Below are 327,306 nucleotides of genomic sequence, written 5' to 3'. Positions count from 1 at the left end.
AGGCAACCGTCAGGGTCAGACCGAACACCAGCGCCCAAGCCGCCAGCCATTCGAAAGCCACATCACGATGCGCGCCCGCGCACTTTCCGATCGCCCGCATGCCCAGCACGAACCACAAGGCGCCGACGACGCCCACCACGCAGCACCAGAAAAGGACACGCCAGCCGACCCCGTCGCCTTGGCCCGCATCCAGGACGGCACCACACACAACACCACCACCACCGCCCACGACAAGAACCCATTACGCACCAGCCGCATCACCAACGGAAACACCAACACCCCAACAACCACCAACACAGCCACCGACACCAGAACCCACCGGAACACGCCACCAGAATAGCGGGCGCCAGACCCGAATAAGACGCCGAACCCCGGAGCAAACGGAAGCGACAACACCACAAACAAAGGCCCCGGACGCCCCTTCCCATCCTCATACCGCCCCAACAGGATCAGAACAGCAAAAAAAGAGAACAGCACGGGAAACGGAACTTGAGTTAACAAGGAGTGTACCCGATCCTGGCTGTCGTCGGATAGGAGGAGCCAGCCGCAGGCGACACCGGCCACATAAGCCAGCCCGCACAGCACCGTCTTCCACAGGACCCCGCCCAGGGAGAACTCACGAGAGCCAGGCCGCGCATGCGGGACACTCTCAACCACACTCGACATGACCGACGACAGGACAAACGCATCAACCCGATCCTCACCGCCATCCGACACCCCGCCGACACCAGCACGCCCGCCACTCAACACAGACATCATCAGCTGGCATCATCGCCATCTTTGGAGGCTCCCAGAAGCGAGGCGATCAGCAGGGTCAGATCGCACACCAGCGCCCAGGCCGCCAGCCATTCGAAAGCCGCATCACGATGCGTGCCCGCGCACTTTCCGATCGCCCGCATGTCCAGCACGAACCACAAGGCGCCGACGACGCCCACCACGCAGCACCAGAACAAGGACGCGCCAGCCGACCCCGTCGCCTTGGCCAACATCCAGGACGGCACCACACACAACACCACCATCGCCGCCCACGACAAGAACCCATTACGCACCAGCCGCATCACCAGCGGAAACACCAACACCCCAACAACCACCAACACAGCCATCGACACCAGAACCCACCGGAACACGCCACCAGAATAGCGGGCGCCAGACCCTAATATGATGCTGAACCCCGGAGCAAACGGAAGCGACAACACCACAAACAAAGGCCCCGGACGCCCCTTCCCATTCTCATACCGCCCCAACAGGATCAGAACAGCAAACCCCGAAAACAAACCAAGCACACCAGAGTAAGCTATCCAGACGCGCACCCAATCCTTGTCCTGTCCAAACAGGAGGAGCCAGCCGCAGGCGAACCCGGCCACATAGGCCAGCCCGTACAGCACCGTCTTCCACAGGACCCCGCCCAGGGAGAACTCACGAGAGCCAGGCCGCGCATGCGGGACACTCTTAACCACACGCGACATGATCGACGACAGGACAAACGCATCAACCCGATCCTCAGCGTCATCCGACACCCCGCCGACACCAGCACGCCCGCCACTCGACTCAGACATCACCACCACCCATCTTTCACTTTGGCAAGACGGACCCCAAAGGACCGGCAAACGGCGAGAAAGGCTTCAAATAACCAAGACCCTCAGACACCGACGTCCTCCACCCGGCACTGCCTTTATCCTGATTATGGAGATGATCCTTCAAGGCATCGACCTCGTCTTGGACCACGGAACGGATTCCGCTGTTAACAGTCCCATACAGAGAGCTTTTTTGTACGGCGGCAAGCGCACCCGTCACTCCACCACCATTCAAGGCAACAAGCCACCTGACATCGTTCTCCACGTCCTCCACTTTCCATTTCCATTCCTTGACTAGGGCCCTTGGATACTTAAAAAGCGTTAAGACACCGGACTTCCAAGCGGCAGCTTTTGCAGATGACCACACTCCGCGCCCGAACCCCTTCAGCCATAGCAGGGGCATGTTCATACGCTTGGATGAAGTCGCCGCCAAGGACTTGGCTTCCTCCGCCCACTTCGAAACCGGCAGGATGCCGTTCGGTTTACCCAGCATCGTTGACAAGTGGGAAACCAAATAACCACCTTTTTGCGTCGGGTCACCCAAAAGCCTCAGCTTTGCAAGAACCGACATTTGATTTCCTTCGCTTATGAATGTTCTAAGCCCTTCCGAAAGATCCTTACCCACACCCTTTAAGCCAACACCTGCCAAAAAGAGAGAAGCCAAAGAAAGCATAAATTCCTCCCATGATTCATCTCCTTCCACATACGCCATCAAATCGTTAATGAACCCGATCGCGGCGAAAGCGAAGGCGATTATGCCGATAATGCCGCCGCCGCCCAGAAGGAGAGCGGCAATCCCGAATATCGTGCCGCCTATCTCGGCCACTTTGACAACAACGCTCCAGGCGCTGCTGTAATATACCTGCTCCCACAAAGAAGCCGAAGGCGTCTTCTCCAGATAACCCCGCAGCGAGCCTGCGGTATTCGTTGCGTCTTCATTGTATTCATCGACCGCCGAATGCAGACGTTTCATGGCATTCCAATACCGATCCCCAGCGGAATTCACCTGATTGCGGAAATCAGTTACACTCTGCTCAGCCTGCTGGACACGATCCAAGGTTTTCTTTTCTTCCGCCTTGGAAACATCCTCGCCTGCCTGCTGCCTATTACGCATCAGATGTTCAGCGGAATGCGCGTTGCGCGCCGTGGCAGAAGCTACATCAAGTTTCAGCTGAGCCTCTTTGTACTCCTTATCCGCATTCGTGGCATCATCATACGCCTTATGAGCCTTCTTCTGGTGATCCTCCATGCTCGACTTCCAGGAATTGAGAGTACGGTGCGCACCCTCCAAACCTTGGGACAGGTCTTTCATATCTTCAGGGAAACGAGACAGCTTCCTTGCATACTGGTCTGCAGCATCCCCGACAAAAACCGAACCGCCCTTGTCAGGCATAATCTTGTTCAAAACATCAACCAACGAGTCGACCGAATCTTTTTTGCGTTTCAACATCTTCGCGCAAGTCTCAACACCAGCAGGATTGCCTGGCACGGGATCAGACGGATACCCGACTACTTGCCAGTCGACATACGAATACGGATTCATCGCTGATCACCCCCATCAATCCTTAACGACAACGTACCAGTAATCAGATCAAACAACTCAAAAAGCTGTGTTTCCACATCCGTGCAAAAAGTCTGCCCCATCACCAGCACAATACGCCCGCCAAAAGGCACATACGTTTGGAAAATCGAGTATTTGACCCCCTGGGCAGCTTCCTGAGGACGCAAAACACGATGCCCCAGCACCCGCAAGGCCATACCCGCCTCAGGAATTGAAACCTGGGAAATGTCGGATTCGCTATCCCCCGACGACTCTTCATCATTCTGATGGACCGTGGCGGCAATGGCATCAAAAACGGAAACGTTCTCCTGGCTGGGAGGCGGAGGCAGAACGGACACCGTAATAGAGGCGCTCAGCAAACCATCCGTGGTGGGCACCGCCAAGGATGCTCCGTATCGAACACCCATAGCCCAGGATGACGTCAGCTCCTTAAAGAGGACATCCTCAAGCTTCTTGCGGTAAATATGCAAGGCAGGAACCTGCTCGATGATTCTCATGGACTGCTCCTTGGCATAAACCTGCCTCCCCCTACGGGAGAAATCCATAACCTTCCAATCGGCTGGTATGTCCATGCTGAACTGTATCCCGGCCCCTTCCATAACTGCTTCCCTCCGACCTATCTGTGAGCGGACCCGTCCGACCGCTTAATCTGCTGACTCAATTGAGCGTCAAGATCCCCAAATTGATCAATAACGTTTTGAAGCATCGAGGCAAAGTCTCCGGCTTTCTTGGAGTACTTGCCACTGGCATCTTTCATGCGCTTCATAAACATGGTATATTCGGAATAAACGTCCATGTGGCCCATGGAACTTTCGTTCCCCTGCGCACCTGAAAAATCGTCAAGAATCTGTTTGACTTGTTCCAGACCCTTTTTGGCTTTTTTCAATTCATCATTGGAAACAACAACCTTGTCAGCCACGGTCAGCTCTCCTCTCCACCTTGGCGCTCAGCCCTCCGAACCTAATCACATCATTGTCAGCCAGAACGGTTCGCTTCTTCTCCGGCAGTCGAACATAGGTGCCGTTTGACAGAACGAAGGTCCCGTTGGCCGATCCCAAATCCATGGCCCATACCTGACCGATGGAAGTGACTCCAAACTCGAAATGCCTTCTCGATGTCTGCTGGGACGGATCATCCACCACTAAGTATGCGTCATAATTCTCACCAGGTTGTTTCGGCATTCTGCCAACCACGCAGCGCTGGGCACAGGGCACACGGCGGCCGTCCGAGAACACCAGATCATATGATGAGCCATCTCCATCTGCAGGACCCTCATGAACCTGCCTTGGCGTTAGGGAGCCATCATGTAAATCCCATTTGCCAACAGTTTCTGGCTGCATAATGGGCGGCAGATTAGGGATCTCCGATATAATTCGGGCAGGCTGCGCGGTTTTAGCCAGCCCTGTTTTCTGTTTCCTGCGGCTCACGGTATATCATCGCCCTTCATATGGGGCTGGAAGGGGAAAGTCAGTTCACTTTCAGGCTCGGGAAACTGCACAGACACCGTTGTTGTTCCGAATCGTGCGAAACCCCTGCCTCGAGGCATGTCAGAGCTGAACTGCGAGCGCTTTAATCTGGCTCCAATCAAATCGGCGTACAGCATCTCTTCAGGCCTGATGAGCACCCCTTGCTTGATCTTCTTCATGGAAGACCCCCAGTTCCCGAAGCCCTGGGGAAAGTCGATGATGTCTCCAGCAAAGATGCATGAGGCGTCACTCTTCGATAAGGATCCGACCAGGTTCTGCATCCACGCACTGGCGGGAATCTCCTTGAGCAGCTGACAGTCATCGAACACCAGAAGATTGCCTTTGAACCCCGTTTCGGTGCTGCTTTCCAGAGCCTTCTCGTCGCCATTGCGCGCGTATGGTTCAAGATTCTCCCGTGTCAGGTCCGCAGGGGTCGTGAACAAGCGCACGACTCCGGGCACCCCCTCGAAATGCCTCAGGGCATTGTCCTTGGGGGCTGCGATGACCAGATGGTACCCAGCGGACAGCGCCATGTTGGCCAACCAGACCAGCAGTGTCGTCTTGCCGCTCTGCATGCCGCCGAAAACCGGAAGAATCGGCGTCGCCGCCGGATCATAGGCAATAAGATCGTTATCCTCGCCGCCGATGCCCAAAGGCAGCAAACCGTTGACCAGGGACTCGGATTCCTCGACCAAGGCGTATACCTGATCGAAGGATATCTCATCGGGCAGCTGTTCGACATTGAAGGGCTGACGGGACCGCGAGAGGCCGGCATCCCTGCCAGTAGCCAGCGCGACACCGGCGGCGCGGATGGCCTCGGATTCCTGTTGGCCCACCGCCCCCCGGCGAATTTGTGCAATCTGAACCTCAGCATCGTCAACGGATTGGTAACCTCGCCCGTTCGCCATCTTGTCGGGTATTTCCTTGGCGGGGATTCCGATTTCCGAATAGTCGGTCTTGTCGACCAGCCGCAGCATGATCTTGCTGTCTGCCAGCAAGGTCATCCGTCCGGACAGGAGCGAGCGGTCGCCGGTGAGGATGAAATGCACACCGACCGACGGCCCTTCTCGCATCAGGTTCTGTATGCGACTGATCAGGGAACCGCTGTCATAGGATTCAAAGGCGGAATTGTACCCGTCCCATGAATCCAGCATGACCAGCATATGCGGCAGGGCCTCTTCCTCATGATCCTGGTCAAGCCCTCGATTGAACTCGTCAATATTGCTGTATCCGCCCTTGGAGAGCGTGGCCGACCTGGCCTTGAGCACCCTTTCGATCTTGTTCAGGAGCCGTTCGATCTTCTGCGTTTCGCTGCGCAGGGCCACAACGCCCACATTGGGAAAGGCCGTGAGAGGGGCGAGGCCGCCATTGCCGCCATCGATGCAGTAGACCTGGACCTTCGTGGGTGCATACCTTTCGCAGGCGGAGAACGCTATGGTCCGAAGAGCCGTGGTCTTGCCGCTGCGCGACGTGCCGATGATGAAGAGATTACCGAAGGTCGCCATATCAAGGAAAACCGTGCTTTGCTTCTGCAGTTTGGGGTAGTCCCCGATGGCAAAGGGAACTTGAAGGCTCGCCTGGGCATCACCATCTTCGCTGTCGGGCAGATCATCCAGACCGATCTCATCGGTCAAGGCAGGCAGCCAAGGCTGCCGCTGCTGGGGAATGCCCTCATCCTTGGCCACCTCGCAGATGCTCCCGACCAACTTCATAAGGTCGGTTACGCTTACATCCCCCTTGCCCTCTTTCGACTTGGGACGCGCAGGAGCCGGCTGGCCGATCTGGGGGAAGGAGAGCGCGCGGACAAAGGGCTTCTCTGATTTTGTCTCAGCCTTGTCGTTCGGGTCGATATACCTGCCTCCTACCCTGGCGGATTGGAAGGGCACCAGGGAATTCGACCCGAGCCTTACCACGGCCCTGCCCGGCGTGGACTTGCTGATCAGCGATGCATCCTTGGCATCGATCACATCCTGGCTTTCGCTGTCGTCCGTCATGCGCAGGGCTATACGAAGGTTGGTGTTCGCCCTGATTTCCGGAGAGACTACGCCTCCGGGCCGCTGAGTCGCCAGGAGAAGGTGGATACCCAATGACCTGCCCCTTTGCGCAATGTTCACCAGGCCGGTGACAAAGTCGGGAAGCTCCCTAGCCAGTGAGGCGAACTCGTCGATAATGATCAGCAGACGGGGGATCTCCGTCAGATCAGGGCGGAGCTCCCGGAAGTCCATGTAATCGTCAAGGTCCTTGGCGCCGGCAAGGGCCAGAAGATGTTCGCGGTAGTTCAGTTCCGCGCCAAGCGAGACCAGAGCCCTGGTAACCAAATGGTTGTCCAGATCCGTGACCATTCCAACCGTATGGGGAAGCTTGACGCAGTCCTTGAAGGCCGCGCCGCCCTTGTAATCGACAAGCACGAAGTTCAGCGATTCCGGCCTATTCGCCACGGCCAGCGAAGCCACCAGAGACTGGAGCAGCTCCGACTTGCCCGAGCCGGTTGTACCGGCTATCAACCCATGGGGCCCGTCCTTGGCGATGTCAAGGCCGAAGGGGCCGTCAACCGATTCACCGATCGTGCAGAAGGTCGAGCGGGGTTGCACGGCCCAGCGGGCTTCGATCTCTTCAGGAGTCGGCGTCAGCTTCAGCAGGTCCAGGAGTCTGCTCTGCGAGGGAATGGCGGACTGGCTCTCATCAGGGCTGCCGTCCTCCAAAGGCGCCAGGGACAGCGAAAGGGCATCAAGCCATTGCTGTGTGACCAGGTCGGGCATGATGTCATTGACATCATCAGAGACATTGCTGCGGACCTTCAGCTCGCCAGCCTCCCCTGTCACCACAGTCTGGCATTCCTCAGGCAGGAGCCTCTCATCGATCTCCACACATAGCATGTACATACCGACAAGAGGCCCTTCCTTGAGGAGTCTGATAGTGCCGGGCATGGATCTGAGCACATGCGCATGCTCCATCACCACAACTACCGATGGCCCCGCCCACTTCTGCATGGACTGGGAATGCATCAGCTCCTTGCGATCGTCCAGCATGGCGATGAGTTCCGAAATTCTCATCGCTATGTCTTCAATGCCGGTAGCCAACGTGCGTACTGCATTCTGCCCTTGCCGCGGAACCAGCTGCGGGAGCCATTGGGCGAAGGACCAATCAATCTGCGCCGGTATGGGAGCAGGCCGACCCTCTTCTGGTTGCTTCCTGGACCTGGGCGAAAGCAGGTATATCGACAAGTCCCGCGCTGAGTGCAGAGCTGCCATCTGAGCGACGATCCACTGCACTGTCGGGAAGATGACTGCTTGCTCACCTGTGCACCCCAGGCATCCGGCATCCGGCAAATCCACAACGACAGGGAAATGATGGAGCTGCCATGTCTTCACACGCTCGAATTCAAGGTTATCGGGCATTTCCAGGGATACATGCGACTTGACATCTCCCGTGCCTATGCGCAATCCAAGCCAGGAGTCGTCCGTGGCCCTTCTGTTCCATAGCTGCGCAGTATGGCTGGCGCATAGATCAAGCAGGGCTGTGGGATCAGGGTATTCGGCCCGCACATCACTGATTTCCTCTTCAAGCGCATGCCTGGCCTGTTCCTTGATGCGGTCCCGGCTCTGCTCGTAACGTTTGACCTGCGCCCTGTATCTCTTCCTCATGCCGTTATTGCCGGAGAAATACGAAGCTACCATCATCACCGGTGACATGATGCCAAAAGCCAGATATGAATAATTCTTCAGAATGACCGCCATCCCCACGGACATGGCCAATGGCAGCAGGGTCGACATGATCGGTATTGGGGCCTTGTCAGGACGGGTCGGAGATCCGGGAAGCGTATATCGTCTGGTCCGTACTTCATTCCTGATCTTCGGCGGCCGGGTATACAGCCAGTGCCCCGGGCTGTCTTCTTTGTCGACTGGCACGGAATCCGGGTGCCCCTTGGTCACGCTGATGATGCATTCGGGAAGCACGAGCTCCTGTCCATAGTCCAGCTCGGTCGGCTCTATCAGCTCATGCCCGTCCAGCCAGACATCGGAATGCAATTGCCGCTTGGGCCTGTGCAGGAAGCCGACTTTCACCACGGTCCCCTCGCGTATGTTAGGCACCACCGTCAGACGGCCATCCGGATGAACATCAAGAAGAAAATCAGCGCTGATCGACACTTTTTCAGGATCCATCAGGGAACTTATCCTCAAGATACCTGGAAGCACGTCATATATGGCACCTGCATTGAATCCGCTGAGAAAGCGCAGCTGAACTGCTGCTGGGTCATCAGCCGAGCGAACCCGCGGGTCGATAATCGTCGCCCCCTCGCACAGCAGGGAAATCCATGACCCTTCATGCAGACCTACCTGGTCAATGGTCAGACGCGGGTCCACCCAGCGCCCGTCGATACCGACATCGATCTTCCTGCCCGTGGCTCCCTGCGCGAATCTGGCCAGAGAGGGAAGCAGGTCAGCCAATGACGAGTCTCCCGGCACATCCAAGTAGGCCGTAAACCGAGCCTCCGACTGGGCATCATGAATATTGACAAGGCCTTTCACGCCTCACCGCTCCTGCCTGCCAAATGGATTGCGCCTATAGGCCATTTCCGCATGGTGTCTGACGATCAGAGCCGCAAGGATGCAGGCCGCCAGCGCCATGAGAATCCCGAGGCAGATGACCAGCACAAAAAGCAATCCCTTCTCCCGGATGTATTGCCACCAGTCTGAAGCGACGACCACACCCTGATAGGTAATCGAGGATATGTTGCCCGCCGCATCTTCGGTCCTGACCGTCACCGTGTGATTATGAGCATCCGCCGGCAGATCAATGGACTGCGCGCCTCTGAGGAGCTCATCGCCAGACCACCGTCCCTGTGTCCTGTCATCCACATCAATCCGGACGGAGCGAACTTTCATATTATCCTTGGCATCTATGCCCACTCTATGCTGTTGCCCATAGTACACTCCGTTGGAGGCAATGCCCAGAGCTGATGCCGTTGGAGCTTGCGAATCCACGGCGAAGTTCACCGAGGCGTCCCCCTTGCGCTTCGCATCCTTGTGCTGCATGGTATTCTCTGACAGATTCCCTGCCCGATCAGTGGAGGTGAGCATCAGGCGGTAGTAGCCGTCGCCCTTGAATACCCTGGCAGGAATTTCATAGGTTCGTTTGCTCCATCCGTTGTCGCTATCGTCGACAATCCGATAATCGGATTCGGGAACAGCATGGATGCTTCCGTCTTTGGCCAACCTGATGGCTGACTTACCCCAATCAATGCCGCTGACATTCAGCTCGGTGACTGCGATAGGCACTGCCTTCTTCAAATACGCACCCCTGATCGAGGACGTTCCCGCTGAAAACAGGTAGGTCGAGCCGAACCTGTTAACCGAGAAGGTCTTGCTCACTGATGTGGAATTACCGGCCATGTCTTCGCTTGTCGCAGTCAGCGTGTACACATCGTCGATTGCTGCCTTGCGCTTGAAATCAGGGATATCGATTGTTCTGGCGTTATCTTCCTCATACTCTTTCGGGTTCAGGTCCGTGGGTTTGACCTTGCCCCGCCTGTCCCCGACCAGCGCATAGGTCGTTCGGCTCTGATCCATATTCGTGTCAGCGACCTGTATCGTGGGCGCTACCGTGCCCGCATATGCTGTCTTGTCCTCCACCTTTTCGATATGAAGATCAGGCTTGGTCATATCGATGACGAATTCCGGCTCCTTCGCCGCTTCCGCAGTGTTACCGGCCAAATCCGTGGCATTGGCCTCAAGAGTGTAATGGTATTCACCCTTGAACGATACATGCTGGACCAAGGTGTACTTTGTGGGATCTCCTGCATACGACCAGCCATCGCCCGCAGATGCCGGAACCTCGTGGCCGGCGTCATCCTTGGCCGATGTCGTTACCGTCGATTCCCCGCTGCTGAAATTACGCTCCACCAGTTCGATGGTGGCCACCCTGGGGGCCTTATAGTACATGCCGTTTCTACAGTCATTGTTGTCGAATTTCAGCGAGAGCACCGGCCTGGTTGTATCGATGACGAATTCGTCATGGAATGCAATCCCCTGGTGTTCGCCTGGGTCGGTCAACGAGGCATCGACGGTCCAATCTCCATCGTTCTCACAGGCCAGCTTTGCCAGATAAGTGTGCTTATCGCCGCTTGGGTTGGAAAAATCCTTGGCGGCAAGTCGGGTCTTGCGACCATCAACACTTGATTCGACGATGATGCGTCTGCCGTCATTCGCCCTTATGAAATCAAAGTTCGACTCATCAACAACAACGGTGGCCATCCTCTTGGCCTTGTAATACTTGCCGTTTCTGACATCATTGTTGTCATAGGCCACAGTGATCTTCGGACCGACAAGATCGAGGGCAGCGCCCGCATATCCCCGGGCGTCGTTGACTATGTCGCTTCGATTGCCGCCATATGAACTCAGCGCATGAGTCGATGAGGGGTTGCCGGCTAAATCCTTGACGGCTATCGATGTGGCATCAAACCTGAGACGCTGGCTGTCGGCGTTCATGTCGAAAGCAATGACCTCATCGGATTCGAATCGCAAGGTGGATTCAGGGGTCTGTGCATCCTGACGGGCCAGCCAGGGGTCATACCCAAGCATAGGAGTCGCCTCATCCCCCTGGTAATCCGTAAAGGACACGGTCTTCGCATCTACACCGGAAACCTGGTCTTTGACACCGTCCAAGGACACATGCAGGGGCGATGTAGGGAATATCCATTGCCAATGATGGGGGGTGGTCGCTGATAAGTGAAGGCTGCCCAGCTGGGGGCCTGTATAGTCAATGACGAATTTACGCTGGGATGCGGCGAACCGGCTGCTGTCGCACTGCAGGCCAGCATAGGATACCGCCAACTCATAAACCCCCTCATGGGGACTGTTCTGGTTGGTGGCAGAACGGGGAACCCGATATCCTCGGAACACCCAGGTGTCCGGACTCGCGGAGTCAGGAACCCAGGCATCAGGTTCGAACGACACTGCAGGGAATGCTGTCGGAGCGGCCGGACTGACGGAGCCATGGAAGAAATTCTGATTGCTCTGGTCACCGAGAGCCTGGTACAGAGGGAACCACCTGTCTTTCACTTTGAAGTCGACAAGCGCTTCGCCTCTGAAGTAGTAAGCAGGATCCGTAGAAGCGGGATTAGACTTGGCCTGTCTAAGTATTATCTGGGCCGTCCGCTTGTTCTGAGGGTTGTCGATCACCAAGGCATCGTAGGCTTCATTGAAGCCTGCGGCATCAGGATATTTGCTGACCAACTCGTCGAGGCTGACTTTCAGCACATTCCGCGCCCGGTCACCATCACCGCTGTCAACAGGATGCTCTGCCCAATCAGTAGCAGTCAGCACAATTTTCGACAGATCGTATAAACCTTCGTCTTTCAGATCGATCGTGAACCAGCCGGATTCATCCACCGGTATAGTCATGGTCCTTGCAGCAGAATCGCCTATGGCATTGCCCTGCAAATCGGTTGGAGCAGGCATGGAAACCTGGACCGTGCCATGGCAAGTGCCCGCAGCGCAATTCCCAGCAATACCTGATGCTCCCTCCTGCGAGGCTCCTGAGACTTTATCAGCACCCCTCTGCTCCTTTGGCAGGAGATCCTGAACCCTGAACCGGACGTGATTTTCCCCGGGACTGGTCACAATGGTCTTATGGGAGCCCTTGATAGGGAATCTGTGGATTATCTTCAATCCGTCACCACGCGGACCCTCAAATCCATCTGCCACTGGAGCACTGGTATCGATACCGAACTGAGTCCTTGAAGAAGCGAACCAACCAGGCAGAATATCCGCATTGAGCATAAAGGTGTATTTACCATTGGCCGGATAGGACCCGCTGGCTCCATTGACCTGCTCGACACTGTCTGCACAGGCCAGACTCCACGTCCAGTCTTCGCTGCGATCCTCGGTTATGTTGGATTCCTCCACCTTGCAGGCCGTCTTGGCCTCGTTGGACCCATTTGGCAGATCATCGCGCCAATACTTCAATACGCCGACGTTTCTGCGGGGATCATTGGCCAGCGTACGGAGGTAGTAGGCCAAATACTGGTCTTTGGTCTGCACGGCCAAGCGGACATCTGAATTGAAATAATACCTGTCCAGCCCACTACCGGAAGGGGCAGGAGGCACAGCGCCTGGCTTCCGGGAAGCACCGGGGGAACGACTCGAAACCGCGATCCTGGGCTCCCCGAGCGTTTCATAGCTGACATCGATCAGCAGCCTGCCAATCATTGCATCCGTATTAGGAGCCTTGGAGCGATCCGTCTGCCCGCTCTTGAGGAGGAAGAAGTCATCTTCATTGCCGGCTTTATCAACGACTTTGGCCCTTATGGCGCTGAAATCGTAATATCCGGAGGATCGGAAATCCACGTCATAGTATTCGCCCTGTTCATCAGAACCTGTGGAGACAGAGTAATCACAGCCGTCATCGTCCCGAACGCCGGTATCAGCAGAGCACTGTTTCAACGGAACCGGAGTTCGGGGATTGCCTCGACTATCGACGCCGTCATAACGGCTTCCGTCCAACATGAGCCTTCCCAAGCCGGAGGCATCGGGATCGCTGCGACCATCATTCCTGATTCGCGGCGGGTAGTGTTGGCTGCCACTCGAATCAACGGTTGGCCTGGATGGAAGAACATCCTTGGCCCTCAGCCTGATGACGCGATCCCTGAAGGCCATGACGCCGTCGGAAACGGGGAAATCATCATCTCCAGGGTGTGTTTCAAGACCGTGGAACAAATAGCCGGCAGAGGTCAGCATAGGCTTTTCAGTGTCATAAATGAATGAAAGCTGGTTGGCATCCTGTCCGGAATCCGCTGGATGCAGGTAGCGGGCGAGCTCATCTTGGAGGCGGGCCTCATAACGGGCATTGGCATTGTACGGCAGCCTGTTCATATCGGCTTTGCATGATTGGTTGAGCACCTTCCAGACCCCTGAGTGATCCCCATGGCCCTGGCCGATTCGAGCGCTTCTTTGCGAGTATGAGGCGGGGCGCCCGCAAGAGAAGCTGACAGGAGGCTGATGATTGGGGTCATCGGCCTGGTTATGCGGAGGAATCCGACTTATGGTCATGGGGGCAAAATCGGCCTTGGGATTGGCTCGCTTGTGGTTGTTGAAGGCAATGTTGACTATACGGTCCAGCCAGGGGTCGCGTGACGAAAGAGACACTGTATCAACGCTGCTGAAATAACCGGAAAGCGGATCAGCCTTCGGAGCTCCGGATACCCATAGTCTGAGGCTTCTGTCAGATGTTGAATCCACAACTATGGAATTGGGGTGCTGAGCAAAATCGATATCCTTGCCTTCGCTATCGACCGCAGCCATACCTATGGAACTGAGCGTTTCCGAAAAGTCTCCGCTGAGGCTTTCGGCCCTCCCGCCTTCATTGCCCGAGGTTAAGGTATAGCTGAATTTCAGCCGACAACTGTCCAACGAATATTCCTGACCACCTTGGGAGCTGTCCCCGCCATCGGTATATCTAAGCGTATAGGTCCGGGAAGGCCCTTGTCCGGGATCGTCGCTTTGCAGGACTGGACATGGTCCGCTGCCGGAGATGCCGATGCCTTCGATTGCCAGCGAGCCATCGCTTGAAGATTGCCAATCGACGCCATCCGCCGACCGCGGAGTGATGGTCATCGTAACAGAACGCGGCCCTGCGGCAATCCATGTTTTTCCGTCTGTAAGGTCATCTTCGGACTTCATCTGCCGATAAGTCATCGATACGGATATGCGATCCTTGGCGCTCTTCATCTCCGTCGCAGAGGCACGGGTGGGAAGCAACAGCTGCCATACGAGCAAGGCGAGACAAAACAGAACCGAAAAACTCATCATGCAGCAAAGGACCTTTATCGCCTTAGTGCTTTTTACGGGCTCCGCCATCGTGTCAAGACCTTTCTGCAAGCGTGGTTTGGGCCTCATCATCGCGAGCGCTGGTTTCGGCATGCCCATGGCCAATCAGAGAAGTCTGCTGCTCGTCATCATCAACCCCTGATGATTGCGCGCTCATTTGCCCGGATTCCGATGATGCATCGGTCGAATGCACCACGAATTCCACCGGATGCTGCTGGGAGGAGGCGAAATCCTGACTGTTCCCGATTCCCGGGTTGAAACCCAGATCGCCAGTCTGCTGTTGTGAGCCGACCATTGCCCATGTACCCGCCCTGGCTGTGCGCATCCGTTCAATTTCGGCAGCCTCGCTGCGGCCAGTGAGGGCATCCCGCACCTGGCGTATATGCAGGACCCTATAAAGCACAATCGCGGCAACCGCCAGAACCAGGGCAACCGCCAGAAATACCAAAGCCAGCATTCTCCAGGACCAGGCGTTCATTGCTTATCCCCCTTGATATCCACAAAGGCGTTGTCTATAGCGGCGCGAACCTGTTTTGAGGATTCATTGGCCTCGTTTTTTCTCTCATCAAGCAAGGCAGTTGTAGGGGTTACCGAGGCAGCCAAGGATACAGACCGATCCGCCAAGACGTTCATCTGATCCTTGCCAACGCCATCCGCCCTGAACTTCCTTGGAAAGATCTGCAAGGCGTCCAGCGTCAGATTGGCGGCTTCCAACCGAATAACATCATTGCTTTCCTGGCGGGAAGCATCCAGCAATCGTTGCAAGCGCCTTGCATACGGCTTGTATCTGCCGGCATCCGATCCCTCATTGATGAGTGGGACGATTTGCGTGTTGAAATCCGCTATGCCTGCGTAGATATCCGCGAGTTCTGCCTTCTTGTAGTCCTTGTTCTTGGCCGCCTCGTGCATCCAGGGAGAGGCCGCCCTTATGCGTTCCATCCTCATTGATTCCTGATCCGTCATAGAGGAGCCTGAGGCTGTTCTGACGTCTTCAGGCACCTTGAAGTAGTACCAATACAGCTTTCCTGTTTCAAAACACAGCCTCGACCAGTCCTCGGAATGCTTACGCAGGGAATTGCTGTGCTCGGTGATCACAGCATTGAATGTATGCTCCTCTTGTGGATCGAATGCACCGTCTGCCTTATACAAACTGATCAACCCGATATACGGGTCGACAGAGTCCGGTTTGATGGAGGCGGCATGGACAAAGTCGTTTTCGGCTCTAGCGCTGACCGTTGTCTGAGCGGCTTGGTCCATCCAATAGCTGAAGTCGCCATTGCGCGTTCTATACGCCATGCCCAGCGAACATGCCGAAAGCGCAAAACAGACCGCTGAAGCGATTATGACAGCAAGGAACGCACGCCATTTTTTGGTGAGCGCTTGACGATGAACCTCATCAATCTCCCGGTAATGTCTCAATGCATAAGCCATCTGAGCACAGTTCTGGAATCTTGCTTCAGGGTTGGTCTGCGTCGCGACGGATATGATCTCTTCAAGGCCAGCAGACAAGGAGGGAACGATGTCCCGGATTGGTTTGAATGCTCCGGAACGCGGGCGCACGCCTGTCAGCAGGTTGTATAGTGTCGCGCCCAAAGCAAAAATGTCGGTACGCTGATCCACGCGACCTGTTTCGCTGAATTGCTCGGGAGCACCGTAACCTTGCGTGCCCAGCTGCCTGTCGTCCCCGATCAGTGAGGACCGGTCATCATCCGCTCCCATTTCAATGGCAATGCCAAAATCTATCAGTTTGATGGCTCCGCTTGGGGTCACCATCACGTTCGATGGCTTCATGTCCCGGTAAATGATCGGGGGCTTCCGACTGTGCAGGTAGTGAAGCGCGTCACATAGCTGGATACCCCAATCGACTACACGGTCTTCAGGCTGCGGCCCCTCGTTTTTCAGGATATCCGCGAGCGTCCGGCCCTCCACATAGTCCATGACGACATACAGCGTGCCATGGTCATCGATCAGATCAACAATCCGAGGGATAGACGGATGGTCCAAGCGCTTGATCATATTGGCTTCAACGGTGATGCTCTTGATGATCATGTCCCGCTTGACGGGATCGGTTACCTGTCTGATCTCCTTAACGGCCCATTGCTTGTTCAATGATGTATCCAGTGCAAGATAGACAGTGGACATTCCACCCTTGCCTATCTGCGTCAAGATACGATACCGCCCGCCGATTACCGTATTCTCAGCAACCACATCTCTCTCCAGTTTGAGCCATTGATCGACTTCGTTAAAGAAACCGCATGTTCAGGGATCAGCCACAGTCCCGATTCCGACATCAATGCGGAATCAAGCCCCACTCCAATCCTCAACAAGGTTTCTGATTCCTGCGGAGAAGGCTCGCATGCGAACATCGCAGTCCGGCAATCCAGGCTCGTTTATTCCGCTGGCAAGTACACATCCGACAGGCCGATTCTCATAGCACTACAACGAGCCACTGGAGAGAGACAGTTGCGGTTCCTTCTGATCATCGCTGACCAGAAGGAGCCGCAATGAGCCTAAACAGCTCCATTGCCTGCGATGGCGTGCCTTAAAGACAAGATGGTCAAAGTGCACCTATACACGTCTTGAGCAACCATGCCGCAGACGTCTAAGGCACATATTTCCCTCGCAGACAGAAAACCTACTGCAAAGAACTGGCCAGCTGGCTATCCAGATCAGACAGTGACTGCTTGGTCTTGTTCAGGAAGTTCTCCATACCGTCCAGACCATCGACGGTCTGCGTGGCTCCTTTGGTGAATTCCTCATAAGACTGCTGGAAAGCGCCGGAGGCACGGTCCGTCACGAACCCGCTTGCGACAAGGGCATCAATCTTGCTCTTCAAGGCATTCAATTCGGAGACGAGGGTATCGTGCCCATTCTTCAGATCGCTGACAGCGCCGTCCAAATCACCATAAGTAACCGATACATTTGCCATAACATTTCCTCTCATAGGACGAATTAGCTGATATGAACCCGCAAAAACAATCAGCTGCCTCAACCAACAACAAGAAAAGCTTATCACAGACTGGGAATTTCGTCTATTCAAGCGAGCTGCCGAATCCACAAAATTGCAAATATATTAGTTTTATGGCACGACTGCCTTCGGGAGCCCGCGCCTGTATCGGTACCACATCTGCCGGGTTATCGGCATGTCCGCATTTTGCGCAGAGGAGCCACATCATCCGTCTACCTGCACGGGCAGGAGGCCCCTTCACGCCGGGTGGCCGTCAGGGCAAGCGCCTACGGCCATGATGCCCATGAGCTCTTCTTGAGTGAGGCCAACTTCCTGGCCGGGCTCTCGATCTTCTGGACTGCGCCCGAGATCCTGGCCTGCCGTTCCGGAGGATAAGAGGCAAGCGATATACTCCCTGGGCCGCTCCCTCTTCGGCAAGTTGACCGGGCGGCCCACCTCCGAACATGGATACCGGGTAGCGAACGAGGACCAGCTGGCCCAAAGCCATCATGCATCGCGAACTTCAACGCCTGCGCCAGGGCGAGGCTTCGTTGGAATTCAAACAAATCCTTGACAAGGCTATGGCAAGAGACAGGGGTGGCCGCTACTATACCGCTCTCGACTTCGGCCGGGCCATGCCGAGACTGCGAGGAGACACGTATGGCCATACGATGCCCTTCATCGGAGAGGGGGTCGAGAAGACGATTCAGGCATCAATTCAAGTTTGGACAGCCTCAGGGAGAACATGGCCAATCGGGGCAGCGGCAGACCTTTCCGCAAGCCGGAATCTGCATGGCGGATCAGGCAGAAGACCGGCTTGGGCTGGCAGTGGCGCAACGGCGGGCCAGGATGCAGACGCGACCAGCGTGAGCAGCAGGGTGCGCCCGGCCATGCTGGCGGAAGCGGTGCTCTTGGCAGCGGCCTTGGCCGCACTGGCGCTGGGGCTCTTTGTTTTGCCTGATCGAGACGGCGCCAGGTCCGGAAGAGCCGTGACCGATGCGGGCAGCGGACCGTCGTCCAGCGTCCTGCAGGAGACCGATGCCGGTTGACGGCCACGAACTCCAGGCTGAAGGGGCCCACCTTGAGCTTGTCGCGGCCCTTGACCTCCACCTCCCTGGGCTTAAGATGATGCTCCTCGCACTTGGCATCAACAAACCCCAGAGTCAGCTTCGAGCCGATCAAAGGAATATCCGGACGCAGCCTCAGCAGATAAGGCACCCCGCCGATATGATCCTCATGCCCATGAGTCAGCACCAGAGCATCCACCCGATCCAGCTTATCCTTGATATAGCTGAAGTCAGGCAGAATCAGATCCACGCCCGGCTGCTCCTCCTCCGGAAACAGCACGCCGCAGTCAATCAGCAGAATATGACCGTTATACTCGATCACATTCATATTGCGGCCAATCTCACCCAGACCCCCCAGCGGGACAATACGCATGGAACCCTTACGATACTTCGGAGGAGCCACCAGACGCTGCTCAGCCTGAGTACCCTTACCACAGGCGATAGCGACGCTGCTTTCAGGAGTAATTCAGATCAGTCCGGCAGCCTTCATGCCCTTTCGGGCAAGAGCCACCTGATCCTCATCGGGACCCAGATTGGGCAGCCTCATGGCGGTCTGGTCCAATCTGCCGACCGCCTTCAGAGCAGCCTTGGCCATGACAGCCTGCTGACCCTGGCCATTGAGAGCCTGGACCAGCGGGTCCAGACGTGCAGCCAAATCCCTTGCGCCATCCAGGTCGCCGGCATCGAATTCATCGGCCAGGCGCTTCATAGGTCCGGAGGCTACATGGGCGATAACCGATATGACGCCGACAGCACCCAAGGCCAGGAAGGGCATATAGAGGCTGTCGTCGCCTGAATACCAGGTCAGGCCGGTCTCCTGGCGCTTGCGAGGCATGGAGGCCAGGTCGCCTGTGGCATCCTTGACGGCTGTTATTCCGTCCAGCTCGGCCAGCCTCCGGTAGGTATCCAGTTCCACGTGCAGTCCGGTCCGTCCAGGCACATCGTAGAGAATGATCGGCCGCTGAGCCGACTGGCAGACCGAACGGAAGTGGGCCACTACCCCATCCTGGGAGGGCCGCGAATAGTAGGGCATGACCACCAGCAGAGCATCGGCCCCCGCCTCCTGGGTCATCTCCACCATGCGTACCGTGTGCGCCGTGTCATTGGAGCCTGCACCCGAAATGACCGGCACGTCGACGGCATCTTTGACGGCCCTGACCAGATTGGCCTTTTCCTCCATGTGGGTGACGGGAGACTCGCCTGTCGTGCCGTTGACCAGGATGCCGTCGGCCCCATCAGCCACCAAGGTGCGGGCCAGATCGGCGGCTGCCCCGTAATTCACGGATCCGTCTTTATTCATAGGCGTGATCATGGCGGGGATCACCCGTCCAAACGGGGCAGGGGGAAGCAGATGGGCACCAGTCTCAGTCATATCTTCACGCTCCTTCCATATGGGGACGATCCTGCGGATATCAGAACAAGTAGCGGTCCAGGCCGACGCTCAGGCCGGGGATGCTACCGGCTCGGCGTACAGCCAGGAGGACTCCAGGCATGAATGAGACACGTTCGAAGCTGTCCGCGCGGATGGTCAGCTGCTCACCAGGGTTGCCCATGAGAATCTCCTCATGAGCATTGAGCCCGCGCAGGCGGACGGCATGGACATGAACACCGTCAACCACCCGGCCCCGGGAAGGATCAGGCTGTTGGGTCGCGTCGGGCATGGGGCCCATGCCAGCCTGACGGCGAGCCTTGGCAATAGCGGAAGCAGTACCCAGAGCCGTGCCGGAGGGGGCGTCAACCTTGTCGGGATGATGCAGCTCAACCACCTCGGCCGACTCGAAGTAGCGGGCAGCCATAGCTGCGAACCGGTCGGCCAGCACTGCGGAGATGGCGAAGTTGGGAGCGATGAAGACGCTGACTCCGGGATGCTCAGCAAGGGCCTGCCTGACCTGGTCCAGACGCTCCTTGGTCCAGCCAGTGGTGCCGATGACGGTGTGGACCCCCTGCCCTATCAGGGTCAAGGTGTTGCCCAGGACGGCATCGGGTCTGGTGAAGTCGACCGCCACATCCGTATTGCTCGGATTGATGGCAGCCGGATCATCATCCGGCCCCAGCAGCAGAGCCGTCTGCATATCCGGCGCGTCCTTCAGAGCACGCACCACCTCGGTTCCCATGCGACCGCCTGCGCCCAGCACCGATACGCGGATCATCGGCTGCCTCCTTCTTGGCTGTTCATTTCACTGCGTATTTTCGCCCTTTTCCACGACCATACCCCTTCTGCGGCTCCTGGCCCAGCCCAGCAGGGCCAGAGGGACAGCGCAGCAGGTGACCACCGCCGGGATGGTCATGCCGCCGTGAGGCCCGAACTGATCCAAGGCGACTCCGGCCAGGGTGGATCCCAGGGAGGTGCCGATGGATCCGCCGGTGGACAGCCAGGAGAGCCCCTCGGTCAGGGCACGGGCATCCACGTTCTCGCGCACAATCAGGTTGCCGGTAGCAAAGATCGGGGAGACGCACAGGCCGGTCAGCACCTCGGCCAGGCCCAGCAGGACCAAGCTGTCCATGACCAGGCGGAAGACCACGTAGCCCAGGGTCAGCAGCACCAGGAAGGTCGTCAGATAGCGCCAGCGGGATCCTTTGAGCCTGACCGAGCCGAAGATCAGCGCCCCGCACAGGGAGCCCAAGGCGAACAGGGCCAGCTGCAGGCCCACAGCACCCTCGCGGCCCATGGACTTGGTCAGGGCGGTCACCGAGACGTCAACAGCCGAAAAGCTCATGTTGAAGATGACGAAAATCACGACCAGCAGGAGGATGCCCGGGTAGACCAGAGCCGAGCGAGAGCCCCGGAGGCCGTCGGTTTCGCTTGGCAGAACGGTTCCGTGGGCATCCACCGGGGAATGATCCGCTGCCGACTGGTCAACGGCCTCCATGCGAACGACGGCCGGAGGCTCGGTGGAACGCATGGCAAAGAAGGCCAGTCCGCCGACCAGCAGAGCCAGGGCGGGCAGGTAGAGCTGGGAGACCGGGCTGACCGAGGTGGCCAGGTAGGCGGAGAGGATGGGTCCCAGGATGAAGACGCACTCGTCCAGTCCCGACTCCAGGGCGTAGGCCGTGTTGAGCAGATTGGTCTTGTCATCGCGCAGCACCCAGGCCCAGCGGGTGCGCACCAGTGCTCCGAAGGCGAACTGGGTCAGACCCATCAGGGCCGCCAAGACGAAAAGCACTCCCAGGGGAACCCGGCGCATGGCCCCTATGGCGAACCCCAGAATGGCCAGAGCCTGCACGATCAGGGCGGTCACCCCAACCCGGCGCTGGCCGAACCGGTCGAACAGACGGGCGTAGAAGGGGGTGACCAGGGCCGCGCAGAGCGTGTAGACGGCACTCATCAGACCGGCCGAGGTCCAGTTGTCATAGATGTTGTTCAAGGCCAGCACAATGCCCAGACCCATCATGCCCAGGGGCAGGCGGGCCAGAACGGCCGAAAGGCAGAAACCAGCGGCGCCCGGGTAGGTGAACAGGCGCAGGAAGGGGGATTTAGCGGCCGCCATGATCACCGTCCTTGCCCAGCTGGTCGCTCACACGGCCGCCGTAGATAAAGATGTCGTCAATCCCCTCGAAGAACTGCGGGTCGTCGGAGGGATCGCGCCCGGCGAAGGCAGCATGGTCCCGCCCCTTGAGCTCGGCCAGCCGCTCCATGCCCTGATGGTCGTAGAAGCCCACGTCGCAGGAGGAGTCCGTATGCAGGTAGAAGCGCTCAATGCCTGCCTGGTCCAGATGCTCCAGGGTGTCCCGCCATAGGGCGCCGCCCACGCCGCGCCCCCGGGCGCGGCTGGAGACCAGGAAGAGCCTCAGTTCAGCCTGGGGCGGGACGGCCAGACCGCACTGCTTCTCCAGCTTGACCTCGGTCAGCTGCCACTGGCGGGCCCGGTCCAGGGTCTGAGCGCCCAGCGGTGTGGCAGACAACTGCTGGTCCACCTGCTCAAGCTCCTCTTCGGCCTGGGGGAAGCACAGTTCGCCACGCCCCTCGGCCAGCAGGGTTACCCCCAGAAAGTCCTGCCCATCGACAGCTATCCGGGCCCTGGTGGCACCCACCAGGTAATGCAGGATGAAGTGGGCTGCGCTCAGCCGGGACACAGTCCCCTCGGGATCCTCCTGCACCTTCCAGGTGGCGTCAAAAGTCCCCACCAGGTCGGGCATATCCGCCCAGATCATGGGTCTGATCTGCACGCTCCCCCTCCTGCGGGAGGCATGGTCACGATTACTCGACGTTGTCATCTGTCTCATTGCTCCATTCGGGCGTACCGGCCCTACGACGGTCCGTGGCCGTCTGCCGATCGCCTGCTGTTCATGATTGCTGATGCGCGGCACCCATCGCCCTTATCTGGCGGGGTCTGCCGCAGACTCAGTCCTCGTCCGACTGCTCGGGTATGCCCTCGGCCAGGGATGCGAGAATTTCTTCTTCGGTCCTGGCACGGGCCCTGACGAGTCGATCCTGGGGCCGGTCTTCGCTTACATAATAAAGGCAGGCGTCGATGGTCGACAGGCCGATACCCTGCAAGCGTGACAGAAGCAGACGGTAGAAGTCCAGCTGGACCAGACGGCGGTTGGTCGACTCCTCTCCGTGCGGCCGGGATCCGGTCTTCCAGTCCACGATGGTGTAGCTGATATCCAGGCGATCCGGGTCAAGCCCCCCTGCGAAGACCGCGTCCAGCTTGCCCTTGACGATGGAGCCTGCCAGCACCGCCACGATCGGCCGTTCCACCCAGACGGGGGTGCGCTGTGCCCAGTCAGAATCAGCCAGCCGCTGCTCCCAGGTCAGCAGACGGGCCTGCACAGGATCGGCCTTGAAATCCAGGGATTCCCGCTCCCGATCAAGCCCGTACAGCATGCGCGCCCGCTCAGCCATGGCCCCAGGCCCCAACGGACCATCGAGCATATTCGGCGCTTCCGCCTGATCGGGCAGGTCCACCAGTCCTTCAGGTGCAGAGATTTCAGGCAGGATGAAGCGCCTGGCCCATTCGTGGAAGCGGGTGCCTGCCTCGGCCTGTGGGGTAGCCACCTGGGGCATGGGTCTGACCAGCCCCTGCCAGTAATCCCTCTCCATCTTGGGATCGCCCTCTGCCGAGCCGGCCTGGATGGCGGTGACGCTGCGGGCCCCGTGCCCCAGGATCCGACGGCCAGTGCTCCGCAATAGGTCCAGGTCCGTGAGCAGCTGATCGCCAGCGGCCCCCAAGCGACCCGTGCTGACCTGCAGGACGCGGACCGCATTGGCGTAGAGCCCGTCATCGCCCTCCTCAGGAATTGCGGGATTGCCCGTATCCCCGGCGCGCACCCAGGTAGCCGAACGGTCCAAGGCTTCACGGGTCCGCGCACTCAGAATCGGAGGCCAGAGCACCTGGTCACGCTCGCCGTCTCGGGCAGCGACCTGATCCACCTCTTCCAGGGCCCGGTCGACGATGGACTTGCGGTAGGACTGGGCCTGCTCACCGACAAAGAGCCCCAGGGGCGGCGTCGGCACGCCCTCCTGCGCGTCCTCTGAATGCTCCAGCTTGACAGCATCGGGCTCTTCCTGGAAGAGCTCCACCAGTTCGGTCCAGAAGTTGGAGGCCTTATCCGGGTCCGGAGCTGGCGTGTTCAAGGCCGCAGACTCCGCCTGAGCGTCCTGGCTGAAGGTCAGTAGCAGGTCATGCCGGGCCCTGGTCGAAGCCACATAGATCAGCCGCCGCTCGTCGTCCAGCAGCCGCCGTCCATACTGTTCGCGCTGAGAGGGGGCAATGGCATCGGCCCGGATCGGGTCGGCCTGGTCGTCCAGCCCACTCTCCCGAGACAGGCCCATGGCCTCCTCCTCCAGGCCAGCCAGGTCCATCCGGCCCAACAGGTCCTCAGGGTCAGCTCCCAGGGGGGCGTTGTGAGGAAAGCGTGGCAGAATCATGGCATCAGCCCGCACCGGCACCGGCACGGACTGGGGATCGACCAGCCAGGTGCGGGCCGTGCAGTTGTAGCGGTAGACCGGGCCGTCCGGAGATTGGACCACCGGCTGGTCCAAGGCGGGCTTGACGGTGAGCCGATCGCCCTGGCTGCTGGGAAAGGCTCCCCGTTTGAGCCCGACCACCGCCACGGCATCCCACTCCAGACCCTTGGCCTGGTGGACGGTCATCAGGGTCACGTCGGCCTGTCGTTCGTCTCCGTCAGTGGGCAGTTCGGGACTCTGATCCAGGGAGGACAGCCAGGAGACGAACCCGCGCAGACTGGGCCCTAGGCCCTGGGGCAGCTCGGACAGGTAGACATCCACCTGGTCCAGCAGGGCCTGGATGCCCGCCTTGGCCTGGCTGGGCTCCAGAGGTCGTTCAGGATTGGCCAGAGCACGGGCCAGCACCAGGTCCACGTCCAGGTCCAGGGCACGGATGGCCGCGATGACCACCTGGCGCAGGGGGGCCGAGGATTCAGCCTGGACCTGGCAGATGACCCGGGCGGCCTCGGCGGCCAGGATCCGTCCCCTGGCGGACAGACCTGAGCTCTTCAAGAGCTCTGGCAGGTCATCGCGCAAAAGCAGATCCACCAGGAAGACGTCGTTGGGGACCTGGTCACGGTAACGGCGCAAATCCTCGCGACGACGACGCGGATCGGGGTCGGACTCAACCAGGCCGGCACGGACAAGAGCCCGGTACTGGCTGTCCTCATTGACCCCTGCCGCCAGGGAGGCCAGAGCGCTCAGGTCGGCCGCGTCCATGCCGAACCGGGCCGAGGCCAGCAGACGCATCAGGGAATCACTGTCGGTATGGTCGCAGATCAGGGAGAGCAGAGCCCGCAGATCCATGACCTCGGGCCGGTCGAAGAGGGAGGAGTACCCGACGACCTGACAGCTCAGCCCTGCAGCCTCGAGAGCCTGGCGGTACCTGGGAAGGGCTGCCTTGGAACGGAAGAGAACAGCTACATGCGGCGCATCGCCCTGATCGCCATAGAGCTCGCGGGCCCTGAGGGCGAACCTGACCACGCCGTCGATCTCCTGGCCGCCGGTGCTGTAGCCCAAGAGGCCAACGGTGCCCGGGTCGGCGTCCTCACGTGGACGGAGCCTGGCCACGTCCACCTCGCGCAGTTCCGCTTCAGACCGGCTCTCCTGGCCCCGATGGCGCAAGGGGACAGTCAGCTGGTTGGCGGCCTTGAGCACCCAGCTGGAGTTGCGGAAGGTGCGCGACAGCGTCAGCGGGTCCTGATCCTGCGAGCGCCCAAAGGCGGTTACGCCAGACAGGGAACCGCTGTCGGAGGCAGGTCGGTCGGCCAGCATGCCGAACTGGGCCTGGAAGGTGCGGAAGGCTCCGGGGCTGGCTCCACGCCAGGCATAGATGGACTGGAAGGGGTCGCCCACGGCGGTCACGGCCGACCTGCCAGGAGCCTGATCCGCACTCCCCTGGTTCTCTCTAAGGCGCTGCGGATGGAAGATGGCCGCCAGGAGCAGGGCCTGGGTAGTGGAGGTGTCCTGGTATTCGTCCAGAAAGACGTGGCTGTAGCGGCGTCGCAGCTGGGCACTGATGGAGGGGAAACGGTCGACCAGCTGGAAGGCAGCCAGGGTAAAGTCGCCGAACTCGGCCATATTGGCCTGGCGCTTGGCCCGCTGGTAGTCCTGAACCAGAGCCAGCAGCTTCTCGCGCGTCAGAGCGGCCCGTCGCATGGCATCCACCCGGTAGAGGCGAATGCTCTGCCGTTTATCTTGGAAGGCCTTGATTTTGCCCTGGAAGTGCTCGTCGGTCTCCTTCTTGCTGCGCTTGGGCGGCGTCTCGCTGACTCTGGGCTCGGCATTCGGCACGGGCTGGTCGCCGATCAGCTGGTCGGCTCGATCCACAAAGGCGCGGTCCCAGGCACGAATGCGCTCCACAGCCTGGTCGAAATCCGGGCACTCGCTGCTGATCATGGAGGTGGTCACCGCCCCGGTCAGCCCCAGAACCCGGTTGACGGTGGTCGAGAAGGTTGAGGAGCCCAGATCGTCGGATTGGCCATCCTGTGCTGAGGCACCGGCAGGAAAGATCAGATCCAGATGGTCAGCGACCACCTGTGAGGCCAGCTGGTAGGCCCCTGCCGAACTCAGCGGACGGGTGTCCTGGTCCATGCCCACCAGCAGACCGTACTGGCGCACGATGGACTGGAAGAAGGCGTCATAGGTGGACACGGTCGGCTTGAGGAAGCTGCGTTCAGGGTCCACGGCCGAGGCGCCTCTGCCCTGGTCGCGTCGGATGACCGCCGCCCCCACCCTGGACTGGAGTTCGGATGCGGCCTTGCGGGTGAAGGTCAATCCCAGAATCTGCTCGGAGGGCACCCCCCGGCGGATCAGGGCGATGATCCGGCTGGTCATGGTCATGGTCTTGCCCGAGCCGGCGCCGGCCACCACCAGAAGATCCTCGTTGACATCCGCATCGACGATGGCGGACTGTTCGGCAGTCTGCTTCATTCCTGATCCTCCAGTAGATTGGGCGCCACCAGCTGCCATGCCTGACATGCCTGCCCATTGCCGGCCCGATGGCAACGGGCAGGGTCGAAGACCGCATCATCTCGGCCAGCCGTCAGCTTGACCCCGGCAGCGAAGAAGATCCTGGCTATCATGGTCAGCCCCCATACAGCCTGGGAGGAGTTCCGCGCGGCTCGGATCATGGCCCACAGGTCCGCATCCACCCCAGGCGGAACCTGTTCGGACAGATCGGCGGGCTCGGCCTTGGACTCGAGCGGGGAGGGCATGCCGGTTCTGGGCTGAGCGATAGTGACCAGCCTGTCTCGCTCGAACAGCGGCGGCTGGTAGGCCATCTCCTCCCGGCGCAGTCCCGTTTGAGCATCCTTGGGCGGGAACTGCAGCTGCAGGAGCAGAGACTGGCTCAGCTTCATTCCCTCGGTCCTGTCCAGATCAGGGGCCTGGGGCAGGCTCCAGGCCGCACCCGCCTCCGGGCTGCTGCCAGGCGTGGGCGGGCAGGCCAGTCCCAGCTGATAGCAGATCAGCTGCAGATCGTTGAAGAGCTGCCCCTGGGTATAGGGGACTCTGCCGGTCTTGTAGTCCACCAGTCGCAGACGGATGCCCTCGGGCAGGGACCTGACCTCCAGACGGTCGATGCGGCCGGTCAGTCTGACCGTCGTCGCGGCATCCAGGGCTGCGGGAAAGCCGTCGACCAGGCCGGACATCAGGGCGAAGAGCCCCTCGGCATCAAGAGGTCTGTCCGGGAAGGTGACCCGCCAAAGAGGAACCAGGTTCTCCACGGACAGGCTGACGTCAAAGGAGCGTTCGCTCTGCACGCCTAGCAGATCGCCGACCGGGACCGGGTTCTTGCCTTCCAGGCCGTATTCGGACGTCGCGGAGCGGACGAAATAAGAGGCCAGGCTGTCCAGAATGGATTCCACCCGGCTGCTGCGGCCGCGCTGGTCATAGAGCTCGTCAGGGTCCCGCAGGCGCTGTTCCTGGGGAGCCAGCTGCTGATAAATGTCCAGGAGCGCATCTCGCACCTGCTGCTGGCGAACATCCGGGTTGCCCTCGCTAGGACGGTCCAGACCCTGGGCTGTGCCCTCGCTGGCCACCTTGTGGATCAGCGAGCCGAACTCAGTGGGCACCCTGGAAGGAGAGGGTCCGGAGAACTGATCTGCTAGAGCCCACTCCAGGGGACAGTTCCAGATGGCATCAACAGCCGACGGCGAGAGTAGGACCACCTGGCGGTCGGACCGGTGCTCATGGCGCTGGTCACGCTCGTGTGTTCGAACTGCCTGGGTGGCTTGATTGACGGAAGCATGTGCTGAACGAGGGGCACGGTCTCTTTCAGTGATCGATGCGACACCTGTGGCAGCGGCCACGGCCCTTGATCCGGCGTCCTGTTCAAGCGAAACCACGTCATCCGGGTCTTGCTCAACTGCGGAGTGCTCATCTGGGGCATGCTCATTCGAGGCCGGCTCAGCGGCACCCTCATGATCATGGTCATAGAAGAATGGCCAATGTCGGGGATCAGCCGAATCCTGGCCCTGTTCCGCCAGCAGCCGCAGGGTTTGCACAGCATCGTCCACTCGCTCACGGTCGATCCGATCCTCCGGAAGCAGCGCTTGGATAGCCAGGATAGAACGGGCAGCCGCCGTCAGGCCTCTGGCAGACGCTTCCAGTCCCCCGTAGCGCTCACTGTCGCCTGAGCCAGCGCCAACCATGCTGAACTCGGCCTGGCTCATGTCGGCGGTGCGCGGATAGCGTTCAGGCAGATAGCCGTAGAGAAAGTCCGAAGGAACCAGATCGTCGTTCCAGACCGCGCTGATACGCACCTGAGTCCGGGCCCGGGTCAGCGCCTCCAGAAAACCCTTCTTCTCAGCGTAGAGAATGGAACGCAGGGCAGGATCATGGCTGAGCGTATCCGCCAGGGGGTCGTCGATGCGATCATGCAGGACCAGGTCAGCCAGCTCCTCGGCTCCGAACATGGTGTCGCGGGGAATCAGATTCGGCCAGACCCCGTCCTGGACGGCGGGCAGCCAGACCAGGGGCCAGTCGGCGGCAAGGGCGGCAGCGCCGGCAGGTGTGGTCAGGGTGACGGCATGCTCAATGGGCCCAATCCGCGCCAGGGAGTCGGCCTCGATCTGCATGGTGCGCACCTGGTCCATGAAGGCATCGACCGTGGGGAAACGACGGGATCCAGCCGCGTACTGGAAAAGCCGCATGAGCGCGTCCAGGCGGTCGTTGGCCTCCTCGCCCTCCTGGGTGGCCATCAGGGCCCGCCGCTGCCAGTCGTCAGCCAGATCCAGACTTCGCCAGGCCTCCCAGAGCACATATTGGGGCTGACGGTCCTCCAGGTCGCCGATGCGGGTGGCCGTCAGACGCAGGACTTGCAGGGCCTTGTCCAGGACCAGTACGTCAGGATCCTCCTTGCGCCCTCCGGCGATAGCGGTCATCACTTCCAGAATGATCCCCGAGGATCGGCCATCCGGGTCCAGAACCAGCAGGGTCTCCAGGGCCTGAACCGACAGGATGGCCGGGCGTGGAGCATGCCGGTCGCCCAGATCCACCGGCTGGTCGGGGGCCGACGCATTGGAGAAGGAGCCTGATTTGCCTCCCTGCTCAGAGGAGTCGTGCTTGGCCAAGAGGGAATCGTCGACGCTGATGCCGGATGAACGGTCCCGCTGAACCCGCCGCTGGTCCAGGTCCTCGACCCAGGTCTGCCAGACCTGCTGCAGGAGCGGCAGATCGTCCAAGGAGCCCGATGAGTCCGTCTCGCTCCCCTGCTGTGCGGACAGGGGTATCGGCATGCAAGGTCCCTGCGATTGCCGTAGCTCTCTCCCCTGCTGTGCGGACAGGGGGACCAATGCGGCCATGGTCTCCATGATGGACTCCAAACGCTCCATCCTGACAGGGCGCTCTGCACGAGCGGCAGTGGCGGGAACCCGAAAAAGGGGGCTGGCCATCAGGGTGCGCAGGCGCGAACGGATCCAGGCAGCCACCTGGGCAGGATCGTCCGGGTCGCTTCCGGCGACGGGGTCCAGTACCGATTGGGCCAGTTCGACCAGGGCGAAGAGACCCTGGATGGCAGGCTCCTGGCTGAGCGGACGAGTCACTGAGGAAAAGCGCACCGGCACGCCCTGAACGCGCAGCTTGCGACCCAGGGTGCGCAGGGTCGCATTGTCGTGGGCGATGACGGCCATGTCGTTCCAGTCGTGCTTGTCGGTCAGGAACTCATGCTTGATCTGCCAGACCAGATCATCATCCTCCTGGTCAGGGGTGTGGAAGAGCCTGGTCTGCACGCTGCCGTCACGGATCAGACTGCCGCCAGCAGCCAGGGATGCCACCGGCCCGGCGCCGGGCCAGGCGGGCAGCTTGCCGGGTCTGTCAGGCAGGGGGGTGTCGTCCTCCTCAACCCCGGCGATGCCCAGACTGACCCTCGCAGCCACCAGATCGGCATAGGAGCCGGGAGCTGCTGGATCTGAACCCTGACTGTCTCCGGTCTGGTCTGCGGACGCTTCCGTCACCACCATCCTCCGAGGTTTCAGGGTCACGGTGGCGGCTCCCAGGCAGGCAAAGTCCTGGGCCAGAAGAGGGGCGGCGGCACCTGACATGGGCTTGGACAGGGCCGTCAGACGATTGGCCAGAAATTCCGGGTAGGAGCCGCGGAAGGACTGGACCGACTGGTCGGGATTGCCTACCAGAAGGAGTCGGCAGCCAGCCTGGTTCAAACCCTGCAGCAGTCCCATACCGGCCAGGGTGATGTCCTGCCAGTCATCCACGACCAGCAGGTCGGGCAGATCCTCACCAGCCAGGCCGTCCAGGCTGCGGGAGGCTTCAGCCATAAGCATGGAGGGATCCAGGCGGAATTCGTCCGGGTAGCTCTTGGTGATGCTCTGACGGTATTCATCCTCCAGGGCGAAGGCCAGCCGCCACTGCAGACCCAGCCGGTCGCGGCGGTCGGGATCCATGGGCTGGACGGCCAAGGCGTCCAGAAGCTGATCCCGATCTCCGCTGTCCAGGCCTAATTCCGTCATGCGGGCGAACATATCCCGTAGCTGGGCGATGAATCTGTCAGCAACCCCTACGACCCGTCCCTGACCATCGCCGACCAGGACGGCCGACCAGCCTGCCCCGTTGCGGAAATATCGCTCCAGAAGCCGACAGACCGGGCAGTCGTCACCCGCCTGCACATGCTCCAGATGGACGGTCATGACCTGCCGAAGCAGGGCATCCTCCTCAGCGCCGTTGAGCAGTCGGGGCAGAAGCGGATCATGCCCGCCCTGGGATAGCCGGGACCGCGTCAGCAGACGGAAAGCCAGGGCCTGCAAGGTGCCCACAGGTCGAGTTCGGTCGGACCTGCCCCGCTCCATAATGACCCTGTGGCTGACCTGATCGGCCGCAGTCCGACCTGATACAGCCATGCTCGCACCATCGCCGAACCTTTCCATACCGATCAGCAGGGCACGGGTGGCCAGACTGGTCTTGCCGCTGCGGGGGGAACCAGCCACCACCAGGGCCCTGGTGGGCCGACCCTCCTTGTTCCGGAGCCGATCGCCGATAAGGTCGCGCACCTGTTCCATGGCCTCTTGCGGATCCACCGGCGACTGCTTGCTCATAGCTTCAAGAATAAGGTCCGGCATGGTCCATCTACAGGCCTCGAAGACCACTGGTCCGGTAGTGTCGGCAGGAAGCTGAAAAGGAGGTCTGATCGGGAACGGCGTGCTGTTATCGTGGATAGCAGTTCTCAGACAGAGTCCTCAGGAGGTGTCTCTTGCAGCAGAATGGTTCCCAGGCCCAGCGCCCGGGTGCGGCTCCAGTCATGGACCAGGCGCCGGCGCTGCCCGGGCTTCGGCTCCTGCGGCCCCTGGACCTGGGAGGCACCGCCGCCGTCTATCTGTACGAACAGGAGGGGCTCAACCGACCAGTGGCAGTCAAGGTGGCCATCCAAAGCAACATGGACCGAAAGACTCATCAGCTCTTTCTGCGAGAGGCCAAAACCCTGGCCAAGCTCTCTACCCACCCCTGCATCCTGAGCATCCACCAGGCCCTGGTCAGCGATGACGGACGGGATTGCCTGGTGCTCGAATACGCTCCGGGCGGCAGCTGCAAGTCCATCATGCTCAGCGGGGGCATGGACCAGGAAGGCGTGCTGGATCTAGGGGTGCGCATGGCTTCGGCTCTCTGCTGCGCCCATGAACGGGGAATCCTGCACCGGGACGTCAAACCCAGCAACTTTCTGATCACCGACCAGGGCCTGCCCGTCCTGGCCGACTTCGGCATCTCGTCGAGCATCTATGAAGGCGAACAGACCGGCGGGCTTTCCATACCCTGGGCGGCGCCAGAGGTCCTGGCAAATCGCTCGGGAGGATCGGAGGCCAGCGACATCTACTCCCTAGGCGCCTCGCTCTTCGGCATGTTGGCTGGCCGCTCTCCCTACGAGTACGCCTACCAGGCCCGGAATGAAAGTCACCTGGCCCAGCTGATCATGACAGCGGAAACTCCTGTTCTGCACATGGGCGAGACCTCTCCTGTCTTGGCTGCGGTTCTGAAGAAGGCCATGGCTCATGACCGGGACGACCGCTACTATTCGGCGCTGGAGTTCGGCCGCGCGCTTCAGGATGTCCAGGAGCAGCTCTATGGCCATGCAACGCCGTTCATCGGCGAGGGAATCGACCCCTATCCGAAGACGGATGCACGTCCGCATACCAAGGTCGGAGCCATTGCGGGCCGGCCGGGAAGGAAGGAATCCAACCCCCTCTGGACCGAGGCAGGGGCCAGATCCGAATCACGTCAGCAACCAGCTAGGGGAACGATCGCTGACCATGAACATAGCCGGGCCAGGCGGTTTTCCGGCGGGGGTCGCCGTGTGATTCTTCCGGCTCTGATTCTCGCTGCCGTCCTGGCCCTAGTCCTGGTCTGGGCCCTGGTTGTCGGCCTGCCTAATGGTGCCAAACAAGGCTCACAGCCGACTACAGGCTCCTCCCAGACGCACTCCCAACAGGCGCAGTCACCAGACCCGACGAATTCGAGCGACTCCCAAGAGCTACAGGAGGGCCCAGTTCCCTCGCCCACACAGGGTCAGGGCCGCTACCAGGGCACCACGGCAGTTTTCACCTGGACCAATCCCGACCCCAAGCCAGGAGACACCTATGTTTGGCGTCCCTTGGACCAGGACGGCACCGGAGGCCATGGCCAAAGCGTTCAGACCCGACAGCCGACCGCCCGCATCGACGATCCACAGGGGGGTCAGACCTGCATTAGCGTAACTCTGGTGCGTGCCGACCAGAGCATGTCACAGGACCCGACCATCATCTGTGCAGCTCAATGAGCTACGGTTGTTGTAGTCCGCATTCGACCACCCCGATTTTCACAGACTGCCAAGACCTTGGAAATCAGCTAAAATCGGTCGTCAGAGAGGGGCATTGACGGCGGTCGGGGACCCAACGGAGAGGCAAAGGCATATCCCAGGCACCCTGTCGTGCGGGAAAGGAACTTACAGAATTATGGACTTGCGGGGACGATTCCTGCGGATGCGCCGCGCCGGGCTGCGTCTGCGGCATGCACTGGCCGTCCGTGCCAGGAACCCTGCCGTCATCCTAGCTGTCACGCTGGCGGCGCTGATCCTGCTCGTTCTTGGCGCCCTGTTCGTGCATGGAGTGGACCGCCGTGCCGTTCAGGTGGACGACGGCAGCATCTGGATCACCTCCCAGAACGAGCGCAAGGTCGCCCGGTTCAAGCCCGACATCGGAGAGGCGGACGTGGCCCTGTCGACGGGCACTGATCACTTCGACCTGGCCCAGAGTGGATACGCGGTCATCCTGGGCCGTGAGGGAGGGATGGCTCCCATAGCGGCCGCCACCGCTGCTCTAGGGGACACCACCCGGTCGGATGCCAGAGTCCAGCGGATAATCAACGGGCCCACTTTGGTCCTCTTCCAGGCGCGGACTGGCAGGATCTGGGTGGGTCAGGCCGCCTCGCCGGGAAATCTGGACACGCAACGCCGAGACCCTGTGCTGACCTTGGGCTCCGGAGCCGCCGTCACTGTGGATGCCTCCGGAGTCGTCTACGCCTACCGGCCCTCGGACGGGGTCGTGCTCAGGATCGATGGACCCGACTCACGGGCCCACCGTGAACTGGACTCCTTGACTGGCCACGCCCCCATCCGGGCCACTGCGCTCAGCGTCATCGACGGAAGACCCGTCCTCCTGGCCGGCGATCGGCTTTACTGGCCACAGGGATCCGTCCGTATACCGCACCGGGGAGACCTGCAGCTTCAGTCCACTCCAGTCGATATGGACCGCCAGGGACCCTGGGCAGGCCTGACCGATCAGGAAAGCGTCCACCTGGTTGAACTGGATCACCCCAAGAATCACATTGAGACAGTACGTACCGGCGGCAGCGGTCAACCCGCCCAGCCGGTCTCCTCGGGCGGATGTCTCTGGACGGCCTGGGCCTCCTCGGGACGGAACTTCCTGCGACTGTGCGCCACAGGGAAAGCCGTGCCACAGGTCCGGTCACAGCAGCCGCATCCCGCCACACTGGAGGCCATCAGCCCCACCTCGGATCTGGTCTTCCGGGCCAACCACCGGAGGGTCATCCTCAACGATGTGCTGACTGGCGATGTCTGGAACCCCCGATCCTCCACCAAGGTGATCCGGCCGCAGTGGCAGACCATGGAAATCAAGCACGCGGACAGCAACGATCAACGCCAGGACTCAGCCGACAATCGCCAGCGTTTCGCAGCCACCTGCCGATCAGGGTCCCAGCCCATCCAGGCCGAGGATGACAGTCTGGGCATTCGGGCCGGATCCAGAGCCCTGCTGGACCCCTTGCGCAACGATCGCCAGACCGATTGCTCGGTTCTGCGGATCGAGGATGCGCGCAGCTCGCAGGGTAATCTGCGCCTGACTCCGGTTATGAACGGACGCTATCTGCAGGTGGATGCCAGCGACGCACCTGACGGCCGGGCCCGAATCAACTACTCCATCACCGACGGACGCGGACAGGTCTCCTCGGCCGGCATCGACCTCAACATCGCCCCAGCCAAGATGGACCAAGGCGACCAGGCACCGGTCCAGAACGACACCCCTCCCGAGTACGAGGTGGAGCAAGGGGCCACGACCACCGTCAACGCCCTGTCCGGCTTCGAGGATCCCGAGGGCGATCCGTTGACCCTGGTCGGCGCCGAGTCAGTGAACTCCGATCGCATATCCCTGTCCACCAGGGCTGACGGACAGCTGACCATGAGCGCCGGCTCGGCCACCTCCGGTCGTCTGGCCGTCAAGGTCACTGTTTCAGACGGGCTCATGAGCGGTCAGGGACTCATTTATTTCACTGTCAGACCCGTCAACACGCTGGCTCCACTGGTCGATCCGGTCATTCGCCAAGCCGCTCCCGGACGAGAGGTCACTGTGGATCTGAGCAGAAGCGTGCATGCCAATGCTGCTCGGCCTCTTCGCTTGGTCCAGGTCGACAAACCCGATGGAATACAGGTGGAGGTCAACGCCGAGAGCCTTTCCTTCACAGCCACCGCCGCTAACCCAGGCACCTATTATGTGCCCTATCGGGTAGCCCAAGGCGACCAGGAGACCCAAGGACTCGTCAGGCTGGAAGCCGAACGAAACCAGAGCGGATCCGCTCCGCCGGTTCCCGTCAACGACGTTGCCCTGCTGGGCGCCGACCAGACCGCCATCGTCGATCCTCTCGACAATGACCTGGATCCCATGGGCGGAGTACTGGCCCTGACCGATGTGCGCGTGGATCCGAACTCCGGCATCAAAGTGGGCATCGTGGACCACCGCCGGATCTACCTGTCGGCCAGAAAAATCCCCGCACGACCACTGAGCATTGCCTACACGGTCGCCAACGCCAATGGCAGCGCTCAGGGAACCATCGTCCTGCAGCCTCCGTCATTGAACAGGGCAGCCTCGGCGCCCAAGGCCCCGAATCTCACGGTTGGGGTCCGCTCATCAGGCCTGGTCACGGTTTCGGTCATGGACAAGGTCACACACGCTGACGGGACCAGCGTCACCCTGGACCAGAAGCTGACCACGGATCAGCGTACCTTTGCGGGATTGGCCTTCGTATCCGGAGATACGGTCAGATATCAGGCCAGCGAGCGCACCGGGGACTTCCCGGCCACCTATACGGTCAGGGACGATCTGGGCAACGCGGCCTCTGGCACCATCACCTTCCGGGTCCATGCCTCTGACGCATCCAACAAGCCCGCACCCACCCCGAAGGATCTGCGGGCCCAGGTGGCTGCCGGGACCAAGGTGCGCATCCCCGTCCCGCTGACCGGCATCGATCCCGATGGAGACTGCGACACCTTGTCCGGCTTAGGCAACCAAGTACCCAAGCTGGGCAGGATCGTCAAAGCCGGAGCCGACTACCTGATCTATGAAGCCTATCCTGACTCGCACGGCACCGATGAGTTCACCTATGCCGTGGAGGATTGGGTGGGGCAGCGCGCCCAGGCGCGCATCCGCATCGGCGTCTTTCCCGACTCATCAGTGACCGGAGTCTTCGCCCGGGATGACAAGGTCAGACTGCGGCCTGGGACCGTGGCCGACGTACCTGTCCTGCTCAACGACATTTCAGGGGACGACGACCCCTTGAGCCTGGGCCCCCACTTGGAGCGCCAGGGCCTTGACCAAGCCAGCGTCGAAGACGGCATGATCCGGCTGACCGCCCCCTCGCAGCCAGGCACTTCCTATCTGGTCTACCAGGCACGCAACCAGGCAGGACTGAGCGACCAGGCCACCCTGACCGTAGTCTCGGATCCCCAAGCCCCCATCCAGCCGCCCATAGCTCAGGATTACCAGGTGGCCCCTGAGGATACGGTGGACAAGCGCAGCGTGGAAGTCAATCTGGCTGATTCCATCAGCAATCCTTCCGGCACCCTTGATGATCTGCGCCTTGGAATTCATCCTGAGGCCAGGGCCCATGCCAGAACGGTCGGCGAAGCAGGCTCCGCCAAGCTGGTCATCGATCTGACCGATCAAGCCAGAGCCGTGCCCTACACCGTGACCAATACCCGCTACAACATCACTTCAATGGCTTTTGTGAAAGTTCCTGCCTATGGAGTATTCCCCCCGGTCCTAAGACCCCGTGCTCCGGCCCTCAAAGTACGAGCTGGACAAAGCATCACCATCGACATCGCCGATCAGGTCAGGGTGGGTGCAGGCAAGACCGCACGAATCGTCTCCCGCCAGTCCGTCTCGGCCACCAAATCCGACGGATCCGATCCCTACGTGGACGAGCACACTCTGAAATTCACCGCCGCAAGGGATTATGCCGGCCCAGCCTCGCTGACCTTCGCAGTCCGTGACGGGGATCCAGGCGGCCAGGCCATCATCAACGAGTCGGTGCTGACTCTGCCCATCACCGTGGTCGGCGGCAAAGCATCCCCGCCAGTCCTCTCGGAACCGGTCATCGATCTGGTGGCCGGGGAACCGGCGCAGACCATCTCCCTGACCGCCATGACCCGCTGGCCGCAGGGAAGCGACCCGGCCGATGGCACTTTCTCCGCTGGTGACCCCCAGGGGCCGATCCATGCCAGTCTGAGTCCCCGGGGCCAGCTGAACGTGGCCGCCGACAAGACCGCAACATCCGGCACTAAGGCCACCCTGCCGGTGACCATCACCAGTTCATCCGGCAATGCGCATACGGTCCTGGCCTTCCGCATCGTGGCCACCACCCGACCTCTGGCTTCAGTCCCCTCGCGCCAGGTGGGGCTCAAGGCCGGACAGAGCGTGGAGCTGAACCTGTTCGAGGGTGCCCTCAACCCCTTCCCCGACACTCCGCTTCGCCTGCTCGGCCTGGTCAGCGACGACGCCTCTCGACTGACAGCCACCAACCTGGGCAACGGACGGATCGCCATCAAAGCCGATCGTGACATCGGCGCCTCAACCAACACCATCCTGGCCACAGTCGAAGATGGCAGCCGGGATCCGGGTCGCCGGGTCACCGCCACCATCACCGTGGGCATCATCGACCGCCCACAGGCCCCCAGAATGCTGGCGGGCGCCGCCCAGGCAGGCGACGGAACAGTTCTCCTGGCTTGGGAGCCTGGTGCAGTCAACGGCAGTCCAGTGGACGAGTACCGAGTCTCCTACACCTCAGCTGCAGGCTCAGGTCAACGCTCCTGCGGCAATGCCGTCACCTGCCGGATCTATGGGCTGTCCAACGGCCACGACTACTCCTTCACCGTTCAAGCCCACAACCAGGTGGGCTGGTCCCCCGCTTCCTCGCCGGCGGCAGCCAGACCGGACGCGCTTCCCGGAGGCGTACAGGCATTGACCGTGAACGGCGACAGCAAGGAAATACTGACTGTCACCTGGCGTGCACCTGAGAATCATGGCTCGCCCATCCAGAGCTATACGGTCCACGGCGAGGGTTCAGGTTGCGGTTCGCCACGATGGCGCGCGGCCAACTCCACCAATGCGGTCTTCGACGTGAGTCATGATGAGGCAGGAGGCACCTGCACAGTAAGCGTGACCCCAGCTAATATGGCGGGATCAGGACCTGTGGCCTCAGCCGCCGGATCCACTTGGTCGCATCCGGATCCGCCGGCATTCCAGACCTTGGAGTACCTAGGCAACAACCAGGTCAAGCTAGTCCTGAACCCTGGAGCCGAACATGGCCGACCCTGCGCGGACATCCAGGTGGACATCGAAGGTATTGATCCCGACAAGGCGTCCTGGACCCTGCCCTGCAACCAGCAGGAAGTGAGTGAAACAATCACGCTGCCCGCCGGGTCAGCCAAGCCGGGCGCAACACTGAACTTCCGGGCGGTCGCTCGCATCCATGGAGTGGGGTCCGAAGGCCATTCGCCCTCCGCCACCAAGGAGCTTACCCTGCCCAAAGAGACCGACAAGCCAAGCAATAAAACCCTTCGTCAGAGGTCCCCGGAGCAGACAAGGATGAATGACCATGGATGAACAAAACGCACAGGAACCCATTCAACAGGACGACACCATCGCGGATGACGCGACCAGACGGAATATCCCCACAACCGCGCGTGAGGCGAACAGTGAAGGGCACCGGGTTTTTGCCGACCGGCTGGATCTGCTGAAGCGACAGCGCCAGGCTCTCATGTCCGGCCTGGGCCAGAAGGAAACTCCTTCGGCTGTGAGCGACGATCGGACCCTGCCCGGCCGCGTCCCCTCGACCGCCAGGCATAAAACCACTCAGACGCCTAGGGCGGAATCCTTACCGTCAGACAGCACCATGGTGGAAGACGAGACCATCCCCGGCCGCCAGCCGGTCAGTAACCTATTAGCCCGGTCCTCATCAGCTCCTGCAAGGTCCGATATGGTCGACGCCAGCGATCAGACTCGATACCTCCAGTTGGAGCAGACCTCGGCCCTCCCTTATGAGGTCGGGACCGACCAACCTCGGGATACGGAAGAGATCGGACAGGATCAACAGCCTGCCGCCGAACCAGAAGATCAGGCAGTTGGGACCAGGAAGCAAAGACGGTCAGATCAGACCGGAGGCAGCAGCCAGGCCGCCGTAGACGTGTCGGCTTTCGCCAGCCTCTTCCGCTCTATCGTCGACAACGTGGGCCAGGCAGTGCTGGGCAAGGAGGAGACCATTGCCTTGTGCGTCACCGCCTTGATCGCAGGAGGCCATGTACTCCTGGAGGACAATCCGGGCACCGGCAAGACCCAGCTGTCACGCGCCCTGGCCGCCTCCATTGCCGTGGATTGCAAGCGGATTCAATTCACCCCCGACCTGCTGCCCTCCGATCTGCTCGGCGTGACCTTCTACGACCAGTCTCAAGGACGATTCTCCTTCCGACCCGGTCCAGTCTTCGCCTCCCTGGTCCTGGCCGACGAGATCAACCGAGCCTCCCCCAAAACCCAGTCAGCCCTGCTGGAGGTCATGGAGGAAGGCCAGGTGACCGTAGACGGTCGAACCTACCGACTCCCTCGGCCATTCATGGTTATAGCCACTCAGAATCCCATCGAGCAACTGGGCACCTATGCCCTGCCCGAGGCGCAGATGGACCGCTTTCTGATCCGCACCTCGCTTGGGGCACCTGGACACGATGCCAGCATGCGCATCCTTGAAGAGGCCGACATCCGTGACAGGGCCGGACTGGTCGACCCGGTGGTTGACGCCGCCCAGGTAGAAGCCATGGCCGCCTGCGCCTCCAAGGTCTTCTGCGCTCCCCCAATCATGGAGTACGTCATCCACATCATCGAAGCCACACGGCACAGCTCCGCCATCCAAGTCGGCTCCTCCATCAGAGGCGGACTGGCCCTTGTCCGTTGCGCCAGGATCCGGGCCTGCGCTCAGGGTCGCAGCTACGTGATTCCCGATGATGTCAAGGATCTGGTCGACCCCATCCTGGCCCACCGGCTTATCCTGACCGCCCAGAGCAGGCTGGCGGACATGGACGAGCACCAGGCGCTGGCCGAAGCCCTGGCCAAGGTCCCCGTCCCGACTGGAGAGCAGTGAGCATGACCGCTTTCTCCCGCCGACCTGCCCCGGAAGCGAGACCTGCAACCTCGGCAGGATCCAGACACAGCCTGCGAGTTTTGGCCGCTGATCTGTGGCAGTCCGTCACCGCCCTGGGCCGGTCCATGGCTCTGGCTGCGCTTCTGTGCGCTCTGGCCTTCGCTCCAACAGGCTGGCGTGAACTGCTGGCGGGCGCCCTGCTGGGGGTAAGCATGCTGCTGCTCGGGTTGTTGATGAGCCTAGGCAACTTGTCCTGCAGTGCCGAAACAAGTCTTGATCAAGGCCGTCTGGAGGTGGGCGGCCAGGCTGAACTGGTCCTAGTTCTGACCAACCCAAGCAGCCGTTCAACTCGTCGCGGTCGAGTAGGCCTGACAATCGGCCAGGGAACCGCTTTGGCGCCTTTGCCTGCTCTGGCTCCCGGCCAGAGCCACCAGATCCGCCTCAAACTTGAAGCCAGGTCCCGTGGCGTGATTGACCTGGGCCCGGTGACGATGGAGGCTGGGGATCCGCTGGGACTCATCCGCCGCCGTCGGATCCTGACCAACGCTCGAAAACTCTATATCCATCCTCGCACAGTGGCCCTGCCGCCCCTTCAGGCCGGATTGGAACGCGACCTGGAGGGAGATCCTGGCCCTGGCATCGTCGACGACGATCTGGAGTTCCATGCCCTGCGCCCCTATGCTCCGGGCGACGACATAAAGCGGGTCCACTGGCTGTCCACTGCCCGGGCCGGCACTCTGATGGTTCGCCAGTATGAGCCCACCGTGCGCACCAGAACCGAACTGATCCTGGACGGGCAGGCCGACTCCTACCGAAACGCGGATGAATTCGAACTGGCAGTTGAAATCTTCGCCTCCTTGGGCTGCCGATGCCTGCTTGACGGCCGTCGGCTGCAAGCACTGGCCCCGGAACCGGACGATCCTCATGCATATGGGACCACCCTGCCCTCGCAGGATCCCCGAAGCTTCCTGGATGCCTGCAGCGCCATCAGCCCTCGCCAGGACAGCTATAGCAAGCCTGACCTGGGTGATGCTTCCGAGCGGACCAGCCTGACCATCCTGGTGACCGGTTCACTGGGCGACCGTCAAACCTCAGCACTGATAGACAGATCAGCTCAGGACACATTCCCGGTCATGCTGCTGGCCGCCGATCTGGATGCCCATCCAAGCCTACAGACGCAGCCAGGCCTGGTCAGCGCCGTTCTGGGCAGCCTTCGGGACCTTCCCATCCTCTTGGAGAACCAGTCATGAGCACATCTGCATCATGGATGGATCAAGCCCAGGAGGAGCCTATCCGCCTGATCGACCAGGCTGGCCTGCAATCCAGCATCGACCCGACCAAGCGCCACTCCCCCATCATTCCTATGGCTGCCCTGGCAGCGCTCGATCTGCTGGCTGGGCTGCAGCTGCTGCCGGTATACGGTAGCCTGCCCTCCTGGCTGACAGTGGGAACAGCCGCCTGTCTGACCGGACTGCTGATCGCCATGCTCCCCCGCCGTGGGATCGCCACAGCCATTCTGCAGCCTCTGCTGCTGATTGCGGGCCAGTTCCTGCTGGGCCCCATCTTTGCCCTGAATGGAACCACGCTAGCCCATATCCTGCCCACCTGGGCAACTCTGGCACAAGGGTGGTCAGCAACATTCAGCGCTTTCAAGACCCTGGCAGCCATCGACCCGCCCCTGGGCCAGGAAGCCGGCGGGTTGATGGCCCTGTGGACACTGATGCTCTGGACCTGTTATTTGGCCGTACTCCTGGCCCGCTTTGGCCTGGGCCGCAACTTGGGACGGCCAGCGCACCCCGTTGCCGTCCTGGCATCCACCCTGCCCGTCCTGGCCACCATGGCTGTGTCGGCGGCCCTGGGCACCAGCAAAGGCCTCTACCCAGCCTTGACGGGCGGCGTCCTCTGGCTGCTCCTGCTGATCTGGTCTGCCAGCGGACTGGGGCTGCTGCGTCTGCAAGGACCCGCATCCGCCCTCCTGACCCTGGTCTTGGCAGCCGGACTGATTTTCTCCGCTGGACTCCTGCCTGCCCCGACACGGCTGGTCATTCGCGATCACTATCAGCCACCCATGAACCCTTACCAGTTCACCAGCCCCTTGAGCGATTACCGTGCCTATATCAAACGCCACCGCGACGATACCCTGGTTACGGTCCGTAACCTCCCCGCCGGTACACCGGTCCGCATGGCCGTCATGGACCGTTATGACGGCAAGGTCTGGAACCTGTCAGACTCCTCGGGAGCAGGAGCCGCCGATTACCGACGCATCGGCGCCCAGATCCGCACAGAAACACAATCTGAGAAGACCAAAGACAGCAAATCGGCCGGAAAGTCATTTACAGCAACCTTCCAGATTCGAGAGGGATTCGACCACGCCTGGCTGCCTTCCGCTGGACAGGTCAAAGGCATTGACCCGATTCAGGGTCTGCAGCGGGAGAATCTCTACTTCAACAAAGCCACGGACACGGCTTTGACTGATCAGGTCCTGCAGGCGGGATCCAGCTATACAGTGCACGGCCTGGCCGAAGACAGACCCGGCACCCGTCGCATTGCCGACAGCGATCCGGGAGAAGCCCAGGTGCCTCCCCTGGCGGATGCCCCTGAAAGCCTACCCAAGGCCGCTGCCTCCATGACTTCCATGCAGGTGCGCGGCGGCGCCAGGGCACTGGCTATCGAAGAACGGCTGCATCGTGAAGGATGGTTTTCCCACGGTTTAGCTGGAGACTACCCCTCACCCTCCGGCCATGGCGACTATCGGATCAATCAGCTGATGCAGGGCCAGGCCATGGTGGGCGACAGCGAGCAATACGCCTCGGCCATGGCTCTCCTGGCCAGGCAGATGGGTCTGCCATCCCGGGTGGTCTTGGGATTCCTGCCCAAGAACCATGACGGCGCCATCAGTCGGTCACGAACCAGGACCGAGTCGGATGGGAGTACCCGAACCGACTTTACCGGACGTGATGCTCAGGCCTGGGTGGAGGTCAATCTGAAGGGACTAGGATGGGTCCCCTTCTACCCCACGCCGCCGGAGACCAAGACCCCGGACAAGTCCCTGGACTCCACGCCGCCCGATCCGCGCACCCTGGTCCGCCAGCCTCCGCCCCCGCTGGTCGATCCTCCCCGCGACGACAGAGCCACCCAGGGTAGGACTACCGTCGGCGGGCAGGAAGCATCCCTGCAGTCTTCACTCTCCTTCTGGAAGCGGTACGGACCTGTGATAGCCAAAGCGGCACTCTGGACCATGCCGCTCTGGCTGCCGGCTCTCCTGATTCTGCTCCTGCTAGGCATCAAGGCCTGGCTGCTCAGTCGGGCCCGGTCGACCGGCGACGCGAAGACACGTATCCGCGCCGGCTGGCGACAGATCGGCAACCTGGGCAGACAGACCGGCCTGCCCCTGGCGGGCACCCGTAGCGAGCAGGCGGTTCTGATCGCCCAGACCCTTCTGACCGACCCGCCAGGAGCCTCGTCGGCCGGACTGCGCCGGGATCTTGATCGACTGCGCGACATGGCCGATCAGGCCTCTTTCGACCGGAACCCTTCCAATGAGCAGGAGGCCCAAGTCTGCTGGCAGCTGGTAGACAAGCTTCGATCCGCCATTCTGACGTCCCTGCCGCGAACCCGACGCTGGCGCACTCTGCTTTCCCCTAGGCACCTGCGCTGACCTGTCTATCATGGCTGGACCCGCCATGGCGTTTTCTCCTTGCCCAGACAAGTGACATCGCAGCAAAAAGAGCGTGTTCTGCGATCGAGCTTTAAGAATCAAGACCTTATCAACCACTGAGGCAGAGCTCACAAGCAAAGCTAGGGCTAACTTACTGCGCCGTGGACCACGGATGTAGACACGGTCACCAGACAGCCGTCGTTTGCTACCGTCCGTCGGCAACCCGGATCGCTGAGGAAAACAAAACAAGGGCCTTTACGATCGTTGGGATCGTAAAGGCCCTCATTTTTTATCACGTATTCTGCAGCCCAATCCGTTAGGCCGGATCATAAGGCCTAAGCGGATCTGCGACTACCAGTTATTCAGTTGTTCAGATGCTCACTGATTGGAGCGCTGGTCCTCCGAGGAGGAGAAGGTGGCATCGCCGGACTGCTGCGGCGGCTGCTGGGCAGAGTCGCTGCCGTCGGCGGCATCCGAGGATCCCGCGCCCGTGGCAACCGTCTGATTGTCGGCATCAGCTGACGGGTCCTGCACGTTGGGGGTGTCCAGATGGCTCTGGCCGCCCTGGTCGTTGAGGAAGTCGTCAGGGTTGAAGTCGTCGCCCAGCTTCAGGTCCCCGAAGTCGATGTTGGAGAAGTCCACATCGTTCAGATCGGCGTCGCTCAGATCCACATCGCCGCCACCCAGACCGAAGTTGGGGTAGATGGTGTCGCGGATGGCCTTGTCGGGCTCCACGGTGGCGTTGCGGTACCTGGCCAGGCCAGTGCCGGCAGGGATCAGCTTGCCGATGATCACGTTCTCCTTGAGGCCCTTCAGGTCGTCGACCTTCTGGTTCAGTGCGGCCTCGGTGAGTACGCGGGTCGTCTCCTGGAAGGAGGCGGCCGACAGCCAGGAGTCAGTGGCCAGAGAGGCCTTGGTGATGCCCATGAGCTCGGGGCGTCCCGCAGCCGGCTTGCCTCCGGCCTTGACGGCCTTCATGTTGGCGGCCTTGAACTTGGCCTGGTCGACCAGCTCGCCGGGCAGCAGATCAGTGTCGCCCGAGTCGATGACCGTGACGCGGCGGAGCATCTGGTGGACGATGACCTCGATGTGCTTGTCGTGGATGTCCACGCCCTGGGAGCGGTAGACCGTGTGCACCTCGTTGACGATGTTCACCTGAGCAGCGCGCGGGCCGAGGATGCGCAGGATCTTCTTGGGATCCACGGAGCCTTCGATCAGCTGGGTGCCGGCCTCGACGTGCTGTCCGTCCTTGACCATCATGGGCGCACGGCGGGTGACCGGGTAGGTCAGCGCCTCCACAGAGGTGTCGTCCGGGGTCAGGGTCACCTGGCGGCCGCGGTCGGTGTCCTCCACCTTGACGGTTCCAGGGAACTCCGCAATAGGAGCCTCGCCCTTGGGGGTACGAGCCTCGAAGAGCTCGGTGACACGGGGAAGGCCCTGGGTGATGTCGGAGGCCGAAGCCACGCCGCCGGAGTGGAAGGAACGCAGCGTCAGCTGGGTGCCGGGCTCGCCGATGGACTGGGCGGCCACGATGCCCACGGCCTCGCCGACGTCCACCAGCTTGTTGGTGGCCAGAGACCAGCCGTAGCACTTGGCGCACACCCCGCGGGTGGACTCGCAGGTCAGGACCGAACGGGCCTTGACCTCCTCCACGCCGTGGGCGACCATGTCGCGCAGGACATCCATGGACAGTGCATCACCGCGCTTGTAGAGCACGGTCTTGCCGTCCTTGGGGTCGATGACGTCGGCGGCCAGGAGCCTGGAGTAGGGTCCGCCGTCGGCGGCCTTGACCAGGACCAGGTTGCCCTGCTCGTCGCGCTCGGCCACCTTCATGGTCAGACCGCGCATGGTGCCGCAGTCCTCCTCGCGCACGATCACGTCCTGGGAGACGTCTACCAGACGACGGGTCAGGTAGCCCGACTCGGCGGTGCGCAGTGCAGTGTCGGCCAGACCCTTGCGGGCGCCGTGCTGGGAGATGAAGTACTCCAGCACCGACAGGCCGTCGTGGTAGTTGGACTTGACCGGTCGAGGGATGATCTCGCCCTTGGGGTTGGCCACCAGGCCTCGCATACCGGCGATCTGGCGGATCTGCATCCAGTTGCCTCGCGCCCCGGACTGGACCATGATGTTCACGTTGTTGTCCGGAGTGAAATGCTCCTGCATGGCGTCAGCCACCTTGTCGGTGCACTCGGTCCACAGGTTGATCAGCTCCTGACGGCGCTCCTCGTCGGTCAGCAGACCCATGTCGTACTGGGAGTTGACCTTGGCGGCCTGCCCCTGGTACTCGTTGACGATCTCGCTGCGCTCGGGCGGCACCACGATGTCGGAGAAGGCCATGGTCACGCCGGACCACTGGGCCCGGGTGAAGCCCAGATCCTTCAGGGCATCCAGTGTGGCCGCAACTTGGGCGGTGGAGTACCGAGTAGCGATGTCGTCCACGATCCCGGACAGCTTGCCCTTGGGCACTTGCTCGTTGATGAAGGGGTAGTCCACAGGGAGCGTCTGGTTGAACAGGACCCGCCCGTAGTTGGTGGCGAATAGCCTGGAGCCGTCCTTGAAGACCTCCTCCTTGACCACGTCAGGGCTGCCGGGCTCGGGGTCGACGACCTTGAGGTCGCCGGGCTCCCAGTTCCTGGGCATGACGAAGTCTGCAGGCACCCGCAGCAGGATCTTGGCCTGCATGTCGATCTCACCCAGGTCCAGGGCCATCCGGGCCTCAGCCAGGCTGGAGAAGATCCGGCCCTGGCCCTTGGCGCCGGGCACTACGCTGGTCAGGTAGTACAGACCCAGAATCATGTCCTGGGAGGGCATGGTGACCGTATGGCCGTCGGCGGGCTTGAGGATGTTGTCGGAGGCCAGCATGAGCGAGCGAGCCTCAGCCTGGGCCTCTGCCGACAGGGGCAGGTGGACTGCCATCTGGTCGCCGTCAAAGTCGGCGTTGAAGGCCGCGCAGGCCAGCGGGGGCAGGTGGATGGCCTTGCCCTCGACCAGGATGGGCTCGAAGGCCTGGATGCCCAGACGGTGCAGCGTAGGCGCACGGTTGAGCAGGACGGGGTGCTCGGAGATGACCTCCTCCAGCACGCCCCAGACCTCGGGGTCGCCGCGGTCGACCAGCCGCTTGGCGCTCTTCATATTCTGCGCATAGTTGAGATCCACCAGCCGCTTGATGACGAAGGGCTTGAAGAGCTCCAGGGCCATGGGCTTGGGCAGGCCGCACTGGTGCATGCGCAGGGAGGGCCCGACCACGATCACGGAACGGCCGGAGTAGTCCACGCGTTTGCCCAGCAGGTTCTGACGGAAGCGGCCCTGCTTGCCCTTGAGCATGTCTGCCAGGGACTTCAGCGGGCGGTTGGAGGCTCCGGTGACGGGACGGCCGCGGCGGCCATTGTCGAAGAGGGAGTCCACAGCCTCCTGGAGCATGCGCTTCTCGTTATTGAGCATGATCTCGGGGGCGCCCAGCTCGATCAGGCGCTTGAGCCTGTTGTTGCGGTTGATGACGCGCCGGTAGAGATCGTTCAGGTCGGAGGTGGCGAAGCGGCCGCCGTCCAGCTGCACCATGGGGCGCAGATCGGGCGGGATGACCGGGACGACGTCCAGGACCATGGCCTCAGGCTTGTTGCCCGTGTTCAGGAAGGCGGAGACCACCTTGAGACGCTTGAGGGCGCGGGCCTTGCGCTGGCCGGAGCCGGTGTCGATCTCGTGACGGAGCTCCTTGGCCGCGCCCTCCAGGTCGAAGTCCTGCAGACGCTTCTTGATGGCCTCGGCGCCCATGCAGCCCTCGAAGTAGTCACCGTAGCGGTCCTGCATCTCCCGCCACAGATCCACATCGCCCTCCATGTCGCCGGGCTTCAGGGTCTTGAAGCGGTCGAAGACGGCGGTGATCCTCTGGATCTGGTCGTCGTAGCGCTTGCGGATGGCGGTCATGTCCCGCTCGGCTCCGTTGCGCAGACGGGCCTTCATGGAGCTCTTGACCTCGTCGGTCTTTTCCAGCTCGGCCAGGTCCTCCTCCAGCTTCTTGGCGCGCTTGTCGATCTCCAGGTCGCGCTTCTTCTCCAGCTGGCTGATCTCATTGTCGAACTCGTCCTGCAGGTCGGGCAGATCCTTGTGGCGCTGGTCCTCATCCACCTTGGTGACCATGTAGGCCGCGAAATAGATGACCTTCTCCAGGTCCTTGGGCGCGATGTCCAGCAGGTAGCCCAGCCGTGAGGGCACGCCCTTGAAGAACCAGATGTGGGTGACGGGGGCGGCCAGCTCGATGTGGCCCATACGCTCGCGACGGACGCGGGAGCGGGTGACCTCCACGCCGCAGCGCTCGCAGACGATTCCCTTGAAGCGCACGCGCTTGTACTTGCCACAGGCGCATTCCCAGTCGCGGGTGGGTCCGAAGATCTGCTCGCCGAACAGGCCGTCCTTCTCGGGCTTCAAGGTACGGTAGTTGATGGTTTCCGGCTTCTTGACCTCGCCATAGCTCCAGCCGCGGATGTCGTCGGCCGTGGCCAGTCCGATTCTCAGTTTGTCAAATGCATTGACGTCCAGCACTCTGTGTCCTGTCTCTGATCTTGTAACTGCTCTGAAGTTTGCCTTTTGGCGGGATGCCCGTCTGACGGGCATCCCTGTGACTGATGGCTCAGCGGTACTCCGGCTCGGGAGCGGACTGGTCGGCCTTGGCGGCGGCGTCCGGACGGGCGCCGATGTTGAAGCCCAGATCGTCGGAAGCGGCGTTGGGGTCGTCGTCCTCGTCCTTCATCTCGATCACGTTGCCTTCCGCGTTGAGCACCTCCACGTTCAAGGAGAGCGACTGCATCTCCTTGAGCAGCACCTTGAAGGATTCGGGGATGCCGGCCGCCGGCAGGTTCTCCCCGCGCACGATGGCTCCGTAGGCCCGGACGCGGCCATCCACGTCATCGGACTTGGTGGTCATCATCTCGTGCAGGGTGTAGGCAGCGCCGTAGGCCTCCAGGGCCCAGACCTCCATCTCGCCGAAGCGCTGGCCGCCGAACTGGGCCTTGCCGCCCAGGGGCTGCTGGGTGATCATGGAGTAGGGGCCGGTGGACCTGGCGTGGATCTTGTCGTCCACCAGGTGGTGGAGCTTGAGCATGTACATGTAGCCCACGGAGATCGGCTTGGTAAAGGGCTCGCCGGTGCGGCCGTCGTAGAGCACGGCCTTGCCGTCGTCGCCCACCAGACGCTCGCCGTCACGGTTGGGCAGGGTGGTCTTGAGCAGGCCGTTCAAGGCATCCTGACGCACGCCGTCGAAGACCGGAGTGGCCACGGCGGTGCCGGGTTCGGCCTTCTCGGCTCCTGCCGGAATGTGCTTCTTCCACTCGGCCTGAAGGTCGGGGTCCAGGCTGATATCCCAGCCGGAGTGGGCGATCCACCCCAGATGGAGCTCCAGGACCTGGCCCAGGTTCATACGGGAGGGCACGCCCAGGGGGTTGAGCATGATGTCGACGGGGGTGCCATCGGCCATGAAGGGCATATCCTCCTCGGGCAGGATCCTCGAGATGACGCCCTTGTTGCCGTGACGGCCGGAGAGCTTGTCGCCCTGGGTGATCTTGCGGTGCTGGGCGATGTAGACTCGGATCATCCGGTTGACGCCGTTGGGCAGCTCGTCGCCGTCCTCCTCGGCATCCTCGCGGGTGACCTCCTTGACCTCGATGACCGTGCCGGTCTCGCCGTGGGGCACCCGCAGGCTGGTGTCGCGCACCTCGCGGCTCTTCTCGCCGAAGATGGCCCGCAGGAGCCGCTCCTCGGGGGTCAGCTCGGTCTCGCCCTTGGGGGTGACCTTGCCGACCAGGATGTCTCCGGCCTCGACCTCAGCGCCTATGCGGATGATGCCGCGCTCATCCAGGTTGGCCAACGCGTCCTCGCCCACGTTGGGCAGGTCCCGGGTAATCTCCTCGGCGCCCAGCTTGGTCTCGCGGGCGTCGGTCTCATACTCCTCGATATGGATGGAGCTCAGGGTGTCGTCCTGGACCAGCCGCTGGGAGATGATGACGGCATCCTCGTAGTTGTAGCCGTTCCAGGGCATGAAGGCCACCAGGACATTCTTGCCCAAGGCCATCTCGCCCTTCTCGGTGGCGGGGCCGTCAGCCAGGACCGTGCCGGCCTCGACCCGCTCCCCGTCCTTGATCAGGGGGACCTGGTTGTAGCAGGTGGTCTGGTTGGACCGCTGGAACTTGGCCAGCTTGTAGGAGGACTGGGTGCCGTCGTCATTCATGACGCGGATGATGTCGGCGGAGACGTAGGTGACCACGCCCGGCTTCTCGGCCAGGATGACATCGCCCGAGTCGATGGCGGAACGCCACTCGGAGCCGGTGCCCACCAGGGGACGCTCGGACTTGACCAGAGGGACGGCCTGACGCTGCATGTTGGTGCCCATCAGTGCTCGGTGGCCCTCGTCGTGCTCCAGGAATGGAATCAGGGAGGCGCCCACCGAAACCATCTGCCGGGGAGAGACATCCATCAGGTCCACCTGGGAGACGGGCACATCCTTGGCCTCGGCCTCGGCGTCACGCACCAGGGCCTCGTCCTCGACGAAGTGTCCGGTCTCGTCGATCTCCTGGTTGGCCTGGGCGATGGTGTGCTCGGATTCCTGATCGGCGGTCATGTAGACCACGTCGTCGGTCACCTGGCCGTCCACGACCTTGCGATAAGGGGTCTCGATGAAGCCGAAGGGATTGACCCGGGCGAAGGTGGCCAGGGATCCGATCAGACCAATGTTGGGGCCTTCAGGGGACTCGATGGGGCACATGCGTCCGTAGTGGGAGGGGTGCACATCGCGCACCTCCATGGATGCGCGGTCACGGGACAGGCCGCCGGGGCCCAAGGCCGAAAGACGACGCTTGTTGGTCACGCCGGCCAGCGGATTGTTCTGATCCATGAACTGGCTCAGCTGAGAGGTTCCGAAGAACTCCTTGATGGTGGCATTGACCGGGCGGATATTGATCAGGGACTGCGGGGTGATGGCCTCCGCGTCCTGGGTGGTCATTCTCTCGCGGACCACGCGCTCCATACGGCTCAGACCGGTGCGCAGCTGGTTCTGGATCAGCTCGCCCACCTGGCGGATGCGACGGTTGCCGAAGTGGTCGATGTCGTCCACGTCCACCCGCAGCTCGATATCCTGGCCGTCGCGGCGGCCGGGGAAGGTATGCCCGCCGGCATGCAGGGTCACCAGGTACTTCAGGGTGGCGATGATGTCCTCAGGATGCAGGCTGCGGTCGTTGAAGTCGGCCTCAAGACCCAGCTTGCGGTTGATCTTGTAACGGCCGACCCGGGCCAGGTCGTAGCGCTTGGTGTTGAAGTAGAAGGAGTCCAGCAGGTTGCGGCCAGCCTCGGGCGAGGCGGTGTCCGCAGGCCGGATCTTGCGGTAGAGGTCGGTCAGCGCCTCGTCCTGGGTCTCGATGGTCTCCTTCTCCAGGGCGTCCAGAACCAGCGGGTAGCCTTTGAAGGCCTTGCGGATCTGCGGCTTGGTCATGCCGATGGCCATGAGGAAGACGATGGCGGACTGCTTGCGCTTGCGGTCCACGCGCACGCCCAGCACGTCGCGCTTGTCGATCTCGAACTCCAGCCAGGCGCCCCGGCTGGGGATGATCTTGGCTCCGAAGATCTCCTTGTCGGAGTTGCGGTCCTGGGTGCGGTCGAAATAGACGCCCGGGGAACGGACCAGCTGGGAGACGATGACGCGCTCCGAGCCGCCGATGATGAAGGTGCCGTGGGGGGTCTGCAGCGGGAAGTCGCCCATGAAGACGGTCTGCGACTTGATCTCGCCGGTGTCCCCGTTCTCGAACTCAGCGTTCACGTACAGAGGGGCGGAGTAGGTGTAGTCCTTCTCCTTGCACTCCTGGACCGTGTGACGGGGCTCCTCGAAGTAGGGATCCGAGAAGGTCAGACTCATGGTCTGCGCAAAGTTTTCAATGGGAGAGATCTCCTGGAAGACTTCATCCAGGCCGGAGACGGGGGCCACGGTATGGGTCCCGTTGACCTGGTCCTCCTCGACTCGCTTCTTCCACCGGTCGTTGCCGACCAGCCAGTCGAAGCTGTCGGTCTGCACGCCCAGGAGGTAGGGCACCTCGATGGGTTCGCGGATGGACCCGAAGTTGACACGATCGGTGGCCTTATGCAGTTTGATGTCGTGTTCGTCAGCGCGTGCCTGCGTGGTGGTACTTCTTACAGCTTTATTGGCAGCCAAAATGGACGTTCCTTATCGCTCGCCGTACTCGATCATTCCTGTTACCCCAGGGAGATGCCGAACGGCCGCCATATGCCTATTCGCGGGCATCTCCTCGATGATGCATGCCCGCTATATGACACACCTCATGTAGATACAGAACAATAGCAGATAGAAGCCCTGCATGCAATCGGCGTGTCGTCTTTGAAAAGCCGCTATTGAACCATGATCGGCACGGGTTGGGAGACCACGTGCGAATCAGCCTTCAGCACCAGTTTGGCCTGGTAGGAGCCCGCCTTGACCCGGGGCAGCTTCTGGTCGGGCTGACAGCTGTCCTGGCTCCTGTCAGCATGCCAGGTGATGGTCTGCATGTCCTTGTCTCCAGTAGCCATGAGCAGGGCACGGGCCCCAACCGGGCAGGCATCGGAGCGCCAGACGGTATCCTCGCCGCTGGTGATGACCAGCACCCGGCCGCCGTCGGAGCCGTCCACCAGACATGACCCTGTTCCCTTGTGGCGAATGGTCGCCGTAAAGTCGATGGACCCGCCGACCCCAGTGCTGGGATTAGGCGCAGACAGCTCCAGGGCCAGATCCTCTTTGCCGCAGTCAGGAGCACCAGAGGAACGCTTCTTGTCAGCATTCCTCTTCTGATCCTTGCCCTGCTTGTCCTTGTCTTTGTCCTGAGATTTAGTCTTTGCGGTCTGATGGACGCTGGTCGAGGCACCCTGGCGCCCATCGCCCCCCCGGAGGGCTCTGATGCCGGCCCCCACGCCCCAGACCAGGCCAGCGCAGACCAGCAGAAAAAGCACCGCCAGGAGGGCGGCCGCAATCCTTCGACGACGATACATCCGCCGCTTCTTCTCGCTCATGCGTCGCTTGGCCATACCACTCCAGTCTAGTCACCGGGGGCGGCCTTCACTTCGGCAGACGCAGGAGGCCATCCTGACCGATCTCGAGAAGACCGTCATCATCCAGGGAGACGATGCATCGATCAAGCCGGATTTCGTCCGCACACAGGGGTTGCAGTTCCTTCTTTGAAAGGGGCGTGCCCGAAGCCTGCCGCAACGCTTGGAGGATGGATCCGCGGATCTGCCGATCGGTTCCCGCGAAGCGCTGCCGGGGTCTGGTCCTGCCTGCACCCAGGCCGGGCAGCCCAGCCTTGAGAAAGCGGCAGTGGCCAGCCAGGGGGCAGATATCGCAGGCCGGTTTGCGAGCGACGCAGACTGTGGCGCCCAGCTCCATGACAGCCTGGTTCCATCGGGCCGAGGCCGGTTCCCGCCAAGCTGCCGATCGGACCTGCGGATCAGCCAATCCCAGACGGCCGCTATCCCCCTGGGCACCGCTGTCCTCGACACCGGCATCCTCCGGCCCTTCGCCCTCGGCACCGGCATCCTCGGATCTCTCGTCCTTAGGCAGAACATTCCAGGCCAGCTGGCGCTCCTCTCGGCTGGCAGCGCCCCCGGTGGATTCCCGCCCCAGAAAGACTCTGGAGAGCACCCTGCGGATGTTGGTGTCGATGACGGCGATCCTCTCGCCGTAGGCAAAGCTCATGACAGCGCTGGCCGTGTAGTCGCCGATGCCAGGCAGGGCCACCAGCTGGTCGTAATCCTGGGGCAGACGGTCTGCATACCGGCCGGCAACCTGTTCCGCACATTCCTGCAGACGCAGGGCTCGACGCGGGTAGCCCAGCCTGCCCCAGGCCGTAATGACTTCAGCCTTAGGGGCGGCGGCCAGGGAGGCCGCATCCGGCCACACCCTCATCCAGGCCGTCCAGTAGGGCACCACCCGGCTCATCTGGGTCTGCTGGCTCATGACCTCGGAGACCAGAACCCCCCAGGGCGTGGTTCGTCCAAAGCGCCAGGGCAGGTCGCGAGCGTAACGGCTCCACCAGTCGAACAGCCGCAAGCGGATAGGATCCATCTGCGTCAAGGCCGTTTCCGCACCCTCCATGATCACACCGCCCTTCACCATCCGATATCTGCCTCATTCAACCGCCGTATTCTGCCCGCCGGTGCCGACCTCCAATGCCTCTCCTGTCGGTTGGCGACGATAGGTTGGCCTCATGAACAGGCAGGAGCAGGAGCGGTCCGGCGACCCGTCGAACGCCGTCGAACGCATGTACGAGTACGGGTACCGCAAATCGAACTATGGTCCCGACGAGCTGGTCACCGACGCTCATGGCAACCCCATCTCCGTAGTGGATGCCATGATGAAAGCCGATCAGGCCAGCCGAGTGAAGACCTCCACGCCCCACTTGTGCTACTACTCGCCGCGAATCCCCGGCAATACCGGCTCGGCCATCCGCCTGTGCGCCGTTACCGGCACCATCCTGCATCTGATAGAGCCCTTGGGCTTCAACCTCAAGGACACCAAGCTGCGCCGGGCCGGCCTGGACTATCACGACATGGCTCACGTGGTTCTGCACCCGGACTTCGACGACCTGGTCCGCTCCATGCCCGACAGCCGGATCATCGCCTTCACCGCCCACGCCGACAAGCTCTATACCGAGGTCAGCTACCGGCCGGACGACATCCTCCTGTTCGGCCCCGAACCGGGCGACATCCCCGATCCCATGGAGATCATGGCCGGCCCTCATGTAGCCGAACAGGTCAGGCTGCCCATGCGGCCCAGCCTGCGCAGCCTGAACCTGACCAACTGCGCATCCATTGCCATCTACGAGGCCTGGCGTCAACTGGGATTCCAAGGCGGCCGCTGAACTCCGGGACGATCTCAGTTCTTGAAGCTGTGGATGGGTGCTGGGATGTGTCCGCCTCGATTGACGAATGCCGCGCAGGATCGGGTATTGACAGGCACGACCGGGCCACCGCCCATGAGTCCGCCGAATTCGGCCCACTCGCCCACCTGCTTGCCGATGACGGGAATGACTCTGACTGCAGTGGTCTTCTGATTGATCATGCCGATTGCCGCCTCGTCGGCGATGAGGCCGGAGATGGACTCCGCAGAAGTATCCCCGGGGATGGGGATCATGTCCAGGCCCACCGAGCAGACGCAGGTCATGGCCTCAAGCTTCTCCAGGGTCAGGCTCCCCTCTTGCGCGGCCTGGATCATGGCGGCATCCTCGGACACAGGAATGAAGGCCCCGGACAGCCCGCCCACCGAGCTGGAAGCCATGATGCCGCCCTTCTTGACCTGATCGTTGAGGATGGCAAGGGCAGCGGTGGTTCCCGGGGCGCCCACCTGCTCCAGACCCATGGTCTGCAGAACCTCCCCCACTGAGTCTCCGACCGCCGGAGTGGGAGCCAGGGACAGGTCGATGATCCCGAAGGGCACATCCAGGCGGCGGCTGGCCTCCTGGGCCACCAGCTGCCCCACCCGGGTGATCTTGAAAGCCGTCCGCTTGATGGTCTCGCAGAGCTGTCCGAAGTCCGCTCCCTTGGCTGATTCCAAGGCGGTCTTGACCACGCCGGGTCCTGAGACGCCCACGTTGACGACTGCCGACCCCTGGCTGACCCCGTGGAAGCCACCGGCCATGAAGGGGTTGTCATCAGGGGCGTTGCAGAAAACCACCAGCTTGGTGCAGCCGGAGCTGTCCGAGTCGGCGGTGCTCTCGGCAGCGGCCTTGACGACCCGCCCCATGAGGGCTACGGCATCCATATCAATGCCCGTTCTGGTGGAGCCCACGTTGACGCTGGCGCAGACCCGTTCCGTCTGGCTCAGCGCTCTGGGCAGGGATTTGATCAGCAACCGCTCCGCCGGAGTCATGCCCTTGCCGACCAGGGCGGAATAGCCACCTATCAGGTTGACACCGACCTCCTGGGCCGAGCGGTCCAGGGTCTTGGCCACAGCCACATAGTCCTCCACGGTGTGGCAGGCGCCGGCCGCGACCAAGGAGATGGGGGTGACGGTGATGCGCTTGTTGACGATGGGAATGCCGTACTCGCGGGCGATGGCGTCCCCCGTAGACACCAGGTCGCCCGCCAGGGAGACGATTCGGCGATGAATGTTCCGACAGAGCATGTCCACATCCTGGCTGGCGCAGTCCAGCAGGCTGATACCCATGGTGATGGTGCGCACGTCCAGGCGCTCCCGGTCGATCATGTCGTTGGTCTCCAGGACCTCGTCTCGTGTGATCATGGCCGCCTCCTCAGACCCGGTGCATCCTGGTGAAGATCTCCTCGCGCTGGCAACGTATGGAGACTCCGATGTCCTCTCCCAAAGATTCCATCCGCTGGCTGAGCGCATCGAAATCATCCCGGCAGGCGGTGCAGTCCACGATCATCATCATGGTGAAAAAGCCATCCAGAATGGTCTGCGAAATATCCAGTACATTGATGCCCTGCTGGGAAAGATCCGTGCAGACCTTGCCGATGATGCCGATGGCATCCCTGCCCACCACCGTGATGATTGCCTTGTCCATGACCGTCCTCCTCATCCACCTCGCCCTTGACCGGCCCCTCTGAAAACCAGGACCCCGCTTCCCCAGCTTAGAGGAGCGCAGGGAGAAGCGAGGTCGTAGAGGTCTGCAGCTCAGGATTCGCGTGCGGCCGCCGAGGAGGGCAGGGCAATCAGGGCTTCGGGGGCCTTGAACCCTTTGGATGCGAATCGTTCGGTGATGTCACGGGCAAGATCGGAGCCCTTGCCAGCATCAGCCAAGGCAATGATGGACCCGCCGAACCCGCCGCCGGTCATGCGTGCTCCGTAGGCCCCGCCCTGGCGTGCCGCGTCCACGGCCTCATCCAATTCCGGGCAGGTGACCTCGTAGTCGTCCCGCAGAGAGTCATGGGAAGCGTTCATAAGGCGGCCCGCCAAGGCGTAATCGCCCTTGCCGAAGGCCTCGATGAAGCGGTCCACCCGTCCTATCTCGCTGACCACGTGACGGACCCGCCGACGCATGGTCTCATCGGACAGCTGCCCCAGCAGCGCAGCCATGGCGGATGCAGGATCAGCAGCGCCATTGATCTGGTCTGCCGACTGGCGCAGGTTGGCCACCCCCAGCAGATGCGCAGCCTGCTCACAGGTGGCTCGGCGCTGATCGTATTGGCCATCGTTGAGATGGTGCTGAGCCCTGGTGTTGACAACCAGCAGCTCCAGGCCTGCAGCCTTCAAGTCGAAGGGGACCTGACGCACGTTGCTCATGGCATCCAGTTCCGGCCTGCAGTCCAACCGCAGGGCGCAGCCGGCTTGACACCGCATGGAGGCGCTCTGATCCATGCCGCCGGTAGAGGCGCCGGCCATATCATTCTCAGCCGTGATGGCGGCCTGGACCAGCCTGACCCGACCAGCTTCGTTGCCTCCCAGCCCCAGACCGAACAGGTCATCCAGGGCCAGGGCCACTGCGCAGGTCATGGCCGCCGAGGAACTCAACCCGGACCCCACGGGAACGCAGGAGGCCAGTGCCAGATCGAACCCTTGAACCTGCGGGAAGCCATCCCGCTGCAGGGCCCAGGCCACACCGACCGGATAGGCCGCCCAACCGCTCACTCCCCGGGCCTGAAGCCCATCCAGATCAGTCTGGACCGGATTCTCCGGATCCATGGTGGAGACCAGGCGCACCCGGCTGTCCGCCCTGGGACTGACGGCTACATAGGTACGAGTAGGCAGGGCGATGGGCAGACTGAGCCCGGCGTTGTAATCCGTATGCTCGCCGATCAGGTTGACCCGCCCGGGTGCGCTCCAGACGCCCTGAGGGTCCACTCCATAGACCTTTTGGAAGAGCTCTCGGGCCTTGGTGGCGCCTTGGCCGTCCGTACCCTGGGTCCAGGCCTGTATGAATTCCGCTCTCGTCGTCATCGATCCTCTCCATTCTCCAGGTCCAGAGGCCCCAGTTGACGGAAGCGGTCAGCGATCCGCTCTGGGGTGGTGTCCGAGACCCAGGCAGCCATGCCTGACTCGGACCCGGCAAGATACTTGATTTTGTCCACGGCACGGCGGAAGGAGAAGAACTGCAGGTTGAGCCTGTAGTCCTCCCGCCGCGGATCGTGCAGTGGGGCCTGATGCCAGGCGGCGATGTAGGGCAGATCCATCCCCCTGCCATCGCCCTTGTCGAAGAAGGCGTTGCCCCGCTTGAGCAGGGTGGAATACATGACGGCCAGATCCCAACGCTCCTGGTCATTGAGCTGGTCCAGGCTCAGAATCCCGTCGCGTACTGGGGCCATGTGGACTTCCAAAGGCCAACGGGCGGCGGCAGGCACATAGGCCACCCAGGTGGCATTGCGGAAGACCAGGCGTCGTCCAGAGTCCAGCTCGGCCTTGAGGATGTCCGCCAAGAGGTTGCCGCCGGTACGCTCCCGATAGTCGGCGCACTGCCTCAACTCCTGCTCCAGCCGTGGGGCTATGAAGGGATAGCAGTAGATCTGTCCGTGGGGATGAGCCAGCGAGACGCCGATCTCCTGGCCGTGGTTCTCGAAGGGGAAGATCTGTTCGATGCCCTCCATGGTCGAGATCTCAGCAGTGCGGAAGGCCCAGGCCTCCACGACCGTCCGCAGACGGGAGACCGGCAGGTCGGCAGGGAGGGCGTGCTCGTCAGGGTCGAAACAGACCACCTCGCAGCGCCCGTTGGCCTCACGCACCGGCCAGAGGGGGTTGCCGTCCACCAGGGATGGCTTGCCTGCCGTCTGCGTATCGGGCACCTGCATCATGGAGGGGAAGCGGTTCTCAAAGACGGCCACGTTGTAGTCCACATCGGGGATCTCCCCATCCTGGTAGGGGTCTCCGGGCTTTCTGGCAGCCAAAGGGTTGCCCTTGGCCGTAGCCTGCGGACCGGCGGTGATGGGCCGGTTCATCCTGGCTGTAGCCATGGGGATCCAGTCCCCAGTCAAAGGGTCCCGGCGCATCTGCGGCGGCTGGAAGGGCACCGTCCTGCCCTCCTGATCCTGATGGAGGGCGAACCGGTCGGCCAGAGGACGAGGGTCATCCAAACGCCTGGTTTTGCGACCCGAGACGTACTCAGGATCATCATCCAAGTAGAAGAACCGACGCCCGTCGGCCAGCCTGGTGGGAGTGATGCGGATATGCTCCCTGGCATAGTCGCCGGGAACATACCGTTGGGGGACATACTGCTCTGACTTCATGCTGCTCCTTCATCGTCGGTGATGATTGACAATCCATGGCAACCCGCCACCGCAACCGGCGCATCCTTGTGTGGCTGCTCGCTCATCGGGCGTGGGTCGCTTCCTTGGCACCGGCCTCGGACTCAGCGGAGGCACCGTCATGAGACTGGCCTTCCTCGGGGTTGACCGGCACCAGAACCAGCCGATTGACCAGAGACCTCGTGGACTCGGCTGACTCCTGGTCAAGCTGATCGTCGGTGATGACGGTATCCACCTGGTCGAAGGATGCGAACAGCGACAGGGAGGTGCAGCTCCACTTGGTATGGTCGGTCAAAATAATGGTCCGGTCGGCGATGTCCATCAGCGCCATATCCGTGGCCGCCTCCAAAGAGTTGGGCATCAGGAAGCCTCGGGGTATGGAGACCGAGTGGGTGCCCAGAAAGACCGTGTTGACCCGCAGCGAGGCGATGACCTTGTCCGCAATGGGGCCGACCAGGGAGTTGGATCGGGTGATGACGCCGCCAGTGACGATGACTTCGACGTCCTTGCTCTCCATGGCCTGAACCAGCTCGGCCACAGGGATGGAATTGGTCAGCAGGGTCACTCCGGCGCACTGACGGCTCTCCAGGAGATGCTGGGCGAAGACGTAGGCCGTGGTCCCTCCCCCGATGGCGATGACGTCGCCCGGGGAGACATATTCGATAGCACGACGGGCGATGGTGTCCTTGAGGCCCATGTCCATCTGTGACTTGACTGAGAAGAGCGGCTCAGCCAGAAGCGAGCTTGTGGTGACGGCCCCTCCATGGACCCTCTTGAGCAGACCCTTGTCCGCCAGGTCGGCAATGTCCCGGCGGATGGTCATGGCGGAGACGCCCAGCTCCTTGGAGAGGGCGGTGATACGGACTGCGCCACGAGTACGCAACCGGTTCAATATGAGGTGTTGGCGTTGTGACGATATCATTCGAACATTATCGCACACATTCGCCCAAACTGGCAAGCCGGCCATCAGACTGCGGTCGCCGTCCCAAAGCAAACGCGGAATTCGACGTCCCTGTCATACTTGGATCACTCTTCCATACGCCAGAGGCCTACCAACGCTCTTGCAGGAATCTGTTCACCATGGCCCAATCTGTCTGCAAGACTCCAACAAATCCCTACAAAGTCGCATATAAAAGCGAACACAAATAGGTTCGGATGTCACTTTCGACGGATCAGCCGTTCAAATCCCCACAGGGTGACCTGGACCATGGCCTCCAGAACGATCCCAGCATCCATCTTCGATCTTCCTCGGACCCGCTCCACAAAAATTATAGGCACCTCCACCACGCTCACGCCCATGGCCTGGACTCGACGCAGCATATCCACCTGGAAGACGTAGCCGCTGGAGCGAACCCTTCCCAAATCGATCCGCCTCAACACGTCAGCTCGATAGACACGCAGACCGGCGGTCATATCTCGTACGGAGGACCGCAAGGCGGTGCGAGCATACCAGGATCCCGCACGCGAGATCAGAGCCCTGTACCAGGGCCAGTGTTGAGTTCGGCCTCCGTGCACCCGGCGCGAGCCGATGACCAGACCCGGATGTGCAGGGCCTTGAGCCACTGCCAGCATCCTCGCCAGATCCTGGGGCCGATGGGAGCCATCCATATCCATCTCGCAGATCAGATCGTAGCCATGCTCCAAAGACCAGCGGAACCCCTGCACATAGGCTGGACCCAGCCCACGGCGGGCATGCCGATGAATCACGTGAACACGAGGATCGCGCATGGCCATATTCTCGGCCATGGCACCGGTGCCGTCCGGCGAGCTGTCGTCGACGACCAGCACATCTACTTCGGGGCAGCATGCCATCAGCTGCGGAAGAGTTACCCCGATATTGTCAGCCTCCTGATACGTGGGCATGACCACAATAGTCCCCGCTCCGCAGCGAACAGCATCCATGGCCGCTGTCAGCGTGCGGTGCCGTAGGCCCCGCGGCGGTAGGGCTCAGGGTAGGGAGTCTGCTGAGCGGACAGCCCCAGTTTGTATGCAGCCCTGAGCGGCCAATAGGGGTCGCGCAGACTGGCTCGACCGATCTCGACCGCATCTGCCAGGCCCTTGCGCACGATCCGGTCGGCCTGCTTGGGCTTGGTGATCAGCCCCACCGCTGTGGTGGGAATCAGCACCTGGCTGCGCACCTGGTAGGAGAATGGCACCTGGTAGTTGGGAGCAGCCGGAATCTTCATACCAGGCACCAGACCTCCGGTGGAAACATCAATCAGATCCACCCCGTGCAGCTTGAGCACCTTGGCAGTGCTGATAGTCTCGTCAAGACCCCATCCGCCAGTCGCCCAGTCGGTTGCAGACATGCGCACCAGCAGGGGCATGCCCGAGGGAATGACCTCACGCACAGCGTCAGTCACCTGGATCAGCAGGTGCATCCTGCCGGACAGATCGCCCCCGTATTCGTCGTTGCGGCGGTTGACCAACGGGTCGAGGAATTCAGAGAGCAGGTAGCCGTGGGCGGCGTGCAGCTCCACCCCAAGGAAGCCAGCCTGAACGGCTCGGACAGCAGCAGAGCGGAAGTCAGCGACAATGGAGGCTATCTGAGCCCGCGAAAGCTGGACCGGGACCGCCATCCTGCCGTAGGCGATAGGACTGGGGCCTACGGGTTGCCACCCGCCCTCAGCCACGGGCACGGTAGCATTGATATAGCCCATGGAGGAGCACCCTGAGGAACCTTTGCGGCCCGAATGGTTGAGCTGGACGATGGGCACGGCTCCAGCGGCCTTGACATCCCGGACGATGCCCTGCCAGGCCCTGGCCTGCTCGTCGTTCCATAGCCCAACATCGCAGGGGGAAATCCGCCCCTGAGGATTGACGGCGGTGGCCTCTCCGATGACGACTCCGAAACCTCCCAAAGCCCGGGACACATAATGCTGATAGTGGAAGTTGGTAGGAACCCCGTCGTGCCGCAGGGCCGAATAGGTATCCATGGGCGGCATCCAGATTCTGTTGCGGATATGCTGGTCGCGCAAGTCCATGGGCTGGAAAAGCACAGGCAGGGACAACTCCCGCATTTTGCCGGATCCTGATTTCCCGGCCTTTTGAACCCTCTTGGCCTTCTTGCCTCTCTTGGACGGCTTGATCCCCTTGGCACCCTTGCCAGCCTTGTTCTTCCCGTCGTCGGCACCCGGTTCAAACGACCAGCTCGGCTTGGACACATCCAATATGCCAGAGCCGTTCACCGGCCCGGGTATTGCCTGATCCTCATTGACCGGGCCTTCGGCCCGAGGGGCCTTGTCATCCAGCTCTGAATATTTCTGGACCATCTGTTCCTGCCTCTCCCGGCGGGCGTCCACACCCCTCGTGGTCCACCCGTCGACGAATCCCTAATGGTCTCATTGTAGGCACAGCCCTTCACTGGACCTTGTCGGGACCTGTTGAAAGACCATCCAACCAGGCCCTAGTCCTCTGGCGAATTTACCGTTTGCGATTGGTCCGGACCAGTATTTTGAGTCCCTGACTGGTTTCCTTGGCCACGTCGGTTCGTCTGTCGTTGGCTGTCCGTGTACCGTTGCTGGGACTGTTCCCGCTGTTGGGATTGCTGAGGCTGTTGAACCCCGCCGGTGAACCTGGGATCGGGATTGCCGTAGGAGTTGTCCGGCTGGATGTTGGCCGCGGCCAGGTACGTGTTCATGAACTCCTTCCAGGCAGGCGTGGCTATATACATGCCGTACCAGGTGTGCATGGACCGTCCGTTGATGGTCCTGTTGGTGAAGGAGACCTGACCCTCCGCATTGCCCACGGTGACATAGGCGGCAACCTGGGGTACGAACCCGCCCGTCAGCATGTACTTGTCCTCATGGGTGCCGGTCTTGGCGAAAGTCTTGCGCCCTCCATCCAGCTGAGTGACTGCTGCCTCGCCTCCGGGCTGGACAACACCCTGATTGAGCGCATAAGCAGTGGTCTCGGCAATGCCGGGATCGATGGCCTGATGGCAGTTGGCTTTGGGCACCTTGACGGACTGCCCGTTCTTGTCGATCACCTTGGTCATGGCTATGGGGCTGCACGCCACTCCCTTGGCGGCGATGGTGGCGTAGACGTTGGCCATGGTCAGCGGGGATGCCTGAACCGCGCCGATGGTCATAGGCGGCTGGAAGGTATTGGACGAGTGAATATCCATCTGATCCTTGGGCGAATTGTGGTAGCCCATTTCCTTGGCCGTGTCGGCTATGGAGCACAGACCGATCTGCTGGGCCATGGAGGCCTGGGTGGTGTTGTGCGAGCGTACCAGGCCCTGCAGGGGGGACTCCGGCGAGACGGTGCCGCCGCCCGAGTTCTCCACATGCCAGCTGCCGGTGCCGAACCCGTAGGGAGTGCCGTCCGCCGTCTTGCAGGCGAAGGAGGCCTGCGGGTATCCCGTGGAGGTGCGCAAGGGCTGGTTGATGGATTTCCCGGCCTTCATCCAAGAGACCAGGTTGATGGGCTTCCAGGTGGATCCCACAGGAAAGCCCCATCCGCCGCCGTCGATCTGGTCTACGGCATAGTTGATGGCTGTGCGGGTGCCGCCCCCAGAGTTCTGGGTGGCATCGTAGATGCGGTTGATGCCAAAGCCCAGAACTTCGCCTGTTCCCGGGCGAATGGACGCTATAGTGACTTCGAAGCCGCTTGGATCGTCCACGGGAATGGTGTCACGGGCCGCTTTCATGGCTGCGGCATTGGCGTTGACGTCCATGGTGGTGTAGATAGACAGGCCGCCCTCCTTGAGGAGCTTGTTGCGCTCTTCCTGGCTTTTGCCGAACTCTTTGGAGTTGAGGATCTGCTTAGTTACATAATCACAGAAGAAGGCTGCGTCCCCGGCCGCCTGGCAACCGGCGTCCACAGACTGCACATGCAGCATCTGATCCAGCGGCTTGGCCTTGTTTTCGTCATACTGACGCTGGTTGATGTAGTTCTCCTGCCGCATCAGATCCAAAACGATGTCGCGCTGCTCCTGGGCGTTCTTGACATTGACGGTGGGGTCGAAGCGGGCGGGATTCTTGGTCACGGCGGCAATGGTGGCGGCCTCGCCCGGGTCCAGGTCCTTGGCTGACTTGCTGAAGTAGCGCCTGGCTGCCGACTCAACCCCGTAGACGTTGGTGCCGAACTGGGCAATGTTCAAATACCCTTGAAGAATTTCAGCCTTAGAATACTTCTTCTCCATCTGCACCGCGATCAGCATCTCCCGCATCTTGCGGGCTATGGTCTCCTCCTGGGCGTGGTACTCGGCGATGGGGTCGTTGTTTTCTTCAGCCTGGCTCATGAGCACGTTTTTGACATACTGCTGGGTCAGAGAGGATCCGCCCTGGGTGTCGCCCTGTTTGATGTAGGTCTGGATGAAAGCCCTGAGCACGCCTTGGGTGTCCACGCCGGCATGCTCGAAGAAACGACGGTCCTCGCGGGCCACCACAGCCTTCTGCATATAGTCGGAAACATCCTTGATGGGCACCACTATCCTGTTCTGCGCATAGAAAGTGGCGATGACCGTATGCCCGTCGGAGGCGTAGAGGCGGGACTGCTGAGGCAAATCGTTGACGTTGAAGTCGATGTTCTCCGTCTTCAAGGCAGGCATCAGATTCCTGGAGGCGGCGTTGATGCCGAATACAGCGGGAAGCAGGAAACCAGAGACGACCACGCCACCTGCGACGCAGAAGATGAGGTAAGCCAGCAGCAGCGTGAAGAAGCGCCTGACCGACATGGATTTCTTTTGTTCGGGCATGGTCTCCATCCTAGGCCGTCGGCTCTACCGGGCGGCGGCGTTCACATACGCGAGCGTCGAATCAAAGGCCCTGGCTGGAAAATGATGATGGTGCGACCCTTGCGAGATATCCATCCCCGGTTGGAGAAGTCCATCAGGGCCTTGTTGACGGTCTCCCGTGAGGCACCGACCAGCTGGGCCAGTTCTTCCTGAGTCAGGTCATAAGGAACCATCAGCCCCTGCTCGAAGGGTTCGCCGAAGCGTGTGGCCAGATCCAGCAGTGTCTTGGCCAGGCGGGCCGGCACGTCCAGGAAAACCAAGTCGGAGATGCGCTCGTTATCAGTTCGCAGGCGGTGAGCCAGCACCTGAAGCATGTCCACAGCCACCTTGGGGTGCTGGTTGAGCCAGTCGAAGAGGGTATCGTGATCCAGAGCTGCCACCTTGGTCTTGTTGACCATGACCACAGCCGAGGCTGTACGCGGTCCTCCAGAAGGGTCAAAGACGGGAATCTCACCCAGAATCTCCCCGCGTCCGTGGATGCTGAGCAGTTGGATGCGACGGTCTGGCGACTGGCGGACCAGCTTGACTCGTCCCTCCTCCAGCAAATACATGCGATGGTCGGTGTCCCCCTGTCGGAAGACCGTGGACCCCTTGGCATAAGTGAACTCACGCATAGTGTCCAGAAGCTGGTCGGCGTCCTGCTTGTGCACCTGTTTGAATAGGGCGGTCTGCCTGAGCGCGTTCCCATCATCGGGAATCTCATTGGGCTTGTGAACCGCCATACTTCTCACTCCTTTTCGCCATGTCTGGCGGGTCTGCACCGACTCACGCATGGTTGATGACCTCACGCCGGGTTCGACGCGACTGAGCACGATTATACCCATACACATCAACCCCCTTGCCTCGTCAGGCGATCTGAGCGGTCCATTCCTCACGGCCGTAGCGTTGCCGGGCCAGGATACGGGCCCGCTGCTCAACTTCGGGCGCAGGCCTAGACATACGCAGATCCTCCACCAGGGAGGGCAGAGTATCCAGAAGGGCATCAATCAGGGATTGACGGGACAGACTGGTCTGCCTGTCGATGGGATCCACCCGGCTTCTGACCGAGGCCACGGCCTTGTCATGGAACTTCTCGGGGTCCACGTTGAGCACCTGAGCCATCAGATCGGCATCCACCGAGTAGGAAAGGGTGGTGTGGTGGAGCAGTCCGCCCGGCCCCAGGGAGCCTGCCGGCAGCCTGCGTTGGGCGGCGCCCCCTATCTTGCCCTGCGGAGAGGCGATATCATTCATGCCCTGCCAGCCGACCTGAACCCCCTGCATACGCAGACCTCTGACCAACCAATAGTCACAGATCCGGTAGGAATCGATCAGGTCCGCCCCCTTCACGAAATCCAGAGGCAGATAGAGGGAATACGTAATGGCCCGGTCAGGCTGGATGACCATGGTGCCACCGCCGGTGCAACGGCGTACCAGCGCAAAGCCGAGACTGCGCGCCCGCTCGATGTGGACCTCTCGGCTCAAGGACTGGAAACGTCCCAGGATCACGGCTGGCGCCAACCAGTTCCAGATGCGCAGGGTGGGCGGCAGCTGGCCTTGAGCCACGGCATCATTGAGGGCCTGATCCATGGCCATCTGCATGACCGGCTCCCGTGGACGATCTCTGATCAGATCCAGCTTCAGCCCAGACCAGCGGCGACGGCATTCGGCCTCGTCCGGCTGCGACTGCCGGAAAGAGGCCTGGTCCGACGATGATGGCAGCGGGACCTCCCCTTGTCTGAAGATGACCAGCCCAGTCGGCAGGGCCTGCTCCAGCGCGGTTACCAGGGTCCATGCGGAAACGCCGACAATTCGCTGGCCGTCCCCGTCTGCCATGACCCTGCCCAGCCTTTCCAGAGCCATACCAGGATCAAGAGGCAGCGGCATATCGCAAATTACGGATTCCAATCGTGATACTGGTCCACGATCCTCTTCGGATTCCTGGGAGGCTGTCGCAGATGGCTCCGTGAAAAAGTCGCCGTCAATCCTGCAGGAGGCAATGACCGGACAGGAGGCTGGATCTTCGCCCAAGGTCAGGGTTACAGCGGCCAGTTTGCCGCCCGCCTGCTTCCCGACGCCACGCAGGCGGGCCGACTTCAATCCGTCAGCTCCCATCCGCGAGCGTCACGATGCCAGAAAGAGTCGGGTGAGGATGTCAGAATCAGGATGCCTTCGACCATTCCCCAAATTATGGCGATAGTCGGCCCAAGGAAGAAGAAGAAGAAGCCGATCAGGGTAAGCATAAGCTGAGCCACGCCCCGGCCGGTCCTGCCCAGGTAGAAATTGCCCACGCCGAAACAGCCCAGAAAGAGGCTGAGAATTCCGGCTGTCAGTTTGCTATGCGGGGTGGGCGATATCGGATAGGGGCGCTTGCTGTTGGGCATAGCCTCGTGGTACCCGTCTTGGGGCATGACCGGGTAAGGCCGGGGCGTGGGGTTCCGCGGGTGATACTGACCTCCAGGATACTGATTGCGGCGATACTGACCTGCTGGGTATTGATTACTGGGGTATCCACCCTGAGGGTATTGGCCAGCCGAGTACTGGCCGGGATAGCCTGGTGGTCCCGGCTGATGGGGTCTTTGGGGACTCTGGCGGCCGGGATGCTGCCCGCCAGAATACTGTCCGGCTGGATACTGCTGACCGGCTGGATACCCAGCGGGCCGATACGGACCGGGCCGATCGGGCCCTGACCGATACGCTCCCGGATATTGACCGACGTTCTGAGGAGCAAACGGATATCCAGCACCGGCCCCCTGTCCGTTTATGCCTTGGACATTCATGCCCTGACCGGTCGGATACCCACCGTAAGGGTACTGAATAGAAGGGCGCTGACCCGTCTGATGCAGATGTCCAGCAGGATTGCCTGGGACCTGTCGTTGCCGGTCAGCTGCTTCTGCCTTGGACTGGTCCGGCAAGGCTGCTCCGGCAACAGCATCCCTTCCGGCAGACTCCCGATGCCCGGGCGGCACCGGCGGGGATGAAGGCGTGCCAAAGCCAGGATTTGCTGTCGGCATATCGCTCGACTGCCGGTGATCCGGCTGGGGGGCATCATCCATAGTCATGTCTCCAGTCTAGCCGCCATGCGGCCAAGTCACAGACGAGCCAGAATATCCTCGCCGATCTGCTTCGTGCTCCGCTGGGTGGAACCGGAGCGCTCGATGTCGTCCTCCACGGCCCGTTCAATGCTGGCCGCCTCATCCTCGAAGCCCAGATGATCCAAAAGCATCCCCGCCGAGAGAATGGCCGCCGTAGGGTTGGCGATCCCCTTGCCTGCAATGTCAGGAGCTGAACCATGAATGGGCTCGAACATGGATGGGTAGGTGCCCGAGGCGTTGATGCAGCCGGATGCCGAGTAGCCCACGCCTCCCACCACAGCTCCCGCTTCATCCGTGAGGATATCGCCGAAGAGGTTGTCGGTCACGATCACGTCGAAACGGCTGGGTTCGGTCACCAGGAATATGGTGGAGGCATCGATGTGCAGGTACTCGCGCTCCACATCGGGATACTCCTGGCCCACCTGATCAACCAGCCGCTGCCACATGTCTCCTGCATTGGTCAGCACGTTCTTCTTGTGGACCAGAGTCAGGCGGCGGCGACGCTTCATGGCCAGCTGGAAGGCGTAGCGGATGACCCGTTCCGCCCCATAGGCCGTATTGATGGATACCTCGGTGGCCACCTCCTGGGGAGTGCCCCGGCGAATAGAACCGCCAGCACCGGCGTAGAGCCCCTCGGTGCCCTCCCGCACGACCACGAAGTCGATGTCACCCGGATTAGCCAGGGGCGACACCACTCCCTTGTAGAGTTTGGAGGGGCGCAGATTGACATACTGGTCCAGCTCGAAACGCATTTTGAGCAGCAGGCCCCGCTCCAGGATGCCGGCCTTGATGCGGGGGTCGCCGATGGCCCCTAGGAGGATGCCGTCCTGCTGCTTAAGCCGGTCCAGATCCTCGTCGGGCAGAATAGCTCCATCACGCAGGTAGCGCTCAGCGCCCAGGTCGAAGTCCTCATAGCGAATATCAGCCTTGCCCCGGGTAACCTTTTCCAAAACGGCCTGAGCCTGGGGAACGATCTCCTTGCCGATGCCGTCACCGGCAATGACCGCAATGTGATATGTTTTCTGCTTGCTATTTGTCATACCACGAGCATAACGAGCCCGCCGAGGCTGTTTCCTGGCCCTGACCGAATCCCGGACAAGCCTGGTTCAGCGACTTCCGGGGACCATGATGGACAGGCACCAGGCGTTCTCGAAGGCCAGTTCCTCCCACTGCCGGTAGCGTCCGCTGATGCCTCCGTGGCCTGCCTGGACCTCGATCCTGATCAGCGCATCGGCTCCCACCTGCGGCTCCTGCAACCTGGCCACCCACTTGAGCGGCTCCACATAGAGCACTCGGGTGTCGTTCATGGATGTAGTCACCAGGATGGCAGGAAAGTGGTCGCCGCCGAAGATCCGACGCCGCCGATCAGCGTCAGGAACGTTCTCATAAGGCGAGTAGGAACGCATGTACCGGTAGACCTGCTGATCATGCAAGGGGTCTCCCCACTCGTCCCATTCGGTTACGGTCAGCGGCAGATCCGGGTCCAGGATAGTGGTTAGCGCATCCACGAAGGGCACATCCGCCTCGATGCCGGCATAGAGCTGGGGGGCCATATTGGCCACCGCTCCCATCAGCAGCCCGCCGGCCGACCCGCCGTTGGCCACCGTATGACGAGGATCCGCCCAGCCCTGGGCCTGCAGAGCGGCAGTCACGTCGATAAAGTCCAGGAAGGTGTTGACCTTGTGCAGCCGACGGCCCTGCTCGTACCAGGCGCGACCCATCTCCCCGCCGCCGCGCACATGGGGAACCGCGTAGAGCACGCCACGGTCCAGCAGGCTGAGTCGTCCAGTTGAGAAACCCGGGTCCTGGCTGATCTCGTAGGCACCATACCCGGTGATGAACATGGGCGCAGACTTGTCTGGATCCTGGTCCGGCCAAGGGCGGCGCTCGTGATGGTCCGGGGCTTGAATGACCGTGTCGTCGAACCCGGTCCTTCCGCAGACATCCAGTTTTGGATGCATTCCCCGCCGCCAGACCAGGGAAACCGGCACCAGAGCCCCATCCCTGACACGGACCAGAATTCGACGCTCGGCATAGCGCTCGGCCTTGAAGCCGCCTAGAACACGAGCCCGCTTGAGCAACCGATCCACACCCCGGACCGGATCCAGCTCCCGCAGCTCGGCCGGGGTCCCATAGCTGCCGCGGATGTAGCGCAGCCCAGGGGCCTGGTAAGAGGGGTTGTCCGTGGGGCCGATGCTGTAGAGACGGTCAACGCCGGCCCCGTCTTGATCTGGCAGGACTTCGCGAAAGCGCCACGGACGGCCCGCCTGCAGATCTTCCAGTGCCTGGTCCTTGGCGATAACAGCCATATGGGGCAGACTGTCGGCGCGATAGGTCAGGACCACGAAGCTGCGGTGGATGCCCAGCCCCTCGATGCCCAGCCCGCGAGCGCCCTGGAGGATGGCAGGATTGGCCGGATCCCGATAGGGCTTCTCTGGCGGCAGGGAAGCCAGGTCGCCAGAGCGTTCGCAGCCATAGGGGCTGCCCTGGGCCAGCAGCACCCCCTCACCCAAGTGGAAGGGCGGACGGTGACTGCGCAGATCGATCAGATCCACCTCGAAATTGGGATTGTTCACATTGTGGTAGACCACGGCTACCGGCAGGTCCTCCCCCGCCGGACCAACACCTTCGAACCGGGACAGGCTGATGTCGTATTCAACTCCCTCCTTGCGGGCAATCAGCGGCACAAACTCCCCCTGAGGGTCATCCAGATCCAGCATGAGCACCTCGCTGGTGGTCTTGGACCCGGTGGCGATCAACATGGCTGATTCGTCATAGCTGAGCCCCAGACCTACCCAGAAGCGCTCGTCACCCTCCTGATAGACCAGGACATCCTCGTCGGACGAAGTGCCCACCTTATGCCGCCAGACCGTGTCCGGTCGCCAGGCCTTGTCCAGGCCGGTGTAGAAGACCCAACGGCCGTCGGGGGTCAGCGCCGCCCCGGAGGATACCTGGTCGATCCGATCGGGCAGATCTCGGCCTTCGGCCAGATCCCGGATGCGCAGGTCGTAGCGCTCGTTGCCTTGAATATCCAGTCCGTATAGCATTAATCGACCATCAGCGCTCAGGTCCAGGCATCCCAGGGAGAAAAAGTCATGGCCCTCAGCCTCGGCGTTGGCATCGAAGATGACCTCCTCGCCCGGCATGGACCCAGGCTCTGCGTCAGCCTGGACGGCCGGAGGATCCCAATCATCCTGGCCACGCACCGGCAGACGGCACTGCACCCCATATTCCTGGCCTTTAAGCGTTCGGGAGAAGTACCAGTAGCCGTGCATTCGGGTCGGCACCGACATGTCGGTCTGCTGTACACGGTCGGTGAATTCCTTGAACAGGGTGGCCCGCAAATCCTCCTGACCAGCAAGCCTTTCCTGGCAGTAGCGGTTCTGATCTCGCACATAGGCCTTAGTGGCAGAATCCCCCCTGTTGCGCATCCACTCGTACGGATCCTCGAAGTGATCCCCATGGAAGCATCGATCAACGGGACTGCGCTGTGCACGAGGCGGGGCGGGATTGACGGCCGAAAAACTCATGGGGCGATTATATTCGGGAACGGCGACGCAGATAAGGCAGCAGGGTTCGCATCAGGTTGGCGCCCGTAGTCCCGTAGAAGACCGGTACATCCGTCACCGGCATCGGCTGCGTGGCAGTGCGCTTGGACAGGGACCCAAGACCCGTCTCCTGGGGGCTCAGCTGGCGGATGCCGATGGCCAGGACCCGACCCGGATATTGCCTCACCACCTGAGCGAAGGTGGAGGGATCGCTCTGCCCGTCGTCTCCCATGAGCACGAAGCGCATCTTGGGAAAGTCGGCCATGAGCTGGCGAATGAACTCCATCTTGTGCTGCACGATGGAGGGCACGAAGGTCTTGGGCCTGGGATCCAGATCCCGCAGCAGCAAGGGGCCGGCTGGAAATCCATGATCACGGATGAAGCCGCGTATGGATCCCTCCACATTCCAAGGCGATGCCGACAGATAGAAGAAAGGCATCCGGGGGTCCAGGTCGCGGATCCGGTTGTAGAGCACGGCCATACCCGGCACTGAGGAACGGCGGTGAGGGTTTGACAGGAGCAGGTTCCAAGCGGCTTTCCAGCGGTTGGGCACCTGACTGATCATGATGGTGTCGTCCACGTCGGATATGACCCCGACAGGAGTCTGGCCAGGAACGATGTAAAGGGGCGCATCGACAGCAGGGCGTCCCCGCACCTGGTAGGAGACCCGATGCACACCCGGGGTCAGCCGGTGCTCGGCCACCAGATCCAGGTAGCCCGATCGGTCAGAGAAGACTGCATTCGCGCTCAAGCTACGGCTGGGATCTACAGCGTCGTAGACCGAGGAATCACCCACCCGTACCCTTCCGATTGCGGTGCTATCGATGGCCAGTCTGACCCTGGTCCTGGGTGCGGGCACAGTCAGTAGGCCACGGATGCCGCGAATGGCCGGATCCTCGCGTCTTCGGCCGTCAGTCAGAATGGTACGGCAGATCAGCCGGGAATATGATTCGGTTCCATAGCCTACATAGGGCTGGACATCAGCCGACCAGCCCATGCGGCCGGTCATATTGATGGACAGCCCTACCCATAGATCGAAAGCGCTGGTCATCGCGCGTCTCAGCAGACGTACCGGTGCAGGCATGCTCTGGATGCCCTCCCCAGGCACAGCCGAATCGAAGGTGGTGCTGACCGACCGAACCTGTAGGGGCTTTTCATTGCTGCCGGATCGCCTGGTCACGACCAAACCGTCAGTTCAGGCTCTTCAGCAGCTGAGCATATTCCTCGGCGCTCATCAGATCGGGCTCATCGCCCTCCAGGTCGATCTTGGCTATCCAGCCTTCCCCATAAGGATCCGAGTTGATGACCTCAGGATCGTCCGAGGCTGCCCGGTTCACGTAGGCTATGGTGCCTGCCACCGGGCAGACCACCGGCTCCACAGCCTTGGAGGACTCCAGCTCAATGACCTCATCGCCGGCATCGACGTGCGTGCCGGTCTCAGGCAGGTCCAGAAAAACCAGGTCTCCCAGCTGGTCCGCCGCATACTCGGTCACGCCCATGGGCGCCGGGGACTGACTGGGGTCGACCCAGACGTGATCCTGGGAATACCGCAGGTGGTCGGGCACATCCAGGCGGGAAGTTCCATCGCTATGTTCATCGCTCATGGTTCCAGCCTACTCGACCGTCTGCCGCGGCAAGCGCTCCTAGCGGGCCGGACCCGCCGGAACCTGGCCCTCCACCTTGACCATGGTCCCGATTGGGGCATTGTCAAAGATCCACTTGGCATCCTGTTCATACATGTTGATGCAGCCATGGGATCCGTATTGGGCAGGGTCGCCCCTGGCGATGCCCTCATAGTTCCAATTGGCCGTGTGGAAGCCTTCGCTGCCGTTGTAGTAGGAGATCCATTTGACATTGGGCGTGACGTAGCCCTCCCCGCGCATGGTCTGGACCGCGTAGCGCACATTGATGAAGAAGGTACCAGTGTCGGACCATCTGCCGTCATGGGGCTTTCCTGAGCATATGGGGAACGTCTTGACCTGAGTGGTGCCGTGGTAGGCGGTTGCTGTCTGATTGCTGAGATTGACCTGAATCCAGACATCGCCGTCGGGCACGTCGTAGCGGGCCACCCGTGTCTGCTCCTTGTGGGGAGTGATGTCGGCGGGCGCCTGGACTGGATTCGTGTCGCCCTGTTCGAGGGCATGGACGACCAGGTCCGCAGTGGCGGACGCATCCGTGACCCGGACTCCGTCCACACCCTTGGTGATCTCAGCCACCACATCGCCCTTGGTGTTCTTGACATTGACAGCGGTTACCATATTCCGGTCCAGCTGCCGGGCCAGCTCCTGGTCCAGATACTGCTTGATGGCCTGCCGATCAAAGCCTAGCTCCATGGTCCCCTTCTCCAGATCGGTGACCGGCTTGACCCAGGTAGCCACAGTTGCTGCCGGCACAGTCATGAGATCGTCATCCGCACCCTTGATGACCAGGTCCTTGGCCAGCCGCTGATTGGCCTGAGAGGCCACCTGATTGGCGGCGTCCAGGCTGATCGGCATGTTCACGTCCTTATAAACCACACCTACGGCCAGATGTCTGCCGGGTTTGTCGATCAGGGAGGAAACGGCATCCTGCACGCGGCCGAGCTCAGGCGCCTTGCCTGCACGACCCTCCTGAGCACGGAAGGCGTGTGCGCCTGAATCAAAGACGATTGTGGAGGGAACGGAACGGTCCTGGCGGTCGATGAAGCGCTCTGTCAGATACTTGTTCATAGCCAGCTGATCGCGATCGGCCACCAGCGGCACCGCCTCCCTCAGGAAAGGATTCAGCCGGGAAATGTCCGCAGAGCCCTTGGCGCTCATAATCCGGGCGACCGTGGCATCTGAATCCACGCTTACGCCCAGATCCTTCAGACCAGCCTTTGCCGAAGTGCCTTCACCCTTAAGATCCACCTGGGAGTCATGGACCTGCTGATCGACGATACGCCGAACCTGGTCGCTGGTCCGACCAGTCATGACCTGCCCGCCTAGGGTGACGCCAGGAGCCACCCGTTCACGGAAGAAGGCGTGTGCGCCGAACCAGCAACCCACCAGAATCAGCACGGCCAGGAGCAACAGAGCGAGGATGATGCGCATCCGATGACTGCTCGCAGGAGCCTTGTGGCCAGCACCTGGGCCAAAGGCCCGATCGGCTTGTCCGTTGGCGAACAGGTCCACAGGGTCAGGCACATTGTCGGTCGTCGGCGGCATGGTCACAGTTTCGGCCTGGCCGACATCCGAGATACGAGGCTCTTCTTGCCCCTCCATGGCCATAACACACCTTTCGCTGCTGACAATTCCTCGCAATATCTTACGACGAGACCATGTCCGGGAGTGCGACACCGCACTGACGAATCAGAGCTCGCTGCCATACCACTGCTCAATCATGTACCTGGCCACACTAGCCGCCTGTGGTATGCGCAGCCGACCGGATGCTAAAGCACCGCCGAATTCCTCCCGGGTGAACCAGCAGGCATCATCGGTCTCCTGACCATCCACCCGGATGTCCGTATTCAGAGATCTGGCTCTGAAGGCCACCATCAGAGAGGAGGGGAAGGGCCAGGGCTGGGATCCCAGATACCGCATCTCCCCCAGATTCAGACCCACCTCCTCCAGGGTCTCCCGCCGAACCGCATGCTCCAGATTCTCACCAGCCTCGACGAATCCGGCAGTGACCGAGCGAAAGTCGGGAGCCCATTTCCGGTTATGCTGAAGCAGAAGCCGATCATGGCCGTCCACTACGGCCATGATCACCGCAGGTTCGATGCGGGGGAAGAGCGTGTGCCTATCCCCTGAGGCATCACCCTGGCAAAGCTGGGCCCAGCCGGCCTGGCTGGGACGGACCGGCGCGCCGCAACGAGGGCAGAAGACCTGGCGTCCATGCCATAGCGACAGAGCGACTGCGCAGGTGGCTATACCCACCTGCCGCGGGCGACCATGAGGGGCATACTCACGCAGGGTGAGCCAGTCGAAACGCTGATCAGCGGCCTGAATCAGGCCGCCAAGAGGACCCCCGGCATTGTGATGGGCACAGGCAAGATCCAGATCCAAAGCCAGCCAGGACTGCCGGCCTGCCGTACCCAGGTAGTAGCAAGGCGGCTCAGACTGGTCTGATGAGCCCGCCAGAGGAACCTGCAAGTACGCAGCAGGCAGGGTGGCCAGGCGGATGCTGGCCCCGGTTCGACCAGCCAGCGCCCCCTTGCCTCTGGGCACAGCCACCTTGGCGCCACGCACCAGGATGACCCCCGTACCCTCCTGAGCCAGCAGATGGCCAAGCAGACCAGGCTGCTGCCGCGATGCCGTGTCGTAATCCACATCACCTTGAGCCAGAGGCAGGAAGGGCAGGGTCCCGGTCAGGGCCAATGGGGAGAAAACTGTCTCAGGACCGCTCATGACTGCCTTTCTACGCGACGAACCAGGTCCAGCAGTACAGCGGCCACTTGGTCGGGATGCTCGACGGCGCTGAAGTGACCGCAGTCGTCAATGGCCGTGAAAGTGACATCGGTTCCAGCCTGACGCATGGCCTGAGCCAAAGGCTCCATGGCACGCGGGGGGCTGGATGGGTCGCAGCGGCCGCTGACCAGGGCCATAGGCACCCGGATGCGGCCGACCAGATCGCTCTGGTCCGGGCGACCTGCGGCCATCCGCTCCCGCCAGGCGATGCCCCTGGGATCCTGGGACAATATCCATTCGGTCATGGTCTGTACGAAGACGGGTGAACGCTTGACCGTGGAATCGCCCTCCTGGGGCCTGGCGAAGTGCATGACCGGATCAAGCGTCTCCTCCTCCTCGCAGGTTCGGGCGATTCGCAGCCGGTTGGCCCGGGAGGCTGGACGGTCAGCCATCATAGTGGTGTCGCACAAAGCCAGCCCAGCCACCATCTGCGGATAAAGCCTGGCTACGGCCTCGACCAGGTAGCCGCCCATGGAAAGTCCGACCCATATGGCCTTCTGCGCTCCTGTGGCAGCGACCATGCCCGCAAAGGCACGGGCCATGGCATCCAGCGCAGCAGGCAGGGCGCCATCTGAGTCTGCCGGACCACAGGCCGCTGGTTCAGGCAGGAGGCTATCGCCTGCTCCGGGCATATCCGGAGCATAGACAGGGAAGGGAGACATATCCGCACGATCAGCCTGCGCGATCAGCGAGGCCGCACACCGATCCCACATGCGGTGGTCCACAGGGAATGCATGGACCAGCACCAAGGGCAGCCCCTCCCCATGGCGATATACGGTATTGGCAATGGTCATGCCCGTCTCCAACGATTTGCGACTCACAATGCACCGGCCCAGGTCAGAGCGCTCAGCAGCACCTTGCCGTGCCCGCCGGGCATCTGGCTCATGAATGACTCCAGCATATCGCCCTTGGGATCGATCCACTCCACGTCCAGCGTCTCATCCTGGGGCTTGCAGTCCCCTGCTACCGGCACCAGATAGCACAGGGCGATGGCATGCTGGCGCGGATCGTAGTACTCCGAGACCCCTGGCGTAGGGAAGAACTCAGCCACGGTGAAGGGCTGTGGGCTGGAAGGCAGCATAGGCAAGGCCAGCTGGCCCAGATCCTTGGCGATGTTTCTGGCTAAAGCCTCCCTGATGGTCTCGTGGTAAAGGATTCGTCCGGTGATCAGAGTGCGCTCGATGTTGCCCTGATCATCCACGCGCAGAAGAGTGCCCACTTGGGTGACGGCACTCATCTCGTCCACGCGAACCGGCACTACCTCCACATAGGCCATCGGGAGACATCGGCGCGCACGGTCGATGGCATCACGGTCCAGCCATCCGGGAGGATTCGAGCCCGAAAAACCCCTGTTGAAGTCCTCTGGGGTGATGTGGGAGAAGGCGCCTCGGTCGCGATCGGCATCGAAGTCGTCATCATCGGGAATCTCGTCGTTCAGCACTGGCATGGCTCCATTATCCGCATTAGGCTTGACCGCCCACGGAACCCCGGCGGACATCTCCACCCAGAGCATATTCGAGCGCTTTCTCCAGCCTTGATGGAATGCTGTTGGTTGAAAGCGGTTGCTAAGCACGGGGGCTTCCCGCGCGACAGTCAAACGACTTCAAGGAGCATTATCATGGCCACCACGACTATTACCTCGGAAAACTTCGAACAGACCATCAAGGACAACGACCTGGTGCTGATCGACTTCTGGGCCACCTGGTGCGGCCCCTGCAAGGCCTTCGGCCCCATCTTCGAGAAGGCTTCGCAGACCAACACCGACATCGTCTTCGGCAAGGTGGACATCGACCAGAACCAGGATCTGGCCGCAGCCGCCGACATTCAGGCGGTGCCCACGCTGATGATCACTAAGCAGGGGCAGATCATCTTCAAGCAAGCCGGAGCGCTCAGGTCTTCGGACCTGGACGACCTGATCGACCAGGCGCGCAAGACTGATTTGTCAACACCGGCACAGGTCTGAGCTGGTTGAGTTGGCTCCAGGACAGGTTTGCACTAGAGTAGAGCTGTGTTTGTCCAGTGACCATTTCGGCCCTAGCGGAAGCATGCGGCCGATAGTCGATAGGAAACGATAAATCGACTGTCACTGAGGATCTGTCGTCCAACAGAGGAGAGTAATGGCGAACCACCGTAGAGGACGGATGAGTGCGGTCAAGGCCCTGACCAAGCGTCAGTGGCTGCGGTTGGCTGCAGGTGTTACCGTTCTCGGCATGGTCGTTGGCGCAGGCTTTGTTTCGCGCGACTTCTACACATCCAGCGAGAGCTCGGCCAAGTCAGGGGTGACCTCCTATTCCGCCACCCAGGATCTGGACACCGTGTCCCGCGGCAGTACCAGGCAGGCCATCCGCAACGGTGCGGGTGGTGCCAACACGAACACCTCCTATGTGAATGTGCAGATCAACGGGAAGAACAAGGTGGTCCTGGGAACAGGCTTCACCAACGTCAAGTCCGTGCTGGAGGCCGGGGACATCACCCTGCAGCCAGGAGATCAGATCACCCCATCTCTGACCACCCGCGTCAACGAGAAGACCGTCATCCGTATCGACCGAGCCGGCGCCCAGGTCAAAACGGATGAGTCGCCCATCCCCTTCAACACCATCGAAGAGAAGACCAGCTCCCTCCCTGCAGGCACCACTAAGGTCAAGACGGAGGGACAGAACGGTGTTATGGAGACCACCAGTCTGGTCACGGCGGCCGGCAACAAGCATCTGACCAGCAATATTTTTGCCTCTTTCGTCAAGACGGTCCCCGTCGATAAGGTGATCCTAGTAGGCACTGGTGGCGGCACCCCCGCACAGGCCGGCTCGACCACCACTACAGTCCCTGTCGGTGAGGCCCAAAGCATCGCACATGGTCTGGTCACCTCGCGCGGCTGGGGCGAGGACCAGTTCACCTGCCTGGTTCAGCTGTGGAACAAGGAGTCCGGCTGGCGGACCAACGCCTCCAACCCATCGGGCGCCTACGGCATTCCTCAGGCATTGCCCGGCAGCAAGATGGCCTCGGCCGGCCCCAACTGGCAGACCGATGCCCATACCCAGATAGTTTGGGGGCTGGGCTACATCCAAGGCCGCTACGGAACCCCTTGCGGTGCATGGGCCCAATCCCAAGCGACCAACTGGTACTGATCTGTTTCAAACCGTCTGAACCAGAAGATCCCCAGCAGACTTCCTACTAGTCTGCTGGGGATCTTCTATGCAAGCGCACTAATGCAAGGTAACTAATAATGCGGTCATTGTAATCACGTTCTGGGCTTTAACAATGTTATGTTTGCTCACCACAAGACCAGCAGCATAGGCGACACCAACCACGACCCATTCCAGCCAGGATCCTTGGACGGCCATGCGACGCAGACTATTTGCTGCCTTGTCAAGATATACCTATCTACTGGGCAACTTTTTCACGTTCGCGCAGGAGGCAAGAAACCAGCCAAGCACTGCCGAGCCAATCAGGAGGGCGCTGGACCGCCCTCGCACCAGCCCGTTAGATCCGCGCCTAGAATAGCGACACCGTCTGGAGGTTCAGTGGACTTCGCAGCCCATGAAAAATGGCGCCAACTCCTCCCCTTAATCCACACCGGCACTCTCCCCCCCTCCCAGGGGCCGAGCGAGAGATTCCAGCTCGCTTCACGACGGGAGACTGTCAGTTGAGAACCCACACTCAGCCAGATAACAAACCAGTAGGGCCTCGTCACTACACATGTGACGAGGCCCTACGGCTGTCTTAATTGCTTATTGTTCTCTCTCAGTCTCCCCTAGCCAGCAGATCGACAAGACCGCATCCTGCACGACTTGGATAGACATGGAATCGAAGACCTTGTTTCAGAGGACAGCCTGGAGCACGAAATCCAGGATGAAGAGGGCCGATACTGCCCAGATGATGGGATGGACCTCCTTGCCCTTGCGCTTGCAGACCATGGTCAGGCTGTAGGTGATGAAGCCGGCGGCCACACCGTAGGAGATCGAGTAGGCAAAGCCCATGAAGATGGCCGTGAAGAAGGCCGGTATGGCCTCAGACAGCTCGCCCCACTCAATCTCGGCGAAGGAGCTCATCATCATGCAGCCCACAATGACCAAAACAGGGGCAGTGGCCGCCGAGGGCACAGCCGAGATCAACGGAGCGAAGACGGCGCTAAGCGCAAAGCAGATGGCGATGACCACCGAGGTCAGGCCGGTACGACCACCTGCTGCGATGCCCGCTGCGGACTCCACATAAGTAGTGGTGTTGGAAGTGCCGAAGAGGGCGCCGATGGAGGTTGCCGTAGCATCGGCGAATAAGGCCTTATCCATCTTGGAACTGAAGCCGCGGCCGCTTTCCAGAGCCTGCTCATCCTCAGCGGAGAAGATGCCTGAGCGCCGGCCGGTGCCAACAAAGGTGCCGATAGTGTCGAAGGTGTCAGACAGGGAGAAGGCGAAGATGGTCACCAGAACCACTGGCAGCTTGGCTGGATCGGCGAAGAGGGCAGGGAATCCATCCTGGCTGAAAATGGCTAGGAAGGTCTGCGGCAGCTGAGACCAGGCCTGACCCAGATCAACCGACTTGGCCATGTTGGTGACCCCCATGGGGATGCCCAGCAGCGTGACCACGATGATGGCTATGACGAAGGCCCCCTTGTTGATGAAGGCCAAGTGACCCTTGAACTTGAAGATCAGCAGGAAGATGGTCAGCAACAAGCCGATGACGAAGAGGATGACACCGGAGGTGTTGAAGGTGGTCAGCCCAGGGTTGGCTCCTGCCGCCGAGGTCTTGTCGGGGGTGAACTTGATGATGCCCACATTGAGCAGACCCACATAGGCGATGAAGACGCCGATGCCGCCGCCGATGGCGTGCTGGAGCAGGGGCGGAATAGCCTGGATGATCATCTTGCGGAGCTTGGTGGCGGTGACCAGGATGTTGATCAGGCCGCACAGGAAGACCATGCACATGGTCTGCTGCCAGGTGAAGCCCAGCCCTTTGACCACAGTGAAGGTGAAGAAAGCATTCAGTCCAACTCCTGGCGCCACGCCGTAGGGGACGTTGGCCACCAGCGCCATGATCAGGGTGCCTATGATGGCAGCAATCAGAGTGGCGAGAAAGACGGCACCCCAAGGCATGCCCGCCGTGGAAAGCACCGAGGGATTGACCACGATGATGTAGGCCATGGCGAAGAAGGTGGTGATGCCTGCTACCACTTCCGTAGAGACTGTGGTATTATTGTCCGAAAGCCGAAATAGCTTATGCATATTCGATCCTTTTTGTCTTATTTGGCGATGAGACATGAGAAGAATATCACGAGCTCTCGGCTTTTTCTGTTACAAGTCCCTCCTATCGAGCTCAAATACCGCTGCAGAGCCTTCAGCCTGCCTATAATCAGCGTAAAGGCAGGGCCCTGAAGCCGTCCCCCAGAATGGGGATCAACTGTAGGGCACTGCGCTTTCGAGGAGGGGCATATGGCCAGGGATAATCACTGGGACCAGGACGATCAGAAGCAATACCAGCATGTACACGACAGCGAAGTCGATCGTGGGCAGGAAGAGCGCACCGCCGAGCGGATTGCAGCCGCCACGGTCAACAAGCAGCGCACCCGCGAAGGCCGTACCCTTCGTCAGGAGCAGGAGCGCCACGCCCAGGGCAAAGACAGCAAGAAAGACTGAATCCTTAAAGAAGGCCCATCTGCAGATGGGCCAAAACCATGAGCACGGCACCGATCAGCGCAGTCAGTGCCAGGGTAAATCCGGCCAGGCGTGCGTTGCCGAGCACCTTGTCGGTAAACATGGTGGCGAACACCGCTGTCGGAGCCAGGCAGCACAGAGCCACCGCCTGACGGACCAGAGGCCCGAAGGGCAGTAAATACCATGCAGCTGCAGCGAACAGGATGCCGAAAGGCAGCCGCCAGGCCAGAACCTGCAGTACGGCCTTGATGTCATCCCGGCCGCCGGGCAGCTCCATGAGCATGCCGACCATAAGCATGGAGCAGAAGGCGTTGGCAGCCGAGAGGGGGCGGGTTATCTGGGCCGACCAGCCTGGCAGCGAGACCCCGGTCAAAGTAAAGCCCACCATGACCATGTAGGTATCAAAGGAGGGCGAACCCAGGAAGCCCTTGGCTATGGAGATGGCCGCAGCCTTGCGATGGAGCTTCCGGGCATCAGGGTCATCCAGCTTGACCGGCTCTCCCGCAGCAGGATCCAGGGACCGGCCCGGTCGAATATGCAGGAGCCCCTGGGTCATGACGTTGGTCCCGGCAGAAACCATGACCGAGTTGCCGATGTCGAACATGGCGGCAGGCACCAGAGCTGCCGTGCCAAGCAGGGACTGGAGCATAGGGAAGCAGAAGCATCCGATGTTGAAGCCTGATCCGTTGAGCATAAGAAAAGCCCGCTCAGCCTTGGGCCGATGCCTGCTTGTCAGAAAGATGGCCAGGGGCGGAATGAGCGAGGCCACGAAGGCGAAGGCCGAAACCAAAAGCATGCTGGGATCATGAGGGTTGGTGGCGAAGGAGTGGATGATGGCCCCAGGCAGGACCAGGTCGAACACAACGGTCTGCAGCACCCGGTAGTCCAGCGGATGAAAGAGGCCAAAGCGCTTGAACAGGTAGCCCACCAGTATGATGCCCAAGAGGGTGGCCGGTTCCAGCAATACTTCCATGCCGTCTCTCCTTCCATGGATGCCGGAACCATGATAACCGACGGGCGGCCGCGCAGGCCGGTTCCGTCTCAGCCGAAACGACCGGAGATGTAGCGCTCAGTATCAGCCTCGTGCGGATTGGAGAAGATGGTAGTAGTGTCATCCATCTCCACCAGGTGGCCGGGCTGACCCACCGCCTTGAGATTGAAGAAGGCCGTATAATCGGAGACTCTGGCGGCCTGCTGCATGTTATGGGTGACGATGACGATGGTGTAGTCCCGCTTGAGCTCGTTGATCAGATCCTCCACAGCCAGGGTGGAGATGGGGTCCAGCGCCGAACAGGGTTCGTCCATGAGCAGGACCTGGGGGTGCACGGCCACGGCACGGGCGATACAGAGCCGTTGCTGCTGGCCGCCCGAAAGCCCGACGCCGGGCTTGTCCAGGCGATCCTTGACCTCATTCCAAAGATTGGCCCCGCGCAGGGCCCACTCCACCAGGTCGTCCGCGTCCGACTTGGCGATGTGCTTCTTATTGAGCCGGATGCCGGCCAAAACATTCTCCCGGATGGACATGGTCGGGAAAGGATTGGCCCTCTGGAAGACCATGCCGACATCCCGTCGCACCTCGACCGGGTCTACATCCGGTCCGTAAAGGTCTCGACCCTCCAGCAGCACCTGCCCGCTCACATGCGCCCCTGGGGTGATCTCGTGCATGCGGTCAAGGGTGCGCAGAACCGTGGACTTGCCACAGCCGGAAGGACCGATAAAAGCAGTGACCTTGTTGGCCTGAATGCGCATGTTCACGTCCTGAACGGCCAGAAAGTCTCCGTAGTAGACGTTGAGATGGCTGATGTCTATTCGTTGGCCCATGTTCCGGCCTCCGTTCCTCTCATGGCGGTGTTCAACGGGCCCGCCCAACAGCAAAGATGCGCGAGACCAGCCGCCCAAGCAGGTTGAGCAGCAGGACGATGAGGATCAGCACCAGGGCCGCCGCCCAGGCCCGCTGCATGTGGATGTCGGTCAGACATCCCGGGTCAGCACCTGGCCCGCAGACGGCCAGACCCTGGGAATACTCGTTGTAGACGAAGACCGGCAGGGTGGTCATCCTCCCGGAGAAGAGGTTGGGGTTGGTGGTGGCGATGAAGCCCGAGGCTATCAGCAGGGGCGCCGTCTCACCGATGACTCGTGCCACAGCCAGAATGGTGCCCGAGACGATGCCAGGCAGGGCCGTGCGCAGAACAATGCTGGTAATAGTCCGCTGCTTGGTCACCCCCAGGGCATAGGCCGCCTCGCGCAGGTCATTGGGAACTACGGCCAGCATGTCCTCGGAGGTCTTGACCACCGTGGGCAGCATGAGCAGAGAGAGGGCCACCGAACCAGCCAGTCCATTGACGGTGCCTGGCCCGACCACCAGAGCGAACATGGAGAAAGCGAAGAGGCCGGCCACGATTGAGGGGATCCCGCTCATCACATCCACCATGAGACCGATGGCCTTGGCCAGACGGCCTCCATGAGCGTATTCGACCAGATAGACCGCGCACATGACGCCCACCGGAATCGAAATGACCATGGATCCAAAGGTGATCTCCAGGGTGCCGATTACCGCGTGCAGGATGCCGCCGTATCCTCCTGATGGCGTGGGGTTGCCGCCCACTACCCCGCTCATGTTGTGGATCAGGAAGTCCGGTGTCAGCCGTTGCATCCCCTTGGACAGGCTGACCCAGAGCACCGAGACCAGCGGGATCAGGGCGACCAGAAAGGAGAGCCCGATCAGGACGGTCATCAGCCGGTCCTTGCGCTTGCGCGCACGAATGGAGGATCTGGTAGGCCTGAAGCGATCAAAATCGATGACCGGTCCGCGATCAGTTCGGCTTGTCATCATGCACCCGCCTTTGCTGTGATCCTGCGCGCCAGATAGTTGACGATAAAGGTGATGATGAAGAGGACCAGACCGGTGGCCACCAGGAGGGCCACGCCCTGGGAGTCCGCCTCGGGGAACTGGGCGGCGATGTTGGCGGCGATGGTTTGGCTTTTTGAAGCCTGCAGCAGCTGCAGGGAGTAGCTGAAGCCCGGCGAGAGGATCATCAGCACCGCCATAGTCTCGCCCAGGGCGCGTCCCAGCCCCAGCATGGATGCCGAAATAATGCCCGAGCGGCCAAAGGGCAGGACCGCAAGCCGAATCATCTCCCACTTGGTGGCTCCCAGAGCCAAGGCGGCCTCCTGCTGCAGCCGAGGAGCCTGGACCAGAATGTCGCGGGTGACCGAGGTGATGATGGGCAGAATCATGACCGCCAACACCAGGGCCACAGTGGCCACGGACCGGGCCGGGGCGGCGACAGGACCGGAAAACAATGGAATCCAGCCAAGATGAACGGATAGCCAGCGCCAGAAGCCGGTGATATTGGGAACCAGGACCAGGGCCCCCCAGAGTCCGTAAATCACCGAGGGCACAGCAGCCAGCAGATCGATCACTGTGCTGAGCAGCGCGGACAGGCGGGACGGGGCGTAGTAGCCGATGAAGAGGGCGATGCCCAGCGAGACGGGGAATGCCAAGAGCAGGGCCAGGCCGGCAATCAGAATGGTGCCGAAAACCAGCGGGCCCACATAGCCCAGGAAACTGCTCGCCCGTCCACCGCTCAGGGCGAGTATGGCCTGGGTGCGGGACTCCGGATCTCCGGTGAAGGCCGGAAACGCGCGCAGGATCAGAAAGAGGGTGACCGCAGCCAGAGCCAGCAGTATCAGGATGCCTGCACCGGCGGCGCAGGCCTTAAAGATCTGGTCCACCCGCTTGGCCTTGTTCAGGGTTGCGGTCTTGTTTGGTTTGTCGGTCATGCCTTCCCCCCGATGGTCTCCACCGAGGCCATGGCCTGGCTGCGCAGTCCCTGCCCCAGCTCGGCGCTGCCTGCGTTGGCCGCGGCCATGCGCTGGCCCTGCTCGCTCAGCAGATAGGTCAGCCAGGCCTTGGCGAACTGGGCCTTGGACCCGTCCGGATCATGTCGATAGGCCGTGCAGACCACGTCGTAAGAGACCAGGACGATGGGATAGGTGTGCTCACGGCTGGTGCGATGGTCCACGGTCAGGACCACCCGTCCAGGCTGGCTGGCCTGAGGATCCCGCTGGGCGGCATCCAGCAGGTTGGCGACGGTCTTGGCTGCAGGCGGTTGCCAGGTCTTCCCCACCTGCACGGCCACGGTGCCCAGTCCGGTGGTCTGGGCCGCGTCCGCATACCCGAAGGTGCCCGTCGCCTGGTTCATGGTCATGACCACGCCGGCAGTGCCCTTGGCACCCTGTCCCAGGTCATTGGGCCAATTCTCGCCCGCTGGATAAGGCCAGGCGGACCCAGCCGTATCGTGCAGATAGGACAGAAAGCTTTTCGTGGTGCCGGACTTGTCCGAACGATGAATCACGGTGATGTCAAGATCGGGCAGATTGGCTTCCGGGTTGAGCGCTGCTATGCGCGGATCCCGCCAGTTGGTAACCTTTCCGGAGAAGATCTTGGCGATCAGAGCCGGATCCATCCGCAGATGGCCGTCTGAACCCTTCGGCCACAGATCAGGAAGATTGTAGGCCACGGCGATCGGAGTGGCATAGACGGGCAGGTCAATGGCTGTACCGGAGCCACAGATCTGACGCGAGCGCTCAATCTGATCGGCAGTCAACGGCGCATCGGTACCAGCCCAGATGGTCGAGCCCGACAGGAAGGCGTTGACTCCAGCACCGGAACCCGCCGGATCATAGGAGATGCGCGCCCCCGGGTGCTGCTTGCGGAAGCCTGCTATCCAGGCCTCGTCGGCGCTCTGCTGGGAGGATGCGCCAGATCCGGCGAACTCGCCCTGGAACAAGGCTTGATCTGCAGTATTGCCTGCTCCGCTGCCTTCAATGGGGACGTTGTCGCCGCAGGCTGCCAGGGGAATCATCATTGCCAGTGACATGAGGAGGGCCGGGAATCTTCCACGACCGTGACCATGTGCATGCATGCTACCTACCTTGACCGCCGTTGCATATCAAACGTCCGTCCTCATCAGCCCGTGTCGGACCCTCCCGTATTCACATTACCGAAACTCGCCTCACACAGCATACTGGAAACGCTGACCGTCAAACAAGGTCTTCACAACCGCGTCAGCCGTGTGGAAAAACCCAATCACAATCCACGGCCTGGTATATTATAAGGTCATTGTCGGACGCTTAGCTCTCTCGTTCTTTTCTTAGTGTCACCGGTATTGGTATGCCCTGATTTCCTTTTTGGGACGGCACCGCAGGGAGCGGTATGCGCAGTGAAAACCGAAGCCAAAGGAAGTGGTGGTGCATGAGGAAGCAGGAGCTCGCCAAGCAAGGGCGGACCCTCAGCAAGGATGGAGCCTTCGTCAACGGAAAGCTCACCCATGAAGCCTTCCTTTCGCTGGCCATCCTGACCGTCATCACCTTCCTGGGCAACTTCACCCAGCTGCAGCTGGCTTCGGCCCTGCCTACCATTGTGGACGAGTTCCACATCACCCTGACCGCCGGTCAGTGGCTGACCTCGGTATTCCAGCTGGTCATGGGCGTCATGGTGCCCTTGACCGGCTTTCTGACCAAGCGCTTCTCCACTCGGCAAATCGTCATCACCTCCATGGCCGTCTTCACCCTGGGGTCCCTGCTGAGCTGGCAGTCGCAGACCTTCGCCCTGGTCCTGCTGGGCCGCGTCCTGGAAGCCGTGGGCACCGGGACCATGTGGCCCGTCCTGCAGATCACCGTCTTCTCCATCTATCCTCTGGCCAAGCGCGGCATGGCCATGGGCACCGTGGGCCTGGCCATGAGCGTGGCCCCGGCCATCGGCCCCACCCTGGGCGGCTGGCAGACCGATGCCAACGGCTGGCGCTCCATCTTCCTGACGCTGAGCATTTGCGGAGCGGTAGCGCTGCTCCTGTCCATCTTCGGCCTGCACAACTTCGGTCAGCGCGACACCAGCGTCAAGGCGGACTTCTTCTCAGTAGCCCTGTCCATCTTCGGATTCGGCGGCCTTATGTTCGGCTTTACCAACATTGAGAACTTCCCCATCACTTCCTTCATGACCTGGCCCTTTATGCTGGTCGGCCTGATCGGGATCATCTGGTTCGTTCTTCGCCAGCTCCACCACGACAAACCCCTGCTGGACCTGCATGTGCTGCGAATCAAGAACTTCACCGTGGGCACCATCATCGCCTCCATGTCCTTCTTCGCCTTCAGCTCGGTCACCGTCATCCTGCCCATGTACATCCAGACGGACCGCGGCTTCTCGGCCACCATGAGCGGCCTGGTCATGCTGCCTGGGGCCATCGGCACCGCCATCGCCCAGTTCTTCGGCGGCCGTCTGCTGGACCGTTGGGGCGCTCGGCCCGTGGCCATGACCGGCTGCTCGGTCCTGCTGGTGGGCACCATCGCGATGAGCATGATTGGTGCCAACACGTGGATCGGCCTGGTCTCCATCTGCCAGTTTGTCCGCCAGATCGGCATGGGCTTCACCCTGATGCCCTTGACTACCTGGTCCCTGAACAACCTGGCTCCCAAGGATGTTTCAGCCGGTTCGGCCGTCACCAACACAGCCCGTCAGATCGCCGGAGCTGTCGGAGCGCCCATACTGGTCATCCTCATGGAGACCATCACCACCCTGCGCCACAGCGCCTTGGGCGGCGGCCACTCCACCCAGATTGCAGCCAATATCTTCGGCGTGCAGTGGGCCCTGCGCATATCGGCACTGATCTGCTTGGGCATGGTCCTGCTGGTCTATTTCGGCGTTCGCGGAAACGGCGCTGGCTCCGGTCGTCAGATGACCCGCATGCTCCTGCGCCACATGCACATCATCCACACCGACTCCCCTGTCGCTATCACTTCCTCAGCCGACTCCAAGGCCCAGGACTGATCACCGGGTGGTTCTGCGGGCTATGACTCGCGATCCGATGACCAGATCCTGGGGAGCCGTAGCTCTGCCTCCGATACGTCCCAGGACGCGGTCGACACAGGTCCGTGAGATCCACCGCAAGCAGGAATCCATAGTAGTAAGCGGGGTTTGCAGATAAGCCGACTCCTCGATGTTGTCGAACCCGATGATCTGGACCTGGTCGGGTACGGCTCTGCCGTAAGCAGTCAGGGCTGACAGTGCACCGATAGCCAGCTGATCATTGAGGGCTATCACCCCATCGAAGGGCGCACCCGTCTCTAATATCCTCTGCATGGTCAGGTACCCGCTGCCCAAGGTCCAGTCATAACCGGTTACGCCAAGAAGCCGATCATCCAGCTGCAACCCCCTGGCACGGATCGCCTTGAGCACTCCCTTCATCCTGAGCTCGGCATTGCCTTCGATCGCAGCCGTTAACCGATCATAGTCAAGCGGCGCATGCAGACCGATGACCGCCAGCGAGCGCACCGACCGATCAAACAAATACTCTGCGGCCATCCGAGCCGCTTCGGCATCATCGACCATGACGTGATCCGCCACCCCATGGGTAGTCCGTGCGCCCACGCATACCAAGGGGTAACGCACATCCAGGTCCTCCACGGCGAATCGCTCAAGCTCCGACATGGAAAGAATTATTCCGTCGCTGATAGTGCTGTTAAAGGAGGCCAGAATCTCATGCGCCCCCTTGGCAGACCCCTCGGCATAGGTACTGACATATACCGCATAGTCCCGCAGACGAGCGCTGTCGATGACCCTATTAGCCAATTCGGCCAGATAAGGAGGAGTCAGTGAAGGCACAGCCAGCGTAATAATACCGGTTTTGTTGCGGTGCAGATTACGGGCCGCGGCATTGACCTGGTACCCCGATTCGTCAATGACCTGCTGCACACGCGCACGGGTCGCATTGGACATACGGCCATTGCCGTTGATTACATTGGAGGCTGTCTTCAGCGAGACACCCGCCCTGCTGGCCACCTCGCGCAGGGTGATCCGTTTGCCTGGACGTCCTTCATCCGCTGCCATAGACACTCCTTAGAATGGAACAACCTCCAAGGCACTATGGCGATCACATTTACTGACGGGTGATCACCACACCATGCACTCCTATAGTGTAGCGATTGTCGGATAAACCATCCCCCCCGCACCGGGTCGCTCGTTGTACCACCAAGGCCTCGCCCGAGGTGGCCACATCTCTGATAACCGTCGACTCCCGGTTGAAATAGAAATGATACCGACCCTGTGGCCCGGATCTGATCAGGTGCACCAACCGCGGATCGCCGTCACGACCGTTATGCAGCCCTGCTTCTGAGGCGTCGGCGAGAAAATCAGGAGGGAAGATTCGGCTGATCACCGAAACCAGCGATTCCTTGGCAAAGCCCGTGCCCAGATAGAGGACGCGGCCCTGACCATATCCATGAATGGTCACCGCAGGCTCCCCAGCCATGTCGAGGTCATAGGAACGACGGCCCTGGTAGCGAGCCAGCACCCTTACCGAATCCTCTAGGCTCAAGGGCTCATTGACCCATATATTGCCCTCAATGCCCTCTGATACCAGGATGGATCCACCGCCTTGGTCGCTCGTGCCCAAGGCGATCAGCTCCTGGGAAGCGACACCTGTCAGATCCCGCAAAGCCCCAGGATATCCGCCCAAGCCGACGTGCATATGGTCATCCATAAGGCCACTGGCGAAGTCCACCACCAGCCGACCGCCCTTGCTCACATAGTCGCGCAGACGGGCGGCTTGCTGCTGATCCAGCAGAATCAGGGCCGGCAACACCACCACGTCGTAACTCTCCCACTGCCCCTTCAGGGGCGCGACATCCGCCCTGAGTCCGACGTCAAGCAGAGCCTGATACCAGGTATAGACCTGCTGCCAATGATCCATAGAGGGATCAGGCAGAGTCGAATCCGCCATGGACCACTGGCAGTCGGCATCAAAGAGCAGAACCATAGTCGAGGGTTCCAACCGGGTCCCGGCCAGTCCGCTCTGGGAGAGCCTTCGCAAAATGCATCCCAAATCGGCAACCTGTTCATAAATTGCCGAATCCGGCCCTGCATGGGGGACCATGGCCGAGTGGAAGGCCTCTGCTCCGAAGGCGGACTGCCGCCATTGGAAGAAGTTGACCGAATCCGCTCCCATAGCCACATGGGCCAGGGCGTCCCGGATCAGTTCGCCTTGGCGCTTGGACGCGTTGAAGATGCGCCAATTGACTGCGGATGTGGAATGCTCCATCAGACACCAGGGATGACGCTGAGCATAGGCATCCACCAGGGAGTCCGAGCAGAGCAGCTCATCCAGATGTCCGGGTCCCTGGGCGAAATAATGGTCGTTGGCCACGAAATCGACCTGGTGCGACCAGCGCTCATAGTCCAGGACGCATTGGTCCGTCGAAACCATGAAGTTGGTCGTTAGCGGTTTATCGGGGGTAAGCTCCTGCAGTTGATCACGTTCGGCACAGAAAAAATCCATCAGCGCATCAGAACAGAATCTTCGGAAGTCCAGGCGCAGTGCCGGATTGATAAAGGCGTCACGCACGCCAGCATGTTCAGGCAGGGGTACCTGATCAAAATCCTGCAGCCTCTGGGACCAGAAATCATTGCCCCAGGCTCGGTTAAGCTCCTCGATGCTGCCGTAGCGCCTGCGGCACCAGCCTCGGAAGGCCTTCAAAGCATCCTGCGAGTAGTCGGCTGCATTGTTCCATCCATACTCATTGCCCACATGCCAGGCGACCACCGTCGGATTGTCGCGGAAGTGCTCACCCATGGCCTTGCAAAGTCGAAGGGCATAGCGCCGAAAAACCGGCGAGGTGGGCCTCCAGGACTGCCGTGCGCCCGGATGGACCAGGGTCCCGTCCGCCTCCACGGGCAACACCTCAGGATGCGCCTGGTAGAGCCAGTATGGGGCCGTGGCCGTGGCCGAAGCCATGTCTACGGCGATACCGGCTTCGCCCAGCAAGGCCACCACCCGATCCAGCCAATCAAACTCCCAGACTCCGTCGCTGGGCTCCAGACGCGCCCATGAGAAAATGCCCAGGGTCACCATGGTGACGCCAGCCTGCCTCATCAGTGCAACATCTTCGGCCCATACCTGCTCCGGCCATTGATCTGGGTTGTAATCCCCCCCGAACCAGATTCCCTTCGAATGACCATCGGGGCCCTTCGGCCAGCGGTAAGGTCTATAGGGCTGGGGCTGTCGACGGTCATGATGGTCTGTTCTGCTCATGCTTGATCCCGTCTGCGAGTTCCCGCTACTCCTTGACAGCACCGGCGGCCAAGCCGGACTGCCAGTATTTCTGCAGCAACAGGAAGGCGACGACGATGGGGATGATGGTGACCAGGCTGCCCGTCACCACCAGGTTCTGAATGGCATGGGCACCGGCTGTCGATGCCTGGTCCTTCCAATTGTTGAGCCCGATCGTCAGCGGGTACCAACTGGAATCCTTGAGCATGATCAATGGCAGGAAGTAGTTGTTCCAAGTGGCCACAATAGTGAAAAGCGCTGTGGTCACGATCCCAGGGGCCAGCAGAGGCAGGCTGACCTGCCAGAAAGTGCGGAACTCCCCGGCCCCGTCGACCCGAGCTGCCTCCAGTAGTTCGGTAGGCACCGCCTGGTCGGAGAAGATCCACATCAGGTACAGGCCGAAGGGCGAGATCAGACTGGGGATGATCATAGCCCAGGGCGTATCGGTCAGTCCGATCTTGGCGAAGAGCAGGAACTGAGGCACGGCCAAAGCGATGCCCGGGACGCTGATGGCCCCGATGACCACTGCGAAGACAAGGCGGCGGCCCGGGAAGCGGAACTTGGCCAAGGCATATCCGCCCAGCACGGCCAGCAAGGTGGCGCCACCGGCTCCCACTACTACGTAGAGCAGGGTGTTGAGCAGCCAGCGCCCGAAGATACCGCCCTCATAGGTGAATACCTCGCGCAGATTGTCCCAGAGGGCGAACTTGTGTCCAAAGGCCAGACCGAAGGTGCCAATGAAATCCGACTGGGTCTTGGTGGCATTGATGACCAGCCAGATCAGAGGAAACAAGCAGTAGAGCGCGAAGATCCCAGCAACCAGGGTCAACAGCCAGCTGCGCCGCGGATTGTTCGGATTGGAAAACCCTGTTCGGGCTGCCCTCCGACGTTCCGCACGCTCATCTCGTGCTACGCGCCGGGCACGCATGCGTTCAGCTTTGACCCCGTCGATAGTCCTCGTATCAACCATGCTCATTGCATCTGCTCCTTCATTCCCCTGAGCTGGACGGCATAGGCGGCGACCATGGTTATGATGGCCATGACGATGGCCAAGGCTGCCGCGTAGTTGCTCTGGCCTCCCATGAAGCTCAGGTTGTAGGCATACATGTTGGGGGTGTAATAGGTGGTGATGGCGTTGCCTGGAACCATGGTCTGCAGCACCGAGGGCTCATTGAAGAGCTGGAAGCTGCCAATGATGCTGAAGATCACCGTGATAACCAGGGAGCTCTTGAGCTCGGGGATCTTGATATTGCGCACGATCTGCCACTCCGAAGCCCCGTCTATAGCCGCTGCCTCATAGAGCGAGTGCGGCACAGTCGACAGCGAGGAATAGAAAATCAGCATGTTGTAGCCCGTGAACTCCCAGGTGTTGATGTTGCCTATGGCGGCCAGAAGCACACTGGGCTGCAGAACGTCGATATGCGTGCCCAGCCATTGATTCAGGGAACCTACCATTCCGTACTTGGTTCCGTATATGAATCCCCACATCAGAGCCGCCACTACGGCAGGCACCGCATAGGGCAGGAAAGTGCTGATTCTGAAGAAGCGCGTGCCGTGCAGCTTGAGTGAATCCAGCGCCAGCGCCATCAATGCCGCCAGAAAGAGCATGATGGGCACCTGGACCACAGTGAAGATCGCCACACGGCCAACTGATGACCAGAACTGCCCGTCCTTGATCAGCCTGACGTAATTGGCCAGGCCCACAAAGACGTTCCCTCCGATCATGCGCTTCTCGTACAGGCTCAGATAGATGGCATAGAGCACCGGCAGGACGAAAACGAACACGAAGACCAGGACAAAGGGTCCCATGAATTTCCATCCCCGCCAGTCGCTTCTGTGAGGCCGCTCCCCGGTGTGCCTCCCGCTGGCTTCGCCAGGGCCATGATCCCGCGCGGGGGCCAAAATCCGCGCAGTCGAACCTTCGGCTTCACTCATGATGCCTGTCCTTCTTTCCTGTCATTGTTCGAAGGCGGCTGCTACCAGCCGCCTGAGTCATCACTCACTTGTTGACCTGATACCCCTGCTGGTTGCCGTGATCCACCAACTTCTGCTGATAGTCCTCGAAGGCCTTCTCCAGACTGGTCTTCTTCATGTAGGCCTTGCCGATGGAATCCCCATAGGTTGACTGTGCGAAGGGGTTGTAAGGCAGGTACTGGAACTTGGAGACTTTGAGGTTGGCTGCCTCGGTCAGCACCTTGTTGACCTCCTGGCCTCCGAAGTACTCATTCTTCTTGCTGGTGAAATCAGCGGAACTCAGGATACGTTTCAGGGAGGGGAAGCTGCCTTGGTCAGCCATGACCTGAGCTCCTTCGCCATGCGTCAGATATTCGGCGAACTTCCAAGCTGCCGCCTTGTTCTTGGCCTTCTTAGGCACGACAAGAGCCGAACCGCCATCTTCCGCAGACACGCTGTCCCCCTCTTTCCACTGCGGCAGAGGCGCAACCCTCCAGTTGCCTTTCTGGTCGGGCGCACCAGACTCCAGATTGGTGGGCATCCAGGCGCCAATGGTCAGCGAGGCCACCGAACCATCGTTAAGCGCCCTATTCCAGTCATCGGACCAGTTGGCGGTCTTGGTATCGAGCAGGTCTTCGTCGATCAGCTTTTGCTGGAAATCGATATACCGCTTCATGCCGGGATCCTTGGTCATGTTGATGGTGATCTTGTCGCCATCGACCTTCCAAGGGTGCGCCCCAGCTTGCCAGGCCTGCGCGGTGAAAGGCTGATAGGCATTCTTGTCGCCGGCGTTGTTGGTAATGTAGGAACCTACTGCTCGAATCTTCTTAGCATCCTGATAGTACTCATCCCAGGTCTTAGGGGGCTCGGGAATGCCGGCCTTGTCGAAGACCGCCTTGTTGTAGAAGAAAACCTCGGGGCCTGCATCAATGGGCAGCGCATAGGGTTTTCCGTCATACTGGACCTTGTTCCAGGGCCCCGGGGTGAAATCGTCAGCGAACTTGTCAGCCCCATACCCCGATAGATCCTCCAGGTTGTCTTCAATCGCAAACTGCTGGACAGTAGGATCCTCCAGCATGGTGACGTCAGGAATGCCCTTGCCTGCAGCTACTGCGTTGGACAAGGCCACCTGAGTGTCACCGGCAGTGCCGGTGTTGTTGTACTTCACGGTGATGCCGGGATTGGCCTTTTCGAAAGCATCAATGGTTTCCTTGATGCCATTGCCCCAGCCCCAAAAGACTATGCGCCCTGAGGCTTTGCTAGTGTCCGCTGGCTTCGATGCTGATCCAGACCCGCTGCTTCCACAGGCAGCGAACGAGGCCAGGGCAACCATGGTGACGCCCATGGTCAGGATTTTTCGTGCAGAATACATGATGAACCTTTCATATTGGTTAGAAAACGTCCTTGATAAGGTTTTGACGCCTACTCCTTCCAATTATTGGTACAACTGTGTACCAATGTCTTGTTAAGTATAATCTGTAGCTCTGGATTGTCAATTCAGCGCCTCAAAACGCCGCCGACGGTACCTGGCCACAACCATCAACAGAAGGCCCGCAGCCACACAGCCAGCCACAAAAACGGGAGTGAGGCCTATATCGATGCCCGTATCAGCTAAGTCGGAGCATGGATCCTTGCTCCGGCCGACGGAATGAGCTGGCAGGGATTTATCTGACCCTGCAGAACCGGACGCGGACCCTTCATGACCCGTCGGAAGCGCATTCCCGCCCTGATCAATCACATCGTCGGTTTCATTCTCCTTTTCTGGCACACCTGTCAGAGACACGTCATCCACATCCAGGGTCTGGCCCGAACTGCCAGAGGCCACAATAGTGATCCTGGTCTGCCCACCAGTCAGATCAACTGGCAAGGAGGCCTGCCTCCAGGCTGCTCCAGTGGAGGCTGCCAGATCGATTTCCGAGGTTTTCCCGCTTGATTCAATTGCAATCCTGGCCCGATCCATGCCTTTGGGGTTCGCATAGGAGAGTTTAAGAAGGAAGCGGCCCGCGTGCAGGGGAACGTGTCCCGCCGCACCCAAATCCTGAACGATTGAAGCGCTGCGGGATCGTCCTGGGGCGAACCGCAGGTTAAAGTCGCCCACTCGTCCATAGCCATCGGCTACATTGGTCACAGCATCTGGATTGACCCGTCGCCATCCGGCGATATCGTCAATCAACTTACCGTCCTTATCCTTATACCCCTGCTCGCCTACCGCAACCCTGTCCGCTTCGAAGGAGCCGTTGAGCACGTAATCATTGGCATCGTCAATCGACCAAAGGCCAGTGCCTGCATCCAACTTCCACCGGCTCATCGAATTGAAGCGAGGCGTGCCTGAATCATCGAAACTCAGCGGATTCCACTGGTTGTAGCCAAGCCCATTGCCCGCAAAATCAGCCCATCGATCGCCGCAGTGGATGACGGTCTCTGCCCGGCTGCCATGCAAGGTGTAGTAAAAACCGGTCTGAGTGATGTGTCCGAAATCGGTTTGGCTGCCATCCATGATCACAGTCCGATTGACGGGCTGATATGGGCCGAAAATATGATCCGCTACCTGAAAATGGATTCGGGAAGCATCCCACCCAAACAGATCGGAACCAGCCAGATAATACCGGCCAGCATGCTTGAAAAGCGCATTGCCTTCGCGCCCGAAGCCCTGGTAGAGCTTGGTGGGTTCCAGCAGATCCACTCGACCGTCTCTGGCGCCTATTCTGGCTGCCCAGACACTGCTCCGGCCACTTCCATAGGAATAAATCAGATAACCCGTGCCGTCCTCATCCTGAAAGACGCTCTGGTCCCCGGTATTGCTGGTGCCCAGCCCGTAATCGCGCATGTCGATGCGCCTCTGGGCCTTGAACGGACCAGTAGGCGAATCGGCCGTAGCGATCAGCACTTTTTTATCAAACTTGCGACCGGTAGCATCCGTGGGCATCTCATGCTGGATAAGCATGGCATAGGTGTGCAACTCAGGAACGTACGCAACCCCCATTCTGCACACCCAACCTGCATGGCGACCACCGAAGTCACTGGAGAATGCATCCGCCTGCGCCCTGTCCAACGCCACGCCTTGATACCGCCAATCGGTCAGATTGCCGGATTTGTATACATCCACTGAGACGAAATCATTGCCCGTGAGCGCATGGGTAGGGTTCTGACGATAAGTTTCAGCCTGGGAGAAGTGGACACCATACCAAAAATGAGAGACCTTCCCCGTGGCAGGATCCGGAAAATCGAAAATCCCCCCGCCCTGCATATACATTGGGTTACCGTCGGCGTCATCCCAGAAACGATCATTGGCGATCAGCCCGTTCCCGCCTACAGAATCGGACTTTTGTCCCGTTTCCTGCGCGGCAACCGCCTTTGGCGCTCCGAGGGACAAACCCATAATCGTAGCCAGAGCGACAAACAGAATGGCTATTTTCCGCCATTCCAGCATGCGGTCCCGTATGTAGTGTCCATTCTTTCGTATATGTGAGCCGATATTGTCGCTCATAGCCAACCTCCCTGTTGCTTATGGTCGCGGTCATGGAACCAGAGACTGACTGGTTTCCATGTAGTTGGTACAACTGTGTACCACACCTTAATAATAGTATCACACCGTAAAGGTCGGCTCAGTGTAAACAGTCAGGCCATGAAGCTCTTCTTATGCAAATAAACCCGCACATGGCAATCTGTTACCGCTTATCAGCGCAAGGCCGGCGCTCAGCGATCCTGCGGGAGCGGCTGGCCCGGGCAGGTATGAAGAACGGCCAGCATAGCCTGTTTTTCCGAGCTGGTGACGCTCAGGGAGTACTTGTCCTTGACTGCTATCTGACGAGCCACATAGGAGCATTGATAGTCCTTGTTCTCCGGCAGCCAGTAATCGGCCGAGGCGCTCCCCTTGGCCTGGTTGGCCGGACCGTCCACAGCAAGAAGATTATAGGGGTCGTTGCCAAAACGGTAGCGATGGGCCGTATCCCACTTGCTGGCTCCTGATCGCCAGGCGTTCTCCAAGGCGACCACATGGTCAATCTGCACGGCAGAGCTGGTTTTCGGCCCTCTGACGAATTCTATGGTCCGTCCGGTGTAGGGGTCCTGCAGACGACCGCTGGCTACCTTGCAACCGCCGGGAGTCGTGGTACGCAGGTCAGTCAGGTCGCGGGTCAGCACATCCTCGCGTACGTTGCAGCCGTTTCCGTCCTCATCAGTCTCCTTGAAGCCGAAGGCCTCACGCCGGTACTGGCGGCCGGGTCGGTTTTGATCGTTCACCGTCAGGCCCTGCAGAGTCTGAGCCGCATCGCCCGTTGCCGTATATCGTCCGGTCAGCCGCCCGACACCACCGTTGACCCTAGGAAGTATCAGTCCGATGGAGATGCCTAGGACCACAGCCACTACCAGAAGGATCAGCACCCGTTCCGTAAGCGACTCGCGGCGGAAACGGGCAGGGGCGGGATTTCGCCGGAACGAACCGTACCGGCCGCGGCCTCGATACCGATATCTTCTGCGTCTCGGACCGGTCATCTACCGCCGATACCTCCTATGTCGACTGCATGCATGAATCATCCATGATAGCGTTCAGGCGTAAGCGTAGGTCATAGGGTCGTGTCCTGCACGCACGGAGGAGTCCATGGCATCGATGGCGGCATGTTCCTCAGAGGTCAGACTGAAGCCGAACAGGTCCAGGTTCTCCGCCTGCCTTTCTCTGTGTACAGACTTGGGGATGATGATGGTTTCGTTTTCAATATGCCAGCGCAGCACCACCTGGGCTGGCGTTACCCCGTGAGCCTGAGCGATTTTCTCCAGCCTTTCGCCGCCGGCTGCCAGGTCTGCGCCGCGCGCCAATGGCGAGTATGCCTGGACGGCGATGCCGTGCTTCCTGCAGAAAGCCGTCACCGTGCGCTGTTGCCAGCTGGGGTGCAGCTCGATCTGATCCACGGCGGGATACTCCCCCGTCTCCCTATGCAGACGTTCCAGATGCTCCGGCAGGAAGTTGCAAACCCCCAGTGTCCGCACCCGCCCCTCATCACGCAAGCGATGGAATGCGCGCCAGACCTGGTCGGCCCGCCAATCGAACGGGGTGGGCCAGTGGATCATATACATGTCGACATAGTCGGAGCCCAGCAGGGCCAGCTGGCGGTCGAAAGCCCTTAGAGCGCTGTCATAGCCCTGTTCGGAGTCACGCAGCTTGGTGGTCAGCCAAAGGCGGGCACGATCAGGACCACTCTGACAGCCGAAGTCCTTGAGGCCACGGCCCACGCCCCCTTCGTTTCGGTAGCCAGCTGCAGTATCGATGTGACGATAGCCCAGTTCCAAGGCAGAGCGCACCACTCCCGCGGTCTGATCATCGTCGATTCTGAGGACCCCTAGGCCAACCTGCGGAATGCGGTTGCCATCAGACAATAAAATGTCGGGAACTGCTGTCATGGTCCACACCTTCCCAGAAGGCGACCCAGCAGTCTGCCGGGCCATGCTCGCTCCATTCTAGGACCAGACACAAGCACGGTCACGATAGAACAGGCCCATGTGGACAAACCTGCCCGCCCATGCACCAGCCTAGTATTTGGTGATGCCGAAGAAGTACAGCAGATGGGTGTCGAACCAATGGTAACCAAGGTCAAACACGGGCAGGAGGCTGATCCGCATCATCATTCCGACGGAGCCCCAGGCGAAGAAGAGGGCGAGCAGGGCCAGCAGCCACATAAAGGCGCTGCAGGTTTTCCGGGTTTTGATCAACCGACGACGGCGAGTTGCTGCTGATCGAGTCTCGTACTCATGACTGGCCATAATCGTGGCCAAGGGCTCCCCCGCACTCCCAGGTGCTGTCGCCCGAGACCCCAGGTGCTCCATCTGCTCCAGGTCACGGCGGCAGTTGCGTCGGCGACGCGAAAGAAGGTACCAACCCAACAAGCAGGCTGCAAAAAGGGCCAGGAGCACCCATACCATGTAGAGGGGCGCCCCCTTGGGTCTGGTTGGAGGCACATCATCGCCAATGTAGTGCCCACGGACAATCAAGCGGTGGGAATTGATGCCATAGGGGTAGCAAGTCAGCAGGGTCACATAGTTGGAATTCTGAACAGGCTGCAGTGCACTGACATCGGTGGGCTTAATGACCTTGATTTGGTCGACCTTATAGCTCATATGACGTGTAAGCACCCGTATCTGGAAGACATCCCCCTTGCGCAGCTGGGTCAGGTTGTCGAAGAGCATGTAGCCGACCTCGCCAGTGTGCCCCGTGATGACAGCGTGAATAGTCCGGTTGTCTGTAGGTACATGGGTGGTGGCGATGTGACCAGTGCCGTCCCTGAGCACCTCATCGCTGGTACCGTGACGCACGGGTAGCTTGACATTGATCTTGGGTATATCCACGTAGGCCATCATCCCCTTGCCGTCCACATTGAGGATCTTGTAGTAGCGGCCTAGTGGCTCTTTGACTTCTGCGTACTTGAACGGGTCTCTCAGGGTGGGCTTGCCCAGTTCATCATCGTACTGCTTGGCATCATGCCACATGGCTCTGCGTTGGGCTGGCGACAGTGCGGCCACAATTTGATCATAGTTGTCCACTGCGGCGGAATTTTCGGAGTAATTGACGTAAGCAGCCAGCAACGGGTAAAGGAAGATTCCCAGACCAATCAGGAAGCCTAAAGTCTCCAGGAGCCCGAATCCCCTTCCTGACTTGGAGGCCGTTCGACCGCTCGTCTTCACCGACTGGCTGGCATTGGCACTTGAGGAGGCGGTCGCTGCCACGTGATCCGAAATTCCTTGTTGACCCTCGCCTTGGTCGGTACGTTCAGCCGCAGCGATTATCGGAGCCGACATTCGTGCTTCACCCGAAACGCTCATCGGAGTCCCTATTGCATCTGAGGCGCCCGATTGCTCTGGCCCATGACCTTCATCGACTTTCAGGGCGGCATCGGTCGACGCGACAGCGGAATTGGGAGGATAGACAGGCGGTATGTCCGTTTTTTCTGCAGGCTCACCCGCCAGGGATGCGTCATGGATGAAAGAGTTGGAGACGCCATCGCCCTTGTCATTAGCGTGAGTTGTGTCCAGAGTCACCGGGTCAGAATCCTGGTCCATTGCGTCCTTCACCATTCTGCTTTTCAAATAGTCCAGTTTGATAGTCCTTGACATGCAAGAACCGGCGGCACCTGTATGATGTCGTCGGTCCTTATGCATCCACATAGATGCCTTCGATGTCAAGCAGTGACATCATTCCGGCACTGCTATGGAGATAACTAACGCTCATCCCTGTTCCAGGATCGGGCGACCACTGCCAGATAAAGGCCCAATGCGGCCAAGATCATGAGCAGAATGCCGGGCGCCAACATGGATACACCAGTGGCTGCCAATTTCCCCGGCTCGGGGCGCACAATCGGGACCTCTTGAGACACAGTCACGAGTTTGGGGCTGATGGTCACATCATAGAGCGGATTGACATCACCCTGCTCCCGATAGAGCGGCAACTGCACGACCACAGGGTCGACCTTTACCTTTTCTCCCTTGGGTGCGGCCGCTAAAGTGACCAACCAGTACGAGGCGTGGAAGTAGTCGCCGTCAAAAACAGCGGGGCTTCCTCCAACCAGGCTAGGCGTGTCAAGATCAAGCTGTGCTCCGGTGAGCCAAACCCCTTGGGCTTTCGCTTCAGACGCATTGGTGATGGTGCCGTCCTGGTCAGAGACGCCATAATACTCAGCTGGCTGTGTCGTGTCTTTGAATGCATCCGGATTGGCAGCCACCTCTTTGCTGAGGGCTGCTTGAGCCTTATCAACACCAGGATTGCTGTCAAGCGCTTCCACTCGGCTTTTGAGAGTGGCAGCGTCCAATTTCAGAGCACGAAAGACGTAACCTGCCCCTGCAGATACAGGAGGCTTCGGCAGAATGCTATTCTGACCACCTTGAACCGAGTTTCCTTTTTTGAGCTGCACCGTCAGGGTCGGGTTGACCGTCGCCGCCTCTGCTGCCGGCGTCACATCAAAAGCAGCCAGACCTAAACAGGCCAAAGCCGCAATCAAACAGGGCAAGACCCGGTGAGCAAGGCATTTCGGCAAGGCAATTCCCTTCATAAACCTTCCCTTCCAAGGCCGCCTTTCGACGACGTGGTTACGTCGGATCCGCCAGTCCAAAAGAAATCAGACCAGCATTCCGACAGGTACGAACCGATCAAAATCCACGGTCCGTAAGAAAATGGCGGACGATTCACGGAGGAACCATCCGCCACCTGGTCACCTCATAGGATACTTGATGTGACCGTGATCATCAGGCCCTAGCAGCGTTATTACGCCGACTCCGGGCATACAGGGCTCCGCCCATGATCAGGGCGCCAACAATCAGCAGCAGCACAATGCCGCGGCCACCAGTCAGAGGCAGGGCCAATGGCGAGTCGCCTTCGGTCGTCTTGTAGTGAGCCAAGTACTTGGAGACAGCCTGGTTGTTGAAGGTCATCTTAGTCCCTGCGGGTATTTGCTCAGCAGGAGCATCGAACTTACCAAAGTTCAGCTTGGTATAATCTGGCTGAATAGTGGCGTTGCGCCCATACTCCTGAACGATCTGCGTCTCGGTTTTACCTGCATCCGCGAAAGTGATCGTTTGGAAGGGGATGCCGGGGTTGCGCCAATTCTCTGGAGTCTTGGTCTCAACCAACTGCCAGTTGACGTTCTTGACAGTCTTGTCAGCTGCCCTGGCTTCATCTCCAAAGATAGGCAGAGCCGCAAAGGTTACCAGACCTTTATTGTTGGCCGTAGCCTTGTAAAGCTGGACACCTGCTGGGGCGGCACCCTCAGCATAGAACTGACCATCCGAAGCCAGATACTTGTCTATCGAATCAGCATTCTGAACCAGACGGTATTCAGTACCGGGCAGGGCTGCAAAACTCGTGTTCGCATTCTGAACAGAGCCAAAAGCGATTGCGGCATTGGTCACATTCGTATGATCTTGTTCAGGATCCTTGGGCGTACCGTCATCATTCTTGTTCTCGCTGTAGTCAGATGCAGCGTCGTTAACCACGCCGCCGGTGCCAGTGGAATCGCCATTGGCGGTCACCTTTGCTGTATAGGTAACCTCCAACTCCATCTCCGATGTTCCGACGCCTTGTGCCTTGGAAGCACCACTGGCGGTAAAGAAGTCGAATACCCAGTAAGTCACGTCGCTCGTAGGCACATCAGCAAACATATTCTTTGTGGCGTCGTTCAGACGAGCAGGATTCTTATTAGTATTGACATCCTTAGCGAAATCATCAGCTGTCAAGTTCACAACCTTGCCGGTGGTATCCCGAATATCAGCCTGAACGGAGTCTGGATTACCCTGCAACGAGCTTGACATACGATCGGCGATCCTTACATCCTTGCCCTCGCCTTTCAGCTCCTTGACATCAAGCTTACCGTCATTCTGCTTGGGAGAGCTTTCGTTGTAGAGCTTCTGAGACAGCTTGTACGTGATCGTATCACCGGCAACTGCTGTGATTTGATTCTTCGGGTTGCCGTTAGCATCCTGCACGCTTTGCACAGTCTTAGTGAAAGATTGCTTGGTAACGTTCTTCGGATACAGGTGAAGATGGTAGACAAAACCACGAGTCTGGTTTGCATCCGTCCCATTGGTTGCATAGGGCAGACCAAAGAAGGAGTTGGCGGCGGTCTTGTACTTGTTCTGATCAAGCTTATTCGGATTCGAGGAATCGAAAGCAGGAGAATTGGCGGTGTTCTCGCTCAGAATATAGTAATGACCTTTGCCTGCAGGGAAGGTAGCTACTGTACTAGTCGGCTTCCCATTTCCATCGCCTTGGTACCAGGTGTCAATGACACCCTGACCATTGGTGACACCGGCAAATTTCGTCGTCCCGCTCTTGGCCTCCCAGGTTTCTGGGTCATCGGCCTTAATATCAGCCAAGGTCTTACCTTCGCCCTTAGGCTGAACCTCTTGAACGTTAAAGAGGATGCCCTGGGCAGGAGTGAGATTCTTCAACTTATTGCCATCAGCGGCAGAGCCGGTGGGCGCAAACCCCTCGGTCATGGACAGATACTTGGTGACCGTCAGCTGAGGGACCTTGGTTTCGTCCAGTGCGCCAGGTACAAACTGGTCCTCGCTAGTGAATCCATAGTCTTCATCGGCTGAAGCCTGAGTAACTGGCAAGACAACCATGCCTGCCAGAAGCGTAGCTCCGGCAACCGCTAAGCCTAAAAGCTTAGGGAGCCTTATCCCTTCATTATCTCGTTGCATGTGCATGCACGCATTCCCTTCTTTATTAAAAGGCACAGGATGGCCAGGCACATCTTCGCCTCCCCAACCGTTCACTTCCCCGACTCAGGGGGGTTGGCAATATGTCAACCTTTGGACATGCCACTATTCCCATTGCCTAATCATCACTGTACCGGCAAAATAAAGACAACGCAAACTGACAAGCCGAATATGCAAAGGCCCCGCCACACTGAATGGTCGGGGTCTTGCAATTTTACTTGGAGCAGGTGCTCAGTGTCGGTTGTCCAACCGATGGTAGAGCTCAGCCGCACGCAGATCGTCCTCGAAACGCCGGGGTTCGGTATTCTCGTCGATGACGGCCAGCTCCACGCCAGCTATCCGGGCGAAGTCCTCCCAAGCCTCACGGCCCACTGTAGTGGTCATGCAGGTATGGTGGGCTGCGCCGGCGCGCAGCCAGCACTCAGCCGATACCTTGAGCGAAGGCCGCGGCTTCCAGAGCGCACGGGCTACAGGCAGCTTGGCCAAGGACCCGCCGGGCTTGACCACGTCCACGACATTCATAACCAGACGGAAGCGTTCGCGTACATCCGCCAGGGAAACGACCACAGCATCGGTGCAAGGCGTAGCTGTAAAGACCAGACGCACCGGGTCCTCCCTGTCGCCGATGGACAGGGGGTGGATCTCCAGGCGGGGCCGTCCCTCGGTCAGCAGCGTGGGCGAGACCTCCAGCATGTGTGCGCCCATGATCTCCTCGTGGCCGGGCACGAAGTTATAGGAGTAGTCCTCCATGAGAGAGCAGCCTCCCTTGAGCCCGTAGCCCATGACGTTGCCGATCCGAATCAGAACCGAAGTCTTCCAGTCGCCCTCTGCAGAGAACCCGTACCCGTCAGCCATCAGCCGCTGGGCCCCCACGCCGGGCAGCTGACGCAGGCCTCCAAGATCCTGGAAGTTGTCCACGGCTGCGGTGGCGCCCACCTCTTCCATCATGGCCCGCATGCCGAGCTCCTCGCGGGCAGCCACCACCAGGGAGCCGTATCGGGAGTCCAGAAGTTCAGGAGCCACCTCATAGCTGCGCTTGTAGTCCTCGATCAGATCCTTGATCTGATCGTCCGTGACGGCGTTCACATGATCCACCAGCTCGTTGACCGGCCAGGTGTTGACGGAGACGCCGAAGACCCTCTCGGCCTCGGTCTTGTCGCCTTCGGTGACGGCGACATCGCGCATGTTGTCGCCCCAGCGGCAGACCTTCATGTTGTTGGCGGCATCCCAGCCAGCGCAGGCGCGCGCCCAGACGCCGATCTTGTCGGCAACCTCAGGGTCGGTGTAGTGGCCGACCACGATCTTGCGCGGAATTCCCAGCCTGGTCAGAATATAGCCGAATTCACGGTCGCCATGGGCCGACTGGTTCAGGTTCATGAAGTCCATGTCGATGGTGTCCCAGGGGATCTCCACATGGTGCTGGGTATTCAGCTGCAGGAGCGGCTTGCGCAGCTTCTCCAGACCCCGGATCCACATCTTGGCGGGGCTGAAGGTGTGCATCCATGCCACTACGCCGATGCAGGCCGGGTTCGACGAGGCATCGATCATGAAGTTCAGGATGGAATCCGAATCCTTCAGGGTGGGCTTGAGAACCAGCTTGACCGGGATTCGCCCCGAGTCGTTGAGGGACTTGGCGATGTCTGCCGCCTGGATGCCTACCTGGCGCAGCGTCTCCTCACCGTAGAGGTCCTGCGAACCAACGGCGAACCAGAGCTCCTTGCCCTCGAAGGGATTGTTCATGCTCATACTTGCTCCTTTGCTTATGCCTTTGTCAAGTGCTATTGCCCAGCCAGCTCAGTGCTGGCCGTAGACGTGCTGATACCGGTCATTGAGCTTGGCTATGTCAGCCGGATCGATAGGCTTGGGCGTGCCGATCTGCTCAGCTGCCCAAACCGTATGGGCGACCTCCTCGGTCATGGCCGCCGCCTTGACTGCTGCCTCCGCATCGCCTCCCACCGTGAATGGCCCATGGTTGCGCATGAGCACGGCTGGGCAGCCCGGATGATCCTTGAGGGTGTCGACCACGCCCTTGCCGATGGCCTCCGATCCGATCAGCTCGAAGGGGCCTACGGGCACGGGACCGCCGAACTCGTCGCCCATCATGGTCAGCACACAGGGAATGTCCCTGCCGGTGGCCGCCCAGGCAGTGGCATAGGTGGAATGGGTGTGGACCACGCCGTAGACCCCGGGCATGTGCCGGTAGATATACGCGTGGGATAGCGTGTCCGAGGAGGGAGTCTCAGCGCCGTCCACCACGTTGCCGTCCAAATCGGTGACCACCATGGAGCCTGGGGTCAGGTGCTCATAGCGCACCCCCGAGGGCTTGATGACCATCAGATCGGCAGAGCGCAACCGCTGCGAGACGTTACCTGCCGTCCAGACCACCAGATTCCACCTGGTCAGCTGCGCGTGCAAGGTGGCCACCTGCTCGCGCACCAGTTTCACCTCGTCGCGCACCTCGGGTGAATAATCAGCCAAGGACACCATCTGCAACTCCTTTTCCCGGCCCGATCCGCTGATCCGGCCGCTTGACGTTTCCGGTTCCCAGTCTCACCCCTGCAGGGGGATGGTCTTCACGGCCGCCTGCTCAATGGGCAGGCCCTTGGCAAAGCGGTCAAAGAAGGCTCTGAAGCCCTTCACATCGGCCGGATCCGGCTGCTCGGTCGTGGACTGAACGCCTGCAAAGACATTGGCATCCAGGTAGTCAGCCAGGGTCTGGTCGGCATGGCCCAGATAGTCAGCCAGGACGGCCATGCCCCAGGCGCCCCCCTCCACAGCAGTTGACATGACCTTGATAGGGGCGTTGAAGGCGGCGGCCAGGATTCGCTGGGCCACCTTGGGCGTGGCGAAGATGCCGCCGTGGCCGACCATGGTGTCCACCTGGACATGCTCCTGGCGGGTCATCACTTCCATGCCGATAGTGACCGGCGAGAAGGCCGAGAAGAGCTGGGCCCGCATGAAGTTGGCCAGGGTCATCCGCCCCTCGGGACCGCGCGCAAAGACCGGGCGGCCCTCCTCAAGGCCAGCCAGGAACTCCCCGGAATAGAAGCAGTAGTTGATCAGCCCGCCAGCATCCTTGTCTCCCTGGAGCGCCTGATTGAACAGGGTGGCGTAAAGCGCATCCCCCTTGAGCTCCAGACCGGCGGCTTTGGCGAATTCCCCGAACAGCCCCACCCAGGCATTCAGGTCCGAGGTGAAGTTGTTGGCGTGGCTCATGCCAGCCGGATCCCCAGCCGGTGTGGTGACCGGATCCACCTCGGGGTGGAAGTCACGCAGGGGATGCTCCAGAACCACCATGGCGAAGATGGATGTGCCCGCAGAGACATTGCCGGTGCGGGGACGAACCGCGTTGGTCGCTACCATGCCGGTTCCCGCGTCGCCTTCGGGCGGGGCCATGGGCACGCCGGGCTGCAGATTACCACTGGGATCCAGCAGGGCGGCCCCTTCTGCGGTCAGCGCGCCCGCATCGCTGCCGGCGGTCAATGGCTCAGGCAACAGGTCGTGGATATCCCAGGGCTGGGCCTGGACCTGGGGCAGCCGGGAGAAGATTTCCAGCAGGCCCTGGTCAAACTCCTTTCGAGAGGAGTCGATGGGAAACATGCCCGATGCGTCGCCGATGCCGATGACCTTGCGTCCGGAAAGCCTCCAATGCATATAACCGGCCAGCGTAGTGACGTAGGCGACCCTGGACACATGCTCTTCGCCGTTCAGGATGGCCTGGTAGAGGTGGGCGATGGACCAGCGTTCAGGAATGTTGATCTTGAAGATCTTCGACAGGTCCTCATGGGCCTGGCGGGTGTTGGTGTTGCGCCAGGTGCGGAAGGGCACCAGCAGCCGACCATCCTTGTCGAAGGCCAGATAGCCGTGCATCATGGCCGAAATTCCCATGGCGCCGATCTTGGTCAGCGTCACCCCATATTGGCGACGGACGTCTTCTGCCATGGCCGCGTAGGCCGCCCGCAGGCCCTGATGGATCTGATCCATGGAGTAGGTCCAGAGACCGTCCTCCAACCGGTTCTCCCACTCGGCATCCCCGGTGGCCAGCGTTCGGTAGTCGTGGTCGATCAGCACAGCCTTGATGCGGGTGGAGCCGAATTCGATGCCCAGGCTGGTCGCACCCTCCTGCAGTTCGCTAACGATGACGCCTTGTTCGCCGACAACCATGTCTGCTCCTTTGCCTGATATGTTAACGCTCACATAGCCTATTTGCGATTGTATCCAAGACAAGAGCATCAGGCAAGCCCGAGGGGATGCGAGCCGAGTGCGTTCAGACGCGCTTTGCTGCGTAGCCCAGAGACCGACGCTGAATCACATCCGCCTGAATCAACCCCACCCCATGATGAGTGACCGGGAAGTCCACAGCCTGCCCTTGGTGGAGCAGGGCAAGGACCTGCCGCATAGTGGCCACGCCCAGCTCCTCGAAGCGTGGACGAACCGTTGCCAGGGGCGGAAACATGTTGTCCACGGTAGGAACGTCGTCGAAGCCCACCAGACTGATGTCGCGGGGGATGCGGATGCCGTGCTCCTGCAGGGACCGGGCCACGCCCACGGCCTGATTGTCGTTTGCGGTGACCACGGCCGAGGGCAGGGAGGTACCGTTCATGCCCCGCTGATCAATGAGATGGTTCATAAGGGTGTAGGACTCACCCGCCTCCCAGCTTCGGGCATGAACCACAGCCGTCCGTATGCGGCATCGGGCGCAGGCGACCTTCCAGGAGGCCAGACGGGTGGCTGCATCCCGCCACTGCGCAGGACCAGCCATATAGAGCACTCGTCGATGGCCACGGGAGACCAGCAGCTGGGCCAGTCGCTGCACAGCGCCCCACTGGTCGATCCCGGTCATGGCGATACGGCCGTCGCCCCGCCTGCGGCTCAGGGCTTCCTCGACGCTGGTGATGCCATGGGTGGAAGTGACAATGACACGAGGCTGGCTTACCTCCACCCGACAGGCGGCCTGGAACATGGTGTCGGTAGGCGTCAGAAAGATGAAGGCGTCCACGTTCTGTTCCAGGAAGGTGCCGCAGAGCTCCTGGAATCCGGCAAGGGTGCAGGCTGACTCGTCCACCATCATGACCGACATGAACAGACCATGGGAACGGGCCACGGTCTCGATGGCCGTAATCGATGAAACAGGCCCGAAGAGACTGACGCCGCCAGCCACCAGTCCGATGGTTCGGCTGCGGCTGGATGCCAGAGCACGCGCGGAATTGCTGGGGCGGTAGCCCAGCTTCCTGATAGCCTGCTGAACCTTGATCCGCGTAGCCGGAGATACGTCCTTGGAATTGTTGATGACCCTGGACACGGTCTGGTGGGAGACCCCGGCCAGCCGGGCAACCTCGAACATGGAGGGGCGCTTGGACCGTGACCTGCCCCCGTTGCCTGCGGGCATGTGACCTTCTTCCCGATAGCCGTGTCGACCGTTCCGATATTAGCCCCTGTCAGGACCGGATGAAGGCAGATGCCAGCTGACCCGGTGCAGGCGGCTAGGCCCCAGACAGCGAATGGCCTCCAGGTGTGCTGGCGACCCGTAGCCCTTGTTATGCTCCCACTGGTAGGGGGCCAAGGCAGGATCCGAGGCGGCCAGCCGGACCATAAGATCATCACGGGTGACCTTGGCGATGACCGCCGCGCAAGCCACACTGGCGCAGTGGACATCACCCTTGACCTGGGTGGAAACCTTGGGCAGAGCCGGAAGATCGGGGGCGTCAAAACTGTCGGCGGCCGGGGTGATGTAGTCATGGGGACCGTCAAGGATGGCAGCCAGGCGGCAATCCGGCCCTAGAGCCATCCCATGCTCCAGCTCGACCAACGCACGCAGGGCAGCAATGCCCAAAGCATGGACAATGCCCCACTGGTCGATCTCATGGTTGGAACAGGATCCCACCGCCCAGCCGGCAGCCCAGTCCTCCAGGTCACGGTACATGGCCAGCCGACGCGCAGGTGTCAGCATCTTGGAATCCGCCACCCCGGCAGGGACGTTCAAATGAGGCAAGTCGGCGGATCGTATCGCCACCACGCCGACCATGGCCGGACCCGCCAGAGCCCCGCGGCCGACCTCGTCCAGGCCCAGCACATACTCGGCTCCCTGGCTCGCTAGAGCGGTCTCGGTAGCCAAGGTCGGCAGGATCCTCCGCACAGTCGTCTCAGCCCTGACTAGGCTCGGGCACGGCATTGAAAACCTTGTGCTGGTTGTTGAGCAGCTTCCAGCTGCCCACAGGGTAATAGGTCAGCAGTGCTGTGCCCTTGATGTTCTCCATGGGGACCAGCCCATGGTGGCCGTCCTCCTTGTGAAAGCGTGAATCAGCGGAGTTGGAGCGATTGTCGCCCATGACAAAGACATACCCAGGATCGACTTTGATCTTGAAGGGGAAGGAGCTGGGCTCTACGCCCGGGCGCAGATAGGAGCTCTCGTCGACAGCTACGCCATTGACGGTGACCGGGGCGCCATGACCCTTGCAGGCCACCGTGTCGCCGGGCATGCCGATAAGGCGCTTGACCAGGTGATTGCCACCGAAGCTGGGCTTGGATTCATCACCCAGCCAGTCGGCAGGGTCAGTGAAGACCACCACATCCCCGCGGCGAGGGGACACCATGGATCTGGTCAGCCTGTGGGTGGTCAGGATCCTGTCCCCGATGCCCAGGGTATTCTCCATGGAGCCGGAGGGGATGATGTAGATGCTGAACAAAAAGACACGCAGGATGACAACGACGACCACCAAGATCAGCAGCTCGAACAGGAATTCGGGCAGGAAGCCACGCTCGCCAAGTCGCGGGTGACTGCTCTTGGTGGAGTCGCGCCCATCGCCGAGGTCCAGGGCATGACGGGGTGGCACCGGGGCTGAGGTAGCCTGCTTGCCATCCGGATACCAGAGTCCTGACGGGGTCGTTTCCTCGTCCCGAAAGGCCATATTCACTCCTTGTCATCCGTCGAAACCCGCAGGCAAGTAGGCTCCTCATGCCTCATAGCGTACACACTCAAGCATAGAAAAACCCGGGAGAATTGCATCCCGGGTGTCTGCGGCCAAGCCTGGGCTGAATCGCCTTGGTCGAATTCTACTTGGCAGCCTCAGCCTTGTTGTCGCGCCGCTCGACGATGCGGGCGGCCTTGCCGTGCAGTCCGCGCAGATAGTAGAGCTTGGCACGGCGGACGCGGCCGTGACGCAGCACCTTAATGGAGTCGATCTGCGGGGAGTGCAGGGGGAAGCGACGCTCGACGCCCACGCCGAAGCTGACCTTGCGCACCAGGATGGTCTCGCGCACGCCGGAGCCCTGGCGAGCGATCACCACGCCCGTGAAAGCCTGGATACGGGAGTTGTTGCCCTCAGTGATGTTGACGTTGACCTCGACGGTGTCGCCAGGGCGGAAGTCTGGGATCTGCTCCGCAGGCTTCATGTGGCTGGCGTCAAATTCCTGAATCGCGTTCATGCTGTTCCTCCATGGCCGCCGCACATCGACCCATGACATGGACCGCACCCCCAAAGGAGGCGATCCTGGACGAACCCGACGGTCTGCCGTCGGGGGTGCCGATCCGCCGGAGCATCCGGCTGGACCTGAAAGGAAGGGAGCCCATGCGGCAACTGCCCCTCCGGCAAACAACTGTCCAATAATATACCACCAAGCGGACCTGCAGGGGCCCGGCACGACATCAGCGGCGGTGGGCCCTGTAGAAGGCGATCAGGGACTTAGTGGACTGATCCTGATCGGCCAGCGCCTGATCATCCCGGGAGATGGCCGGCGTGATCTCGCGGGCCAGCTTCTTGCCCAGCTCAACTCCCCACTGGTCGAAGGAATCGATGCCCCAGACCGTGCCCTCGGTCAGCGTGATGTGCTCGTAAAGGGCGATCAGCTCGCCCAGGGCCGCCGGGGTCAGCGCATCGCCGAAGACGGAGGTGGTCGGCCTGTTGCCGGTGAAGACCCGGGCCGGGACGATGGCCTCGGGAGTGCCCTCGGCGCGGACCTCATCGGCGGTCTTGCCGAAAGCCAGTGCCTTGGTCTGGGCCAGGAAGTTCGCCAGGAAGAGCTCGTGCACGTCCTGGTCGCCATCCTTGGCTGGATTGGGGGTATTGGCAAAGGCGATGAAGTCAGCGGGGATCAGACGAGTGCCCTGGTGAATCAGCTGGTAGAAGGCATGCTGGCCGTTGGTGCCGGGCTCGCCCCAGAAGATCTCGCCGGTCAGGCTGGTCACCGGCGTACCGTCCCAGCGCACGGACTTGCCGTTGGACTCCATGGTCAGCTGCTGCAGGTAGGCCGGGAAGCGGTGCAGATACTGGTCGTAGGGCAGCACGGCGTGCGAATGGGCGCCGAAGAAGTTGACGTACCAGACGTTGAGCAGACCCATCAGGGCTACCACGTTTCGATCCAGAGGGGTAGCGCGGAAGTAGCGGTCGACAGTGTTGAAGCCCTTGAGGAACTCCTCGAAGCGCTCCGGGCCGATGGTGATAGCCAGGGAGGTGCCCACGGCGGAATCCACCGAGTACCGGCCGCCAACCCAGTTCCAGAAGCCGAAGACGTTGTTTGGATCGATGCCGAAGTCACGCACCTTGTCCAGTGCGGTCGAAACGGCGATGAAGTGTCGGCGAATGGCTTCGGCCGAGCGGTCCTCGCCATCCTCGGACAGCAGACCGCGCTCAGCCAGGCTCTTCAGGAGCCAGGCGCGGGCTTGGCGGGCATTGGTCAGGGTCTCCAGTGTAGTGAAGGTCTTGGAAACGATGATGAAGAGCGTGGTCTCCGGATCCAGATCGCGTGTCTTCTCGGCCAGATCATTGGGATCGATGTTGGAGATGTAGCGCGCACTGATGCCTGCATCCGCATAGGGTTTCAGGGCCTCGTAGGCCATGACCGGGCCAAGGTCAGAGCCGCCGATGCCGATGTTGACCACAGTGGTGATCCGCTTGCCGGTCAGACCGGTCCAGTTTCCTGAGCGGACCTGGTCGGCAAAGGCGTAGATGCGCCTGAGGGTGTCGCGGACATCGCCCACCACATCCTGGCCATCCACAATCAGACGACCACGGTCCTCCTCGGGCCGGCGCAAGGCTGTGTGCAGAACAGCCCTGTCCTCGGTATTGTTGATGTGCTCACCGGTGAACATGGCCTCGATTCGCTCTTCAAGACCGACCTCGCGGCCCAGCTGAGCCAACAAGGACAGGGTTTCGGGCTGGATCAGATTCTTGGACAGGTCGATATAGAGATCGCCCAGCTCGAAGCTGAGCTTTTCGGTGCGCTGCGGGTCCTTGGCGAACCATGCGCGCAGATCGATCCCTTGACGCTGCATGTCGTCGAAGTGCTGGTGCAAGGCTGCCCAGGCCTTGGTGCTGGTAGCGTCCACTGGAGGATTGATGGCCATGGTTGTTCGGGTCCTTTCCTGACGTGATGCCGGGTCTGACGAGCACCCGGTTCTGTACCCCAAACTACTCACAAAAGCAGACAGAAGACAACAAAATCGGTCAATATTGTTCGACGGCTGGATTGTTTTCAGAGTATGTCGTCACGGCCGTACTGGGCCAGCTTGGCCACCATGTCCTTGACCTCTTGGCTCCGGGCCCGAGGGGCCACCAAAAGAGCGTCGGGAGTGTCGACGACGATCATGTCATCCACGCCTAGAAGGGCGACCGTGCGCTGGGCGCCGGGCACGACCATATCTCCAGCGGAATCCAGATACATGACCCGGTCGGCATCCCCCAGAATCTTGATGTTGCGTCTATTGGACGACGGAAGCAGACCTGCCACTGAATTGAAGTCACCGATGTCGTCCCAGTCGAACCCCCCAGGCACCACAGCCACGCCGCCAGCCGCCGATAGCGGCTCGGCTATGGCATAGTCGAAGGCGATCTTCTCGATGCCTGGCCAGTGCTCCTCCATGGCCTGGCTGCGGGCACGCTCATCCTGGTCCCAGACCCGGGCGATGGCCATGACCTCGGCGTGAAGCTCCGGCTTGTAACGACTCAGGCAGTCCAGGAGCACCTGCGCTTGCATGACGAACATGCCGGCATTCCATCGGTACTCCCCTGTTGACAGGTAAGCCTGTGCTGTAGAGGCATCCGGCTTCTCGACGAATTCGCTGACCAGGCGGGCATCCGGGGCCCCGGGAATGCGATCAGCCAGGGAGGGTCCTTGGTGAATGTAGCCGAAGGCGGTGGACGGACGGGAGGCGGCGATGCCGATGGTGGTCACATAGCCTGCTCTGGCCGCAGCCACCGCCTGGCCCACCGAAAAAGCAAAGGCGCGGTCGTCTCGAATGACGTGGTCGGCGGCGAAGGAGCCAACGATGATCTCTCCGCCGTGCCGCTGGGCCAGCACGGCAGTCGCCAGGGCTATGGCCGCCGTGGAATCGCGAGGAACAGGTTCGGCGAAGAGCGCATCCTCAGCCAAATCGGGAAGCTGTTGACGAACCTGGTCCACATGTCGCTGTCCGGTGGAGACGACCACATGATCAGTCCCGCAGATGCCAGCCAGCCGGTCAAAGGTGCCCTGGATCATTGTTTTGCCTGACCCCAGCAGGTCGTAGAGGAACTTTGGCCGGTCCTGGCGGCTCAATGGCCAAAGCCGGGTGCCCACGCCACCGGCCGGAATGACGGCATAGAAATCATCGAGATCCATGCTTTCATTGTGTCAAGAAGCTTGTACACCCATGACTGAAAGCCAAGGCGTTTTTATCTCGTGCATCCAGTATGATGTAGCATGTTGTCTTCATCCGGCGGGTCCGGGCAGGAGGCCAAGGCCACTTTAGCTCAGTTGGCAGAGCGTCTCACTCGTAATGAGAAGGTCGACAGTTCGATTCTGTCAAGTGGCTCTTTCACCAGTTCCTTCGGACCGGTAAGGTATGTCGTACGCGCGAGTGGCGTAATGGTAGCCGCGCAGGATTTAGGTTCCTGTGTCTTCGGACGTGTGGGTTCGAGTCCCATCTCGCGCACAGGCTTTACAAGCAAGGTCCGCTCTCCTCCTGCGAACTTCATGAGGTGAGGGCAGACCTTGCGTTATTCCGTCAGAATCAGTATCGGCTCTCCTGTTTGTTCCTTAGACAGGCGACAAACCCGGCCAGTCCGAGCACCAGCATCAGCAGGATCTTGAGCGCGGAAAGCGGCCATCCTCCAGCGAAGGGCAGAGAGGAGATGATTGGCCGGGATTCCAGCGTGTAGGACTTCAGAGCTGACTCGTTTCCGCCCCGGAAGTTGCCGCTCGCGGAATCGGTGCTTTCAGCATCATCAGAAGGAACCTGAACGGTGAGCACCCCCTGCTTTATGCCTTCAGGCGGACTCGTCTGCCATGAGCCCTGGTCTCCCACGGTGACGTCCGTGCTGGTATTGTCTGGCCAGACTATATGGACCACGGTGCCTTTGGTCTCAGGAACCTTTTTGCTTCCGTTGACATATTTATATGCTTTGCCGGCTACCTGGGCGACATCGAACCGCGCCAAGGACAGGGTGGTAGGAGTGATATCGACCTTTCGGTTGATCAAAGCAGGATCTGAGGAGACATTCATCGGGTTGATCAGCACAACCCGGAAGGCGTACTTTTCCGTTTGGTCGTCACCGTTATAGCCATTGAATTTGTCAACAGGTATGTTCAGCGTCCAGGACCAGGTGGACGCTGCCGTCTTTACCACCTTCAATACAGAGCGTGATGCAGGATCCGTATATGTAGACGAGGCATTGATCGCTGCATTCCTCTGGAAGGTGCCGATTGGAGTGGTCACCAGGCTGGTCCAGTCTGAAGCTGCATTCTGCTTCATGGAGATGGCCATGCTGGAATCGGCCATTCCCAGTTTTCCTGAGGTCCAGGCTGTATTTATAGGTGACACCTCCCCTTTGAAGGAGACGACCGAGTTTGCCGGCAGATTCCCGTTTTTCGTATGAGGCACTGTGACAGAGAGATTGTCCCCAGGCGCCTTCTCATTGGAGACGAAATAGGCTGTTTTTATGTTCGAGAAGAACGAAGTCAGCCCGAACCCGGAGGCGGTTTCGGTCACCCAGGCGTGGTATCGCCTGTACCTGTTGTACTTGTTGCCTGGATCGGGCGACGGATATTGTGCATTGTCATCCTGTATCTGCCAGGATCCTCCCTGTTTGCTCGTGGAATCGGGCTTGCATTCAGTCTCTCCCAGTTTGAATCCCCAGGAGTCCGAGTTTTTCACCAAGTCCTCGCCGTTCTGGCCCTGCCCCTCCTTGAAAGCATTATTGGGATCCTCGCCGTAAAGCGTGACCTTATTTGGACGAGCGGTGTCATTGGAGGGAGTGCACTCACCACTGACTACAGGATTGAGCTTGCTGGTATAGACGCTTCCTGAGGGATCCCAAGGACTATTGACGCCATTCTCGACACTGGTGATAGTCGGATCACTGGGACGAGGCACATCAAACTTATAGAAGGCAGTGTCAATCGTCCACCCTGTGTCCAGATTCCTGACCTTTTGGGCATCATCCATATTGTCCGTTATGCCGGCAAGGCCCGCATTCATAGGGTTGTATACTTCAGGATTGACCGTGCAGTTGTTGCTGGTACCGGTGTCATTCATATTCCTGGTCACAGGCCAGGTAACCAGCTTGAAGTACCCGTCGAAGCCTTCTTGCTCCTTGATGCGCTTGAAATCGATTGATCCGTCTTTTGCTTGCGGGCCCGTGGGATTTGCCGCGTTCACGTTCAGCTCGTTTGCCGGACCTGTCGCCGGCTGCGCTATATTCGAGGACTGAACGCCGGAGTTATCGGGGTTGTTGGTTGCCACATTGTATTGAATGCCCCAGGAGGTTGTCATTCGGTTGTTCTGGCTGATTTGTTGTTTATTGCCTACCAGTACGGGCTTAGGGGTCAAGGAATCGACGGGCATCCACTGGCTGTTTTTAAGACCAACCCACTGGTAGTAGTAGGAATCGGTCTTGGAGCATGTATTGCTCCCGCCGCGGACATTGAACCAAAAGACGAAGAAGGATTTAGGCGGTGCCACCCCTGGACTATAGGGTTGGCTTTGATTGTTGCCCAGATCAACTGAAAGCCCATAATCAGTTACCAGGCCCCAATTGGCCTGATGACCGCTCCATAGCGGCGGATAATTGTCCCAGCCGACAAAGGAGGCAGGCCCGCTGCAGCGATTCGGATCGCTGGCGTAGCAATCGCCCATATACAGTTTTATGTTTTTCCCCTGATCTGCAGTGATATTGGAAACCGTATCGCCTAAACCGGTCAAGGATTCAGCATGAAAGTCAGTGCAATCATTGTCACCGTAAGCCCACTGGGAAGAGCCGCAGGTCAAGGTGTTCTGCGGACCAACAACCGCATAGAGGTTGAGCGGCTGAGGATATCCCCCCGTCTGATAATATTGCGGGTTGTCGTTTTTGTCCCCATACGACAAATCTCCCTCTATGGAGATTACCAAAAAGTCATAGAGACCAGAGTTGATCACCTTATGGACCGTAAAATACTCATCCTGGTTATAGGCCCATTTCACTGCACCGGCGCTAGGGTTGGCAATAGTGGTTGGATTATTGGGATCACTGCTGTCAGACGGTATGGTCTGCATATAGCGCAGTCGCCGATAGTGCGTTTTATTGGTCTCTCCCTCAAATTCGTAGAAGAAGGACAAAGTGCAGGATTGCGTTCCATAAGCAGAAGAATCGTCCCCATTTTGACATTGCGGATCGAAGGCACGGTGTTTCACACGCAGGACAAAGTCCATACGCAGCTCATCCTGATAGGAATCGATCTTGTCGTTATACGCCAGAAGTTTATAGAGAACAGGCTTTGCACTTGCCGTTTCGCCTTGCCCATCTGCGGCACTGGCCTGATTGGCCGACAAAGCGCTGAGCCCCAACGGAACAACCATAGCAAGCGTCGCCAGAAGGGTTGTCAGAGCAGCGATGATCGAGCGGCCCGCATGTACTGCGCCCCGACCTCTCCGTTCTTGCAATCGCCTCAATACGTTACCCCCCGAATCACAAGAAGACCATCATCAGGATCAGATGAACCGCATACTTGATTTGTCCAAAATGCAGGCCAACCAACTGCAGAGCTCAAGTATCAGATCTTGACTTATGATGTCTTCTTTTCCCTTTACATGATTCAAGAGTACCGAAACTGAAAGCATGATCGGGGATTCAGATGGGGGTGTTTCACAACTGGTGCTTCGCGGCCGTTTGCAGTTCTTCATCCGCCAGGCCTATGAGACTTTGATATGGTCTTTTCCCAGCACCCAGCTGATGAGAACTGGCATGATGGCCGCCAATGCCTTGCCCCTGTGCGATATGGCGTTCTTCTGGTCTGAGGTCATTTCCGCCGTGGTCAGCAGTTGCTGTTTGCCGCTGCCCTGCGGCTGATCCCTCGGTACGAAGATCGGGTCATAGCCGAACCCGTTTTCCCCTCGTGGCTGGCGGATGATGCTCCCGGGCATCTCGCCGATCCTGGTCATCTGACGCCCTCGGACGGCGTACCCTGGCACGTCCGGGACGACCAGAGCGGCAGCACAGACAAACCGCCCTCCCCTGTGGTCGTCAGGAATGTCTTGAAGCTGGTTCAGCAAGAGGTCCATGTTGGCCTGGTCGTCGCCGTGGCGGCCGCTCCATCTTGCCGAGAGGATCCCCGGAGCGGCGCCCATCACATCAACGACCAGCCCTGAGTCGTCCGCCAGCGCGGGCAGGCCTGATCCCCGGGCGGCCTGCTCCGCCTTGAGAAGAGCATTCTCCTGAAAGGTGGCGCCGGTCTCCACCGGATCGGGCAGGCCCAGCTGGCCGGCTGAAACCAGTTCAATCCTCCGCCCCTCATCAGCCAGGAGGTCGTCAAGTATGCGACGAAGCTCACGCAGTTTGCCCTCGTTATGCGTGGCCACAACCACTTTTCTGGTCTGCCCCATGCTGATCCTCCTCGCTGAAATGCCTGCCCCGGGCATCAGTCGGTTGCCAGAGCCTTGCGCTGAACAGCCTGGAGCTCCTTGTTCCCCTTGGAGGCCAGGTCCAGCAAAAGGCCCAGCTCCTGCCGACTGAACGGACGATGCTCCGCTGTTCCCTGTACCTCTATGAAGTCGCCGGCTCCCGTCATGGACACGTTCATATCGGTCATGGCTCGGCTGTCCTCCAGATAGGGGAGGTCGAGCATGGGCTTGCCATCGATGATGCCCACTGAGACAGCCGAAACACAATCCCTGATCACCTTGTCGGCGTTGCGGATGTGATGATGGTCCTGGGCCCATCTGAGGGCATCGACCATGGCCACATAAGCGCCGGTTACCGAGGCTGTACGGGTCCCGCCATCGGCCTGAAGCACGTCGCAGTCCAGCTGGATCTGATTCTCGCCCAAGGCCTTCATATCCACCACGCCGCGCAGGCAGCGACCTATCAGCCGGCTGATCTCCTGGGTGCGGCCGCCGACCTTTCCCCGGACGGACTCGCGCGCAGTTCGGTCGCTGGTGGCCCTGGGAAGCATGGCGTACTCGGCCGTGACCCAGCCCAGACCTGAGTCCTTGCGCCAACGGGGCAAGGTCGGCGTGAAAGAAGCCGTGCACATGACCCGAGTCTTGCCGCACTCGATCAGCACCGATCCCTCGGGGGCCTCCGTCCAGTGCCTGGTAATGACGACCGGTCGCAACTCATCAGCCGCCCTGCCGTCAGGTCGCAGCACGGCACCCTCCTGAAGCATGTCCTTGATAGCAACCATCAGCGATGATCCTTTCTCGTTCCATCCAGGCTTGCCTGGTCTGGCCCCTATTATTCCGCCAGCTGTCTACCTATCGATGGTCAGCGGTGTCTTGGCCGGCAGGATGCGATCGATCAGGAAGATGACCAGTGAGAGGGCAAAGAAGACCACTAGGTACTCAGCCATGTTGATCATCAACTGTGTCCATCCGAGGTGCCCGAGGTCCAGGAAGGCATAGGGGTACGGATCGCCGTCTGGCTGCGGTCCTGAATGAGGCCAGATGGCGGCGCGGATCAGCACGAAGGCCACGTAGAAGGGGAAATAGATCAGCCAGGTCAGCACGTTATGCCAGCGGAAGCGGCGATGGGGATCGAACAGAAGGAAGTCGACGGAAGCCATGATGGGACTGATGACGTGAATCATCAACGTAGTCCGGACGCCCAGGACCAGCTTGTAGTCCGTGCTGTTCAAACCCAGGACCAGAAGGGCCACCAGACCGGTGATGACGATGTAGAGCGTCAGGCAGCCTTTGAGCCAAGCGGGGGGCTGGATGCCCCTGAGCAGGGTGGCCGCACCAGCCCAGAGCATGACCAGGCCCAGGGCAATGTTGGTCTGGAAGGTAAAATAGACCCACTTGTTGCCGATCCCCAGCAGCCAGGCCTCGTAGGTGCCGCCCAGGCAGAAGAAGGCGATCAGCAATCGGTAGATGCCCACGACGAATCTCATGCGGACCAGCTTAGCCCGACCTTGAGAGGGCAGGGCAAGCCAAGCAGTCAGCAGAGGATTAGACTTGGGGCTAACCAAGGGCTTTTTCCACCTACAAAGGGGAAGATATGAACGCCGAAAACAATAGTGAGAACAGCGGAGCATCTACGGCTCTGATGACCGACATGTACGAATACACCATGCTGGATGCAGCCCTGCAGGACGGTACGGCCAGGCGCCGATCCGTCTTTGAAGTCTACACCCGACACCTGCCTGCGGGACGCCGCTATGGAGTGGTGGCAGGCACCGGACGCATTCTGGATGCACTGGCGAATTTCCACCCCAGCGAGGAGGAGCTTCGCTTCCTGTCCGACCGCCGCATCGTCAGTCCTACCACCATCGACTGGCTGGAGCACTTCCGCTTCACCGGGACCATCCGCGGCTACCGTGAGGGCGAGATATTCTTCCCCGACTCCCCTATTCTGCAGGTCGAAGGCGGCTTCGGCGAATGTACACTGCTGGAGACCCTGATCCTTTCCATACTCAACTACGATTCAGCCGTGGCCTCGGCCGCCTCTCGCATGGTCACCGCGGCCAAGGGCCGGCCCTGCATGGACATGGGCGCGCGCCGGGCCAACGAATACGCAGCCGTGGCTGCAGCCAGAGCGGCCATAGTAGGCGGATTCCAAGGGACATCAAACCTGCTGGCGGCCAAGCAATACGGCTTCAAGGCCATCGGAACCGCAGCCCACTCCTTCACCCTCCTGCATGACAGCGAGCGCGAGGCCTTCCAGGGGCAGATCCAGGCCCTTGGCAAGGGGACCACCCTGCTGACCGACACCTATTCCATCGAGGAGGCCGTCAGGACGGCCGTCGAGGTGGCGGGACCGGAGCTGGGCGGAGTGCGTATCGACTCCGGAGATCTAGGCTCGCTGGCCCAGCAGGTCCGTGCCCAGCTGGACTCCTTGGGAGCCACCAAGGCTACCATCACCGTCACCAACGACCTGGACGAGTACGCCATAGCCTCCCTGCAGGACGCCCCGGTGGACTCTTACGGAGTGGGCACCATGCTGGTCACCGGCTCGGGAGCCCCAACCTGTGCCATGGTCTACAAGCTGACCGAGCGCGAGAACTCCAACGGGAACATGGAGGCCGTAGCCAAGAAGTCGGCAGGCAAGGCCTCGGTGCCAGGACGCAAGCTGGCCTACCGTTCCTACCACAACGGGGTGGCCGATGCTGAGCATGTGATCTCGGGCGCCGAGAAGGCTCTGGCCGCCTATGCACCCGAGCAGGATTGGCGGGATCTGCTGGTCACCTACGTGGACCATGGTCAGAGCATGCCAGGTTACCAAGGGGGGCAGGCCGTCCTGGATGCCCGAGAGCACAGGGCCAAGGCCCTTGAGGAGCTGCCCATCAACGCCCTGAGCCTGATGAAGGGCGAACCGGTCCTGCCCACCCTGGTCAGGAGCATCTGATGAGCGCGCAATCCGAAACCTACCTGCCCGACCCGAACCGGTACGATTCCACAACCTACCGGCGCTGTGGCTGCAGCGGCCTGAAACTGCCGCCCATCTGCCTGGGCTGCTGGCACAACTTCGGCGACGCCACGCCACTGGAACGGATGCAGGAGCTGTGCACGACGGCCTTCGATCACGGCATCACCCACTTCGATCTGGCCGACAACTACGGCCCAGGACCGGGTGCTGCCGAGCGCAACATGGGGATCATTCTGCGGCGGTGCTTCAGCCACCACCGCCAGGAGCTGGTCATCTCCACCAAGGCCGGATATGAAATGTGGCCTGGTCCTTACGGGAACCTCGGCTCGCGCAAGCATCTCCTGTCCGGATTGGACCAAAGCCTGAAACGGCTGGGACTGGAATATGTGGACATCTTCTACCACCACCGCCCCGACCCGGATACGCCTCTGGAGGAGACCATGGGCGCCCTGGCCCAGGCGGTTACCAGCGGCAAGGCCCTCTACCTGGGACTGTCCAACTACGACGGGCCGACCATGAAACGGGCCTCGGCCATCCTGACCGAGATGCACGTTCCCTTCGTCATCAACCAAAACCGCTATTCCATCTTCGACAGAACCATTGAGGATAACGGTCTCAAAGAGGCCGCAATGAAGGAAAGAAAGGGGCTGATTACCTTCAGTCCGCTGGCCCAGGGGCTGCTGACCGACCGCTATTTGCATGGGATACCCGAGGACAGCCGAATTCGGGCCGACGGTCGTTTCCTCAAGGAGTCTGCGCTGACTCCTCAGCGGTTGAGGCAGATTCAGGCTCTGAACGACCTGGCATGCCAACGCGGCCAAAGTCTGGCTGAGATGGCCCTGGCCTGGCTGCTCAGGGACCCGGCTGTCACTTCAGTGCTCATCGGCGCCTCCAAGCCCCAGCAGATCATCGACAACCTCAAGGCCGTCCAGTCGGCCGATTTCAGCCAGGAGGAGCTGAAAACGATCGACAGGATCGCCGTGGACCGCCAGTCCTGAAGCAGACTGGACAGCTCAGTGGCTGCCGCCGGTCATCTGTTCGTAGATGCGCTTGCAGTCCGGGCAGACCGGGTACTGGGATGGGTCGTGCTTGGGCACCCAGACCTTGCCGCAGAGGGCCACAACGGGTCGACCGGTCAGTTTGGACTCGGCGATGCGCTCACGGGAGACGTAGTGGGCGAACCTATCGGCATCGCCCTGGTCATCCAGACGGGTCTTCTCGGCGGTCTCCGTGTCCGGACGGTCCAGAACGGCTGTGCCAGTGCTCTGGTCAGGGTTCTGCTCCCGCTCTGGATCCTCCATGCGATTGCTTTTGCTTCCAGTCATGACATCCATGGTACGGCGGCAACCTCCACGTTCGCTCCCTATGACGCGCTACGCTGAGAAGCATGACTATCGCTGTATGCCCTGGCTCATACGATCCGGTTACCTCCGGCCACATGGATGTGATTGAACGCTGCGCCTGTTTCTTTGAGACGGTTCACGTAGTTGTGGCCGTGAACGCCGCTAAGACCCCTATGTTCAGCGAGCAGGAGCGGGTGGCTATGATCCGCCATGCCCTGGACCAGGACGGATACCCGAACATCACCGTAACCTCGACCGACGGCTTGATCACCGACTACTGCCGTCAGGTTGGAGCCTCGGTGATCGTCAAGGGACTGCGGCAGAACGGGGACTATGAGGCCGAGCTGGGCATGGCCCTGGTCAATCGCAAGCTGTCCGGGGTGGAAACGCTCTTCCTGCCGGCCGACCCGATGCGGGAGCATATCTCCAGCACCATCGTCAAGGACGTGGCCAGGCACGGAGGAGACATCGCCGGCATGGTCCCCAACAGCGTCGTGGACGCGCTGACCAGCACATTGCACAAGGACATACTGCACACGGAAAAGAGCCAATAATGAACGAGCAGGCCCAGGAAAAGGACGATGACGAGCCTATCGATGACTCGACCAGAGCGGGCGGCCCCAGGCGCACAGTCGACATGAAGGACTTGCCCGATCTGCAGGAGGATCGGAGCGACAGCAGGAATCCCCGATCGGAATTCACCACCGTCTATGACATCATCGACAAGATCCAGGCCATGCTGGATGAGGCCAAGGCCCCCATTTTCAGTCCGGAGCTGGTCAAGGTGGATCGAGACGAGCTGACCGATGACCTCAACGAACTCAAGAAAATGCTGCCAGTGCAGCTGGAGCGGGCCTCGGCGCTCATGAGGGAGGCTGAGCGTCGGCTAAACACGGCGCAGACTCAAGCCAACGCCACCGTATCCGACGCCCAGAGTCGGGCTGCAGACATCGTCAAAGAGGCCGGCGAGCAGGCCCGCTTCCTAGCCGGTCAGGAGAACGTAGTGGCCATAGCTCGGCAGAAAGCCCAGACCATCATCGACACGGCCCAGGCTCAGGCAGACCGTCTGGTCCAGGGGGCCAACGGATATGCAGACCAAGTCATGGGCGAGCTTGACACTCAGCTGAACAAGATGAGCCAAGATGTGCGTGCCGGCCTGGAGGTTCTCCACCAGCGTGAGCAGGAAGCGGCGCGTAGCATGAACGCGTCAGCCTCTGACGAGGGAAAGGAGACACGGGAATGAGCAGACCGGAGGATTCCCCCTGGGCAGTTTCAGTGGCCCAGGTGTCGACGCGAGCAGGACAAAGCACCCGGGTAGATCGTGATTTTCCAGCCCCGGAGGGCATCGGCGACCAGGTGGTGGGCATCCCTGCAGGAACACCCGTGCATGTAGCTGGCAACATCGACTCCTTGGTGGATGGACTCTTGCTGCAGGCCCACATCAGCGCGCCCCTGAAGACGGAATGCACCCGCTGCCTGAGACCCGTAAATACCAGCATTCAGGACGATCCGGTGGTCTTCTTCCCCTACAAGGAACCCGAACCGGAGCCAACCCATGGCAAGGAGGAGATCCTGGCCGATCAGGAGGAGGCCAGCGGTCAGACCTACCCGCTAGCCACGGGGGGTGCCTTCATGGATCTGGAGGCCCTGCTGCGCGACACCCTGGTGGAGGCCCTCCCCCTGCAGCCCTTGTGCCGACCAGACTGCCGAGGCCTGTGCCCCCAGTGCGGCATGGATCTTAATGACCATCCTGACCATCGCCACGAGATGCTGGATGACCGCTGGGCGGCCCTGGAGGGGCTGAAACAGCGTCTGGAGCAGGAGGAGAACCCCGGCAGCAACGGCCAGACTGGCGAATGACCGGAGGTTGCGGTAGACTGCTCTACGCTTAAGCTCGAAGTATTCGATCGAAACAGAGGACAATATGGCACTGCCAAAGTACAAGACCTCGCGCGCCAACACCCATTCCCGGCGCGCCAACTGGAAGACCCAGGCCGCCGCTACGGTGACCTGCCCCAACTGCGGAGCTCCTGCGCTGCCGCATATGGCGTGCCCCAGCTGCGGCACGTATCGTGGGCGCGTCTACCGTGACGCAATTCGTTCGCAGTTCAGCAAGTAAGCCAATCGGCGATCAGCACGCAATGAGGGAACCCCGGCCATCGACGGGTGGCAGGGGTTTTTCCATATCATCAGGCGGAAAGGCCGAGAAAGCGAGAAGGGCCATGCAGACAGGGCACTCCAGGAAGGACTATGACAAACATATGCAGCAGGACGAACAGGGGCAGCTGGACCCCGGCAACCAGGCGGCCGAGGAGCTCTTCCAGGCCCTGGGCGGCAGGATCAGCCCGGAGCTGCTGGTGCATGCCCTGACCCATCGCTCCTTCGCCCATGAACACCCGGGAATGCCCAATAATGAGCGGCTGGAGTTCCTGGGCGATGCTGTTCTGGAACTGGTGGCCACCGAGACCCTATACAAGGTTCATCCCGACATGACCGAGGGCCAGCTGGCCAAGATGCGGGCCAAGGCGGTCTCCGAGGAGGCCCTGTCGGCTATCGCGCGGGAGAAGCTGCACCTGGGTCAGTATATTCTTCTGGGCCGGGGAGAGAGCGAAAACGGCGGGGCCGACAAGGACTCCATACTTTGCGACACCGTCGAATCCCTGATCGGCTCAGTCTTTCTGGAACACGGCATCGAGGGAGCCCGGGCCACCGTCCATACCCTTCTTGACGACACCCTGGCCGAGGTAGCCACCGAGGGGCCGGCACTCGATTGGAAAACCTCGATCACGGTCAAGGCCCACCAGCTGGACTTAGGCGAACCCCGGTACACCATGGCGGTCTCCGGGCCGGAATACGCCCAGGTCTTCACCGCAGAGCTGCGACTGCAGGACGGCGGGACCGTGATTGGCAAGGGCCGAGCCAGCAGCAAGCGAAAAGCCCAACTGGCTGCTGCAGCCCAGGGGTGGAAGCAACTGGACGACCAGGAACTGCTTGCGACCCTGCACGCCGAGCAAACCTCCTGAGGCCCTGGCTGGAATTCCGGCATACGGTACTGCGGCAGCACTCCGACCAGACCCTTGTTTAGACTATGGGCATAACCGGGGGCCTGCCGTCACGAACGGTTCAGGTGCCTCCTCCTGATCGGGATTCGTCCGCCTACCTCGCCGACGCTCCCACAGGTTCGTATTTCGACATGCACGGCCGCAGGTCGGCGCGCAGTCTGGAGGTCGAGAGGAAACATGAGTCTGCCGACACCTCTGCAAGCGTTCAGCTCGGTACCCAAGAACTGGAACCATGACGACAAGGATGTCCCTGCCCAGGGCGAATCCATGACGGGAGCCCAGGCACTGATTCGGTCCCTGGAGGATCTTGGGGTCACCCAGGTCTTCGGGGTTCCGGGAGGGGCCATTCTGCCCACCTACGACGCCATCGACGACCAGGTGCGCTTCAACTTCACATTAGTCCGCCACGAGCAGGCCGCTGGCCACGCAGCCGAGGGCTACGCCGTCTCCACGGGCAAGGTCGGAGTCTGCCTGGTGACCTCAGGACCCGGAGCGACCAACATGGTCACCCCCATAGCCGATGCCATGATGGACTCGGTCCCCCTGGTAGTGGTGACCGGACAGGTGGGCGTGGACTCCATCGGCACCGACGCCTTCCAGGAGGCCGACATCGTGGGCATCACCTATCCGGTGGCCAAACACTCCTATCTGGTGACCAAGGCCCAGGACATCCCCCGGGTCATGACCGAGGCCTACCACATCGCCAGCTCGGGAAGACCCGGCCCGGTGGTGGTGGACCTGAGCAAGACAGCCCAGAACGGCAAAATGCTCTACTCCTGGCCGCAGGAGATGATCCTGCCCGGCTACAACCCGGTGACGCGGGCACACGGGCACGTCCTGGACGATGCCGCCCGGCTCCTGGTCCAGTCGCACAGGCCCGTCCTCTATGTGGGCGGCGGCGCAGTCCGGTCAGACGCCCGTCGGCAGGTCCAGGAACTAGTTCGAGCTACTGGTGCCCCCATGGTCACCACGCTGCCGGCACGAGGCATCGTGCCTGACTCCGATCCAGCTGTTCTCGGAATGCCCGGCATGCACGGCACGGTAGCCGCCAACGGAGCCATCCAGCACTCCGACCTGCTGGTGGCCGTGGGCGCGCGTTTCGACGACAGAGTGACCGGCAGCCTGGAGGACTTCGCCCCGGTGGCCCGAGTCATCCACATCGACATCGATCCGGCTGAGATCGGCAAGAACCGACAGGCGGACGTGCCCATCGTCGGTGACGTGGGCCAGGTGCTGGACGATCTGATCCCAGCGCTCAAGGCAGCCCAGCGCACCTTGGGCAAGCCCGACCTCAAGCCCTGGTGGCGGCTGATCGACGGCTGGCGGCACGACTACCCCACCACCTTCGAGCCCAGCCCGGACGGCACCCTGGCCCCCCAGTGGGTGGTCCAGACCCTGAGCAACAAGGCCGATCCCAACACGATCTGGGTATCCGGCGTAGGTCAGCACCAGATGTGGGCCAGTCAGTTCATCGACTTCGAACGCACCCGCTCCTGGGTCTCCTCCTGCGGGCTAGGGACCATGGGCTACGGTCTTCCCGCCGCCATCGGCACGGCCATCGGCACCAGAGAACAGGAGGATCCGAGGTCCGTCTGGCTGATCGACGGGGACGGCTCCTTCCAGATGACCTCCGAGGAACTGGCCACGGCCAGACAGGCGGGACTGCCTATCCGCATCGCCATACTCAACAACTCGGTCTACGGCATGGTCCGCCAGTGGCAAACTCTCTTCTATGGCAGCCACTACTCCCAGACCAGCCTGGAGGACGGCGGCGCAAAGCCCACAGACGGCAACGGCGTCCCCGACTTCGTCAAGCTTGCCGAGGCCTATGGCTGCATAGGACTGCGAGCCTTTACACAGGAGCAGGCCCTGGAGGCCATCGACCAGGCCAACGCAGTGACCGACCGACCAGTCCTGATCGATTTCCGCGTCTGGAAGGACGCCATGGTCTGGCCCATGGTCCCTGCTGGCGCATCCAACGACACCATCATCTACAAGCCAGGCGTGCAACCCCTGGCGGGCATCCGTCCGGAGCAGGAACAGCCGGAGCCGCATGAGCAGACCGGAGCCGACCGGGCAGCCATGGCCAACGACGCCGCCGGTCGCATGAACAAGTAGAAAAGGGGCAGCACATGGCCAATTATCCAGCATCCAAGCCCGGCTCCGAAAGGCACACCCTTTCCGTTCTGGTTGAGAACCGCCCCGGCGTTCTGGCCAGGGTGGCCGGTCTGTTCGCTCGACGCGCCTTCAACATCAACTCTCTATCCGTCTCATCCACCGAACGGGACGACATCTCCAGAATCACGGTCACGGCAGACGTGGAGGCCGTGCCCCTGGAGCAGATCATCAAGCAGCTCAACAAGCTTCTGCATGTGCTCAAGATCGTCGAGCTCAAGGGCGACGAGGCCGTGGAACGCGAGCTGGTCATGATCAAGGTCAAGGCCAATGAACACAACCGGTCCGATGTACTGGAGATCGTCAAGCTCTTCCGCGTGCGCGTAGTCGACGTACACCCCGAGTCCCTGACGATCGAGGCCACCGGGGCCGAGGGCAAGCTGGAAGCCCTTCTGAGACTGCTGCATCCCTTTGGAATCATCGAACTAGTCCGTTCGGGCGCCGTGGCTGTCACGCGGGGTCCCCGGGCCCTGAGCGAGAAGGTGCTAGGCTCCCAGATCACTGGCCGCTGACGAATTTTTAAATCATGGAAAGCGGTACGCATGACTGACGATGTGACGGCGGGAATGAGCCGAACAGGCAGGGTCGAATGGGAGCGGATGGTATCCGGCCAGGTCTATCAGGACACCCATCCCGACATCGATCGCCAAAGGGAACGGGCTGAAAACCTCTTTCTGGCATATAACAGTACGGGCCCTGGGCAGAAGCAGGAACGCCGACGGATCCTGGAAGACCTGCTCGGTCAGATGGGGCAGGACGTCGTCATCAATCCGGACTTCAGATGCGAGGTGGGCTGCAACATACGGATCGGCAGCCAGACGCTCATCAACTACGGTGCTGTCATGTTGGACAACGCTCCGATCACCATAGGCAGGAACGTGTGGATAGGCCCCAGCGCAGGACTCTTCTGCACCAACCATGCTCTGGACTATGAGGAGCGAAAGGCTGGAGCCTGCCAGGCCCGACCCATCGAGATATGCCAGGGTGCCTGGCTGGGCGGACACGTAGTCGTCCTGGGAGGAGTGCGGATTGGCCTTGGAGCCGTCATCGGAGCAGGGTCTGTCGTGACCCATGACATACCGGATCAGGTAGTCGCGGTCGGCAACCCTTGCACTATCCTGCGGCCTATCACCGGTGCGGACAGAACCGGTTATCTGGACAGAATTCGTCAGCGGGACCAGGAGACCGGCCAAGACCAATAAGCATCTGAAAAGCCCGCAGCTCATTCCATCCAAGGCTGGCGGTAAATTGAGGAATCATGCCCATCTATGATCTCGGTCTGGAACACGTCGCTCTATCCTTCGCCACCAAAACCATCTTTACGGATGTGACGCAGGGCATCTTCGAGGGTGATCGGATCGGCATCGTGGGTCGAAACGGCGACGGCAAGTCCACCCTGCTGCACCTGCTGAAAGGCACCCAGGAACCCGATCAGGGCCGGGTGACCATGCGCAATGGACTCACCTTCGGCATGCTGGACCAGCGTGATCCTTTGCATGACGAGGACACGGTCCGCAAGGCAGCCTTGGAGAATCGTCAAGACTACGAATGGGCTGCCGACCCCAGATCCCGCGAAATCGTCGAGTCCCTTCTGGGCGGCATGGAGCTGGAGGCCAAGGTGGGCACCCTGTCAGGCGGTCAGCGCCGCAGAGTGGACCTGGCACGGCTGCTGCTTCAGGATTGGGACATCCTGGCCCTGGATGAGCCGACCAATCATCTCGACCTGCTCACCATCCACTGGCTGGCCGAGCATCTGAAGAACCGCTGGGCCAAGAATTCCGGAGCCCTCCTGCTGGTCACCCACGACCGCTGGTTCCTGGACGAGGTCTGCACCTCCATGTGGGAGGTGCATGATGGAACCATCGACCCCTTCGAGGGCGGCTACAGCGCTTACATGCTCCAACGTGTGGAGCGCGAGCGCCAAGCGGATCTGGCTGAGACCAAGCGCCGCAACCTGGCCCGCAAGGAACTGGCTTGGCTGACCCGAGGAGCACGTGCCCGCTCGACCAAGCAGAAATTCCATGTCAAGGCCGCGCAGGAGCTGATCGCCGACGTGCCGCCCATGCGCAACAGCCTGGAACTCAAGCGGATGGCCACATCACGCCTGGGCAAGCAGGTGGTGGACCTGGTCGACGTGACCAAGATCTACCCAAGGTCCGACTCTGACGCCAGTGGCAGCAAGGACGACCGGGTCCCCTCCCCTCATGCCGAGCGCCCTCTGATGGGCTCGGTGACCGTGGCCGCCGATCCTGGCAGGGAAGATGGGGACAGCCAGGACCGCCCAGGCACTGCGGCAGCCGACACCCTCACCATCAGCGGACACAAGGTCCTGGACGACGTGACCTGGCTGATCGGCCCTGGCGACCGATTCGGCATCGTAGGCGCCAACGGAGCGGGCAAGTCCACCCTGCTGGGTCTGATCGACGGCAGCGTGGCTCCCACGGCAGGATACGTCAAGGTGGGCAAGACCGTCCGCTTCGCGGTGCTGACCCAGCGTCTGGATGAGCTGGAGAAACTCGGCCGCTATCGGATCAAGGAGGTCCTCAGCCGCTACAAGCCCACCTATCTGGTGGAAGGCAAAGAGGTGTCACCGGGTCAGCTGATGGAGCGTCTGGGCTTCGAAAGCTCCCAGCTGATGACCAGGATCAGCGACCTGTCTGGCGGACAAAAGCGCCGCATGCAGCTCCTGCTCATCCTGCTGGACGAGCCCAACGTACTGATCATGGACGAGCCAGGCAACGATCTGGATACCGACATGCTGGCCGTCATGGAGGACATGCTGGACTCATGGCCAGGCACCTTGATCGTGGTCTCCCATGATCGATACCTGCTGGAGCGGGTGACCGACCAGCAGTTCGCGCTGGTCAACGGCAAGGTGGTTCATCTGCCGGGCGGCGTCCAAGACTACCTGGATATGGTCGAATCGGCTGATCGGGAGGATGCGGATGCGCCGGGCCGTGCATCAGCCAAAGAGGCCGGGGATTCCAATCAGGCCAAGGCTGAACGTGTTGCCAAACGAAATCTGAGCAAGCAGGCCTCTGCCATCGAACGCAAGCTGGCTAAGCTGGCCGATCAGCGCAAGGATCTCGAACGGCAGATGGCCGAGCACGACCCGGGCGACTACCAGGGTCTTAACGAGCTCAACAGCAAGCTCAAGGATCTGACCGGGCAGTCGGACCAGCTTGAGGAGAAGTGGCTGACCATCGGGGAGGAGCTGGAATAATCTCAGGCGGCAGCCAGCTGGGCGGCCTGGGTCGAGCATCGGGCCGCAAAGGCCGAGAAGATTGCGTCGGCCAGAGGCTGCATCTGAGGCATCCCCTCCATGAATTCGTCGCGCATCCGAGCGATCCTGGACTTCTTCATCGTGCCGATCATGCTCGGCACCTGCATCCATTCCTCAAAGATGGGCGCTGTCACCTCCAGGTGGAACTGGAGGCCCAATGCCGACCCAAGTCTAAAAGCCTGGACCTTGGTGGCGCGGGAGCGTGCCAGGAGCTTAGCCTCCGGCGGCAGGGTCACTTGGTCGGCATGCCAGTGCAGCACATCAGTGTTCTTGCTCCACATGGCCACATCGTCGTCCTGCCCCACCCAGCGGATGGGTCCCATGCCGTATTCGGGTTCCTGGTTCCGCATCAGGGTGCCTCCCAGTGCCCGCGCCAGAATCTGATGGCCCAGGCAGATCCCCAGAATGGGTTTGTTGGCAGCCATCGCCGCCTTGGCAAGCTTGGTCTCCGCCTTGAGTCCGGGGTGATGTGAGTAGTCGTCAGCCGACATAGGACCGCCCATGATGACCAGTCCTGCAAGCTCTCGTGAGCGAGGCAGCTTGGGATTCTTCTCATCCACGATATTGATGATTTCGGTGTCCAGTCCGCACTCCTGGAGGTTGTCAAGAATACGGCCCGGCTTCTCCCAATCCACATGCTGAACTACCAGCACCCTAGGTTTCGCCATGGCTCCATTCTTGCACATATGCCGTCGGGTCGGTCCGCAGGCTCGGTATTTTCTCTTGGACAGTCAGCAAGCCTTGGTAGGCTCAAGGATATGGATACGAGTTCGCAACCGCAGGATTCCAAGGCTTCAGTCAGTCTGGCCGCGGCAGGTCTGCGTCTGTATGATACGGCTGATCACCGGGTGACCCCCTTCAGCCCCATCGAACCGGGCAAGGTCGGCATCTACGTGTGCGGGGCCACAGTGCAGAGCTCGCCCCATATTGGCCACATCAGGACCACCCTGGCCTTCGACGTGATCCGACGCTGGCTGCTCAGGCTGGGATACCAAGTGACCCTGATCCGGAACGTGACCGACATCGACGACAAGATCCTGACCAAGGCGGCAGCAAACGGCCAGCGCTGGTGGGAGCGGGCCTACATCTATGAGCGCGAATTCACTCATGCCTACGAGACCATGGGGGTCCTGCCACCCACTTACGAGCCTCGAGCCACCGGGCACATCCCTGAGATGATCGACCTGATACAGCGCATCATCGACCGCGGCCACGCCTATGCGGTACCCGACGAGCAGGGTCGTCCATCAGGCAACGTCTACTTCGACGTGGCCTCCTGGCCTGAATATGGTGCCCTGACCCACCAGCAGACCGGCACCCAGCCCGCTGACGAACAGGCCGCCGCCAACGACCGGCTGGGACCCAGCATCGACACCGATGGGCAGAATACCTACGCCGATGAGGAGCCCGGCAAGCGCGACCCCCGCGATTTCGCGCTGTGGAAAGCACCGAAGCCTACCGATCCGGCCACAGCCCGCTGGCAAACCCCCTTCGGCACGGGCAGGCCGGGCTGGCATCTGGAATGCTCGGCCATGAGCCACCGTTATTTGGGCGCGGAGTTCGACATCCACGGAGGCGGTCTTGACCTTCGATTCCCCCATCACGAGAACGAGATGGCCCAGTCGCACGCAGCTGGCTGGGGATTCGCCCATCGATGGATGCACACAGCCTGGGTGACCCAGAAGGGCGAGAAGATGAGCAAATCCCTGGGCAACGGGCTGTCCGTGGACCAGGTGCTGTCGCAGCATCCGGCCTGGGTGGTGCGCTACGCTCTGGTCTCGGTGCAGTACCGGTCCATGCTGGAATGGTCCGATCAGTCCCTTCAGGAGGCCGAGGGCGCCTACGAGCGCATCGGCAACTTCGTGGACCGGGCCGGACGAATCCTTGGAGCACAGCCCGAGCGTGCTCAGGTAACGGGACTGGGTGCGGACGATCTGCCAGAGGATTTTGTGCAGGCCATGAATGACGACATCAACGTCTCAGTCGGTCTGGCTGCCCTGTACGCGCTGATTCGTCAAGCCAACGCGGCCATGGATGCGGACCCGGATGCTCTGGATCGGAAGTGGCTGGCCACTGCCCTGCTCCGGGTCAGAGCCATGCTGGATGTCTTCGGACTTGATCCCCTTGATCCCCACTGGGCAGGAGCTGCAGCCGACCGTGACAATCGAGCCATGAACACCTTGGACGCCTTGGTACACCAGCAGTTGCAGGAACGCGATCAAGCGCGAAAAGATCACGACTTTGCCCGTGCCGATGCCATTCGGGACCAGCTGGCAGCGGCCGGTGTGGCCGTGGCGGATGCACCAGCTGGCAGCACCTGGGATCTGAGCCGCTGAACCCATGTCCGACATACGCGACGTTGCCAGGAAGGCCGGTGTCTCGGTCAGCACAGTCTCTTATGCTTTCTCCGGCAAGCGTCCCATCTCTCCGGGAACCTACCAGCGGATCATGCAGGCCGCCGACGAACTGGATTACGCCCCGGATGCCGGCGCCAGGATGCTGCGAGCCAAGCGCAACCAGATCGTCGCCCTGAGCGCCCCCTTGCGTCCCGGGCAGAACCTAGCCTCCTACGCAGACTACTTCATCGAGATGGCCAGCTGCGAGCATGCCCGTGGCTATGACTCCCTGCTGCTGACTGCCGAGAATGGCGTCGAAGACATCCGACGGGTCACTCGCAGCAATCTGGCCGACGGCGTGGTTCTGATGGATCTGGTGGACGATGACATCCGCGCCACACAGGCCGCCTCATATGGACGCCCCTGCGTGGCACTGGGGTTGCCTCGGCAGCACACAGCATGCGCCTGTGTGGATCTGGACTTCGACCTGATGGGTCGCATGGCGGTGGAAGCCATGGCCAGAGCGGGACGCAAACGCCTGCTCTTTCTGGAGGATCCGAAGGGCGAATACCGGCGCGGCTCTGGCTTCCGCCTTATCCTGCTACGCAGTCTCAAGACCTGGGCTCGCCGTCTGGGCGTAGATCTGCGGCTTGAACCGGGCCCCACCGGCAGCGATCTGGCCTACACCCAGCAAGTGCTGGACATCATCCATCACGGCCGCATTGATGGCCTGATCGGCCAGATCCGCCCCACCCTGCTGGACACCGTGGTGGTCCGCATGCGCTCAGACGGCATGAGCATTCCCGATGACGTGGCTGTTCTGTCCTGCGCCGCAGGCAAGACCAGCCCCACTCTTGAGCTTCAGGGCATCTCTGAGATGCCCCTTACCCCCCGCTCGTTGTGCGCCAAGGCTGCGGATCTGCTGACCCAGGCTGTGGAGGAGGGGGCATCCCTGGCTGGACAAGTCCTGCTGGAGCGCCCCACACTGATTGATCGAGCCTCCCTCAGCCGACGGAAGCAGAAGGCCGCCTGAGCCAATCAACGGGGTCGGCGATCCCGCTCTCCCGTCTCCAGCACCTTTTGCGGAAAGGGCTGGTGGGGCTCCTGCTGGTACCAATAGGCCACGCTGGCCAGGTCATCCTGACGTTCGAAGTAGCCCTGTTCGTCCACGCCTATCTGCTGCAAGGTCACCTTGATATCGCTGGCGAAAATAATGGGGTCGGGGATGTGCCAGCGGTAGAACCCCCTGGTCACCGGGGTGTCGGCATCCCAGTACTGGGATTCGCGGTTGTCCAGCTGTCTGGAGTGGAAGGGAAATCCCATGTAGGCCCCGCTGTAGGTGACCTCGTGCATGCGGCCATCCGCGCCCTGCCCGGCAAAGCTCCAGGCGCCGCCGAAGTAGTCCTCGCTGCCTGTGGAGCACCAAGTGGGGTAGTCCTTGTCTCCGTCCAGGTAGACCTTGACCTCGCCCTCGCCCCACCAGCGGCTCTCCAGAGCGGTCAGAGCCAGATAGGTGCCCACGTAGGAGCCTCGGCCATGCACCCCATCCAGGATGACGTAGTCCTGGCCAAGTTCGGTGACCCGCTGACGGCGCCACTGGGCATGGAAGGTCATGACCTCCTCAGGCAGCTCGTCCTTCTCCACATAGTCGATCTGGTAGAAGAAGGCCTCGATGGGCTCGTTGTGCCGGTTGCGCAGAACAATCCGGGCCCCGTCATGGAAAGGCATGGGCCAGTAGCAGTTGAATCCCCGACGCGGGTAGACGGCCACAGGCACGGACTCGACCCGGCAGGCCTGGGCATGACCACAGCAGAAGAAGTCACCCAGGGGCACGCAGACGGACGGCGTCTGTTCACCATCCCAGTAACATTCCAGAATCAGATTGCGCAGGACGTTGGGCCCGGTGGGCGAGGTGACATCAGTAACGGTCATCCAGATATGACGAATCTCGCCAGCGCCGGACAGGTCGGCCAGAACCATGTCTTGGCCAGGAGGAATGTTCTTCAGGCAGGGAGCCCCCTTTCTTGAGGGGCCCAGATTGCTGGCCGTCATGGCCGCTTCGCCCTTGCCTCCCCGAGGATTCTCGGCGTTGATGCATCGGGTGCGGTCCCCGGATGGACGGGTCAGCGCCTCAAGACCGTTGGTGATGTTCGGCATGGTCATGCCCATGGTTGTGGTTGCCTTTCATGTTCGGGCCGCCCGCTCCCCTCCTCTGCCTTCTTGCAGCGGGCGGCCATGTTCAGTGTACTTGTGCAGCGGCGATTACTTGACAGCGCCAGCCACTATCCCCTGCGAGAGCTTCCTCTGGAAGAAGATGAAGAAGATGATGGTGGGAATGATGCTGAGCAGGGAGGCGGAGGCCAGGTCGGTGGCAGCCATGGTGTGCTGCCCCTGCATGGTCGCCAGGGCCAGCGGGATGGTCTGCGTCTTCTCGCTCATCAGGAAGGCCATGGGGATCATGTACTCGTTCCAGGTCCAGATGAAGAAGAAGACGAAGAGGACGCTGATGGTCGACCAGGACACCGGCAGCACGATCTTGCGCAGAATCTGCCAGCGCGAGGCTCCGTCGACGCTGGCCGCCTCCAGGATGGCCTGGGGGAAGGTCCCGTAGACGGAGGAGAGCAGATAGGTGCCGTAGGCGCTCTGAATGATGGTGAAGATGATGATGATGGACCACTGGGAGTTATAGAAGCCCATCCATTTGAACATGACGTAGAGCGGGTAGAGCAGGGCCTCCTGGGGGACCATGTTGGCCAGCATGATGAACAGGAGGATGACTGTGTTGCCCTTGACTCTGCCGATGCCCAGGGCGAAGGAGTTGAGGACCGAAAGCAGGACCCCGACCACGGCCACCACCAGGGAAATCAGCAGGGAGTTGCCCAGCTTGAGCGGGAAATTGCTCTTGTTCCAGAAGGCGATGATGCCGTCCATGCTGAAGTGGGCGGGCACGGACAGGGGGCCCGTGGCGTTGTAGTCAGCCGTGGTCTTGAAGGCGTTCAGAACCAGAATCAGCAGTGGGAAGAGCATGATCAGGGCTCCTGCGATCAGCAGGATCAGACCGGCCCAGTCCCCCCAGGTGCGGATTCTACGGGCGTGCCGGGAGGACACCCGGGCGTCGGCTTGCAGTGTAGCTTGGTTATTCATGATGCGCTTCCTTGCCTTCCTCAGGCGATGCTCTTTTGCACGCGCTTCTGCACGATGGTGAAGACGATGGAGAAGATGACGATGACCACGGTCAGGGATGTCGAGATGGCGGCGCCGTAGCCCACCTGCTGCACCTGGAAGAACTGGTTGTAGGAGTAGTAGGAGGGAACCATGGTGGAGGTGCCGGGCCCGCCCTTGGTCAGCAGGTAGACCGGGGCGAAGGTCTTCAGGGCGCCGATGGTGGAGGTGAGGATGACCACCAGCAGCTCGGGAATGATGGAGGGCAGGGTGATGACGCGGAACTTCTGCCACCAGTTGGCCCCATCCAGGCTGGCCGCCTCGTAGAGCTCGGGATCCACCCGCTGCAGTCCGGACATGAAGATGACGATGGGATAGCCCAGCTGGATCCAGATCAGGATGACCATAAGGATGGGCAGGGCCGTAGTAGTCGAACCCAGCCAGTTGTGAGCCAGTCCTCCCAGGCCGATCTTGGTCAGCAGGTCGTTGACGGCTCCATCCTCAGGCCGGAAGATCCAGCCCATGATGATGGTGGCCACGGCCACAGGCAGAACCTGGGGCAGGTAATAGAGGGCCCGCAGGGTCGAAGAGGTGTGGGGGCCGAACTTCTTCTGGATCACGTCAGTCAGGGCCGAGGAGATCAGCAGACCCAGAACCGTGGGAATAATGACGATGGCCACGATGATCCAGAGGGTGTGTCCGAAGGAGACCCAGAAGGTCGAGTCGCCCATGAGTCGTCGCCAGTTGCGCAGACCCACCCATCTGGTCGGCCCCACCCCCCTCCAACGGGTGAAGCTCAAATAGATGTTCCAGAAAATAGGCACGATGACGATGGCCACGATGCCTATCAGGCCGGGAATCAGATATGGGACGAACCGTGAGGGCGCACTGCCCGGGATGCGGGACTGCGCCTTCTTCCTGCTATGTGTGTCAGACATGCTTGTACTCTCCTTGGCGGATTGACGCAGCTCAGTTGTCATCCAGATCGAGCTGGGCGACGCCGTCGTCGTAGTTCTTATGCAGGGTGTCCAGAACCTGGTCGGGGCTCTTGGTGCCGTTGACCAGCTCCTGGAAGGCGGCCGGCATGGCGTCGGTCAGGTTGGGCGCAGGGTAGTCGGGGTAGTAGCTCATCCGGCTGGCGTCCGAGGCTTTGGTGTATTCGTTGACCAGATCACGGCTCTTGGGGCTGGTGATGGCCTCCGTATCGGCCGCCACTGGCACGCCGCCCTTGTTGCCGATGTAGTTCTGAACCTCCTTGGACAGGACCACGTTGATATAGCGGGCTGCGGCATCCTTGCGCCGGGACTTCTGCGGGATGACCAGCAGGTTGCCCGCGCAGCCCTCGACCATCTTGGCCCCCGGGAAGATGGATGCCGTCCAGTCGAAGGTCTTCACCTGCTCCATGAAGCGGGTCTGGTTCCAGGTGCCGGTCTGGTAGATGGGATAGGTCCCCTTGATGAATGCCGTTGTCGTGTCCTCGGCCTTCATGCCGGTGGCGTTCCTGGAGATGTATCCCTTGTCGATCCAGTCACGGATGGTATTGGTGGCGAACGTCAGCGGCTCGCTGCGCCAGTTGACCGGATGCTTGTAGAGCTGCCAGTCGTCAACGAAGCGGGCATCGGCCTTGGTCATGGCCAGCTGCCACCAGAGCCAAAGCACCCCGTATTCCTGGGCATCGGCCGCTATGGGCGTTACCCCGTGGCTCTTGAAGGCCTTGAGCGCCGCTACAAACTGGTCAAAGGTACGCGGGATGGGAATCCTGTACTTGGCGAACAGGTCCTTGTTGTAGTAGACGCGCTGCATCTCCGCATAGGAGGAAACCCCGTACCAGGTATCCCCGTCCATGACGCCCCGCTTGTCGTACTTGCCCACTGCCGCCGCTTGGCCGCGCACCTTCTTGTCCCAGCCATACTTCTGCACATAGGGCTTCAGGTCGGTCAGCAGCTGCAGCGTGGACAGAACCCCGGCCGAGCCATTGCCGCGATTGGACTCCATGACGTCCGGGGCATCGTCCGAGTTGAGGAACTGGCTGCCATTCTGGGCTATCTGGGTAAAGGACTTGACCTCGAAGTCCACCTTGATGCCGGTCTGTCGGGTAAAGATATCGGCAGCCTTCAGCCAGCCTCTGGCCTGACCGCTGCTGGGCTCCTCGTAGTACCAGATTTTGATGCTGGACGGATGTGCTTCCTGGGGGGCATCGCCCCCCGATCCGCAGGCCGCCAGCGGCAGGATCGACATGGCCAGGGCTAAGGCCGCTCCGATCCCTCTTCTGATCTTCATGATGGCTCCTAACACTTTCTTGCATCCTTGCATCCAGTTACCGCGATTCAGCATGTCGAAATGTTTCGACTTCGGATGTATTGCAGGCCTCTGACCATCTCCATCGATGCATCCGAGATGTCGAATCGTTTCGACTCAGTATAGAAGCTCGCAGAGGCTGATGTCAAGAAGACGCAACGTACACCGGAATCCGCTTGATAAAGCCTCTCCGATCCTTTGCGCTGTCCTCGTCGCAATGAACGCATCCATGCTCAGCCATCATTTCATTCCAGAAGCGGCCAGCGGCCATTCTCCCGGCTGACAGGTAGACTTGGGACATTATGGCAGCATTTTCATCTTTGACCGATCGGCTCTCCCAGGCCTTCACCCATCTGCGCTCCAAGGGGAAGCTGACCGAGGCCGACATCGACGGCACAATCCGCGAGATCCGGCGCGCCCTCCTGGATGCTGATGTCTCCCTGGATGTGGTGCGCTCCTTCACCGGACGCATCAGAGAACGCGCTCTGGGCGAGGAGGTCTCCAAGGCTCTGAACCCGGCCCAGCAGGTGGTCTCCATCGTCTACGAAGAACTGACCGACATCCTGGGCGCGGGAGTGGATCGGCCGCTCAATTTCGCCAAGACCCCGCCTACAGTCATCATGCTGGCCGGCCTGCAGGGCGCCGGCAAGACCACGCTGGCAGGCAAGCTCGGCTACTGGCTCAAGGATGCCGGCCACACCCCCCTGCTGGTGGCGGCGGATCTGCAAAGGCCCAACGCTGTCACCCAGCTCCAGGTGGTCGGCGAACGCGCAGAAGTACCGGTATACGCCCCCGAACCTGGCGTACAGACCAGCGGCTCCGAGCCGGCGGCCCCAGGACAGGTCACGGGCGATCCGGTCAAGGTGGCCGCCGACTCGATCAGAGTGGCCAAGGACAAACTCTACGATGTGGTCATTATTGATACAGCCGGTCGGCTGGGCGTGGACCAGGAGCTGATGGAGCAGGCCCGCAATATTCGCGATGCCGTCCACCCCGATGAGATTCTCTTCGTCATCGATGCCATGATCGGCCAGGATGCGGTCGCTACAGCCAAGGCCTTCGACCAGGGTGTGGACTTCACCGGCGTGGTCCTGTCCAAGCTGGACGGCGATGCTCGCGGCGGCGCGGCCCTGTCGGTAGCCTCGGTGACCGGCAAGCCCATCCTCTTCGATTCCAACGGAGAGGGCCTCAAGGCCTTCGAGGTCTTCCACCCCGACCGCATGGCCTCCCGCATTCTGGATATGGGCGACATCCTGACGCTGATCGAGCAGGCCCAACGCCAGTTCGACGAGGAGGAGGCCCGCAAGGCCGCCGGGAAGATGTCCGAGGGCAGCTTCGGCCTGGACGACTTTCTGGAGCAGCTCCAGCAGGTCCGCAAACTGGGCTCCTTCAAGAGCATCCTGGGCATGATTCCAGGCATGGCCCAGCATCGTAAGGAGCTTGAGCAGTTCGACGAAAAGGAGGTGGACCGGACCCAGGCCATCATCCAGTCCATGACTCCTCAGGAACGACGCGACCCCAGCATCATCGATGGCTCACGGCGGGCCCGGATCGCCTATGGCGCTGGAACTACGGTCTCAGCCGTCAACGGTCTGCTGCAGCGGTTCGAGCAAGCTGCCAAGATGATGAAGCGAATGACCAATGGCAGCCGCTCGATCCCAGGCATGGGAGGCATGGGTGCTGGCGGCGGCAAGAAGGGCAAAAAAGGCAAGAAGGGCCGCAAGGGTTCCCGTTCAGGCAATCCCATGAAGCGGGAGGCCGAAGAGAAGGCTCTGCGCGAGCGCCTGTCAGGCAAGGTCAAATCCTCCGGAGGCTCGGCCTTCGCCAAGCGCCCCGAGACTCCGCAGATGCCTGAGGGCCTGCCGGACCTGCCCCCTAATTTGGGCGGCGGATTGGGCGGTCTCTTCGGCGGCCGCTAAACCCCTATCTCCTGCAGGAGACAGTGGCACGTGAACACCTTTCTCTGGATTCTCTTGGGGCTCATCGCCTTGTGGATGGCCCTGCGCTTCCTGCCGGCTGGGGCTGATTGGCATCGCCCACTGGTTGAGCTGATCGCTCTGATCGATCTACTGGCTGTTCCCCTGTTGGCCATATTGATATTGACGGTTCTTATGCATGCCTGGCTTCAATGCCTGCTGGCGTTTGTAGAGCTTACTCTGGTCAGCTGCCACCGCCTGCGCTACCGGCTGCCTCAAGCAGACCGGACCAGCCAGTCGTCCTCCGACCATGGGCTGAGCGTCATGACTCTGAACTGCCGCTTTGGCCGAGCCGATCCTGAAGAGATCGTACGTTGCGTGCGCTCCTATGAAGTGGAAGTGCTGGCCCTGCAGGAAGTGAAGGGAAATCTGCTGGAATCGCTTCAGACCGCAGGCATACATCAGCTCCTGCCCTACCTGACGCAGGGAACTGCCGGCCCCGATGACAACGGCGGACGCAATGTCATCCTCTCGGCGGCCCGGCCCGCGATTGCTTATCCCTCAGCCCTGGACCTGCCAGCGGCGGCCGTGCCTCTGGTCGAGCTGAAGACCAGCTGCGGACCGGTCCGAGTGGCCAGCGTTCACCCCAAATCACCTCAACGCGGCGCCAGACAGTGGGGCATGGGCATCGCCGCCTTGGCCAAACTGGCCCAGCCGCCCACCCCCACCATCGTCATGGGCGACTGCAACGCCACCCTGCAACACCCGACCTTCCGGGCCATGCTGGCGCAGTCGGGACTGCGCGATGCCTCCCTGTCCCTGAAGGCTGGCAGCCATCCAACCTTTCCCTCGGGACGATTGCTGCCACCATTGATCGAAATCGACCATATCCTGATGGACGATGACCTGACCGCACAATCCATGCATGCTCTTCGGATCAGCGGCAGCGACCACCGGGCACTGATAGCCCAACTGGTCCTGCCTGGTCGGCTCTGAATACAAAACAGGCTCATCAACTGGCTTATCGCCTAGGTGAGGTATACTTTTGCTGTTATTCATGTCCGGAGGAGCCCTCTCATTCCGACGGCCGTGAGGAACACGCCAGGAGCGCCGCCATGCCCCACATGGAGACGCCGCCGGGCACACCAAGTACCAAGGAGAGCCGTTTTGGCAACCAGAATTCGTCTGAAGAGAATGGGCAAGAAGTTCTACCCCTTCTACCGCGTGGTCGTGGTTGATTCCCGCAAGAAGCGCGATGGCAAGGTTATTGAGGAGATCGGCACCTACGATCCCAACACCCAGCCCTCTTCAATCAAGATCGACTCCGAGCGCGCCCAGTACTGGCTGGGTGTAGGCGCTCAGCCCAGCGACCCCGTCTTCAACCTTCTGAAGATTACCGGCGACTGGCAGAAGTTCAAGGATCTGCCCGGCAAGGAAGGCACTCTTAAGGTGCCACAGGCCGAGGCGGATGCCCAAGCCCGCATCGAGCAGGCACAGAACGAAGCCCAGAAGCTCAAGGCCGCTAAGTCCGAGGCTGAGGCCAAGGCTAAGGCCGAGGCGGAGAAGGAAGCCCCCAAGGCCGATGAGTCTGCAGATGCCGCCCAGGCCGAGCAGGCAGCTGAGTAAGGCACATTTACTGAAGATTGGAAGGACCGGCTATCATGCTTGCACAGGCCGTTGAGCACCTGATCAGGAACATCGTGGACTTCCCCGATGACGTGTCGGTCAAGTCCCACGAAAACTCTCGCGGAGAGCTGTTGCGGGTACGGGTCAATCCCGAGGATATTGGCCGTGTGATCGGCAGGGGCGGCAGGACCGCCAACGCCATCCGCACCGTAATCCAAGCCCTGGCCGACCACAAGGTTCGCGTCGACATCATGGACGTACGCCGGTGAGCCCCAGCCGGTCCACCAATCACGATCCGCAGGGTCAAGACCCTCAGCAGCGAAGACTGCTGAGGGTCTGCCGTATCGGCCGCGCTCAGGGACTCAAGGGCGAGGTCAACGTATATGCCTACACTGACGAGCCCGAGCGACGCTTCGCATCCGGATCTCAGTTGCAGACCAATGACGGACAGGTTTTCACAGTGGTCTCCTCCCGTCGCTTCAAACAGCGTTGGATCGTCCTCTTCCAAGGAGTAACTGACAGAAACGCCGCCGAAGCACTGAACGGCGTTGAACTGTATGTCCAGGCTGATCCAGCCGAGGAGCTGGCGCAGGAGGATGCCTGGTACCCCGAAGACCTGATCGGGCTCGAGGTCCGCATGGCTCCGGGCAACTCACTGGGTGAGTCTGCCGGACGAGTGGTCGGTCAAGTCAACGACGTACTGGACGGTGCAGCCCAGCAGCAGCTGCAGATCCGCATGACCACCGAAGAAAGCGACGATGGTGTGGAGGGACTGATACCCTTCGTCGAAGCCCTGGTGCCTCAGGTTGACATTGAAAACGGGTACGTGGCCATTGATCCACCCGGAGGACTTTTGCCCGGCCTGGGCTGAACGCGCCTTTCAGCAAAGCCATGAAGCAAAACCGTAAGTGGGGAGCCAGCGTCCTTTTTTGATCCGCTGACTCCCCACTTACGGGAAATGCGCCTGCCTAAGCAGGGGATGCAGCAAAGCTACATGTCTTCAACCACCAGATATGTCATATCCAGAGGGCCATGCACACCCACCACGATCACCATCTCGATGTCGCCCGTGTTGGAGGGGCCGGTGATGAAGTTGATGTTGGAGGTCTTGAGCTCGCCCGAGACCAAGGCTGGATCGTAGTAGTCCATGGCCTGCCGGGTTCGGGGCAGAATCTTGGACTTGCGGATGATGCTCAGATAGTGCACCGGCAGGAAGTGAAAGGCTCGACCCTGACCTGGAGTTGTGGCTACAGCGATGGTGCCCGACTCAGCCAACAGGAAGTCCGCAAATGCGATGGCCGTCCCGGACTGGTCGGCTGTCTTGATGTTCTCCTCGCGGCTGGCTCCCGGCTTCCAGAAAGTGGCCGGCGGGTTCAGTCCATCTCTCCACTCCTCCAGACCGAAATCTGCAAAGAGGTCGGAGGTGGGCAGCATCACATGGTCGCTGTCATCCTTTCGCGAATCGATGAACTCATCCAAAGCGGTGGGCAGGCCAGCCTTGGTGCAAGTACGGAAGTCCACATGGACGGCCTCGCTGCTCTTCCGAGCGATCTCCAGCAGCTCATCCTGCGTGTGGCCTGACAGGGTAGTCTCCGGCAGGTCGTTGACCGGCACCAGAGGATGATCCTTGAGCTGATGACGGGGTCTGCCGCTCTTCTTGGCCAGATAGTCCAGGAATACCTCACGATCGGTCATGCCTGCTGCTCCTTCTTATGATGAGCGAACCAACTGCGGAAGTTCTGCCCGTGCTTAGGCGGATCAGGCAGATCACGAACCTTGGTCCAACCGCCGAAGACGAAGGGCATCCATTCCACATGCCGATCACTGGCAAAAAGGTTCTTGGCCGTCTCCGGCTGCTTCTTGGATATGGGCGTCAGCATGGTGTGATCCAGACCAAGAGCCGTGCGGAAGAGCGAGGAGTGGCCGGTTCCCAGGCCCATGACTCTCATGACCGTATCGTCGATCAGATTGGCCTCGGACTGGTCATCCATCATGATCCTCCTGTGCTCGATCATGAGCTGATGCAGAGGGATCTTGACTGGACAAGTGGCCGTACATGCTGCGCACAGGCTGCAGGCGTATGGCAGGTCTCCGAAGTCGTCGTAGCCTCCATCCAGCACCGGCGAAAGCACCGAGCCCACAGGTCCCGGATAGATGGATCCATAGCCATGACCGCCGATGTGCCGGTAAATGGGGCAGACGTTCAGGCAGGAAGCGCAGCGAATGCACTGGAGTATGGGCTCGAAGACCGTTCCCAGAGCGTTTGAGCGCCCATTGTCCAGAATGACCACATAGACATCGTCCGGTCCGTCCGACTCCTGGCCGGTGCGCGGCGCAGTGTAGGTCAGGTAGGAGGTCAGCTTCTGGCCGACAGCTGACCGGGCCAGCATGTTGTCCATGGTCTCGGCCTCCTTCATGGTCGGCACCAGACGCTCCATGCCCATGACCACCACCTGTGTCTTGGGGATGCACATGGCCAGATCGGCGTTGCCCTCGTTGGTCACCAGGTTGATCATGCCCGTGTCGGCTACGGCGAAGTTGCAGCCGGTGATACCCATGTCAGCCTCGAGGAAGTGCTTGCGCAGAACCTTGCGCGAGAACCGCGCCATGTGCTGAGGGTCGTTGTCGCCCTTGTAGCCCAGCTTCTTCTCGAAAATCCGACGCACCTGCTCGCGGTTCTTGTGCAGGGCAGGGAAGACCAGATGCGTGGGCTGATCCCAGTCGTCCTCCTCCAGGATGAACTCGGCCAGGTCGGTCTCCAGCACCTCCAGGCCGGGCACAGTCATCAACGTGGGATCCAGGTTGATCTCGCTGGTCACCATGGACTTGCTCTTGACGACGTGCTTGGCCTTCTTTTCGATGGCGATCTGCTTGATGTACTGAGCGGCTTCATCGTCGGTCTGAGCGAAGAAAACATGGCCGCCGCGCTTCTCCACGTTGTCGGCGAACTCCTCCAGGTAGTCAGGCAGGTAACGGATGACATGCTGTCGGATCTGCTCGCCCAGGTCGCGCCACTGTTCCCAGTTGCCCAGTTCCTGGCGGGCGGCCTCCCGCTTGACCCACTGGGCATCCTGGGCCTTGGCCACGGCCTGTTGGGCGAATTTGTCCTGCTCGGACTCTTTGACCCTGGTCAGGAAAGGAGCCTTGCTGGTCCGCAGATACTGCGCAGCCTTCTTGCCGTTGACCATGCTGCTCATACCAGAGCCCCCTCTTCCTTGGCAGCCCTGACGGAGCCCACGGCATCATCGCCTGCAGAGCGGCCGTCCACATACTTGACGCGACTCATATCCACCTTGTGATTGAGCACTTCAGCCAGGTGCATGATGGTGATCTTCTCGCCGCGCCGGTTGAAGCGGCCGCCGATGTTCATCAGACAGCCCGGATCGCAGGAGATGAGAACGCTGGCATTGGTGCTGAGCACGTCGTTCACCTTCTCATCCACCATCTGCTTGGAGATCTCAGGCTCCTTCATGGAGAACATGCCGCCGAACCCGCAGCAGTTTTCGATATGAGGCAGGGGGACCATGGTCAGGCCCTTGACATGGTCCAGCAGAACGAAGGGGCTGGTCCGCTCCCCCAGCAGCCGAGTCATGTGGCAGGAGCGATGGTAGGTGGCCACAGCGTCCAGTTCGGCGCCCGCATCCAGCACGCCCAGCACCCGGTAAAGGAATTGCGAGAACTCATAGGTCTTGTCAGCCATGGTCTGAGCCTTGGCCGCATAAGCGGGGTCGCTCTTGAGGTGGAAGGGCAACTCCTTGAGCATATTCACGCAGGAGCCCGCCGGACCCACGATGTAGTCGGCATCCACGCTCAGCAGGGCATCGACCTCGTTGCGCATGACCTGCATGCTCTCCTTGACATACCCGCTGTTGAAAGTGGGCTGGGCACAGCAGATCTGCTTTTTGGGAAGATAGGTGTCACAGCCGAACCGCTCCAGCACCTCCACCATGGCCTTCCCCACGTTCGGAAACATGAGGTCCACCACGCAGGTGGAGAATATCACTACTTTCATTGCCACGCCTCTCTACAACCTTGTACGCCAGGTACGAACCATCTCCGGATCGCGGAGGAGCTGAAGAGTGCTTGAACCCCTGATCCCTCAAACGCATCGTTGTCTGGCGACTGTCCACTCCCACGCAGACGCCGATGCGCAATCCTGAAAGGACCCGTCATTACACGGTATCGACCTGGAATTCGCACCGCCGGGAATCGCCTATCCTCAGCTTTGGAACATATGAAATCTACCACATGTATGTTACCACGGCGGTCATAGAGCCCGCGGCATGTCAAGGATGGGAGGTTGCTGGCCGATTCGCTACAGTGGAGGCAGACCTTGTGCGGTCATTCTCGTGAAAGGGGCAATCGGCGCATGTCCAACCACCTGCAGCTTCTTCTGCTCTATGCACCCGCCATCATCTTCGGTCTGCTCTTCTTCTGGGACCTGCACAAGGAGCCTCGGCAGTTCCGCAATGCCATCTGGTTTCTGCTGCTGCTGCTGACCCTCGGCGGAGCGCTTCTTCTGCAGTTCGGGATGCGCTGGCTGATCCTTCCCCTGGTCATCCTGCTCATCGCCGCTCCCCTGCTGGTGATCTGTTTCCTCCTGGCCAATACGGTCATCGTCATCCGACACGAGGGGGCCTCCCTGACCACTCTGCTGCCCGGACTGCTGGCGCTGGTCGTGGTTGCCTACATGATTCTTTCGCCAATACTGGATGGACTTGGCGCCCCCTCTTGGCTGCAGAAGCTGGCCGGGCTGGTCGACCTGGAAGCCACCTGGTTCTTCTTCTCCTTCCTGGCCCTGCTGCTCTATTCCAACTTCTACAGACTGCTGCCCCGCAAGCGCCGCTACGACTACATCATCATCCACGGGGCCGGTCTGCGCGGCGAAGAGCCTACGCCGCTGCTCCAGGGACGACTGGATAAGGCTGTAAATCTCTGGAATCGGCAGGGGCGGCTGGGACGCTTCGTAGTCTCCGGCGGGCAAGGCCCCGACGAGGTCACCAGCGAGGCAAGGGCCATGGCTCAGTATTTGCGCAACTCCTGCGGAGTGCCAGCCGAGGCCATCATCATGGAGGACAGGTCGACCACAACTCTGGAGAACCTGCGCTTCTCCAAGCAGATACTGGATGCCCGATACGAGACGGGAACCGGACCCGAGCATTACCGGGTGGCCCTGGTCACCAGCGACTACCATGTCTTCCGAGCCAGCGAATACGCCAGCAAGGTGGGACTGAATGCCGACGGAATCGGTTCGCACACCAAGGGCTACTACTGGCCGACCGCCTTCATCCGGGAGTTCGTGGCCATCACCCGCATGCACTGGTGGCCCTACCTGGTCCTTGCGATAGGCTGGGCCGTCTGGATCGGCATTTCGCTCCTGCACTAACACCAGACTTCCTAGAGCGAATCAGAAGTCATGCAACCTGAACCCCATCTCTATCCTGACGGGCCAGGCTGCGCTCCATGAACCATGCCACCAGGAGGATGCCTAGGACGATGAGAAAAACGAAGACGAAGGCCCAGACGGCTCCGAACTGGAAGGCCTGAGCTCCGGCATGGATCCCTCTGGCCTTGGGCATGCCAGTGATGATGGCAGCCAGGACGCCGGTCGAGGCAGCGCCTGAATACTGCTGAAGGGTGTTGAAGAGCGCGTTGCCGTCAGGCACAAGTTCGGCTGGGATATGCTGCAGTCCGACCGTAAGCAGGTTGTTGAAGACGCAAGCCTGACCGACCATGTAGCAGGCGTAGAGAAGGACCATCAGCGCGACGGACAAATGCCGGCTGAGGACCAGGAAGCCCAAGGCTGAAAGGAAGAAGGCGATGCTTCCCGCTGCGAGCAGTCCACGCAGGCCGTGGCCATCCAGATAGCCGCCCGTGACAGGCTGGCAGAGCGCGGAGAGCAGGCTCCCCGGCAGCAGAAGCAGGCCAGCGACGGTAGAGGTCTCTCCCAGGACGGACTGGGCCATGTTGGGCAGGATGAACGTCAGGCCGATCTGAACGAACTGGACCAGGAAGTAGAGGATCAGGGCAAGGGTAAAGATACGGTTCCGGAAGACGGCGATGTTGATCAGCCTGGCGTGCTGGCGGGTAAGAGCCCAAATCCCCGCAGCTAGGGCCAGGACACTGATGAACAGGGACAGCCAGGTAATAGGACCATGAACATCCAGGGTGCTCAGCCCCAGGGTCAGTCCTGTAAGAAAAACACCCAGAAGAAGAAACTGAATCCAGGCGAATGGGCCGACGTGGGCGCTCTCCTTATCAACTGAGATGAGCGCTATGACCCCGAAGACCAGCTCAATGGGCAGCACGATCAGGAAGATGGCTCGCCAGGACAAGGCCTGGATAACAGCTCCGCCAAAGGTCGGGCCCAGGGAGGGCGCCAGAGCCACCGCCATGCCAGCGCTGCCCACGTAACGACCCTGGATGTGAAGAGGAACCTTTTTCATGATCAGAGAGAACACCAAGGGAAGAGCGATGCCAGTGCTGATGCCCTGCAGGAGGCGTCCCGCCATAAGGACAGGAAAGCATGGGGCGAGGATGCACATCAGGTCGCTGCCCAGAAATATCCCGACGCTGACCAGAATCAATGCGCGGGTCGTGAATGAATGCTCCAGCCAGGCAGCGGCCAGGACCGTCAGTGCCACCACCAGCAGATAGCCGGTGGTCAGCCATTGGACTGTGCCCAGCCCGGTTTTGAAGTACTGGGTCATCTCCGGAAAAGTGACGTTGAGCGAGGTCTCCAAAAGCACCCCGCAGAAGGCGAGCCCGGCAGTGCCGGTAATCAGCAGTTTTGTTCTTTTATCAACATGGTCGACCATGGACCGTCCGCTCCTAACGCATCAGACTGTTCACATAGCCATCACCACGGATCCGTACGGCATGGCATCATCCGATGCCGCTCTCATTGCTGTTTGCGCAACGGTTATAGCTCTCTGGCTGCGTTGATGACATCTCTCAAGCCGATACCGGTTCGATGGCCGAGTGCCATAACGTGCCGTTTTTCATCTGCGACTTGAAGACTCAGCTAGTGTAACACCCATAGGCATACCAATCCGCGTCCGAGCCCGGCCCGAACCAGGCTTGGGTAGAGTTGATGACATGCAAATCGATATCGTCTCTGTCTTCCCTGAGTATTTTGACGTGACCGGACTCAGCCTCCTGGGCAAGGCCCAGGAAAAGGGCTTGGTGACCATCCACGCCCACAACCTGCGCGACTGGACCCATGACGTGCACCACTCCGTGGACGATACGCCGGTAGGAGGCGGAGCAGGCATGGTGATGAAACCCGAAATCTGGGGACAATGCCTGGACGATCTGTTGGGATTGCCAGACGAATCAGCTGTACAACATCCGCCTATAGACCAGACAGCCGATACCGCCGATGGTAAAGGACAACAAGAAGCAGCGAAGAGTCCCAGCGGCAGAAGCTGTGGCACAGCATCCAAGGCAGATTCATCTATTGACAGCCATCAGGCTGATCCCGTCGGACCAGTTCTGATCTTCCCCAACCCATCCGCTCCTCTGTTCACCCAGGCCGATGCAACCAGGCTGTCACGGACGAAGAGGCTGATATTCGGCTGCGGCCGCTACGAGGGCTACGACGCTCGCATCCCCGACTACTACCGAAGCAGGGGAATTGACGTCAGAGAGTACTCCATTGGCGACTACGTGCTCAATGGAGGCGAGGTGGCTGTCTCGGTCATGCTGGAGGCGATCACCCGACTTCTGCCCGGCTTCATGGGCAATCCTGAATCCATCGTGCAGGAGTCCTACACCGGGGACGAACCACTGCTGGAATATCGCCAGTACACGCGACCCACGATCTGGAGAGGCATTTCCGTGCCCGAGATACTGACCAGCGGCGACCATGGAAGAGTGGACAGGTTCCGGCGCGACGAGGCCATCAGGCGAACCAGTCGGATCCGTCCAGACCTGATCGCTCGTTTGGACTGCTCCACCCTCGATAAGCATGACCGCCGCATCCTGGAGGACTTGGGCTGGGATACACGGCAAACTCATCCGAGATCTCAGGATCAGCCATCAAACTGATCCGCTGTTAAATGAATCAACCATCACATTGCGGGGCTATCAGCGGGCCGTTATATAGTAGACTGCCGTTTCCCCGTAGGTGCGAGCATGATCAATGGCCCATCCTTCAGGAGCCGTGGGCGGCTGGGTGCGTGTCGATCGCTCCAGAATGATCATGCCTCCATCGTCCACCATTTCTCGGGCAGTCAGGTCAGTCATAATGCTTTGGCATTCTTCTGTCGACAGATCATAAGGCGGGTCCATGAAAACCAGGTCGAAGCAAGCCTCGGACAGACCGGCATCCTCATGACCGGAAGAGAGAGGACGAGCAAAGCGCTCAGCACGACTCCTGCTGACGCGAATATCCATGTCTGAATCCCATGCCGGATGATGACGCAACCCAGCGGCTGAGCGTGACAGCAGTCCGGCGACACGACCAGAAGACTCCACAGCCACCAGGTTCTGGGCACCGCGGGAAAGAGCCTCGAATCCCAAGGCCCCGGTGCCAGCAAACAGGTCTAGGACCTGAGCACCAGACAGCCGGTCTTCGGACTCCAAGTGGGAGAAAATGGCCTCCTTGGTGCGATCGGTAGTGGGCCGAGTGCCCTTGAGGGCAGCGGGAAGGGGGAATCCCTTGAATCGGCCGGCGATGATGTGCATATGGTCCGTTGTCCTTTCAGCTGGAGACCAGGAAACCCTCGTTGCCCCTCATGAAGTCCAGAACGGCGCCAGCCAGCTGCGGCTGCCCGGCCAGAGCGGGGTCTGACTCCAGGAGTTGGCCTGCCTGGGCACGGGCACAGGCGATCATAGGCGCATCGGTCACCACCCGCAAAAGCTTCAGAGAGGAGTGACCGCCGGACTGAGCATCACCTAGCACGTCGCCAGCTCCCCTGATTCGAATGTCCTCCTCGGCGATTTTGGCTCCGTCAGTGGTATCGCGAATGACCTCAAGCCGCTCGGCAGCCGGAGAATCCGCAGGAGCGCGCGAGATCAGGAAGGCCCAAGAGTCAGTGCCGCCGCGTCCCACCCTGCCGCGCAGCTGATGCAGCTGGGAGAGTCCGAATCGATCGGCATCGAAGATGACAATGCAGGAGGCTTGGGGCACATCCACCCCCACCTCCACCACAGTAGTAGCCACCAGCAGGGGCGTGCGTCCTGAGGCGAAGTCCTCCATGACGGCATTCTTGGCAGCATCGTCATCCCGCCCGGTCAGCGTAGCCATGGCAATGCCCTGAAACTGCGGCAGGGCGGCCAAACGCTGGCTCATTTCGGCCACCGAGTGCAGGGGCGGACGCTGGCCACCCCCCTGGTCACCATCAGCCAACAACTGGGGCTGGGAATCGGATCCGGCGGATTGTGCAGGGCGGTCCGAGACAGCCGAAGGGTCATCCTCCTCGTCGATTCGGGCGCAGATGACATAGGCTCGTTCCCCGGCCTCGATCCGTCGACGCAGGTGCAGGAACATAGCACCCATGGTCGCTCCGTCAGACTCGGCGATGACGTGGGTGCGCACTGGTTTGCGGTTGCTGGGCAGCTCGGTCAGGGCGGAGATGTCCAGATCGCCGAACCAGGTCATGGCGGCCGTGCGCGGGATGGGTGTGGCAGTCATGATCAGCAGATGAGGCACCCGGTCGGATTTGCGGCGCAGCTCCTCGCGCTGCTCAACCCCGAAACGATGCTGCTCGTCTATGACGGTCAGGGCCAGATTAGGAGCCTGGAAGGTCCTGGAGAAGGCCGCATGGGTGGCGATGACTATGCAGGGACGACCCGAGGCCGAGACAGCCAAGGCGGAGCGGCGCTGGGCAAGTCTCATGCCTCCGGTCAGCAGCACCAGAGGCAGCACCAGCTGATCCGTCATACGAATCATGGTGACGTTGTCCACAGGCTTATGGCGGCCTTCTACAGCAGTGGCGGTCACATCAGTGCCCATGGCCTTGAGCATGGCGCCGATGGAGGCGTAGTGCTGCTCAGCCAGCACCTGGGTCGGAGCCACCAAGACAGCCTGATGGCCGGCCTGGACCGCTTGGAGCATGGCCGCCAGGGCCACCACGGTCTTGCCGGAGCCGACCTCGCCCTGAAGAAGCCGCTGCATTGGCTGATCCTGGGCCATGTCGACGCCGATATCATTGATGACCTGACGCTGCCCATCGGTCAGCTGGAATGGCAGGGAGTCGATGAAACGAGCAGGCAGAGTCTCTGCACGGTCAGCTCCCGAATCCGCGCATGGATAAGTGGGCTGCTGCTGAGTCTGACGGCGGGTCTGCAGAAGGGCTGTCTGCGAGACGAAGGCCTCCTCGTAGCGCAGGGTCTTGCGTGCGGCGGCAAAGTCGTCAGAGCTATCGGGCGCATGCATGCCCAAAAGGGCACGAGCACGATGCATCAGCCCCTGATCGACACGGATCTGCTCGGGCAACACATCAGGTATAGCCCGGCCCAAGGCTTCTGGATCGATGCGAACCTCGGCACTGGTCTGCCCCTCTTCGGCGGCACCGGCCACAGGAATGGATCCAGTTGAGCCACCGGCATGCGCCAGCATACGCAGAAAACCCAGAATGACATCGTGAATATGGTCCGAGGAGATGCGGGAGCTGGCATGATAGACCGGTCGCGGCCGACTGACGCGTTCCAAAGCCTCGTCAAGGCTGGCAGACTCGGACCGCGAAGGGTCAGAAACCTCCTGATCGGCATCAGCAACAACCAGGGTCTCTGGATGGGTGAACTGGAGCTGATCCATATAGACACCGGGCTCACCGGCCACGACCAGATCCGCCCCTACCTGAAGCCTACGGACCATCCAGTCCATATAGGGCTTCCTATGAGAGAAGAAGACCAGCCTGACCGTAAGCGGAGTGCCGCCCCGACTACCGACGAAGGCTGCGTCGCCCACCATCACATCCAGCCGAAAGCCCCGGCGGCCGCTCAGCGGCACCAAATGCACCTGATCGACCCGAGCGGCGAAGGCACAGGGCGCGCCAAGCCGAATACCGGCAATAGTGGTGACCTGCATGGGATCGGTGATGCGGAAAGGATAATAGGTCAGCGCATCCCCCACCGTGACCACGCCCAGAGCCTTGAGAGCGCTCACCCGACGCCTGTTGGCCACCAGCGAGGCCACGGTGCTGTGCAGACCAACACGAGCCACTGCCGACATACCTGATCACCTCCCGCAAGCGCCTACCAAGATCCCTCAGGATGACAAGAACCCCCGGAGCTTATGCCCTCGGGGGTCCCAATACGACCGACGAACCGCACTCAGGCGGCGATGCGCTGCACCTTGCCGGCCTTGAGGCACTTGACGCAGACGCGTAGCCGCACATTCTGACCATCAACGGTGGTGTGCACCGACTGCAGGTTGGGGCGGAAGATGCGCTTGTTCCGGATATGCGAATGAGAAACACTGTAACCGGTCTGCGGGCCCTTGCCGCACACCGCGCAACGAGCTGCCATGATGACTTCCTTTACGTTGTTTTCCAAGTCGTCCCAGGTGTTCTTGTCCGCGACGCAAGGCTACGGCTGAACACACAACTTGTTAAGACTACTACATCCCTCGGAGGAAGGCAAATCAGTGGTCTCAGGCATGAGGAGGCTTGCGGAAGATGCCGATCAGAGACTGGAGCACTCCGCAGAACACCCCGCCGATGATCCAGATGGCCCAGAATGGAATGCGCCAACCGAAGAGGTTGTCATAATTGCCTGAAAAAAGCATGGTCAGAGCTACCAGCGTGCAAAGGCCCATGATGGTTCCGCTGATGGCATTGCTTATCCGGTGCTCATAACGATAGGCATCCCCGTGATCGTCGTCGACGGAATCGGTCTGTCTGTTGTAGGCCCGGAGATTCATCATTCTGTGGCTTGTTCCCGCATGGACCAGCAGAAAGACCCCCAGAGCCAGCAGGAGGAAGAAGACGAATCTCCTGACCTGATCGGGCCAGCCCCAGACCAGGAACCCAGCAGAGTTGATCCCCATATCCAAGAGCACGACAGCCAGGCCGCAGACCAGCTCCCAGGCAGACTGACGGTATACTCGCGAGCGCTCTTCATCAGTATAGAAGTCCGCCACATAGGGATGCCTGCGCCGGAAATCCCTCCTGGCGGAAACCGCCGGCATGAGACAGGCCAGGCCCAGGACGATACCCATCATCAGCGTGAGGAAAGCCAGACCATTGTGTGCATCGGTCGGTTGGCTGACGTCGGCGAAGAGACCGCTGAAAGCCAGTCCCAGCATGATAAGGGCGATGCCGGAAGCCATGCGCAGACTGTAGGCATTGCTGAAGGAGGCGTAACCGGTCACGTCTTCCACAGCCGATTGGACAGGCATGGTCGCATGGGTTGTCGAAGTTGTCTGCGCGACACCCTGATGGTCAGGCTTGGACGCACGCTGTCCGGAACCCGGATGCCGAACGTCGCCCAGGACCAGGTCATCAAGGGTGCAGCCGAACAGGTCGCATATGGCCAGGAGCTTGTCCATCTCAGGATATGCCTTGTCCGACTCCCACTTGGACACCGCCTGACGGGAAACCCCCACCAGCATGGCCAGCTGCTCCTGGGTCATGTTGCGCTGCGAACGCAGGTACTGCATGTTGGTTCTGAAACTCATAATGTTCTTTTCTCCAGATCGGCAGTTTGCCGATTCAACCAGCAACGAGACCATGATGAAACGCACAGGGCTCCGACCGCCACCAGCTTGAGGTTGCACCCGGCAAAGACACCGATATTTGCCGTCAACCGATGGTTGCATCCTTGCAGTTCCAAGGAAGCAAGTGGTCGCTGAATCCCCGTCAAGCTGGTGACGGAGCGCCCATCAGCCGCCTCCCCTCCAGCAAGGAATGCCCCCTTCTGCGTTCACAATACATACTCTTCGTGAGAGAATGCGAATTCTGCGGACCCCACCCTGAATCGTCCCCGATTCGACCCTGAAAACACCCTGACAGGTGCTCTCGCCATGGTCTTATAGAGAAAGAGCCACTTGCCGGGTTCCTCATTCAAGCTGAATTGAAGCCAAGGCAGGGCAGGCAACGACCGAAAGGAAGGCAAGGATGCAGCAAGGGACAACCAATGATCCGTACGCACAGACCCCGCTCATTCTGGACAAGGTCTGCTACGACTACGGAACCCGGCCGAAGCAGGGCACCAGCGTGCTGGACGAAATCAGCCTGGAATGTCAGACGGGGACCTGGACGGCCATCATGGGTCCTTCAGGCGCTGGCAAATCGACCCTCCTCTATTGCGCCGCGGGGCTGCTCAGGGTCAGGCAGGGCAGAGTGGCCATCGCTGGAGAGAACCTGACGCGGATGAAAGAGAAGGAGCTGACCCGACTCCGGCGCGACCATATCGGCTTCGTCTTCCAGGACTACAACCTGGTCAACGCCTTCACCTGCCTGCAGAACACCATGCTGTCCAGCCTCTTCGGCGGCAGGAGGATCCCCGTCCAGGCAGCCCTGTCTGCCCTGTCGAACGTCGGATTGGAGGGGTACGCCAATACCTATCCGGCCGACATGAGCGGAGGCCAGCAGCAGCGCGTGGCCATCGCCCGCTCTCTTGCCGCCAGCCCGGAGATCATCATGGCCGACGAGCCCACTGGCGCCTTGGACACCCATAGCTCACGGGAGGTTATGGACCTCTTCGATCTGGCCGTCCGAAGCGGCCAGACCATCCTCATGGTGACCCACGACCCAAACGTCGCAGCCCGCGCACACCGCGTCATCTTCCTCCAGGACGGGCGCATTCAGGCAGTCTGCCCAGGCGGAGACCCACAGACTATAGCCCAGCAGCTGGCCATCATGGATGCTGCTCCAAAGCAGGAGGCCTTCAGCCCTGCCCTGGCAGATCCATCCGATCAGCCTCGGTGATGGTCCGAATCGCCCGGCAAGGCACGCCTACGGCCAAGGAGTCAGGCGCAATGTCATGGGTGACCACGGATCCGGCCCCGATGACCGCCCCATCGCCGATGGTCACTCCCCCGGCCACAGTCACGTTTGATGCCAGCCAGCAGTTGGATCCGATGGTGATCGGAGCGCCCAATTCGTAGTCGTAAAGGGAGCCATCCTCATGGCGCCTCAGATTCCGCTCCTGCCACCGCAGAGGATGCAGAGGCGTGGCCAGGGTGACGTTGGGGCCGATCATCACATCGTCGCCGATCTGTACCGGACAGGTATCCAGAACAGTGAAGTTGAAATTGGCGAAGATGCGCGAGCCGAGCTTGGTGAAGCATCCATAGTCGAAGTAGATGGGCCCCATAAAGTCGACGTCCTGGCCATGTTCGAGCACCAGCTCGTCCAAGAGCCGACTGCGCAGGTCCCGTTCCTGCTCAGAAGACGCGTTGAAAAGGCGGCAAAGTTCGTGGGCCTTGACTCGCAGCTGGTCCAGTTCGGGATCCGAAGCGTCATAAAGCTCGCCAGCAAGCATCCGCTTCCTCTGCGAGCGCCGATCCCCTTTACCGGCTCCGCCAGCCGCACCTGTCGGTTTCGAGTCCTTGTCCATGGCCATCCCATCGTTCCCGCATCACTTCACTGTCACTGCCGCGGGTTTGTGCCGCCTGCAGATTCCCTATCCATGTAACCGTCTGGGTCAGACAGCCGATAGCCTCATTACATTCGTCATCCGGTTGCGGACATCCGCTCCCGCCAAGGATCGGGCTTGGTACATTGGAGGCAGCGGAGAACCGTGGTGAGGAGGAAGTATGCGATATGAGGTGAGCGAGGCCATTTCCGAGGACGCCAAGGCCATCCGTAGGGCCGTATTCGTAAAGGAGCAGGGCTTTCACAACGAGTTCGACCGGACCGACGATGCCAGTCTCCATATCGTGGCCTATGACGGGGATAAGCCCGTCGGAGTATGCCGAATCTTTCCCGACCAGGGCAAGGCATGGACCCTTGGCCGGTTGGCCGTTCTGAAGCCCTACCGAGGTCAGCATCTGGGTGCCGATTTGGTAGGCAAGGCGGAGGAAACCGCTCGGAACCAGGGGGCGGACCGGCTCACGCTCCATGCCCAGGAACGGGTGGAGGGCTTCTATAAGTCCTTGGGGTATCGCGACATGGGCATTCACGACCAGGACGAGGGATGCCCGCACATGTGGATGGACAAGCCCCTAACAGGAGGCACAGGAAACCAGTCAGAGGATCAGGCATCATGAATCTGACCGTCAATTTTGCCAGTGAAATTCCAGCTCTGGCCAGCACAAGCATCAATCCGAACAAGGACCCCATGGGAAGGTCCGAACAGGCCATCTCCAGCTTCAGCGATGCCGTCATCTACTGGTTCCGCCAGAATTTCGGAAAGATCATCCTCCTGATCGTCGTGGCTGTCTGCGCCGCGTTGATCTCCAAGATCGTTACGGCGGCCATGCGGCGCGCCCTGGAACGGACCAACCTGCCCAGTGTTTCCATCTTCGTGAACATCGTCCGCGCCCTGATTTGGATATTTGCAGCAGCCACCGTTCTGCAACCCGTATTCGGAATCAACCCTTCCACTGTGGTCGCCGCCCTGGGCGTCAGCGGCCTGGCCCTTTCCTTCGGATTGAAGGATACGATCGCCAATATCGTCGGCGGCTTCGGACTGATGGTAAGCAAGGTGGTTCAACCTGGCGACATCATCACCATCCAGGGCACCACTGGAACTGTCCGCGACGTGACTTGGCGCCATACCATCGTCATCGACAGGACCGGCAACCAGCTGCTGATCCCCAATTCCATCCTCAACACCACGGCGCTTGAGAAAATCACCGAGGCCGGCGAGGCCGCCACCACGGTTCCCTTCACCCTGCGGGGGGATGCCGATATAGTCGGGTCCTCACGTTCCATTGCAGAGGTGGCGTCCCAGGCGACCAGGGACATGGCCATGCCAGCCAACCCGCCCATTGTTCAGCTCCAGGGATTCACCCCTTATGGCATTAAGGGCCAAGTGGTTATGTTCGCCAAGCAGGGCATCATCGCCGCTGACATGCAGGATGCCGCCACCCGCGCTCTTGCCGGCCAGGATTACCTGGTCCAGGAGGCCGAGCTTCAATCGGGGAAAGGTGTAGACCAAGCCAACTGATTGCTGTAGGTTTTTGTCCCGGATAACTAGCGGACGTATCTGCCGACACTTTTCATATTCAGCAAGGCGCCGGCCAGCCAACGATAGACATCATCCCATTGATCTTGTTTGTAATCAGTATGCCTGGTCAAAGTCAGGTGGCGTGACTTCTTGTCTGCATCCTTATCATCCCAGTCCAAATCACCCTCCTGTCCTGACAGATCGCTCTCGACCTGAGACCTGTGATCCATGAAGTCTGCATATCGCACAGGATCGTGAAAGAGAAATTCAACAGTGGTGTACTCATCCCTGATGCCGATGAGACCTGCCAGATTGCAGCCGGAAACAGGGGATCCAAAACTCAGCCGGTATCCCGTATGGTCGGCTCCGGTAAAGGACGAGCCGAATGTAGTCATGAAGCCATCTCTGGCTTTACAGAAGTCAACGAATCCATCCCAGAACATGGCTCGCAACTTCGAACGGTCCAAAGACTCCATATCACCTTGCGAGACCCGGTAACGAGAACGAAGATCGTCAAGGCTGATGCCTCCACGTCCCCAGAACGTCCAGCCATTGATTGAGCTGCTGCTCGCCCCAGCCAATTTGAGAACATGCGAAGCCGCTGACGAGGGACTGTCAAATTCACGCCCGTCCGAGACCTTAATCATCATCTCTTCAGTTATGAGAGCACTGGCCTCATACTTGCGGGAATGACTTTCCAGTTGATCGCCGGGTTTCAGCAGTCCACTGGCACTCAACATGTGCAAAGAAACCGTCTTTGCCGGAATTTTCGACTGCTTATCAGATCGGTACCTGTCGATAGTCGCTCGATCGATCTTAGGCATAGGCCAGACTGTCAAGGCCTCGTCTGTCAGTAGGCGCGTCCTGGCCTCGATGGACTCAGCGTTCCAAGTCTTGGCATCACCCAACCCATGTGAAATAGACAGGTATTCATCCTGATACCCGCCGATAATTCGACGCTGTTTCGCTTCAAAAAGCCCATCTGAGAGTTCAGAGTTATAAGCGGTCAGCGTCAAATTTCCGAGTTTATTAACATGCTCAGCAAAGGCTCTTTCGCAATCAGAGCCCAGCATCTGCCGCCACTGTTCATGAGCGAGCGCATTCTGGGGCAGAATATGCTCAATGGTGAGATTCCCTGAGGAAAAGTCAATCGGATTCTTAGGATGGTGCGCATTTTCCAGTGTTGTCAACATGTAATAACAACGCGAAAAGGGATAGAAGTCGCGTGAAAGAAGAGTCTGACGAAATTCATTGTCATCAGGCATCCGATGGCTTGTTCCATCACCGCCCAGCAAGGCTGCCTCGAAAGCCTGCCGATAACCGGGTGACCCATCTTCCTTTATCTGTCTGAGACGTGCAATGACCGAAAGCGAAAACCTGTTCAGCCCATTGCTCGATATCTGGCAGGCAATGCGGCGGAAGAGATAACTCTCCAATAGTTTCAGCATGGATACAAAATCACTGCGGCTAAAGAGATCATCCCCCTCCTGGTAATCATCCAAAAGGGTCATGAGCAGGGGGTTGATGACGGACATATTGAGAGCATGAATACGGCCAAGCAATCGATCTACTTCAGGATCTTCCCCCGAGCTCGAAGTAATACGCGAATAATACCCGGCAAACTTACTCATCTGATCAAGAAGTCCGATTATTTGGCCATCGTTATCGTAGCCATTGTTGGTCGTATAGTCCTTAAAGAACCGGTATACGTCTCGTGCAGACACTGGTCTGGGGGCATTGATAATGGCAAGCCAGTCATAGAGAAAGTCATCAAAAACGTCATCATAGGCATCTGCACCAAGCGCTATTTCGATTCTTCTCCAGTGATCTTCATACAACTTTCCCTGCATCTCCAAGGGCTGCCTCATGAGTACATAATTACGAACCAGATCTGCAGTCGATAGCTCCTTGCCAGTCGAGTTCATGGACTCGAAGATAGCCTGTGGATCATCCTGACCCTGGGTCAAGGAGATCGATACCACCTCCAAGCGCCTGAGCCCGGCCCACACACTGTTCGGGTCTTTCATGTCCTCTAATTGATGACTGAACCAATGGAGGTTGTCGATGAGCCTATGGGATTCACCCATAATCGAAGCCTTAGGATCTTCCAAATGATGGATGATAGACCTGTATGTGTCACGATCACCCTGCGAGAGGCACAAACGATAATGCCCTTCGCCTTTCCTGCAGGAATCGATCAAATATTCGCTTTTGAGTTTTTCGCAGGAAAACTGCAGCTCATTGCCCTGATCTTGATGACTGCGTGCATAGTCAGCAAGGGCTGCTAGGAGAAGATTGACAGTTGTGATTCTCTGCTGACCGTCGATAATGAGGGCAGGTGTCACCCCATCGGCACCCATGGTGCCCTCTTGAATCCATACCACTGAGCCCATGAAATGAGATCTTTTGTTTAAACGCTCAATATCAAGCACATCGTTCCAAAGCTGCTCGCATTGTTCCTCATCCCAGGAATATGGGCGCTGATACACTGGGACGATAAAACGCTTGCTCTTATCGGCAATCAGACTCAGCAGCTTAACGGGACCAGCGTTCATGGGGAACCTTGCCTTACCAGCGAGTACAACAGCGGACGCTTCCATTATAGGAAACACTCACTGTCACAGTCAGGCCGATACGCCCTCAATCAGATCGGTAATCAGATCGGTGTAGGTAATCCCGGTGGCCTCCCAGGCCTTGGCATACATGGAGATAGGCGTGAAACCAGGCATGGTGTTGATCTCGTTGACGATGACCCTGCCCTCAGAGGTTACAAAGCAGTCCACACGGCTCAGACCGGCGCCGTCCACGGTTCTGAAGGCCTTGGCAGCCATATCGCGAACCTTCTGAAGAGTCTCCTCTGGCAGGTCCGCTGGAACCTCCACATGGGAGGCGGACGAGTCTACATACTTGCTGTCGAAATCATAGAAGGCCTCATCCCGATCAGCCTTGTCCAGCACCACTTCGCCGGGCCAGGCCGTGCGGGGCTTTCCGTCCTTGCCGGAGGCGAGCACAGCGCACTCGATCTCCCGTCCTTCGATGCCCTCCTCTATCAGGACCCGCCAGTCGTGCCTTGCGGCCTCGTCGACTGCGGCAGCCAGGGTCTCGTCTTCGGGCTCTTCTACCTTGACCACGCCAAAACTGGATCCTGCACGGGAAGGCTTGACGAAGAGCGGGTAATGCAGCCCCGCCTCCTCTACTGTGGCTAGCAGGTCGGAGCCGGACCGCTGTTCACGGGAGTCTATGGTAATGCCAGGAGCCACAGGTATGCCGGCTTGACTGAGCAGGATCTTGGTGTAGTGCTTGTCCATGCATGCGGCAGAGGCGAAAACCCCGCATCCGACGTAGGGCAGACCCATCATTTCGAGCAGACCCTGCAGAGTGCCGTCCTCACCGTAAGGGCCATGGAGCACCGGGAAAACCGCGTCAACATGTCCCAAAGGCTCCAGGGAGCCGACTGCGCTGGAAGGTTGGGCGCCAGAAATCAGATCAGCATGGTCGCCGATCAGAAAACCCTCTCTGCCGCGGGCCATGTCGAGAATGACCGGACGGCTGTCTTCGGTTATCTGCACCGTTGGCAGACTGGCATCGTCCAGACCCCAATGCTTAGGGTCCTGACCGCCTACGGTCCATCGACCGTCCTTGGTGATGCCAATGGGGATGGGCTCATATCGGTCGGTGTCGATGGCATTGAGCACACCAGCCGCCGACACGCAGGATATGGAATGTTCGTCGGCACGCCCGCCATAAAGCACCACAACACGTTTCCTGACCATCATCCCTCGGCTTTCCTCATCCTGGACATGATTTTCAACCTCACGCACCTGCCCGAGCAGATGCATCATTCAAGACAGCAGAATATCCCCTCGCAAGGCAGCACGGCCCGGACGCAGTCGCTCATCCACAAGCTTGGCACGAACAGGCATGCCAGGACTGATACACGAACCTGGCAAGCCGGACGCGCGGCTTGATCTGAAAACCGGTTATCGCCAATCAAAAGGTTGATGGCTCAGGCTCCACAGCCTTCGCATTCCCTATAGCCCTCAGAATTTTTCGATGGCCACCAGACTCATTCCGCAGTGATCTGCCCGCCCAACAGCTCGTCAATCATGCCCCGGCAGCTCAGTCCTTGATCCAGTACATGACTCATAGCTGTAGCCAGCGGGGTCGCCACTTGATAACGCTTGCCCAAGGCGACAACAGCATCGGTGGTGGGTACGCCTTCGGCTACGCCTTTGCTGACGCGAGTGGCTTCCTCAATGCTTTTGCCCTGGCCCAGGTTAAAGCCAAAAGTGTAGTTTCTGCTCAAGGGCGATCCGCAGGTGGCCACTAGATCGCCGACTCCGGCAAGGCCAGCGAAAGTCTTGGATTTGGCACCGCAAGCCTCCCCTAAGGCGGTGAGCTCAGCCAGACCCCTGGCCTGGATCATGGCGGCCGTGTTTTCTCCGAAACCAGCCCCCCGTGACATCCCCACGGCCAGCGCAGTGACATTCTTCAGCGATCCGCACATTTCCAAGCCGATCACATCGTCTGAGACAAAGGCCTTGAAATAGTCAGTCGTACAGGCACGGGCCACTCTCATGGCAGCATCAGCATCAGCGCTGGCAACCACAGTGGCGCTCGGCTCACGGGCGGCTACCTCCTTGCTCAGATTGGGGCCCGAGACGGCTGCAAACCTGACAGGATCCAGATTCAGCGTCTGGCAGACCACCTGATCCATTCGCCTGTCGGTGCCCCGTTCAATCCCCTTCATCAGGGAAACCGCAAGAGCATCATGACCAAGCAGATCCTTAAATTCTTTCAAGGCCTCGCAGGCGTGCTGGGCGGCTATGGCGACAACCACGATTCCAGCCCCCGAAACAGCCTTGGCCCGGTCGCCCTCAGCGATGATGGCATCGGGCAGCCTCTTCACTGTCGGAAGACGACGAGCATTCGAATGTTGACTGTTGATTTCCTCTACGACATCCGGGTTGATGTCCCACATGACCACCTGGTTGCCTGCATCGGCGAGTACCTGAGCAAAAGCGGTTCCCCATGCGCCTGCTCCCAATACCGCGATCTTCGTCATCATTCTCCTTTGCATAATGCCGTACGCACAGGAACGCCGACCAGCAATCTCATTCTTGTCCCTCCCATCCTATGACACGACCGCCAGACAGGGGAATTGGATGTGGGTTCCGGCCTTATTGCTCGCTTCTGGGCCTACGGGTCATAGTCACGTAATCGAAGTATCCAGCTGCAGGGGGCTCCTCGCCGCGAATCTCGGCCATGACCTCCTCCATCCTGTCACGCAGGCGGACGCAGAGGGCATGTACAGACTGCTTGGGGGGTTCCGTTCCCCACTGATCCATATCTTCAAGCAGGTCGGAATAGTCAAGGAGTCCGTCATAGCACATGACCACGTTCTTCCGAGGCCAGGGCCACTTGTGATTGATTGAAGCCGCCCCCCAGGTGATGCTGGGATAAAGAGGAACCATTCGGCCAAGCTGCCGCGAGGCCTCCAAGGCGATGAATCCGACCCCGGGCTTGAGCGACATGGGCCACTTCAGAGGGTCACGGGTCACGGTGCCCTCCGGCCAGATGGTCAGTGGCCTGCCCGATGTGATGATGCTGATCGACTCCTCCTCAATCGATCTGGCCTTGCCGGACTTACGCTCGACCGGCTGCATGCCCACCATGCGAAACCAGCTGCCGATCAAGGGCCAATGAGCCATCTCGGCCTTGGCCATATACCGGGGGCGACGACCCTGGTGGAAGAGGGCCATCATGGGAATGAAAACGTCGAACTGGGTCACATGGGTGGCAGCGGTGATAAAGGGGCCGGTCTGCGGCACCTGCTCCAGCCCCCAGGCATAGACCCGGCAGGAGTCACGCACCACCTTGGAGACCCCGCGCAATAGACGGGTAGTGCCCACAGGGTGCTGACCGTCTATCTCATCCAGAGCCGGCGTGCGGCGGCCAGTGGGATAGTAGCGGGTCGGATCCACCAACCTGTGCCGCCGGGCCAGCAGTGCCACCTGTTGGTCAGACAGGGCAGGCACTGCAGACCGAGGGGAGGGTTTGCCTTTGGAAGCCATCAGCGTCTGCCGGATCAGTCGATCTGCGCGTCCAAGGCCAGCAGCTTGTCGCGGAAGTCCTCGTAGCCGCGATCGATCAGGGAGATGCCATGGACGGTAGAGGGCCCGGATGCCGTCAGTGCAGCAATCAGGTGGCTGAAGCCGCCACGCAGGTCGGGCACGTCGATGTCCTGGCCAGTCAGCGGGGTGGGTCCGAAGATGACGGCCGAATGGTTGAAGTTGCGCTGCTGGAAGCGGCAGGGCAGGGATCCCAGGCACTCCTTGTACAGCTGGATGGTGGCGCCCATCTGAATCAGCGGTTCGGTGAAGCCGAAGCGATTTTCGTAGACGGTCTCGTGAACAATGGAAAGGCCCTTGGCCTGAGTGAGGGCCACCACTAGGGGCTGCTGCCAGTCGGTCATGAACCCGGGGTGTACGTCGGTCTCGATGGCCACGGGCCGCAGGTCGCCGCCTGGATGCCAGAATCGGATGCCGTCATCGCGTACATCGAACTGGCCGCCAATTTTGCGGAAGACATTCAGGTAGGTCATCATGTCGGGCTGGTGGGCACCTTTGACCATGATGTCGCCATGAGTGGCCAGGGCGGCTGAGGCCCAAGAGGCGGCCTCTATGCGGTCAGGCAGGGAGGTATGAGTGAAGCCCTTCAGAGAGGGCACCCCCTCGATGCGGATGGTCCGGTCCACGTCCACCGAGATCTGGGCGCCCATCTTCTGCAGGACCGCCACCAGGTCCATGATCTCGGGCTCAGTAGCCGCCCCTGACAGCTCGGTACGGCCTTCGGCCAGGACGGCCGCCAGCAGGGTCTGCTCCGTGGCGCCTACCGAGGGGTAGGGCAGGTGAATCTTGGCTCCGTGCAGACCGTCTGGTGCGGTGATGTGGATGCCGGCCTCATGCTCCTTGTCGACATTGGCCCCCAGCTTGCGCAGAGTCTCCAGATGGAAGTCGATAGGTCTGCTGCCGATACGGCAACCGCCCAGAACGGGGATGAACGCCTCGCCCATCCGATGCAGAAGCGGCCCAGAAAAAAGGATGGGAATGCGGGAAGAGCCCGACAAGGTGTCTACATCGGCCACATCAGCCAGCTCCACATGGCTGGCATCAATGGTGACCACGCCCTCCTGCGGACGCACATCAACCTTGACGCCATGCAGCCTCAGCAGGTCCGAGACCACCTGGACATCGCGGATCTCGGGCACGTTCTTGAGCACCGACACATCGGGAGCCAGCAGAGCAGCCACCATGGCCTTGCTGACGAAGTTCTTGGCTCCGCGGACCTGTATGGTGCCATGCAAGGGTCTGCCGCCCACCACATGCAGCACATCATTCTGTGTATTCATCTTGGGCATACATCGGCTTCTTTCTCGTATCCGCTCAGAGCCGGGCTTTGGCGCATCATCGGCCCCTATCTGCAAGTCTGCCACAGGGGGTGTGGGGACACCGTGAATTGTCGCCTCGGGCATAGATCCGCCCATACCAGCCAGACACTGATCAGCTGCCCGTCGAGAAAAGGGGGATGAGCATGGTCAAGCCCATGATCAGCAGGAAGATGATGAAGCAGGGACAGACCCAGGCGCCATAGACATTCGTATACGTGCGGTTGTTCCGCAGGAAGGCGGCAATCCGATGACGACCCAGGTAGGGGACCAGGATGCCTGCCAGGATGCCTGCCAGCATCATAAGCACTTTCATATAGAGGGACATGTCATCGCTCATAAAACTCAGGAGAAAATCCAGCCCGTCGATGACAACCAAGTTGTTGAACATGTGCAGAGCCATGGACCAGAATATGGAGTATTCGCAAGCCAGATAGCCCAAAACCAGACCCATGATGAAAGCAAAGAATCCCTGGCCAAGGTCACCGTGGAAGAAGCCGAACATGACCGCAGAGGTGACGATGGCGAAGACACGGCCATAGGGCTTCAATGCGTGCAGGATGGCCCCTCTGAAGACCATCTCCTCAATGACGGGGGCCAGCAGGCCGGAGTAGATGAACATAGGCATGGTACCTGAGGCCTGCTGAATCTGCTTGGCGGCGGTCCAGGCCTGATGCACTCCCATCCCCGCCGCAGTCCAGTCCATGCCTGACTGATACCAGCCGCCCAGGGTCTGCCCGGTAAGCGTCAGCGCAAAACACCCCAGCAGAACCTGCCAGGTCATGGGATGCAGATCGGTGTGGAAGATGCCCAGAGGGCCGGAGTCGCAGATCTGGCGACGTTGTGCGAATACCAGGAAGCAGAGTGCGGTGCAGGAGGCGACCAGGTTGATGATGCCTCCGTATTCGTCTTCGGCATGATCGATGATATACATGAACCCAGAGTGGGCACGCACCGGATCGAAGACGGCATTCCACTCCATCTGAGCAATGACACCGAACAGATAACCGACGCTGTTGCCGATGAGCAGGTATACTAGCAACAAGCCGGATTGACGGTTGAGCATCATCCTGGCTGCACTCATCCATACGTAATCCGCCACGCCAAGCCTGGGCTTCTGAGTTTGCCCGGTCACCGGCGCATCGGCCGTCGCTGTCTGCCCCATATCACTATGCCCTTCCATGCTTCTCTGCAGGTGTGGCCATCCGGTACCGGCCTCCAACTGGTCCAAGTCTACGCCACTACTGGCGGCACCAATATGACACGCTCTAAAGCAGGCCGGGGACGAACTTGACAACGGTCAGCAGCAGGCAGAGCAGCGAATAGAACAGGAACCAGGGCTGCCTCCAGGAAACGTAAGTTCCTTGAGGAGCTCGATAACGCCGCAAGTAGTCCAACAGGCCAATGCGATGTAGAAAGAACATAACCAATCCAGCCAGGACCAGCACCAGCGCCACTGTCAAAGCCGACAGGCGAACGGTACGCGGGGCGCTGATCAGATAGCGGTCGGGCAGGCCGCTGAAGAGCAGATCGCCGACCATACGGGCTCCTATTGCCCAGATCAGACCATACTCCAGAGAGCAGTACCCCAGTGCCAGCCCCAGCAGGAAGACCCAAACCCCGGAGACAGCGTCGCTCTGCAACAGGGCGCAGAGCAGGGACGCAGTCAGAATGGCGAAGACCCGCCCAAACCGGCGAAGCCCATTGAGGATGATGCCACGAAAGACCAGCTCCTCAGCCAGGGGAACCACAAGAAAGGCATATAGAACCATCATTGGCGAGGAGGCTCCGGTAGCCAGCAGGCTGCGCGAGGCCAAGGAGGGGATGTGCAGCAGTGGGCAGAAATAGTTGAAGAACTTATTCAGTTCATGAACCATTTCCTGGCCCAGCAGAAGCACTGCTCCAAGAGCAAGCAGAGCCGCAGGCGTCATTCTTCGACCGGTGCGCCAGCGGACGGCGTCCTGACCTCGCTGATCCACACCTCGAATAACGCTCCATTCTGAGATGCAGGCATAGGTCAGCCCTATCAGGACCGACATCAGGGCAACCCCGTCCGATAGGAGGAAGACGAATTCAGGAGACTTGATCCGCTCCATGAGGACTGGCTGGATCATCCCTGAACCGAGCATGAGCACCAGAACGGATATGGTTAGGTAGGCAAAGGCAAAGGCTGCCTGACCATTAACGGCGTGCAGCACCCTCGCACTGGCTGTGTAGGTGGTGGACTTGTCAGCCACTTGAGCGGGCACCTTTTCCTGACTGCCAGAAGCCGAGGATAAAGCCATCTGACTGTCGGTGCCGACGCTGACGCCTGCCCCATGCCGGGCAACAACCCGTGGGGCAAAACAGGCCCAACGCCGCCGATGATTGGTTTCGTCGACAATGGATCTTGCAAGAGCGCCATCCTGGCCCGAAGTCCCTAAGCCAGTGACAAGCGAATCCCAGTCGGCATCCGAACGAGGTACGATGACCGGCCGATCAGCAAACCCCATAGGAGCTGGATACGTTTGAACCGGCGCTGCGGACGATTCAGCCAAATCAGCGGTTGCAGATGCAGAAGACACGCGATCAGGCTTCGTAGGCCTCGAATTCTCATAAAGATAAGTCGAAGGCGCCCCATTAGCGACTACCGAATTGGACTTGACCGGCTTGGCAACAGAAGCGGCGGAAGCAGACGAATCCTTGGCGGCGGAAGCTGCTGGCTTGTCTGCGCGTCTGCTTGCGGACGGCTTACGACGTTTGCGCATACTCCAGGAGAAGACCTGAGCATTGTGCGTCTCCGGCTCGGCCCATGACCAGACAGCCTTGTCAACAGGCTGCTTCGGCTGTTCTAAAATATCCATGGTCTTTGAACCCTCCGACTCTTGGCGAACCGCCATATGCCGCAGGACCGGCCCTTGGCCGGACCCGTTCGGGTCGCGCCCATCGACCGACAGATCAATCGGAGTAAATGCAGGAACCTTCAACCGTCTGGTCGTAGTGACCGAGGTCGAAAAATCATCGGCTTCTGGGAGCGCCGAGGATTGCTGACCGGCCGGCATGGCTCCCTTGCGCCCGTCAGCAGTTTGCAGAAGCGTATTCTTTTGATGCGCGATACGCCTTGGATGGGCCACGCCGTCATCCATAGCCTCCCCCGGCAGGCTCAGCTGCGGCGGGTCAATAGGCTCCTCCCGATAGTTCCAGTAACGGGCGTAAACCTCGCCACCAGTGCGACTTGCGGTTCTGAGGGCAAGAGAGGGAGGTGACACCTTCCAGCGCTTCTGGTTGTATCGGACATCGGCAGGCTGGCTACCGCTGCTGCGATGCTCATCATCCATCATGCGTCGACGATCCTTCCCCCCTATGCACTACCGAACGGCCATAAAGGTCGCCCGGCAGCACGAATCGCTCCCCACGTTCACGTCATTGACGCTACAAACCAGATGCAGTCCAACATTGTCGCTCCCCAGCGGAATCCGGACAATAAGCCAGCACCATCGACCGCCTGGTCATCCCAGCCCCGGCACGAATTCGCTCAGGGCCATCAGCAGGCAGGCCAGGCAGAAGAGCAGGAACCACGGCGCTCTCCAAGAGGCATAAATACCCTTGGGAGCGCGATTGATGCGGCAGTAATCCCGGAGGGCCCACAGCTTGACCAGCAGGCCGACGACCCCGATCAACAGCACCAGCATCATGAGCAGACCCAATCCGATGCGGATCACCTCGGGTGCCAAGGGCATGTACTTGGCCAGCAGGCCAGAGGAGAAGGCATTGTTGAGCATGTGCACCAACAGGGACCAGACCAGCCCGTACTCCATGGCCAGATAACCCAGAACCAGGCCTGAAATGAAGCCGAACAGACCCTGGACCAGGGAGCCATGCATGAAGCCAAAAAGCAAAGAAGAAGTAATAATAGCGAAGACCCGGCCGAAACGACGCAGGCCGTTCATAATGACCCCACGAAAGACCAGCTCCTCGGCAAAGGGCCCCAGAAGAATGCCGTAGAAGAGCATGATAGGCGTGTCTAGGCTGCCGTCGCCGGACGCGGCCGGCGGATGCAGCCCAGTACCGGAGAGAACAGTCCTCAGCCCGGAGTCGGCTACCCCAGCCACCAGCTGACTGAGGAAGAAGCAAGCCAAGGCGATGATCAGTGCCAGCAGGCTGAATCGTCGAGCGGTCACCCATCGCACCTGGTCCTGGCCATGACGTTCGCGACCCACGATGACCGGCCATTGACTGATCAAAGCAAACAGCAGGGCCAGCACTACAGAAGCGACCACTGCCCAGTCCCCCAGATGACCGTTGAGCTCCGCCTTGGAAGCGTGCGGGAAGAGGGCGGGCAGAACCACCTTGGCTCCCAAAAGGCCCGCCAGAGTCTCAATGGCCACATAAATGAAGGCGAAGGCGCTCAGAACGTTCACCGCCCGTCTGACACCCCAGCCGTGCACATCACCTTTGCCGTGCCTCATAATAAACCGCCCCCTCTTCGCTGCCAGCAGGCCATGGTCGACCTGGCTGTCATAGTCCATGCTAAGCGAGGGAAGGGTAAAAGCCTGTCATATGAGGGCACCGGCCAGTCGGTCAGATGATGCCGCGATCAGCCAAGGGTCCAGGCCAGTCGATTTGCCCCTCCCTGGCCGGAGCAACCGGCTCCTCAGGCAGGTGCTGGGCCGGCAGGGTGCGTGGCTTGAAGGGGAAGCGCTCGGCCCTCATACGCTCATAGGCGCGGATGTCATCCTCGTGCTGCAGAGTCAGATCGATGTCATCGTAGCCGTTCATAAGCCGCCATCGCACATAGTCATCAACCTGGAAGGGCAGGGTCACATCAGCGCAGACGACCGTGCGAGCGCCCAGGTCCACGGTCATCTCGGTGCCGGGGTCCTCCTCCAGGAGCTTCCAGAGCAACTCCACTGATTCCTGGGGCATGATGGCAGCCAGAACACCATTCTTGGCGGTGTTTCCATAGAAGATATCAGCGAAGCGGGGGGCGATGACCACCCGGAAGCCGTAATCCCGCAGGGCCCAGACCGCGTGCTCACGCGAAGAGCCGATGCCGAAGTCGGGCCCGGCCACCAGGATGCGAGCACCTGAGTATTCGGGCCGATTGAGAACGAAATTCGGGTCCCTTCGCCAGGCATAGAAAAGCGCATCCTCGAAGCCGGTCTTTTTCACCCGCTTCAGGAATACGGCGGGGATGATCTGATCAGTATCGACGTTGGAGCGGCGCAAGGGCACCCCGACCCCGGTGACAACGGAAAGTGGCTCCATGATGACCTCCTGCCTGCTGGATGGCGATGACGAATGATTGATGGGCTCACAGATCGGCCGGTGAGCAGATGGTCCCCCTGATGGCCGTCGCTGCGGCCACCTCTGGCGAGGCCAGATGCGTCCTGCCGCCCTTGCCCTGACGACCCTGGAAGTTGCGGTTGGATGTGGAAAGGGAACGCTCCCCCGGCACCAGCTGGTCGGGGTTCATCCCCAGGCACATGGAGCAGCCGGCGTTACGCCACTCGGCTCCAAAATCCTCGAAGATGCGGTCCAACCCTTCCTTTTCGGCCTGAATGCGGACCCGCGAAGAAGCCGGAACCACCAGGACGCGATGCAGATTCTTGGCCTTGTGATGCCCCTTCATGATGGCCGCAGCCGCGCGAAGATCCTCAATGCGCCCGTTGGTGCAGGAGCCGATGAACACGGTGTCCACGGCGATGTCCCGGATGGGCATCCCCGGTTGCAGACCCATGTAGTCGATGGCTTCCTGGGCTGCCTGGCGTTTGGCCGGATCGGCGATCTTTCCAGGCACAGGCACATCGGCGGCAATGGGCAGGCCCTGTCCGGGGTTGGTGCCCCAGGTCACGTAGGGGGTCAGCTGGTCGGCATCCAGAATGACTTCCTTGTCGAAGACTGCATCCGGATCGGTGGGCAGGGTCCTCCAGTAGTCCAAGGCCTGCTCCCACATGGCTCCCTTGGGGGCGTGCGGCCGGCCCTCCAAGTAGGCAAAGGTGGTCTCGTCCGGCGCGATCATCCCGGCCCGCGCCCCGGCCTCGATGGACATATTGCAGATGGTCATGCGCGCATCCATGGACATGCGCCGAATGGCATCGCCCCGGTACTCCAGAACATGTCCTTGTCCGCCGCCAGTGCCGATCTTGGCGATGACGGCCAGGATGACGTCCTTGGCGCCCACGCCCGGCTTAAGCTCTCCTCGGACGGTGATGGCCATGGTCTTGAACGGCTTCAGGCTCAGGGTCTGCGTGGCTAGAACATGCTCCACCTCAGAAGTTCCGATGCCGAAAGCCAAGGCTCCAAAAGCCCCGTGGGTCGAGGTATGCGAATCACCGCAGACGATGGTCATGCCAGGCTGGGTCAGCCCCAGAACGGGTGCAAAAGCATGGACGATGCCCTGGTCCGCGTCCCCCAATGGATGCAGACGAACACCAAACTCACGGCAGTTGCGTTCAAGGGTGGAGATCTGCAGGGCCGAGACCTTGTCGGCAATGGGCCGATCGATGTCGATCGTGGGCGTGTTGTGGTCCTCAGTGGCGATGACCTGGTCCAAGTGACGGATCTTTCGACCTGCCAGACGCAAACCTTCGAAGGCCTGTGGACTGGTCACCTCGTGCATGAGCTGCAGATCGATGTAGATCAGATCGGGCTCGCCTCCCTGGCCCTTTCTGACCAAATGATCGGTCCAGACCTTTTCCGCCATTGTGCGTCCCATATCGCCTCCTGAAAGTCTACGACCGGCCAGGGCGCCAACCTTATCGGCACCCCGCCGGCCTCTTACCACCGAGTATGGAGCTGCCCAACCGTTATGAACTTTTGCATTTCACATACTGAGATGGCATAATTCAACCATGAACACGCTTTCTTTGAATGACGACGACGCATACCCCTCAACAAACGATCAGACCGTGCATCAGGAGGAGATTCATTCGGGCGTCGGCGTTCTGGACAAGACGGTGCGCATTCTGGACACCTTGGAAACCGGACCCATGACCCTGGGCCAGCTGGTCAACGCCACCGGATTGGCGCGCCCCACGGCTCACCGACTGGCCATCGCCTTGGAGCGTCACCGCTTCGTTCTGCGGGACGTGCATGGCCGCTTCGTCCTGGGCTCCCGCTTCGCCGAGTTAGCCGCCGCCGCGGGCGAGGATCGACTGCTGACTGCCTCAGGACCCATTCTGCATACACTGCTCAACCGTTCGGGCGAATCAGCCCAGATTTTCCGCCGCCAAGGCGATGTCCGGGTCTGCATCGCCGCAGTGGAACGAGCCTCGGGCCTGCGTGACTCCATCCCCGTAGGCGCCCTGCTGTCCATGGATGCCGGGTCGGCAGCGCAGATTCTGCTGGCCTGGGAGGAGCCTGAGCGCCTCCATCAGGGTCTGCGACACGCCAAGTTCAACGCAGCGACTCTGGCCACGGTCCGCAAGCGCGGCTGGGCCGAGTCCATCAACGAGCGCGAAGAGGGCGTCTGTTCCATCTCGGCTCCCATCCGCAATGGATCCGGGCAGGTCATGGCTGCCATATCCATCTCCGGACCGGTCAACCGCATGTCCACGACGCCAGGAAGGCGCTACGCCCCCCTGGTCATGGCCGCAGGCAAATACCTGACTGAAGCTCTGCTGCGAGCCTCATCCCCCGCCCGTCGTAGAGCCTGAGCGGATTCTCAGCCCTTACCGCGTCGAGTGGAGCCCCAAGAGGCGATCAGCCCCGCCAGGGCCGTCAAACCGCCCGCCAAGAACCCAGGCCGACGCAAGAGGTTGACTGCATCCCCGGTGGATGTAGGCACGTGGCTCATGGCGAAAGTGTAAACCTTGTGGGAACCGGGTCGCCCCACCAATTGGCCGAATTCCAAGAGCTGGGTGCGAGGGTGATGGGGATGGCGGATGTCGAACTCGAAGAGCCGGGCCGCCCGCTTACTGGGTACCGGCCCGTACGAGCCGAATCCGCATGTGGGCGTAGCGCCCAGGGTCAGATCTCCACTGCGCCCTACGAAGCCATTGCGATGGTCATGCCCGGCGAAGAGAGCGAAGTAGCCGCGTTTTCGGGTCAGCAGATCATACTCGCCACTGTCTTCATCCGGGCAGGAGACGCCTTCGCCCAAGTAGGAGCCTGGACAGGTGCGCGATTCGTCCAGGATGTAGCAACGGGAATCGAAACTTCGGTAGCCTTGGACAGCATAGGCTGTGGTGGCTGGCACCGGCTTGAGCAGATCATAGAACTGGGGAATGGGCATGTGCTGGAAAACTATGGATCGGTTGCCCAAAAGATCAGGAGCAGCCGCCAAAAAGTCCAAGGCCTGAGCCGAAGGCGAGCCGTAGCCGCCTGCACGGGCATAGTCGCCAGAGTCCAGCAGGACCAGCCCCATCACCACACCGCGACCGTCGCAATCCGCCACAGGCAGGGCGAAGGTGCCAGGAGCACAGACGAAGGCCGTCTGAGAGGGCAGGGCCGAGCCGATCAGCGCATGGACCCGATCAGGATGAGCGACCGTAGCCTCGGGGTTCAGACAACCGGGCACTTCCCGATATATAGCATCCATCTGATCGGTGTCCAGACCGCATTGAAAATCGTGGTTGCCATAGGTGACGACGAAGGGAATCCCACGCTCAACCAGTGGGCCGGTAATCAGGCCAACGGTTCTGCGGACCAAATCCTCGGTGTGCTTGATGTTCTGCCGACGTACACGCTCGGCGTCCCTGCTGGCACCCTGATGCTCCGATTCCCTGCGGTCCACAGCTGCCGGGCCATCCTGGAGCCTGGAGGAGCGCTTCAGCGAGGCTCCTCCGAGCCCCAGGGCGCCGCCCATGCTCAGACCAGCAGAGTAGATGCCGTCCAACGGGGTGCTCCAACGCCTTTTACGAAAGGTTCGCTCATAGGCGGTGTCATAACCGGCCACCTGGTTGCCCGAGAAGACCACCAGATCAGGCTTTGCCGCATCACAAGCCGCGCCTATCAGCCTGATTGTGTCCGTGGAGACCTTGGGGCCCTCCTGAACGTCGGCCAATTGCAGAAGTCTGAATTTGCCCGAGTAGTGAAACTGAAGCCGCCCCAGACGGGCCGAAACGGACAGCGGTCGATCCGGTTCTCCCTCGCCGCCTTGTGGGGAGACCTGATCCGCGTGGTAATGCTGACTCATACATCTACCCTACTTCACCCGGCTTCGCTCCTCGGCCGATCTGTGCAGCCTCCTTACGAATAGAACCCATCTAGAGGCTTCGCTGCATCGTGACAGCAGCCTAATGTTAACTTGGCCACATTGGCCACGGTAACAGCCGGAACAGGGCCGACAATCTCCGCGGATGGTATTGAACTTGGTATATTAGTTAAGTTGCGGTTCTCAACGAGTTAGAGGGAGCATACCTCCATGGCAGAAGGACAAGAGCTCCTGTTACGCAAGGATCTTGAGCGAGTCGTCGATCGCCTGCATCAAGAGCGTACCCACGTGGCCCCCTATCAGGAGGATTACCGCCGACTGCTGGACAACCATGGCAAGATGATCCGCGCTGCCTTGGTGATCCTCTTTGCAAGAGCCGGCACAGGCGCCGACGGACGCTTGGACGATACTGTCATCACTGGCGCTGCCGCTATCGAGATGCTTCATCTGGCCACGCTGGTCCATGACGACGTTCTGGATAATGCATCCATCCGCCGCAACAAACCCACGGTCCACACCATACGAGGAAACAAGACCGCCATATATTTGGGGGATCTGATCCTCTCGCGCTACATGGAGATCATGGCCTCCATCGCTCCCGACACGGACTTTATCCGCGAGCAGGCCGGTACGGTCTGCGAAATCGTCGGAGGCGAGCTCTACCAGGAGTCCGACCGCCATCATACCCATATCACTGTGGACGATTACAACAGAGCCATCTCGGGCAAGACTGCAGCCCTCTTCCGCCTGTCATGTCTGACCGGGATCCGCCTTGATGGCCAGTCAACGGACCCGGCACTGGAGCGTACTGCCAGAGACTTCGGCAGCAATCTGGGCATGGCCTTCCAGATCATTGATGACATCAACGATTTCGATCTGGATCGAGACACCGGCAAGCCCAAGCTGGAGGATATCCGCGACGGAATCTACACGCTGCCGGTTCTGCTGGGATTCCAAGAAGATGAGAACTTCAGAGCCTTGGTTCAGCAGGACGATTCCGACCAGGTAGTTGACTACTTCAGAGCCCATCCCCAGCTGATGGAGAGCAGTCGGCAAATCGCCAAGGACTATCTGCTACACGCGGCAGACAGCTTGGTGGAGTCCCCCATGGACCGGAGCCTGCGTGAGCTGTTGCAGCGAATTACGGCCAAGCTGATCGCTCAGGTCTGACCAAAAGCGTTGTAACCCCAACCTGTGTGGTCAAACCAAAATAGGCGAGTCCAGTCCGGTATCAGACGTTCGCCGAACATCCTTCACAATATGCACTTCATGCTCGGGATCGCTGGCCGGTGCTGACAGCAATGCCCGATGACAGCTAATCCCCCGCCCCAAACCATAAGGTTCGAAGCGGGGGATTAACCGAAGGGCAAGGAAAGCTTTAAGCCAGTCGACCTTCAGGCCAAGGCCACCCTGGCCGGTGCGCCGTGCACCTTGTCCGTCTGCGGCTCATTGCCCTCATCCGGCTTATAGAAGGGCCCTTGGTGAAGAGTCCGCCTGGTGTAGAAGACCATGACACCGCCCAGAACCAGGAAGAGCAGGAAGTACACGATGCAGGTGAAGAGCAGGTTTGGCACAGTGCTAGTGGGCGAAACTCCATCGGCAATGGTCTGGAAACCATAGACCAGCCATGGATAGCGTCCCAGCTCAGTCACCAGCCAGCCGCTGGTCGTTGCCGCGAAGGGTGCAAAGGTGAAGATACCCATGATCCAAAGCTTCCAGCGCGAAGTGTACAGGGTGTTCTTCTTCTTACGCGTGAACCAAAGCACCAATGCCGATATCAGCGCGAAGGAGAACCCGATCCCGACCATCAGACGGAAGACCCAGAATAGGGTGGTGACCGGCACGTAGTAGTTCATGTCCTTGCCGTATTTGGCATCATACTTCTCGTGCAGCTCCTTATTAATGGTATTCATACCCTTGACAGCACCGGTGCTCTTACCGTAAGCCAGCATCGACATGGCACCAGGAATCTCGACCGACCCGTCGACCTTGTGATCCTTCTCGTTGATCAGGGCCACAGCCGTCCAGGGAGCAGGATCGCCAGTATCCTCGTAAATGCCTTCAGTAGCAGCCAGCTTCATGGGCTGATCGGTCACGATGTACTTGCCCTGCAGATCACCATAGGTAATCACGCAGAGGGATCCGATAAGCCCAACCAAGGCGGCCAGACGCATGGACTTGGTGAACAGGTTTACCTTGGCCTGCTTCTCTGAATCAGCCTCAACGACAGCTACGGCCTTATTCTTGTTGCCCAGATGCATCCTCAGAAGACTGAAGGCGCTGCAGCCCATGACCACAAAGGCCCCTGTGCAGACAGCAGCGAAGAAGACGTGGGGAAACTCGATCCAGAGCTGAGGGTTGGATATGACAGCTCCAAAATTAGTCAGACGCACATGGCCGGTAGTTTGGCTGATCTCGAAGCCAACCGGGTGCTGCATGAAGCTGTTGGCAGCCAGAATCCAGATAGCCGACAGAGTCGAACCGAGGAAAGTCAGCCAAATGAAAGATGCATGCACAGCCGGCTTGAACCGGTTCCAAGTGAACATCCACACGCCGATGAAAGTAGATTCCAGGAAGAACGTAACCAGAGCCTCAATGGCCAGCGGGGCGCCAAAGATGTCACCCATGAATCTGGAATAGTTGGACCAGTTCATGCCGAACTGGAACTCCTGGATGAGGCCGGTGACCACGCCGACCGCAAAGGAAAGCAGGAAGATCTTGGACCAGAATATGGTCATCTTCTTGTAGACATCCTTCTTGGTCACCACATAGACGGTCTCCATGATCGCGACCGCAAGGGCCAGACCAATGCTCATGGGGACATAAAAGAAGTGGAATATCGTCGTCATGGCGAACTGGAATCTAGACAATCCCAATACAGTGAACATCGTTCCTCCCAATCTCTGCAGTGGTCCATCGGACGTGGGCGCGCGGACCGGACCCTGGTGGATTCAGATATGACCAGGCTTGTGCCCACAGGAACCTTTCGGCTCTCCCTGACCTCGCGACCCGGACGTTTCTCCGAGCCCCGACTTCCATACCATCAAATTCACAAACTGACGGCATGCACTGACCTGCCGAAAAGCCAACCACTCGGATCGGCGACCCGACAACCGTGCAAAATCCATTGCTCACAGAAACAGCCTGATGATCATTCAACAGGATTTCGTCCATCTGAATCTGACTGCCTCTCTGAGTATATCCCTCCAAAGGTATCCTTGTCCACGTCAGAGACGTCCATTCGATAAAGTTCACGAAAACGAGCATTGCCATGGTACAAGTCGACGGGTCGGCCCTGCATGGCTATATGGCCATCCTGCATAAAGATGATCTGGTCGGCTTCCTCAAGTCCCTGCAAGTGGTGGGTGACCCAAAGAAGGGTGCGATCCTGGCTGACTTTGAAGATCATGGACATAAGTCGACGCTCGGTTATAGGATCCAGACCGATGGTCGGCTCGTCCAGAAGAATGATCGGGGTGCGTTTGAGCACGATTCTGGCCAGTGCCAGACGCTGACGCTGGCCGCCCGAAAGACGCCCTCCGGCCTCATCCACCGGCGTGTCGATCCCCTGGGGCATGTCTGCCACAACCTCATCCAGCTGTACAGCTTTCAAGGCCTGGCGAACCTGATCATCATCGGCTTGAGGGGCACCCAGACGCACGTTAGAGGCAATCGTAGTGTTGAAGAGGAAGGCCTGCTGGTTCAAATAGCCGAAAAGCTCCGGACGCTGATCCTGCAGTGCCTCGACAGGCATTCCGTTGATCAGAATGCGACCACTGGTCGGACGCAGGTCGCCTAGGAGCAGCTGCAGGACTGTTGTCTTGCCCTCCCCGCTGGGGCCAAGCAAGGCCACGCGCTGCCCACCCTCGATCCGCAGGCTGAAATCATTGAGCAACAAGGGGTCGTCAGGCCCATACGAGAAGCTGACATGGTCGAAAACAATTGACTTGATCGGCCCCTCCAGTCTGGTCTGCGCAGTCGGTGCAATCTGACGAGACTCGACCCGCTCGGTCAAACTATTCAGGTGGTCCAACGAGTCTGTATAAAGGGGAACCTCAGCTACAGCCTGGGAGACCACGATGAAACAGTCAACCAGAGGGAAAACCGCCAGGACCACGGCTGCCGCAAAGTCCGCAATGGATTCGGAGCTGGTCATACGCAGATCCGCCCCAACGATCAGAGCCACCACCATAAGAGCGAAAATCATCTGGATGCCACAATTGCGCCAGCGCTCGAACCGCTTCTGCTGTTTGCGGCCTTTGGCGATGTCGCTGAAATCTTCGGCCGCCGTGTCCATGAAGCGTCGACGACGGTGGGTGATCACCCAGTCTCCCAGACCCATGTAGCTCTCGGTCACTGCGGTGTACTGATCCTGCCGCCGTGCCTTCTCCATATCGTAGCGTCCGTCTGAATAAGCCAGCGATACCAGCGGAACCAGGATCAGGATCAGAGCAAAAAGCAGGAAGAGCAGGAGTGATGTCAGCCAGGAGAAGACGCCTACGGCGATGGTGACCACCAACCACATCATATAGGCTACGACCGTGGGGAAGATGGTGCGCAGATAGAAGTTCTCCAGATGGTCCAGGTCGTCCGAGAGCATGCCCAGAACCGTGCCTGTACGCTCATGCTCGTTCAGAAAGGCCGCATCCCTTGAGAGGGTGCGGTAGAGCTGAACGCGCAGCTTGGAGACCACCCGGAGCACCCAGTCATGGCTTTTGATGCGCTCCAAGTACTTGAATGTGGGCCGTCCAATGCCGAAGGCCCTGGTCAGGACCACTGGAACATAGACGGCGAAGATGTTGTAGGGGTGCCGGGCAGACCTGCTGATCAGAAAGCCCGATGTGAACATCAGTCCAGCCGCACAAACGAAGGTAATGGTCCCCAGGAAGAAGATCAGAACAAGCAGCCCCTTGTTCTGGCGAAGGTAGGGCCAGAACCAATGGTCCCGGTGCCAGATATGCATGTAGCCCGACAGTCCGCGGCCGCGGCGGGACGTCTTTGACGATCCCCTGCCGTCTCTTCCGACGGTTTCAGTCCTGCTGGTAGTCGGCAATCTGGTTCCCTCCCATCTCATTGATCAGAGTATCCAAAGGTCCGCCATGGCCTATCAGCTCGTGGGGGTCGCCTTGGGTCACGATTCGTCCGTCCTCCAGCATGATCACCCAGTCCATGTTGGCCAGCCAATGCAGCCGGTGGGTGGCCAGGACGACCAGGTGCCCTTCCATGATGGGCAGCAGGGTCTGCTTCAGGTCATATTCCGTCTCGATGTCCAGGTGGGCGGTGGGTTCATCGAAGAACAGCACTTCGCGTGAAGGGTCCAGAATGCCCCTGGCCAAAGCGATCCGCTGGGCCTGGCCGCCGCTGATGCCGCGGTTGCCTTCGCCGATTCGGGTGTCCAGACCGTCAGGCAATGTTCGAAGCCAGTCGGTCAGCCCAGCCCGGTCAGCTGCCCGTGCCACTGCGGCATCGTCTGCATCCTGCTTGTAGAAGCGAATGTTGTCGGCCACACTGCCGTGGAAGATGAAGGGGTTCTGAGGAATGTAGCTGATGTGCCTCTGCCAGGCAGCCACATTGCAGTGCTCTAGCTTGTAACCATCTAGGTCAATGGTGCCAGCTTTAGGCTGATCGAAGCCGGCCAACAGATCCATCAACGTAGACTTGCCGGCTCCCGAACGGCCAACAACAGCCACCTTGGAAAAACCATTCAGATCGAAGTCCAATCCATGCAGGGCTAAAGGCTGTTCTTCCGGTTCGCCTTCTGCCTTGCTTATGCGGGAATCCGAGACAGTCTCGACCTCAGTGCCTTGCGATGATGGAGAACCAGACACAACCGAGACCGATTTCCCATTACCGTCATGAGCCTTGGCTGTCTTTGACTTGCTATTCTTCTTGCTGGTCTTTTGATTCTCGGACTTAGCCATGGCATCCATCTGGGCCCCAGCTGAAGCATTGCTTTCCACCGGCTTGGGGCCGGGATAGGCGAAGTCGATTCCTTCCAGACGCAGGTGGCTGTCTTTCTTCCACCCGGGCCAGTCTAGTTTCTCCAAGCGCCTGGTCTCAGGCTGTGCCAGCATAGCCACGATGTCATCCAAGGCATTCTTGCCGTTGAGGGTAGCGTGGAAGTCATCTCCGAACTGGCGGATGGGCATAAAGTACTCAGGAGCCAGGATCAGAGCTAGCAGAGCAGGAAAGAGTTCCACCTTGCCATTGATCAGATTATTGCCCAGGAAGACTGCCATGATGGCAATGGCCAAGGTGGCGAAAAAGTCCAGGGCAAAGGTGGAGGTCATGGCGACTCTGATTACGCTCATGGTCCTCTTGCGGAAGCGATCCGAGACCGAATAGATCTCGTCCTCGTATTCCTTGTCGATGCCCAGCATTTTCAGAGTTGGCAAACCCAGGACCGTATCCATGAACCTGGTGTTGAGCTTGCGGAACTGGGCATACTGTCGACTGGAGCGGTCTCTGGCGGCCAGCCCCAGTATGACCATAAAGAAAATAAGCAGGGGCAGCATGAACAGGAGAATGAAGCCGGAGGTCACATCCTGTGTCCAGACCGCAACCAGGACGATCAAGGGGATGAAAAGGAGGTCCATCATTTTTGGCAGAACAGTCAACACGTAGGTGCGGACCTCATCAAGTCCATCCACCAGCATGGTGACAGCGGAGCCTGTGCCACGCTGGGCCAGAGCAGAGGGCCCTAGCGTGAAGACCTTGTCTTGGATGCGCGGTCGCAACTCAGCCACAATGGCATCAGCCCGGTCAGTAGCCAGACGATCCTTGGCCACATCACAGAGCTGTCGACAGGTATAGGCTGCCAAGAAGATCAGTACTGGCACCACCAGCACCTTCAGGTTATGAAGCTTCCAAATGTGCACCAAGGCCAGGGTCAGCCCATAGGCCTGAGCCACCACACCGATGCCCTGGACCAGGGACAGGGCAGCCAGCAGGCCCAGGGTGAACCGGATACCGTCGAAACGGAAGAGACTCTTGTCGATCAATGCATCATCCTCTGGATACGCTCAGATCCTGCCAGCACTGTCCCTTGCCCCCTTTTAGATTTTCAGATGGTCTCAGCCACAGTGGCCGAAGAAGCCACAGGTGAGGTCAGATGGATGCCATCGGTGTCCAGCCGCTTGCGCTGGATGAAGTAGCTCCAGATGAAGTAGGCCAGCATAATGGGCAGGAAGATGCAGAGCACTACAGTCATGATCTTCATGGTCAACGGAGAGGCCGAGGCATCCTGGATCAGCAGGCTGTGGGCCGGGTCGTCAGCGATCATCACGCGCGGGAAGAGCCCATTGAAAATAAAGGCGATGATAGCCATCAAGGTGATGCCTGAGCAAGTGAAGGCATAGCCGTCGCGCTTCTTGAAGTCGGCAACATGGCCTCCTATGACCGATGCCAGGATAATCACAGTGATCAGCCAGGTAGACAGGGGGCGGGCCTTATAGAAATCAGTGTTGAAGATGGCGAGAAGCACAAAGACAACCAGGGCAGGATACGCGATCCAGTAGGCCTTCTCACTGACGTTGAGCATCCGCCGAGATTCCACAGCCCCAAACTTCAGGCTCAGGAAGTGCAGGCCATGAACGAAGCTGAAGAAGACGACTGCTATGCCGCCGACCACAGACAGCCAGTTGAAGACGTCGAAGAACCCGGGCCAGGCATTACCGTCCTTGTCCATGGGAATGCCCTGGATCAGGCTGGTCAGCATCATGCCCAGGAAGAAGGGCGCAAAGAGGGAGCCAATGAAGTTGGCCCACTGCCAGACGCCGCGTTCACGGCTGGTCAGCGCATGGGAGGCGAATTCGAAGGAGATGCCACGCAGGATCAGAGAGACCAGCACCAGCGAGAGCAGAATGTAATACCCCGAGAAGAGAGAAGCATACCAAAGCGGGAAAGCTGCGAACATACCGCCGCCGGCGGTGACCAACCAGACCTCATTGCCGTCCCAGTGGGGGCCAATGGCCCTCATGAAAGTGGCACGCTCGTCACCGTCGCGAGCCACAAATCTGGTGGCCATGCCAACGCCGAAGTCGAATCCTTCCAACAGAAGGAACCCTGCAAAAAGCAGGCCAATGATGAAGAACCAGAAACCTTGTAGGAAACTCATGCTAATACCACTCTCCTCTCGCTCCTGCCGATCCGCATGCTGGCACGGGGATCTCCACAAACCTGGCGGGGGCCATAGTCGGCCACGATTTCCGCCAGGATGAGGAAGAGCAGGAGGTAGTCAATATAATGTTAATGAACACTGGGCCAAGAGCCATCGTGGACAAGAATGAGCCGATCCGAGGCAAAAGAGGGACGGACATGCTTCCCATCACAGAACGATGCTGCAACATCTCCATGACATGAGCCATGTCCGTCCTCCTTCCCCTAATCGCCTTGCCCATTGCGTCCCCTTGCAACAGCGGTTCAGTTGCTCTCCAACATGGTACGCACATCGGCCAATTCCAGAACCGATCGCTCGTTGACAATCCACTTCAGAGCCGAAACAACCTTGCCCTTGAGCTTCAGCGTACCCATTCGGTCGATTTCGGCAACCCCGTCATGGGGACCGAGAGAGCACACGGTCCCCAGGCTTCGGAAGGTGAACCGCTCGGGCTCCTGCCCCCGCAGTCTGGCAAGGACATTCGCGGCTGCGGTATTAGCCTGGGCCATCGAAATCTGTGCAGTAGTGGGGTAGAGCCGACCCGATTGGGGGTCGGGAACGGCGCTGACATCACCCACCAGAAACTCCTCTGGATGCTGTTCCACCGACAAGTCATCCCTGACCACTACACGGTTACGCTTCTGATTATACCCGGAGTCGGCAATAACGTGGCTGCCGCGCACACCCGTTGTCCAAATGATCGTATGGGCCTTAAACTCCTGATCATTGGAGACAACGGCATCTTCCCTGACCTCGGTAATAGGAGTCGAGGTGTGGAAGGCAACTCCCCGCTTGCGCAGGTAATCCACAGCCCAGTCGACCAGATCCTTGCTGAACATAGGCAGAATCTTGGGCGAGGCCTCTATGCAATCCACTTTGACCTGATCCATGGGGAAGCCCAGACGCTTGGATAGCTGAGGCAGCCGATAGACCAGCTCGCCCAGGTATTCGATGCTGGTGAAGCCTGCGCCGCAGACCGCAATGCTCAGATCCAGCGGATCATGGCTGGTCTGGTAGCGGGCCAGCGTCTGCTCCAGTTTTTTGCGGGCCGCCAGGGCAGTATCCACATCAATAATGGGCCACCCGTACTCGTCGGCTCCCTTGATGCCGAAGGTCTCGGACTCGAAGCCCAGGGCATTGATCAAGTAATCATAGGAAAGGGGGTCATGATGCTCCAGGCTGACCCGGCGGTTGTCCTGATCGATGCCAACCACCTTGTCGACGATCAGCTCCACCGAATCAGGCAGGGCCTTGCGCAAGTCGAAGACTATGTCCGCCGGCTCCTTGGTCCCCGCCGCCACCTGATGCAACTGGGTGGACTCGTAGTGGTATTCATTCTGATTGACCAGGACTATACGGGCATCAGTCTTTGCGCGAACCAGCTTCTTGACCGCGCGAAGACCCGCATAACCAGCTCCCAACACCATGATTGTCGTCATAATCACACACCTTTACCGAAAAAATCGTACAATGATTCCTATACCGGGTGATGTCGCCCGATCAACCGATGATTGGGTCCACCACTCAAGCTTCTATGCTCAAAATAGCAGATTCCATCATCGGAAACTCTGACATAGCAGTCTGCCGGGCCTCCTCTTTCTGTTTGCTTGCTCACACCACGGGCAATTCCATTGGACGCATCCAGCCGCCGCTTTGCAAACCGGAAGCATTCCTAGGAGCTATAATAATCCGTAAACGGAAAGGAGCGGAACACCGTGTCGGTGTTCCGCTCCTCGAAACTTTATGTCTCTATCGCTGGGGTACCTGGACTCGAACCAAGAATGGATGAACCAGAATCACCTGTGTTGCCAATTACACCATACCCCAATTGGCTCTGCGACAATTGCTTGGACGATTGCCACATGTCGTACCCCCGACCGGATTTGGACCGGTGTTGGCGCCGTGAGAGGGCGTAGTCCTAGACCGCTAGACGACGGGGGCTTCACTTTTCGCCGCGTACGAACCCGGTTCAGCAGGTCAGTAGCACAACAAAAAAGAAATATACCCGATCAGAGGTTTTGGCGCAAGTTGGTCATCCTTCGGAGTGTTGTATCCTTGCCCAGGATCTCCAGAGACTCGAACAGGGGCGGCGAGACCCGCCTTCCTGAGACCGCCACCCTGACCGGGCCGAAGGCCAGACGAGGCTTGTAGCCGCCCTCCTCCACCAGCGCCTGAGTGAGCAGATCGTGCAGGTGGTCGGTCTTCCAATCCTGGTCGGGCACACCCTGCAGAGCGACAATAGCCAGGTCCAGGACCTGTCCGGCGGAGTCCTTGAGCTGCTTGCGGGCATCCGACTCAGGTTCCAGATACTCCTCCTGGCTGAGCAGACTGCCAACCATGCCGGAAACCTCGCCCAGCAGGCGCACACGAGGCTGGACCAGAGGGGCGGCAGCGGCCAGAATTCGCTGCTCCCGATCGCTCAGGTCCTGCCAGCGTTCAGCGCTCACCAGCCCGTCGCGCTTGAGGTAGGGCAGGGATCGGTTCAGAAAGTCCTGCGGCTCCAGCATGCGGATGTGTTCGGCGTTGATGGCTACGGCCTTGTCGAGGTCGAAGTGAGCCGGATTGGCCTTGACATCGCGAATATCGAAGTGCTCGATCATCTCGTCCATGGAGAAGACATCACGGTCCGGGCCGATGGACCAGCCCAGCAGAGCCAGATAGTTCAGCAGTCCTTCAGGAATGAAGCCATGCTCCCGATGTAGGAAGAGGTTGGATTCAGGGTCGCGTTTGGACAGCTTCTTCTTACCCTGGCCCATGACGTAGGGCAGGTGCCCGAACAGGGGCATGGCTCGGGCTATGCCCAGCTTCATCAGGTACCGATAGAGGACGATCTGCCGGGGAGTGGAGCTGAGCAGATCCTCGCCACGTAGAACTACATTGATGCGCATCAGAGCATCGTCCACCGGGTTGGTCAGGGTGTAGAGGGGATCGCCGTTGGGACGCACGATCACGTAATCAGGTACGGATCCGGCCTTGAACTCGATGCGCCCACGGATCAGATCGCTGAAGGCGATGTCCTCGTCGGGCATTCGGATGCGCAGGGCGGGGCGCCTGCCTTGCTCGCGGAAAGCCTGCCGCTGCTCCTTGCTCAGGTCGCGGTCATAGCCGTCATAGCCGAAAGCGGCCGGACGACCGGCGGCCAGGTTGCGCTCCTTGATCTCCTCAGCAGTGGAGTAAGACTCATAGGCATAGCCGGCATCCACCAGCTGTCGGGCCACATCACGGTAGATATCGCCGCGCTGGGACTGCCGGTAGGGGCCATCCGGACCGCCCACTTCGACCCCCTCGTCCCAGTCAAGCCCCAGCCACTTGAGAGCATCCAAAATCTGCTGATAGCTCTCCTCGCTGTCGCGCTGTGCATCGGTGTCCTCGATGCGGAAGACGAAGGTGCCATGCGAGTGCCGGGCCTGGGCCCAATTGAAGAGGGCTGTGCGGACCATGCCCACATGGGGGGTGCCGGTCGGCGAAGGGCAGAAGCGGACCCTCAGGTCCTTGGGCAGGTCTGGTTTAGCGTCGTGATCATGCTCATCAGTCATGACACCCATTGTGCCCCGGCAAGGCGACGTTGGCCAAGACAGAGCAGGGGCCGGCATTAGCCTCGCTGCTGCTCCTGCTGTCGGTCCTTGCTGTAGGTCTCCGGAATGAACCTGGTCTGGTCGTGCAGCTTGGGCCAGATGACCACTTGGCCCTGCTCCAAAGAACGTGGCACGTCGATGATCCGCTGGTTGTCCGAGCCTCGGAACTGAAGCAGGCTGTTCTTCCGATTCTCCAAGTAACGTCCGTCCACCAGCACGTCAAGATAGGAGATCAGCTGGGCTTTGTCCGGAGTCTCCCCCGGCCGGTTCAGCTCTTCCCAGGTGTAGCCGGTCCAGCACCAGATATCCTTCTCGTGGCCGAACTCACGTCGGATCCGCTCCGAAAGGCCGAGCAGCATGGGTGTGTTGAGCAAGGGCTCCCCGCCCAGATAGGTGATGCCCTGCACATAGGACAGCGACAGGTCCTTGATGATGCGGTCCTCAAGCTGCCGGGTATAGGGATGTCCGGCACTGAAATCCCAGATGGATGAGTTATAGCACCCCTGGCAACGGAAGGGGCAGCCGCTGACGTATAGGGAGCAACGGATGCCTTCGCCATCGGTCATGACCAGTCGCTTGTAGTCCGCCACGATTCCCCGACTAAGCCGACGTCCGTCCCACTGTCCTGCCTTGGGATTGATGGTCAGCCCAGAGGGGACTCCTGGACCGCGCCCCTGCTCATCAGCCGCGAAGTCACGGTGACCGCCTGTCTTCCTCATGGCCCCCTGTTTGTCCGTCATACGGTCCTCCTCATGACAATGGCGGGCCGCAAACTGCCCGGCCCGCCATTGGTTGCGTCTTTTCAGAGCCTACTCGGCCTTATCGTCGAACCACTCCTTGGTGGATCCGTCCTTGAGGACCACGTGGCCGGTCTCGCCCTCCATGTGCTTGACACGGTGGGCGATCTCCTCATGCCTGCCGTGGACCATGGGCCGCTGAACGGGATTGCCCAGGTAACCGCAGGTGCGCTTAGTCACGTTGCACTTATCGGGGTCGTCGTTGCCGCACTCGGGGCACTTGAAGCCCTCCTCAGTGGGCTCGAAATCACCCTCATAGCCGCAGACGAAGCAATGATCGATAGGGGTGTTGGTGCCCAGGTAGCCGATGCCGATGTCGTAGGCATAGTCCCAGACCGCCTCCAGGGCCTTGGGGTTCTGCTGCATCGAGGGGAACTCGCAGTAGTTGATGAACCCGCCCGAAGCCAGGTAGGGGAAGTCCCGCTCGTAGCTGAGCTTCTCCATGGGCGTAGGCCGCAGCCAGACCGGGTAATGGAAGCTGTTGGTATAGAAGTCGTGGTCAGTCACACCGTCGACTACGCCGAACTTCTCCTTGTCCATGCGAGCAAAGCGATCAGTCAGCGACTCGGCCGGCGTGGAGTAGACCGAATAGTGGTATCCCTCGGCCTTCTCCCACTGCTTGCAGAGCTGGTTCATCCTGCGCACGATGCTCAGCGCGAATTCCTTGCCATCCGGATCCCAGCTATGGTCCTTCATCCAGTCCTTGCCGTAAAAGACGCTGGTGGCCTCGTAAAGGCCGATGTATCCCAGCGAAACAGTGGCGCGGCTGTTGCGGAAGAGGGTGTCCACGCTGTCAGTCGGCTTCAGCCTGCCGAAGGCGCCGTACTGATAGAGAGTCGGGGCGTTGATGGGCGTGGCCTGCTTGCAGCGCATGATGCGGAACTGCAGAGCATGGTGAGCCACCTCCATACGCTGGTCGAAGATCTTCCAGAAGCGATCCTTGTCCCCGCGGGACTCCAGAGCAATGCGCGGGATATTGACTGTGACGACGCCCAGATTCATGCGGCCGTCCTCTTCGTCCTCGCCCGTCTCGGGGTTGGTCCAACCCTGCAGGAAGGATCGGCAGCCCATGGGGGCCTTGAAGGAGCCGGTGATCTTGACCAGGTTCTCGTAGAAGACCACGTCAGGATACATGCGCTTAGTCGAGCACTCCAGCGCCAGCTGCTTCATGTCGTAGTTGGGATCGCCCTCGTCTGCGTTCAGACCATGCTTGATGGTGAAGACCAGCTTGGGGAAGATGGCGGTGTGGCGATCCTTGCCCAGTCCGCGGATGCGAATCAGGAAGATGGCCCGCTGAATCTCCCGGGCGAACCAGGAGGTGCCCAGACCGAAGCCAACGGTGACGAAGGGCGTCTGCCCGTTGCTGACACGGTTGGAGTTGATCTGGTACTCCATGGTCTGCATGGCATCGTATATGTTCTTGCGGGTCAGGATCTTGGCATAGACCTGACGCAGGCGAACGATCTGCGGAGCATCCAGATCGAAGGGGGCATCCTCGCCAATGGGGGCGCGATCGTCCAGGTGCAGCCAGTCAGCCTCCCGAGCCTTGAGGCCGCGGACGACATCCTTGGCCACGTCGATGGGCTCCTCGTCCGGCAGAACGGCCTCAGCCATGGAATAGTTCTTCTTGTAGTCCAGACGGGCGTACTTGTCCAGCATTTCGTCGCAGCGGTTGACGGTCTGGCCGCCGTACTGGGAACCTGCGATGTCCTTGATGATCTGGGTGATCTGTGTGGCGGCCGTGCCGATGGACTTGGGCGAGTCCATCATGGCGTTGCCCAGCTCGAAGCCATGAGCCAGCATATCGCCGAAGTCAGGCAGGGAGCAGTTCGTCTCGGCCGTAAAGGGCGAGTAGTCCGCATCATGGAAGTGAATATCGCCCTTCATGTGGGCGTTGGAGACATCCTTGGGCAGCATGGCGAAGGCCGAGGCCTTGGAGACCGCTCCGGCCAGCAGGTCGCGCTGAGTGGCGTAGACGTTGGCATCCTTGTTGGCGTTCTCACGCACCAAGGTCTCGTCCTTGCTGGTCAGGCGGTGAACAGCCTCGTTGACATCAGTGGCCTTGGCACGCTGAATGTCGCGGTCAAGACGGTAGGAGGTATAGGAGCGCGCGATCTCGTAAAGATGGGCATTGACCAGGGCATGCTCGACCAGGGTCTGGATGTCTTCGATCTTGACCGGGTTGGTGTAGCGATCGGTGATCTCGGACTGAACGGTCAGGGCCATACCACGGATCTGCTGGCGATCCTCGGGGCTGACCTTGTGCTTGACATCCTTGAAGGCGGCTTCGATGGCGTTCATGATGTTGACGGGATCAAAATCGACGATCCGGCCGTCGCGCTTCTCAACCAGAATGCCTTCGACAGCATCGCGATCCGAAATGCCACGCTCCTTCACGGGATCGGTCATGACCTCAGTATCCATCGTCACTCCTCAATACCTCATACGATTGCTCATGTGCAGTTGCTTTGGCGTTCCTAAATTCCAAACCAGGAACAGCGAATCACATGGGTGTCATTATTGCTGACACGACTCACTCTATCACGCCACGACCACCATATGTAGTGCCCAAGGATGATTGGTCACCTATATTTAGTAATTCTCATATTTTATGAACAGAGTCACCGATTGGAGGGTCTGGACAAGGGCGCCAAATGGCCGAAAGGTCGGCAGAGATCATTTACAGGGACGGCACAGCCTCCCGACACGCACGCATTTTGTCGAGCCCCGCCCTTCATCAAGCAAGAGCGGATCTAGGCCAGCAGACCCCGGGGCACGAAGAGAGTTCGGGTGCGCAGACGGCGATCCGCACTCATGCCCTCCGGGGCCTGCCGCCTCGGTTCGATTATGGACAGAAGCATGTCAACGCTCTGGCGACCCATGCGATCCACCTGCTGGGAGATGACCGACACCTGGGGACTTATCAGCTGAAAGACCTCCAAGTCATCGAAGGAGACCAGGGGCACACGCGAACGCAGGTCGCCGTCCCACTCCATGGCGACGGCCTTGATGGCATCGGCAGAGTAGCCGAAGATGACCGCGTCCACACCCTGGCCAAGCAGGTTGCGCATGGTCGCGGCCGCCCGAGGACGGTTCTCGAACCCTTGGCGGACCACTAATCCCATCAGTCCTTGGTGGGCTTGCACGCCAGCCAGGAAGGCCTGCTCGCGTTCGCGGAAAGTATAGGAGCGACTCTCTGGACCCGGAACGAAGGCCACTCGTCTGCATCCCTTGGCTGCCAGAGCCTCCAGGGCCGCTTCCATGCCGGGCACAGGGTCGGAATCCACCAGAGGGACACCGGGCAGGGTCTGGTCAGGGCGATCCACGAAGACAACGGGAAATTCCTTTGCCAGCATGGTGCGCAGCATGGGCGACGTGGGCCCGTCAGGCACGACCAGAACGCCGTCCATATGCCGTGACAGGAGGATACGGTAGTAGTCCTCCTGCCTGCTGGCCTGGCAAGAGGACACGCCAATCAGAGGCGCGTAGCCTGCCGAGTAGAGCTGATCCTGGACAGCATAGACCAGCTCCGAGAAATAGGGGTTACGGATATCAGGAACCAGCAGACCTACGGCATGAGAACGCGATGATCGCATGGAACGAGCTCGACTGTCGGGGATGTAGCCCAGCTCCATGGCCGCCCGGCGCACCTTGTCCCTGGTGGGCGGTGAGATGCGCCCCTTGTCGTTAAGCGCCTGGGAGACCGTGGATACGGACATGCCCGTCTGCTTGGCCACATCACTGATGGTCACCGACATGGGAACCCTCCGTCGACGCCTACCGAAATCGGTTGTCTTGCTCCGGACGAGACCGACAGCGGCCGGCCCGCACAGACCTCTCGTGAGTTTCCAGTATAGAGGAACATGATGCAGCCTTTCATCACGGCGAGGCAGGATCGGCCGGGTTGGACTAGAGTGGTCTTGTTCGCGCGGCTGGTGGCAGCAGCCGTGACACACATCGCAGAATTCCATCGGTCAAGACCGTACCGGATCGTCGCGCGGGCTCCTCACCTTCCCGTAGCAGCCCCGATGCGGATGGGCACTAGAGGTGCCGGAGAGGCAAGGTGACAGTGATGAGCATGTCGGAGAGCAGCAGCTTGAAGGGAATTTCCGGTCACAGGCTGATCGAACGGGCGCTCGCCCTAGCAGCGGCGCTCTGCCTGACGGTTACGGGCGCAGGCTGCGGAGCCAAGGGGGCAGACGACAAGGCTGACGACAGCGCCAAACTCTCCTTCATGCTGGACTGGACGCCTAACACCAATCACGTCGGCATATACGTAGCCCGGCACTTGGGCTACTTCGACAAAGCCGGTTTGAAGCTGACCATCCTGCCCACGGCCCAGGCAGGAGCTGAAACCTCCGTTCAGAACGGAGTCGCCGACGTAGGATTCTCGAAGCTGAGCAACCTGGCCACCTTCAACTCCCAGGGAGCCGATCTGCGGCAGGTCTTCAACATAGGACAGCACTCAGTGGCGCGCTGGTGCTCGCTGGCCTCACGCGCCGACATCCAGACCCCCAAGGACTTCGACGGCAAGACCTTCGTCAGCTTCGGCTCGGCCGAACAGACTGCCGTGGTCAAGCAGATGATCCGTCATGCAGGCGGCAAGGGCGACTTCAAGCGGGTGACCAGCGGCACCAACACCTTCGCCACCCTGACCAGCGGCAAGGGTGACTTCGCAGGCTTCTACGCCAACTGGGAGGGCATAGAGAGCGAGCTCAAGGGCCCGGCGCTGCACTGCTTCACCCAGGCCGACTGGGGAGTGCCAGGCAACCCCGACCAGCTGGGCTTTGTGGTCAAAAATTCCTGGCTGCAGCAGGAAGACCACCGTCGCGTCCTGACGGCATTCGTCAAAGCCTGTCTGAAGGGCTACGACTACGCCCTGAGCCATCCAGACCAGGCAGCGGACATCCTGGTCCAGGAGACCAAGGGATCAGCCATCGACCCAATCCTGGCCAAACGCTCCATGGAAAGCATCGTCAAGGAGGGATACTGGGTCGACAGTCCAGATCAAAAGAACATCAGCGGACTGATCAACGTCAAGGACGCCCAGGACTATCTGGACTTCCAGTTCAAGGCTGGCACCTATCGGAACGCCAAGAAGGGCGACCCAGACAAGGCCCCGCAGGCCAAGGATCTATGGACTGACCGCTACGTGCGGGAAGCAACCGATCGATGAAGAAACATGAGCGGAGCAGAGCCCGGGCGCTGCCCCCGGCACTCACTCTGCTGGCGCTGTTGATCATCTGGGAGCTGGCTGCCCGCCTAGGGGGAGTCAGCGAACAGGCTCTGCCTGCGCCCAGCCAAATCCTGGTTGCCACGGTGCAGTCCTGGAATGAGCTGCTGCCCGCGACCGCCATCACCGCCCTTGAAGGCCTGCTGGGCTTCCTTCTGGCTACGGCCCTAGGACTGGTGACGGGCCTGGCTCTTTACAGCTGGCGAACCCTGCACGATGCCCTCTACCCCCTGATCGCAGGCGCACAGATGATTCCGCTGATCACCATCGCCCCCTTGTTCGTGATCTGGTTCGGATTCGAACCCCTGGGCAAAGTAGTCATCGTGGCCGTCTTCGCCCTCTTCCCCATCGTGGTCCAGACCTACCGGGGCCTGAAGTCCGTGCCACGCTTCTACCAGGATGTGGCTCTGAACTGCGGAGCAACCCGAACCTGGACCCTCTGGCACGTCAAGCTGAGGGTGGCTGCTGGGCAGATCTTCGGCGGTCTGCGCATCAGTGCCGCCTATGTCTTCGCTACCGCGGCCACTTCGGAGTATCTGGGCGCCAGGAACGGCCTGGGCATATGGCTGCAGACGGCATTCAACTCCTTTAGAACTCCGCTGATCTTCTCGGCCACCCTGGTCATCATCCTGCTGACCGCCCTTCTCTTGGGCATGATTACCTTGACTGAACGTCTGCTGCTGGGCGATGCTGGCGACGATGATATGGTTAATTCGGACGACGAGTGAAGCGTCCTGTGGCAACAATCACATATCGAATGTGACGGACCGGCCCAAACGAGCATTGCGAGCTCACAATCCAGTGCGCTATCTACGGCTGGCGAGCAGAAGGACCGACCTGCCATAATAGGAATCTACGGATCAGTAAGATCCAAGATTATTTGACCGAGGATGAGAGGGACGATATCCATGAGCTATCCAGATGATGCAAGCAGCGGGAACCAGGGTCCCAATGAGCAGAGTTCGGCGAACGGCTGGGCCCAGAACGCTCAAGTGAACGGAACCGGCTCAGGACCCGCAGCCTACTCGAACCAGCCCCAAGCAGGACAATCCAGCTACACAGGAGCAGCCTCAAATCAGAGCAACACCTACCATCCGATCGGCGAAGCTGAGAACCTCGCCAGCGATTATCGCCAAGGACAGCCTTACCAAGAACAAGCCTACGGTCAGCAGCCCGGCTATAACCAGCAACAGCCCTATGGACAGCAGTACTACAGACAGCCGCAGGAGCCCTATGAGCAAGGTCCGAATCCTGGCCAGACCAATGGTCAGCCCAATGGCACAACCCCTCTGGCTGGCTATGCATCGGGCAACACTTATCAGTCGCCCGGGAGTTGGTCACAGACAGGCTATCAATCGGGATATCAAGCAGGCTACCAGCCCGGACCCCAGGTTCCGCAGTATCCGGCCCACCCCTATGCAGATGCCGGATTCAACGGCGAGCCGCCACTGAACGCGCCCTGGCAAGGCATCGACTTCGCAAATGCCTGCAAGCGTTTCTTCGTCAAGTATTTCGTTTTCTCCGGAAGGGCCTCCCGAGGAGAATACTGGTGGCCCGCTCTGATGAGTTTCCTCATCTACTTCGTGCTCGCGCTGATCACCTCGGGATTCCCCTTCATGGGACAAATCCTGTCTTTCCTTGTCTCCCTTGGACTTTTCATACCCAATCTGGCAGTGGGCATACGGCGACTTCATGACACCAACTTGTCCGGCTTCTGGATACTCCTGCCCTTCGTATGCGATCTGGTGGGCTGCATTCCTCTGGTCTTCGCCATCCTGGCTGTGGTAAGCGGGCAACTGGGATCCTCGCTTTCCTTGCTGGGCTTCAGCATACTGCTCATAATCGCCGGAACCGTTACCGGGATCATTCTGCTGGCCCGGCCCAGCGATCCACGAGGAGCCCGATTCGATCGCTGAGTCCAGGCTTGTCCCTCGCCCCGACCTATGCCAAGGCGGGGGGCAGAGGTACTCAAAGTTCTATATGAGGCTTGTTGGGTTCCTCAGGCACATGGGCAAACTTGGCCTGCAAGGCCTCGCGGCTCTTGCGCTCGTCATCCTCCTTGGCCTTGCGCTTGGCCTCCTCGGGATCCCAGAGCACTTCCTGACGATGATGATCCCACTCAGCACCCGTCAAAGGGGCCAGCAGATCTGCGAAAGCCTCCGGATCATCCAGCAACCCTAGGGCGCGGGTGACATCCTCGTCGGACAGGAAGCCCCGGGGAATGCCCAGTCGCTCATTGAGCTCATTGACATAGACCAGGATTGGCGCGGCGGCCACAGCATGGTCAGGGTCAGCGCCTGCGCGCTGAAGTAGATCACGGCAGATCATCAGGCTCATGGACAGTGCTCGCGCTACGCCCTCCTCGTCCTGCGGGGAATTGGGGGATTTATTCTGGTCGTTCAGCGACTGCTCAGCCTTGACTACGCCGGCAGCTACATCCTGCTGCCGAGCCTGATCCCAGCCGCTGCTCAGGGTTTCAGCCAAGTCCGCAAGCGTCTTGGACTGATCGCCTTGCGCCTGTGCAGCCTCTTCGATGGCATCGTTGGCCGCCATGAGGGCATCCACCAGCTCCTGGGGTCGACCGGGGATGTCTTCAGCCCCCTCATAGACGTATTCAGCGTCGGGAATGGTCACATCCCCGCCCGTCATCAGCTGCGCCAGCACCATGCTGATGCGCACCTGCAAGTCCTCCGCATACTTGGCATCGTTGGCCAGATGCCCGGCATCCGTCAAAGGCCAAAGGTCTACAAGTCTGGCCCCCTGCTCAGCTGCCTCAGCCACGGCGGGCCGTCCGGCTATCGCCTCCATGCTTGCCTGTACATCCACCATGATCATCAGCTCCTTCATCAGGTTCTCGGACAGTCATCCACGACAGTATCCCTAGCCATCCTATGCCGCTCAGGCAGTCTTCACGCGCCTGCCGCCGGGTCTGCGTACGCGATTCCAAGCACTTTGCCGGTATCACAGTCCAGGGTTATAGAGGTTACCGAGGCCAGAGCGGTAGCCCGAAGAAGCATATTGTGCTCAGGATGACCGGTCTCCAAGAGGTGGCGATATGACCAAATGGGTGACTCGTGCGAGACGGCTAGAATTTGCGCATCAGGATGGCTGCGGACCATCTGCCGAACGAAGTCACCCACTCGCCGGGCGATTTGCCGGTACGACTCCCCCCAGCTGGGACGGCGCAAGTCCAGGATCAGCCGCAGGTTGGAGGGCCGCCATAGAGCCCCTTGCCCACGACCGATGCGCTTGCCCCGAAATTCGTTACCGGCCTCGATCAGACGGCTATCGTAAATAGGCTCCAAGGGTTTCAAACCGTGCCGGACACGTCCGGGATTGATCTGCTCAAGAAGGATGGCCGTGGTCTCCCTGGTCCTGTCCAGCGGAGAGGAATAGACGGCTTCCAGATCATGCATGCCGGGAGCTTCGGCCATAAAGCGGGCCGTCGCCTCGACCATGGCTCTGCCTCGGTCAGACAGATGGAATCCCGGCAATCGCTCATAGAGAATATGATCGGGATTATCAACTTGGCCATGACGGACGAAATGAATGGTCGTCGCGGGCACAACCCACCTCCCAGGCCCCCAGCGGGCCTCATGAAAGACCATGGCGAGGGGTAGAATTTCAGTATCCGGATGGCGCCCATCAGGCGCCGATATGGTTACCACTGTAGCAGTCCCCCGATCAGCTCCACATCCTTTACACATCTGGAAAATCCTGCGTGCAGACATGTTTCGGGACTGCGAAAGCCCCAAGGAAAGGGAGACGAACAGCCCATGCCACGGCAATTGAAGGCGGCTCTGGTCGAAGCCGTTCACAGGATCTTCGGAGGATACTCTGCGCTCCTGCGACTGCCTCACACGGCGCGATTCGCGGTAGGGTCGGTCATCGCCTCCATGCCCTTCCCCATGGTGGGCATGACCATCACCATCTCGGTGCAGCACTACTACGGCAGCTATTCCCTGGCCGGAGCTCTGACCGCCATCCAGGCCGTAGCCCTGGCCCTGGTAAGCCCCATGCTGGGCAAGCTGGTCGACAAGTTCGGCCAACGACAGGTCTCCATTCCCACGGTTTTGGTCTGGGTCGTCGCAGCCATGGTCTTGATTACATCCATCACCTCCCACGCCCCCACCTGGGTGCTCTATCTGGTCACCCCTTTCATGGCGGCCATTCCGCCATGGGGAGCCATGAGCCGCAGCCGGTGGACGCACCTGCTACGCGGCGCCCACCGAGCCACCAACCAGGCCCTGTCCTTATCAGGGGTCTTCGACGAGGCCATGTGGGTGATCGGCAACCCATTGGCCTCCATCCTGGCGGTCATTTCGGGCGTGCTGGCCTTCTCCTTCACTGGTATCTGCGTGCTGATCGGGGCCTTTATGTTTCTCTCCTGTCGAGAAACCGAGCCGCCCTCGCAGACGGACATGGCCCGCGCCCAAGGCATCACCCGCAAGGAGTACCGGGGAGCGGCAGGCTCAGCAAGTGGCTCGTCTGCGGGCCCAAGAAGGCGGAAACGGCAGCAGCGGGGCCTTCTGGAGCGCCGGCATGATCGCCGTCTGCGCCACCTGGTTCGGTCTGGGAGCCTTCCAAAGCGCGGCGTCCATCTCCATCATCGCCTTCGCCACCGAGCAGGGAATGAAGCAGATGACCGGGTTCGTCTTCGCCTGCTTCTCCTTCAGCTCTCTGGTCGGCGCCCTGCTTTACGGGGCCAAGAACTGGACCATCCCCCTCTGGAAGCGTTTCTACTTCTGCCTGCTGGTGGTCAACCTGGGCATCGGAACTTTCATGTTCGCCAGGAATCTGTGGGCCATCATGGCCATCTACCTGGTCATCGGCATCTGTCAGGCGCCCACCTGGATCAACGGCAACCAGCTCATGCTCCATCTGGTGCCGCCCATCCGCTTCACTGAGGGTATGGCCTGGCTGAGCGCCATGAATTCGATCGGATCCTCGGCCGGTTCGGCCGTGGCCGGGCAATTCATCGACCGTTACGGCTCCCAAGGCGGGTTCGGGGTGGTCACTACATTGGCTCTGACCTCGCTGGCCATCGCCTTTGTAGGCTTCCGTCAGATCCGCAACAGCACCGAGGAACCCATTCTGACCGAGTTGCCCGCCTGAGGGCGTAACGTAAGGCTTTTGCGCACAAGGTGCCCACAGCACCCTGCCAACACAGGAGGAATGATTGAATAGGCTACCGTGCGTAGATTAATCGGGCAGCTGCTCAAATTCGGCATCGTGGGCATCATCGCCTTCCTGATCGACATCGGCATCATGAACCTGCTGATCATGGGACCGCACCTGAACAACGTCCTGGCCGGGGCTATCTCCTTCCTGATCTCACTGGTCTTCAACTATCTGGCCAGCATGCGCTACGTTTTCAAGCATCGTGAGGACATGGCCCGGTGGATGGAGATGGCGGTCTTCCTGGTCTCTTCGATAATCGGCCTGGGGATCAACGAGGCGATCCTGTGGATGGGCACTGCCATGCTGCCACCGGATGCCATTACCACCATGCATGCCCGCTACCTGCTCTACTCCAACGTCGCCAAGATCACAGCCACCGTGGTGGTGGCCATCTGGAACTTCCTGATCCGCAAGTGGCTGCTGGACGCACCGGCGCCGGGCAAACCAGTCAATCCGCGTTCGGTAGCCCACCGTCTGGGGGTCTGGTCCCTGAGTCATCGTCCCTTCGGCTGGCGCTGACCTCCATCGACCCGGCCGAAGCTACTATGGATATGGCAATATAGTGGCTATCCGCCGGACGGGCCAAATCGCCCTTATTGGTCATGCCGGACGGACCGGAAAGGAAGCACCATGCCCGTTATCCACACTCATGTAAGCACGCCCATCACCGCTGAGCAGCGCGAACGGATCAAGACCGCCTATGGCAAGGCCATCAGCGCTGTTCCCGGCAAGTCCGAAGGCTGGCTCATGTGCCCCTTCGAGTCGGACATGCCCATCTACTTCGGCGGCGACGACAGCAAGCCTGCCGCCTACGTGGAAGTCAACGTCTTCGGCAGCGACGTCCCCAAGTCCGCTTGGGAAAGCCTGACCAAGGCCATCATGGATACCCTGGAATCAGAGCTGTCCATCCCCAAGGACCGCACCTACATCCGTTACACGGCCACTACTGATTGGGGTTGGAACGGCGGCAACTTCTAGTGAGCAGCCGCCAGTAACGCATAAGGAGGCCTTCCCGCGCATTTATCCGCTGCGGGAAGGCCTCCTGCTTAAGCCCGGATCCCTATTGCAAAAAGGATCGTTACGGGATGATCAGGATCGGCGAATTGAAAACGAACGCCGACCCTGATTTGCTACTCCGCGACGACCTTGACCGTAAAAGCGGCCGAGATCTCGGGATGCAGGGCTACGGTGGCCGGGAACGCGCCGGTGGTCTTGATGGTCTCCACGGAGATGGTGCGGGGATCCACGTCGGCCAGGGGACGAAGAGCCTGGGCGATGGCATCACTGGAGATGCCGCCGAAGAGCTTGCCTGAATCGGACACCTTGGCTGAGATTTCGACGGTCTGTCCATCGATGGCAGCCTTGGCAGCCACGGCATCCTCACGGGTGGCCATGGACTTGGCGCGACGGGCCCGCTGCAGGGACTCGATCTGCGCGGCAGCGCCCTTGGACCAGGCGAAGGCCAGTCCCTGGGGGATCAGAAAGTTGCGTGCATAACCGGGCTTGACCGCGACAACGTCGCCCTTGTGACCCAGATCGGTCACGGTATCAGTCAGAATAACCTTGGTTTCCTTTGCCATAATTCTGACCTCCCTCAGCGACCGTTGGTGGCGTAGGGCAGCAGGGCCATCTCGCGGGCGTTCTTGATAGCCTTGGAAATCTCGCGCTGCTCCTGGACGGTGACGCCGGTGATGCGGCGGGAACGGATCTTGCCGCGGTCCGAGATGAACTTGCGCAGCAGAGCCACGTCCTTGTAATCGATGGTATGAATCTTGGCGGCCCTCAGAGGATTCGGCTTCTTCTTGAAGGGCTTGACCGGCGGTTGCGGCCTTTTACGTGACATTGATACTCCTTAAATAACTGATGACGCTATGAAACTTCAGAATTCAGGTTCGTCCCCGGAACCGCCGAACTCGCCGGTGGACCCGAAGGATCCAAAGGAATCGCCGGACCCGGTCGATGACCAAGGATCCTGAGCAGGGGCCTGCTGGCTCTGTGCTGGCTGCTGACGGCCCATAGGAGCCGATGCCGCACCGGCACCACCGCCCTGGTAGGAAGCCCCGCCCTGGTAGCCACCGTTGCTGGAGCCTGCGAAACCGCCACGGGATCCGCCGTCAACATTGGTGTTCCTGGTGACCTGAGCGGTGTTTCGCGTCAGCGCAGGTCCTATCTCGTCCAGACGCAACTCCACGACCGTGCGGTTGTTGCCCTCACGATCCTGATAGGAACGCTGCACCAGACGACCCTGGGCGATCACCCTCATGCCCTTGGCCAGGCTGGCCTGAATATTGGAGGCCATGGGACTGTAGGTGGAGTCCCAGGCCGAGCAACGCAGGAAGAGCGAGTCGCCGTTCTCCCACTGCCCTGAGTTCCTGTTGAACTGCCTGGGCGTGGACGCGATGGTCAGGTCGGCCACCGTGCCTCCGTTGGAGGTCGTACGCACCTCCGGATCCGCAGTGAGATTGCCCACCACGGTGATGTATGTATCTCCTGCCATGTCACGACCTTTCCTTGGGATGAGGACTTGGGGATGGGCCTCCTGAGGGGCGGATCCCAGCGCCTTCGGACCTTTTGACCCGAGGGCCGGATGTCAGCCGACGATTCGGCGCCCTCCTGCTGTTTGCCTACTTGTCATCCTTGCGAAGAATCTTGGTGCGGATGACGGACTCGTTCAGGTTGAGCACACGATCAAGCTCAGCGCTGGCGGAAGGCTCGCAGGTGTACTCGACCACCACGTAGTTGCCTTCCTTGTGCTTGTCGATCTCATATGCCAGCTTGCGACGGCCCCAGACGTCGATGCTGTCGACAGAGCCGCCTTCCTTGGTGACCACCTCGAGATACTGGTCGGTCAGCTTCTTCAGCGAGCGCTCATCCATGGCCGGATCGGCGATGAACATCAATTCATACTTATGCGCAGACATCACCCACCTCCTTTGGACTTACAGGTCACGGACCTTCCGTGACAGGAGGGTGTATTGCACCCCAATCATGGCAGAACGATCCTCTGACCACGACGGGAACCCACCTAGTTTACATCCAAGGGTGGTACAGCCACAAGTATCAGTGTCCCTGCTTCCGATAGCGAGCCTCTACAGCCTGCTTATCACCTTCCCACCACTTGCGGTGACGGCTATACCAGGCGATCGTCTCAGACAGACCCTGCTCGAAGTCCCGATGCAGAGGCCGCCAACCGAGATCCCGACGTATCTTTCCCGCATCAATGGCATATCTACGGTCTCCTCCAGGCCGGTCTGCCACCAAATCGAACTCGTCGGCCCCGCGGCCCATAAGATGCAGGATCATCCTGAGCACTTCCATGTTGCTCAACTCGCCATCCGCGCCGATGAGGTAGGTTGAGCCCGGCGTGCCATGGACCAGGATGCTCCAAATGGCCCGGCAATCATCCTCTACATGGATCCAATCCCGGATCGCTCGACCCTGGCCGTAAATTCGCGGACGGATTCCGGACAGGATGTTGGTGATCTGCCGCGGAATGAATTTCTCGATGTGCTGATAGGGACCGTAGTTATTGGAGCAGTTGGATATGGTCACCCGGGTTCCATAGGTGCGCCACCAGGCACGCGCCAGATGATCCGCCCCAGCCTTGGTTGCCGAATATGGACTCGAGGGCCGGTAGGGACTGGTTTCAGTGAAGCGGCGCGGATCACCGAAGTCGAGATCACCGAAAACCTCGTCAGTGGATACCTGATGAAAGCGAAGATCGTGGCGACGGGCTGCTTCCAGCAGAACATAGGTGCCATAGAGATTGGTCCTGATGAAGGGCTCCGGATCCTGGATGGAGTTGTCGTTGTGCGACTCAGCCGCAAAATGGACGATGGCATCGACATGATACTGGCGGATGGCGCGATCCACGGATTCGACATCGCAGATATCGGCGTGGACCATGTCGATCCGATCGGGAATAAGGCCATGAAGGTTATCTATTTTGGCTGCATAGGTGAGCAGATCGTACACTACGATGTGCGTGTCGGGATGGTGCGCCAGCACATAACGCACAAAATTCGTGCCGATGAACCCGGCACCCCCCGTAACCATCAGGCATGAAGGCCCAGCTGACTCATGGTCCTCAACACTGCCCGAACGAAGCCCGGATGCCTTACTTTCGTTCTTCATAGTCAGGGGTCCGTTCCCCATCATCCGAAAGCATCCGACGCATGGCTTGCACCGCTTCGGGCGAGGCAATGTAGTCATCAGCGACATGCTCATGAGAATGCATGTCACGCGGCAGAGCCATGTAATCGCCATAGGCCTTACTCAGGTACTCACGATAATTGCTGGGCACCGGAACAGCGATTCCACGGAAAGGCAGAGTCGTTGAACCGGTCCAGTCACCGGTCAAGTAGGGGCCGGACGGGCGCACCTCGTCGATGTTCTCAATGCCCCTGACCAATCCTGTAGCCCCATCAGCCGTGGGCAGGATGGATACGCGAGCCGCCAGATCCTCCAAGTGTGCGTGCAGGTCGGATTCCAAGGCGGGTATCAGAGGATCTGCGCCGGAAATATAAATATCCCGGCTCCAGGAGGAACTCGCGTATTGTCTGCGGATTTCCTGGACATACTGCACACGCTCCTGGGTGCAGACCCGCCATGCATCCTCCGGATCGCCCGACACCCAATCCAGCGGAAAAAGATCAACGAAGCAGGGGTTGGCCTCATCTGTAGACCGGAATCTGATCTGCTTGCATGGCACATACCAATCCCAGACGACTGTGACGCGGAAACGGCCATCTTCACGCACGGCTTTTTCCAATCGGCTCAACTGCTCACGAGTGATGTAGACGTCAATATCGTCATCCCAGGGGATGAAATCCCGCTGGCGAAAGGCGCCCAGCACTGTACCGCCGGTACCCCAGTAGGAGATCTCGTGATCCCGGCAAAACTGATCGAAGAGTTCGAACAGCCTGGCTTCTGCATCCTGGAAGAGCGCATGAATACCTTCGGCCTTGGGCAACCCTCTAAAGAATCTGAGTTGAGCCTGCTCAGTCGTCTCATGATCTCCCCGGAACAGCTGCCAATACATGACGCTATTCGAATCATGGACGTATTCCAGGGTCTCATTCAACCCACGACATTGCTTCTCCAGACGGTCGATACTCTCCTGAGCCTTGCCTAAAGCCTTCTGTTGATCATCAATCACCTGAAGGAGTTGGGCGTATCTGGCATCGTCCTGCGCCCGGAAGCCCCGCAAAGACCGTGAGGAAATGGGCAGGCGCCCCTTGATGTCGGCGATCAGACGGCTATTCATTGTCCATGCCTTTCACTGCGACATTGTCGGCCTGCCATATGGCCGGCCGCATGCCGAAATACCGACCGGTGCGTTCCAGTCCTTGCGCCAGCCCGACCTCCGCCTCAAATCCCAGAGCTCGTATTTTGGAAGTATCAAGAATATTGTCCTCCGGAGGCGAGAAGCGCGCAAGCTCATCCTGCTTGGGCTGCCCTTGCCGCACCAGACCGCCCGGGCGCCCAAAAAGCTGTGTCAATTGCTGAGCCACCCCAGCTATGGTGACTGCCTCCCTGCCGTTGGCGATATTGTATGTGCAATCCTGACCACGCAGCAGAAGCAGCATGATGCCATAGACCGCATCCTTGATATAGCAATAACTGCGTCGCTGCAGACCAGGACTGTGCATTTCGATGTCCCTGCCCTCCTTAAGCATCCGCAAAAAAAGCGTGACGATCTTGGGATCGTCGAGACGGTCACCTGGCCCATACAGATAGGCCATGCGCGCCACGGTCACAGGAAGACCGAGCTGCAGACATGCCCCTGCGCAAAGGTTTTCAGCGGCTAACTTGCTGATTGGATAGCAGTTGCGGACTACAGCCGGATCGAAGCTTCCCGTATCCTCCTCCGTGAGGATCCCCCCCTGGCTATGACCCCCATAGGCTTCAACGCTGGACAGATAAACAATCCGGGAAGGCTTGGCGTCCAGGCCTGACAGATATTGCAGGATCTGTTCAGTCCCAACCACATTGGTCATCATGGTCCCCAAGGGATCGGATTGGTAGGCCACGGGGTCGGCATTGCTGGCGGCATGGATGCAATACTCCACCGGCCCTTCGTTTTCCAGACAGAGGGGGGCGCGAATATCCTGCTCCACGATCTGCAGCCATGGACCTTCCCAATCGCCGCCCAAAACATCTCGCAGACGTTGCCGACTCCTGACCAGAGCAAGAACATCGATATGCAGGCCATGACGACGGCGCAAAGCAGCCATCAGATGCAAAATGAAGGAACCCACAAAGCCTGTTCCGCCGGTCATCAGTATTCTGCAGCCATCCAGCTGCCGCCACAGGTCCGGATGAGCATCAGCCAGGTCATTCACATCCTGTTTCAGAATGTCTGCATCAACTCGTCTTCCCTCAGTCATCAGGCCATTTCCCTTGCATCGAGATAAGCCTCGAAGAGCGCCACATCCTCGGGACTAGTGAGCTTGAAATTGGAATTGTCCCCAGCTACCGCATGAACCACATGACCAGTTTCGATCAGCAGCGTGCAGGTAGCGACTGAATCATGAATGCCCATCTCATCAGCCTGACGATGGATTAGTGAAAGATCGCGCAGACGCAGGCTCTGCGGAGTCTGGGTTCGCATGATGTGAGAGCGCTCAACAACTCGGCTACTTGACTCGCCATCATCGGTATGAAGCAAGGCCTCGGTCGCCGGCACTACGGTGACGGCATTGCCGTATTTCTCCACGCCGGCTATGTTGGCGTTGATCACTTCTTCAGTCAACAAGGGGCGAACACCGTCATGGATTAAAATGATGTCCTCAGGAGAATACTGCTCCTCCAGATAATGCAGGCCGCAACGAATGGATTCGAAGCCGCTGGCGCCTCCAGGCAAGACGGACCGGACCTTGGTCAGCCCGCAATCCTTGACATACTGCTCAACGATTCCTGTCCACTCGGGCAGGGATACGACAATGATATCCTCGACAGCCACTGCTCGTTGAAAAGCCTCCAAGGTATAGACCAGTACCGGCTTATTGCGAACTACCAGAAACTGCTTGGGCACCGGTCCACGCATACGGGCGCCAACCCCACCGGCCAATACCAGAGCGACGACCCTGACGGTGGGCTCATCTGGGGAATTCATGCTCTTCTTTCCCTGGCTTTCGCGACTCATGCCCTAATTCTATCGAAAGTGCTGCAAGAACTGACAGACTAGAGTGATTCGCCGCCCAGAAGACTGATCTGCAGCCCACGGTCGCTCAGCAAAGCGTATTCCCTGTTCCGCTTGTCTCTGATGGCAAAGACGCAGGAGTTCTCGTCATTGGTGAAGGCAACCATTTTTGTGGGAGCATTGTTGTCCGTCTGCGCGTCATCTCGCACGCGCAGGGACACGACAAGACGAAATTCGCCATTGTTGAAAATGTTCAAGGGTACCGAACAATGCACTACCCGATGCCCGCAGTCCTTTAGACGTATGGTATCGGCACCTGTGTCATAGGCTATACCGCCACGCCGGGTATCGTGCATGGCAACGGCCATATAGAGATTGTCGTACTCAGCACAGTCGTATTCCACGTCAAAGCGGAAGGTATCCGAACTCCTGCAGACCGAGGAGGATACCGGATAGGCACGCAGAAGAGGCACCTCAGCGCTGAGGCCGGTCGGATATTCGTCTCCGGGCTTGTTGCTGTCCGACTGCTTGTCAGGGGCTTTGAGATTCTCCAAGGTGTACCGGTTGGCGACATCATCCTTGTCGCCATTGATCACTACGTGGCCGTCCTTGATCAGAATCGCCCGGTCGCAGTACTTCTTTACGGCACCCATGTCATGGGTGACGAGGATGACCGTCTTGTTGGGATCCTTCTTGACCTCGGTGAAGTAATCATCGCATTTGCGTTGGAAGGCCTCATCGCCGACTGCAAGGACCTCGTCCAGGATCAGTATGTCGCCTTGGGCTTTGATTGCCACCGAAAACGCCAGGCGCACCTGCATGCCGCTGGAGTAGTTCTTCAGCTTCTGATCCATGAACTCGCGCAGTTCAGCAAAGTCCACGATGTCATCATACATGGCGTCGACCTCGCTGGGGGTAAATCCCAGCAGGGCTCCGTTCAGGTAGACGTTCTCGCGGCCTGTCAGCTCCGGGTTGAAGCCCACGCCCAATTCGATGAAGGGCACCAGCTTGCCCGTATAGGAGATATGGCCGCGTTCAGGGTAGTAGATGCCTGAAATCAGCTTGAGCAGGGTCGACTTGCCGCTGCCATTGCGCCCGACGATGCCGAAAAAGTCACCCTTATGCACCTGGAAGGACACATCCTGCAGCACCTGCTGCTCCTTGTATCCCTTGATCCCGCGAGTCCAGTTGATAAAGGCCTGCTTGAGTCCTGTGGCCTGTTCAGTAGGCAGCCGAAAGACCTTGTCCACATGCTCTACGGACAGGACTACGGGCCGATCGTCTTTCTGACGAATTGGTTCCCCAGCCTTGCTCATCACATCACCTCGGCGAATTTGCGATTGTACTTGCGGAATACGCAAACACCCAACACCACCATGACCACAGTGAGCAGGATGGGAATCATGGTCATGAAGGGATTGCTGATCTGATTCCATACAGTTGGAGTGGTTTCCGGCGCGATGAATGAATGCCGGATATCCTGAATGGATTGCGCAATGGGGTTGAGCAACAGCAGCTTGGCTACGACAGGGCCCCACCAATGGTGGATTCCTGACACCGCCGTCAGAGGATAGATGACAGGAATGGAATAGAAGATCACCTGTTGCAACACGTCCCAGATATGCGACACATCGCGGAAGTAGACATACATGGTAGCCATGATCAGCGTGAAGCCCAGGGCCAGAATATACAGCTGGAAGACGCTGATGGGCAGCAACAGGACTCTCCAAGTGAAATGCACCTTACAGAAGATGGCAAAGATGAGGACCACGATCAGATTGATGCCGTAACTGATCAGCGCCCCCATGGTAGCCGATACCACCACGATGTAATTGGGAAAGTGCACCTTGCGCAGAAGGTCGCCGCGATCCACAATCGAACGCAGGCCTATGGAAGTCGACTCGTTGAAGAACTGCCAGGAGCTTATGCCCAGAAGCAGCACAACAGGATAGGTCGGCGTGCCATCAGTCATCCTGAGGAATTTAGCGAAGACCAAATACATGACCACAAAGAGCATCAGCGGCTGCAGAACCGACCAGGCAACCCCAAGAAAGGATCCCTGATACCTGAGCTTGAAATCAGTCTTGACAAGCTCACGCAGAATAACCAATGAATAGTGGTATCGCTGGCGTAATCTATCTACGATGCTTCTCACAACCGTACAGACTACCAGAGCCCCTCAATGACAAGAACTCCCCTGCTTCCTTTGTTCATTACTGACACAATGGTTTGAGTACTATCAAAAAGAGTCGCAGCAATCCACGACCAAGTTTGAAGACCGTTCTGGAGGCCTTATGCCGAACAAGCAACGAGACTGGAAATTCGAGTTCCTGAGAATCGTCGCGATGCTGCTTATTGTCACGACCCACTTTTTCGCCGATGACAACTGGGCAGTACACAACGATCCTGCGCAAACGGGGACGTGGGCTGGATCGACTCACAACGCTCTCAGTTTTCTTGGCCAGGTGGGTGTTACGCTATTTGTGCTCATATCAGCCTATTTTGTAGCAACTAAAACGACTAGCCCCATCAAACGCCTGTGGAAGTTGTGGATGCAGATTTTCCTCTACTCAGCACCCATATTTTTATTGTTCCTTTTCCTGAGATGGACCCATGCCATTCCTGAACACTACCTGGCCGGAGTGACCATCAAAAGCGGTCTGATCTCTTTCCTCCCCATCACTGAAATAGCCTATTGGTTCATGAGCGCATATTTCATCATGACCGCTTTCAGCCCATTCATCAACAAACTTATGGATCATTTAACCTCTGCACAATCATGGATCCTGACTGTCATGATCATCTGGGTGACGCTGATATGGCGAATACTCAATGCACAGAGCCAGTACTATACCGATTGCGGTTATCTGATTGCCATTTATCTTATTGGCGCGAACATCCGGCGTTACCCTGAAAGACTGCCGCGCATCCATTGGTATTCTGCACTTATTTGCACTGTGGTCAGCTTCGGCCTGTGCGTAGTGGGCACACACGTACTTGGCAGGCAGAACTCAATAACTGCTATCCTGGGCGATCCGCCAGCCAACCTTTTGACCGCTGGTCCTGGGGCCTCGCCAATACTTGCTGTGATATCCGGTACCGTCATATTCACTTGGATAACACAGACTCGCACACACAACCGTGCCGATACCGTTTGGAGCAAGCTCATCATTGCTCTTGCACCATCTACTCTGGGCATATATCTGATTCATGAGAACTTTTTGATTAAGCCACTGCTATGGGACATAGTTTTCCATAGCCCAGAGCCGATAGGTCTCTTTACTAAACTGGTTTTCTCAGCAACCGCTATAACCGTCGTTTTCCTCATGCTCATGCTTGTCAGTTACGTATACAATTTCCTTGTCGTAAATCCCGTCACTAGAGCAGTCTCGCGGATTCATCTCTCTGGTAGAACAACCGGCAGGCATACAGGCATAGATGATCAGACCACACGCAACGATCCTATTGAATAACTTCAGCTAGCATGCGCGACTATCGATTCTGTACAATCGCATAACGCCTTGCTGAAGAACCGGAGTGAAACCAGGTGTGCCATCATGAATGGCGTCAACACCCTGCCAATCACGCTTTTTATAGCCTGCATAGTCGGAAATCACCTTGGCCTTGTCATCAGGGTCCGGCTTATAGTCGGTACGATCAAGAAGCATCAAGTACTGCGCATGCGATTCCTTGACAGCTTGGCATACATGCTGATCCTCATTCACGGAGGCCAGACCGTTCATGATCAACCTGCTCTGGGCCGTAGGCCTACCCAGCCAATTACCCTGCCATGCCTTGTAATAGACGTTCAGATCATCGATTCCCCATGCATATACGCTGCCATCGTATGGCTGGTTGAGAATCAAGGATCCCGATGGGACAACCTGACGAACTTCTTGAACAAAGCGTTGCTCGTCAGCAGTGTAGCTCTTGGGTTCGTCTCTCGAATTTGTATAGCGCAGATCCCTGGTAACAGCGCCGAAAGGCGTATCGACACTGTGGCTGCCGCGCATATGGTAATTCGGGAAGAAATTCATAATTTCCACGACAACAAGCACGGCGGCAAACAACACGATCCGCTGGCGTGAATCATGGCCATCAAGCATAACGCCATCAAGCAATTTGACAATCATGTTCATCAGTGACCATAGGCCTATAGCCGCCAACGGTATGCCCGTGAACACTGCCGAAGCCCCCAAACGATAGGCATCATGGTACCAGAATCCTGTAAGCACAGCCTTAAATCGTCCATCAGTAGCAGCCGAGAGGAAATAAAGAAAACACATCAACATGTGTGAGCATCCAAGCCATAAATATTCTCTATGAATCAATACATATAAGAATCCGAGCATTACCAATATGCCAAGCACAAACTGTGGCTCGGCATCATGAAAGCCCAAGAAGACAATATCGAATATGGCCTGCGGCTTGGTTTCGAACGATGGCCAACCCCAGCGTACAGTCCGTTGCATAAATGGCATCTTGTAAAGGCCAACCCATACACAAGCGATCAGTAATAGTACCGTTACGCTCAATACTGGTACCATCACAGCCCGTTTGGCCCTGAGTCTTGGGGAGTCGCAATATCTCGGTATTTGAGTCATCAGATATGGAGCAAGAAAGATCCCCATGGTAAACACCGCATTCGGCTGAGTAATTGCCACGCCGACCATAGTTGCTACCAGCAATGCCCCATCTTGAGCTCGGCGCCTCCCGCTGCTCCTTGCATCAAGGATATTCAGGAAAAGAACCATGGATAATGGAAGTATCGCAAACGACAACAGATTCGAATACAAGGGGCCAAACGCCAAAAATCGCCATGGAAATGCAGTAAACATCAACGTAGTGCACATGCATAGAACCATCGCTGGGCGCAAATCGGATATCACTTTTTTCGACAAAAGAAACATGGATCCGGGGAACACAAGAGCAATAATGCAAGCATTGACCGCATTTGCTGCAATCAAAGGACTCACACCCACAGCGCCAGCCACCAGTGCGACCAGCGAATGCCAACCAGTTGGGTAGAAGGATGAGCCGACTGTTGGAACAATATTGCCAGAAGTCAAAGGCGACATATCCCCGGTGGTCAGGAATTTCCTGACTATGCCCATGTGCCATGCGTTATCGAATAGTTGCGAATATGAATCTGGACCATCGAAATTACGAACCAGCACCAGGGCAGTAATGAAGAACCCGAACGCCCAGAAGCCAAACAACACCGGCCAGTCATGCCGCTTCTGCATATCACCGTCTGCCACAGTGGCACTGACATCGCGATGCAACGTATTCACGCCAAGTCTGCGCACTATCACTCTGATTAGCAGGGGAATGACTGATATGCAGAGTGAGACGCCCGCCACAGTTGCGAATGTGCTCTTTATGCCTATCTTCTGTTCAAGTATTTCCAAGATCCCAAACAGCGCCAGGGCTATTGGCGGGGATAGCAGCAAGGAGGAACGTCTCGGATATCCGAGTGCGGAAACCAGCAGAAAACCCGGAATATATAGCAAGCCCGCAGTCAGCAGCATTGATGCTAGGAAGGAAAACCACATCATCTTTTCTACTGTTTCCTTTCGCGATGTTCGTCACGCTTGATCCGAACCCTCGATAACAGAACGACGAAAATCATAAATGGTAGATATTTCCCTCTTGAACGCCAGTATCCTTGTTCACAACTGCGGATAGTCGATCGACGGGTTGAACCGTATAGCTTCGATCATCTTGCCATACATCTGACGGCGCAGTTTCTTATCGACTCCCCCGGATCGCATGGCATACCAAACCTGAGCGCAAAAGAGCAAATAATGGACCAGGCTCTTGTGATGCAGCCTGTAGGATCCTTGATTGCGAATGCCATAGGCGAACTTCCAGGCGTTCTTCTCGTTGATCATGGAGAAATTGACCCCCTTGTTCTCACCCATATCGTGCACCACAACGCTATCGAGAACCTGAACACCGGGGCAGTCTCTGGTGATGCGCAGCGTGTACTCGGCATCGTCGAACCAGATGAAGTACTCCTTGTAGGGCAGGCCGTAGGCTTCCATGACCCAACGCGGGATGAGCACGGATACGAAGGACGCCTGATTGATCAGCACCAGATCCCTGAGCCCCATGGCCCGCAACCTGCCCCAGTCCCAGGTAGGCACAGGATTGTTCATTTCTGAAATGGTCCCGTCGATGTATTTGATCAAGGAGCAGGCAAAAGGAATATCCGGGCTCAAAGCCTTGGTGGCTTGTTCATAGCCTCCGAGCAGCTTTTCCAAGGCATCCGACTCAGGATATCCGTCATCATCGAAGATCCACACGTAGTCGAGACCCATCCGGTAGCCTTCTCGCATGCCAGCAGAGAAGCCGCCGGCCCCGCCGACGTTCTTCGGCAGAGTGACAACGCGAAGCTCCACCTTCCCCTTGAGAGAAAATGCATCCTGATATTCATGCAGGTAATCTGCAGTCCCGTCAGTCGAAGCATTGTCAACGATGATCAGAGCCTTGGGCAGGAAGGTCTGGGATTCCAGAGAAGCCAGAACCTTCTTCAGCTTTTCCAAGCGGTTGAAGGTGACGACGACAGCAGCCACATTCCGTCGGTTATCTACAACATTCATCACTGCGCCCATTCTCCCAACATTCGGGTGAAGAAGGAGTCGGCCGATTCCTTCCTTGAAAACTCCTGAAGCCGTTCCAGCTCCGCAGTCCACAACCGTCTGCGATCCTGTTCATGATCATTCATCCTCTGCAAGGAACGAACCGATTGGCGAACCAGCCCGAGCGATTGCCGAGGCAACAGCCCCTGGCTAGGAACCAGGGTCGACTGGGAACCGACATCAGTGCTCAACACCGGCATGCCTCGACTGATTGCCTCAATGGTCGTAAGAGTAATGCCTTCGTTGATTGACGTGATCAGCAGAGCGTCCGCCCAATCATATGTTGCAGAAACCGGCTGAGAGACATCGCGCCGTTCCACTACATGATCCAGATCATATTTCTCCAGGAGTTTGCGCACCTCCAGGTCCATATCGCCGCTGCCATGCATGATGAACCGAAAACGACCCGGGAAACGACGCTCCATTTCCTTGGCGACATTGATGAATGCCTCAGGACGCTTCTGTCTGGTCATTCTTCCCACAAAAGCGACATGGAAGACGCCCTGTTGCACGCGGTCCTTGTACCTTGGATGCATTTGATCGGCAGTCAGACCAACCAAGGGCGCCATAACCACCTTTTTCGCCGCTATGCCATGATGATTGACCAGCCAATCCTGCAGTTGGGGCGAAATGACGTGGTGCAGATCAATATAAGGGTCGCGGCTCACGCTCTGGTTGGGATAGCCTCCGCGGTCGTGGTATTCAAGAATATGCAAGGAGTCGACAATAAACGTATGCGGATAATATCGCTTGATCCACCAGAGCCGGTCATACATCCACTGATTGTGATGAATCATGACGCCGCGAATATTGTACTGCTCAAACAGAGCCCTGAGCAGCGGCACGTCGCCGATGCCCTCCTGTGCAGGAAAAGTCAGGTTGATGACGAGGGCATCATCCAAATCCTCGTTGACAATCCACGGCTGATGACTGTCGTTGTTGGTGATGACGATAGGCAATAGTCCCGCTTTACGAGCCAGAGCTACTGTTTCCATGGCCCAACGCTCGGCTCCCCCAGGCTGCAGCCAATGCATGGCAATAATGACAGCTTTCGGAGCCGAAGAGTCCGGTTGCCCAGGCTCGATGGGACTGCCTGGATGATGCACAGCCCCATGAGCGAACAGGTCGCTGGTTGAATCGGGACGATAAGTCTCAATAGCCTGGTATCCGGCTTTCTCACGACTGCGCCGGAGCAATTCGCGAACTTGATCAAACAGGAGAGGAAAATGCAGCTCGCAGTAGTTGTAGATCTGGTTGCGCATAGGCAGCCGAGAGGATAGATTCCGGGCCTTGACCGTCATATCAGTGGCATCGTCCGGCGTAAGCAGCACATACCGTTCATTCCAGTCAACCAATTGATGGTGCTGGTCAAAATAGTGGGGAGCAAAGGCTGTCTTAGGATTGGATGTTGACCTGGCTTTGAATTCGACTACAGGTTGAAGTCCGGCTTCCTTAGTTAGAGAACCGTTCAAAGTCGACGTGTCAGTTAAGCGGGGATACTGCCAGTCTTCACCCATATAGATCTTGTAGAGCAGTTCTCGACCAGGCTGCATCAACGAATGATAGTTGACTGCTGAAATAACCAATCGACGTTGCCGTTTGCTCAAGCCATCAAGTTGCTTCCAGGCATCAGATCCAGTTTCAAATAGCTGCTGCATGTGGTCTATGCTAACCTGAGCGCGGTACGCGGATTGGGCATGCCTCTGCTACTGCCCACAAATTCCATAATCCCGTATCGGCCCCGATCTGAGAATCCCTATATGTATAGTGTTAATCATGAAGCCTGCCTTGGAAGATGTCACTATTGCCGTTCTCTTACCCTGCTACAACGAAGAACAGACCATAGGGAAAGTGGTCGACGATTTTCACAAAGCACTTCCAACGGCGACTATTTACGTCTATGACAACAACTCTACAGACAAGACAGCTTCGATAGCGCAATCCAAGGGCGCAGTAGTCCGACCGGAACCGCGCCAAGGCAAAGGCAATGTCATACGAGCCATGTTCGAAGACATCGACGCCGACGTGTACGTCATGGCCGACGGCGACGACACCTATCCAGCGGAAAGCGCTCCCGCCATGGTCGACAAAATCCTCGAGGGCTATGACATGGTGATAGGCGACAGACTAAGCTCCACCTACTTCCAGGAGAACAAAAGACCCTTCCACAACGTCGGCAACAGGTTGGTCCGTTCCGCAATCAACGGCATCTTCCATGCGCGCGTCAAGGATATTATGACAGGATACCGAGCTTTTTCGTTCACCTATGTGAAGTGCTACCCGATCCTGTCCCATGGATTCGAAGTGGAAACGGAAATGACCATACACAGCCTGGATAGGAATCTACGGCTGTATGAAATGCCCGTTCAGTACCGCGACCGCCCTAAGGGCTCCCACAGCAAACTCAACACCGTAGGCGATGGAGTCCGAGTACTTTCCACCATTTTCAGAATGATCAGGGAGTACAAACCTCTTCCCTTCTTTGGAGGCTGCGGTTTGCTGATAGACCTGGTCGGTTTCGGTTTTCTCCTGTCGGTAATGCTTGAATTCTGGCGCACAGGATCAGTCCCGCGCATTCCTACCCTTATCGGTTCAGTGCTGTTAATTCTGGTCGGCCTGCTATCCATCATCGCCGGCATTATTCTCGACGTACTAGCGAAAAACGACAGAAGAGCCTACATCCATACCTCAAACTTATTCGCATATCTTCACCGTCATCAGCAAAAGCCCGAGGCCAACCGCAGCGAGCAGTGACCCTGTCCAATACGACAAATCGCCCAATGATTTTTGCTCAGGCGAGGTTTACCTGAATCAGTGCCGCCTGTTCCCTAGGCAGCACAAGGAGGTCGCCCGAAGTAAGACCGGATCCGGGGTGCGCGCCCGTCAAACTTACGGCTAACTCATCATCAGCCTGCCGACTTTCCACCTGCACCAGACAGCCAGGTCCTATATGGTAATTACTGAGCGTGCGCAATATTCGTGGATCCTCGTCGCTGACTCGTTGCACACGTACCGTCGACCCTGCAGATACTTCTGAAAGGGGCCTTGTGGTTGTAGGTATGGGGGGCAGATTCCCTTCGGCCGAGGGTATGACATCACCATGGGGATCGGCAGTGGGGTGTCCCAGATAGTCGTCGATGCGGTCAATCATCTTGTCGGATACAGCGTGCTCAAGGCGGTCGGCCTCCTCATGCACCTCATCCCAGCCATAACCGAGAACCTGCACCAGGAAGGTCTCCAGCAGCCTGTGGCGCCGAACCATGGTAACCGCATAGCTACGACCGGTCTCTGTCAGCTCTACCTTGCCGTAAGGCCGGTGAGCGACCAGACCAGTATCGACCAAACGGCCCAGCGCACCTGAGACCGTCGACTGCTTCATGCCCGTCTTTTCGGCCACCGCAGTGGGCTTTACAGGGCCGTTATCCCATTCCTGAAGATCCCAGATGACCTTGAGGTAATCCTGGGCGCTGGAAGACAGTTCGGCGATTCCCATGTTCCACAGTCTATAGCACAGGCCTATAGCACGACCCACGAGCAACCCCTGCAGGCATATTTCGACATTGTCACAGTTCATCTCTGGTATTCTTCATCGAGCGCCATTAGACTTCGAAGGGTCGAAGTCTATAGCCAGCCGCACGACCGCCATGGTCCAGAATCAAGGAAGGTGACATGCCGAACACTAAGACCCGACCCGCCTCGGGGTCCGCTAGCCCAGCCGGATCCGAAGCCAGGACCCCGCCATCGAGTCGGCAGCACCGATCCCGTCCCATCATCGAGACGGCCAACGGGCGCTCCCTGGAGGAGATCAACGCCACGGTCTCTGTGCCCAGCTCAACCTCATCCTTCTGGAAGAACCTGGCAGCCTTCTCAGGCCCAGGCGCTCTAGTGGCAGTCGGCTACATGGATCCCGGCAACTGGATCACTTCCATCGGCGGCGGCGCCCAATACGGCTACCTGCTCATGAGCGTCATCCTTATTTCCAGCCTGATCGCCATGATGCTGCAGTACATGTCGGCCAAGCTGGGAATCGTGACCGGTCTGGACCTGGCCCAGGCCACCCGCCAGCACACCAGCCGGCGCGTCAGTTTCGCTCTCTGGATCTGCACGGAGCTTGCCGTGATGGCCACTGACATCGCCGAGGTGATCGGCGGTGCCATCGCATTGAAGCTGCTCTTCGGCATTCCCCTGATCCTGGGCGTGACGCTGACCGTCCTGGATGTGCTCATCCTCCTGCTGCTGACCAAGATCGGCTTCCGGCGCATCGAGGCCATCGTGGCCACCCTGATCCTGGTCATCATGGCGGTCTTCCTTTACGAGGTTTTCCTGGCCAAGCCCGATATGCCCGCAGTCTTCCGCGGCTTCATCCCCGACAAGGCCATTTTGGGCAACGGTCAGCTGACCATGGCTCTGGGCATCGTGGGCGCCACAGTCATGCCGCACAACCTTTATCTGCACTCATCCATCGTTCAGACACGCGACTTCGACCGAAACGACGACGGCCAGGTTGCCAACGCTGTCCGCTTCGCCACCTGGGATTCCAACATCCAGCTGTCCGCAGCCTTCGTGGTCAACTGCCTGCTGCTGGTGCTGGGTGCGGCCATGTTCTTCGGACACGGTGAAGGGCTGGACACCTTCACTGCCCTCTACAACGCCCTTGGCGACAAGACCATCGCAGGTCCGGTCGCATCCGGACTGCTCTCCACCCTCTTCGCTGTGGCTCTGCTGGCCTCCGGTCAGAATTCGACCATCACCGGCACCCTGACTGGACAGATCGTCATGGAGGGCTTCATCCGCATGAGGATCCCTCTCTGGCTGCGCAGGCTGGTCACCCGTGTAATCTCCATCATTCCCGTGCTGATCTGCACCATAGCCTTCGGCGGCAAGGAGTCCGCTCTGGATAGCCTGCTGGTCTACTCCCAGGTCTTCCTATGCGTGGCCCTGCCCATATCCATGATCCCCTTGGTCTGGTTCACCTCCTCCAAGAAGATCATGGGCAAGTACGCCAACCCTCGATGGATGGCCTTCCTGGCCTGGATCGTCGTGGCTGTCCTGACCGGGCTCAACCTCCAGCTGGTCATCCAGGATGTAGGCGAACTGATACAGATGCTCTGAGCGCCAGTGCTCTGGTGAGAGCCGCCGCCATTTGCCGAATGAATAAGGCAATGCCGGCGGCTTCCCCGCAATTCTGCATGCAACAGGCCCGTCACTCTTCGGTGTCGTCACTCTTCGGTGCCATAAACGCCTTGCTTGCTTAGTAGGATATCTGCCTCTTGCTCAGCGCGCATATCCACCAACTCCATTCCGCTTCAGATACGGTGGAAGATAGCAGGATTTTATCAAGAGTCCTGCTATCAGCGATCACGCGGTTAGCCAAGAGCCGGGTCGCAGACCCAGCCCCGCATGGAACCGTCGGTCGCAAAAATCATAGATGTCAGTGGAATCGAGCAAATATGAACGACAAACTCACAACCAACGAGGGGCAGCCTTGGGCAGACAACAACCATAGCCAGACGGCGGGCACCCGCGGACCCATCCTCATGCAGGACTACCAGCTCCTTGAAAAGCTGGCGCACTTCAACCGCGAGCGCATACCAGAGCGCGTAGTTCACGCCAAGGGGGCCGGAGCCAAGGGAACCTTCACCTTGACCAAGGACATGAGCGCCTATACCAAGGCCAACGTATTCAACGGAGCAGGCAAGACCACGCCCATCCTGCTGCGCTTCTCCCAAGTGGCCGGCGAATCCGGCTACCCTGACACCTTGCGCGACGTGCGCGGCTTCGCTCTGCGCTTCTATACGCAGGAGGGCAACTACGACGTGGTTGGCAACAACACCCCCGTATTCTTCGTCAACGACCCCCTGAAATTCCCCGACTTCATCCACTCACAGAAGCGCGATCCGGCTACCCACCTGCGCAGCCAGGAGATGCAGTGGGACTTCTGGTCCCACTCCCCTGAGTCTGTTCACCAAGTGACGTATCTGATGGGCGACAGGGGTAACCCGGCCAGCTACCGGAACATGAACGGCTACGGGAGCCACACCTTCAAGTGGGTCAATGCACAGGGCGAGCAGTTTTGGGTCAAGTACCACTTCCTGAGCGAGCAAGGCGTGAAGAACATGACCGATGAGACCGCCGCCAAGGTCGCCTCTATGGACACGGACTTCCTCCTGCACGATCTCTATGATGCCATCGACCGGGGCGACTACCCCAAGTGGAAGGTCTGTGTGCAGATCCTGCCCTATCAGGAGGGGCTGGACTATAAGGACGATATCTTCGACGTGACCAAGGTGGTCTCCAAGAAGGATTATCCGCGCGTTGAAATCGGCGAGTTCGTGCTGGACACCAACCCGACCAACTATTTTGATGATGTGGAGGAGGCGGCCTTCTCCCCCGCCAACTTCGTTCCCGGCATCGAGCCATCGCCCGATAAGCTGCTGCAGGGACGTCTATTCGGATACAAGGACGCCGAGCGTTACCGTCTGGGCGCCAACTACGAACAGCTGCCCATCAACCGTCCGGTCAACGAGGTCCACAACTACGAGCGTGATGGGTTCATGTCTCAGGGACAGGATGGATCGGTCAACTACGAACCCAACAGCAAGGGTGGTCCTGTGGAGGACAACAATGCCCGCATGCATGGCGATGCCATCCAAGGGCAAACCGAGTACTCCCGCCCCTACGACAAGGACTACTATTCCGCAGCCGGTCGTCTCTACAGGCTGATGAGCCCGGAAGAGAAGGACCGTCTGATCCAGACCATCAAGAACAACCTGGGATCCGTCGATGACCAGGAGATCCAGGTCCTCGAGACCAGGCAGTTCTACCAGGCCGACTCCGACTACGGCCAACGCGTGGCTGAGGCCCTCGGCCTCTCCACGGACCAGATCAAGTAGAACAGCAACAGGGCGGGGACTGCCGACGACACGTCTGAACTGGCCTGCAATCCCCGCCCTGTGTTACTATTTCCTAGTTGCCTTGATCAGGGTCACGTAGGCTATGGTCCCGTTCATTGCAGCCTTGGAGGATTCGCCTAGTGGTCTATGGCGCACGCTTGGAAAGCGTGTTGGGTTCACGCCCTCACGAGTTCGAATCTCGTATCCTCCGCCAGTAGATACCTAAGGATCGTTGAAATCACTAGGATTTCAACGATCCTTCTGCATGTCACAGAGAGAATGACCCGTCCGTTTTAGGGGTTCTCGACTCCTTCTCATGAAGTCGGAATTCCAGCGTCGTTTTCATTGCTTCCTGAACACTCAGGAAGCCACGATGTCGCAGATGAGAAAACGACGTTCCTTCGGGACAATCAAGAAAGTGACGCAGGACGGACGCAGCTGTCTTGAAGCGTCCTTCCCCGCTCCCCTGTATTGCTTCCACCGCTATCTGCAGATCAATCTGCCCGCCCGCCAGCACAAGGTCGACAAGGAGAAAGAGGAGCAGGTCCTCGACTACTGGCTCAAACGGGCCGAACGCGACATCGAGCTAAACGTGTGGGTCCCTCAATACAGTTTCTACATCGCGCTGCGCCGGAATGTGAACTTCAACTGACTTCTCCCACGACTGGGTGGAGAACCGGAGGAAGCCCGACGGCGAACCCATCCACGAGACCACCGAACAGAAGAACCGCGAGATGCCAGCCAACCATCTCCTCGACTATTTCGGCGGCTTCTCCCTGATGGACATCACCTCCACCTTGGTGCGCCAGCGGTGGAACGACTTCCCCGTCGACCACGAGACGCCCGAGGAATTCGCCTTGGCGGTGATTCTGGCTGGGGTGCTGGGGCTTCGCCAGGTAAAGTTTTGTGATTGCAGCGTCAAGACATCGATCTGGAGAACCAGATCCCTCACGTGGTTCATGCAACTAAGTCGATCTATGGAAAGGGCACCGCAGACCATGCGGTCATCCTGGGACCCCTAAAACTGAGGAGAGCATTCGAGAGCTCCGCCTCTCATACTCTCTTGTCACCCACATCCGCATCCATCTCAACGAGTTCGTCGGACCGGAATCCGCCGCCCTGCTCTTCCCAACAAGAATAGAGCACCTCTTTCCGGTCAGAGCCCGCGGGCAGCGGATTGAACGCTCCTCGGCGACAGAACCCTCATACCAGTCCCGGCAATGACATTTCCCACCCATCAATGATGAGTCGGCGGATGCCGGGAAGGTCCCCAACATCCGCAGTGTCGTAGTCGGGAATCAACTGGCCGGCTCGATCGTCCATGGCGTCCGCATCGTTGTTGGCCGCGCCCGGACGGAAACCTCCGGGCTTGATATTGCCGTCGGCATCCACATAGGAGGAGACAAGCTTATACGGTCCTTGTGGCTTACCCCTGGTCGACAAGACCACGTTGCGGGAGGCGCCATAGGACTGGTTAATTTCCAAATGCGCCCAGATAATCCAGCCTCCCTTGTAGTTCTTAGCGATCTTGGAACGCTCGCCCTTCGCATTGCACTCGGGGAAATACGTACCCGTATCACCAGAGGTCCCACTATCGACTGGAGTTCCCTCATAATGCCAATTCATCAAATCGGCGGATGAATACAGCCTCAGCTGGGTATTACCCTCGGTATTATTCTCCCTACCCTCGCCAAGCCACCAATACTTACCCGTGGCATCATCCTTGTAGAAGCCGCTGCCATGCGCATCGACAACGCTTCCAACATCGGCATAGAGGGCCTGACCATTGGTTATCCGTTGGCAGACCCACTCTCCGAGGCCATCGCCGCAACAGGCAGACCCCCTCAAGAGAAGTAAAAGACGAGAGCATAGCAGAAGATGCCACCATTGCCAACGCCCTCGCACTTATCTTGTGTATTATCGTTCAATTCCCGTTGCCACCCTCATTCGGGAACACGCGCGAAAGACACTCAGAACCGTTCAAATTCAGATATGAGAGTCTCAGCATGTCGTACTTTTAAAAAGAGTGAACTAATGTTTATCTCAATTACAGGATTGAAACAGTGTCATGTTTGATCACTTGCACCAATTTCATGATTGTCTACGATTGAGCTTCGAAGGCTTAGCAGGCTTCTGAGCCCCTTTGTCACCTCTCCTCTGCATCAATAACATTCCGGTAAGTTAATTCGCAGTATGCTGTCTTGCGAAAGGTAACCAGCTTCTACATCAGAATTGTTCTGAATCGCGCCACTCTGCAACTAATTCGTTCTTACGGGTGTTTACCGATACCACCACACCGGATCCGACTCAATCTTGTTTGCCTCAGTTGAATTGTTTTTCATCGACGTGCGATTCACCCATCAACACACGCCACTCACGAGCTAGCGGATACGGTAGGCGGGAGCACCCTCAGTATCGGAAGCTCCCGCTGGTCTCATCAATTGTGTATTGTCAGCTTCTGTCGAGCCCTTCGTTCACTTTCTGAATCGCTGCAAGCGCATCGTTGACGGAAGTTCCGTTGTACACGTTCTGCATCTGAACGCCGATTTCATCCTCTAGCTCGGAATATTTGAGCTTGCGTTCGAGAGTGGAGTTCAGCTGTCCTTTGGTGATCTCGCTGACAGAGTCCTTTGCCGTCTGCGAAACATCGGAGGGGAGTTGGACCTCCATTCCTTTGGCCACCGGCGAGCCCTGCAGCGTATTGATCCATAGCTGCTGGCCCTCGCCTGTCGTCATGAACTCAACGAACTTCATGGCCGCCTTTTTCTTCTTGCTTGTCTTGTTCACCGACAGGGCGAAGTCGACACCGGTCGTAGGCTCTGCCTTCCCGTCGCCGACGCTGGGGAATTGGATCATGCCCAGTTCATCGTTCTCGACAGCGGTGCCCTTGGTCTCGTCATTGGGAATGGCCACGGAGGCGTGCCATGATCCCGTGGGGAAGAACGCGGTCTTGCGTGAGTAGAAGTAGTTGTCGCGCGCATCAGGATAGGTTGCCGTTCCCACAGCCCCATCCTGGAATACCTTGTCGCCCACCATCTGCTTCCATGCGTTCATGGTTTTGACGAAGGTCTTGTCGGTAAAGGAGGCCTTGCCTTCCTCCGCTTTGTAGATATCGCCCTTGCCGAACTGGTTGCTCATCCACACGAAGAAGTCAACGTCATGCCAACCGTCCTTCGCCCCGAACGCCATGGGGATAAGGCCTTTGTCCTTGAGTTTGGCGCAGTCGGCCTTGAGCTCGTCATAGGTGGTGGGAAGTGTCGTGATTCCGTTTTCCTTGAGGAGTGTCTTGTTGTAGAGCAGATATTCCTGTCCCGAGATGATGGTGGGCATGCCAGCGAGCTTGCCGTCCGTCGTGGTGACCTGCTTGACGGCGTTCTCTGAGACTTTATCCTTCCAACCGGGCATGTTCTCATCTGCGAGATCGTTCATATCATCGGCGAAACGCGCGTATTCCGTCGCCATCGTACCGGTCTGGACGCCGAAGAGATCCGGGCCCTCACCTCCTGCCATAGCAGTCTGCAACTTCTTCTGGTAGTCCGCCTGCTCTGCGGTCCTCCACCACTTGATCTTGATATTGGGATACTTCTCCTGGAACTTTTTGTAGATACCCTTCCACTGGGCATCCGTAGGCTGCCACGTCCAGAAAGACAGCGTCACGGGATTATCCTTTGTGCCCAGACCTGCGTCGGCGCTCGAGCTGCTGCTATTGCCGCAGCCTGCCAGCACGCTCACCGACATTGCAAGCGCAGCACCCACCGCCAATGCCTTTTTGCGTAGTGATAACATCCTCAACTCCTTTGTTTGTTGTTTACTGCTCTACTTCCCTACCCGGAAGACCACTGTCCGATGGCTGCGGTCTTCTCTAGATTCCGAGGGAAGTACGTTCATAGCCTGTCAACGCCGCTTCCATTAGGCTGCAGCGCAGAGGTACATTGTTGATGATGGCTTCCTGACCTTTCCCACATGCGAACTGCCAGGTCAGGCCACGGACGTGAATTCTGACGACCCCGCCTTCACATTCGAATCTAAGAGTGCGCAACACATGGCCCCGACCGCTGCGGAAAGATGTCTCAACGAGTTTCTTGAGTCTTTTGGGTTGTTCTTGTGGCTCCATGCGATTCCCGTCCCCGTCGAGGACAGTGACGCCGTCATACCTTATGTGTATTTGTAATGGCCCGAAGACCACCTCTGCTTTGGCTGCAGTATCGTTGAGCTCAAAATCAAGGACGAATCGATACCCGGCGGCATTCCTGCGTGTCGAGAATGATGCTTTGCCCGGCCCCGCTGGCAGAAGTCTATCCCCCTCAAAGCGGAGAGGGTCTTCGGCGCGAATCTCTCGGGGAATATCGGAAAGCAAGTGCCCCCACAAATCCACATGATCGACGAAGTTGAGGGAGCTGAACAATGCTCTCGAACCGATGGAGTAGATTCCGAACTCGGTCTGTCCGGAATCGATGACCGTTGAGAGGACGAGATGACCATCGATCTCAATTGAGTAATCCGAGTAGCACCGGTTTACAGTGACCAGATGCCACGAGGTGAAATCGAACCTCATCGCTCTTAGCGAGGCTGCAGCACGCACCTGTTCTACGCCGTTCTCCCGGTTGATCATCCCAAGGGTGCCTGCTCCGAGATCGATTCCAAGCAAGAGTAGATTGTCGGCGTCCGTTCTGGAGAGCACCAGGCCGAAACGGGCTCCCAAGGGGGAATCATGTGCGCACATCCATGTGCTCAACGAGTAGGTTTCCCCGGCCTTGCTCCCTTTCCTCAGAGCAACGAACCTGCCGGAGTGGTCTGTCTCCAACCGACCATTCCGCGTGCTCGCCACGCCTTCGATGACGCACCACTCGTTGTCGAGTTCGTCGTCTAGTCCTTTGCCTTGTGCATGGGGGTAGAAGCTCTGCACGTCTCCTCGCCCGGGTGCGTCGACCTCCATGGCAGTGGGGCCGTCAGTGTCGAGGTGCTCCTCTGCATAGTAGAGAGGGTCCAAGCGCATGACTCTCTGCTCGGTACCCACCGACGATACATCCTTGGCGGAACGGGCATGATAGACGATCCAATCATCGATTCGGTTGGGGGCCTTCACGATGGAGTTGTGCCCGGTCCCCTCCACCTCCCGACTTCGGATGAGCAGCGGATCGAAGGACCCGTCACGACTGCTTTTCGTCCATTTGAGTTCGTCGATATGATCTCTACGCCCATCGCCGAGGGGTGCAAGAGAGTATCCGACGAAGTAGTCCTCATGGTCGTAGGCGTTTGCTGAATATGTGATGTATGCCCAGTTGCGGTGGGTGAAATAGGTCGCGCCTTCGACGGTATGCCAGTCACGTCCGTCTCCGAACCTGTTGCGGGCGAATATCTCCTCATCCATGGTCGGCACGATGAGCGGTTTTGGGTTTCCTTCCCTCGTGAGCGGCGTATCGAGTCGATCGATCATGACGCTAGTCCCAGGCCTAAAGTCGCTCAGTCCCGTCACCTGGTTATCCGCATAAAGCAAATAGAGGATTCCGTCCTCGCCGCGTACCACCTGCGAGTCGATAGCGAAGGAGTCGAAGAGCACGGATTTCATTTCGAAGGGACCTAGCGGATTGGTGCTGGTGGCCACTCTCATGATTTCCTCATGCGTGTCATCCGAGTTCGCCGGCATGTTTGAGAAGTACATGTAGAACATGCCATTGAGGAGGACAACCGAAGGTGCCCAGAACATTTTTCTGTCGCGTTCCTGATAAGCGAAACCGTGGCGCTTCCAGTGCACCATGTCCAGGGAGGTTGAGACTGTTATGCCGTTTTCATCAGTTGCATAGCAGTAATATTCGCCAAGATATTCAATGACGAAAGGGTCTGGAGCCGTGTGCTTGCGTCCATCCTCATAGACCACAGGGTTGACGAACCCCGGTCCCTTCAACGCGTGGATTTCCGTCTGGCTGAACGTGATGTTCTTTTGAATGACATCGGACATTTCGGTTTCCCTCCTCTCAGCTCTTCACTGCGCCAGCGGTGATGCCAGACTGGAGCCATCGCTGGCTGATGAGATAAACGATCACCGAGGGGATCGTCATCAGAATGAGGGCCGCATACATTTGGGCGACCATCTCCGGAGTCTGGCTTCTCGTCTCCATGAAGTATGTCGAGGCGAGTGTGACCGGATACTTGGTCTCATCGCGCACGATGAGCAAGGGAATCAGATATTCATTCCATGAGTAGACAAAGGTGAGGACGCCGGTGGTCGCTATCATCGGAACACTCAAGGGCATCAGGATTCGTGAATAGATGCGGAAGGTTCCCGCGCCGTCGACCTCCGCCGCTTCGATGATCTCGTCGGGCAGGCCGTCAAAGTAGTTCTTCCAGAGCAACAGCATCTGGAGCGCGTTGAACGCCACCATTGGTAGGATCATGCCAAGGTAGGTGTTTGTCAATCCGAAAGCCTTGATGGTGAAGAACAGCGGCATAGTTACCGATGCGACTGGGACCGCCATGCATGCCAAGAGCAGCAGATAAATGATCTTCGAGCCTCTGAACGGCATTTTAGAGAAGGAGAATCCTCCCAAGGAGGTGATGAAGACGACAATCACGGAGGTGGAGATCGAGATAAAGAAGCTGTTGAACACGACTCGGAAATAATGGACATCCGGATTATTGATGACCGTAGCGTAGTTTCCGAATCCATTGATGTTGAAGGATTTCGAGACTGCCGTCCAGATCGGGAATATCCAGATCAGGAGGAAAAAGACCAAGACCGCATACATGATGACGGTCATACTCATTTTGCGTTTCATCAGTTTCCGCTCCTTTTCGCCACTGCCATCTGCCCCAGAGACAGGACCACAGCGACCACGAGAACTAGAACCCCCACTGCCGCGGACAGTCCGCCATTGAACTGCTGGATACCGAGCTTGTATAGATAGGTCGCCAAGAACTCGGTCGATCTGCCCGGCCCTCCTCCCGTGGTGAGCATCACGATGTCGAAGGTTTTAAGGGAGCCCACGATGCCCAATACGATCAGCGTGTTGGTCGTGCCTGAAAGCATGGGGACCGTTACTTTGAACAGCGTCGTCCAGAAGCCCGCCCCATCCAGCTTCGCCGCCTCATAGACTTCATCGGGAATCGAGAGCAGTCCAGCATAGTAAATGACCATGGAGTAGCCCATCCACTCGAAGATGTTGATCGCACAGATGGAGAAGAGCGCGATATGAGGGTCTCCGAGCCAGGTCTGGGCGAGAAACCCAAGGTGGAGGGCACGGAGGGCCTCATTGATGGAGCCGACGTTGGGGTCCATGATTATTCTGAAGATGGCAGCGATGATGACCGGTGCCATCGAGATGGGGAGAAAGAAGATGGCCTTGAAGAAATTGGATCCCCTCATTCTCTCCTTAAGAATGACGGCAAGAAGGAGGCCTAAGCCCGCCTGTATGACCACGGTCACGACGAGGAAGATCAGGGTGTTACGAAGCGCGACCCAGAATACCGAGCTGGGGTCGAGCAGCTTCGTATAGTTCTTCATTCCCACGAAGCCCATCTGGTCGCTCAGGCCATCCCAATTCGTAAACGATGCCCACACGGTGAATGCAATGCAGTAGTAAATGAATAATCCAGACAGGATAACGACGGGAAGCACGTAAAGGACCGGCTGGAACCTTGTCCAGCGTCCTCGTCTCTGATGATGCCCGTGGGCCTGTAAATGCTTGTCGTTGTCTTGACTGGGGTCCCGGGGCAACCCCTGTCCTCTCCCATCTGAAATCTTCACCGCGGTCGTCATCTATATCCTCCTTGATCTCGAACTTCGCTAGCGTCCAGGCTTCACTGCCAACAATATTGTAACGTTTCAATGCCATCTATTAGTAGTTTATAACGTTTCAATTCGAGAATCAAGCTCCCAGCTCTTAGGGACGATTCAACTCAATGCTTTAGGCGATGAATGTCTATAGACGATATCGTATCCGGTAAGGTATTCGGCTGGTGATGCACGCCTGCCTGTCTCAATCTGGCCGATAAGCAAATCAATCGCCTTCTGCGCTACCACTGTCCTCATCGGATCGACCGTCGTCAGAGAAGGAATCGTGTAACGTGCCTCGTCAATATTGTCGAAGCCGACGACTCGGATCTGCTCGGGGACAGCGATTCTCAGCTCCCTCAGCTGACTGCTCACTCCAAAGGCCTGTAGGTCGTTCAGCGCGAAAATGGCATCGGGACGTATACCCTCCGCAAGCATCTGCCTGACAGCACGAGCACCCGATTCACTCGTCCATTCTCCTGTCTCTCTGATCAGGGACTCATCCACGGTAACTCCGTGCTCCTTGAGTGCTCGAAGATAGCCGCGGGTGCGCAAGGAGCGAGACGAGGATATGCTCGAGTCCAGCGATCCCCCTACCACTGCGATGTGCTTGCATCCGGCACGTAAAAGATGCTCAGTAGCCGCCTTGGACGCCGCTTCGTTTTCCACCGTCACGTGGGGCGCAGGGCCACCGAAGACGCGTTCGCCCAGAATGACTAATGGATAGTCGCCCTCCATGAGTGAGAGGTCGTCCTGGGACATCTTGACCGGACTCATGATGAGTCCATCCGTCATGTTTCTGTGCACATCGCTTAGACAGGCGAGCTCCCTTTCCCGACTATTTCCACTCGATTCTACGATGACACCGTATCCACGTTCTCTCGCAGCACGGATGACTTCCTCGGCCAATTCGGCGAAATACACCTGTCGCAGGTCAGGAATGGAGAGAGTAATCAAACCGGTCCGACCGGACCGCAGCGTACGAGCAGATTCGTTCGCCACAAACCCAAGATCGTCAACGGCGTCCTTTATGCGCTTTCTCATCTTCTCGCTCATGTGCGGTCGATTATGAAGGTAGTTCGACACCGAGCCGATCGAGACGCCTGCCCTCTTGGCGACGTCCACCAACGTTGCTCTCCTCCGCATCCATGCCCCTTCCTTGTTGGATGATAACGTTTCAAATTACACCAATCATATAGCTGAGGAAGAGACGGGTGCTGGCTGCTGGATTGTCTCTACCAACAAAACTGTTCACCGACAGCAGCTAACTTTACTTTTAGAATCACGTGCAAGGTGTCGGACCTCCCTTACAACGAACTCCCAGTCGCCTCTGCGCTGTCCCACGGCGCTTGGACTTCTCCCACCATTTCTGGGTTCCCTCGAAGAAATTGAATCATATAAACCAGCATCCACTCCACAAGCCGCAGATACATGTACTCAAATAGTGCATCATCCTGTACGTGGTCGCTTGTCGCATCTTCTTCAACTGATTCCGCAAAAATTCCATCACCAAAATCTTCGGTTGCTTTAGCAGCGCTAATTCCAGCATCTATACGCTTGTCATTAGCAAGCTCCAGCGAATACTCAGCACAGACCAGATCGCTGCCGTGCCGTGGCGAAAGCTCCAACTCCCTTGTCATCCGTACCTCTCCCCCACAGTGCGCACAAGAACAAAGCAATATAGCCAGAATAAACAGCAACTGGAACGCCTGCAAACAGTCAATTAGCACTTCCCTCGCTCCTAATTCACATTTACCCATGCAGACTTCAAAATTATCGCAGATACACATCCCATAAGCTTCATGATCGATTATCCTGGGGAACATGGCTATGAACGTCAATGTCGCATCACGCCGTCGCAACTGGTCGCGCGAAGAAACGATGATGGCGTTTGCCTTGTACATCGTGCTTGAACCTAGAGAGTGTGATGACAATGGACTAGACGTGCAGCGTCTGGCATCATTCCTGAACCGCACACCCGCCTCAGTTGCCTTGAAAATCTGGAACATCGCAGCTCATGATGCCAATCGGAGCGCACAAGGCAAGGCAGGCATGAAGCATGGCAGCAAGCTGGATTCCCAAGTCTGGCGTTGGTACGCGGAAAATCCCGATGCCTTCATGGCAGAATGCCTCGATTTGCTCCAACACGCGCTCCTGCAAGCGAACAAACACCACTTCCACCCAGCACCGTTGGCCTCTGACCGATATTCCCCGCTCGAAACTGCAACAAAACTGATACTTGACAAGCACAATCCCGAAGGCGGCGAGCGCGAAACGACCACGATTCAGCGGATCAACCAGTCTTACTTCCGTAATTCGCTGCTCTTGAACTACCAGTGTACATGCTGCATCACCGGCATGCAGATACCTTCGATGCTGATTGCCAGCCATATCAAACCATGGAAAGCATCAACTCCGACCGAGAAAACCGCTGCATCGAACGGTCTGCTGCTCAATGCCTTCCACGACCGAGCGTTTGATCAAGGTCTGATCTCCATTGACGACGACTACTGCATCATGGTCAACCACGACAAGGTAAGGCGCTCACCGATCAACGATCAATGGCTCTATGCCTTCGAAGACCAGAAAATCACGTTGCCATCGATCCGTCGACCCTCACATGAATTTATCGAGTATCATCACAAACACATCTTCCTTACCGATGCTGCATAACCACGGAGGTTATCGCTTCCCTACCGCTTGGCACTGCTCAGGAAATTGGACAAATTTCTCCCGGTCTTTTCTTCCAAGGCATTGGCCATGCCCACAGGTTGCCCCGCTAACCAGAAACCCATAAAGCCCTCCTTCAACACGTCGTCAGAGCAGCTAATTAAGCGACCAGATACTTAGGCGACATTCTTAAAACGTTGGAGCCAAGCCAACAACGGCACCTTGCGGTTAGAAGCTCATACGTCGGCATTGCCATCCTTTGCGCTGTCGATCCTGTTCTTCCGCTTTGTTTGATCTTAGCGGTTCGTTTAATATAGTGAGCTAGACGGTCTTGTCGCCATAAGGGTCCTCATCGCCTCAGTGCCTCGAAAGACAGTGATGTCCGGAGGCGACCAGACGCTGCGAGCAGGGCAAGACAAAATTGAGAATTCCGGCAAGGACCCCTCTTGTTCGATTTCATGATGAGTCAACTATCCCAATCTCTAAATTCAAGAAAGTTCATCCAATAACCGGTCTGCGATACCCAGTCATATGGGATTTCTGCATTTGTGGTATCGGATTATTTACTCAGGCGATGAATAACTGCAGGGACAGACTGAGATAAGGCAGCTCATAGAGTAAGTCATTCCAACAAGCGCAGTTCAGACCACGAGAATAATGTCAATCTCATAATTTGGCATAACCATTCATGATCTCATCCTGAAAAATCGATTTCACCATATAGGTAATGGTCGATCACCGGCGCGACGGCCTGTTCCACTTCCCGAGTCGGCATGGAGGACAGTGGTTCCAGCCGAAATACATACCGCAGAACGACGATGCCGAATATCTGCGATGCAATGAGCATCATGCGTTCATCTTTATGATCGATATCAGCAGGTCCAGGATGCGCCTTAGCGAGTTGCTGCGATATGGTGCTCACCAAAAGGCGAAGGACGTGATCATTGCCTGCCGCGTTGCGCACTATGCGTATATATGTTTCTCCTGACGGGGAATGTTCCAGAAATCGGAATAAGTGATTCATGAATTCCGCTCCCGAAATGCGCGAGGGCGCTTTATGAGTCTGTTTGTCGAGACCAAAATCGACCGTAAGCTGGTTGCTCGAAATTATCCGTTCAACGGATCGAGAGAACAGATCATCTTTGTTGCCAAAATAGTAGTAGAGAAGGTTTTGGTCACAACCGGCATCCCGGGCTATCCCCCGCATAGTGACTTTATCGAATGAGCTGGTGGAGAACGCCCGGCAGGCCGCTTCAAGTATGTTTTCCCGCGTAGCGGAAGTCTTCGCTCTACCAGGGCGCCCGCGTCGCTGTCTACGAGAGCAATCCCCTTCGTTTACACGTTCAGCAGCCCTGACCGCCGTTTTATCAGGACTTGCTTTCTTCTTTTCAAGCGACTTTCGCGTGCTTGGCTTTCCCGCGGCTGACATGTTCTCCATCCTTTATTTCCTATAGGAGATACTAACTGAAACTCAAGAATTCATCAATGATGAATATGTGCTAATATACGATTTGTTCATCGATGATGAATAAGTGCGCAACGGCCACGAAGGCCGATCTGAGAGACAGAGTGATTGGAGAGAACATGACCGCCGTGATCGTCAAAGAGTTCAGAGAGCTCTTGCGTGACAAAAGAACTCTGGCCATGCTTATCCTCATGCCAGTGCTTCTTCTGTTCATCTTTGGCTATGCCGCGAATTTTTCAGTTGAGAAGGTTTCAGTCATTGTCATCGGAAAAAACGCGAATCAATACGCTGAAAAGCTGGAGAAATACGATGCTTGCAAGGACGGAATGACCATCACCAGCACCGATGAGCATATGCATGGAAGAAACGACGCCGAGACTCTTTTGCGAGACAGAAAGGCGGATGCAGTCATCACCGTAAAGGGCGATGCCGCAGATAAGCAGAGCGGAATTCTGGGGACAGACGCTCATGCCTACATCGACGGTTCAGGTCTATTCGCCGCGCAGTCCGCCAGAAAAACGGTATTGCAGCTCGCTGGCGAAGATATGCAGCAGAACGCAAAGGAAGCCAAAAAGAATGCCCTGAAAACGCAGCAGGGAAAAATGAGACAGTTCGAGCAGCAACTACAGGAGTATCAGCTCGCCGCCCAGCAGGCAGCGGCAAAGGGCCAGCCCGCACCGCCAAGACCTCAGCTGCCCTTGGAAAAGAACAGCGACATGTCAAAGGAAATGAACAGTGCCCATTCCAATGATGCCAGCACATCCGCCATGACGATCTTCTTCAATCCCGACTTGAAAACCTCTTTTGTCATGATTCCGGGACTTATCGGCCTGATCATAACGCTGATCGGCACCATGATCACCAGTATCGGACTGGTCAGAGAACGGGAGCAGGGCACGTTGGAACAGCTCGCTGTTATGCCACTGAACCCATTCAGCATCATTATCGGGAAGATAGCCCCCTACTTCCTGCTTGCCTTGGCAGACATGGCTATCATCACCATCTTGGGCATATGGGTATTCGGGATTCCCTTCCGGGGCAATTTCTGGATATTTCTGCTGGGAACAGTCCTGTTCCTGTTTGTAGTGCTGGGCATAGGCATTTTCATTTCGACCATATCCCAAAACTCTGGACAGGCTGTACAGATGGCAATGATGATTGTCATGCCGCAAATGCTGCTTGGCGGCATCATCTTCCCGCTTGAATCCATGGCGGCATCAGTTCGATGGATCGGGTACATAATTCCGCTTACATGGTTCAATCAGATGGCCCAGGGAATCATGCTTCGCGGGTCGACATGGGAGTCGCTATGGCTGCCCGTGACGATACTGTCCGCTGAAGCAGTGGTGCTGTTCTCCCTCGCCTCGCTGAAACTGCGCCGCCTACTCACTCGAGGAGGGGCACGATGAGCAAGGATCAGAACGTTAAGGAAATAGGCAGACAGAATAATAGTCTTGAATTGAAAGACATTAATGTCTCCTTTGATGGAGTCAAAGCGCTTGATTCCTTCACCGGGACATTCTCTGCAGGCAGCCTGACCGCATTCACCGGCGGAGACGGCGCGGGCAAGACCACTCTGCTGAAGCTGCTGGCTGGCCGAGTGAAAGCGGCTTCCGGGAAGATTGCAGGACTGCCCAGCAAGGAACGCATCGGCTACCAACCTGCGGATTCAGGAGTATGGCGCGACATGACCGTGCTGGAAAATCTACGGTTTGTCGCTGGCGCCTACCATATGAACTCTGCGCACGCTCAAGAACGCATTGACTATTTAATTGAAAGTGCAGGATTGATGGACGCACGGAACAGATTGGGAGGGCAGCTCTCAGGAGGAATGCGCCAGAAGCTCGGAGTAATCATGGCAGCACTGCACGAACCCGACCTCCTCCTGCTCGACGAGCCGACTACAGGCGTCGACCCGGCCAGCCGCGAAGACATTCTTGCTCTGATATCATCCCAAGCGGTCGAGGGCAGGACCGTCTTGTTCGCTACAACATATCTGGACGAGGCGGCCCGTGCCTCGACTCTGTATCTGATGAACCAAGGAAAACCCCTGTATGTGGGCGATCCGCAAGCTATGCAGAACGATGCACCAGGCAAATTATGGCAGGCCTCGCTCGACATCGGAAAGCCGATGATCCTGCAATCTTCCTTCGGAACCTCATTGCAAGCACGCCCTTCAAAGGTTGCCTACCATAACTGGCAAAGGGGCGATACCGTTTATATCTGGACATCGCCAAAGGACAGCAGAGCACCTCAAGATTTTCGCCGCACCGATTTTGACTTGGAGAATGCATCCATCGCTTTTCTTCTCTCCGACGAAGAAAAGGGGCATGCCACTGCTTCTGCGTCAGCAACGTCGGAATCGGATTCTACAGACAAGCCCTGCAAGGCTTCAGCATCCATCATCCATACCAGCAAACCCTGCGTCAACGCTGTGTCGATCACCAAGCAATTCGGATCGTTCAAGGCGCTCAATAAGGTATCGCTGCAGGTCAACCCAGGTCAGATACTTGGGCTTATCGGCGGGAACGGCGCAGGAAAGACAACGCTCATCAGGATTCTTCTTGGGCTTGAGACCATGGACAAGGGATGGGTGTCCATGTTCGGGGGAAAGCCCAGCTTCTCCACACGTCGACTTATAGGATATGTCCCTCAAGGCCTTGGACTCTACCGAGCATTGAGCGCTAGGGAAAACATGCAGTTTTCGGCTGATATCTATAAGGTGGCAGCGCGCGGATGGACCGCCCTCTATGCTGATTCTTTAGGAAAGCGACCAGTCGGTAATCTGCCGCTTGGCTCCCAACGGCTCCTAGCCTATGCCATCGCTGCCGAGCACCAGCCAAAACTGCTGGTTCTTGATGAACCCACTTCGGGAATGGATCCCGTATCACGAATGCGTTTGTGGCGTGAGCTTCACCGTACAGCCGCCAACGGTGTAGGAATATTGGTAACCACGCATTATATGAGCGAAGCATCACAGTGTGACCGCTGCCTTATTCTCTCACATGGCCACACGCAGGCGGAAGGGACCTTGGAAGAAGTCCTACGCGGGCACTCCTCCATCATGGTCCATACAAACAGGTGGCGGGACGCCTTTGCACTGTTGAAGCAGGCGAACCTGCCAGTCACTCTGGACGGAAAAACCTTACGGGTCACGAACGGAAGCGAGACGGAGGTGCGGAAGGCCTTAGCCCCATTGGGCATGACCGATCGAGAATGCGCCATACGCCAAACGGATGCGACCTTGGAAGAAATTCTGGCCAAAGGTTCCCGATGAACCCAAAACAAACAACAACAAGCCTGAAGGGGCACCTGGCATAGTCCCCTCCAGGTAAACCGGCGCAATACACGAGCAGCGATAAAGGTTTCGACAATGGCGGGCTGGTCTTTGCCTTGGCGATCCAGCAACTCGATGATCATAGCTAGCACTGTAAAGCCTCGCAGCCGTGTAGCACCCCTGGGGGAATTGCAATCCTGCCATCGATCAGATCCAGTTTGAAACCGTTATAAGCCCTATGCGCCGAAGCCTATTTCGCATTAGATTCTACGGCACATACGCAGCCCTTCTATAAGCAGCAGAATTCCACTCAGGATGAGCCTTGGCACAAGGAAGTCCGTAAGCGTCCAGTATCGGACTGCAATAGAGCGGTACTCGAACATGCAGTCGAAAAGTCCACCTACCCTTTCAGCAGACCAAGAAAACTGAGCGGAATTGAAGTTGATACACAATGAGCCAATCTATCAACAGATAGTTTCCAATATGATATAGTTTCTGATATGAAACCAAATGAGCCGTCCCCTCTTTATAACGCTCTCATGTATCTGCAGTGCGAATTCGTGGCAGAGCGCAACAGGGTCAATCCGGGAAGCATCACCTGGCAACAGTACGATATCCTCACCGTTCTGCGCGCAGGAGCGTCCATGCCCTCGCAGATTGGACAACGGCTCGGCATGAGCCGATCCAAAGTCTCCAAGAATCTGAGCAGGCTGCGCGATCTTGGATATATCAGACAGATGCCGGATACTCATGATCGGCGCGAGCTGGAGACCAGCCTGACCCAGGATGGCCGGGACATGCTCGACATCATCGATCAACAGCATAAGACCCTTGAGGAGGATGCCCGACAGGTCTGGTCCGAAGACGAACAGAAAGAGTTCGCTGCCCTTGCCAACAGGCTGATCGCCAAGCTGCGCCAGGAGCGAGTCGCCCAATGAGGACCGAGTGCATATTTATTGATCGGGCCTCCGCGCACAACCTCAAGCAAGTCTCGCTGGCTATACCCAAGAGAGCCATCACCGTGGTCACAGGCCTGTCGGGTTCAGGAAAGTCGTCTCTCGTGTTTTCCACTCTGGCGGCCGAGTCACAGCGCATGATCAACCGCAGCTACAGCTCCTACATTCAGCAGCTCCTGCCCAAGTATCAACCTGCGGAAGTCGCGCGAATCGACAACCTGCCCTTCTCCATTGTCGTAACCCAGAAGCAGCTCTCGGGCAATGCCCGCTCGACTGTAGGCACCTACACCGATATCTACACGGCTCTGCGCCTGCTGTTCTCCCGCATGGCCCAGCCCTTCATCGGGTATTCCATGACGTATTCCTTCAACAATCCTGCGGGGATGTGTCCGACCTGCCAAGGCCTGGGAACGGTGCGCAGTCTGTTGCTTGATCACCTGCTCAATATGGATCTCTCACTAAAGCAGGGAGCAATCAACTTTCCCACCTTCCAGCCGGGAGGCTGGAGACTGACCAGGTATACGGATTCAGGCTACTTTGACAACGATCTGCCCCTACGGGAATGGACCAGCGGTGACCTTGACTTCCTGCTCTATGGCAAGAGGCAAAAACCGGCACACCCAGGCCCCGCCTGGCATAAGACAGCCATGTATGAAGGATTGGTGCCTCGAATCACCAAGACCTTCATCAATCAGAGCAACGACAAATACCAGCATGAGCTGGAGCCGGTAACGCGGATCACCCAGTGCCCCGACTGCCAAGGGACCAGGGTCAACGCCAAGGTCCGCTCGGCAAGGATCGCGGGATTGAACATAGCCGACTGCTCCGCCATGAGTGTGGCCGACCTGCAGAAATGGCTGAAGAAGATTCATGACGATCAGGCTGACACCATTCTGCAGGACCTAGAGCGCAAGACAGCCAACCTGATAACAGTTGGTCTGGGCTACTTGAGTCTGGAGCGCGGCACCTCTACGCTTTCCGGAGGAGAGGGACAGCGTCTGAAAATCGCCAACTGCCTGAACAGCCCCCTGAATGACGTTCTCTACATCTTCGACGAACCAAGTGTCGGCTTGCACCCCCATGACCTGATCGGGATCAAGAAAATCTTCAAGGGCTTACGAGACAGGGGCAATACGGTAGTGATCGTGGATCACGACCCCGAGCTCATCGCCATTGCGGACCATATCGTCGACATGGGGCCAGGAGCAGGCAGCGAAGGCGGACGGATCGTCTTTGAAGGGGACTATCAGTCTCTGCTGGAAAGCGGCACAGCCACTGGCAGAGCCCTGTCAGATCCAGGCTCGGCGAAAGAACCGGCGGCGCCTTCGCACGGCTTCTATGCAATAGACAAGGTCACTGCCCGCAACGTCAGAGGAGCCCGCGCCAAGATACCTAGACATATGCTGACCGTGGTGACCGGAGTGGCCGGCTCGGGTAAGAGCACGCTGATCAGGGAAGGCTTCATGGCTCAGCATGATGCCATACTCCTGGACCAGAAGCCGATCAAGACCAGTGGACGCTCCAACCTGTTGACCTTCCTGGGCGTCTTCGACCCGCTGCGCAAGGCCTTCGCCAAAGCCGCAGGCGAGTCCCCCTCGCTCTTCTCGTTCAACGCTGCCGGAGCCTGTCCAGTCTGCAAGGGCAAGGGAGTCGTCACTCTGGATATCGCCTACATGGGCGACACCAGCATTGTCTGCGAAAGCTGCCACGGAACCAGGTATTCACCGCAGGCTCTGTCTGCCAGATATCGCGGTCTCAGCATCGCCCAGGTGCTGAAACTGAATGCCAGCGAGGCCTCACGCCAATATCGTGAGGTGCTGGGCCCAGCCATGAGAGCCTTGGAGGATGTCGGGCTGTCTTATCTATCCGTTGGGCAGGCTCTCGATACGCTCTCGGGCGGTGAGTTGCAACGCCTCAAGCTGGCCAAGCTGCTCAAAGACGGAATTCATGAGACGCTGATTTTGGATGAGCCTACCAGCGGCCTGCATGAATCAAACATCCTGCAGCAGATTGCCCTCTTACGCAGCCTCATCGCCAACAAAGGTCTTACTGTGATCGCTATAGAACATAATCTGCGCTTCATCGGTCAGGCCGACTGGGTGATCGACATGGGCCCAGGAGCCGGGAGTGAGGGCGGCAAGGTGCTATTCGAGGGGGCTCCGCTTGCACTGATGCGCCGAAATGACACTCCCACAGCCCGAGCCATGAATGCCTATTTCGGCTTTATCAAGGATGCAGCAGTGCAACCATAAGCGGCTGCATGCAGATCAGCAGAAGTTCAGCAGTCTTGCAGACGGCGCTTCTGCCTGCCATCATGATCGAAATTGTCATCATCAAGCCAGGTCTCCAACCGCTTTTTCACTGCCGGCCATTCACTATCCATTATGGAAAACCAATCCGTATCCCGAGTTCGGCCCTTATAGACCATGTCGTTTCTGAACCGGCCTTCAGCCTTGAATCCCAGCCTCAGCGCCGCCGCCCGGGAGGGCGCGTTGAGGCTGTCGCACTTCCACTCATATCGGCGATAGCCCAAGTCCTCGAAGACATGCCGAGCCATCAGATATTGGGCCTCGGTAGCCTGCCTGCTTCGCTGCAGCTCTTTAGTGTAAATGACATGACCCATTTCTGCGCTTCCCATGTCGGACCTTATCCGCTGCAAGGCATACATGCCCAACAGATCAGACGAATCATGAAGCTTCATATGCTCGCTCATATCGGCGTCCTTCCCGCCTGCAGGCTGATCGGCACCAAGTTCAGGCGCAGACGGCTTGCGGAGAATAGCAAAGAAGAGCGGATCCCGACTTTCGAGCATGGATGCGAATCCCGAGTCGAATGCTGGTCTATCAGGGTAAAGGTCGTGAGTGCTATAGGTCATGATGGATTTGTCGCATTGGGGACCGAAAATCCGCTCATAGAAGGCATCGTCTTGGTTTTCATCCAAGGGCACTACCAGAACGGTTCTGCCGGTCAACTGGACAGGCTCCGGCATCATGGCCCCGGCAAACGAAATCATATCCCCAATAGGTTGTCCAAACTCATTGATTCTCATACCTGCATCTCCTCCCTTGGAACGATGCCCGCTCCGTCATCGTACGGAAGAAGGCAGCCCCGGAAGCACCCGCTATAGCCCCGTACGATCCTGGCACTTAGGATACCAAGCAAACACCCCAAAAGTTCGCATGGATCCGCATGACGCAGCCACGTTTGATCTCCCTTGCTGCCCCTTTATCATCTTGGCCGCAGGAGGCGGAACCGCCGTAATACCTGTCCACATGCACGCAAGCGGGAGGACCGACGCATCTGCAAGAATTAGACTGATCCGTAAGAGGAATGCCTGCCGAGCTTCAAACGGTATTCCCTCTGCCTATCGTCAGCATCGACCAAGGGAGCGATCACCATGTCCAAGGCTTTGATTGTCGTAGATGTTCAACCGACCTTCTGCGAAGGAGGTGAACTGGGAGTCGAAGGGGGCAACGCCACAGCTGGCAAAATCGCCGACTACGTCCACGACCATGCCGGAGACTATGCCTACATGGCCACTACCCAGGATTGGCACATCGAACCCGGATCCCATTGGTCTGATCACCCGGATTTTGTGGACACCTGGCCCAAGCACGGCGTGGCCGGCTCACCCGGGGCGGAGCTTCATCCCAGAATTCGGGAGCTGGGCATCGCCCATCACTTCAAAAAGGGCCAGTATTCCGCCGCCTACTCCGGATTCGAAGGCATCGAGGACAACACTGATCGAATCCAGAGCAGGGAGGAATTCGCTGCGGCCAAGTCATCGGGAGTCACCTTGGCCGACGCACTGGCGCAGGCAGGAGTCGACCAGGTGGACGTAGCCGGCATCGCCGAATCTCACTGCGTCAAGGAGACAGCCTTGGATGCCGCAAAACTGGGCTACCAGGTCACGGTCTTCGAGGATCTGACCGTCCCTGTCAGCGAGGATCAGGGCGTCGAGGCTCGAAAGGCCATGGCCCAAGCAGGCATTCGTCTTCTTCCCTCCAGCAAGGACTAAGGGCAGCAGCGAAGGAATTCACCAGGGCTGAATGGTCGGGCCGACGGTGAATTCCGATACGTTGGTATCCTCAGGCTGATCAATGGCAAAGGCCACCACCTGAGCCACCCGTTCGGGATCGATCTGATAGCTGTCATATGTTTTGTTCATATTGGCCAGCGTCTGCTGGTCTGTGATGGTATCCAGCAACTCGGTCCGAATGGCCGCTGGATAAATGGTGGAGGTGCGGATATGGGTCCCCTCTTGGGCGGACTCCATCCTGAGCACCTCCATCAGATCACGCAGACCCCACTTGGTTGCCCCGTAGACCGCTCCGCCTGGATAGGCTTTGAGACCAGCCACCGAAGAGGTAGCGATGAACTGCCCGTGACGCTGCCCGGTGAACTCCGGCAGGGCCGCAGCAATGCCGTACAGCGCGCCTTTGAGATTGACGTCGATGGTGCGTTCCCACTCGTCCACATGCAGGGCAGACAGTGGCGAGTTAGGCATAAGCCCAGCGTTGAGAAATACCACGTCCACCCCGCCGAACTGCTTCTTGGCGAAAGCCACGAAGTCCTCATTGGCCTGCCTATCGGTAACATCCAAAGCCACGGAGGCCGCTTGGCCACCCGCCTGGACGATATCATTGACAATCTCATCAAGCCGATCCTTGCGGCGAGCGCCCAGCACCACCTTGGCCCCTCGCTGCGCCAACAGCCTCGCCGTGGCCTCCCCGATGCCGGACGAAGCACCGGTGATCAGCACTGTCTTATCCTCAACAGTCATAGCAGTCCCGCCTTTCCTTGATCTTCAATCGACCTGATGGTACAACCTCCAGTCGCTGGAAGCGCAAGTTTTTACAGCAACCAGATCCACGCCAACAATCATGACCAAGTACGTGGTAATGGACTGACCTTTTGGGAAGAACAGATCTGCCAGGACCGCGCCAGCATGAGCGCATGTAGAATCGACGCAGTAATCCACGAAGAAAGGCGGCAGCACTGCCATGAGCGCAAGGAACCAGAGTCGCACTCCGTTTTCCCTCCTGATGGCTGTCTATGCCGGGGACACGCCCTCTTTCGTTGCCCGCGCATTGAAATCCGACACCATCGAACAAAGCCTGATGCCCAATCAGGTAGTCATTGTGTGCGACGGTCCATTGAGCAGAGAACTGTCCCAGTTGATTGATGGATATCCGACTGGGCTGAAGACGCAGTTGGTCCACGCCAACAGAGCCGATCAGATGCCCGAGTTCACGATTGTGCGGCTACAGGCCAATAAAGGCCTTGCCCACGCCCTAAATATCGGGTTGAAGTCCTGCAAGTACGAACTGGTGGCCAGGGCAGACAGCGACGACATATCCCGCCCAGCAAGATTCAGCGTGCTCATCCCCCTGCTGGCCTCATCAGGTTTAGATGCCTTGGGCAGCGCCATCCAGGAGTTTTCAAAAGACGAGCACGCTCCCGGCCGGATCCGATATCTGCCAGAGGGAGGATCCGAACTTCGGACATATGCTACGCTGCATTCCCCCCTGCACCACCCCAGTGTGGCCTTTCGCAAAACCAGTGTGCGCAGGGTGGGCGGTTACCCGGAGAATGCCGGGCGCTTCGAAGATTACCGTCTTTGGGAAACCATGCTGATCGCTGGCGAACATATCGGCAACATCAAGGAACCTCTGGTCCTTTATCGATCCGATACGGCTATGTATCATCGAAGAGGCGGCATGCGCATGTTCCGTGACGAGCTGCGGCTCCAAAACGATTTTCTGCAAGATGGCTTCATCAGCCCGACACAATATGTCAGAAACATTCTCATCCGCGCCTGCTACCGTCTGCTGCCGGACCAAGTACGCGGCTGTCTGTATGCCATCATGACCACCCTGCTCAACCGGTTCCATGGGAAGTCGGTGAATGACAGCCGAAAGAAGTGACTCATGCAATCAACCCTGATGACCTGGCAACAATCCTGGCCACTGCTGCTGTTCATCATCACAGCGCTGTACCTGCCCGGATGCCTGCTGGTGACAGCACTGGGCTACCGCAAACCCATCTTCGTAATAGCGCTTGGCCCTGTGGCCTCCATCGCACTTGCCGGCATTGACGGCGTGCTCTTCCAGCCGCTCGGCATATCCTGGAACTGGCGTTCCTACGGGCTTTCGGCCATAATACTCATTGCCGTCATTCTCCTGGCACGTCAGCTTTTCGATCATTTTCGCACTTCAAATGGAGTTGGCCGAGAATCCTCTACGCCTCCTAAGAATGAAGGAAAACCCAGGCTTCGATTGAGGCACTTCCTTCCGGCAGTCATCGGCACAGCGCTGGCTGCCTGCAACATCGGCATCAGGCTGATGCATGCCGCGCCTTCGCCGGATCAGGTCACGCAAAATTACGACTCGGTCTTCCACTACAACGTAGTGGCACGAATCGTGCTCACCGGTCAGGCTTCATCCCTGCACGCTCTGCCGCCCATCAGGGAAATATACCCCATAGCATTTCAGGAGTTCGCTGCCATGGGAGCGCTGGCCTACAGACCTGCGACGGCAGTCAGCGCCGTCACATGCACCTGGCTGATCTTTGCTGCTCTGATATGGCCGGTCTCCATGCTCTTTCTGATCAGAACCCTGCTGGGCAGACATGCATGGAGCGATCTGCTCGCACCGGTACTCGCCTCATGCTGCGCGGGCTTCCCCTTCCTCCTGCTGGATTGGGGCACCTTATACTCCATGTTCGCCGGCCAGGTCATACTGCCCATCTTCGTTGCGCTTACCTGGTCCTGGTGTACACACGGATGGCAGGAAAGCCACCGATCCGCAGTTGGCCTTGCCTGGATTCTTCTCAGCATCGTCGCCGTCTCCTTCTGCCATTTCAGGGTCATGATGACCGGCGCTCTTCTTGTGCTGCCGCTAATGCTGTCTTGGCTGATCCGGGCAGGAAGGAAGTTGGCTACAATCAACAAGCATCGTTTCCGCGTAGCCGCCGGGGCGTTGACTGCGGGATTCCTGGTCGTGCTGGCTATAGGGCTAAAGATCTTCCACAATCTGTACCTGCGTGGTCCCGCTCGGAAAATATCGGATCATCTCAACGGCGGCCCGGCACAGCCCACGGAAGACCTGCCATCCGCCATGATGCGCTTCCTGCTGGGGCAGCCCATCGATTCAGGCAACCATCGGCTGCCGGTCTACTGGCCCCTGGCTCTGGCCTTGATCTTGGCTCTGATCGTGCTCTGCCTGCACCACAGCAGAAAGGATATGATCCTTGTGTCCTCCTTCCTGCTGCTGGGCCTGGTCTTCGTGGCTTGCGCAGGCACCCATGCCGATTGGGCCAAAATCCTTACTGCTTTGTGGTACAAGGATCAACGTCGCCTATTCTCTGCTTGGCCTGTAGCGGCCATACCCATCATGTGCATGGCCCTGGAGCATGCCATCGAAGCCGTGAAACACCGTGCACCGCAAGCCGAAAGGATGATATCGCTGCCGGCTGTGATGTTGGCAGCCCTGGTAGCCGTGCTGATCTGCGCCGTGAATCCGCAGTCGGACTCCATGGAGAAGACTTTGGGCTCGACATATGCCTTCGCAGCCAACAACGCGGATGCCCCGATGCTGTCAACTGACGAATTCCTGCTGATGAAGAGAATGGGCCGCCATGTGTCAGCCCGCGAGCAAGTCCTGTCCGATCCTTGGAACGGCAGCGGATATATGCTGGCTGTTGGCGGCACCACACCGTTCTATGCCCACCTGAACATGAATTGGGACCACGATCATGCCTATCTGGCCACAAACTTCGAGCACATAGACTCAGACCCACAGGTGTGCAGGATCCTGACCGATCATCATATTGACTGGTATGCGGATATGGGCGGACCATATGTTGTCAATGATCCCCAGCATCAGATCTTCAATAGCCTTCATCCCGTTCCGCAAGCCCTTCGACTGGTCGACAGCCAGGGCCGGGCGAAGCTCTACCGAATCACCGCCTGCCGCCCCTGATCGACACGGTCGATCAGTGCCTGAACATCGGGTTCCTGGGCAAACAGATCATGATTGCTGCCAGGGCGTGCAGCCATGCCGGCTTTGAATCCTCGAGACAAACAATGCAGGATCTGCCGCCGATCATGCGCCCTGACAAGGGTAAGAAGCCACCGTCTGCCAGTAGCAACGAGCAGTGCCAGAAGCTCAATCGCCGTGAAATTGCCTCTGCTGAATCGGAACATCCATATCTTGTTGCGCACCTCATAGAAGAAGCGAGAACCAGGGTCGGCATCGCTGGAGCCAAAGACCTTGGTCTTATGCCATACCCGACTGGCAGGAACGTAATAGCCGACGCCTGCCTTCAGCAGTCTGGAAGTGTACTCGAAGTCGTCATTCCAAAGGAAGTAGGCAGCCCGCGGCAGGGTTCCTGCAGCTTGGATGGCCTTGACATTCACCAGACAGGATACGAAGGATAGGGAGCGGACCTGGTAGGCATGGGCGCTGGCCTGCAGCTGCGGTCTGCCTCTTCTGATCGGCAGACGTCGACGAGGCTTGTTCATCCCATGCACTCTGCCATCGATCCACACAGCCTCAGAGCCCAAAACGGACGGCCAGGAGCCATTATCGGCGCGAGCCTCTGAGGCAGCATCGAGCAAACCGGACAGGGCATTAGGCTGGGGCACCACATCGTCATCCATCAGCCACAGGTAGGCTTCGCGCTGAGGAGAGATCTTCGCCAGGGCCGCTGCCATTCCAGCCACGAACCCTCCTGCACCGCCCATATTATGATGCAAACGGATCAGGTCAGGCTTCAAGGGGTGCGACAAGACCACGTCTGCCGATCCGTCCTCGCTGGCGTTGTCCACGACAAGGACTTGATCAGGCTTGCGGGACTGGCCGCTTATGCCATCCAGGCACTCCTGAAGGAGTTTCGAACGGTTGTAGGAGACAACAACAGCGACGACAAAAAACCTCATAGTGTGCATTGTAACGATAGGTGAGGGTCAAATACTGAACTATAGTTGGTTCTTAAATTCCCCATAGTGGACATCCGAGCAGCCGAGCCACAGGTCAATGGGAGCATACCAACCAAGCAGCAGTTGGCTTGTCCCGATTCCATAAGAGGAAGGTCGCAGCAATGTCGACGACTCCGACAAGGCCCTCATCACGAAAACAGGCTGTTTATCCGTACCTGATCGTGCTGTCGGGCATCGTCTTCACAGCCATACCGGTATCGCTGGTCTGCAGTTGTGCAGGCATCTTCTTCACGCCTGTCAGCAGCTACTTCCATGTTCCCAAGGCCGCATTCACCGGGTATTTCAGCATATTCAGCATCACCATGGTCTTCTTCCTGCCAGTGGCCGGATGGCTGATGCACCGCTACGATCTGCGCATTGTCCTGACGGCAAGCACCATCCTGGCTGGACTGGGCTGTCTGGGCATGTCTCGATCATCCGCCATGTGGCAGTTCTATCTGTGCGGAGTGATTCTGGGAATCGGCATGCCGGCCATCCTCTATCTTTCAGTGCCCACGCTCATCAACGCTTGGTTCCGCAAACGGGTCGGGTTCTTCATCGGCCTGTGCATGGCCTTCACCGGCATAGGCGGGGTAATCTTCAACCAGATCGGCACCATGATCATCAGGTCCGCCCCTGATGGATGGAGGCGGGGATACCTGGTTTTCGCCATTCTCATTCTGGTGGTCACCCTGCCCTTCACCATCTTCGTCATCCGCAGCACGCCCGAGCAGATCGGCCTGCATCCCTACGGTGTCGACGACCAGCAGTCCACGACCGCTGAGAAAGTCACCAATAGCGCAGGCGCCGTAGACAAGGGCAACAAGAGCTCGGAACCTGTCGCCTCGACCGTGGGCATGACTGCTTCCCAGGCCTTGCATTCCCCTGCCTTCTGGGCGCTGGCGCTCTTCTGCGGTCTGATCACGATGAACCAGACCATCTACCAGTTCCTGCCCTCCTATGCGGCATCCCTGCCATCCATGGCGGCCTACACCGGCCTGATCGCCTCCTCCTGCATGGCCGGCCAAGCCATCGGCAAGGTCATCCTGGGCATGGTCAACGACGGCAGCATCGTGGGCGGGCTCTGCTTGGGCATCGGCGGCGGCATCATCGGCGTCTGCCTCATGGTCGCCTTCCCCGGATTGCCCGTGATACTGCTGCTAGGAGCCTTTGCTTTCGGTCTGGTCTACGCCTGCACTACGGTGCAGACGCCCATCCTGGTTACAGCGGTCTTCGGCTCGCGCGACTACACCAACATCTACTCCCGCATCCAGATGGTAGGATCGCTGGCCTCAGCCTTCGCCGCTCTCTTCTGGGGCGCCATCGCTGACCAGCCCCACGGCTACATCATCATGTTCGGTCTGAGCATCCTGATCATGGTGGCGGCCTTGTTCCTGGGCATTATTCCACTGAAGGGTACGCGCCAATCGGCCGCTCAAACCAGCTGACCGAACACTGCAACGACCCCTCTCATATGGTTTCGCCGCCCCTGGCTCAGCCGCTATGGGCGGATGGCGAGACCATGTCCTCCCGGCAACCTTGACCGGCCTGTGGATCTTGAGCTCCAGCCTCACCTGCTGGCGGCCGAAGCGCAAGGCGGCAATGGACTTACCATCCTGCACTCATGAATGCACGGGAGGGGCGTTGCTCATCCGTTGCCCAGTTCAGCCGTGTGCATCAACTGCCACCGAGACTGCAAACAGAGTTCAAAGAACCTGGCTGCCAAAATATGACAAGTACATATACAAATAATCAAGCTTGATTTTTGAGCCTATCTCAACTTGTGCACTAGCATTATCTTTACTACACTTACATTTGACATTGACGTGACGTTCTGGCCCAATAATGAAGTCGTAGTTCCAGGCAGTCTCTTCCTCGAACTTATGAGTCAGTCGCCCGTCATCACATGGACGGCAAGGAGGCTTGTCTAGAATATGAAACGCATCATATCCATGACCCTGGCGACAGTATTCGCCTTGGCCACCGCAGGGGCCGCGGATCCGGCCTTCGCTACCACGGGGAGTCAGCTGTACCAAGCCAATGCTCCGTCAACCCTGGCTACAGGATCAAGTGCAAGGACGAAAGCTGCTGGCATCAATCCGCGGATTACTCCCGTCAATCCCGCAGACCACGAATGGTCTCTGGATTCCACTACCGTCAAGGGCGGCGAGGTGCTGGAAAAGTCCAATGGCTGGCTGCGCTTCAAGGCCTCAGCCGCCAATGGCAATTCCACGACGGCCAGCGAGCAGTACCCGGCCATCGCTGTGGACGCCACCACTTACGACTTCACCAGACCAGGAGCTCTGACCCTTACTATGAGCTCGCCCCAGCCTGGCACAGAAAACAGGTTCGGTTTCTATCTAGGGTACGGTAATCCCAATTCCGGTCTCTTTATCGGCTATGACTCCGGGGGGTGGTTCTGGCAGCGCTACGGCGGTGACGGTCAGTGGTACACGGGAACCAGACTTCCGGCACCGGCCCAGGATACCCCGACCACGGTAGGAATCACTTGGACTGGTCAGCGCGCAGGGCTCACCGTAGACGGGCGAGCGGCCTTCGAAGACGTCGACTACGGTCCAATGGCTGGCGCGCTAACCGGAAAGCTGGCCATGAAGGCTGGCGTCTACCAGAACCAGATCACTGAGGTCAAGCTCAAGCTCAAGGAAGACCCGGCCGATCTGCACTCGGTCGTCGGACGAATCGTCGATGCAGACGGCAAAGCCATCGCCGGGGCCAAGGTCCATACGACGGGAGCCTCGACACTGACAGATGCCGAAGGCGCCTTCACCCTGAAGCAGATCAAATCAGGCAAATACACCCTGCAGATCGGCAAGCAGGGCTACGAGGACATCACTAAGGACATACAGGTGGACCGCGCCGACCTGAACCTGGGATCCTTGCAACTGAACAAAGCCACCCCAGAGGCCAAGGTCACCCTGAGCACCTCCGAGATGAGCGTGCAGGTCAGAAAGCACTTCCCGTCCGTGGTTCAATACACCATGACCAAGCTGGACAACAGGGTCATGTACGGCCGACATGAGGATCTGCGTCGTCTGAACATCAATGGCGTGGACATGGATCTGACTGATTCGGACGTGACGTTCACCCAGCAGGGAACAGACAAGGCCACCTACCAGCTTCGCGCCCAAAAGCCCGACCAGAATATCGATGCCACAGTGACAGCGGTCCTCTGGCTCAAGGCCAACACCCTGCACCTGGACATCACCAAGATCGAAAACGCTGCTGGAGAAGACCACCCCATCCAGACCATAGCCCTGCCCGGACAGGATCTGGTATCCGTCAGCAGCGATCAGGACGGAGCTCAATTCACTGGTGCACGCATGTCCTCGAACACCCAGGTACCCGGCGACACCACCTTCTCTGTCACTGACGACACCACAGTCGATCCCAACAAGTCCGATTACGCCTACGGATTCGTCTCGGGAGGGTCACTGAGCGCCGGGCTATGGAGCAACAGCGAGCATGACGGCACCACGGCAGGCAGTTCAATGTCCGGAGGCGCTCGGAACACTCGCGTGCTCACAGACGCCAGCAGCGTTCATGGGTCAACATCCCTCGGACTGTCTAGCCCTGCCTGGTACTACCATCGTCAGGTTCGAGACTCCAAGAACCGCTCTTTCACAGTCGAACAGACCGAAATGCCCAAGATTGCCGTAGCCATTACAGGCGACGAGAACCAGGACGGCAGGGTCGACTGGCAGGACGGAGCCATCGCCTATCGGGCCATCATGAACAACCCTTATGGGGCCCAGGAAGTGCCGGATCTGGTTTCATGGCGTATTGCCATGAACTTCGGAAGTCAGGCTCAGAACCCCTTCCTCAGCACCTTGGACAATGTAAAGAAGGTGGCCCTCAACACCGATGGACTGGGTCAGTCCGTCCTGCTCAAGGGCTACGCCAACGAGGGGCATGATTCCGGACACCCGGACTATGGAGACATCGGCACCCGAATGGGCGGCGCCAAGGACATGAACACCCTGATGAAGGAGGGCGCCAAGTATGGCGCCCGCTTCGGCGTGCATGTCAACGCCGACGAGATGTACCCTGAGGCCAAGGCCTTCAATGAGGATCTGGTTCGCCGCCGGACTGACGGCAGCCTGCAATACGGCTGGAACTGGCTGGATCAGGCGGTCGGCATCGACGGCATCCACGATCTGGCATCGGGCTCCCGCCAAAACAGGTTCGGTGATCTGAAGAAAAAGGTGGGCGACAATCTGGACTTCGTCTATGTGGACGTCTGGGGCAATCAGACCTCCGGCAACGAAGACTCCTGGGAAACCCGCAAGCTCTCGAAGATGATTACCGACAACGGCTGGCGAGTAGCCACCGAATTCGGCGCAGCCAACGAATATGACGCCTCCTTCCAGCACTGGGCGGCGGATCTGACCTACGGAGGCTACACCAGCAAGGGGCAGAACTCCCAGGTCATGCGTTTCCTTCGCAACCACCAAAAGGACAGCTGGGACGGCGACTACCCCTCTTACGGCGGCGCCGCCAATGCTCCTCTCCTAGGCGGCTACAGCATGAAGGACTTCGAAGGCTGGCAGGGCCGCAACGATTACGATGCCTATATAACCAACCTTTACACCCATGATCTGTCCACCAAGTTCATCCAGCACTTCAAGGTGATTCGCTGGGTCAACAACCCCTTGGACCAGCAATCTCCCAAGGATCCGTCAGCTAACAACGGCCAGGAGCGGATAATCCTGAAGGACGACCTAGGCCACCAAGTGGTCATCGACCGTGGATCCAATGACCAGTCATCGTCCGCCTACCGTGAGCGCACCATTACCCTGGACGGTCGAACCATCCTGCAGGGAGCGGTCTCGCCCGGAGACGGCAGCGGCCAAGGCACTGAGTCCTACCTGCTGCCATGGCTCTGGGACGCCAAGACAGGCAAGCCTTTGTCTGCGAACGACCAGAAGCTCTATCACTGGAACACCCGCGGCGGCAAGACCACCTGGACGCTGCCCGACTCCTGGCACGATCTGTCTACAGTCAAGGTTTACCGACTGAGCGACCAGGGCAAGACCGACCCATTGGATATACCCGTAGTCAACGGACAGATCACTCTGAACGCCAAAGCGGGGACCCCCTACGTGGTTCATCGCGGGGCCTCAGCCAATCCAAACATCGACTGGAGCACAGGTTCCCATTTGGTCGACACTGGCTTCAATGGCGGCAAGAAAAGCCTTGAGGACAACTGGAAGTCCAAGGGTTCCGGGAGCGCCAGCATCGTCAAAAGCGCTTCCAGCAATCCTATGCTCAAGCTGGATGGCCGAGTCGAATCAGCACAGACCATAAAGGATCTGGAGCCTGGTGCACATTATGCCCTCTATGTGGGCGTGGACAACCGCAGCGACGGCCAGGCGCGCCTGGAGGTCCGCAACGGTGACCGGGTGCTGGCCACCAACTCCACTGGACGCAGCATAGCCAGGAACTTTGTGCAGGCCGATCCCCACAACACCAACTGCGCCACGGTAGACGGCAGCAGCCTCTTCCAGAACATGTACGTCTTCTTCACAGCGCCAGATCAGGGCAATACGATTCTGACCCTTTCACATCAAGGTGATGGATCCGCCTACTTCGACAATCTGCGCGTGGTGAAGAACGAGTACAAGGGTCTGAAAACGGACGCAGATGGCGGCGTGAAGACCTTGACCAATGACTTCGAGCACAACGCCCAAGGCATATGGCCCTTTGTGGTCTCGGGCGCAGAGGGCGTGGAGGACAACCGCGTCCATCTGTCCGAGCTTCATGCCCCCTACACTCAGGCGGGCTGGGATGTCAAGAAGATGGATGATGTGCTGCAAGGAGATTGGTCGATCAAGATCAACGGTCTTACCGAACGCAACACCTTGGTCTACCAAACCATTCCCCAGAATGCCCGGTTCCTTACCGGAGCCACCTACCGAATCTCCTTCGACTACCAGGCCGGCTCCACCGGCTCCTACGCTCTGGCCATAGGGCAGGGCGAGTTCGACCCAGCCCGCACCCAGCTGAAACCCTTCGACAAGGCTCTGGGGACAACGGCCCACTACCAATTCGAGCTGACTGGCGGACCCCGGGATTCCTCCTGGTTCGGCATCTACTCGACCGACAAGGCACCTGACCGCCAGGGAACATCCGGCGATGCGGCCAACTTCGGCGGATATCAGGACTTCGTCCTGGACAACCTGCGCATCGAGCGGCTTCCAGACAAGTCCAAGACCCAGGAAGAGGCGCGAGCCAAACTCCAGGAGGTACGGGACCGCTTCGACGGCAGCCAGGCAAAGTACAGCGACCAGGCTTGGCTGACCTACCTGCATACGGTGGATCAGGCCCGTCTGCTGATCGAAAAGGACGGCTCAGGACCACAGGACTGGTCACGTGCTTACGGAATTCTGACCGCTCTTGAGAATTACATGGCCACAGCACCTGGTTCGCAGGCCAGCGATGCCAGCGACATAGCCAAGGATAGCTATGCGGTTACCGTGGGCAGCGAACAGCCCGATGTCGGCGGTACCGAGGGGCCCAAGGAATACGCTCAGGACGGCAAGCCGTCAACCTACTGGCACACCAAGTGGGGTGCAAACGCCCTTGCGGACGGCTCAGCCTGGTACCAATTCAACCTGCACGAGCCCGCCACCGTCAATGGGCTGCGTTACCTCCCACGGCCGGGCGGCGACTCGGTCAACGGCAAGATCAAGAGCTACAAGGTCACTCTGACCCGGAGCGAGAGGTCGGAGCCTGTGGAGATAACCGGCACCTTCAGCACGCAGACGACCTGGCAGAAGATCTCCTTCGACCCGGTCTCCAATGTGGTCGCAGTCAGATTGACCGCAACTGAAACCACTGGCATGAGCAGCTCGGAAGCCAATCGCTATGTATCAGCAGCCGAGCTTCGTCTAACCACCGATCGGGCTCTGCCGACCCTTGCTGAACCTGTAGACAAGGGCGAGCTGAAGGATCTGGTGGATCAGGCTGCCGGACTCAAGGAGGCCGACTACACTCCAGACAGCTGGAAGACCTTGCAGGACAAGCTGTCCAAAGCCAAGCAGGTGTTGGCCGACAACCAGGCCACGGCCTATCAGGTGGCCTTGGCTGCCGTCAATCTGCAGACGGCCATCAGTGGGCTTCAGTCCGCAACACCCGGAACTGGCACAGGCGGCATCGGCACGGGATCAGATCCTGGCAAGAATCCGATCACCGGCGCTGGCTCCGGTCTCGGTGCCGGCAATGGGAATATTCAGCAGAAGCCAGCCGATCCCAATGCGCATGGACAGAACAGATGGCTATCGGCGACAGGCGTTGCGGTGGCCTCCCTGCTGGTCATAGCCGCGATCGGCCTGGTCGCTGGAATTCTCCTGACCAGACGCAGTCATGCGAAACGAAGTTAACTAATAACAATAACCCTGACTGAAAGGGGCGGCGAGGTCTTGTGCCTCGCCGCTCCTTTCTGTATCGCCAACAAGCAATTACCCTCTTAATACGAATCCTCCAACAAGTCATCAGCATCAGGCATGGCTGACATGAAGCTGACGAAACCACGGCCAAGCCTGAAAATTGTTTTTGGCATCCATGCAAAGAAGACAGGCCGGTAAATTGTAAATAGTGTTGACAATTAGGCCGAGTGTGTTAATCTGAGACTGGTCGTCTAGTGACGACGACGGCCATTTACCGTAAAGGAGCGGGAAATGATATCTGAAAGGAAACGACTACTTGCCGCGGTGACGTCGTTGGCGGCCCTGAGCATAGCCCTGTCGGGTTGCGGCTCATCGGGGGCGTCAAATTCCTCGTCCGAAAGCGAGTCTTCCAAGTCGGACGAAAAGGTGCAGATCACCTACCTGCACCGGCTGCCGGACAAGCCGAACATGACCCCCGTCAATGACATCGTCGCGCGGTGGAACAAGTCCCACCCCAACATCCAGGTCAAGGCGACCAAGTTCAACGGCAAGTCGGCCGAAATGATCAAGAAGCTGGAGACCGATGTCAAGGCCGGCAACGCACCTGATCTGGCCCAGGTGGGCTATGCCGAACTGCCGGAAGTCTACACCAAGAGCATGCTGGAGGACGTCAGCGACGAGGCCTCCCAGTACAAGAGCAACTTCTCCCCCGGCGCCTACAAGCTTATGGGCATTGACGGCAAGATGTTTGGCCTGCCGCAGGACACTGGCCCGCTGGTCTACTTCTACAACAAGGCCGAATTCGACAAGCTGGGCATTTCAGTGCCTACCTCCAAGGATCAGCTGATCGAAACCGCCAAGAAGACGGCTGCACAGGGCAAGTACATCATGTCCTACCAGCCCGACGAAGCCGGCAACATGATGCCAGGCCTGGCCGGCGCCACCAAGCCTTGGTACACCGTGAAGAACGATGCCTGGGTGGTGAACACTCAGACCGACGGATCCAAGCAGGTGGCTGATGTGTATCAGCAGCTGCTGGACGCCAAGGCCGCCCCAACCAATCCCCGCTGGGACCCCTCCTTCGATGCGTCGCTCAAGAACGGCCAGCTGATCGGCACTGTTGGCTCAGCCTGGGAGGCACCTCTTATCGTTGACACCATGGGCGATACCGGCAAGGGCGACTGGCGCGTAGCCCAGCTGGGCGACTGGTTCGGCAACTCCGGCAAATCCAGCCCCGACGGCGGATCCGGCGTCGCTGTGCTCAAGGGCAGCAAGCATCCTCAGCAGGCTATGGAGTTCCTCAACTGGTTCAACACCCAGGTCAAGGACCTGACCTCCCAGGGTCTCGTGCTGGCCGCCACCACCGAGGATGCGAAGACCCCCGAGAGCTGGTCATCCTTCTTCGGCGGCCAGGACCTCATGAAGGAGTTCGCTACAGCCAACAAGAACATGGGCGACTTCACCTACATGCCTGGCTTCTCCTCTGTATCCGCGAACATGACAGAAACTGCCGCCAAGGCTGCCACCGGGCAGGCCAAGGTTGCCGACATCTTCTCGCAGGCGCAGACGACCTCTGTAGCCACCCTCAAGGACTACGGCCTGGCCGTCGCCAAGTAATCGACGCCATCAGGGCCGAACGGGACCATCCCCGAAGTTTGGGACCCGAAGCCGGTGAACGTGTTTCGGGTCCTCAACATGCTCGGCCATAATCACATTTTCTCTTCAAGACAAGGACAGGTGTACCCAGAATGAGTGCTATACGGCGGTCGTCAGCTGCCCGACCGGGCAGAACGGGACGCTCGGATGCGGTGAAACGGGCCGAACGCACGGGCTGGGCTTTCATGGCCCCCTTCGGCATCCTGTTCATCGTGGTCTTCATCATCCCCATCATCTATGCCATTTATTCCAGCTTCTTCCAGGATGTCGCCTCGGGCGGCGGAGCCTATGGAGGCGGAACCATGGTCAATAAATTCGTGGGTCTGGCCAACTTCAAGTATGTGGTGACCTCTGGCGACTTCTGGTCAGGGATCGAACGAGTGCTGATTTATACCGTGATTCAGGTGCCCATCATGATCATCGCCGCCCTGGCGCTGGCCATGGTGCTGGATTCCTACATGGTCAAGCATGTGACCCCTTTCCGACTGGGATACTTCCTGCCCTATGCCATCCCCGGGGTGGTCGCATCCATCATCTGGGTCTTCCTCTATAACCCACAGATCTCGCCCATCGTCAAGGGTCTGTCCTCCCTGGGCATCACTGTTGATTTCTTTGCCGGCAAGGTCGTGCTGGCATCCATGGCGAACATCACCACCTGGACCTTCACCGGATACAATATGCTTATTTTCCTAGCGGCCCTGCAGGCCATCCCGCATGATCTGTATGAGGCTGCTCGCATTGATGGGGCCACCGGCCTGCAGATCGCCCTGCACATCAAGCTGCCCAACGTGCGCGGCGCTGCTCTGCTGGCCATGCTGCTCTCCATCATCGGCACCATCCAGCTCTTCAATGAGCCCCAGGTCATGCAGACAGCCGATCCGGGCATCTCCAACTCCTTCACGCCCATGATGATGGCCATGAACACCTCCCGTGGGACATTGACCCCCAAGGGCAATGGTCCGGCATCGGCCATCGCCATCGTCATGGCCCTGATTGCCGGCGTGCTGGCCTTCCTCTACGCCTGGATTGAAAGGAAGGTGAACGAATAATGCGCATCTTTCACTCAAGAAGCGGATCCACCCAGGAACTGCCACGCTCCATGCGTCCCTCCCACCTGGCCAAGATCATCACCGTGGCCGTCCTGATCATCACCTTGATCTACTTCCTCTTTCCCATCTACTGGGCCATCATCGCCTCTACCAAGTCGCCTTCCCAGCTGATCGGCAGCAATGGCATCTGGTTCGCATCGAGCCTCAAGGACCTGCCCGGCGCCATCGCCACCAACTACAGCAAGCTGCTGGGCTGGACGCATACCAGGTTCTGGCAGTGGGTTGCCAATTCGTTGATCTACTCAGGCGTATCTGCGGCGATCGGAACCATCGTCTCGGTCATGGCCGGCTATGGAACAGCTAAATTCAACTTCCGCGGGAAAGGCATAGCGATGGCCGTCGTCATGGCGTCCCTGCTCATGCCTGCCGCCCTGATGACCATTCCTCAGTACTCCATCTTCCAGGCCCTGCATTTGGACAACACCATGCTGTCCATCATCATCCCCTGTTCGGTCTCGCCCTTCGGATTCTTCCTAGGAAGGGTATATGCACAGAGTTCAGTGCCCACGGAACTGCTGGAGGCAGCCAGAATCGACGGAGCCGGCGAGGCGCGCATCTTCTTCACCATCGTCCTCAGGCTGCTGGCGCCGGCCATGGTGACCATCTTCCTCTTCCTGTTCGTAGCCACCTGGAACAACTTCCTGCTGCCGCTGATGATGCTCTCCGGCGAAGGGCTCTACCCAGTGACCCTGGGTCTGTATGGCATGGTCTCCCTGCCCACCTTCAACGACAGAGGCGCCCTGATGATGGGGGCCCTGCTAGGCGTGCTGCCGGTCATCATCCTCTTCCTGTTCCTGCAGCGGTTCTGGCAGGCCGGTCTCGCCGCCGGCGCCGTCAAGGGCTGAAGATCATCCACCGACCAACCCATACATCCGCGAAGGAGCATGCTGACATATGAGCACCACAGGCCGATTCACGTTGCCCGGCGAAGAGCATTTCGTCAAGCAAACCGAGGAGCTTTGCCAACGGTGGGGGGCGGATGCCATCCGCAACTCCGACGGCACCAGTCTGGACAAGGAATTGCTGGGGCTGGGGAAGAAAGTCTATAGCGCATATTTCCCAGCCAGGGGCTATAACGAGTGGATCCGCGAGCATATGGACGAGACGCCGCAGGTGTTCCTGCTGACCGATCGGGTCGTGGCTCAGAACGGGCGGGTCGACATCGATCTGATGGCCGGCTTCTTCGACCAGCAATTCACTCCCAACCGTGATGACGACCCCCACCGATACTGGGAGGTGATAGACCGGACCACCGGTGCGGTGCTGCCTGACGAATCCTGGAATCTGGATCCTGACTTGGACCGCGTCCACATCGAGGGCGCCATGCCGATGCATGAATATACGGTCACCTTCCTGGCCCGGATCATCTGGGATCCAGTGGAGATGTACAACCACCTGACCAATGACTGGGGCGACCGGGAGCATCAGATTCCTCTGGATATCTACCACCCCGCCACCCGTGACTTCGCCATGAAGGCCTTCGCTCGATGGCTGGAGGCGAACCCCTCCACCGATGTGGTTCGCTTCACTACCTTCTTCTACCAGTTCACACTGCTCTACGACCAGGATCAGCAGGAAAAGATCGTCGACTGGCTAGGCTACGCCTGTACAGTCAGCCCGAGAGCCATCGAGGATTTCTCACAGGAATACGGATACCGCCCACGGGCCGAGGACTTCGTTCGGGACGGTTCCTACAATTCCTCCTTCCTGGTCCCCACGCGGACACAGCGCGACTGGATGGACTTCATCAGCCGTTTTGTAAGGGCCAATGTGGCCACCATGGTCGATATGACCCACGCAGCCGGCAAGGAAGCCATGATGTTCCTAGGCGACCAGTGGATCGGCACCGAACCCTATCGGCCAGGGTTCTCCGATCTCAAACTGGATGCCGTGGTCGGTTCCGTCGGCGACGGAACCACCCTGCGCATGATCGCCGACGTCCCCGGCGTCCGATACACCGAGGGACGATTCCTTCCATATTTCTTCCCAGACACCTTCCATGAGGGCAACGACCCCAGCATTGAAGGCTTGGACAACTGGAGAAAGGCCCGACGAGCCATCCTGCGCAGCCCCATATCGCGCATGGGCTACGGCGGCTACCCTTCGCTGGCGATGAAGTTCCCCAAGTTCGTGGACACCGTGGCAGCCATCGCCGAGGAGTTCCGCGACCTGCACCGGCACACTGGAAGCCGTCCAGCCGCCACACAGCTGACGGTGGCGGTGCTCAACTCCTGGGGGGCCATGCGCTCCTGGATGGCCTATACCGTGGCCCATGCCCTGCCCAATCAGCAGACCGCCTCCTACTACGGCATCCTGGAGGCACTCTCCGGCATGCGAGTCTCCGTCCGTTTCATCAGCTTTGACGATCTGCTGAATCATGGCGTGGACCCGGACATCGACGTCATCATCTGCGGCGGGCCGGAAGGCACCGCCTTCAGCGGCGGAACGGTCTGGAAGAACCCCGAGCTGATACGGATCCTGCGCACTTGGACGAAAAACGGCGGCGGCCTGATCGGGGTCGGCCAGCCCACGGCTCTGGACTGGCAGGGACGCTTCTTCCAACTGGCTGACATCTTTGGCGTGGATCAGGAGCGCTACTGGACGCTTTCTGTGGACAAACACTTCACTCCACCCATCCAGGACCACTTCATCATCCATGATCTGCCGGAGAATGCCCCTGCTGACTTCGGCCATCCGATTCTCGACACCTACCCCATCGATGGTTGTACGGACCTGCTCAAAGCCGATGGCGGTCAGGTCCAGCTGGCTGTGCGTGACTATGGCAACGGACGCGGAGTATACCTGTCCGGCCTGCCCTATTCGGCAGTCAACGCCCGCCTGCTGGAGCGAGCCCTGTTCTGGGCGGCCCGCAAGGAGGGGCAGTATCGGAAATGGAGCAGCGACAATCCTGAATGCGAGGTAGCCGTCTTTCCGCAGGCCGGAACCTTCTGCGTGGTCAACAACAGCGGAATGGAGCAGAGTACCGAGATCCATCTACCCGGCGGAGCAAGCCGAGTCCTTGACCTGGAACCCTCCGCCATAGTCTGGCAGCCGTTGCCTTCGGAAAAGAGGGATCATGAGAATCGATGAGAGCACACCGCGTCAGGCGGCGGAACACTTCGCCATGGAGGGCAATCTGGAGGACGTCACCCCCTACGGCAACGGGCATATCAATGTCACCTACCTGGCCAGAACCGACCGGCATCGGTACATCCTGCAGCAGATGAACACCACGGTTTTCCCTGATACTGCGGCTCTGATGCACAACATCGAGCTGGTCACCGACTTTCTGCGCTCGCAGGGGCAGGAGACCCTGGACATCGTGCCCACCGATCAGGGCGGATCCTGGTACCAAAGCGGCCAAGGTGCCTGGCGCGTCTACAAATTCATCGAACACACGCGATCCTACGAGATGGTGCCCAACCTTCAGGTCTTTCGCAACGCTGGAGACGCCTTTGGACGTTTTCAGAATTATCTGGCCGACTTCGATGCCTCCCAGCTGAACGTGACCATCCCCCATTTCCATGACACGCCCAAGCGCTTCCGCGATCTGATGACCGCTGTCGAGAATGACCGCCTAGGCCGGGTCAAGGAATGCCTGGAGGAGATTGATTTCTTCCGACAGGGCGCGGACCGTTACGGTACCGTGATGGAAGGCCTGGCAGATGGAACCATTCCCCTTAGAGTGACCCACAACGATACCAAGCTCAACAACATTCTCATGGACGAGACCACCGGCCGAGCCAGGGCAATCATCGACCTGGACACGATCATGCCTGGCTCGATGCTCTTCGACTTCGGGGACTCCATCCGTTTCGGGGCTTCCACTGCGCTGGAGGACGAGCAAGACTTGGCAAAGGTGCACTTTGACACCAATCTTTTCCAGGCCTACGCCCAAGGGTTCATCGGGGCAGTCCGCCCAAGCATCACCGATCGGGAGGCCCGGCTGCTTCCCCTGAGCGCCTTGCTGATGACCGAGGAATGCGGCATGCGATTCCTGACCGACTACCTGCAGGGGGACACCTACTTCGCCGTCGCCTACCCTGAACACAATCTGGTGCGCTGCCGCACCCAGGTGACCCTGGCCCGTCAGATGGAAAAATCCACAGATCAGACTGCCAGCATAGTCAATCAAATCATGGAGGCCACCAGATGAGCCCACGGACCGATCCACGGGAATCCGAAAAACAACCTGCCCTGGATGCAGATCTGGATGCCCTTCTGGACTTTGCCCGTCGGCATCTGGAATTGGACGAACGCGACACGGACTGGACGCGCAATCGTCTGCTGGCGCTGCTGGATTTGAACTCCTATACTTCTAGCGATCGGTCTTGCGCGCAAAAATCGACGAGTCAAGGCTCCACAGCCGAAGAAATCGCCGACTTGCTGGCGGCTTTTTGCCGGGACGCCCACGCCGCAGGCGTGTTCACGGCTGATCGGGATGCAGCGGTCACTGATCGCCTCATGGGCCAGATCACCCGTTCCCCATCCCAGGTGGCCGACAGGTTCGCCGCCGTCGAGGCGGAAAAGGGATCCATGGCCGCCATGCGCTGGCTATATGACTACGGGATCGCATCGACCTACATCAAAAAAGCCGAACTGGATCGTAACCCCAGGTTTGAATCCCAAGGCCTGATCATCACCATCAACCAGGCCAAACCCGAGTTCCGCACCATGGCCAAAGCCGCAGCCGGCAATCGAGTAGGCAACGGCTACCCGGCATGCACCATATGCAGGAGCAACGAAGGCTTCGCCGGACGAGGCAGAAGCACCCTGCGCACTCTAGGCATGACCCTTGGCGGTCATCCCTGGTTCTGGCAGTTCTCCCCCTATGGCTACTTCGACCAGCACGGCATCTGCGTCAATGCCGAACACAGACCCATGCGTGTGGACCGAGAGACTTTTGGCAATCTTCTGGACTTCGTGGATCGTTTCCCAGGCTACTTCCTGGGGTGCAACGCCGCCCTGCCGGGAATCGGCGGGTCGGTGCTGGCCCACGACCACTACCAGGGCGGAGGAGAGATTCTGCCCCTGCACAAGGCTCCAGCGAAAATGGCCATGTCCCTGCCAGGAATGTCTGGCATGCTGATCGAGATTCCGGACTGGCCGGGCACGGCAATCCGCCTGATAGGCCATGATCGGGATGCCATCATCGAGGTAAGCGACCGGATCCGGCGCGGCTGGATCGATTACTCCGACGAAGCTCTGAACATCCGTCCACAGGGTCCCCGGGGCCGTCAATCAGCACTCTCGCCCAGTGTGCTCATCACTGACCGGGGATACGAGATGAACCTGATTCTGCGCAACAACGGGGTCAGCGAGCAGTATCCGGACGGCATATTCCACGTCCATCCTGAGTTCTACGCCATCAAGCAGGAGCCCATTGGATTAATCGAAGCCCAAGGTCTCTTCGTTCTGCCAGGGCGCTTGGTGCCCCAGCTGACGAGACTCGCCCAGGCCTTGGAAGATGGCAAGGATCTTCCAGAGTCCTTGAAGGCATTCCACAATCAATGGGATGAGCTGACGCTCACGCTGAGGGGATCACGCGATCCTCAACGGATTCGTTCGGCCATACGCCGGGAATTGGGCGAAGTATGCAAGCGAATCCTAGGCAACACCGCAGTATTCAAGGATCCTGCGCAGACCCGGGCTTTCCTGCTCGGACTAGGGTTCATCGATCGATAGCGTGTGCATGTCACCGCATAGGATGGAATACGACAGCGCATCTTCTATAAAGGAGTAGATATGACTGATCGCCTGCAAGGTAAGGTAGCCATCATCACCGGAGGAACCGGCGGCATGGGCGTAGGCATCGCCGAATGCTTCGTCCGTGAGGGAGCCAAAGTGGCCCTTGCGGACATCAAGGAAAGCGATGCCTCTCGCAGCTTCATGCAGGAGCACCCCGGACAGGTCGTCTTCCATACGCTGGATGTAACTGATGAGAACCAGTGGGTCTCCACCATCGACACCGTTGAAAAGGAGCTGGGCCAGCTGACCACTGTGGTCAACAATGCCGGCATCGGCGACAAAGGCGTCACCATGGACGAGGAAAGCTACGACGACTGGAAGAAGATCATCGCCATCAACCTGAACGGAACCTTCCTGGGTACCAAGCACGGCATGCGGGTCATGAAGGGCCGCGGCGGATCCATTATCAACATCTCCTCCATCGAGGGCTTCGTGGGCCTGAGCCGGGCGGGAGCATACAACGCCAGCAAGGGCGGCACCAGGCTGCTCACCAAGTCCGCTGCTCTGGATTCCGCTAACAACGGGTACGGTGTTCGCATCAACTCGGTCCACCCCGGGTTCATCAAGACTCCTCTGATCAGCCAGAGCCTTGAGGACAGGATGAGCAAGCTGACACCCCTGGGCCATATCGGCGAGCCTCAGGACGTCGGCGAGATCTGCGTCTATCTGGCCAGTGACGAATCCAAGTTCGCGCTGGGTGCAGAATTCGTTGTGGACGGCGGATTCATCGCCCAATAAGGAATTGCCGGAACCCCACCCTCTGCCAGCCCGCTTTACCGTGATGCAAACAGCTAGGATGAAGGAGGGGTTCGCCCATGACCCCGACGAGGGGGGGTCGTCATGCGACTGTGGCATCAGGATCTGATCTCGCTGCTTCCCAGACAGCAGCTGCTGGGCCAGCACCGGGAGGTCACCGCCTTGCGTGGACTGGGCTGGGGACGACGGCATGCCACCGTTGACTATGTCTTTCTCCACTCCCCATACAAGCTCTTTCAGTTTCATCTATTAGTCATGGCGACCATGCGCGAGCGCGGCTACCATCCCGATCCTGCCTGGTACGACCCGCTCTACCGCGGCAGGCATTGCCCTCCCTATGAGGACCTGGCTGAAGTACCGTTGACGGACCCCATCTATCCTGAGCACGACGCAGCCTATCTCCAGGAATGCTTGAAAAACCTGGCGGGAAAAGGCATTCATCTGCCCTAAACCTATCTTCGACCCCCCCCCTCTTTCTGGATAGAGGGGATCGTCAAGGCCGGCGCCGGCTGACTGCTGTAGCCATAAAATTCACTGATATGTATGGCAATGTATGGGACCGGCTGTTCGAATCCGAGTATCTGCCCAGGGACTGTGCTGCTCGGCTCTATCTTCTGGATTCACCTGACAACCGGCTAGCGGAGTTTTGCCAGTCAAAGAGCATCATTCCCGAGTGAGTCTAGTCACTGAGGGCACCAGGAGGGTGACCGCCGCCAGCAGGAATGCCAAAGGCAGCAGGGCCGGTCTGACGCCGGTGTGATCGGCCAAAAATCCGATAGCCGGAGGAATGATCCAAGAGACCCCGTAGTAGGCAGTTGAGATGACTGAAGCCCGCTGGGCTGCCATTGCCGGGTCCCTGGTTGCCAGAGTAGTGACAATGGGCACGCCCAGAGCAGCCCCGACGCCCCAGATCCCGGTACCCGCAAGACTCAGCCCGAAAGAGGGCGAAAAAGCGTAAACCAGGATGCCCAGAGCCGAGACCAGCAGGGTCAGAACCAGCGAGCGCATGTTCCCCAGCCGCTCGATCAGATGCGTTCCCAGCAGCCTTGAGAGGATCATGGCTGCAGCGAAAATCGTGGGCGCCAGACCTGCCTGAGACTCGGAGACACCGAAGGTATCGACCAGGCCGATCCCGCTCCAGTCATTGACGGCACCTTCGCTAGCCTCAAGGGCTACGTTGATCAGGGCAAGCATAAGAACCAAGGCATCGCCCCAGGCTGCCAGCTGCCTGTCGAAGGCGGATGATCGCCCTGAATCAGCATGCTGATCCGAACCTTCATCATCGGCGCCGCCCTTGTAATCCCCTAGCGGCTGAGCCGGACAGAGCAGGACGCAGGCGGCCACCAGAGCCAGACTGGTCATGGCATTGACCGCCAGATGCGCCCCAATGGGCACGCCCAGATGAGACAGGAGCGAGCCCAGACCCAGTGCAAGAAACATGCCCAGACTATATGAGGCATGGAAACGCGGCATTATGGACCGAGAGGAGAATCGCTCCACTGCGCCAGCCTCAACAGTATTGACCGTCCCCCAAAGGCTGATGCCCGCCGAGTTGAAGAGCAGCCCCAGCACCGTCCCCGGCACTGAGCGCAGAGTGACAGCCAGGGCAGCGATCAACATGCCCATACACCAGGTGGAGGCTGCCAGCAGCATGGCTTTGCGCACGCCCAGCCGATCGGTCAACACACCTGAGACCAGCATGCCGATCAGAGCACCGCATCCGCCCAAGATAGTCATCAGAGCCAGGCCCGAAGGCTGCAGGCCGAGGCGTGCCTTGACTGTTGGCAGTCGGGAGATCCAAGCGGAAGTACCGATGCCCATGATGACGAAGAAACCATAAACGGCCAGCCGCTCGCGCATTCCGCGGCCTGGAGGCCCGGCCGCCGCTGCTTCGCGAAGATCGCGTTCAATCATGCGCCATTCCTTGCTTTGCCCATAATCGAATTTTCTCCGAAGGCTCACAGCAATACAGGAAACATAACCAATAACTTTGTATATCGATTTATAGCATCATTATCGGAGAATCTAAGAAGCATCGTAGCTAGTCGACCGGATGACTTGAAGCGGATGCCCCGGCCCGACACCCAGGATGGTCGTCGGCGCTCAAAAGGAGAAACGCGGCAAAGGGTAATTTGAGCGGAAGATTCCTGGCCGGACACCCAGCTATGGCCATGTTGATGCCTACCATGGCGGCGGCCGGTGGCGAACGGGCTGCAGATGCCCAGACCGTCGCAAGCACAGCAGGCTGTACAAAAGACAGCGACATCAGTCAAAACGGGCAAGACCAGGCGACAACGGAAAACTCTGCAACATCGAAACCAGACCAGTTCTCATTGACCCAGTCCAGCGCGGTTCAATCTGTGCAAACAGAAAAATCCGCCTCTTCGAACCAGTCAATGCCAGTCCAATCCATTGGCCCACCGGCCAGCAGATCGAGCACAAAGGACATACTGGATACTGACGATGCCATAGTCACCCTCCCGCATCATCGGCACCGCTCCTTTCGACAAGAACGATGCCGCTGGAAACAACCACGATGCTGACAAAGGATGTAGCCGATTACTATGGTCAGACCGGGCTCAGCCTGCATGCCACACTCAATGACGGCGGACTAGAGGCAACTTCGGCATCAGGAACGAAGCTGCCACCAGCCTCAGGTGTCATGGGTGTAAACAACCAAACAGCCCATACCGACGACAGGCGAAAGATGCCGTCTTTACCCAGGATCATGCCAAGTCCTCAAGCATCCGCAATACCACTCAGCACAGCTGCCTGTACGAGCCCAATCACTTCGATGACGGCGTAGATTGCGGCTGGCGGAATGCGCCCGACACCCTAGGGGGAACCGATTCAGCCATGGCTGGAACTCAGGTGCGGGTCATGGCAGGCTTCAAACTTCTGATGTTCAGGCGAAATCCTCTACGGATTTCCCGACCCTGGCTGCCTCCGGCTCAGACATGGTGATGCCTGTAGCGTTGGCTGTCGGCAATGCCATCCTCGGCCTAGCATTGACGTGCCTGCTTCGACATCGCAAGGATCAGGACAAGGCTCTGGGCTGACGGTTCTGCATCAGTGGCGAGGATTATGGCGAACCTCACGGTTCCCTGTCCCTATCTGCAGACGAAATTTGATATCCTTGCAAGTGGAAGGAATTCTGAACCCAGGGGTCACTGTCGACGATGGACAGTCACCCAAATGGTCATGGCCCTGCACGGTCATGATGTCGATTATCACACGTGCAGGCAGTTAGACAGAAAGGTCAGTCATGGCAGACGATACAGTCATTGTTGTTGATACTTCCATGTTCCAAAAAGATGCCGCCGCGAAGACCGCCAAGGCCAACGAGGTTGCCCGCAAATACGGTATCAGCGAAGAGGCCCTCAAGAAGGTCGAGGAGTACAAGGATCAACTGAGCTACCACCAGGCATGGGACCTGCCATTCTTGGGATACGTGGACGAGGACGGCTATGGGTACGCCTACGTGCCCAACAAGGCCGTCGCTGCCGATGGCTGGGACGCCCATAAGGCCTTCCTTGACCTGCCCGATGATGTACAGACGGCCTTTGCCATCCGCATGCTCTTCACCCACCGCGATATTGACCGCCACGGTGCAGAGATGTTCCTTCATCACGGCCGGGGGCTAAAGGTCCGGTTCCAGGGGCCCACCTCAGCCAGCTACTGACCCCGAGCCACCTGAATGGCTCGACTCCCCCGGTTCTGTCGCAATAACCTCTGACAGGCCGGGGCTTCTTATCAGCGCGGCAGACCCAGATAATCAGGTTCGACGAACCAACTGCAGATAACGACAGATAGAGGAATCAGCCGGTCAAAATCGTCTGGCAATCACCGAAATCGCCTCTTTGACCCATGAAGCATCCGCTTTCATCCGGATCGCGAATGATGCTTAAGCCTTCCGAGGCGTCAAAATGATCAGGCTGCCGTCCTGCCTTGGCAACCATAGCCGCAGTGACCCGTTCACCCATGCCATCCGCAGAAACAGACAGATTCTCTCGGGCAGGCCGATCAGCTTCATCATGTTCAGCCATTTGAGGCTGGATTTCCTTTGGTTTGTCGAACCGCCTAGTCGCGGCCGGAAAATCCTCCAAGGCGACTGGCTGAAATCGATGCATAGCATCCCCACGATTCGGTCCTTCTGCCATATGAAACAGGTTGAAAATACCAATTCCCGATCTCTCCTGTCCGAATGCACAGCGTGTCCCGCTGTATAATCACGTTCCTCTGGCAGGCATCGAAGGCCTGATCGCGTGCAAGTGCCAGGTCGAGGGACACAGCATAGAAGAAGATCACCGGGAACAATGTCACGAATGCTATTACCGTGCGGCTTCGATGTTCTTGTCATGCGCGCGCAAAGAGATGACCACTGCAGGCAGAGACTGCAAAAAGCGCATGGAGATCAGGGTGAAGGACAAGGGAATGATGGTCTCTGCTTGACCAGATATCCCCAATCAGGGAGACCCCTTGTTGTGAATATTCCGCAATCCGATCATGGCCATTCCTAGGGCGAAGCTGATGATCAGCTTGGTCATCATCATAAAAGCGGAGATCTTGAAGAGCGTCTTTCAGCTCGAGAAGCGATGGCTGCCAAAATGCGGATTATAGCCAGTCCGTAGAAGAGATCATGAGACAACGCCGTCTTGGTTATGCGGAAAGAGCGCAGGCAAGAGGCGCTGTCGTTGGTGATGGCCGTGGAGTAAGCGAAAACCCGAATCAGCAGCATGGTGAAATACAGCGCCCCCAAGCAGGAATCCCCAGTTCTTTCCTAGGCAACCGGCAATGACACTGGGACAGCCCATGCATTCCTTGGATTGGGCGAGAGCATGGCTGGTCTCGGGGTTCGGGGCAGCCGGCCCGACGTGATCGGCAGCCTGCCAGTACGCCAATACCCTGAATATGGTCCTAGCGCTGCAGGCTTTTTATCGGATGACATCGATATCCCATCAGCCTCCTTTGCCTGATAAAAGATGACATTTTATAATTACGACAAATAGTTCTAACCTATAGGTCTGCTTTGGCTAGTAGCTAGACTGACCCGACTCACTCAGCCCAACAAGGCCAGGAGGTCTTTTCTGCTCAGCCTGGCAATGCTGGAGGCTCCGGCGGATGCTGCCGAGTCAACAAATCTTGAAGCTAAATCGCTCTTGCTGCGCTGCAGATTGAGGATGCGCTCCTCGATGGTGTCCTTGGCTACGATCTGGTAGACGTTGACGTCCTGGGTCTGGCCGATCCGGTGGGCGCGGTCGTTGGCCTGCTCCTGGGCTGCGGCGTTCCACCAGGGGTCCGCATGGACCACTACACAGGCTCCGGTCAGGTTGAGCCCGGTATTGCCAGCTTTCAGGGAGATCAGAAAAACCGGCGTGGCATCCCTATTGAACTGTTCCACCAGCTCCAGCCGCCGCTTCTTGGAGGTGGCTCCAGTGATCAGATCGTAGGACACGTCCAGCCGACGGAGCCGTTGGGCAATCAGGTCAAGGTATGAGGTGAACTGGGAGAAGATCAGCATCTTGCGCCCGGCATCCTGGCAGGAGACCACCAGATCTTCGATAGCATCCAGCTTGGCTGAATCGCCGCGCCGGTCCCGGCCCTGATCCTGGTAGACCAGACGCGGATCACAGCAGACCTCCCGCAGCCTGGTCAGCTGAGCCAGCACCTGGATTTTGCCTACCTCGTACTCCTGATCCCTTTCCTTGTTAAGCGTAGCCCTCAGTTCCTGCTCCAGGGCTGCATAGAGCTTGCGCTGACGACCCTGCAAGGGCACGCTGATCACGTTTTCGATCTTCTCGGGCAGATCCGTCAGCACCTGTGATTTGAGCCGACGCAAAATGAAAGGTCCGACCAGGGCCTGAAGCCGGGACTGGGCATCCTGATCGCCGCTGAGTATGGGCATTTCGAAGCGGTCCCGGAACCGGGAGTAGGGGCCCAGCATCCCCGGCATCAGGAAGTCGAAGATGCTCCAAAGCTCAGACAGCCGATTCTCGATGGGCGTGCCGGTCAGGGCGAACCGGTGCAGGCTGTCCAGAGCCCGTACGGCCCGGGCAGCCTTGGTGGCATGGTTCTTGATGTACTGCGCCTCATCCAGAACCAAGGCATACCAGGGCAGACTCCGATACCGGTTCAGGTCCCTCCTGAGCAGATCATATGAAGTAATCAGCAGGTCGTAGGACTTCGCCTGATCCAGCAGAGCCTGACGCTCACTGCGCGCTCCGGCCAGGACCGCCACCCGCAGATCCGGCGTAAAACGGCGGCATTCGGCCTCCCAATTGTAAACCAAAGAGGCTGGACAGACGATCAGCGAAGGTCCTCGATCCCTGGCCTGATCCCGACGGGAGAGCAGGTAGGCCAGCATCTGTATGGTCTTGCCCAGGCCCATCTCATCGGCCAGAATACCGCTGAATCCGCGGTCACTCAAGGTAGATAGCCAACGCAGCCCTTCTACCTGATAGGGTCTGAGCTGCCCGCGCAGCCCGTCGGGAATCCTGAACCCCTGAGGGTCAGGCTTGCGCTCCTTCAGGTAGTCACGGAAGCTGGAATCGCGATCCTGCTCGGGCACCAGCGCATCCAGGTAGCCGAGCTGGAATTCTGGCACCCTGACCGGCCCCTTGGCCAGATCATCCGGGTCGATGCCCAGGTCTTCGGCCAGAGTGTCCACCGCATCCGTATTCAGATCAGCCAACTCGACGAAGGCCCCGTTGCGCAGACGATGAAAGCGGCGACGGCGACGATGGTCAGCCAGAATAGCCGCAGCCTCATCAGGCCCTACCTCATCGGCTATGGGCGAGATCTCGACCAGACCGGATCGCGCCCTCACGCCCACGCGGATCTGCGGGTGAGAGACGACGCTGAGCCCGTCGAAGGCCGGGGTAGAGAAGACCCGCCCCAGACCCTTGAGCACGGGCAGGCCCCGGGTCAGCAGGGTGTGGATGGCCTCCTCGTTCTCCTCGGGGATGCGAGCCAGCCCATCCTCCATCAGGGGGAAATAGCGTCGGACCGTCTGTCGGGCCAGAGACTCGCTCTCCCAATCCCTGCCGCGTCCTTCCTCGGAGCCGGGATCAGCGCTTACGGACACAAGACGATCTCCGTAGCGAGCCTTGAGATCACAGCTGACCCCCTGCTGATCCCTGTCCAGGTAAAGCTCAATCCTGCAAGGCGGGCGCCGCCTGGCATCCAGCTCCTCGGGCAGGCTGGCCGAGAGCCCGGATCCTTCCTGGGCACCCTGATCCAGGTCAGGCAGGACGGTCCGTGCGAACAGGTCCAGGTCGTCGGCATCCAGATGCAGATCCCGATCCTCACCAGGGCGGCAGAGGGTCTCCAACAGGTCACGATGACGCATAAAACGCGCGCCGCAACGGTGAACGACTGGTCCTCCCGAATCCAGCCCTAAGCCGAGCTGAGAGGGGCGCACGATAACGAAGGAATGGGCCTGGCCTACGATGAAGCGCTCCACGGCCAGAGCATGAGTGATCCGGTAGCCGTCCGCCTCCTTGCTGACTGCGATGCCAGGGTCCGGATCTCCGTCAACCACGGGGGCAGGCATGGTCTGCAGGAAGGAATCCTCAGGAGGCGTATAGTCCAAGGCGAGCCCGGAGTCCACGAACAGGTCGAGGATCTGCGCCACCTCGTCATCGCTGAGACGGATCCCCGCCAATCCTGCACGCGTAAGACGACGGCGCATGCCCCCCTCCTGTTCGGCCAGACTGCGGCGAATGGCGCCGGCCCTTTCCAGGATGGTCAGCAGAGACCGGGCCCGGTCATCAAAGGTGTCACGAGAATGAATGAAGGCCAGCCGCCGTCCATAGGACATGAATTCGCCATGGTCCACGGCGCGCAGCAGGGCCTGCAGATCCTTGACCAGGTAAACGACCCCATGGGAGGGCAAGGTGATGTGCAGACGGACCTGCCAGCCGCCGCGTTCGCTGGTCAGGTCGGGGATCAGTCCGACCGAGCCGATGGGCAGGTGGCGGCCGCCTGCCGGACCGTTCTCCTGCTTGAGCAGGCTCAGCTGGCGATCACGGAAGGCCTGCCGCCGCCGACCCTCCTGCCGGTGCATGTAGGCCGCCAAGGGTCCCGAGGTCGATCGGGCGGACCGGGATCGATCCTCGTCGCCAGTCCAGTCATCCGATCCTGCAAAGGCCTGGCTGGACTCGTTGTAGGCCATGATCAGAGCGACTACATGCTTGCATGCAGAACCCTGGCGCCCAAAGGCCCGGCACGTGCAGGAGGAGTCGATGACCCGATGAGCCTGCTCGTCCAGACGAGCCTGAACCATGCAGTCGCCATCCGGCTGATAGGTAGCGGGCACACGCCCTTTGAGAACGGTCAGCGCCCCCAGATGCCGTAGGCCCAGGTCCGTAAAACGCCGATCATCCAGCAGCTGATGGGCACGGAAGTAGGCCTTGCCGCCCAGCCGACGCAGGGTGGAATCAGCGATGGGGTCCGGGTTGCCAAAGGTCCGCCCCTCCTCCTCATCGCCCGGATCATAGAAGCCATGGCCTCCTGAACCGCCAGCTCTTGACCCGTAGACCGCTGCATGCCAATCCACACGCACCCTCCTTATGGTCGCTGCCGACCATTTCTGAGCATAACCTTTTCCGTCCCGATGCGGCACGCCTTCGGCGAAGCGAGTAGACATGCCGACTTACGAAAAATTTGCCGCCTCCCTAAGATGACGTGCTGTTTGTCTGAAGAAGGAGATCATTATCGTGCAAAACACGTCCACCCCTGCCTCTGTTCACCGTTCACGACCGGCCGTCCCCCATCCCTGGCCGGCTATCGCCGCTCTGATGATCGGGGCTTTCGTGGGCATGCTGAGTGAAACCTCGCTCAATATCGCCCTGCCCAACCTGATGGAGAGCTTCCGGATTCCTGCTGCCACCGTACAATGGCTGGTGACAGGGTACATGCTGGTCATCGGCATCGTCCTGCCCTTCTCCAGCCTGATCTCCAAGTGGTTCACCACCAGGCAGACCGTGATCTTCGGCCTGATCGCCTTCCTGGCAGGCTCGGTGATCTCAGCCATGGCCCCCACATTCCCTGTCCTCTTGGCAGGACGGCTGATCCAAGGGATCGGCACGGGCCTGATCCTGCCGCTCATGTTCACCGTGGCCATGCTGATCTTTCCGCCTGCCCGTCTGGGCACGGTCATGGGCATGTGCGCCCTGGTCATCATGTTCGCTCCCGCCATCGGCCCGACTCTGACCGGAATCATCCTAGGCAAGCTGACCTGGCACTGGATTTTCTGGTTCTTCACTCCATTCCTGGTTGTAGCCCTGATCTTCGCCGTCTGCTTCCTGAAGAACGTGGGAACCATCACCCACCAACGGCCCGACCTGGCCTCCATCCTGGAGTCCATCGTCGGCTTCGGCGGACTGGTGGCAGGCGTCAGCCTGGCCAGCAGGTACGGATGGCTCTCCCCCGTCACCCTGACCATTCTGGTTGTGGCCCTGGCTGCGCTGTTTCTCTATATTCGTCGTCAGCTGGGCCTGGAGCACCCGGTGCTTAACCTGCGTATCTTCTCCATCCCAGCCTTCCGCTACGGTGCCACCTTGGTCATGCTTGACTTCGCAGTCATCCTCTCCTCCATGTATCTGCTGCCCCAGTTCCTGCAGCGGGGACTGCTCCTGCCAGTAGCCATGACCGGCATCCTCATGCTGCCCGGGGGCGCCATCAACGCCCTGGTCTCGGCCTTCGCTGGCCGGCTCTACGACGGCTTCGGAGCCCGGATGCCCGTACGCTGCGGTTTCCTTGTCGCCCTGCTTGGTACGGTCATCCTCCTGTTCACCGGCCCGCACACCCCTGTAGCCCTGGTAGTGGCAGCCCACATCATCCTGATGATCGGCTGCCCCTTGGCCATGTCACCGGCCCAAACCTACGCGCTCAACTCTCTGAGCGGTCCGCAGTCCGGCGACGGAAGCACCATCATCAACACCATGCAGCAGATCGTAGGCGCCGTGGCCACAGCCATCACCACCTCCCTGCTGGCCATGGGCGAGGGGCAGGCAGCCGGAGCTGACAAAGCTCAGGCATTCACCAGAGGCACCCACTACGGACTGGTCTTCACCCTCGTGCTGATTCTGGCCGCTCTGGCCGTCTCCCTGAAGGTGCGCAACTTCTCCCACGCTGACCAGCAGGAGGCCGAACGAGGCATTCAGCAAGCTCCAAGTTCGCAACGCTAGCTTGGGAGCGTCCCTGGCTAGACTGGAGGACGGCGACCGGACTTAAGGCCAGCGATAGAGGGCCGCCCGGTCATCTCTGGAACGCTATCAGGAAGGGTGTCATGTTCGTTCTCAAAAACGCCTGGTTCACCATCAGGCGGCATGCGGCGCGGAGCCTGGTCACGGTTCTGGCTTGCCTGGTCGTGGCGGCATTGGCCACGACGGCAGCTACCGTGCTCCAGACTGACACCAAGGCACGTACCACAGACTACGAATCCCAGGAGGCGAATGCCGTCATCAGCCCGCGCAAGGGGACCAAGGCCTCTCCCCTGGGCTGGAACGAGTATTCCCAGTATGCCCAGCGTCTGCAGATGGATGGCATGCAGTACAAGGCCTACTTCCATGAGACTGCAGACATCAGCCCGGAGGGACTGCCCCAGTCAGGCGCTTACTCCCTAGTGGGCGTCTCCGACAAGGAGGCTGAGCCCACTCTGCCTCACGGCCCATTCGTGCTGGACCAGGGCAAGGGGCTGGACTACGCCTCGCAGAATGCCTCCGGCACCCAGACCGTGCTGATCTCCAAGCAGATGGCGCAGGCCAACAAGCTCAAGGTGGGCGACACCCTGACCATCAAGGATCCACACCAGCAGGATCAGCAGGTCAAACTGATGGTCTCGGGCATCTATCATTACCGCAAGGCCGCCGACCAGACAGCCAATCGAGCCATCTACACGGCCTATCCCACGTTCGCCATGCTGGGGCTGGATACTGCCAGCAAACCGGGAGACCCTGGCCATGAGCTGCTCGTGGCTTTCGTTCTGGATTCGCCGAGCACCTACCAGAAGTTCATCAAGGAACTGCGCAAGGATGGACTCAAGGCCTCGCAGTACGACATCGACTCTCCCAGCCTGAAGGATTACCAGCGGCGGATGGAACCAGTCCACCGGGCCGCCGACCAGGCGCGAACCGCCATCATCCTGGTCTTTCTGCTGGGCGGGCTGGTTCTGCTGAGCTGCCTGTTCCTCATGCTGCGCGACCGCTCCAACGAAATCGGCATGGCCATCACCATCGGGATCCACAAGGCCCGGCTGGGTTGGCAGTTCGCCCTGGAGACTCTCTTGCTCACCCTGCCCGGACTAGTGCTTGGCCTGGCTCTGGGCACCGCGATCAGTCGGCCTCTGGGCCGGTCGCTCTTCCGGCTGGGAAACCTGGCCAGCATGCCTAACGCCGGTCTGATCTGGAAGATGATTCTTATCGGCCTGGTCGTCTGCCTGGTCCTTGCTCTAGCAGCAGCCGCCAGGGTAGCGGCCTTCAGAACCGCCAAGCTATACACCAACGACCTGGAGGACGAGGCATGAGCGAAAAGACGTCGGATCAGCAGCCGGACGAAAAGTCCCAGGAAAAGGGTGAGATCAAGGCCACCGACCAGGCAAAGACTGATCAGAAACAAGACGATCAGAAGAAAGCCGTTCAAACAGCGGCTGATTCTGCACTAAAAACCAGCGAGAGCACCAGCGCTAAACCGCTATCTGCACCAGACGCGGAGTCAAAGCCGGAATCCCAGGAAGAGTTTCAGGACGAAGCAACTGCGCAGGCGGACGGAGAACCAGCAGAGGAAGCCTCTTCGGAAGAAGACGCATCGCTGGCCGCTTTCAAGGTGGTCATCGACCAGGGAGACGCCGAAGATCTCGAAGACGATCAAGAGGACCCGCTGCTGGAGACTGATGGCCAGCCGGTCCTGGTTCCTGGCGGATACCCGGTGCTCTCCCTGAAGCACGTGGATTACACACGGAAAATCAAGGGCCGCCCTGAACAGATCCTGGACGATGTCAATCTGGAATTCCAGCGTCGCCGCATCTACTCGGTGGAGACCACATCTCCTTCCGGAAGGGCCGCCCTGATGGCCTTGATGACCGGCCTGCGCGCCCCCACTCAAGGCAGCGTGCTCTTCCGGGGCACGGATCTGCGCCAGCTGCTTGCCTCTGACTATCGCGGCCACCAGATCGGTGCCATCTTCGGCACTGATGCCTTGAGACGCGACCTGACCGCCGTGCAGAATCTTGTCTACACCATGGAGGCCAGCGGGCGCACATTCCTGGGTCCCAAAGACAATCTGGCCCGTCACCTGCTGGATGAGGTGGGCTTCCCGGATCGTCTGCAGGACAAGCAGACCGCCGACCTGGGTCACTTGGACTTCCGCCTGGCCTCGGTGGCCCGTGCCCTGTGCTGCGAGTGCGACGTGCTCATCGCTGACGAACCCACTGAAGGACTGGAGCCGGGCGACTGGGACACCCTGCTGGCCACCCTCAGGCGGGTCTCCCGCCGTCATGACTGCGCCGTGATCATCCTGACCTCAGGCGGTTCGGACACTGTAGACGAGGGCACCTACGACGACCGGTTCATCGTCGATTAAGTCCCGACATTCCCGACAGAGGACGGGCGGCACTGCACTGATCTGTTCGGTCATCACGCATGAGGAGTGGATACCCCGGGTCATGACCGAACAGTTAAAAGCCGACCAAGTCGAACACGCCGATTTTTGCAATAAAGATCCACGTCGTCAACCGGGAATCATCCTGCACCATCACTATGGGTTTGGACCCATTCGGGAGGTCGGTGCCAAAGAAGCTGTGTGGATCACCCCTGGTCTGCTGATCGCCCAGAACGCCTGGCTGGCCTCCCATGGCCGTCCCTCCTGGCTCCTGTCAGCCCCACCGACCAGATGGCTGGATGAGCTGGACAAGTCCCTGACTGGACGCAGGATTCTGACCGTAACGGCTGAAGCCATTCTGAACTGGCGTCGACTGCCATCAAACTTGGGGCAGCGACCCTGGTCACAGCTGGCCGACGGTCGGGTATCAGGCCTGCCTGCAGCCCGACGAAACCTTGAAGATCTGCAGAATGCTCTGCGGGCAGCCCCTCCTCAATCACTGATTCGCATTCAGACCCACTTGCCCGATATCCATGAGGAATGGCGGATCATCGTCGACAGGGGCCGGATCGCGGCCTCCAGCGGATACTGCCTACATGAGGGCGAAGACTCCAGAGCCATTACCACAATCTTCGATGGTGCCGTCTTTGATCCCAGGCATCGAACGATTGCCGAGGACTGCGCCCTCCAGGCAGCTAGGAGTCGGTGCTCCGCTCCCATCAGCGTGGATCTGGCCTTCCTCCGCAGCTCGGATCGGCCTCTCGTTCTGGAGGGAAACCCTGTCTGGTGCGCATCCCCTTATGCTTATGGGCCACAGGGCATGGCCTCTTTTCTGAAAGCCGTGGCCGCCTGCCGGACCGATCCAGTCGACCCCTACCAGCCAGACCCGTGGATGCTGCGTGAATTCGGTGGTCGCTTCCAGAGTTCCTGGGGGCTGGTTCGGCCGGATCAGACGATGGTCATGCCATAGTGCTCGGCCAGAGGCTTCAGATCCGGCACCCCGTACCGGGCCACCAGCTGCCTCCAGCGGGCCAGGTTGTCGGGACCATACTTGGCCGTGCGCTTGGCAGCAGTGGGCTCGGAGACGAAGATAGGCGGCTGGTGTTTGCTGTGGAACTTGTCCGCATACATGACCACCTCCTGCTCGGGGTTGACCGGCAGATAGTCGTCAGGCGGCAGGTTCAGGTGCTCCTCCTCAACCTGGCGGCGGGTCAGTCCCACTCCAGTGTGGTTGCGGGCGAACTGGGCCACCGATTCATCCACTCCAGCATCCAGCAGCAGTCGATAGCCCTCCAGCCCATGTTCGATGTACCGCTCGCCTTGGAAAGCCAGGGGCCGGCCCTGTGAACCGTCGTCCTTGAGAATCCGATAGGTACCGATGTCGTGCAACAGGGCGCCTGTGCGGACCAGGTCACGGTCCAGCGGCCGCTCGGGCAGGACCCCGTCAGGGTCATCGCCACGAAGCAGACGCTCGTTGACCTGGTCGGCCATACGCACCGCGAGCGCGGCAATGATCTGGCAGTGGGTATGTATCAGTTCATAGGCGGCTTGGGAGGGCGCATACTGACGGTGCAGGGCCTCAGCCATGGGAACATTGGGAATCATACCGACCATTCTAGGGATCCCCTCCTCAAATGTGACCTTTGCGACGCTTATCACACTTCAGCGGACAACGAACCCTGCCCCCCTGCCGCCGACAGTAGACTAGGAATCACGGTATTTCACGAGGAGCACTATGGACACTTCATCACTTGCGCGCTCCGCCGACCGGCCCGCTCCTCCCGATGAGGACGGCTCCCGGCAGGCGCCCTGGCGCAATCCCCTGCTGGATCCGCGCGATCTGCGCATGCCGCGCATCGCGGGACCCAGCTCTCTGGTCATCTTCGGCGTCACCGGCGATCTGGCCAAGAAAAAGCTCTTGCCAGCCGTCTATGACCTGGCCAACCGGGGACTGCTTCCAGCCAGTTTCGGGCTGATCGGATTCGGACGGCGCGACTGGAGCGACCAGCAGTTCGTCGCCTTTGCCGAGGAGAACGTCCGCGCCCACTGCCGAACCCCCTTCAACGATTCAACTTGGCGGCATCTGAGCCAGGGCATGCGCTTCGTCAAAGGCAGCTTCGACGACTCCGAAGCCTTCCGCCGCCTGTCGTCCACCGTGTCGGAGCTGGATCGGGTCCGGGGCACCCGCGGCAACCACGCCTTCTACATGTCGGTGCCCCCCAAGGCCTTCCCGCAGGTGGCTCGCCAGCTGGCCGAGTCGGGACTCTCCCACTCCTCTCAAGGGGCTTGGCGCCGCGTCATCATCGAGAAGCCCTTTGGCCACGACCTCGCTTCCGCCAAGGAGCTTGACCGGGTGGTCTCCGAAGTCTTCGAGCCTGATTCGGTCTTCCGCATTGACCACTATCTGGGCAAGGAGACCGTGCAAAACATCCTTGCCCTGCGCTTCGCCAACATGATGTTCGAGCCGGTTTGGAACTCCAATTACGTCTCCCACGTGCAGATCACCATGGCCGAGGACATGGGCATCGGCGGCAGAGCCGGCTACTACGACGGAATCGGCGCAGCCAGGGACGTCATCCAGAACCACCTCCTGCAGCTGATGGCCCTAACCGCTATGGAGGAGCCGGTCTCCTTCTCGGCGTCAGACCTGACGGCCGAGAAAACCAAGATTCTTTCCGCAGTCCGCATTCCCAAGGATATGGCGGCCCACACCGCCAGAGGCCAGTACACAGCCGGATGGCAGGGCTCCCAGCATGTGGTCGGCTACCTGGATGAGGACGGCATCGACCGCTCCTCCACCACCGAGACCTATGCGGCCATCAGACTTGATGTGGACACTCGCCGTTGGGCGGGCGTCCCCTTCTATCTGCGCACAGGCAAGCGCTTGGGCAAGCGGGTCAGCGAGATCGCCATCGTCTTCAAGCGTGCCCCCCACCTGCCCTTCGAGGCCACAGCCACCCGGGAGCTAGGCGCCAACGCCGTAGTCATCCGCGTACAGCCCGATGAGGGCGTGACCCTGCGCTTCGGGGCCAAGACCCCTGGCTCGGCCATGGAGGTGCGCGACGTCAACATGGACTTCTCCTACGGGCGTTCCTTCACCGAAGCCTCCCCTGAGGCCTATGAGCGGCTGATCCTGGACGTGCTCCTAGGCGACCCTCCCCTCTTCCCAACCACCGAGGAGGTCGATCTGTCCTGGAAGATCCTGGATCCGATTGAGGAGTTCTGGGCAGGACAGGGCCAGCCCCAGCCCTACCGCGCCGGCACCTGGGGTCCGCGGGAGGCTGATCAGATGCTGGCTCGCGACGGATACCACTGGAGGATGCCATGATCGTCAGACTGAACAACACCACCACCTCCGCCATCGCCCGGGAGATCGACGAGCTCCACGTGGAGCGAGGAGAGGCCGCCCAGGGACGAGTGCTGACCCTGGTTATCATCACCGAGCAGGCCCATCTGGAGACGGCCTTGGAAACCGTAAACGCCGCCAGCCGGGAGCACCCCTGCCGCGTCATCGCCATAGTGACCAATGCCGAAGACCATCAGGCCGAACAGGAGGCGGACAAGAGGATCGCTGCAGCACAGCTGTCCGAAGATTGCGTCTCCTACAAGAGCACCGACCACGACGGCGATCGCACGCTGGATGCCGAGATCCGCTTCGGCTCGGATGCCGGCGCTGGCGAGGTGGTTGTGCTCAGGCCTGTGGCGGCTCTGCTGGACCATTCCGACGCCCTGGTCATCCCCCTCTTGGTACCGGATGCCCCTCTGGTGGTCTGGTGGCCCGCCAACCCGCCTCTGGATCCATCGCAGGACCCTATCGGAGCCATGGCCGCCAGCAGAATCACCGACGCGATGGAAGCCGACGATCGCCAGGCTGCCTTTGCCGGGCTGCTTGCCCATTCGAGCGCCAAGGACGTGGATCTGTCCTGGACCAGTGTCACCATCTGGCGGGCACAGCTGACCTCCATGGTGCAGCAGCCGCCTCACCTGCCCATCCGTTCGGTCAGGGTGACCGGCCAAGCCCACTACCTGCCATTGGAGCTGTTGGCCTCCTGGTTGGCCTTGAAACTTAAGGTGCCGGTCTCCGTTGAGCGCGACCCGCAGGCCCAGGCCGTCACTGGCGTCTACTTCGAACGCCCCGACGGGGTCATGAGCATGGAGCGCCACAATGACGACCAGGCACGAATCAACCAGCCCGATCAGACCCCACAGACCATCTCCATGCCCCTGCGCTCTGCCGTGGACTGCATGAGCGAGGAGCTCGGCCGGTTGGACCCTGACGAGGTCTACCAGGAGGTCATCCACGCCGGCTGGGAAATGGTCGACCACCAGTAGGCCCCGTGGCGATTCAATTCATGTACAAACGCCTTGGTGTAGGCTGAGGCAAGCATCACCTGCATGCAAGGAGGATCAGATGGCCGAGCGTCGTACTGTAACCTACGCCACAACCGAGTTGCTTAATCAGGCTACCGCAGACCGCATTCTGCTGGAGCTGGGAGACCTGCTGGCCCGTCAGGACCGAGCCGACTTGGCACTGACCGGCGGGCGGGATGCGGCGGATGTCTATGCCCGGATGGGCGCAGATCCTCTAAGCCGGAGCGTGGACTGGAGCCGGGTCCACCTCTGGTGGAGCGATGAGCGGTTCGTGGGCCTGGAAGATCCGGATCGCAACGACGAACAGGCACGACGAGCCTGGTACGGCTCGCTCATCGATCAGGGACTGCTGCCGCAGGCCAACGTGCATCCTATGCCTGTGGACACCCGCAGCCCAGCTCAGGTGGAGGCCGCCGACCAGGATGAGAACATACAGGCCCTGACCAAGGCTGCAGCCGCTTATCAGCAGGAGATCATCGACCAGCTCGGCTCTGATGGCCGCATGGATCTGGCTGTCTTCGGCGTGGGCCCCGACGGCCACTATGCATCGCTTTTCCCCGATCGCCCCGAGGTCAGGCTGCAGGATGATGATCTGCTGGTGACGGGTGTCAACAACTCTCCCAAGCTGCCCCCGCTCAGGGTCACCATGACCACGCCGTTCATCCGCCGAACCCCCAAGGTCTGGCTCTTTACATCAACTGCCGAAAAGGCTTCGGCCGTGGCCGCCGCCTTGGGAGCCACAGACGACCCGCATGTTCCCTCCTCTTATGCCAGGGGTACCGTGGAGACCCTCTGGCTCCTGGATGCCGATGCCGCCTCGGGGCTGCACTGAGTTTCGACATACAGACGATGCGCACATGTAAACAATTCAAAACTTCAAACTTTGCTTGTCTACAAGACGCTGAAATTTTTCAGGCCCATCCGCATCAACGGCTAAAAGCGCAAAAATGTTCCAGCTGCCTGATGGTCACTCGGTCTGGGAGCATGAACACCGACAGAGTGCGCGAGGATCTGCCCAGCAGCGCAAAAGAGCCCGTATAGCGCTATCGAGCAGCCGAGAACATTCAGCAATGCGCTCTACTAGCCGAGGCCGGGCTCTCCCACGATTGCGGCCTTCTCGCCCTCGGCGACCGTCAGCAAGAAATGTTCAAAAAGAGTGATTGAAGATGATCCCCTCTTAATGTTTTGCGATCCAGGTTGAGATCGATGACCTTGTTTATTGCTGCAGCACCCCCAATGCGTTAGGAACATGCCTGAGCCTCCAGGTGATTAATTGAGCGACCGGGGCAACCAGCAAAAGATCAAACAGCGATGCTGCAAGCAAGGCCAGCCAGTCCATCCTGATCATTCCCCACAAGCCATAGACCATGAACGAAGCATCCTTCCTTCGCCAGGAACCGCGTTTTGAATAAGCTGTCGGCGACAACAGCAACCAATGCAATCATGGAAAGACCCGCATAATATACCGACGAAGTCTGCTATAGCTCAGCCCCACCTTCAGATTGATCGTGAAATCGCGCATCATCACGCGCACGCTGATCAGCGCGCTCCAGGCTGACGGCACAATAGCGAGAACAAGGAGCATGCCGGAAACCATGATCGGAAAACGCAGGGAAGAGACAAAATAATCGTTGTAATAGTCTATGCTGTCCTGCTGGCTGTAAAAGCTGAACTTGGCCCCGATCTTATTGTTGATATAAGCGCCTTATTCGGGCACGTCCGCACGATCCGTATCTGCTGGAGCGAGATCCGTGAGCGCGATGACATGAAAACTGACGTCGGCCTGTTCAACGAAAGCCTTGGTGACGGGCACGACTACCGAGAACTTGTAGTACAGCTGCGCATCAAGCGCATAAAGGTGTGAATGCACCGAATTCTCGGCAATGACACCGACGGCCTTCACCATCACTTCTCGCAGGAGGGCAGGCTCGCGCATCTTGAATCAAGCTCCAGACGATCAGGTTATCCCAGACTGCGCCGGTAACCTTGGTGTGCGCTGCAACTCCGTAAAGCAAAAGCCTGACGCTGCAAGTACAGTGAAAGAACCTAATTGCTAAGCGAATTTGGCTGCGCACCATGACAAGGGCCAAGCCACGAGCCTTTGGCCGATTAACGCTTGCCTCTACTCGCTGATGGACCAATACGCACAGGCCATATCAGCTGCTCTGCTGTCTGGTCATCCGTGCAATAGCCGTATCCGACTCATCCACGATTTGACGCATGGCCTCTTCGGCAGCAGTCCCATCTCCTTGACGGATGTATGCGGCCACATCCCCATGCAAGCGAAGCGCCCGCTCATTTGCCCGCTCGGGCATCAGTTCATGCTTGGTGCGTCCTTGCAGAATCGCTGCGATGACCTTGCGCAGGGCTGCAAACATACTGTTACCTGACGAGCAGAGCAAGGTGGAATGAAATCGCTCATCAGCCTTGAGATATTCGGGACTAGTGGCCTGTTGACTATATGCAACCATGTCAATCGATGCCTGTGTCAATGCCGCCCAGTCATTAGCTGTGGCCTGTGTAGCAGCTAAACGGGCGGCCAAAGGCTCCACACCAGCACGCAATTGTGAGAGCTCGTGCAGAGTCTGCGCTCGCTGTGGCCCTCGGAGTCTCCAATCGATAATCTGAGGATCGAAGATGTTCCACATGTCATGAGGATTGACTCGTGCGCCAGACTTGCGTTTGACGACCACTAGACCCATGGCCTCCAGCACCCTCGTCACTTCACGCGTGACTGTGCGCGAGGGAGAGGTATCGCCAACATCAGGCTCCGGCAGATGTTCACCTACGCCTATGTTCCCGCTGACGATACCCATCCCCCACTCATCGAGCAATTGATCATGCATGGATCTGGCAGCATGAGAACCCGTTTTGTTCATATGAGTCGTCATACCGTCAGCATATCAACCGCTCTTTGCGGTTATTTGAAAATCATCCGATAAAGCCTCCACTTCGCCTCCGTCGCTGCTATCAGTCAGCGTGCTCAATAAATTCTTTGACCAGGCCGGCATACTCGTCCGGCCTGTCTTTGCGTGTCTCATGGGATGCGTTCAACCGATGAGCGTCAGCTTCAGGAACTGCAGCTCGCACTCGTTGCATGCACTCTTCAGAAATTACCGAGCCTAAATTCGGATCACCGGCCACTAGCAGGAAAGGCATGCGCAAATCAGGCAATGACTCTGGAGTCGCGGCAGTTCGCCAGTTATGCTGCCTGTTCACAAATTCGATATCGACATCCAGCTTGGCGTCCAGCCATGTACCTGCATCGACAGGATCCCAGGCACGCGTTTTGTTCCAGCCGTCAATCAGCAGTTCGCCAGCGCTCCAACGCTTGATTTGCCGAGCTCTGCCCATAAGCATGAGGGGGAAACCATTGTCATCGGCCTCAACCTCCCCGGCTACCCATGCAGGCTCGTCTAGGATCAGCCGAGATACCAAATCCGGCCTTTCCAAAGCAACCAGGTGAGCTACGACTCCCCCCATCGAGTGCCCCACGAGGATTATCGGTCCAGCATGCATGTCCTCAATGGCTGAGATGGCTTGATCAGCCAGGGTCTCCATCCTGAAATCGCCGTCAAGCAATGGGGTCTTGCCATGAGCATTCTGATCCAAAGCTACAATGGAACGTTCTGCTGGCATCCGACTAGCGAAGGTGGACCAGCATCGTCCTGAATCATATACCCCATGGAGGGCCACTATCGTGCTTTTTTCAGCGTGTTCGGGGGATGCTGTCGCTTCCCAGCGCCAAGCGCTAAGCTGGCCATATCGCTCATGAACAGGCATTGCCGTTCTTCTATTTACATCCGACATCGTTACTTCCTCTCATTCAACGCTTTTGCCATTGCTTAGAAAATCACCCAGCAACAAGCCACCATCGCGAGTCCGAGCACTGAGGCAATGCATGAACCCAGCGACCAAGTCTTGAACGTCTGCCCCACGGTGAGCCCGAAGTACTCCTTGACCAGCCAGAAACCTGCATCATTGACATGGCTGAGGAAACCGGAACCTAGTCCTATAGCGAGCACAAGCAGGCTCAGATGCACAGGGTCGAGGCCGACAGCCAGCTGAGAGACCAGTCCGACAGCAGTCAGGGCGGCAACGGTAGCGGAGCCAGTAGCCATTCGAATAAGAGCCGCTACAATCCAGCCCATCAGGAAGGCAGACAGACTCAAAGCGCCAGCCAGCTTAGCAACCACTCCGCCAGCACCGATATCCACCAGGGTCTGCTTGAAACCGCCGCCGGCGCCGACAATCAGCAAGACCCCGGCAATGGGTGCGAAAGAGCCGCCTACAACATCCATGATCCTCTTCCAGGACATTCCGCCAGGCAGACCAAGAGTGAAGAAAGCAGCAATGACAGTCACCAGCAAAGCCACCAGAGGGGTACCCAGGAAACCGATAATCGAAAGCAATGGCGTATGCCGGTTAGGCAGAGCAATCTCGCACACGGTGTTCAACAGCATCAGGATGACGGGCAGCAAAATCGTGACAATCACCATGAAGCCCTTTGGCTTAGGACGATCGGGATTCTGCTCGTCACTGTCATCCTCAGGCGCATAGACAGGAGCAAAACGAGCAAGTATGGGGGAAACGACTGGCCCCATGACCAGAATCAGCAGCAGAGCGATTGGCAGTCCGAACATCATCGTCAAACCCAAATCAGCATGCAGAGCATCGACAACAGCTAGAGGACCGGGATGCGGAGGCACCAAAGCATGCATTTCACCAAGTCCGAAGAGCATAGGCAGGCCGATCAGCATGACCGGGAGCTTGGAACGGCGGGCGATAAGCAAGGCCAGAGGCACCAGCAGCACAACACCGATTTCGAAGAACATGGGAATGCCGATAATGGCGGCAATCAGAGCCACTAATAAAGGCAGCAGCTTTTTGTTGCTGACTTGGAGCAAACGATCCACCAAGGTGTTGGCTCCACCTGATTCAAGCAATAGGTTGCCTACAATGGCACCAAGTGCCACCAAGGCACCCACACCACCCATTGTCGATCCGAATCCGCTGGTGAACGACTCCATTGATTTTGTAGCGGGCACTCCAACGCCTATTGCCAGAGTAAGCGAGGAGACCAGCAAAGCTATGAAGGGGTGCACTTTTGCCCATGCAATCAGGAGCACAATCAGAGCAATCGCTATCAGAGCCCAAGTAATCAATCTAGGGGTGCTTGCGACGACTGGCGCTGCTTTTGCTGCGCCAGCTGCAAGCGTTTCAATATTGGACATCATCATCCTCCGAAGAATAGGCATCCTAAGATGCTTACCATCACATACCACCTTGTAGCAGTAGTTTCATTGACGCTTTCATACTATAAATAGTATTAAAAGTATCAATTATTAATATATATACTACTTAATAATCAAATTCTAAAATCAAGTGTGCGTTTTTGCAAACACGCTTTCGAATCAATACCATTAAGTACTATTTAATATTAGTATAGTGATATGTTGTATGAATATAACTATGTGAGACATACGGCTAACTAAACCTAGCCCGCACAAATAATGGTTACTGCCGAGCCACCGCCGAGTATCCAGGAGCTGGGGATGCCCCAAACGTGAATAGCAGTGAAAGGAAACAACATGGATTCACCCCATTCAACGAAGACAAGGCATGCAGGGTCCGCCACAGTTCCTGCGGTGGTAGACGACACAGTACCACAAGGGTATTTGGATGCAGCGACGCCGGTTCTGGTCATCATGGGAGTCTCCGGCTGCGGCAAAACCACCATGAACGAGCACCTCGGCAGCAAACTGGGTTGGGACATGGCCGAGGCCGACGACTTCCATCCACAGGCCAACATTGACAAGATGGCCCATGGCGTCCCTCTGACCGACCAGGACCGATGGCCTTGGCTGGACAGCATCCACAACTGGATCGCGGACCATATACGCCGGGGTGTGCCCGGGACCGTTACCTGCTCAGCCCTGAAAAGGATCTATCGTGATCGACTGCGAATGCCAGGCGTGGTCTTCATCCATCTCAGCGGAGACTACGACTCCATCATGGAACGGCTCTCCAAGCGGCAGGGCCATTTCATGAAGCCGCAGATGCTGCGTTCCCAGTTCGACACCCTGGAGCCCTTGGGGCCGGACGAGGTCCACCTGACCATTGACGTGGGCCTGCGCATGTCTCCTGAAATCGAAGCAGAGGAGGTCATCGACACTCTAGGCCTGCAGTGCGATGTCAAGGCGCACGCCGTCCAGGTCCATACTGAGCGCGCCCGGCAGGTAGCCCGCCAGTAGCGCCGGCAATTCGGCCCGACCGCGGCCAACCTCCAACCATCGCGGTCAGCATCAACTGTTGCAGTCAAGGGAGAGGAACTGACATTATGAAGATCGGCATGATCGGACTGGGACGCATGGGCAAGAACATGGCAGACCGCCTGCGCTCCGGCGGCCACCAGGTGGTCGGCTACGACATCGCCCCAGACTCGGGCAGGGATGTGGACAGCCTGCAAGCTCTGGTACAGGCGCTTGAGACCCCCCGGGTGATCTGGGTCATGGTACCAGCCGGCAAACCCATCGAGTCCACTCTCGCTCAGCTGGGAGAGCTGATGGAGCGCGGCGACCTGGTCGTGGATGGGGGCAACACCCGCTTCACCCAGGACCAAGAGCATTCCAAGGCCCTGGCCACTCAAGGCATAGGACTGGTGGATGTGGGCACCTCCAACGGCATCTGGGGCAAGGAAAAGGGCTACGCGCTGATGGTCGGCGGCTCGGATCAGGATGTGGCCCGAATCCGGCCCATCCTGGACACCTTGAAACCTGAAGGGGACTACGGTCTGGTCCACGCGGGAGGAACCGGCGCTGGCCACTATGCCAAGATGGTCCACAACGGCATCGAATACGGGATGATGCAGGCTCTGGCCGAAGGGTACGCGGTTCTTGAGGCCTCCGACCTGATCAAGGAGCCAGGCGAAGTAATCGAATCCTGGCGCAAGGGCTCGGTCATCCAGTCCTGGCTGCTGGACCTGCTGGCCCAGGCGCTGAAAGAGGACCCACACCTGAGCGAAATCGCCGGCAAGGCCGATGAGACCGGCGAAACCAAATGGATGATCGCGGACGCCCTGGAACTGGGAGTGCCCACACCGGCCATCACCTCGGCTCTCTATGCCCGTCAATCCTCCAAAATCGAGGACCCCATGACCATGAAGGTGGTATCCGCTCTGCGCAGCGCCTTCGGCGGCCACCCCATCGTCAAGGAGTGACCGAGTCCCGGGCCGGATAACATCAGCATCCAACCTGCGGATGAACCTAGATCGTGGCGCCGTCATCAACAAAATCCGAGGGGCGAAATAACTCCGCTTCGGCAGTCATCGCCCCGCCTGTCCTGGACGAACTGCGGCAGGCCGCGGATCCAGTCGCCCCGGCCCGGCAAACAGGTAAATGCAGTGGTTTCCCGTGACCAGGATCCCCTGACATGATCGTTTTTGAACAGCACTGACAAGGGCGACCTGGCCCGCAGGACGGCGGATGCTCACTCTGGCCCGTCTACGGAGAGTCGATGAAGTTCAGCCCCCCACCGGACGGCTGCCGGTTGGCGGTCCGGGAAACCCCACAGCCAAGATCTGATGACAGGGTGACAAAAGGGTCCGCACAGCCGTTTTAACGGCTATGCGGACCCTTTCGATTCCGGCGAAAGCTCAGTCCTGCTTGATCTCGGACTTGTCCTCGGCCCAGAGGGTGTGGAAGGCGCCTGGCTGATCCACGCGCCCATAGGTGTGAGCGCCGAAGAGGTCGCGCTGGCCCTGGATCAGAGCGGCAGGGAGCCGATCGGAACGCAGTCCGTCGTAGTAGGACAGGGAGCTGGCGAAGACTGGAATGGGGATGCCAGCCTGGGTGGCGCTGGCCACGACACGCCGCCATGAATCCTGGGCCTGCTCAACCGCCTGCTTGAAGAAGGGGTCGAAGAGCAAGGAGCCCGGCTCACGACCAGAGGCATAGGCGTCGGAGATCCGATTCAGGAACTTGGCTCGAATGATACAGCCGCCGCGCCAGATGCGGGCGATGGCACCCATATCCAGCTTCCAGCCGTAGACCCGGGCGCCCTCCTGCATCTCGTTGAACCCCTGAGCATAGGCCACGATCTTGGAAGCGTACAGAGCCTGGCGAATGTCCTCAATGAAGGACTTGCGAGCCTCGGGGTCGGCAGCCAGGTCACCCATGACGGCCTTGGGCTGAGGACCTTTCAGCCCCTCCTGGGCCGCCTGGCTGCGCAGCTCGGGCGAGGAGGAGAGGCCCCGAGCAAAGACGGCCTCGCCAATGCCGGTCACCGGCACTGCAAGATCCAGTGCGGTCTGCACGGTCCAGGTGCCGGTGCCCTTCATGCCGGCCTGGTCGGTGACGATGTCGATGAAGGGCTTGCCGGTGGCAGCATCGGTGTGATGGAGCACCTCAGCGGTGATCTGCACCAGGTAGGAGTTCAGATCCCCCTGGTTCCACTCCTCGAAGACCTGGGCGATGGCCTCAGGCTCCATGCCCAGGCCCCTGCGCATCAGGTCATAGGACTCGGCGATCACCTGCATATCGGAGTACTCGATGCCGTTGTGAACCATCTTGACGAAGTGGCCCGCACCGTCAGTGCCGATGTGCGTGACGCAGGGTTCGCCATCGACCTTGGCGGCGATGGACTCCAGGATGGGCCCCAGGGTCTTCCAGGACTCATCGGTCCCGCCAGGCATCATGGAGGGTCCCAGCAGGGCGCCCTGCTCCCCTCCGGAGACGCCGCAGCCCACGAAGTGCAGCCCACGGGCCCGAATGGCCTTCTCCCGGCGGATGGTGTCCTTGAAGTAGGCATTGCCGGCATCAACGATGATGTCTCCAGGCTCCATCAGGTCAGCCAGGTCATTGATCATCTGGTCGGTGGGCTCCCCGGCCTTGACCATGATGATGGCCGTGCGAGGCTTGGTCAGCGAGGCCACGAACTCCTGCAAGGTCTTGGCCGGAACGAAGCTGCCTTCCTGGCCATGGTCGCGGATGAGGGTCTCGGTACGCGAATAGTGGCGGTTGTAGACTGCCACGGTATTGCCGTGCCGGGCCAGGTTCCTAGACAGGCTGGCACCCATGGCGGCCAGACCCACGACTCCGATATTGGCTTGAGCTTGTGTCATCACATCACCTTTCGACGGTAGCCCGGAAAGGCCGGGCACCAGGTTCCATGCCCTCAATTCTATGGCCCGCACCCGATTTGGGCCAAGGCCCATAGGGTGAGATTCCACTCACTCAGTCCTTGTGACGCTTGCCGCCCTTGATCTTGCGTGATGGCAGAACCACGCGCGTCAGCTTGGGAACCGCCCGGGTGGAGACGAACAGGGGCTGCACCTCAACGATGGGGTTGTAGGGAGCCAGACCGAACCACTTGATCGGTGAGCCCGCCACCTTGCGGATGGCGTACTTGACCTTCAGCGAGAGAGCGCCACGGGAGTCGATCTTGGACTCGGGCATCAGGGCCTTGTGGACCAGCACATAGGTGACTGTGCCGATCTGCGGGTCCTCGTCCACCTTGGGGTAGATGGAGGGCTGCTTGGGCAGCTCGCCGCTGTCGATCAGCTCGTGCATGATCTGGTGCAGGTAGGTGGCCACATTCTGGTCCACCTTGAAGCCCAGCCTCATGCGCACACGGAAGAGATAGTTGGTGCCGAAGTTCTCCACCGAGTACTTGCGAGTGTAGGGGGCGTCCGTGGTCTGGACCGACACCGCCCACCAGGCCCGGGCCCGCTTGGGCCGGTTGGCGAAGATGGAGAAGAAGATGTCGGTGTCCAGCCGCCGCATCTCCGCGTCCGAGGTCAGATAGACCAGGTTGTCCGCATAATAAGGGACGCGGAAGTCGTTGTGGAGCATCTCCAAGGCGGGCAGGCACTCCTTGGCCGTCATATGCCGCCGCTGCGAGCGCTCCACCTTGGTGCCCACGTCCCAGGTGTACATGATGTAGAGGATGGCTGCGGTCAGCAGCATAGTGAACCAGCCGCCGTGCATGAACTTGGCCATGGAGGCCATGAAGAAGAGGATCTGGATGGCCAGGAAGACCACAGCAAAGAGCAGGGAAAGCATACGCTTGCCGTCATGCCAGATGTAGTCAGCCAGCAGAACGGTCGTGGTGATCATGGTCACCGTCAGAGCCAGTCCGTAGGCGGCCGAGATATGCTCGGAATCCTTGAAGATGGCCAGCACCGTCAGCGTGGCCGCACATAGGACCCAGTTGATGGTGGGGATGTAGAGCTGGCCACGGGTACGAGCCGGGTAGCGCACCTGCAGGTGGGGCATCCAGTTGAGCCCGGTGGCCTCTGAGACCATGGTGAAAGCGCCCGTTATCAGGGCCTGCGAGGCGATGACGCCGGCGGTCACCGACAGAAGCACCGCCACGTAGCGCACGGTGGTGGGCATCATCTGGAAGAAGGGGTTGAGCCCGTCTACGCCCTGCAAGGCCTTATTGTCACGGTTGCGCAGAATCCATGCTCCCTGGCCGAAGTAGTTGAAGACCAGGGCGACGTTGATAAAGGGCCAGGTGGCGTAGATGTTGCCGCGGCCCACGTGGCCCATATCGGAATAGAGGGCCTCGGCTCCCGTAGTCGACAGGAAGACCGTGCCCATGATGGTCAGGCCAACGGGATTCTGCGGGCTGAAGAGGAAGCGGATCCCATACACCGGATTCAGGGCCTCGAAGATGGACCAGTCGTTGCCTATGCAATAGATGCCGATCAGGGCCAGGAAGGCGAACCAGACCATCACTACGCTGCCGAAGACCTTGCCTATCCGCTCGGTTCCGCGGGATTGGACCGCAAACAGGATCAGAATGATCACGAAGGTGATGACCATGGTCAGGTTCCCGTTTTCACGGAATATGGGAGTCAGGACGGGGATGGTCTTGAGACCTTCGACTGCCGAGGATATGGAGACCGCCGGAGTCAGCACAGAATCAGCCAGGAAGGCCGCGCCGCCGACCATGGCCGGTATGGCCAGCCATTTGCCGTAGTGCCGGACCAGGGTGTACAGGGCGAAGATGCCGCCCTCGCCCTTGTTGTCGATGCGCATAGCCACTAGGACGTATTTGACTGTAGTGATCAGGGTAATGGACCAAAAGACCAGGGAGAGCATGCCCAGCACGGCCACCCTGTCCACACGGGCCATGCCGCCCTGCCCGGCCACGAAGGCCTGCATGGTGTACAGGGGCGAGGTGCCGATGTCCCCATAAACCACGCCCAAGGCCACGATGCACATGCCTAAGCTGATCCTGTCGGGCGAGGACTGCACCCGTCGCCACCAGCGGCCCAGAGGCCCCTTTGGCGGAGTGCGGCGACGCTGGGCCGCCCGCTGCGCCTCGCGTCGGACCCGCTTGAGCTCGTTCTCCTCCTCCCGGGTACGGGATTTGGCCGAAATCCTGGGAGCCTTGGTGAAGCTTTCCTGGGGAAGTATCGATTCTTTCGTCAAGCGACCCTCACTACGGGCCGCAGTCGGCTTCGCCGCCTTTTCACCGGATAACCGGGGTGGTTCGTCAGCGCCCCTGCCATCATCCTGAGCCGCCAACTCATGCCGCTCATCCGCCATAGAGCCCTCCATCGGCCAAAGCCTTCACTCATCTACTTCCGGGTGCCGTATGTTGCTGTTTTTTGCACACGTGCGACGACTACCGTAGCACTCTCCCCCCACACTTGGCAGGAGCGATTCAGAGCGCGACACAGTATTAGCCTAATCCCGGCCTGACACCGTCCGCCGGACATCCCTCACAGTCCGTAAGCCCGACGCGTGGTGGCCGCCGTCGCTTGGGCCACCTGGTCCAGAGAGCAGTCCAGAGCATCGGCCATAGCCCGCAGGGTGTAGGGGATCATGTAGGGGGAATTGGTGCGTCCCCGGTAGGGCATAGGGCTCAGATAGGGCGCATCGGTCTCCACCATGATGTGGTCCATGCCGACCACCGACAGGGCCTGGCGGATTCCCTCGTTGCCCTTGTAGGAGACCGTCCCCGAAAAACTCAGGTACCAGCCGTGTTCGGCGGCCACCTGGGCCATCTGCGCATCACCAGAATAGGAGTGGAAGATCGTGCGCTCAGGAGCGCCGTCCTCCAGCAGAGTCTCGATGACCTGCCGATGGGCGTCGCGATCGTGAATCTGCATGGGCAGGCCCAGCTCCTTGGCTAGAGCGATGTGATCGCGGAAGGCCTGCCGCTGGATCTCTTCGCCCCCCTGACCGGTTCGGAAGAGGTCCATGCCCGTTTCCCCAATGGCCACCACCTGTTCAGGATATGCGCGAGCCAGGCGGGCGACCTCCTCGAGCGCCTGCTCAAAAGAAACCTCGTGCCAGGGCTGATATTTCAGGGGCAGTCCGTCCGGCCCCGGCACCCCTCGATGTCCATGCAGAACGGCTTCATTGGGATGGATGGCCAAGGCCGCGTGAACGACCCCAGGATGGGCCAGGGCCAGGTCCACAGCCGTCTGCAGGTGGGGCAGCTCGCAGCCCACGTCGATGGCCCCGAGCACGCCCACAGCTCGCGCCCTTGCCAGCTGCTGGTCGACCGTACGGACGGGGACCGGATCCTGCCCGCGCTCCCTGGCCTGCCGGTCCATCTCCTGGGCGAAAGGAACCACGGAGGCCATGTGGGTGTGATCGTCGATGACCCCAATGCCTTCGGGCAGCGGCTCGGGGTCAGGAGCCCAGCTGCGATCGCGGTGATGCCTGCTCATGGTCCACAGTCTAGGGACCCGTGCGGTCCAACCCGCGCCCCGCCCGGACGGCCGCCTCTGCCAAAGGGAGTGGCGGCAGTGTACAGGCAGTCATGTCGATACCTCGCATGAATAAAATCCGACGGATATGCATGGTTACCTCAATAGGTGCGTCAACTTATACCGCAAGCGGGAAGACAGCAGCAATAACCTAGGACGGGATCACAGACCAATCAGAGCCGGGTATCTTCACTTTCTGGTTTTTGCGAATGGCCTTCATGAAAAGATGTTCCTGAAACTGCAGACTCACCCGAGCCTGCAGCTTCAGCTCCAGCCATCCTCCAATCAGCCCGGCAGTCGCCTAACCAACAGGAGACTCACTCGACGCCATCTCAGATTCCAGGCACATCTGATCCGGAGTTGCAGATCATATATGACGAGGATGCCCCTGGACCAGAAGATCCAGCTCAGGACCTGACAGGCGTTTCAGATCGACGCCGTCTGGTGTCACGGCAACCTGGAACCTGGTGCCACGCACCTCCAGCTCATAGGTCAGCGAGCGCCAAGAAGAAGGCAGGCGGGGGTCGATGCTCAGCCCGGTTCCGCCGGTGTCGCGCAGGCCTCCAAAGCCGCAGACCAGGCTGGACCAGACGCCTCCGCAGGCGGCCAGGTGGATGCCATCGGTCGTGTTGGCATGCAGGTCGTCCACGTCCGTAAACAAGGACCGACGGAAGTACTGCATAGCCAGTTGTTCATGCCCCACCTCAGCAGCGAGGATGGACTGGGAGGCTGCAGACAGAGTCGAATCCCCGGTGGTCAGCGGATCGTAGTAATCGAAGTCAGCCAGCTTCTGTTCCGGAGTAAACCAGGAGCTGAGCAGGTAGAGGGCCATGACCACATCGGTCTGCTTGAGTACCTTGTGCCGGTAAATGACCAGCGGATGATAGTGCAGCAGCAGAGGCCTGGCCGTGAACTGGTCGAAGTGCCAGCGAGGCCGCCGCATGAACTGGGCGTCCTGGGCATGGACCCCCTCCTGATCGTCGAAGGGGACAAACATGGCCTCAGCCGCGCTTGACCATTTGTCGGCCTCCTCGTCGCCCAAGTGCAGCCTTTCACGGATAGCGCCGATCAGGTCGGGATGCTTCTCGCGCAGATGCTGGTAGGACTTGTATGCAGCCAAGAGGTTGAACCGGGCCATCTGGTTGGTGTAGAGGTTGTCGTCGACCAGGACCGTGTATTCGTCAGGGCCGGTCACACAATGGATGTGGAAGCGGCCGTCCTCCTTGTAGCGTCCCAGGCTCATCCACAGACGGGCCGTCTCAACCAGGACGTCGATGCCCTCAGCCTGCAGGAAGTCTTCATCGCCGGTGACCTGCACATACTGGGCCACCGCATAGGCGATGTCGGCATCAATATGGTACTGGGCCGTGCCCGTAGGGAAGTAGGCGGAGGCTTCCTCGCCGTCGATGGTCCTCCAGGGGAAGAGAGCGCCGTTCAGGTTGAGGGCGCAGGCCCTGCGCCTAGCAGCGGGCAGCATCAGATAGCGATAGTGGAGGACGGCTCTCGCCCGAGCAGGCGCTGAATAAATCAGGAAGGGGAGAATATAGATCTCGGTATCCCAGAAGTAGTGGCCGCTGTAGCCGGACCCGCTCAGGCCCTTGGCGCCCACGCCGTTCTCGATCTGCGCCGTAGACTGGGCCAGCTGGAAGAGCTCCCAACGCACCATCTGTTGCGTACGACCGCCATCGTCGGCCTGAATACGGATATCCTGCCGCTCCCAGAACCGGTCCAGCCATGCACGCTGGCGCTGCTCCAGCTCCTCCAGAGAGAGGGTGCTGACCTCCTCCAGCCGATCGCGGCAGTCCTCGACCAGATTCCTGGTACCCTCGCCCCGGGTCTGCACGACCAGACCGTTGCCGCTGGTGCCAGCCGGAAGAATGGGGTGACTGCGGTAGACGGCGTAACGGACCAGATGGGTGGAACCGCCCTTGGGCACGTCCATGCGCCAACCAGAGCCCTCGACAGGCCGACCATCCCTGAACTGTCGGACGCCCATGGCCAGGCTGAGCCGTGAATTATTGCAGCGGAATACCCTGCAGCCTGCACTCAGCTCACCATAGACTGCACTGTCCAACACCTCGTGGATTCCGCAGCCGTCCACAAAGGTCGACTTGCGGGGGTCGCTGGAGTTGACATGCCGAGGATTATCGGCATTGACCGGCCCCTCGACCACCACAGCCATGTCCCGGTCGGGAGACTCCACAGTCAGCGTGCAGACGCTCAGGCTGCGGTCATACAGGCAGACCATGCGAGTGAGCACAGTCTTCAAATGGATGCCATGGCCCAGATCATACAGATTGGTGGTGGTCGCGATTCCGGTTCGGAAGTCCAGACGTTGAGTAGTCTTCTCCGGCCGGCCCACGGGCAGCCCCTCCACCTTGAGGGTGAAATCCGAGGCATCGGGCACCCCCTGAATCAGCTGGCCAACCTTGGCATATCCGTAGGCGCTTTCAGGATGAGCTATCCGGAAAGTGTCATGGAAGCCGCTCAGGAATGTGCCGTTGCCCAAGCAGCGTTCCCCGCCGCCTTCGCCCCTGACGCCGATGGAGCCGTTGGTGACCGAAAAGACCGTGGCACTGACGGCATCAGGCCGACCTACTTCGCTGAGCCCCCACTCATCCACGGGGAAACGCTCCTCATCCAGACTGGGGTCCTCACCCTGCCCGCGTTCGCTGGCATCGTCGTCGACCAGCTCGATCAGCTGGTTCACTACCAGGTCCGCACCCGCCTTGAGCAGCTGCTCGCGGCCGGCGCCCCTGTTCACGCCCACAACCAGGCCGAACCTGCCCGCATGGCCGGCGGCCACGCCAGAGAGGGCGTCCTCGACCACAACGGCATCCTCATTGCGCAGTCCGAGCACCTTGGCCGCATAGGCGTAGGTGTCCGGTGCAGGCTTGCCTTGAAGACCCATCTCATCCTTGAGATTGCCGTCCACCACAGTGTCGAAGTATCCGGCGATTCCAGCAGCCTGGAGGACTTCGGCCGTGTTGCGCGAACTGGACACCACGGCCAGACGCTTCTTGTCAGCGCGCAGGTGCCTCAGCAGATCCACCGTGTCCGGGTAGGGATCGATGCCCTTTTGCTTCAGCAACCGCTCAAAAGTCATGTTCTTGCGATTGCCGTATCCGCAGACGGTGTCCAGGCGTGGATCGTCATTAGGGCTGCCCCAGTCCAGCTCGATGCCCCTGCTGCGCAGCAGGGCGTCGACACCGTCATAGCGGGGCCGGCCATCCACATAGGCGTAGTAGTCCTGCTCCGTATAGGCCGGGACGTTTCCGGGCAGGACCCGATCGAATAATGCCTTCCAGGCGGCTTTGTGCAGGATTGTCGTGGGCACCAGCACCCCGTCCAAGTCGAAGAGCACACAGGCGAATTGGGCAACTTTCATGGTTACTCATCCTATGGGTCTTCCGTGACGAAAGAACCCGGCGGTTCGCAGAACCGCCGGGTGAGAAGAGAGAGAAGAAGGGGATTCAGTTATCGGGGCCGTATGGCCCCCATCGGCTAGTACTTCAACCGACAGAACAAATATAACCAGCGCTACCTTGGAGGAAATGCCCGAAAACCTCAAAGTTCTCTGTGAATCGCAGATGCTGTCCCGGGCGCGTCGACTATCACTTGCCCTGGTCGCCCAGCTTGGCCTGCTCCGCCTCGAATCGGGCGTGCTCTCTGGCTTTGCGGCGATCCAGCTCCTCCTGGAAACGCTCCAGTTCCTCCTGCACGGCTTCCTTGGGAATGCGCGGGAAGATGGGCGCGGGCCGATCGACTGGCGTGCCGTCCCTGAGGGGCTCCCGCGCCCAGGGATGGACAGTCTCTCCTAGCCGGTAGTCACCGGTGATGATGGGATAGTGGAAGTCGGGCCGATCCAGATCATCAACCTCCTGGACGCGAGGCAAAGGCGAGAAGGTGCCCTCGCCGCCCATGGTCTCCCAGACACGCTGCGAGGCATGGGGCAGGAATGGAGCCAGCATGGTGTTGGCGTCCAAGACGGCCTGAGCGGCGGTGTGCAGGACTGCAGCCAGACGATTCCGGTCGTCCTTGATCTTCCAGGGCTCCTGGGCAGAGATGTACTTGTTGATGTCTCCCACCAAGGCCATGGCCTCGACCAGGGCGGCCTTCTGGCGATGGTGCTCAATCAAAGACCCGACGGCATCGAAGGCCTGCAGGCTGCGATCCAGCAGGGCATTGTCCTCCTCGGTCAGCCAGGATTGCTCGATGGCAGGGATGCTGCCGAAGTCCTTGTTGAGCAGGTTGGCCACGCGGTTGACCAGGTTGCCCCAGGAGGCGGCCAGCTCCTCGTTGTTGTGACGGACGAACTCCGCCCAGGTGAAGTCCGAGTCCGAGGTCTCCGGCCCAGCGATGGAAATGTAGTAGCGAACCGCATCGACCGGATAACGTGCCAGGATGTCCTTGACGTAGATGACGATGCCTCTGGAGGAGCTGAACTTCTTGCCCTCCATAGTCATGAACTCGCTGGCCACCACCTGCTCAGGCAGGTTGAGCTCGCCGTAGGAGCCCGGCTGTCCGCCCTTGGACCCCTGGCCGTTGTAGGCCAGAATCTCCGAGGGCCAGATCTGCGAGTGGAAGGTGATGTTGTCCTTGCCCATGAAGTAGTAGCCCAGAGCCTTAGGATCATTCCACCACTTGCGCCAGGCCTCAGGGTCGCCCTGACGACGGGCCCACTCGATGGATGCGGACAGGTAGCCGATAACGGCATCGAACCAGACATAGAGCTTCTTGTTGGGATCGTCGACCCATCCGTCCACAGGCACGGGAATTCCCCAGTCGATGTCGCGGGTGATGGCTCGCGGCTTGACCTCCTTGAAAAGTCCCAGAGAGAAGTTGAGCACGTTGCTCCGCCAGCCCTTGCGGGTCTTCAACCAAGCCAGGTTGGCCTCGGCCAGAGCGGGAAGATCCAGAAAGAAGTGCTTGGACTCCTCGAATCGGGGCGTCTCCCCATTGATCTTGGATACAGGATTGATCAGCTCGTCCGGATCCAGCTCGTTGCCGCAGTTGTCGCACTGGTCGCCGCGAGCGCCATCGTAACCGCAGATGGGGCAGGTCCCCTCAATGTAGCGATCGGGCAGGGTGCGGCCGGTGGAGGGCGATATGGCCACTTTCTGTTGACCCTCATAGATATAGCCGTTGGCTCGGCACTGGCGGAAGAGCTCCTGGACCACCTTCTCATGATTGCCTGTCGTGGTCCTGGTAAAGAGGTCATAGCTGAGCCCCAGATCGCACAGATCCTTGACGATGACCCGGTTGTAGCGGTCAGCGATCTCCTGGGGGCCCACGCCCTCGGCGTCAGCCTCCACCAGGATGGGAGTGCCATGCTCGTCCGTGCCCGAAACCATGAGGACATCATTGCCCTTCATGCGTTCGTAGCGTGCATAGACGTCCGAGGGGACGCCGAACCCAGCGACATGGCCGATGTGACGGGGCCCATTTGCGTAGGGCCAGGCGACGGAAACAAGGATATGACTCATACCAGCAAGATTATCGGCTTCGGCCTACAATCCCCCGCTCGTCCACAAGGCAGCTGACGATCAGGCAGATTATCCACAAGTGCACAAATTCAGCCCGCCCTCAGGCAAACCCTGGCCCGAGCGTTTACAGTCAAACCATGAATCGAGAACACGTCCTCGGGGGAGCGACGTGGATGCCTGCCACTGCCCCTGGCGCCAGCCGCACCCTTAGAGCTACAACAAAGCCGCCGGGCAGAGCACCGCGCGCCGACACTGCCCAGCAACGTTTCGGCCCGCGATCCGGAGCAGCACTGATGCGCACCCGCAGCCGTCCGCCTACGACTGACCTCAGGACCACGGCCCCCGATCCTGAACCGCTGCCCAGCCTGATCCAAACCGGAGACCTACCCGGCCCGCTCAGTCTCAGCCTGCTGGCGAATGAGGGAATCATAACCTTTCTGGACCGATCCTGCTGCTATCTGAACGAACAGGCTGAAGGACTCTACGGTCGTGCCTCCATCGTCATGCCTATGGTTCCTTATGGAGCAGCAGCCTGTGGCGGGCTGGCGCTCTGGATATGGCTCAACGGCCGTTTCCCTGATGCCTTGGACATCATTTCCAACTCCCACTTCCGCACACCGGTTCACGGCAGGCCCCTGCGCCCTCACCAGCGACAGCTGGATGCCCGCTACCTGATGAGGCTGGGGCAGCTCTGGGTAACTTCGCCGCTCTGGACCGCCTGTGATCTGGCCTGCGACCCTTCAGGCCGATGCAACGGAGAGGACGTTATGGCAGTCCTGCATGAGCTCATGGAACGCTATCAGGTCAGCTGCGGATCCTGCGAGACGCTCCTGTCCTCCAATCCGCGATGGCCTGGCCACGCTCGAGGGCTGGAGACCATAAGACGACTCAAAGTGCTCCTATGAAGCCGCCGATGAGGGGTCGCAGACCCGGACACGGCGCTCATCGGCGCCAGTCCCGGGTCCGGAACCGTCGGAGATCAACCTCTGCTGAACGCATGGCCCGGCTCATGACTGCCATCACCAGCCGGGCGTGCCCTTCAACTGGAGACGATTTGAACCCAGACGAGCCCGATTGCTTCGAACCAATGACTGACGACCGCACCCCACCACCTGAGCCTCCCCTAGTGCCCACAGCACTGATGGCCACAGATCCTGCGACCGACCCGAGCATCCTCTGGACCATCGCCCGAGAAGAGCCTCGACTGCGCCGGTGGCTGGTAGCCAACCCCGCCGCCTCGCCAGCCCTGCTGGAGACCATCTCCCAGCTGGGTGGGCCCGGCGTGCGCAGAGCACTGGAGGTGCTGTTGGATGAGGGGAGCGGAAATCAGTCCTCCTCATCTTCTTCCACGGCTAAGGCATAGATCCGCTTGCGGTTGGGCAGGCTGCCATCAGCCAAGGGATGTTCGGCAGCCACCCGGGCGATGGCCTGCTTGAGCCGCAGGCCCTCGGATCGGGACAGATCGCGTGCCAGGACCGCCAGTCGTCGGTCATCCATGGCATCGGGATCGTTGCGTCTGGCCTCCAAGGCGGAAGCGCCGGCCACGACCAGGACCATCTCCCCCCGGGCAGGCTCCACCTGGAGGGAGCGCACAATGTCGCCGATGGTGCCCCGTCGAATCTGTTCATGTTCCTTGGTCAGCTCCCGGCAGAGTGCCATGAGCCTGTCGGAGCCGAAGACCTCCTGAAGGTCCTGCATAGCCTGATCGATGCGGTGGGGCGTCTCATAGAAAACCATAGTCCGCTCCTCGCTGCGCAGGGTGCGCAGATGCCGCATCCGCTCCTGATGCCGACGAGGAAGAAACCCCTCGTAGCAAAAGCGGTCGGTCGGCAGGCCGGAGAGAGCCAGGGCATCCAGCACGGCACTGGGGCCGGGAGCGCAGGTGACCGGTATGCCTCGCTCGATAGCCCGTCGAACTATGGCCATGCCTGGATCGTTGATGGTGGGCATACCCGCATCTGAGACCACCAGAGCGCAGGCTCCGTCACGAACCTGATCCAGAATAGGATCAGCCATCCGCCGCTCATTATGGTCGTGATAGGCCATCACCTTGCCGCCTACACGCACCCCCAGCCGATTGGCCAGATCATAGAGTCGCCGTGTATCCTCCGCAGCCACTAGGTCTGCAGACTGCAGCAGCTCCACCAGGCGTGCCGAGGCATCAGCGACATTGCCGATAGGTGTAGCCGCCAGCACCACCGTTCCACGTGAAACACTGCGAGGAATTTGCTTCGCGTAGTACTCTCCGCCTTGCATATGTTTTTCGCTCCGGCCATCCATGCTGATCATGCCTTCAGTATGGCTTAATCTAGGGGTGATGACATCTTCGGCAGGGCTTTCTTTGCAGCATCGCTCCTCCAGACACGGTCGGCACGCCGCCCCCCGTTCCGGTCGCCCTGTCATGATGTCCATCCTCAACACACTTGGAGGTCGACGCACCAAGGGACGGATCGACTGGACCTCCCGGCTCTCTCATCGACAGAAGAGCTGGCTGTCCTGCATATCCATGGCGCTTCTGGGTGGAGTCCTGCGGTTGGTGCGGCTGGGCAGCCCCCGGGCCATCGTCTTCGACGAAACATATTATGTCAAAGATTCCTGGACCATGCTGATGACCGGCGAGCCACGCAACTGGCCAAAAAAAGCCGGCCCGCTCAACCTTCCCATCGACCAGGTCTTCGCCCAAGGGCATACAAACGGCTGGCTGCCCCAGGCCGAATACGTGGTTCATCCGCCGGTGGGCAAGTGGTGCATTGCTCTGGGTCTCAGGCTGTTCGGGGGAGCTGGCAACCCCTTCGCCTGGCGAGCGGCCACTGCCGTGGTCGGCACCATTGCCATTCTGCTGCTCTGCCGAGTAGCCTTGCGTCTCTTTCACAACCTGCCCATCGCCCTGACAGCCGGTTTCCTTATGGCCATCGATGGTCTGGGCATCGTCATGAGCCGCACCGGCCTGCTGGACAACTTCGTTATGATCTTCACTTTGGGAGCCTGGCTATGCCTGATGGGCCATCGGGACTGGGCCCGGACCAAGCTGCGGCAATCCTGGGCCAGGGACCAGGCTGATTTCCGTCTGCACTACCGAGTCAGAGTTATTGAGTCACGAGGCAGCCAAGAGCAGAAGAGCCGGGTTGAGCTGCCTGTGGCCTCCACCGGTCCCTTCATCGCTTGGTCCTGGTGGCGGACAGGAGCCGCCCTGCTGCTGGGTCTGGCCACCGGCACCAAGTGGTCGGGCGCTTACTTCTTTGCCGTCTTCGCTCTGATCTCAGTGCTCTGGGACGGCTGGGAGCGCCATCAGGCTGGATACGGATTCTGGCTGCAGAGCGCCGTGGTCAAGGACGGGCTACCGGCGGCCTTGCTTATGATCCCGGTCTGGGCAGGCACCTACCTGGCATCCTGGACGGGATGGTTCCTGCACGGTGATTCCTACATGCATAGTTGGGCCGCGGAACACCCTGGCCAGGGCCTGACCTGGCTGCCGGAAGGGCTGCGATCTTTGGCTGAGTACCACAGGCAGATGTGGCATTTCCACACCACCCTGAACACCCCGCACCCATATATGGCTAACCCTCTGACATGGCCCCTGCAGGTCAGGCCCACCAATTTCTACTGGCAGAAGCTCAATGGCTTCCCTGGCCTGTGCGGATTGGCCAAGAATTCCCGCTGTGTGGCAGCCGTCACCTCCCTGGGCAACCCTATGACCTGGTGGCTGGGCAGCATCTGCATGATCCTGGCCATCGTCATCGCCGTCGTAGTCAAGCACGGAGATTGGAGGATCTGGGGGGTGCTGGCAGGCATGCTGGCCGGCTGGCTGCCCTGGGTCCAATATATGAACCGAACCACTTTCACCTTCTATTCCATCGTCATCCTGCCCTGGATGATCCTGGCAATCTGTTACGTGGCCGACTGGCTCAGGCAAGACTCGGATAGCATCCTCTACCGGCAAATCATGATTATCGGCCTGGCCCTGCTGAGCCTGACATCAGTCTTCTTCTACCCGCTGTGGACCGCCATTCCCATCCCCTATGACTTCTGGCGAATGCACATGTGGCTGCCTAGCTGGATCTAAGACAAAAGCAGGAATGCGCGACCGCCTTGTATCCGCGTTTATATGCTGTCGTCCTCAGATGGCTCGATTGCAAATGGTCTGCGCCTGCAGCAGCGAAATCCTTCCAAAGCTGCTCTTGAACGCCACAGTCGGCCCCGATCGACCCAAAGCGCTTGGTGTAGAGCAGGGCAGTCAGCGGACACTGAGGAGATATATTGCCAACCAACCTCTTGGGCAGGCGTGGAGATTGCGCCCGTAACCAGCGCGGGCTGAAGCTGTCGGACTTGTTTTGCTTCCACCCCGCACACGGCTGGTCGACCGGTTATTGGCGCCTAGCGTTCCAAATATTAATGAACCTGCTCCAGATCGCCATCACGAACGAAGCTTCAGTTAGTGAGGCTCCCGACAGCATCATGGATGCGCTGGTCGCGGGGGGGTACCGGTCAGTACAGAGCCTAGACAGGCTTCGCTGGCGAACAGGCTAGCCTGGGTCTTGGTCGCCGGATCCCCCGGTTCGTCGCTATCGGTACGATTGACCTGCATGCTCAGAGTCACCGACGTGCAAGACCTGCCGTCCAGAGCGACACGAATGGATTGGTCTCCCCTCCCATTGACAATATCCAGATGGTGGATTGCTGCCAGAAGCCGCATGTAGTCGCAGATGCGGAGGGCATGACCGCCATCACCGCAGCCCGAATAGGCTGAGCACCAGGGTTCATGTAGGGTTGCTTAGGGCTGCCTAGGCCTGCTTGGGGTTTTTAGGTCTGCACCCGATCATCTAGAGCCTTGCCCAAGATGGCCGCATAGTCGGCATATTGCTGGACGGTGCCGCAATTGCGGTTGCCCCAGTCTCCAGCTTCCTACAGATACTGGGGAGATCCCTGCAGCAGAAGGTGGCCACGGGCTTGAGGCCGTTCCTCAGCTGCATGTCCAACACCCACCGGTAATCGTCCAGACCAGCATGGTAGACGGCACCGCCTTCCTGCCTTTTTTGCGTAGAAGAACTGACAATAGGACCGTGGCCGGCAGCTCATAGGTTGTGTTGTCCTCGCAAGGAATCGGACCCGTGAGGACCATTTCCCGTAATCAGCTTGTTAAAGTGTGTCTCGGTTCTGGACAAGCACACATCGACGGAATGGAACGCAACTCATGGGGTTCGTCAACTGGCTGATACACCTGCTCAAGGATCCGCGCAGCGCTATCGCGAGCTGGATCGCCATGGGGCTGGTACCGACCTACGGGTTCATCTTCCTGATCATCTTCATCGAGACAGGCGTGGTTTTCATGCCCTTCCTGCCGGGCGACTCCCTGCTCTTCGCCGCCGGCGTCTTCGCCCATGACCCGTCCAGCGGCATGGCTCTGGACGTGCTTCTGCCCGTCGTCTGGCTGGCCCCCATCCTTGGAGACCAGAGCAACTACTTCATCGGACACTTCTTCGGCCGGGCCATCGTCCGTTCGGGGCGCGTGAAGTCGCTGACCCCCGAACGAATCGCCAAGACCGAAGGCCTGATTGACAAGTGGGGCCCCCTGGCCGTGGTACTGGGACGCTTCCTCCCCTTCATCAGGACCTTCATGCCCTTCATATCAGGCATTTCCGGAATGCGCTGGCGGCGCTTCACCCCCTTCAGCATCCTGGGCGGTCTGATATGGTCCACCCTCTTCACCCTCCTGGGTTACTTCTTCGGCGGCATCCCCGCAGTCCAGCAGCATTTTGAGCTGGTCATCATCCTGATCCTGGTCATCTCGGTTCTGCCCACGGTCATCGGCCTGCTCAAGGCAAGGTTTGGAAGCAAGGGCTCCACCGAAGAAGCCAGCTCCAAGGCGGAATGATACCTGACTTGGAATATTTTGCGTTTGGCTAGGGCACGCGCTAAAGTGAGCTTCTGTTGTTCGGCTACGGTCGGGCAACGAATGGGGCTGTAGCTCAGTTGGTAGAGCGCTTCGTTCGCATCGAAGAGGTCGGGGTTTCGACTACCCTCAGCTCCACTTTTCCACAGTAATTCCAGGTATGCATGCTTGGCCCGTCAGTCGGCTCATCGACTGAATCTCTCGATCTATATCCACCGTGACTTCTGGATTTGGCTCCGTGCAGACCGGGGCATCGCGCCCGGTCGACCAATGAGTGCGAGGGCGGCATGTGCCAGCGTCCGGCCCCGGGCCGATACGAAGTCGGTCCGGGGTCTGACGTTCGCGCCCGTGCCTGTGCTAGCCCCGGGGATGGGCAAGGATGCCCGAACGGGCCACCTGACCCAGCCAAGCCAAGGAGGGCCTGGGGTGGCGCTCGAAGGTCTCGCGGTCCACGGAGACCAGACCGAAGGTGGGTTTGTAGGACCCCCACTCGTAATTGTCCAGAAGTGACCAGTGGAGGTAGCCTTCCACACGCACGCCCTCATCCATGGCCTGATGAAGTCCGGCCAGGGCGTCAAAGGCGTAATCGACCCTCCGACTGTCATCGGCTGTGGCGATTCCATTCTCGGTGACCACGATGGGGGTGTGCTCGGCGATCCGCCAGGTGTGGCGCACAGACTCCCCCAGGGCGTCAGGATAATACTCCCAGCCGGTCAGGGTCTTCTCCACATCCTCCGGGACCGGTCGGGGGCCGTCGTGGCCGATGAAGGTGCGCAGGTAGGCCTGCACCCCTATGAAGTCGTCACCTCGTGCAGCCTGGGTGAAAAAGTCCTCGCGGGGGTAGCGGTACTCCTCCATGTCCTGCTCACAACCTGGCAATGCCTGGAAATCCTGACAGGCAATGGTCCAACCGGACTTGATTCCCGGTAGGAGGGAGAGGACTGCCCGAGCCTTTCTGTGAGCCTTGACCAGGGATTCAGAGATGACCGGGTCAGGGGTGGGCAGGGAAGCTGCAGCCATGTCGTTGCCCTCTTGCCCCCCTTGGGTCAGAGCCACCATATTAGGCTCGTTAATCGTGCAGACCCAGGTGACTCCTTCCAGGATGGGGATGAGGTGCTCCACGTACCGTCCGAAGAGGTCAGTGGAGGCAGGATCGCGCCAGCCCCCTCGCCTGGCCAGCCAGCGGGGCAGAGTCATGTGGTTCAGAGTGACCATGGGGGTCACCCCATCCTGGAGGCAGGCTTCGATCATGGCCCGGTAGTGCAGGAGCTGAGCCTGGGAGAAGAATCCCTCCTCAGGCTCCACCCTGGCCCACTCCACTGAGAAGCGGTATGTGTTCAATCCGCTACCGGCCAGAAGGGATATGTCTTCCGCGTAACGGTTGTAGCTGTCGTCGGCATCCCCCGAAGGCTCGCTGAGGTCGCTGTCCGGCCGGTGCTCACGCTCCCACCAGTCGGCGTTGACATTGTTGCCCTCTATCTGGTGGGCAGCGGTGGCCGCTCCCCAGAGGAAGTCCTGTGGAAAGGTGTATGTAGGCGTTGGCATGTGGATGTACCTTCCTTGTTCGATTTGGTGGGCGGACCCTGCCGGACTCCCCCCCGATGAACCGGTCTGTTCGTACTTTCCAGACGGGGGTGCCGGTCGTCCCCTGGCCAGATTGCGCACACTTGCACTCAGCATGTCATTTAACCGTTTGGAAGCTTCCGACACTTTCAGACGGGTGGATTCCCTTACACGACTCGGCTGCCAGCAGGCGCACGACATCGTGGCGATGGAGACACCAGCCTCCTCCGCCATACTGTGAACTCTTACTCTGCGCATACGCATACACACCCTCTGCCTGCTTAGCCGAGAAAGGCTGCCGGATGACCTGCTGCAGAACACTGGCCACCCTGCTATCTTCCTCGCCGGCTGGGTCGGCGGACAGTTACAGACATGGGCGTCGGCACTCACCGTACAGTCTGTCCGTCAACCGTGAGGAAGATGTCGATATGGACAGCTCCAGCCAACTGGTCCTGGGCCACATCCAATCCGCCCTTGCGGTAAGGCAGATCCAGGATCCGGCCCTCAAGCCTGCGTCCATCAGCCTCAACCCTCAGACGGTCCGGACCTGCACTCTCCGAGCCGGTGTCTTCTGGTCCAGCGACCGGCCCACCAGCCACATGGTAGCGGATGGTACGCGGCCGGCCCAATAAGGTCATGGTCACCTCCAGTCCGTCATCTTCCTGGGACAGGACCGGATCGAAGACAACCCGCCCATCGTGCAGCTGAAGGCCGAAGAGGTGCTGGACCACCTGTCGGCAGTAGATGCCGGGGCCGGAGGAATAAATCCTCCATCCTCCCCTCACGCCTACGGGGTTCTCGGCCCCCTCCTTGAGCCTCGACCATTGGGAGGCAGCCGTGTATCTGTCAGGGAAGTCGGCATCCGACGAGGCGAAATAGCAGTTGCGTTGCCTAGGCTCGCTGGTAGGCAGGCGGCGGAACTGGCCCACCGGACTGATTCTTAGGAGCTCCTGACCCAGGCGGGTTCTGCCCAGCAGACCCAGGGCCTCCGCGTAACGCACATGGGCGTGCGTATACATCAGGCCAATCTCCCGACCCACGTTGGCGGCCTGCTCGGCCCTCTTGAATACCCTGGTCACCCCATCATGGAAGGAGGCCGGGCGGTCCATGAGCCTCACCCCGTCCGGATAATGAAGATCGCCTTCGATGATCCTCTCATGGTCCGCCTCCTGGTCAGGTGTGAGCAGGCCGGCGATGATGGAGCGAGTCATGGGAATCAACCTGTACCGTATGCCCGTTCTGGTATCCGAGGGATGTATGACTGGACGGGGTTGGCCATTGACGAAGTTGACGTATCCGGCCAGGATCCCTTGGAAGATAAAGTTATCGGCGAAGTCGGCCTTGATCCTGGCAGCCTCACCGGCAAAGCGAGAGGCCAGGTCGGTCCGGCCGGCGGCATCAAGGAGCGGTTGCAGTCCGCAGCAGGCCTGGTAGAGGAGGGCGATGGTCCATGTGGAGGCCATCTGTCTCTTCATGGACTCCTGGGCTGGCTGAAGGGTGTCGTCCCAGTCCCCCTCGCCATAGCAGAAGAGGTCGGTGCCCGGGACTCTATGCGACTGGATATAGTCCAGCGTCCGAGCCAGATGGTCGGCCACCGTGGGCAGGCTGGGCGAGGGACCACGGTGATTGACCGGACTTGCAGCTTCGGCTGGTCCGACTGATGCGGAGGGACGAGCGATATCATCCCGCCAGAAAGCCACGGGCTCATCCAGGAGGTCCGGCCTACCGCCCGCTTCGACGTACTCAGCCAGCGCCAGCAGGGGCCAGACCGGGATATCCCCGTGGGAATCGTGCTGGTAGAGGTCTGCATACTGGTCGAACATGAACCACTGCGGCAGGGAGCCATCGGGATTCTGGTGGGCGAAGACCTTGAGGAGGATGGTCCGGGCCAGCTCGGTATGGCCGAAGGTCAAGGCCAGTTCCAGGGGCCCCTGGCAGACGTCCCGTGTACCCCAGGCAGCGCCCCCATACTGTTCCAGCCCGTGGGGTGACAGGAAGTGAACCAGGGCGTTCTGCACCAGCCAGGGCAGAAGATCATTGAATTCCGCGAATCTTCCCTCCCCTGCCACATGCAGCCCCTGCATGAAGGAGGTCATGGCCAGATAATGGGCATGGAGGAGCTTCCGTTCGGAGCCGGCAAAGGTCGCGTCGGGCGTATTCTCCTCGCTTGCTCCGCCATCCATGGATCCGGCGATGGTGACGGACAAGGCCCGGCCCCCGTCCGACAGGAAGGTGACCATGGCCGGATCGCTGATATGGACCCCTGCTCCTGGATCGAAGAGCGGGCTGTCATCCCCGGTCCTTCCGTCGGACGATGAGATGACGTATCTCAGTCCTGGACAACGTTCAGCCGCCGGGCTGCCCGGTGCAGGGGCAAAGGAAACGGACCCCCCCATCCCCTGGGTGGCATCGGCATGAGCGAACTTCCGAAGCCAGGCGGATGGATCTTCAAGGCTGATCGTCAGCAGGGCCCGGATCGGGCCATCGGCCTCCAGACGGATGTCGATGGCAGCCCTGCCCAGATGGGCGATGGTGGACACCGTCAGGGTCCGATCACCCAGACGATAGACCCAGCGGGATCCGCCCAGATCCATGATGTAGGCCGAAGGAACACCTAGGAGGCGCCAAGTACCGTCCACCTGGACCAGGATGCGGACCCCCCGCGAGCGCAGGAGGCCCAGACCGGTCTTCTGGACTGAAATCAGCTGGTTCATGTTGGTGTTGCCCAGGACCAGTTGGGATGCGAAGACACCCCCGGCGTAGGTGGTGACGGCCATGGTGGGCTGTGACGGGTCGGTATCCGGGTTGCCGGACAGGAGAATCTGCCCGTGGGAGCGGACCACCTCCAGTTCCTTGCGTGCGCTTACTACATGGCAGGCATCATCTCCGAAGTAAGAGAGCAGATGGCCTGTCTGGTCCGCCTCTGGTTGGAGGATGGGCCCTCCGCCCAGTTGGCTGAACTCACCCTCAGGCAGGGGGTCGCCATTCAGCAGCGCCGAAGAGATCAGGAGTGAGGTTGCTGACTCAGCCTGTGAGGCAACGGGAGAGGTAGATGAGAAGTCATGGGCGCCGGTGGACGGACTGCCATCCGCCTCGTTCTCGTTCGCCACACCCCAGTCCTGGTCATCGTCGCTTCGGCTTTCTTCAGAGGCCTCCGCGCAGGCCGCGCAGGCCTTGCCCAAGTCACCCCTGTAATCGGACAGTGCCGTGTTCCACACCTGCCAAGTGAGGCCTTCCCGGGTCAAAGGCGCCCTGGGAGAGAGTAGGCAGGCCATGGCGAATTCATACTGGTCTATGCTCCCTCGGTCCCAGTCGGCATCGCTGAGGGCCGCGGGCTGACCGTCCAGACGGGCACCAAGCCCGTAAAAATCGTAGCCGTCAGTCATGAACGCCCTGCATCCCTGTGAGATTCCCGTAACGTACAGGGGAAGCCGAGGGGCGCAACCCATCGTTTGCCGAGCTGACAGGACGCTGCCGAAATTGGGGACGTCCTGCACATGGTAGGCGATGTACTGGGAGATGTAGGACTCGGCGCCGGCAGCCATGGACGGCTCCACCAAGGCCAGATCCTGGGCGGAAACCAGGTCCCACAGATCGTCGGGCAAGATGGCGTGCTCCCATTCCTGCCTCTCACTAACGGCAGTCGAGTCACTCTGGTCAATCGTGACCGACACCTCCCAGGTCCAGGACGCCCCCCTGCCAGCCCCGCCGCTTTCGCCACCAGATGGAAGAGCTCGGGAAAGCGCAGGGGATAAGGCACTTGGAAGAAGCCGAACCCGCCAGCGGACACCCAGGTCCCTCCCCTCCCATAGGGGGCTGCCAGCTGCCGGATCGAAGCAGGCCCGGGAACCTGATCCGGTCAGTTGGATGGAATCGATCCGCCCCTCCCGATGGCGGCGAAGCCACAGGCCAGCCAGGGGACGGTCATGGATGCCGGGCCTGAACTGGGTGACCTGGATGCCTCCTGCATTGATCAGCGTCAGGTCCCCGTTGAGGTTGAACGAAGCCGAGAAGTCCCCCCTCTCGACGGTCATGCCTTTGGGCTGGCTTATCCGGCCCCCGTCTCCCTGGCCGTCACCTGCGCCGTGATCGGGAGACTTGCTGCGTGGAGTGTCTGTGTTCATCTTCTCCGCTTTCATTGCTAATAGGCTTGTTCCTGCTGAAGTTCACCGTTTGTCCTGCGCAGAAGCCCAGAAGTCGTCCAGGAGGTCCGCCGTCTCCTCAGGCCTGTCGATGTTGGGACAATGGCCGGCACAAGCAATCACCTCGTAGCGGGCGCCAAGCATGCGGGCCATCCTGGCCTGCCAGTCCTGGGGCCAGGAGAAGTCGTCGTGCTCGCCGTGGAACACCATCATGGGCAGGCCGGTGGCAGCCAGCCGTTCTGTCCTGTCATGCAGGTCGGCCAGCTGGTCTATGGCTCCGATGAGCTGATCCCGGCTGGTCTGCTCTGCCCGAAGGCGCTGGAATCTATCTTCCGGATTCAGCTCCTCGTCCAGCAGGCTGGCCCTGTCCGGGTTGTCCAGCCTCCACAGGTCCCCGCCAGGGTGGTCCAGCAGTCGCTGACGCAGGTCCGCCTTTCGGCCCGGCCAGCCATGGGGGCCGGACGACATGAGGGCGAGGCTGGCAAAGAGGTCAGGGTCGGCCAGTAGGGCAGCCTGGGCCACCACCCCGCCGAAGCTGTGTCCCAGAAGATGGACCCGTTTGGCCCCGGTGTGCTCGATCAGGATACGGGCCACATCCACGGCATCACCGGCCGTGGATCGCCTTCCGTAGGCTTTCCTCCCCCGAGGAGCCACCGAGTCTGCCTGCCCCCTCTGCGAGTAGGACCAGACATCCCAACCATCCTCTCCCAAAATGGAGCTGATCTGGTAGAAGTCCTCCTTGGAACCGGTGAAGCCGGGGATCATCATGGCCACTCCCCGCGCCCCCCTTACCCCTTTGGGGGCATGGAGGGCGGTCAGGTCACCCACGGGGGCATGTATGACCATAGCCTCGATGTTCTCCGGCAGGGGTAGGTCCCCAAAGGGGACGCCCCTGTCCACGACATGGTGGGATATCATTGTTTCTCCTGTAGCTTTGTGGTCTCGATGCTTGTGGCGGGCCGCCTTCAGGCCTGCGTCCGCAGGCTGGGGATGGCATCGAGCAGCTTGATCGTGTAGTCGTTCTCAGGATGCTGGAGGACCTGGGCCGTCTGTCCCCGCTCCACCACCGTGCCCTTGTTGAGGACCATGATCGAATCAGTGATCAGTCGGGCCGACAGGAGATCGTGGGTAATGTAGAGCATGCTCACGTTCAACCGGACCCTCAGGTCGTCGAGGAGGGCCAGGATTCCGGCCCTCAGGGTCATGTCCAGCATGGAGACCGGTTCATCGGCCACCAGGACGTGGGGGTTGCTGGCCAGCGCCCGGGCTATGACCACCCTCTGGCGCTGCCCTCCCGACAACTGATGGGGGAGTTTGGCGGCATACTGTTCCACAGGGGTCAGGCCCACCGTGTCCAGGAGCTCCAACATCCGCCTGCGGGCATCGTCCCCCCTCAGGTCCGTGTAATTGAGGATGGGCCTGGTCAGCGTGTACTCCACCGTGTGGAGGGGGTTGAGGGCCGAATAGGGATCCTGGAAGATCATCTGGATGTCGGAACGCAGGGACCTCAGATCCTTGCGCCTCTTCATCTGATCCACGCGTCTGCCACCCAGGGTGATGTTGCCTGAGGTGGGCCTTTCCACACCGGTGAGCATTTTGGCTATGGTGGACTTGCCGGATCCGGATGCTCCCACCAAGGCCAAGGACTGACCCGGGGAGAGGGTGAAGGAGACATTGTTGACGGCGGTCACTGAATCCTCGCCCCGCTTGCGGGCGGGATAGATTTTGGAGACGCCGGTCACCGTGACCGTCATGTCATCCGCAGCGTCGGTCTGTGATGGGGTTCCGCCGACCGAGCCGGAGGCATCGGCCTCATCGCGCGGCTTCAAACCGGGCACTGAAACGTGTTCGGCTCTGGGGTCACCATAATGGCTGAGGAGCATCTTGGTGTAATCGTCCTGGGGATCGGTCAGGATCCGCTCGCTGGGGGCATCCTCCACGATCCGCCCGTTGTGCATGACCAGGACCCTCTGGGTGGACTCGAGGACCACACCGAGGTCGTGACTGATCAGGATGGCGGTGAAGCCCTCCTGCCTCTGCAGCTCTCGGATGGTCCCCATCACCTCATGCTGGACCAGAACGTCCAGGGCCGTGGTCGGCTCGTCGAAGACCATGAGCTTGGGCTCCAAGGCCAGCGCCAGGGATATGGAGACCCTCTGCCTCATGCCGCCCGACAGTTCGCCCGGGTAGGCGTCGAGCACGGAGTGCTGCAGACCTACCTTCTCTACAAGCTGCTGGGAATGGGCCTCGTAGTCCTTATTTTCCACGTTCCCGTGGGCCTTGTAGATGTCCACGAAGTGCTTGCGGACGGTCCGCACCGGGTTCAAGGCGTTCATGCCCGACTGGAGGACCATGGCGAATCCCCCGCACCGCTGCCGGCGGAGCTCCTCCTGGCTGAGGGTGGTAATGTCCTTGCCCCCGAAGAGCACACGCCCCTTGCTGATCCGGGCCGGCGGCTTGGACAGTCGCGTGACGGCGAAGCCCAGGGTGGACTTGCCAGATCCCGACTCCCCGACCAGGCCCACGAATTCACCCTGGTCCAGTGAAAAGCTCACGTCGTTGACGGCCTTGACCGGTTCCTGGTCGGGGCTGTCATATTCGACGGACAGGTTCTCGACACGTAGCAGTTCCATCATGCCTTCCCTTCGCGCAGACGAGGGTTGCTCAGGCGGTCCACACCGAAGTTGATGAAGGTCATGGAGACCGCCAGCAGGGCGACCATGAGACCGGGCGCCAGCAGGAGCGCCCACTGGCCGGTCAGGATCACATTGTTGTTCTGGGCCCAGTAGAGCATGGTGCCCCAGCTGACCGTGGTCGAGTCGCCCAGGCCCAGGAATTCCAGTCCTGCTTCCGACAGGGCGCCGGAGGTGGCCGCACCGAAGAAGTTGTTGATGATCAGGGAGAGCATGTTGGGGAAGATCTCATGGAAGATGATCCGCCAAGAGCTGTCCCCGCTGAAGGCCGCTGCGGTGACGAAGTCTCTGGAACGCAGGGACTGGGTCTGCGAGCGCAGGACCCGGGATCCCCAGGCCCACCCGGTTAGGACGATGACCAGTATGATCACGCTCATGCCTCCGTTCTGGAGGTAGGCGGCGATGATGATCATCAGGGGGAGGGAGGGGATGACCAGGAAGAGGTTGACGATGAAACCGACGAACTCCCCGGCGAAGGAGCGGATGTAGCCCCAGCTCAGGCCCACCAGCACGGCTATGCAGGTGGATAGGAGGCCGGAGACCATGGCTACCATGACGGAGACCCTCCCGCCCCACAGGAGCTGGGAGAGGACATCCTGCCCGTTGCTAGTGGTACCCAGCCAGTGCCGGGCGCTAGGTCCGATGCTGGCTTCGAAATCGCCGGCCTTGGGGTCATAGGGGCTGAGCCAGGGGGCGAACAGGGCCGAAAGGACGATTAGGGCCAACAGGACCAGGCCGAACCTGGCCTTGGGCACCTCCCAGACCGTCTTGAATCCTTTGCCTATCACCTCCAGGGCGCGAAGGACGGGGTTCTGTCCCCTGGCGAGGCGGGCCTGCGGCCCTTGAGGGGCATTCCCGCTCCCCTGTGCGGAAGTCTGATTCCCTGGGCTGACGATGCTGTTCGTCATCGCCCTCACCTCCTCGTCCTCGGGTCAAGGACCCCGTAAAGAATGTCCACGATGAAGTTGGCCACCAGCACGCTGATGGTGATCATCAGGAAGATGGCCTGCATCAGGGGGTAGTCCTGGTTGGTTACGGCCTGATAGAGGAGGAGGCCGACCCCCGGATAGTTGAAGACCTGCTCGACCAGGAGGGAACCGCCGACCACGCCGCCCAGGACCAGTCCGAAGGAGGTCAGGTTGGGAAGGAGGGCGTTCCTGGCAGCGTACTTGAGCATGACCGTCCGCTGGCGCAGTCCGTTGGCTTCGGCGAAGGTGACGTAGTCATCACCCAATGTGTTGATCATGGTGTTGCGCATGCCCATCACATAGCTGCCCAGGGAGGTCAGCAGAATGGTCAGCGCCGGCAGTATGGAATGCTCCACGGCATCAGATATGAAGTCCATCGAAAAGTTGGGTATCGCGGTGGACGAGTAGGCGCCGGAGGTCGGGAAGAGGCCGGCCTTGTAACCGAGGAAGAAGAGGAGCATGAGGGCCAGCCAGAAGGATGGGAAGGCCGAGAGGAAGGAGCTGGAGATCGTACCCGTCACGTCCACGGCGGTCCCCCGCCTCCAGGCCATCAGAGCCCCGAGTGCCGTCCCGATGATGAAGGAGATGATCGTGACCAGCCCCACCAGAGTCAGGGTCCAAGGAAGGGCTGCCCCCACCAGCTCCGATACGTTCTGCGGAAAGTTGCTGTACGAGACGCCGAAGTTCAGGTGGACCACATTCCCCAGATACTGCCAGTACTGGCTGAGCAGATTGCCCTTGGGCATACCCAGCTGGGCTTCTATGGAAGCCCTGACCTCAGGGGTGACCGGCCCGTTCTGTGACAATTTGGCTATGGCCGCGTCGGCAGGTGATCCAGGCATCATCCTGGGCAGTATGAAGTTGACGGTTATGGCCGCCCAGAGGGTAACGAAGAATAGACCAATTTTCCCGAAAAAATATCGCACGTGACGACCTTTCATCCGTCAGGGGCGGGGGGCGGCCCACCAGGGAGGCCAGGAGGGCCGGCCGTCTCCCGGCCCGGCAGGACCGTCACCGGCCAGCCCGCTCCCTTCCGCCCTGTGATGGGCCCGGCCTCTCAGGCCTTCTTGATATGGGTTACCACCATGAGGACCGACTGCGTCCAGGTGCTGGGTGCGGTGTAGGGATCGTCCTCACTGGGCCAGCCCGTGTAGTTCCGCGTGCTGAACAGGCCCCAGAGACCGCCATAGAAGAGACCGATCACAGGCACATCGTCGTAGACGATCTGCTGGAGCTGATCGACAATGGCCTTCTGGGACTTCTCATCGGCCGCCAGCTTGAGCTGGGCCAGGAGTTCATCGGCCTTGGGGTTCTTGTAGCGCTCGAAGTTGGCGTTGGCTGACTGACCTACAGGAACCGCGAACTCACTGTTGAGCAGGCCGTTGTAATCCTGGAAGACGCTGCCAGTACCTCCGAAGGAGGAGATCAGGAGGTCATAGTCGCCGTTGTTCTGCGCCTGCGTGTATGCAGCGGGCTGGGGCTGGGTGAGCTTGACGGCAATACCCAGCTTGGTCAGCTGGCCCTGCATGGTCTGCACACCGCGCAGCCAGTCGGTGTAGCCGCTGGGCACGGTGATGTTGACTTCGAGCTGCTTGCCATTGGAGTCCACCAACTGGTCGCCCTGCTTCTTGTAGCCGGCCTTGGCGAAGTACTCCAAGGATTGGGCTTCGTCCTGGGAAACCTTTCCCTTGTTGGAAATGGAATCGTTGACCCACTTGTCCTGGTTGGGCAGGATGAGGCCGGTCTGGGTGGCACCGTCCACATAGCCCTCCTCAGCGTCCTTGGCGATCTTGTCGCGGTCGAGGGCATAGCTGAGGCCCTTGCGGAAGTTCACGTCGTTGAAGGGAGCCTTGGTCAGGTTGGGATAAAGGGAGACCGTGCCACCCGGGGGGAACCAGTAGTGATTGTGCTGCTTGTCGGCGCCAACCCAGGTCTTGTCCACGTTGTTGATGAAGGAGTAGGCCCAGTCATACTTCTTGTTGACAAGGTCCAACTGCTTGTTTGAGGCGGGCAGGACGATGGTGTCAGCCGCAACCTTCTCGGCTTGCCAGTAGTCCTTGTTCTTCGCCAGGGTGTACTGGTTGGGCTTGAAGGTGCCCAACTTGTAGGGGCCAGTCCCGACGGGGTTCTCATTGTTCCACTTGAGGGGGTCCTTCACATCCTTCCAGACGTGCTCCGGAACGATGTTCTGCTGGCTGACGATCGACACCGCAGGCACATCGTTGTCCTTGAAGTGGAAGGTCACCTTGGAGTCTGAGGCCTCAAGTGAGGAGATGTGCTGCCAGACCCCGAGGGAGTCCATGGCCGCATCCTTCTTGACCAGGTTGAAGGTGAAGACCACGTCCTGCGCCGAGAAGGGCTTGCCGTCGTTCCACTTGACCCCGTCACGAATCTGGAACTCGACCGTCTTGGGGTCCACGATCTTGTGCCCGCTGGCCAGGAAGGGGGTTGAGGTTCCATCGAGGCTGTTGACTACCTCGAGGGGTTCGTAGATAAAGTTGATGCCTATCCTCTTGCTGGTCGAGAATGGGTTGAAATTACGGGTGAAAGTAGGATTGCCGCTGTCACCGCCGAAGAGGATCTGATTGCCTGCGGCAGCCTGCTGCGTTCCTCCGGAATTGCTTCCGCACGCCCCCAGTCCCAGGAGGGTGACCCCTGCAACCAGTGTTGCGAGGATCCGCACCGCCACTGTTTTCCGTCTCATATGTCTCCTTTGTCCACATTGACATTCACGGGCCAGATCCGTCCTTTGGTATCGAGGCGCAGTTGGCACGTGCATACGCAGGTGGGCTCCCGAACCTGCACGGCGTCCTGTGTCCGGGCCGGGTCGACCATCGCACCCTCTAGTGTATGCGCTTACATTTAAATGCGCAAATCAGCTTCCCTCATGGATTTTTTAGCGTATGCTTTCCCTTGTTTACTCATATAGCTAACCGCGTTGCCCTATAAGAAGGAAAATGTTAGCGCTATCAAATCCCGGGATCAGCTACACGTTTCGATGATATGCTGTATGAGATGTATGAAAGAGGAGAAAGCGGATGGCAAGGAAACCGACCGTCTACGATGTAGCCCGCGAGGCCGATGTATCCATAGCCACCGTCTCCAGGGTCCTGCGCACCCCGGAGAGGGTGAGGCCCGAAACCAGGCAGACAGTGCTCAAGGCCATAAACCTCCTGGGCTACCTCCCCAGCGGCAGCGCACGAAGCCTGGCCGCCCGACGGACCAATACCATAGGCCTCTTCCTGCCCAACATCGACCAATTGGACCATATTGACGACTTCGAACTGATCAGCGAGGATGCCGCAGATATAGTCGTCGACCCGCCCCACGGACAGGAGAGCAATTCTGATTCTCTCTACTTCGACGAGGTCTTGAGGGGATGCGAACTGGAATCCTGGCGGCAGGGCCTCAGCCTCATGGTCAGCATCGGTCTAAAGGGGAAAGATGGCGACATCCCCCAGCTGATCAACAGCATGTCGGAAAAGGTGGACGGCCTGATTGTCCTGGCAAGGTCCGTGCCTGACAGCGTCCTGGCCTTTCTGCGCAAACGTCTGCCCGTGGTCATGATCGCCAATGCCCCGGTCGGCCAGGAGAGTGGATTCGACCTGGTCCGCGTGAGCAACCGCAAGGGCATGTACACCCTGGTCAGGCATCTGTTCGAAAAACACCAGGTGCGGCGGATGGCTTACATGACGGGTATGGATGATTCTCCAGACAATGGCAAACGATACGAGGGGTTCTGTGAAGGTCTGAGGTCAGAGGGGCTGGAGCCTTCCGCCGCGCCAATCTACAGAGGGCAATTCTCCCAGTCCGTCGCCTACCAGATCGCCGCCAGCCTGGCCAGGCAGGGCACTCTCCCCCAAGCCCTGGTGTGCGCCAACGATCAGATGGCGCTTGGGGCTCTGAGAGCCCTGTCGGATGCAGGCATAAACGTCCCCGGCCAGGTCATCGTCACCGGGTTCGACGGAATCAAGGAGGCCTCCGTCTGCCAGCCCCGACTGACCACGGTTCGCCAGCCCATGGTCGATCTGGGCCGGGCCGCCGTCTCCACCCTGGTCAGGCGTCTGGGATCACCGGAGGACCCGCCCATTTCCACTGAACTCCCCGTGAAGGTCGAGCTCCGGGAGAGTTGTGAGGGGACCATGGCCTGAATCATGAGGTCTGACTGCCCCGCCAATGGGCCGCCGGAGCCGGTCGGTGAGTTCGAAAGGAATATCCTCGCAGTGGAAGCGGTCAGCGGGACTTGGCCTGACGGAAAGGATTGTCATCCCTCCTGCGCTTGCCTCCCCTGTGTCTGCGATCACCGTCGCGATAGCCACGACCGCCGCCGTTGAAACGACTGCCATTGTGGCGATCCCGCCCAAGAGCTCCGTTCACACGGCTCCGATTGCCTTTGCCTCGGTGGCCACCGGCATGGACGGCATGGTTGGAGTCGGCATGGTTGTGCCTTCTACGCCCGTCGAAGGGGCGATCCTCGTCGAGACTGTCGGTCTGCTGCTTGCGATGTGGACTCCTTCCATCACCATCACGTCCCCGGCCAGAGCCTCTCGACCGCCTGTCAAACCGATCGTGCCCCCGTCTCCTACGTGCGGGCCCACTGGACCGACGACCACGAGAACCGGCCTGCCTGCCGTCCTGCGATCCTTGGCTTCCAGCCATGGCGGTCTCCAAGGACCAGCCCTCAACCAGGGGGGCGTGGGGTCCTACAAGGTCGCCCACCTCCTGGGAGTTGGCCGTGACCTCGACTGGCTTGGCGTCTATATGGGCCATACGCAGCATCCGCCGGGTATCTCGGCGCTGATCGGGCAGGACGACCGTCACCACGTCGCCGGAGTGGCCAGCCCTTGCCGTACGGCCGGAACGGTGGAGGAAGGACTTGAAGTCGGCTGGAGGGTCCACCTGGACCACCAGGTCCACCCCGCTGACATCCATACCTCTGGCAGCCACATCGGTGGCCACCATGACCCGGACCAGACCTTCCGAGAAAGCCTTGAGGTTCCGGTCCCTCTGCCTCTGCGAGAGGTTGCCGTGCAACTGGGCGGCGGGGATGCCGTTGTCAATCAGATTCTTGGTCAGCTTCTTGGCCTGGAACTTGGTCCTGGTGAACAGGATTCTTTTGCCCTGCCCTGCGGCCAGCGTGCGGACCAGGTCATGCTTGGCGGCCTGCGTCGTCTCGAAAATGTGGTGTGTCATGAGATCCACATGCTGGGTGGCGGAATCCACCTCGTGAACCTTGGGATCCTTGAGGAAGCGCTTGACCACGGCATCCACTCCATGATCCAGGGTGGCCGAGAAGAGCATGCGCTGACCGCTCGGACGCACTTGGGCCAGAATCCGCTCGACAGCGGGCAGGAAGCCCATGTCAGCCATCTCATCGGCCTCGTCCAGCACAGCGATCTCCACGTCCTCCAGACTGAGCCTGTGCTGGCGGAGCAAATCCTCCAGGCGTCCCGGGCAGGCCACCACAATCTTGGCCCCTCGCCGAAGGGCATCAACCTGAGGACCCTGACCGACCCCGCCGTAAACAGTGCAAGTCCGCATGCCGTAGGCCTGAGCCAGGGGGTTGAGAACCTCGTCGATCTGATTGGCCAGCTCGCGGGTGGGAGCCAGAACAAGACCGCGCGGGCGGGGCAGACCGCCTGTCCCGGCGGCGCCTCCGCGGCTATGGTGGACCCGCCCTCCCTCGTCGGCAGCCAGTCGGGCCACCAGAGGAATGCTGAAGGCCAGGGTCTTGCCGGAACCGGTCCGTCCCCGACCCAGGATGTCGCGGCCAGCCAGAGCATCAGGCAGGGTGTCCCGTTGGATGGGGAATGCGCTCGTCTTGCCGTCCTTACTTAGGACGCGAACCAAGGGCTCAGGCACCCCCAGCTGATCGAAAGTCATAGGCTCTACGGCAGATTTGCCAGAATTGGACGAATTGGAAGCGGGCATGGACGAAGCAGTCACAATGACCTTTCATAACAGGGAAGAAACGGTACTGTCGGTCGACAGTTCGCAGGCCGCATGCAAAGCAGAGAATGACGAATTTCGCGCAAGCGGTTACCCCGTACTCAAAGCATTCAGGCGACGATCAGCCGCAGCTCTTAGGCGAGCGGCCAACCTGTAAACCATAGCACAGGCCCCTCACCTGCCCGAAGAGCTCATGCTCCAGACGATCAATGATTTGGAGTTCGTGGGGTCCGCCTCTCTGTCAGCTATATCCTGCCGCCAAAGCCGGGCCCTGCTGGACCGCCTGACTTCGACGACTCGGCCGTCAGCAGCAGCGGCAAACATACTGGATTCCTGCGACTGGTGGGAGCGCCGCAGCTGGCGCCGCAGCTGGCGATTTTCCTCGGCCAGGGCCAGGATCCTGGTCACACCGGCCAGGTTGATGGACTCGTCCTGGCTCAGGTGCTGGGCCTGGCCTAGCCGATCCAGATCCCGCAGGGAGTAGCGTCGTGCACCACCCTCGGTCCGCTTCGGCACGATCAGGCCCAGCCGGTCGTATTGGCGCAGGGTCTGCGGATGGATATTGGCCAACTGTCCGACCTGGCCGACGCTGAAGACAGGCAACTCGATGTCCAAACCGGCATCGTCGGCAGCATCCAGGCTGATGCGCCCAGCCACCAGACCGCGAGCGCAGGCCAGATAGATCCGCCTGGTCTCGGGATCCACCCTGACCATGATCATCACTCCTTTCCGCTGTTCCTTCCGCCTTGATCCGGCAGCCGGATCGTCATATCTTCATACGTTCCTCGGCGATCTGCTCATCGAAGTCGCCGCTGGACTTGGCAAAATCTCGCATGGCCTTCTTCTGGGCCATGCCTAGCCGACCGGGCATACGGATCTCAAGGCGCCCCACCAGGTCGCCCTTGCCGCGCCGGTCCTGAACCCCCTTGTCGGCAATGCGAATCTCATCGCCGCTAGAGGAGCCAGCCGGAATCTTGAAGGTGACGACCTGGTCGTCGATATCCCGGGCCTGGACCTTGGCCCCCAAGGCCGCCTCGGATACCGTAACCGGCAGGGTCATGACAAGGTCTTTATCCTTCATGGTGAACCGTTGGCTGGGCTGGACGCTGATCTGCAGATAGAGATCGCCATGAGCGCCTCCGTCCCTGCCGGGCCGACCCTTGCCAGCCAGCCTGATCCGCTGACCGTTGCGAACACCAGCAGGGATATGCGTCTTGAAGCGCTTGCCGCCCACGCTCAGGGAGACCGTGGCCCCCTTGACCGCCTGACGGAAGGACAAGCCAATTTGCGAGTTGCGGTCCTCGCCCTTGACAGGCTTGGGTCTGGCCTCCTGGTAAGCGGTCCGTCCGCCGCCGGCCCCGCCACCGAAGGAGGAGAAGATGTCGGCGAAGTCCGGCTGTCCCGAACCACCGCCAAAACGTATCCGGGTGCCTCCAGGCGCTCCAGCACCTCCGAACATGGAACCGAAGATGTCAGAGAATGCATCGGTGTTGAAGCCGCCCTGGCCGGAGCCGCCGGCGAACCGGGCTCCCCCCATGCCGAACTGGCGGATGGCATCGTACTTCTGACGCTGCTCCTTGTTGCTGAGCACGTCGTAGGCCTCGGAGATATCCTTGAACTTCTCCTCGGCCTCCTTGGTCTTATTGAGATCGGGATGGTATTTGCGGGCAAGCTTGCGGTAGGCCTTGGTGATCTCCGCTTCGCTGGCGTCCTTGGAGACACCAAGGACCTTGTAATAGTCCTTGCTCAGCCATTCATTCTCAGCCATCCATGTCTCCTTTCCTCATAAGCAACGAATATATCGAATTGAACCGCCCTTTCGCATGCGGCGGCTGGGTGGGTATGGTCCCGCCCGCCGCCGCATGCGAAGGCGTCGATTCAGCCTGCGGAAGATCCGCAATCACCGTTTCCGCTACTGCCCGGGCGAGGTCACCACTACCCTTGCAGCCCGGATCACCCGGTCGCCGATCCGATAGCCCGCCTCGACCACCGTGTCAACGGTCTCCTTCTTGGCCTCGGGATCCGGCTTGTGCAGGATGGCCTCATGCTTGGTGGGATCGAAGTCCTCGCCTTTTTCGCCGAACTTCTCGACGCCGAACTTCTCGAAGGTCTTGTCGATCTTCTTGGCCACGGCCTGGAAGGAGTCGTCCATCTGCCCGTGCTCCTTGATCCGGTCAATGTCATCAAGGGCCGGAAGAAGGGCGGTCAGCACATCCACGATGCCATGCTGGCGGAAGATGTCCTGCTCCTTCTTGGCACGGTTACGGAAGTTGACGAACTCGGCCCGCTCACGCTGGAGAGCCTCCAGATAATCGGCGGCCTCCTTCTTGGCCTGTCCCAAAGGGGTCAGCCCACCCGATCCCTGGTCGTGACCATCTTCTTCGGCCGAGTCGGAACCAGCATGGTCATTCGCCTCCGTGGCATTGGCATCAGCCTGAGCATCGACTGACGACTCCTCTTTGGCGGAGGAATCCGACGAGGCCTGGCCATCCGCATGACGGGTGTCTGCAGCGCCCTTGTCAGCGTGACTGCCTCGAGCCGTCTCCTGGTCGGGTGTCGAGGCGGCGTCAGAGGCCTTGGCCTCGTTTCCGTCCGATTCGCCGGGAGCAACCGGGTCGCCCTTCAGCGGCCCGGCATCATCCTTGTCGAAGGCCGACATGTCACTCGCCGTCCTTCTTCTTGTCATCATCGTCCACAACCTCGGCATCCACCACGTCGTCATCGGCGGACGAGGAGGAATCTGCACCCGAGGCAGCTCCAGCGGCACCTGCAGCGCCCTGGGCGCCTGCGGCCTCCCCGGTGCCCTGCTGCGCGTAGAGGGCCTGGCCGATCTTCTGGGCAGAGGTCATCAGCTCGCTCTGGGCGTTCTTGATCTTGTCCATGTCCTCGCCCTTCAGAGCACCCTTGAGAGCGTTGACCTTGTCGGTGACCTCCTTGGCCACCTCGTCGGAGATCTTGTCCTTGTTGTCGTTGACCAGCTTCTCGGTCTGGTAGGCGGCGGACTCGGCGGCGTTACGGGTGTCGGCGTCCTCACGACGCTGCTTGTCCTCAGCCTCGTGGGCCTCGGCCTCCTTGACCATGCGGTCGATCTCGTCCTTGGGCAGGGCTGAACCGCCGGTGATGGTCATGGACTGCTCCTTGCCGGTGCCCTTGTCCTTGGCGGAGACGTGCACGATGCCGTTGGCGTCGATGTCGAAGGTGACCTCGATCTGAGGAACGCCGCGCGGAGCCGGAGCGATGCCCGTCAGTTCGAAGGTTCCCAGGGGCTTGTTGTCACGGGCGAACTCGCGCTCACCTTGATAGACCTGAATCAGCACGGAGGGCTGGTTGTCCTCAGCTGTCGAGAAGACTTCGGACCGCTTGGTGGGGATGGCGGTATTGCGGTCGATCAGCTTGGTCATGATGCCGCCCTTGGTCTCGATGCCCAGAGAAAGCGGGGTCACGTCGATCAGCAGCACGTCCTTGCGGTCGCCCTTGATGACGCCGGACTGCACGGCAGCGCCGACGGCCACGACCTCATCGGGGTTGACGGTCTGGTTGGCTTCCTTGCCGCCGGTCAGTTCCTTGACCAGGTCCTTGACAGCGGGCATACGGGTGGAGCCGCCGACCAGCACCACGTGATCGATGTCCTGAACCGAAATGCCGGCATCGTGCAGCACGTTGTTGAAAGGCGTGCGGCAGCGGCCCAGCAGGTCGGAGGTCATCTCTTCGAAATGCGCGCGGGTCAGGGTCTCGTCCAAGTGGACTGGAGTCCCGTCGGGGGTCATGGCCAGGTACTGCATGGAGATGCTGGTGGACGAGGAGGAGCTCAGCTCCTTCTTGGCCTGCTCGGCGGCCTCCTTGAGCCGCTGCAGGGCGATCTTGTCCTTGGACAGATCCACGTTGTACTTGTTCTTGACCTCGCTGACCAGCCAGTCGATGATCTTCTGGTCCCAGTCGTCGCCGCCCAGCTTGTTGTCGCCATTGGTGGCCTGGACCTGGATGGTGGAGAAGCCGTCGTCATCCTTGCCGATCTCCAGCAGGGAGACATCGAAGGTGCCGCCTCCCAGATCGAAGACCAGGATGCGCTCATCCTCCTTGCCCTTCTCCAGACCGTAGGCCAGTGCCGCGGCAGTGGGCTCGTTGATGATGCGCAGGACGTTCAGGCCGGCGATCTTGCCGGCATCCTTGGTGGCCTGACGCTGAGCGTCATTGAAGTAAGCGGGGCAGGTGATGACCGCGTCAGTGACGGGTTCGCCCAGGTAGGACTCGGCATCCCTCTTGAGCTTCATAAGAATCTGGGCCGAAATCTCCTGAGGGGTCCACTTCTTGCCGTCGATCTCGACGGACCAGTCAGTGCCCATGTGACGCTTGACCGAGCTGATGGTCCGGTCAACGTTGGTGACTGCCTGCCGCTTGGCTACCTCGCCGACCAGAATCTCGCCGGACTTGCTGAACGCCACCACCGACGGCGTGGTCCGCGCGCCCTCAGCGTTGACGATTACTGTGGGCTCCCCGCCCTCCAGGGTTGCAATGCAGGAATTGGTGGTTCCCAGATCAATGCCAACTGCACGTGCCATACTCGTTACCTCCTGATGAAATTGGGCGTGGGGTCTGACCCCGCACCTCATCGTTCACGTTCTCCGCTCGCGCTTCGTTCGTGGTCCCGATGGCCGACTCCCGTCGGCCCGGGTAAGCAGCCACCATGACCACTCCGAAACTTGAGCCTACATCACTCAACTTCTTCTGGCAAATATTATTCCCATTCCGGAAGGACTGATTTTACGAGAAGCGTTTTACTCTATAATCAATATGCAAACGTATGCATAAAATAAAGGTATTACACAACATTTTGCTTAAGATATGAGCATTTCAGATAGAAAATCGCATGTATATCAAAGGTATTTTATCTTCAAGTTGTACTGACCTGTTTGCTATCGTTATCAATATTAGTCAATTGCCGACTGGGTTGGTGAATATATTCAGAAAGGATGCCCCTTATGACAACCAATAACTTGAGCGATGACTGGTGGAAGCAGGCGGTTGTGTACCAGGTTTACCCTCGCAGCTTCAAAGACGTTGACGGAGACGGAATCGGAAACCTCAGCGGCGTGACCGAAAAAATGAGCTACCTGCAGGGGCTGGGCATCGATGCCATCTGGCTCTCGCCTTTCTACCCGTCAGATCTGGCCGATGGCGGCTATGACGTCATTGATTATGAAAACGTCGATCCGAGGCTAGGCACCATGGAGGATTTCGATGCCATGGTTGAAGCGGCCCACCAGGCTGGCCTCAAGATCATGGTGGATATCGTGCCGAACCATACTTCCAACAAGCATAAGTGGTTCCAACAGGCGCTGAAAGCCCGCCCCGGATCGGCCGAGCGTGATCGATACATATTCCGCAAGGGACGAGGCGAAAAAGGGGAACTCCCTCCCAATAACTGGATGTCTCTTTTTGGCGGCCCCGCCTGGGAACAGGTTGAAGACGGGCAATGGTATCTGCACATCTTCGCCAAGGAGCAGCCGGATCTCAATTGGAAGAACCGCGATGTTCACGAGGAGTTCAAAAACATCTTCCGCTTCTGGTCCGACCATGGCGCCGACGGGTTCCGTATCGATGTTGCGCATGGACTGGCCAAGGATCTTGACAGTAAGCCTCTGTCCGAACTCGACGCCTGGCCGGTGCAGCAGCAATCAGCCAGCCACAATTACGAGCATCCGCTCTGGGACAGGCCTGAGGTGCATGACATATACAAGGAATGGCGGCAGGTCTTCAATGAGTACAATCCTCATCGCTTCGCCGTAGGAGAAGCATGGGTAGTGCCGGAGCACCAGCACCTTTATGCCTCTGAGGATGAACTGGGACAGGTCTTCAACTTTGAATTCGCCAAGGCCGACTGGAATTGCCAAGCGTTTTCAGCGGCAATCAAGGGGGGTCTGGAAGAGGCCAAGGAATCCGGATCCACGACTACATGGGTCATGAACAACCATGACATTATCCGTTCCGCCACACGGTATGCGCTTCCCCAGGCGGAGGACCTCGATACTCAGCAACTGGGAAAGGACTGGCTGCTCCGAAACGGTCAGACTTATAAGGAAAACCGCGCTGTCGGCAATCGACGCGCACGTGCAGGCTTCCTTATGGAGGCGGCTCTGCCAGGATCCCTCTACATTTATCAGGGAGAGGAGCTTGGCCTCTTTGAAGTCGCTGATATTCCATGGGAACGATTGGAAGATCCGACCGCCTTCAGATCAAGTCGGGAATTCACTGAAAAAGGGCGAGACGGATGCAGGGTTCCCTTGCCTTGGAATGCGGAGGATACGCCGGAACCAGCTGAATGGAACGAAAACTTCGGGCAGGGCGCCTCGTTCGGCTTTTCTCCTAAAACCAAGGCTGACGGCACCATTGCCGATGATCCCCATCTTCCCCAACCCCTATGGTTCAAGAAATTCGCAGTTGATGTCGAATGCCGCGATAAGAGCTCAATGCTCAATCTGTACCGCACGGCAATCAGACTGAGAGCTCAGCTTCTGACAGCTACGGGCAGCCAGACCATAGAATCTATTGATCAAAACCAAGGTGTGCTGACTTATACGCGCTCGGCGCTTCTTGACGGCAAGCCCGCTCATCTGGTGTGCATAACCAACTTCTCACTGCAACCGGTGGACGTCCCTGAAGGCCGTGTCATCCTCACCTCGGAGCCTCTGGTCGAAGGTAAAATTCCAACAGATACCAGCATCTGGCTCGTCAAAGCCTAAGGGAGACCCTTAAACTGAAAGATGCGCCGCTGCCAATTGACCGAGATTCATCTGGATGGCGGCGCTTCGCTTCGAAAATCGCCTTTATTTTTCAAACCTCATATCGGTTTCGCTGTTCTCCATACACGCTCTGGCTGGGCTGAAGCACCTCAGCCAGCTACGCCTGTTCATACTTGACGAGCACCTTCTCGGTAAGAGGAACATGAAGCATTGTGATGAGGCCAAACCCCAGAATCAGGAGCAGGATCAAGCCTTGGGGCATGAAGAGCCAGGAAGCCGCCACGAGACCGAAATAAACAACATCAATCAGCATCATGGCTATGGTCTCGCCTAGATAGGCAAACCCGAAAACCAAGGAATTGAACAAGGTACGCCCCACAGAATTAGCGAACTTGGCCTGCAAGGGCCAGACCCAATCAAAAGCGACAATCCAGACGATGCTTAACCCGAATTTGGGAATGAGCAGAGGCGTGATCTGCAGAAATATCCAAGAAGCAACCAGGATCGCCAGAAGCGGGCCGAAAACGAGCCATAAAAGGGTGGACTGAAGAAAATTCTCCTTGAACGCTCTGAAGTAGTTGACCGTGACCTTTCCCTGGCCTTGCAGCGAGCGTCGTGAAGCAAGCTGAGCCGCAGTCAGGGCTGCTCCAATGGTGATTATCGGAATAGAGGTTATCAGCATCAGGACATTGATCCAGATGGCATCGACCAGATCGGACAGGCCTCGCATCAATTTTGAATCAGGTGACAGGAACTCCATCCCACTCCTTGCCTGGTCATGCTTAATGCCGCAAGATATGCAACGTTTTCATACTACAGCCCAGTGTGCTGCAACATCAATCCGTCGGACGCACTGACAGCAGTACGGCAAGCGACTCCTTTCCATAAATCGTTGCTCTGTTGCACAGATCGTGAACTAACATTTACTTGTATCAGTATTTTCAGGCACACAAAATGAGGCACGATATGACTGTCAAAATACAGAATGTGGCAGATGCAGCAGGGGTCTCCGTATCAACTGTTTCTAGAACGTTTGCAAGACCTGATCTGGTTGCCAAGAGCACCAAGGCCAAAGTCATGCAAGCTGCCCGCACCTTGAATTTTCGCATATCACGATCCGCAACAGCCCTGAAATCAGGTCAATCCCTGAGAATCGCCGTGCTTACCAACGACCCGACAACCGAGTGGTTCAATTCGCAAATTCTTGCTGGACTGGATTCCGTGTTCCACACCGCCGGCTATGACATATCTATTTACCGGATCTCCAACGGCGAATCCCGCAAGGTTTTTTTCGAGGAGCTTCCCATGCGGCGCAACGTCGATGCCGTTATCGTCTGCTCATTCAACATCGTCAGAGAAGAAGTGGCCAAGCTAAGCGAGATGAATGTTCCTGTCATCGGCATCAATACGCCGCATGAGCAGGGGTTCAACGCCACTGTTTCCATTGATGATGCCGAAGCGGTAAAATCAGGTGTAGAGCATCTTATATCCCTCGGTCATCGTCACATCGCCTACGTGACTGTGCTTAACGAGTCGAAGAACCTGCACTTCAGCTCTGAAGCCAGGAAAAAAGCTTTTCTTGAATCCTGCAGATCCAGTAGCGAATCAATCAGCCCCTACGTGCTTGAGGTCGACCCTGGGCAGGATCTGACCAGCACTATTCTGGGTCGTCTTACTTCTGATGCCAGGTCATGCACAGCGGCTTTCTTCGAAAGCGACCGAGCTGCCATACCTGTGCTCTTTCGTTTAAGACAATATGGCATCAAGGTCCCCGACGATTTTTCCATACTTGGTTTTGATGACAGTCTTTACGCTGACGAGATCGGCCTATCGACACTGCACCAAGACCCTTTCATCAACGGACAGTCTGCAGCCAAAAAGACGATGGCGCTAATCGAAGGCGATCCGTTGGAAGAACCGTACGAAAAACCGCCTGTCCGCCTCTTGCTTCGCGAGACCACAACAGTCTGCAAAAAGCGTTCATGACAATTGACGCCCATTCTTGTCAGTGAGAAGACGACTTATATAGCAAACGTTAGCATTATATCTACCAATTATGCCTAATTAAAGCCTTACTATGCTATGAATATGTTTGCATAGTATGCTGAGAGATGACAGATATATACAACCTGCTGAGCAAAGGAGCATTGCATGTCACGTCGTTCGTCCTTCCATCCCCTGATGGATCCCGATTCGACTATCACCGGACAGCATTGGCGGATAGGTATCATCACTGATTCCCTACTGCGACTTGAATGGTCTGATTCCGGTAACTTCGAAGATGAGATGACCCAAATAGTCGTGAACCGCAATTGGGATGCCAAGCCTCATTACACTTCCACCGTCGAAGGCGACAGACTGATTGTGGATACCGCCACGATGCATCTGGTATACGACAAAAAGCCTTTCAGCAAGGAGGGGCTGAGCGTAACCGTCAAAAACGTTCCTATCACGCACAACAACACCTGGCATTATCAGGACGCTCAGGAAGGCAACCTACTTGGTACCAGACGAACCCTTGATGGAGTCAATGGCGAGGCACCGCTCGATCCAGGAGTCGTCTCCTTCGACGGGTGGGCCATACTCGATGATTCCAGGAGCAATGAAGTCATCCCCCGTACGCAATCGTCGGAATCCTCAACGAGTCCATTTGGCACAATCCGCCCAAGGTCCAACGCCAATGTCGACCTGTACGTATTCGGATACGGACATCAATACAAGCAGGCTGTCCAGGATTTCTACCGGCTATGCGGCCCAACGCCTCTAATCCCGCGTTTCGCTCTAGGCAATTGGTGGAGCAGATATTATCCATACTCGGCGGATGAATATCTCGAACTTATGGATCGATTTAACGCCGAGGGCATCCCGTTTGCAGTCGGAGTGCTCGACATGGACTGGCACCTGACGGATATTGATTCCAAGTACGGATCCGGTTGGACCGGGTACACATGGAATCAGGAGCTCTTCCCCGACCATGCCGGTTTCCTGAAAGAGCTCCATAAACGAAACATTCGAACAACCTTGAACGTACACCCACGAGATGGCATCCGGCCTTTCGAGCAGGGCTACGCCAAGGCCGCCAAGTCGATGGGGCTGGACCCCAAAAACGAGAAGACCATCGATTTCGACCTGACCGATCCCGACTTTGTTCACGCCTATCTTGATTTGCATCATGACCTCGAAGATGAGGGCGTCGATTTCTGGTGGCTGGATTGGCAACAGGGTGGGGTA

At 59.5% G+C, this 327,306-nt stretch carries 242 protein-coding genes, 6 tRNA genes and 3 pseudogenes (1 of these 251 running past the window's edge); 89 read left to right on the top strand and 162 right to left on the bottom strand.

Going from position 1 to position 327,306, the window contains the following annotated elements:
• The coding region (locus DKK75_RS08185) for a hypothetical protein (RefSeq protein WP_219997301.1) at positions 1–340 on the top strand (340 nt) is incomplete at its 5' end.
• A 418-nt stretch (positions 341–758) separates the two neighbouring features.
• On the opposite strand, the gene DKK75_RS01875 is transcribed toward DKK75_RS08185, so the two are convergent.
• The 10 genes from DKK75_RS01875 to DKK75_RS01830 all read right to left on the bottom strand — a co-directional run bounded on the left by DKK75_RS01875 (position 759) and on the right by DKK75_RS01830 (position 17,357).
• A complete protein-coding gene (locus tag DKK75_RS01875; RefSeq protein WP_110451754.1) occupies positions 759–1,556 on the bottom strand; it encodes a hypothetical protein in 798 nt (265 codons plus the stop codon).
• A gap of 16 nt (positions 1,557–1,572) precedes the next feature.
• The gene (locus DKK75_RS01870; protein WP_110451753.1) at positions 1,573–3,117 is read right to left on the bottom strand and encodes a putative T7SS-secreted protein; all 1,545 of its coding nucleotides are present in this window, start codon (positions 3,115–3,117) and stop codon (positions 1,573–1,575) included.
• A complete protein-coding gene (locus DKK75_RS01865) occupies positions 3,114–3,632 on the bottom strand; it encodes a hypothetical protein (protein ID WP_146208604.1) in 519 nt (172 codons plus the stop codon). Before DKK75_RS01865 ends, DKK75_RS01870 begins: the two co-directional genes overlap by 4 nt.
• 119 nt (positions 3,633–3,751) lie before the next feature.
• Positions 3,752–4,054 (bottom strand): hypothetical protein, encoded by a 303-nt coding sequence (locus tag DKK75_RS01860; RefSeq protein ID WP_110451751.1) that lies wholly within the window; start codon positions 4,052–4,054, stop codon positions 3,752–3,754.
• Positions 4,047–4,316: an FHA domain-containing protein gene (locus DKK75_RS08125; RefSeq protein ID WP_181414401.1), complete on the bottom strand. Its 270-nt coding sequence runs from the start codon at positions 4,314–4,316 to the stop codon at positions 4,047–4,049. The genes DKK75_RS01860 and DKK75_RS08125 overlap by 8 nt, the downstream gene beginning before the upstream one ends.
• A 242-nt stretch (positions 4,317–4,558) precedes the next feature.
• Complete coding sequence (locus DKK75_RS01850) at positions 4,559–9,130, bottom strand: FtsK/SpoIIIE domain-containing protein (protein ID WP_110451749.1); 4,572 nt, start codon at positions 9,128–9,130, stop codon at positions 4,559–4,561.
• Between the two features lie 3 nt (positions 9,131–9,133).
• Positions 9,134–13,747, bottom strand: a complete 4,614-nt coding sequence (locus DKK75_RS01845) for an Ig-like domain-containing protein (RefSeq protein ID WP_146208602.1) — start codon at positions 13,745–13,747, stop codon at positions 9,134–9,136.
• A gap of 715 nt (positions 13,748–14,462) precedes the next feature.
• Entirely contained in the window at positions 14,463–14,906 is a 444-nt protein-coding gene (locus DKK75_RS01840; RefSeq protein WP_110451747.1) for a hypothetical protein, read from the bottom strand.
• A complete protein-coding gene (locus DKK75_RS01835) occupies positions 14,903–16,636 on the bottom strand; it encodes a serine/threonine protein kinase (RefSeq protein ID WP_110451746.1) in 1,734 nt (577 codons plus the stop codon). The genes DKK75_RS01840 and DKK75_RS01835 overlap by 4 nt, the downstream gene beginning before the upstream one ends.
• Before the next feature lie 427 nt (positions 16,637–17,063).
• Positions 17,064–17,357 (bottom strand): WXG100 family type VII secretion target, encoded by a 294-nt coding sequence (locus tag DKK75_RS01830; RefSeq protein WP_110451745.1) that lies wholly within the window; start codon positions 17,355–17,357, stop codon positions 17,064–17,066.
• A 225-nt stretch (positions 17,358–17,582) separates the two neighbouring features.
• On the opposite strand from DKK75_RS01830, the gene DKK75_RS08025 reads away from it, so the two are divergent.
• On the top strand, positions 17,583–17,771 hold the full coding sequence (locus DKK75_RS08025) for a hypothetical protein (RefSeq protein ID WP_146208601.1): 189 nt from the start codon (positions 17,583–17,585) through the stop codon (positions 17,769–17,771).
• 603 nt (positions 17,772–18,374) lie between these two features.
• On the opposite strand, the pseudogene DKK75_RS08345 reads toward DKK75_RS08025, so the two are convergent.
• The 7 genes and pseudogenes from DKK75_RS08345 to DKK75_RS01795 all read right to left on the bottom strand — a co-directional run.
• Positions 18,375–18,908 (bottom strand): annotated as a pseudogene (locus DKK75_RS08345) (MBL fold metallo-hydrolase); the annotation flags it as partial.
• Positions 18,909–19,814 carry a 4-hydroxy-tetrahydrodipicolinate synthase gene (dapA, locus tag DKK75_RS01820; RefSeq protein ID WP_110451744.1) on the bottom strand — a complete coding sequence of 302 codons (906 nt, stop codon included), beginning with the start codon at positions 19,812–19,814 and terminating at the stop codon, positions 18,909–18,911.
• Positions 19,815–19,854: 40 nt separating this feature from the next.
• Positions 19,855–20,592 carry a 4-hydroxy-tetrahydrodipicolinate reductase gene (gene dapB / locus DKK75_RS01815; protein WP_110451743.1) on the bottom strand — a complete coding sequence of 246 codons (738 nt, stop codon included), beginning with the start codon at positions 20,590–20,592 and terminating at the stop codon, positions 19,855–19,857.
• A 27-nt stretch (positions 20,593–20,619) separates the two neighbouring features.
• Entirely contained in the window at positions 20,620–21,930 is a 1,311-nt protein-coding gene (locus tag DKK75_RS01810; RefSeq protein ID WP_110451742.1) for an MFS transporter, read from the bottom strand.
• Positions 21,917–22,657: a GNAT family N-acetyltransferase gene (locus tag DKK75_RS01805; RefSeq protein WP_181414400.1), complete on the bottom strand. Its 741-nt coding sequence runs from the start codon at positions 22,655–22,657 to the stop codon at positions 21,917–21,919. Before DKK75_RS01805 ends, DKK75_RS01810 begins: the two co-directional genes overlap by 14 nt.
• A gap of 127 nt (positions 22,658–22,784) precedes the next feature.
• Entirely contained in the window at positions 22,785–26,825 is a 4,041-nt protein-coding gene (locus DKK75_RS01800) for an ATP-dependent DNA helicase (RefSeq protein ID WP_181414399.1), read from the bottom strand.
• Complete coding sequence (locus DKK75_RS01795; RefSeq protein ID WP_181414398.1) at positions 26,822–31,441, bottom strand: PD-(D/E)XK nuclease family protein; 4,620 nt, start codon at positions 31,439–31,441, stop codon at positions 26,822–26,824. Before DKK75_RS01795 ends, DKK75_RS01800 begins: the two co-directional genes overlap by 4 nt.
• A 155-nt stretch (positions 31,442–31,596) precedes the next feature.
• Between DKK75_RS01795 and DKK75_RS01790 the strand changes: the two genes are divergently transcribed.
• From DKK75_RS01790 to DKK75_RS01770, 5 genes are all read left to right on the top strand, one after another.
• Positions 31,597–33,153: a serine/threonine protein kinase gene (locus DKK75_RS01790; RefSeq protein ID WP_110451738.1), complete on the top strand. Its 1,557-nt coding sequence runs from the start codon at positions 31,597–31,599 to the stop codon at positions 33,151–33,153.
• Positions 33,154–33,334: 181 nt separating this feature from the next.
• On the top strand, positions 33,335–38,767 hold the full coding sequence (locus tag DKK75_RS01785) for an Ig-like domain-containing protein (RefSeq protein ID WP_181414397.1): 5,433 nt from the start codon (positions 33,335–33,337) through the stop codon (positions 38,765–38,767).
• On the top strand, positions 38,760–40,292 hold the full coding sequence (locus tag DKK75_RS01780; protein ID WP_258333109.1) for an AAA family ATPase: 1,533 nt from the start codon (positions 38,760–38,762) through the stop codon (positions 40,290–40,292). The genes DKK75_RS01785 and DKK75_RS01780 overlap by 8 nt, the downstream gene beginning before the upstream one ends.
• An 80-nt stretch (positions 40,293–40,372) precedes the next feature.
• Entirely contained in the window at positions 40,373–41,542 is a 1,170-nt protein-coding gene (locus DKK75_RS01775) for a DUF58 domain-containing protein (protein ID WP_181414396.1), read from the top strand.
• A complete protein-coding gene (locus tag DKK75_RS01770) occupies positions 41,539–43,950 on the top strand; it encodes a transglutaminase family protein (protein WP_110451735.1) in 2,412 nt (803 codons plus the stop codon). The genes DKK75_RS01775 and DKK75_RS01770 overlap by 4 nt, the downstream gene beginning before the upstream one ends.
• Before the next feature lie 378 nt (positions 43,951–44,328).
• Here DKK75_RS01770 and DKK75_RS01765 read toward each other — a convergent pair whose 3' ends face one another.
• The 4 genes from DKK75_RS01765 to DKK75_RS01750 all read right to left on the bottom strand — a co-directional run bounded on the left by DKK75_RS01765 (position 44,329) and on the right by DKK75_RS01750 (position 54,040).
• Entirely contained in the window at positions 44,329–48,489 is a 4,161-nt protein-coding gene (locus DKK75_RS01765) for a DNA-directed RNA polymerase subunit beta' (RefSeq protein ID WP_110451734.1), read from the bottom strand.
• Positions 48,490–48,577: 88 nt separating this feature from the next.
• On the bottom strand, positions 48,578–52,141 hold the full coding sequence (rpoB, locus tag DKK75_RS01760) for a DNA-directed RNA polymerase subunit beta (protein ID WP_110451733.1): 3,564 nt from the start codon (positions 52,139–52,141) through the stop codon (positions 48,578–48,580).
• A 194-nt stretch (positions 52,142–52,335) separates the two neighbouring features.
• Positions 52,336–53,004: a hypothetical protein gene (locus DKK75_RS01755; RefSeq protein ID WP_110451732.1), complete on the bottom strand. Its 669-nt coding sequence runs from the start codon at positions 53,002–53,004 to the stop codon at positions 52,336–52,338.
• A gap of 31 nt (positions 53,005–53,035) precedes the next feature.
• Positions 53,036–54,040 (bottom strand): A/G-specific adenine glycosylase, encoded by a 1,005-nt coding sequence (locus DKK75_RS01750; RefSeq protein ID WP_258333119.1) that lies wholly within the window; start codon positions 54,038–54,040, stop codon positions 53,036–53,038.
• Between the two features lie 142 nt (positions 54,041–54,182).
• On the opposite strand from DKK75_RS01750, the gene DKK75_RS01745 reads away from it, so the two are divergent.
• Positions 54,183–54,836: a tRNA (cytidine(34)-2'-O)-methyltransferase gene (locus tag DKK75_RS01745; RefSeq protein WP_110451730.1), complete on the top strand. Its 654-nt coding sequence runs from the start codon at positions 54,183–54,185 to the stop codon at positions 54,834–54,836.
• Positions 54,837–54,850: 14 nt separating this feature from the next.
• On the opposite strand, the gene DKK75_RS01740 is transcribed toward DKK75_RS01745, so the two are convergent.
• From DKK75_RS01740 to DKK75_RS01650, 19 genes are all read right to left on the bottom strand, one after another.
• Positions 54,851–56,215 carry a PFL family protein gene (locus DKK75_RS01740; protein WP_110451729.1) on the bottom strand — a complete coding sequence of 455 codons (1,365 nt, stop codon included), beginning with the start codon at positions 56,213–56,215 and terminating at the stop codon, positions 54,851–54,853.
• Positions 56,216–56,225: 10 nt separating this feature from the next.
• A complete protein-coding gene (locus DKK75_RS01735) occupies positions 56,226–56,498 on the bottom strand; it encodes an ACT domain-containing protein (protein ID WP_110451728.1) in 273 nt (90 codons plus the stop codon).
• A 110-nt stretch (positions 56,499–56,608) separates the two neighbouring features.
• Positions 56,609–57,871, bottom strand: coding sequence for a galactokinase (galK, locus tag DKK75_RS01730; protein ID WP_110451727.1), 1,263 nt, complete (start codon positions 57,869–57,871; stop codon positions 56,609–56,611).
• Positions 57,868–59,151 carry a galactose-1-phosphate uridylyltransferase gene (gene galT / locus DKK75_RS01725; RefSeq protein WP_110451726.1) on the bottom strand — a complete coding sequence of 428 codons (1,284 nt, stop codon included), beginning with the start codon at positions 59,149–59,151 and terminating at the stop codon, positions 57,868–57,870. The genes galK and galT overlap by 4 nt, the downstream gene beginning before the upstream one ends.
• An 82-nt stretch (positions 59,152–59,233) precedes the next feature.
• Positions 59,234–60,109, bottom strand: coding sequence for a DeoR/GlpR family DNA-binding transcription regulator (locus DKK75_RS01720; RefSeq protein WP_110451792.1), 876 nt, complete (start codon positions 60,107–60,109; stop codon positions 59,234–59,236).
• A 218-nt stretch (positions 60,110–60,327) separates the two neighbouring features.
• Positions 60,328–61,032 (bottom strand): polyprenol monophosphomannose synthase, encoded by a 705-nt coding sequence (locus tag DKK75_RS01715; protein ID WP_258333108.1) that lies wholly within the window; start codon positions 61,030–61,032, stop codon positions 60,328–60,330.
• A gap of 47 nt (positions 61,033–61,079) precedes the next feature.
• Positions 61,080–62,441 carry an NADH:flavin oxidoreductase/NADH oxidase gene (locus DKK75_RS01710; RefSeq protein ID WP_375314985.1) on the bottom strand — a complete coding sequence of 454 codons (1,362 nt, stop codon included), beginning with the start codon at positions 62,439–62,441 and terminating at the stop codon, positions 61,080–61,082.
• Between the two features lie 134 nt (positions 62,442–62,575).
• Complete coding sequence (locus DKK75_RS01705) at positions 62,576–64,870, bottom strand: transglycosylase domain-containing protein (protein WP_258333107.1); 2,295 nt, start codon at positions 64,868–64,870, stop codon at positions 62,576–62,578.
• Between the two features lie 41 nt (positions 64,871–64,911).
• Complete coding sequence (locus DKK75_RS01700) at positions 64,912–65,631, bottom strand: Crp/Fnr family transcriptional regulator (RefSeq protein ID WP_110451724.1); 720 nt, start codon at positions 65,629–65,631, stop codon at positions 64,912–64,914.
• 124 nt (positions 65,632–65,755) lie between these two features.
• A complete protein-coding gene (locus tag DKK75_RS01695) occupies positions 65,756–67,000 on the bottom strand; it encodes a lipoate--protein ligase family protein (protein ID WP_110451723.1) in 1,245 nt (414 codons plus the stop codon).
• Positions 66,982–67,269, bottom strand: coding sequence for a TM2 domain-containing protein (locus tag DKK75_RS08235; protein ID WP_375314984.1), 288 nt, complete (start codon positions 67,267–67,269; stop codon positions 66,982–66,984). The genes DKK75_RS01695 and DKK75_RS08235 overlap by 19 nt, the downstream gene beginning before the upstream one ends.
• Before the next feature lie 707 nt (positions 67,270–67,976).
• On the bottom strand, positions 67,977–69,020 hold the full coding sequence (locus DKK75_RS01685; protein ID WP_110451722.1) for a 3-isopropylmalate dehydrogenase: 1,044 nt from the start codon (positions 69,018–69,020) through the stop codon (positions 67,977–67,979).
• A 66-nt stretch (positions 69,021–69,086) separates the two neighbouring features.
• On the bottom strand, positions 69,087–71,510 hold the full coding sequence (locus tag DKK75_RS01680; RefSeq protein ID WP_110451721.1) for a S9 family peptidase: 2,424 nt from the start codon (positions 71,508–71,510) through the stop codon (positions 69,087–69,089).
• 7 nt (positions 71,511–71,517) lie between these two features.
• Positions 71,518–72,708 (bottom strand): App1 family protein, encoded by a 1,191-nt coding sequence (locus DKK75_RS01675; RefSeq protein WP_110451789.1) that lies wholly within the window; start codon positions 72,706–72,708, stop codon positions 71,518–71,520.
• A gap of 10 nt (positions 72,709–72,718) precedes the next feature.
• Positions 72,719–73,132, bottom strand: a complete 414-nt coding sequence (gcvH, locus tag DKK75_RS01670) for a glycine cleavage system protein GcvH (protein ID WP_110451720.1) — start codon at positions 73,130–73,132, stop codon at positions 72,719–72,721.
• 39 nt (positions 73,133–73,171) lie between these two features.
• A complete protein-coding gene (locus DKK75_RS01665) occupies positions 73,172–74,776 on the bottom strand; it encodes a L,D-transpeptidase family protein (protein ID WP_110451719.1) in 1,605 nt (534 codons plus the stop codon).
• Between the two features lie 81 nt (positions 74,777–74,857).
• A complete protein-coding gene (gene nudC, locus DKK75_RS01660; protein ID WP_110451718.1) occupies positions 74,858–75,895 on the bottom strand; it encodes an NAD(+) diphosphatase in 1,038 nt (345 codons plus the stop codon).
• A complete protein-coding gene (locus DKK75_RS01655; protein WP_110451717.1) occupies positions 75,892–76,749 on the bottom strand; it encodes an alpha/beta fold hydrolase in 858 nt (285 codons plus the stop codon). Before DKK75_RS01655 ends, nudC begins: the two co-directional genes overlap by 4 nt.
• 23 nt (positions 76,750–76,772) lie before the next feature.
• Complete coding sequence (locus DKK75_RS01650; RefSeq protein WP_110451788.1) at positions 76,773–77,402, bottom strand: NUDIX hydrolase family protein; 630 nt, start codon at positions 77,400–77,402, stop codon at positions 76,773–76,775.
• Between the two features lie 171 nt (positions 77,403–77,573).
• Between DKK75_RS01650 and trxA the strand changes: the two genes are divergently transcribed.
• The gene (gene trxA / locus DKK75_RS01645) at positions 77,574–77,918 is read left to right on the top strand and encodes a thioredoxin (RefSeq protein WP_110451716.1); all 345 of its coding nucleotides are present in this window, start codon (positions 77,574–77,576) and stop codon (positions 77,916–77,918) included.
• 154 nt (positions 77,919–78,072) lie between these two features.
• Positions 78,073–79,080, top strand: coding sequence for an aggregation-promoting factor C-terminal-like domain-containing protein (locus tag DKK75_RS01640; protein WP_110451715.1), 1,008 nt, complete (start codon positions 78,073–78,075; stop codon positions 79,078–79,080).
• 693 nt (positions 79,081–79,773) lie between these two features.
• On the opposite strand, the gene DKK75_RS01635 is transcribed toward DKK75_RS01640, so the two are convergent.
• The gene (locus tag DKK75_RS01635) at positions 79,774–81,174 is read right to left on the bottom strand and encodes an NCS2 family permease (RefSeq protein WP_110451714.1); all 1,401 of its coding nucleotides are present in this window, start codon (positions 81,172–81,174) and stop codon (positions 79,774–79,776) included.
• Between the two features lie 207 nt (positions 81,175–81,381).
• Between DKK75_RS01635 and DKK75_RS01630 the strand changes: the two genes are divergently transcribed.
• Positions 81,382–81,585, top strand: coding sequence for a hypothetical protein (locus tag DKK75_RS01630; protein WP_110451713.1), 204 nt, complete (start codon positions 81,382–81,384; stop codon positions 81,583–81,585).
• A 4-nt stretch (positions 81,586–81,589) separates the two neighbouring features.
• Here DKK75_RS01630 and DKK75_RS01625 read toward each other — a convergent pair whose 3' ends face one another.
• The 5 genes from DKK75_RS01625 to DKK75_RS01605 form a co-directional block, all read right to left on the bottom strand.
• Positions 81,590–82,576, bottom strand: a complete 987-nt coding sequence (locus DKK75_RS01625; RefSeq protein WP_110451712.1) for an AEC family transporter — start codon at positions 82,574–82,576, stop codon at positions 81,590–81,592.
• A gap of 68 nt (positions 82,577–82,644) precedes the next feature.
• A complete protein-coding gene (pstB, locus tag DKK75_RS01620) occupies positions 82,645–83,424 on the bottom strand; it encodes a phosphate ABC transporter ATP-binding protein PstB (RefSeq protein WP_110451711.1) in 780 nt (259 codons plus the stop codon).
• Positions 83,425–83,455: 31 nt separating this feature from the next.
• Positions 83,456–84,436, bottom strand: a complete 981-nt coding sequence (gene pstA, locus DKK75_RS01615; RefSeq protein ID WP_110451710.1) for a phosphate ABC transporter permease PstA — start codon at positions 84,434–84,436, stop codon at positions 83,456–83,458.
• Positions 84,433–85,386: a phosphate ABC transporter permease subunit PstC gene (gene pstC, locus DKK75_RS01610; RefSeq protein ID WP_110451709.1), complete on the bottom strand. Its 954-nt coding sequence runs from the start codon at positions 85,384–85,386 to the stop codon at positions 84,433–84,435. Before pstC ends, pstA begins: the two co-directional genes overlap by 4 nt.
• Positions 85,383–86,531 (bottom strand): phosphate ABC transporter substrate-binding protein PstS, encoded by a 1,149-nt coding sequence (locus DKK75_RS01605; protein WP_110451708.1) that lies wholly within the window; start codon positions 86,529–86,531, stop codon positions 85,383–85,385. The genes pstC and DKK75_RS01605 overlap by 4 nt, the downstream gene beginning before the upstream one ends.
• A 329-nt stretch (positions 86,532–86,860) precedes the next feature.
• Between DKK75_RS01605 and DKK75_RS01600 the strand changes: the two genes are divergently transcribed.
• A complete protein-coding gene (locus tag DKK75_RS01600; RefSeq protein WP_110451707.1) occupies positions 86,861–88,432 on the top strand; it encodes an MDR family MFS transporter in 1,572 nt (523 codons plus the stop codon).
• Here the strand turns inward: DKK75_RS01600 and DKK75_RS01595 are convergent, their stop codons facing one another.
• The 20 genes from DKK75_RS01595 to DKK75_RS01500 all read right to left on the bottom strand — a co-directional run bounded on the left by DKK75_RS01595 (position 88,433) and on the right by DKK75_RS01500 (position 114,461).
• Positions 88,433–89,491: a LacI family DNA-binding transcriptional regulator gene (locus DKK75_RS01595; protein ID WP_110451706.1), complete on the bottom strand. Its 1,059-nt coding sequence runs from the start codon at positions 89,489–89,491 to the stop codon at positions 88,433–88,435.
• 49 nt (positions 89,492–89,540) lie between these two features.
• Positions 89,541–91,691, bottom strand: coding sequence for a beta-galactosidase (locus DKK75_RS01590; protein WP_110451705.1), 2,151 nt, complete (start codon positions 91,689–91,691; stop codon positions 89,541–89,543).
• A gap of 25 nt (positions 91,692–91,716) precedes the next feature.
• The gene (locus DKK75_RS01585; RefSeq protein ID WP_110451704.1) at positions 91,717–92,685 is read right to left on the bottom strand and encodes a carbohydrate ABC transporter permease; all 969 of its coding nucleotides are present in this window, start codon (positions 92,683–92,685) and stop codon (positions 91,717–91,719) included.
• Positions 92,682–93,518: a carbohydrate ABC transporter permease gene (locus tag DKK75_RS01580; protein ID WP_258333118.1), complete on the bottom strand. Its 837-nt coding sequence runs from the start codon at positions 93,516–93,518 to the stop codon at positions 92,682–92,684. Before DKK75_RS01580 ends, DKK75_RS01585 begins: the two co-directional genes overlap by 4 nt.
• Before the next feature lie 190 nt (positions 93,519–93,708).
• Positions 93,709–95,034 carry an ABC transporter substrate-binding protein gene (locus DKK75_RS01575; RefSeq protein WP_110451702.1) on the bottom strand — a complete coding sequence of 442 codons (1,326 nt, stop codon included), beginning with the start codon at positions 95,032–95,034 and terminating at the stop codon, positions 93,709–93,711.
• A gap of 120 nt (positions 95,035–95,154) precedes the next feature.
• The gene (locus tag DKK75_RS01570) at positions 95,155–97,149 is read right to left on the bottom strand and encodes a family 43 glycosylhydrolase (RefSeq protein WP_110451701.1); all 1,995 of its coding nucleotides are present in this window, start codon (positions 97,147–97,149) and stop codon (positions 95,155–95,157) included.
• A 209-nt stretch (positions 97,150–97,358) separates the two neighbouring features.
• Positions 97,359–98,156 (bottom strand): HNH endonuclease family protein, encoded by a 798-nt coding sequence (locus tag DKK75_RS01565; protein WP_258333106.1) that lies wholly within the window; start codon positions 98,154–98,156, stop codon positions 97,359–97,361.
• Positions 98,157–98,210: 54 nt separating this feature from the next.
• The gene (locus DKK75_RS01560) at positions 98,211–99,059 is read right to left on the bottom strand and encodes an aldo/keto reductase (protein WP_181414394.1); all 849 of its coding nucleotides are present in this window, start codon (positions 99,057–99,059) and stop codon (positions 98,211–98,213) included.
• A gap of 129 nt (positions 99,060–99,188) precedes the next feature.
• The gene (locus DKK75_RS01555; protein WP_181414393.1) at positions 99,189–100,712 is read right to left on the bottom strand and encodes a class C sortase; all 1,524 of its coding nucleotides are present in this window, start codon (positions 100,710–100,712) and stop codon (positions 99,189–99,191) included.
• Positions 100,713–100,870: 158 nt separating this feature from the next.
• Positions 100,871–101,698 (bottom strand): hypothetical protein, encoded by an 828-nt coding sequence (locus tag DKK75_RS01550; protein ID WP_110451697.1) that lies wholly within the window; start codon positions 101,696–101,698, stop codon positions 100,871–100,873.
• 193 nt (positions 101,699–101,891) lie between these two features.
• Positions 101,892–103,853, bottom strand: a complete 1,962-nt coding sequence (locus tag DKK75_RS01545) for a pilin N-terminal domain-containing protein (RefSeq protein WP_110451696.1) — start codon at positions 103,851–103,853, stop codon at positions 101,892–101,894.
• A 243-nt stretch (positions 103,854–104,096) separates the two neighbouring features.
• On the bottom strand, positions 104,097–105,611 hold the full coding sequence (gene araA / locus DKK75_RS01540) for an L-arabinose isomerase (RefSeq protein ID WP_110451695.1): 1,515 nt from the start codon (positions 105,609–105,611) through the stop codon (positions 104,097–104,099).
• Positions 105,612–105,659: 48 nt separating this feature from the next.
• Complete coding sequence (locus tag DKK75_RS01535; protein ID WP_110451694.1) at positions 105,660–106,352, bottom strand: L-ribulose-5-phosphate 4-epimerase; 693 nt, start codon at positions 106,350–106,352, stop codon at positions 105,660–105,662.
• A gap of 63 nt (positions 106,353–106,415) precedes the next feature.
• The gene (locus DKK75_RS01530; RefSeq protein WP_110451693.1) at positions 106,416–108,029 is read right to left on the bottom strand and encodes a xylulokinase; all 1,614 of its coding nucleotides are present in this window, start codon (positions 108,027–108,029) and stop codon (positions 106,416–106,418) included.
• Between the two features lie 103 nt (positions 108,030–108,132).
• Positions 108,133–109,254 (bottom strand): LacI family DNA-binding transcriptional regulator, encoded by a 1,122-nt coding sequence (locus DKK75_RS01525; protein WP_110451692.1) that lies wholly within the window; start codon positions 109,252–109,254, stop codon positions 108,133–108,135.
• Between the two features lie 39 nt (positions 109,255–109,293).
• The gene (locus tag DKK75_RS01520) at positions 109,294–110,037 is read right to left on the bottom strand and encodes a ribonuclease HII (protein ID WP_181414392.1); all 744 of its coding nucleotides are present in this window, start codon (positions 110,035–110,037) and stop codon (positions 109,294–109,296) included.
• A complete protein-coding gene (gene lepB, locus DKK75_RS01515; protein ID WP_110451690.1) occupies positions 110,009–110,773 on the bottom strand; it encodes a signal peptidase I in 765 nt (254 codons plus the stop codon). The genes DKK75_RS01520 and lepB overlap by 29 nt, the downstream gene beginning before the upstream one ends.
• A gap of 145 nt (positions 110,774–110,918) precedes the next feature.
• A complete protein-coding gene (rplS, locus tag DKK75_RS01510; RefSeq protein WP_110451689.1) occupies positions 110,919–111,290 on the bottom strand; it encodes a 50S ribosomal protein L19 in 372 nt (123 codons plus the stop codon).
• 220 nt (positions 111,291–111,510) lie between these two features.
• Entirely contained in the window at positions 111,511–113,208 is a 1,698-nt protein-coding gene (gene pgi / locus DKK75_RS01505; protein ID WP_110451688.1) for a glucose-6-phosphate isomerase, read from the bottom strand.
• A gap of 128 nt (positions 113,209–113,336) precedes the next feature.
• Positions 113,337–114,461 (bottom strand): mannose-1-phosphate guanylyltransferase, encoded by a 1,125-nt coding sequence (locus DKK75_RS01500; protein WP_110451687.1) that lies wholly within the window; start codon positions 114,459–114,461, stop codon positions 113,337–113,339.
• A gap of 120 nt (positions 114,462–114,581) precedes the next feature.
• Here DKK75_RS01500 and DKK75_RS01495 point away from each other — a divergent pair.
• Together DKK75_RS01495 and DKK75_RS01490 are read left to right on the top strand one after the other, a co-directional pair.
• Positions 114,582–114,654, top strand: a tRNA-Thr gene (locus tag DKK75_RS01495).
• A 39-nt stretch (positions 114,655–114,693) separates the two neighbouring features.
• Positions 114,694–114,774, top strand: a tRNA-Leu gene (locus DKK75_RS01490).
• A 78-nt stretch (positions 114,775–114,852) separates the two neighbouring features.
• On the opposite strand, the gene DKK75_RS01485 is transcribed toward DKK75_RS01490, so the two are convergent.
• The 4 genes from DKK75_RS01485 to DKK75_RS01470 form a co-directional block, all read right to left on the bottom strand.
• Positions 114,853–117,375, bottom strand: a complete 2,523-nt coding sequence (locus DKK75_RS01485; RefSeq protein WP_258333105.1) for a hypothetical protein — start codon at positions 117,373–117,375, stop codon at positions 114,853–114,855.
• 636 nt (positions 117,376–118,011) lie between these two features.
• Positions 118,012–118,701 (bottom strand): RdgB/HAM1 family non-canonical purine NTP pyrophosphatase, encoded by a 690-nt coding sequence (gene rdgB / locus DKK75_RS01480; protein ID WP_110451685.1) that lies wholly within the window; start codon positions 118,699–118,701, stop codon positions 118,012–118,014.
• Positions 118,702–118,736: 35 nt separating this feature from the next.
• Positions 118,737–119,501, bottom strand: coding sequence for a ribonuclease PH (rph, locus tag DKK75_RS01475; RefSeq protein WP_110451684.1), 765 nt, complete (start codon positions 119,499–119,501; stop codon positions 118,737–118,739).
• 66 nt (positions 119,502–119,567) lie between these two features.
• On the bottom strand, positions 119,568–120,206 hold the full coding sequence (locus tag DKK75_RS01470; RefSeq protein WP_181414391.1) for a Pr6Pr family membrane protein: 639 nt from the start codon (positions 120,204–120,206) through the stop codon (positions 119,568–119,570).
• 107 nt (positions 120,207–120,313) lie between these two features.
• On the opposite strand from DKK75_RS01470, the gene DKK75_RS01465 reads away from it, so the two are divergent.
• Together DKK75_RS01465 and DKK75_RS01460 are read left to right on the top strand one after the other, a co-directional pair.
• Positions 120,314–121,660 carry a nicotinate phosphoribosyltransferase gene (locus DKK75_RS01465; protein ID WP_110451682.1) on the top strand — a complete coding sequence of 449 codons (1,347 nt, stop codon included), beginning with the start codon at positions 120,314–120,316 and terminating at the stop codon, positions 121,658–121,660.
• Complete coding sequence (locus tag DKK75_RS01460; protein WP_110451681.1) at positions 121,660–122,679, top strand: aldo/keto reductase; 1,020 nt, start codon at positions 121,660–121,662, stop codon at positions 122,677–122,679. Before DKK75_RS01465 ends, DKK75_RS01460 begins: the two co-directional genes overlap by 1 nt.
• Before the next feature lie 15 nt (positions 122,680–122,694).
• Here DKK75_RS01460 and DKK75_RS01455 read toward each other — a convergent pair whose 3' ends face one another.
• Complete coding sequence (locus DKK75_RS01455; protein ID WP_110451787.1) at positions 122,695–123,006, bottom strand: DUF3039 domain-containing protein; 312 nt, start codon at positions 123,004–123,006, stop codon at positions 122,695–122,697.
• Between the two features lie 62 nt (positions 123,007–123,068).
• On the opposite strand from DKK75_RS01455, the gene coaD reads away from it, so the two are divergent.
• The 9 genes from coaD to DKK75_RS01410 all read left to right on the top strand — a co-directional run bounded on the left by coaD (position 123,069) and on the right by DKK75_RS01410 (position 131,484).
• Positions 123,069–123,578 (top strand): pantetheine-phosphate adenylyltransferase, encoded by a 510-nt coding sequence (gene coaD, locus DKK75_RS01450; RefSeq protein WP_110451680.1) that lies wholly within the window; start codon positions 123,069–123,071, stop codon positions 123,576–123,578.
• Entirely contained in the window at positions 123,578–124,267 is a 690-nt protein-coding gene (locus DKK75_RS01445; protein ID WP_258333104.1) for a cell division protein, read from the top strand. Before coaD ends, DKK75_RS01445 begins: the two co-directional genes overlap by 1 nt.
• Complete coding sequence (locus DKK75_RS01440) at positions 124,264–124,884, top strand: YceD family protein (protein ID WP_110451678.1); 621 nt, start codon at positions 124,264–124,266, stop codon at positions 124,882–124,884. Before DKK75_RS01445 ends, DKK75_RS01440 begins: the two co-directional genes overlap by 4 nt.
• Positions 124,885–124,948: 64 nt before the next feature.
• Complete coding sequence (gene rpmF / locus DKK75_RS01435; RefSeq protein ID WP_110451677.1) at positions 124,949–125,143, top strand: 50S ribosomal protein L32; 195 nt, start codon at positions 124,949–124,951, stop codon at positions 125,141–125,143.
• A 142-nt stretch (positions 125,144–125,285) separates the two neighbouring features.
• Entirely contained in the window at positions 125,286–126,047 is a 762-nt protein-coding gene (gene rnc / locus DKK75_RS01430; protein WP_110451786.1) for a ribonuclease III, read from the top strand.
• A gap of 216 nt (positions 126,048–126,263) precedes the next feature.
• Entirely contained in the window at positions 126,264–128,204 is a 1,941-nt protein-coding gene (locus DKK75_RS01425; RefSeq protein ID WP_110451676.1) for an acetolactate synthase large subunit, read from the top strand.
• Between the two features lie 14 nt (positions 128,205–128,218).
• Positions 128,219–128,773, top strand: coding sequence for an acetolactate synthase small subunit (gene ilvN, locus DKK75_RS01420; RefSeq protein WP_110451675.1), 555 nt, complete (start codon positions 128,219–128,221; stop codon positions 128,771–128,773).
• Between the two features lie 30 nt (positions 128,774–128,803).
• Positions 128,804–129,463, top strand: coding sequence for a sugar O-acetyltransferase (locus tag DKK75_RS01415; RefSeq protein ID WP_110451674.1), 660 nt, complete (start codon positions 128,804–128,806; stop codon positions 129,461–129,463).
• A 56-nt stretch (positions 129,464–129,519) separates the two neighbouring features.
• Complete coding sequence (locus tag DKK75_RS01410) at positions 129,520–131,484, top strand: ATP-binding cassette domain-containing protein (protein WP_110451673.1); 1,965 nt, start codon at positions 129,520–129,522, stop codon at positions 131,482–131,484.
• 2 nt (positions 131,485–131,486) lie between these two features.
• Here the strand turns inward: DKK75_RS01410 and DKK75_RS01405 are convergent, their stop codons facing one another.
• Complete coding sequence (locus DKK75_RS01405) at positions 131,487–132,212, bottom strand: type 1 glutamine amidotransferase (protein WP_110451672.1); 726 nt, start codon at positions 132,210–132,212, stop codon at positions 131,487–131,489.
• A 90-nt stretch (positions 132,213–132,302) separates the two neighbouring features.
• Between DKK75_RS01405 and cysS the strand changes: the two genes are divergently transcribed.
• Both cysS and DKK75_RS01395 read left to right on the top strand, forming a co-directional pair.
• A complete protein-coding gene (cysS, locus tag DKK75_RS01400; RefSeq protein ID WP_110451671.1) occupies positions 132,303–133,880 on the top strand; it encodes a cysteine--tRNA ligase in 1,578 nt (525 codons plus the stop codon).
• Positions 133,881–133,884: 4 nt separating this feature from the next.
• Positions 133,885–134,913, top strand: coding sequence for a LacI family DNA-binding transcriptional regulator (locus DKK75_RS01395; RefSeq protein WP_110451670.1), 1,029 nt, complete (start codon positions 133,885–133,887; stop codon positions 134,911–134,913).
• Between the two features lie 5 nt (positions 134,914–134,918).
• Here DKK75_RS01395 and DKK75_RS01390 read toward each other — a convergent pair whose 3' ends face one another.
• The 4 genes from DKK75_RS01390 to DKK75_RS01375 all read right to left on the bottom strand — a co-directional run bounded on the left by DKK75_RS01390 (position 134,919) and on the right by DKK75_RS01375 (position 139,322).
• Positions 134,919–136,043, bottom strand: coding sequence for a glycoside hydrolase family 172 protein (locus DKK75_RS01390; RefSeq protein WP_110451785.1), 1,125 nt, complete (start codon positions 136,041–136,043; stop codon positions 134,919–134,921).
• Positions 136,044–136,142: 99 nt separating this feature from the next.
• Entirely contained in the window at positions 136,143–137,024 is an 882-nt protein-coding gene (locus DKK75_RS01385) for a carbohydrate ABC transporter permease (protein ID WP_110451669.1), read from the bottom strand.
• 20 nt (positions 137,025–137,044) lie between these two features.
• The gene (locus DKK75_RS01380; protein ID WP_110451668.1) at positions 137,045–137,980 is read right to left on the bottom strand and encodes a carbohydrate ABC transporter permease; all 936 of its coding nucleotides are present in this window, start codon (positions 137,978–137,980) and stop codon (positions 137,045–137,047) included.
• Between the two features lie 31 nt (positions 137,981–138,011).
• On the bottom strand, positions 138,012–139,322 hold the full coding sequence (locus DKK75_RS01375) for an ABC transporter substrate-binding protein (protein WP_110451667.1): 1,311 nt from the start codon (positions 139,320–139,322) through the stop codon (positions 138,012–138,014).
• A gap of 320 nt (positions 139,323–139,642) precedes the next feature.
• Here DKK75_RS01375 and ffh point away from each other — a divergent pair, with 320 nt between their 5' ends.
• The 5 genes from ffh to rimM all read left to right on the top strand — a co-directional run bounded on the left by ffh (position 139,643) and on the right by rimM (position 143,753).
• Entirely contained in the window at positions 139,643–141,259 is a 1,617-nt protein-coding gene (ffh, locus tag DKK75_RS01370) for a signal recognition particle protein (protein ID WP_110451666.1), read from the top strand.
• Positions 141,260–141,289: 30 nt separating this feature from the next.
• Positions 141,290–142,252 carry an endonuclease/exonuclease/phosphatase family protein gene (locus DKK75_RS01365; RefSeq protein WP_110451665.1) on the top strand — a complete coding sequence of 321 codons (963 nt, stop codon included), beginning with the start codon at positions 141,290–141,292 and terminating at the stop codon, positions 142,250–142,252.
• 171 nt (positions 142,253–142,423) lie between these two features.
• On the top strand, positions 142,424–142,882 hold the full coding sequence (gene rpsP, locus DKK75_RS01360) for a 30S ribosomal protein S16 (protein ID WP_110451664.1): 459 nt from the start codon (positions 142,424–142,426) through the stop codon (positions 142,880–142,882).
• A gap of 35 nt (positions 142,883–142,917) precedes the next feature.
• Positions 142,918–143,151 carry an RNA-binding protein gene (locus DKK75_RS01355; protein WP_015021362.1) on the top strand — a complete coding sequence of 78 codons (234 nt, stop codon included), beginning with the start codon at positions 142,918–142,920 and terminating at the stop codon, positions 143,149–143,151.
• Positions 143,148–143,753, top strand: a complete 606-nt coding sequence (gene rimM, locus DKK75_RS01350; RefSeq protein WP_110451663.1) for a ribosome maturation factor RimM — start codon at positions 143,148–143,150, stop codon at positions 143,751–143,753. Before DKK75_RS01355 ends, rimM begins: the two co-directional genes overlap by 4 nt.
• Positions 143,754–143,872: 119 nt before the next feature.
• Here the strand turns inward: rimM and DKK75_RS01345 are convergent, their stop codons facing one another.
• From DKK75_RS01345 to DKK75_RS01335, 3 genes are read right to left on the bottom strand one after another with little or no spacing between them, the layout of a single operon-like run.
• Positions 143,873–144,577 (bottom strand): LutC/YkgG family protein, encoded by a 705-nt coding sequence (locus DKK75_RS01345; protein WP_110451662.1) that lies wholly within the window; start codon positions 144,575–144,577, stop codon positions 143,873–143,875.
• Positions 144,574–146,079, bottom strand: coding sequence for a LutB/LldF family L-lactate oxidation iron-sulfur protein (locus tag DKK75_RS01340; RefSeq protein ID WP_110451661.1), 1,506 nt, complete (start codon positions 146,077–146,079; stop codon positions 144,574–144,576). Before DKK75_RS01340 ends, DKK75_RS01345 begins: the two co-directional genes overlap by 4 nt.
• On the bottom strand, positions 146,076–146,894 hold the full coding sequence (locus DKK75_RS01335; protein WP_110451660.1) for a (Fe-S)-binding protein: 819 nt from the start codon (positions 146,892–146,894) through the stop codon (positions 146,076–146,078). Before DKK75_RS01335 ends, DKK75_RS01340 begins: the two co-directional genes overlap by 4 nt.
• A 357-nt stretch (positions 146,895–147,251) precedes the next feature.
• Between DKK75_RS01335 and DKK75_RS01330 the strand changes: the two genes are divergently transcribed.
• Entirely contained in the window at positions 147,252–148,268 is a 1,017-nt protein-coding gene (locus DKK75_RS01330) for a YdcF family protein (RefSeq protein WP_258333103.1), read from the top strand.
• Positions 148,269–148,296: 28 nt separating this feature from the next.
• Here DKK75_RS01330 and DKK75_RS01325 read toward each other — a convergent pair whose 3' ends face one another.
• The gene (locus DKK75_RS01325) at positions 148,297–149,700 is read right to left on the bottom strand and encodes an MFS transporter (protein ID WP_110451659.1); all 1,404 of its coding nucleotides are present in this window, start codon (positions 149,698–149,700) and stop codon (positions 148,297–148,299) included.
• 280 nt (positions 149,701–149,980) lie between these two features.
• Here DKK75_RS01325 and trmD point away from each other — a divergent pair, with 280 nt between their 5' ends.
• A complete protein-coding gene (gene trmD / locus DKK75_RS01320; protein WP_110451658.1) occupies positions 149,981–150,931 on the top strand; it encodes a tRNA (guanosine(37)-N1)-methyltransferase TrmD in 951 nt (316 codons plus the stop codon).
• 39 nt (positions 150,932–150,970) lie between these two features.
• On the opposite strand, the pseudogene rsmD reads toward trmD, so the two are convergent.
• The 4 genes and pseudogenes from rsmD to DKK75_RS01300 form a co-directional block, all read right to left on the bottom strand.
• Positions 150,971–151,576: pseudogene (gene rsmD / locus DKK75_RS01315) on the bottom strand (16S rRNA (guanine(966)-N(2))-methyltransferase RsmD); the annotation flags it as partial.
• A gap of 10 nt (positions 151,577–151,586) precedes the next feature.
• Positions 151,587–154,061 carry an ATP-dependent DNA helicase RecG gene (locus tag DKK75_RS01310; protein ID WP_110451656.1) on the bottom strand — a complete coding sequence of 825 codons (2,475 nt, stop codon included), beginning with the start codon at positions 154,059–154,061 and terminating at the stop codon, positions 151,587–151,589.
• 101 nt (positions 154,062–154,162) lie between these two features.
• The gene (gene rpmB / locus DKK75_RS01305; protein WP_015021347.1) at positions 154,163–154,357 is read right to left on the bottom strand and encodes a 50S ribosomal protein L28; all 195 of its coding nucleotides are present in this window, start codon (positions 154,355–154,357) and stop codon (positions 154,163–154,165) included.
• A 124-nt stretch (positions 154,358–154,481) separates the two neighbouring features.
• A complete protein-coding gene (locus tag DKK75_RS01300; RefSeq protein ID WP_181414389.1) occupies positions 154,482–155,507 on the bottom strand; it encodes a helix-turn-helix transcriptional regulator in 1,026 nt (341 codons plus the stop codon).
• Between the two features lie 439 nt (positions 155,508–155,946).
• Between DKK75_RS01300 and DKK75_RS01295 the strand changes: the two genes are divergently transcribed.
• Complete coding sequence (locus tag DKK75_RS01295; RefSeq protein ID WP_110451654.1) at positions 155,947–156,759, top strand: ABC transporter ATP-binding protein; 813 nt, start codon at positions 155,947–155,949, stop codon at positions 156,757–156,759.
• On the opposite strand, the gene DKK75_RS01290 is transcribed toward DKK75_RS01295, so the two are convergent.
• Positions 156,719–157,390, bottom strand: coding sequence for a sugar O-acetyltransferase (locus DKK75_RS01290; RefSeq protein ID WP_258333102.1), 672 nt, complete (start codon positions 157,388–157,390; stop codon positions 156,719–156,721). The two genes, DKK75_RS01295 and DKK75_RS01290, sit on opposite strands and share 41 nt — an antisense overlap.
• Before the next feature lie 199 nt (positions 157,391–157,589).
• Between DKK75_RS01290 and DKK75_RS01285 the strand changes: the two genes are divergently transcribed.
• The gene (locus DKK75_RS01285) at positions 157,590–158,042 is read left to right on the top strand and encodes a GNAT family N-acetyltransferase (protein WP_110451652.1); all 453 of its coding nucleotides are present in this window, start codon (positions 157,590–157,592) and stop codon (positions 158,040–158,042) included.
• A complete protein-coding gene (locus tag DKK75_RS01280; protein ID WP_258333101.1) occupies positions 158,039–158,944 on the top strand; it encodes a mechanosensitive ion channel family protein in 906 nt (301 codons plus the stop codon). The genes DKK75_RS01285 and DKK75_RS01280 overlap by 4 nt, the downstream gene beginning before the upstream one ends.
• 26 nt (positions 158,945–158,970) lie before the next feature.
• On the opposite strand, the gene DKK75_RS01275 is transcribed toward DKK75_RS01280, so the two are convergent.
• The 10 genes from DKK75_RS01275 to leuC all read right to left on the bottom strand — a co-directional run bounded on the left by DKK75_RS01275 (position 158,971) and on the right by leuC (position 173,088).
• Positions 158,971–161,499, bottom strand: a complete 2,529-nt coding sequence (locus DKK75_RS01275; protein ID WP_181414388.1) for a GmrSD restriction endonuclease domain-containing protein — start codon at positions 161,497–161,499, stop codon at positions 158,971–158,973.
• 69 nt (positions 161,500–161,568) lie between these two features.
• Positions 161,569–162,717, bottom strand: a complete 1,149-nt coding sequence (locus DKK75_RS01270; RefSeq protein WP_181414409.1) for a D-alanine--D-alanine ligase family protein — start codon at positions 162,715–162,717, stop codon at positions 161,569–161,571.
• Positions 162,718–163,010: 293 nt separating this feature from the next.
• Complete coding sequence (locus tag DKK75_RS01265) at positions 163,011–164,009, bottom strand: NAD(P)H-dependent glycerol-3-phosphate dehydrogenase (protein WP_110451650.1); 999 nt, start codon at positions 164,007–164,009, stop codon at positions 163,011–163,013.
• Between the two features lie 115 nt (positions 164,010–164,124).
• Positions 164,125–165,018 carry a lysophospholipid acyltransferase family protein gene (locus tag DKK75_RS01260; protein ID WP_110451649.1) on the bottom strand — a complete coding sequence of 298 codons (894 nt, stop codon included), beginning with the start codon at positions 165,016–165,018 and terminating at the stop codon, positions 164,125–164,127.
• 14 nt (positions 165,019–165,032) lie between these two features.
• A complete protein-coding gene (gene murA, locus DKK75_RS01255; RefSeq protein ID WP_110451781.1) occupies positions 165,033–166,355 on the bottom strand; it encodes a UDP-N-acetylglucosamine 1-carboxyvinyltransferase in 1,323 nt (440 codons plus the stop codon).
• Between the two features lie 151 nt (positions 166,356–166,506).
• Positions 166,507–167,556, bottom strand: a complete 1,050-nt coding sequence (locus tag DKK75_RS01250; RefSeq protein ID WP_181414387.1) for a CPBP family intramembrane glutamic endopeptidase — start codon at positions 167,554–167,556, stop codon at positions 166,507–166,509.
• 103 nt (positions 167,557–167,659) lie between these two features.
• A complete protein-coding gene (locus tag DKK75_RS01245; protein WP_110451647.1) occupies positions 167,660–169,711 on the bottom strand; it encodes a CPBP family intramembrane glutamic endopeptidase in 2,052 nt (683 codons plus the stop codon).
• Between the two features lie 168 nt (positions 169,712–169,879).
• Complete coding sequence (locus DKK75_RS01240; protein ID WP_181414386.1) at positions 169,880–170,839, bottom strand: CPBP family intramembrane glutamic endopeptidase; 960 nt, start codon at positions 170,837–170,839, stop codon at positions 169,880–169,882.
• A gap of 112 nt (positions 170,840–170,951) precedes the next feature.
• Entirely contained in the window at positions 170,952–171,638 is a 687-nt protein-coding gene (gene leuD, locus DKK75_RS01235) for a 3-isopropylmalate dehydratase small subunit (RefSeq protein ID WP_110451645.1), read from the bottom strand.
• Positions 171,639–171,684: 46 nt separating this feature from the next.
• Positions 171,685–173,088: a 3-isopropylmalate dehydratase large subunit gene (gene leuC, locus DKK75_RS01230; RefSeq protein WP_110451644.1), complete on the bottom strand. Its 1,404-nt coding sequence runs from the start codon at positions 173,086–173,088 to the stop codon at positions 171,685–171,687.
• Positions 173,089–173,224: 136 nt separating this feature from the next.
• Between leuC and DKK75_RS01225 the strand changes: the two genes are divergently transcribed.
• Positions 173,225–174,028, top strand: coding sequence for an IclR family transcriptional regulator (locus DKK75_RS01225; RefSeq protein WP_110451643.1), 804 nt, complete (start codon positions 173,225–173,227; stop codon positions 174,026–174,028).
• Between the two features lie 8 nt (positions 174,029–174,036).
• Here DKK75_RS01225 and DKK75_RS01220 read toward each other — a convergent pair whose 3' ends face one another.
• Positions 174,037–175,509, bottom strand: a complete 1,473-nt coding sequence (locus DKK75_RS01220; protein ID WP_110451642.1) for a serine/threonine protein phosphatase — start codon at positions 175,507–175,509, stop codon at positions 174,037–174,039.
• Between the two features lie 228 nt (positions 175,510–175,737).
• On the opposite strand from DKK75_RS01220, the gene DKK75_RS01215 reads away from it, so the two are divergent.
• Entirely contained in the window at positions 175,738–176,697 is a 960-nt protein-coding gene (locus DKK75_RS01215; RefSeq protein ID WP_110451641.1) for a polyprenyl synthetase family protein, read from the top strand.
• A gap of 224 nt (positions 176,698–176,921) precedes the next feature.
• Here the strand turns inward: DKK75_RS01215 and DKK75_RS01210 are convergent, their stop codons facing one another.
• The 11 genes from DKK75_RS01210 to DKK75_RS01155 form a co-directional block, all read right to left on the bottom strand.
• Positions 176,922–178,415 carry a cytochrome ubiquinol oxidase subunit I gene (locus DKK75_RS01210; RefSeq protein WP_110451640.1) on the bottom strand — a complete coding sequence of 498 codons (1,494 nt, stop codon included), beginning with the start codon at positions 178,413–178,415 and terminating at the stop codon, positions 176,922–176,924.
• A gap of 263 nt (positions 178,416–178,678) precedes the next feature.
• The gene (gene cydC, locus DKK75_RS01205; protein ID WP_110451639.1) at positions 178,679–180,490 is read right to left on the bottom strand and encodes a thiol reductant ABC exporter subunit CydC; all 1,812 of its coding nucleotides are present in this window, start codon (positions 180,488–180,490) and stop codon (positions 178,679–178,681) included.
• Between the two features lie 67 nt (positions 180,491–180,557).
• On the bottom strand, positions 180,558–182,528 hold the full coding sequence (locus tag DKK75_RS01200) for an ABC transporter ATP-binding protein/permease (RefSeq protein WP_258333100.1): 1,971 nt from the start codon (positions 182,526–182,528) through the stop codon (positions 180,558–180,560).
• A gap of 62 nt (positions 182,529–182,590) precedes the next feature.
• The gene (cydB, locus tag DKK75_RS01195) at positions 182,591–183,643 is read right to left on the bottom strand and encodes a cytochrome d ubiquinol oxidase subunit II (RefSeq protein WP_110451638.1); all 1,053 of its coding nucleotides are present in this window, start codon (positions 183,641–183,643) and stop codon (positions 182,591–182,593) included.
• A gap of 305 nt (positions 183,644–183,948) precedes the next feature.
• Positions 183,949–185,124, bottom strand: a complete 1,176-nt coding sequence (locus DKK75_RS01185) for an NAD(P)/FAD-dependent oxidoreductase (protein WP_110451636.1) — start codon at positions 185,122–185,124, stop codon at positions 183,949–183,951.
• Between the two features lie 316 nt (positions 185,125–185,440).
• A tRNA-Gln gene (locus DKK75_RS01180) sits at positions 185,441–185,512 on the bottom strand.
• 41 nt (positions 185,513–185,553) lie between these two features.
• Positions 185,554–185,626: transfer RNA gene (locus DKK75_RS01175), tRNA-Glu, on the bottom strand.
• Between the two features lie 68 nt (positions 185,627–185,694).
• Positions 185,695–187,221, bottom strand: coding sequence for a glutamate--tRNA ligase (gene gltX / locus DKK75_RS01170; protein ID WP_110451635.1), 1,527 nt, complete (start codon positions 187,219–187,221; stop codon positions 185,695–185,697).
• Positions 187,222–187,277: 56 nt separating this feature from the next.
• On the bottom strand, positions 187,278–188,000 hold the full coding sequence (gene nrdG / locus DKK75_RS01165) for an anaerobic ribonucleoside-triphosphate reductase activating protein (protein WP_110451634.1): 723 nt from the start codon (positions 187,998–188,000) through the stop codon (positions 187,278–187,280).
• A gap of 69 nt (positions 188,001–188,069) precedes the next feature.
• Entirely contained in the window at positions 188,070–190,466 is a 2,397-nt protein-coding gene (gene nrdD, locus DKK75_RS01160; RefSeq protein WP_110451779.1) for an anaerobic ribonucleoside-triphosphate reductase, read from the bottom strand.
• 344 nt (positions 190,467–190,810) lie between these two features.
• Positions 190,811–191,815 (bottom strand): LacI family DNA-binding transcriptional regulator, encoded by a 1,005-nt coding sequence (locus tag DKK75_RS01155; protein WP_181414384.1) that lies wholly within the window; start codon positions 191,813–191,815, stop codon positions 190,811–190,813.
• A gap of 314 nt (positions 191,816–192,129) precedes the next feature.
• Between DKK75_RS01155 and DKK75_RS01150 the strand changes: the two genes are divergently transcribed.
• The 3 genes from DKK75_RS01150 to DKK75_RS01140 all read left to right on the top strand — a co-directional run bounded on the left by DKK75_RS01150 (position 192,130) and on the right by DKK75_RS01140 (position 195,206).
• On the top strand, positions 192,130–193,233 hold the full coding sequence (locus tag DKK75_RS01150) for an ABC transporter substrate-binding protein (RefSeq protein WP_110451632.1): 1,104 nt from the start codon (positions 192,130–192,132) through the stop codon (positions 193,231–193,233).
• A complete protein-coding gene (locus DKK75_RS01145) occupies positions 193,230–194,018 on the top strand; it encodes an ABC transporter permease (RefSeq protein ID WP_110451631.1) in 789 nt (262 codons plus the stop codon). The genes DKK75_RS01150 and DKK75_RS01145 overlap by 4 nt, the downstream gene beginning before the upstream one ends.
• Before the next feature lie 180 nt (positions 194,019–194,198).
• Positions 194,199–195,206, top strand: coding sequence for a DUF805 domain-containing protein (locus DKK75_RS01140; protein WP_181414383.1), 1,008 nt, complete (start codon positions 194,199–194,201; stop codon positions 195,204–195,206).
• Between the two features lie 52 nt (positions 195,207–195,258).
• Here DKK75_RS01140 and DKK75_RS01135 read toward each other — a convergent pair whose 3' ends face one another.
• Positions 195,259–196,119, bottom strand: a complete 861-nt coding sequence (locus tag DKK75_RS01135) for a hypothetical protein (protein ID WP_146208598.1) — start codon at positions 196,117–196,119, stop codon at positions 195,259–195,261.
• A gap of 80 nt (positions 196,120–196,199) precedes the next feature.
• Complete coding sequence (locus tag DKK75_RS01130; protein WP_110451778.1) at positions 196,200–196,856, bottom strand: histidine phosphatase family protein; 657 nt, start codon at positions 196,854–196,856, stop codon at positions 196,200–196,202.
• Positions 196,857–197,066: 210 nt separating this feature from the next.
• Here DKK75_RS01130 and DKK75_RS01125 point away from each other — a divergent pair.
• The 3 genes and pseudogenes from DKK75_RS01125 to DKK75_RS01115 all read left to right on the top strand — a co-directional run bounded on the left by DKK75_RS01125 (position 197,067) and on the right by DKK75_RS01115 (position 199,449).
• Positions 197,067–198,405: pseudogene (locus tag DKK75_RS01125) on the top strand (MFS transporter).
• 78 nt (positions 198,406–198,483) lie between these two features.
• On the top strand, positions 198,484–198,990 hold the full coding sequence (locus tag DKK75_RS01120; RefSeq protein ID WP_110451628.1) for a GtrA family protein: 507 nt from the start codon (positions 198,484–198,486) through the stop codon (positions 198,988–198,990).
• Between the two features lie 111 nt (positions 198,991–199,101).
• Entirely contained in the window at positions 199,102–199,449 is a 348-nt protein-coding gene (locus DKK75_RS01115) for a phenylpyruvate tautomerase MIF-related protein (protein WP_110451627.1), read from the top strand.
• Between the two features lie 152 nt (positions 199,450–199,601).
• Here the strand turns inward: DKK75_RS01115 and rplI are convergent, their stop codons facing one another.
• The 10 genes from rplI to DKK75_RS01065 all read right to left on the bottom strand — a co-directional run bounded on the left by rplI (position 199,602) and on the right by DKK75_RS01065 (position 207,770).
• Positions 199,602–200,051 carry a 50S ribosomal protein L9 gene (gene rplI / locus DKK75_RS01110; protein ID WP_110451626.1) on the bottom strand — a complete coding sequence of 150 codons (450 nt, stop codon included), beginning with the start codon at positions 200,049–200,051 and terminating at the stop codon, positions 199,602–199,604.
• A gap of 14 nt (positions 200,052–200,065) precedes the next feature.
• On the bottom strand, positions 200,066–200,314 hold the full coding sequence (rpsR, locus tag DKK75_RS01105; protein ID WP_015021310.1) for a 30S ribosomal protein S18: 249 nt from the start codon (positions 200,312–200,314) through the stop codon (positions 200,066–200,068).
• A 36-nt stretch (positions 200,315–200,350) separates the two neighbouring features.
• Positions 200,351–200,968 carry a single-stranded DNA-binding protein gene (locus DKK75_RS01100; protein WP_110451625.1) on the bottom strand — a complete coding sequence of 206 codons (618 nt, stop codon included), beginning with the start codon at positions 200,966–200,968 and terminating at the stop codon, positions 200,351–200,353.
• Between the two features lie 127 nt (positions 200,969–201,095).
• The gene (rpsF, locus tag DKK75_RS01095) at positions 201,096–201,392 is read right to left on the bottom strand and encodes a 30S ribosomal protein S6 (RefSeq protein ID WP_110451624.1); all 297 of its coding nucleotides are present in this window, start codon (positions 201,390–201,392) and stop codon (positions 201,096–201,098) included.
• A 139-nt stretch (positions 201,393–201,531) separates the two neighbouring features.
• On the bottom strand, positions 201,532–202,527 hold the full coding sequence (gene rfbB, locus DKK75_RS01090; protein ID WP_181414407.1) for a dTDP-glucose 4,6-dehydratase: 996 nt from the start codon (positions 202,525–202,527) through the stop codon (positions 201,532–201,534).
• 61 nt (positions 202,528–202,588) lie between these two features.
• Complete coding sequence (locus DKK75_RS01085; protein ID WP_110451622.1) at positions 202,589–203,737, bottom strand: LicD family protein; 1,149 nt, start codon at positions 203,735–203,737, stop codon at positions 202,589–202,591.
• Positions 203,730–204,860, bottom strand: coding sequence for an NAD-dependent epimerase/dehydratase family protein (locus tag DKK75_RS01080; RefSeq protein WP_110451621.1), 1,131 nt, complete (start codon positions 204,858–204,860; stop codon positions 203,730–203,732). Before DKK75_RS01080 ends, DKK75_RS01085 begins: the two co-directional genes overlap by 8 nt.
• The gene (locus DKK75_RS01075; RefSeq protein WP_110451620.1) at positions 204,860–205,618 is read right to left on the bottom strand and encodes an IspD/TarI family cytidylyltransferase; all 759 of its coding nucleotides are present in this window, start codon (positions 205,616–205,618) and stop codon (positions 204,860–204,862) included. Before DKK75_RS01075 ends, DKK75_RS01080 begins: the two co-directional genes overlap by 1 nt.
• Before the next feature lie 38 nt (positions 205,619–205,656).
• Positions 205,657–206,931, bottom strand: a complete 1,275-nt coding sequence (locus DKK75_RS01070) for an ABC transporter ATP-binding protein (RefSeq protein ID WP_110451619.1) — start codon at positions 206,929–206,931, stop codon at positions 205,657–205,659.
• A complete protein-coding gene (locus DKK75_RS01065; protein ID WP_110451618.1) occupies positions 206,931–207,770 on the bottom strand; it encodes an ABC transporter permease in 840 nt (279 codons plus the stop codon). Before DKK75_RS01065 ends, DKK75_RS01070 begins: the two co-directional genes overlap by 1 nt.
• A 139-nt stretch (positions 207,771–207,909) precedes the next feature.
• Between DKK75_RS01065 and DKK75_RS01060 the strand changes: the two genes are divergently transcribed.
• Entirely contained in the window at positions 207,910–209,088 is a 1,179-nt protein-coding gene (locus tag DKK75_RS01060) for an acyltransferase family protein (RefSeq protein WP_110451617.1), read from the top strand.
• 6 nt (positions 209,089–209,094) lie between these two features.
• Here the strand turns inward: DKK75_RS01060 and DKK75_RS01055 are convergent, their stop codons facing one another.
• The 3 genes from DKK75_RS01055 to DKK75_RS01045 all read right to left on the bottom strand — a co-directional run bounded on the left by DKK75_RS01055 (position 209,095) and on the right by DKK75_RS01045 (position 213,812).
• The gene (locus DKK75_RS01055; RefSeq protein WP_110451616.1) at positions 209,095–211,173 is read right to left on the bottom strand and encodes a DUF6541 family protein; all 2,079 of its coding nucleotides are present in this window, start codon (positions 211,171–211,173) and stop codon (positions 209,095–209,097) included.
• Between the two features lie 114 nt (positions 211,174–211,287).
• The gene (locus tag DKK75_RS01050) at positions 211,288–212,220 is read right to left on the bottom strand and encodes a glycosyltransferase family 2 protein (RefSeq protein WP_258333117.1); all 933 of its coding nucleotides are present in this window, start codon (positions 212,218–212,220) and stop codon (positions 211,288–211,290) included.
• Complete coding sequence (locus DKK75_RS01045) at positions 212,220–213,812, bottom strand: glycosyltransferase (RefSeq protein WP_258333099.1); 1,593 nt, start codon at positions 213,810–213,812, stop codon at positions 212,220–212,222. The genes DKK75_RS01050 and DKK75_RS01045 overlap by 1 nt, the downstream gene beginning before the upstream one ends.
• A gap of 223 nt (positions 213,813–214,035) precedes the next feature.
• On the opposite strand from DKK75_RS01045, the gene DKK75_RS01040 reads away from it, so the two are divergent.
• Positions 214,036–215,013 (top strand): glycosyltransferase family 2 protein, encoded by a 978-nt coding sequence (locus DKK75_RS01040; protein WP_110451613.1) that lies wholly within the window; start codon positions 214,036–214,038, stop codon positions 215,011–215,013.
• Positions 215,014–215,050: 37 nt separating this feature from the next.
• Here the strand turns inward: DKK75_RS01040 and DKK75_RS01035 are convergent, their stop codons facing one another.
• Complete coding sequence (locus DKK75_RS01035) at positions 215,051–215,752, bottom strand: metal-dependent transcriptional regulator (protein ID WP_110451612.1); 702 nt, start codon at positions 215,750–215,752, stop codon at positions 215,051–215,053.
• A 176-nt stretch (positions 215,753–215,928) separates the two neighbouring features.
• Here DKK75_RS01035 and DKK75_RS01030 point away from each other — a divergent pair, with 176 nt between their 5' ends.
• From DKK75_RS01030 to DKK75_RS01010, 5 genes are all read left to right on the top strand, one after another.
• Positions 215,929–217,371: an Nramp family divalent metal transporter gene (locus tag DKK75_RS01030; RefSeq protein WP_219997300.1), complete on the top strand. Its 1,443-nt coding sequence runs from the start codon at positions 215,929–215,931 to the stop codon at positions 217,369–217,371.
• A 338-nt stretch (positions 217,372–217,709) separates the two neighbouring features.
• Positions 217,710–219,152, top strand: coding sequence for a catalase (locus tag DKK75_RS01025; protein WP_110451611.1), 1,443 nt, complete (start codon positions 217,710–217,712; stop codon positions 219,150–219,152).
• Between the two features lie 126 nt (positions 219,153–219,278).
• Positions 219,279–219,366 (top strand) — tRNA-Ser (locus tag DKK75_RS01020).
• Between the two features lie 102 nt (positions 219,367–219,468).
• A complete protein-coding gene (locus DKK75_RS01015) occupies positions 219,469–219,804 on the top strand; it encodes a hypothetical protein (protein WP_146208597.1) in 336 nt (111 codons plus the stop codon).
• Positions 219,805–219,820: 16 nt separating this feature from the next.
• The gene (locus DKK75_RS01010; protein ID WP_110451609.1) at positions 219,821–220,174 is read left to right on the top strand and encodes a hypothetical protein; all 354 of its coding nucleotides are present in this window, start codon (positions 219,821–219,823) and stop codon (positions 220,172–220,174) included.
• A gap of 181 nt (positions 220,175–220,355) precedes the next feature.
• Here the strand turns inward: DKK75_RS01010 and DKK75_RS01005 are convergent, their stop codons facing one another.
• From DKK75_RS01005 to DKK75_RS00975, 7 genes are all read right to left on the bottom strand, one after another.
• The gene (locus DKK75_RS01005; RefSeq protein ID WP_146208596.1) at positions 220,356–220,778 is read right to left on the bottom strand and encodes a hypothetical protein; all 423 of its coding nucleotides are present in this window, start codon (positions 220,776–220,778) and stop codon (positions 220,356–220,358) included.
• Positions 220,779–221,603: 825 nt separating this feature from the next.
• On the bottom strand, positions 221,604–222,938 hold the full coding sequence (locus DKK75_RS01000; protein ID WP_110451607.1) for an ABC transporter substrate-binding protein: 1,335 nt from the start codon (positions 222,936–222,938) through the stop codon (positions 221,604–221,606).
• 76 nt (positions 222,939–223,014) lie between these two features.
• Complete coding sequence (locus DKK75_RS00995; RefSeq protein ID WP_110451606.1) at positions 223,015–225,111, bottom strand: glycoside hydrolase family 43 protein; 2,097 nt, start codon at positions 225,109–225,111, stop codon at positions 223,015–223,017.
• Positions 225,112–225,127: 16 nt separating this feature from the next.
• A complete protein-coding gene (locus DKK75_RS00990) occupies positions 225,128–225,928 on the bottom strand; it encodes a carbohydrate ABC transporter permease (RefSeq protein ID WP_110451605.1) in 801 nt (266 codons plus the stop codon).
• Positions 225,928–226,908, bottom strand: a complete 981-nt coding sequence (locus DKK75_RS00985; RefSeq protein ID WP_110451604.1) for a carbohydrate ABC transporter permease — start codon at positions 226,906–226,908, stop codon at positions 225,928–225,930. Before DKK75_RS00985 ends, DKK75_RS00990 begins: the two co-directional genes overlap by 1 nt.
• Positions 226,909–227,043: 135 nt before the next feature.
• Positions 227,044–228,069 carry a LacI family DNA-binding transcriptional regulator gene (locus tag DKK75_RS00980; protein ID WP_110451603.1) on the bottom strand — a complete coding sequence of 342 codons (1,026 nt, stop codon included), beginning with the start codon at positions 228,067–228,069 and terminating at the stop codon, positions 227,044–227,046.
• Between the two features lie 161 nt (positions 228,070–228,230).
• Positions 228,231–228,563 (bottom strand): hypothetical protein, encoded by a 333-nt coding sequence (locus DKK75_RS00975; protein ID WP_146208595.1) that lies wholly within the window; start codon positions 228,561–228,563, stop codon positions 228,231–228,233.
• A gap of 184 nt (positions 228,564–228,747) precedes the next feature.
• On the opposite strand from DKK75_RS00975, the gene DKK75_RS00970 reads away from it, so the two are divergent.
• Positions 228,748–229,596 (top strand): HNH endonuclease, encoded by an 849-nt coding sequence (locus DKK75_RS00970; protein WP_258333098.1) that lies wholly within the window; start codon positions 228,748–228,750, stop codon positions 229,594–229,596.
• Positions 229,597–230,287: 691 nt separating this feature from the next.
• Here DKK75_RS00970 and DKK75_RS00965 read toward each other — a convergent pair.
• Positions 230,288–231,031 (bottom strand): TetR/AcrR family transcriptional regulator, encoded by a 744-nt coding sequence (locus DKK75_RS00965; protein WP_110451600.1) that lies wholly within the window; start codon positions 231,029–231,031, stop codon positions 230,288–230,290.
• A gap of 146 nt (positions 231,032–231,177) precedes the next feature.
• Between DKK75_RS00965 and DKK75_RS00960 the strand changes: the two genes are divergently transcribed.
• From DKK75_RS00960 to DKK75_RS00945, 4 genes are all read left to right on the top strand, one after another.
• On the top strand, positions 231,178–232,467 hold the full coding sequence (locus tag DKK75_RS00960) for an ABC transporter permease (protein WP_110451776.1): 1,290 nt from the start codon (positions 231,178–231,180) through the stop codon (positions 232,465–232,467).
• Positions 232,464–234,335 carry an ATP-binding cassette domain-containing protein gene (locus DKK75_RS00955; protein WP_110451599.1) on the top strand — a complete coding sequence of 624 codons (1,872 nt, stop codon included), beginning with the start codon at positions 232,464–232,466 and terminating at the stop codon, positions 234,333–234,335. Before DKK75_RS00960 ends, DKK75_RS00955 begins: the two co-directional genes overlap by 4 nt.
• A gap of 539 nt (positions 234,336–234,874) precedes the next feature.
• On the top strand, positions 234,875–235,273 hold the full coding sequence (locus DKK75_RS00950) for a MarR family winged helix-turn-helix transcriptional regulator (RefSeq protein WP_258333097.1): 399 nt from the start codon (positions 234,875–234,877) through the stop codon (positions 235,271–235,273).
• The gene (locus tag DKK75_RS00945; protein ID WP_110451597.1) at positions 235,270–237,543 is read left to right on the top strand and encodes an ATP-binding cassette domain-containing protein; all 2,274 of its coding nucleotides are present in this window, start codon (positions 235,270–235,272) and stop codon (positions 237,541–237,543) included. The genes DKK75_RS00950 and DKK75_RS00945 overlap by 4 nt, the downstream gene beginning before the upstream one ends.
• Positions 237,544–237,569: 26 nt before the next feature.
• Here the strand turns inward: DKK75_RS00945 and DKK75_RS00940 are convergent, their stop codons facing one another.
• A complete protein-coding gene (locus DKK75_RS00940; protein WP_110451596.1) occupies positions 237,570–238,340 on the bottom strand; it encodes a GNAT family N-acetyltransferase in 771 nt (256 codons plus the stop codon).
• A gap of 348 nt (positions 238,341–238,688) precedes the next feature.
• Between DKK75_RS00940 and DKK75_RS00935 the strand changes: the two genes are divergently transcribed.
• Positions 238,689–239,309, top strand: coding sequence for an isochorismatase family protein (locus tag DKK75_RS00935; protein ID WP_110451595.1), 621 nt, complete (start codon positions 238,689–238,691; stop codon positions 239,307–239,309).
• Positions 239,310–239,327: 18 nt separating this feature from the next.
• Here DKK75_RS00935 and DKK75_RS00930 read toward each other — a convergent pair whose 3' ends face one another.
• A complete protein-coding gene (locus DKK75_RS00930) occupies positions 239,328–240,074 on the bottom strand; it encodes an SDR family oxidoreductase (protein WP_110451594.1) in 747 nt (248 codons plus the stop codon).
• 220 nt (positions 240,075–240,294) lie between these two features.
• Between DKK75_RS00930 and DKK75_RS00920 the strand changes: the two genes are divergently transcribed.
• Positions 240,295–241,218: a glycosyltransferase gene (locus DKK75_RS00920; RefSeq protein ID WP_110451592.1), complete on the top strand. Its 924-nt coding sequence runs from the start codon at positions 240,295–240,297 to the stop codon at positions 241,216–241,218.
• 3 nt (positions 241,219–241,221) lie between these two features.
• The gene (locus DKK75_RS00915; protein ID WP_110451591.1) at positions 241,222–243,273 is read left to right on the top strand and encodes a DUF6541 family protein; all 2,052 of its coding nucleotides are present in this window, start codon (positions 241,222–241,224) and stop codon (positions 243,271–243,273) included.
• Here the strand turns inward: DKK75_RS00915 and DKK75_RS00910 are convergent.
• Positions 243,246–244,241 carry a glycosyltransferase gene (locus tag DKK75_RS00910; RefSeq protein WP_110451590.1) on the bottom strand — a complete coding sequence of 332 codons (996 nt, stop codon included), beginning with the start codon at positions 244,239–244,241 and terminating at the stop codon, positions 243,246–243,248. The two genes, DKK75_RS00915 and DKK75_RS00910, sit on opposite strands and share 28 nt — an antisense overlap.
• A 152-nt stretch (positions 244,242–244,393) precedes the next feature.
• Here DKK75_RS00910 and DKK75_RS00905 point away from each other — a divergent pair, with 152 nt between their 5' ends.
• The 10 genes from DKK75_RS00905 (at position 244,394) to DKK75_RS00860 (ending at position 261,396) form a co-directional block, all read left to right on the top strand.
• The gene (locus DKK75_RS00905; RefSeq protein WP_110451589.1) at positions 244,394–245,719 is read left to right on the top strand and encodes an MFS transporter; all 1,326 of its coding nucleotides are present in this window, start codon (positions 244,394–244,396) and stop codon (positions 245,717–245,719) included.
• Between the two features lie 486 nt (positions 245,720–246,205).
• On the top strand, positions 246,206–251,671 hold the full coding sequence (locus tag DKK75_RS00900) for an endo-alpha-N-acetylgalactosaminidase family protein (protein WP_110451588.1): 5,466 nt from the start codon (positions 246,206–246,208) through the stop codon (positions 251,669–251,671).
• 297 nt (positions 251,672–251,968) lie between these two features.
• The gene (locus DKK75_RS00895; protein ID WP_110451587.1) at positions 251,969–253,294 is read left to right on the top strand and encodes an ABC transporter substrate-binding protein; all 1,326 of its coding nucleotides are present in this window, start codon (positions 251,969–251,971) and stop codon (positions 253,292–253,294) included.
• Positions 253,295–253,425: 131 nt separating this feature from the next.
• Entirely contained in the window at positions 253,426–254,382 is a 957-nt protein-coding gene (locus DKK75_RS00890; RefSeq protein WP_110451586.1) for a carbohydrate ABC transporter permease, read from the top strand.
• A complete protein-coding gene (locus DKK75_RS00885) occupies positions 254,382–255,287 on the top strand; it encodes a carbohydrate ABC transporter permease (RefSeq protein WP_110451585.1) in 906 nt (301 codons plus the stop codon). Before DKK75_RS00890 ends, DKK75_RS00885 begins: the two co-directional genes overlap by 1 nt.
• 49 nt (positions 255,288–255,336) lie before the next feature.
• Complete coding sequence (gene gnpA, locus DKK75_RS00880; RefSeq protein ID WP_110451584.1) at positions 255,337–257,532, top strand: 1,3-beta-galactosyl-N-acetylhexosamine phosphorylase; 2,196 nt, start codon at positions 255,337–255,339, stop codon at positions 257,530–257,532.
• Positions 257,519–258,598 carry a phosphotransferase enzyme family protein gene (locus DKK75_RS00875; protein ID WP_110451583.1) on the top strand — a complete coding sequence of 360 codons (1,080 nt, stop codon included), beginning with the start codon at positions 257,519–257,521 and terminating at the stop codon, positions 258,596–258,598. The genes gnpA and DKK75_RS00875 overlap by 14 nt, the downstream gene beginning before the upstream one ends.
• A complete protein-coding gene (locus DKK75_RS00870; protein WP_110451582.1) occupies positions 258,595–260,127 on the top strand; it encodes a galactose-1-phosphate uridylyltransferase in 1,533 nt (510 codons plus the stop codon). The genes DKK75_RS00875 and DKK75_RS00870 overlap by 4 nt, the downstream gene beginning before the upstream one ends.
• 60 nt (positions 260,128–260,187) lie before the next feature.
• Positions 260,188–260,928 carry an SDR family oxidoreductase gene (locus DKK75_RS00865; RefSeq protein ID WP_110451581.1) on the top strand — a complete coding sequence of 247 codons (741 nt, stop codon included), beginning with the start codon at positions 260,188–260,190 and terminating at the stop codon, positions 260,926–260,928.
• Between the two features lie 102 nt (positions 260,929–261,030).
• Positions 261,031–261,396, top strand: coding sequence for a TIGR02328 family protein (locus tag DKK75_RS00860; protein ID WP_110451580.1), 366 nt, complete (start codon positions 261,031–261,033; stop codon positions 261,394–261,396).
• Positions 261,397–261,609: 213 nt separating this feature from the next.
• Here the strand turns inward: DKK75_RS00860 and DKK75_RS00855 are convergent, their stop codons facing one another.
• On the bottom strand, positions 261,610–262,860 hold the full coding sequence (locus DKK75_RS00855) for an MFS transporter (protein ID WP_110451579.1): 1,251 nt from the start codon (positions 262,858–262,860) through the stop codon (positions 261,610–261,612).
• A gap of 1,351 nt (positions 262,861–264,211) precedes the next feature.
• On the opposite strand from DKK75_RS00855, the gene DKK75_RS00850 reads away from it, so the two are divergent.
• Positions 264,212–264,628, top strand: coding sequence for a glycerophosphodiester phosphodiesterase (locus DKK75_RS00850; RefSeq protein WP_110451578.1), 417 nt, complete (start codon positions 264,212–264,214; stop codon positions 264,626–264,628).
• A gap of 136 nt (positions 264,629–264,764) precedes the next feature.
• On the opposite strand, the gene DKK75_RS00845 is transcribed toward DKK75_RS00850, so the two are convergent.
• Complete coding sequence (locus tag DKK75_RS00845; protein WP_146208593.1) at positions 264,765–265,106, bottom strand: hypothetical protein; 342 nt, start codon at positions 265,104–265,106, stop codon at positions 264,765–264,767.
• Between the two features lie 899 nt (positions 265,107–266,005).
• Complete coding sequence (locus DKK75_RS00840) at positions 266,006–269,503, bottom strand: SNF2-related protein (RefSeq protein ID WP_110451576.1); 3,498 nt, start codon at positions 269,501–269,503, stop codon at positions 266,006–266,008.
• Positions 269,504–269,663: 160 nt separating this feature from the next.
• Here DKK75_RS00840 and DKK75_RS00835 point away from each other — a divergent pair, with 160 nt between their 5' ends.
• From DKK75_RS00835 to DKK75_RS00820, 4 genes are all read left to right on the top strand, one after another.
• Positions 269,664–271,136, top strand: coding sequence for a DHA2 family efflux MFS transporter permease subunit (locus tag DKK75_RS00835; RefSeq protein WP_110451575.1), 1,473 nt, complete (start codon positions 269,664–269,666; stop codon positions 271,134–271,136).
• A gap of 101 nt (positions 271,137–271,237) precedes the next feature.
• A complete protein-coding gene (locus DKK75_RS00830; RefSeq protein ID WP_110451574.1) occupies positions 271,238–272,473 on the top strand; it encodes an FtsX-like permease family protein in 1,236 nt (411 codons plus the stop codon).
• Positions 272,470–273,528 (top strand): ATP-binding cassette domain-containing protein, encoded by a 1,059-nt coding sequence (locus DKK75_RS00825; protein WP_110451573.1) that lies wholly within the window; start codon positions 272,470–272,472, stop codon positions 273,526–273,528. The genes DKK75_RS00830 and DKK75_RS00825 overlap by 4 nt, the downstream gene beginning before the upstream one ends.
• Positions 273,529–273,610: 82 nt before the next feature.
• Positions 273,611–274,516 (top strand): hypothetical protein, encoded by a 906-nt coding sequence (locus DKK75_RS00820; RefSeq protein ID WP_110451572.1) that lies wholly within the window; start codon positions 273,611–273,613, stop codon positions 274,514–274,516.
• Here the strand turns inward: DKK75_RS00820 and DKK75_RS00815 are convergent.
• Positions 274,495–275,160: an HD domain-containing protein gene (locus DKK75_RS00815; protein ID WP_110451571.1), complete on the bottom strand. Its 666-nt coding sequence runs from the start codon at positions 275,158–275,160 to the stop codon at positions 274,495–274,497. The two genes, DKK75_RS00820 and DKK75_RS00815, sit on opposite strands and share 22 nt — an antisense overlap.
• Before the next feature lie 232 nt (positions 275,161–275,392).
• Here DKK75_RS00815 and zwf point away from each other — a divergent pair, with 232 nt between their 5' ends.
• The 3 genes from zwf to pgl all read left to right on the top strand — a co-directional run bounded on the left by zwf (position 275,393) and on the right by pgl (position 278,749).
• The gene (gene zwf, locus DKK75_RS00810; RefSeq protein WP_258333116.1) at positions 275,393–276,874 is read left to right on the top strand and encodes a glucose-6-phosphate dehydrogenase; all 1,482 of its coding nucleotides are present in this window, start codon (positions 275,393–275,395) and stop codon (positions 276,872–276,874) included.
• Entirely contained in the window at positions 276,871–277,878 is a 1,008-nt protein-coding gene (locus DKK75_RS00805) for a glucose-6-phosphate dehydrogenase assembly protein OpcA (RefSeq protein ID WP_110451570.1), read from the top strand. The genes zwf and DKK75_RS00805 overlap by 4 nt, the downstream gene beginning before the upstream one ends.
• Before the next feature lie 79 nt (positions 277,879–277,957).
• Positions 277,958–278,749 carry a 6-phosphogluconolactonase gene (pgl, locus tag DKK75_RS00800; RefSeq protein ID WP_110451569.1) on the top strand — a complete coding sequence of 264 codons (792 nt, stop codon included), beginning with the start codon at positions 277,958–277,960 and terminating at the stop codon, positions 278,747–278,749.
• Between the two features lie 384 nt (positions 278,750–279,133).
• On the opposite strand, the gene DKK75_RS08120 is transcribed toward pgl, so the two are convergent.
• From DKK75_RS08120 to DKK75_RS00780, 5 genes are all read right to left on the bottom strand, one after another.
• Positions 279,134–279,286 (bottom strand): hypothetical protein, encoded by a 153-nt coding sequence (locus DKK75_RS08120; protein ID WP_181414382.1) that lies wholly within the window; start codon positions 279,284–279,286, stop codon positions 279,134–279,136.
• A gap of 336 nt (positions 279,287–279,622) precedes the next feature.
• Complete coding sequence (locus DKK75_RS00795; RefSeq protein ID WP_110451568.1) at positions 279,623–279,853, bottom strand: hypothetical protein; 231 nt, start codon at positions 279,851–279,853, stop codon at positions 279,623–279,625.
• Positions 279,854–280,073: 220 nt separating this feature from the next.
• Positions 280,074–280,808, bottom strand: a complete 735-nt coding sequence (locus DKK75_RS00790) for a FadR/GntR family transcriptional regulator (protein ID WP_110451567.1) — start codon at positions 280,806–280,808, stop codon at positions 280,074–280,076.
• 79 nt (positions 280,809–280,887) lie between these two features.
• On the bottom strand, positions 280,888–281,700 hold the full coding sequence (locus DKK75_RS00785; RefSeq protein WP_181414380.1) for an alpha/beta fold hydrolase: 813 nt from the start codon (positions 281,698–281,700) through the stop codon (positions 280,888–280,890).
• A gap of 62 nt (positions 281,701–281,762) precedes the next feature.
• Positions 281,763–283,175, bottom strand: coding sequence for a GntP family permease (locus tag DKK75_RS00780; RefSeq protein WP_258333096.1), 1,413 nt, complete (start codon positions 283,173–283,175; stop codon positions 281,763–281,765).
• Between the two features lie 333 nt (positions 283,176–283,508).
• Here DKK75_RS00780 and DKK75_RS00775 point away from each other — a divergent pair, with 333 nt between their 5' ends.
• Both DKK75_RS00775 and gnd read left to right on the top strand, forming a co-directional pair.
• Positions 283,509–284,171 (top strand): gluconokinase, encoded by a 663-nt coding sequence (locus tag DKK75_RS00775; RefSeq protein WP_110451564.1) that lies wholly within the window; start codon positions 283,509–283,511, stop codon positions 284,169–284,171.
• Positions 284,172–284,257: 86 nt separating this feature from the next.
• Positions 284,258–285,136, top strand: a complete 879-nt coding sequence (gnd, locus tag DKK75_RS00770; protein WP_110451563.1) for a phosphogluconate dehydrogenase (NAD(+)-dependent, decarboxylating) — start codon at positions 284,258–284,260, stop codon at positions 285,134–285,136.
• 435 nt (positions 285,137–285,571) lie between these two features.
• Here gnd and gndA read toward each other — a convergent pair whose 3' ends face one another.
• From gndA to metG, 5 genes are all read right to left on the bottom strand, one after another.
• A complete protein-coding gene (gndA, locus tag DKK75_RS00765; RefSeq protein WP_110451562.1) occupies positions 285,572–287,038 on the bottom strand; it encodes an NADP-dependent phosphogluconate dehydrogenase in 1,467 nt (488 codons plus the stop codon).
• 112 nt (positions 287,039–287,150) lie between these two features.
• A complete protein-coding gene (locus DKK75_RS00760; RefSeq protein WP_110451561.1) occupies positions 287,151–289,472 on the bottom strand; it encodes a KUP/HAK/KT family potassium transporter in 2,322 nt (773 codons plus the stop codon).
• Positions 289,473–289,648: 176 nt separating this feature from the next.
• Positions 289,649–290,605 (bottom strand): TatD family hydrolase, encoded by a 957-nt coding sequence (locus tag DKK75_RS00755; RefSeq protein WP_110451560.1) that lies wholly within the window; start codon positions 290,603–290,605, stop codon positions 289,649–289,651.
• A gap of 406 nt (positions 290,606–291,011) precedes the next feature.
• Positions 291,012–294,032 (bottom strand): HAD-IA family hydrolase, encoded by a 3,021-nt coding sequence (locus DKK75_RS00750; RefSeq protein WP_110451559.1) that lies wholly within the window; start codon positions 294,030–294,032, stop codon positions 291,012–291,014.
• A gap of 226 nt (positions 294,033–294,258) precedes the next feature.
• Entirely contained in the window at positions 294,259–296,130 is a 1,872-nt protein-coding gene (metG, locus tag DKK75_RS00745; protein ID WP_110451558.1) for a methionine--tRNA ligase, read from the bottom strand.
• Positions 296,131–296,267: 137 nt separating this feature from the next.
• Here metG and DKK75_RS00740 point away from each other — a divergent pair, with 137 nt between their 5' ends.
• Both DKK75_RS00740 and DKK75_RS00735 read left to right on the top strand, forming a co-directional pair.
• Complete coding sequence (locus DKK75_RS00740) at positions 296,268–297,035, top strand: hypothetical protein (RefSeq protein ID WP_146208592.1); 768 nt, start codon at positions 296,268–296,270, stop codon at positions 297,033–297,035.
• Between the two features lie 149 nt (positions 297,036–297,184).
• The gene (locus DKK75_RS00735) at positions 297,185–297,493 is read left to right on the top strand and encodes a variant leucine-rich repeat-containing protein (RefSeq protein WP_258333095.1); all 309 of its coding nucleotides are present in this window, start codon (positions 297,185–297,187) and stop codon (positions 297,491–297,493) included.
• On the opposite strand, the gene rsmI is transcribed toward DKK75_RS00735, so the two are convergent.
• Positions 297,457–298,386: a 16S rRNA (cytidine(1402)-2'-O)-methyltransferase gene (gene rsmI / locus DKK75_RS00730; RefSeq protein WP_258333115.1), complete on the bottom strand. Its 930-nt coding sequence runs from the start codon at positions 298,384–298,386 to the stop codon at positions 297,457–297,459. The genes DKK75_RS00735 and rsmI overlap by 37 nt on opposite strands.
• 250 nt (positions 298,387–298,636) lie before the next feature.
• On the opposite strand from rsmI, the gene DKK75_RS00725 reads away from it, so the two are divergent.
• The 3 genes from DKK75_RS00725 (at position 298,637) to DKK75_RS00710 (ending at position 302,158) form a co-directional block, all read left to right on the top strand.
• A complete protein-coding gene (locus DKK75_RS00725) occupies positions 298,637–300,193 on the top strand; it encodes a dolichyl-phosphate-mannose--protein mannosyltransferase (RefSeq protein WP_258333114.1) in 1,557 nt (518 codons plus the stop codon).
• 1,128 nt (positions 300,194–301,321) lie between these two features.
• The gene (locus tag DKK75_RS00715) at positions 301,322–302,002 is read left to right on the top strand and encodes a VTT domain-containing protein (RefSeq protein WP_110451555.1); all 681 of its coding nucleotides are present in this window, start codon (positions 301,322–301,324) and stop codon (positions 302,000–302,002) included.
• Positions 302,003–302,085: 83 nt separating this feature from the next.
• A tRNA-Ala gene (locus DKK75_RS00710) sits at positions 302,086–302,158 on the top strand.
• 219 nt (positions 302,159–302,377) lie between these two features.
• Here the strand turns inward: DKK75_RS00710 and DKK75_RS00705 are convergent.
• The 7 genes from DKK75_RS00705 to DKK75_RS00675 form a co-directional block, all read right to left on the bottom strand.
• Complete coding sequence (locus DKK75_RS00705; protein WP_258333094.1) at positions 302,378–303,565, bottom strand: glycoside hydrolase family 1 protein; 1,188 nt, start codon at positions 303,563–303,565, stop codon at positions 302,378–302,380.
• A gap of 404 nt (positions 303,566–303,969) precedes the next feature.
• Positions 303,970–307,722: a hypothetical protein gene (locus DKK75_RS00700; protein ID WP_110451553.1), complete on the bottom strand. Its 3,753-nt coding sequence runs from the start codon at positions 307,720–307,722 to the stop codon at positions 303,970–303,972.
• 27 nt (positions 307,723–307,749) lie between these two features.
• Positions 307,750–308,643: an alpha/beta fold hydrolase gene (locus DKK75_RS00695; protein ID WP_110451552.1), complete on the bottom strand. Its 894-nt coding sequence runs from the start codon at positions 308,641–308,643 to the stop codon at positions 307,750–307,752.
• Between the two features lie 47 nt (positions 308,644–308,690).
• On the bottom strand, positions 308,691–310,361 hold the full coding sequence (locus DKK75_RS00690; RefSeq protein ID WP_219997299.1) for an ABC transporter ATP-binding protein: 1,671 nt from the start codon (positions 310,359–310,361) through the stop codon (positions 308,691–308,693).
• Positions 310,358–311,326, bottom strand: coding sequence for an ABC transporter permease (locus DKK75_RS00685; RefSeq protein WP_110451551.1), 969 nt, complete (start codon positions 311,324–311,326; stop codon positions 310,358–310,360). The genes DKK75_RS00690 and DKK75_RS00685 overlap by 4 nt, the downstream gene beginning before the upstream one ends.
• 5 nt (positions 311,327–311,331) lie before the next feature.
• Positions 311,332–312,231 (bottom strand): ABC transporter permease, encoded by a 900-nt coding sequence (locus tag DKK75_RS00680; RefSeq protein WP_258333093.1) that lies wholly within the window; start codon positions 312,229–312,231, stop codon positions 311,332–311,334.
• Between the two features lie 212 nt (positions 312,232–312,443).
• Positions 312,444–314,090, bottom strand: a complete 1,647-nt coding sequence (locus tag DKK75_RS00675) for an ABC transporter substrate-binding protein (protein ID WP_219997298.1) — start codon at positions 314,088–314,090, stop codon at positions 312,444–312,446.
• 334 nt (positions 314,091–314,424) lie between these two features.
• Between DKK75_RS00675 and DKK75_RS00670 the strand changes: the two genes are divergently transcribed.
• The gene (locus DKK75_RS00670; protein ID WP_110451548.1) at positions 314,425–315,537 is read left to right on the top strand and encodes a LacI family DNA-binding transcriptional regulator; all 1,113 of its coding nucleotides are present in this window, start codon (positions 314,425–314,427) and stop codon (positions 315,535–315,537) included.
• An 82-nt stretch (positions 315,538–315,619) separates the two neighbouring features.
• Here DKK75_RS00670 and DKK75_RS00665 read toward each other — a convergent pair whose 3' ends face one another.
• The 5 genes from DKK75_RS00665 to dnaK all read right to left on the bottom strand — a co-directional run bounded on the left by DKK75_RS00665 (position 315,620) and on the right by dnaK (position 321,894).
• Positions 315,620–317,317: a DEAD/DEAH box helicase gene (locus tag DKK75_RS00665; RefSeq protein ID WP_110451547.1), complete on the bottom strand. Its 1,698-nt coding sequence runs from the start codon at positions 317,315–317,317 to the stop codon at positions 315,620–315,622.
• Between the two features lie 192 nt (positions 317,318–317,509).
• Positions 317,510–318,049: a heat shock protein transcriptional repressor HspR gene (locus tag DKK75_RS00660; RefSeq protein WP_110451770.1), complete on the bottom strand. Its 540-nt coding sequence runs from the start codon at positions 318,047–318,049 to the stop codon at positions 317,510–317,512.
• A 52-nt stretch (positions 318,050–318,101) separates the two neighbouring features.
• Complete coding sequence (locus tag DKK75_RS00655; protein WP_110451546.1) at positions 318,102–319,103, bottom strand: DnaJ C-terminal domain-containing protein; 1,002 nt, start codon at positions 319,101–319,103, stop codon at positions 318,102–318,104.
• 144 nt (positions 319,104–319,247) lie between these two features.
• On the bottom strand, positions 319,248–319,994 hold the full coding sequence (gene grpE / locus DKK75_RS00650) for a nucleotide exchange factor GrpE (RefSeq protein ID WP_110451545.1): 747 nt from the start codon (positions 319,992–319,994) through the stop codon (positions 319,248–319,250).
• A gap of 1 nt (position 319,995) precedes the next feature.
• On the bottom strand, positions 319,996–321,894 hold the full coding sequence (dnaK, locus tag DKK75_RS00645) for a molecular chaperone DnaK (protein WP_110451544.1): 1,899 nt from the start codon (positions 321,892–321,894) through the stop codon (positions 319,996–319,998).
• 420 nt (positions 321,895–322,314) lie between these two features.
• Here dnaK and DKK75_RS00640 point away from each other — a divergent pair, with 420 nt between their 5' ends.
• Complete coding sequence (locus DKK75_RS00640; protein ID WP_110451543.1) at positions 322,315–324,075, top strand: glycoside hydrolase family 13 protein; 1,761 nt, start codon at positions 322,315–322,317, stop codon at positions 324,073–324,075.
• Positions 324,076–324,232: 157 nt separating this feature from the next.
• Here the strand turns inward: DKK75_RS00640 and DKK75_RS00635 are convergent, their stop codons facing one another.
• Positions 324,233–324,835 (bottom strand): YesL family protein, encoded by a 603-nt coding sequence (locus DKK75_RS00635; protein WP_110451542.1) that lies wholly within the window; start codon positions 324,833–324,835, stop codon positions 324,233–324,235.
• Between the two features lie 227 nt (positions 324,836–325,062).
• Between DKK75_RS00635 and DKK75_RS00630 the strand changes: the two genes are divergently transcribed.
• Positions 325,063–326,061 carry a LacI family DNA-binding transcriptional regulator gene (locus DKK75_RS00630; RefSeq protein ID WP_258333092.1) on the top strand — a complete coding sequence of 333 codons (999 nt, stop codon included), beginning with the start codon at positions 325,063–325,065 and terminating at the stop codon, positions 326,059–326,061.
• A 165-nt stretch (positions 326,062–326,226) separates the two neighbouring features.
• A protein-coding gene (locus DKK75_RS00625; RefSeq protein WP_110451540.1) for a glycoside hydrolase family 31 protein crosses the window boundary here: on the top strand, positions 326,227–327,306 show its beginning. The gene runs 1,428 nt beyond the window's last position; the window shows 1,080 of its 2,508 coding nt (coding positions 1–1,080); the start codon lies at positions 326,227–326,229; the stop codon falls past the right edge of the window.

Origin of the sequence: Bifidobacterium asteroides, from assembly GCF_003202695.1 — a bacterium.
Classification (GTDB): domain Bacteria; phylum Actinomycetota; class Actinomycetes; order Actinomycetales; family Bifidobacteriaceae; genus Bombiscardovia; species Bombiscardovia asteroides_G.
The sequence above is the reverse complement of the archived record's forward strand: the minus strand, read 5'-3'. Positions and strand labels throughout refer to the sequence as shown.

Bases quoted from the DNA above. Each gene is read 5' to 3' on its own strand.
- DKK75_RS01240 (WP_181414386.1), bottom strand. From the start codon at position 170,839: ATGAGGCACGGCAAAGGTGATGTGCACGGCTGGGGTGTCAGACGGGCG.
- DKK75_RS01030 (WP_219997300.1), top strand. From the start codon at position 215,929: ATGCCGAACACTAAGACCCGACCCGCCTCGGGGTCCGCTAGCCCAGCC.
- DKK75_RS01680 (WP_110451721.1), bottom strand. From the start codon at position 71,510: ATGAGTTTTTCGGCCGTCAATCCCGCCCCGCCTCGTGCACAGCGCAGT.
- DKK75_RS01300 (WP_181414389.1), bottom strand. From the start codon at position 155,507: ATGAGTTTCAGAACCAACATGCAGTACCTGCGTTCGCAGCGCAACATG.
- DKK75_RS01015 (WP_146208597.1), top strand. From the start codon at position 219,469: ATGAAGTCGGAATTCCAGCGTCGTTTTCATTGCTTCCTGAACACTCAG.
- rplI (WP_110451626.1), bottom strand. From the start codon at position 200,051: ATGGCAAAGGAAACCAAGGTTATTCTGACTGATACCGTGACCGATCTG.
- DKK75_RS01295 (WP_110451654.1), top strand. From the start codon at position 155,947: ATGCAGCAAGGGACAACCAATGATCCGTACGCACAGACCCCGCTCATT.
- DKK75_RS01695 (WP_110451723.1), bottom strand. From the start codon at position 67,000: ATGGGAGCTGACGGATTGAAGTCGGCCCGCCTGCGTGGCGTCGGGAAG.
- DKK75_RS00700 (WP_110451553.1), bottom strand. From the start codon at position 307,722: ATGAAAGCGGAGAAGATGAACACAGACACTCCACGCAGCAAGTCTCCC.
- DKK75_RS01395 (WP_110451670.1), top strand. From the start codon at position 133,885: ATGTCCGACATACGCGACGTTGCCAGGAAGGCCGGTGTCTCGGTCAGC.
- DKK75_RS00785 (WP_181414380.1), bottom strand. From the start codon at position 281,700: ATGCCTGTTCATGAGCGATATGGCCAGCTTAGCGCTTGGCGCTGGGAA.
- DKK75_RS01565 (WP_258333106.1), bottom strand. From the start codon at position 98,156: ATGACCGGTCCGAGACGCAGAAGATATCGGTATCGAGGCCGCGGCCGG.
- DKK75_RS01665 (WP_110451719.1), bottom strand. From the start codon at position 74,776: ATGGCCATGGAGGGGCAAGAAGAGCCTCGTATCTCGGATGTCGGCCAG.
- DKK75_RS01225 (WP_110451643.1), top strand. From the start codon at position 173,225: ATGAACACGCTTTCTTTGAATGACGACGACGCATACCCCTCAACAAAC.
- DKK75_RS01455 (WP_110451787.1), bottom strand. From the start codon at position 123,006: ATGACTGGAAGCAAAAGCAATCGCATGGAGGATCCAGAGCGGGAGCAG.
- DKK75_RS01115 (WP_110451627.1), top strand. From the start codon at position 199,102: ATGCCCGTTATCCACACTCATGTAAGCACGCCCATCACCGCTGAGCAG.
- DKK75_RS01735 (WP_110451728.1), bottom strand. From the start codon at position 56,498: ATGGACAAGGCAATCATCACGGTGGTGGGCAGGGATGCCATCGGCATC.
- coaD (WP_110451680.1), top strand. From the start codon at position 123,069: ATGACTATCGCTGTATGCCCTGGCTCATACGATCCGGTTACCTCCGGC.
- pstA (WP_110451710.1), bottom strand. From the start codon at position 84,436: ATGATGACAAGCCGAACTGATCGCGGACCGGTCATCGATTTTGATCGC.
- DKK75_RS00665 (WP_110451547.1), bottom strand. From the start codon at position 317,317: ATGCCCGCTTCCAATTCGTCCAATTCTGGCAAATCTGCCGTAGAGCCT.
- DKK75_RS00825 (WP_110451573.1), top strand. From the start codon at position 272,470: ATGAGCGAAAAGACGTCGGATCAGCAGCCGGACGAAAAGTCCCAGGAA.
- DKK75_RS00895 (WP_110451587.1), top strand. From the start codon at position 251,969: ATGATATCTGAAAGGAAACGACTACTTGCCGCGGTGACGTCGTTGGCG.
- DKK75_RS00975 (WP_146208595.1), bottom strand. From the start codon at position 228,563: ATGACAAGGGAGTTGGAGCTTTCGCCACGGCACGGCAGCGATCTGGTC.
- lepB (WP_110451690.1), bottom strand. From the start codon at position 110,773: ATGGCCTTTCGGGACGAGGAAACGACCCCGTCAGGACTCTGGTATCCG.
- dapA (WP_110451744.1), bottom strand. From the start codon at position 19,814: ATGACTGAGACTGGTGCCCATCTGCTTCCCCCTGCCCCGTTTGGACGG.
- DKK75_RS01085 (WP_110451622.1), bottom strand. From the start codon at position 203,737: ATGAATAGCCGTCTGATCGCCGACATCAAGGGGCGCCTGCCCATTTCC.
- grpE (WP_110451545.1), bottom strand. From the start codon at position 319,994: ATGTCGGCCTTCGACAAGGATGATGCCGGGCCGCTGAAGGGCGACCCG.
- DKK75_RS01040 (WP_110451613.1), top strand. From the start codon at position 214,036: ATGAAGCCTGCCTTGGAAGATGTCACTATTGCCGTTCTCTTACCCTGC.
- DKK75_RS01530 (WP_110451693.1), bottom strand. From the start codon at position 108,029: ATGGTTGTCGGCGAACAAGGCGTCATCGTTAGCGAACTGCAGGAGGGT.
- rnc (WP_110451786.1), top strand. From the start codon at position 125,286: ATGCAGCAGGACGAACAGGGGCAGCTGGACCCCGGCAACCAGGCGGCC.
- DKK75_RS00705 (WP_258333094.1), bottom strand. From the start codon at position 303,565: ATGCCAACGCCTACATACACCTTTCCACAGGACTTCCTCTGGGGAGCG.
- DKK75_RS01875 (WP_110451754.1), bottom strand. From the start codon at position 1,556: ATGTCTGAGTCGAGTGGCGGGCGTGCTGGTGTCGGCGGGGTGTCGGAT.
- DKK75_RS01280 (WP_258333101.1), top strand. From the start codon at position 158,039: ATGAATCTGACCGTCAATTTTGCCAGTGAAATTCCAGCTCTGGCCAGC.
- DKK75_RS01330 (WP_258333103.1), top strand. From the start codon at position 147,252: ATGTCCAACCACCTGCAGCTTCTTCTGCTCTATGCACCCGCCATCATC.
- DKK75_RS00795 (WP_110451568.1), bottom strand. From the start codon at position 279,853: ATGCGCGAGCCTGCCCTCCTGCGAGAAGTGATGGTGAAGGCCGTCGGT.
- DKK75_RS00930 (WP_110451594.1), bottom strand. From the start codon at position 240,074: ATGACTGTTGAGGATAAGACAGTGCTGATCACCGGTGCTTCGTCCGGC.
- rpsF (WP_110451624.1), bottom strand. From the start codon at position 201,392: ATGTCTGCGCATAAGTATGAATTGATGTTCATCGCCGATCCGGCCATG.
- DKK75_RS01685 (WP_110451722.1), bottom strand. From the start codon at position 69,020: ATGACAAATAGCAAGCAGAAAACATATCACATTGCGGTCATTGCCGGT.
- DKK75_RS01445 (WP_258333104.1), top strand. From the start codon at position 123,578: ATGAACGAGCAGGCCCAGGAAAAGGACGATGACGAGCCTATCGATGAC.
- DKK75_RS00985 (WP_110451604.1), bottom strand. From the start codon at position 226,908: ATGACGACCGCGGTGAAGATTTCAGATGGGAGAGGACAGGGGTTGCCC.
- DKK75_RS01260 (WP_110451649.1), bottom strand. From the start codon at position 165,018: ATGGCTTCCAAAGGCAAACCCTCCCCTCGGTCTGCAGTGCCTGCCCTG.
- DKK75_RS00870 (WP_110451582.1), top strand. From the start codon at position 258,595: ATGAGCCCACGGACCGATCCACGGGAATCCGAAAAACAACCTGCCCTG.
- cysS (WP_110451671.1), top strand. From the start codon at position 132,303: ATGGATACGAGTTCGCAACCGCAGGATTCCAAGGCTTCAGTCAGTCTG.
- DKK75_RS00740 (WP_146208592.1), top strand. From the start codon at position 296,268: ATGAATCGAGAACACGTCCTCGGGGGAGCGACGTGGATGCCTGCCACT.
- DKK75_RS01755 (WP_110451732.1), bottom strand. From the start codon at position 53,004: ATGGCCAAGCGACGCATGAGCGAGAAGAAGCGGCGGATGTATCGTCGT.
- DKK75_RS00635 (WP_110451542.1), bottom strand. From the start codon at position 324,835: ATGGAGTTCCTGTCACCTGATTCAAAATTGATGCGAGGCCTGTCCGAT.
- DKK75_RS00680 (WP_258333093.1), bottom strand. From the start codon at position 312,231: ATGATGCCTGGATCACCTGCCGACGCGGCCATAGCCAAATTGTCACAG.
- DKK75_RS01045 (WP_258333099.1), bottom strand. From the start codon at position 213,812: ATGCAGCCTGGTCGAGAACTGCTCTACAAGATCTATATGGGTGAAGAC.
- DKK75_RS01600 (WP_110451707.1), top strand. From the start codon at position 86,861: ATGAGGAAGCAGGAGCTCGCCAAGCAAGGGCGGACCCTCAGCAAGGAT.
- DKK75_RS00815 (WP_110451571.1), bottom strand. From the start codon at position 275,160: ATGGTCGGTATGATTCCCAATGTTCCCATGGCTGAGGCCCTGCACCGT.
- pstB (WP_110451711.1), bottom strand. From the start codon at position 83,424: ATGGGCCAACGAATAGACATCAGCCATCTCAACGTCTACTACGGAGAC.
- ffh (WP_110451666.1), top strand. From the start codon at position 139,643: ATGGCAGCATTTTCATCTTTGACCGATCGGCTCTCCCAGGCCTTCACC.
- DKK75_RS01550 (WP_110451697.1), bottom strand. From the start codon at position 101,698: ATGAAGGGAATTGCCTTGCCGAAATGCCTTGCTCACCGGGTCTTGCCC.
- DKK75_RS01375 (WP_110451667.1), bottom strand. From the start codon at position 139,322: ATGAAGATCAGAAGAGGGATCGGAGCGGCCTTAGCCCTGGCCATGTCG.
- DKK75_RS01210 (WP_110451640.1), bottom strand. From the start codon at position 178,415: ATGTTCACTGTATTGGGATTGTCTAGATTCCAGTTCGCCATGACGACG.
- DKK75_RS00755 (WP_110451560.1), bottom strand. From the start codon at position 290,605: ATGAGCAGGCATCACCGCGATCGCAGCTGGGCTCCTGACCCCGAGCCG.
- DKK75_RS01635 (WP_110451714.1), bottom strand. From the start codon at position 81,174: ATGCATAAGCTATTTCGGCTTTCGGACAATAATACCACAGTCTCTACG.
- DKK75_RS01150 (WP_110451632.1), top strand. From the start codon at position 192,130: ATGAGCATGTCGGAGAGCAGCAGCTTGAAGGGAATTTCCGGTCACAGG.
- DKK75_RS01705 (WP_258333107.1), bottom strand. From the start codon at position 64,870: ATGCCCGAACAAAAGAAATCCATGTCGGTCAGGCGCTTCTTCACGCTG.
- DKK75_RS01715 (WP_258333108.1), bottom strand. From the start codon at position 61,032: ATGCCCACGTATCAGGAGGCTGACAATATCGGGGTAACTCTTCCGCAG.
- DKK75_RS01250 (WP_181414387.1), bottom strand. From the start codon at position 167,556: ATGGGGCAGACAGCGACGGCCGATGCGCCGGTGACCGGGCAAACTCAG.
- rplS (WP_110451689.1), bottom strand. From the start codon at position 111,290: ATGAACGCGATTCAGGAATTTGACGCCAGCCACATGAAGCCTGCGGAG.
- DKK75_RS00995 (WP_110451606.1), bottom strand. From the start codon at position 225,111: ATGTCCGATGTCATTCAAAAGAACATCACGTTCAGCCAGACGGAAATC.
- DKK75_RS01630 (WP_110451713.1), top strand. From the start codon at position 81,382: ATGGCCAGGGATAATCACTGGGACCAGGACGATCAGAAGCAATACCAG.
- DKK75_RS00725 (WP_258333114.1), top strand. From the start codon at position 298,637: ATGGCGCTTCTGGGTGGAGTCCTGCGGTTGGTGCGGCTGGGCAGCCCC.
- DKK75_RS01570 (WP_110451701.1), bottom strand. From the start codon at position 97,149: ATGAGCGACAATATCGGCTCACATATACGAAAGAATGGACACTACATA.
- DKK75_RS01270 (WP_181414409.1), bottom strand. From the start codon at position 162,717: ATGGTCAGGAAACGTGTTGTGGTGCTTTATGGCGGGCGTGCCGACGAA.
- DKK75_RS01290 (WP_258333102.1), bottom strand. From the start codon at position 157,390: ATGGACAAGGACTCGAAACCGACAGGTGCGGCTGGCGGAGCCGGTAAA.
- DKK75_RS00970 (WP_258333098.1), top strand. From the start codon at position 228,748: ATGGCTATGAACGTCAATGTCGCATCACGCCGTCGCAACTGGTCGCGC.
- DKK75_RS01500 (WP_110451687.1), bottom strand. From the start codon at position 114,461: ATGGATCTCGATGATTTCTATGCCGTCATTCCGGCCGGTGGCGTGGGC.
- DKK75_RS01245 (WP_110451647.1), bottom strand. From the start codon at position 169,711: ATGATGGATGATGAGCATCGCAGCAGCGGTAGCCAGCCTGCCGATGTC.
- DKK75_RS00660 (WP_110451770.1), bottom strand. From the start codon at position 318,049: ATGGTCAGGGTGGATCCCGAGACCAGGCGGATCTATCTGGCCTGCGCT.
- DKK75_RS00805 (WP_110451570.1), top strand. From the start codon at position 276,871: ATGATCGTCAGACTGAACAACACCACCACCTCCGCCATCGCCCGGGAG.
- DKK75_RS00990 (WP_110451605.1), bottom strand. From the start codon at position 225,928: ATGAAACGCAAAATGAGTATGACCGTCATCATGTATGCGGTCTTGGTC.
- DKK75_RS01575 (WP_110451702.1), bottom strand. From the start codon at position 95,034: ATGTATTCTGCACGAAAAATCCTGACCATGGGCGTCACCATGGTTGCC.
- cydC (WP_110451639.1), bottom strand. From the start codon at position 180,490: ATGCATATCTGGCACCGGGACCATTGGTTCTGGCCCTACCTTCGCCAG.
- DKK75_RS00675 (WP_219997298.1), bottom strand. From the start codon at position 314,090: ATGAGACGGAAAACAGTGGCGGTGCGGATCCTCGCAACACTGGTTGCA.
- DKK75_RS01440 (WP_110451678.1), top strand. From the start codon at position 124,264: ATGAGCAGACCGGAGGATTCCCCCTGGGCAGTTTCAGTGGCCCAGGTG.
- DKK75_RS01145 (WP_110451631.1), top strand. From the start codon at position 193,230: ATGAAGAAACATGAGCGGAGCAGAGCCCGGGCGCTGCCCCCGGCACTC.
- DKK75_RS01485 (WP_258333105.1), bottom strand. From the start codon at position 117,375: ATGCAGACCATACCGTCTGACAGCAGTGATCCCAATAATCCAACCACT.
- gltX (WP_110451635.1), bottom strand. From the start codon at position 187,221: ATGACTGATGAGCATGATCACGACGCTAAACCAGACCTGCCCAAGGAC.
- DKK75_RS01345 (WP_110451662.1), bottom strand. From the start codon at position 144,577: ATGACCGATCGTGAGGTATTCCTGGACTATCTGGCCAAGAAGAGCGGC.
- murA (WP_110451781.1), bottom strand. From the start codon at position 166,355: ATGAATACACAGAATGATGTGCTGCATGTGGTGGGCGGCAGACCCTTG.
- DKK75_RS00690 (WP_219997299.1), bottom strand. From the start codon at position 310,361: ATGATGGAACTGCTACGTGTCGAGAACCTGTCCGTCGAATATGACAGC.
- DKK75_RS01080 (WP_110451621.1), bottom strand. From the start codon at position 204,860: ATGACTGAGGGAAGACGAGTTGATGCAGACATTCTGAAACAGGATGTG.
- DKK75_RS01310 (WP_110451656.1), bottom strand. From the start codon at position 154,061: ATGTCGGCAGTGGCTCGTGTTGGTCTGCACAGCACCGTGGCCTCGCTG.
- DKK75_RS01650 (WP_110451788.1), bottom strand. From the start codon at position 77,402: ATGCCAGTGCTGAACGACGAGATTCCCGATGATGACGACTTCGATGCC.
- galK (WP_110451727.1), bottom strand. From the start codon at position 57,871: ATGACGACGAGAGCGGAATTCATACAGGCCTGGACCCAGGGTACGGAC.
- DKK75_RS01415 (WP_110451674.1), top strand. From the start codon at position 128,804: ATGACTGACGATGTGACGGCGGGAATGAGCCGAACAGGCAGGGTCGAA.
- DKK75_RS00865 (WP_110451581.1), top strand. From the start codon at position 260,188: ATGACTGATCGCCTGCAAGGTAAGGTAGCCATCATCACCGGAGGAACC.
- DKK75_RS01710 (WP_375314985.1), bottom strand. From the start codon at position 62,441: ATGGTCCAGAAATATTCAGAGCTGGATGACAAGGCCCCTCGGGCCGAA.
- DKK75_RS01155 (WP_181414384.1), bottom strand. From the start codon at position 191,815: ATGTCGGTGACCATCAGTGATGTGGCCAAGCAGACGGGCATGTCCGTA.
- rfbB (WP_181414407.1), bottom strand. From the start codon at position 202,527: ATGGTTACGGGGGGTGCCGGGTTCATCGGCACGAATTTTGTGCGTTAT.
- DKK75_RS00775 (WP_110451564.1), top strand. From the start codon at position 283,509: ATGGATTCACCCCATTCAACGAAGACAAGGCATGCAGGGTCCGCCACA.
- gndA (WP_110451562.1), bottom strand. From the start codon at position 287,038: ATGACACAAGCTCAAGCCAATATCGGAGTCGTGGGTCTGGCCGCCATG.
- rpmB (WP_015021347.1), bottom strand. From the start codon at position 154,357: ATGGCAGCTCGTTGCGCGGTGTGCGGCAAGGGCCCGCAGACCGGTTAC.
- DKK75_RS01000 (WP_110451607.1), bottom strand. From the start codon at position 222,938: ATGTTATCACTACGCAAAAAGGCATTGGCGGTGGGTGCTGCGCTTGCA.
- DKK75_RS01865 (WP_146208604.1), bottom strand. From the start codon at position 3,632: ATGAGAATCATCGAGCAGGTTCCTGCCTTGCATATTTACCGCAAGAAG.
- DKK75_RS01560 (WP_181414394.1), bottom strand. From the start codon at position 99,059: ATGACAGCAGTTCCCGACATTTTATTGTCTGATGGCAACCGCATTCCG.
- DKK75_RS01075 (WP_110451620.1), bottom strand. From the start codon at position 205,618: ATGAGTCGCGAAAGCCAGGGAAAGAAGAGCATGAATTCCCCAGATGAG.
- DKK75_RS01770 (WP_110451735.1), top strand. From the start codon at position 41,539: ATGAGCACATCTGCATCATGGATGGATCAAGCCCAGGAGGAGCCTATC.
- DKK75_RS01035 (WP_110451612.1), bottom strand. From the start codon at position 215,752: ATGGGAATCGCCGAACTGTCTTCCAGCGCCCAGGATTACCTCAAGGTC.
- DKK75_RS01275 (WP_181414388.1), bottom strand. From the start codon at position 161,499: ATGAACGCTGGTCCCGTTAAGCTGCTGAGTCTGATTGCCGATAAGAGC.
- DKK75_RS00885 (WP_110451585.1), top strand. From the start codon at position 254,382: ATGCGCATCTTTCACTCAAGAAGCGGATCCACCCAGGAACTGCCACGC.
- DKK75_RS00850 (WP_110451578.1), top strand. From the start codon at position 264,212: ATGGCAGACGATACAGTCATTGTTGTTGATACTTCCATGTTCCAAAAA.
- DKK75_RS01060 (WP_110451617.1), top strand. From the start codon at position 207,910: ATGCCGAACAAGCAACGAGACTGGAAATTCGAGTTCCTGAGAATCGTC.
- DKK75_RS00780 (WP_258333096.1), bottom strand. From the start codon at position 283,175: ATGCCTATTCTTCGGAGGATGATGATGTCCAATATTGAAACGCTTGCA.
- trmD (WP_110451658.1), top strand. From the start codon at position 149,981: ATGCAAATCGATATCGTCTCTGTCTTCCCTGAGTATTTTGACGTGACC.
- DKK75_RS01750 (WP_258333119.1), bottom strand. From the start codon at position 54,040: ATGGATCCTATCCGCTTGCGGCTGTTCGACTGGTGGAGCCGTTACGCT.
- DKK75_RS01555 (WP_181414393.1), bottom strand. From the start codon at position 100,712: ATGGACCAGGATTCTGACCCGGTGACTCTGGACACAACTCACGCTAAT.
- DKK75_RS01405 (WP_110451672.1), bottom strand. From the start codon at position 132,212: ATGGCGAAACCTAGGGTGCTGGTAGTTCAGCATGTGGATTGGGAGAAG.
- DKK75_RS00945 (WP_110451597.1), top strand. From the start codon at position 235,270: ATGAGGACCGAGTGCATATTTATTGATCGGGCCTCCGCGCACAACCTC.
- gnpA (WP_110451584.1), top strand. From the start codon at position 255,337: ATGAGCACCACAGGCCGATTCACGTTGCCCGGCGAAGAGCATTTCGTC.
- DKK75_RS01340 (WP_110451661.1), bottom strand. From the start codon at position 146,079: ATGAGCAGCATGGTCAACGGCAAGAAGGCTGCGCAGTATCTGCGGACC.
- nrdD (WP_110451779.1), bottom strand. From the start codon at position 190,466: ATGACCGATCCCGTGAAGGAGCGTGGCATTTCGGATCGCGATGCTGTC.
- DKK75_RS00830 (WP_110451574.1), top strand. From the start codon at position 271,238: ATGTTCGTTCTCAAAAACGCCTGGTTCACCATCAGGCGGCATGCGGCG.
- DKK75_RS00750 (WP_110451559.1), bottom strand. From the start codon at position 294,032: ATGAAAGTTGCCCAATTCGCCTGTGTGCTCTTCGACTTGGACGGGGTG.
- DKK75_RS00980 (WP_110451603.1), bottom strand. From the start codon at position 228,069: ATGCGGAGGAGAGCAACGTTGGTGGACGTCGCCAAGAGGGCAGGCGTC.
- DKK75_RS01355 (WP_015021362.1), top strand. From the start codon at position 142,918: ATGCTTGCACAGGCCGTTGAGCACCTGATCAGGAACATCGTGGACTTC.
- DKK75_RS00920 (WP_110451592.1), top strand. From the start codon at position 240,295: ATGAGCGCAAGGAACCAGAGTCGCACTCCGTTTTCCCTCCTGATGGCT.
- DKK75_RS00760 (WP_110451561.1), bottom strand. From the start codon at position 289,472: ATGGCGGATGAGCGGCATGAGTTGGCGGCTCAGGATGATGGCAGGGGC.
- DKK75_RS01625 (WP_110451712.1), bottom strand. From the start codon at position 82,576: ATGGAAGTATTGCTGGAACCGGCCACCCTCTTGGGCATCATACTGGTG.
- DKK75_RS01655 (WP_110451717.1), bottom strand. From the start codon at position 76,749: ATGACCATTGCCAATACCGTATATCGCCATGGGGAGGGGCTGCCCTTG.
- DKK75_RS00790 (WP_110451567.1), bottom strand. From the start codon at position 280,808: ATGACGACTCATATGAACAAAACGGGTTCTCATGCTGCCAGATCCATG.
- DKK75_RS00890 (WP_110451586.1), top strand. From the start codon at position 253,426: ATGAGTGCTATACGGCGGTCGTCAGCTGCCCGACCGGGCAGAACGGGA.
- DKK75_RS01640 (WP_110451715.1), top strand. From the start codon at position 78,073: ATGGCGAACCACCGTAGAGGACGGATGAGTGCGGTCAAGGCCCTGACC.
- DKK75_RS01535 (WP_110451694.1), bottom strand. From the start codon at position 106,352: ATGGTGTCCTTGGCTGATTATTCACCCGAGGTGCGCGACGAGGTGAAA.
- araA (WP_110451695.1), bottom strand. From the start codon at position 105,611: ATGAGCATGAACAATCCCTTCGAGGGCAAGGAGCTCTGGTTCGCCGTT.
- nrdG (WP_110451634.1), bottom strand. From the start codon at position 188,000: ATGACGGACAAACAGGGGGCCATGAGGAAGACAGGCGGTCACCGTGAC.
- DKK75_RS01140 (WP_181414383.1), top strand. From the start codon at position 194,199: ATGAGCTATCCAGATGATGCAAGCAGCGGGAACCAGGGTCCCAATGAG.
- zwf (WP_258333116.1), top strand. From the start codon at position 275,393: ATGCCGCGCATCGCGGGACCCAGCTCTCTGGTCATCTTCGGCGTCACC.
- DKK75_RS01285 (WP_110451652.1), top strand. From the start codon at position 157,590: ATGCGATATGAGGTGAGCGAGGCCATTTCCGAGGACGCCAAGGCCATC.
- cydB (WP_110451638.1), bottom strand. From the start codon at position 183,643: ATGAGTTTCCTACAAGGTTTCTGGTTCTTCATCATTGGCCTGCTTTTT.
- DKK75_RS01025 (WP_110451611.1), top strand. From the start codon at position 217,710: ATGAACGACAAACTCACAACCAACGAGGGGCAGCCTTGGGCAGACAAC.
- DKK75_RS01380 (WP_110451668.1), bottom strand. From the start codon at position 137,980: ATGTCTGACACACATAGCAGGAAGAAGGCGCAGTCCCGCATCCCGGGC.
- gcvH (WP_110451720.1), bottom strand. From the start codon at position 73,132: ATGAGCGATGAACATAGCGATGGAACTTCCCGCCTGGATGTGCCCGAC.
- DKK75_RS01005 (WP_146208596.1), bottom strand. From the start codon at position 220,778: ATGAATTGGCATTATGAGGGAACTCCAGTCGATAGTGGGACCTCTGGT.
- DKK75_RS00670 (WP_110451548.1), top strand. From the start codon at position 314,425: ATGGCAAGGAAACCGACCGTCTACGATGTAGCCCGCGAGGCCGATGTA.
- DKK75_RS00820 (WP_110451572.1), top strand. From the start codon at position 273,611: ATGACCGAACAGTTAAAAGCCGACCAAGTCGAACACGCCGATTTTTGC.
- DKK75_RS00640 (WP_110451543.1), top strand. From the start codon at position 322,315: ATGACAACCAATAACTTGAGCGATGACTGGTGGAAGCAGGCGGTTGTG.
- nudC (WP_110451718.1), bottom strand. From the start codon at position 75,895: ATGAGCGGTCCTGAGACAGTTTTCTCCCCATTGGCCCTGACCGGGACC.
- DKK75_RS01585 (WP_110451704.1), bottom strand. From the start codon at position 92,685: ATGAGCATGGTTGATACGAGGACTATCGACGGGGTCAAAGCTGAACGC.
- DKK75_RS00940 (WP_110451596.1), bottom strand. From the start codon at position 238,340: ATGAGAATCAATGAGTTTGGACAACCTATTGGGGATATGATTTCGTTT.
- dapB (WP_110451743.1), bottom strand. From the start codon at position 20,592: ATGATCCGCGTATCGGTGCTGGGCGCAGGCGGTCGCATGGGAACCGAG.
- DKK75_RS01055 (WP_110451616.1), bottom strand. From the start codon at position 211,173: ATGATGTGGTTTTCCTTCCTAGCATCAATGCTGCTGACTGCGGGCTTG.
- DKK75_RS01215 (WP_110451641.1), top strand. From the start codon at position 175,738: ATGGCAGAAGGACAAGAGCTCCTGTTACGCAAGGATCTTGAGCGAGTC.
- DKK75_RS00910 (WP_110451590.1), bottom strand. From the start codon at position 244,241: ATGCACACTATGAGGTTTTTTGTCGTCGCTGTTGTTGTCTCCTACAAC.
- DKK75_RS01590 (WP_110451705.1), bottom strand. From the start codon at position 91,691: ATGAGCAGAACAGACCATCATGACCGTCGACAGCCCCAGCCCTATAGA.
- DKK75_RS00655 (WP_110451546.1), bottom strand. From the start codon at position 319,103: ATGGCTGAGAATGAATGGCTGAGCAAGGACTATTACAAGGTCCTTGGT.
- DKK75_RS01135 (WP_146208598.1), bottom strand. From the start codon at position 196,119: ATGGTGGATGTACAGGCAAGCATGGAGGCGATAGCCGGACGGCCCGCC.
- DKK75_RS01100 (WP_110451625.1), bottom strand. From the start codon at position 200,968: ATGGCAGGAGATACATACATCACCGTGGTGGGCAATCTCACTGCGGAT.
- DKK75_RS00905 (WP_110451589.1), top strand. From the start codon at position 244,394: ATGTCGACGACTCCGACAAGGCCCTCATCACGAAAACAGGCTGTTTAT.
- DKK75_RS00935 (WP_110451595.1), top strand. From the start codon at position 238,689: ATGTCCAAGGCTTTGATTGTCGTAGATGTTCAACCGACCTTCTGCGAA.
- DKK75_RS08125 (WP_181414401.1), bottom strand. From the start codon at position 4,316: ATGCCGAAACAACCTGGTGAGAATTATGACGCATACTTAGTGGTGGAT.
- DKK75_RS01810 (WP_110451742.1), bottom strand. From the start codon at position 21,930: ATGGCGGCCGCTAAATCCCCCTTCCTGCGCCTGTTCACCTACCCGGGC.
- DKK75_RS01525 (WP_110451692.1), bottom strand. From the start codon at position 109,254: ATGCCCGCAGGCAACGGGGGCAGGTCACGGTCCAAGCGCCCCTCCATG.
- pgl (WP_110451569.1), top strand. From the start codon at position 277,958: ATGGCCGAGCGTCGTACTGTAACCTACGCCACAACCGAGTTGCTTAAT.
- DKK75_RS01410 (WP_110451673.1), top strand. From the start codon at position 129,520: ATGCCCATCTATGATCTCGGTCTGGAACACGTCGCTCTATCCTTCGCC.
- DKK75_RS01795 (WP_181414398.1), bottom strand. From the start codon at position 31,441: ATGAGCAAGCAGTCGCCGGTGGATCCGCAAGAGGCCATGGAACAGGTG.
- DKK75_RS01265 (WP_110451650.1), bottom strand. From the start codon at position 164,009: ATGACGAAGATCGCGGTATTGGGAGCAGGCGCATGGGGAACCGCTTTT.
- DKK75_RS00715 (WP_110451555.1), top strand. From the start codon at position 301,322: ATGGGGTTCGTCAACTGGCTGATACACCTGCTCAAGGATCCGCGCAGC.
- DKK75_RS01050 (WP_258333117.1), bottom strand. From the start codon at position 212,220: ATGAATGTTGTAGATAACCGACGGAATGTGGCTGCTGTCGTCGTCACC.
- DKK75_RS00960 (WP_110451776.1), top strand. From the start codon at position 231,178: ATGACCGCCGTGATCGTCAAAGAGTTCAGAGAGCTCTTGCGTGACAAA.
- DKK75_RS01740 (WP_110451729.1), bottom strand. From the start codon at position 56,215: ATGATCACACGAGACGAGGTCCTGGAGACCAACGACATGATCGACCGG.
- DKK75_RS00685 (WP_110451551.1), bottom strand. From the start codon at position 311,326: ATGACGAACAGCATCGTCAGCCCAGGGAATCAGACTTCCGCACAGGGG.
- DKK75_RS00860 (WP_110451580.1), top strand. From the start codon at position 261,031: ATGCGACTGTGGCATCAGGATCTGATCTCGCTGCTTCCCAGACAGCAG.
- DKK75_RS00915 (WP_110451591.1), top strand. From the start codon at position 241,222: ATGCAATCAACCCTGATGACCTGGCAACAATCCTGGCCACTGCTGCTG.
- DKK75_RS01830 (WP_110451745.1), bottom strand. From the start codon at position 17,357: ATGGCAAATGTATCGGTTACTTATGGTGATTTGGACGGCGCTGTCAGC.
- DKK75_RS01325 (WP_110451659.1), bottom strand. From the start codon at position 149,700: ATGGTCGACCATGTTGATAAAAGAACAAAACTGCTGATTACCGGCACT.
- leuD (WP_110451645.1), bottom strand. From the start codon at position 171,638: ATGGAGCCACTTTCCGTTGTCACCGGGGTCGGGGTGCCCTTGCGCCGC.
- DKK75_RS01745 (WP_110451730.1), top strand. From the start codon at position 54,183: ATGAACAGGCAGGAGCAGGAGCGGTCCGGCGACCCGTCGAACGCCGTC.
- pgi (WP_110451688.1), bottom strand. From the start codon at position 113,208: ATGGCCATCAATCCTCCAGTGGACGCTACCAGCACCAAGGCCTGGGCA.
- DKK75_RS01070 (WP_110451619.1), bottom strand. From the start codon at position 206,931: ATGAGCAAGGCTGGGGAACCAATTCGTCAGAAAGACGATCGGCCCGTA.
- DKK75_RS01580 (WP_258333118.1), bottom strand. From the start codon at position 93,518: ATGGGACCCTTTGTCCTGGTCTTCGTGTTCGTTTTCGTCCTGCCGGTG.
- DKK75_RS08235 (WP_375314984.1), bottom strand. From the start codon at position 67,269: ATGCCCAACAGCAAGCGCCCCTATCCGATATCGCCCACCCCGCATAGC.
- DKK75_RS01870 (WP_110451753.1), bottom strand. From the start codon at position 3,117: ATGAATCCGTATTCGTATGTCGACTGGCAAGTAGTCGGGTATCCGTCT.
- metG (WP_110451558.1), bottom strand. From the start codon at position 296,130: ATGAGTCATATCCTTGTTTCCGTCGCCTGGCCCTACGCAAATGGGCCC.
- DKK75_RS01185 (WP_110451636.1), bottom strand. From the start codon at position 185,124: ATGACGACAATCATGGTGTTGGGAGCTGGTTATGCGGGTCTTCGCGCG.
- DKK75_RS01220 (WP_110451642.1), bottom strand. From the start codon at position 175,509: ATGAGTCAGCATTACCACGCGGATCAGGTCTCCCCACAAGGCGGCGAG.
- DKK75_RS00950 (WP_258333097.1), top strand. From the start codon at position 234,875: ATGTATCTGCAGTGCGAATTCGTGGCAGAGCGCAACAGGGTCAATCCG.
- DKK75_RS01700 (WP_110451724.1), bottom strand. From the start codon at position 65,631: ATGGCGGTTCACAAGCCCAATGAGATTCCCGATGATGGGAACGCGCTC.
- rpmF (WP_110451677.1), top strand. From the start codon at position 124,949: ATGGCACTGCCAAAGTACAAGACCTCGCGCGCCAACACCCATTCCCGG.
- rsmI (WP_258333115.1), bottom strand. From the start codon at position 298,386: ATGCAAGGCGGAGAGTACTACGCGAAGCAAATTCCTCGCAGTGTTTCA.
- DKK75_RS00875 (WP_110451583.1), top strand. From the start codon at position 257,519: ATGAGAATCGATGAGAGCACACCGCGTCAGGCGGCGGAACACTTCGCC.
- leuC (WP_110451644.1), bottom strand. From the start codon at position 173,088: ATGGGACGCACAATGGCGGAAAAGGTCTGGACCGATCATTTGGTCAGA.
- rpsR (WP_015021310.1), bottom strand. From the start codon at position 200,314: ATGTCACGTAAAAGGCCGCAACCGCCGGTCAAGCCCTTCAAGAAGAAG.
- DKK75_RS01385 (WP_110451669.1), bottom strand. From the start codon at position 137,024: ATGAATAACCAAGCTACACTGCAAGCCGACGCCCGGGTGTCCTCCCGG.
- rph (WP_110451684.1), bottom strand. From the start codon at position 119,501: ATGGTTGCTATCAAGGACATGCTTCAGGAGGGTGCCGTGCTGCGACCT.
- DKK75_RS01605 (WP_110451708.1), bottom strand. From the start codon at position 86,531: ATGCATGCACATGGTCACGGTCGTGGAAGATTCCCGGCCCTCCTCATG.
- DKK75_RS00965 (WP_110451600.1), bottom strand. From the start codon at position 231,031: ATGGAGAACATGTCAGCCGCGGGAAAGCCAAGCACGCGAAAGTCGCTT.
- rdgB (WP_110451685.1), bottom strand. From the start codon at position 118,701: ATGGGGCAGACCAGAAAAGTGGTTGTGGCCACGCATAACGAGGGCAAA.
- DKK75_RS00900 (WP_110451588.1), top strand. From the start codon at position 246,206: ATGAAACGCATCATATCCATGACCCTGGCGACAGTATTCGCCTTGGCC.
- dnaK (WP_110451544.1), bottom strand. From the start codon at position 321,894: ATGGCACGTGCAGTTGGCATTGATCTGGGAACCACCAATTCCTGCATT.
- DKK75_RS01470 (WP_181414391.1), bottom strand. From the start codon at position 120,206: ATGAGATTCGTCGTGGGCATCTACCGATTGCTGATCGCCTTCTTCTGC.
- DKK75_RS01425 (WP_110451676.1), top strand. From the start codon at position 126,264: ATGAGTCTGCCGACACCTCTGCAAGCGTTCAGCTCGGTACCCAAGAAC.
- DKK75_RS00695 (WP_110451552.1), bottom strand. From the start codon at position 308,643: ATGATATCCCACCATGTCGTGGACAGGGGCGTCCCCTTTGGGGACCTA.
- DKK75_RS01780 (WP_258333109.1), top strand. From the start codon at position 38,760: ATGGATGAACAAAACGCACAGGAACCCATTCAACAGGACGACACCATC.
- DKK75_RS01595 (WP_110451706.1), bottom strand. From the start codon at position 89,491: ATGGCAGCGGATGAAGGACGTCCAGGCAAACGGATCACCCTGCGCGAG.
- DKK75_RS01460 (WP_110451681.1), top strand. From the start codon at position 121,660: ATGAGCGCGCAATCCGAAACCTACCTGCCCGACCCGAACCGGTACGAT.
- DKK75_RS08120 (WP_181414382.1), bottom strand. From the start codon at position 279,286: ATGGTCTATGGCTTGTGGGGAATGATCAGGATGGACTGGCTGGCCTTG.
- DKK75_RS01800 (WP_181414399.1), bottom strand. From the start codon at position 26,825: ATGAAGCAGACTGCCGAACAGTCCGCCATCGTCGATGCGGATGTCAAC.
- DKK75_RS00855 (WP_110451579.1), bottom strand. From the start codon at position 262,860: ATGATTGAACGCGATCTTCGCGAAGCAGCGGCGGCCGGGCCTCCAGGC.
- DKK75_RS01840 (WP_110451747.1), bottom strand. From the start codon at position 14,906: ATGAACGCCTGGTCCTGGAGAATGCTGGCTTTGGTATTTCTGGCGGTT.
- DKK75_RS01390 (WP_110451785.1), bottom strand. From the start codon at position 136,043: ATGACCATGCCGAACATCACCAACGGTCTTGAGGCGCTGACCCGTCCA.
- DKK75_RS00845 (WP_146208593.1), bottom strand. From the start codon at position 265,106: ATGGCAGAAGGACCGAATCGTGGGGATGCTATGCATCGATTTCAGCCA.
- trxA (WP_110451716.1), top strand. From the start codon at position 77,574: ATGGCCACCACGACTATTACCTCGGAAAACTTCGAACAGACCATCAAG.
- galT (WP_110451726.1), bottom strand. From the start codon at position 59,151: ATGAAGTCAGAGCAGTATGTCCCCCAACGGTATGTTCCCGGCGACTAT.
- DKK75_RS00955 (WP_110451599.1), top strand. From the start codon at position 232,464: ATGAGCAAGGATCAGAACGTTAAGGAAATAGGCAGACAGAATAATAGT.
- pstC (WP_110451709.1), bottom strand. From the start codon at position 85,386: ATGACCGACAAACCAAACAAGACCGCAACCCTGAACAAGGCCAAGCGG.
- DKK75_RS01335 (WP_110451660.1), bottom strand. From the start codon at position 146,894: ATGAAAGTAGTGATATTCTCCACCTGCGTGGTGGACCTCATGTTTCCG.
- gnd (WP_110451563.1), top strand. From the start codon at position 284,258: ATGAAGATCGGCATGATCGGACTGGGACGCATGGGCAAGAACATGGCA.
- DKK75_RS01805 (WP_181414400.1), bottom strand. From the start codon at position 22,657: ATGACAACGTCGAGTAATCGTGACCATGCCTCCCGCAGGAGGGGGAGC.
- ilvN (WP_110451675.1), top strand. From the start codon at position 128,219: ATGGCCAATTATCCAGCATCCAAGCCCGGCTCCGAAAGGCACACCCTT.
- DKK75_RS01520 (WP_181414392.1), bottom strand. From the start codon at position 110,037: ATGCCGTGCCCGAGCCTAGTCAGGGCTGAGACGACTGTGCGGAGGATC.
- DKK75_RS01465 (WP_110451682.1), top strand. From the start codon at position 120,314: ATGAACGCCGAAAACAATAGTGAGAACAGCGGAGCATCTACGGCTCTG.
- DKK75_RS01545 (WP_110451696.1), bottom strand. From the start codon at position 103,853: ATGCACATGCAACGAGATAATGAAGGGATAAGGCTCCCTAAGCTTTTA.